Origin of the sequence: Shewanella woodyi ATCC 51908 (assembly GCF_000019525.1) — a bacterium.
Lineage (GTDB): Bacteria > Pseudomonadota > Gammaproteobacteria > Enterobacterales > Shewanellaceae > Shewanella > Shewanella woodyi.
Genome location: NC_010506.1, coordinates 3979337 through 4440709 on the forward strand (window position 1 = coordinate 3979337; position 461373 = coordinate 4440709).

Genomic DNA, 461373 nt, shown 5'->3' on the forward strand with positions numbered 1-461373 from the left:
TAATGCTTCTGCTAGGGCTTTACCAATTTGCTTTAGTGCGCCATCAATAGGCAGATAAAGGAAAACAGTTTTAATGATTGAAATTGTTTTTGGTAACTTATAAATCAAAACTCCAGCTATCCCAGCCAATAAAACCAATAATAATTGAGAACTAGATCTCGGCGTTAAATAGGCAATACTAGTCATTACGCCACTCAATAGCGCGACAACCTGTATAAATAGATAGATAAATGAGTGTTTTAACAATAATCCGCGTAACTTGGGGGTCTTATTTGTTTTGACAGAGGGGATAACTCTTGCCGTTTCATCTAATGTGAGTGCATCATTCCACCTCTCTGATATTTGACCTAGTTTCCTATATCGGCGCAACATTTGTCGATTATTACCCGCAATAGGAGCGGTTTCATTAAGCATGTAACTTGACTCTATAGAGGTGGCTTGCATTCTTTCAAACCCACTTTCTATTGTCAGTTCCTTTTCAGAAAGACCTACAAAAGTTTCAAAGCGTTTTTTCAAATTATGATAATCGCTCCAGCCAGCGTATGACTTTGCATTAATGGCGACTAGATGCCAAATAGTACTTATTTTGTCTCTATTTTTTGGGTCAATCCTTATAGCGCGGCCACGCATTTGATTCGTTAGCATGAATGAACCAACAGAACTGGCTAAAATGAGTGAGTTGATAGCGGGCGCATCCCAACCTTCACCCAATAATGAGCGAGTACCAACTAATACTTTAATGTCGCCATTCATTAATAGCTCAGTAAATGCTGAGGTCAACTGATTTAGTGGGGCTGTAACCTTCTGGTATTGTTCTTTACTCCCCATAGATTCAGTTTTCACATTATTACTGTCAATATGGTTAAGAAGTAACTGAAGCTTACAGGTTGGGATAACGCATATTCTACCTGTCAGTAACCCAATTTGATCAGCTATGGTAGAAGATGAAGTTAAACCTTTGAAGATCGGCCACGCACCTAAATTGATTTCACCAGTATCCAGTTCAGATAGAAGAGCTTCATCTCTGATGTAGTCAGTTAAGATCACTTGCCTAAGACTTTCACCTCTGTGTTTGTATTCCAATTGATGAATAGTCACACATGCTAAAATTTTAGAAGTGCTTAAAGAAAGAGATCTTTCCATTCGTCGAGATCTTTCTAAAGATAACTCTCTTTTATTCAGTAACTCGCTAGTTCTTAGTTGTTTTTTTAACTGCTCAATAAATTGTTGGTCTGAGTCAGAATGCTGAGTCGTCTTTGAAAATAAAATGGTTTGAATTAAAATTTGCCACCAATGACGACCTAGCTCAGGTATATCCTCGTCTTTCATATCCAAAAGAGCCATCAACTCTTCGTTGCTTGGAAGGCTCTTAGCCTTTATAAAGACAAGCAGTGCAATAGCAATTTGTGGCTCTTTTATAATGTCAGCTTCTATCTCATCTGGAGCTAACCAAGGATGAGATAAAACTACTCCCTTAAAATCATCACTGTTGAAGAGTGTATGACAGAGAGTAGAAACTCTATCATCGTATTCTTTTATTTGGTTCTTTTCATTGGCTGTAGCATTGCATGCCCATATAAAATCCTGATGAGCACATAAAGTTCCAGCCTTCACAAGTTCAGGGACTGAAATCTCTTCATCAATAGGTCCGCATAATTGCTCATACCTTGCCCATTCATGACCTTGTGCATCATAAGGAGGCGTGGCAGTTAATGAAACAAGAATAATATCAGGAAAATATTCACAAACCTTTTCCAATGCTCTCCACCATTCAGCTCTAAGATGATGCGCTTCATCGAGGATAAGTATTTGAATTTTATGTTCTTCAATGACTTTTATGAAACTATTTACTTCATTGTCTTTGAGTCCGTCATCTTCTTCGAGCAGCACTCCTTCATCTTCATCGGCATTGAGTTCTTCTGCGAATTTTGCATGTAAAGCTTGATAAGTTATTGAAGTTAACACTTTAGGATCGTGAATTGAGTTACTTACCCAATTTAGCTTAGTTTCATCTCCAGTGCCTGTGAAGTCCTTTAGCCTCTCTATCCATTGATCTCGAATAACTCTTGTTGGCGAAAGCACTAAGGTAGTTTTTTCTAAAACTCTAAAAACTTCCAGCCCTAATGTCGTTTTCCCAGCACCAGGGGCTGCAACCACATGGAGCCGTTCATCGTTTAAATGCTCTTTAATAGCATTCAGTACACGCTCTTGATACGGTCGCCATGAATGGCGAAACCTCATTGTTTCGAATGGTTGCACTAGTTATTTTCACTCATAATTCAGGGCTACTAAGCAAATGGTTAGAATATCGCTGGGATTAACGCCGCGATTAGCGGCTGTTTTGTGCGCAACGTAAAACAGTCCGACAACAGCGCTTTGTTATACAGTACTGCATTACCCTATGATTTCCTGCTTTGCCTGAACAATGAGTTTAGCCACCTTTAGATCAGACTCCTTATCTGAGCCAAGACCAATAATTTGTTCCACTGTACTTGTAAGTGAACTGGCAATGCGAATCGCATCATTACCTTCAAGTGCCAACCTAAAGATATGAGGTACATAATTATCGTATTCATCATCCCACTCATTATCCCCGTCGTTCACTCCGATTGGGTCCCACTTCTCCCAAAGTATCTTTGCGATAGCCGAGTACAAGGCTTTTTGTTCAGTAGATAGTTTGCTCATGGATGGTTACGTATAGCACCTTATTCAACAGCAGCACGATAACGTTCAAGCCTGCTTTCCTATTTTTAGTTAACCTATCACTGCTAACCAACTGATGTAAATAGGTTAATTTTTATGTTCTTCAATAAGAACGATATATATCATCAGAAAAAATATCTAGATGCCTGTTATACCTATATAAAAAAATGTGAGTGTAAGTTATCTCGTTTGCTCTGTTTTGGCTTCTCTTTACCTTCTCCTTGCTTAGGAGAGGCATATTCTAGAGGAGAGCTATAAATCCAGAATAACAAACCAGCCATAAGCCAAATCGAAAATGTCATCGGCCCTCATTCCAACGCCTGCCTATGTTGGTGTAATAAACTTGATGACAGAAACCCTGTAGATGATAAAATGTCGTCCTATTTTATTTTCAGAACTGGATATCGGTAATGCGCGTTAGCAAGTACCTGCTTTCAACACAAAAAGAGACCCCTGCTGATGCAGAGGTGATCAGTCATCAATTAATGTTACGTGCCGGCATGATCCGTCGTAACGCTTCAGGCCTTTACAGCTGGTTGCCGACAGGACTTCGTGTGCTGCGCAAGATAGAAGCCATTGTCCGTGAAGAGATGAATAAAGCCGGTTCTGTTGAGATACTGATGCCTATGGTTCAGCCCGCTGATCTTTGGGTCGAAACTGGCCGCTTTGAGAAGTTTGGTCCTGAGTTGTTGCGTTTTCAGGATCGCCACAACCGTGATTTCGTACTTGGCCCAACTCACGAAGAGGTGATCACAGATATCGTTCGTAAAGAGGTTAACTCTTACAAACAGTTACCTTTGAACCTGTTCCAGATCCAAACGAAGTTCCGTGATGAGGTTCGTCCTCGTTTCGGTGTGATGCGTTCACGTGAATTCTTGATGAAAGATGCCTACTCTTTCCATTTAGATCAAGAAACCATGGACGAGACCTATGAATCTATGTTCCAGGCTTATAGCAATATTCTGACTCGTCTAGGCTTAGCTTTCCGTCCTGTGATTGCAGACACTGGCTCTATCGGCGGCAGCATGTCACACGAGTTCCATGTACTGGCAAACAGTGGTGAAGACTTAATCGCTTACTCAACAGGTAGTGATTACGCTGCAAATATCGAGAAAGCTGAGTCTCCAATGCCAACCCAGACCCGTGGTGAAGCTACGCAAGAGATGAGCTTAGTTGATACACCCAATGCTAAGACTATCGCAGAGCTTGTTGAGCAGCACGGCGTTGCTATCGAAAAAACAGTTAAAACGCTTATTGTTAAAGGCTCATCAGAAGAAGCACCTCTTGTGGCTCTTGTTATTCGTGGCGACCACGACCTTAACGAAGTTAAAGCTGAGAAGATCCCAGCCGTTCATGCACCTTTCGAGTTTGCTGACGAAGCTGATATTCGTAAAGCAGTGGGTGCAGGCCCAGGCTCTATCGGTCCAGTAGGTCTTGAAATCCCTGTTTATATCGATCATGGCGTCAGCGTGATGAGTGATTTCGCAGCTGGTGCAAATCAAGATAATAAGCACCTATTTGGCATTAACTGGGAGCGCAATCTTCCACAAGCCGAAGCATTCGATCTACGTAACATCATCGAAGGTGAAGCCAGTCCTTGTGGTCAAGGTACTATCGCACTACTTCGCGGAATCGAAGTCGGTCACATCTTCCAGTTAGGTAAGAACTACTCAGAAGCGATGAATGCGAATGTACTTGACCAAAATGGTAAGGCGCAAACCTTACTCATGGGTTGCTATGGTGTTGGTGTGAGCCGTATGGTTGCCGCTGCAATCGAGCAGAACCACGACGACCGCGGTATCATCTGGCCAGATGCGATTGCACCTTTCCGCGTTGGGATCTTACCGATGAACATGCATAAGTCTCATCGCGTTCAAGATATGGCAGAACAGCTATATAAAGATCTAAGCGATGCAGGTATCGAAGTCTTGTTTGACGATCGTAAAGAGCGCGCTGGTGTGATGTTTGCCGACATGGAATTGATTGGTCTTCCTCACGTTGTCGTGATTGGTGACCGTAATATCGATGCAGGTGTATTCGAGTATAAAAACCGCCGCACAGGTGAGAAGCAAGAAGTGCCATTCGATCAAATCGTTGAGTTCTTAAAGTCGGCTCAATAAGCTTTATCTTTTAGACACTTTTCTAAATATGTTTCTAGATATATTAATAACGCCACTCAACTGAGTGGCGTTATTTTTTACATAACTATTTCTTACTGCTTTGTTTATACAACACTTTTACGACAAAAAGTTAAGATTCACTGCTTTAATACCTGCCCCGCTAACGCCCCTGTATATTGCTGTTTATCTATCGCTAACTGGCCATTAATAAGTACAGCTTCAACCCCTTTTGAATAACGCTCCCAGTGAGAGAAATCGGCTTGTGCACGGTAGTTCTCTGTATCTAAAATAACAATATCAGCAAACATGCCTACACCTAGCAGCCCTCTTTTACTCAAACCTAATATCTCCGCTGTTTTTGTGGAGCTTTGGTAGATAAACTCTTCAAGGGTTAACAGCGAATTTTGCTTTACATACTCTTGGTACTTTTGCGGAAACGAAGCATATTTCCTTGGATGACCATCGGTGCCATCTGATGAGGTCACCACCCAAGGTTTAACGATAAAGTTCGCTAGATCTTGCTCTAACATATTGAAAGAAGCCACTCTCACCTCGCCGCGCTGCACCAGTTCAATTGCGGCGTCCACTTCAGATTTATCCAATGCGATAGCGATCTGCTCTAAGGTTTTCCCGATGAGTTGTTGCTCGTCAAACGCAGTAATAAGCAGGGCCTTACCACCGCCTCGACGGCGCAGATTCTCAGTTATCTCACGATTGAGCTGTTGATAGAGCGCAGGATCATTTAAGCGTTTGAAAAAAGCGTTTTGAGAATCCGCCATCACCCATTTAGGCATGATGGCGTTATCTAGCTTAGTACCTGATGCAAGCCAGGGGTATTGATCCGCCGAAATTGAGATCCCTTGAGATTGAGCTTGTTCAACTTTATCTATCACAGCACCGCTTTGCCCCCATACATCGACGCCAAGTGCTTTTAAGTGTGCAAGGTGCAGATGAACATTAGCTTGCGTTGCAATCGCAATCGCTTCATCAACAGCGGGTAATAAACCGATACTAAAGCTGCTCTCATCACGAAGGTGAGTATCATAGATCCCATGATATCGAGCAGCCACTTTCGCCAGCGCAATCACCTCTTCTGTACTCGCGTAGTTTTGCGGCACATAATAAAGACCCGATGAAAACCCCAACGCCCCCTGGGCCATCGCTTGCTCAACCAGTGACTCCATTGCATTAAGCTCTTTGCTTGTGGGCATTCGTTTCGCTTTACCCATCACTTGCTGACGCACTGCGCCATGACCCACCAGCATGCCGACATGAGTGCCAATACCATTGGCTAATAACTCTTTACTCAGCTTATCGATATCAGCGCTACCATCACCATCATTGCCGATAATGACTGTAGTGACACCTTGGGTCAGATAGTTGAGGTTATGGTTGTTATCATGGCTTTTAAGCTCGACTAAAGCATGAGTGTGGGGATCGATAAAGCCAGGACTCACCACTTTCCCTTTGGCATCTATCCTTCTCTTCGCCCTTATTTGCTTACTTCCTCTTGGATAGATATCACAAATAATAGTGCCACAAACCGCCAAATCCATCGGTTCTAACCGCTTACTCTTACTGTTAAACACTTGACCTGAGTGGATCAAAATATCCACCTTCGCAACTTTAGAAGATGCTTGGGGCGGTAATTGATTGTCACTTGAACATCCCTGCAAAGCGGGCAGCAAGATTAAGAGAAATAAATATAAATTTCTAATCATATCAAGGTCTACTCTACTGGCTTCGATGCGAGCATGGTCTGCATCAGACTGTTTGCGGCATTTATCGCGAGATTGTCGATAAATCGTCTGTTGGTATTATCTCCCATCTCATAAGTGATGGCATGAACCCCATACTTATCGGCAATATACTGCTTAAATACGCCTATATCTGGATTATTACCTGGTTGTTGAATCACCTTAAAACCTGTGTATTGGTTGTCTAGCTCATCTAACCAGTGTTCCACCATCTGCGGGTTTTGTAACCCATAATCACTCGGCATAGTGTAGAAGATATCTTTTCGAGTCGAATGAAAATCTACGGCAAAGTGGATCTTATCTCCCGATGCAATCAAACGTTCAAGGTAGCTTGCCACGACACGAGTTTCAGCCTGTTTAAACTTCCCCCAATCTCTATTGAGATCAACGCCATTCGCATTATGGCGCCAGTTACCCACCTCTACGCCATCAGGATTCAAGTTTGGAATAATGACAATGTTAAACCTCTCCCTAAACTCCTTAGCAAGCTGAGTGTTCGACAGTAACACTTCGCTAAATGGAAACAGTGCCATAGCACCTGTTAACTCAGGGGGATGTTGACGCCCCAGCACCAACAACCACTCTTTACCCTCTTTGTCTGTACTCGCCTCTAGCTTCATAATAGGGCGCTGCTCAGTCGACAAGCCAAGTTGCTCATGGTTTGCCTTTCCTTGAGCCATTAACGCTTCGCCCCACTCTAGGTAATCTTGATTATCGATGATCTCCTGCCCTGCAACCCAGATAGGTTGGTCTGTAGCAGCAAAGTGCATCTTGAGCTGTTGGCTCCTCAATTTGTACTCTTTAAGCGACCAAATCTCGCCATCACGACTTACTTTGGGTAGATATCGATGTTTGCCCCCTTCGACCTCCATCACAATCTCCACCTCTTGGGGGGATTGGGTTACCAGTTTGAAGGCGTACCAAGCACTGTCATTAATCGGCCTATTTTCAGGACGCAAGGTCAGTAAAAATCGCGTGTCACTGAGTTGCTGACAACGGTCAAGCCGACCCGTTGAAAAGTCAGTTTCAAACTTAACATTGGCGAAATGACAGTTATTTTCGTTCGAAGTGGAAACACTCTGACAAGCAGTAAAGAAAAGCAGTGATAATCCAGTATAAAAAACAGCCGTAACTAATTTATAGGGAAACAACATAACAGAACCTAAATGCAAAGGAGCATGGCTCAAAAGGACCATGCTTTAAACCAAGTTAGAATGACTTACTAAAGTTCATATAAAAGTATCGACCACGGTTTGAATGTAAACTGCCAAAGTAACCGTGGGCTAACTCATCAGCCAAAGGTGGCTGTTCGTCAGTGATGTTTCTGACGCCTAAACGCAGCTTACTATTATCAAGGAAGTGAGCCCCTTTAAAACGGTAATCAGCATAAACATTGATGGTTTCAAAATTGTCTACGGGCAGCTTAATTACCTCCTCATTGTCATTGGTGTAAGTCGCACTCGTATCAATCACATCACTGATGTAGTTGTAACTAACTCCAGCACCGATCTGGTCTAAACGCCAGTTTACCTCAGCTCTACCACGCCATTCAGGACGGCCATTTTCTTTAATGAGATCGCCGGCCCCCGCAACCGTTCTATCAGCTGGAACGGCAGGGTTCCCCGCCTCTTGCGCCGCTATTAACTCGGCTGAGATAGGATCTGCATCTTGATAGAACTTAATCAGATGAGCCACGTTAGCAGAGAAATCCCATTCACCAATGTCAGTTTCAAGCGAATAAAGGAAACTGAAGTCGACGCCTTCAATATTACGAATATTCAGATTCAAATAATCGTTATTGATCTGAATCACCTCCATGGTGCTGTCATCACGGAGCACTGCAGGATTAGATGAACCTTGACTACGAAGAAGCGAGTCATAAAGCAGATGAGATGAGCCGGGTAAGATACCAACAATGTTCTCCTGCTCTATCTGCCAATAGTCAGCCGTAAAGGTAAAATTACTGGTTGGGTTGAACACAAAACCAACTGAGCTATTCACCGACTCTTCAGGCTTTAGATCAGTAGAGCCACTGCGAATATCGATAATGCCATAAGTCTCGTCCAATACAGGATCATAGAGTCCATTACTTCTTGGCACACCTTCTGCGCTCACTTGCGGCAAACCTGGCGCCCTGAAGCCACCAGCATAAGAAGCACGAATACTTAACCAATCGATAGGTTCCCAGTAGAGCGCAACTTTAGGTTTAGCCGCCGATCCCACATCGGAGAAGTTCTCATAGCGGCCAGCAATCTGCAGCTCAAGGTATTGCGAGTAGGAATCTAACAGCGGGATAAGTAGTTCAGCATAAACTGAAGCGACATTTCTTGCTGCATCTGAATTTGGCGTATGACTTGACCCCAACACATCACTACCAGAAAGCTCCTCACCTGTGACTGCATCAACAAAAGGGTTACTGCCATTTAGTAGAGGATCGCGGATATCCTCAAAGGTCTCTCTGCGATATTCAACCCCCATCGCAAGACCAATATCACCTGAAGGTAGGCTCCAAAGTTGTCCGTTACTCACTTTAAAGTCTATTGACGCTAAGCTCGTTTTACCATCTCTGTGTACATCGACCATAAACTGATCGATCACCGCTTGAGAATTTAGCGTTCCATCCCCTGCATTGGGATTATTAATATCTCCGCCATTAAAGATATTGTACGCCAGATCTGGGTTGGTACTGTTGACTGCGGCTTGAAATTTACTCGCCTGCACTCGGTTAGCAACATCGTTAGTTTCAGCAGCTGTATAGAAGATCGCGCTGTCCCAGTCCCAGTCGCCGAAGTTTCCTTTAAAGCCCCCCAAAATACGGTAACTGGTGTTTTCGACATTGATGATTCTTGGGCCCGCATCTATCGGACGGTAACGCCTAACATCCACACTCTCTCCAAACGGGTTGTAGTAGGCATTCTCATCGATAGTAAATCTCTGCGCCGTTAAGTTACCAGCCTGTTCACGCCTTCGCTCTGAGTTGGCCTTGTAATAGGTAATTTCTGAGAAAAACTCGAGTGAATCACTCAGATCATGGGTAGCGTAACCATAAAAATTGAGTCTATCGACATCTGATACTAAAGAGCGTGTTGTACCGCGGTCGAAACGAAGATCTCTCGACAAACTACCTTTATCAGCGCAGATCCCATTACCGAGATCTTGAACACATCCATCCATGCTGTCTGGCTGAATATGAAAAGTTTTTAACGACCCACTTCTAAACTCTCCCCAGGGGGTTGTCGTGGTACGGTTATCAAGCTGGGTATCACCAATAAAGCCTTCAGGCAGTGTAGGGTACTCACGTAGGTCATGGCTTTTAGCATAGTCTCGCTCTGATGCCATCATACCTTCTCTGTCAAAGTAGCTTAATGAACCAGTAAGGTGAGTCTTGCCTTCGTTGAGTGATATGCCACCTAAATAGCTCATCGTTCCCTCCCGCAAAGAGGTGCCTTCAGAACCACCATAGGAGAAAGAGACTTTATGTCCTTCATAATCATCTTTTAACTTGTAGTTCACCACACCAGCAACGGCATCAGAGCCATAAATCGCGGCAGCGCCATCGCGGAGCACCTCTAATGAACGTAGACCCGAAATAGGAAGCGCATTCGAGTTAACCGTTGTAACTGGTACAAAATTTTCGGTCTGAGTACCGGGATGGGTCACAACACGACGACCATTGAGTAAGGTTAAGGTATTCCCCGTACCCAATCCTCTGAGGTTAATTGACGCTACATCTCCACGGGCATCGTTCACGCCACCATTACCGGTTGACGCACCAAAATTAACTTCACCCATCTGCGGAATTTGACGTAAAAGGTCATCGCCTGACATCGCCATCGTGTTTTCAATGTCCTCCTCTGTCAGCATAGTGACAGGGAGTGAGCCGCTGTCGACAGCGCGCTTAATATTAGAGCCAACCACGCTTACACGTTCAATTGACTCATCCGCTGCTTGCTTGTCTTCCTCCTCTGCAGCTAACGCATGTGTTGCTAACGCACTGCATAAGCAAACACTTAAATAGCTTAATTTCAGCCCAACACCATAGGTCTTTTTATTATTGTTCATTTAGCTTTTCCCTTCCTATTTTGCCTAGCTCACTTCATACCGGCTTTATCTGTTTTTTCCTGACACTTACACTGAATAAACTCAGCTGACATTACCAATACCCGTTTCTAATCACGGCATAACCTTAGGTTATACGTTTGTAGCGAAATAAGTCGAGAAATGTTAATTTAACTCGGTAAACTGGATCTCAATAATTAGAAATATAAAAGAGATAATGATGAGGAAAAACCAGACAACAGCGCTTTTCATGCTGATATTCGGCCTGTTAGCAGGTATTTTTTGCCACCACTATATCGACAAGCAATGGCTAGAGAGAGCTGTCAGCTATGAGCTTTATTCGAACCTCGATGGCCAACTCGCTTATAAATTCAAAGGCAAAGAGATACTCGTAGGAGAGCTAATCCCCTATCAACTCTCCCCTTTATCCCAAGAAAATCTAGATAAACTTGAAACTGAGCCAAGTATTGAACAGCAGTGGGTACAGGACTCTCAAGGTTCAATACGCTTACTCAAACCTGCATTTCACTTTGGAGTCTGGTCACTGCTACCCGCTTTCATTACTGTCTGTTTATGCTTACTCACCCGTGAACCCTTAATATCACTATTGACTGGCATCATAGTCGGTGCATTTATGCTGGGACAGTTCGATGTTATCGATAAAGTGCTCATTCCAAATTTAGCCAGCGAAGGGACGGCGGGCTTGTTACTGCTCTATCTGTGGTTATTGGGAGGACTGTTAGGGATCTGGACCAAGACAGGCGCAGCACAAGCTTTTGCAGACTATATGGCCAAGCATTTTGTTAAAGGACCTAAAAGTGCCAAATTAGTCACTTGGCTTCTTGGGGTACTCTTTTTCCAAGGTGGTACCATGAGTACCGTGCTTGTAGGCACAACAGTGCGCCCTTTAGCAGATAAAGCCAAAGTGAGTCACGAAGAGATGAGCTACATTGTTGACTCTACCGCCTCCCCCATCGCAGCTGTGCTTGCTTTTAATGCTTGGCCAGCTTATGTTCAAGCCCTCATCTTTGTCCCTGGTGTGGCCTTTCTTGCCACTGAATCAGATAGATTGAGCTTCTTTTTTAGCAGTATTCCCTTTAGTTTTTACGGTATTTTTGCCGTATTAGGTACTCTTCTGCTCAGCTTAAACATCACCAAGTTTTCAGGAAAACGTATCCAACAAGCTCACCAAAGAGCGGCAACAACCGGCGCGCTTGATGCTCCCCACGCTAGGCCTTTGAGTGCCAAAGAGCTACAAACAGTTGCAGTACCCGCCAACTATCGATCCAATATGCTGGAGTTTGTTGTGCCCCTAGTCTGCCTAATTAGTATCGCAATAGGCACTTTTATAGCCCTGGGGTCACCTAAAGTGAACTGGGCATTCACCGCTGCACTGTTACTTTCTGGCGGTATTGCGCTTATCAAAGGGATGAGCTTAAACGACCTCATTGATGGCTTCGGTACTGGGCTTAAAGGCGTCGTACTCGCTTCAGTAATTTTAATGTTAGCGGTGATCATAGGTAGCATTAGTAAGCAGATTGGTGGCGGTCTATACCTAGTGTCACTGCTGGCCGAGCAATTACCCTATTGGCTGGTACCACTAACATTACAGCTGATCACTATGATCATCGCTTTCTCTACAGGTACCAGTTGGGGAACTTACGCTATCGCCTTCCCTCTTGCTATGCCTCTTGCATGGGAGATATCTCAAGTACAACAGCTGGCGAATCCAGAGCTTTACTTAATGATCTGTTTTGCCACTGTGCTAAATGGCAGTATTTACGGCGATCAATGCTCGCCAATCTCAGATACTACCGTGTTGAGCGCCATGACGACTGGCTGCGATCTTATGGATCATGTAAAGTCCCAAATCGTCCCCGCGTCACTTGCCGCCGCCATGGCGGCTATCCTTTGGGCCGCATTAGTGTATATCTATGTTTAATCCCCATTAATATAGCCAATGAGAGACGAATTATTTAAGGAAAATACATGAGACTTAGACACATAGAGATATTTCACGCCATCTACACCACAGGCTCTATCACCAATGCTGCTAAAATCTTGCATGTGTCTCAACCCTCAGTCAGTAAGGTGCTGTCACACGCCGAGCTGCAGTTGGGATTTCAGTTATTCAACCGAGTAAAAGGGCGATTGACGCCCACCGAAGAAGCAAAAATATTATTTGGTGATGTTGATAAAATCTATCAACAATTAAGATCCATTAAAAACACGGCTAACAATATTAAAAAATCAGAATTTGGAAGCATCAAAATAGGGCTTACCCCTGCACTTGGTTTTGACAGCATTCCAGAAGCCGTGGCCAACTTTCATCGTGATCACCCTGCAGTGAGTATTCAATTGCAGACCATTCACAATGAATCGGTGATGCACACCCTGCTTGAAAGAAAGTGCGACCTTGCCATTGTCTTCTCCCCGGATAAACAACCTGGTCTCAATGAGATAGAACTGGCTCGCTCAGAACTCACCATCGTTTACCCTAAGGCACTGTTCCCGCACTGCCCCACTAAACTCTCTTTTGCAGAGCTGAGCGAACATGAATTTATCGACATCGGAGATAGCGGTCCACTTGGGGATCTACTCTGGACTCGAATGCTTGAAGAGAATATCAATATAACCCCCAATATTAGGGTACAAACCTATTTCCTTGCAGCCAGAATAGTGGCGCAAAATATTGGACTGTGTGTGGTCGATAAACTTACCGCCCTTGGCAATCTATCCCCAAATACGGCAATGGCTTCATTTGACCCACCATTAGAGTTTAGTATCAGTGCATTACACTTAGAGAACAGCAATTTATCTTCCGCTAACAAAGAGTTTTTAAATTATTTAACCAGTGTAATATCATAGCCTTACAGCAACCTATAACCTTGAGTTATAGCCATGATAACTCTTTCAAATTTATCCAAATTATAGATCCGCTAAGCTGTAATTAATCGCAATTACACTTAATAATAAGGGTCATCATCCCATGATAAAAGCTCCCTATCTCCTCTTTATCGGCGATGCCACAGACAAGCTCTCAATCAAAATGGCACAAGGCCCTGTCGACTGGAGTCCAGATCAGTGCTTAGGCGAACTTAGCGTCACAGGCTGCACAGTCACAACCGGTCTACCACAGCTCTCTATCGAACAAGCAGCAAAAATGGGAGCTAAATCATTTGTATTAGGATTTGCCAATAGCGGCGGCGTACTTGATGCCAAATGGCACGATGTGATTAAGCAAGCACTAGAACAGGGATTGGATGTTGTCAGCGGATTACATCAGAAACTGGCAGACATTGACGACTTAGCTCAACTTGCTAGTAACTTGGGCAGACAGCTCATTGATATCCGCCATCCACAACAATCATTTAAAACAGGGACAGGTGAAAAACGCAGTGGTAAACGCTTGCTAACTGTGGGCACCGATTGCTCAGTAGGAAAGATGTACACTTCACTTGCCTTAGAAAAAGAGATGAAAGCCCAACAACTTGATGTTGATTTTAGGGCTACAGGTCAGTGCGGGATCCTGATTAAAGGTAAAGGTGTGGCTATCGACTGTGTCATATCTGATTTTATCTCAGGTGCGACGGAGTCGTTATCCCCAGATAATAAAGATGAGCATTGGGATATCATTGAGGGGCAAGGTTCACTGTCACACCCAGCCTTTGCAGGCGTCAGCTTAGGCTTACTTCATGGCTCACAGCCCGATGCGATCGTCATTTGTCACGCACTTAACCGAAGCCATATGCGTGGACTACCAAATAGTCAGTTCCCCTCAATTGCCGACACTATCAACTTAAATTTACAAGCAGCAAGGCTCACTAACCCCAATGTCTATATCGCAGGCATCGCAATAAACACCTCAAGTGTCTCTATCAAAAAAGGGCAGGAGATCTGTCGAGCTATAGGTCAAAAGTTCGGTTTGGCCTGCGTCGATCCTCTGCGTGATGGTGTTACAAGTATCGTTAGTCACCTACAGCTCCCCCCACCTAAAATCACAGCAACGAATGATAGCTCATTAAAAAACCATGGTGAAAAAATAACAGATATGGCGAAAAGAGCATGATCGACTCAACTAAACGGCTCCACTTCTACGGAGAAGATTTTGAGCTAATCGCAATTCAGCAGTCGATTCCTCTTAAGCAGGTTTTTAGAATCGCTCGCGGTGCAAAAAACGCCGCACAGGTGATCGTGGTAATAATTAAGTATCAAGGAGTTATCGGATGGGGTGAATCCGTCCCCTATGCTCGATATGGAGAAACCATTGAAGGCATCATATCAAGTATCAAAACCGTCTGTACTCACGCTAAGCGGTTTACCGACTTTGCCAACGCCATCTCAGCCCATAGTCAAGGTGCCGCTCAAAATGCACTGGATTGCGCCTACTTAGATCTTCAAGCAAAATTAACCGGCATAGCAACACAGGCTCGCTTTAATTTACCAAAAACACGCGCTGTGATCACAGCGCAGACCTTGAGTATCGACACTCCAGAGGCAATGGCAGAAGCGGCTAAACCCTTAGCAAAAGCGCCATTAATTAAGGTTAAACTCGACAATATCGACATCGTTGAAAAGATGACAGCTATCTATGCTATGGCTCCCCATAGTCAGTTTATTGTGGATGCGAATGAAGCATGGTCTATTGAAGATTTAAAATTATGTGCAGATAAACTTGCTGCGCTAAACGTGGTACTGATTGAGCAACCCTTACCCGCAGAAAAAGATGAAGCACTTGCAAGTTTAACTATCAATATTGCGTTATGCGCCGATGAGTCTTGCCACACCGTCAAGGATCTCTCTGCACTTTCAGGCAAGTATGATGTCGTCAATATCAAACTGGATAAAACTGGCGGATTAAACCAAGCCGTTGCTCTTGCGGCGCAAGCTAAAGAGATGGGCTTCGACATCATGCTAGGCTGTATGGTGGGCAGTTCACTGGCCATGGCTCCCGCTTTTTTACTCACTCCTTTTGCAAAATATATCGACCTTGATGGCCCTTTATTAGTCAAAGAGGATAGGCTGGTGAGTTTCGATATTGATAATGGCCTCATGCAACCCTTCAATGAACAACTTTGGGGTGGAGTGGACTTAGAGTCCAACATCGAAGCGGATCAACTAATCAAACTTTAGCCCTTATTTAAGGGTTAATTTAGTCACAAATAAACTAACCCTTCAATAAAAACCAACACTAATTAAAATTCAACACTACTGGCTGCAATGGTGCTTTATTGAAACCAATCACACTGGCTTGCGTCTCACCGAAATGGAAACCGTTAGGCTTTGAGTTACTGCTATAAGCACTTTGCCACTCGATTAAAGAGAAGTCGTCAAACTCTATGATTTGCTCCTGTGTTTGACTATCTTGATATGTTGGCACGACCTCGACTAACACTCGGTAGCTTTTATAACCAACTCTTGGAGAGTTAAAGTCTGCAATAATGGTTTGCCAGCCTCTCTTACCCGATATATTCACGGACTGGATCAACTCTTTTTCACTGTTTTCAAAAGCATCAAAAAGTTTTTGACGCGTTTTACGCCCTTGCCAGTAGAAATTCAGTGTCGCAGGTGTCGCCGTATTAATCTGAGTCTGTATCGTCATCGGTGAACTAGGGTTATAAACACGCCTAAAGTGCTTCATGCCCAACCAAGCTCGCTCATCAACAGTTAGCTCAAGGCTAGTATTACCATTGAGATTGCTCCTCTTTTTACTCTCATCTACATTAAAGCGATAGCTTTTAGCATCAATCAGCCAAGTTCGGTCGCTGCTATCGAAATCAGCATAGTGTTCAAAGTCGCTACCATTGATAAGATTCACCCCAAGTCGATACTGCAACAGCTCATCCTCCATCACAACGCCAGTGAGCCTGTCCCCCCAATGTGAAGTGCTCAGGCTCAATAGCCGACTACTACCACTATGCTGAACTGTTTTACTGTACTGCGCTTTTAACTCCCTTTTATTATCAGACTCGATAACCCCATGTCCTCCAGATCCCTTGATATAAGTATTTCGCTTTGCTGAAAGCTCAGATAAACGTTTCATCACGTAATATCGTTGTAAACCGATAGCTGGGGTGGGTTTATAGCCTTTAAGATAGATGGGAACAATCTCAGCACGGTGAAACTCTCCCTCATCAAGCCATACATACAAGATAAAACTGAGTTGTGTCGAATTGAAATTTTGATCGAATATAAAATTACCCATGGAGTAAGCAATCAAGTGGTTTTGGTATAACTCTAGCCCTTGAGCAACATGGGGATGATGGGCTATAGCAAGCGATGCCCCAGCATCAATCGCAGATTTCAGTCTCTGCTCTGTCACCCCAGTAGGCTCGTTTTTATACTCTAAACTCCCATGGTATTGCACCACAGTATGACGGCTCGCATTCATCTCACGCTTCACGGTTGAGACGATATTCTCTAAGCTACCATATGCGGCGCCGCCATGATCTGCTGTCGCCGCTTGACCGATCTTCGCACCGCCTTCCCATCCGACATAGCCCAGCATCGAAAATGGCTGACCATTGATTATTTCTCTATGGGCTTTTAATGCATCACTGGATGTTTTTCCCGCGCCAGAATAGCCTAACGAACTTTGTGAAAGGTATTTTAGTGTTGAATCCAGCCCAGATCCCAAATAATCATAAGTATGATTATTACCTAAAGTTACATAGTCAACTCCAGCCCAAGAAAGTGCTGATAACAACGCTGGTTGACTAAAGAAAACCACCGACTTTTTAGCTTTCTTCTCTGGCGTCTCAGTCGCAATTTGAGTCTCAAGATTCACCGCAGCAAGGTCTGCTAAACTCAGATATGGTTTCATCTGCTCCACAACTTTTCGACTGTCATCTAACAGACTCTTATCATGAAGCTGTACAGGATCATCAAAGTAAGGTTTAAAAAAACGTCTGCCCATCATGACATCGCCGCCAAACGCTAACATGACACGACCAGATCTTTTCTCTGTCAACTTGATGGTCGGGATAGTGCCATCATTTTGCACCAACTCCCTCAGACTAAAAGAGTGAATAGAGGGGTAAAAACCTTGGCTATCAAGCGTTAACTGAAACAAAGATTCAGGTTGATTGATAGTAAAACGCCCATTCACATCAGTGGTCACGCTGTGAGAAGGAGGCAATCTATTTGTACTTGTCCTACTTAAGCCCTGCACTTCAATAACAACGCCTTTAATGGGCCGAGAGGCATCATCGAGCACTCTGCCTTGCACTGAGATCACCTCACTCAGTGCTGGCAGGCTAAACAGCACAATGAAAAGAAAAAAACAAATCCGGCTATTCTTTTTATGGGTAGCGTTAATCGACATAGGAGTTAATAATTACGTTGTTATTATTAACTTTTACCATAAAAGAATTAACACGTTACCGCCAGCGTTCTCCATTCCATTCTAGTCTCAAGGCATACCCTAAGGTTATGAACCACTCTTGAGGAGGTACTGAAAAATAACTTCCTATCACTATTTTAATCATCACAATTAAGCGACTTCGAATAATCCCCTTGATTTGAAATTCGATATTAGCTTTACTAACTGTAAAGAAAGAATAATTTTAATGGAGTTATGGTGCCAGAGAAAACAGCATTAGTTCTTGGAGGTGGTGGTGCGCGTGCGGCTTATCAAATAGGTGTGCTCAAGGCCATTGTCCAGTTCTACCCCAGAAATCATGGCATCCCCTTTAAGATAATTTGCGGCACCTCTGCTGGTGCAATCAATGGCACTTCAATCGCGACTCATGCCTCCTGCTTTCATCTCGGTGTTAGAAAACTGGAATGGGTTTGGCGTAACTTTCGCACCGATAAAATCTACAGTGCATCCATGTCAGGAGTACTAAAGCATTTAGGCAAGATGCTCTTGATGAGTATGCAAGATGACAAGGTCAATACCAATGCTGGGAGTCTATTTAACAGTGAGCCATTAAGGGGGTTGTTAAATGAGCTGATTAATTTTGCTCGCATCGATAGAAATATTGGCAGTGGTGCGCTCAGCGCTCTAAGTATCGATACCTCCTGTTATAACAGCGCCCGCTCTGTCACCTTCTTTCAAGGCAACCACGATATAGCCCAGTGGCATAGAGACAGGCGCAGTGGTCAGCGAACTCAGCTCAATACTGATCACTTACTGGCAAGTTCAGCGATTCCGCTAGTATTTCCCTCGGTAAAGCTCAATCAAGGCTATTATGGCGATGGCTCAGTGCATCAATTGGCTCCCTTAAGCAGTCCTATTCACCTTGGGGCAAAGAAATTATTTGTGATCAACCTTGAGAGTCCTCATAAGCAGCAGTCTCAGGAGCTTGAACATCATCCAAAAACCGCCACCATCGCAGGTCACCTATTAGATACCATCTTCTCGGATACACTTAACAGCGATCTGGAAAGGCTAGAGCGGATAAATAATACCCTCTCTTTAATCCCAGAGGAGGATACCAAAAAGCTGCCGTTAACTCAGATCCAAACCTTGGTGATCAAACCCAGTGAAGATTTAAGTAAGCTGGCCTCACGGTATTATAATGAGATGCCCTTCGCAGTTAAGTCGATGCTCAGACCTATCGGTATCAACCAACAAACCGATTCAAGTATTGTCTCCTACCTATTATTCGAAAAATCTTACTGCTCAGCCTTAATCGATTTAGGGTATCAAGATGCCATGTGCCAAATCGATGAGATTAGAGATTTCTTTGAGATAGAGCAGTGATTCAGCCTGCTCTAGCTTTAAGCGACGCTATTTAGTTTTATCTGTTTATCAATCACTCTAGCTGCGCTGCTTCCCCATAACTGATATAGGGACTCATCGGGGTGAAATCCATCAGCGGCCATGGCGCTAACCTTTGCACATTTAATCGAGTCTGGCTCTTGTTTAGGCAAGTGAACACTAAGGTCCACCAGCCCACAACACTCAGCTTGCTCAACATATGATGCCAATACGCGATTAAACTCCTGAGCTCTTCTACCTAAAAACCAGCGTAAAGGTTGAGGTAACAAGGGAAATCTCTCCATTGGAGGCACCGAAGTGAACCAGACCTGCTTGGCACCAAAATCATGGTGGAGCACTTGAGTCAATCGCCCAAGTTGTCCTTGCCATTTTGATGCGCTCAATGGAGTCAGCACATCATTAACTCCTAACGAGAGTAATACCACATCAAACTTTTCCCCTTTAACTTTACTAAGATGCTTAATAAGATCTTGGGTATTGCTGCCAGATTTGGCAATAAGAGCCCAAGTGACACAGTGATCTTTTGCCAGTTCACGAGTTAAATAGCCTGTTAATGCTCTATCTTGTTTATCGACACCCACTCCAGCAGCTGCAGAATCACCAGCAATCAATACCTTTAGCTTCTCTCCCTTGCCTATACTCCCAGATCGCTCTCCAGCCGCCTCAGGCAGCACCAAGCTGGTTCGACGTACATAAATCCCCTGTAAAGCCAACAAAGGCGCCAGCAGCAGTAAGACTAGATAATGGGACATAACGCTCCTTTAACGAAAAAAGCAAAGCACTAGGGAGTAAACTAGGGCTTTGCTTTTTAATTCTAACTAGTTGAACAGATTTAAACTCGGCTTACTGCGCTTCCCTGAGCAATGTATTTATCAACCAAGCGCTCCAAGATATCCAGAGGAACAGGGCCATTTTTTAAGACCACATCATGGAAATCTTTAAGGTTAAACTTTTCACCCAATGCTAACTTGGCCTTTTCGCGCAGAGCTAAAATTTTCATCATCCCTACCTTGTAAGAGGTAGCTTGGCCCGGCATCACGATATAACGCTCAATTTCAGAAATCACGTCTGTCTCGGCCATTCCAGTATTGAGTTTCATATACTCAATAGCCTGCTCCCGCGTCCAACGTTTCTCATGGATCCCTGTATCGACAACTAAGCGCACACCTCGGAAAAGTTCTGCCTGCAGACGGCCGATATTATCGAAAGGATCATCCTGAAAACCTAACTCCCAAGCCACTTGTTCAGAGTAGAGTGCCCAACCTTCAGTATAAGCAGTAAAAGGCGCCATCTTACGAATAAAAGGCATCCCTTCCAGCTCCATCGCCACCGCTACCTGAAAGTGATGACCGGGAATCGCTTCATGATAAGCCAAGGTTCGCATACCGTATTTAGGCGTTGCTTTAATATCGTAAAGGTTGGCAAAAAATCGACCAGGACGGCTACCATCAATAGCTGGCTGTTGATAATAAGCACCTGGAGCGGTTTTTTCCTTAAACTCAGGAATACGTACCACCTCCATACCAGCTTTAGGTCGGATACGGAAAGCATCATCGAGTCCGGCATTGATCTCATCAAGGATCTTTTGGTAATCAACTAATATCTGCGCTCGGCCCTCATCACTATCTTCATAGTAGAATTTAGGATCTGCTGCTAATGTTTCGATTGCTTGAGAAAAACCAGCCGAAGTATCAAACCCTTCGCCCTTGAGAATGGCCATTATCTCACTTTGAATACGTGCTACCTCAGATAGACCCATTTGATGGACCTCATCAGCACTATAATCGGTTGTGGTAAAGAAGTTCAGCGAGAGTTGATAGGCTTTATCACCATTTGGCAAACGCCATAAACCATCATCGCTGCCAGCCTTACCAGCAATACCAGCAAAGTAATCGATAAATAGTCCATATGCAGGGTAGACGTACTCTCGAATATTCTCTTCGGCCTGAGCTAACAGCTCCGCTTGCTCCTTAATCGGGATCTCTTTAGCTTCTGCAAGCTTAGTTTCCAATGAGGTATAGAGAATATTTTCGCTAATTGGCGTTTCAACAAAGTCTGTCATCTCAGTAAGGACACGGTCGATAACGAAACGAGGAGGGATGATCCCATTCTGCTCTCTGAGCCTTAACCCTAATAGATTCTGTTCAAACTTGAGTTTCACTTTCTCTAATCTGGATAGATAATTTTCAGCATCTTCAACGGTTTCTACTCTATGCTGTGCTTCCATAAAGCTAGGGTAACCATTTTGCACACCAAACAGCTGATTCACTGGATAGTTATGATAGCGATATGCTTTAGCTTGCGAGGAAAAATCTAACAGATATAGGGCTATCTCTTTCGATAATAGTTGGTTTTCATCTAACCCTGAATCTTCATAGCTCAGTAAAGTTTCATGTATGGTATCGAGCTGAGCAAATAGCTCATCTCCCTTTTCAGGCCTATCATCATCTAACTCAGCGTTGTGACCCTTAATACCCACCGACTCCAGAAATCCCAGTGACGTTAAGGTTTCAGGACTATCAAATGCGATTTTAATTAAGGTGCGATCTAAAAACGCACGAAAGAAAAACGGCTTCTTGGCATACCACTCGTGTGCAGCCAGCGCCGTTCCGCTGAGCAGCAAAATCAGCAAGCCCAAACCAGTATACTTTAGTATTTTTTTAAACATGACATTCCCTGTTACTCATTTTATCGCAACTAGGCTAACACCATATCCAACTTGTTAACAGGGTGTAACACCAGCGAAAAGTAACAAGATATTGAAAATGAGCCACCTATCCTCGCTATCCCTGTAGGAGGTAATGCTCCGCTTTCTCTATTCGACGTGGCTTTCCAAGTAAAATAAGCGTATCGGCAGAACGGATCTTCCAATCCATTTCAGGCTTTTCTATCTCAGCGCCGCAACGTCTTACCGCTCGAAGCTCAACCCTGAGCTTACCCCAAGGGATCTCACCAAGTGTGAGACCAACAGCATGCGCGCCCTTAGGAAGCGCCACGGCGTGAAGATGCTCTAAGGTAATATCAGTTTCTGAACCGGAGAAGAAACCATGGAGGTACTGATAGTGATTACGACGTTCAAACTCAAGCCTTTTTAAAATACGGGTTAAAGGTACACCACACTGATAGAGTACTTGAGACACCAACATCAAACTTCCCTCTAAACTCTCAGGAATTACCTGACTGGCCCCTGCAGCTTCAAGCTCCTCAAGGTTGCTATCATCACGTGTTCTCACTAAAATTTTTGCATCGGGAGCAAGGTAGCGACACAGAGGTAGCACCTCCTCAAGGATCCGGCTATCACTGAAAGTTAAGACGATAAGCTTCGCCTCTTTGATTCTGGCTTGCTTTAAGATACTGCGCTTACACACATCACCAAAGTAAACAGGCTCCCCCGCTTTTCTCGCCTCAGAAACCCGGGTAGGATCCAGATCAAGCACCAAAAAGGGCACCGCTTCTGTCTTCATAAAGCGCGCAATAGTCTGACCGACACGGCCATAGCCTAATATCAACACCAAATCCTTTTCATGGTCTTCATCATGCTCAATACTAGGTACAATCAAGGGCGCCTCAATCTCTTTTGGCCTAACCCCCTGCATAACTCGAGCAATATCGACGCTGTGGCGTACCAGCCAAGGAGCAAGCGCCATTGAGAGAACGGCTACCATCACAAGCTTAGTGCTTAACACGATATCTAAAAGGTGATAATTAACCGCCAGTGCCAACACAACAAAACTAAACTCCCCCACCTGAGCTAAAGTCAACGCCGTGGATATTGATGTTCTAAAGGATTCACGGGCAAAACGTAGCAGAGCAAAAATCACCCAAGCTTTACCTAAAATAACCGCAAACAGCAGGATTAAGATCTCTCCCCAGTAATCGACCACCAAAGAGAAGTCCAAAAGCATACCTATGGAGATAAAAAAGAGGCCCATCAGCAGATCCCTAAAGGGGCGAATATCCGCTTCAAGCTGACCTTTATACTGACTCTCCCCCAACAACATACCAGCCAAAAAGGCCCCAAGCGCCATTGAGAGGCCTAACCATTGGGTCAAAGCGCCAGTTAACAATGCCACCACTAAGGTTGAGAGCATAAAGAGTTCGTTTGAACGGGAGCGGGCTACCTCATCAAACATTCTCGGTAATCCCCATTTACCAAATGCCATTAAGGCCGCAAAGATTAAGCCGCCTTCAGCCATCGCCCAAGCAACACTCTTAAAAGAGAGCACATCTTCACCGGAGGCCAACAAGGGGAGTAAGATAAGCAGCGGCACCACGGCTAAGTCTTGAAATAACAGAACACTGACAGAGAGCTCACCATGCCTGCGCCTTAGCCAGCCCTGCTCATTGAGTAACTTCAATACAATTGCCGTCGATGACAGGGCAATCGCTGAGCCCACAACAACGGATTCAACAATGGTCAATGAACTAAGCAGGGCAATACAGGTTGCCAGAGCTGCGGTTATCACCACTTGCGCACTACCTAAGCCAAATACGGTTCGTCTCATGGCCCATAGTCTGGGCAGAGAAAACTCAAGCCCCAAACTGAACATAAGTAGAACCACACCTAACTCAGCAACTGAGTGCATCTGCTGCTGGCTAAACCAGTTGAATCCCGAAGGTCCGCTGATGACGCCAGTGAGTAGATAAGCCAAAATCGCGGGCAAACCTGCACGTCTTAATATGGCGATGGAGATGATGGCAATCACAAGCATCATTAGAACTTGGATAAGAAAGCTATGTTCCATGCTAAAAATTCTCCCAGTCAAAAAAGTGACTAACCGATTTACCTACCGACACCTGAAAGATTAACTGAATGACAAATAAAGACAAATTTAATTAACAAATATTTAGGCATGTATATTGCTTGTATTTCTCTATTGTAGAGGATTTATTATTTAAACAAGTCCGCGTAATATGGAGTGCAAATTATGGACTTTGGCTTAGCAGCAGAGTTTTCACCGGAAGAGTATCGATATCAACCTGAAATATATCAGGTGAATGATCCCGAACCTGATTTGGTGAAAATAATTCAACACTTACATGAAAGTTTAGATCCTAGGACAGTTTTTGCCTGCTTCGGCAAGATAATGGGACAATACTTGCCCATTGATGGCGTACAGATGACCTTTAAACGCCACCAATTTAACTGGGGAAGGACTCAGGGGATCAAAGTTACTCAGCAGCTCGCTTTTTCAGGAGAGGCTGCAAACTTAACATACTCACTGAAAAGCCCATTAACTCCCTCTCAATCCCAGCGATTACAGACAATGCAAACCTTAGTCTTGTTGCCTCTGTTTAATGCTATCCAGTTTCAAGATATATCACAAAAAGCCATGTATGACTCTTTAACTAAGCTTGGTAATCGACATTATTATGCCGAAAGTTTAAAAAAGGCCATTGCGACCTCTAGTCGACATGATAATCCCCTCTCTATTGTTATATTGGACTTAGATAACTTTAAAAAACTCAATGACAGTTACGGCCACCTTTTAGGTGATGAGGTACTCTCAGAGTTTGGTCAACTGCTCACTTCGGCCATCAGAGATACTGATCAGGCATTTCGTGTCGGTGGTGATGAGTTTGTGGTGATTGTCAGGGGTGATGTCAAAGCGGCAAGTGTTCTTTGTGAGCGAGTTTTAACCTCCATCTCAAGCCATAGTCTGTTTGAGAAGTACCAAGCTATGACCAGTTTAGGGGTCTCCCAATGGAAACAAGATGAGACCGCAACCGATGTTTATGAACGCGCAGATAAGGCGCTATATCGAGCAAAAGCCGCTGGTCGACGATGCTTTAAAGTCGATGAAATCTAAATCGACTCACACTCATTAGAAACAATAGCTATCGAGAAACGTAAACCCGTTTCATGCTCTGCAGATTGAAAAGAGTGCTCAACCCAATAACCAACAGCGCAGACAAGCTTTTCATTATAAAAAATAAGTGGGACTCGCTCCCTCTCCCAGGGCGGCACCCCATACTCCTGCCAAAGTTTTTTAAGTTCCCTGCCCTTTTGTCTGTTATGTGGATGGCAACGCAAACTGCCAACAGCAGAGAAACGAACCGATACCTTTTCCTCAATCAATGGCAGACGAACTCTCTCTCCCCCATCATCCTCAAGCACTTCAACTCTGATATTAGATAAGAGCGGAATGTTTATCTCTTGAACGAAATGAACTTCACTCTCAAGAGTCAGCTCAATACTCTCCAGTGATTTTGGCTTATGGGGTCTGTATGAGCTTAGGTATGCTTTCTCTCTAAACCTGCGCACCAACATATCAGCGATTCTCACTTCAAGGTTAGCATCAGGCTTAGCGGTCAGTAACTGAGACAATAACTGTTCAAGCTGGATTTGAGATACAGGGGCAAAGCCAGAGCTCTCAATATACCCTCTAAGCAACAATGCCTGCCAATTGGGAGTTTGATGGCTTAATAAGTCCAGATTTAATGCAGTTCCTTCGCCGTATGGCACCAGCTCAATGAAGTTAGGTAAGCGAGCACTTACCTCATCATCAATGACCGCTTGTTGTTGAGCACAAAGGGCTGCACTACGGCTTGCAGTCGTCGCAATAGCGCTCCATCTAGATTTTAACTTAGGGATGATCTGCAGACGTAAAAAGTTCCTGTCATACTTATCATCAGTATTACTTTCATCTTCGATATGCGGCAGAGATAGGCTCGCAGCCTTGGCTTCTATCTGCTCACGGCTGACATTCAGTAAGGGGCGGAGCAGTTGCTTATCCCCATCGAACACCTGCAATGCACCCATAGCTGACAGACCTTTAGGCCCTAGCCCACGCTTTAGTGCTAACAGGACTGTCTCTAATTGGTCATCTAAGTGGTGCGCAGTTAACAACACATCTGCACTGTCCATCAAGGACGTTATCGCCTTATAACGTGCGCGACGAGCTTCTGCTTCAATGCTAAGTCTAGGACCTGTTTTTACCTGAACCTGAACAACCTCGATCGGAAGTTGATAATCTAGCGCTTGCTTCTGGCAATGTGTTACCCAAGCATCGGCATTACGACTCAGCCCATGGTGAACATGCACTAACAGATAACGGAACTCTGGGTGCGATTTAGCATATAAGGATAGACCTTGAGCTAGTACTTCTGAGTCAACCCCTCCGCTGTAAGCCAGTACTAACTTAGCACCAACATTGATCTTCGCAGACTTAATACTCTCTTCAATCAAGGCTGATGTATTAAAACTAGGCTCGGTCATGATTAAAATAAGATCCTGACTTTACCCGCACCAGTTAATGTTTCCAACGCTAACATCAGCTCATCCGTTGGATTAACTCGCCAGCTATCCCCTAGCTTAAACTGGGCTTTAGCCTGAGGTTGGCTATAGTTGACCATGATAGGTACCGCACCGTTTTTCCAAGGTTCAATCGCCCCCTGAAACTGATCGAGCCAATCGGTGGATATAGCATGACTCTCGATATCAACCTCAACGGCACTGGCAAAGTGGCTACGTGCTTCCCCCATATCGATAATGTTTCTAGCGGTCATGCGGTTGCCGCCAGCAAAATCATCGAAACTGACTTCGCCTTCGATAATGAGGATCCTATCTTTCTCCAAAAGATGATTGAATTTTTCAAACGCTTCGGTAAATAACATCACCTCAAGGCGCGCACTCTTATCGTCTAAGGTTACCAGTCCCATCTTTGAGCCGCGCTTGGTCATCATAACGCGGGTCGCGACAACAAGACCCGCCGCCTTCATGGTTTTACCACGCTCTGTCGGATGTATATCTTTAAGACGGCATGAGGTGTAGTGCTTTAACTCTTTGAGATACTGATTGATCGGGTGACCCGTCAGGTATAAACCTAACGTCTCTCTCTCCCCCTCCAGCCAAACTTTATCAGGCCAAGGCGTGCACTCTACGAACTGCTGTTTTATATCCTCTGGATCTGAATTTAACAGACCAAACATATCGTGTTGGCCTATCGCTTCCGCTTTGGCATTTTGATCCGCAGCACGTATCGCTTCTGGCAAAGTGGCCATCATCGCTGCACGATGAGGACCTAAGGTATCTAATGCGCCAGCACAGATGAGCTTCTCCATAATGCGCTTATTGAGTTTTTTCAGATCGACACGAGCACAAAAGTCGAACAAGTCTTTAAAGGGGCCATCTTTTCGAGCAGCAAGAATTGAATCAACCGGCCCCTCGCCCACTCCTTTAATCGCGCCGATACCGTAAACGATATTGCCTTCATCATCGACGTTAAACTTAAGTAAACCCTTATTCACATCCGGCGGAAGAAGCGGCATCTCCATTCGCTCACACTCATCGACTAAAATAACAATCTTGTCAGTGTTATCCATATCTGCCGACATTACCGCAGCCATAAACTCAGCAGGATAATGGGTCTTTAACCAAAGTGTTTGATAGGACACCAGAGCGTATGCAGCCGAGTGTGACTTGTTAAAACCGTAACCTGCAAACTTCTCTACCAGATCGAAAATTTTCATCGACAATGGGCCATCGACACCATTATTGATAGAGCCCTCTTCGAAAGTACCGCGCTGTTTCGCCATCTCTTCGGGTTTTTTCTTACCCATAGCACGACGGAGCATATCCGCGCCGCCCAAGGTGTAGCCAGCAAGAACCTGTGCAATCTGCATCACCTGCTCTTGATAGAGAATAATGCCGTAGGTTGGCTCGAGCACCCACTGAAGAGACTCGTGTTGGTACTCAGAATCTGGATATGAAACCGCCTCACGACCATGCTTACGCTCGATAAAGTTATCTACCATGCCCGATTGCAGTGGACCTGGCCTAAATAGCGCTACCAGTGCGATCATATCTTCAAAGCAATCTGGTTGTAGGCGTTTAATCAGATCTTTCATCCCTCGGGATTCCAGCTGAAATACTGCCGTAGTTTCATATCGTTGTAACAGTCTAAAGCTTGCTGGGTCGTCAAGGGGAATCGACTCGATTCGAACTCGCTCCTCCCCAAGTTTATCTTTCTTGGCATTGACCATCTGCAAGGCCCAGTCGACAATAGTCAGGGTTCGCAGACCTAAGAAGTCAAACTTAACCAAGCCTGCGGTTTCTACGTCGTTCTTATCAAACTGAGTAACCGGGTTTTGTCCCTCTGCATCACAATAGATTGGCGCAAAGTCAGTGATTGTCGTCGGCGAGATAACCACACCACCCGCGTGCTTACCTGCGTTACGTGTCACACCTTCAAGGATGCGACACATATCAATAAGGTCTTTCACCTCTTCATCAGCGTCATAAGACTCCTGCAGTGCAGGCTCAACCTCAAACGCTTTGGCTAAGGTCATGCCAGGTTCTGCTGGCACCATTTTAGAGATCCGATCAACGAAACCATAGGGGTGACCGAGCACGCGTCCTACATCTCGAATAACCGCTTTTGCAGCCATGGTACCGAAGGTGATAATTTGCGACACCGCGTCGCGACCATAAAGCTCAGCAACGTGATCGATCACCTCGTCTCGTCTATCCATACAGAAATCGATATCGAAATCCGGCATAGAGACACGCTCAGGGTTAAGGAATCGTTCGAAAAGAAGCTCATACTCCAGTGGATCAAGATCGGTAATTTTAAGGGCATAAGCCACTAACGAGCCCGCACCAGAGCCTCGACCGGGACCGATAGGGATATCATTATCCTTACCCCACTGAATAAACTCCATTACGATCAAGAAGTAACCAGGGAATCCCATCTGGTTAATTACTTTAAGTTCGACATCAAGACGCTCATCATATTTAGGGCGTTTTTCAGCTCTTACTTCAGGATCAGGAAAAAGAAACTCAAGACGCTCTTCAAGTCCCTTTTCAGAAACCGCAACTAAGAAGTCCTCAATGGTAAGCTCACCTGTGGGAAAGTTAGGCAGGAAATACTCGCCTAATCTTACTGTCACGTTACAGCGTTTAGCTATCTGAACGGTGTTTTCAATCGCTTCTGGAATGTCTTCAAACAGCTCACACATCTGCTCGCTGCTTTTAAAATACTGCTCCGCACTGTATTTTTTAGGGCGGCGGGGATCGGCTAAGGTAAAACCATCAGAGATAGCTACGCGGATCTCATGGGCTTCAAACAGTTCAGGGGTATTGAATACAACTTGGTTAGTGGCAACGACAGGCAGGCCTTTGACCTCTGCAAGCTCAACTGCCATATGCAGGTAACGCTCCTCATCTGGACGTCCTGTACGCAGTAACTCAAGATAATATCTATCGGGGAAGTGGGTCTGATAAAACTCGACCAATGATTCAACCTGAGGCAAATTGCCTTTTAATAGAGCCTGACCTATATCTCCTTGGCGGCCACCAGATAGAAGAATTATCCCCTCAGAATACTTTGCTAGCCACTCATGATCGATAACCGCTCTGTCATCAATATGTCCCCTAAGATAGGCATCACTGATCAACAAGGTTAAATTCTTATAACCCTCATTATTCATCGCTAACACAGTAACAGCGCAAAGATTCTTATCAAAACCTGGGACCTTGACCCAAAAGTCCGAACCAATAAGTGGTTTAATCCCAGCCCCGTGACACGCTTCATAGAACTTTACCAAACCACACAGGTTAGTTTGATCTGTCAGTGCAACGGCTGGCATGCCAAGTTCTGATACTTTACCGATAATTGGCTTAACTTTTGCCAATCCATCTGACATAGAGAAATCACTGTGGACACGTAAATGGACAAAACTGGGATCAGACATATTTTTTAAATACTTAATATAATAAAGATGGAAGTGACAGCTTATGAAAGATTAACAGAGTCAAACAGACCAAGCCAGAGTGATAGGCTCAAGAGATAGCATGTAAACTTAGCGCTTAGCTAATCGCTCTTTTACTGGTCGAAAACTCTTTCTATGCTCGGGCAATACCCCATGTAACTCAAGTGCCTCAAAATGTGCCTTGGTCGGATAGCCTTTATGCTTTGCAAAACCATATTGTGGATACTCCATATCCAGTAGATCCATCTCTCTGTCACGTATGACCTTAGCAATAATCGACGCAGCACTAATCGCTGAGATTAAACCATCACCTTTTACCACCGCATGAGCTTCGATTCTATCTTCAGTCTCCTCGCCGTGATAAAAAGCGGGCGTACGGTTACCATCAACCAACACAGACAGAGGTTTAATATCTAATCCAGCCACTGCGCGCTGCATCGCTAGCATGGTTGCATGCAAGATATTGAGCTCATCTATCTCATCAGGTGTAGCGTGACCCACATTGATGCAAAGTGCTTTTTCATGTATTTCTGCAAATAGCAATTCACGTTTTTTTTCAGTTAACTTCTTAGAATCATTCAATCCGGTAATCGGATTATTAGGATCTAAAATAACAGCCGCAGTGACCACATTTCCCACAAGAGGTCCACGGCCAACTTCATCAACACCAGCATGGAGACCACTAGATAGGCTCTCTATCTGCTCAGGGGTAATACCTTTAAATACAGCCATTATCAGCTTGCCTCACTATTAATCAGTTTTACCACAGCATCGGCTGCCCGCTCACTGGCGTTACATCTTAGCTGCTCATGTAACTTAATAAACTTCTCCTTTAGGGGAGCAAAGTCTCTATCAAGCTGTTCACAAACAGAGCTCGCTATCAACTCAGGGGTGCAGTTTTCTTGAATAAGTTCAGTCACTAAATCCTCACCGGCCAGTAAATTAGGCAGAGAGTACTTATCTATCTGCATCATGCGCTTGGCAATGCTATAGGTCATGGCATTAACACGATACGCCACCACCATAGGACGCTTCACCAGCATAGCTTCAAGCGTTGCTGTACCTGAAGCTAATAAAATACAGTCAGCTGCAGCCATCACTTCACGTGACTGACCTTCAACCAATGTGATCTCAAGGTTAGGGGCATAAAGCTTTAATGCTTCCTCAAACTGCTCACGCCGCTTAGCGTTAACAAGAGGGGTCACAAAATGAATATCTGGATATCGCTGCTTAATGATTGACGCTGCTTTAACAAAGGGCTCCGCGAGCTGCTTAAGCTCACCGCCCCTTGAACCAGGAAGGACTGCCAAATACTCAAGTTCAGGGTCAAGTCCAAGCTGTTGACGGGCAGCACTCTTATCACTACTCATTGGAATATCGTCGGCTAAGGTATGACCCACAAAAGTACAAGGGACATCATGTCTATCATAAAACGCTTTTTCAAATGGCAACAAGGACAAAACCATATTGGTCGCTTTGGCTATCTTGAAGATACGTTTAGGACGCCAAGCCCAGACTGATGGGCTGACATAGTGAACCGTTTTAATACCACGATCTTTTAATTTTAACTCTAATCCAATATTAAAGTCCGGCGCATCGATACCGATAAAGCAGTCTGGCTTTATGGCACAGATCTCATCGATTAATGTTTTACGCACCTTCAATAATCTAGGCAGGCGAGCGAGCACCTCAACAATCCCCATCACAGCAAGCTCTTCAAAGGAGAAGAGAGACTCAAAGCCCAAAGCGTCCATTTTGGGGCCACCAATACCGATAAAGCGGGCGTTAGGATATTGTTTCTTTAGCGCCTTTATCAGACCAGCACCTAATATATCTCCAGAGAGCTCTCCGGCAACCATGGCAAATGTAGGGTGTGTAGGTTCACTCATAAGATCAGTCTTAATTACGTTTAAAAAGAGGTTAATATTAATCTATATCGACATGCACTCAGATAAGAGCGTCTATTGCTTTTCAGCCACTGTCGCAGATAGGTATCACGAATAGGCATAAAGTAAAGAGCCCGTCTATCAACGGGCTCCTATAGTTACAACTTACTGTGTACAGTTAGCGAATAATGCCACGACTGGAGCTAGTCACAAAGTCGATTAACAGCTTTACTTGTTCATCATCAGACTCTTCAGCCAAAGCGGCTACCGCCTCTTCAACTGTGTGCCCTTTACGATAAAGGGTCTTATACGCTCTTCTCACCGCCATCTGGCTCTCTTTAGAGAAACCGCGACGCTTCATCCCTTCACTGTTCAAGCCACGAGGAATACCTGGCTGGCCAGATGCCATCACAAACGGAGGAACATCTTGCAAAATAAGCGAATAACCCGCAGTAAAAGCATGGGCGCCAATATGGACAAACTGATGTACACCGGTCAAGCCACCTAAAATAGCCCAATCGCCGACATGTACATGGCCTGCAATAGAGGCATTGTTAGACATGATCACATTGTTGCCAACAACACAGTCATGGGCGATATGAACATAAGCCATAAACAGGTTGTTTGAGCCTATTCGGGTTTCACCTTTATCTTGGGTCGTGCCACGATGTATCGTCACAGATTCACGAATGATATTGTTATCACCCATGATTAGACGTGTTGGCTCACCAGCGTACTTTTTGTCTTGGCAATCTTCACCCACTGAGGCAAATTGAAATATTTTATTGCCCTTACCAATAACCGTTGGCCCTTTCACGACAACGTGAGAACTTAACCAACAGTCATCACCAATTTCAACACCTGCACCGATATAGGTCCATGGGCCGATAGTGACATTGTTACCAATTTTGGCATCAGGGTGAATATACGCTAATTTATCTATCACTTGCTGATCTCTCTACGAGCACACATGATCTCCGCCGAACAAACTAGTTCGCCATCAACCTTAACCTCACCAGTGAACACCCCTATCCCTCGGCGCTCTTTAATCATCTTAACTTCAAAATGAAGCTGATCGCCAGGCTCAACAACACGCTTGAAACGAGCCTTGTCGATACCAGCAAAATAGTACAATGAATCTTCAGACGCTTCTTTCATGGTCTTATAAGCTAGAAGGCCAGTCGCTTGTGCCATCGCTTCCAAGATAAGTACACCAGGCATCACAGGTTGAACCGGAAAATGCCCCTGGAAAAAAGGTTCATTGATAGTGACATTTTTGATCGCATGCAGCGTCTCACCAGGTGTGTAATCCAACACTCGATCAATCAATAGAAACGGGTATCTATGGGGCAAAAAGCTCATGATCTCTTTGATATCCATAGTATTTAATTGTTCTGACACTCAATATTCCTCAAACTGCCTATAAGCAGTTAATCCTCTGTTTGAACACTTTTTTCGAGCCTCTTAACTCGTTGAAATAGTTCATCTAACTGTTTAAATCTAACGGTATTTCTACGCCATAATTTATTTGGCATCGCGACACTTGTTGATGTATAAACACCTGGCTCACGAATTTCGCTAGTGACATTCGTCCCACCGGAAACATGGGTACCATCAGCAAGCGTTAGATGGCCAGCAACCGCGCTATTTCCACCTATAATACAGTATTTTCCAATCTTAGTGCTGCCCGCAATAGTAGAGTTACCTGCTATCGCAACATTTTCACCAATAATATCGTTATGAGCTATCTGTACTTGGTTATCAAGGATAACACCATCGTGGATCTCTGTATGCTCAATCGCGCCGCGATCGACTGTAGTACTGGCACCTATCTCAACACGATTACCAATACGAACACCACCGGTTTGTGGGATCTTGATCCACTGACCACGTTCATTCGCATAACCAAAGCCATCAGAGCCGAGTACCGCACCTGAATGAATAATACAATCTTGTCCAAGATGAACATTGTGGTAGATAGTCACATTAGCCCAAAGGCGGGTGCCAGATCCTAAAATAGACTCTTGACCGATAACACAACCAGGACCCACTTGAACGTTTTCACCTAAGATAACATTCTCGCCAATCACCGCATTAGCGCCAATAGCCACACCTTCACCTAAGCTTGCACTTGGATCAATGACGGCAGATGCGTGAATACCAACAGCTGACTTAGGGGTGGTATCTAATAATTGAGCAACCCTGGCAAAGCCCACATAGGGGTCATTCAAAACCAGAGCATTACCACTAAAGCCATCAAGTGCTTTTGGTGAGATCAACACCGCGCTCGCTTGAGTCGTTTCAAGCTGAGCGCGATATTTAGGGTTCGCTAAAAAAGAGAGCTGCCCTTGGGCAGCATTTTCCAGTGTCGCGACACTGGAAATAACCAGTGTCTCATCACCTTGAATCTCAGCGTCGAGAGCTTCTGCAAGCTCTCTTAACGTGTAGCTATTCATCAATAATTAGCCTTTGTCGTTAACCTTTGCTTAGAGCATCAACAACTTTATTGCTAATGTCAGCAGTTGGCTTAACATAGATCACAGCACCACGTTGCAGCACCATGTCATAGCTCTCTTTCTCAGCAATTTTGTTGATAGCTTGCTGAACCTTAACTAATAGCTTGTTCTGCTCTTCACCTTGGCGACGACGCATATCTTCATCCAGCGCCTTACCTTTAAGTTGAAGCTCAGACTTCATTGACTCCATTTTACGAACCATCTCTGTTTTCTGAGTCTCGCTCATCAATGCACCATCACGTTGTTGCTTCTCTAGCATACCGCGCAGATCTTCCTGCATCTTTTGTACGCTAGCAACACGATCGCCAAACTCAGTTTTCAGTGTTTTACTTACCTGCTCGCGCTGGGGTAACTGTTCGAAAACGGCCTGCATGTCAACAACTGCAATCTTCTCTGCCTGTGCAGCTAAAGGGGCTGCTAGTAGAACCAAAACCGTCATCGCGCGATTAAACATTTTCATCAAAAATACTCCTTGTATTCAGCAAAACTTGCCGAGATATCTTTATTTAATTAGTTAGAATTTAGAAAGTTTTACCAATATTGAATGAGAAGATCTCAGTTTGATCATCCTCATACTCTTTAAGTGGCCATGCCAGGCTAAACACCATAGGTCCCATCGGTGACAACCATTGTACACTCATACCCCATGAGGCACGGATCCGAGCCGGATCTGAGTAATCCTCTAGCTTATCAAATTCGTGAGCCGGAAGGTATCTATATGAATCATAATCAAACTCGGTGTCCCATACGTTACCCGCATCAAGGAAGAAACTGGTTCGTACTGAGTTTGTATATGCCTCATCTAAGAAAGGCGTCGGTACTATAAGCTCCATGCTAGCAGTTGCAATCGCATTACCACCAATAGAGCGACCTGAACTCACCTGGATCTGGTTAGGATCACCTGGCAAGTAACAACCATCACCCGATGGATCTGGTGAGCAAGGCTCTAAACCGCGAGTCAAATAAAATGAACGTGGCCCCACTGAGTTAGACTTAAATCCACGCAGTGAGCTACTACCACCTGAGTAATAGTTCTCCCAAAATGGTAAGATCTGATCGTTATCTTCAAACTGACCATAACCATTACCGTAACCCAAGCGTGCCTTAGTTAATAGCACAAAGCTGTGATTTCGAGTGATTGGGAAATAGAAGCTAGTATCTAAATCGGCTTTAAAATACTGCAGATCTGAACCAGGAACGGTCATTTTTGTACTTAAACGCTGTGATGAACCATCCGATGGAAAAGTCCCTCGGTTTAGCGTACTACGGTACCAGCCCAAGTTTGCTTCAAAGTTATCGAAAGAGAGAGATGCATTAGGATCGTCACTATCACGATAGATATTATAGAAACGCAGTGCTTGCTCATAAGCTGAAATTTCAGAAATTTCGTTATGACGGTAGCCTAAACCACCATTGATACGGTTATATTCGTTAATCGGGAAACCTGAGTTAACCGCAATACCATATGAGCTGTTTTTATAAGCTTCTAAGTTCGCTTCATCTGCATCAAACTCATTCCAGTAGATGCTTCCACCTAAGCTCACCCCATCTTTAGTAAAGTAGGGATCGGTGAAAGAGAGATTAACGTTCTTAGAATACTTGTTGGTATTTAAGTTAATACCCGCCTGATTACCTGTACCTAAGAAGTTGCTCTGCTGCACACCAAACTGCAGGCTCATGCCCGATTCAGTACCGTAACCAATACCCGCATTAAAGGAGCCTGATGGCTGCTCTTTCACATTAAAGGCAACATCAACTAGATCGTCAGTACCCGGAACTTGAACCGTTTCAGTATCAACAGTTTCAAAATAACCAAGTCGATTCAGACGAGCTTTTGATTGCTCAACTTGAGCTGAGTTTAACCAAGCGCCTTCCATCTGACGAAGCTCACGGCGCATCACCTCATCTTTAGTTACCTGGTTACCAGAAAAATTAATGCTACGAACATAAACTCGTTTACCCGGCTTGATGTTAACGTTCAGACTGACCTCTTTGGTCTCATCATCAATTTCTGGGAAAGTTTTCACTTCTGGATAAGCGTAACCAAAACGGCCAAGGTACTTGCCATACATCTCTTCGGCAAAGGTCACATCGGCGCCATTATAGGTATCCCCAGCTTTAATCGGAAGGATCGCTTTCATCAGCTTCTCACGTCCCATCAGGTCACCAGTTAAGTTAACCTCTTTAACCTTATACGGCTCACCTTCATTGACGTTAATCGTGATGTAGAGCCCTTTACGATCCGGCGTCATGGTGACTTGCGTAGAGGTCACATCAAAGCGGATATAACCACGGTTGTGATAGAAAGATTTGACGGTTTCAAGATCTGCTTGCAGTTTTTGTTTCTGGTAGCGACGCTCACCAAATAGATCCCACCATGCCACAAAGTCTTTTAACTCAAGCATGCCTGTCAGTTCTGCATCACTGAAGACTTCATTACCAACAAAGTTAATCTGCTTAATTTCAGCAGCTAAACCTTCGGTAAAGTTGAATTTTAACTCAACACGATTACGAGGCAAATTAATGACTTGAGCTTCTACTTTGGCGCCATACTTACCAACACCATAGTAAAAATCTTGTAGGCTTTTCTCGATACCAGACAGCATAGTGCGGTCGAGTGCTTCACCGGTTTTCACTCCGGATCCATCTAAGCTCTCCTGCAGCTGCTCATCTTTAATATCTTTGTTGCCTTCGAAAGTAACGGCACTGATTGTTGGTCTCTCTTTGACCGTAACAACCAACACCCCACCATCCCGACTCACTTCAATATGTTCAAAGTTAGTGGAGGCGTACAAGCTTTTGATCGCTTGACGAAGTTTAAGTTCATCAACAGTATCACCAACCTTGACTGGAATTGTCAGTAAGGCTGCACCAAGAGCTACACGCTGTAGACCTTGAACTTGAATATCTGTGACTTCAAAAGGCTGGAATGTATCTGCCCAACCGTTCCCTGATAAAGACGCACCGACTAATACCATCGAGGCAAAAAGTTTATTCAATCTCATAGAGCACTTCTAATTATATGTGTGTCCTTGCTCAGAGTCGGGAGAAATCATTGAAAAGCGCAATGCTCATCAACATTAGCAGCATAGCTGCCCCAAATCTGAATCCAATTTCCTGAACCTTTTCTGGTACAGGCCTGCCTGTGATCACTTCAACGAAGTAATATAACAGATGTCCCCCATCAAGCACTGGTAAAGGTAATAAATTGATAATACCTAAGTTAACGCTGATTAACGCGAGGAAACCTAAAAAGTAAACCAATCCATAGTTAGCACTACTACCCGCACCTTGTGCAATGGATATTGGTCCACTTAAATTTTTCACCGAAACGTCGCCGGAGATCAACTTGCCAATCATCTTAAAGCTGACATCGACAAGTTGCCATGTTTTATCTGCCGCTACCGCAAAAGATTCGATAAAACCATATTCCAGCTGGAGTTTCATGCTCTCAGGCCAAGCAGCTTGAGTTGGAGCGATTCCTATCACTCCCTCAATCTCGCCCTGAGCGCCTTTTCTTTCATGGGGGGTAACGATAAATTTAAGCTGCTCGCCACCACGTCTCACCATTAGCTCTACAGGTTTATTTGCAGAAGACTTTATCACTTCAACAAAGCCATCCCAACTCTGATAAGGCTCGCCATTCATTGAGACTAAACTGTCGCCGACTTCAATACCGGCAGCTGCTGCAGCACCATCTGGACTAACAAGGCCTAATACTGGTGTAATAGCAGGCCTATAGATACCTAAACCTAATGAGGTAATTGGCGACTCTTTATCTGGATCAAACTGCCAGTTTTTAGTATCTAATGTATAGGTTTTACCTAAATTTAACGGGGTTGAGTCGTTAACTTCACTGTTTTGGCTCATGGGTCTAAGCGTTAACGCTATCTCTGGATCACCAATATGACCAACTAAGGCATAGGTCACCTCTTCCCAATTTCTCACTGTTTTTCCACCCACAGAGGTTATCTGCATCGGCTCTTGCACCTGAATCAGCTCTGCAGGCGTATTCTTTGTAGTGGTATCTATGACAGGTTTGATTGATGGGACACCAATCAAATACATAAAGTACAAAGCAATAATAGCGAAAATAAAGTTAGCTAGCGGTCCTGCGGCAACGATAGCAATGCGCTGCCACACAGATTTGCGATTAAATGCCTGCTCTTTAAGCTCCTCAGGAACATCATCGACTCTCTCATCGAGCATCTTAACATAGCCGCCAAGCGGGATAAGCGCGATGACATACTCTGTCCCGTCTTTACCCACTTTACGCCAAATCGCCTTACCGAAACCGATAGAGAAACGCTCGACCCTAACACCACAGCGTCTGGCAACCCAAAAATGGCCATATTCATGTGCAGTAATTAATATACCTAACGCAATGATAAAGGAACCTAAGTTCCATAAAAAATCGATCATTCCCTTCCTCAGAGATCAGTTAAATCTTATTTACCCATTCTGAAGCATAGGTACGAGTCTGTACATCCAATGCTAAAATGTCATCAATACTGTTTAGTGCTTGTTTTGCAACCTGACTTAAACAGGTTTCATTCACTTTAGCAATATCGGTAAACTTAATTTTATTATCTAAAAACGCGGCAACTGAAATTTCATTGGCTGCATTTAATATTGTGGTGGCTTCCTGTCCTTGGTTACAAGCATCGATTGCTAATGCCAAACAGGGAAAACGAGTAAAGTCAGGTTCTAAGAAGCTTAACTGTCCGACTTTGAAAAAGTCTAAAGGTTCAACTCCAGAGTTAATTCTTTGTGGATAGGACATGCAATGTGCAATCGGTGTACGCATATCCGGGTTGCCTAACTGAGCGATAACAGAGCCATCACGGTACTGAACCATCGAGTGGATAACGCTTTGAGGGTGAATAACTACTTTCAGTTGCTCAGCCGATGCATTAAATAGCCAGCGCGCCTCAATATACTCAAGGCCCTTATTCATCATACTGGCTGAATCAACAGAGATCTTGCGCCCCATGGACCAATTAGGATGTTTACAAGCCTGAGCAGGTGTCATCTGAGGCAATGAGCTTAACGGTGATGTCAAGAACGGTCCTCCAGATCCCGTAAGCAAGATATGGGAGATCCCAGCTTCATCTAAATCACAGAAACCGATCTCTTGCTGTACTGGCTCAGGGAGTGCTTGAAAAATAGCGTTATGTTCACTGTCAACAGGCAGTACTTGAGCACCAGACTTTTTCATCTCTTCAATAAAGAGACGACCGGACATCACCAATGACTCTTTATTCGCCAAGAGTACACGTTTACCCGCTTTAACCGCTGCTAACGTAGGCACCAATCCTGCCGCCCCAACAATCGCAGCCATCACAGTATCTACACAGCTTGAAGTCACAATACTTTCAAGCTGCGACTCCCCTGTTGTCACCTCAATCTTTAAACTTGGTGACAGGCGTTCCTGCAAAGATTTTGCAGCCTGCTCATCGACCATATGCGCGACTTTGGGTCTGTACTGTTCGCATAGAGCCATCATCTTATCAACATTAGTATTAGCGACTAAGGCGTAAACTGAATATGTTTCAGGGTTACTGGCAATAACGCTGAGCGTGCTAGCGCCTATGGAGCCAGTCGCTCCCAAAATCACCATGCTTTGCATAAAGTTACATCCAAAATGCGATATAGATTAGTGTAAATATAGGCAGTGCGGCCGTTAAGCTATCAATACGATCTAGCACCCCACCGTGACCTGGTAATATCTTGCCAGAATCTTTAATCTGAGCAACACGTTTAAACATGCTCTCAGACAAGTCGCCAACGGCAGAAACCAAGGCCACAAAAAGTGTTACACAAACCAGTAAGCCTAACTCCTGCTCAGGAGAAACCTGCATTATTCCAACCACTATCAACATACTCATGGCTAAACCGCCAACTAAGCCTTCGATAGTTTTAGCTGGGCTCACATTTGGCATTAACTTAGTACGACCCAATGCCTTTCCTGCAAAGTAAGCGCCACTATCGGTTGCCCATACGACTAGCATCACTAGAAAGACAAGAGAGCCGCCATAGTATGGATCGACTTGAGTGCTCAATCCCTTAAGTGCAACAAGAGCCGTATAGCATGGGATCAATGTGAGTTGTCCAAACATAGACTTAAACATGTGACTTTTTTGCCACAATGCAGCGCTTTTAGGGAAAGATATCACCAAAAGAAATGCAACAGCCCACCAGATAGCACCAATGAGAATAATCGAAAGAAATACAGGATGAAGTTGACCTTTAAACCAAAGTTCATCACTTGGAACAAACAGATTAAGTGCTACAAGCAAAACACCTATGGTGATGGTGAAGCTCCACTGCGTCATTTGACAGCGTTTATCGATTATCTGCCCCCACTCCTTGGCTGCGATCAGAAATACACCTATAAGAGCCCAGGAGAAGTATTCTGTGGGGAGCCCAAAAATAGCCCCCAAAACCAAGGGAATTAACCAAATTGCCGTTATTATTCGTTGTTTTAGCAAAACTGTCCCTCTAAATTATTTATTTTCTTGCAACGACTCTATTTGACAGCCTGTCAAACCAAATCGACGTTGCCTTGAAGCAAAGGTCGCTACTGCCTGCTTAAAAGCATGCTCATCGAAATCCGGCCATAGCGTATCAGTAAACACTAGCTCTGCGTAGGCAGCTTGCCAGAGAACAAAGTTACTGATGCGGTAATCGCCACCTGTACGGATCATTAAATCAACTTCAGGCTGATTTTGCATGCTTAAATGTTGGCTAAGGGCCTCTTCAGTGAACTGATTGCTGTTCATTTCACCAGATTGTACTTTTTCAGCTAATGTTTTAGCCGCTTGCATGATATCCCAACGACCACCATAGTTAGCAGCCACATTGAGAACCATGCCAGTATTCTCAGCAGTTTTCTCTTCTGCCGCAGCGATCTGCTTCTGTAGTCGTTCTGAAAAACGGCTAATATCACCGATGATATTCAATCTTACGCCGTTTTTATGTAGCAACTTAATCTCTCGTTGAAGCACGGTAAAAAACAGCTCCATCAAGAGGGTCACCTCTTTATCGGGTCTACGCCAATTTTCACTCGAAAAGGCAAACAGTGTTAACGAGTCAATCCCCATCTCTCTGGCAGTACTTACCGCACGCCTCACTGTTTTTACACCCGCTTTATGCCCCATGACCCTAGGCTTACCCTGCGCCTGCGCCCAGCGACCATTACCATCCATAATGATGGCAACATGCTTGGGAATAGACAGCTTAACAAGTTCTGCGAGCTCTTCAGCAGAGAACTCAGGACCAGATTGGGAGTCGATCGACATCTATTACAACCCTTTAAATAGACAAACGCCGTGTAGTATACCTCTACACGGCGTCTGAACTCTAGTTTCTTAGTCCTAGATTAGACTTCCATCAACTCTGCTTCTTTTGCAGCCAATATCTCATCAATCAGTTTAATGTGTGCATCGGTAAACTTTTGCACTTCATCTTCACTGCGGTGTACATCATCTTCTGTACACTCTTTCTCTTTCTCTAGGGCTTTAACATCTGAGTTAGCGTCACGACGAACGTTACGAACAGCGATACGGCCGTTTTCAGCTTCAGCACGAACCACTTTGATAAGGTCTTTACGACGCTCTTCAGTTAATGCAGGAAGCGGCACTCTGATTGTTGCACCAGCAGACATAGGGTTTAGACCTAGATCTGAGCTCATGATCGCCTTCTCTACAGCTGGGATCATCGTGCTATCAAATACTGAAATAGCCAGAGTACGTGAATCTTCAATAGAAACATTACCCACTTGCTTTAGTGGCGTTAAAGAGCCGTAGTAAGGCACTTTAATCGAATCTAGTAGGCTTGGATGTGCACGGCCAGTACGAACCTTAGCCATCTGTGTCTTAGTCGCTTCAACGCATTTATCCATGCGATCCTGAGCATCTTTCTTAATTTCGTTTAGCACGTTAATTATCCTTTATAAGTCTCTGAATGCTTAATCTATCTAATCTAAAGCTAACGTATCAATGACAAGCTTACTCGGGACGGCTTGCCCTGATCATAGTCCCTTCATGCTCACCCATAATAACGCGGCGTAGAGCACCAGGTTTGTTCATGTTAAATACCAATAGAGGCATATCGTGATCTCTCGCCATGGTAAACGCAGCAAGATCCATCACTTTTAATTCTTTTTCAAGTACTTCATCGTAACCCATTTCGTCGTACTTTACTGCATCTGGATTTTTAACAGGGTCATCTGAGTAAACGCCGTCTACTTTTGTGCCCTTTAAAACGACTTCAGCTTCGATCTCAATACCGCGTAAACAGGCAGCAGAGTCAGTTGTGCAGAATGGATTACCAGTACCCGCAGCAAAAATAACAACACGGCCGGATTTTAGTAAGCTAATCGCTTCTGCCCAGTTATAATCATCACATACGCCTTTAAGCGGAATTGCAGACATCAGTCTTGCATTTACATAGGCACGGTGCAATGCATCACGCATCGCCAAGCCGTTCATCACAGTTGCTAGCATACCCATGTGATCACCCACTACGCGGTTCATACCAGCCTGTGCTAGCCCTTCCCCACGAAATAAGTTACCACCACCGATAACAACACCTACCTGAATGCCAAGCTCAACCAGTTCTTTTATCTCCTGAGCCATACGATCCAACACTTTAGGATCTATGCCAAAGCCTTCTTCGCCCATTAGGGCTTCACCACTGAGTTTAAGAAGAATACGTCGAAATGCAGGTTTAGGATTCGTGCTCATTGTTATTGTCCTGATTTTTGCCGATAGGTAAAATACGATAAGACCGCAGCGGTTGCTACGGTCTTAGGGGTGCTTGATTAAGGAGATTAAGCCTTAGTAGCAGCGATTTGTGCAGCAACTTCTGCAGCAAAATCTTCTTCTTTTCTCTCGATACCTTCGCCAACTTCTAAACGAATGAAGTTTGAAACGCTAGCGCCTTTCTCTTTAAGAACTTCACCAACAGTTTTCTTAGGTTCCATGATGTAAGCTTGGCCAGTAAGAGAAACTTCACCGGTAAACTTCTTCATACGGCCGATAACCATCTTCTCAGCGATTTCAGCAGGCTTGCCTTCGTTCATAGCGATTTCGATTTGAAGTGCTTTTTCTTTCTCAACAACTTCAGCAGGAACGTCAGAAGGGTTAACATACTCAGGCTTAGAAGCAGCAACGTGCATTGCAACGTGCTTTAGAGTCTCTTCATCAGCTTCACCGGTTACAACAACACCGATACGCTCACCGTGACGGTATTGAGCAAGGTTTGCACCATCGATGTACTCTACGCGACGTACGTTGATGTTCTCACCGATTTTCGCAACAAGAGCAACACGAGTCTCTTCGAACTGAGCTTTCAGATCTTCGATTGTTACTTTAGATGCAGCAGCAACGTCTAGCACTTCGTTAGCGAAAGCTAGGAAGTTAGAATCTTTTGCTACGAAGTCAGTTTGACAGTTAACTTCTAACAGCGCGGCATAACCTTCGCCATTCTTAATTAGGATTGTACCTTCAGCAGCGATGTTACCTGCTTTCTTAGCAGCCTTTGCAGCACCGCTCTTACGCATGTTATCAATCGCTAGTTCGATGTCACCGGCTGTTTCAGTCAGTGCTTTTTTACAGTCCATCATGCCAGCGCCAGTGCGGTCACGAAGTTCTTTAACTTGGGCAGCAGTAATTGCCATTGTTAAATCCTCTACAGATAATTCTACAAATTCACTAGATATAAAACAGGGGCCAGTCATGTTAGATGAGAGGGCCCCTGTTCACCAATCAAGTATCTTGGTTAATATGGGAGATGAAAATCATCAGCCTTATTATTCAGCTTCGACGAAACCGTCTTGCTCAGCTTGTACAGCTAGGTCTTGACCACGGCCAGCTTTAGCAGCGGCAGCAACAGACTCAGTGTATAAACGGATAGAACGCATTGCGTCATCGTTACCAGGAACGATGTAGTTGATACCGTCTGGAGAAGAGTTAGTATCAACAACAGCTACAACTGGGATACCCAAGTTATTAGCTTCTTTAATAGCGATATGCTCATGGTCAGCACCGATAACGAAGATAACGTCAGGTAGGCCGCCCATGTTCTTGATACCACCAAGAGATTTTTCTAACTTCTCAAGCTCACGAGTACGCATAAGCGCTTCTTTCTTAGTAAGCTTGTCGAAAGTACCGTCAACAGACTGGCTCTCAAGATCTTTAAGACGCTTGATTGATTGACGAACTGTTTTCCAGTTAGTCAACATACCGCCTAACCAGCGGTGATCAACGTAGTACTGATCACAAGAGATAGCAGACTCTTTGATAGCTTCGCTTGCAGCACGCTTAGTACCAACAAAAAGAACTTTACCTTTCTTTGATGCAACATTGCTGATGAAAGCAAGTGCTTCATTGAACATAGGCACAGTGTGCTCTAGGTTGATGATGTGAACACCATTACGAGCACCGAAGATGAATGGCTTCATCTTTGGGTTCCAGTAACGAGTCTGGTGACCGAAGTGAACACCGGCTTGTAGCATGTCGCGCATTGAAACTGTAGTCATTTTAATACCTTAATAATTTAGGGGTTAGACCTCCACGTATCCCATATCTCCGACCTTCTAGAGGCACCCCGGAGAATGTGTCGACACGTGTGTGATTTAGTATTTACAAGTTAGCCATGTATAATGGCCGCCATCTTAACTCCTCACCCCCAAGCAAGTTGCTAGAATTCTAAATGCAGAGCATGAAGAGTCACTTCGCATTTGCGAAAAGAGGTGCTAGAGTCAAACATAACGGCGCGCTTTATACCATATTAGGATTACAAACACAAATTTTTGATGTAAATTGCACGCTGAATTCGTCATGAAATAACCCCCGAGAGATAGCTTAATGAGTATAGTGATAAAGACTGCTGAAGAGATTGAAAAGATGCGCGCCGCGGGCAAGCTGGCTTCTGAAGTTCTAGAGATGGTAGCCCCTTTTGTAAAGGTGGGTGTGACGACGAATGAGCTTAATGAAATTTGCGCAAAATTCACTGAAGAGAACGGTGCTATCTCTGCCCCTCTCGATTATCACGGTTTTCCAAAATCGATCTGCACATCGGTCAATGATGTTATCTGCCACGGCATCCCAAATGATCGCCCACTAAAAGACGGTGACATCGTCAATCTAGATATCACCGTAATTAAAGATGGTTATCATGGTGACACCTCTAAAATGTTCCTTATCGGCGATGTTAGTGCTAAAGATATGCGCCTTTGCCGCGTGGCTCAAGAGAGCCTATACGCCAGTATCAAGAAAGTTCGTCCTGGAATGAAATTAGGCGAAATTGGCACCATTGTAGAGAAGTTCGTCAAAGGTAAGAAAACAGGCCTTGAAAAGTACAGCATTGTCAAAGATTACTGTGGCCACGGCATCGGCGCGGGTTTCCACGAAGAGCCTCAGGTCATGCATTACAAAAACAATGACAAAACTGTTTTACGTCCAGGTATGTGCTTTACCATTGAACCTATGATCAATGCCGGACGCCACACCTGTATCCTAGATAAAGAGGATAACTGGACTGTAACGACCTCTGATGGTAAAAAATCAGCTCAGTGGGAACATACACTGCTAGTGACTAAAACAGGGGTCGAGGTATTAACACTTCGTGCAGAAGAGGACTTCCCACGGATAATTAATCACTAATCTCAAACAGACTGATGACCTAATCAGTGCAGCTTTTAGCAACTGATTAGGTCATGTTTAGCGTATTTCAAGGGACTCGATGACCACTTCACCAGCGCTACTCGCCAAAGCAGCACTACTCGAACAAAATAATGAACTACTCTCTCAATTTCGTCTTAAGGGAGATATCAAACAATTAGTGGCTCAACGCTGTCACTTTGTCGACCAGCTTTTGCAACAACAATGGACCGAACAAAAACTCGACACTTTTCCTATCGCACTGATCGCCGTTGGCGGTTATGGCAGAGCTGAACTACACCCTCAATCAGATATTGACCTGCTGTTTCTTATCGATTCACAGCTTAGCCCAAACGCTGAAACCGCACTCAGCGAATATATCGCTTTTCTATGGGACGCAGGCCTTGAAGTTGGACACAGTGTTCGCAGTATTAAGGAGACGATTGAACAGGGGAAGAGCGACGTCACCATAGCCACAAACCTAATTGAATCAAGGTTATTATCCGGCCCAAACGCCTTATATCAAGCTTTATACGCAAGTATCAGGGATGATGAATTCTGGCCGCCAAGCAAGTTCTATATCGCCAAACGAGATGAACAATTTGCCCGCCATGCCAAAGCCAGTGCTTTCGACCTTGAGCCGAACCTGAAAACCTGTCCTGGCGGATTAAGGGATATTCATACTGTTGCTTGGGTGGCAATGCGTTACTTTGATGCCTCAAAAACAGAAGATCTGGTTGGCCATGGTTTCTTAGAGCCCGATGAACTGGAAGAGCTGCTGGAGTGTCAATCATTCCTGTGGGAGCTCAGGTTTGCCCTGCATATCATCTCAGGCAGAGATGAAAACCGATTATTGTTCGATCTTCAACGCCAAGTCGCAGATCTTCTCGGTTATGAAGATTCGACTCAACTGGGTGTTGAGCAGATGATGAAGCGTTACTATCAAACGGTTCGCCGTGTGATGGAACTCAATCAGATGCTACTGCAACTGTTTAAACGAGCAACTCTTGGCCATACTAAAGCCCTTGAAATAAAACCAATAAATCAAAACTATCAGCTACGTGGAAGTTTTATTGAAAGCTTAAACGAGCCGCTATTTGATAATCCAGTTGAAATTTTAAACCTGTTCTTGCTCGCTGCTAAAAACTCCAATATTCAAGGGATTTATGCACCAACACTAAGAAGCCTAAGAAAAGCAAGACGCTCGTTAACTCGACCTTTAATGGAGGTTCCAGAGTGCCGCGCCGTGTTTTCAGAGATATTGCGTCACCCTCGCGGCATAGCATCACTCTCATTAATGCATAGACATGGGGTGCTATCGTCATACCTGCCTGCTTGGCGGGAGATTGAAGGTCAGATGCAATTTGATCTATTCCATGCTTACACTGTCGATGAGCACACCCACAGACTTTTGCAAAATATTGATAGGTTCTCCCAAACTGAGCAGAAAGAGGAGTTTCCCTTAGGCTCAGTACTTATCAATCAACTCCCTAAAAAAGGGCTCTTGGTGTTGGCCGCCATTTTTCATGATATTGGTAAAGGCCGAGGTGGCGACCACAGTAAGTTAGGTGCTGTAGACGCTCTGGAGTTCTGTAAACTACATGATCTTAACGATCATGATGGCCGACTGGTTAGCTGGCTGGTTGAGAATCATTTAGTCATGTCTGTCACCGCTCAAAGACGCGATATATCCGATCCTGATGTGGTTGGAGAGTTTGCCGATAAAGTGCGTGATGCGGTACACCTTAGCTATCTCTACTGCCTAACAGTGGCAGATATATGTGCCACCAATGAAAAAACCTGGAATAGCTGGAAGGGCTCGTTACTTAGAGATCTCTACTTCTCAACACAGAGGGTGCTTGCCCGAGGTAAAGAGAAACCTGTCGATATTCGTGCTCGAGTCCGAGAGCATCAGGCTAAAGCAAAAAAAGAGCTACTCAGACGTGGCGTGAAAGAAAAAGGCATAGACACACTTTGGCAGAGGTTTAAAGCTGACTATTTTTTAAAACATCAAGCTAACCAGATAGCTTGGCACTGTGATGCGATTTTAAAACATAAGCAGACTGAACCCTTAGTACTTATCTCCAAACACACCACTCGTGGCGGAACTGAGCTATTTATCTACGGTCAGGATAAACCTAAGCTGTTCGCCACTGTCATGGCGGTTTTGGATAATAAGAATATCGATGTTCATGATGCCACCGTTATGGCCTCAAAAGATGGTTATGTACTCGACTCCTTCGTCATTCTTGAACAGGATGGAACACCGGTATCTCAAATTTCACGGATCCAGAGTCTCAGAAAAGCCCTCATAAAAGCGCTCAACAGCGATACGGCTAAGTTACCTAAGTTCAAAAAACTATCACGCCAGATGAAACCTTTTAATGTGCCTACTCGGGTGAGTTTCCTGCCCTCACGGCGCAGCAGTACAAGTATGATGGAGCTTATCGCACTGGATAGCCCAGGGTTACTGGCAAAAGTAGGAGATATTTTATATCGCTGTCAGATCCGGTTACTGGCAGCAAAAATCACCACCATAGGTGAACGGGCCGAAGACTTTTTTATGCTGCAAAATATCGATGGTGAAGAGCTTAATTCAGAGCAGAAGATTTTGCTTCAGGAGAGCCTAATTAAGGCATTTTCAAAGCAAGCTAGGAGTTAATAGTAAGAGAAATAGGTTATCAGTTTGCTGATGAATCATCAGAAAAGTGTCAGTTTGCATGAATTATACTAATTGATTCTTTTATATTTCCTTAGAGCAAAACAATTTTAGACGACTTGAGTATATAATCATTTTTCGACAAATTTAATCAATGACACAATTGGGAGATTTTAATGGAGGCTTTACGCCAACGCATAGAAGCAGCTTTTGAAGTGCGCGCAGAGATTAGTCCAAGTACAGTGGAGCCAAGTGTACGTGCAGATGTTGAGAAAGCAATTAACATGCTGGACACTGGTGAAGCTAGAGTTGCTGAAAAGATTGATGGGCAATGGCATGTTCACCAATGGCTGAAGAAAGCCGTATTACTCTCATTTCGTATCTTCGATAATGCTGTTATCGATGGAGCAGAAACTAAGTACTTCGATAAAGTACCAATGAAGTTTGCCGATTACGATGAAGCACGCTTCAGAGAGGAGGCGATTCGCGTCGTCCCACCAGCAGCCGTCCGTAAAGGCTCTTTTATCGGCAAAAATACCGTATTGATGCCTTCATATGTCAACCTTGGAGCGTATGTTGATGAAGGCTCTATGGTCGATACATGGGCGACAGTTGGCTCATGTGCTCAGATAGGTAAAAATGTGCACCTTTCTGGTGGCGTTGGCATAGGCGGCGTATTAGAGCCACTACAGGCCGGACCTACCATTATTGAAGATAACTGCTTTATCGGAGCACGCTCAGAAGTCGTTGAAGGTGTAATTGTAGAAGAGGGTAGCGTTATCTCTATGGGCGTATACCTAGGACAAAGTACACGTATTTTTGATCGCGAAACGGGTGAAATTCACTACGGACGAGTTCCTGCAGGCTCTGTCGTCGTATCAGGTACCCTTCCCTCTAAATGCGGAACTTATAACCTGTACGCTGCAATAATAGTGAAGAAAGTCGACGCTAAAACTCGCGCCAAAGTGGGGATCAACGAACTACTCAGAATCGTTGACTAAATCTTTTAGCCGTTAAATAATGACTTCGAGTAAACAAAATCCCATCTTTTGATGGGATTTTTATTCTAGTTCCAATCAGTATAATACCAATCAATATAAAGATTTGATCGCTCAGCGAGAGTTTAGCGGTCCTGAGGCAAGGTCCTTAATTGCTCCTGCATTAATGACATTCACCACATCCATGTGGCTTCCAACGAGTGAAGAGCATAGTTATTCTACGGTTAAGCTCGTTAACGCAGGATCAGCATCGCTAAGACTCGCCTGTAAGGAGTGTTTTTGGCTGCCTATTTCTTCGTTGAATGAACTCACAAGGGAACAACCATTCTATCATCCATTCGCCTTGAATTAGTTTGCCAAAAGGCACTCTGAGTAGATCAACTGCTTATACTGATTGGTATATCACCTCAAAAACACACTTTGTAACCCCTAGACACAGCCTGATCCCAATTCCACATTCCGATACACTTAGCTACATTTTTCATACAACATTTCCCCTGAAAACCCGCTTTACTAAGTAGCATCTAAGACGAAAGAAACTAGGAGCTCCCCATGAAAAAGTACCTCGCAATTGCAACACTAATCCTAACACCACTTGCCTTTAATGCCTCTGCAGCAATGCACCCACAACTTGAAAAAACACTTGTCGACGTCTGTAAAGCAGGTGCCAGCAACAAGATGTACCAATTACGCCATACAGTAAAAACTAACCGAATTAATGAGAAACGAATCTACCCTCGCTTGGTCTGTAACGGTGAAACATTCCATCAATTTGCACTTAATCAGGGGGCTGATAAAACAGCAAAACGAATTGGTAAATTTATGAAAGGAACGGTCACTATTAAAGATATTGCCATGACCTATGGCTCTGACGAAATATTGGCAGTAAATTACTAAACATTGCAAGAAATTAGCGTAATGTAATAAAAAGAGCCTTTGCGGCTCTTTTTTTATGTCAGCAATTATAATTTAAAATCAACTCTACATATTAAAAGACAACGGTTTTATTCCCATAAACAATCACCTCTTCATGCACAACTAACTGTAGTGCCTTACTCAAAACACTTTTTTCAACATCTCGACCATTTTTCGCCAGATCTTCAGCACTATAGCTATGATCAACGGGTATAACATCTTGTTTAATAATAGGGCCTTCATCTAGGCAGTTATTAACGAAGTGTGCTGTTGCACCAATAATCTTGACGCCTCGCTCCCAGGCCTGACGATAGGGCGATGCACCAATAAATGCAGGCAGAAAAGAGTGGTGAATATTAATGATCCTATTAGGAAATTGCTCTACAAATTCCGGCGTTAATATCCGCATAAACTTAGCTAAAACCAAGTAATCAGGCTCGTACTCGTTAATCACTTCCACTATCTTTTTCTCATGTTCAACACGAGTACACCCTTCATGAGAGACAAAATGAAAAGGGATATCAAACTTATCAGCAAGAGGTTGCAGATTTTGGTAATTACCTACAATGGCTGCGATCTCTACATCTAAACCGCCATAGTATGCTTTCATTAAAATATCACCTAGGCAATGAGCCTCTTTAGTGACTAAAATAACAATTCGTTTTTTATCAGTATTCACCAACTTTATACTGCTAGAGTCAGGCAGCACCTCTTCAAGATCAGCTAAGATTAAACTGTCGTTAAACTCCCCCTCTAACTCTGCACGCATAAAAAACCGACCTTGAACATTATCAACAAATTCACTGTTTTTAATAATATTCAACTGATGGCTAAAACATACCCCAGTTATTTTTGTGATTAAACCCTGAGCGTCGGCGCACTCCGTGATCAATACCTTACGTTCCATACCTTACTACCCCAACACTAAAGAATTAAAACTTTTCACCTGCAAAAAATCATCAAAGACGCCTATCAATATATCGCTGAAGTAATCTACGAATACTTTCAGCTTTCGTCCCATACACTAGTTGTACTCCGTTACCTACCAAGATAACCCCTTTAGCGCCTAACTGATTCAATTTATCTTTATCAATTAATTCAGGTTTCTTAACACTCATTCGCAAACGGGTCAGACAAGCACTCAATTCAAGGATGTTTTTCCTCCCTCCTAACGCGCGCACTATACTAGGGATATCCGCTTTCATCCCATCAGTATGAACCACTCTTCCAGGTGTCTTAAGATCAAAAAATAATATCGACCCTCTAAAGATTAGGTAATAAAGCACACCGGTTATGGGGCCCAATATCAGGAACCATTCAGCTCTCTGAGCGTTTCCGAGTAAAAGAGTAAAATCCACAACTCCATGGGAAAAAACGATACTATGATGAATATCCAATAAGATACATACCCAGTAGGCTAATCCAGTTAGCAGCGCATGTATTAAAAACAGTAAAGGCGCCACAAAAAGAAAAGCAAACTCAATGGGCTCAGTCACCCCTGTCAGCCAACAAGCTGTGGCGGCTGAGATCATGATCCCCGCCACTCGATTTCTTTGATCTTTATCAGCGCAGCGCCATATGGCTAATGCAGCGGCAGGCAGGCCCCACATCTTAATAAGATACCCTCCCGCTAAATTACCTGCCAATGGGTCGCCAGCTAAATAACGAGCAACCTCGCCTCTTACGACCTCACCATCTCTAAAGTATTGACCAAATTCTAGGTAAAAAGGAGCATTCCAAATATGGTGTAAGCCCAAAGGAATAAGCAGACGCTCAACCGCACCATAGAGTGCAAATGCTTCTGCAGGCTTTTGATAAACTACCCAGTTTGATAACCTCTCAATCCAAGCCGACATAGATGGCCATATCAGGATAAACAGATAAGCAAGCAAGATACAAAGAGGGATCATTAATAGCGGGGCACTTCGTCGACCTTCAAAAAATGAGAACACTACAGGGAGGCGTAAGCGCTCACTCTGTGACACGGCAAGGCAAGTGATAGCTCCCACTAACATGCCGCCCGCTATTCCTGTATCTATGGTTTCAACTCCCCACAACGCTCTGGTTTGCAGGTGATATATATCCGCCAATGCCGCCATGCTAGACAGATATACACCAAAGCCAAAAACCGCACTGAATGCGGCAATACCTTGATCCCGACAAAATCCAATAGCAACAGCCACAGCAAATAGCATCGGCATCATACTAAAGATAAGGTTACCGACGGTCAGCATAATGACATTAACAATATCAGGAATAAAAGGCAGCGGACTCTTCGCTAAACCAAGCATCACTCCAGCTGCCGGCAAGATAGCAATAGGAATAAGCAGTGCTTGGCTCAGCCTTTGAGCAAACCTAAACCAGTGCTCTTGAAGATAGGTTAAGAGGTTTCGATATCGATTTGGGTGTTCCAGATCTGTAGCCATGCTTTGGCACTTACCTCAGGTTCCATCGTTTCACAGGCATCAATCTTCAATAGTCGTCCAATACGATGCGCCCCCAACTCAGTTAATAACTCATCAAACTGTATTCCAGCTTGGCAGAAGGTATCGTAACTTGAGTCACCTAATGCAACGACACCGTACCTTAAATTGGGAAGGTAGGGAGCTTGGGATTTCAACATTTCAAACCAAGGAAGAATCTCATCCGGAACATCCCCTTGGCCAGTTGTAGAGCTAACAATTAATAAGGTTTCATCTTGTGGAGGAATAAAAGAGCTAAGTTCATCACTTTGAAATAATTGAACTTCCCTTCCCAACTTCTGAAGATCATCCCTTAGTGTCTCAGCCACAAATTGTGCATTCCCATACACAGTTCCAAAAATCAGATTCACTTTTCTCATGTTATTCGTCGCCCTGAGATCAATTTCGTTTTATACTTAAACAATACTGTATTGACAGCTTCATGCCAACTTAACTTTGCTTGAAACTTCAAGGATATAATCTGATGCGTCATTCTAGTCGACAGAGGCACCTAAAGCACCTTCATCGCAGCGCGCACATCAGACGTATGTGCTATTTCAGAACCGTTCAGTGTGAAGATGCATGTAATGCAGACAAATCACTAACTCAAACGTTAGCCCCCCAAAAAAATAGTTCCGAATCTCCCTCTGGTGAAGAGAAAATAGCTAAATAAGACTTATACTGATTGGGATCATTGAATCTTGGCTCTAAACAATTAAGGTGGAGGTCTCGGAGGCTAACACCTCATCATCCCAACCAAAGGCCTCAAACAGAGTCAACCACTCCTTTTCAAGCTCAGTTTCTATCGTGATTCTTTCACCGCTTCTTGGATGATCGAATGCAAGGCTTTTTGCTATCAACCACAAACGGTTTATAGCAAAATGTTCTCTAAAAAATTTATTCTGTTTACCATCACCATGAGTCGTATCACCCACAATAGGATGTCTAAGGTGTGCCATATGGCGTCTTAATTGGTGTTTTCGGCCCGTGTGTGGAATCAGCTTGACCATAGCGTATCGGCTAGTTGCATATCGCCCAGATGGAAAAGGGATCTCGGTATTAAGCAGAGGCTGATAACTTGTTACCGCTTCTTGTGCCGCTTTATTGGGGTCCACATCTTTATCACCATGATCATCAAGCTCGACCTTAAGGGCATAATCTAAAGTGTCAGCCTCATGCATATTTCCTCTGACAATGGCCAAATATTGTTTTTCTACCGTTTTAGCCGAAAACTGCTCACACAGGTTATTTGCCATCTCACTGCTTTTTGCGAATAGCAAAATACCTGACGTAGGTCTATCTAAACGGTGAACAGGAAAAACATGACACCCCACTTTATCGCGAGTCATCTGCATTGCAAAAAAGCGCTCACGCCGCGCAAGATAAGATCTGTGCACCAATAACCCAGCAGGCTTATGGATCACAACAATATCGTCATCTTCAAATAGTATCTCTATCTCAGGTGCTGTTTCATCATGAAGCTCTGCTTCATTAACACCAGCTTCGATCTCTTTATTAGCAGAGGAGTCTACAGACTTCTCATCAAACTGATTATCATTGTTCACTTAGCATTCTATCCAATTCATCGAAAATATTAATTAAGCCATGCAAATCAGGCTGATGATTCCAAACATGGTGTGCCATCGGGGCAATGGCTATATTTGAAGGAAGTGCATTCTGAGAGTTTATTAATTGCTCCATTTTAGGAATAAATATAAATTGGACCCAGTTTTCAAATGGCATGACATCGCAACTAAAGGGCGATGTATTAGCCATAGCCTCAGTAGAAGGTGGGACGCTTGACCATAAGCCATGAACCTTTAGCTCTGTTTCTAGCTGATGGAGTTTTTCTGTTGTATTCGCATACAGCATGCCATTGTTCCTTTTTACCACTTATTTAGCACTCATATTTAATACACAATAATATCATCTCAACCCACTTCTCCCTATAATAGCCATTATATTAAAAAGCAGATCATCAGTGTTACGGCAGGAAAATGACAGAAATAACGACCCTAACTCAGTTCTTAACAACGGCAAATACTCAATTTCAAGTGTATGACATGGGAAGAAGAGTTCAGCATATCGATATGCTGGCATTCCAACAGATAGAAAATTTAGCATCTTCGTACCCAAGCCCAATACAGGGGCATGCTCAATTTGCCATTGTTTTTTGGGATGCTAGTCAGCAGCACTATATCTGGTTCCTCAAGCTGCCTTTAGATGAGCGTGGCCTTCTGTCACCAGCACCAAGAACTCAATTTATCAGAATGATCATTGAGGCCTTAGGTCGAGACCCTTCCCAAGCTCTTTCCAAAGAGCAGCAGCAAAAACTGGCTAACCACCCATTCTCTTTTAAACCGACCTCTGAAAAACTTGCTTTGTTTAATGCATTAGTAAAGAAGCAACTAGGTCAAGTCGCCTCACCTCAGTATGAATTTGCTTACCAGTATCTATCTAAACAACTAAAAGCTGAGCATTGGCAAGAAGTTGGATTGCAAGGGCTCGCTGACATTTGTGTTCGAGCCAATGAGTTAGATCACTTAAATGTGCTCATTGATAGCTTCGACTTTGCTGCGACAGAGGTGCAAGTTGCAGTGTGCCAGTGTCTTGAGCACTTAGAGATAGATGAACAGCTAGCGGACACTGTACTAGAAAAACTTAAACTTGCTGACAATGAACTCAAGCCTTATTACCTCAGAGCCCTTGCCTCTGATGAGCAGAGCTCTATCGATGGAATAGCTCATCTTGCAGAGCTAAACCTACTCGACGCCAATGTACTTATTACTATCGCAGCTCGAAATTGGCTAGCACTAAAAGAGACTCAAACTCGAAAAATATTTTTAGAAGCTTTAGCCAAACAGGAACAGCACTTCTTTAATCAAATTTTTGCTGATATTGTAGCAATCCCAGCACTGAGAACTCAGCTACTATCTGAACTTCGCAACCCAGATAGGAGTGAGGTGCTGTCAGCCGCCATAGGTGGATTATTTAAGGTAACGAAAGCATGATGACCGATTTTTTATTTTTTGCAGCAGTGATTGTTATCGCTGCATTCTTCTGGCAACTGCGCCAAATGGCAGAGTTAAGCCGTATCTTCGCTAATAGAGAGTGTCAAAAACAGAAGGTACAGCTATTAGCTGTTGCAATGGAATCTGCCAGACCGAGCATTGGAGGCAGCAGTGGACTAACCTGGAAAGCAAAATACCTTCTCGAATTTAGTACTGATGGCATCAATCAATACAAGGCACATATCTGGATGCACGGAAAAACGATTCAGAAAGTTCAATGGCCTATTTTTCCAGAGCCAGAGTGGCATGAAGCACCAGAGGCCAGAGGGTCTGTGGGAGGTAGTTGCGGTTCTCGCGGAAGTTGTAACACGGGAAAGTGTAAGTAATACCATACTGCCAGATAAAGAAAAAGCGCGGCTCCCATGGAGTCGCGCCCTTTATCTCTTTTGTTAAGCAATCCAGCTATTTATTGTGCTCCCTGCACCATCCATGCGTTCAATTTGCTCCTTGCCTCATCCTTGACTATTCCTTTTTCCCTGTTCAAACCCACTGTGTGAGTAAGTACTCATCCATGAACTCAGCAATCCATTTACCGAGCTAGCTCAATCCATAAGCGTGTCCAGATTCATCCTTGATATCTCCCTATCAAGTCCTTTTTTCTCCATGTATCTGTTTATAATAAACAGTTACTCTTCCATGAACTCGGTTAATCCTTTACCGAGCTAGCTTATCCGTAAGCGTGTCCAAATTCATCCCTGTAGCATCCCTTCTGTACTATCCATGTATCCTGTCTTCCAGACAGCAAACCTTCCATCCTGGATTGTTTAACTCTCCTTAGTCAGTCTAAGTACACCATCCTAGTGCACCTCATCCTTGATAGCTTCCCTCTAGTGCTTATCCTTAAGTCACTTTTGCTCATCCTAAGCAATGAATCCATTCATTCATGTATTTCCTTCTACGAGTTAAATTCTAGAGGAGTTGAGGATTAAAATGCCCCAGAGCTAAAAAATAAGATCTGCGCAAGAAGAAACCACCAACAAAAAATTAACGTAACCATCTGTTTTAAAATGAGTAAAACAACTAAGTAAGGCTTGTCCTTTGCTAACTATTTCCTATCTCTTACACTCATGTGAGAGATCTCTTACGCACGTTCTAGCAGTTTGGGATAAGTGAAAAATAGTTCTAACTCCACTAACCCCCAGATAAAAGAAAAGGCATACCTTTTAAGGTATGCCCAATACTTTTTAGCTTCCAGCTAACTCACTGCTTCCTGCAACATCCATGAATGACACTCTCCTATATTCATCCCTGAACATCCCTCTGTTCCCTGTGCCACAAAGTTAATCTTATATAGGCACTAAATCCCTTTACCAGCAACTCCATTTTACTGTCCACCCATCATTGGGCTATCCATCAGCATCCTGCAAATCATCCCTAACTTCCTTTGAAGGAAGCTTGTATAATCAAGATTATACAATCCATAATTCAGGTATCCTTTACCCAAACAGATTAAATCCTTTCAACCTATTTATACCAATTAGAACCTATCTAAGATCCTGTCTTCGACAAAGCTCATCTTCCATTTGGCTTCCTGTTACGCTCCCGCGTATAGCAACTTCCTAGTCACCCGATCTCATCCTAAGATCAACAATTCAAATTCACTTTCTATGCTGACAATGCAGCTGAACATCTGTTTTATTAACTCTAACTTAAAAAGTTATACATTGAGAGAAAGTCGACTCATAATCAAAACAACTAAAAATAGCGACAACCACCATATCAATATAACATACTGAATAATAAAGGTTATAATCATTTGAAATAGAAAACAGTCATTATTTGCAATGGATCTCTTACGCCTTTGTGCGATATATCTCACAAAGGTTTTAGCAAGAACTCGGATCACATTTTTAGAAAGCCAGCTAATAAGTTAACTAAAACTTAGGTAGGAGGAGAGATAAACGAAAGAGCTTGATTCAGGTATTAGATTTTCGTTGAAAAAACTTAGCTATTCCTTGTGTAAACATAACCCAATCACCGAGAAGGCTATAGAGAGGGTATTGAAAAGTCGCAGGTCTGTTCTTCTCAAAAACAAAATGGCCAACCCAAGCAAAGCCGTAACCCACTAAAGGCAATAGAGCCAATTGAATCCAGTTTTGGCTGAACAGAGTCTCTATTAAGATGACTAGAACTAAAAAGCTGCCTATATAGTGAAGCACTCTGCATGTGGTATTTTGGTGCTGAGAGAGGTAAAAAGGATAAAACGCTTTAAAAGTAGCGTACTCTCTATTTTTTGAAGGTTGAGATGACTTACTCATTTTCATGACCGCGATAAAACAGAAGCTCGCCTTCAACTTTACCTATCGAAAGCTGCTCTAATAGGGTAAATCCATGTTGACTAAAAAGCAGAGCATGATTTTGATCGCTAGCAAAGACACCAATTCCATCAAGCTCAGGTTGTTCATCACACCAGCTTAATGCGGCCTGAACCAACTGAGCTCCTAATCCCTTGCCTTGCTCGGTTGGAGAAACAGCAATAAATTGTAAGATGCCACAATGAGGACTAGGTAAGTGCTCCAATAAAGAGGACTCTTTCTTGATTAAAGCTTGAGTTGACTGCCATCCAGTACTGATTAGCATTTTTAAACGCCAATGCCAGTATCTAGACTCTCCGAGAGGAACTTGTTGGGTCACAATACATGCTACACCTACCATTCTATCAGCATCAAATAACCCAATTAATGCCTGTTCCTGTTGCCATAATTCATTAAGCTCTTCACGTATTGCCCCTCTGAGCTTCTGCTCATACATGGACATATCACCAGCATATAAAGAATCGATAAAAAAAGGATCATCATGGTAAGCGTTATAGAGTATTGAAGCTGCAACACGCAGATCTTCAGCTGTTAAATAAACAGCTCGATACGCTTGTGATACTGCACTATCTGCTTTAGTCATCAACTGGCAACCTTTGATCTAGATCAATTAGCACCAATGTATCAACTGAAATTAACAGTGTAAATATCAATCATAAAATGCTGTTAATATAATCACTTTTATTAAAGTATGATCCATACTAGTAGTAACTGTTAATCATAGATATACACGTATAAGGAGCAGTCAATGGATACGACGCCTCAAGACCTTAACCATCTATTTGAGCAACTCGGCATAGAGAGCAGTGAAGAGAATATCGATAGGTTTATTGCAGAGTCTACGATCCCCAATAATGTACTTCTTTATGAAGCCGATTTTTGGACTGAGTCTCAAAAAAGCTTTTTAAAAGAAGCGATAGATGAAGACGCCCAATGGTCTGAACTCATCGACCATTTAGACGCCCTAATTAGAAGACAATAACTTATACCAATTACACTAAATATGTTGTCAATTCAGAGACACTCAAACTTTTCAATTCAAGGCGCATTGATGAAAGAATGATTACTCCCTTTTAAGTCAATGCAAAGCAGAAGTGGAATGTTTGAGGGCCTCCCGCAGAGCGGGTTTCAAAGCCCTGGATGCTGTGTTAAATGATTTAGATATAGAATAACTATTAGCTTCAATCATCTGCCTTGCCTGCAGCGCTTTAAATTCCCGCTGAATGAACAGATACTTAATGTAACTGGTATTAAATACTTAAGTAGGCCTTCTCTCCCCAGCCAACAACAGCATTATTACTGATGACGACGGGAGTACATTCATCTTTTGTCGTCTTACCATCACCTTTAGTTCTCTGAGTGCGATAAAAAAGTACATGGACCTCTTTATCATTCTTCATATAAGCCTCATAAAAGTCAGCATCTCCCATCAACACCTTAACCTGATCTTGACTCATACCCAGATTGAGTTTGGTTAGATTATCTCGATTAGCTGATTGGGTTTTCTCCCAGTGATTCCAATCAGAATCACCTTCACCAAGGTTGATTACACAACCCGATAAACCTAAACTTGCTACCCCAACAAATACTAAACCAATTAAACGTGTTTTCATTATGACTTCCTGTTTCTTTATTATCGTTAAACGCTTTTAAAGCAAATTACAGGCCAAATCATATCTACATGTTTATATTAAGTTTTATTTTTAATATCTACTTTTAATTAGTCTTTTAGGCTAGCGAGTGAGAAAAATCACCAATGATGAGTCCTTTAGAACAAGTATTAGCTGCAGCCAAGTCGATCACAGACGCAGGAAAGCAACCAAGTCTTGCCCTAATAAAAACAAAATTAGGAAATAGTGTCCCCATGCCGATACTTATCCAAGGCTTACAACAGTTTAAATCTATGTCTCAGGATGCAATAGAGCAGCTTCAAGCACTCACAGCGGATGTATCGCTAAGCCCAAAAAGTGAAGAGTTATCTGAGCTTGATACGCTAAAGTTGGAACTAAAACGACTAAAAGAAGACTACCAACAGCTTAATAGTCGATTAACTGCACTTGAATCTGGCTATAGGTCTGAAAAATAATGCATGTTGTTGAACTTAGATTTGAGTGTTTTGACAACACCACAATTACAGCGGCAGAAAAAGCAATAAATGGCCTTTTAGAAGCCTACAGAGCCAATGGACAGGTATTAGGCAGGGAGTTTGCAGTTGCTTTCAATGAGGGGGATTTTAAAGTCAGACTCTTGATGCCAGAAAAGAGTAGCTTAGCTAAACGATACAACAGCCCTTGGGTTAACGCTGCATTAGCTGAACTAACAACAGCTAAACTGCTTGCTCCTCGAGAGAAATATATTGGTCAAGATATTAACTCAGAGGTAAGCAGCTCTGATAAACCAAGCTGGCAACTGCTCTATACCAGTTATGTGCATATGTGCTCACCGATACGAAATGGCGACACACTCCAGCCAATTCCACTTTATCAGCTACCCGCCACTTTTAACGGCGATCATAAACGCGTCATAAGATGGCAAACTGAGTGGCAGGCATGCGATGAACTTCAGATGGCTGCAGCCACTAAAGCTGAATTTGCCGCACTGGAGGAGCTAACCTCAACAAAAAGCGATCTCTTTCGTCGAGGTTGGGACATACGAGGTCGAGTCGAGTTTCAAACAAAGATCCCAACATACTACTACCTCTATCGAGTAGGTGGTGATAGCTTGGCCGCCGAAAAAGAGCGACCTTGCCCCCGCTGTGGCAACCAAGAGTGGTTACTGGATGAGCCGCTACTGGATATGTTTCACTTTCGCTGCGATGAGTGCCGTATTGTTTCAAACATCTCTTGGGATCATCTTTAATACCGATAATACCAATCAAATATTCATTAAGATCTGGTACCTTTTAAGTTATGCCACATCAGCTTAATACGGTGCCAGATCCCGGGGTGATCTAACTCAGCCATTGACTCCTCTATGTGTATCTCAGGAGGAGCAACTCTCGGTGTTAAGGAGTCGATGAAACTCTCAAGTGAATCGGCAAGCTTTTCACTTGGCGTTTCACCAGGGATCTCAATCCAAACGCTACCATCACTATTATCAATTGTTAGCATTTTATCTCCATTGCCTAACACACCGATAAACCAAGTTGGCGCCTGCTTAAGTTTCCTCTTCATCATCAGATGGCCAATGATATTTTGCTGCAAGCACTCAAAATCACTCATGCTCCATACCTGAAGTAACTCCCCCTCCCCCCACTTTGACTGAAAAAGAAGTGGGGCTGAAAAGTACCGGCAATAAAAATTATTAATATCAGAATGTAGCTTAATATCTAAAGCCGAATCGACATTATCAAAAGAGACACTGTCCTCTCTTTCTACCGGATGCCAGAGAACAATTTTTCCATCTCCGCCATAAGCTCATCATCACTAAACTCCCCCTCAATACAGGGAGATGACTCGCCTTGGGGATAATAACGAGGAGATTCACCTAGTTTATCTAAATAAGCTTGATGATATATTTTTAAAAATTTATCCAGTGCAGGTAAAGAAGACACTTAGCTGTTGTCCAAAATCAGGTATAATGATCACCTATTTTGCCATGGAAAAACCATTGATGACACAAGTTCATGATCCCTATAGTAATGCACAGGCCCTTTCTGAACTGACGCTTGGAAAAGCGACTGGCTATCAGTCTGAGTATGATGCATCACTGCTGCAAGGGGTTCCCCGTAAACTAAATCGTGATGCCATAGGCCTCAGCAATACTTTACCCTTCCACGGCAGTGATATCTGGACAGGATATGAACTTTCTTGGCTCAATGCCAAGGGAAAGCCTATGGTGGCTATCGCTGAATTTCTACTTAGCTTTGATAGTGAAAACCTTATTGAGTCCAAATCTTTTAAGCTATACCTCAATAGTTTTAACCAAACTAAATTTGAAAATCTAGAGCAGGTTCAAACAACCTTAGCCACTGACCTTAGTCAATGTGCAAAGGGCGAGGTTTTAGTAAAAGTTATAGAGCCTAAACAGTTTATCCATCAACGTGTTGTTGAACTGCCAGGCACCTGTATTGACGATCTCGATATTGAAGTTGAAGATTACAGTTTTAACCCTGAATACCTCATCGACAGCACAGATGAAAAGGCGATGGTGGCAGAAACCTTAAACTCAAACCTATTAAAGTCTAACTGCTTAATAACCTCCCAACCTGATTGGGGCAGTGTGATGATCCGCTACCAAGGACCTAAAATAGATAGAGAAAAGCTACTGCGTTACCTGATATCATTTCGCCAGCATAATGAATTTCATGAGCAGTGTATCGAGCGTATCTTTGTCGATCTAAAGCGTTTCTGTCACTGTGCAAAATTAACTGTCTACGCACGCTACACCCGGCGCGGTGGCTTAGATATCAACCCTTACCGCAGTGATTTTGAGCATCCTCCAGAGAGTCATAGACTCGCCCGGCAGTAAGACCACCACGTAAATGGATAAAAATAGAGGAGCGGATTTTCAGCTCCTCTAACGTCTTACATCACGACGACTTGATTAACAGTAATAAGGTCTCCCTTAGCCAAAGGTTAGCCGCATTGTGCTGTAACTTTTTACACCACACCATATACAGATCAATCGGCTCTGTCACAAAGGGGAGCGGTAATACCTGTAAGCCAAATAACTCAGCATAAGCATCCGTGTATGATTGTGTTGCTACCGCGATGGCATTGGATTTAGCCGCTGTCGCCAGCATATTTAACAAAGACGATTGCTCACCATACATCTCTCTTTTGGGAAGCACCTCCTTGGTCATTAGATCAGCCATGCTCAGATTAGAGCGGCGCATGTTATGAATAATATGCTTCTCAGCAAAATACTGCTCTGTGCTTAAACTTCCCTGAATTCTAGGGTGTTCCTTTCTAACCACACAGTTCAATCTATCCTGCATGACTTTTGTCGAAGCAAAAGAGGCCAGATGGGGTTGCGTAATATCCAAGGCCAGATCTACCTTCTCCAGCTGCAGATCCATCTGTATCTGCTCCTCCCCTATTGGGGTTTCGCGAAACACGATATCAATTGCGCTATCACATAAGTATTCATCTACCCGGGTTTGCAATAGCTGAATAATTGTTTCATTCGCATAAACATAGAAGCTTCGCTTGCTCTGCTTAGGATCAAACAGGTGTAAACCTGACACCACCTGCTCAATAGCCAGTAGGGGCTGTTCAAGTTGTTGATAAAGGTTTAATGCAACCGATGTTGGCTTAACTCCCCGGCCAACACGAATAAACAGCTCCTCACCAATAGATAACTTCAATCTTGCAATGGCGTTACTCACCGACGATTGAGTCAAGTTTAGCTCCTCTGCCGCTCGGCTAAACGAAGCCGTTTTACAGACAATGGAGAAGACACGCAGTAAGTTCAAATCCAATGGTTTTTCTTGAGACATACTAAACCTAATATTCACAATATAAATATTAGAACACAGGTTAAGCCTAATTATTTATCAATTCAAGCAAGATAAACTGATTTCAACGTTTAGAAATAGACCAGCCCTTAACATCAATCCTTAAGGCTGAACCGACATACGCTTAAAAGAGGCTCTACCGATGAAAAACTCATTACTTGCAGTATCAATTATCAGCGCACTATCACTCAATACATTCGCTTTTAGCGCTTACGCAGCTCAACATGAGCATGATCACATCACTGTTAGCTATCAAGGCAAAGATGCAACCCGTCACACAGCAGCAGTTAATAAGGCCACAGCGAAAACACTCAACTTTGCTGATACGCGTGCTTTTGAACAATCATCAAAGCAACTTGTCGCTAAATTAGATGAAAAAACAGCAAAAATACTCCGAGCTGAGTTTAAGTTTATTGGAGAGAAAGCCCCTGATACGGTCAATCCATCTCTGTATCGTCAAGCCAAGTTGAACATGGTGGCAGATGGGCTCTATAAGGTGCGCGACGGTATTTATCAAGTTAGGGGGACAGATCTGTCTAATTTGACCTTAATTCGTAGCGATAATGGTTGGATCGCCTACGATGTACTCCTTACCAAAGAGGCCGCAAAAGCATCCCTTGAGTTCGCGATGAAAAACCTGCCTCAAGGTGGCCAGTTACCAGTGGTTGCGATGATCTACTCACACAGCCACGCTGATCACTTCGGTGGTGCCAGAGGCGTTCAGGAGCTCTATCCCAATGTGAAGGTCTATGGCTCTGATAACATAACCAAAGAGATTGTCGACGAGAATGTACTTGCGGGAAATGCCATGAGCCGCCGTGCAGCCTATCAATATGGTGCAACTCTGGGCCAACACGACCATGGCATTGTCGATGCGGCGCTAGGCAAAGGCTTGTCTAAAGGGGAGATCTCCTATGTCAGGCCCGACTATACCTTAAATAGCGAGTCAAAATGGGAAACACTCACCATCGACGGCCTAGAGATGATATTTATGGATGCATCAGGTACCGAGGCGGCCTCAGAGATGATCACCTATATTCCGTCGATGAAGGCACTCTGGACAGCAGAGCTGACCTATCAAGGTATGCACAATATCTACACACTTCGCGGCGCTAAAGTACGTGACGCCCAAAAGTGGTCTAAAGATATTAATGAGATGATCAATGCATTTGGTGGCGAAGTAGAAACCTTGTTTGCTGCGCATTCTGCACCAGTTTGGGGTAACGAGGAGATCAATGACTTCCTTAAACTGCAAAGAGATAACTATGGTCTAGTCCATAACCAAACACTGCGTTTAGCAAACCAAGGAGTCACTATTCAAGATATTGGTGATGCTATCCAAGAGGTGATCCCAGAGTCCATTTTCAAGGCTTGGCACACTAACGGCTACCACGGTACCTATAGCCATAATGCTAAAGCGGTTTACAACATGTACTTAGGGTATTTCGATATGAACCCTGCAAACTTAAATCCCCTGCCAACACATCCAGAAGCAGTAAAATTTGTCCAGTACATGGGTGGAGCTGATACGGTATTAGCAAATGCCGAAGCTGACTTTGCTCAAGGAGATTACCGCTTCGTAGCAACCGCTCTTAATAAGGTCGTTATGGCAGATCCCAGTAACAGTAAGGCCCGTGAACTGCTCGCCGATACTTATGAGCAGTTAGGCTATCAATCAGAGGGCGCTGGATGGAGAAATATCTATCTAACAGGTGCTCAGGAGTTACGAGTTGGTATCCAACCTGGCACACCTAAAACTGCTTCAGCCGATGTAATAAGTGAGATGGATATGCCAACACTCTTTGACTTTTTAGCCGTCAAAATAGACAGCCTTAAAGCAGCTAAGCAGGGGTTAGTTACCATGAATGTGATCACCCCAGATGACAATCGCATTCTCTATGTTGAGATGAGCAATGGCAACTTAAGCAATATCGAAGTCACGACGCCAAAAGACTCAGATGCTAATCTCACTATTAATAAGGCAGATGTAAACCGTATCTTGATGGGAGAAGTCAAGCTTACGGAGCTGCTCGCCAACGGCAGTGCCAAGCTAACGGGAGATAAAGATGCCTTTAGCAAAATATCTTCAAGCTTAGTTGAGTTTAACACCGACTTTGAAATCGTCCCATTAAACCCTAACCAGAAGGGTGAGCATAAACACTAAAAAGTAGCACCGAAGATGTATTAAGCACAGTTAACTAATCGTTAGCTGTGCTTTTTTATATATGGGTATAATCACATGCATTACAACACAAGATATCGAACTGAATTATCAAACAACTTCAGTTATAAAACCTTTAGTCATAACAACTTTAGCAGAGCTGAATAAATACCACTTTATAGGTACCACTTAATTAGTATAAGCTGATGATCTATGTCACATTTATGACAACATAGGCATAATCATTAGTTAACATTGTTCCAGATCAAAAAGCGCACACCTTTTAACATCTATAACAGCCTCAGAGCAATGATGAAACAAAAGGACTACCTAATGAAAGTTCGTGCACTTACCCTAGCTATACTGACAAGTTTATCCGCATCTGCCATCGCAGCCGATACGGTTGATCCACTCAAAAAAGCCTTTATTGACGATTCAGAGATAAAGCTACAGTTCCGTTTACGTTATGAGCAAGCGGATGTTGATAATGTCGACGATCAGAATCAAACCACTCTGCGTACGCGCCTAAACTATAAGACAGGTGATATCTATAACTTCTTCGCGCTAGCAGAAGTTGACGATGTACGCTCAACCGATGATGAACCTCTTATTGCCGACTATGAATACACACAAATTAATCAGGCATTTATTGGTTATAAAGCACCAGCTGACACACTGCTAAAATATGGTCGTCAGCGTATCTTACTCGATAATCAAAGGTTTGTTGGCGGTGTTGGTTTCCGTCAAAATGAGCAAACCTATGATGCGTTTTCGATTCAAAATACAGCGGTCAAACATCTGACTGCTTATTATGCTTATGTCAATAATGTAAACCGCATTTTCCCTGAAGGTTCAGGCAAGGATGAGCATAAAAATGAAACCAGCCTATTAAACGTTAACTATAAGGGACTAGACTTCGTTAAGTTAAGCGGTTATGCCTACCTTATTGACAATATCAATGTCGCTAAATTCTCTACCGATACTTATGGTATTCGCGCAGCAGGTGGCATTAAGCTAGATAAGATTAAGCTCAATTACGAAGCCGAATTTGCTCAGCAGTCTGAAGGTGGCGATAACCCAACCAGCTATACTGCTAACTACTACAAATTAGGTGCAGGAGTTGGCTTTAACGGTTTTGGAGCTAAGTTAGGCTATGAGGTCTTAGGCTCTGATGATGGTAAAGCAGGCTTTGTCACGCCACTGGCAACCTTGCACGCCTTTAACGGCTGGACAGATAAATTCCTCTTTGGTGGTGCTGGTAACTGGGAGAACGGCATTGTCGATACTCATTTTATCTTAACGGCGAAAGTCGCTGGCCTTAAACTTCTAGCCAAGTACCATAAATTTGACTCAGATTTTGGTGATATCGACATGGGTAAAGAGTGGGGTTTTGCGGCAACTTATCCATTTGCTAAACACTATGATGTGGGCGTGAAATACGCAAGCTTTAGTGGTGCTGATGCAGGATATGGCTTTTCAAATGACACCGATAAGCTTTGGTTAACCCTGCAAGCCAAATACTAATCTCAGTAGCAAAAGTGTAAAACGAGAGCATATTTAACCTTTAAGTAATTTGCTCTCGCTCCCTCCCTTTTGAGCAGACTAACCTCTGCTCTTTTTTATTTTAAGCGAGACAACATCTCCGTTAACGTGAGCTGATAAGCCTTCAGGTTAAATGTACCAATATGAGATGCACTGACGGCAAAACGGTACTCTTCGCTTAGTCTCCCCAAGAAGAGGCACCAAGTATCAGCTGCACACTTATCTCCCTCCTCCCGGACTAGGTATAGCTCAATACCATCAAACAACACACACTCAACCGCAGGGTTATTTAGCTTACTCACCTCTATCTTTTGTTTAGTCGCCCTAGCGAAGTCAAAATAAAATGACTTAAGAGAGAGGGCTAAACCTAGACCTTTGGCTTTAATATAGGACTCTTTTAAGGCCCAAAGATCAAAAAATCGCTGTCGCTGAGAGGACTCAGGCAAAGAGAGAAGCTCATCGGTTTCACTCTGGGTAAAGTAGTGGTTTAAAATAGGATAAATATTGGTTGAGTCTCTATTACGCTCAATGTCGACCCCTAACTCAATAGAAGCTCTCTCCCCACCACTTAATCCCAATTGACCTTGGTATACAGCAACCACCAGCCAGTCACCACTGTGGCTAATGTTAAACTTCAACCCGCTTAATAGCGCCTGCTCTGTGATTAAATCAGGTTTACCTTTCTCGCCATATTCAAACTGCCACTCACTAGGTGAGAGTGTTACATCACCTGAACGCGTTAGTGATAAAATCCCTCTCAAGTACCCCCTTACCACCAAGGCTTTATCGCGAGCATCCGCTTGAACGTAGCGTGAAACTTTAGTGAGTTCATCTTCAGGTAACCAGCTGCGTATCAACTCAGCTTCATCTGGGCCTATCGCCTCAGTTGCTAACGGACAAAAATAGAGAGTGACTTCCGGTGAGGGAGACAGGGTGGGAATAGGTGACAAGTGAGCTCCGCGTACTTCTGAAGATAAACAAGAGCCGATAGTAGCAGAGCCAAGAGGTTTAGATAAGTAAACTTATACCAATCAGTATAAGGAAGCGAACTACTCAGTGTGGCTTTTGATAAACTAACTCAAAACGAAAAATACAATTGGTATTACTCCACATCATAAATATGCTTCATAAACTCAATCCCCGGCGCCATAGTGATCCGCCAGGCAACCGCACACTCATTGTTATACTTAGGATAGATCTTCTCCAGAGCGGCAAGCACTGAGTTAACAAAAACCGCATAGAGTTCAGAGTCCACATGAAATTTATCTTTATGATCTATTGCCAACTTAACCAGCTGCTCATCGGCAATTTTAGTCACAAAAAAACAGATGATAAAGCCAAAAGATTCTCTCACCATCTCATTCTGCTTGGCCATATTGGTATGTTTAAACGCCGCTTTAACTTGAGGACTACTGCTGACAAATATTTCATAAAATGTACTAAAAAACAGCTCTTCATTACGCAGAACGAAATCATAACTGTCGTTAAATATTTCACTAAAATCAATATTATTACTCATAGTAAACCTTATAGAGTCCATTCATCACTTCACTGATATATAAATCATAGTTGAAGCTTGGCTTCATAATTGATCCTAAGAAATTTTTTTACAAAAAAAAGCCACCGAATTATCGGTGGCTTTAAATTTTTATCTTTTACCTAGGTAGCAATAAGATAAAGCTAACGCATCATTGACTTAAACCAGTTTCATCTCTTGAATGATCTCATGAGCAATCTCTGGAGTCGTGCTTACAGGCTTCTCATGCTTATCGGCTTTTAATTGCCCTTTACGATGTTTAAGCGCTGCATCTAGCTTTTTGGCTGCTGAAGCAATGGCTGGGAACATGATTTCATTTGTTCCTGAAGCTGAAATTCGGCTACCTTCATAATTGGTACGCAACTCAACCTGATGCTCACCGTGTTCTTTTGAAATGATAACATCTAGCGAGATTAACGACGGGAAATGAGTTGCGATTTTAGAAAACTTGTCGTTCACATGCTCTTTGATTGAATCGGTTACATCAACGTGGTGACCTGAAAGATTTATTTTCATAGGTTTTCCTTTTAAGAATTACTTCAATAATAGAGCTTGGGGCTGAGACGGGAAAACACAAGGGGGCATGTAAAAGAATTTACTTAGTCACTTTTGCCGCACACTTAATATATTTCTACCCTTTACTATCAGTCCTTTATAACTCTGTATCCATTCTAACGATGACATATAAATGTTAGCAATATGGCCAACATATTAGCCTGTCTTACTGTTCACAGTCCCCAATCTGTACACAAATATAGATAAGCTGCGTCATAGACTATCAAACTAGCTGACTTAATATTTACTCCTCAAATACCACAAAAGCAAGCCTCTACTATATTCAATGTCCAAAATTAAGACGAAACTAAGGTAATCGTCATAAAAATGAGCTAAATGCAGAAAATTTTGTCAATAAAAAGTACTAAATTTAATCTACATGATAAGCATAAGCCAAAATGAACACTCTCGATATGAGATGCAGCTCTCATCTCCTCAAATTTACAGATTAAATCTAAATAAAAACCGTTCTCATTATCAAAAGTTCATGTAAAATCCCCCTATTCTTGCTTTCAATACCTGCTAAGCACGACTCTTTAGGACCTTAAAACTGTGGCATTCGTTAATTTAAAGTGGCCAGAACTGTTATCAAAACCTAGCGTTGATATCTTCTCCCGCTCTCTCGCAGCTATCTTTGGCGGCTACCTAGTTGCCGCAACGGCTTGTGGACTGCTCGCTTTAGCGCTACCACTTCCAGTAGCACAGAGTGTACTGACAGCCATGATGCTCTCTTTTGCTCTCTATACCATCGCTGCATTATGGGCTTTCAGCGTCAAAAGGAGCCGACAGGCTTGGCGTGATCTCTTATGTATTAGCACACTGTTTTACCTTCTTATTTTACTTTTAGGTTAACCCATGAAAGAGACTTTTTTCCGCACCATGACCTGGCTACATACTTGGGTCGGCCTACTGGTCTGCTGGGTATTGCTATTGGTGTTTTTCGCTGGAACCCTTAGTTACTACCGTTATGAGATCTCCCTATGGACTCAACCTGAGCTACATAAAGAGGTCTTTCAAGATTACGAGAAGAGTCAGATCAAGGCTCAACTTACACAGGCACAAGCCTATCTTGCCCAACATGCCAGTGATACAAAAGACTGGCGAATTAATTTCCCCACGGAGCGTAAGCCTTACCTCAGTTATGGCTGGCAAACACAACCAGAGCCAGGTCAGCGCCGCGGGAAGTTTATTGAGCATATCGTTAAAACCGACGGTAAAGGGATCATCACAGATACTCGCGACTCCCGCGGTGGACATTTCTTCTATCGATTACATTTCGATCTACACTACATGCCCGCCAACATCGCACGTTGGATAGTCGGCTTCTGCACCATGTTTATGCTACTGGCCTTAATCAGTGGCATAGTGATCCATAAACGTATCTTTAAAGACTTCTTTAGTTTCAGACGTAACAAAGGCAGCCGTTCATGGTTAGATGCTCACAACGTCAGCTCTGTATTGGCACTTCCCTATCACTTAATGATCACCTACACAGGTCTTATCACCTTAATGTTGATCTATATGCCCTGGGGCATACTGACAGCCTATGATGGAGATGCTCGCGCTTTTCGTGCAGAGCTCAAACCTAGCCGTGTACAGGTAAAACCCGCTGATATACCAGCAGATATGATACAGATAGACACTCTGCTACCTAAGGTGAAAGATTTTTGGGGAGATGTTCCACTCAAACAGGTTGTTATCAGTAACCTTAATGACAAGAACAGCAGAATCAGTTTCTATCAAAATACACAACAGTCAGTAACAGATAAACGAGTCCCACTTATTTTCAGTGGCACTGACGGTAAGCTGCTCAGTGATACACCTGTCACGCCATCAGCAACTCATGTCACCCATGATACCTTGATGTCTCTACATACAGCGCGGTTTGCCGAACCTGTGCTCAGAGCATTTTTCTTCATCTGCGGCATTATGGGCTGCGCCATGATAGCTACCGGCACCCTTTTATGGGCAATAAAAATACGTCAAAAACAGCAGAAAAGGATTAAAGATGGCGCCAAAGCGACACTAGGCTTACGTTTGGTTGAGGGGTTAAACCTAACCTTTATCGCAGGACTTCCTCTTGCCACCTGCAGCTTTTTCTACGCTAACCGCATTTTAGCTAAAACCATGGAGAACCGAGCTCAATGGGAGATAAATAGCTTCTTTATTGCCCTAGCACTTGTCGCGCTATTAGCCTGCTTTAACCGAGGGCAAACTAGCTGGCGCTTAGTATTACGTCTATCAGCAGCAGGCCTCATCGCCATTCCAGTACTTAACGCATTAACCTCAAATAGCCATTTGATAAGTAACATCACCGGGCAACAGTGGGCGTTAGTTGGGTTCGATCTTATCTGTATGTTATTTGGTGGCGCACTTTGGTTTGCTTCAAACAAGCTTAGGCATACAACTAACCTCGCTAAGGTAAACCGACCAGCTAAACAGGATTCTCACCTTTCACAAACAGTTAAAGAGGGAGCATAAGTGATGATATCAAACTCAATGACACTTAGCTTATTGACCTTTAGTTACCTAGCGCTAGGCTGTATGGCACTGGCGATGTTCTCTCACTTTCGTGATAGTTTTAAGCGCTCACCAACTCCAGCTCAAAGCCGAGGACTTTACTGGATAGGTTGGGGGATCCTCGCTCTGTGTTATTACCTAGGCATTCGTTATCTAGGTTTTGCCTATGGCAGTATTCTGTTTACGGGGATTTTATCCTTTGCGGGGCTCTTAGTTATTTTAACCGCGAGCTACCAGCCTAAACACCTCCCTCACCTAATGGCAGGCTCCAGCTCTCTGGGTGTCGCACTCATGTTTATGGGTTCGTGATAATCCAAATATAGAAAAGCCGCACTATTGCGGCTTTTCTATGCTTTCCAACAGATAAGTGAGAAATAAATTACCCGTTTTCTCGGTCAAGTTAACCTTGGATACCGTCAATATCGTACCAAGGCGTTGGGTTGATTGGGCAGCGAAAGCGAACGCCTTCAGATGTCACGTTAATCACATCACTTTTTAAGGTTTCGCCAGGCTCTAGAGGAAACATATCCAACGCTTCATGAGTGGTAAAATTTTGTAATTGAAAACCGACAAGCTTGCCAGCCTTATTGGTAATGATAAATTGATACTTACCTGGTTTCAGCGATGCTAATGTATCCCTTGCTGAAAAATGACCTCCATGTTGATCGAGATAGATCTCAACGACACCATCAGCGTTTTTCTCAGGGGTTGCAGCAAACACATTTAAGCTCAAGACTAACGCAGTAAGGGTAATAAATTGCAGAACTAATTTTTTCATTTTCTATTCCTAAAGTATGGCTGTTTAATTCCTGTTTAGAATAAGAAAAACATAGAGTTTGCGGTATGCCTATGAGTCTAGAGTTTATGTCTGAAGAGCTATTTATACTGATTGGTATTTAATTAACGGAGCAATGAAGGAAACAATGTCAGCATTAAACGGATTACTCTCCTCTTTTCACCTCAATGCAACTATCTTTCACCGCTCACTCGTCTGCGATCCCTGGAGTACTGATACCTCAGGCTCAGGGCTTGCGAGCTTCCACCTCATCAGCTCAGGCAAAGCTTTTCTTTTTTGTGATGACTATCAAGCAGAGCCTTTAACGGCTGGCGATCTGGTGATCTTTCCCCATGACTCACCCCATATCATCAGCCATAGTCCTGATAAACAAACAGCAAAAGAAACTGACGGCTTTGTCGCTTACCCATTTAGCGACAACACGCCTCACTCTGCTGGATTAATGTGTGGCTATTTCGACTTTAAAGAGGACAGTTCTCACCCTGTGATTGCCCAGCTTCCCTCCTGTATTTTGATAAAATCACAACAAAACCAAGGCGTGTTAGCCAGTATCATTGAGAGCTTGATTTTAGAAGTGACACTTGGTGCTCAAGCCAGCGATATCATTCTCTCTCGCCTTTGTGAAGTCTTCTTTCTCAGCCTATTAAGGCAACTTTCTGCTGAAGATAACTCGCAAATGGGTCTTTTTCGCGCCCTACAGGATACTAAGATGGCGAAGGTTCTTCAGGCCATAGATAGTAACTTAGCCGCGCCATGGGATCTGAACTCACTTGCTAATGTTGGTGGTTACTCCCGAGCCAGTTTCATCAACCACTTTAAAAACTATCTGGACACCACACCGCAAGAATACCTCTCACAACTGAGGTTAACTAAAGCTAAGAAACAGCTTATTAGAGGTGATGCAGTATTAAAAGTTGCGTTAGATGTGGGTTATAGCAATGATGTATCATTTGCTAAGGCTTTTAAACGCTACTTTGGTTACGGACCAGGAGTATGCAGGGCTAACAGCAGTTCCAGTTAATCAGACATTAAGGAGTCGTCATGAGCTTCTCAGTTATCACCCAATGGAACACTCAAGCGAGCATTGAGGGTGAGTTTAATCGAGACCACAGCGTAACATTTGGGAGCGGACAAACAGTTCAGGCTTCATCAGCCCCTGAATATAAAGGCAACCAGGAGAGGGTCAATCCGGAGGAGCAGTTACTTGCAGCACTCTCATCCTGCCATATGCTCACTTTCCTCACCATCGCACACCTAAAGCGTTTACCAGTACAAACTTATACCGATAACGCCAGTGCCATCTTAGGAAAAAATGCAGCAGGAAAAATAGCAATTGTAAAGTTAGTATTAAAACCGGAGATCGTCTTCCAATCAGGCGTCGATGTCTCAGCTGAAGTATTAGAAAAAATCCACGAAAAAGCGCACGCAAACTGTTTTATCGCCAATAGCCTCTCATCTGAGATAGAGGTTATCTATTCATAGCACAGAGCAAACTCCCCTACTCTAACCTTGAAACTTACTCTTAATCTCCAAAATATCATCGATACATGCGATAAAAAGCGTCACCAGGGAAGGGTCGAAATGTCGGCCCGACTCCTCTTTAAGCAGCCCCAACGCTTCATCAACACTCCATGCCTGCTTGTAGGGACGGATGCTAGTCAGTGCATCAAACACGTCTGCAATAGCAACGATGCGCCCCACCATAGGGATAGCTTCACCTTTTAATCCATAAGGATAACCTGAGCCATCCCATTTTTCATGGTGTGATAGAGCAACAGTGCGCGCAATACTGAGCATCTCGGAGCTATCGTCACCTAAGATCTCGGCGCCAATCTCTGCATGGGTGAGCATCACTTGCCACTCATCCTCATCCAGTTTCCCCTGTTTTTGTAAAATCGAATCTGGAATACCTATCTTACCGACATCATGCATTGGCGCTGCCACTCTTAATGTCTCGGCATCTTTCTCACTCATTCCGGTGGCTAAAGCCAGTACATAGGTGTAATGGCTCATGCGGATAACATGCATTCCAGTTTCGTTATCTTTATACTCGGCAGCTCGCCCTAGCCTTTGCACCACTTTTAACTGGTTATCAGATATCTCTTGAGTCTTCTCTAGCACCTTCCTATCAAGCTCACGGTTTTGATTATAGAGAGCTAAGTGTGTCTTCACTCTGGAAAGCACAATGGCTGGGCTGATAGGTTTACTGATGTAATCCACAGCCCCCAGCTCAAAACCTTTCACCTCATCCTCCTGAGCTATCTTAGCTGTAACAAAGATAATAGGGATATGACGAGTACTATGGTCCTCCTTTAACTGCCGACACACCTCATAACCATCAATACCGTCCATCATCACATCCAGTAAAATCAGATCAGGAGGCGAAGGCGAGCGGGTAATTTTCAGCGCGATCTCACCATTTCTTGCCACTTTGACTTTATAAAGGTCGCGTAAAACACCTGCTAACACATCGATATTTTCCGGCGTATCATCAACCACCAGCACTGTCGCCTTCTCAACCATACTCTTATCCACTCTTGATATCCCTTAATCTAGCTTCTCATTTAGTGACGATAACATTGAGGCAACCACAGCTCTTGCAGCTTCAAAATCATAGTTTTCTATCTGCTTACTCAGCTCATTAAACGCTTTATCTAAACTCCCACCTTTTAGAAAATATAGTTCATCGAAGATAAAGTCTCCCACTTCAGCCTCATAGTTCTCTAACATGGTATCTAATCTGTTCAACTTATCTCTCACTTCATCATCTGACAAGTTATCCTCTGATGGCTGACTCGCCACCGCTTCACTGAAGCCATCAAAATAATCAGCCAGCTCACTTCTAACCTCTTTTAATTGAGCTTTGACCTTTTCAAGCTGAGCGTTAAGCGCCACCATCTCAGTGTCAGCGACGCTACGCTGCTTAACACAAGACTCTAATTGGGCAGCCTCAATGGCCAAATCTGTCGCCCCTATGGTGCCTGCAACCCCTTTTAGGGTATGGACAACTCTCTCTGCAGCAATAAGATCGGTCTGGGTTAATGCCTGCATTAAATCACTTTCAAATGAGTCTGTTGAGCCGTTAAAGCGCTTAAGCACTTTACGGTACAGCGCACCATCCCCTTGTGTTCGCTCTAAGCCAGACTTGGTATCAATACTATTAAACTGGAGCATCTCGATATCACATCCCAGCTCCTTGTGAGCATTATCCGCTACCTCATCTTGAACTTTCACTGGGTGTTTCGGCTTAATAGAGTTCGCCATTGTGATAAAGGTATTTTGAACGTTTATCGGCTTTGAGATGTGATCTGTCATGCCACAACCAATAGCCTTTTCTCTGTCTCCAGCCATTGCGTTAGCTGTCATGGCTATGATTGGCAAAGCTGATAACCCCTCTACTTCTCTTATCTTCTTCGTTGCTGTGTATCCATCCATGACGGGCATCTGGCAATCCATTAACACACCATCAAATGACTCCTTGAGCAGACAATCGATAGCCTCCTGTCCATTCATAGCCACTACGGAGGTGATCTGGTTATTTGAGAGCAGGTCGACAATCAGCTCTCTATTTAAATCGTTATCTTCGGCAATTAAGATATGCGCTCCTGCAAGCTGCTTTAACGCAGCGCGGTACATCATCTCTTTCGCCGAGCTCTTACTGCGTTTATTGACCTCCCTACCTAAGGACTCAAGTATGGTATTAAGCAGGTGTGAGGAGGTAATAGGCTTGGTTAGCACTCCAGCAAAATTGACCCCTTGGGATAGATTGATTAACTCCTCTCTACCATAGGCGGTTACCATTAACACTTTAGGTTTTTCTGTAATTAACGACGACTCTTGGATAGCCCTAGCCGTATCGACACCACTCATGCCAGGCATCTTCCAATCTAGAAGCACCACTTGGTATGAGGCCCCCTCCTGCTCAAGTAATGCCATCGCTTGCTGGCCATTCGCCGCTAACGAGTATGAGATCCCATGCCCCTCTAACATATTGGCAAAGATCTCCCTAGCATTGGCATTATCATCCACGACAAGCACATGAATATTTTCAAGGGAAACCTTATCGAAGCTCTGAGTTTCAAGCGCTGAAGCTGGTGTTAAAGGCAGAATAAACTTGAAACAACTTCCCACGCCCTCCTCACTCTCAAAGCTGATAACTCCCCCCATAAGCTCGACCAAGTTTTGACTGATCACTAAGCCTAAACCCGTGCCGCCATGCTTACGGGTCGTGGATGAGTCAGCCTGTGAAAATGCCTTAAACAGCTTCAACTGCTGCTCTTTTGACATCCCAATACCTGTGTCTGAGATCTCAAAGGCCAGCTCTATATTGGTTTCATTGATGGAGTGAGCGTACACCTTTATCTGTACCTCTCCCTGCTCCGTAAACTTAATCGCATTATTACTCAAGTTAGTGAGCACTTGCGATAAACGCAGAGGATCACCGTTAAAATAGAAGGGTAAAGAGGATTCAGTATTAAAAAGCAGTTCAATCCCTTTATCTTTTGCTTTAAAACCGACAAGATCGCTGACATCTTCAAGGACATCCTCCAAAGAGAAGTCAATCTTTTCAATATCTAACTTACCCGCCTCTATCTTAGAAAAATCGAGAATGTCATTAATAATCCCCAGTAAAGACTCAGCTGAACGGTTCACTTTATCGATATAGTTTCGCTGCTTTCGATCAAGATCTGTCTCTAACGCAAGATGAGACATACCAATAATGGCGTTCATCGGAGTTCTTATCTCATGGCTCATGTTGGCAAGAAAGTCACTCTTAGCCCGATTGGCACTGTCAGCCTTCTGCTTGGACAGCTCCAGCTCCTTCTCCAACTGTTTGGCGGCATCAATATTCACATTGATACCGCTTATTCTTATCGCCCGCCCTTGATTATCACGTTCAAATACCTTGCCGACACTTAACATCCACTCATATTGGCCCGAATGATTAAGTAGCCTAAGCTCTTGACGATAGATCTCTTCATTCCCAGTAATATGAGCTTCAATTAACTCAGTATAAAGCTCACGGTCATCGGGGTGGATCAAACCAAGCCAAGTCCTGTTACCACTCTTTAATTCAGACCACTTATCATTACTGATGCAGAGATCATCCATCTTATAACCCAGCATCGTGACGCAGACATGGTTAATCAGCACCTTGCTCTCTAACGGAAAAGAGTCCCACATACCAAGCTGGGCACTACTGGAGGCGACATCGAGTCTCTCCTCTGATTCATGTAGCTTCAATTCACTGCTTTTCTGCTCGGTAATATCAAAAATACTGACATCAAGATATTCAGCACTCCCGGAAGCATTAACAGAGAAAAGCGCACGAAACTGCACATAGCGTTCAATATTTGAAGCGTTAATTATTCTAACGTCGGCTCTTAAAGAGGAACCATCTAATCGACTGGACTCCATCTGCAGATTAAACTCATCCACATCGGCTGGGTGTATCAGATCAAACAGATTAACTTGAGGGGCATCCCCTAAGAAAAACTCAATCTCATAACCAGTTATCTGAGCCATCTTGGGACTGGTATAGAGCATCTCGGAGGTGCGCCAATCTTCACTTAATCTATATCTAAATACAGCACCTTGGATATTACTGACCATAGAGCTAAACTGGGCTTGATTATATTTCAGCTCTTTTCGTACCATCTCTCTTTGAGTCACATCCAGCAGTGAAAGACGAATATCCTCTAGCTTGCCCTGCTCATCTAATTTAGAGATCACCGTCATAGAGGCGAATTTTTTCTGTTTATCATCCCTGAAAAGCTCAACTCTAATATCTGAGGTCACCTCACCAGAGAGCACATGATCAAGTAACTCTTGGGTAAACTCTTCGCTATGCTTAATGACATCATTAAACTTAAGATGAGAAAACTCCTCACGTTCTCGACCCGTTAACTGAGCAAAAGCCAGATTGTGCTTGATAAAATTGCCCTTAATGTCCAATGAGGCGTAAGCCACCGGTGAGTGCTCATAGAGATCCCACAAACGAGTCTCCCTCTCCTGCAGCTCCAAGGTGCGGGTATTCACTCTATCTTCAAGCTTCTCGTTGACCGCTTTGAGCTGTTCATGAATTCTGCGCCCTACCCAAACTGAGCCCATAAAGATGATACAGACGAGCAAAACAACCACAGCAAACATGCTGTAAACAATCCGCTGAAAGCTGGTGTAGTTTTTTCTTGCCTCTTTTAGAGTGAGTTCAGATACGATGCCAAAGCCATATTTATCGCTCCAGCGCCAAGCACCGATAACCTTATCCCCCTTAAAATCGATATAACCCGAAAAGTCCTCGCCATCTAAATGGTCGCGGATCTGCTTGGCGCTCTCAGTAAGGTGGACCTGATCACTTGAGCTAGGAGTGATCCCCGCAGCTTCATAACTGCTTTTGGGGATTTGAGAGGTAAGATTCAATACTGATGTTTGCCCCTTTTTTAATAGACCAAGGTCAACTAGCTTGCTGTTAAAACGACTTTCGGTTAATAAACGACCACGGTCATCGACAAAATATGAATCTCCAGTGTCCCCCACATGAGCACTACTGGTCAGTTTTGAGAACTCTTTATAGGGATTAATGCGCAGCGCTAGCACTGCGGGGATAGTGCCATTAACGAACTCAATAGGGCTCATCACAAACATGGTTGGAGTGTTTTTATTGAAGCTACCATCGGGAGTTTCAAGCTCAACATCTGAGTGCATCGGTGGGGTTATCACTATCTCCCCATTAAAAGCACTGGCCAAAAGCTCCGGGTATTTAGTCTGAACAATATTGATCAACCCTAAATTTGCATCTCGGTTTGACGCAAGGTTTATCCCATCTGGTGCGATAATAAAAAAGCCCATGGTGCCAAACGGTTTACTGTAACGAAAGTAAGCTGAGCGAGCCCACTCCACATCGGAGTCGAGCAGTAAGCTCTCCCTGTCTCTCGGCGCATGGAGCAGATCCTCCACATGGCTATGAAGTATGGGGTTAAACGCGACACTTAAAATTCTATCTTCCCATCCCGATACCCAAGCTTCAATCGCTGCATCGGCAACATCAACGACCCCTAATAGTGACTGGCCGCTCTTCTCTCTATCATTTTTGTCCGCAACAATGAGTCCAATCTTGGCGATAAGAAAAATGATGGTGACAAAAATAATCACCCCTGCACCCGCTAAACGACCATAGCGTGCATAACCAGAAAATTTCTCTTTGTCTTTAATCGTTAATAAACGCAAACGCCAAAACACAACACAAAGCGCAAGTAACATGACCACAAGTAAGGCAATTTGAAGCAACTTATCCATAGGGGTACCCAAAAAAGAAAAAGCTACAGAGTCGCAGAGCGACATCACTAATATCAATCAAATACAATCAAATATACAAGAAATTTCCCTTCAGAGGGTACTTGAATATAAAAATTAAGGAGATATGCAGAATAATTAACTATTGAAAGCTGACTTTTTACTCTGATTCAATGAAATATAGACGAAGGGAAATCAAAAATGGGGGTTACTGGCCTGGGAACCGCTTGGCCGTAACCCCCTAATATGTTCATAACAGACGAGGTGAAGGTCTGCGTACAACATAAACGCTTACTTCAAACTTTGACTTAACAATCTTTTTTACTCAATTGAGTGGATCTCGATCTACCTCTATTGACGAGTAATATCCTGAGCCATCCCTTTAGCTGGAATTGGTTGAGCCTTCAGGGGAAGAACAGGCGCTTGTACCAGCTCCTCTTTGAGATAGTTAATGGCACGCTCTAATTGAGCATCACCACCTTTAAAAGTCGCATAGGGTAAGTTATCAACCTCAATATCAGGACTGACTCCACGCCCCTCCAGCACCCAACGTCCATCCATCGCATATTGAGGGTATTCAGCGACCCGAGCCATCCCTTTATCCGTTAATGAATTTCGGCCAGATAGCCAGACACCGGCTCCAGCGGTTTGCTTACCAATAAGTGGGGCGATCCCGAGGGCCTTAACACCTGCAGAGAAGGTTTCACCATCGGAATAGGTCAATTGATCGGTCAACACCACTAAGTGTCCGCGGAAAGTTTGCTGCATATTAGTACTTGGAGTACCACGAGTTGGCTGCCAGAAAGCCCATGTTCTGCGCAGTAATTTCTCAATAATCCAACTATCGATATTACCACCACGATTACGGCGAACATCAATCACAAGACCCGCTTTATCGTAGTTGGCATAAAACTCACGGGCAAAGCTGGCAATATCACCGCTGCCCATGGCATACAGGTGCAGGTAACCAAACTCTCCGTCGCAGGCCTCACTCACTTTCTCAGCGTTTGAATTAACCCAATCTAAATATCTAAGCTTGGCATCACGACCAGGAGAGACAGGTTTGACGATGGTCTTGTGCTGTTTACTGCCCCGCTTGAGGGTCAACAGCACCTGCTTTTTAGCCTGATTTGTTAAAAAGCGAGTCACATCGGCGCGGTTTGTGACACTCTTGCCATTAATCTCCACCAAGATATCACCGACTTTAGCGTCCACACCTATCTGGGCTAATGGGGCTGCTTGAGATGGCAGCTCAGGATCGTTAGCATAGATATGAGTGATAGCTACTCCATTTTTTGTCTGCGCTAAACGAGCACCAAGACTTGCCGCTTTTGCCATATCCAGATCTTTAGGAAGATCGCCACCACGCACCTGAGAGTGCAGTGAGTCTAACTCGCCCATCATCTGTTTAAAGATATCATTGAGCTCATGTCGGTCCGTTAATCTGTCCACCAACGGCTGATACTTTTGCTTTGTTGCTTGCCAGTCAAGACCGCGCATCTGCTTATCAAAGAAGGAGTCTCTGTGCATTAGCCAAGCATCTTCAAACATCTGCTGCCACTCAAGTGCAGGCTCTATCGCTAACTGCCACGCTTGAGTCTGTACCTTGGCATTGGTTAATTTTTTAGGAAGCTTGTCAGCAGCATCGACTATCAACATATCTTGACCATCTTTGCTGTGCTTACGGATAAAGAGCTTCTTGCCGTCGCGTGAAAGACCAAAACTGCCAACATCCTCACTAAAGGTCTCAACCTTTGGTGATAATGGGTCAAACTTAACCACTTTAAGGCCCGGTACACTCTCTTTGCCCGGAGCCTGATCGATAAAATAGAGGCCGTTATCGTTCACCTTAAGCGCAGAATAGTTACCCGAAGCAACTGGCACCTGCCATAAACGCTGACCCAGACCACTCCAATCGACTTTAACGTCCGCAGTGCCCGCTGCTTTATCCTCTTTACCAACCGATGTTGTTTGAGTTAACTCATCTGGTTGACGAAATGGGAACTTGGCATCTTTATCTAAGGCTAAAGCAAATATTTCAGTGCGCTTATCAAACATGGGTCCCATATTACGATCGCCCCAAGGTGAGGTAGGTGTTGAGCTAAATTGACGGTCTGAGAGAAAATATAGCCACTGACCATCAGGGCTAAATGCGGGTGCATATGACTCATATTTATCACTGGTTAAAGCTTCACTTCGATCATCATCCAATGAATAGAGCACCACTTGCGGCCTTGGTGTGCCTAACTCAAATTTAGTCACGGCGATGTATTGGCTATCCCCCGACCAGACCACATCGGCATAGGGACCTAAGCCTTCACCTTGAGTAATGATTTTTTTGGTGCGGTTTCTTTTAAGATCCAATAGCCAAAGGTCACCATTGTAATCATCGGTCGCGATATAACGCCCATCAGGCGAGAGCTTAATCCCCATCCGTAGAGTCGTGCCATCTTTAGTTAGCTGCTTTGCCCCCTGACTGCCATCGGCAGGAAAGCGCCAGATCTCCTGCTCTCCCGATGCATCGCTTATCCCATACACCCAGCTCCCGTCTGGGCTCATCACTGCAGATCGCACTCGGCTGTTTCCGGGAAGTGCTAACTCAACAAGGCGGGAGCCATCGGTTCCCGCTATCGCAACATGACTTCTTGCGGTGATAACAACCTTATTTCCCTCAGGTGAAAGCTGAGTAGAGGTCGCATACTTCATCGGGCTATTGACCCAGTGAGCACGGCGATGGGGAAAGTCAGAAACCAGTTGAATATCCAAAGTGCGGCTTTCATGATTACTCAGGTCAAACAGCTTAATGTCAGCCCCTTGCTGAAACACTATCTTGCCGTTATCTAGGCGTGCTCCACGTACCGACCACTCTTTAAAATCACTGCTCTGTTTAATATCAGTGCCATCGAGTGCCATCGACCAGAAATTATCATTGCCATCTGCATCACTGATGAAATAGAGGCGGTTGTCCCACAACATAGGTTGACGAACAGAGCCTTGATGAGCACTGGTTAATAACTGCGCCTCTTGATCTGAATTGAGCTTATAACGCCATAACTCGCCCTTAGCACCGCCACGATAGACCTTGGCATTATCCCCTGTGGTTTGCAGGCCAAAACGGGTAAAGTAAAGGTACTCGCCTTTATCATCAATTGCCCCTTCAATGGCATCGGCTAGTGGTAGATCTTGAGCCTCTAATGTCTCGGGGTTAACCGTTCTTAATACCCAGTAGTTAGCCGGACCAAAAGCGTTATCAGTGGCGTAAAGCACTTTGCCATCAGCTGTCCAGCCTTGAACCCGAACACGGCTATTTTCAAAACTGACTCGCTTGGCCTGACCACCCGCTATCGGGATAACATAGACCTCACTGGTCCCCTCATAGTTGGCGACATAAGCCACCCACTTACCATCTTTAGAGATGGTTGCCCCTAACTCCTGTGCAGGCAAACTCGTTAACCTTTGCGCTTGCGGCTCACCCATCTGCTTAGTCCAGAGATCGCCCTCAGCGGTAAAAACTAACGTATTTTCACTCAGCGCTGGAGCTCGGTAGTAACCAGGAAGTGCTGTCGATTCTGATGCAATCGCGGTCGAAAAATTTAGACCACCGAATGCCAATAGGGTGCAAACAAGCGAGAGGCGAGGTTTCATTTTTAGCTCATTATTTTTATTTAATTTTTTATGGCCAACAAGGTAACAAACTTTTATTAATTCAACAGTAAAATAGTCAGTAAGAATTATTACGAAATGTGTACAGCTTACTGACTATACTTAACAAATATTATCCAATACCTCGGGTTATCTATGGAGCAAGGCGATCAGGAGAGTGCTGTAACAAAAACAGTTTTGGAAGATATTGAGATCATGAATGAAGCAGATGCCTTGCCTATCAGACAAGATCCAATTATCGAAAAACTACTCAAAAAGCTACCAAAAGAGATCGCCGATAGTTATACAGATACACAACTGCAAGGTTTCAGGATAGCCTTAGGCGATCGCACTTGGGCTAAGCATTTTATCGATAACCGTGGCACCTTTTCGTTTCCTTTTGTTCGCCTACGTTTTTTCTATGTCTTCCTACTAGGCAAAAACAAACGTGCTTATACAAGGCGTGAGAAACATGCTTCTATGTTGATGTTTGTCGGCTTGGTATTAAGTTTTATTGCCATCAGCATCCTTTTAGGATTATTCACCCTCTATATTCTAAAGTCGGCAATGGGGATAGATCTACTGGAGGGAACTTCACTAGGGGTATGGGATTGGTTTAGAGATCTGTTTTAAAACTCAGTAAGGCACTGACTTGGATTGATCTTGCCCCCTAATACACAAGATATCAGAGGGCAAACCTTAAAGTTAACTACTTATCAGAACTTGGCACTTTAGGCTTAGGCAGAGGAATAATGACCTGCTCACTTAAGGCTTTCCATCTTAGATGTTGAGGGTGATCCTCACTTCTTAGTTCAGGATAGTTTCTGCGAAGCTTCAACACTAGCTTCTCAGCGTCAGCCCACTTCTCCATCTCCACTAAACTTTCAAGATGATTCAGCGCCTGTTTTGCACTCACCATAGCTTCACGTTGAGACGCGGTCTTAGCCGATTTACTGCTAGAGAGAGATTCAATTTTCGCTCTCACATCTTGGTCAATATCATCAACCGATATCGCGATACTTTCCACTTTAGGATCGCTTTGCTGCTGAGCAGTGTTGGGTGACGACTTTGCAGGTAAGGCTTCAGCTTGAGGCGAACTTGCCATGGCTCTAGGTGCAGTTCGTTTCATCTCATCGGTTTCTTGCACACTTTGCGCTTCAACACCTTTATCTCCAGCATAGGAGCGAGTATCCATTGCCGCGGGCTGCGCACTATCACTATCTCCAAGCTCACCTTGTGGCTCACTCATCTGCATCATAACTGGAACATCATCAGACAATATATCTTGGGTGACATCCTGATTAATCAAGAGTAATGTCGCGACAAACATGACAGAGGCTGCCGATGACAGTGGCCAACGATGACGACGCCAAAAACTCGTCTCTACAATGACCACATTATCATCTTGGCTTTTTTTCACTGCAGCTCGAGCGAGCTTTAAAATCGCTTCATCCAACTCAGCACTAGGCACCTCCTGCTCTTGGGCCTTATATAACTGCTGAAGTTCATCATCAAATTCAGCAGGTTTATCAATATTTTCATCTTTCATTTTCAACCTCCTGCCATTTGTTCATGACACATGTCTTTAAACTTTGATTGGCGTAACGAATACGACTTTTCGTCGCCTCAAGTGATGTTCCGACCACCTCGGCAATGGTTCCTGCCGTAAACCCCGCTTCCATATTGAGCAGTAAAGCCTCTTTTTGTACCGTAGGCAGTAGTGAGATGCAGTGCTTAAGCAGCTGAGCTTTGGTCCAGGCTATAAATTGCGTTTGCGGTGCTTGCTCATCACTTGGTAAAAAGGAGTCTGCATCCTGCTCCTCGGTAAATACTTCACTAAAGTGATCCACTGGCTTTACGGCTCTAACATGGTCAATCAATAGGTTATGCGCAATTCGATATAACCAAGTGGTGAACTTCGCACTTGGCTCATAACTCGCCGCCGCTTTAATCACTCGTCCCCAAGTGTCTTGATAAAGATCTTCAGCCAACTGAAGATCTCCTATCTGACGAACGAAATAGCGATATAAACCGCCCTTATGTTTTTGATACAGTGACTCAAATGCTGACATATCTCCCTGCATATATTGCAACATTAAGGCTTGATCACTGTCAGCTTCGCCTCTCTTATCCAATGCTTCTGCCACGCGATTCTCCAAACTCATCGGCCTCCCTGAACCTACCTTCAGGGAACTTAATGCTGGAAAGTGTGCACGGCTCGCCCCTCTTTGTCTACTACTGCACTTCCAACTTGCTCGGGCTCAGTTTGTAAAGCCAATAAACCTGCGGTTTTAGTGAGTTGCACAAATTCATGACGATAACCAAAACTATCCTCTCCCATGGCAGCCTGAGCAATGTCACTTACCTTGGCATAGTCCATATCATGCAGATAGTGGCTGTGATTAATCAGTTGACCAAAGCCTGCCACTGCGGCCGCAAACCTAAAATCATCACTGGCTTGGGCAAACTCATTAATCGCTGTGCTTGTTAAAACCGGATAACTGATAAGCTTACTCTTCTCTTGGCCTATAGGTTTGTACCTGAGTTTCAAATAAGCTAACTCATCGCGGCTGTACTTCTCTTTGCCCGTCTTGATATCCAAACCATATCGAAGCACATCGTTAGCTTGATTTGGGCTGTCCACAAAACTAAGTTCATACAAGGCTGTCACCCTGTGCCCCGCACCTATCTCGCCGGCATCGACCTTGTCATTATTAAAGTCCTCACGATTTAGTGCTCGGTTCTCATAACCGATGAGGCGATACTCAGATACCAATGCTGGATTAAACTCAATCTGCACCTTCACATCTTTAGCTATGGTCAGTAGTGTTGCGCTAATCTCATCCACCAGCACTTTACGAGCCTCATTTAAGGTGTCGATATAGGCATAGTGACCATTACCTTTATCAGCCAGTTGCTCCATCAGATGATCATTATAGTTTCCCTGTCCAAACCCTAAAGTGGTCAAGGCAATACCTTGTTTACGCTTCTCCTCAATCATATCTTCCAGAGCCTGCTGATCCGATACACCCACATTAAAATCACCATCTGTGGCCAAAATAACTCGGTTAACCCCTCCAGCAATGAAATGTTTCTGCGCTAGTTGATAAGCAAGCTCAATCCCTGCGCCTCCATTGGTCGAGCCCCCCGCTTTTAATTTATCCAGAGCCTGGGAGATGGCAAGGGTATCGTTACCTTTGACCCCATCAAGCACGACTCCAGATGCACCGGCATAGACCACAATCGAGATACGATCACCCTCGTCGAGTTGTTGACTCAACATCTTCAAAGCATTTTTCAATAGCGGCAGCTTATCTTGTGATGACATTGAGCCCGACACATCAAGCAGAAATACTAACTGACTAGCCCCTAAATCCGCTTTCTCTTTTTCAAAGCCTTTAAGACCAATCCTAAGCAACATTTTATGGGGATTGTATGGTGATGGCGCAAGTTCAGTATTCACACTAAATGGCTGCTCTCCTGCATCTGGTGCGGGGTATTGATAAGCAAAATAGTTAATCAACTCCTCCACACGAACAGTGCCCCTCTCTGGCAGCACTCCGTGATTAATCGAGCGTCTCAAGGTCGAATAACTGCCAGTATCGACATCGATTGAGAAGGTAGAGACCGGGATCTCCCCTGCAACCATAATTCCATTGGCAACTTGACGCTCAAATTTGTCGCGATTTTGCAGCTCTGGAAGATAAATATCTTGGCTTGGACGTGAGGGCAGTCCCATCAGAGCAAAGGACTCCGGACGAGAATGTACCTTCATGGATTTCATGCGTTCACTGGCTTGCTTAGCAGCTCGGTAGGTCTCACGCACACTCACTTCACCTTGGCTCGCCTCAGACTGCACCTCTGTACCTCCAATCCCTGAAGCGGTATCGATACTTTGCTGGTTCGGTGAACTCCCCGCAATAGGATTGGACTCAGACTTCCCCGTGGAGAGCTCACTTTGCTTATTGTCATTCGCCCCTTTCTCTTCTTTGGACTCGATAGCTTGCTGCCCACTACAAGCCACTAACGCTAAACTTGAGCTCAATAACAGTGAAGCTGAAACTCTGGATAATCTACATCCTTTTTCTCTAGCACTAATTTGAGGTTGAATCTTCATCTCGCTCTCCTTTCAATTCTATTGGGTATATAAACGCAGAGAGAAACCAAAAGGGTTAAAAATAATTCAATCTATATCGTTAGGTCATCATCACCATTTGAAGCACTTCATAAAGTATTAAGCTCCAGCGACTTAGATCACATTTTAAAAAGTGAAAATATGGTACTTTTGCCTAATACCTAATCAAGTTCATACCCGCAATACTGACAAACAGACTCTTTTGCCACTCACTTGCTGATATCTACTGATATAGAATTCTTTCTACTCAGGAGCGATTCACGTGCCTCAAATAAACGCGCTTTTTTCACACTCTCAAAGCCCCCCTGTAAGCGGTTTTACCTACAAGTAAAAACAAGGTTCAGTGCCTGAACACCGACTGAAAACCGTTCCATCTTTTCGGGATTGATTAACGTGCCACATAAAGCTCATCTATTCTCTCTCTCTTTGGGTCATGCTTTTTCTGAAGCTTGTATCAAGGAGAAATACAACCTCAAACGCCTAGGGAAAGACCTACTTGCGGGGATCTCAGTGGGGATTATCGCCATTCCTTTAGCGATGGCCCTTGCCATCGCCAGTGGTGTACCTCCCCAATATGGACTTTACACCGCGATTATTGGCGGGTTTATCATCTCTTTGACTGGTGGATCGCGATACAGCATATCAGGTCCAACTGCTGCATTTGTTGTACTGCTCTACCCCATAGCCCAAGAGTTCGGTCTTGCAGGTTTACTGATGGCAACGGTGATGTCTGGCGTTATCTTAGTCATCATGTCGCTGTTAAAGCTTGGGCGACTTATTCAGTATATCCCCGAACCTGTCACTTTAGGCTTTACTGCTGGGATCGGAGTGGTAATCGCGACACTGCAACTTAAAGATTTCTTCGGGCTCACCATGGCTGAGATGCCTGAGCACTATATTGACAAATTAGGTGCGCTTGCAGATGCAATGCCCACCATAGGGAGTGCTAGCACCAGCGTCGCTTTAGCGACATTTGCAGTTATGCTCTTATGGCCTAAATTAAAAACGCCGATCCCTGCACATCTACCCGCCATCATTATCGGCAGTTTTCTCGCACTCTGGTTTAATCAAGATGGAACTGTAGTTGAAACCATAGGCACACGCTTTAGCTATACCTTAGCCGATGGCAGCATCGGCATGGGGATCCCACCTTTGATGCCAAGTTTTGAGTTACCTTGGCTACAAGATGGGGCCAATCATCAAGCCTTAGGTTTTAGTTGGAGCATGGTACAAGCTCTACTTCCCAGTGCCTTTGCAATCGCTATGTTAGGTGCGATTGAATCCCTTTTATGTGCCGTTGTACTCGATGGAATGACAGGGAAAAGACACAGCGCCAATAGTGAGCTTCTTGGTCAGGGGATCGGTAATATTATCGCCCCTTTCTTTGGTGGCATCCCAGCAACAGCAGCCATAGCAAGAAGTGCAGCCAATGTGAAAGCTGGCGCTCAGAGCCCGATAGCAGGCATGATCCACTCCATTGTTTTGCTACTGGGTCTGCTTCTGTTAACCAATATCCTCGCCTATCTTCCTATGCCAGCCATGGCGGCTCTGCTACTCGTTGTCGCTTGGAACATGAGTGAGGCACCTAAGGCTGTACACCTGATAAAATCCGCGCCTAAGAGCGATATTATCGTCTTCCTCACCTGCTTCTCACTGACCGTTATTTTCGACATGGTGATTGCGATCACTGTCGGAATAGTATTGGCCGCCCTGCTATTTATGAAAGAGATTGCCGAGATGACTAGGCTCTATGATATTAGCCAAAATAGGCGTTATATCGACCGGGACATTCCACAGCACTGGTCGGTATTGAAAGTCAACGGTCCGCTGTTTTTTGCCGCTGCCGATTCTATCTTCTCTGAGATAACCCTATTAGCAAAGGAGCGACAAACCATCGTTATCTATATGGACGGCGTCTCTATTTTAGATGCAGGAGGCTTAGCGTCATTAACTAAGTTACTGGAACATCTAAAGACAAAGCAGAGCGAACTGGTGATCACCGATCTGCAGTTCCAGCCCATCCGAACTTTAGCAAGGGCAAAAATACAACCCATAGATGGCTTACTGCACTTCTATCCAACTCTGAGTGACGCTCTGGAAAAGCATCCCCATTAGACAAATGATTTGCAGCAAAAAATCAGTGCAAAACGCCAGCAAACTTAAACTTGCTGGTGTTTTATTAATAAACAATTAAGCCCTCAACTCATTTCATTCATCTCAGCCTCTAACTAAATGCATCATCAAGCTATCATAGACTTAATCAAACTGAGCAATTTGCCAGCAAAGCTTCGATTAACAGGCTTGTATGTGTATAATCATGCGCAAATTTCACCTATGTCGTGTTTTTAAGCTCACCCTACGAAGGAGTATGTATGAAAGTTGGTATCATTATGGGTTCCAAATCTGACTGGCCGACCATGGAACATGCGGCGCAAATGTTAGATACATTTGGTATCGCCTATGAAACTCGTGTGGTTTCAGCACATCGAACCCCGCAGCTACTCGCTGAATACTCCTCAACTGCTGCAGAACGTGGCATAAAAGTCATTATTGCTGGTGCTGGCGGTGCTGCCCACCTTCCAGGCATGGTTGCTGCTCACACCAGCTTGCCAGTTTTGGGCGTGCCAGTTAAATCTAAAGCCCTCAACGGCATTGACTCACTACTCTCTATTTGCCAAATGCCGAAAGGGGTTGCGGTAGGTACCTTGGCGATTGGCGATCCAGGTGCTGCCAATGCAGGCTTATTAGCCGCGCAAATTCTAGGCTGTCAGCAACCTGAAATCTTTGCGAAAATAGAAGCTTTCCGTCAGGCACAAACCGACTCAGTACTTCTTAATCCGGACCCTGCTATTTAATATGAACATATTAGTTTTAGGTGCTGGACAACTAGCACGTATGATGAGTTTAGAGGGGGCGCCACTGGATTTGAATGTGCGCGCTTTTGATGTCGGCTCTCAAAAAATCATTCATCCACTTACCCATCAAGTGTTTGAGCAAAGCTTAGGGCAAGCTATCTCAATGGTTGATGTGATAACCTCTGAGTTTGAGCATATTCCTGACGATGTCTTAGCTCTGTGCTGCCAAAGTGGCAAGTTCTACCCAGGTAAAGCTGCCATCAAAACAGGTGGTGATCGCAGTATTGAGAAAGATCTACTCGATAAAACCGGGGTTCCATCAGCTCCCTATCAGTTGATCACTGAGAAACAGCACCTGTTAGATGCCGTGTCCCAGCTCGACTTACCTCTTGTGATAAAAACTTGCCAAGCGGGTTATGATGGTAAAGGACAGTGGCGTTTAAAGTCATTAGATCAAGTTGACGCTATTTGGGCTGAGATGGCCGGATTTATTGCCAGTGGAACTGAGAGTTTTCCCCACACCATTATTGCAGAAAAAATGATCCCATTTGATCGTGAAGTCTCTGTGATTGGAGCCCGTGATAAAGAGGGTAATGTAAAAATTTATCCCGTCACTGAAAACCAACATACCAATGGCGTACTCACTCTATCCCTAGCGATTGAGATGGATGAAAAAATCCAGCAGCAAGCCGTCGATGCCTTTAACAAGCTCTCGCTCTCTATGAATTATGTTGGTGTATTGGCTATCGAGTTTTTTGAGGTTTCAGGCACCTTGATGGTTAATGAGATCGCCCCTCGAGTGCATAATTCAGGTCACTGGACACAACAAGGGACTGCTTGCAGTCAATTTGAAAACCACCTGCGCGCAGTTGCCGGATTGCCACTAGGTTGCACACAAGCGCAAAAGCCAAGCGTGATGATCAATGTGTTGGGTCAAGGCGCAATTCCATCGCAAGTGCTAACTATTGATGATGTTAAAAGCCACTGGTATGGCAAAACTCAACGGGCTGGTCGAAAAATGGGACATATTAATGTTTCAGCTGAAGATAACAGCGCATTAGGCAATAAACTGTTGCAACTGGCTGATATGTTACCTGAGCAAGATTACCCTGGCGTGCGGTTAACAGCCGAGCGGTTATTAAATAGCTAATCTGTTAAACAAGTTAGTCGCAAACTAGATAAAAAGCTGAGTTGATACCATTGATGTATCGCTCAGCTTTTTTTTACTCCTACTTCCAATCATCACTGTACTTTTCATTTGCTTTAAATGCCTCAGCTTCCAAAGGAGCATCCTCATAGTCATACTGAGCACGTTCAGAGAAGTATCGAGTAACGGTTGCATCTAAACTAGACCTTTCAATTTGCAACACATGCACCAACTCATGAGCTAGTTTTGGCCTATTCAACTCATAGCCGTTTCGAGCATAAATTGAATAACCAAAAACTTGAGCATTGTTAACGATTCCTTCGCCAACAAACCCAACAGCTTCGCCAAAAAGTTTTAATGCAAAGTTTTCATAAGGGAAAGGAACTTCATCAACATACACAATTCTTACTTTTTCTGGAGACTTAATTCCTATATCAGAAGCCAGTGATAACTCCTTATCACCAAGCGGAATACCTGTATCCACTCCCTTCTTATCGATCTCATATGCCCAATCTATGTATTGAGGTAATAATACGCCAGAAATAATTTGTTTATGAAAAAATGCAACAGCAATCGTTAGGACAATTAAGAGTAACGATAGTATTTTGATTAACTTCATCTGTTTTTAGAATTCCTTTCAAAGTTTCAGGTACTTTATAGTTGAACATAAATCTATCGCTCAATTGATGAGCCTAAAGTTATGCCTATGTTTTTATAACAAAAAAACAAGAATGTATGCAATAACTGGCCACACAAAAGTCTGCTACAAGCAATTAACGATATTGACTAAATCAACCAAAGAACAGACGCCATAACCAAGAGGAGTCCAGATCTTCCTTACAAGTATGGTACTGGGCAGCATAACGCTTTGCCCTATCATCAACCCGTTTAGCCACCTTAATTAACCAAGGCTTTTGGTTATAGGTCTTACGTTTATATCCGCCCCAGCCCTCATGGTAGTTGAGGTATTGATTACGGGCATCCCATTTAGAAACACCATTGATCTTATTGGTTTTATAGATAAACCATCCCATAAAATCCATGGCATCATCAAAGTTACTGCGACTCGACCAAGAGTTCCCCGTCTCTTTGACATAGTCATCCCAAGTCATGGTTTTAGCTTGGGCATAGCCATAAGCATCGCTTGCTCTACCAATAGGGATAAAACCAAGAAAATACTCCATTGGTGGCGCGGCATTATGCTTAAAAGAACTCTCTTGATACATCATGGCCAGAGGGATATGAACAGGTACGCCCCACTTCTCCCGCGTGTTTTTAGCCGCTTCATACCAATCGCGATTCTCTTGATAGATAGAACATAAGTTCTCAGGTTCTTTAGGAGGAGAGGTCGCGCAGCCCGACAAGAAGATAGCCATAAATAACGCGATTATGTGGGTAAAGAGTTTCATCAATGAAAATACCGAAAGGCCAAATTATCAAAGCCATAGTGTCACATTGATAGAAAAAAGAAGCAATTACAGGCCAGATAAAAACGGGATTATTTTATCTCAGGTAGCTCACACTCGTGCTCCTGTGTAAGCCATACCTCTGGCTCCCAAAAAGCAGTATTGTTACCACGGTAGACTTTATCGGTATTAAACCTTGCCGCGATATGATACCTCTGATTAGCTTCAACCTTAACAGACAAGACTTTAGGCGTTCTCGCCGCCAGCTTCACCTTTAAAGTAGGAGAGTCTATCAACTCCGCCAGAGTAAACTCATAGACTCCGGGAGAGAGTTGATAGTTAGGCTTTGAGATAACTGGCTTGCCATTAAGGTGGGTCACCACTACGCGATAGATATTTTGCTCACGATCGGGCTCTGAATAGCCCGACACAGTGCCACAATATCGACTCGTATCAGGCTGAGACGCACACGCAGACAGGAGCATGCACACACCTAAAAGCAGTAAAACCTGGTTACGCCATAAGCTCATCAGGCGTTACTAACCTGAGTCTTGACCTCTGGTGAGGGCTCAGCAAAATACTCAGCAAGAAAAGCATCAAAGCTTTGGTTGGTTTCAACCTCCATCACTCTCTGCTTCTCTATCGATACAGCAGCAGCTTGTCGATATTGCTGTTCAACACTTTCTGGCAATGGATACTCATTTAACGTATTAAAGTAGGTTTCAGCCAACGCCTTCACCCAGTAACCATGATCTGTTTGAGCCGATTTAAGCTCTTTCATAATTAAGCCAGAAATTGAACGTTCAGGATCATCTACCGCCGCTCGCCATCGAATCAAGGCTTGGTGGTAAGCGCCATCACTGCCATCGTCAAGCAGTACAGATAAACGCTCAAGATCATCAAATAGCTGATTCATCCATGCCGATAACGTGATTGATTCGCCGTTTCTGCTCAGCTCTAATCCTGGCTTACGTCCCTCTAAAATCACTCGGCTTAAGTTACTTGAGATCTCGGCCTCTTGAGCCGCATCACTCGCAGGCGCTGTATTTAACAGGCAGTGAAGTAAAAATAGATCTAAAAACCTTACTTGGGATCCCTCAATACCGATAGGGCTATATGGATTAACATCCAAGGCTCTAACTTCAATATATTCGATCCCCGCTCTTGCTAACGCTTCTGAAGGCTTCTCACCATTTTCTGTGACTCGTTTAGCACGAATAGGTGAGTAAAATTCGTTCTCAATCTGTAGTACATTGGCATTTAACTGACGATACTCACCATCAACTTTCACCCCAATCTCTTCAAAGTTTTTCGAGGACTTACCTATGGCTACTTTCATACCCGCCAAGTATTTATCCAGCGAGTCATAGCTGATATTAAGCTGCTCCTGCTCCTTGTTGGTATAGCCAAGATCACTCATACGCAGTGAGGTCGCATAGGGAAGATACAGGGTACCTTTGCCCATCTTCTCAAACGGTATATCTGTCTCTTGCTGTTTGATAAAGGAGCTACACAGTGCTGGAGATGCGCCAAATAGATAGGGCAATACCCACACCATACGGCGATAGTTACGGATCAAGCCAAGATAGGACTCCGAGATAAAATCACTTTTCGTGAGCGAGCTGCCTGAGTAGGCATACAAGTTGTTCCAAAGCTCATTTGAGACAGAGAAGTTAAAATGTACCCCGGAAATTATCTGCATCTGAGCACCATATCGATAGGTTAGTCCTTTTCGATACAAACTCTTCATCATGCCTGGGTTTGAGATCCCATAATTGGCGATTGGAATATCTTTTACATCACCAACATAGCAGGGCATGCTTACTGGCCAAAGTCTTTGGTTATCAAGATTTTGAACTGTAAAAGCATGAGTGTAAGTCAGATCTTGTAGTAAGTTATCGATATCCTTATAAACAGGAGTGATAAACTCTAACAGTGACTCACTATAATCGGTTGTGATCCGCGAATGAGTTAACGCAGAGCCTAACGCTTGTGGATGACGGTCGGTCGCAAGCTCTCCAGAGCCATTGATCCTCAATGCTTCACGCTCAATACCACGTTGCATTCCCTGTAGTGCATTACGCCCCTCAGAGTTCGAGAGATGCTCAATTACTTCATTGAAAGAGTTCAATATATTTTTCTCTAGTTTCGTCATCATTTTGTCTATATGTGTCAGACCAGCTTAAGTCCCATTAACTTTCAAAATACCACCTCATATAAGATGGCAGGACTAGTAAGATGATGAACAAGGCTCCATCACGCTAGTTAACTCTCATTCGACCTATAAAGTAAAGCAGTATCTGATCGCCATTCACTCTTCAGTTTATGATAACCAGATACTACAACCCCTTAGATATATGGGGCTATCTTACAAATTACAACTCTAAAATCGAAACTGGATATCCAAGTGCTTTAATATCCGCCTCAATCTTGGCCCTATCCCCCACAATCACAAGGATCATCTTCTCAAGCTTTAACTGCTCTTTCGCTAGTTGATTTAGCTCAGACTTAGTCACACTCTTAGTGATCTCAGTCTGTTTATCGGTAAAGTTAGCATCAAGGCCGTAACGCTGGATACGACGCATAAAGCCAGCTTTTTGGTAAGGAGTCTCATAATCAAGCGCCTTACCTTGAGAGATAGAGGCTTTCATAAAGGCCAGCTCTTTATCTGTCATTCCGTTAGCTTGATATCGGTTAATCTCTTTAGCAAATTCAACCAAAGAGGGAGCGGTTACATCGGTTCTCACACTCGCTTTAGCTTCAAATACACCAAGCTCAATGCCACCAGAGAAGTAACTTCGAGCACCATAGGTGTAACCTTTATCTTCACGAAGGTTAAGGTTAATACGACTATTAAAAGCGCCGCCTAGGGGATAGTTCATCAGGTACGATTTAAAGAACTCTCCTGTCGCATCCCATGGCAACCCTTGCTTACCTATCTTGATAACCGACTGAGCGGCGCCAGGTTTATCCAAAATGTAAACCGTTCCACCTTTAAGTTCTGGCAAATCTGTTAATGCAGGTAAAGTCGAAGCCTCACCAGTCCAGTGAGATAATCCACTAAGTTTGGCCAGCACCTCACTTTCATTAAGGTTACTCACAGCGACAACTTGTGCATTACCGCCTGTATATTGCTGACGATAAAAAGCCTTTATATCCTCTAAGGTTAACCCTGATACCGTCTCTAAGGTGCCATTACTGCTAACCCCTAGCGGGCTCTCGGTGCCGTAGAGTAAACCATCAAATGCGGTTTCGGCTATATAGTTAGGATCTGACATCATATGCTGCAGACTTTGGAGCTGCTGCTGTTTAAGACGCTTGAAATCTTCACTTTTGAAGGCTGGCTGAAACAGGCGCTCTTCGACAATGGCCAAGGTTTCATCTAGATGAGAGGTTAAACTCGAGATCTGAATGTAGCTCTGATAACCACTGGCTCCAAAGCTCACACGGCTACCTAACATCTCCAATGCTTGCGCCAGCTCCTCTGCACTATGCTTCTGACTTGACTCATTAAGCATGGCCGCGGTTAACCCTGCAAGCCCAGCTTTGCTAACAGGCACTAACCTGTGACCACCATTGAGATATATCACTAGCTCAACCGTCGGCGTCTCTTCACTCTCGGTGCCAATTACCTCAATGCCATTAGCAAGTTTGCCGCGCCATAGCTCTGGAGATTTAAGCATCGGTGCTTCACCCGCAGCAGGCATAACCGTTCGATCAAATGATGAGGTGATCTGTTGATGTGTATCTAGCTCTTCTACTGCAGCATCTGATACCGTCAGTACAGGTGGAGTAAAATTATCTTCATGGGCAATCAACTGCTTCTGCCCTTCAGGCACCACACTTATCACCACCATAGGCTTATTTTTAATGTAAGTATTAAAGACGCGCATCACGTCGGCTTTTGTGACATTGGCGTAGCGAGCTAAGTCTGAAGCTATCATATTCGGGTTGCCCGAAAATGTCTGATTAAAGGCCAGTGTCGACACCTTACCAGAGACACTTTGCAGACCGAAGATGGTACCGGCTTCAAATTGCACCTTCACCTTCTGCAGATCTTCATCTGTCACGCCGCGAGCTTCAAACTCCTCAATGGACTCCTTCATCTTCTGCTCAAGATCTTTTAGCTGCCCGCCTTTGGCAGGGTTCGCCAAGGCGTACATAGAAAACTGACAGGCAAGTTCCTGACAAGGGTGGCTCACTCCCGCCTGAACGGCATAACCATCTTTAACTAAGTTTTTATAGAAGATAGAGGTTTTGCCACCTCCGAGAATGTTAGAGAGCAGATCCAGCGCCGCTTCATCTTCATGGCGAGCATAAACGGTTGGGAAACCAATTCGAATCAAAGGAAGGTGCACCTTGTCTTCCATTGAGATATAACGGGTCTTATCTAAGGTGACTAAAGACTTGGTATCTGATGTGACTTCGGGCCCTGATGGGATCTCACCAAAGTACTTATTTATCCAAGCTAACGTTTGCAACTCATCAAAATCACCACCCACGGTTAAAGTGGCGTTATTAGGTCCATACCAACGTTTAAAGAAGTTTTTAACATCAGCTAAACTCGCCCGTTCCAGATCTTCAGGCCAACCAATCACAGGCCAAGAGTATTGATGTCCCTGGGGGTAGAAAGCTTGATTAAACTGCTCACCCATACGGCCATATGGCTGATTGTCGATGCGCTGAGCACGTTCATTTTTGACGGTTTCACGCTGAACCTCAAACTTTTCCTCCGTTAACGCAGGAAGGAAAAAGCCCATACGATCTGATTCAAGCCAGAGCATCTTCTCCAACTGATTACTGGGTACAGTTTCAAAATAGTTGGTTCTATCAGTGTTGGTCGTACCGTTAAGGTTTCCGCCCGCTTCGGTCACTGTTTTAAAGTGCTGCTCATCACCAACATGCTGAGAACCTTGAAACATCATATGTTCAAAAAGGTGAGCAAAGCCTGAACGGCCCTCGAGCTCTCTCGCCGAGCCCACATGGTAGGTCACATCTACATGCACTAAAGGATCTGAGCTATCTTGATGCAGTAGAACCGTGAGGCCATTAGCAAGTTGATATTTTTTATAGGCAATACCTACCTCTGAATCAGCTAGGCTAACCGATTCAATCAGGCTGATACCTTTAGGTAGGTTTGACTCGGCCTCTTGACTTGCACATCCTGCCAACGCGGCGGAGATAGCCACGGCTAATATCCATCTTCTCACTGTAAAACTCCTTATAAACCGAGTCTCTACCCGGTATTTATAACCATTGAAGTGCAAAAGCTGCCACTAAGAGATAACGAATGCACTTACCTATTAATATCATCAGAGTCGATCTAAGCAATGGAAGTTTCATCCACCCTGCTAATAAACATAAAAGATCACCAATTAACGGTGCCCAAGACAGTAGCAGTGCCCAATAACCATATTTTTGAATCATGTTTACGCTGTGACGGTATTTCCCCTGCGTCATCGCCTCTGGACTGCGTGCAAACCGACCTAAACGCCCTAAATAGAAGCTAGTCATGGCACCGAGAGTATTGCCTATTGTTGCAACAACCACTAAAGATAGCCATTCAGAGCGACTTTCATTTAACAGAGCGACAAGTAAAACTTCTGATCCTCCCGGTAACAGGGTTGCAGCAAGAAAAGCGGCACTGAACATCAACCATAGCGTTGTCATAAATGCTTACCTAATGAAAAATCGTAATTTTTTATTTTTATTCGGTGAAATATATTTCATGTTAACCACCTGTTAACCGTTAAAGTTATTAAAACAAACTCTATTATCACAATAAGTTATAACGAAATTGGTTTGTTTTGCAAGTAGTGCTATCTATACAATGAAAACATCGGATAATGGCCTAAATTCTTTGCTCCTGTATTGAGCATATAAAATATTACTTACTGACTTATTACCTCAATGATCTCAACGGGCAGTTTGATATCATTTAGGTAAAATAATAAAAATTGGAAAATTCATAATGTGGCAAACCATTAAGCAGATCCCCTTTTGGCAGAAAGTCTTAGCAGGCTTTATTTTAGGTGCCAGCATAGGTGTTATTTTCGGCGAATCAGCAACGGTACTCAAACCCCTTGGCGATCTATTTATCAGTGCAATTAAGATGTTGGTTGCCCCACTCGTCTTCTGTGCCATCGTGGTCAGCATCACCTCGCTCGGTTCGCAAGTGAGCCTAAAGCGACTTAGCTTTAAAACCTTAGCCATGTTTATGTTCACAGGCACCTTAGCCTCATTAATAGGGTTAACCGTAGGCTCGCTTATCGATATGGGCGGTTCGATGGAGCTAGTAGCAACTGAGGTACGTGAACGTCATGTTCCAGAGTTTGCGCAGGTGCTGTTGGATATGATCCCAGTTAACCCGTTTGCTTCGCTCGCAGAAGGTAAGGTATTGCAGATCATTGTCTTTGCAGCTTTGGTTGGCATAGCCATCAACAAGGTAGGTGAGAAAGCCGTTCCATTAAAACAGGCATTCGAAGCAGGTGCAGAGGTGATGTTCCAACTCACTCGCATGGTACTTCAGCTCACCCCTATCGGTGTATTTGGTTTGATGGCTTGGGTCGTGGGTGAATATGGGCTTTCGACTCTACTCCCTTTAGGTAAGTTTATTGCCGCTATCTACATCGCTGCACTTATCCATATTATCTTTGTTTATGGTGGCCTAATAAAATTTGCCGCGAAACTCAGCCCCTTGCAGTTCTTCCGTAAAGCGATGCCTGCTCAACTGGTTGCCTTTACTACCGCATCAAGCTTCGGTACTTTGCCTGCAAGCACACGTTGTACTGAGTCTATGGGCGTCTCTAAGCAGTATGGCGCTTTTGTACTGCCTTTAGGCGCAACCATGAATATGGATGGCTGTGGTGGTATCTATCCCGCTATTGCTGCCATATTTATCGCTCAAATCTATGGTATTCCACTGGACATGACCGACTACATGCTAATTGCCGTTACCGCAACCGTGGCATCCGTTGGCACTGCTGGTGTACCAGGCAGCGCCATGGTGATGCTATCGGTAACCTTAGGTGTTGTCGGCTTACCACTTGAAGGTATCGCCTTTATCGCTGCTATCGATCGCATCATAGATATGATCCGTACCAGTACTAACGTAACTGGCGATATGATGACGGCAGTGGTGATAGGAAAGTCTGAAGGCCAACTGGATGAGCAGCAGTTTTATAACGATCAAGAGGCCGACACTATTGAGGAGTCGCAGCAAGCCACTACTCAATCTAAATCTGTGTCTTAGCAAGATCACAAATGTCTGACTTAAATAAGTCATCAACAATCAAGCCGCTTCTGCGGCTTGATTTGTTCCTAGAGACCCTAATATACTGTTCAAATTAAGTTATTTAGTATTATACTTAGACCTTGGCGCAGAAAATAAGGCAAATATATGGCAAAGTTTTTCCTACTCCCTATTATCTTATGCCTTTTTTGGACACTCTTTTTACACTTCAATGGCGTGCCAATTAAACAGGGTAAAAAAGGCTTTATCTACATAATAGCCATCAGTGCAACCATCATCCTCTCCCTCGGCTTGCTATTGTGGATCACTGCTGAGCAGAACATACGTAGCTAAACCTAACCCGCAAAACCGATACCGACCTCTCCATTTTAAATGGATCTGTCGCTGTATTTGTAGTATAAGCACTCCCAAATAAGCTTCATCAATTAAATTAGCGGTGTCCAGAAATCCATGTCAGATAAATTTTTCTTTAAAGGGCGTAAAACCCCTAAGCCTAAACATGAAAGTTTTGGCTACAACACTAAGCGCGCCTCAAAACTTGGTACGAGTGATAATCCTCTTAACTTAGTTGTTAATAGTGAAGCCCGAAAAGCCGAAATAGAGGCACTACTAAGCAGCCACGAGCTAACGGCTAATATTGAAATTAATCCAGAGGCAAAAGAGAATACACTTGAACTAGATGGTGTATTAAATAAACCTCAAACCACTCGATTCGATAAGAAGCCCAACAGAAATGAGCCTTGTCCTTGCGGTAGTGGCAATAAGTTTAAAAAGTGCTGTGGTTAACACCAACTGGTATAACGCCTGCCAAATAAAAATGTCACTAATTTAATAAATAAATTAGTGACATATCTAGTATCTAAAACAAAACATCATCTACATATTGCCTGAGATAACCGTTAAATGTTGCTCCAGCTCATCTTCAGTTTTTGGCAATGAAACTAGCTCAAAGGTCAATGGATCCCCTCCATTGAGCATAAACACTGATAACTCACCATGATCATAGTGGAACCATTTACCATTGATGCAAAGGTCCGTGTAGCAATTTGGCAATAATTCCATAGGCACACCTCTTATTTTTGTCGTTCTAGTCCGAAACTAAAGATAGCTAACGTGATATTAATCACCTTCATAAGACCTCATCTGACGTAGAGGCACCTTGATCTACATCAAATACCAAATAGATAGAATTGATAAACCTAGTGAAGAGCAAAGTATAAAACTAATTATCTAATGATAACCCAGGAGATTTAGCGTTATATTTCAAAATATTATTCAGAGGGAGTTAAAAACGTTGAAGTGGTGAGTAAAACATCGAAACTAGATTCAATTTTAAGCCGAAAGCTATCCCTTACTTTACCTCCTCGTTCCTCGATTTGTGTAGGGAAAACAGAAACTCTCTGATCACATCCTGATCATGATTCAAACACTCAAATCTAGCCGCAAACACATGCCTGTCGGATCTCACAGGTTCAAGTTGTAACTCAACATGCTTCTGATCTGGAAGGTTGAGATACAGGACTTTCCCATCAATTCCTTGCTTGAGAGCCTTAGGATCTTGTATACGCAGCGTTAAGCCTGTCGATGAGAGCGAGAGAATATCACCCAGTTGATTATTCGTTTCGTCAGTTAAGGTAACATCTTCAGGCTGTTTCACACGCCAGCTACGTTCATGACCATTGATATCAATCACTTCAGGCGTACCAAAGTTTGGTCTGAGTCCACCAAATTCATCTTTTTCAATCTTAAGCGGGATCCACAGCTTATACCCCTGCCCCTCAGCTAAGAGAGACAAGCTTGACTGATGGAGAATAGAAGCCAAAGAGCTGGGTATTTGAGTTTGAATATCCAGGACTTTATTACTTTCTCCAACTAGCTCAGTTGATGTCGATGAGAACAGCTCTTGAAAGAGTGCTACTTCATCTGTTGAGAAGTCCATATTGCTTTTACTACATAAGGTGGTCCAAGTTGATTATAAAGTGTTCACCCCTTAGCTTCAATCCCTATTTATCAGGCGTAAATTGTTAAATAATACCGTTTAGTATAAAGATGTAGTCACTCAGCGAGAACTTAGCGCTTTTGAGACAAGGAAGCGGGTAAAGGGCATAGTTGCTCTACGCTCAAGCTCGATAACGTAGTATTCAGAAGCGCTAAGACTCGCCTTTTAGGAGCGTTTTAGGCTGCCTACTTCTTCGTTGAATAACTTCCTAAGGGAGCCACCATTACTTCAGTTATCCGCCTTTGCCTAAAACAGCTCTGAGCTGACTACTTTCTTATACTAATTGGTATAACACTGTCCCATCCTGAAATAGGTTGACGGTTTTAATTAGACCAGTTGCTCTTGCTGCTGGTCTTTTTTATGCACTTGATTTGGTGTTCTCATACCTAAACTCAAGTGCGGCCTCATTTCATTGTATATAAAAACTGACTCTTCAACGAGTCGCTTTAACTCATCAAGATTGCTGCACGGATATAACAAAAACTCTTGCTTCAAAATACCATTTACTCGCTCCGCTAATGCGTTTTGATAGCAATCATACCCATCCGTCATTGATGCTCGGATACCATTTTTCTGTAATGCTGACTGATAGACTGCTGAACAATACTGTAACCCTCTGTCTGAATGATGAACTGCATGGCCTTGATATTGGCGATTATTCACTGTCATTTTTAAGGCTTTAACTACATCAGTTGCTTTCATCTCATCACTAAGTTCATAACCCATAATCTTACGACTAAACGCATCCGTCACCAGTGACAAGTAGTGAACACCTTGCTCTGATTGAACATAAGTTATGTCACTCACAAAGACCTCTTCAGGCGATAAAGGCGTAAACTCTTTGAGTAAATTCGGGTGTTTCTTCATCCAGTGTTTACTGTGGGTTGTCTTGGTATAGTTATGCTTAGGTTTTACCAATAACCCTTCACGTTTCAAGTAACTAAAGAAGTTATCTCGCCCAAGTTTAATTCCTTTCTCGATGAACTTGGGTTTCAGTAAAAAGTAGAGTTTCCTGCCACCCACACGTGGCATAAAGCGACGGATATCAAGCACCATTGCTTTTACTGGGGCCAGTTCTATAGCTCGGCAGAGTTCTCTCGTTTCTCTTTGGTAGATAGCTTGTCTTGTTATGCCAAGAAGCTCGCAAGCACGATTTAAGCTTGTTACTTTCTGTTTTTGAAGACTTCTCGCTCCCTGGCTAAGTACTTTTTTCTTAGGCCTGCGCCATACTCAGCATCAATGATATCAACGGCTTCATTGAGTAATAGATTACGTAAATGTTCATCCTCAAGCTCTTTTTCAAGGCGCTTTATTTTTTGAGCTGGCGTTTCTTTAGCTTTGGTGGTCTTAGGCATGGTTATTCTCACTGGTTGAGTCCAATCCATCTTACCGTGCTTTCTGAGCCAAGTAAGTACGGTTGAACGACCTTGGATACCATAAATGCTTTGAGCTTGCTTATAAGTCATGTCGCCTTTTTCAACGGCTGCTACAACTTGTAATTTAAAGCCTAACGAATAATCTCGTTGTGTTCGCTTAACGTGGGTGGGGATTTGAGTTGTCATAATAAAGTCCTAAATGTGTAAACACATTTCAGGACAAGACACACAGATACAAAAAAGCCCATCAAAGATGGGCTTTAAAATTACTTTTACGCTAACGACTAACCTAGTACAGCAATCAACACACCAGCGGCGACGGCCGACCCAAGTACGCCCGCCACATTGGGTCCCATAGCATGCATTAACAAGAAGTTATGTTGGTTAGACTCTAGCCCAACCTTATTCACGACTCTTGCGGCCATAGGCACAGCAGAGACACCAGCAGCTCCTATTAGTGGGTTGATCTTACCTCCTGACAGCTTAGACATCAGCTTCGCCATCAGTACACCGGTCGCGGTACCAATAGCGAAGGCAACCGCCCCAAGAAGCAAAATTCCTAAGGTCTCAATTTGCAAAAACTTATCCGCCGACAACTTTGAGCCCACCGCTAAACCTAGGAAGATGGTAACGATATTGATCAACTCATTTTGAGCCGTATTGGATAATCTATCCACAACACCGGATTCACGCATCAGATTACCAAGACAGAACATCCCCACTAAAGGCGTCGCTGCTGGCAGAAACAGAATTGTTAAGCCAAGTACCATAAGCGGGAAAATAATCTTCTCCTTCTTACTCACCTCCCTTAACTGCTCCATCTTTATCTGACGTTCAGCCTCAGTGGTAAAGAGTTTCATAATTGGAGGCTGAATAAGAGGAACTAGCGCCATATAAGAGTACGCAGCCACTGCAATAGCTCCCAGCAGATCTGGGGCAAGTTTGGAAGCAAGGAAGATAGCTGTAGGCCCATCCGCGCCACCGATGATGGCAATGGCACCTGCATCTTTCATACTAAAATCAAAACCCGGCACAAAATTTAGCGCCACAGCACCGATTAAAGTTGCAAAGATACCAAATTGAGCAGCCGCCCCTAAAAGTAACATTTTAGGGTTAGCTATCAGAGCTCCAAAGTCGGTAAGTGCACCAACCCCCATAAAGATCAACAGAGGAAATATGCCCGTTTCGATCCCCACATGATAGGCAAAGTAGAGTAAGCCCCCCTCATCGGTAAAACCACCGTTCGGGATATTTGCTAAAATAGCACCAAAACCGATAGGCAAAAGCAGCAGTGGCTCAAAACGTTTTACTATTGCTAGGTAAAGCAGTAGTGCACCGACACCCATCATAAATAACTGACCACCGGTAAAATTAGCAATACCGGACTCAGACCAAAATGCAATTAACCCGTCCATCTAAACTCCTATGCTAGACCTAACAGTTGATGGCCTACGGCGACAGAGTCACCCTCTTTAACCCAAATTTTACTGATCACACCGTCAATCTCTGCGCGCACTTCGGTCTCCATCTTCATTGCTTCTAAGATAATAACCACATCACCTTGGCGAACGGTATCACCTGGGGAGACATTCACTTTAAAGATATTGCCTGAAAGTGGTGCGTTCATCTCAAGCTTGATTTCGCCACTTTGTTCTGGTGCAGCCGTAGCAGGCGTAAAGGGAACCACATTCTCTGTTGAGCTGATTTGACTAATTTCGCCCCCCTGTGACACCTCAACAACAAAGCTCTGCCCTTGGACATTCACCGTATAAGTTTCAGGTCCTCGCTCCTGCTTGGCCACCTCCTGCTGAGTGTCTGCGGCTTGTGCGGACAACTTAGCAGCTAGCTCAGGTTTAGGCTCAAAAGCATCTGGGTTGTTTCTGTTTTTAATGAACTTCAAACCAATTTGTGGAAATAGAGCATAGGTCAGCACATCATCGATAAGCTCGCTTGCCAACTCCAAACTCTCTTCGGCTGCTTTTGACTTAAGCTCATCTGTTAACCTTTCCAGTTCAGGTGATAGCAGATCGGCAGGGCGACAAGTGATCGCTTCAGCACCATTAAGTACCTTAGCTTGCAGTGCTTCATCAACAGGTGCTGGTGTCGCGCCATACTCACCTTTTAGTACCCCTTCGGTCTCTTTAGTCATCGACTTGTAACGCTCACCAGTCAATACATTGATAACCGCTTGCGTTCCAACTATCTGAGATGTTGGCGTCACTAAGGGAAGGAAACCAAGATCTTCACGTACTCTAGGGATCTCCTCTAACACTTTATCTAGCTTGTCAGCAGCGCCCTGCTCCTTTAACTGACTCTCCATATTGGTCAGCATCCCGCCGGGCACCTGAGCACGAAGAATACGAGAATCAATGCCCTTGAGCTCTCCCTCAAATTGAGCGTACTTCTTGCGCACATCTCTAAAGTAGGCTGATATCTCTTCAAGCAGAGCCATATCATAACCTGTTGCTCTGTCAGTCCCTTCAACCATAGCAACGAGTGTCTCTGTTGCGCTGTGACCATAGGTCTGGCTCATCGAAGAGATGGCGGTATCTAGCACATCAATTCCTGCCTCTATCGCCTTCTGGTAGGTTGCTGTGCTCAAGCCTGTGGTGGCATGACAATGCATAGAGACCACAAGATCAGTTTGAGATTTAATCTGACTAATCATGTCGAAAGCATCAAAAGGCTTAAGAAGACCTGCCATATCCTTAATACATAAAGAGTTACAGCCCATATCTTCAAGGCGTTTGGCCATATCGACCCAGGTATCTAGGTTATGTACAGGGCTTGTTGTATAAGAGATGGTTCCCTGAGCATGACCGCCCACTTCAACCACAGACTTAACTGCAGTCTCTAGGTTGCGAACATCATTCATCGCATCGAAAACACGAAATACATCAACACCATTAGTATGAGCACGCTCAACAAACTTATGAACAAGATCATCAGCATAGTGACGGTAACCTAATAGGTTCTGTCCGCGTAAAAGCATCTGCTGAGGAGTATTAGGCATCACCTTTTTCAACTCACGGATCCGCTCCCACGGATCTTCGCCTAAATAACGAATACAGGAATCGAATGTGGCTCCTCCCCATGACTCCAAAGACCAGAAACCAACTTTGTCCAGCAGTGGTGCGATAGGCAGCATATCTTCGGTGCGAAGACGCGTGGCCAGTATTGATTGGTGTGCATCTCTTAGGACGACATCGGTTAACGCAAGTGGCTTACTCATAGAAAATCCCTACTGCTTTATTATGCTTTAGCGCGATATTGCTCAATGGCGGCGGTGATAACAGCAACCATTTTGGGATCAACTCCCTGATTTTGTGTCGCTGACCCGTTTTCAGCTGGTGTTTTAGGCGTAATAGGCAGAGGAGCAAATCTCCACGCCACCAACTTAACGCCCAAAATAAGTACCGTTAAAAAAACAAACACCAAACCCATACCCAATAGCATGATGCCAAACGATTCAACAATTTGTTCTGATATCGAGTTCATACCATCCTCTTTATTAGTCCAGAGCATAGGAGAGATAAAAACGTATCGCCTCTGACTCCAGTACTCTATCAACTAGGGCTCACAGCCTAGAAAATAACTTTTTATTCATTTTTGATAATATAACCAGTCATCCTGACAGTCTTGTTTGTTAGCATCAGAGCTGAACATAAGCTCTCCCTGACTAAAAACAATAACTAATCTATAACAAAATAGCGAATGCGTTGTAAATTGGTCATACCAAAATAGTCAAAAGTATCGCTAGATGAATGAGGAATTCATAAAATATAGTCCAATAAATTAAGGAAGCATCAACCCCCTAACGCAATATGATAATTTCTATGCAGAAAGTCGTAGCTAAAGATCAGTGAGAATTCAAAATGGAAGCGATGAGAATAGCGAAGTGAAATTTTATGCAGTTTATAGGGGAAAGTTCAGGCTTTTATACCAATCAGTATAAAGATTTGATCGCTCAGCGAGAGTTTAGCGGTCCTGAGGCAAGGCAACGAGTGAAGAGCATAGTTATTCTACGGTTAAGCTCGTTAACGCAGTATCAGAACCGCTAAAACTCGCCTGTAAGGAGTGTTTTTGGCTGCCTACTTCTGCGTTGAATGAACTCACAAGGGAACAACCATTCTGTCATTCATTCGCCTTGAACTAGGTTGCCAAAAGACACTCTGAGTAGATCAACTTCTTATACTGATTGGTATTATTCAACCTAAGCAAAAGAAACGCCTAGATAAAATAGAATAAAGTCCACTCAGAGGCCAGCTCTAACTCTACAACTTGTACCGAGCTTGAATATGTGTGTTCCAGACACAACACACAACCTTTACCATCCATGGTGATTGCGCATAAGTGTTCCAGACACAACGCACAACCTTTACCATCCATGGTGATTGCGCATAAGTGTTCCAGACACAAAAAAGCCCATTGATTTCTCAATGGGCTTGATTGATGGCGGAGAGGGAGGGATTCGAACCCTCGATGGGATTTAAAGCCCATACTCCCTTAGCAGGGGAGCGCCTTCGGCCACTCGGCCACCTCTCCTAATCTTACTCATAAAATGAATAATGGTGCGCGTGGGAGGATTCGAACCTCCGACCGCCTGGTTCGTAGCCAGGTACTCTATCCAGCTGAGCTACACGCGCAAATCTATCTTCTGCTTATCGATAAAGATAAGCCTATTTCGGGTTAACGATAAACACGAAACAAAATATGGTGCGGATGGGAGGATTCGAACCTCCGACCGCCTGGTTCGTAGCCAGGTACTCTATCCAGCTGAGCTACATCCGCACAAGTTTACAACCTTTATTTAGTAAGTATGGTGCGCGTGGGAGGATTCGAACCTCCGACCGCCTGGTTCGTAGCCAGGTACTCTATCCAGCTGAGCTACACGCGCAAATCTCTTACTTGACTGAAGTTAACACTAGAAACAATCCAGTGTATGACTCTCGTCATTTTCTATTTTTAGTATGGTGCGGATGGGAGGATTCGAACCTCCGACCGCCTGGTTCGTAGCCAGGTACTCTATCCAGCTGAGCTACATCCGCATCGAAAACTAAAAATATCTTGCCCAAATCGCATTATAAAACCATTTAGCTTTATAACCTAGGGCGACAAAAAAACCCGCTGATGATATCAACGGGCTTGATTGATGGCGGAGAGGGAGGGATTCGAACCCTCGATGGGATTTAAAGCCCATACTCCCTTAGCAGGGGAGCGCCTTCGGCCACTCGGCCACCTCTCCTAATCTCGTCTTATTCAATAAAGAATAATGGTGCGCGTGGGAGGATTCGAACCTCCGACCGCCTGGTTCGTAGCCAGGTACTCTATCCAGCTGAGCTACACGCGCAATTTACTTTTACTTATCAATAAAGATAAGAAGGCTCCAAGTTAACACTCAACTCGAAACAAAAATTATGGTGCGGATGGGAGGATTCGAACCTCCGACCGCCTGGTTCGTAGCCAGGTACTCTATCCAGCTGAGCTACATCCGCACATATAAAACATCACATGAACATTAATATTGAATGGTGCGGATGGGAGGATTCGAACCTCCGACCGCCTGGTTCGTAGCCAGGTACTCTATCCAGCTGAGCTACATCCGCAACGCGTTTCAATATATCTGTTCTCTTACAAAATGGTGCGGATGGGAGGATTCGAACCTCCGACCGCCTGGTTCGTAGCCAGGTACTCTATCCAGCTGAGCTACATCCGCATCGTATTTGTAAGTAAGAAATGGCGGAGAGGGAGGGATTCGAACCCTCGATGGGATTTAAAGCCCATACTCCCTTAGCAGGGGAGCGCCTTCGGCCACTCGGCCACCTCTCCGTTTCTTGGCGCACATATTACTGTTTGAAGAAAATAAGTCAAACCATTTCTTATAAAGGATTTCCGTTTGGAGTGTTTTTAGTCAGATTAAACAAATAATGCACGTCTTCAATATATAAGGGCTAATCTTTATACCAATCAGTATAAAGATTTGATCGCTCAGCGAGAGTTTAGCGGTCCTGAGGCAAGGCAACGAGTGAAGAGCATAGTTATTCTACGGTTAAGCTCGTTAACACAGCATCAGAACCGCTAAAACTCGCCTGTAAGGAGTGTTTTTGGCTGCCTATTTCTGCGTTGAATGAACTCATAAGGGAACAACCATTATATCATTCATTCGCCTTGAATTAGTTTGCCAAAAAACACTCTGAGTAGATCAACTTCTTATACTGATTGGTATTATCCATAAAAGATGGAGGATAAAGCTAAGTTATCTTATAACAAAAAACAAAAAAGCCAGTTAATAACTGGCTTCTCTATAAATTCATGTTTAAAAGTAGCAATAAACTAAAAATTGCCGCCTTCTGAAGAGTTCCCAGCTTTCTCAGACTGAATACGTTGATAAATCTCTTCACGATGTACCGAAACTTCTTTAGGCGCATTAACACCTATACGCACTTGATTACCCTTGACGCCTAATACGGTGACAGTTACTTCATCACCAATCATCAGTGTTTCACCAACACGACGAGTCAATATCAGCATTAGTTTACTCCTTTAGTTCTAAACTCTGCTTTATACGGCACTAATCCGTTATATGCTTATTATAAGGTTAGCTTAGTACAAATTAATAGTACTCAAACTCAAAACCACCATTTAAATACAGCTTATTTAACTATAAACCGCAATATGAGCTTACTACACTAGCCTTACACTCAAAATGAGTTGGAATCAGTAGATGATACTACAATCTACAACAGCCTTAACCTAGCACTAAAAATGAAAATCCCCAAGAACAAAGCATTAACCGCGGCAGATTAAGACAAAAAACAGACAAAACACAACAATAAAACCCCAAGATGAAACGATAAAAACACATGAGTAACTAGATGTCGTACGACTATTAGCGTATCTATCCAAACTCTATACAATTAAACCTTTGTGATTTGAAGCACAAAAAAAGCGCTTTAACTAAAAGCGCTTTTTTATCGGGAAATGTGTGCATTTAACCTAAGCTAAACGTTCCTCAAGCCAAGGTAAAACTTGTTCTAAGGCTCCATCTAGCTTTTCTGGCTCTGTTCCACCAGCTTGAGCCATATCTGGACGTCCGCCACCTTTACCACCCACTTGAGCAGCAATTGAAGCAACAAGCTCACCCGCTTTTACTTTAGCGGTAAGATCTTTGGTCACACCAACAATAAGGTTAACTTTCGCTTCACCAGCAATAGCAAGTACAACTACACCTGAGCCTAACTTCTGCTTAAGTTCATCTTGCAACCCTCGAAGAGCGCCAGCATCAACTCCTTCAAGCTTCTTAATCAGAACCTTAGCCCCATTAACCTGCTTAGCTTCACCGGCTAAATCAGCGCTAGTGGCTGCCGCAAGTTTATCTTTGAGTTGAGACAACTCCTTTTCAAGTAACTTAGTGCGATCTAATTGAGCCTTTAGCTTAGTCACAACTGAGTTACTATCTGCTTTGAGCAAGGCTGCCGCTTGATCTAACTCAGCTTTCTGAGCAGCCACATATGCCATAGCAGCCGCTCCAGTGACCGCCTCAATACGACGAACACCTGCAGCAATACCACCTTCAGAGGTGATCTTAAACAAACCAATGTCACCAGTGCGGCCAACATGAGTACCACCACAAAGCTCGATTGAGAAATCACCCATAGTGACCACGCGAACCTCATCTGTGTACTTCTCACCAAACAGTGCCATTGCACCGCGCTCTTTGGCCTGATCCATATCCATCACATCAGCGGATAGTTTATGGTTACGACGGATCTGAGTATTGACAAGATCTTCAACCGCTTTCAACTCTTCAGGTTTTACACCTTCAAAATGAGAAAAGTCAAAGCGTAACCTTTCTGCATCAACCAAAGAGCCTTTCTGAGTGACATGCGTACCTAAAAGTTGGCGCAATGCTGCATGCAGCAAGTGAGTAACAGAGTGATTTAACTCAGTACGATGACGAAGCTTCTTATCAACAATCGCCTCGAGTGTATCACCCACGCTGATGCTACCTGAATTAACCGTTCCCTGATGTCCAACGGCTTGACCATATTTTTGTGTATCTTTAACGTCAAACTCGACGCCTTTAGCTGTCAGTAGACCTTTATCACCACACTGTCCGCCTGACTCACCATAAAATGGCGTGCTATCGAGAACGATAACCGCATCTTCACCAGCATTTAAGCTATCTGTTGACTCGCCAGCTTTATAAATAGCGGTAACCTTGCCCTGTGCAGTGAGTTCGGTATAACCAGAAAAATGAGTCTCTTCATCAATTTTAAGAGAATCATTGTAATCTGTGTCGAACTGGCCAGCAGCTTGAGCACGGCTTCTTTGCTCGGCCATAGCAACTTCAAAACCAGCCTCATCAACAGTGATCTCACGCTCACGACAAACATCAGCGGTTAAATCAACAGGGAAACCATATGTATCATAAAGTTTAAATGCAGTCTCACCGTCAAGTACATCGCCCTTAAGCTCATTAAGCGCACCATCAAGAATGCCTAAACCACGCTCAAGCGTACGAGCAAACTGCTCCTCTTCCGCTTTCAATGATTTCTCAACAATAGCTTGTGTCTCAACCAGTCCCTTAGCAGCATCCCCCATCACCTCAATCAGTGTTGGTACCAACTTATAGAAGAAGGAGCTTGTTGCACCTAACTTATTACCATGACGAACTGCGCGGCGAATAATACGGCGAAGCACATAGCCTCGACCTTCATTTGATGGCATAACACCATCTGCAATTAAAAACGCACATGAGCGAATATGATCAGAGATAACCCGCAAGGATTTATTCTCTAAATCTGTAACCCCTAAGATCTCAGCCGTTTTCTTGATCAACGCCTGGAAAATATCTATTTCATAGTTAGAGTGAACACCCTGCATAATCGCAGCAATACGTTCAATCCCCATACCAGTATCAACAGAGGGCTTTGGCAGCGGTAACATCTCGCCACTAGCTTGGCGGTTGTACTGCATAAATACGATATTCCAGATCTCGATAAAACGATCACCATCCTCTTCAGGCGTACCTGGACGACCACCCCAGATATGATCGCCATGATCATAGAAGATCTCAGAACAAGGACCACAAGGACCTGTATCACCCATCTGCCAGAAGTTATCAGAGGCATATGGAGCCCCTTTATTATCGCCGATACGGATCAAACTCTCTGCTGGAACTCCAATCTCTTTAGTCCAGATATCAAAAGCTTCATCATCGGTTTCATAGATGGTGACACATAGACGTTCTTTAGGAAGCTTTAGCTCTTGAGTCAGAAAGTTCCATGCAAAGCTGATTGCTTCACGCTTAAAGTAATCACCGAAGCTAAAATTACCTAACATTTCGAAAAAGGTATGGTGACGAGCGGTATAACCCACATTATCCAGATCATTGTGCTTACCACCGGCACGCACGCAACGCTGAGAAGAGGTAGCTCGTGTATAACTACGCTTATCTTCTCCTAGAAATACATCTTTAAACTGGTTCATACCTGCGTTAGTAAACAGCAAGGTTGGATCATTTACAGGTACCAGTGAACTACTGTCCACAACCTGATGACCGTTAGTGCGGAAATACTCCAAGAAAGCACTTCTTAGCGCTGCAGTGGTTTGATACATGAAATCATCCTGAATTAATTAAGCTAACAGTGAATATAACATTCACCGACATACTATTTAGCCGGACATTATAATCAGTCTAAAGGATAACAACCAGAGATTTAGCGGTGGAAAAGTCGGAAAGAGTCGAAATTTAGAGGAAGCGCTAAGCTAGCAGGGGAAAACTGAGTCACAGTCAATAAAACAGTTTAGAGATTATATCAATCAGTATAATAATCGCGGTGGCAAGATACCACCGCGAGATAGTGAGCGTGAGCAATGATGCAAACAGTTAAGCTTAGTGCTCAGTGCTTAGAATATTTCACCAGTTTCAAGATCAACATTCTCATCACCCACTTCAGACTCGACTGCAGGCTCAACAGAGGCAAGCAGCATGCCACGTAGTGCTGTATCAATCTCCTCAGCAATCGCTGGGTTATCAAGCAGGAACTTACCCGCATTTGCACGACCTTGGCCTATCTTATCGCCTTTATAGCTATACCAAGCACCAGCTTTCTCAACCAGTTTATGAGCCACACCTAAGTCAACCAATTCACCAGTACGGTTAATACCTTGCCCGTATAGGATCTGGAACTCAGCCTGTTTAAATGGTGCAGCAATCTTATTCTTAACCACTTTCACGCGAGTCTCGTTACCAACAACCTCATCACGCTCTTTAATTGCACCAGTGCGGCGGATATCAAGACGGACAGAAGCATAAAACTTCAGTGCGTTACCACCTGTAGTGGTTTCAGGGTTACCAAACATAACACCAATCTTCATACGGATCTGGTTAATAAAGATAAGCATGGTATTGGTTTGTTTTAGGTTACCAGCAAGCTTACGCATCGCTTGACTCATCATACGAGCCGCTAGACCCATGTGAGAATCACCAATCTCACCTTCAATTTCCGCTTTTGGTGTTAAGGCAGCAACCGAATCGACAACGATAACATCAACAGCACCAGAGCGAGTTAACGCATCACAGATCTCTAACGCTTGCTCACCCGTATCAGGCTGTGAACAAAGTAAATTATCGATATCCACACCTAGCTTTTTAGCATAGATAGGGTCTAGAGCATGCTCTGCATCGATAAAGGCACATACTTTGCCTTCACGTTGAGCTGCGGCAATAAGCTCTAGAGTTAGGGTTGTTTTACCTGAAGATTCTGGACCGTAGATCTCAACGATACGTCCCATTGGAAGACCGCCAGCGCCTAAGGCAACATCTAAAGAGAGTGAACCGGTAGAGATAGTTTCAACATCCATTGAGCGGTTTTCGCCCAGCTTCATAATAGAGCCTTTACCGAACTGCTTTTCGATCTGGCCTAAAACGGCGTTAAGTGCTTTCTCTTTGTTCGCGTCTATCTTCATTCCTGTATCCTCAGAGTCACAGCGGTTGCGCTGATTAAAATCTTGTGATGACTCCAGCGTCTATCAAAAAGTGCGTAAAAGGAGTCTCAATATGCAAACTAGTATACTGTATAGTCATACAGTATCAAGTACTGTGGAAGAATATTTTTCTTCACTCCAGATCACTGGATAATAAGTACTTATTTCCACAGATATTATTCATTCTGATTTTTTATCGCGATTAAAAGCTTAATAATGGGAAAAATATTGTTAATATTGCCGCCAACCAGTAAAGGTCGATTTAGATAAATGCGGCCAGTTTAATACGTCATAAAAGAGACGAGCAGTAGATGAAAGCGATCGACAGCCAAGATTTAGAAAAACATACCCCTATGATGCGTCAGTATTTGACTTTAAAAGCCGAAAATCCAGATGTACTTCTTTTCTACCGTATGGGCGATTTCTATGAGCTTTTTTACGATGATGCCAAGAAGGCATCTGAGCTATTAGGGATCTCACTTACAGCAAGAGGCAAAAGTGGTGGTGATCCTATCCCTATGGCTGGCCTTCCCTACCACGCTGTAGAGGGCTATTTGGCAAAGCTGGTTCAACTGCGAGTTTCGGTTGCTATCTGTGAACAAGTTGGCGATCCAGCGACATCTAAAGGCCCGGTTGAGCGTAAGGTGGTTCGACTCGTCACACCAGGCACACTCACCGATGAAGCGTTACTGCAGGAGAGACAAGATAATCTACTTGCAGCGGTTTATCACGGTAAAAAAGGCTTTGGCTATGCCACATTAGATATTAGTTCGGGGCGATTTGTCATTGCGGAACTTGAGTCCTGTGAAGCACTAGAAGCAGAGCTTCAACGTACCAGTCCAGCTGAGCTTCTCTACAGTGAAGACTTCTCTGAGATGAGCCTGATTTCAGCATTTGAAGGCACCCGCCGTCGCCCTGAGTGGGAGTTTGATTTCGACACAAGTCAAAAGCTTCTGCTTGATCAATTTGGTACCAAAGATCTGCAAGGTTTTGGGTTAGATGGTGCTCGGCTATCTCTTCAGGCAGCCGGTTGTCTTATGCAGTACGTAAAAGACACTCAACGCACAGCACTCCCTCATATCAACTCAATAGTCAGGTTTAATCAAGGCGATAGCATCATTCTCGATGCTGCAACCAGACGTAACCTAGAGCTAACGATGAACCTCCAAGGGGGCCACTCAAATACGCTTGCCACTGTGCTCGATAATACAACGACTCCGATGGGAAGTCGTATGTTACAAAGATGGATCCACGAGCCACTGCGTGATCGTCAGCGTATCGAAGCGCGTCAAAGCGCCCTCGAAGAGATATTGGAGAATGGTCTCTATGATGAGTTGCACCCTCTATTAAAGTCACTGGGTGATGTTGAGCGGATAACCGCGAGGCTTGCATTGAGAAATGCACGTCCCAGAGACTTCTCTCGCCTTAAGCATGCCTTAGCGATACTGCCAGAGATCCAACAAATACTGGCCAGATGCCAATCGGCTCACCTTCAATCTTTAGCTAGAATTATCAGTGAGTTTCCAGAGGAACTAGCATTACTTGATAGTGCGATCGTCGATAATCCTCCTATGCTTATCCGTGATGGTGGGGTGTTAAAGCCTGGCTACAATGCTGAATTAGATCAATGGCGTGACCTAAGCCAAGGCGCAACAGACTACTTAGCTGAGCTTGAGGCAAGAGAAAAAGAGGCCACTGGCATCTCGACGCTAAAAGTCGGCTACAATCGTGTACACGGTTACTATATTGAGGTCAGTCGGAGAGAATCTGATCTTGTGCCTCTGAGTTACCAGCGCAGACAGACACTGAAAAATACTGAGCGTTATATTGTCGCAGAGCTAAAGGAGCACGAAGAGAAAGTGCTCTCCAGCCAAGGCAAAGCCCTAGCCCTTGAGAAGCAACTATGGGATCAACTGTTCGATCTTATCTTGCCTCAGCTCCATGAATTGCAACTTTTCGCCCAAGGTGCAGCAGAGCTAGATGTACTCGCAAACTTTGCAGAGCGAGCCGACACGCTCAACTATCAAAGACCAGTGTTAACCGATATCCCTGGTATTCAAATAGAGTCTGGTCGACACCCTGTAATTGAACAGGTGAGTCAAACTCCATTCATTGCCAATCCAGTGACCTTAAGTCCTGCGAGAAAGATGTTGATAGTGACAGGTCCAAATATGGGCGGTAAATCGACCTATATGAGGCAAGTGGCCTTAATCACCTTGATGGCACATATAGGCTGTTATGTTCCAGCTCAAAGCGCGACTATCGGCCCAGTTGATCGCATATTCACTCGCATAGGCGCCGCCGATGATCTCGCCTCTGGTCGCTCAACCTTTATGGTCGAGATGACTGAAACCGCCAATATACTTCACAATGCGACACCAAAGAGTTTAGTACTGATGGATGAGATAGGTCGAGGCACATCGACTTACGATGGTCTATCTCTAGCTTGGTCTGCGGCGGAATATTTAGCGCAGAAAATTGAGGCCATGACACTATTCGCAACTCACTATTTTGAGCTAACTCAACTACCAGAGCTAATATCAAATGTGGCGAATGTACACTTAGATGCAATTGAACACGGTGACACGATCGTCTTTATGCACGCAGTGCAAGATGGCGCGGCCAGCAAGAGTTACGGACTTCAAGTTGCCGCACTTGCAGGAGTACCTAACCCTGTCATTTTGGCTGCAAAACACAAGCTACACCATCTGGAAAGCCGTGATAATCACAATACACAGCAGACAGACTCAAGTGGTGTACAGCAAAGTATGGTATTTCCAGACCCTATAAAATCACCTCTTGAGGAGGCGATGGAATCAATCAGGCCAGATGAGCTTAGCCCTAAACAGGCTTTGGATATCCTGTATAGATTAAAGGATTTAAGTTAAATCTCATCATTCGTCTAAATATCAGACATTAAAAAGCGCACATAACGTGCGCTTTTTATCTCTTATTTGGCGTAGTAAGAATAGATGCCACCATACCTGTTTAGTTGATGAACATTGCCAATTAAAGCTTTGCTTTAATTAACGCCAAATAATCATACCTACCTCTAAGGAAAGAGACTCTCAAATGCGTGAGGTAGACGTAATAAGCTATTAAATTTTAAAAATAGCCTCTACAGATAAGCCTTGAGCACTAAGCAGATCTTTGAGTCTTTTCAAAGCTTCTACTTGAATTTGACGTACTCGCTCTCTGGTTAATCCAATCTCTTTTCCTACATTTTCCAATGTAGAAGGCTCATAGCCCAACAAACCAAAACGGCGCGCTAACACCTCTCTCTGTTTTGTGTTGAGTTCATCTAACCATTTAACCACTGACTTAGACATATCTTCGTCCTGAACCTTATAATCAGGACCGACATTATCATCATCAGCTAACACATCGAGAAGTGCCTTGTCGTTATCACCTCCAAGAGGTGTGTCAACAGAGGTGATCCTCTCATTAAGCTTCAGCATGCGACTAACATCTGCACTAGGAAGATCTAGCTTTTCAGCGATCTCTTCAGCTGTGGGCTCGTGATCTAGTTTATGTGCTAACTCTCTGGCCGTACGAAGATACACATTCAACTCTTTCACTACATGTATAGGAAGTCGAATGGTACGAGTTTGATTCATGATGGCACGTTCTATGGTCTGGCGTATCCACCAAGTCGCATAAGTAGAAAATCTGAATCCTCTTTCAGGATCAAATTTCTCAACGGCTCTAATAAGACCTAAGTTTCCCTCCTCAATCAAATCAAGCAGAGCAAGACCACGATTGTTATAACGACGGGCAATTTTAACGACAAGTCTTAGATTACTTTCGATCATGCGGTTTCGGGATTTATCACAGCCTTTTAGAGCTTTACGTGAAAAATACACCTCCTCCTCCGCACTGAGTAGGGGGGAAAAACCAATTTCACTCAGATAGAGCTGAGTTGCATCTAGGTTTTTTTGTAAATCATCCTGAACCTGATTTTCAAGTTCGGCGCCTTCTGTTTTCGCTGTTGTTGATTCGATATCGGACTCATTCTTAGCTAAGTCCACTAACGGCTCCGCTACTGCGGTATTTGCTTTACGACCCATAAAATGATCTCCCAAATTTTGCTCAATTTGATTACTGCACGTTAATATCCTCCAATTGCCAAAACGGCCCTAAACCATCATTGTTTAGGTAAGTATTTCAGTGGGTTAACAGATTTACCATGATGACGGATCTCAAAATGTAGCATGACCCGATCTGTACCTGTATTACCCATTTTCGCTAGCGTTTGCCCTATTGTGACAAACTGCTTCTCTTTGACTAAGATGCTGTCAGCATGGGCATAGGCACTAAGATAGTCGTCGCTATGTTTAACTATGACTAAATTACCATACCCTCGAAGTGCACTACCCGCATATACAACTCGCCCATCGGCTGCGGCTTTTATTATGTCACCTCGGTTTCCAGCTACCTTTATTCCCTTATTCCCCTGCTCTTTGGCAGAGAAGGTACCAATTAACTTCCCTTTTACCGGCCATAACCATCGAGTCACTTTTGTAGGCAACTCTGATTTAGGCCTGTGGACAACACTGTTAACATCTTGTTGACCAGTTGTTACAGGATACGCAGACTTTTGTTGCTGATCAAGTGATTTTTTTGGCGGTATAGGTTGAGTTTTTTTAGCTACTAAAACAGGTGTAACCTCCTGTTTAACCTTAGGTTTAGTTGGGTTAGGTACAACTTTATGACTATTTTTTGACGGAGTCTTAGTTAAATTTGTATTTGTAACATTTGATGTAACATTTAGATTTAACTTCTGTCCAGGAAAGATGGTATAGGGCTTCTTCAGCTTGTTTTTATTAGCTAAATCCAAAAAATCGTTATCTGAAGCCCAAGCAATTGAGTAAAGTGTGTCACCTTGCTTAACGTAATAAAAATCTAATTTTAATGCACCTTTAGTATAAGCAGTCTTCACAGGCGTGGTCACACTGGCGACAGGAGCTGGCCTTTCGGACTGAAAACTACAGCCAACATTAAAAAAGCAAACCATACAGATAATTCGAGCATGCCAGCTCATTGTCAATTCAGCAAACAAAGAAATCTCCTAACTCAATCACTCATTAAGACAAGTCTCAATGCTAAGAAAATACAACTTAAAAGCAATAGGTTACAACTAAGCAAGCTCACCATTAACTAAAGGTACAAAACGAACAATCTCAACAACTTCAGAGCTGAACTGTTCACCATGGCGTACCACTTTTAATAACTGTTGTGAGGTATCCCCAACTGGGATAATCAGCACACCATTATCAACAAGCTGACCTAACAGCGCTTCAGGCACCGTTGCCGCTGCGGCAGTAACCATGATGGCGTCAAAGGGCCCCTTGTTAGGCCAACCTTTCCAACCATCGCCATACTTAAATGAAATATTGTGAAGATCTAAACGTTTCAACCTCTGCCTCGCCTGGATCTGCAGAGACTTAATTCGCTCAACAGTGCATAGCTCTGGTGAGAGTTGCGCTAAAATTGCCGCTTGATACCCAGATCCAGTTCCAATCTCGAGTACTTTTTTAGGCTTATGCTCCAGCAACAACTCCGTCATTCTGGCGACAATATAGGGCTGTGAGATGGTTTGACCCATCCCAATAGGTAAAGCTGTATTCTCATAAGCCTTATGTCCTAAAGCGGCATCGAGAAAGAGCTCTCTAGGAGTATTAGCAACCGCCTGTAAAACGGCTTCATCCCTGATCCCTGCATCACGCAAGCTTTTTGCTAAATTCAGTGCTGCAGTTGTCGCGACCCTGCTCATAGTTTATCTATCCACTCTTTCATTGATGTTATTTGATTGAAAGCCGTGAGATCCACAGTCAGTGGAGTCACAGACACGTATCCATTGGTGACAGCATGAAAATCCGTGCCTTCGCTCGCATCCTGCTCTTCACCCGGAGGGCCTAACCAAAAAATATCTCGCCCTGCTGGATCTTGTGTTTTAAGCATACCAGCCGCTTTATGCCTAGCCCCAAGGCGCGTAACTTTAATACCTTTTATCTGCTCTACGGGTAAGTCAGGCACATTAATATTCAAAATTTGATCTTGAGCGACAGGACTCTCTAGCAAACCTTTAATGATCTTACTGGTAAAAAAAGCTGCACTGTCATAATGCTTAAGCTTAGAGCCAACAAGAGAGACGGCGATTGCTGGTAATCCCAAGAAGCGCCCCTCCATTGCCGCAGCAACGGTACCTGAATAAAGAGTATCATCCCCCATATTCGCACCAGCATTAATACCAGACACCACCATATCAGGTTCATCTGTATACAACTCACGGATCGCTAAATGAACACAATCAGTTGGGGTGCCACTTACAGACACATAGCCATTGCTCAAGGTATTAATTCGCAAGGGGTTAGTCAAGGTTAAAGAGTTGCTTGCCCCTGAACAGTTACGATCGGGTCCCACTGTCATAACATCATAGGAGCTTGCTAACGCGTTGGTTAGCGCCACGATTCCTGGTGCGGTGACCCCATCATCGTTACTTACGAGAATTTTTATCATCTACTTGCCAATCTCTATTTTACTTTACCTGATAAACCTAGTTTAAGACTCTGCAGACGCTTGTCTCGCCTGCTGACGCTCTCGAAACTCCCTCTCTTTGACATCTTCATAGTCAAAAAGCTCCCTAAGCACAGAGGTGGCATAGCAGCCTGCAGGGAGAGCAAACTTGATCAATAAAGTATCATCACCCTCTTGCTCATAGCTCAAATGTTGCGGCTCAGATAGTAAAGTACGTCGCTCTTGGATTAAGCCAGCATGTTCAAGACCATCTCTATCGGATTCAAACTCAGCTAGTGCTTTTGCCTCAAATTCGGCTGCGTCAGCTTGAGATAATGCAGCACCTCTCCCCCACAAAGGAGCCGATAGCTGAATATCTTTCTCATCGAGACGCTTTATCGTCGCATCATCCCACTGCTCGGCAGTAAAGTAGCTTTTAGTTCCAGCCAGCATGACACAATCACCATCGAGCTTATTCAGACCATGTTCGGCTAACCTTGCTGACACAGAAATATTGAACAGATAAGATCGAACAGCCGACAGGTAGATACTGCGTTTCTTTCTGTCTTTTACTTTTCTTCCGGTCAGCATCTGACGACCAAAAACAAGATTTTTACCATCATGACCGAAACGCTGTTCACCAAAGTAGTTAGGCACACCAGTCTGTTTAATCAGCTCAAGCCGCTCGATAACCTCATTCATCTTGGTTACATTACGAAGCGTTAGGCTAAATCGATTTCCAGCCAGTGCCCCTATCCGCAGTTTTTTACTATGGCGACTACTAGAGAGAACCGTTAATTGTTCACTATTAAGACTTGCCCAATCCGGCGTCTCTTTACCAGGTATCCGCACACCAAACCACTGCTCCGTGATAGCATTTTTATCCTTCTGACCAGCGTAGGTCACCTCTTTAGGATGAACATGTGCAAAGCCAGATAGAAGAGTCGCAACATCATTGGTATTGAGCCCCTCTTTACGAATATGAAGCAGATGATGCTCCCCTTCACCCGTCGGTGCAAAAGGCAATATCTCCTGAACCTGAAAATCGCTATTGTGAGTACGAAGATCCGCTTTAGATGTAGGCTTACCGTGTAAATAATGAAGTTCAATCATGATGACTCTGTTCTCTCAATCGGCCTTACCGATCTAAATATATGTATAACTCATCTCAAGGAGTATGAGTAAAACGTGTTATGCCTTTGCCAGTAAGATCACAGCTTCCACAGCGATCCCCTCTTTACGACCAGTAAAACCAAGCTTTTCGGTCGTTGTCGCTTTAACATTAATATTATCCAAATCGGTCGCAAAATCACGACTTAACACTTCGCGTATGGCTTGAATATGGGGCGCCATCTTAGGTACTTGCGCAATAATGGTTACGTCTAGATTTCCAATCACAAAACCTTTATCTTTTGCCAGTTGATAACAGTGACGCAGTAAATGACGACTGTCAGCGCCCTTGAAATCATCATCGGTATCCGGAAAGTGCTTGCCAATATCACCTAAGGCTACCGCACCTAATACGGCATCAGAGATTGCATGCAGTACAACATCACCATCTGAATGTGCGATTAATCCTGTTTCATATGGCACATTTACACCACCTAACAATAGCGGTGAATCGCCACCAAATTTATGCACATCAAACCCGTGACCAATACGTATATTCATGTTAAATCCTGTTACCGAGAGTAAAAGCCGTTAGCTGAAATCGATTAAAAATCGTTGAGATATTAGACCCCATTTTAAAGCTCATCAGCCAAAAATAGTTTGGCTAGTTTAAGATCGTCAGGATGAGTGATCTTAATGTTCTTTACATTACCTGATACTAAGCCTGGAGCATTTCCAGCCCACTCCATGGCCGAGGCTTCATCTGTAACTGTCACCCCCTGCCTAAGTGCCGATGCCAAGTTATCTCGCAGCGCAGAGCCTAAGAAAAGCTGAGGCGTCAAAGCGTGCCATAGCTGCTCCCTACACACGGTTTGCACTATAGTGCCACCTGTGTTGCTACGTTTCATGGTATCTCTAACTGGCGCAGCTAGAATTGCGCCTTGGGGGAACTCTAGGCGGGATGCAAGCAGTTTATCGATATCTTCATGGCTCAAGCAGGGACGTGCAGCATCGTGCACTAGAGCCCAGACATTATCTTCGACTTCACCTAGACAAGCTAACACTGAATCCGCTCGCTCACCGCCACCCACGACTGTGCGCAACTTAGGATTAGATGACTGGGATAAGGTATGAAACAGCGTATCTTCTGGGTGCAGTGCCACTATCACCACATCTATCTTAGGGTGAGTTAAAAGTACTGTTAATGTGATATTTAAGATAGGTACGCCGTTAATCTCCAGATACTGCTTTGGGATCTCAGAGCCCATACGACTGCCGATACCAGCCGCTGGCACAAGAGCGACGACCTTATCTTGGGGATCATTCATAATTGAAAACTCATACTTAATAAAAGGTAAAATTAATGATTTGAGAGCTGGCTAGTGCGTTTATCACCGACGACACGAAAAAAAGTCTCGCCTTTCTTAACCATGCCAAGCTCATTTCGAGCTCGTTCCTCTAACGCCTCTGTGCCACTACGAAGATCGATGATCTCCTCTCTTAAAACTTGATTTCTAGCGATCAACTTTGCATTGCTCGCCTCTTGAAGAGAGATCTGTTCTCGCAGCTGAAACGATTCCGGCAGGCTGTTTACTCCTAACCAAAGCTGGTATTGAAGCATGCCTAACAGTGACACTAAAAGGAGCAGGATACGTCGCATTGTAATTAAAAAGCCCGTCAGTGAAAATTCGACAATATTTTAGCGATAGTAACAAAAAAGGCCACCAAATGGTGACCTTTTCAAGCTTAGCAGTAATTTTATCCCTTTTAACCTGCTACCTAACTAAACAGATAAGCAGGTCAACAAAGATTATTATGCTTGGCCTTTAATTTCACTACGACCACGGTACGGCGCTTTCTCACCTAGCTGCTCTTCGATACGAAGCAGTTGGTTGTACTTAGCTACGCGATCAGAACGGCACAGTGAGCCCGTCTTAATTTGACCAGCTGAAGTAGCAACAGCAAGATCAGCAATGGTTGCATCTTCAGTTTCACCGCTACGGTGAGAGATAACCACGGTATAACCCGCTTCTTTAGCCATACGAATCGCTGCAAGCGTCTCAGTCAAAGAACCAATTTGGTTAAACTTGATCAAGATTGAGTTAGCGATGTTGTTGTCGATACCGCGCTTTAAGATCTTAGTGTTAGTCACGAATAGATCGTCACCGACAAGTTGGATCTTGTCACCCATGATTTGAGTCTGGTAAGCCCAACCTTCCCAATCTGATTCATCCAAACCATCTTCGATTGAAGCGATTGGATACTCTTCAGTCAATGACTTAAGAAAATCTGAGAAACCATTTGCAGAGAAGACTTTGCCTTCACCAGTTAGGTCATACTGACCATCTTTGTAGAACTCAGAAGCGGCACAATCAAGGGCAAGAGTCACATCTTCACCTAGCTTGTAACCCGCTTTCTCTACAGCAACCTTGATCATGGCAAGTGCATCAGCATTTGACGCTAGGTTAGGTGCAAAACCACCTTCGTCACCCACTGAAGTACTCAAACCTTTCTCTTGAAGAACTTTCTTCAGGCTGTGGAAGATCTCTGCGCCAACGCGAAGAGCTTCACGGAACGTCTTAGCACCAACAGGTTGTACCATAAACTCTTGGATATCAACGTTGTTATCAGCATGCTCGCCACCATTTAGGATATTCATCATAGGGACAGGCATAGAGAACTGACCAGGAGTTCCATTTAGCTCAGCGATATGTGCATATAAAGGCATACCCTTAAATGCAGCAGCAGCTTTAGCCGCAGCAAGAGAAACCGCAAGGATCGCGTTAGCGCCTAGCTTATCTTTGTTCTCTGTACCATCAAGGTCAATCATCAACTGATCAAGCTCAGCTTGAGCCGTTGCATCTTTACCCATTAAGGCATCACGGATTGGGCCATTGATGTTAGCAACAGCAGTCAATACACCTTTACCCAAGTAGCGAGCTTTGTCACCATCACGTAGCTCTAATGCTTCACGGCTACCAGTAGATGCACCTGACGGTGCAGCTGCCATACCGTTAAAGCCACCTTCTAAGTGAACTTCAGCTTCTACAGTTGGGTTACCACGTGAATCCATGATCTCACGACCAATGACATTAATAATTTTAGCCATAATTCCCTCGGTTTAAGTTTAAAAATGAAAAATAAAAATGAAATCTGTTCACCAAAATCGACATAACCAAAGCAACTCCTAAAGCTTCACTTTCTTGAAAGAGAGCGACTTTACTGCGTAACTACGCAGCTAACAATATGACTTTAGGATATCTACTCCATAGACAAAAAAGCCGCTCCCTAAAATAGGAAGCGGCTGAGTATTTGGTATTAGCCTAAATCGCGTTTCTGATGCGCGGCGGCTGCAGCAACAAACCCGACAAACAGTGGCTGTCCATCACGGGGAGTTGATGTAAATTCTGGGTGGAATTGACCTGCGACAAACCAAGGATGGTTCGGCAGCTCAATCATCTCGACAAGTTGACGGTCTGAAGACAGACCACTAAATACTAAGCCAGCTTTCTCAAGACGATCTTTATAATTGTTGTTAACTTCATAACGGTGGCGATGACGTTCAACACAAGTGTTAGCTTGGTAAGCTGCAGCAGCTTTAGTGCCCTCTTCAAGATGACATAGTTGTGCGCCTAAACGCATAGTACCACCTAGATCTGAGGTTTCATGGCGCTGCTCAACATTACCATCTTCATTTAGCCATTCGGTAATTAGACCGACGACTGGATGCGGTGTCTCTTTTTGGAACTCAGTTGAGTGAGCACCTTCAAGGCCTGCAACATGACGAGCAAACTCAATCAATGCCACCTGCATACCTAAACAGATGCCGAAATAGGGAAGATTGTTTTCACGGGCATACTTAGCCGCAAAAATTTTACCTTCAACACCACGCTCACCAAAACCACCTGGGACTAAGATACCATCTAAGCCTTCAAGCACTTCTTCGCCCTTAGCTTCGACAGTTTGAGAGTCGATATACTTGATATTAACCGAAACACGGTTAAATAAACCTGCATGCTTAAGTGCTTCATTGACAGACTTATATGCATCAGGCAGTTCAATGTATTTACCTACCATACCGATAGTCACATCACCAGTTGGGTTGGCTTCTTGGTAGATAACCTGCTCCCACTCGTGAAGATCAGCTTCTTTGCATTCAATACCAAAACGCTTAGTCACTAACTCATCTAAGCCTTGAGCTTTAAGCAGTGCAGGGATCTTGTAGATGCTATCAACATCTTTAAGAGAGATAACCGCGCGCTCTTCTACATTACAGAAGAGTGAAATTTTAGCTTTTTCATTTGCAGGAATAGCACGATCACCACGACAAACCAGTACATCAGGTGCAATACCGATGGAGCGAAGCTCTTTCACTGAGTGTTGTGTCGGTTTCGTTTTCACTTCACCTGCAGCGCCAAGGAATGGCACTAAAGTCAGATGCATAAACAGAGTGCGCTCGCGACCCAGTTCAACACCTAACTGACGAATTGATTCCAAAAATGGCAGAGACTCGATATCACCAACAGTGCCGCCAATCTCAACGATTGCCACATCATGCCCTTCACCGCCATCAAGCACTTTCTCTTTAATCGCATTGGTAATGTGTGGGATCACCTGAATAGTGGCACCTAAGTAGTCACCACGACGCTCTTTGCGAAGCACTTCAGAGTAGATACGACCAGTCGTAAAGTTATTACGACGGTTCATCTTGGTGCGAATGAAACGCTCATAGTGACCTAAATCAAGATCGGTTTCTGCGCCATCCTCTGTCACAAACACTTCACCGTGCTGTGTCGGGCTCATCGTTCCCGGATCCAAGTTAATATATGGATCCAGTTTCATAATGGTTACATTTAGGCCACGGGCCTCTAAAATTGCTGCTAACGATGCTGCTGCAATGCCTTTACCTAGTGATGAAACCACGCCACCAGTAACGAAGATATACCTTGTAGTCATTATGAACCTGAGAAAATGAGTTGGAAATATGTGCTTGCAATTTAGCACTAGGACGGGGCGATATTATACCAAAGCCCTAGCGATTCGACAAACAAGATTATTATAAAATTTTTTACTGAAGTGGCTATTCTCGTAATTTTACTTCATCCCAGTATTGATCTAGCTCATCTAAAGTGTGTTCTTCCATCGGCTTTTCAGCTTTATTTGCCAGCGATTCAACACCTCTAAAGCGGCGCTCAAATTTTCTGTTTGCCCCCCGTAATGCTTGCTCTGGCTCAACACCCAGATGCCGAGCAAGGTTCACCACCGCAAACAGTAGATCTCCCATCTCATCCTGAACCTTATCAGGGTTCACTTTTTCTTGCTCAACCTCATGTATTACTTCATCTATCTCTTCATGGATCTTATCCACTACAGGCCCAAGTTCAGCCCAATCGAAGCCAACACGAGCGACCCGTTTTTGAATTTTTACCGAACGAGATAACGCGGGTAACCCCACAGGAATATTATCTAAAATTGAATGCAGATCCCTCTCGCTACGCTCTTTAGCCTTAATCTGCTCCCAATTTTCTTTGACCTCATCGCTACTCGCGCCTTTAAGTGTTCCAAAGACATGGGGGTGACGCGAAGTAAGTTTATTACAGATTTTCTCTACCACATCGGCAAAATCAAACAGTCCCTGCTCTTTACCTAATTGGCAATAAAAGACCACCTGAAACAGCAGATCTCCCAGCTCATCGGGAAGCTCATCGATAGCCATTCTCTCAATGGTATCAGCCACTTCATAGGCCTCTTCGAGGGTAAATGGCACTATTGTTTCAAAGCGTTGCGCTTTATCCCATGGACATCCGGTTTGAGGGTCCCTCAACTTAGCCATAATATCGAGCAGAGGTTGAATATCATTATTTTGCATAGCTAAGCCCTAAAATTGTTGCTTATATTAGTTGGTCTTAAAATGAAAATGACGACCTAAGTCGCCATTTTCTAGAGGTCATTAAAGCCGTCTGGCTTCACTCACCCCTTCCACTTGGGTAATTTTAGATATGACACGTGAAAGTCCATCTAAATTATACAGCTCAAGTTCCAACTCAATCGCCGCTGTCTGAGTTTTAACATCCGATGAGGAACTCATCGCCATCACATGTGACTTTTCGGCCGCCAGCACTGAGGTGAGATCCCTAAGCAGCCCTGAACGGTCATTGGCGATAACGCGTAAACGTATCTTATAGCCACCAGAGTAATGCTCCCCCCACACCACATCGACCGTGCGCTCAGGGTGAACTCGCATCAACTCTTTAACCTGCTCACAATCGGCGCGGTGCACAGATATCCCTCGACCTTTAGTGATGAAACCGAAGATCTCATCACCCGGCACAGGCTGACAGCAACGCGCAATATGGCTCATCAAATTACCGACGCCATTGACCTCGACCTGACCTTTGCCCTCTTTCTTAGCTTTTATGCCACTCTTCTTAACCAGATCTTCAACAGCGGTTTCATCGTCAACCTGATTGATGCGCATCTGGCTCTGAACATGGTTAACCACTTGATTAAGTCGTACATCTCCACCGCCAATACTCGCAAGCAGATCATCCATACTAACAAGATTGAAGCGCTCAACCGCGCTTTGGGCATCTTTTAACTTAAGCCCAGCTCTAGCCAGTTCAGACTCCAACATCTCTTTACCAGCAACAATATTTTTATCTCTATCTTGCTGCTTAAACCAGTGCTGTATTTTAGAGCGGGCACGAGAAGTACGGATATAACCTAAGTTAGGGTTTAACCAATCACGCTTGGGATTAGGGTGCTTTGAGGTGATTATCTCGACACGCTCACCTGTTTCCACTTGGTAGGTAAAAGGCACAATACGGCCATCAACCTTAGCACCGATACACTTATGTCCCACATGGGAGTGAATATAGTAGGCAAAATCAAGCACGCTAGACCCAGATGGCAGATCCACCACTTCACCACTTGGCGTAAAGACATACACTCTGTCTTCAAATACCTGACTACGCACCTCTTCGACTAAGTTGCCACTTTCAGCCACATCTTCCTGCCACTGAAGGATCTTACGTAGCCAGTTTATCTTCTCTTCGTAGCCACTTTGCTTACCACCACCTGCGCCCTCTTTATATTTCCAGTGGGCGGCGACACCTAACTCTGCATCTTCATGCATCTGCTCAGTTCGGATCTGGATCTCGACGGTTTTCCCTTCGGGTCCTACAACAATGGTATGGATAGATTGGTAACCATTTGGTTTAGGGTTTGCGACATAATCATCAAACTCACGTGGGATATGATGCCAAAGGGTATGAACCACCCCAAGGGCGCCATAGCAGTCCTGCAACCTGTCGGTGACTATCCGCACTGCGCGAACATCAAATAACTCATCGAACTTAAGATCTTTGCCCTTCATCTTCTTCCAGATGCTGTAGATATGCTTAGGGCGGCCATAGACCTTGGCCCTTATCTGATCTTTATCTAATCTGGCCTGAAGCTGGGCAACAAAATCATCAATAAACGTTTCGCGATCCAGACGCTTACCATCTAGCTGCTTGGCTATCTCTTTATAGGTCTCTGGGTGCAGGTAGCGAAAAGAGATATCCTCAAGCTCCCATTTAAGTTGACCTATACCTAGTCGGTTAGCGAGAGGCGCATAGATATCGGCAATCTCACGGGCCAGCAGTACCCGCGTCTCCTCATCGGAGTTTTTCACTTCACGTAGCAGACAGATCCGCTCGGCAAGCTTAATGACCACGGCGCGCACATCTTCCACCATCGCCAGTAACATACGGCGGATATTATCTATTTTCACATCGCTGGTGCGAGAGTCATTATCCACCTTAAGGGCACCGATGGCATTCATGGTTTCAACACTCATGACCAAGCGGCTTAACTCGGCACCAAATCGCTCTTCAAGATCCTCTTGAGAGATGATGCCAGCTTCAAACACCACAAACAGAACCGATGCCTGCAGGGTTTCGATATCCATATTCAGTGGCGCCAAGATCTCTATCATCTCTCTGGCACGTTGGAGCTGCATACTATTATCCTGCTGGCTCCCACTCACCATGGTATCGATTCGACAGAGCAGTTCGAGCAGAGTTTGAGCCTCATCAGTATCACTAATGTAGCGGTTAACCCACTCCTCTAGTTGAAAATTAGGATCACTAAAGTGCGCTTCTCGAACTGATACCATCTCAATTTCGTCCTTAACTTTGAATCAAAATATGTGCTACAAAAATCCTGCAGCACAAATCAATAATATAGCTATCTTCAGCATTGAGCAGTCATTGTCAATTAACAAAGGCTGAATATCACTTGTTTAGCTAAATTTTCATCACATTAGCTTAATTGAAGCTGAAATTAACTCAACTCAAACAGTGCCATAGCCTCAATGTGATGTGTTTGAGGGAACATATCGACTAAGCCCAATTTTTTAAGCTTATAACCATGCTTTAGCAAAGGCTCACTGTCTCTGGCTAGGCTCGAGGGATCGCAAGAAACATAAACAATTGATTTAGGTTTCATCTTCTTTAACCATTGCAAACTCTCAAACGCCCCAGCTCTTGCAGGGTCGAGCAGTAACTTATCTACTTTACCTAGCCAAGGCTCTTTAGAGAGATCAGCGCTTAAGTCGGTATGAAAGAAGGTTACATCAGACAAATCACTCTGCTTAGCATTGATTCTGGCCTGTGCCACCATCTCAGGGACCCCTTCTACACCGATCACTTCAGCGCCAGATTTGGCTAGAGGTAGACTGAAATTTCCGACACCACAGAAAAGATCTAGCACTCGTTCATCAGCTTTTACATCCAGCCATTGAACCGCCTGATCAACCATCGCTCTGTTTATCTCACCATTGACTTGAACAAAGTTTCCCGGTGTAAAGCTCAATTTAATATCACTGTTTAATGTGTAAAAAGGCAGCTCTTTTGGCCCTTTAATTACCAAGAGTTCACCTTCATTGCCCTGAACAATCAGATTAACTTTATGCTCCTGTGCAAAAGAGAGCAGCTTCTCTTTGTCCTTATCCGAGAGCTCCTTAGTCGCTCTAACCACCACAAACTGACCATTATCTACATCAATAAGCTCTACATGACCCAGCGCTCTTCTACTGGCCAGTTGATTTAATAGCTTAGATAAAGGCGAGATTAACTCAGACAGAGATTTGGCTAACACAGGGCAAGAGGAGATATCAATCACCTCTTTACTCGACTGAGCTCTAAAGCCTAATGTGGTTCTCTTTGTTTCTTGATGATAAAAAGTAGCTAAACGAGCACGGCGACGATAATGCCATTGTTCGCCTATAATAGCTGGAACTAAGGCTTCTGCTTCAGTGTGGCTTAATTTCGCCATTAAACTTACTAATGCAGACTCTTTATGAAGTCGTTGCTTCTCAAGGCTAAGGTGCTGAAGATCGCAGCCACCACATTGATGATAATGTGCACATTTGGGCTCAACACGGTCGATAGAGTGAGTCTCAAGATTCAATAACTTCGCTCTTGAGTACCGTTTTTTCTGTTCAGTGAGCTGAACCATGGCTTTTTCCCCGGGTAATACACCGGGAATAAACACAACTTTGCCGTTATGTTGAGCAATGCCAGCCCCCAAATGATCCAATCGGGTGACCTGGAGTGATACTTTCGCCGAAAGTTGCTTTGAACTGTTTGGTTTTGCTTTAAAAAACTGTGCCATTTAGGCCTCTAAATCAATAATAATACTGGCCAAGACTGCCTGACTTCTGGCAGTCTAGTGTTAACTGTGTCAAGAACCGAGTAGATCAGCGAACCTAATGAATAAAGCCGACAACATGACCAAATATAGCCTGAGATCATGGGTGCTTGTATTGGCGTTAGCTCCAACTATCCTCGTTGGGATCTTATTAGGCAGCTATTTTACCATAAATCGTTTCTATGAACTCGAAGAAACACTCATTGAGCAGGGTGGAAATATCATTGAGCCACTCGCTATTGCCGCCGAGATAGGTCTCGAGAAGCAAGATTTTGAAACCACTAAAAAATTGATCACAGCAGCCCAACTCAACAAATCCTCTCTAGTTCAGTTTATTGCCATTTTCGATACTGAAAATCGCGTTATTGTCACCTCTCACCACTACAAAGATCATGAGCTTATGCGCTATGATCAACCATTAAGCAGCCTGATGAGGACAGAGCTTGAACAGGTAGGTGACAGCTTGATTCTGCGTAGCCCTATCTTCTCATCAGATCATGAACTTAAACTGACAAATTTCGGTGACAGAGACTCCCAGCAAATATCAGCCGCTAAGCTGGGTTATATTGCGATACTGGTGAATAAAGAAAATTCACTTCTTGAGCAACATAGAGCTGCCGTTGCAGCCTTTATAATTGTCCTGATCGGCGTGCAACTTAATTTACTCTTTACCTTCCGTCTGGTTAAAAATGTGACCCAACCTATTACGGAGATGGTGAGGGTCGTGGCAAAAATTCGTGAAGGTAAACTGGACACCCGGGTCGATGGAAATCTTATTGGTGAGCTGGATCTGCTTAAACGCGGTATTAATGCCATGGCAAGCTCGCTCTCTGAATACCATGACGAGATGCAACAAAATATCGATCAGGCCACCTCAGATCTGAGGGAAACACTGGAACAGATTGAGATCCAAAACGTCGAGCTGGATTTAGCGAAGAAAAGAGCCCTTGAGGCCAGCCGGATAAAATCTGAGTTTTTAGCCAACATGTCCCACGAACTTAGAACCCCACTTAATGGTGTCATCGGATTCGCCAAACAGCTACTGAAAACGCCCCTGCATACGAGTCAACAGGACTACATCAACACCATAGAGAAGAGTGCAACTAACCTTCTTGAGATAATTAACGACATCTTAGACTTCTCTAAATTGGAGGCAGGAAAGCTGGTATTAGAGAGCCTACCTTTCGCCCTACGCGAACTAGTTGGTGATACAGTAACTATCCTATCAAACAGTGCCCGAGAGAAAGATATTGAGCTCGTTATCGACATAGATCAATCAGTCCCCGAAGCCTTGTGCGGCGATCCTATGCGAATTGGTCAGATCCTAACAAACTTAATAGGCAATGCTATCAAGTTCACCGATAGCGGTAGTGTTCACTTAAGTCTTAAGCTCACTGATGGCAGCAAAGATAAAGTAAACATCAGGTGCGAGATAACAGATACAGGGATTGGTATAGACCCTCAGCAGCAGGAGATTCTTTTTCAAGCCTTTGGCCAAGCAGACTCCTCAATTTCACGTCGCTTTGGCGGTACTGGACTGGGTTTAATTATCACTAAGCGTCTGGTTAACCGTATGGGTGGCCAGATAGGGTGTAACTCTAAAGCCAACGAAGGCTCAACGTTCTGGTTTACCCTTCCATTAGAAACCAGCCAATACCCGGTAGGTCACTTCCTCACAACAGAGAAACTGCTCAACAAGTCGATGTTACTTATCGAGCCAAGAGAGTTGTCTAACAAGACACTACTCAAACAGTTTCAATACTGGGGGATGAAAACAACCAATATTGGCTCAACGAGCCAACTTGCAGAGTGCTCACTACCTGATTCCAAGAAATATGACTATGCCGTCGTGAGCTGCAAAGCGCTCAACCCCGATAAGGACACCACTGAACAGCTAAAATCCATTAAAGACTTATCTCAATTTGTCCTCTACCTTGTGTGTACGAATGAGCAAGACACTCACACCATATTTGATACCGTAGATAAAATATTACCGGCTCCAATCAATGAAAAGGTTTTAGCTGAAATACTTATCGATCCAAAATCCGATACAAGCAGTCCACACCAATTAGAGGAACACGCCCAAGTTGAGCCTATAGCCAGAGAGAACCTCAACGTATTAGCGGTCGATGATAACCCTGCAAACCTCAAATTAATCGATACCCTACTAAAAGAGTTAGTGAGCCAAGTCACAGTGGTAGACAATGGTCAGGGGGCTGTGAATATCGCCCAAGAGCGCAGTTTCGATCTCATCTTCATGGATATTCAGATGCCAGGTACAGATGGGATTAGTGCCACTAAGCAGATTAGACAACACTCGCTTAACCGTAACACACCGATCATTGCGGTGACCGCCCATGCGATTGCTGAAGAGCGGGAGATGATCCAACAAAGCGGTATGGATGGTTATCTGCCTAAACCTATCGATGAAGCGGCGTTAAAGAGCGTGATCAACCGCTGGAAAACGCGCCCTAAGTTTACCCATTTCGACCCCTTTACCCTTAACTGGGAGCTGTGCCTCACACAAGCCAATCAGAAGCCAGATTTGGCACTGGATATGCTCAAGATGTTAGTGGCATCACTGCCTGAAACCACAGCTCAGATAAAACAGGCATTAGAGGAGTTTAATCAAGACTCTATGCTCGCCTCAGTGCATAAACTCCATGGCGCATGCTGTTATTGTGGCGTACCTACCACACAAAAGCTTTGTCAGGAGATAGAATCAAGTTTGAAACGCGGCTCGGCCGTTGCCGATGTCGAACCTGAAATACTAGAGTTACTTGACGAGCTAACTAAGGTAGAATCAGCCGCAAATCAAGTGATATCACAGTTATCAACGGATGTAATAGATGACAACCAAACTAGGCTTCTTTAAACGTGTAAAAGCATTAGATTTCCAACAGAAAAAAGTATTTGCAATAGCCCTATGTCAGCGCATGTTGCCCAACTACCAACTTTTCTCTGAGGTCTGTGAATTTGGTGATCCTCAGGTATTAGACACAGTGCTAAATCTGTTGTGGCAATCCAGTTATGATTCAAAATTAAAGCTCAATATCGATATCTACTTAGAAAGGTTGGAGCTAAACACCCCAGATCCGGCTAATTTTGATGTCTACGGTGTCTACCCTGCGATGGATGCAACCACAGCATTAATTGCCCTTTTGAGTGCACTGCAAAGCAAAATTGAGGAAGATATTGTCAACATCAGTAAATTGTCATCGAGTACAGTGGCGAACTATATTGAAGCAATTTCAGATGTTGAACTTGATGAAGAAGCATTCGACGATTTTATCTTCAACCATGAAGTAATGCTCGATGAGAAAGCACTGCAGGAAAACTTGCTGACCCTTATTGAAGACAACCCTAAACTCAATGCTGAGTTTATAAAATCCCTGCGCAAAGAGATTGTCGATGCAGGCGTATCTAACATAGGTGTAGGAATGCAGGAAGGCTAACCTTTCTGTTTAATTATGCGTAAGTTAATTTATCAAGGTTTTATTTTAACGAACAACCGAGGATTAACTGATAGCTGGTCACTATCAATTGGTGGACAAACTCGAACAGGTTCACTGTTTGAACTAAGAAGGCAGATCAATTTCTATTGCGAACTTGGTGTGTTACCACCTAACAGAAATACGATTCAGACTAAGGTTAATGCTACGCCGCTAAAGCAGCGCACCTCATCTCGTCGCAATACAACGAAATAAGTTTAGGCTGAGCAAACTCCTGCTCAGCCTAATTTTCTTTTATCATAAATAATAAATAGATCATAGTTCCTGCTCCTTCAGGTATGGTATTTTAACTGAGTATCACGCCAATCTGGAATTGCTTTAATGTCACCAATCTTAACCCCGCTGTTTGCTGTACTCGCCATGATGTTATTAGGCTCCTTAGTACAGAAACTCAAGATTTTGCCAATTGATACGGATCTGGTGCTAAACCAGTACGTCTATTACGTGGCATTTCCAGCCATCATGTTAATCGCACTGGCAGAGACCCCAATCCACGAGATACTACAGTGGGGTTTTATCGCTGGATACAGCTTAGCGATGCTGCTGACTTACCTATTGGTAGTTTTGGTTTCACACATCACCAATAAGGGGCGTGCCGATCTGGCGGCGCTTAGGGCATTAAATACCACATTCGGCAATACCGCTTTTATCGGGATCCCTCTCCTATCTATGCTCTATCCTGAGCAGCAAAGCGCGCTTACCGCAGCAGCCATTGCCAGCTTGCTCTCCGTTATCGTTTTTGCTTTAGTGCTGGTATCAATTGAACTTTATCAGGAAAAAGGCGACAACAAGAGAGAGAGAAAACAGTCCCCCTTGCTGATTATCACACTCTCCTTAATACAGAATCCAGTAGTCATTGGCAGTGCTATTGGTGTATTCCTATCTGCCATTGAGTTTAAACTGTTCGAGCCTCTCTCCATCATGCTGAGAGATATCGGTATGACATCCAGTCCCTGTGCACTCTTTGCTATCGGTATGGTGCTTGTAAAAGCGAGCGGCAACCACGAGATCAGCCACCAGAAACCAAAATGGCTCGACTTAATTGCCGAGTTGAGCTGGATAAACCTAGCTAAATTGTTCATTCAGCCTGCGCTGGCCTATATTTTATTATCAGCGTTTGGAATTGAGGGTGACTACTTCATTATGGGAGTCCTGTTAGCAGCCCTTCCGACCGCAGCTAGCGTCTATCTACTTGCTGAACGATATCAAGTTAAGGTAATGGTGAGTGCCCAAGCCATTATGTTAGGGACACTGTTAAGCATTGTAACCTTGCCCTTAATACAAAGTTTTTTGCATTAGAACTAACTGAATAATCACTTGATAACCAAAGTGTTTAAAGCGTATGCTCCGTTAGTAAAAGGTTAATTTTCACACAAGGCTTTACTGTATTTATGAACAGTATATACTGTTCATAAATACAGTACCCAAAGTGAAGGGGTCTCATCATGCTTTGCCAACTCAGCATTAATAATTTTGCCATTGTTCGATTTCTCGAATTGGATTTTAAACCTGGAATGACCAGCATTACAGGTGAAACAGGTGCAGGTAAATCTATTGCAATTGACGCCTTGGGGCTCTGTCTTGGCAATCGTGCCGATGCCAGTACCGTTCGCCCCGGAGCATCGAAAGCTGAAGTCAGTGCAAGATTTTCATTAGGTGATGTCCCCTTAGCAAAGCGTTGGCTTGAAGATAATGACCTTGAACTAGATCAGGAGTGTATTTTAAGGCGAACCATCAACAGTGATGGACGCTCAAGAGCTTACATAAACGGCAACCCAGTCCCACTCATTCAGCTTAAAAGCCTAGGACAGCTACTAATTGGCATCCATGGTCAGCATGCTCATCACGCTATGTTGAAGAGTGAGCACCAGCTAACTCTATTAGACAGTTATGCTAACCACAGACTGCTACTCGAAGCCGTTTCTGCAGGTTATCAGCGTTGCAAATTAATAGAGAAAGAGCTTAAGGCACTACAGCAAACTCAACATGAACGTATCGCACGTAAGCAGTTACTCCAATATCAAGTTGAAGAGCTCAATGAGTTTGCCCTCAATGAGGGAGAGTTTGAGGAGATTGAAGCTGAGCACAAGAAACTTGCCAATGGTACGGCCCTTATTCAGGCCTGCAAAAGTGAACTCTATATTCTACAAGAGAATGAACAGGGCAGTGTTGAATCACAGATAAATGCTGGTATCACTCAAGCTCAAGAGCTCGAAAGTTACGATCCTGCTCTAAAAAGCATAGTTAATATGCTTAATGATGCGCTTATCCAAATTCAGGAAAGCAGCAGTGAAATAGAGCGTTATTTAGATAAATTAGAGCTAGATCCTGAGTATTTTGAGCAGCTTGAACAGAGACTATCTAAATTAATGCAGCTTTCACGCAAACATCAGGTACTTCCTTGCGCCCTCTATGAGCATCATCAGGAGCTACTAACTGAGCTTAGCTCACTAGATTCAGACGAAGACGCACTCACTCAGCTGGAGGAGCAAGTCAATGCCAGCAGAGAGAGCTACCTTGCTCACGCTAAAAAGCTAAGCCAAAGCCGTAGTCGATATGCCAAAGAGTTAGATAAAAAGGTCACTCAATCGATACATGAACTCAGCATGCCAAAGGGCAAATTCTGTATCTCAGTCACCTTCAATGAAGAGCAGATCTCACCTAACGGCTGTGACAGCATAGAGTTTCAGGTCTCGACCAATCCTGGCCAACCAATGCAAGCCATCTCTAAGGTTGCATCAGGTGGTGAGCTCTCACGTATCGGACTTGGCATTCAAGTGATCACCGCGAAAAAAGTATCGACACCGACACTGATTTTTGACGAAGTGGATGTGGGGATTTCGGGTCCAACTGCCGCAGTTGTAGGGCGTATGCTTCGCTCTCTTGGAGACTCGACTCAAGTATTTTGTGTGACCCACCTGCCTCAGGTTGCGGGTAACGGTCACCAACATATGTTCGTCAACAAGCACAGTAAAGCAGGTAAAACGGAAACCTCTATGGTCTCTTTAGATAAGCTGCAACGTATTGAGGAGTTAGCAAGATTACTTGGCGGCGATGTCATCACCAGCAATACACTAGCCAACGCCAAAGAGCTACTTCAGGGCTAACTCCAACATTATACCGATTGGTATTAATCACACTTTAGCGGGCATCACCGGTGCCCGCTTACTCTTCCTCAGCAAAACCACCTTTACCTTAAGTGCTATCGCCTCAAGTAAATATTAGAAATAGAGAGATCTATGCTCTATATTTTATACTGATTGGTATTAACCATATGCTAATACAACAGTAAAAAGGCAAAGGATATGAATTATTTACTGAAAAGCTTATTCGCGTTTCTATTGTTCGGTCTATTTCCTACCCAAGGCCAAGGAGAGGTCAACTATTTCGGCTATATCGCAGCGACCACAGATCATAGAGCCTACGGTGTATCACTGACACAGAAGGATCCCGCCATGCAGTTACATGCAGGATTAGCGACGGAAAATGGTTTCTATGTGGGCACCTTTATCTCGACATTTAATTTTATCGATGACGCTAGCCCCTATGAAGCGGGAGAGAACCTTGAAACGGATCTGTACGCTGGTTACCGTTTTGGGTTAAGCGAGGAGCTTGTCTTGTCCGTCACCCTCTATCAATACCTTATTCAAGGCACTGACAGAGGGATAAATCTAGACTTTACCGAGCTCATGATTGACCTATACAGCCCCTACGGTCAATTCTCCTTTAGCCATACTCTAAACGATATATTAGGGGACCTAAGCCAAGACAGCGCTTACCGAGTTGAATATAACAAAACCCTTGCTTTATGGGACACAGGCCTGTCGCTAGACATTCAACTTGGTCATTGGAATACAAAAGATGCCTTAGGTGAAGCCTATCTCTATTATAACCTCGGTATAAGCGCTCCTATCGGACCAGTCATGGCATGTATTGCCTACAATGGCACCGATAACTCGGGAGAGGCGCTGTTTGGCGATATAGCAGAAGGAACCTACTACGCCAAATTAACCTGGGCATTCTAATCACTGTATAGATTTCAATTACCAGCTTTAATCGTTATCTTATGCAAAATCTCACTGGGCAACAAAGCGGTACTCTTTTGCTTGGCATAATCATCAAAACCACTACGATAATAATCAGATAAAGGGTGGCCTGATTGTCCACCAGGAACCATCATCACAGCCTGTTCTTCCAAACCTGGCTGAATAATAAAACGTTGAGATGCGCCAAAAGATCCTCGTTGAACCGCAGGCATAAAGGAGTCACCATAACCTGCTACTTTTGGCATATCTAGAAAGCGGCTTAATAGAGGGATTTGCCTGCTAAAAGGATGCTTTATCTCTAATTGATTGACCTTGCCCCATTGCAGATCTTCAAGTTCCCCCGCTTCACTATGTTTAGCGAGCAGACCTGTAACCGATGCTTGGTAGCTAGAGATGATAAATTCGTCCCAACTACTGTATTGTTCTGGAAGCCAACTCTCTGGCTGCTCAGTAATAATTTGCCAAATTGCAGGCTCTAAATAACGCTTCACAACAGATAAACTTAACTCTATCTCATTCAACTCAGTTTCAAGTGGGGCAAAAACCGTATCTATCAGCTGAGTTCTAAACCCTCTCACCAATGTATACCCTACAGAATCAGCACAGGCACACTTCTGCCAGTCTCTTAGCAGCTGAATATCTTTAGCAAAACGCGTAGGTTGAGTAGCCAGTAGTCTGATCAGATATTGGTGCCATGAACTTAAAAAACGAGCTTCGTTATCCAGTTGAAGCTTTAAGAAAGACGCCTCTGTAAAACTTGTCGATTCAAACAATCTATCTCTTATCTGTTGAGCCCTAGCCCCCAACGCATAACCGCCATCACCAAAGCGCGTAGCCGCTTGTGACGACATAACTCTGGAGTTTGCAGACCATAACCGTTGGGACTCAGGATTATAAACTTGAGGCAAAACAGCTTCATCTTCCATCCAAGCGTTAATTTGAAACCTGTTGGCCTTTTGAGCTGTATTACTGGGGTTTGTGCGTGAAGGAACAGCGCCAGCGGGGGTCCAGCCAGCGTTACCATCACTGTCCACCAGCATGATATTTTGCACCGGAATACCAAAGCGAGTGGCCAAGGTGAGTCCCTGCTCAACACTATCAGCGGTTTCCAACGCCATAAGCTCCATATCCACCGCATAGTCGCGATGAGCAACCCAAGAGAGTCCATAAGCCTGCTCATTAACCCACTTAACGGGTCCAAACCTTGAAAGCTCGATAGTGTACTCAATATTGCTGTCAGGTAATACGATGGTCTCAACCTCTGTTAAGATTTTATCCGCTGGCGTTAACGCCACCCAATCAGCGGTATCGATATAGGCGTTAGTAAATCCCCATGCAAGCAGACCGTTTGTCCCCACCACAATAGCTGGCGCGCCAGGCAGAGAAACACCTGTCACTTGCACCTTTTCTCTCTTGTTACCTAAGGTGTTTATGTAATTGAGCTGCGCGCGATACCAGATAATGGGCGCAGCCAGTGATAGATGCATATCATCAGATAACATCCCCTTACCGCTTTGAGTTAGCTCCCCTGTCACAGCCCAGTTATTACTGCCTATGTCCAGAGGCTCCTCGATATCTGTCATCTTTGCCGCAAGCAGGCTTGAAGGTGATAATCTTGGTATTGCGCCAGACTTAGTAGGAAGTAAGCTGCCATCAAGCGCTGCCTGATAGGAACTATTTTGTATGATGAAAGCCAACATCTCTTGACCATGTAGCTGCTCTATCTGGGTTAACACCATATCTCTTGTTGGTGTCCTCCCTTGAAGATCCAGATACATGCTATAGATAACCAGTAAGCTATCAGCAGGGACCCATGGCTTAGGTTTTGTCCCTGTCGCAAGGTACTCAAACGAATCAAGGTGTTGCTCAGCAAGGGCATCGTTAACCCCATTGGCATAGGTCTGTAGCATCATCTTTTCAGTTATCGGCAGGCTAGCCACTATCCCCTCTGCGCGTTTCCTGAACTGATGGAAGCGGCGATTTTTATCCAAAGGAAGTGCCTTCTCTCCAAAAATCTCAGACAGCTCACCAGCAGCATTACGCCTTAACAGGTCCATCTGAAAAAACCTGTCCTGCCCATGAGCAAAGCCTAATCCATAAGTCACATCTTTTCGGCTCTGACCTGTGATAACAGCCGTACCTAAACGATCACGCTCCAGTGTTATATCTTTAGAGATGTGAGCACTAAGCAACTCGCCTGAAAGTCGAGGTAAACTCAAATTCAAGGCCAAGTAGATGCCACAAGAGAGGATAAAAACCAGTGATAATGTACTGATAAGGAATATTTTTATTATTTTATACATTAACTAACACCATGGTTTATGAGCTTTTACATCATGATATATCAAGTTAGTTAAATGTTATATTTCTAATAAAAATATTCCATAAGTGATAAAGATTAAGATAGAAAATAGTCTTACATGCATTGAGCCAATGCGCCTTTCTTGGTTGCTGCCATCACGCAACCACGTTCACTATCTGATGCGGCCTTGCAATCAGCCATCATGGTTTTACCATCGGGAGCCATGCTACCAAGCACTTTTTGTGCATGCTTGACCACCTCAGAACATTTTTCAACAGGCACAGGATCATAGTTGCTACATCCACTAAGTGACAATAATGATCCAGCCATTAATACCAATATCACTCTACCCACACCATTTCGGTTATCAGAACTAGACATATTTCACCCTCAAGGTTCTTCTCATTGATACTCAAAGACTAGATGAGATCTGTAACTTCTGCCTTTCTAGTAAAGCTAAATACCAATTTATATGTCTCAAACTTCGGCCTGCCTAATCTTGACTTGAAGATGATTAAACGTAAGCTAAATACAACTTATTCAACTCTATTAGAACAATGGCTAAACCCAATAAGAAAGGCCCTACACGAACCGTCGATATCTTCTGCGCTAAGTGTAAAACCCAACTCTTTAAATATCGAAAAGGGGGAAAAGGGGCATTAGTTAAATGCTTTAAAGAGCGGATAGTAGAAGATCACACACAAACACCCTGCATCTGCCCCGGTTGTGGGCAAGAGTTTGCACGAGACACATTAGTAAGGGGCACGCCTTCATTAAAGATGATTGGCGGTAAAGTCAGCTTTAAATAAAAGGGCCAAAACGGCCCTTAATTTTATTCGGTGGTTAAGCTAATTTCACCACCATTTTACCACAATTCTTACCTTCAAATAGCCCGATAAAAGCAGTTGAGGCATTCTCCAGCCCCTCATAAACCGTCTGCTCAGCCTTAACGGCACCAGTAGTAAGCCATTGGCCCATCTCTTTAGCAAACTCAGGATAATGTGCCCAATGTTCAAACACGATAAACCCTTCAACTCTTAATTTTTTAATGATGATCATAGCAAGGTTACTTGGACCAGGAGTGGGTACGGTATCATTGTACTGTGCAATCATGCCGCACACCGCAATTCTTCCATGATCATTCATATTATCCAGTGCTGCTGAAAGGTGCTCCCCACCTACATTCTCAAAATAAACATCCACACCTTCTTGAGCCGCCTCTTTCAATGCTTCACTCAAATTACTCACTGTTTTATAGTTAATCACAGCATCGACCCCTAAACTTTTTAAGTAAGCCGCTTTTTCATCAGAGCCAACGGACGCGATCACTTTCGCCCCAATTAGCTTGCCAAGCTGGCATGCAATACTTCCTACAGCACCAGAAGCTGCCGACACAAACAGTGTCTCTCCAGCTTTAAGCTCAGAAATTCGGGTTAATCCAGTCCAGGCTGTCATTCCCGGCATGCCTAAAACACCAAGAAAATGTGATTCACTTAGCGAGATATCTGGTAGCTTAGTGTGCTCATTGCCATCAGTCACATAATGACTCCGCCAACCTAACATGCTGGTAACTTTACTCCCCACAGGAAACTCTGCATGACGAGACTCAATCACCTCCCCTATCGCACCACCATCAAGAACTTCACCTAAATTAAATGGTGCAATATAACTCTCCCTGTCAATCATTCGCCCGCGCATATAAGGGTCAACAGACATCCATAAGTTTTTGACTAAAAACTCTCCCTCTTTGACTTCTGGCAATGACAAAGATGCAATTTTAAAATTATCAGGAGTAGGAACTCCCTCTGGTCGTGAGTTAAGTAAGATCTGTTGAGCCTGCATAAACACCTCTTTTACTTTGCGCGCTAATTAATTGTGATAAACTCTACTATCAAACTCAGACAAAGACAACTACTTTGCGCGCAAAGCATATTTCATTAGCGAAGTTAGATTCGTGCTGAGATAAACTCAATAGTTAACAGATAACTGACACATTAAGGTCTATATGGTGAAAAATAGCTCAACTCTGAAGATAAATGATGCGGAACTCACAAATGATAATCAGCAGAGCCAATCTCTATCAGATAATGTTTGTTTTGCGCTATATACCGCTGGAAATGCTTTAGTGCGTGCGTATCGACCATTATTAGAGCAGTGCGATCTTACCTACCCACAATACTTAGTCATGCAAGCATTATGGCTAAACGATGGTGCCAGCTTGACTGATCTATCTCGAGAGACGCGGCTTGATCTCGGTACGCTAACCCCGATAGTAAAGCGTCTAGAAGCTAAATCGTTATTAGTTAGGCGCATCGACAGCCAAGATGAGCGTAAAAAGGTCATTCAAGTCACTCCTTCTGGTATTGCACTAAAACAAGAAGCTCTGTCACTCAAACAGGTGCTTTTAAGTAAGGTCAGCATTTCAGAACAAGAGATAGACTCCTTACGTGATCTATGTCTGACATTAATTGATGATTTAAACCAAAAATAGCTTAATTAATTAAGTAGATAATCTAGCTGTTAATGCATCTTCGTATATCCAATGAATATTTCTCATTAAAACAGTTAAAAGTGAAAATTCCACTTGCGATAAATGGCTTCATGGAGAATACTTTTACTGGGGACCAGACCAATGAAAACTGATTTAAAATAGTGTATTAGATTAGGAGTTTGTACTTCTATCTCGCCATGCACAGCAGAAGGATCACTATGCGTTATATTATTCTGTTAGCTAGCACTTTAGCTATGGTCTCTCCAATCTCACATGCAACAGAGATCCTACGAATATTTACCTGGGACGGTTACGTCACCCCCCAAGATCTCACCGCAATTAATCAGCAACTCAAAGTTCACGACTACAATATTGAAGCTCAAGTCATTAGCCCGCTTGCGTCTGGCCCTGAGCAGATGTTTGATGTTATCCGCTCCGGCAAATGTGATATCTCATTTCTGACCCTTAATTACATCAAGATGCAGGAGGAGAAAACCGCCAAGCTTCTTCAGGTTATCAACACTCAGTCTCCCAGAATGCCTAACTACAAGAAGCTAAAAGCTGAGCTAACAGCACTTCCTATGGGAGTTGTTAAGCAGGGAAGTGTCTATATCCCCTTTGGAGGTGGAGCCTATGGCATATGGGCTAACATGAATAAGTTAACGATTGATGAGTTGCCAGTATCCGTAAAAGATCTCTGGGATGATAAGTGGACAGGTAAACTCTCTCTGGCCAAAGGGCAGATCCAGCCAAATATTGCTCTAGTCATGCTCTCTATGGACAAGCCCCCTTTCTATATTAACGACCTCATCAACTCAGGTCATAGACGACAAGCGATGCAGTTTGTTGCAGATGAAGCACAGCTCCAGACTAACCTTTTATATCAACAGGTCCACTCCTTTTGGGATGGGACTCCTAGCTATGATCAGGAGCTACTATTAACCTCAAGCTATGGTGTTGAGATTGAGAATAAAAATGCTGAGGGTGGTCAATGGCAATATGTTCAGTTTGAAGAGGGTAGTACTGTTTGGCTCGATACCATCAACTTTGCTAAACACTTAAGTGGAGCAAAACTCGAAGCAGCCGAAATCGTCGCTAACTACTTTATCGGAAAATCCGTTCAGAATCGGCTCGTCAATGAGTTAGGCATGGTATCGGTTAGCAATCTTGTCGAAAACAATCCATTACTCGATAACAATCCAGACTTTTTTTCCAAACAGATGTTCTGGCAACCTTATGACAAAACCGCCGACAACATCATGGACCTCATGTCAGATGCTGCGATGACACAAGCTATTCCATAGCGCTTAAAAACCTACAGGTTACGTTCAAGACAGAGCCAAAAATTTTGACAGCAGGATAAAAACAGAACAAAATTCTCGGTTTGAAGTTAGCAGGTTTAATTATGTGCCAGATATTCTCACAGCAGCCCATTGAGCACTACCAATACATAACCCGAGCAATCCGTATTGATGGCCATGCCACCAGTGTCAAACTCGAGCTCAGCTTCTGGGAGATACTGGAACAGATAGCAAACAATCAAGAGATGTCTGTGCCGAAATTTATCAGCAATATCTACAAAGAATCGATGGCACACAATGGTGGCGTCACCAATCTAGCCTCGATACTTCGCTGCTCATGTCTTATCTACCTTAAGCAATCGACGTCCGTATAGAGGCAAAAATCCACCATTTATCTCCTGTCGTACTCCAGTACTACCTAGCAATAGAGTGACAGGAATATGCTAGCTTCTTTTTAAAGAGAGGCTCAAGTGAATACCCATACAAGCAAACTGATTCATACCATGATCCGCGTCAGAGATCTGGATAGCTCCATCGCCTTTTACCAAACAGCACTTGGACTTGAGATAAAAGAGCAGTTCATTTTCGACGGATTCACCTTAACTTACCTGGGTAATCAGGCAACTGATTTCGAACTCGAACTCACCTATAACCATGATGTTGACAATGACTATAGCCATGGCAGCGGGTATGGGCATATAGCCGTGTGTGTCGAAGATATTGAAGAGAGCTTCCGCAGGCTCATCTTGTTAGATATGCAACCCACAGATATTAAACATCTCAAGCATAAAGATACTCATCTCGCGAGTTTCTTTTTTATCCAAGATCCCGATGGATACAAAATCGAATTTCTTCAACGTAGCAAAAGATACCGTTAATACAAACAGGAGCCGTAATGATAAACCTAATTGCCACATTCCAAGCAAAAACTGGAAAAGAGACCGAGTTAAAACGCTTACTGTTAGCCATGCTAGCCCCAACCCGTAATGAACCAGGCTCAGTGAGCTACAAGCTATTTAATGTTCGCAATGACTCAACTACATTTATCTTTCAGGAGTCATTTTCCAATCAAGCAGCGTTCGAGGAACACTGTCAACAGCCACACTTCACACAGCTATTAACGCAACTTGATGGACTGCTTGAGCATGAACCTGAGATAAAGTTTTTAGAACTGTTAGATATTTAGTGGCTATAAATTAACTTTCATTGGCCTTCAAACAAATAAGGAATAATTCCCTTGTTAAATTAATGGAACATAAGTATTAAAATAAATACATCATAAATAAAGCCAATATAACCAAGGTGTTGATTTAAGTGACATTGATACAATATAAAAATGGTAAAACCTTAATATGAAATAAACTAGAGATTAAACTTAATCAACAAAGCTTGAATGGGTTAATAAAAAGGATAAAATGCATTGTCCAAACGATGTTATACGTTTCAACAATGTGGCATTTAAATTCCCACTAATATTAACCAATTTGAAAGGAGTTAGTATGAAATATGTATTTTCATTACTTACATTGATATTCATGGCGATATTAACAGGGTGTACATCAACGGCCGAAAACGCACCCGTTGATAATTACATCACCCATGATGGCAACCTTGCCATCATCTGGAAAAATCCCAATCAGTATACAGATATAGAATCAACCATCTGGCTGCAATCTAAATTTACCCCCTACCTGTTTACAGAGCTTACAGAGGAGCTAGGCAAACAGGTTAATCCTGTACTAGGAAAAGATCAGAAACTAGACATTATGGTCACCAATCTTGATTTGGCTGGCGATGTTCAACCCACCTTTGGTGCCTCAGCAGATGATATCAGGGTTGTATCTGAGCTCTACCCGCCAAGAATCAATTTCGATTATAGCTTAAGTCAAAATGGCAAAGTGATTAAATCTGGCTCAGAGAAACTGCAAAACATGAGTTTCTTATTTGGTATTCAACCAATTACGAGTCAACCTTTTGCATATGAATCAGATCTATTAAAGAAATGGTTTAAAAAAGAGATAAAGCCCGATTTGATTAAAAAATAAAGAAATATCGAGGTGGCTAAAATAGCACCTCGAAAAATTAAGTTAAAATAAAAATGGTATGTATAAAATTTTATCAACTATTCGTTTCCCCTAACCCAACACCCACCTTTTTCATATAATTAAGTAACGAAATAGCATCCGTGTTACTTTGAATTTTTAAGCCATTTACCACACCGAGTTGATCTGCAGGTTTTCTATTTTGACCTAATTTTTGTTTTCCTAGCATCTGAGTGATATTGATTTTAAATCCTATCACCCCCTTCACTAACCTATCTCGATACTCATCAGTAAGAGTCTCACCAGTGTTCAGCAGTTCAGGCTCATAAGCCCTCACCGTTTCATCTAATATCTTAATGGTGTCAGCAACAGGTAACAGCTTCATCTCTCCATGGATGTGCACTGCAGCATAGTTCCAAGTTGGTACCGCTGGCGATGAGACATACCAGGTCGGTGATATGTAGCTATGCGGCCCTTGAAGAATAACCATCACAGTACAGCCATCTTGTGTTGCCAAATGTTGGTTAGCTCTAGAGAAGTGTCCATAGAGCGTACCTAGCTCCCCTTCGGATCTTTGCAGCAAAAAAGGAAGGTGATTAGCTTCAAGTTGTTCAGAGATAATGGCCCCAAAACTAAAGGCCTCAATAAACTGATGAATGAGCTCACGGCTCTCAATCTTCATGGTTTTAGGTATGTGCATTAACTGGCCTCCATTTTCCCCTGTAAAACTGATTTCACTTGCGGCCAATCTTGCTCAATAATGCTATAGATTGCTGTGTTTCTATAGCTGCCACCGGGCAAAATTCTACTATTACGTAATATCCCCTCAAACTCAGCCCCAATACGCAAAATGGCACTGCGAGACTGTTCATTTTTTGCATGGGTTTTAATCTCTACTCTGATGGCATCTAATACTTCAAACCCATGCTGCAAGAGTAAATATTTTGCTTGAGTATTCACATGACTACGCTGAAATTCTGGTGTGATAAAGGTATGGCCTATCTCTATATTCCTATCATCGCGCCTAATTGAGCAGTACCGAGTACTGCCTATCACCTTTTGACTTTGCTTATCGATAATCACAAAGGGAACTTGGTTACCTAACTCCTGCTCTACAAGCGCTTTTTCTATCCAAGCAGCTGTCATTTCGAGACTTTTACAAGGATTAGGCACTACCCATTGCCACAGTTTTTCATGATTACCAGCAAGCTGAAACCCCGCTACATCTTCTCTGGTTAATGGTCTTAGTTGGATATCCTTAGATTCCAATGTGATGGGATGGGGAGTAAAACGAGTTGATGTGTGCAAGTAAGCTCTCCGGTTCAAATTGATATGGTGATTTTTGCATCATCTGGTATAAATAAAAGACCCAGATATTAAAATATAGCTATACCAGAGATGAAAGCACTGACCCTGACATTAACCCAACCAGCTAAACCAAAGTTTTTACAGATAGCCAGAGCGATAATCTCCGCTATAAAGCAGGGAAAAGTTAACGCTAAAGAGCCACTTCCTTCTGCTCGTCAACTTGCCGCCGAACTGAAAACCAACCGCCATACCATCATGGCAGCTTACCAAGAGTTAATCGCCCAAGGCTGGGTTCAATCAATAGAACGTCAAGGCTATAGGGTTGTTGAATCAATTCCTGTGGAATCCAGCCGTCATGCTAGAAAGAGCTTAAAGTGTGAAAAAAATACATTCATATGGCAGATAAACCCTACAGCTTTTGAACTCGATAACAGCAAGCCAGCTCATGAGTATAGTTACAACTTTGCAGGGGGAAACCCTGATATCTCCGCCTTTCCTTTCCATGAACTTAAGCCTTATATGAGCGAGAGCCTCACTCGGCCGCGCCTTAATCACTTGTCATATGGTAATAACCGAGGAGATGATCAGTTTATCTCTCAGCTTGCCACCTATTTACGCCGAGCCCGCTCAATCACAAATAAGGAGATCATTACCGTTAATGGCTCGCAGGAGGCGTTATATTTGCTTTCTCAGGTGCTGCTAAAACCTGGTTCTAAAGTTGCTGTAGAATCCCTAGGCTACCGGCCTGCATGGAATGCTTTTACTACTGCTGGCGCAGAGCTAGTCGCCATCAAACAGCACTCAAAAGGGATAGATATTGAGCACTTAACCCAGTTAGTGAAGCAGCAAAGCATCTCTCTTATCTATCTAACCCCTCTGCATCAATACCCCACCACAGTGACTCTGCCAATCCATGAAAGGGGAAAAATTTATCAACTCGCCGCGAAATACCAGATCGCCATCGTTGAAGATGATTATGATCATGAGTTTCACTACTCAAGTCAGCCCTTAGCCCCTTTAGCCGCAAACGATCCACAAGGGCTAGTTATCTACCTATCAACATTCTCAAAAATTATGTTCCCTGGCTGCCGTATTGGCTATATGGCCGTCGATAAATCATTAGCGCCAGCACTTATCAACTATCGAAGTGTGATGAATCATAAGCCAAATGTGTTAATGCAAGATGCCATCGGACGTTGGATGAAGGAGGGCTCCTTTGAAAGACATTTGCGGCGCACTACTAAGCAATATCAACAAAGACGCAATAACTTAATCTCCCAATTAGAACAGTACCAAGAACAAGGGCTAGATATTAGCTTCACCATCCCCGCAGGCGGTATGGCTATCTGGTTAGATGTGAAAAAAAATGCCAAAGAGTTAGAGAGATTTGCTCTAGCTCATGATATCTATCTGGTCTCTGAGTCAGGTTTTCACTTAGATAAAGAGAATGATGAAAATCGCTATATTCGTCTTGGTTTTGCGGGAATGAAACCGGAAAAGATGAATCAGGGCTTGGCCATACTGTTCAGTTATTTTAACCAGTGATATCTACTGCTTATCAAAGCCTGCAGTACCCCTTTCAAATAAGAGGTACTGACTTAGCTATTTTGCGTTAACTCACTTCCCATTAAATAGGTCTATGGCACTGCGTGTCATTGCTCGTACGCCAGTGCTAATGGCAAGAGGGTAATCTGGCGCAAATTGGCTCGAATGTAATGAAGGCAGGCTGACTCCGCTATCAAGGCTAGCTTCATATTTTGCAGGCTCTACCGCGCCTAACCAAAACAGAGTAATAGGTACCGCCTCAGCAGTACGGCCATAAAGACCAAAATCTTCACCCGCCATCACAGGATCTGCATCAACGACATTTGCTTTGCCAACCTCTAACTCAATACTCGCCTTCACCTTGGCCGCCAACTCAGGATTGTTATAGGTAGATGGAACTGTCTCATCATTATGAACATACACAAGGGGCATAAGCTCATCTGGCAAACCAGCACTCACAGCGATCCCCTTGGTTAATCGCTCAATTGCCGCTATCTGTTGCAAGCGAACCTCTGGATTGTAAGAGCGCAGAGTCAACTGCAACTTCACCTCATTAGAGATAATATTATGCTTCGAGCCGCCATGGATAGAACCAACGGTCACGACATTAGGCTCAAGTGGGGAAATCTCTCGACTTGGAATTGTTTGCAGTGCTAGTACGGTGCGAGCAGCAAGCACCACAGGATCAATTGTTAAGTGGGGATAAGCACCGTGTCCCCCTTTGCCTTTAATGGTGATATCTACCGAGTCGACATTGGCCAGCGCATAACCTGAAACAACCGCAACCTTACCGGCAGGAATAGAGGCACTGACATGCAGCCCTAGCACCTTGTCAGGTGTGGGGAACTGCTTAAACAACCCCTGTTTGAGCATCGCCTTGGCTCCACCACCGACCTCTTCAGCAGGCTGCGCCACCACCATCAAGGTGCCCTTCCAGTTATTTTTTTGTTTAACTAACTGCTCTGCTGCACCAATCATGCTGGTCATATGGATATCATGACCACAACCATGCATCACGCCAACAGTTTTACCCGCTACATCTGTAGTGGTCACCGTCGATGCATAAGACTTACCCGTCTCTTCAATAATGGGCAATCCATCAGTATCAGCGCGGATCATCACCACAGGGCCTTCACCGTTTTCAAAAATCCCCACTACGCCATAGCCACCATAATTATCAGTTACCTCAAAACCCAGCTTAGATAACTCCTTGGCCATACGCTGACCAGTGGCCTTCTCTTGATAAGAGAGCTCAGGGTTTTGATGCAGATGTAAGTAGAGTTTCTCAAGCTTAGGCATGGCTTGTGCTACTGAGTCGCTCAACTCCAGAGCTTGCACAGAAAAGATGCTCGACAAGCTAGTCGTAACGCCAAGAGTCAATGCCAGTGCAATGGTATTTTTAGTCAGTCTCATCGGGTATCTTCTTATTTTAAATGATGGTTTTATCGATTAAGACTAACCTAGCACAGCAACAATAATTTGTTTATTTTTAAATCACGAAAAATATCTCCGCATTTAAAGAGGGCATAAAAAACGCAGCACTATGGCTGCGTTTCCCCCAGTGATCTCGAGTATGATCACTAACAAGCTCATCACTTACAACTGATAGCTAAAGGTCAGCTTGGCATTACGCTCTTCACCTGGCATACCACCGAGAAACATCGCTTTATTGTAGTAACTTTCATTGAGCAAGTTATTGACGTTAAGCTGCAGCTTCCAGCTATCGGCCTGATAACTTACCGCTGTATCCATCACCGTATAACTAGGCACATAACCATCAGGAATACCGAATGAACTTGATTTCGTACTGCGCTCATCGACATACTTGGCACCTAAGCTGATATTTAAAGGGCTTGCCAACGAAAACCACTCTGCACCATAGGTCACCCAAGCACTGGCAGTCACATAGGGAACCCCCTTTTGACGAGTATCAAAGCTGCTTCTAGTTGGATCTTTTTTGTCTCTGGCATCTTGATACACACCATTTAGATTCACCGACCATTGATCATTAAGGTGGGCATTCATATCCAACTCGACGCCTGAAGTATCCTCACTGCCATCATTGAAATACTGGGACACACTTGGTCCTGAGACCCCATCCTCATAGTCTGGATTTGTATACCTCAAATTGGTTCGTGAACTTTTAAAGAACACCAAAGAGGTCAACATCTGATCATCAAAAGCCTTATAACGCACACCCAGATCATCACTTACAGATTCAGAGTCAGGCCTGTCACTTTCACCTCCTGTAACACTGCCAAGAATACTGTAAGCCGTGCGCCCTTTAGAGTGGTTAACAAAAAAGGAGAGATTATCAGTGGGCATATAGGTCACACCTAAGTTATAGGTGATGCCATTATCGGTGGTATCTTGCTCAGGAGTAGGCTCAGCTGCGCTAGCGCGATAACGAGCATCAACACCTAAATGCTCATAGCTTTGTTTAATTTCATTAAATGCCACACCAACACGAGTGGTGAAGCCATACCCAAAGTAGCCCACATGTTGCAAGCCGACACCCCAAGCGTTGACCGTCTTGTTATAGTTACTGGTAAGCAGAGGGTCGTAATCTTCAAAGTTACCAGTTCCCCAATTAGGGTTACGAATATCGTAGATGTAGGGATGAATTCCTTGGTAGATAACATCACCCGCTTTGTTCTTAATTACCTTATCGGCATCATAGATAGAGTGTTGCTTAAAACGAATACTGCGGTCTTCAAAGTTAGCATTAACCAGCAACTCATTTTCAATTCCGCCAAGCTCAAAATCATACCTTAGATCGGCGAAATACTGCCAAGAGGTCTCATCGGCTTCAACTTTACGGTACTCCTGACGACGCGCAGCAAAGGGATGCAGAACCCCATTTTCAACCAGTGGTGCACGAGGATCAGCATTAATGCTGCCTCTTCGATCCCAATACACATAGTTGTAAGCACCCGTCTGACGGGCAAACCCTGAGGTGTAGTCCCGATACTGTAACTGCTGATTTAAAAACAGATTATCGTTAAAGTAGATATTATGAGTCAGCTTAAACCTAAGCTCCTCCCCCTCATTATCTTTGGCGATAGGAGAAATAATACCCGCCTTACCAAACGCATAAGGGGTTAAACCATCACCAGCAGCAAGGGAGCTTGCTAACTCTTGACGTTGTGTGTCAGTCAGCACAATCCCCTTACCATTAGGATCGTTTATTAAATCCTCCCAGCCAACTTGGTCAGCCGACTTACCATCTACCGAAGCGGCATTATAGATACGTATCGGATGACCGATGGAATCCACCGCGATAGCATCTTTAATATAGGAGGCCGACAACATCAGATCCTGAGAGTCATCAATCACATACTTAAGTGAGGTATAGACCTCATCCCTGTCTGTGCCTATATCTCTATATCCATCGCTGCGGGCAGTTTTAGCGACAACTCGGTAAGCCAAGTTATCGGTTAAGCCGCCAGTACTGTCAATTGACAGAGCGTAAGTATCCCACTGACCTAGCTCAACACCAATCTCATTTTGAGATTCAAATTCTGGTTTTTTCTCGATAAGGTTAATCACGCCACCAGCGCTTCCCATACCGTATAACCCTGTTGCAGGGCCCTTTAGCACCTCAATAGACTCAACATTGGTTAACGAACGAGTGGGATTAAAGGTGTTACCTAAACCTGCACCACCATACATGCCATCAAACGTGTAGTTAGCCCCCAAACCACGGATAACTAAGTTATCGCCAATGCCATAGTTATTACCAGCTTGAGTAACCCCGCTGATATTACGCACCAGATCCTGCAAACTATCAGCGCCTTGCGCCTTAATGAGCTCCTCATCGACGATAACCACCGCAGCAGGAGTCTCCATTAAAGACATATCTGATTTAGTCGCTAGGCCTGAATTCATAACCACTTGATTCTGTCTTCCATAGACAGTTATATGTTCTACATCCTTGTTTTTCAGCTCTTTAGCTTGAGATCCAGAAGGTTCAGAGTGCTTGTTTTCAGCCATATCAGCAGCAAAAAGACTCCCTGATAAAAAGCTGGATGCGCATGCGACAGCAAGTAGTGAAAAACGAAATTGTTGCATTAGTTAATATCCCCCATAAGTATTACGGCGAGATGATAACGATTATCATTAACATTGCAATAGCTGTTTCACTGACTTATACAAAGTTGAGCAATTTGTATTAATTTTTATGATGTTATAGAAACAACTTACAAAGTAAATATTGGGCAAAAAGTATCAGATACAAAAAAGGCGTATAAACGCCTTTTATACCAATCAGTATTAGAAGAAGGAAATATAATTAGAATTGGTAATTAATACCCAGATAGAGATTGGCAAGTTCAGAGTCAATAATGTCATCGGACGTATCATGCTCAAGATCGGTTAATATCACCTCATAACCAAGACGTACATTCACATTGTCGGTTATGGCCATATTAAAGCCTGCCCCCCAAATCCAGCCAGTCGCAGAGTAATCATCGATGCCTGCCGACACATCAGTACTTGCAACCCCTATTTTAATAAACATGGAATAAGTTGGACTAAAAAAGTGGTTCAATTTTGCCGCCAGCGTGACAGCTCTCGCCTTAACATCTCCCTCATCGGCTAAGTTGGCCGTGGTAAAGAATGTACTCTCAATGGCTAAATCTTTGCCAAAACTATAACCAGCATACCCACCGTAACTGGCAGCAGACTCATTAAACTCATTGGCTTCGAGTTCACCATAACCACCCATTGCGCCAATATAGTAACCTTGAATATCCGGAGCCGCTGTTGCTGATGTCGCTAGAAATAGCGTCAATAGCGCACTTCCCGTCATAAGTATTTTTTTCATCTCCTCCCCCTGTAACTCTTCCTATATCTTATTATTACTATTCAATTATCTACTAAAACTTAGCCTACCAGAAAAGAGGACGATAACAACTGCGTAACAAGTATATATTTTTATTGGGGCTGTTTTGGCATGGTTAGCGTGGCAGGAGTGATGGGTATTGTCGGCAGAAACTAACCAAGTTTTCGGTTAAACGAGCATAAAGATCTTCCTCAATATAAGGCAGCTCTTCATTATAAACTCTACTGTCTAACTCTGTGGGCAGGATAAAATGTCCGAGACGGTGCAGGTCACTCTCTATCTGGCTCTTGGTGTTCTCATCAAAAAAAGCCGACATGGGTGAGGTGTCACCTAGATAGGTCTCTTTTAGGTAGGCTAAAATATCATCAAAACTCTTATTCCAGTTTAAATTCGAATTGTTTTGCGCTTCCCAGGCTAACAACTCGATACAGCGCATCACCTCTCCCTGCGCACTGGCAGCCCTACCACTTTTAGGTACTAAATTTTCCCAGATCCACAGCGCTGTATCCTGAGTGTTACCAATAATTGTAACTTGTTCTACTTCGCGCATATTGTCGACAGTCATAATCAAAAAGGTCATTAACTAAAATCGTTAAGTATATTACCTTCAAATAAGCATAAACCAAAGCCGACAGAGGTCGGCTTTGGAAGATAGGCTTAGACAGAGATTATTAGGGTTAACGCTTAGTCGATAAGCCTCTTAATCTAGCTAACAAAGCTAAGCCAAGTAGTACGATAAAAGAGAGCGAGCCACCACCATGGCCTTCACTACTGCTATTGCCATTATCAATATAATCTCTATCGCTACTCTCAAGCGGCAATGCATAAAGGCTGTCGAAATCATCAGAGCTTACCGTCGCGACTATGTCTGTATAGCCCACTTCATAGAGATCAATTAACACATCATAATAATCAGCCGAGTAACCTGAATTAAGGGTTGTTAATACTTCAAAATCATCCTCAGTCGAATCCCCGACAATAGTGAAAATATCTGTGGTGTAATAGTGCTCCCAAGGCCCGCCGTTGCGGCTCAAATACATCTCGGCGTAAACCTCGGCATGCTCATTTTGATAGGCACCATATACATCGGCATCGAAGGTGACACTGAAGGTTTGGTAGAAACCGTCATAGTCATTATCTTCAAACAAACGGCTGCTGGCATCATAGATGGCAAACTCGTTATAGATAGGGTTAGCAAATGCCGCAGGCACATTAGCTTGTGAGTCTCCTTTTACCTTTTTTAGCTGGTATTTTACTGGAATTAGCCCTTTTTTATGGGCGCTGATCATCTCTTGTCGAGTTTTAGGTTTAATCCCAGTTGACTGATTATTTTCAGCATTGAAACGCAACTGGTTTAACTGAGTTTGATCAAGCTCCGCCAGTGAACCGATACGCCCCGAATTCACAGTGGTTAACTCAGCACTGCTTAACTCTCGACCAATAGAGCTATTTACCTTATCGACACTAAATCCATCAGCATCACGCTCTGTGGCACTCACCTGTCCTGCAGCCATGGTTAACCCCACCACTAGGCTTAAGGATTGCAATGTCTTACCCATCTGTGTTGTCAAAATTGCTTGTGTTTCCGGTTTCATATCTTAAGCCTCATCTAATCTTGGTTGTTGAGGTCATTAGAGACGATTTAATGTGAACAGAAGCTGAACGTTGAAAATTAAGCAATTTATCCAGCTTGCCTCACTAAGCGCATTCAGCCTATGTTCATCTCAACCAGATAAGCTTAAGGAGGTCATGCTTGTACTACATTTAATAAACAAGTACTTAGAAACAAATTAGAGAGTTTCTTAATCGTGTGGGATCTTTTACACTAAGACATCGGCTAGTTGTATTGGCTAGCACAAGTTAACTCTCCTATAGGCGGGCACACTGAATGAAGTTAGGCTCTATTTTGATACTCACAGCAACATTAACCACAGCTTCTCTGGCACCGCAAACTGGGCAGGCGAAGAGTGCGTATCAAGTAATGACGACAAGCGCCATGACCATGGCGGGTCAATCGTCTAGGCAGGCTAAGGGCCAACTTAGAGTAAAAAGCACAGATCAAGCTATCCAATTGGTGAAACGTCAATATCGAGGCAAGGTACTTAAGGCTCAATCCAGTCGAGTCAATGGTAATCCGGGCTATCGGATAAAGATGTTATCAAACCAAGGGGTGGTTTTTTATGTTTCTGTGGATGCCAAAACTGGCAGTGTTCGTCGAAATTAATGTTCATAGTCATTAACTTAGGGAGGAGACACAGATGAGAATACTGCTAGTCGAAGATGATATTGAGCTACAAACTAACCTGAAGCAACACCTACTTGACGCTAACTATACCGTCGATGTGGCCAGTGACGGTGAAATAGGCCTCTTCCAAGGGTGTGAATATCGCTATGACGCTGGGATCATTGATGTGGGCCTGCCAAAGATGGATGGTATCGCACTTATCACCACACTCAGAGAGAAGGAGATCGATTTTCCCATTCTTATCTTAACCGCTCGTGACAGTTGGCAAGATAAAGTAGAGGGACTCGATGCGGGCGCCGATGATTACCTAACTAAACCATTTCAACCCGAAGAGTTAGTCGCCAGACTCAAGGCGCTGATCCGCCGCTCGGCGGGCAAAGCAAGCCCCTTGATACACAACGGCCCTTTTAGTATCAACACTAGCAGTTTAGAGGTAAAAAAGGGCGAGCGCCTTATCACCTTAAGTGGTTCTGAATATAAATTATTTGAGTACTTTATGCTCCATCCTGGTGAAGTAAAATCCAAGACGGTACTCACCGAACATATCTATGATCAGGACTTTGACCTCGACTCCAATGTCATCGAGGTCTTTATCAGGCGGTTACGTAAAAAGCTCGATCCTGATAATCAATATGGGCTTATTGAAACGCTACGTGGCCAAGGCTACCGCCTCGCTACACTGACCACTGACAAAGCCTCAAAATAACGAGTTAACATGAAAAGCCTGCCGGCAATGACTCCGGGCAAACCTTCCCCCCTTAACTCTCTGAAGGCTAGGCTTATCGTCAGTGCCCTCTTGCTGATCCTCATCCTGATGCCCTTAATAGGCTTCACTCTTAACGATGCCTTTAAACAACAGGTCAAAACAGCAGCCAAGAGTGAATTAAGCGCCTATATCTACTCAGTGTTAGCGGTTACTGAGGTTGAAAACAACCAACTGCAGATGCCAGAGCTTTTATTAGAAAATCAATTTAATGTGATTCAGTCTGGCCTCTACGCCTTAATCTCTACTCCCGAGGGAGATAAAACTAGCAGCAATAAAGTCACTAAAGAATGGAAACAAGTTTGGCACTCGGACTCCTTCTTAGGAATAGATGAGCCAGCAAACCTTCCTCAACCGGCGATAGGTCAACGTGAATTTGCCCAGATAACCCTAGCGGGGAAAGCTCATATTATCTACAGCCTCAGTGTCAGCTTCGAGCAGGAGGGGGGAAGCTTTCCTATCACACTGCATATCATTAAAGATCAAGCCGATTTTCAACTGCAAATCGATAAATTTAACCAGACACTATGGAGCTGGCTACTTCTTCTCATGGTGCTGCTTGCACTAGCACAGCTCGCTTGGCTCCTATGGACACTAAAGCCTTTGGCCAAGTTTAAGCAGGAGCTGCAAGATGTCGAAAATGGTAAAACCATGCAGCTCAGCACAGATTACCCTAATGAGTTACAAGCAGTGGCCTATCAGCTTAATACCTTGCTTATTACCGAACAAAATCAGCGCAAGCGTTATCGCAACGCCCTATCGGATCTTGCCCACAGTTTGAAAACTCCTCTAGCGGTGATCCAGAGTCAAAAAGGGCTGGACAGTACATCTGTCGAGCAGGTCTCAAATATTAATCGCATCATAGGGCACCAGCTCAAACGCGCTCAATCTGCCGCTGGCTCATCTTGGCATCTAGGCGTCAAACTTGCGCCCATCTGCGATAAACTCATCCGCACATTGGGTAAGATCTATCGCGAGCCAGAGCTAAAACTCAACAGCAATGTCGACAAGGATGCGATCTTCAGAGGCGATGAAGCCGACCTCACAGAGGTGTTAGGCAACCTGCTAGATAACGCCTGCAAAGCCGCAAAAGAGCAGGTCATGTTAGATATCTCCCTCTCACATCAGGAGTTAAGCATCAGCATAGAGGATGACGGCCCTGGCGTGAGTGAAGAGCTGCAGAGTAAAATCTTTGAAAGAGGAACTCGCGCAGACTCCTACGAACAGGGACACGGGATCGGCTTAGCTATCGTTCGAGATCTACTCGACAGCTATAACGGCAAGCTTGTTATTTCCCGTTCAAAAACATTAGGGGGAGCTAGGTTCTGTATAACCTTTAACCAAAAAAGCTAACTTTCTCCCCTATTTTACCCTTCAGCTTATGTTCATCTTCAGCTCTTTATAATGACTTTAACGTCACAAATGGAACTGGAGAGCCTATGAATACGCTCAAATCAAGACTACAGAGTTCAAGATTTACCACGTTTATCAGCTACCTGATTTTACTCATTGCCAGTTCAATCCCAGTAGCCAATGCACAAGCAGTTGAGGAGCAAGTTCAGTTCAGTGAAGCTGAACTGGAGCAGATGTTAGCACCTATCGCCCTCTACCCAGACAGCTTGTTGACCCATATTTTAATTGCAGCAACCTACCCATTAGAGCTAGTTCAGGCTAATCGGCTAGTGAATAAAAATAAACTTCTGCCCACAGCACAGTTGATGGAGAAAGCCCAAAAGAAAGATTGGGATCCAAGCGTCACCGCCCTGCTTGCCTTTCCTAATGTGTTAGAGAAGCTAAGTAGTGACTTGAGCTGGACACAAGATCTTGGCGACGCCTTCTTACAAGATGAAGCCCAGATGCTTGCTAGCATCCAATCATTGAGAGCTCAAGCTGACGAAGCTAATAGCTTGGCAAACATGGAGAATATGTCGGTCACTCGAGTCAATAAACAGATAGTGATTGAGCCTGTACAAAAGGAGATTGTTTATGTGCCCTATTATGATCCGCGTACCGTTTATGGACATTGGCGCTGGTATAACTATCCACCAGTATATTGGGCTCCTTATCCCTATTATGTAGGTCGCCCCCATGATCACTTTTACTGGAACAGTGGCGTGCATATCAGCTTTAATTTCTTTTTCAGTGCATTCCATTGGAGTAACCACAGAGTCGTAGTGATCGATCACCGTCATTCACGCCATTACAGACATAGAGGTCGTATCGTCACCAGTCATGGTTCGCAAAAATGGCACCATAAGCCTCACCACAGACGAGGGGTCGCTTATCGCAGTACTCATGTGAAACAGCGCTATAACAGCCATAGACCTAGTATCGCTCACAGCAAGCAGCTACGTCATGCTGAGCGCAACTCACTGGCACACAATAGAAAACACAAGAGTCGTCATGACAAGACACTTAAACATTACAACAAACAAGTTAAGCAACACAGAGAACAGAGATTTACTAGTAAGTTACATAATAGCCATAAGCCGGTTAAGAGCCATAGGCCAATTAAGAGCCATCAGCCAGTTAAGAGTCCTCAACGAATTAAGAGCCATCAACCAGTTAGAAACCATAAACCTAGTCATTACGACAGAAAAGAGAGGCACGACACCGCCAGTACCCATAACAGAGTAAAGTCTCAGTTAAAATCAAGGGAGCGCACACAAAGAGAGGTGAAGAAAAGCCAAACTCAAAGGAGTATTCATCAACCTAGAAATCAGCAAGCTCAACGCAGTATGGATAAGCAACAAAGACAGAGCACGCAGCGGATGAGGACTCAACAACCTAAGCAGGCTAGGCAATCTACCCAGCGAGCTCAGAAAAGCACTCAACAAAGAGCCCACCGAAGTGCTCAGCAAAGGTCACAACATAAAGGACAGAAACAAAACAGAAGCAGGGATTAACACCGTCCCTATTAGTTAACTGGGAGGCTTAATTGCTAAGCTACTAAAACTAAGCCTTTCTCGACGCCCTTTTAAAGCCCACTGATCCATATAAAAAGTGGGCTTTTTTAAGTGCTCACCCGACAGTAACATCACTTTACAGCAGTTTTCTTCCCAAGCCATGGATATTGCAAACTCCAATACTTGCCTACTTAATCCCTGTCTGCGGAATTTTTCAGAGGTGATAAAACGCTCAATAATTGCAAATGGCCTTGCTCCATTAGCAATGCTTAGATTGAGATTTAATGAACAGGTTGACGCAAGCTCACCATCAATATCGGCAACAATGATAAAGGTAAGTGGATCGTCAATAATCTCCGACCACCTCTCTTAGCAAAATGGATCTCTAAATCTGAGTCTAAGGGCCTAAGCTACCTGCAGAGTTTAAGCACACCAGCTAAATCATTGAACCTTGCAGATCTAATCATACTCACTCTCTAACAAAATGATTTTAGATTCATCCTCTATACGACGATCAAAAATAACAAAGGGCTTATCTTTACCACCAATTTGAGTGACCACACTGCCTTTAGGCAATTGAGCATATAAAGATACTTCAGAAGAGCTCAACTCATATCGCATAACTCTTGGTCCTTCATCAACCAAAACAACATAATAAAGCCACTGTTCTGTAAGCATTAGGCCTCGAGGAATTGATGCTACATTCAAAGACAAGAGATCGACAATACGCTTAGTTTCAGACAACGAATTTGTCCGCATCAACTGTCCATTAGACATATCAACGTAAATAAGTCCATTTCCATCTGTGGGCTCTTTGACAAATCCACCAGCATTGACAGCAAGTTTTGTTAATTTCCCATTGGATAAATCGATCATTGCAAGCGTGTACTGTTTTTGTTCTAACACACTGACATAGAGGGTCTCAGAACGATTAGACCATTCGAGCAGATGAGTGTTCACTGGTACTTGATAGCTCATAAGAAGTTGCTGAGACTCGATATCCAAGATAGTTAATTCACTAAAAGCACTTTTCTTATTTAAAAACGCTAACTGTTTGCTATCTTGCGACAATAATGGCTGACCTAAGCTATTGGCCTTTAACCTTGTCATCTGCTGAGATTCATTGGCTTTATGCTGAGATTCATTGGCTTTATGCAGCCAAATTTCAAATGAACCGGAGCGATTTGATACTGAAAAAAATGTCTTTGTCTCTGGGGAGTAAATAGCATTAATATCAATAGCATCACTATTTAACATTTGCGGATAATCAGTCAATCCATACTGCTCTACATTAATATTACGATGCCAGTTCTTATAGACTAAATTAAATGTACCGTTATTTGCAGATGAAAGTTGAGATTGATACTCACTGGAGTGGTTATCGATAACCTTTTCTAACTCCTTACTACCGAGAGACATTGACCATATCGCAAACCTCCCATCTAGTTTACCTGAGATCCAAAGCTGATTATCACTCATAGGTTCAACACTCAGTATCGAGTGGAAATCACTATTGAGTTGCTCTGCCACTCCATCTGCCAAATGGTACTGGTTCAAAACCGTGTAACTATTTGATGTCGAAGTAACAAAAAAAACACTGCGGCCATCTAAACTGTATTTTGGCATTCTGTGCATGCCATCAGATAACTCCATATATAAAGGCTCTGGTTTATCGAAATAAAGTAAAGCTAACCTCTGATTTTCTCCCTCAATGACATCTAAAACAGCCTCTTGCTCCAAGGGGGAGATATCAAATGAAGTGATCTCCTCACCTCTAGAAAACAAAACCTGTTTTTCCCTACTCTCTATATTGTCCTGAATAAGCTGACAATCTCGCTTGATACACTTTATATAGTAAATATACTTACCACTTGCCCCCCATAGCGGAAAACGGTAAATAGCATCTTGCTCAGTTAACGCAACTTTTTTATTAGTCTGCAGATCCATCAAAAAAATCTGATTAAACCTATTTTCAGGAAAGGACTGAATAAACAAAACACTCTTTTGGGAAGGACTTAAAGCAGGCATTTCAACTTGGCTATCTGAGTGAGTTAACAACGTTGACCGAAACTGATGAACCTGTCTATCAGAGTCATACCTTGTTAGGAAAAAGCCCACTACAACTACAATCAAGATTACCGCAACTGAGAGTGTCACAAACAGAGGCCATTTAAAAAACGATTTAGATTCATAGCTCTCAGCCAAGCAATCAACACTTCCTTCAGCAACTGACTTTTGCTCAAGAGGATAGATGAAGCAATACCCTTTGCGGGCAATGGTTTCAATGAATTGAGGAGACTGAGCCGAATCATTAAGAATTTTTCGTAACTCAAAGATAGCTCGAGTAATCACATCGAGCCCAACCACAGTATCAGGCCACAGAGATTGGGCAATAAATTCGCGACTCACAACTTGACCTTGATGTCGCAGCAAAAAACATAAAACTTGCATAATCTTGGGCTCTATTTTTATCGATTGCCCATCTATTTCAAGCTTATTGTGCGCAGGAAATACTAAACAGTTTGCAAATTGAAATGTCATAACGCAAGCCAAGCCTTATTTAATACCATGTTTTTATTAGACAAATTAAACCATTATCTCCCCATAATTGTTAAATCATTGTACGTTAACTGGATTTAACTTACAAAACTCTCTACACACAACACCTTACAAATGGAATTTTTATGGGAATCGATAAAATACTACTTACCTCCTCAATTGTCACTTTAGCTACCCTGTTTGGGCCTCAAGCTAAAGCTGACATTATTACCCTAAATATTGAGGGAGAAGGAAGTGTAAGTGCCGCAGAAGCCAGTATTACCTGTAACGAGAGCTGTGTTATTGAAAACGATCTGGCAAAGAATACATTAATCGCCAGCCCTACTGAAAACTGGCAGTTCACTGGATGGACTGGTCAGCAGTGTGATTCAGGTAATGAGGTATTTATTAACGAGCAATCATCTAGGCTAAGTGCCGTATCAGGAGGCGCTAAAACATTAAGGAGCGCTGATATCAATGGTGATGGCGCAGAGGATCTCGCCGCCATTAGTCTATTTGACGGAACAGTCATTACATTAATAAACGATGGTTCAGGAGCATTTACAAAAAAAACTGTCGAAGAAGGCTTAAGTTACCCATCCTCACTGGATTTTTATGATTGGGACAGTGATGGTGACGATGATCTGATTGTTTCAGTATACGGTCAATCTAAGCTTAAACTGTATAGCAATGATGGCAATGGTGATTTCAGCTTTAACCGTGACCTCTTACTAGAAGGTACGAAGCCCTACGCAATTGCTATCACTGACCTCAATAATGACCAACAAGCAGATTTAATTGTTTCATCATTTTCAGCCGATATCTCAGGCGATCTATTTCAATTAGTGACAAGTATTAAATCCCCTAAAACCTCGTTATTTACACTCCAAGATGGGGAGTTTGTACTTGAAAAAACACTCTCAGAGAATGCTGCTATCACCTTAGATGTCAGCAAAAGTGTCGATTCAAATGAGTTCTTAGTTATCGCAGCTGAGATTGTCACAGGAGAAACCGTTCTGTATAAAACAGATGAATCCTCCACGACTAGAACCGTAGTCGATACCCGCCCCGCAAGTTATGGCGCAGCTTTTGGTGATATTGATAACAACGGTACAGTTGACATATTGGCAGCCTACTACCGCCCTTCAGTGCTTGGGCTCTACTATAACAAGGGGGATAATACCTTTACAGATATGCAAGCTATAACAAAACCAAGTGAAGGGGTTACCGCGACAGTGATTGCAGACTTAAACAGTGATGGCTATCAAGATGTCGCAACAGGTGAGTTTAATAATCAAAGGTTTTATTACTTTGCAACTAACAGCTACAAAGACTGCATAGTAAAACAAGGAAGCGATATCTCTCTTACTGCTCAATTTGCTCAAACCTCAAACCCAACACCACCGAGTACGCCAGCCCCCGAGGAAGATAGCTCTTCAGGTGGTGGAGCTTTATCTTGGTATTCACTGCTGTGTGCACTCATTGTCGCATTAGGGTTAACTCACTCTAGACAGTCAAGAGTACAAAGAAAGAGCTAATGCATTAAAGGACTAACAGAGCCTATTAATCACCCAGCCTCTGTCTATGTACAATATAGACAGAGGTTGAGTTTCTACTTAGTTTTTAGCTGGCCACTAGTACTAGATTACTTGCTTAAAATTTTCATCAGAAAATAGCGCCCAGGGCTGCCAGGGAACTCAGGGATCTCTCCAACGATCTTAAAACCTAGTTTCTGATAAAAGAGTGGCGCTTGAGTTGACAGAGTATCCACTTGGGACACCTTACACCCTCGCCCAATGGCTTGGACTTCAGCAGACTCCATCAGCTTTCGGCCCAGCCCTGTACCTCGATACCTCTTATCAACCCACACCACCTCAATTAAAAAATTACCGTAAATGCTACGCCCTGATACGCCGCCGATTAACTCGCCATTATCATCATGAGCGACAACAGTCAGTGGTTGAGTGGCTTCATCCCCTATCTGATCATGGAGATGTTGCCGTACTCCCTCGACCATTGTATTCACCAAATCAGGAACCTCTTCATTAATCACTTGAAACTTCATTTTATGTTCCTTGGCTAACGCAACTCAATTGATCTGGCTTTTTAATTGAGTAGAGATGAATTGGCTAGACCACACATCAGCCAGAGGCTCAAAACCTTCTGGTGGCGTTGCAGAAGCGCGCCAATAAGTGCGCCCATCATCGGTACGTTTAAGTAGTTTATGGTTACAAAGTTCACGGCGAATTAAGGCAAAATCCTTAAATTCGAGATAATCGATTAAAATATCATTGACTTGCTGCTCGCTATAGCTCTTTTGGTACTGAAATCTGCACCAGAAAAACCACAAGCTCAGCTGCTGAATTGCATATTTTGCAGGCCAACCCTGCATCACATAATCAGCACTCATAAAGGGCTTTAACTTCTTAGGGATAGGAACTGATAACTTAGGTTGCAAAGAGAGTAACAGCTCTTCATGCTGCTGACGTAACTGCTGGAAGTTTTGCAGACCTTTGGCCTTAGCTAAGATGTTTAACATCTCCACATGGCTAGGAAACGACTCATGTTGTTGTAACTGTTTGCGCAATGATTTAGCCAACGCCGAGATATCATCGCTGCTAAAGGGGGTCAGATTTTTTGACATAGGATTTACCCGTTTTATGGGTGCCAAGCAGATAAACACAAGCGTGTTAAAGGGTCAGTGATCGCCATTCCAAACAAGGCACACAAAAAATTAGGTAGCCTGATATCTTAAATTTGATATCTATATAGGGATTTTCAGCAGGTTTAGCGCTGCACTAAAAAGAGCAGAGGCGATGCCTAGGTGGTCTGCCGACCTTGAATAGTATCTTAACGGGGTTAAGATAAATTGCAACATTCAGTTAGGGAACTTGCCTGATAGCAAGTTTCAAATATCTTTTTGAGGTTGGTTTCATTGGGCTGAATTCGTATTTGTTTATTACCAGATAACCATAACTTCATTGATATCTATTGCTTGCTGCATGCCTAATGTGTAAACACTCCTATGACACGCTGTGAATATGTCCCTATACGCTCTGCAACATCATCCTTGATGTCGAAGGTCACAGCCGTGTTCACACGAGATTGTTTACCTCTTCGATTGAACTTATTGGTTATAGCGCATTTTTGAACAGAAATGCGTTAGTGCATTGAGTCGAATTAAGCTGATATTGATTAGAAAAAGTACCTTAGTTCCCTAATTTGCTCCGACCCTTTACCATACCACGCCGTTTAATATCCATTTATTATCAATTAGTCGGCTCTCCAACAGTCAACACATTATCCATTGCAGATACTTCCCCTAAAACACCATAAAGGGTGGAGCCTAACTTCTCTTTCATCGCATCTAAACAATCGCGTTTACTGACATTATTAGGGGTGGATGTAGACACAGGGAGTACTAGTTCAACTTGGTTATTCATTTCACCAAGGTACTCGAACATAATAAATGCGACTTTTCTGTCATTATCTATCTCCAAGTTTTCCCACCCTTCATTGACCGGCAAACCATCAATAGTCGTTTCGTTTTTCGCCTCCAGAACCATGTTTTTCATCAACTGGGCAAAAATAGGATTAGGGTTATCTGAAGCATATGAGAAGGAAACGGATGGCAATGCATCTTCCATAGGTACTTCTATCGCACAGAAAAAGTTACGGTCTACAAATCTGTTATCCCTGCCACCGAATAGACGGCTGCTCTCTTCTGTATAGAAAACATTCGCTTTCGCTCTCCCCCAATAAAGATTTGTCGTGAACTTTTGGCCAGTTTCAACGCCCATTTTCTCTAAAAACTCTTCCCTATCCTCTGTAATTGTACGAGTAATGGAGACATCTTTTTCAGAATAAGAGAATTGCCCAACAAGCAGTTCAGACACTTGCGCGACGCTGTAGTTATCATTTCCATCGACAGCTTTAAATTTAATGGTAAGAGCAGGCTGTTGAAGAAAACCTTTTGTCTGTGCATGCCATTCATAATGGTTAATTCTCGCTACGCCATCGAGAGACTCTCTAATCTCTTGCAGTGCCTTCTCTTGCAGATCGACATCTTTCTTGAACACCAAGGTTAACTCATCACTACAGCCAGACAGCAATAAAACCGCTGCCATTAACATTTTAAATTTCAACTCACCAACCACAATAAAATCCCTTTGATTTAGTTACTTAAATATATACATATACAAAATATCACTACACTATTCACAACTTAATAGCCCAAAAAACTGCAGAAGCCAGCACAAAAGAGATAAGGTTACCCCATAGCTTGCAGCACAACCCCCTAACTTTTTACCTATCTCAACACCTGCAGTGTACCACACCGCTATTTCACAGTATAAAGCTCTACAATTAATTAAGTCACTTACTATAAAAATGGGCTATTTCACTACATGTCTATTATGACGTATGAAAAGTTGAACTTACTAAAAAACACCTCCCTACTGGCATTATCAACCGCAACTGTTTACAGTTTAACCACCATCAGCTAGCCCAACGAACAATAATTAAGTAAAAGATGATGAAAACCCTACAAATAAGCCTATTAATCGGACTACTTTCCCCTTTATTCTCAGTATTAAGCGAACCTATGAAGACACCTAACCATCAAACAAACTTTTACCAAGTCTCCTTTAATACTTATCAGGCTTACTGCTTTATCAAGATCAATGGCATAGATTATTTAGACAATTTAGGCTCTCTCACTGGCAGTATCGCAACTGGAGGGCCCATATCCAGCATTCTGAGTAATGGTGAAAACAGAATATCAATCGAAGTGGCCTCACTTACCGCACCACAAAACTTAAGTTTTACGCCAGATGCTAGTTGCAAAGTAAGCATACAAGTCTATAACGCCAAAGGAGAGTCATTTGTAACGAGTTTGGTCGCCACCGCTGATGAAAAGCTAGGACCAACAGGTGTTCACAGCCCCCTTTATCAAGGAGATAAAGCTATGGGCCCTGTCACAGAACGAACGGTGAAGATGTCAGTTTTACATCAATTATCTCGAACTTTTATCGCAACAGGTTTACCAAAATGGACATGGACCCAAGCCACCCCTTTTGAAGAAAGCGAACAGAACATTCAAAAACTTAAAAGTAAATACCAAGAGTTACAGCACCTTTTTGCTAACAAGAATCTTGATGAATTAGCAAAAGCTGCCTACATTGCAATGGATGAACAGGGTAGTGTACAAGGTTATAGCGCTAAGGAGTTTTGGGATTCGTTCGATTTTAAAAAAGAGTTTGCTAATGGCGCTTCTGCCCTACCTATTAATTGGGAAAATCAGTCATTGCAAAGCTATCTCGGTGGGCGCCTGTTCCGCTTCACCGATAATAATGGCTACTCACCACTAAAACTTGGTTTCAATGATAACGAGAGCATAGTCAGCTATAACCCTTACTTCTCCCTGGTTAACGGTCAAATTGTGATCTCTCGCTAGCAAGGTTTTACTGCAACAAACTTAATAAGTTTCACCATTGCCCTTGTTAGGTAATTCACACTGAAAACTAACAGTTTGCTAGCTTACTCCTTTTAGCCGCCATCAGTTTTGATACCGTAAATATCAAAACAAACAAGCTCGAAAAAATATGCAGCACAGGAATGAATCTTTCCAAAGCATAGGAACCATTTATATAAGAATCAAAATCTCCACCACAAAGGTGGTGCCCTTTAATTGTTGTATCGATCATAAGTGGCATCCAAAAATAACTCACAGAAGTCATTAACAAGAGCGCAGCGACAACATTAATCCTCTTAAATAGAATCCTATTTTTATCAAAGGCTACTCTTAAAATCAGCAATAAAAATAATGGAGTACCATATAGGAGGGATGCATAAAACCGCGCATCATCACCTTGTGTACAGGTGCCTGCTACAGCTCCTAAACATACCAAAAGGCCGTACACTATAACTAATACCAGACTTAACATTTTTTCATTTTTTATAACTAACACTCACTTCTGCTATGCCGAATAGGTAGCATTTTTTGTTAAAGTTTAAACAAGGCAGCAAACATAAAAATGCTCAGTATCAGATGTTAACTGCAAGCCCATATTATCTGTTTATATTTGTAAGAAAATACCTAAAGAACCAATCTTGGAAGTTATCAGCTATTTGATTTTGCTCACCACTTTGAATTTCAAAACACACTACAGACATTTCACCAACTGAATTTTTGTCAGTTGTATCTAGACAATACGGTGCATCCTCATCAGGCTGAATTACAATTAGGTTTTCAGGAAGATCATAGTCCCTTTGAAAATACAAAGTATCTGAAAGCACTGAGCCACCTCCATCATCCAAGTTTTCGCAAGTAATACCTGAAATAGATATATCTCCAATAGAAAGCGAACCTAACTCAAGGAGGAACTCTTTGTAAGTTTCAGGAAGTATAACCCCTAAAGCTTCCTCTAAATTTGAAACTAAACCTAAAGAAGCCCCTCCAGCTAGCCATAACCCTTCTCGGTTATTTAACTTTGAAATATACATAAACACTCAACAGTTGATAATGGCAGTAAACTGTTTATTCGATAGTCGCACAATAACATTCCAGCCTACCTTGTCATTTTGCTAACTTATCACTGCTAAATCAAAATTGTAAATAATTACTGCTTACTCTGTAACAGTTATCTTAACCAAACGAAGCCCATAATAGCGATAATACCCAAGTATATTACTAGCGATAAATATAAGCTCCATCAGCACAGCGGTAGGCGAACCGGCGAGGTAGTTGTGAAGCAACCAAAGTGATGTCCCTACTATCATCAGTTGTCGCAATCGTTGATCACTTTGGCAAAATGCCGCAGTGGTCTGAAAAACGGTGCCACTGAAACTGAGCAGGCTCAACAAACCAGAGAAGGTAGCTGCAGTTACCATCAGAGCATAAAACAGAAACATCGACATAAGACGTTTAGAGGTACTAAAGATACTGGAGAAGTAGCGAATACTGGCCAGCATCATCAAGCCCGCTGCCGTCCACTGCTCGAGCAAGATAAAGTGCGCGCTGATTAAAAGTCCCGATACTGATAAACAGGCAACAATCTTCTGCCTTTGTTTAAACTGAAATGATGCAATATCAAAAACGATAGCGATGACGATTAATACCTGAGACCAGATAAATAGTGACACTCAAATCTCCTTTTTAACAGCAATAAAACAGAACCAGAATTATGCCCACAAGTGAGATTGAAGGAATTAACTTAAGTTAAGAGGGGAAAACTAAAGTGAGAGTCTCGCTTTCAATCTTGAAAGACTCACAGGGCTAATACCAATATAGCTGGCAAGTTGAATGTTATTGAGTTTTTCAACCCATAAAGGCCAAGCTTCCAGCAGATGAAGGTACCTCTGCTCAGGTGTTTTCAGTAGTAAAAACGCCTCTTTTTGCTCTTTAAACAGTAACTGTTGTTTCAACAAATTGAGCTGAGCTGGGATCCATTGTGGCAGTGACAGTAAACTTAGGGGAATTTGCACCACTCGCGCCTTACCTAACGCTTCAATCTGATATTGAGAGGGTGCTCGTGTTAACCAACTTGTGTAGAGAAAACAGAGCTCACCGGGAAAATAAAACTCCTTACAACGTTCACTGCCCTGCTCGCCATAATGACACGCCCGTAATATTCCAGACAGAATAAAGTAGCCGTACTCCTGCTGACTATTTTGCTCCAGTAAAACATCAGCGCCACTCAAAGAGAGAGGTTTAATGTGTGAGTAGCTTGCCTCTATGGTCTTACAGTCTAACCCTAATTGAGCTAGAAAATGAGATAGAAAAGTCATCTCCTCTTGGGTTATAGACACCATCAATTACCGCCATTTATAAACGTTTTGCTCGATTTAATAGGTTAGCGACCACACTTTACGCCATTAACAAAGTAGATTTCAAGATCTAGAGCTTGGTCGAAAGCCCAGTCAAAAAAACTGCCGCCGCTTAAAAAAGCCACACAAAATATAGGCTTAATAGATTTTTATGATTCATTCAATCGATAAAGATCGTTTCTTTTAATCTCCATTTCCGTTCTACACTGTTTGCAGGCAGAAAGAGCGTGTGTAGTAAATTAAGAGAATCCAATGGATATAACAAAAAAGAGCTGTTTAGTATTATCGATGAGCCTGGCATTCAGTGTCCAAGCTGAAACATTAACCCGTGACAATGGCGCCCCAGTGGGTGACAACCAAAATTCAATCACCGCAGGCAGTAATGGCAGCGTACTGCTACAAGATGTCCAGTTAATCCAAAAACTACAACGTTTTGCTCGTGAACGTATTCCTGAGCGTGTGGTTCACGCCAGAGGAACCGGTGTCCATGGTGAGTTTGTGGCCAGCACTGATCTAAGTGGTCTGACTCAAGCAGCGCCATTTGCCGAAAAGGGCAAGGTCACCCCTGTTTTTGTTCGTTTCTCAACGGTTATTCACTCTAAAGGTTCACCAGAAACCCTGCGCGACCCTCGTGGATTCGCAACTCGTTTCTATTCAGATCAAGGTAATTGGGATCTAGTGGGTAACAACCTACCAGTATTCTTTATCCGCGATGCGATCAAGTTCCCAGATATGGTGCACTCACTTAAACCATCGCCTGTGACCAATCTTCAGGATCCAAACCGTTTCTTCGATTTCTTCAGCCACGAAGGTACAGCAACCAATATGCTGACCTGGGTTTACACTAACTTAGGCACTCCGTCGAGCTACCGTAAGATGGATGGCTTTGGTGTACATGCATACAAGTTTATTAACGATGAAAACCAAGTGAAATACGTTAAGTTTCACTGGAAAAGCCAGCAAGGTGTTGAGGGGTTAAGACCTAACGAAGTCACTAAAATTCAGGGTCAAAACTTTAATCACCTGACCGATGATCTTTACAGTGAGATTAACAAGGGTAACTACCCGAAATGGGATCTTAAGGTCAAAGTCTTGAGCCCAAGCGATCTGAACAAGTTCGACTACAACCCGCTTGATGCAACCAAGATGTGGCAAGATGTACCAGAGACGACCGTGGGTACTATGACCCTAAACCGTGTTCCAGGTAACTTCTTCCAAGAGACTGAGCAAGCAGCGTTTGCACCATCTAACTTAATTCCGGGTATCGAGCCTTCAGAAGATAAGTTGCTCCAAGGACGTATCTTCTCCTATGCCGACACTCAGCTTTATCGTTTAGGGGCAAATCTGTCTCACCTGCCGATCAACCAAGCTAAAGTCACGGTGGCAAATCACAACCAAGAGGGTGCGGGTAATTACGGCCACACCAGCTCAGATGTGAACTATCAGCCTAGCACTAAACTGGCACTGACTGATGACTCTCGCTACCGCGCCGTAAACACAAAGCTTTCAGGTACTGTGCAGCAGGCTGTTATCAAAAAGCAGGACAACTTCACTCAAGCTGGCGTTTTGTACCGTAGCCTAAGCAAGCAAGATAAGAGCGACCTTATCACGAACCTATCTGGCGACTTAGGTAAGGTAGAGGACAGTAATGTTAAACATCAGATGCTGAGCTACTTCTACCAAGCAGATAAAGAGTTCGGTCAACGTTTAACTAAAGCCGTCAATGGCGACCTCAAAGAAGTGAAAAGAAGAGCCAAGAGTTAAGCGCATTGGCGTTAACCAACTAACGCTAAAGGGCAAGCGTTAACGAGTACTAATATCGAGTACCGAGTAAGCCCCGCAAGACGTAATTTTGCTCTTTTCTGCCCTGTTTAGAGTGCGTCTTGCGGGCAACCCAAACAGATACCAATCAGTATAAAAGCCAATACAACCCAGTCGTGGTGACTCCCCTTATTGAGGTTAAATTTATGTCCAGCTCTCTCTCATTAAAATCTATCTTTATACTGCTCAGTGTAAACTTAGGTGTGAGTGTTCTTGTCTCCCTTTTGTATGTCTCCTACTCCTTGGCGAGTCCTTTAGAACTTGATAAAAAACACAACTTAGCCCAGAATCATTTAAGCTCACAAAAAGATGAAAACAGGGACGCACAACTCTTAATGGATTACTTCTTTGCCGCCGCTAGAACTGGCGATGTGGAGGTTTTAACTCATTTTATCGAAGCGGGTTTTCCCATCGACCAGCGTAACAATCAGAGCTACACCGCCCTGATGGTGTCAGCTTATAACGGGCAGGAACTCGCCACCCAAGCTCTGCTTGACCATGGCGCCAATGCCTGCCTGCAGGATAAACGGGGAAATACCGCAATCATGGGCGCAGTGATAAAAGCAGAGTTTTCAATTATCAAGCAGCTCTACAGCCAAGAGTGTAACGCTGAGCTCACCAATAAATCAGGCATGACATTGGACGATTTTGCTCAGTATTGGGGTCAAAGTGACAAACTAAGGGATGCTAGCTTGGCTGCTAAACAATAAATACAGCCACTAATACCTAACAGTATAATGCTGCGTGTATTAGCATTAAAACTGGCATCCCCTCGTGTCACCTTTACTGTTTAAGGACAGGAGGTCGCGTAAATATCCCCGACCCAACTGCTGTTATCGATAAAGGGATTACGGTTATTTTGCCACTCAAAAATACGGTTATTACGGCGACGCTCCCAATCACTGACAGGGTCTTGTTGGTGCCAGCTAAGCAAGGTACACAGATCCCCAAGCAGCGCCTGCCCAGTTGTGGTTGTTCCGCTTACAATGCTTAAGTCTGGTGTACCACTGCTATCACTGCCCTCATAACGCACATCCATATAGAAGATCATACGTGCGACATCGCCCTTCACTTCATCTTTGGGCTCGAAGCTATCAGAATCAGTTCGATTACCTGGCGCTTCTGATATCTCGCTGCCTCCCATGGCAAAATCTTTATTGCCTCGGCTACTGTTAACAGTGACATCAGACGGACGTAGGTGATGCATATCGGTATAGCCGTGCTGGCCACTGCTAGGAAAGCCATGGCTTTTTGCCCAAACATGCTCACGATTCCATGCATCGAGTGAGTTACTCATGCCTGCACGATTAGTTTTTGGCTCAGAACGACCAGTGTAGAGCAAAATTACATTATCGCTGTTGGCAGGATCTTCATCGGCATAACCCAATCCATCCCATACTTGGCTGTAACTAAAACGTGTGTGCCCCTTAATTTTGCCATTAAGGCTGGCTTTTAATGCGCTACCTGTTTTGCCAATGGCATCGGCATAATAGGTTGTATAAACATAGTCACCATTGTCACCACCAGAACCGTCTCCTCCACCCGTTCCTGCGGTGTAGTTCAAAACGAGAGTGACACCACTAAAGGCGCTATAAGCTTGAAGATTAATATAGTAGCGTCCAGTAACTGGGTTAGTCACACTGCACTGCTCATTATTACCTGACAGATATGGCGCGCAATCATACACACTTAATGTTGGCTCACTGCCTTGACGAAGGTAGAGATCGGCATCCCCCGTGCCACCACTCATGGTCACACTGACTCCTGAGGCACCAGCGGGAAGATCGGCAACAAATTTAAGCGTCCCACCTTGAGCCGCACTTAAGCCAGTCTTGGCTTGACCATTACCCAGTTGATTATCACTACCACCGCCATCGCCTCCACCATCACAGTCAGCAATTAAGCTCCCCGTGCCAGGGTTGCCAGCATTATCACTGGCCGCCCAATCCGCGGCAGATTTAGTGTTAATCACAGTCGTTCTGTGCAAAGACACATTGCGAACATTGAGAGACCATCCCGTGACTCCGCCTTCCCAAGCAACAAGGTCAACCTCCTCAGCCCCTTTTTTCAATCGTACAAAGTCACCCGAATTTCCCAGGGCTAAAGACATTGGCGATAGATCTGGAGTCTGGTTAAACAGGCTATTAAACCCTGCAGAATTGGCTGCAACGGTGAAATACTCACCCGAAGCTATAGTGCCCTGCAGCTGATAGCTGCTGCCATTATCACTCAATTGATACTGGCTCAGATCAAGGCTACTACAGCCTGCATTAAACAACTCAACGTACTCTTCAACGCTGTCATTATTCGGTGCATCATATAAGGCTTCACTGATTAATAGATTTGCATTGGCATTAAATGCCAATGTAGAAAGTAGCGCGACCACAGATAATTTTGATATTTCCATCATAAACATCACTTTTTGTTTTTTATTATCTTATTCAGCACATAAATGAACTGACCCCGCACTTCTCATCCATATAAATGAATGTATAGAAGTGCTGGCGGCATAATAACCAAGCTTTGTTACAATAAGAAACATTTAAATTATTAACTTGATAACTATTATTTAAAATCAATAAATAGTACGAGCTAACACTGTTCGGTATAAATATATTTCTAAAAAATATGGCCCCATTTAGTCTTTAAGCAGAGAGTTATACTATCTCGGCACTCAACTCTTGATGCATTAAGGGAAGGTCTCTTGCCTGCTCTCTCAAGTAATCCATCCCAGAGAGGAAGCCCGTAAACATCTTAAGGCCGATAAACTGCCCCTGCTCTGTGGTCACATACTGACTACCATCTTTTTTGATCGCTCCAGCACCAATCAAGTAACTCATCTCTAAGGGAAAAGCTTGCCATAAGGTTTTGCCTGTATGCTGGTAAAAAACCGAGTTATCGAGGCGGCCATGACCCATCATAATCATCAAATGGTGCTGCAGTAGCGCACTACTCTCTATCTGCTTAGTGTAGCAAGTACCACTTTGCTGCTGTTTTATCAGCTGAATATAATCTTGAATATCGAAGCTTGAGATCCTAAATTGCTCACCAAATCGGCCAAAAGCTCCCGAACCAACACCAAAACAATCTTCACCATCGAGTACGTATTTATTTTCAACAGCTTGGCCGAAGTTACGACTAAAGGTCCAGGGAAACTCCATCAAATAGCGCCCACTTAACGCCTTTTTCACAGCCAAAAATTGTGGCCATAAAGCGTGTGGGTCTCCAGCAAGGGAGCCTGCTTTCTTACGGTTTTTACCTATCCCTATGGTCAGTGGATAGGTGGTAATTTGATCTGGTTTCAATCTTAACGTTTGCTTTAAATCCCAGTGCACAGACTCAGGGGTCTGTGTTTTAAACCCATACATCATATCCAGATTTACCGTGGGGATAAGCGCAATCGCCCGAGCAACATAGTCAGCCTGTTCCAGACCCGAACCAAACTTCTCAAAACGTCCACTTGCTTTTAAAATCTTATCATCGAAGCTCTGCACTCCAATGGACATACGATCGACCAAGCCATTAAGAAGTTGAGGGTTTCCCTCCTTAAAGTAGATAGGATCGCTTTCACAGGAGACTTCACGGATGGGAGTCAGCCCCTTGATCATCTCTATGGTCTTAATCAGCTCATCTTCCAGTATTGTGGTGGTGCCACCACCAATATAGACGCGATTAAAACGGTAACCCTTGGCGATCACCTCACGGATCTCCTGCCTAAGCGCGACAAAATACTCTCTGGCTAATGGCTCACTGAATTTAACCTTATGGAAAGAGCAAAAACGACATAGGGTATGGCAAAAAGGGATATGTATATACAAGGTCTCTATCGGCTTAGATGGGATAGCGTTTTCATCGCTCTCCACACTCAACGGCGTCGCATTTTTCAAAGAAAGCGACTGCTTTATTGTGCGGTTCATCACCCAATCTAAACTGTCTGTAGCAAGCAATAAGCGTGTATTTAAGCGTGAGTCTTTCATAACGTATTCCATTACTGTTACTGCATTACCTCTATTTAAAGATAATACCAAGTAAGAAAAGTAGTGAGTTCAGACTAGCCAAAGTGTAAATTTTAAAATGATGCACAGACGATATATTGAATATTATTTATTGATTTTTATTAAATTTGCCTATCAGAGCACATTGTTTCAATTAAGTTAACCAATACTAATCAGTATAATTAATATACTGAACAATCATCCCCTTAATTAACCTAATTTAATATGCTAGATTAGCTGCTCGCCTTAAAATAGATAAACTCAATAGTAGGGAGGACAAGGTTTGATTATTGCTGAAACTGAACGACTCATACTGCGCCGCTTCACTGCGGAGGATAAGCAGGCAGTTTTTCTTTTAAATAGCATACCTGAGATATTAACCTATATCCCAGGAGAGCCAATGTCGTCGGTTACTCAAGCCGAGCAGATATTAAATGAGCTGGTGTTCCCAGGTTACGAGAAGTTTGGCTTTGGACGATGGGCGGTTGAGCATAAAGCTGATAACAAGGTTATTGGCTTTTGCGGGCCTACCTTTGTTCAAGAGTATAACGAGGTCGAGCTAGGTTATCGTTATCTGCCTGATTACTGGGGCACAGGAATAGGGTTTGAAGCCGCTCAAGCCGCCTTAACCAAGATCCCTAGTTTTGATATAGACCATGTGATTGCACTCATTCTTCTGGGCAACAGAGGCTCTGAAGCACTTGCCAGAAAAGTCGGTATGACGGAGCGTGAACGCAACACGTTTATGGGGCACAAGGTTAACGTTTTTCATAAGTCACTTTAAGTCGCCTTAAAGCCGACTCTAAATCCGCCCCAGTGTTTACCTTTTACAAAGATAGGCACAGAGAGATCGTGCATCACCTCACCAGTGTCACGCTTATAGGTTTGTAACAACACAGCTTGAGTATGTTGGCCGCAGCGAATGCCAGTAGGATCGTCAAAAAGCCGCTTCGTGCGGTTACTGAGTATATCTATCTCGGCTTTGCCTGTGAGTTTTTTACTGAAACAGAGGTTATGGGTTGGAAAGTAGCCCTTCATATCCACACAACCTGCATACACTATCTCCCTGTGACTCCCCAGTATCGGCTCCTGAACCGCGGGAAAACAGCTATCTGTGTAACTATCAAATTCGGTGCTATATTTAACGGGATCAGTATTGGAAATAGGCCGATATTGTGGAGAGAAGAGGTCATGCTCTCTAAACTTGCCACTCACTAAACCCGCCTCCAATAAAGCTCCACACTGTTTCGCCCCCTCTCGGGCTTGTTTAAGCACCCTTTGATCTAAAGTTTGTGTGTCGAAATCTGCCAGTTCAGTAAATATTCCTTCGGTGGTTTTAGATAGTCCGAAGGCTTGTTCAGACACACGACTACTTTGCTCTGCGGTACTCTCTAATGAGTCATGGATCTGAGCAACAGAGCCGGAGATCTCATGGGTGGTGCTGGTTGACTCTTTCAATGCTTCCTCCATCTGACTCAAAGACTCCGCAGATTGAGCTATCGACAAAGAGATCTGATTGAAACTCACATCAAGCTTAGCCATCACCTCAACCGTACCTGAGGTTTTGCACACCACCTGCTCCATTAAACCTGATGTCCTATCAGCCTCTGAGCTAACCTCCAAAAGCATCTTAGCGATGTCGCCGGTGGCTTGGGCAGTCTTGCCTGCTAAGTTTCGTACCTCGTCGGCTACCACTGCAAAACCGCGTCCCTGATCACCGGCTCGCGCCGCTTCAATAGCGGCATTTAGAGCCAGCAAGTTTGTCTGCTCAGCAACAGAGTTAATTAACTCTGTAATATTTTGAATGCTCTGAGCTTTCTCCTTTAACGCATGAACCTGCTGAGCGGCTGTATTAATGTCTACACTCAGTGACTCTATGGTATCAACACCCACTTCAGCTTGAGCACGCCCCTCAACACTAAAGCGTTCAGCATCTTGAGCCTGAAGGAGAATATGGGCTGCGTTATCACTCAACTGGCCAGTGGTGACACTAAGCTCCTCTGCCGCAACAGAGATCTGGCTGGCACTCTCACCGTTTTTTTCAATGGAGAGATTAAGAGTATCGATAAAGTGGGAGACCTCGGCTGCGCCAATGGCAATCTTACTCGTGTGAAGACTGATCTGCTTAGTCGCCTGATTAATATGGCTAGACTCGGCTGTTTGAGTCTCTCTGCTCACTCTCTGTTCAACTCTTATATCGAGCCAGCGTCCCACTAGGAACATCAGCAAAGTACTGAGCAGCGCTAACAGAAAACTGGTCACAAGCATATTAAGCTGCCAAGGCAAACTCGCCAAAAGCATGCTGCAGATAAAGACCACGAAAAAAACAGATAGTGTTCGAGCTAAGGTTTGTTCAGCCATGCATCACCAAAGTATTGATAACCCATTAGCGCTGAGTAATACCAGTCAGTATCGAGTTCAGGGCTAAATTATTTTTATTCCTTATAGTGAGTAAATTTTCAATGCTTGGGGATTAGACTTTAGTCGCCTTTTACTTGCTCATAAAAATAGCAGAAAAAAACGCAACCCTATGGCTGCGCTTTCTCTATTTAGTCACTAATTTTTAGCCTAGTCACCAAAGTCATCTAGTAGGATATTTTCCTCTTCGACACCAAGACTTTCTAGCATGCTAATCACTGAAGAGTTCATAATTGGAGGTCCACACATGTAAAACTCACAATCTTCCGGCGCTTTATGGTTTTTGAGGTAGTTCTCATACAGGACATTATGGATAAAGCCAGTATAGCCATCCCAGTTATCCTCAGGCAGTGGATCTGAGAGAGCAACATGCCAAACAAAGTTATCATTCTCAGCCGCTAACTTATCGAAATCTTCTTGATAGAAAACTTCACGCGTTGAGCGTGCACCGTACCAAAAACTCATCTTACGCTGGGTTTTCTCTCCTTTAAGCTGGTTAAAGATATGAGAACGCATCGGCGCCATACCAGCACCACCACCGATAAAGACCATCTCAGCATCGGTATCTTTAACGAAGAACTCACCAAACGGTCCAGAAATAGTGACCTTGTCACCCGCTTTTAGGTTAAAGATGTAAGATGACATCTTGCCAGGTGGTAGCCCTTCAGAGGGAGGCGTTGCGATACGCACATTAAGCATAATGCGACCCTTCTCATCTGGGTAGTTCGCCATTGAGTATGCACGCAGTACATCTTCATCAACTTTTGATACCAGATTAAACAGCTCATACTTCTCCCAGTCACCACGATACTCCTCAGGAATATCAAAATCACTGTAGTTCACCTGATGGGCTGGTGCCTCAATCTGAATGTAACCACCAGCCTTAAACTTAACATCTTCCCCTTCTGGTAGCTTAAGCAGTAGCTCTTTAATAAAGGTCGCCTTGTTATCGTTAGAGATAACTTCACATTGCCACTTCTTCACGCCGAAGATCTCATCTTCAACTTCAAGTTCCATGTCGGTTTTAACCGCAACCTGACACGCCAGACGACAACCCTCTTTGGCCTCTTTCTTAGTGATATGATCACGCTCTGTTGGCAAAATATCACCGCCACCAGATTTCACTACCACACGACATTGACCACATGTACCACCGCCACCACAGGCCGACGGGATAAAGATATCCTTGTTTGCCAAAGCCCCTAATAGCTTGTCACCTGCCGAGGTGGTAATGCTTTTCTCATCGTCATCATTGATGCGAATAGAGACATCTCCCGTGGAGACCAGTTTACTTTTGGCGATTAAAATCACCATAACCAACACACTCACAACGAAGGTGAACATGCCGATACCAATTGCCATTTCCATCGAATCTACCTTTTCATTATCCGTTTTCTTTAAGCTTCTTGTTTACAAAAATAGAGACTTAAATAGAAATACCAGAGAAAGCCATAAAGCCGAGTGCCATCAAGCCAGTAGTGATAAAGACAATGCCTATCCCCTGTAAGCCTTCAGGAATCGCATGAAACTTCATTCGTTCACGCAAACCTGCCAGCATCACAATCGCCATCGCCCATCCCACGCCAGATCCCATCGCAAATACAGCCGACTCACCTAAGCTGTAATCACGGTTCGCCATAAAGATAACGCCTGCAAAGATCGCGCAGTTAACGGTTAACAGTGGCAGGAATATTCCTAAAGAGTCATACAGACTCGGGATATACTTATCTAAGAACATCTCTAAAATCTGCACCAAAGCTGCAATCACACCGATAAAGGTGATCAGCTGCAGATAGCTCAGATTTAACTCAGGGTAACCGGCCCAAGCCAGTGCTCCCGGAGCCAAAACATTGGCGTAGATCACTTGGTTGATGGGGACCGCAATAGTCATCACCACGATAACCGCAATACCGAGTCCAAATGAGGTCGACACCTTCTTAGACACCGCAAGGAAGGTACACATGCCCATAAAGAATGACAGCGCCATGTTGTCAATAAAGGCCGCTTGTATAAAAAGATTAATGTAATGTTCCATATCTCTTCCTTAACCTCGTTTACGCTGAATAACGTTAATGGACCAGATCATTAATCCAATGAGGAAAAACGCACTAGGGGGGAGTTTGAACATCTCGTTTGCGAGGTACCAGCCGCCATTTTCAACGGTTTGCAGTACCTCATGACCAAACAGGGTGCCGCTGCCAAGTAGCTCACGCACAAAGGCAACACCGAGCAAGATCACGCCATAACCTATGGCATTACCAAAGGCATCAACCACAGCTAAGTGTGGTGGGTTCTTCATGGCAAAGGCTTCAGCGCGGCCCATAATGATGCAGTTAGTAATAATAAGGCCTACAAACACTGACAGCTGACGAGATAACTCATAAGCCACATCCTGCAAAACCATATCGACAATGATCACCAAGGAGGCAATCACAGTCATCTGAGCAATAATACGCACACTGTTTGGGATCAAACGACGTATAGAGGAGATGATCAGGTTAGAGAACACCAATACGAAGGTCACAGCTAACGTCATCACCAAAGCTGTTTGCAACGAGTTACTGACCGCCAAGGCAGAACAGACACCTAGCACTTGCATCGCTACTGGGTTATTGGTGAAAACTGGGTTAGTCAATATATCGCGAGTCGATAATGTATGAGTACTCACCTTAGACCTCCGAAGCTTTTAACTTATTAAAGAAGGTTTCAAAGCCCTCATTACCGAACCAGAACTGAATCGAGCGTTGTACACCACGACCTGTCATGGTCGCGCCACTTATCGCATCGATACCATGAACATCACCCTCTTTCGCGCCACCTTTCACGACTTTAATCGCAACTTTACCTTTATCATCATAGAGCTGCTTGTTGCGAAACTTATCGGTCCACTCAGGATCGTTGAGGAAATCACCGATGCCCGGTGTCTCACCGTGCTCATAAAACACCACGTTTTCTATGGTGTTCAAATCAGACTTCACAGCGACAAAACCGTAGATCATCGACCACAGCCCCTTGCCATAAACAGGCATCACCATGCTTAACAGCTCACCTTGGTCATCAACGACCTTAAAGGCTCGTACTTGGTTTGCACGGCTTTTGATTCTGGCGGTATCTTTTTTAGGCTTGATTGAGGTTTCTGGATTAATGGCCGCCATACGATCATCAAAGTCCATCAGGTTACCGTCAGTGGTCACCTTGCCGGTATCAAGCTCCACCAACATAGGGGTCACCGATTTGGCAAAAATCTCACGGAAATCTCTGTCGCCGCTCATGTCGATATCGGCAGCCATCAGCACATAGCGTTGAAGCTCATCTCGCTTCTTGGCCAATTTACGCTCTTTGAGCAGCTCAGCTGTTCCTGTGATCATAAATGAGCACAACAAGCAAAGTATGAAGGTAAAGACCATGGTCCCTACTACGGTATCTTTCTTAAAGGCCATCTCTACTTAACCCCTGCTTTATCTTTACTCGACTCATCTGAAGGGCCGAATAAAAGGTAATCAAATATCCCTGTCCAGATGCTGGCGAATTGAATCGCCAGCATGCCTGCGCCGGGCGCACTCTTAACGTTAAAGGGCATTGCGTTTCACCCTCCGTTTGATATTCGCTTTCGCAACGAGGTAGTCGAAGATAGGTGCCCACAAGTTAGCGAATAGGATGGCTAACATTATTCCCTCTGACATCTTTGGGTTGACCACGCGGATAAGCACCGTCATAAAGCCGATAAGGAAGCCGTAGGCAATTTTGCCTTTACGTGTGTACGAGGTCGTCACAGGATCTGTGGCCATAAACATCATACCCAGCGCAAAACCGCCAGTGACGAGATGCCAGGTCCACGGCATCGCAAATAGCTCATTTTTCGCAGAGCCAATCAAGTTAAACATGATGGCAGTCAAGATCATGCCCAGCATCACGCCAGCCACGATACGCCAGTCGGCTAAGCGGCTTAATAGCAGTAATCCACCACCAATCAAGAGTGCTAAGGTACTGGTTTCACCAATTGCACCAGGTATAAAGCCTAAGAAAGCATTCCACCAGTTAGGATCGCTAAAAGCATCAAACCAAGCGTACTCGGCAAAACTCAACTTACCGGCTGCGGTTTGAGCCAGTGCTGTTGCACCAGAGAAACCGTCGACAGCTACCAACTGGCCAACACTCGCCACTTCACTCGGATAGGCAAAGAAGATAAATGAGAGACCAGCAAGCGCAGGGTTGAGGAAGTTATACCCCATGCCACCAAACAGCTCTTTGGCTATCACCACACCAAAGGTGATACCCATGGCTACAATCCAAAGCGGTGTCGAGACAGGCAAGATTAAGGTGAACAGCAGTGCGGTCACAAAGAAGCCTTCATGGAGCTCTTGACCACGCACCTTAGCAAATACCACCTCCCAGAAAAGACTCACCAGCAGCGCAGTCAGATAGATAGGAAAGTAGAAACTCAAGCCGTAAAGGAATAGACCAATTAACCCTGTCTGCTCCGTTAATCCGCCAGAGATAAGGTTAAATAGGCCCAGTTGCCACACATCTGGTGTTGATAAACCAGAGGCGATCGCAAGCTGCGCCTGTAACCCTAAGTTATACAAGCCAAACAGAATCGCTGGCAGTAAACATAAACCAACCATGGTCATGGTACGTTTTACATCGATAGCATCACGAACGTGCACCTTACCTTTAGTGCTGCGACCATGAGCAATAACAAGGGATCTAAGATAACCCTTCATCGCCTGACCTGGAGCGTAATAGTCTTCCTGTAGATCTGGCTTATTATCTTTTGAATTCATCACCCTTCCCTCTCAATAATATCTAGGCAAGCACGTAGCTCTTTACCAAAGTCATATTTACCTGGGCAAACGAAAGTACAGAGTGCTAAATCTTCCTCATCGAGCTCTAACGCACCTAACTCCTGAGCTTCATCTGTATCACGAACCACTAGGTCGCGTACTAATAGTGTCGGTAGGATATCCAGAGGCATGACGCGATCTAGCTGACCAAAAGCCATCATGGCACGTGCAGAACCACCAGTATGGGTTGTCATTTGGAACAGTTTCTTCGCGCCTTTAAAGCGAGAGGTCACAGCGCGGGTGATAGAGAACTTTTCAGAGCCACCACGAACCCAAGAGAGAAGTTCATGTTGTGAATCTTCAGTCAATGCAGATATCTGATTATGGAATCGTCCTAGGTAATCATGTACCCCAGCGGCCGTGTGACCAGATAGGACTGAGCCAGATACGACACGTGAGAATCCAGGTTTAAGTTGATCTTTCACGATTTCACTTAACTCGGCACCAAGCTGAGTACGCACGAGTCTTGGGTTGAGTACGTCAGGTCCCGCAAGAGACACCACGCGATCGGTATACAGCTCACCGGTCTGGAAAAGCTTACCGAAGGCGATCACATCCTGATAGCCGATGTGCCATACCTGACGCTCAAGGCTAACAGGTAGAGTAAAGTGGATATGAGTGCCTACAAGCCCCGCTGGATGAACCCCGGTAAAGCGCTTAGTTTCAACCTGTGCTAAATCATGACCAGGCAAAGATTCACCTGCATCCTGACACAAGTAGACTTTACCTTGCGTCAAGCGTGTTAGTACTGCCATTCCCGTTGCAAAAGCTTCTGACTGCTCACCAATAATGATACGCGGCTCTGGCGCTAACGGGTTAGTATCCGTGGCAGTCACAAAAATGGCTGCCGGTATCGTATCTAGCTGAGGTAGACGTGAAAATGGGCGAGTTCGTAAGGCTGTCCACAAACCACTTTTGACTAAGTTGGCCTGCACCGCTTCACGGCTTAAACGAGAAGGGTCTTCACTTGCTTCAAACACTAAAGCGTCGTCGCCTTGACATCGGATCACCACCGACTGCAATACTCGGCGCTCACCACGATTGATAGCGATGATCTCACCACTGGCAGGCGCGGTAAATAACACCCCCGGCGTCTTCTTATCTTCAAATAGTGGTTGGCCTTTTTTGACCGTATCACCAACCTCGACCATCATTGTTGGTTTTAGTCCAACATACTCTTCACCGAGAAGTGCAACATGGGAAGAGGTAAATCTATCCTCTATCAGCTGCTTAGGCTCACCGGCAATGGGCACGTCCAGCCCTTTTGTTACTGTTTTTATCTGGTCTTTGAACTCAGCCATCACAAACATCAACCGTTAAAAAATTGGATGCTTAATTCTAAATCTTTGTTAATCTCAAATCCGATAAAGAGGTCACATTACATCCCCTAGTCGTAACTTAAAAACAGAATTTCAGTCAGATTTGTGACAAGGATCGGCTGATATCGTCGTAAAATGATCAATATGTTGTTTTATGACAAAAAATAGTAGCTGTAGCGGCTACTAAATTAGCCTTAACCTAATCTTAAAGATTAAGTGAAACGGGAGTTTTTTAGACAATTTTTGTAGGAAAAACAAAAAGGGGTTGAGCATGACTCCCCCTCTTCAGATGAGTTGTTTATCCAAACCATGAAGCGGTATTAGTAGATACGTTTGCCATCAATCCAGGTCTGATTTACTTGAGTTTGCCATAACTCAGATGCTGGAATAGCAAAGATATCTTGGTCGACCAGAATAAAGTCCGCCTTCATACCTGGCTTTAATTGGCCTATAAGGGATTCTTGATGGGCTGCATATGCCGCCCCTTGGGTGAAGGAGTTAAGGGCTTGAGTTAATGTCATACTCTGGGAGCTGTACCAGCCATTTTCAGGCCTATTTTGCTGATCTTGGCGGGTGACAGAGGCGTGTAAACCAAAGAAGGGATTTGCCGATTCAATAGGAAAGTCAGAGCCCGCGGCGATCACTGCCCCACTTTCAAGCAGCCTTCGCCAAGCATAAGCACCTTTAATACGCTCACTGCCGAGACGGTCGAGTGCCATGTTCTTATCGCTAGTAGCATGGGTCGCTTGCATAGAGGCGATGACATTGAGCTTGGCAAATCGGGGAATATCCTCCAGCCTAAGCACTTGAGCATGTTCAACCCTATGCCTTAACTCGCCAGTATTGGTCTCTTTAATCAAGTCTTGGTAGTTATCCAGTACGAGTTTATTAGCCTGATCGCCTATGGCGTGGGTATTGACTTGAAAACCAGATTCCATGGCCAGCTTCATCACCTTGGCCATCTCCCCTTCAGGGTACAGGAGTAAGCCATTATTTCCTTCTTGATCACTGTAATCTTCAATAAGCGCCGCACCTCGGCTGCCTAAAGCTCCATCGGCTGAGATCTTTACACTCGCAATATCTAGCTTATGTTCAGGTAAGCGTATCGGCCCCTGTTTCATCAACTCACTAAAGTGACGATCATCGGCATCGAGCATCCCGTAGATCCTAATAGGCATCTCATCCGCTTTAGCCAAACTGAGGTAAGCCTCTAAAGTATCATTGCCAACTCCCGCATCATGAACGCTGGTCAGCCCAAGCTTTGATAACTCCTTCATGGAGAGTTTCAACACGGCTCTTTGTTCTGTTTGGGTTAAACTTGGAATATTTTGGGAGATAAGAGACATGGCTTTATCGATAAAAACCCCTGTCGGCTGACCACTAGCATCACGAATAATCTCCCCGCCCTCAGGTGACTGAGTTTGGGCGTTGATATTTGACAGGGTCATAGCTGCACTGTTCGCCCAGCCTGCATGACCATCAATGCGGATTAACCATACTGGTGTATCGGGAAAAATTTTATCCAAACTCTTGGCACTAGGAAATGACTTACTTGGCCATAACACTTGATTCCAGCCCCTTCCCTGCACCCAATTAAGCTCAGGTTGTGCATCCCTAAAAAGCTTAACCCGCTTAACCGCCTCACTCTCGGACTCAGCTCCCCTGAGCTGTGCTCGCATCAAGCTCAAACCGTAACTCAACACATGACCATGGGCATCAATTAGGCCTGGGAGCATGGTTTGTCCCTCACCGTCGATATAGACGATGCTCTCCTTTTTAGGTAAAGGCTCATCTTTACCATAAAGTTTCAACACCTTGTCACCTTCAAATGCAATAGCACTAAACGGCGTAAGCACACCGTCATTGACGCTGTAACCTGAGACATTTGAGATTAAACTGGTTTGAGCATAGGAGGTAAAACTGAGAAATAACCCGCTAGTGATAAGAGCTTTCACTACTTTATTGACGATCATCCAATCATTGCCTGCTTCCATTCATTGTTTTTTATCTTATCACGGGTTAACTTTTACGCAAATGAGCACAAACAGCTAGTAAATTAGTCTTAATTTTCCAGCTTATGCAGCAATAAAACAGATAGGATAGGTCGATGGCCAAATACCGTTTAACGGCAACCCCTTGGGGCTATATGGGGGAATTTTCCGCTATGGCCAGTCCCTGCGAGCTTCTAATTGAGACTGATAATAAACAGATAGCAGATGCCATGATGGCACTGGCCTGCACGGAAACCCTAAGAATTGAGCAAAAATACAGTCGATTTATTAAGGGCAATACACTTTGGCAACTCAACCACAGTCACCCAGAGGCTATAGAGTTAGATCAAGAAACCACAAACTTGCTGCAGTTTGCCAAACACTGCTTTGAGTTAAGCCAAGGTAAGTTTGATATCACATCTGGGCCCTTAAACGCCCTGTGGCGATTCGATAAACAGGGAAAACTTCCCAAAGAGAGTGAGCTTTGTCAGGCTCGCCAGTCTGTTGGATTTTCTCGATTAACCCTCAACCGCTCTCAGCTCACTATGCCTGAAGGTATGATGTTAGATCTTGGCGGAATAGGTAAAGAGTACGCCGCAGACCGTGTCGCCCATCTACTTGCTCATCACTGGCGGGATATTGCGGTTTTAGTCAATTTCGGTGGTGATATCGCTTGCCCAATTGCAAAGCGTTTCGGTGAGCCAGAGTGGCAGGTCGGTATTGAAAACCCCGAAGCACTGGACAGTGCTGCAGAAATCGTCTCAATCCGTCAAGGCGGCCTTGCCACCAGCGGGGATACACGGCGATTTATTGAGATTAACAACAAACGATTTGGCCATATTATCAACCCTAAAAGCGGTTATCCTATCGAGGGTGCACCGCGCTCGGTCACTGTTATGGCTGATAACTGCACCACGGCTGGTATGCTAGCCACTATGGCGATGCTAGAGGGAGATGATGCTGAAAACTTTTTAGCCGAGCAAGAGGTAGGCTTTAGAGTATTTCGCTAACAGCGGCAAAACGAGAGGAACACGACTTCCAATTAACTGCCACCTATTAACATCGCCTATGCAATATTGTAGGGTTAACAAAACAACTACAATAAATTAACCCTATTATGTCAAGATCTGCCCCTAAAATTGGACCGGGCGCCTTTATCGCCGCCGCCTTTATTGGTCCAGGTACCGTCACCTTATGCACCATAGCCGGCGTCAAATTTGGCTATGGCTTACTCTGGGTAATGCTGCTCTCAATTGTCGCTACATACACCCTACAGGAGATGTCAGCAAGACTTGGCCTTATCACACAAAAAGGGCTGGCAGCCGTAATTAAGGAGCAGATAAACTCCACGGTATTGCGTAATATCACGCTACTGTTGATCTTCTCCGCCATCGTTGTGGGTAACATCGCCTATGAAGCGGGGAACATTACCGGGGCCTCATTGGGTCTCTCAGCTATTTTTGGTGAAAGCAGCCTGCCTTTTCTTCCTCTGCTTATTGGCTCCGTGTCGGCAATACTACTGTTTATCGGCAGTTATAAACTACTTGAACGAGTACTTATCGGTCTTGTAATAGCAATGAGTCTCTCCTTTTTTATTACCGCCATACTCACTAAACCAGATTTAGGCGCTGTTTTATCTGGTTTATTCACTCCACAGGTCTCATCACAGAACATTTTAATGGTGATAGGCTTAATCGGCACGACTGTGGTGCCCTACAACCTTTTTCTTCATGCCTCCCTAGTTAAGGAGGTGTGGCAGCATCCAAATGAGCTTAAGTTTGTCAAACAAGACACCCTTATCTCAATCGGTTTTGGTGGCATCATCTCTATGGCAATCATCATCTGTGCAGCCTCGATACAGGGTGACAGTGTCGAGAACCTACTCGATTTGGCCAAGGGACTAAACCCGCTGTTCGGTACTTTCTCATCACTCTTCCTAGGGATAGGTTTGTTTGCTGCGGGGATAACTTCAGCCATTACAGCGCCACTGGCTGCAGCCTTTGTGGGGCAACACTGCTTCGGCTGGAAAGCGAACTTAAAAGACTGGCGTTTCAGAACAATCTGGCTAACTGTCATCATAGTCGGAGTGATCAGCTCATCGCTTCAACTCAAACCGATAGAGATCATCAAGTTTGCTCAAATAGCCAACGGCTTACTGCTTCCCCTACTTGCATCCCTTCTGCTTTGGATAGTAAATAAGACCCAAGTGTTGGGCCAGTACAAGAATAGTCTCCGTCAGAATTTGATAGGCGCGGTCGTGATTGCTATCACGCTTGTGTTGAGTATCAAGACACTCTATAGCCTCTTTTAACTGGGTGGGGAGGCTTGATTAAGCAGCACTTCGATCTGTGCTAAAATGGATAGACTTCTCTCCCCTTCGACCTGCTGATAATCACTAAAAGCCTGCATCACTTCAGTTGAGTGGTAAGGTGAGAAGTAGGTGCTTAGAGGGTTAGATAAACCAGCATAGATAGGCTCATTTATATCATCGAATTGATCAGCGGTAATATCATAGCTAAAACCATTCACCTCCAGCCAATAGTGATTTTCCTCTTTTAATCTGTGACGACCATGGATCAATTCAATATAAACGGTTGGAAACTGCCTGTTAATTAATACCCCTAAATAGAGGGAAGCAAGCTGACAGCTATTTTTAGGGAAATGACATAAATGAGGCAACTCAGTTCTTATTGCCTGCTTTTCAAAAACTCTTCTAAGACGTTTGCTAAGCCGAGTTATCTCTGTGTGCATCCCCCCTCCTTTACCAGATCACAGCACCAGTAAAAAGTGCTTTCAGTCAAATAATATAGTATACCAATCAGTATAAGAAGTTGATCTACTCAGAGTGTCTTTTGGCAAACTAATTCAAGGCGAATGGATGATATAATGGTTGTTCCCTTGTAAGTTCATTCAACACAGAAGTAGGCAGCCAAAAACACTCCTTACAGGCGAGTTTTAGCGGTGCTGATGCTGTGTTAACGAGCTTAACCGTAGAATAACTATGCTCTTCACTCGTTGCCTTGCCTCAGGACCGCTAAACTCTCGCTGAGCGATCAAATCTTTATACTGATTGGTATTAGAAATACACATCTCAACTATTGTCTCCAGCCAAGTATTAACGCTAGTATTCGAATGTGGAAATTACCACTGTTTTTTATTCTCATTCTCGTTGTTTCACAAAGGATTAAAGCACAATATGGATTATAAACAACCGCTAGCCATGACCCTCTTATCTCTGGCTGTTAGTAGCAGTTGCTTTGCAGCAGATTATCAAAACGTCAAGGATATCCCATTTAAGGACAGCAATTTTAAAGCCTGTGTACTAGCACAAACAACTGAAGATCCTGCCGCCATCACTAAGCTTATATGCCGTCAGATGAAGATTAATCAAGTGGATGAACTGAGCCACTTTCCAGCACTCGAGAGACTGTGGATATCGGGGCCACAACTGAAAGAAGTAGATCTCAGTGGCAATCTAAAACTCACTGAACTTTCCATCACCAAAGGGAAGTTGACTCAATTGGATCTGAGTAAAAACTCCCAACTGCAGGAGCTCAATATCAGCTTTAATCAAATCTCCGACTTAGATCTAACCCACAACCCTAAACTGACAGATATCTCTGTTGTAGCGAATAGATTAACAGAGTTAGATTTGAGCCAGAACTCAGCACTTAAGTATCTATGGGCAAAAGAGAATCAGTTTACCTCTCTCGATTTTAGTCATAATTCAGCACTGGTGCAGGTTGGCCTAACTAGCAACCAAATATCTACAATAGATGTGAGTAAAAACAGCGAGCTAAACCGTTTAGGCTTGATGTATAACCAGTTAACTAAGCTAGATGTTAGTTATAATTCTAAGCTGACAAAGCTCTACCTGACTGACAACAAGTTGACCCATATTGATATCAGTCAAAATCCTAAACTCAGAGATCTCTGGGCCACGGGAAATCCCCTAGAGCAACTGGATATCAGCAAGAACCCAAAGCTAGATGATTATGAAGTTGACGAAGGGATTAAAATTAGCGAATAGCTAATTGATAAACAGAGGTTATCGAGGCGATTGAGTTCGCCTCTTACACCATAACTCACTAATCTCGGAGTTAATCTTGGAACTTGTCTTGGAACTTGATCTTGGAAATTATCTTGGGACTTGTCTCTGAATTAGTATTGAGGAATCGAGTCTATCTCTTCACGAGTTAAGTAGCGCCACTGACCAACAGGCATATCAAGTTTTATCTTTCCCACCTGCTCTCGATGCAAAGCGTTAACTCGGTTACCGACACGCGCAAACATACGCTTCATCTGGTGGTATCGCCCCTCAGTGATAGTCAGCAGCACCTCTTTAGGGGAAACAAACTCAAGCTTTGCTGGCAGAGTTAGCGCTTGCTCTCCCTGTAGGTCTAACCCCTGCTTAAAACGAGCTTTAAGCTCAGCATCTATCTCTCCGGCTATCTCTCCCTCAATAGAGTCTCGCAAATAAACGCGATACACCTTTTCGCAATGGTATTTGGGATTAAACACGTTAAATGACCAACGACCATCATCGGTTATCAGTAGTAATCCTGTGGTATCAGCGTCTAACCGGCCTGCAATATGCAACTCACTGGTATGCTCTAAATTGATAAAATTAAACACACTGGGATGATCGCCATCAACATTCGAACTTAAGGTGTCGGCAGGTTTATGCAACATGATATAGCGAGATGCTCGGGCAGTAAGCCGCTGGCCACCCTCTAAGCGAATATGATTATTTTCATGGACCTGAGCAGAAGGGCTAACAACAGACTCACCATTGACCAAGACCTTGCCTGCCAATATCAGTTCACAGGCCTCATGGCGCGTCAGTTGTGTGCTCTTACATAGAAATTTATCGAGACGCATATCGGAACTCTAATAATCCTGAAAACGAAAAAGGCCCCTAGGGGCCTCTCTTAACGAAATACTCTCCTAAAGGAGACTACTTTGCCTGCTCATTGATGCTAAGCGCCATCGCTTCAGCCACTTTAATACCATCAATTGCCGATGACATAATGCCACCAGCATAACCTGCTCCCTCACCCGATGGGTAGAAGCCTTTAGTATTGATGCTCTGATAATCGTCGCCACGCTTGATGCTGATAGGCGATGATGTGCGAGTCTCGACACCTGTTAGGGTCGCATCTTCCATGGCAAAGCCACGGATCTTCTTATTAAACGCTGGGATCGCTTCACGTATCGCTTCGACGCAGTATTGAGGTAGCAAGCTGGTCATATCCGTCAGTCTGATCCCTGGCTTATAAGATGGGTCTACACCACCAAGCTGAGCCGAAGAAGTTCCCTTCATAAAGTCACCCACCAGCTGAGCCGGTGCATCATAGTTCTCACCGCCAAGCAGATAGGCTGCTTTCTCAAGTTGACGCTGCAGATCGATACCCGCTAATGGGTGCCCAGGATAATCACTTGGATCGATCCCCACCACAATTGCACTGTTAGCATTACGCTCATTTCGTGAGTACTGACTCATGCCATTAGTCACCACAGCGTGCTCTTCAGAAGTAGCTGCCACCACAGTACCACCTGGACACATACAGAAACTGTAAACAGAGCGACCTGATTTACAGTGGTGAACTAGTTTGTAATCCGCAGCACCAAGAATTGGATGACCAGCAAATTGGCCAAACAGGGCTTTGTCTATCACAGACTGGTTATGCTCGATTCGAAATCCAACAGAGAAAGGTTTTGCTTCAACATAGACCCCTTTATCGTGGATCATCTGGAAAGTATCACGGGCACTATGACCTATCGCCATGGCGATATGCTTAGATTTTATCTCAGAGCCATCCGCCAAAGTTAAGCCTAACAGCTGGCCATTCTCGATATGCAGATCATCGACTCGCGCACTGAAACGAATTTCACCACCCAGTTCGATAATCTTAGCGCGCATCTTCTCCACCATGCTCACTAGTTTAAAAGTACCGATATGGGGCTTGCTGACGTATAAGATCTCTTCCGGCGCACCCGCTTCAACAAACTCGTTAAGCACCTTACGGCCATAATGCTTCTTATCTTTAATCTGGGTCCAGAGCTTGCCATCAGAGAAGGTACCTGCACCGCCCTCACCAAACTGCACATTTGACTCTGTATTAAGCTTTTTACTGCGCCAAAAACCAAAGGTATCTTTAGTACGCTCACGCACCTCTTTGCCGCGCTCAAGAATAATTGGCTTGTAACCCATCTGAGCTAATACTAGACCTGCAAAAATACCACAAGGGCCGAAACCAACAACCACAGGACGCTCACCAAGATCTTCAGGAGCCTTAGCCACAAACTTATAGCTCATATCCGGCGTGGGTTTCACCGATTGGTTATCGCTAAATTGCTCAAGTAAAAAGGCATCTTTCGATGTTGTAACATCGAGTGTATAGAGCAAAAAGATACGATTTTTAGTGCGGGCATCGATACCACGACGAAATACCACAGTTTCAACCAACTCATCAGCAGAGATGTTCAACATGGTTAAAATGGCTTGAGTCAACTCTTCTGGAGAGTGATCGAGGTCGAGTTTAATATTAGAGAGGCGTATCATGGTTTTTCCAGATTTATGTTACTTGGTTGTATACCCAAACCACTTCAACATGCAGAGTTCAGCAAGTCGAGAAGTGGTAGATTTCAAGGCATTAAATAGCAGTACTAGTTATTCTAATTCAATATTTCATAACGCTGAAATAGGTTGCTTATCGTCTTGCCCTACGGGAGCTTCCGTAGAAAACCTGCGCAGTGTTAGTGATATCAACAAGGGAGCACCATTCTCTTCATCACTGCCTTGCTCAAGTATCCTACGGAAGCTCTGAAACTAGCATTCCGAAGAGGCTTGGGTATATAAAAAATAAACGTCAAAGTGGTGCGGTATACTGAGCAGACGAGTCATCCATGTTTATCACATCAATTTGTCATACTTGATAAATCAAAAAACATTGAAATTCGTGATTGGATCCGTATGATCCCGGCACTGCGAGTTAGACTTTCGGGCGAGAGTTTAACAGAAATCAAATCAAAGTTGCGAAGAATAATATGGCTTTCGTTGTCACAGATAACTGCATTAGATGTAAATACACTGACTGCGTCGCGGTATGTCCCGTCGATGCATTCCATGAAGGGCCAAATTTTTTAGCCATCAACCCCGATGTGTGTATCGATTGCGAACTGTGTGTACCTGAGTGTGCTGCTGCGGCCATCTTTCAAGAAGATGCCCTACCTGAAGGGATGGAGCAGTACCTTGAACTCAATGCTGAGCTTGCTCAGATCTGGCCAGTGATCACAGAGGTTATTGATGCACCTCTTGATGCTGAGCAGTGGGATGGTGTGGAAGATAAAAGAGAACATCTCATCATTTAACGGCAGTAAAAAAATAAGCCAAAGGGGGCAAACCTTTGGCTTAAAGCCAGCACACAGCTTAATGATACCAATCAGTATAAAGATTTGATCGCTCAGCGAGAGTTTAGCGGTCCTGAGGCAAGGCAACGAGTGAAGAGCATAGTTACTCTACGGTCAAGCTCGTTAACACAGCATCAGCACCGCTAAAACTCGCCTGTAAGGAGTGTTTTTGGCTGCCTACTCCTGCGTTGAATGAACTCACAAGGGAACAACCATTCTATCATCCATTCGCCTTGAATTAGTTTGCCAAAAGACACTCTGAGTAGATCAACTTCTTATACTGATTGGTATAAAACCTCTATTGAACTGTTAATTAAACCGCTCTGTATTTCACACTCATCACAAACTCTCTCATCAGATTAAGTTCATCCAACGGCGTCTTTAGATTCACCCTAGGATCAAACTTCTCCCCTTGATGTTCGATATAACGCTTTGAAAACAATTTAATCTCCGCCTGTGTTACCTGTTTACTGTTGGCAAACTTGCGTGACAACAGGTGCGCTAGGTACTCCTCACCGTTCAATGAAGCGGTATCGGCGCCACCCGACAACAGCGCAGAGCTTGCACTCACACTCGTTGATGACAAGACAATCCCCGCAGCCGTGACATTGCCCATCAGTTTTATCGCCTTTCTGCGACTCATGGTATTTTCTGACATTTTCTCTCTCCCTTATTAGTTCCAAGGACTTACTGTCATTGTTGAAGGATATCTAAGATCATAGGCCCAACGTCTATTACTGTTCTTCTCTCTCAAGCCGTCATCAATCTCTTTGATTTTATTTTCAAACTCATGCAGATGGGTATAAACACGTGGATCATGCATGAAGTTACCTTGTGGGTACTTACCCAATGAGCGATGCCAAGGGGTCGGCAGGTCAACAAACAAACGGGTAAACTCAAACAGCGCCATGCCAACATTTAAGCGTGGACACGCACCAAGCCAGTCATGTTTACTGCGGCTTTGGTTCGGATCCAGTGGCAGTGATGAGTAGTAACCCAATGCACCTAAAGGCTGGAATGCAGAGAAATTACCCAGGGCATGGTTAACGCTCATCCAGTAGATAAGGTGAGTCACGGTATTGATAAGCTCACGTCTTGTTGATACTGAATGAGGGAAACCATTCACTCCAGCACCAGCAACATCAGTTAAAAACGCCTGCAGTTCATAATCATCTCTGACATCGGCGTTATCTTTATAGTAGAGGCGAATATACCCCTTCACCCATCGGCGGATAGCCCCCCAAATCTCGGTATTATCATCATGCTGAGGAAAATCTCCAATGGCATTAAACTCAGGATGCTCAGCGCGGTCCAGTGGCTGGCCATGCTCAACAAAATGGTAATGTTGTGAGCGTCTAACCGTGCTGTCTAAGAAAGATTTACTGCTAAAGCCTGAGATCAAATTAACTGCTCCAGTCAATAACCCATTAAGGGGATCACCATAGATAAGATCGCCATTTTCATCCTCAAGGCGTGTACCCACTTCAAAGAAGATCCCAGTAAAGTTATTAAAAGCCAGTGAGGTCAAATGGGGTAAGATTAATGCCGACAACGGGTGCATCTCTGGAATATTACGATAAAAGCCTGTGGCTACCGGATAGAGAAACACGTGAGTTGAAAGGTGATCCACCACATTGGACATGGAGTACATGGTGGTAAATGTATTTTTAGCCATCTTCCATGTCCACTCATTATCGGCTGGTGTAATTATTTTCGAAGCGGGATTGGCGTTATTACCGATACCAAAGGTGTACCACCAGAACCACTCAAAATCATGCTCTGGTGGTCGTTGAGTCGGTTGAATTGCAATAATCTTTAGCTTATCACTCCCCAAAGGCACAGCGAACAGCGCAATTGAAGCATAGAGACGTCCGCCAGAAGCGGGCACATCTAAATGGGAGCGACCGGGCTGAAACTGAGCCAAAACCTCATCATTAAACTCATGAAAATCAGTGATAAACAATCGACCTTCACTCATCGCATCATCAAGGTCGTCATTCTCAAACCCCGCAATACGTCTGAACATACCATTGGTGATAGGGAAGTTATCCTGATACTGAGTAAAAGGCTTAAAGTAATTAAACACAGGTGTTTGGGCCGCAAGTTGCAGGTCTGCAATCACATCATCACTCTCCCACTCCTCATGCCATGTGGGTTTAGGATACTGTGGGTCATCGATGCGTTGGCCATTTGAGTCAGTATCATATGGATAAAAAAGCAGATCTTGTGCATCATGGACACGCACAGGGGGCACAGCCGAGGTGATAGGTTCGATGATCTCAAACTTGGCATCACCTCCTGTTAAGATAAGCTCAATTAACTTAGAGAGCAGGAATATTAACCCCGACACCAATGCAGGCCCACCAATTAACACTAAGCGGGCTAAGTTGGCGCTTACATATCGAAAACTGGCATCGAATAACTGCCAATCATCTTCACGCTGTAAGCAAGCATCATCGACACCAAAACTTCCCTCTTGCGCCCTATCGGCACGGGATGCTGCCGTTCCTCGAATTGTCCAAGGCGTGTTGTTACTCACCTCATCAGAGTTGATGTTGCCATGCACTGGCGTGCCGTCTAAGCGGTCAAAATCATGCCAGTTATTTTCAGATGCAAGTTGTACCAACTGCTTACGCAAAATCTCAGTGGTAGTATCTGAATCCTGCGGCAGAACAGGAAAGGGAAACTCAGGAAGTTCATGCATGCCAGCACCAGTAACGGCGCCAGGTTGATAGTTAGGATTATCAGGATCTACGGGGCAAAGCCTTTGGTAATCATTGGCCGCTGCTCGCTCCATACTCCCATCGGAGAAAGCACTTCTTGTGAGCGCACTACTTTCTGGAACGCCATTTTTACGTAAGTCTTCATACAGGGCTAACTGCTCTTGGAGCTTAAGATACTCAGGCGAATCCAAAAACGCTTGATTGTCATTCTTATTAGTCATAACTAAGCCTATCTCAATCTAAAACGTGATCAGTAACAACTCAGCACTCTTTTCAGTACTCTCTATGAGTTTTTTAAACTGACCACAATCCAAAATTTAACAAGGAGCTCAAATCGAGTCTCACTTGTTCCTCTGCCCCTTTAGGGAGCGAATGTGGTCACAGGCGTTTATAGGTAAAATGACCTCAAGTCTATTAAGCGCATCTATCAATAGACAAACAGTGAAAGCACCACATCATTATTTAACCTACACAATTTCAGGCAGGTTTCGTTGTCAATGCGTGCCAGTCTCTTATCCTGAGAAGTAAGAAAGAAAAAATTATCAACTAAACAGTATGTTATGAATACTTAAAAGTATGGAGGAAAGATAAAAAAAGAGAGTCAATGAGCTATTTTCTCAATTAAACGTCCTCGAAATACACTTAAGTTCCCTCACTTTCCAATGACTAGATAATGAATACGTATGCAAAAACTTGCTTATATTTTCCGCTATGAAAGAGTGTCAAATTACAAATTCATATCAAAAAACATCAAATTTACAACAGAATCATCCATACCCTGAAAAGCCGTTCTTCGCTCCCTAGATGTTAAACATGAGCCAGAACAGAATAACAACAGAGGATAGACTCAATGACACGCTTAAACTCTGCCTTACGAAAGCCTCATCTACTGCCGCTGCTTGCCACCCTGATTGCCACTCCAAGCTTAGCTAGCGACACGGATGTGAGTAATACGGTGAACTATTCAACCGATGTGATATATCAGATAGTCACCGACCGTTTTCTAGACGGGGATAGCGGTAATAACCCGCCACCAGCCATGTTAGATAGCAGTTGTAGCAACCTAAAAAAATATTGTGGTGGTGATTGGCAGGGGATCATAGATAAACTCAACGATGGGTATTTTAGCGATATGGGGATCACCGCATTGTGGATCTCTCAGCCCGTCGAAAATATTCACGGTGTGCTCAATGACGCCCAAGGAAGCACCTCCTATCATGCTTACTGGGCCAGAGACTTTAAGCGAACCAACCCCTACTTTGGTACTTTCAACAGGTTCGATACCTTAATCCAAACCGCACATAACTTAGGGATTAAGATCATTATCGATTTTGCCCCCAACCACAGCTCACCCGCTTCCAGTGATGACAGCAGTTATGCTGAAAATGGCCGACTCTATAATGATGGCGTCTTGATGGGCGGCTATAGTAATGATTCTGCCAACTTGTTTCACCACAACGGCGGTACCGATTTTTCAACCATTGAAGATGGCATCTATCGCAATCTCTTCGACTTAGCCGACTTTAATCATGAAAACCAACAGATGGGTCAGTATCTACAGGAGGCTATTGCCCTGTGGTTAGATAAGGGCGTCGATGGGATCCGCGTGGATGCAGTCAAGCATATGCCCTTAGGCTGGCAGAAGAAGTGGATGAGCGCCATCTACAAACATAAACCCGTATTTAGTTTCGGGGAGTGGTTTTTGGGCAGCAATGAGGTTGATCCCGCTAACCATGATTTTGCCAACAATAGCGGCATGAGTCTGCTGGACTTTCAGTTTGCACAAACCACCCGTAAAGTGTTCCGCGATCAAACTGCCGATATGCGTGCACTGGATCAGATGATACAGGCAACATCCTCAAGCTATCAGGAGGTAATCGATCAAGTCACCTTTATCGACAATCACGATATGGACAGGTTCCAGCAAACAGGCGTCAATCAACGCCGCATCGAGCAGGCCCTTGCCTTCACGCTAACTTCACGTGGCGTTCCAGGGATCTACTACGGCACCGAGCAATACCTAACTGGCAACGGCGATCCTGATAATCGCGCAATGATGCCAAACTTTAATCAAACCACCACAGCCTACAATGTGATAAAAGCCCTAGCGCCTCTGCGCAAGTCTAATCCAGCACTGGCTTATGGCGATACTCAGGAGCGCTGGTCAAACTCAGATGTCTATGTTTATGAACGTCAATTTGGCAGTAGTGTGGTTCTGGTTGCCATCAATCGCAGCAGTAGCCAATCCTATAATTTAACAGGCCTCTTCGCCGCATTGCCTCAAGGAAACTACCCAGATATCCTCTCAGGTAAACTCAATGGTAACAGTATCGACGTCTCAGCCAATGGCGCCGTCACTCCATTCAACTTAAGCAGTGGAGAGGTCGGAGTTTGGCAGTATACCGCCAGTGAAACTCAACCAAAACTTGGCCATGTAGGCCCAATGATGGCAGCGCCTGGAGATACCCTCACCTTAGATGGACGAGGATTTGGCAACACAGGAGCGGTTCAAGTTGGAGCCACAAATGCACAGGTTCTTAGCTGGTCCGACACACAAGTAAAAATCCAGATCCCGACTATCTCTGCAGGCACTTACTCAGTCAAGCTCACCACATCAAACGGACAGAGCAGCTATCCAGATCTAGATGTACTTACTGGACCGCAAAAGTCGGTACGTTTTATTCTGGAAAATGGTTACACCCAATGGGGGGAAGCAATCTACCTTGTAGGTAATACCCCAGAGCTTGGTAGCTGGGATCCCAACAAAGCTATCGGCCCCTTCTATAACCAAGTTGTTGAGCAGTACCCGAACTGGTATCAAGATGTCAGCGTTCCGACAAACACCCAACTGCAATTTAAGTTTATTAAGAAAAATGGCAATCAGGTGATTTGGGAGAGCGGCAGTAACCATCAGCTCAGCGCAGGGTCTACCGACTCTAGTATCAGGGTTAATTGGCAGTAGTACTCAATAGGTTAACCTGAACTAAGGGAGCTATTTATAAACAACTTAAGGTGCACTTTATCCTCTACCGATAAAGTGCACATAACGACCTAAAGAGATATAGGGCTCTCGCTGAGAATAGGTAAGCTCCATCTCCAATAGCTTAGCGTAATCGAAACCTTGTGGCTGACAATGTTTAAGGTAATCATGGATAACTCTCACCCCAGACTGAGATACTAACTCCATGTTCCAGTCATCAAACCAACCTCTTACATCATCAATAAACAGTGGGTGGGTTGGCGTCAGCCCCACTTTTTTCTTAATTTTAAACTCCGCGGCCACATAATCAAAATTACCCGATACTAAACTATGAAAACGCATCGCCTCTTTGTTATAAAACATCAAAGAGAATAAACCGCCAGGCTTAAGTAACTCAGTTAATTGACTTAATGTCGTTCTAGCATCGGTCAACCACTCAGCCACCGCATGACATAAAATCAGATCAAATTGACCATACTCAGCTAGCGTTAACGCCTGAATAGGGCTATGAACTAAGCGAATATTCAAGTCACTCTCAGCAGAATCTATCTGGGCTTGTGCCAGAGACAACATCTCTGCAGAGATATCACACAAGATAACTTCATGACCAAGCGCCGCTAGCTTTTGACTGAAAAAGCCAAAGCCGCCACCAGCATCTAATACTCTTAAAGGCCTGTCCCCCAGCTCAGCGAGAGCCAGTTGCAGATCTCGCCAAACAACTGCGGCTCGAATATCACCTTTGGGTGTTCCATAGATATTTTTGGCAAATTTATGCGCGAGTGTATCGAAGTTCTTGTCTTGCACTGGATTAAAGGTCTGATTTTAAAGGGGCGGTATTTTGTCACAAAGAGCAGGAGTTACCACCATTTGCCAATATTAAACATCGAAGTGTGATTCAGCTTTAATTTCTCTGAACCAAGCAGTACAAAAAACAGACTACTTATCCACCTAAACTTGTGCAAAGATACACAACAGGCACTCACCTATGGGCTCGTCATGAAGATAAATAAGGACAGGTTATCGGCTTTTTATCAGGTCGCCATATCAAAAAACTTCCACACAGCCGCTGATGCCCTGTGCATCACTCAACCTGCACTCTCCCAGAGGGTACTCAAACTGGAGCAGGAGATAGAGACCACACTGTTTATCAGAGGCAATGACGGTGTCACTCTCACCCAATCTGGCCTACTTCTCTTAGAGTATGTGCGTAACCTATCGAGTATGGAGCTGGAGGTATTAGCCAAAATATCGGGCCGCAGTAACGGTGGTAGATGTGGAACCCTAAGAGTGGCGGCATATAGCTCAATACTGCGTTCTGTCATTATGCCCGCCCTAAAACCTATTTTAGACAGCTCAGAGGATATTCATGTGGAGTTCTTCAGCCGTGAGATGAGAGATCTCCCCTCCATGCTAAAAACCGGTGAGGCTGATTTTATTGTATTGGATCACTTCAACGATCTCATCAACTTCAACAAGGTAAAAATAGGTGAAGAGGAGATAGTTCACGCTCGTCACAAAGAGCACACAGATGAAAATCAGGTCTTTTTAGATCATGACATTCAGGATATGACCACCTTCAGCTTTTTTAAAAGTCAGGGGTTAGGCGATGTCAGCCTTAAGCGCTGCTATTACGACGATATCTATGGGGTGATCGATGGAGTCAAACTGGGATTTGGTCAAGCTATCGTCTCCCGCCATTTAATCTCTGACTTAAACGACATTGAGATCATCCCCTACCCACACATCGTCAGTAATCCTCTCGTTCTCTATTACCATAGTAATCAGTATTTAACCTCTCTCTATCAAGAGGTAATTGATACCCTTAAAAATCGCGCAGCCCTATTTTTACAGCCTTAACTGAGCCCTTTATTCGCGCCATCTTTCCCCCTCCCAACCATACTCACCTTCAGTTGTGATCTGTCATCGAGGCCAAGAAAAGAGCCGATTAATTTAACTAATCACTCAATAGAAAATGACGATTTCACAGGCGGATTACAGGCTTATATGGTGTTAATTACCGAATAAACACCGAGAGTAAGAAGATGAACGGATTCATGATATCGACGGTTTATAACTCCAACACTCAACGACATAGTCTCTTATGCTTGCTTAGTGCCATGATGTTATCCATCTCAAACGCCAGTGCCCAAACCTTGCCTCAAGAGAGTCTATTAGGACAAATATGCTATGGCGATGGTGATGAGCAAAAAATCTCTGCCGACACGGCTATTTGGCTCGCCAGAATGATAGATGGAGAGACCTATGGTCACCCCACTGAAGTTGAGGCTAATACCATGCTATGGGCTATCGCCCAACTTTCAGCTGTTCGCAAAACCAAGCGTAACTTAACCTGGAAGCTCGACAAGCTCGCCCAACTCTATTCACAACCTATCAACCATAAATGGACCCGTTCAGGACGTAAATGCAAACGCTATTACGCCAAAGACTTTGATGGAAAAATCCCAGGGAACTGCAGCAAGAAGAAAGTCAAAAGACGCGAGAACAATAGAAGCAAACCTTGGAATGAGTTGGCACCTATCGCACGACAAAGCGTACTTAAATTTGCCAAGGGAGACTCAATAAACCCAGCCATCGGCGTTCAAGGCTGGTATGCCTCCGGCCTTTGGTATCGACGAGACAAGAAAAATATTAATGCTCGAGAGCATAAATTGTTTCACTCAAAGATTGATAACAACGTGTTTTATACCCGAACTAAGAGTCCAGCAACCAATAACTGGGATGGTTTCGAAGTCACAATCGTTGCCGCCGATTCATTTTGCCCCATGATTATTGATCTGCCGTCTAAGCAAGGCTCTGACTGACTCATTACTATCAAAAGGTCTGATAAAAAGGCCAAAAACAGAGTTAAAAATGGAAATTAACTTTTAAATTAAAGGAGCTTCACCATGAAAACCACCACATTAATTTGGCTTATTGCCCTGCCCCTATTAGGGCTAACTAACGCTCATGCAGAAAATCGTTCTCCAACTAAAAAAGCAACCATGATAAAGATGCAGCATCAGGCCATAAGCAGTAATCAGGCAGTAGATAATGCCTTGGCATTTAGCATTCCTAAAAACATGAATAAAAAGCTCAATGTTATTCAATGGACCATGAATGCTGGCACCGTGGGCCGCCCCATTCTCAGTGGTAACCGATACCAACTCGTTAATTTAGCCAGTAACTGTGGCTTAAAACATCAAAAGAGAACCTTCGCAGCCAATCTGGGGTGCCGCAAACCTTCATCAAAGAAGATGAACTTGTTGGTCAAGAGAAAAAAGGGAGATGGGCAACTTAGGTACGGCGATGTCGTCGCTCTAAATTTAAATCCCTATGGCTGGCTAAAATATAAAAGACAGAAAAAAGGTATCAATATCAGTGATGATAACCACAACCCTCACTTTATTTGGAAAATAGGCGGGGGGAAAAATGGCACTAAACTCTTGTCTGGCATGCCTTTCTCCCTTTACAACATTAAACCTAATAAAAACTATGTCATCTATTGCAAACGCACTTGGGGCATCGATTTCGGTTATTTCAAAACCACAAAATGTGGTGGCTGGTCAGCCAACCTATCAGGAAAGGTATTTGGCGCTAATGGCGCTTTATCAGGAGATGGAATGGCTGGAAACCTAGCCAAAAATTGGCGAGATAAATTATGCAAAGCCGCGGTCGGCTCTGCTTCTGCTTACATCACAGCCCAATCAGGTGGTACCACAGGTGTTGCAGTCGCCGCTGCAGCACCAAAAGCGATAAAAAAATGCAATAAGTGGTAACAGAAACACGTTGGTTAATACCAATCAGTATAAGAAGTTGATCTACTCAGAGTGTTCTTTGGCAAACTAATTCAAGGCGAATGGATGATAGAATGGTTGTTCCCTTGTGAGTTCATTCAACGCAGAAGTAGGCAGCCAAAAACACTCCTTACAGGCGAGTTTTAGCGGTTCTGATACTGTGACTTTTTATAAACAAAGAGGGAGCTTAACCGTAGAATAACTATGCTCTTCACTCGTTGTGTTGCCTCAGAACCGCTAAACTCTCGCTGAGCGATCAAATCTTTATATTGATTGGTATAATACCAATCAATATAAAGTGGAACATCAGGGTGGTCATCACGCTAGCGTATTATGCTAATTAATCCGATGCTTTAACGCTCAATAGTGAATACTCGTAATTAGCACCATTGGCCACCTTTCCAGAACTGCTGGTACCTAGGTGAAGTTTCTGCTTAGGGGGGATTGTATATGACTCGGTTTTTTCCCAGCCTGGTTGTTGATTATATCGAGTCATAACATTGCTGAGTGTAACCTCAATCGCTACATCTAACATGTTGATAAGGTATATAAATTGTCCAAAGAAACCTGAAGTTCCCTCCAGCTTTATTCTGGCAAACTTTGATAAGCTCTGTTCATCATCAAGGGGCGTTTTACTCTGCAGATAAGTATCATTTTCAGCGAGCTCAAATTGAGACAACTCACTGTAAAACAACTCCTCTTCTGCATCTGCTTCACCTGAGGCTTGCTTATTCATCGCAATATCCCTATTTTCTAATTTCATATATACATCCTTGTATTTCAAGCTGTTAATGATTAGAGCCAGTTTACCTTTTTTGATAATACCAAAGTATTACACGAGATTACAAATGAGTACATTAGCAGAAGGTCTATCTTGAAAATTTCTCTATTACAGCACAGTTAGCTAGCATACTTGCTCAAGATACCAGTTGCATTGAGTTAAAAGGGAATAACATTTCCTCATCAATGCGCCTTGAGTTGAAAACCCTGAGGCACTCTGAATTGATTACATACTGAATGCAATTGGTATACCCCGCAAGTATTAGACAAACAAACTTTCTATATTTTTCCCACTTTGGGCTGCATTGAGTCAATGGTTAAGTTTGAGTAAAAAATTCCTCTATATTCGACAATGCGGACTTTTGTCCTTAAAGCTTTCATCTCCTCGCCTTACCATCGGATAAATTTAACCGCTCTTGTGCATCAATATAAAAGGTGACAAGGCGAATTTTGAGAAAGCGAGTTATCTATGACTGCACATATTAATGCCCAAGCTGGCGACTTTGCCGAAACCATCATCATGCCAGGCGATCCACTGCGTGCTAAGTATATTGCCGAAACTTATCTTACCGATGCTGTTGAGGTGACCAATGTAAGAAACATGCTTGGTTACACTGGCTTCTATAAAGGGACACGTATTTCGGTCATGGGACACGGTATGGGGATCCCCTCTATGGTGCTTTATGCCCATGAGCTTATTAATGATTTTGGTGTGAAACGTATCATACGTGTGGGCAGCCTAGGAGCAACACAAAAAGATGTCAAACTACACGATGTCATTTTAGCTCAAGCAGCTGGCACAGACTCTCCAACCAATGCTAAACGCAGCAGCGGCTATCAGATGGCAACTTCAGCCACATTCTCCCTACTCCATAAGGCGTATACAGCCGCACAAGATAAACAGATCAGCGTCAAGGTTGGCAATATCTTCAGTGGTGACATGTATTACGATCCCGATGAAGATATGATCCCAGCCCTTGAGCGCTTTGGCGTATTGGGAGTGGATATGGAAGTGGCGGGACTGTATGGCTTAGCCCATCAGCAACACATTGAGTCTTTGGCTATTTTAACGGTTTCAGATCACTGCATCACAGGCGAGGAAACCTCGGCCGAAGAGCGTCAGCTTTCATTTAATCAGATGATTGAGCTAGCGCTAGAAACTGCTTGTTGCTAGTACCAACCTTTCGCCTGAAACCAGACTAAATACACTCGCAGCACAAAGATGATTCATTGAGCCCTGCAACACTCTGTGCAGGTAAAAATGAAGCTCTCAAAACATATAAAAATAATCAATATCCGTGCTGCGAGATTTAAAAGACTAAGGAATCTATGATGAGAAATAAAATCTCTTTAACCCTGTTAAGCTTCCTCGCTAACTTTATTATGGCGGGATTTGCAACGCAGTTTGGCATGTTGATTGAACCCATTGCAGAGAAGTTTTCCGCCAATATTAATGAGGTGGCTTCTATCTTCTCTCTGCTCAATGGTGGCGCACTAGCTGGCACCATCGCCGCCTTCTTCTTGATAGAGAAGGTAGGTGTTAAGCGTATTACTCTCATCAGCTATATGCTGATTGCCATCAGTGCAGCAAGCCTACATTTCACCTCCTCCTTAAGTGTCGTAATGATCGCCATGATGCTGATTGGTCTATGTGGTGGCGTGGGCCTTTGTATTGCGGGAACCATTGTGGTCTCAGTATGGAAAGATAAAATACAGAGCACCATCTTGGTGGTCCAAGATGCGACTTTTAATGTTGCTGGTGTGGTTTTCCCGCTTATCACGACATACGCCCTGAGTAATGCACTTAACTGGAGTTACAGTTACCTAGCCGTGGGACTGGTTGCACTTATTACCGCAAACGTTACGCTGCTGACTAATTTCGATCTGTGTGAGCCTAAAAGTGATGCAAGCGGCTGTAAAATCGGTGAAAAATCTGAGTGGAACTTCTCAATAATCAGCGCAGGTATCGGTTTATTCCTCGGCATGTTAGCCCTATATACTTTCCTTACATGGGCACCTATGTTCGTTAAAGAGAAGTTTGATATCCCATTTGAGGAAGCGGGTAATATCATCACTCAATACTGGTCCGCGGCGCTTGTCGGTGCCTTAGTCTCAACACTTATCGTTTCCAGAGTCAAAATTCAGCACTTTCTGATGGGGATGATGACCTTAGCGCTAGTGATCACTAGCATCATTGTCACCACAGACAAGCTTGAATGGATGGGATATCTAACCTATGGCTACGGCTTCACCTGTGCAGCACTTTACAATGCTTTTATCGCCTATGGCGTCTCATTTGTGAAGCAAGCCAGTAGTAAAAATGTCTCCTACATCTTAATCAGCGGCAGTGCTGGCGCCATGTTCAGTCCAGCCATCAGTGCGATGTTCGAAACCATTATCGGTCTACAAAGTGTGATGTATGCCATACCAGTGATATACGCCATTATTTTAACCATGTTAGTTGTTTCACGTCGCCAAGCGGCTGAAAACAGTTTAGCTATGGCTTAATTTTGAAAGTAAAAGATCGTATAATCGAGCCCGATACCAATCGGTATAACTTTAACTTCTAGAATGACAGAGATAAGCGAACTGCCATGCGAAAACCGAGAACGATTAGAGTTAAAACGAGAATGCGAAAAATCAAGATGAGACGAGCTAAACGACTCAGTTTGTTGATGATGAAAGCCAGTCAACAACAGGAGAAGCAAAGAAGTTTGTCACTCTCTAAGGTAGCATAAACTACCCTAAAACTAGCCTCGCAAACTTGTCGTTCGCGGGGCTTTTTTAATTATCTCTCCTCGATATAAGCGATCAAACCATCGAGATCGTTAATCACTATCCCCTCCTCCTTATCCCTTAAGATCAGCCCCAGCTCCTCTAACCTCTTCACTGCACGACGATAGACTCTATCAGTGGTGGCAAAACGTTCCGCCTCCAGATAGCACTTAGTAAAACCATCTACAGGTTGATCATTAAGGTATTGGTGATAGAGATCATAAGCGATGTTATAGGCAATAGGGTAGAGCATACGACGGGTCAAAATATCCACCGTATCTTGATAATCAATCGCTATTGCACTGGCAAAAAAAAGGGCGAACATCGGCTTTTGAGTGAGTGCTCTTTGTAGCTTATCGCCACAAATAATCTGAACCTCCAACTCCTCTTCGGCGATGATATCAAGCTGACACAGATAATCGCTAAAAAACTCCATCTCACCAAAAATCTGGGAATCGCACTCCATAGTACCTAACTGAAAGCTACGCGCATTTCTCGCGGTATATCCCATGGAGATCCGCCCTCGCTTAACAAGAATAAGCGTACTCACTTTTTGCCCCTGCTCCATCAATTTATGATGAGCGGGCATTAGACGAGTATCACTGACACAGTCTGCCATGATCTCTTCGATATCATGATGTTCCTGCTGCCAGAGCGAATGAAATCGCCCTTTAGAGAGAGGTTTTAGCTGCATATTGAGTTAAGCGAGTTAAGAGAGAGATGGATATTATAACCCCCTCACGTACGAATGATAAATGCTCCCTTTGCTAACCTAAGTGAGCTTCAAAATCACTCTAATGGTAAATTTGGCCATTATGCTTAAGCCAGCCGCTAACATGCTTTCCTTGGGGGTCATCATGGGTCCAATGAATAACGCCTCCCTTACTGTTGAACTCATATTGACCGTTAAATTCGACAATATCACCTAGAGCAAGAGTTTCAATACGAGGAGAGAGATCAATATTATGGGCAACCAGCAAGGTTTGCTCATTGGATAGACACAGAATAAACCTCTGATGGCGACTGCCCTCATTGTCATCATCAAGTAGCTTAACAACCGTACCAGACGAACTAACCTGCACGCCATTTAGCCTATTTTGATAAGCCTTAGATATAGCATTAACCCCAGTATTTGATATGGAAGAGGGTGTATTGTCTGCGGCAATGATACTGCTTTGTGACAGCTCAAATGAGTCATTAGCTACTCCCGAAGAGCCCACCACCCTGTTATAAGCGAAGCTCGCACCAGCCAATACCAACATCATGATCCCGATGCGATAGAGGATACCTCTCGTCTGCCCCTGAGACTGATTCGCACTTTTTCGGCTGTTAATGGTATCTCTTTGTTGACTTCTCAGACCTTTTTTCGCCTTAGAGTTGGTATCCTCTTCACTCTTACATTCAACACCATCAATATATGCTTCAACAGCATTGAATTTACCGTCTGATTTTCGCTCAAGTTGAAAATAGATAATATCTCCCTCTTTGGGGCGCCTGCTCATATGGCTTAGGGTTGAGGCATGAATAAAGACATCTCTATCTAATTCAGGCTCAGCTTGGATAAAACCGAAGCCTTTATCATCTTTCCAGCGAACTAAGGTGCCTTTGATATTACTCTTCTGCATAAACTCCATTTAACCTACTAATACCAATCGGCATAAAGATGTGATCGCTCAGCGAGAGTTTAGCGCTTCTGAGGCAAGGCAACGAGTGAGGAACATAGTTATTCTACGTTTAAGCTCGTTAACACAGCATCGGATGCGCTAAAACTCGCCTGTAAGGAGTGTTTTTGGCTGCCTACTTCTGCGTTGAATGAACTCACAAGGGAATAACCATTCTGTCATTCATTCGCCTTGAATTAGCTTGCTAAAAAAACTCTGAGTAGATCACTTTCTTATACCGATTGGTATATGACAACCTATCTAATAATAAGAAATGTAACTCTAAAAGACGGTTTTACATAGAAAAATTTATACATTTCTCACACAAGGATAAAGGAGAAGGTCAACCTAACTCATATTACAAATAAGCCCCCTTATGAATAATGATCACTCTAGAAAAAAGTCGATGAAGTACAGCCCTCTTCTTCGTAAACGGCTAGCCAACTCCTCTTTGCTTTCCAGCTCCCTTTGATGAGTGATATAACGGGAGCTAGTTTCCATCTGAGAGACAAACCTCTCTCCAACTCTCTGCCTGTCTCTTTGATTTGGAAATTGCTCTCGAAGCTTTTCAAGTTCAGCATAATCAAACCATATACCGCCACACCCAGGACACTCATCGATTTCAACCAGATGTTCTGGACTATAAAAGTGCCTAGCCATCACCACATCAGTACATTTAGGACAGGAGATACGCTCACTTAAATTCAGTTGTGGCGGCACAAACTGACTAAGGTGCTCAACAAGTACCTGCCCTCTCCTTTCATGTTTCTCATCAAAATGCTCAAGCTCGTGATTATCAAAAAATACACCACCACAAGCTTCAGAGATATCCACAGTGATCCCACCCACTTTCACGGAAGTTAAATCTGTATTGGTTCTAGGGCACTTCATCTTAAATCCTTTAAAAAATATCCATTTTTCCATTTTACGAACCCTCGAATAACAAATCAAACATCCAAATGGTTTCCCCAACACACCAAACTAGACATCTAGATGGCCATTTGTTATGTTCAACTTTCATTCAAATGGATTGGGAAAGATAAGATGAAACTCGAGTCACTGGCACTGCACCACGGATACGAATCGGAAGCCACCACTAAAGCTGCTGCGGTTCCTATCTACCAAACCACGTCTTACACTTTCGATGATACCCAGCATGGCGCCGATCTATTTGATCTTAAAGTTCCGGGAAATATCTACACACGCATCATGAATCCCACCACTGATGTGTTGGAACAAAGATTAGCAGCCATCGAAGGAGGCATAGGTGCATTAGCTGTGGCTTCTGGCATGGCGGCTATCACCTATGCAATTCAAGCATTGACCCAAGTGGGCGATAATATTGTCAGCACCAGCCAACTCTATGGTGGCACCTATAACCTATTTGCCCATACACTCCCTCGCCAAGGCGTCGATGTGCGTATGGCGGCCTTCGATGATTTCGATGGCTTAGAGGCCTTGATTGACGAAAATACCAAAGCACTATTTTGTGAGTCCATAGGAAACCCAGCAGGCAATATTGTCGATATTGAACGCTTAGCCAATATTGCCCATAAGCATGGTATCCCTTTAATGGTTGATAATACGGTTGCAACACCAGTACTGTGCAAACCTTTTGAGTATGGCGCCGATATCGTGATCCATTCATTAACAAAATACATTGGCGGCCACGGCACGACCATAGGTGGCGTGATTATCGACTCAGGTAAATTTGATTGGGCTGCGCAACCTAAGCGCTTTGCCTTACTCAACGAGCCCGACGCCTCCTATCACGGCGTTGTTTATACCCAAGCTTTTGGCCCAGCCGCCTTTATAGGCCGTTGCCGTGTTGTGCCCCTGCGTAATACGGGGGCGGCACTTGCACCTCAAAGTGCGTTTCTACTACTTCAAGGCTTAGAAACATTGTCGCTTCGTATGGAGCGTCACTGTAGCAACGCGCTGACACTCGCTGAATATTTAGAGAAACATCCAAAAGTCAGCTGGGTGAACTATGCAGCCCTACCAAATAGTCCCTTTCAAGATAATTGCCATAAGATCACCAATGGCAAAGCATCGGGGATCATCAGTTTTGGCATTAAATCGACCCTTGCTGGCGGTGGGAAAGAGGCGGGGGGTCACTTTATCGATGGCTTAAAAATGATCTTACGTTTGGTGAATATTGGTGATGCAAAATCACTAGCATGTCATCCAGCTTCAACCACTCACAGGCAACTCGATGCAGAGGAGCTAGCTAAAGCAGGCGTAAGTGAAGACTTAGTTCGAATATCAGTGGGTATTGAGCATATCGATGATATTATTTTTGATGTTGAGCAAGCACTGGAACAGGTAAGATAAACCACGATTAATTGCCTGAGTAGAGTGGATAAAAACTCTATTCGGGTAAAAGATCCCCGTAAAACAGAACCGCTATTTAAAGCTAATAATTGTAGCTAGTCATTCAGCCTAAAAACCACACTTTATGCATGGATAAACTATACTTAAGTAAAGAGATCAACCCTTAGCAAGCGAGTATCTAATGTTACGTCACTCTTTAATTTTAGATAATGAGCCCTCGGCTTTACGTAAGCTAAAACATATCCACCTCTCGACTAAGGTCATCTATCCGGCAATAACCCGAATTGCAGTGGCACTTTATGACTCTGATACTGGTATGGTGCGAACCTTTATCTATAGTGGTGATGACACCCCACTAAACCATTACTACGCACTTTTAAAAGATTGTTACTCGCTAAACCAGATTGCCGAAACACAGCAATCTAGGCTAGAACAAGACTTATCAGTATTTGAAAACAGTAAACATCTACATGCACAGAAAATATTCGAAGCGGGTTTTCGAAGTAGCTACAGTCTACCAATCATCATAGATGATGGCTTAGTCGGATTTATATTCTTCAATGCAGAACAAACTCAAGCATTTGAACCAGCCTGTTTAGATCACCTTGAGTTGGTCGGTAACTTAATTTCACTGGTGATATCCAGTGAGCTGGCTAGCATAAGAACATTGGCATCGACCATGCGAACCGCCATTGACGTTACTCATTTCCGCGATCCAGAAACTGGCGAGCACCTGCAGCGTATGGCCCATTACTCTCGCTTGATCGTAAGTAAAATTGCCGACGAATTCGATCTTGATGATAACTTCGCAGAGCACCTTTTTCTGTTTGCTCCACTGCACGATATCGGCAAGATCACCATTCCTGATGAGATCTTACTCAAAAATGGCAAACTACTGCCAAAGGAGAGAGCCTTGATGCAGACACACAGCATTGAGGGCTATAAACTAGTCGATCGCCTTTTAGAAAATTATCACCTCAATAGTCTAAGTCACACTCATATGCTGAGAAATATTGTTCTCTACCACCATGAAAGCTTAGATGGAAAGGGTTATCCCGAAGGGCTAGTCGGCGATGAGATCCCTATCGAAGCCAGAGTCGTTGCTGTTGCAGATATCTTTGATGCATTAACCAGTGAGCGCCCCTATAAACAGGCATGGAGTAACCAACAAGCAGCAGAGGAGTTAACTAAGCTCGCTGGCGTGAAACTCGATGCCAGCTGTGTGAATGCGCTACTTGCTTCAATGGATGAAGTTGAACTCATTCAACATACCTATCGTGAGAGCACTCTGGCTTAACAAGAACAGTTTAACAAGAGCGACTTAACAAGAATTTCTAAATAAAAGCATTAATAACAACTGATAAAAGTCACTTAACATAAAGCCAGTTTGATTTAGTCATCAAACTGGCTTTATTGGGTTATCGATTAAAACAGTTAACCTTACTGATACCCTTCGACTTTAATATCATCGATGGCGATATCTCCCTTCCAGCCACCAACCGCTTCTGCGCTAAACCTGATGATAATGTCCCCGTCAAAAGAGGTGAGATCCACCTCTTGATATTGATAAGCATCATCACTGCTCCCCTGCTGCTGGCCACTTACTTGAAACAGCCCTAGTTGCCACTGGCCTTGATTGAATACATCCACTGCCAGTGTGCCAATTTCAGCACCATACATATGGTAGTAAAAACTCAATGTTCGTGCCGTTCCACTCACAATACCGCTATCAAGATAAGCCGTGTCTCCCGCGTTATAAGCGTAGTTCTTGGACGTTTCAATATAGGCGTAGGTGCTGCTAGTTACAGCCCCAGAAGTTGGGCCGGTAGAGTTAGATGGCGTTGTCCCCGCTTCAGTTTCCCACACATGACTTGCATCAGCGCTATTACTCCAACCGCTGTTAATGCCTGATTCAAAATCCAGTGAAGTCAGCTCAGAGTGTGTTGCCTCTACAACGGTCAACTCAACTTGGGCCTCAGCCGAGGCACCTTGAGGATCAGACACTCTAACCGCTAAGGTGTTTAGTCCTAAATCAGTATATTGCGGTGTACCAGATATCAAACCCGCGGCAGTTAGGTTAACCCAAGCTGGAGAGGAGATTAAGCTAAAGCTCAGTTCGTCCCCATCTGGATCCATTGCTGAGCTTGAGATATCGCTGCTGTAAGCAGAGCCAACTGAAGCATCGGCGATAACCGTTGGGTTTAACTCAAATTGTGGTGCTTGATTTTCTGCTACAACCTCAGTGCCAAACAGCTGAAGATTATCGATAGCAATATCGCCTTTCCAGCCTCCTGCAGCTACAGCTCGCACTCGAACTCGTACACTTCCTGAATAAGCCGATAGGTCCACATTAGCCTGCCTAAAACTCTCAGTGCTTGCCCCCTGCTGTTGACCTGACAATTGCCAAATATCATTAATCCAGCTGCCATCTTTGAACAGATCCACCGCTAAGCTACCAATATCAGCGCCATACATATGGTAATCAAAACTCAAACGACCAGCACTTATGGTGAACTCAGGGCTTTCGAGCTGTGCTTGTTCACCAGCTGTGTACGCCCCCTTATTGTTGGAGGTTTCAAGATAGAGATAGAAACCTTGACCACCCGCTCCTGAGTCAGGTCCCGTTGAGCTTGATGCCGTACTACCAGAGAGTCGACTCCAATCCCAATCATGGCTACTGCTGTTACTCCACTCCCCTAACCCAGATTCAAAATCAGCTGATGAAAGTAACGTCTCGTTAGTTACCTCGATTAGTACCCTATGACTGGCAGTTACCCCCTCATTATCCGTGACCACCAACTCAACCCAATAGCTACCCGCTGTTTGATAGATATGCTTAGGAGCTTGCTCACTGGATTGAGTGTTGTCACCAAAATCCCATGCCCACGATACCAGTTGTCCATCACTATCTTGGCTTTGGTCAATAAAGTTAATGGTTAAACCTTGAGCGTTATAGATAAAGTTAGCATCGGGTGCTTGATTTACCGAACCAGATGAAACCATTACAGTTTGACTACTGCTATTGCTTGCACCAAGTTCGTCGGTCACACTCAAGGAGACCAGATAGCTGCCACTGCCTTGATAGATATGGGTTGGTGACAGTGCACTTGATGTAGCTCCATCACCAAAGTCCCAAATTGTGGAGATAATTTGGTTGTCAGGATCGTGACTGGTATCGAAAAAGTCGACGCTAAGATCATTACTGCTAAAAGTGAAACTTGATACTGGTGGTAAGTTAGCGTCCCCACCGGTTCTGAACCCCGCCACGGTTGCAGCCGTTAAATTAAGCACTCTGGCATTATCGTGAGTATCAGTGGTTCCCCTGACAATATTTTGAAAGCTTCGGGTAGGATCTGACCAAAAATTCTGTCTGGTGCAACAGCTATTGCTGTTATAGGACATTATTGAGCGCCAACCACCTTGGGTATAGAGGAATCCATGACCAAAAGCGTATGGCGTAGTATTGCTGTCTTTTTCAGGGTTATGGCGAGCTGACATCAGATGGCCTAGCTCATGACCAAACGAGTAATAACCCGTTGCACAACTGTCTTTAACAACCATAAAGGCGGTATCTTCCGAGGCGCCTATCTCTCTTGCTCGGCCGCAGGCGCTGGCATCACCAATTAAAATAGCGGCAACATCGGCGCTGTATTGATCTCTTATCTGATAAACATCATCCATATAGCCATCATTGGGCAAATGAAACCTGTCGAGATCTAAACCATGATCTCCTGACTCAGCGTAGTTAAGCTCGTAACTATGGGCCAACTCCACCTGAGCGTTAACTCCCGAATCGGTAAATCCTTGGTTAGTCTCAGCCACAGCCAGATCAATAAGCGCCTGCATACCCGGATTTTGATTTAACGCCTCACTGGTATAGCCCACCAAAACCCGGATCACAGAGCTGGACGAAGTGGATGGAGCCACAGAAAGTGAAGATGGCGACAGGGCATCAATACGACTTAACGGGCTACTCTTTCCCACTGGCGCATTCTTTCCCACAGGCATAGTAGCGCTATGCTCATCGGGCAACAAAGCCTGATCAATCTCATTTACTTCAACTTGGTTGTTTAGTGAAGGTTTGATCTTAAACAGACGACCATTAAACTTTACGGTTGCCGATAAGAAATCACCGGACTTCACTAAGATTATCTGGTTATCACCAGGCGATTTGGGATTATGTTGATTAACTATCTTCCCCTGCCATACCAAAGAGCCTGACTCTGTCACATAGGAGAGTGACTTTTTAGCGATCAAGACACTTGAATCTGGCAGCTCAAACTTAAGGGATTCTGTTCCTTGGGTAAAAGCTTCAAGCTGCATGGTATAGCGGGTGACACTTTTCACCTCTCTATCTCTAACAATATCCGGCATTGCAGCAGACTTTGCCTGAGAGACTCTCTTTATTATCTCAATATCAGTCTCCACAGCCGAAACGGGCGATATAAACAGACCAGCTAATATCAGAGCTGATAAGTTAAACCTAGTGTGATTAATATTATTGGGGTTACTTGGGGTTCTCATATCTGTATTCCTGTATGTGTAACACACAGCGAACAGCCATCAATACTACGATACCTATTGGTATTATTTGCCAGCACGATCACTAAAGTTTCTAAAAACAGAGCCACGACCAGCTCCTAGATCAGACAGCTAAGCTATAACCGAATAAGGAGTAGAAACACATAAAGTTAACATCGTTTTTTTATCTATTTTTAAAGATATTAAATAGAGGATTTATACGATATAGGCTTAACGAATAACAAAGGGAAAGGATAAGAGAAATTAAACAGTGGAATACACAAACGATGTAAAAAGCGGCAAATATAATAACTCACCGCTCTTATGCGCATCACTTGTAACTTAAACAGATACTAGCAAGCAAATGAATAAGTGTTTAAACATTCGACTAAAAGCGACCTACAACACCAACGCTCATACCAACACCGTCAGCATCAGAGTCTAAAAATTTAGACAGGTTAAAGTTAGCAGAAAAGTTATCAGAGATACGCAGCCAATATGCAGTACGGAGACTAAAGTCATCATTGGCGTCATTGTTATGATAACCAGCCCCTACCGACCATGAGTTATTTACATACCAATCAGCACCTAAGTTAAATGCATCATCTGAATCCGTATGAGTCCAGTTAGCCGTCAAATCCACACCAGCTGTGGACTCTAGGGCAACAAAGCTACGTAGATTTAAGCCATAAACCTCTACCGCATTGTTATCGCCATCTGCATAAAATGCAGATATTGAGGAAGATTCATTAAAGTAATAACCCACTTCACCACGATAAGCATCATAATCTGTATTAAGAAACTCTACACGACCGTAACTGGCTGATACGAACCATTTTGATGCGAATACATAAGTACCATCCACTCTGTAAGCATCGGAGTCATAAATTCCAACATCAAGTTTGCTGTAACTCGCACCTAGATTTGTGGTTTGTGCAAGGAAGCCATTTAACGCATAGGGGCTATTGCTTTGATCTACTGGGGCAATGTAATAACGGTAATTAGCATTCCAAGCACCATCACTCACCTCTTCAGAGTTTGTACTGTAACTTAGGCTTGCTTGATGTTGAAAAGCATTATCTTGTGCAGCAACGGCACTCATGCTTGTTAAACCCAGTAAAATTGCCAGCGATATTGTAGAATTTTTCATCAATTTATTCCCTTATATTTATGAAGCTAGGAGAATAAAAATAGGCAGAGGATCATTAGATTTGAAAATGGTGCAGTTCAATCCGTTGTACTCTTAGATATTTAATTCATTTAAACACCTTCGCTCTCCTAGCGGCGCACACGATAATCTAACTTCACCCAAAAGTGAAACAAAAAAGATAAAAAATGAAACAAACAACCGAAATAATAGAAAAGCCATAAAATAAAACCAAATCACAACAAAAACAAAACATTTAGATGGCTATCGAACTCAATGCTAGTTAAAAATAAAAACCGCAGACTAATATCTGCGGTTTTCTATTTTTACTTGTTCTTCTACATTAACAAAGCTTAAATCTAAGACGCTTAATTAAAAGCGCCTTATATCTGTTAATTAAAAGACAACAGTTTGCTCAGCGGTACAAGTTGTGGTGCCTTCATCACATGCCTTGTAAGTGAAGGTTCCGCCACCTTTGCCTGAAATAGTATCGGTATAAGTTGAGCTTGCTGATGTCGTCGCAATCTTGCTGCCATCGCGATAAAGGTCAACATTACTGCCAGCAGCACCATTAACCGTCAGGTCAACTTTCTTAACACCTTTGCTCTTATAACCGTCGGCCGTTAGCGCGAAATCACCACCAGGTTCTCCACCGCCGTCACCAGCACAACCATTAGCAGTTAAATAAGCATCCGCTGCTGCCGCTTTTACGATACCGTAACCGAAGTAAACATCATTACCCGCCGCGCCACTGTCCATTGCAGTTGCTTTAAGTGCTTCACGAATTTCACTACCTGTACATTGGTTATGGTTAGACCAAACCAGTGCAGCTACACCCGATACCGCAGGGGTTGCCATAGAGGTACCACTCATGAAACCATAATCTGACGTGCCAATATCGATGCTGATATTAGATGCTGCAACAATTGCCGCTCTGTCTTCAAATGCCGCACCAACTGCTGGGATAGTCGTTGTATTTGTATCACCTAAAGTACCGAACAACATACCCGCTTCGTTATTGATAATAACAGCGCCAACACCACCTGAGCTTTCACAGTTTGCCACTTTATCGTGGAAAGAGATCACGCCACGGTCAATAACACAGATATTACCGTTTGCACCGCTATCGGTAGCTTCAGCTGTGCCCATATAGTAAGTACCACCAGCAATCGCACCTGAGTTTTCCATTGCAGAGCTTGCGTATGCAGCGCCATCAGCAGACATATTTGATGCTGTTGCCATACCCGCTGGGTACGTTGATAAAGTGTCTACACCACCCGCGGTCACTTCAACACAGATAGTCTCATCTGTGGTCGCTCGCTTACCGCGACCTGAAGTACATGAAGGGAATTGAGAAAAGTCAGCAATATTATTATCGGCATCGTTAGCGCCAATCATCATTACTGATGGATAGCCTGCCGGGTATGAACGTACGTTATTACCGTCATTACCCGCGGCGGCAACCACTAAACCGCCAGCATCAACAAAAGATTGAAACGCATTGGATTCAGTAGAGTTAGAACCACCACCACCTAGACTCATGCTGATAATATTTGCGCCAGCTGCACTACATAGGTCTGCAGCATGAGCAAGATCTGAAGAGTAACCCCAGCCGTCAGCATTAAATACCTTGATAATATGCATATCCACGCCAGGTGCCATACCAACCACACCAACACTGTTATCAGCTGCACCAATGGTACCAGCAACGTGTGTACCGTGTGGTCCACCGTTCTCATTCCAGTTGCCTGTGCCAGAATCATTATCACCAGAGATATTATTCCACTCAAAATCTGTATTGCTCGCATCTAGACCAGAGTCGATAACACAAACCTTCATGCCTGCACTTGCGTTAAACGCAACTTGGTCTGCTTGAGATTGGTAAACAGCATAAGGGGTCACTTGCTGTGTCATTGGGTTGCCCGCATCATCACTGTATGCAGACATCAAATGACGACGCTGATCCGCTTCTACAAGCTTAATATGTGGGTTATTCAATAAACCTTTTACTTGAGATAGGTCTTTACCAGCAAATGTTGCCGAAATAAAACCATTACCATCAAGGTGGATCTCAGCGCCAAGTCTGTTTGCTAAGGCCTTAACAACGCCTTTATTGCCGTTGTCTACTTGAATAATGTAACGATTGTCATCTGCTGTTGCGGTCGTTGATACACTCACTGTCAGGGCAATAATCGCTCCCGCAATTTTTGATAATTTCATTTAGTCTCTCCGTTATTTTTTTAGTATAGAGTTACTGTTAAATCTAAAAATAGCGCGATATTTTCGGCTACGACGATAGCCATCTACGCTATTTTTGATTATTCACACAGCCGAATCTATCAGAAGAGAATTAACTTAACAATAAGTTAACAACAATAAAACAAATGTAAATTTAACTGTGGACAAGGAGCAAAATGACGTTTTACCTGCTCACTTGAAGTGATTACTGTAAGGCTAAAGTCATCAAAAATACTTAATAACGTTAAATAATTTCTACCCAACTTGAAGCTAATAGCGATTAAATTAATGCCATCAACATCACACCATGTTATTTTTTACTCTATCGACTCCCATCAGGCATCAGATGCATGTTTAGTCCCAACACTTTCTCTTTTTTATCCCTACTCACCAAAAACAATCAACGAGACTGGTTCAAATCCAACCAAACTCAATATGAATCAGAAGTTCGAACACCTGCACTACAATTTATCGAGGCGATGCAGCCACACGTTCTTACCCTCTCCCCTAGATTAGTCGCCCTGCCTAAAAAAATAGGCGGCAGCTTAATGCGCCCCCAAAGAGATGCTAGGTTCAGTAAGGATAAGACCCCCTATAAAACCAATGTCGGCATTCAATTCAGGCATTTTCAGGGTAAAGATGTCCATGCACCGGGACTCTATATCCATATTGCAAACGAGGGGTGTTTTCTGGGTGCAGGAATTTGGCATCCAGATTCAAAGGCGCTCAATAAGCTTAGAACCTGTATCGATGAGAACCCCAACGCCTACAAGAAAGCACTCGCCCAATTACGAGCAGCCGGTTTTGAAATGGAGGGAGACAGCTTAATAAGGCCCCCCAAAGGCTATGACAAGACTCACCCTATGTTGGATGAATTGAAACGCAAAGACTTTATCGCTATCAAACCCATTAATGCCAAGCAGATCTATGATAAAAACTTCGTGAGCTTATGCGTTAAAGAGTTTGAGCAAACTCAGAAACTAATGGGTTATTTATGCTTTGCACTGGATCTGGATTACTAAGAACAGTAAATAATATAGCTAAACAAATAGTGGAGTATCCAGCTAAGGCTACTCCACCTACTTTAGGCTTTTAGCGAGATGAGATAGCTTTTCAGTACCCTAAAGGCATCATCAATCACCTCATACTGACCCGCTTTACCTAGCACCCGTATTCCCTGCATCTGCATCAGCAGAAAGCGACTAACTTGCATAGAATCTACCTCGCTAGTTATCTCACCGACTGATTTTGCATAAGCAAGGTTGTAATTGAATCCAGTCAAAATTCCATCAAAAAGACGCTCGCACTGCTCTTTGACCACATCATCAGAGATTATCTTTTCCAAGATCGCATTCTGTAAAAAGCAGCCATATTTCTGATCTTTTTGAATCGCAACAAAGCTCTCAATATAGGCCAACACTCCATCAAGTCCACTATTCTCAACCATAGGTGTTAGCTTAGGCTGTGAATACTGCTCTAAGTAATATTTAAGCGACTCTCGATATAGAGTGAGTTTATCACCATAGGTGTTGTAAAGACTAAAGCGGTTGATCCCAAGGTGAGAAACCAGATCGGCGATCGATGTAGCTTCATAACCTTGCTGCCAAAACAGCTCCATGGCCAGTACTAACTTCTCCTCTCTATCAAAACCACAACTTCTTGCCATAGATCTTTTATCTCTTATCTAGTTTAAATTTATTCTTGACCGAACGTTTAGCTATGGTTTAGATTCTAACCTAACCGATCGTTCAGTTAAAGCAATTAATGCTATTAAAGCTACCAATGAGAAGAACAAATCATGAAATTATATGAATTAGCCCCAACCCCAAGCGCTAGACGAGTAAATATTTTCCTTGCAGAGATGGGGATCGAAATCGATAGAGTGAATATCGATATACGTAGTGGCGAGAACTTAACTGATGAATTTAAGGCGATGAGCGTCAATGGTCGCATCCCACTCTTAGCACTAGATGATGGGCAAACCTTATGTGAGTCTGTTGCCATCTGCCGTTATTTTGATGAGCTGCATCAGCCAAAAAATTCATTATTTGGCACCACACCAATCGAGAAAGCAAAAATCGAGATGTGGCAACGTATCTGTGAACTTCAAGGCTTGTTCGTTGGCTTTCAAGCATTTAGAAATATCACTAAGATTTTTGAAGACAGAGAAAACTGCGTGGAAGCTTGGGGAGAGGAATCTAAACGCAGACTAATAGATTTCCTACCTACTCTAGAAACACAACTGAGCCAGCATCAATTTATTGCAGGCAACAGCTTCTCTATTGCTGACATTACCGCCTATGCCATGATGACTTTCATTCAAAATCTGGATATTACCCCAAGCAAAGAGCAAGTTAATTTAACCCGTTGGCTACATGAAATCGAGCAAAGGTCATCGGTTCAAAGTGTTAATGCGGGTAACAACGCCTAACTCATTCCCTAAATTTAAAGTTTAATTGAAGACTTATTCGTACTTTGGAGCCACTATGATAGACCTCTATACAGCAGCAACCCCTAATGGTCATAAGATCTCTATCGCTTTAGAGGAGATGGGACTCGAATACAGAGTTCATCACCTAGATCTGATGCAAGCCGATCAGAAAAAGCCTGAGTATTTAGCGATAAACCCTAATGGGCGGATCCCAGCAATTATCGACCGAGACAATGATGATTTTGCCGTCTTTGAGTCAGGTGCTATTTTGCTCTACCTGGCAGAGAAAACAGGTAAATTGCTCCCTACTAATCCTAAAAAGCGCTCCCAAGTGATCCAATGGCTGATGTTCCAGATGGGTGGTGTGGGGCCTATGATGGGGCAAGCAAATGTGTTTCACCGCTACTTCCCAGAGAAGATCCCCGCAGCAATCGAGCGATATCAAAATGAGAGTCGTCGCCTATTTGAGGTGATGAACCTGCAATTATCAGATAACCGCTATTTGGCTGGAGATGAATACTCCATCGCCGATATCTCCACTTGGCCATGGGTACGAATTTATGAGTGGAGTGGTGTCGACATTTCAGGGCTAGAACATCTTCAGCGCTGGATGGATGAATTAGCCGAACGAAAGGCCTGTCAAATAGGCGTTATCACTCCACCACCTTCGGATCTCAGTGATAAGGAGCGAGCCGAGCAGATAAGTAAAATGGTTTCGAGGTAAATTAACCTATTTAATCGCTTATTAGACTAACGCGACACGATAAAAGAGCAGCGCTATAAGGCTGCTCTTCACTAAATTCGGTACTGCTCTGATAACTGAGTCAGGCCAACTTATATGAGATAAGATAGAGCTGCTCAGTATCTGGATAAACTGAACTAATGATCTCTTTAAGCTTCGGCAAAGGCAGGTACTCTTGCTCGGCATGAAACTCATTGATCTCGCTAAATTGAAGCGGCTCCACCGACAGTATTTCGATATCACAAACTTTAATATCGGTTTCCAAAGTAAACACTTCAACCTGAGTGCCTGGAACATAGTGACACTCTGATTCATCCCGTATGGTGATGGTCTTTTTCCCCGATACGACAAAGGGGGTCAAAAATTCAAAAAAAGTAATTTTTGTTGGCGCAGCTTTCATCTTCAAATCCACAGTTGAACTCATATACTCACTTTATCACTTACAGTATTCAGAGAGCATCAGGCTAAATCGTCAAGTTAAGAGCCTATTCTACTCAGGTTTTAAGCCCTACTAAAGCAGTATTGGTTTCAGATAAAAGTCTCTTAATCTTTGTAAGTTTTTAAAGCTGCTTGTTTGTTAATTGTTGTTAACTGAAACTTATTTAAGCTGTTGATAAGGTATGTTTTTATTAATTGTTCGCTCTCGGCAAACCTTAGGCTAGGATGCATCACAAATACGTAAATACGTATCCTTACATTTAGGAACTAAGAGCATGACTCCACAAGAACAAGAACTGATTCAAAACGTAGCAAATAAATTAAAAGCCAGTCCAAGCAAAGCCAAAGATCTTGATGCAGAAAACCTCATCAGCCAAGAGATCGCCTCTCAAGAGGATATCGTCTACAAGTTAACTCAAGCGGTTCTTGTACAAGAGATGGCGCTTAAGGAGCTTAAGTCAAAAAGTGACTTTTTAGAGTCTCAAGTTGAGCATTTCAGAAAAGAGTCTGAGCGTGGCACCTTAAGTCGCATGATGGGTGGAACGAATCCAGCTCCAGTGCAGCCACAACCCGTGCGCCAACCAAGTGCTTTTGGTAGCTTTATGCAAACAGCAGCGGGTGTTGCAGCTGGTATGGTTGCAGGTAACTTAATCAGTAACGCCCTTTTTGGCGAAGATGAGCCTACGGCAGAAGCGACACCAGAAGTTGCACCTGAGACTGAATCATCGCCAACAGAGACAGCTGCTGCAGAAACAGCGGCACCTGAAGATACAAGTTCTAGCTTCTTAGACAGTAACTCAGATTTTGCCTCTGAATATAGCGAGCCAAGCACCGACTTTGGTAGCGATACTTTTGCTAATTCAGGTTTTGGTGGCGATGAGAGTTTTGGTGGTTTTGATGATGGCGGCTTCGGCGACGACGAAGATTTTTAATCCATTAAAATAGTGCTAACTTATATCAGGCTGCAGGGTCTCTGCAGCCTGAACATCTTGATGATAAAAACTCCCCCTTCTGCCCATCACTGCAAAAAAGATGCTCAATCATCTTTTATTAATAGCCATGCCGACTCAATGGCAGAGATCTTGCCCCTAATACCACCAGGAGCATCCCGAGAGTCCAGTTGATTAACACAATAGTTCTCACTATAGTGCAGCTCAACTTCATCACAGCTGATTGAAAAGGGAGGACCATCCATCAAAGTTTGATCATAAGTGTAAATCACAAGTAGCTGAGGAGCCCCGCACGTAATATCGATAAGGTGCGAGGAGTACCGCTTTCTCATCTCAAAAGGCAACGCAACCAAAGCAGCCCTGTCATAAATGCCATCTACCGCTCCAACTAACTCAGAGGACAAGGCAAAAATATCACCTACAAATAGATCAATATTAGCAGCCCGATATAAAGTGAAGTCCCCCACTTTGGTCACGTTCGGCGTGAGCCCTAATGCTATAAAAAGCGCCTCTACAGCTTGTTGATTCAGCTCAACACCGACAACCTGATAACCACAACTAAGAAGATGCTCAATATCCCGGGTTTTACCGCACAAGGGAACCAGTATCCGGCCACCTCTTCTCACCCCCAAGCGGGAGAGGTGCTCCGCTAGGAAGCAGTTTATCTCTTGCTCGTGAAATGCTATTTCCCCCCTCTCCCACCTTTCATGCCAAAAACTTGCTTTCATACTGCCTCCTTAATCGTTGAGTTTCCTGTTCCAGTTCCTATTCCAACTCAGTTCTGAACTCAGATTAAAAACAGCATACAAGTTAAAGTCGACTTTAAGTCAAGAGCCCGCTACTCTAAAAGTTAACCAAGGCTCATAAAAGAGGCTTGCAGAAAACACAGAGAAAAAGTTGACAAGAAAATTGGAGAGAAAATGGATATCGCTGAGGTTGCCAAAGCTACCGGACTCCCCGCTTCAACATTAAGGTATTATGAGGAGAAGGGGTTGATACGCTCAAGTGGCAGAAATGGACTACGAAGAACCTATCACCCAAAAGTCATAGAGCAACTCGCCTTAATCTCTTTAGGCCGCAACGCAGGTTTTTCGCTAGATGAGATAGGAAAAATGTTTACCGCAGAAGGTCCCGACATTAACCGCAAGCTGCTACTGGCCAAGGCTGATGAATTGGACAGAAAGATAGAGGAGTTAGCCACCATGAGTAAAGGGCTGCGTCACGCCGCCGCTTGCAAGGTACCTAACCAATTAGACTGCCCTAAATTTCTTCGCATCCTGCGTATAGCAGGCAAAAACCGCTCTAGGCATTCAAATATATTGAAAAGATAATCTCTATTTTCTTTTTTCCACGGATTTATTTAGGCGCTAAGCCTTTCTACCTGCTACGGGTTCGCTGATATTTTCAATATCAACCAAGTTCCACCTTAAGCCCTTGTTTCGATAGATCCGCTTTTTAAGTTGCGTATAATCAGCAACATCATGTTCAAGGCGCTGGCCCACCACAATACACTTCAATATTGAATCAGAGTGATTAATTAGCTTATGGGGCAGACCACCAGCACGGTAACCAATAAAGTCACCGGAAGTGACCACAAACTTCTCATCACCAATCCAAGCTTCAGCTTCCCCTTCAAGGATATAAACACACTCCTCCTCATGGTAATGAAAATGCAGCTCTGTCGATTCACATCTAGGGGCTATCTCCACAATATGGAAACCGATATTCAGTAAACCAGTTAGATCCCCCAAAGACTTATTCAAGCGCTGAGCATTATCATTTAAAAAATGGATTTTATGCACACCATCAAGTTGCTCAATCTCAGCTTTTCTCACTAAATATCTATCCATAACTCCCCCAAAATCCTTCATAACATTCACACCTAGTGCCAATCAGTATCAAAGTATCGATAGGGACGAGCTTTAGCAAGGTTAGGCTTTAAACGTTAATAACGGCCAGCATGTCTTCATCCATCCCTACTTCAGTGAAACCAAAGCTTGAATAAAAATCTTTTGCAACTGGGTTTTTAGGGTTGTAACAGATCTCAATCTCCCTAAGTTTTGTAGACTGTTTAATCTCATTTAAAGCTAAATCTAAAGCTTTTCGACCTATACCCTTGTTTTGGAATTTTTGATCAATCATAAAGCGCCAAATAGATGTTTTCTCTGATGTTTCATGAACCCACATGAAAAAGCCCACGAGCTCTTTATTTGCGTAAATAGCACGGGATTCGTAACCCTCAAAAAGAGACTCGACAAGTGACCATGTATTTTCTGCAACAAGAGCTTCCTGCTCTTTAGACACTTCCAGCTCACAAACCTGTTCATAATTTTTTCTTGTAACAGGTTGAAGTAATACTTCCACTAACTACTCCTTAACTAAAATAAAGCTAACTAAAATCAAGTCCGCTTATACTAATCAACAACATAACGACTGTAATGTACATTATCAATATTCTACCTACGGCTAAAGCTTACCTAATTAATCTAACCAGCCATTAAATGATCACGTTCACATCCATTATTCTTTTCTTCGACTTGAACTCAGAGTTATCAAAAATAACGTATTGCCGAGAAACTTAGAAACAACGGGCTCCAACCCTCAATAACCTACTTAATAACTTACTCAATACCAAAACTCAGTCAGATGCTAAAAACCAGAAAATGTAATCAGCCTTAATTCCAAGACTCCACCCTCTCCTATGAGCAGAACTCTTCTGTTATAATCCCACCTAACCAGCCTATCTAAACAACTACCCATGGTCGACGCCTTGAATACAAGCCAAACTCGCTCAACAGAGCCATCAGCTGACGCACTCTCTTTTGATAACCTGCAAGCCGATACGCCGGCTCAAAAACGTGCATTAAGCTATGCCAATACCATCTATCAGCTGTTTCATCAGGTGATGGATAAGCAGCAGCCTGCCGATCGGGTTGTAGGTGAATATTTCAGGGTAAATAAGAAACACGGCTCTAAAGACAGACGAGTTATCCGAGAAAGCCTGTTTGCACTGTTTCGTTGGTGGGGGTGGTTACGAAAGTTCGACTCTCAATCAGAAATTGAGCAGACTTGGCTTATACAATTAACCATTAATGCCCGTTTAGAATCTCACCCGTGGAGTGAATTTATCTCAGCGTGGGAGACGTTTGCAGGTTTAGTTAGCATAAATTCAGCCCCTGAGTTTAGCCATATATCACAAAGAGCCACTTGGTTAAATGAGCAGTTCTCTGAACATTGTTTCACGACCGACGAGCTCGTTCCCGATTGGTTTTGGGAGGTCTGCCCAAGTGAGAATAGTGAGCAGCGTTTAGCATTAGTTGAGTCGCTCTCATCTCGTCCACCTATCTGGGGACGGGTACAGAATATCGACCTTGATGACGCCATTCAATCTCTGCAAAAATTAGATATTCCAGCTAAAGGTTGTGAGTTTTTCAGCGACAGCATCAACCTTGGTAATAAGAATATTAACCTTAATGGGCTCTCTCTTTATAAAGAGGGTGAACTTGAGATCCAAGATCTTGGCTCTCAAGTTGTTGGCCAACTCTGTCAACCTAGAGCTGATGACAACTGGTGGGATACGTGTAGTGGCGCAGGTGGTAAAAGCTTACAAATACGCTCGCTAATGTTACAACAATCTCAAGAGGCTCAAGGCAGTATTATCGCTTCTGATATACGTAGAAAGCCCCTAGAGGAGCTGGCGAAAAGAGCAAAACGTGCTGGCTTTAAGAAGATCACCACATCCCCTTGGAAATCAGATGAACTCCCAGTACCTCATGCTCACTTTGATGGGGTGTTAGTCGATGCTCCCTGCAGTTGCACTGGCACTTGGCGACGTAACCCAGATATGCGCTGGATAGACACCATAGACACAGTGCTAGATAAGCCGAGTTTACAGCTGGATATTTTAACTCGATCCAGCAAAGCCGTGAAAGCAGGTGCAACTTTGGTCTACGCTACATGCTCACTCTCTCCTTTGGAGAATGAAGAGGTGGTCAAGGCCTTTCTGGCTCAACACAGTGATTTTAGCCTAGAGATAACCACTCACCCCTTTACTGGCGCTAAAGACACCATGCATACCGTAGTCCCTTATCAGGCAGATACTGATGGTATGTTTGTCGCACGGATGCTCAAACGTAGCTAATGAGCAATCTTTACCCTGCTGCAGATAAGCAGACAATAGATAAAGGCGGCTTTGGCTGCCTTTATCATCAAACTGCGCAGTGTCATACTCCTGTCATCTCGCCTAATTAATATCCAGACAATACATATCTATCAACACTCAATAATTGGATATAAACAATGTCAAACTTCTACGACAATGATGATCTTCTCTGGGACAGTGAAATAGGTGAGGAGACTCGCGATAAACATAAGAGTAAACGAAATAAGCATAATCGCAGACAATTATCAGATCAAAAACGTCAAGCTTTCGAGTCTGAGCAAGCTAGCAGATCGACCTACCACTCTTAGTCAAATATAGATCTTCTCCTATAGATTTATACCAATCAGTATAAGAAGTTGATCTACTCAGAGTGTTTTTTGGCAAACTAATTCAAGGCGAATGAATGATAGAATGGCTGTTCCCTTGTGAGTTCATTCAACGCAGAAGTAGGCAGCCAAAACACTCCTTACAGGCGAGTCTTAGCGATTCTGATACTGCGTTAACGAGCTTAACCGTAGAATGACTATGCTCTTCACTCGTTGCCTTGCCTCAGTACCGCTAAACTCTCGCTGAGCGATCAAATCTTTATACTGATTGGTATTAACCACAGCCTCAACAATATTCTGGCTTGATGTTCTGCCCTCAAAACTCATGCAGTCTCAAGCCTTAAAAAGGGATAGAGCCATCTCTTTTTTATCACTACTTCTCTCCTGCTAAATTTGATTATTCCCAAATCTCTTATATCCTAAATCATTCATACGTAAAGAAATAACCATGTTAAGCCAGCATCCGTTAGAGATGTAATGCTTGCCATACTAAGGAATAAAAAAATGGAACAATCACGTCCAAATTTTATCTACCCTTCGGGCTCCATGTTAATGCACTCTCCCCTTATTCTTAATAAAGCTGATATGTATGGCTTTTTTATGAAAGGCAAAGAGAAAAACCTGCAAAAATCTATCGATACCAGTCTCAACCAAGTCGCAGGAAGCAGCATGTACTTTAAGGTGCTCTCCCCCTATGTGCTGACCAGTTTTACTCGAGTCGATAAAGCTTACTCTGCTTATCCTCAAGACCGAGATAAAGGCTGGCTCCAGGAGACTGATATTATCACTTGGGTCATGGTAGGCCGAAAAAACAGCGCCACAAGCGACGACATAAGCCATGTATATTTTCATCCACTGCATATCTTCGTCAATGACGCCATGGCCCTAATCAATGGGCGAGAGCTCTTTGGTTACCCTAAATATATGTGTGAATATGAGATGCCAATGCCTGGGCAACCTCTCACTAAGCTCAGCCTGGCGGCAAAGAGTTTTAAAACCTTCTCAGCAGAAACGGAGCTGGCAATGCATCCTCTGTTAGAGGTGAACTGTGAAGCTAAAGAGGAGGAGCAACTATCAACAGCTGAGGCCATTAGCCAGACTTGGCAGTTATTTAAAGATCAGACCGATTTTATTCCTGAACTGGATAAGCTAGGTGAAGAGCAGCTCTTTAGTTTGCTGTTTAAACCTGCCATCGATCAGGTTTTTCTTAAGCAGTTACCTGACTCATCCGGTGATAAAGCGGTTTACCAAGCAATCACCGCCTCCCCCGCTAAAGTGAACAAGGTGCATTCGCTCTCTCTACTTGAAAATGATCTACTCGCTACCGTATTCGATAATGACAGCTTTCCACTGAAAGAGTCACTTGGGGTTGAGCTAGGCGAGCAACATGTCCTGCTACCCTACCATGTTAATTTTGATTTCGAAGTACCAGCAGGCGAAGTACTTGTCGATAACTCAGTACTAAAAAAAGAGAAGATCGCTATTTTAGGTGGTGGGGTCGCCGCCATCACTGCAGCCGCCTGCCTCACGGAGCAACCAGGGTGGCAAAACCGCTATGAGATAGATATCTATCAGATGGGATGGCGCATTGGTGGCAAAGGTGCCAGTGGCCGCAATGCCGAATATGGCCAACGAATTGAAGAACATGGGCTGCATATCTGGTTTGGTTTCTACCAAAATGCTTTTAACTTGATGCGGAAAGCTTATGAGGAGTTAGACAGACCTGCAGGAACCCCACTAGCAACCTTTTTAGATGCTTTCAAACCACATAATTTTATTGTACTTCAGGAAGATGTGGGCGGTGACTCAGACAGTTGGCCGATAGTATTTCCCGAGCGAAGTGGCCTTCCTGGAGATAGCACAGAAACCTTAACTTTATGGAAGGTGGTAAAAGCGGCCTTTAGCTGGATCCGACAGTGGCTCTCGGATATGGATGAGATACTCGATGAGTCAAACAGCGAGTCAGCGAAACCTATTCACTGGTTTAGCGAGGAGTGGTTTGAACGTCTCAATGACAAGATAGAGGACTCCCTTGAAGATGCAAGAGAGAGCTTATCCACACTGGGAGATAAGCTTGAATGTCACTTTAATCAGCTTATTGGACGTGAGTGCGATGATCACGCTCACCATGATGACGAGGGGTTGATCGAAAGCGCGGTAGACAGTCTCAGGGCTAGGCTAGAGGAGCGCTTCATCGATAAGCTAGAAACGAATGATGAGCTGCGCCGTCTCTATATCGCCGCCGATCTGGGACTCACCATACTCAAAGGTATGTTTGCCGATGATCTGTTTGCAAAAGGCTTCGATGCCATTAACGATTATGATTACCGAGAGTGGCTAACTAAGCATGGAGCGAACCAAACTTTCACAGTTGACTCGGCACCGGTTAGAGGTTTTTACGATCTGGTCTTCGCCTATGAAAAGGGAAACTTTGATAAACCTAACCTCGAAGCAGGTACCATTATTCGCTCCATGTTACGTATCGCATTTTGCTATCAGGGCGGCGTGATGTGGAAAATGCAAGCAGGCATGGGAGATACAGTATTTACCCCCTACTATGAAGTGCTTAAACGTCGAGGAGTCAAATTCCACTTCTTCAATCGCGTCGATAATTTGGTCTGCGAAAACAGCAGCATTCAAGCCATTGAGATAACCGAGCAGGCTCAATTAAAAGAGGGCGTGAATGAGTACAACCCTTTTGTCGATGTAAAAGGCTTAGACTGCTGGCCAAGTGCACCAAATTATGAGCAACTCAATCCAGAGGAAGCTGAGCTACTTCAAGACAAGAATATCAATTTAGAGCACTTTTGGAGTGACTGGGAGCAGGAGTACCAAGCTAAGTTCAATCAACCACTCCCCACTAAACGACTCGAAAAAGGGGTCGACTTTGATCAGGTGATCTTTGGTCTCTCTATTGGCTCAGTTCCCCATGTGGCCAGTGAAGTTATCACCCAAAGCCCGCCTCTGGCTCAGGCGGTAGATAAGGTGCAAACCGTGGCGACTCAAGCTTATCAACTCTGGCTAAATCAGGACCTTGAAGGGATGGGTTGGCCGCTCAAAACCGAAGATAACCAAGAGCCTGTGCTATCAGGCTTTACCGAACCCTTCGATACTTGGGCCTCCATGGGTCAGCTGCTCGATAAGGAGGATTGGCCAAGCGATACTGAGCCTAAAAATGCCAGTTACTTCTGCTCTGCCCTACCAGTCGATAGCTACCCTCCCCAAAGCGATACTCAGTTTGCACAGCAAAAAACTGAGGAGGCTAAAGCGGGCGCTATCGGTCAACTTAAGGCTCAGATCCATAAACTCTGGGGCAATGTGGGAGAAAGCTTCCCTTGGCAATGGCTGCACGACCCACAAAACAGACAAGGTGAAGCTAGATTCGACAGCCAATATTGGCGAGCAAATGTTGATCCATCTGAGCGCTATGTACTCTCGGTCAAGGGCAGTAGTCAGTACAGAATCGATACCGATGGTACAGGGATAGATAACCTCTTTGTTACCGGAGACTGGATTAAAACGGGCATCAATGCAGGGTGTGTTGAGGCCGCGACGATGGCGGGAATGCACACATCCAAAGCCATTAGTGGCTATCCTAAAGTGATTAAGGGGGAGAAAGACTTCTAATTTTACCCATAGTTAAAAGTGCTGGGCTTAGCGATAACAGCTCAGCACTTTCTACTACTCAATGACAAAACGCTTTTAAACCAAGGTCTCATCTTGTATCGACATCTGTTGCAGCTGATCTTCACGTCGCTTAGCTGTTTTACGCTTGTACATATCTCTGTCGGCAGCTCTTAACCACTCACTGGCATCTTTTGCCTCACTGCTAAAGGCATAACCGTAACTAATCCCAGTCTCTTTATACACCTGATTCGATATGGAGCTAGATAACTCCTCAATCTTCTTCAATATGTCAGCAAGTTGCACCTCTGAAACCAAGATAACAAAATTATCGCCACCTATTCGAAACAGCTTCGCTCTCTCCATTAAATCACAGCTATTTTTCAACTCTTTAGCTGCATGTACCAACAAACTGTCTCCTTCATGATGCCCCAAGGTATGGTTAACCTGCTTTAACCCATCTAAATCGAGTAATATCAGTGCTAGGCTCTTCTTAGCGTCCTCTCCAAAAAACGTTTCAGACAGTAGGTATTCATCAAATGCATGCCGGTTAGGTAACTGAGTCAACTTATCTTGTCTTGCCTTCTCCCAAGCAACCCCTAAGGTTTCGATATAACTTTGTCGCTCTTCAGACAGAAGCTTAATCTTATAAGCTAAGGCTAAAGACAACATTAAGGCATCAACTGTGCCACCAATTAAGGTTGCAAGCTCTGCGTTCTCAATAAAGTCTGATGTGATCCCCATATTGCCCGGCAAAATAATCACAGCAGGTAGCAGTAGGCAGGTAAAAGCAAAAATAAAGTAACGGGCAGGATAAAAACCTTTAATCAAACAGACATTACCACAGGTAATTGCCAGAGCAATCCAAAGCATGATCAACACTGATGCGATAAGCGCCGTATAAGAGAGTAAAAATATACTGGTAGGCAAGGCAAGAATACAGGTCCACATCAAGAGCTTACTTAATCGCCATAACTTAGGCGAGTACTCAGGAAGTTGAAGGAAATGTTTATAAAATAGAATATTGAAGATCGGTAACCCAATAAAGAACAGGTGGTGGATCTCTAAATTATGGAATCCCCAAAGGTGAGCACCAAGGTGAAAAGTGAGCGCCCAACCAGTGAAGTAGGTGATCACATAGAGCCCATAATAGAGAAAGGCGCGGTCGCGAATAGAGAAGTAGATAAGCAAGTTGTAGCAGGCAATAAACAGCAAGCCCCCTAGACACAACATCACCAACATGGCTTCCATATCTGAACTGTTCTTATAAGCACCGTAAGGCTCAAGCTCTACCTTAGGCACAGATGAGAAGTAGCGACTCTCCATTCGAATGACAAACCAATAATCAACGTCATAATGAAGCTCGACCTCACGGCCATAGCTAAACAGAAACTCATAAGGCGCAGAGTAGCCACTATGGTGATATTGAGAACTGCCATCATTCCCTAATAGGGTGTAGTCCAATGATTCAACAATGGAGTTACGAACATTAATCGCCCACTTAGTCTCACGGCTATAGCGATGGACAGGGATCACCATCCAATAACTACCGCCAGTCAAACTAATTGAGTCTGCTTTATCTAATGTCGACATCCAGTCAGTGACTTCTGCGTACTCTTTAGGTGCACTTTGGTTGTCTTTTGCATAAAAAAGAAAGGATTGATCTAACGAAGGAGCCCCGATAGATGAAAAGCTGCAGCCTATAAGACTAAAAAACAGGAGCAAGCATACAGTCACTCTGTAACTCATTAATTATAAATCCTTGATAAATAAAATACTCAACAGCCAAAAAATACAGGATTCAGAATGCCAGGGAGTGACTAAGTTTAAGGTTGCAATTTGCTCCTGCTTCACAACGAACTCACCATCCCTGATGACGACATTATAAGGTAATAGTAAGCAGTTCTCCGCTGCCCTACCCTATAAACAAAACATTACCATAACAAACATAGATCAATTCTATTAACATGAAAGGGATAATACAATACTCTTGCCAAGATAAGAGTCACTCCATTTTCACCTGAAGCCCTCTTAAACCTTAACGTCTATTCCTATCAATCACTTATTAAATATAAGGTTTAAAACTATTTATGTTGCTAATTGTACACAAAAATGTCGAAGAGACGCTACAAAGTAGCGTTCAATAAGTCAGTTCACTGTTGTCTTATGTTGAGATCGAGTGATCACTTAAGCTAAAAAGAGGAGGAGTTTAGCCCATCACAAGTCGGCAATGGGCTGACACAATTGGAGAAAAGAAAAGATTAAAGCGAGCTAGTTCTGAATTTAAAACCTTGCCCTTGCGCCAATATAAAACCCGCTATCGAAGGTTGAGTTATCGGCATAATCGTATTGAAAACGAATATTTCGATAGCCAGCAAATAATGCCAAACTTGGGTTTAACTGAAACTGCATTTTACTGTCGAGCTCATATTGCCCATCAACACTACCAAATGACAGTACCGAAGGTGCGTAGTATCCAGATGCATGAAATGACAAACTGGAGCCGAGATCCATTTTGTAGCGCCCACCAACACCCACAGCACTACCATTAGCACTCTGCTTAGCCCACACATATGAAAATTTAGCCCCAACTTCAAAATGGTGGATCCCCGCATCATGAGAAATATGCATCGCAGCTGAGGTTAAATGGCCGCCATCATTGGAGTAGATATAACCAAACACGGCATTGGTATTCTTATTTAAATCGATAGCAAGATCAGTTGAAATAACATCATCGTTTAAACCGACACTAAAATCATTGGCAAAAGCTGTCACTGAAACAGATGACAAAATTAGCAGGCTACTCAATAAACTTAATCGCATAAAAGTCTCATATTTACTGTTTTGCGGATAGTACCAAACTTAGTAGCAACCTCCACTACCTTGCTCTTTTTAAAAATAAAAACATTAGTTAACCACTACATATCTACAAAGCATCAGTAACACAGCCCTCAGCGTAAGCATCATAAGCAACATATAGATTAACCTAGCAACAAGATGTATCTCTTATCAGCTGAACACTTTAAATATAATTGCGCACAACTTATTGGCTTGCAACTCTTTTCGTTTTATACTCAACAGGCATTGAGAATATGGAGAGATAAGATGACAACTAAAATTTGGGATTTTACGGTTAATGATATTCAGGGGGCTGAAAGCTCGCTTACTGACTTTAAAGGTAAAGTACTTCTGATCGTCAATACGGCTAGTGGGTGCGGCTTTACACCTCAATACCAAGGCCTACAATCCCTTTATGAAAAATTCGGTCCCGATAAGTTTGCAGTCTTAGGCTTTCCATGTAATCAGTTTGGGGCTCAGGAGAGTGGTAGTAATAGTGAGATCCAATCATTTTGTGAGCTCAACTTTAATGTCAGCTTCCCTATGTTTCAAAAAATAGAGGTGAACGGTGAAGATGCTCACCCCCTGTATCAATACCTAAAATCATCAGCAAAAGGGATACTTGGCAGTCAAAGGATCAAATGGAACTTCACCAAATTCTTAGTCGATAGTGATGGCAAAGTACTTGAGAGGTTTGCTCCAACCACTAAGCCTGAAGCTCTCACAAAAAAAATTGAAGAATTATTAAAGTAAATCAGACAACTAGAAATAAAAATGTAAATTCCACAAAAAATATCGATTATTTTTTGAACTTTTTATCTGGGGGGGAACTCAAACAATATGAGCAGCGAAGAGTTTTTTCATGTTCATCATTCTCCCCGGGACTTCTAGCGCAGTCCCCTTGACCTAACAGGTCATAAGGCAACCCTATGGTTGCCCTTTTTTTTGGCTTTTTCTCTCCCTAATTTGAAAATAATTTAAATTATTTTCAAATAGTGATGAACTATTTCAAACAACAGCACTCTGACTATATGTAACGTTTTTGGTGTTACAAGTTTAATGTTTTCATCAAGGTTCATCACCTCCCTTTAGGTACTCACTTGGGTACCAATGAGAAGAATTAAGTTTACTGCTAGCGCTAATAGCTTAACGACTCTACATACTCATTCTAAAAGAATGATACGGCATCCCATCTCAATAGAGATAGTGGATGCCTTTTTTTATCAGCTTTTTATGGCATTAACTGAAGCTCAGAAGTTTATCTAGCTGAGTCACAATCGAAGGGTGGTAACCTTTTCTCGCTTCACGATAGATCTCTTTCATCTCGCTTTCATAACCAGCAACTTGTAACTCGGTAAACAAAGGCTTTACAAACTTCCCCCTACCGATACGGATCAGATAATCACTTAAGGCAGGTAAAACCGGATCATAATGATTACGTATCGCAACCCTAAACCAGTCACAAGCAATCTCTGCATTGGTTGAATCTGTCAGCTTAAAATGATTATCGAGATCCATCAGTTGGGACTGTTTTTGAACCTCAGGTAAGCTATTGAGAAAGTATTGCCAGTGATGAACACGCCAAGCCTCTGTCTCTAGCGACTCTGCACAAGCCCCTTTAGCCCAGAGTGAAAGAGCAAGATCCACTTTATCTAAACTATCTGATTGCGGCGCCGTAAAACAGCTCGGCATACCACAGCCATACACCCACTCATTTAATTCAGCCTCAGATATCTTATCTGCATGCTCAATTAGTAAGGTTTGCTTAGCATAATCAATAAAGCGCTCTGTGGTGATCGCTTCAAACGCAAAATGCTCTACATAGGTAAAAAGAAACTTATCAAACGCCTCACGACCAATACGTTTTTCAAGATCATGAACAAACATAGAGGCCTTGTCATACGTAAAGCGGTTAAATGCTTCATTAGGATCTTGTTTCTGCACGTTTGCCGGTAAGTTTTGCTCCGCAAATGCAGTGGTCGCTAACTCCTCCTTTAAGCGCCCATACTCCAGGACGACCTCAAGCTCAGCTTGCTCTTTACCAAACACGGCTTCGACAATTCGATTGGTAAAATAGGTTGTGAACCCTTCATTCAGCCAGAGATCTCGCCAAGTTGCATTACTGACTAAGTTACCCGTCCAGGAGTGAGCCAACTCATGAGCAACGGTCGAAACCAGGCTCTTATCACCAGCAATGAGTGTTGGCGTCATAAAGGCGAGCCTAGGATTCTCCATGCCGCCAAAGGGGAAACTAGGTGGCAACACCAGCATGTCATATCGCCCCCAAGGGTATGGACCAAGAAGAGATTCAGCTGTAACAACCATCTCCTCTGTATCCTCAAACTCTTTAACGGCGGCCTCTAACAACTCTGGCTCAGCATACACTCCTGTTCGTGGGCCAATAGGGCCAAAAGCGAGATCCCCCACGGCGATAGCAAGTAGATGCGTAGGAATGGGTTTTTCCATCGAAAAATCAAACTCACCATCTAGCTTAGCCTCAGCGTCATTCATGGCACTCATTACAACACGCATGCCTGATGGCGCTTTCACTTTGGCATTAAAAGTAATTCTGGCTTTTGGCGTGTCTTGTAACGGTATCCAACTTCTGGCATTAACAGGTTGTGACTGGCTAAAAAGAAACGGAAGAGTTTTACCACTGGTCTGCAGCGGACTCAACCACTGCAAACCCTCAGCATCAGGAGAGGTGACATAATGAACGATGACCTTATTTAGCTTTGAAGTAAAAGAGATATTCAAACGCTGACCAAGTATGGGGTCCTCTTTATCAATAACAAAGGTAAGCTCTGCGCCCTCTTCATCCTCAACACCTATAATGGTCAACTCTCTTAGGTCTAACCAAAGTTCCCGGCAACTCTTATCAAGATAATCTAACGCCAAAGAAGCGACACCAGATAACTGTTTAGCTTGAAAATTAACATTCAATGCCAGTTCAAGGTGCGTGACTCTTACTCTCTCTACGTTGGAGAATGAGTGGTGATCATGATTGTTATCCCATCCATTTAACACTTATATATCCTTTTTACGAGTATGATTTTTATCAATTATATGTAAATGAATAGTAACCAGAGCAGAGGCTATTGTCATCGTAATTGACTTCAATTCTTTAAGGTGAAACACTTAAGGGATACTTTATACAATAAAAACAACTAAGGTAACACTGAATGAAGGTATCTAACCTCCTCCCTATTGCCACTTTACTCTCTCTTTATACTTTTACTGCCAATGCAGAATCATCATCCCTTTCTGAAATCTTAACTCAGGAACATGCGTGCAGCGATACTATTCTTATCCGCTCTCAAGCTTTATCGCAAGCTCAAATAGCTCAAGCCTGTCAGTTATTGAGTACTCAAGAAGCAAAATTTCATGCCCTATTTGGCACTCGAGGAAAACCTGTAGCCAATGACAACAATGTCAGTATGAGAGCCAATGTCTATCACTCCCGCGAAGATTATGTTCAATATGTGACCGCACATTTCGATGTTCCCAGCGATAATGGTGGTATGTTCCTCGAGGGCTTACCTCACAAATTGAATAACCAAGCTGAGTTTGTCGCCTACGAGAAAAAGGGCCAGATCTGGAATTTAGCTCACGAGTACGTGCATTACCTCGATGGACACTTCAACCTCTACGGTGATTTTTGCGCCTCACTCCATGACTCCCATAGCGCCCCTGAGTATTGCCCAAAACCTGCGCCACTTTTGCCTCACCTCGTTTGGTGGAGTGAAGGACTAGGTGAATATATCTCTCAAGGCGATAATAATGAGGCCGCCATAAAATTAGCAAAAGACTCCTTAGCCAGCGAGACGAGTTACCCACTGAGTGAACTATTTAATACCAGCTATGAGATAAATGGTGGTTCTGACAGGGTCTACCGCTGGGGATATTTAGCGGTTCGCTTTATGATCGAGCAGCACAGAGACAAAATCGAGCAGATGCTAACCTTTACTCGCAAAGGAGATTACCCTAGGTACCAAGCCTTGGTGAAACAGTGGGGAGCACAGATGGATGGTGAGTTTAAAGATTGGCTCATATCACTCTAAGAGTATTTTTACCTTTTTAAACAATAGTTAAATAGTGAAGAGGTTCCAGTGTTAAAATAAATTCTAAAAAACTGGGAAAAAAATTGAACCAATTAAAATAGCCGCAGTCCTATATAGTGAATCAGTTACAAGGCATCAATTTTTGCTCTGTTTTTGTTCATCATCATCTCCCTTTAAGAGACTCATTGGTTTCTTATAAGATGAGAAAGGACTTTGTTAGCGCACATAGGTTAAACCCTGTGAATAGTCCCTCTCCTCTTAATGTGAAAGATCTTTATGGCAGCCCTCGATTGTAGGTGCTGCCATTTTTTTACTCCACATTTTTTCCATCCCACCTTAGCATTAACTCTCTAACTTCTATCTCTAGGAGCCCCGATCGAAAAAAAAGATCATTAATTTCTAAATTATTCTGAACTTTTCCGTGAAAGTAGACTCTGACTATATGAAGCGAATTTTTGCTTAGAGTTAATAAGTTACAACTAACTTTAAGTCTATTTTCACTGTTCATCATTCTCCCTTATTAGATGGTCTCTAGCGCGGCTATCACCAGTTCCAAATTTGGAAATGTAGCGACCTGATTAGGTCGCTTTTTTTTGCCTTACTTAAAAGTAACGCACAAAAAAGGCCTCACTAGGAGGCCTTTTAAACAACTCTTATTAGCTTAAAGACGAATACCAGCTTTAGCTAAATCTTTCGCTGTCACACTACGAGGAAGTGGTACATAACCATCTTTCTCTACAATCTGCTGACCTTGCTTAGAGAGCGCAAACTTAAGAAACTCACGATCCATCGGCGCTAAATCTTTATTTGGATGCTTGTTCACGTAAACATATAGGTAACGTGATAGCGGGTAAGTACCGCTTGCAGCGTTGGCTGCAGTAGCTTCGATGTACTTAGTGCCTTTCTTAGAGATAGCAACGGCTTTCACCCCTGCAGTCTTATAACCGATACCTGAGTAACCGATAGCATTCAGTGATTGAGACACAGACTGCACAACTGACGCTGAACCTGGTTGCTCATTTACATTCGCTTTAAAGTCACCTTTACATAGGGCTTTCTTCTTAAAGTAGCCGTAAGTGCCAGATACTGAGTTACGACCATAAAGCTGAACATCTTTCGCAGACCAACTACCTGTTAGGCCCACATCGCCCCAACGCTTAACATCACTTCCACCGCACTTGTGTGTTGCAGAGAAGATGTCATCGATCTGCTCGATGCTCAAACCTTCAATAGGGTTATCTTTATGAACAAATACCGCGAGTGCATCGATAGCAACACGAATCGCTGTAGGCTGGTAACCGTAATGCTTTTCAAATGCTTCCATTTCGTTTGGCTTCATCTTACGGCTCATAGGTCCAAACTGTGAAGTTCCTTCAGTCAAAGCTGGTGGCGCAGTAGAAGAACCAGCAGCCTGAATTTGGATGTTCACATTAGGGTACATCTCTTTAAACTCTTCTGCCCAAAGTGTCATCATATTAGCCAGAGTATCTGAACCTACAGATGAGAGGTTACCCGATACGCCACTTGATTTTTCATAAACAGGCAGTGACTGATCGATAGCAGCCATAGAGGTTGCAGAAAATACACTAGCGGCAGTTAAACTCACTGCACCGACAAGTTGTTTCAGTTTCATTCTTTGCTCCAGTTTTTAGACGTACTTGCTTAGTTAAATTGCTTAACAATTAAGTTGCAGCAAGTATCAATTGCCAGCATGACAAGTCTATTACTTTGATGTGACACTTAGATGACAGATGCTTTTTTACAAAAAATCTTTTGATTAAATACTTAAAATAAAAAAGCAGGCAAGATGCCTGCTTATATCTCAAGGGGTAAAAATTACTCTTTATAGTCCATTAAGCTAGTGGGGATAAGAAAACTAAAAGTACTTCCCTTACCTAATTCACTGCTTATCATCAATTCACTTTGATGATGGCTAAGGGCATGTTTAGTAATCGCTAAGCCTAAGCCTGTTCCCCCCTTTTGTCGGGTACGAGCACTGTCTACTCGATAGAAACGTTCAGTCAATCGACCTATATGCTGTGGAGCAATGCCATCTCCGGTATCGGTGACGCTAAATACAGCTCCTGAAGCAACACTCTTCCAGCGAACACTTACTTTACCACCGGGCTGGGTATAACGAATCGCATTAGAGATTAGATTAGAGCAGGCACTACGCAGCTCAAGCTCATTGCCATAAAGATCGCTTGCTTCACAATGAAACTCCAACTCATGCTCATCTTGAGACAGGGCCATCGCTTCCTCTCTCAACACATCCATCATATGAGACATATTGATTGTCATCTCAAGATTAATTTCAGTTGAGTCTTCAATACGTGACAGTACCAGCAACTGCTCAACCATAGAGCGCATCCTATTGGTCTGCTGCTGCATCTGATCCATCGCTTTAATATTAGGCGAACCAGGCTCTGCCATCTCCTGCATCATCTCAAGATACCCCTGCAATACAGTGAGCGGCGTTTTAAGCTCATGTGACACATTGGCGACAAAATCTTTACGCATACTCTCTAACTGCCTTACCCGCGTAATATCTCGTGCGATCAATAAGAACTGACCTGTACCATATCCCATAATACGTATCTCAAGAATACGGCTATCGGAGTGAGGAGAGGCAAGCTCCAACGGCTCCTGATAACTCCCCTTTTTCAAATAATTGGAGAAATCGGGGTGACGCAGAAGATTATCAATTCTCTGTCCACTATCCAGCGGCCATACTAAGCCAAGCAGTACCTGCGCTAACTTATTACACCAAACGATATTGTGCTCAGCATCGAGCACAACGGCAGCATCGGGCAGCGCCTCAGCTCCTTGACGAAAACGGCCAAGTAGAAACGCTAACTGCGAGACTCGTTTACGGTTTTTGCCCTGAAGTCGATAGATGCCGTTAAACACTCCCTCCCAGCTCCCCCTTCCGTTTGGAGGAGTAAGACGTCTATCACGCCATAACCAAAAATTTAATCTTGAAAGTTGGCGATAATGCCAAAAAAGTAGGACAACAGTTCCTAAAAGAAGTACCCAAACGATCTCACCGATAAGCAGACCTAAGATAAAGCAGAGTACTAAGTAGGTTATTAACCGAGAGAGCAGCCGATAACCCGAATACGAATCAAACATATAATACTATCCAGACCATTGGATAAGATGAGGCACAAGATAGCGCAAATAAAGCATTGTGCCTAACCAATCTTAATCAGTCGAAGTCACTGACATTATTTATAAACGAGTGGAGAAACGATAACCTGCGCCACGCACCGTTTGAATAAGACGGTCATGGTTAGAGGGTTCAATCGCCTTTCGTAAGCGCCTAATATGTACATCAACCGTTCTATCTTCAACATACACATTGGTGCCCCATACATTATCGAGTAGCTGCTCACGACTATAAACCCGCTCTGGGTGAGTCATAAAAAAATGCAGTAATCTAAACTCGGTTGGCCCCATCTCTAACACCTGCTCACCCACTGTCACTCGGTGGCTAATGGGATCTAACATCAAGCCCTGAACATCAATAGGCTCCTCAAGACTTGTCGGTGAACTGCGACGTATTACCGCTTTAATTCTTGCCACCAGCTCTTTAGGAGAGAAGGGCTTAGTCATATAATCATCAGCACCCACTTCAAGACCGCGTACCTTGTCCTCCTCTTCACCGCGAGCAGTTAACATGATAATTGGGATCTGGCGGGTAAACTCATCCTGACGCATCCGCTTAGCCAATTGAATACCGCTTCCACCAGGAAACATCCAATCTAATAAAACAAGATCTGGGTATGGCTCAGTTAGCAAGTCTAAGGCGGAATCAAAATCTTCAGCAGCTGAAGTCACAAAACCATGCTGTTCCAATACAAAAGTTAGCATCTCTCTAATCGCCAACTCATCTTCAACAATTAATATCCTAGCAGTCATATGCGTTCTTCTGTCCGATGAATGTTCACGCTTCTATTATTGGTCAGTTTTATTACAAAATTATGATCAACAGGGCTATTTTGTCATAAATAATGTGTCTTTGTCATAAACCTGACTCTTAGCTAATTAGGCTTTAAGTAAAGAATCCACCTTCTGAAGAAGGTGGCTTTGTATTAGCCCCCTAAAAGGGGGCGTTGTCTACTTCAAATCTAATTGCGGCTGCTCCTGTTTTTCAACCTTTTCTTGATGCCTTACATATCTTCGAATCACTTCCTCATTAATCCCCACTGTGTCAACAAAGTAACCTCTTTGCCAAAAGTGATTTCCCCATAGCTTATTTTTCCGAAGATACGGATACTTGCTAAACATTTTCAAAGCAATTTTACCTTTTAAAGCACCCATCAACTTTGAAATCGATAGCTTCGGAGGAACTTTGATAACCAGATGTACATGGTCTATTTGTACATTCAACTCTACAACCACACACCCTAACTGCTCACTATAGACATGAATACATCAGTAAACATCTTTTCCTAACTTATTCTTTAAAATCCTAAACCTATACTTAGGTGTCCAAACTATGTGATATTGACATCGCCAATACACATGCGATGCTTTCTCATATCTACTCATGTTTTTTATCCTCTATTACTTCGCTAAAAGTTAGAGTTCAATTAACATGAGTAGATATTCAGGCAAAGCCTAATTGATGATAACCACCTACTGAAGTAGGTGGTTTAGGGCTGAAAACAAAAAAGGGAGCCTAAGCTCCCTTTAATTACTTTAGCCAAATTTAGAATTTATGTTCTAAACCAACACCAAAGAACTTATCGTCATTCTCTTCACCTTCATATGAACGGCTAGAGTAGAATGCAAACAGCTTAGTTGGCTTGCCTAACTTGTAATCGCCACCGATTGACCAAGAGTCACCTTTATCTTCCATGTCTTGGAATTGCGCCTTTAAGACAACAGCATCGATAGTGTAAGCAGCGCTGAACAAGTAACCAGTTTTACTGTCGCCATTTACAGCTTCACCTGTCTTGCTGTAGGTCTCTTCCTGCTGCTGATACATACCGCCTAGCTTAAAGCCAGCAACTTTACCTTGAACCGTAGCACGAACAACTTCGTACCCTTTTACATCTGAATCATATGCGATAGATGCATAGATAGGAGATTTCTTCAGCTTAGCATCACCATACATAGCAGCAACACTGAAGCCATCTTGTGCATACTGAGATTTAGCAGCTTCAGCAGCATAAGTCACACCCACTTTAAAGCCATTAAATGTTGGTGTTAAGTAAGTTGCAGTCTGCTCAATGCGGTTTTCACCCTTAAACAGGTTCTTCAAATCAGCAGATAGGTCATTGAATTGATCAATTTTACCTTGAGACTGCTTCAACATAGTGTCGTTACGACCTACAGAGAACGCACCAAAATTACCTTTTAAGCCAACAAACTGGTTACGAGCCTTAAAGTTTTCCTTAGCCTCATCACCCGTGTCCACTTCATATTCAATCGTGTAGAAAGCTTCTAAAGAGCTACTAAGTTCAAAACTTCCCTTTGCACCTAAACGTGAAGCATTACTTTGAATCGTTGTTTCAGACTCATCAGCTACATCATTAGATTGAGCCGTGACGTTCAACTTACCGTAAACCGTTAATGGCTCAGCTGCATTTGCAGAAGCCAAAGTAGCGGTAGCAAGAGCGGAAGCGAGTAGAGTTTTACAAAAAGCGTTCATCATTTAATCCTTTCGACGTATCAGTTCGTCTTAGTTATTGGTTTGGACGCCGAGGAGTGTGCAAGTTTTATGTTGCAGTTTTATTTCAATAAAGTTCAATTTTGATAAATAGCCAAAAAGTAAATAACGTAACTTGCCGCAATCCCTTTAAGAGCAAGGGATACAAGTTTAAAACTTGTTATATGACAATTTTATGAAATATGCATCGAACCTAAGGCAGGATCATTATCTTTGCGGTTTACCCGAGCTCAGCAATGGCTTACACTGCGCCTTTAATTTTGATTGGGCGCTCATTATGTGGTTTAAAAATCTGACTGTTTACCGTTTTAATAAACCTTTCTCTGTCGATCCAGAAGCGCTTGAAAAGTCATTGGAAGACTTCACCTTCTCTCCATGCTCAAGCCAGGACATCAGCAAATTTGGTTTCTCTAATGCCTTAGGCAAAAAAGGGATCTCCTTGGTGCACAGTGCGAGCGGTCGCCATCTGATCTGCGCAACAAAAGAGGAGAAAATCCTTCCTGGCCAAGTGATAAAGGAAGCCCTCGAAGATAAAGTGGCGCAAATCGAAGCTGAAGAGGACCGTAAACTGGCGAAAAAAGAGAAAGATGCCATGAAGGAGGAGATCATCATGACTCTGCTTCCTCGTGCTTTCACAAGACGTAGCCAGATACACGCATTGATCATCCCTGAAATTGAGATGATCCTCGTCGATAGCTCAAGTGCTGCTAAGTCTGAAGAGCTACTGGCACTACTTAGAAAAGCCCTAGGTTCTCTGCCAATTATTCCATTGAGCTTTAAGGCACCTATCGAGTCTCAGCTCACAGATTGGGTGAAAAGCAATAGCACACCACAGCCTTTCATTATGCAAGATGAAGCTGAACTAAAGACCGATTCAGACGAAGGCGGGATTGTTCGCTTTAAACAGCAAAACTTAACCGAAGATGAAGTACTGGCACATATTGAAGTGGGTAAGCAAGTTCATAAACTCGCGCTTCACTTCGGTCAGTCTATCGCTTTCTTAATGCAGTCTGATGCAGGAATTAAGCGTCTTAAGTTTTCTGAAGAGTTCAGAGCTGGCAATGACGAGGTGGGAACTGAAGATCCTATGGCACGTTTAGATGCTGACTTTGCATTGATGGGTAGTGAGCTTATCGCACTAATGAACTCATTAGTCGAAGTACTCGGTGGCGTAGAAGACACCATTTAAGCTTTGCGACCTCTCCAACAAAAAAGGCGCTACTCGCGCCTTTTTTGTGTCTGGAACACTTATGTAAATTCCCCAGGGATGGGTAGGAACATACTTTGTGTCTGGCCATAAATGTTCCCGACATTTAAAGGCATTTCCTCCACTGACCCATAGGGATATGGGGAATGTCTTAAAGCGTATGGAACGCATAAGACCCTAGACGTCAGAACACTTATGTTAATTCCCCAGGGATGGGTAGGAACTTACTTGATGCCAATTTAATCATTGCTCTTAAGCTTGCCCTTTTTATCAAAAGGCCAGTCAATACCTGACCAAGCCTTAAAGAATGCCTTTTGGCTTCGGCTCGGCTTCTTCACACTCTCAAGTGTTAACTTCCCAGATTGCTTCTCACCTAAGGTCATCACCACAGATTTAAGCTTATCATCACTAAACAGGGTAACCTTCACCTCAGCACCAGGCTTAAAGTCTTTAATTCGTGACTCAAAACCACTCGCAGTCACCTTAAGGCCGTTAATAGCCACAATCTCATCCCCTAGCACAATACCGGCATTCCAAGCAGGGCCATCCCTTAGCACCTGCTTTAGCTTAAGAGAACTCCCCTCAACCGTCATGCCAGAATAAGCAACGGCTTTCGAGTCTTCACCGTGCCCTATCTTTAATCCAGCTTGAGAGAGCAAATCGGGAAAGTCTAACGTCAGCGGAGCATTCACATGCCGTTGCCACCAAGTGCTATAGTCTTCATCCGTTAACTCCTTAAGAATATTCTGCACATCTTCCACATCGTAACCTAACGGAATTTTATGATCTCGATATAACGCTTTGTGCACATCGCGATAGGAGTGTTCCAAGTCAGTCTCATCTAGCAGCGAAAAGTCCAGAGCGAGAGAAACAAGAAAGCCTTCGGAGTAGATATTGGTGCTGTGGTTAATCGCATAATCCCCGCGAGAACTTGCCCATTGGTTAGCACTTGCTTCGGCAACAGACTGTACTTCACGCCCCGGTGTTACTTCGCTTCTTGCAATACGCTTAGCCAGATCATCTAGAAACTCTTTTGCTGTGATCACACCAGCGCGCAGCAGTAACTGACTCTGAAAATAGCTGGTTGAGCCTTCAGCAATCCATAACAGCTCACTGATATTCTCATCTTGATAGTCATAAGGAACTAAGCCCTGAGGTCGATAGGCTTTTACATTCCAGGTATGAATAAACTCATGAGACGCTGTTTTAATGAAACCTAAGTAATCCTCACGCTCACGGTAACTAAATCTCGGTCTTTGAATAATGGTCGAGTTTAGATGCTCTGTCGCACCACTTGCACCGCTGGTCGCATGGACCATATACACATAACGCTCAAAAGGATAACCATCCCATATCGCATCTGCCTCACCACTGAGCTTGGTCAGATCTGTGACCATCTTTTCGATGTCATAGTTTCCCTCACCCCAGATCACTAACTCATAGTCACGACCATCAGCAGAGAAACGTCTCAACTGATTCACGCCAGTCTCTATAGGAGAGTCAACAAGCACATCATAGTTGTCAGCAACAAATGTGTGCGCTTCCTCACCGGAGTCCATGCCTGAATGACTCTGCCAATTTGAGGGCACACTCATCTCGACCTCTATCGGTTCATACCTAAATTCAGGACTGTAGACAAAGGTGCCACTGGCATCGAGAAATGCATGACTGGCATCGATATGCCCCACTCTTTGCCCTAATTTATTCAAGTAAAGCTGATAACTGATTGAAACAGAAGTAGGTTGACTCAATGCAACTTGCCACTCTCCGCTAGCTGTTCGCGTTACTGGCAGCACGTTACCTTTATCATCTTTAGCGGTAAAAAATCTAACTCCATCAGCCAGAGGCAGTACCTGATACTTTCCGGTGCGCCAAACTGGTAGCTGCACTTCAAGTTGCTCGGCACTCGATTGAGGAAAAGAGACCTCAACCTGAGCAAGGTGATGCTGTGACTGATTCAGATCTATACGATACTGAACTTCCGCTTGAGCAGAGAGAGAAAAGAGTAGGCTTAAGGTTAAAATCGATGGGATGACAGGTTTCACTCTTGCGTCCTTCTGTTATTATTGTTATCTAATTTTTATGGTAGTAATTTTGCGAGTATAACACCTAAGTTTGCCAAAATTAGCCGTTATAGTTTCAAATATTTATCAAAGACAATAAACCTAAAGTCCCTATAAAAAGAGGGCGAGGTAATTATATTCTATGCGCGCATCTCTATTTTTCGTCTCATTTTTTCTTATGTTTTCATGGAGCTCGGCCAATGCTCAAGATGACATAGCATTAGAGATAAAATTAAACGAAGACCCAACTCAACTCTATGAAGAGCTTATCTCCTCGATAACACTTCCTATCGACGCCGCTAATATCGAAGAATTTAAGCGGGCAGCTAAGGCGCAGGGATATGAGCCCCAAGCGCTAAAAAATAAACTTCAACTGTTAACCCGTGTTTATCTTGATACCAGCACCAAGGTGCAAAATAAATACCTTCACAGTGAAAAACTGATAGCTCTACTTGAAAGAGTGAGCGAAAACGATTTTGATAAAAGCTACGTTAACGCGCTAAAAGGTCGCCATATTGGCCGAAGTAAAAGTGACTACACCACTGCGATAAAGTTTTATAACAAATCAATAAAACTCTTTAATGAAGAGAACACGACCCAATCTAGAATCCTAAAAATAGTTATCCATAAGAACTTAGGTACCTTACATCGACTCATTAGACAAGATAAACCCGCTCAACAACACCTTAATCGATACAGAGAAAGCGCTTATGAGTTAAAAAACAACTACCTTATCGCTCAAGCCGAATCGGCATTAGGCCACTTTTATAATAGGCAAGGTCAGCTAGCTCTCGCACTACAGCACTACTCTGAAGCCTTACGACTGTCCAATAAAGAAAACAAACCCTTTTTAAAAGCGAACTTAAAACTGAAACTGGCTCGGGTATATCGAGATCTGAAATCTTGGGATGAAGCACTTATATATGCCGATGAAGCCTCTAAAGATTTTAAAAAGTTAAATAAAGAGGGTTATCAGTCAAGCTGTATGACTGTAATGGCGATGGTACATGCCAATCAAGGTCAATGGAATCAGGCCATCGACTACTACCTTACCGCTCAACAGCTGGATCTTGAAAGTGAGAACCTAACCTCTCAAGCACTTAACTATCATAATTTAGGTGAGGCCTACTTCCACAACGGCAACCCTCAATACGCATTAGAGTTTCTCTTTAAATCTAACGCGCTTTTTCTGGAAAGAAAGAGTAAACACTATCTTGTCTATAATGAGCTTCTCATTGCTGAAGTTGCTTTGGCCCAAAAAGAGTTCTCTCTTGCCGACAAACATAGTGTTTTAGCCCTTAGCAACGCTGTTGCCCTCTCCCTACATGATGAACAGATTAAAGCACTACAATACCGCTCACAAGCACTAAGGGGCTTAGAAGATTTCAGTCAAGCATTTGAAGTCCTAGATAAACTGATACTTCTCAATCAAAACCCTCCTGAAAAAGCATCAACAGTTGAGCCGTTTGCCGCTTCTGTACTCACTGAGCAGAAATTAAAGATACAGCTCACCCAACTAAAGGGGCAGCAAAATGAGCTAAACACCCAAGTAGCCCGCTCAAGAATTTTATTGATAACGGCATTTACCCTAACGTTTTTACTCACACTGTTAGGCCTCAACCTTTGGCGACGAGCTAAATCATTAACCTCTGAATTAACAGAAGCTAGATTACAAAGTGTCAATGAGCCAATAACTGGGCTTCCTGGTTATAGGGGATTTACCAATGAACTTAATGCAAAAGTTAAGCCCTCATATATTGCGCTCCTCTCCTTAACAGACCTATTAGATGATGATCTGTCTCAAGGTGTTCAAAATAACACCGAGTCGATTAAACTGATTTTCAATCAGTTATCCAGTAGTTTTAACTCAGGAGTTTACCTTATCAGGCCGGGGCTGTTCTTGTTGAACATTCACGAGTCAACAACCCCGTCAGCGCTCTTTGAGAGATGCAAAAAAATCACCTCTTCATGTGATATCAAAACCACTATCCACATGGGTATCTTGCCTCTTCCCCTGCTTGCGGATCTGGATATAAAAATCAGCCCTAAAACGCATTTTGGCACAGCACAATTTGCACTGACAGGCGCATTAAGTTTAGGTAAGGATAAAGATTATTTTGTGATGCTTAAATCACTCAATTTTGCGCCACCTGCAATATTTTCTACCCCACTGTTTTTACACTTAGAGAAAGGAGTAAAACGGGGCTTACTCAAGATTGAGACAAATGGTGATAAAACCCAACTAAGCTGGCCCAAATGGAAAAGTCATGAAAATATCGATATTTAGCAAAAAATTATCGAAATTAGTCATTTATGTCGCTATATTTAAAATGAAATTTGCACTCCAAAGAGATTGCTATAACATTATATAGGCAAGCTATTCCCTTTCCATTTTGCTTTGAACAAGTAGGACACCGTTTATAATGAAGGATTCAATGGCCAGTATTTCTCAGGTCAATTTATTAAAGCAGAAACTTCATCTCGCTAAAGCAGCCCTAAACGAGCTTGATGAGGAGCGAAATGAGAAGTTGCAGACGCTTTTACAATTCATTGGCCATTTAAGTCTTGCTTGCAAAGGACAAAATTTAGAGCTAGATAATAAGCTGGCTAAACTCAGGCAGCTGCTAACTAAGTTTGAAAATGTTGAGGAAGCCCTTCCTGAACTCGTTGAAGTCGAGCAGCTTCTTAAGCAGCAATATAACCATGTAATGGTGCAGCTTGAAGATAGCCGCGTCAGCTTATCTCGAGTCATACGTCAGATCCAACGTATTGATTCAGCGCCAGATAAAGTCAAAAGAGAGCTCAACTACTTCAAAAAAGAGTTGGTAAAACCTTTCCATACCTTTTGGGACTATATCCCTAAGGTAGAGCAGCTAGTTAGTTTCTATGAAGAGATACTCGATGATCAACTTAAACAGGGTACTCCCATCCTTGTTTCCCCTAAACATCGCCAGTTAGCTCACGAGCTTTCTCAGATGATCTCTGAGGTAGAGTTTAGAAAACACCAACGAGACCAAGTGCTCACAGTGAAAGATATTCTCAGTAGCGATATTGAGGTAGATAGCTTAATCGATGCTTACCAAACTATCTTAACCCTGCTGCTAGACAATATTGCTCGTGAGAAAACGGCATCTCAAGAATTTCTCTATGCGCTTAATGACTCTCTAACTGCAGTGCGAGAAGTGGTGACGGACTCTTACAATAATAATCAGCGAAGTTTTCAACTCAAGAAACAGTTAAATCGGGAGATCAACTCTCGAGTCGACAATGTTGGCGAAGCGATTATCGACATTGACGATATCCATAGTCTTAAGTCACAAGTGACCGAACAACTTTCCGCAATTAGAGCCTCTTTAGGCCGTAAAGAAGCGGTCGAAGAGCGTGAACAGATCTTGTTAAGAAAATCGATGGAGTCGATGAGAAAAGAGCTCAATGAGCTAGGTAAAGAAGCCACAACATATAAAGAGCGTTTATTTGAGCAGCAGAAACTGAATCTACTGGACTCTTTGACTCAGTTGCCTAATAGAGCTGCACTCGAAGAGAGAATGGATCAAGAGTTTCGAAATTTTCAACGCCAGAAGCTTCCCCTTTGGGTTGCCGTTGCCGATATCGATCATTTCAAAACCATCAATGATAGTTTTGGGCACAGTACTGGAGATAAAACACTCCAAGTTATTGCTATGGCACTAAAAAATTCCCTTAGAGATACTGAGTTCGTAGCTAGATATGGCGGTGAAGAGTTTGTTCTTTTAATCCCAGAAGTGAACGCCATCGATATTGAACAACTTTTAAACAGAGTGCGAGAGAAAGTAAAAAGTATTCCCTTTAAGTTTAAAAATCAGAGAATTACAGTTACAGTATCTATAGGTGCTGCACAAATTTTAGAGAACGAGCTTATCAATGAAACCTTTGAAAGAGCAGACGCAGCACTCTACCGAGCTAAACATGAAAGCAGAGACAGAGTCATCATTGACGTGTAAGCCTATGACATTCAGACATTCCATTTTAGATTAGGCTCGGCATCTTAAGGTGCCTTTACTGCACATCCTTGTACTCAAGTCAGAGCTAAGGAGCCTTTATGATAGTAAATGTCAGTCCCAGAGGAAGTATGGATCAACTTTCACAACTGGAAGTCGATCGCCTCAAACAAAACGCAACAAGCGAACTCTATCAACTTTACCGCAGCTGCTCACTGGCAGTTCTCGCCTCTGGTCTGCATAGCGATAATGCAGAAAACCTCTTTGAACAGTTTTCAGACTTCAATATCAATGTCCTTCGCCGTGAGCGAGGCATCAAGATTGAACTTATCAACCCACCAGAAGCCGCTTTTGTCGACGGCAAAATTATCGTGGGTATTCAAGAGCATCTATTCGCAGTATTAAGGGATATCGTCTATCTCAGCGACAAATATGACAACCTCAAAAATATTAATTTAACCAACCCAAGTCATATCACAAATGTGGTATTTGATATTCTGAGGAATGCGCAAGTTATCCCTCTAGAAGACCCAAGCATTGTTGTCTGTTGGGGCGGACACAGCATCAATGACACCGAATTTCATTACACTCAAGATGTTGGCTATGAGCTTGGGCTGCGTGAGATGAACATATGTACTGGTTGTGGCCCTGGCGCCATGGAGGGGCCAATGAAAGGGGGCACCATAGGCCATGCAAAACAGCGCATAAGTAATGCCCGTTACATCGGGCTCACAGAGCCTAGTATCATAGCTGCAGAGCCGCCAAATCAGATCGTCAACGAGTTGGTTATTCTGCCCGATATTGAGAAGCGACTGGAAGCCTTTGTCAGACTTGGACATGGGATTGTGATCTTCCCTGGTGGTGCTGGCACCGCTGAAGAGCTGCTCTATTTACTTGGCATACTGCTTAATAAAGAGAATCAAGACATCCCCTTCCCGCTCATACTCACAGGGCCAAAGGAGAGTGCCGATTACTTTATGCGTATCGATGAGTTTATCGCCGCAACCTTAGGTGAAGAGGCGCAAAGCAAGTATGAGATTATCATTGATGACCCAGTTCGTGTCGCCCGAGTGATGAGCCATGGAATGGATGTAGTTAAAGATCACCGTAAGTCTTCCGGTGACTCCTATCAATATAACTGGTCGCTTAAGATTGAGCCCGAGTTCCAACTCCCCTTTAACCCGACTCATGAGATGATGGGAGATCTCAACCTTCACTTTCAATCAGATAAGGCCGAACTTGCCGCCAATCTACGCAGAGCCTTTTCAGGCATTGTGGCAGGAAATGTGAAGATGGAAACCATTAAGAGTGTCATGAAAAACGGCCCCTTCCAGATTAAGGGCGATCCCACCTTGATGGCACTGATGGATAAACTACTTAAAGCCTTTGTTAAGCAACAAAGAATGAAGCTACCAGGGAGTAAATATGTCCCCTGTTATAAAATAAATACCTAGTTTATTGACTCGGGCGAGTTTTAATACCAATCAGTATAAGGAGTTGATCTACTCAGAGTGTCTTTTGGCAAACTAATTCAAGGCGAATGGATGAGATAATGGTTGTTCCCTTGTGAATTCATTCAACGCAGAAGTAGGCAGCCAAAAACACTCCTTACAGGCGAGTTTTAGCGGTCCTGATGCTATGTTAACGAGCTTGACCGTAGAACAACTATGCTCTTCACTCGTTGCAAACCACATGGATGTGGTGAATGTCATTAATGCACGACTATATGGATATAGGAGGTAGGGCGAAGCAGGATGCTAGAGCCGAGGAGCAATTAAAGACCTTGCCTCAGGACCGCTAAACTCTCGCTGAGCGATCAAACCTTTATACTGATTGGTATAACCTGCATAATGGGTTAATACTCGATAAGCTGTTATTCAGCTAAATACCAATAAAAGCAACTTTCGCGACGACTCATGAATACTTTTTTAATCATAGATGGCTTGAATTTAGTTCGACGCATCCACGCAGCACAACCCAACGAAAATGATGTTAATGGTTTAGATGCCCGTGTCGCTTCTGCCTGTAAAAAACTGCTCAAATACCACCAGCCAAGTCATGTCGCTATCGTATGGGACGGTGATGCCACCTCATGGCGAAAGACTCTCTATGAAGATTATAAAAAGGGGAGAAAACCTATGCCTGAGGCATTGGCAAAATCCCTCCCTGCATTAAAAACCCATCTAAGTGAGCTTAATGTAAACTCAATTGATGCAGAAGCTGAAGCCGATGATGTGATAGCAACGCTAGCCACTAAGCTAGTAAATAATCAAGGAAAAGCGATTATCGTCTCCACAGATAAGGGCTTTACCCAGTTAACTCATACCAATATCGAGCGATGGGATCATTTTAATCAAGCTTACATCACCATAGAGCAGAGAGAGGAGAAACTTGGCGTCGAGCGAACTCAATTTATCGACTACTTAGCACTCGCCGGTGACAGTGGTAATAAAATTCCTGGAGTACCAGGTATAGGGCCAAAGTCAGCATCTGAGCTATTAAAAATATTTCGCTCTCTATCTAACCTCTATGGCTCTTTAGAACAGGTTGGCGCCAAGCAAGCCAAAAAACTGGAAGAGGGCAAGCAGATGGCTAGATTGAGCTATAAATTGGTACAACTACAAACAGAGATCCCATTAAATGCAAATTTAAGTCAATTCAGGCTTCCCCAGTAAAGCAGTGGCTCAATACAGCAAACAGAGTTGTAAACATTGTGTTACCCATTTAACATTTACCAACTTAAGCTAGGAGGGTATATTATTTTACTCTGCTAATTTATATTAAATGTTCAGCTTTTGCTTTTACTTGAAGGACCTAGTACCTAGATGAAATCTAAACTCCCTGTTATTGTCGGTTCAATTTTTGCGGCCTATTTAGCTTTCGTTGCCGTTGTTGTCCTTGTTTACGATCCAACGCCAGATGAGATGGACTGGGAAGATAGGCAGGAATATATCAATGCAAAGCTCACCGAAATTAGCTTAGGTCAATCTATCACTCAAATTAAGTCCCTTTTGGGCAAGGCTGATTTCAGCGAAGCAAAAGTCACCAATGAAAACGCAATACAGGTACTTTTCTATCGCACCCACCATAAGAAATCCGACGGAGAAACCACCAAAGATGAGTGCACTCCACTGCTGTTTAAAGATCAAAAGTTGATCGCTTGGGGAGAGGGCACATATCAGCAGTACCTAACAGGTGGTCTCACCAACTAAGCGAATAAAAAGCTAAGCATCATTAGGGTTAAGCTTGGAGGTTAGCAGGTGATCTTGCCACCGACCGTTAATCTTCAAGTATGCTTTCGCGACTCCCTCCTTCTCAAAACCAAGTGAAGAGAGTAAGTGTCCACTACGTGTATTGTCTGGTATATAATTCGCCATGATCCGATGCAGCTTTAACTCCTTAAAAATATAGTTAATCCCAGCTTCAAGTATCTCACGCATCACACCTTGCCCTTCAAGGGCTTTATCAACAGAGTAACCAAGATAACAAGCTTGAAAAGGGCCCCGAACGTATACCAATCAATATAAGAAGTTGATCTACTCAGAGTGTGTTTTGGCAAACTAATTCAAGGCGAATGGATGACAGAATGGTTGTTCCCTTATGAGTTCATTCAACGCAGAAGTAGGCAGCCAAAAACACTCCTTACAGGCGAGTTTTAGCGGTGCTGATGCTGTGTTAACGAGCTTGACCGTAGAATAACTATGCTCTTCACTCGTTGCCTTGCCTCAGGACCGCTAAACTCTCGCTGAGCGATCAAATCTTTATACTGATTGGTATTTGCAAAGTTACAGACTCCCAATATCTGCCCATTATGATCAGCAGATACCTTACCATCTTTTATATTCCCTCTAGCGACGAAATTAACGGCACCACCAGCGAAAAAAAGATCATTGCTCACCTGGAGTCTCTTACTCACATGGGACGCTTCAAGGTAATCGTTATCCCTTTCAGGCTCCCATGGTAACAAGTGAGAACTGTTTCTTTCGTAATAATCAATAAGTAGCTGATAATCATAGTGCTGTAACAGAGTTAATACAGTTCGCTTTGTTGTGATTTTAGGTGCGACTAACATATAGCGGTAGAGCCTTTACCTTGTTTCACTAACGTCCACCCGCAATATCGACAAAGGTGCCTGTCACATAGGAGGCTTCATCAGAGAGCAACCAAGCGATAGCCGCTGCGACCTCATCGGGCTCCCCTCCTCGTTTCATAGGGATATTAGGCGCAAGACGCTTCACCCTATCAGGCTCACCACCATCGGCATGCATCTGTGTGTGAATAAATCCAGGACGAACGCTATTAACACGTATGCTATCGGCTGCAACCTCTAACGATAAACCTATGGTTAAAGTATCGACGGCACCTTTAGAAGCGGCATAATCGACATACTCCCCTGCACCACCAACTCTTGATGCAACTGAGGAGACATTGACTATTGCGCCTCCATAGCCCCCTTTAGACAGAGCCATACGTTTTACAGCCTCACGGCAGCAGAGAAAATAGCTAGTGACATTATTGGTCAACATCCTATTAATACGCTCGGCTGACATATCAACAACTTTCATCTGAGGCTGCAAAATGCCCGCATTGTTAACCAGAGCCGTGATCTTGCCTAAGTGCAGATCCAGCTCATGGAACATAGCAACTACCTCTGACTCGACGGACACATCAGCCTGAAATGCTTGGGCTCGACAACCTTGAGCTTGCAGTTGAGCCACCAAAGCATCAGCAGTTTCACTGTTCTGTTTGTAGTTAACGCCAACCGAATACCCGTGATCAGCAAGGTACCTTGCTGTCGCAGCGCCAATGCCACGGCCGCCGCCTGTTATCAATGCCACTTTTTCCATCATAACTCCTATTTTTAACTAGGTTAATTAGGTATTGAGCTTCATATCCAACGTCTTACCTGCTGCTGATAGCGCAGGTATTCATCACCAAACTTGCGTGTGAGGTAAGCCTCTTCCGCTCTGATAGCAACATAGTAAACGCCAATACAGGATGGCAATACACTAGAAATTAACCATAGATCGCTCAGATATAATCCAAGACCAACAGGGAAAGTACAAAAAGCCAAGTAGATAGGGTTTCTAGAGTAAGCATAGATACCAGTTTTAATTAACGATGATGTTGGCTGCCAAGGCTCTACCGCTGTCTTCGCTTTTCGAAATTGATATACAAGGTATAACAGCAGGAATAAACCTGCCAACAAAATACCTAAACCAAGGTAGGTGATTGGCGCTGCAAAAGTTATCGCTATAGGGACAAACAAGCCATTAAGATAGGCTAGCAGCATAAATAAAATAAAGATCGCTGGTGGCGGTATTTTTACGCCGGCACCATTAACATCCTTCTCCATTAAACTCTCCTTGATACAGGTTAAATAGAACGAGTAAAAGTCGTCAGTCGAAAATCAGACTACGCACAAAAGTGTTAAATAACAACTTACTTAGTTGAAATTTAGTAGCAATAAAAAAGCCGAGAGAAACTTTCTCTCGGCTCTAATTAAGCTGAAACAGCCTGTTTAATCCGCTTTCTTATATTCAGTATATGCCTCACCTTGAGTCAACCACTTTGGTGCGGGTTTTCCCTTAAGGTAGTGGTCAAAATACTCCATCATACGGATGCTGTAATCAAGCTTATTGGGGTATTTCTTCAGATGATGTGGCTCATTCTCGTATTGCAAAAATACCACATCTTTCCCCGCACGGCGCATGGCAAGATAAAGCTCTACGCCCTGCTCCCACGGCACCGCGTCATCTTTATCACCAAACATGATCATCATAGGTGTCTTGATACGCTCAACATAAAAGATGGGAGAGTTCTCGATATACTTCTGCGGTGACTTAAACAAGCTCTCACCAATACGACTCTGCCCCGTTTCATACTGGAACTGGCGAGCTAAGCCGCTACCATGCCTTATGCCACTATAAGCACTGGTCATATTTGATACTGGCGCACCAGTCACTGCAGCCTTAAAGATATGAGTCTGGGTTACAGCAAAGGCCGTTTGATAACCTCCCCATGAGTGACCTTGAATACCAATGGCATCAGGATCGCCAACTCCCATCTCAATGATTTTCTGTACTCCAGAGGTGAGCGCCTGAACTGAACTTTCGCCTGGGTATCCCACTTCAAAACGGATATCCGGTAGGAAAATGGCATAGCCATTATCTGCATACCAAGCAAAGTTTGGTCTGTGGTTGAGCTTCATCTGAGGAAAGGCGTTGAGTCTGTCACTCATAAAGCGATAGAAGTACACAAGCACTGGGTACTTTTGCCCTTCGACATAGTTAGTCGGTTTAATAAGCACGCCATCAAGAGGCTTTCCATCGCCATTTGTCCAGTGTACCAGCTCAGATTGACTCCAGTTAAACTGCTGTTTTTGAGCATCCAGATCCGTTTGGCGCTTCGCCTTTTGCGGTGCTAAATACTCAGCACTGTAGAGATCAGGGAAGAGATCGTAACGCTCTTTCGAGAAGATAATTGTCTCTGCATCTTGGCTGCGCGCTAATGTTGTTAGCTTATAATCCCCTTCCATCAAGGTGGTCACACCCGAAGTGCCTAACTTAGCCTTGTAGTAGCCGTCACCTTTACTTTTTTCGTTATAACCATGCAACAGGAGGCTTTGGTTAGCCTTTAGTACATCGGGGGTATTCTCATCATCAACCAAGCCAGTCACGCGATACTGGATCCCCTGCTTGCGGCCTTTACCACCTGTCAACTTAAAGCCTTCGAAGGATGCGGTATTCATCTGCCAAATATCGTACTTATCGTAAATAAGTAGACCTGCATCATTTTCCAACCAAGGACCAAAGCCATAACCTGGCGCATTGGATGGGTAATCATGATCTTCGTCGGCAAAGGGCACCTTTAAGCCTTTAGTCAGATTATGACGACGTGCCTGAGAAATTTGATACAGGTAAACGTCACCCTGCTGATAATAAACAGCAAAGCGCTCATTTGGAGATAGCTTGGGCTTCTGTTTACTTGGCTGCTGAATGAGAATAGAAGTTTTATGACCAGTATTAAGGTCAATAAGGTAGAAGTCACGATAAAAGCCAGCCCAAGTGATCATCTTACGATAGGGAATATCCGAACTCCCCAGCACATACCGTGACTGCTCCTGTAGTGATACATCAGGTACCTGAGTATCGGCAAGCTGCACTAAGTTATTCCCTTTCAGGTGCAGAACAGCAAGGTAGGTACGCTTTATCTCTTTCTTGTACTGCTCAATTTCATTAGGCTTAATGCGGGCATCATCACCGTGCCAAACTCTAAGCTTCCGCTGGTCGGTAATGATCTTTTCATTAAATAGATCTTCCTGCTTAAGAATTCTACTCAATGCTAACTGTTGACTCACCTGAGGGACGCGGCCAAAAAAGAGACGTTCACTGTCCTGTGAGAATCTAAGCTCGCTGTAACGATTAAGCTTCCACTCTTTCGAAACGGGGGCCGCTTTCACTTCGCCACTGGCGATATCCAATAGCGAAAGTCGATACTCACGACCAAAAGGTGCTTGCTCACTATCCCCATGGGTAAAGGCGATATACTTGCCATCTTCACTTAAGGAGACTTCACCAATCTGCTGATTGTTGAACTGGCGAACAACCTCTCTTTTATTATTTGATAATGAGACTAATACTAATTGATGTTTCTTAGCTTCTATATTGTTACTCGCTAAAACAAGGTGCTTACCAAGTTTATCAAAATAGAAACGAGTGACATTGGCGATATTCTGACTTGCGCCACTATCTAGTGCTATTAGCCTGAATTCACTCCCTTTATCAAATTTATCAACCTTAGCTTTATTCTCTTTCTTACCAGACTCTGGTTCAGATTTATCTTTAGTGCTCTTATCTTTCTCTTTCGCCTCAAACCAAACAGCAAGATGTGTCCCTGACTCATTAAACTTAAACTCCTTAACACGTTCAAAGCGAGTCTCCTTGCCGGTTTCAGTATCAAGTAACACCATGCCTGACTTGAGCTTTTTTCTCTCCTTCTCTGACGCTGTCGCCTTTTCAAGTAACGAAGTTTTAACAACAAAGGCAGCAAAACGGCCATCACGGCTAACTTGAGGCTTAGAGGCGCCATCAAGGGTAAACTTCTTAGGTGAGGCCAACATCTGAACTAAACCATGACTGTCTCCCCTATCTGGTGCGACCTCGACAGCGAGTACCGCACCATTTGCAGAAATAACAGGTTTCTTTAACGATTCAAATTTCATGATATCGTTAGTTGTCATTGGGTTATGGTTTGATGGAGATGACGCAGCAGCATAACAGCCAGCTGAGACTAAACTTGCCGAAGCAAGCAATAAAGATGCGATGGGTAATGACTTCAAGGTCTTCCTCATTTTTCTTATTTTAATGGAATTTAGCTGAGTGATTATTTTATCTATTCGAATTTTATTAGACTAAAGTAGACTTTTTTAACCTTTAGCGATCAATCATCGTCATAAGCCCTCTTTAATGCAAGTTACACTATATAAAAAAACGTGAGACTGCTCACTATTTTCTGTGAAAAATGTTTAAAAGTGTTTAAAATAAAGAGGTGAACAATAAAAACTCATTCTAAGTCATATCCGTGTCGTTCGACATGGCCAGACAATAGCAGTACAACGAAACGTTGAAGGACTCTCATGTCAAAAAGAACTATAACCGTGATCCCTGGTGATGGGATCGGACCTAGCATTATCGATGCAGCACTAAAAATCCTTGATAAAGCTGGTTGTGATTTTGAATACGAGTTTGCCGATGCTGGTTTAGCCGCCCTTGAAAAGCAAGGTGAGTTATTACCCCAGCGTACTCTCGATATGATTGAGAAAAACCGTATCACTCTTAAAGGCCCACTAACAACTCCGGTTGGCGAAGGCTTTACCTCTATTAACGTATCTCTACGTAAACAGTTCAGCCTTTACGCTAACGTTCGCCCTGTCTTATCTTTTAAGGGCACCCAAGCTCGCTACGACAAAATAGATATCATCACAGTTCGTGAGAACACTGAAGGCATGTACTCAGGTCTAGGTCAAACTGTCTCTGACGACGGTGCTACCGCAGAAGCGACCAGCATCATTACTCGTCAAGGCGCTGAGCAGATCACCACATTTGCCTATGAACTGGCCCGTAAAGAGAACCGTAAAAAGGTCACTATCGTACACAAAGCAAATATCATGAAGTCGACCTCTGGACTATTCCTTAAAGTCGCTCGTGAAGTCAGCTTACGCTACCCAGACATCATCACCGAAGAGATGATTGTCGATGCGACCTGCATGAAGCTTGTCATGAATCCTGAAAACTTTGATGTGATGGTAACCACTAACCTGTTTGGTGATATCCTTTCCGATCTTTGTGCAGGCCTCGTAGGCGGCCTTGGTATGGCACCTGGTGCAAACATAGGTAAAGATGCGGCTATTTTCGAAGCGGTACACGGCAGCGCACCTGATATCGCAGGTAAAAACTTAGCTAACCCGACATCGGTTATCTTAGCGTCAATTCAGATGCTAGAGTACTTAGGTATGGCTGATAAGGCTGAGAATATACGCTCAGCAGTCACAGCTGTTATCTCCGAGGGTGATCGCACCACTCGCGACCTTGGTGGTACTCACGGCACGACTGATTTCACACAAGCAGTGATCGATCGCTTGTAATACCAGACACAAAGTCGATTTCTCTCCTTGACCGACATGGATGTTGGGAATGCCAAATGATGAATGGAACATCATAGGCACATGGGAAATCAACATAAATGTTCTGACCTCTAGGGATAGAGGAAATGCCTTTAAATATATGGAACATTTATGGCCTGTCCCATCCTGAAATAGGTTGACGGTTTTAATTAGACCAGTTGCTCTTGCTGCTGGTCTTTTTTATGCACTTGATTTGGTGTTCTCATACCTAAACTCAAGTGCGGCCTCATTTCATTGTATATAAAAACTGACTCTTCAACGAGTCGCTTTAACTCATCAAGATTGCTGCACGGATATAACAAAAACTCTTGCTTCAAAATACCATTTACTCGCTCCGCTAATGCGTTTTGATAGCAATCATACCCATCCGTCATTGATGCTCGGATACCATTTTTCTGTAATGCTGACTGATAGACTGCTGAACAATACTGTAACCCTCTGTCTGAATGATGAACTGCATGGCCTTGATATTGGCGATTATTCACTGTCATTTTTAAGGCTTTAACTACATCAGTTGCTTTCATCTCATCACTAAGTTCATAACCCATAATCTTACGACTAAACGCATCCGTCACCAGTGACAAGTAGTGAACACCTTGCTCTGATTGAACATAAGTTATGTCACTCACAAAGACCTCTTCAGGCGATAAAGGCGTAAACTCTTTGAGTAAATTCGGGTGTTTCTTCATCCAGTGTTTACTGTGGGTTGTCTTGGTATAGTTATGCTTAGGTTTTACCAATAACCCTTCACGTTTCAAGTAACTAAAGAAGTTATCTCGCCCAAGTTTAATTCCTTTCTCGATGAACTTGGGTTTCAGTAAAAAGTAGAGTTTCCTGCCACCCACACGTGGCATAAAGCGACGGATATCAAGCACCATTGCTTTTACTGGGGCCAGTTCTATAGCTCGGCAGAGTTCTCTCGTTTCTCTTTGGTAGATAGCTTGTCTTGTTATGCCAAGAAGCTCGCAAGCACGATTTAAGCTTGTTACTTTCTGTTTTTGAAGACTTCTCGCTCCCTGGCTAAGTACTTTTTTCTTAGGCCTGCGCCATACTCAGCATCAATGATATCAACGGCTTCATTGAGTAATAGATTACGTAAATGTTCATCCTCAAGCTCTTTTTCAAGGCGCTTTATTTTTTGAGCTGGCGTTTCTTTAGCTTTGGTGGTCTTAGGCATGGTTATTCTCACTGGTTGAGTCCAATCCATCTTACCGTGCTTTCTGAGCCAAGTAAGTACGGTTGAACGACCTTGGATACCATAAATGCTTTGAGCTTGCTTATAAGTCATGTCGCCTTTTTCAACGGCTGCTACAACTTGTAATTTAAAGCCTAACGAATAATCTCGTTGTGTTCGCTTAACGTGGGTGGGGATTTGAGTTGTCATAATAAAGTCCTAAATGTGTAAACACATTTCAGGACAAGACACCAGACACAAAAAGGCCCTATGTAGATACATAGGGCCTTTTTATTATCTATCTCTTGTCTTGAAATGATCTGTTTGACGATACCTGCTATTGAGTCGGGTTAAGACTCAAATACACAGTCACTTCATCACGATCATGGTAGAGGTGCTTACACTTGATAGAGAAGTTCTTAATCTCGTTCTCCTCAAGTACAGTCGCCATGGTCTCTAATATCGTCGAGACATCTTGATAGCGACTCTTCATCGGCAGCTTGAGGTTAAACATCGCCTCTTTAAACCAGCCATTGATCGCCCAAGCTTCAATCAGCTCTGCCACACGAGATGGCTTCTCAATCATGTCACACACTAACCAGTAGATATTTTTACGTGGCGGCTCAAAACGAAAACCATCGGCTTGATAGTGTTTTACCTGCCCAGTCTCCATCAAACCTTCATCCATAGGTCCATTGTCCACAGCGGCCACAAACATACCGCGACGCACTAACTGATACGTCCAGCCACCTGGACAAGCACCTAAGTCGACGGCATTCATGCCACTGCTTAATCTCTGCTCCTGCTCCTCTTCGGGAATAAAGTGGATAAAGGCTTCATCGAGTTTAAGCGTCGAACGACTCGGTGCATCGCTGGCCATTTTTAGCCTAGGGATCCCCATCGGATAGGGAGAGCTATTGTTACTAAAAGAGAAGCCCACGTAAGCCGTGCCCGATGCCACAAAACAGACATGTATAATAGGTCGACTGCTATTCTCTTTTTTAAGTAAGTTGCCAGCGTTTTTTAGCTTCTGTCTTAAAGGAACCGTAAATTTACGACAAAAAGCCGTGCGCTCTTTAGCTTCATTGGTATCGGGTGTTTCAACCCTTAACTCACCCGCATTCCTGACATCGGATAACGCTTCCATAATCGGTGTGATCCGATCATGTTCAGGTAGATTTTTCAGCAGCTCTTTAGCGGCAAACATCTGTCTGGCAAAAATCAGTGAATCCAATTTAATTTTTTGTGCCAAGATATTTGCATCACCGGCTTGAAAACACTGGAAAATCACATAGCCGTCTTTTTTGTTGGTTTTAACAAAACCACCAATTTCGAGTTCAGCTGCACGATGTTGTATCTCAGCTGCACACTCTTTTTCATAACCAGAGCGGCAATATAAAAATAGGTTGATCATTGGAATTCCTGAAGCGAGCCGGTCGGCAATGAGTGCCAAAAATAACGGCCATTTAATCGATATCTGTCAATGGCCGCTATTCTACACTTTATAGATAATGAATACGATTAATCGTTAAGCTCAACGACTCGATTACGCCACACAGCAAGTGCGATCAACAACCAACCGACTAAGAAGCACACGCCGCCCATAGGGGTAATAGGTCCAGTCCACTTAGTACCAAGTAGCGCATAAAGATACAAGGAGCCTGAAAAAAGTAGCATGCCCGCGATAAAGAGATATCCAGCCCAATCCAGCAAACGAGAACTTAGCCAATGACCTGCAAACGCCACAGCGATAAGTGCAAACGTATGATAGAACTGATACTCAACCCCAAGATTAAAAATGGCGATCATCTCAGGCGATGCCACATTTTTTAATCCATGGGCACCAAATGCCCCCAATGCAACAGAGATAAAGCCACTTAACGCTGCCAATAACAGAAAACCTTTACGCATCCAGCCCCCGAATAAAATCAATACAGTAAGAGATAGCAGATGTTAGGTTATCCTCTTCGGTAACCCCTGACGACTTTCTGGGAACAAAACTATGATCTCCGTCAGTTAACCAGTGTAACTGGGTCTTTTTCATCACTGGCCAGCTTGATACTAACTCCTTGCCACCAAACTTATCCCGCTCCCCCTGGATCACACACAAGGGTGCCTTGCACAACTCGATTGGCTCAAGCCTTGGATCTCCGCCTTTTAACGGAACAAAAGGGTAACCTAAACAGATCACCCCATCGACAGGAGTCAGCTCCGCCACAATCGCCGCCATACGGCCTCCCATGGACTTACCCATTAGAACAATACGTTTAGGGGAGTATTGAGCTTTAATCGCTTCAATATGTAAATTGAAGTCTTTTAACAGTTTAGGGGCTCTGTCAGGTGGACGCCGTTTGCCATCGAGTGCATTGGCGCGCATATAGGGAAAGTTAAAACGAATGACCCCGATCCCCGACTGGCTTAATCCTGTTGCCATTCTCTGCATAAAGTCAGAGGAGAGATTAGCTCCAGCCCCATGTGTGAAGATAACAAGCGTATCATTGAGCTCACCATCGATAACGCAGTGACTCTCTAGCAGAGACTCAGCCTCTAAGGGCTCCTTAACCAGGAAGTAGTTCACTGCGCGACTCCTCCTCAAACATATCTAACATCCACTCTCTGAACGCTGCAATTTTACCTATATCTGAATGATTTTGCTGACACACTAGGTAGTAAGCATTTTTACTCACCAACACCTCGGGGAAAGGACATACTAAACGCCCAGCTTTAATATCTGGGGTAGCAAGAACACTAAAACCTAATGCAACCCCTTGGCCATGAGCTGCTGCTTGCAACACTAAAGAGGAGTGACTGAATATTGGGCCTTGGTTCACATTAATATCATTAATCCCACATTGTCTAAACCAAGCTTGCCAATTATGTCGACTAGTATCATGCAATAGGGTGTGATTTTTTAGATCGCTTGGCTTCTCAAGTGGCTTAGGTCCACTGAGTAACATAGGTGAACAAACGGGAATCAACACCTCGTTTTTTAACTTATCAGCCCTTAATCCCGCCCAATTTCCTTGGCCGTAATAGATGGCAACATCGACATCATCGGATAGGGAGCCATCTTCATCATCGACCGCTTTAATACGCACATCAATGTCTGGATTCTTTTCACTAAATTTAGCTAATCTTGGCACCAACCATTGAATAGCAAAACTAGGTGAAGTACTTACTGTTAGTGAGCCTATGGCACTTCGAGCCAATAATCTGTCCGTCGCTTCAGCCAGTTGAACAAAGATATCTTTAATGTCTAAAAAGTACCCCTGTCCCTCCTCGGTCAGAAGCAAAGAGCGGTTCTTTCGGCGAAAAAGTTTTAACCCAAGATACTCCTCTAGCGCCTTAATCTGATGACTGACAGCCGCTTGGGTAACGAACAACTCTTCGGCTGCACGAGTAAAGCTAAGGTGCCTTGCTGCCGCTTCGAAAGCTTTTACTGAATTCAGGGGAGGTAAGCGTCTAGACATAGTGATCCCGATCTCATATTTTAATTAGTTTTTCTAATCCGTATTGTTACATTTTATCGTTTGAAAAGGGAAGCGATTTTGGTTAAATTTTGCGCCAACGAAATGACTATAGTTAGACAGCCTCTACGACGTAAATGGGGAGTGTCTGACAACCCAAAATATCCGCCCGGAGGCGACCATATATGCTAAACCTTAAAACTGTATTTGTTCTTGCTTTCCTATCAACAGCAACAAGCGTACAAGCTGATGAAGCAAGAATTGACACCACAGACCTTCATGCAACGATTAGTGCAGAACTAGCTGAGGGAATGGAAGTGATGCAACAAGATCTTACTGAAGACCTTAACGCCATGCTAAACACTAAAGATAAAGCAGAACAAGCTGAAGTAACAGTACTACGCGCCGAATAAACACGCTTAGCCATACTGAAACTAACAAAAAAGCCGCGAAGCAACAGATGCTCGCGGCTTTTTTGTATCTAACGATATTACTCTATTTAATAAAAAGCCGCAGTGATATCAGTATCACTGCGGCTCACACAAGTTAGCTCACACCCAGCACAAACAGTTAAGGGCGGTAAACTTTAACGTTATCATAGCCTTGTTCTTGAAGGTATAGCGCCTGAAGCTTACTCATCACGCCTCTGTCGCAGTAAAGCAGATAAGTTTTACTCTTATCCAAATCGGCAAACTTAGTCGCTAATCTAAAGAAAGGGATCGCCTTCACTTCAACGCCCTCAACCTCAAGCGGTGACTGCTCCTCCTCTTCTGGAGCACGAACGTCGATGATCACTTCACCTGAGTTAATATCGCCAACGGTTTCCGTTGAGGTGATCTTAGTGTCCATACTAGTAGCTATCTCTCTGATATCGATAACCTCAGCAGCTTCAATAACACGGTCAATAAGGTCTTCAGAAAACTTCAGCTCCTCAGCTTCAATCTTAGAGAGTACAGCCTTAACCGTTGGGCGCTGAGAGATCACACCGCAATACTCGGGGATAGACTTAGAGAGATCTTCTGTACCAATTTTACGACTTAAGTTAATAATGTCCTGCTTATCCATGGCGATGAGTGGACGTAGAATAAGCTGATCTGTGCATCGGTCGATGATGCTTAGGTTAGTCAAGGTTTGGCTTGATACTTGCCCCATCGCCTCACCAGTTACTAACGCTTGTATTCCCATCTTTCTGGCAACTTTAGCCGCAGCTCGCATCATCATACGCTTGAGAATAACCCCCATCTGGCCATTATCTATCTTCTCAAGGATCTCTGTTACCACAGGATCAAAGGGGATTGAGATAAACTTGACCTTATGGGACTCACCATATTTCTGCCATAGATGATAAGCCACCTGCTTCACACCTATCTCATGCTGATCGCCACCTAAGTTGAAGAAGCAGTAGTGGGTACGAGAGCCACGTTTAATAAACTGATAACTGGAAACACCTGAATCAAATCCGCCAGAGATAAGCGACAATACATCTTCCTGAGTCGCCATAGGGTAACCACCTAAGCCCTCAATGCGTTTACTTACTAGGTATAGACTCTCTTTATCTATCTCAAGATTAATCGTCATATCAGGATTTTTTAATCTAACACCTGCCGCCTCAGTAAACTGATTTAGCCCACCACCGACATAACGCTCAACTTCGATGGATCTAAAATCATGATTACCGACACGCTTAACCCGCACACAAAAGGTTTTACCCGCAAGTTCATCTTTATAAACCGCTAAAGTTTGTTGATAGATATCATCAACCGATTCGAATGTGCTCTCGCTTACCTGAAGCACATGAGCGATACCAGGAATACAAGCAAGACGCTCAGCGAAAGCCTCCACTAAGTCTTGTCTATCGTCTGGCACCAACACCATGATTTTGTCCCACTCACGCTTCACTTTAGCGGTCTCATCGACCTTCTTAAGTACATTACGAATATTGGTTTCAAGCATCTTGGTAAATCGCATTCTTACCGGTTTGCTTTTCATCATGATTTCAGGGAACAGTTTTACGATAAATTTCATCAGGGGTCTTCCGGGGGGATCAAGCCATTAAATAATATTGGCCGCATTATACCAAGATCATTTGAAGATTGCTTATTTAGTCGAAGGGAAAGCCTAAGAAATAAAAAGGCGCTAAGAGTCTCCTCTTAACGCCCCATTAAATTAGATGGTAGCTTGGGTATCTACCTCTATGGCTCTACCGTGATCTCATCAGACTCCATGGCTTTACCTTGCTCAATGGCAATCTCAACCCTGCGATTACGGGCACGATGACTACTGGTATCATTTGCCACAAGCGGATCAGAGTTTGCCATGCCAACCACCTTCATTCTTTGTGGATCAAAGCCTTTCACTTTAATCAGCTCATGAGCAACCGCTACGGCGCGTTTACTGGATAGGTCCCAATTAGAGCTATAAAGCTCATTACTGATATTCATATCATCGGTGTGTCCCGACACTGTCACTATCCCTGGGACATCTTTTAATAACTCACCCACTCGACGAACCACAGGTTTAAACCTTGGTTGTAGGAAACCTGAACCTGACGAGAAGGCGCCCTTCTCACGGATACGAATAATGATCTGCTGACCTAAAGACTCAATCTCTATCGCACCATCAACAATCTCAGTATTTAGCTCCTGAGCCATCTTCTTTACCTGCTCATTAATATTTTCCTGAGCAGCAGCTTGAGCATCAGACTCCTCTTTTGCCTTAGCTTCAGACTCTGAATCCGATGATGATTGAGCAACAGACTGCTCCTGCGCAGTAGCAGAGGACTCACCACCTCTTTGCTGGCCTTGCTGCTTTTGACTACCACCCGAACTGTCATCTTCACCGGCCTGATATTCGATAACAGGTTCAGTAATTTCACTGGTTTGTTGAGTAATGGTCTCAATGGGAGTTGGCTCAGGACGACCGGGCCTGAACTCAAGGGCGATGACCGATGTCCCTTTGGGGATATCTTTAACTTCTACTTTATTCTGGACACCAAAAGCATACTTCATCGAACCGGCGATCTGCTTAAACTTCAGCACATCCATCTCAGAAAATGACAGTAACAGTACGAAGAAACACATAAGTAGTGACATAAGATCAGCAAAGGTTGCTAACCAGAGAGGCGCTCCGGGAGGTGGACAGTCACACTTTTGTTTAGCCATGGGATCACTCCCCGTCCGTCGTGTCTATCTGCCTTTGTTTTTCAGATATATAGTTCTTCAAAAAGCCTTCAATCACGCGGGGGTTCTGTCCATCTTGAATCGCTAAAACCGCATCCATAATCAGATTTCGATTTAGCATCTCTTCATTCATTCTCAGCTCTAATTTACCGGCAATTGGGATCGCTACCATGTTTGCGACCATAGCCCCATAGAGTGTTGTTAATAGTGCAATAGCCATCGCAGGACCAATGGATTTAGGATCATCCATGTTCGACAACATCCCCACCAAGCCCACTAAAGTACCGATCATTCCCATTGCAGGGGCAACATCACCTACAGTCGAGAAGATACTAATACCTAACTTATGTCTCTGCTCAGTTAATGCGATATCTTTCTCAAGCGCATCACGAACCACATCACCATCGTGTCCATCAACCAACATATCCACTGCTTTTTGCATAAAGCTGTTGGTGATCTCCGCCTCCTCCAAGGCCAAAAAACCGCCTTTACGAGCAGCATCAGCCATAGTGACTGACTGTTCAATCAACTCATCGGGTTTATCAATCTTAAAGATAAACGCTTTTGCTGCAATTTTTATCGAGCCAAAAAACTGCTTCAGATTATATTTCATCATCACAACAAAAAAGGAGCCACACAGTACAATCAAAATAGAGGCGACATCGATAAAAATCCCGATACCACCACTACTGGCCATCGCCCCGAGAATAAATCCGAATGCACCTATGAGTCCTATTAGGGTTGCTAAATCCACAACTGCTCCTCAAATGAAACTAGTCTTCGGCTGAATATCCGAAACTGTAAAAAAATACGCACAATGCCAACGAGATATGTTCTCTGTTATAACCTTAACTTTATAACAAAGATAGAAATAAACCCAATAAGCGCCCCCTTGAGGAGACAAAAAATGCAAATAACGTCGTTGAGCGGATAAAACCTAATCAAACTTGTCTCAATACCGCTCAAGGGCTAACGGTTCACTTCATTTTTATCAAGGTAAAGCAGACAATAAGATTTTAATCGCTACTCTCAATTATCGGACAGCTTACACGCAAGTTTAGCTACAAATTCAATTTTTTATAAAAAAACCACAATAAAGCGTGCTATCGGGCAAATTTACCGCAGCACAATTTGACCGTTGTCGCTGGCTGCGATACCGTGTGTCACGCTAATTTCAAGGAGTCGTTACCGTGGCAAAAAAACCTGAAAACCTCACTTTTGAAGAATCCCTTTGTGAACTCGAGCGCATTGTTTCAGAACTTGAACAAGGCGACGTTTCCTTAGACGATGCATTAAAACAGTTTGAACGTGGCATAAAGCTTGTCCGCAACAGCCAAGGAAAGTTAGAACAAGCACAACAAAAAGTCGCTATCTTAATGGCTGATGATGAAAGCGCCCCGCTAACCCCTTTTTCTCCTGAGGCTGAATAAGTGCTAGCTCAAGCCACAACCCAATACCAACAACGCGTTGATAACCAGCTTACACAGGTTATCGATGCTCAATCTGTGACAGACTCTCAACTACTGGCAGCAATGAAACATGGTGCCCTGATTGGCGGGAAGCGTATTCGCCCTTTTCTGGTTTATGCCATAGGTGAGATGCTCAATGTTCCACAGGAAAAATTAGATGCAGCTGCAGCGGCCATAGAGTGTATACATGCCTACTCTTTAATCCATGACGATCTACCCGCCATGGATGATGACGCCCTGCGCCGTGGGCAACCAACGGTTCATGTTGCCTTTGATGAAGCAACGGCTATTTTGGCAGGTGACGCCCTACAAGCCTTAGCATTCGATATTTTAAGTCAACCCATTGATGGCCTAACACCCACACAGAATCTGGCGATGGTTCGCGCATTAGCCAAAGCCTCCGGTTATTCTGGAATGTGTGGTGGACAAGCGATGGATCTCAACGCAACCGATAAGCAGATAGATTTAGCCACCCTGACCCAACTACACAAACTAAAAACAGGTGCCTTAATCCGCTGTGCTGTCGAACTGCCAATGATCGCCGCTGACCTGCCAAAAGATGAGCAGGCACTACTAATGACTTTCGCCGATGCAGTTGGCTTAGCTTTTCAGGTACAAGATGATGTGATTGATATCATCTCCAGCACCGAAGAGCTGGGAAAACCTCAAGGCTCAGATTGTGATTCCAACAAGAGTACTTACCCAAAACTACTTGGATTAGACGGTGCAAAAGCCACCGCCGAGAGTTTGATACAAGATGCTCTATCAGCGCTGACAAAATTACCATACAATAGTCAGCTAATTGCCGAATTCGCCCGTTTTATCATTGAGCGAAGAGTATAATCAAGAGACCAATTATCTCGATGAGTTTGGATATTTCTCAATACCCTGTGCTTGCACAGGCTAATACCCCTGATGAGCTGAGACAGCTCCCTCAAGCCGTGCTACCACAACTAGCAGACGAGCTTAGAGGTTTCCTATTGAAGTCAGTGGGCAAGTCAAGCGGCCATTTTGCCTCTGGACTCGGCACAGTGGAACTCACTGTGGCACTTCATTACGTCTATAACACGCCGTTCGATCGCCTTATCTGGGACGTGGGCCACCAAGCCTATCCACATAAGATCTTAACCGGACGCCGTGATGCCATGCACACCATACGTCAAAAAGGCGGAATACACCCCTTCCCATGGCGTGAAGAGAGCGAGTACGACACTTTTAGCGTGGGTCACTCAGGCACCTCTATCAGTGCAGCGTTGGCCATGGCCGTTGCTGCAGAAAAAGAGCAAGCTGGACGTAAAGTCGTATCTGTTATCGGTGATGGTGCTATGACTGGCGGCATGGTCTTCGAAGCCATGAACCATGCAGGCGATCTACATAACGATATGTTGGTCGTGCTCAACGATAACGAGATGTCTATCTCTGAAAATGTCGGCGCACTCAATAACCACTTAGCTCAGCTGATGTCGGGACGTTTCTATACCACGATCCGTGAAAGCAGCAAAAAGGTACTCAAAGGGATGCCTGTCATCAAGGAGATGGCTAAGCGTACCGAAGAGCACTTAAAGGGCATGGTTGTTCCCGGTACCATGTTTGAAGAGCTAGGCTTTAACTACATAGGTCCAATCGACGGCCATGATGTCGATGCCCTCGTTGAGACCATGCGCAATATGCGTAACCTGTCAGGTCCACAAATTTTACATATCATGACCAAGAAAGGTCGTGGCTATGAGCCTGCGGAAAAAGATCCTATTGGCTGGCATGCTGTGCCTAAGTTTGACCCATCCACTTTTGAGAAACCGGCGTCAAAGCCAAGTAACCCAACCTTCTCGCAAGTATTTGGTAAATGGCTTTGTGATGTAGCCGAAAAAGATAAAAAAGTATTGGGGATCACCCCAGCTATGCGTGAAGGTTCAGGCATGGTTGAGTTCTCTCAGCGTTTTCCTAAGCAATACTTTGATGCGGCCATTGCCGAGCAGCACGCGGTGACTTTAGGTGCAGGTTTTGCCTGTGAAGGGTTAAAACCGGTTGTCGCCATCTACTCAACCTTCCTGCAGCGTGGCTATGATCAGTTGATCCACGATGTCGCGTTACAAAAGCTACCAGTACTCTTTGCTATCGATCGCGGTGGTATTGTTGGTGCCGATGGGCCAACTCACCAAGGCGCCTTTGATCTCAGCTTTATGCGTACAGTACCCAATATGGTCATCATGGCACCTTCTGATGAGAATGAGTGCCGTCAGATGCTCTATACCGGTTACTGCTATAATGATGGCCCAACCGCAGTGCGCTACCCAAGAGGCAGTGCTACTGGCGCTCCTCAAATAGAAGAGATGACTGCCCTACCTATCGGTAAAGGTTTGATTAAACGTCAAGGCCAAAAGGTCGCTATTCTCAATTTTGGCACGCTATTGGCCAGTGTATTAACAGCAGGAGAGTCCCTTGATGCAACAGTTGCAGATATGCGATTTGTTAAGCCACTGGATGTCGAGCTAATTAAAGAGTTAGCAAACTCCCATGACGTGCTAGTCACTGTTGAAGAAAATGCCATCATGGGCGGTGCTGGCTCAGGTGTACTTGAACTGCTACAACAACTTAAACAGCCAATGCCTGTACTCCAGCTTGGTCTTCCAGATGAGTTTATTAAGCATGGTGACTCAGGTGAGATTATTGCTGAGCTAAAACTCGACGCCGCAGGCATTTTGGAGCAGATAGAGAGCTATTTAGCTTAACATCTAGTCTATATCGGCAAATAAAAAGGACTGCAGTTGCAGTCCTTTTTCTATTGAGTGATACCAATCGGTATCACTGCTCACCCAATCTTAAGCTTGGGTATCGACCCCTGAGCCACCTTGAGAAACCATCACCATTGCAGGACGCAATAGGCGATCATTTAGGATATAGCCTTTCTGCATCACCATCATAACGGTATTTGCAGGAAATTCTGGGCTTGGTTGCATGCCGATAGCTTGGTGGTGCTCAGGATTAAAAGACTCACCATGAGGATTGACCTCTTTAAGACCAAACTTATCAACCGTGCTCACAAAGCTCTTCAGTGTTAGCTCTACACCTTCATAGATAGCTTTAGTTTCTTCTGCCTCTGCATTGGTACCTTGAAGCGCACGCTCCATGTTATCAATCACAGGTAGCAGCTCATTAGCAAACTTCTCTAATGCAAACTTATGTGCTTTTTCAACATCTTGAGCCGCACGACGACGGATATTAGCCTCTGACGCTGCAGCACGAGTCACAGAGTCTTTCTGCTCCTCTATTTTTGCATTTGCTTCAGCAAGTGCCTGTTCTAACTCTTCAACGCGGAAATTCGCCTGAGTGAGTTCATCCATTAAACTGGCTTCATCGTTACCGGTTTCAACCTCACTTTCAGTTAGGATTTCACCTTCAACGGCTTCATCTACTTGGTTCTGTTTCGCTTTACTTGAATCGTTGCTCATTCTAACTCCAGCTAAAAATACTTTGTTTCTTCCTGCTCTGAGGATAATATGGGGATCACATTCAAGGTTTCAAGCCCTAGTAATAAGATAATTTATGCCTAAAGCGTTTCAAACTATCGGTCTTATCGGTAAGCCAAATCACCATGGCACCAATCTCACTCTAAAACGGTTACACCACTGGTTAACCATGCAGGGGTTCGAGATACTGGTAGAGGAGCGAGTCGCCGCAGAGATGGGACCTAAGTGTAACTCTGTGGATCTACTCGAGCTCGGCGACAGATGTGATCTGGCCATCGTCGTTGGGGGCGATGGTAACATGTTAGGCGCTGCCAGAGTGCTTGCCCGCTTCGATATAGGCGTTATTGGTGTAAACCGAGGCAACCTTGGCTTTTTAACCGATCTTCCTCCTGACTCATTTGAAGCTGCTTTAGGCGATGTCCTCGAAGGTAAATTTGAGACCGAGTTTCGCTTTCTACTTGAAACTGAAGTACACCGTCACGGCAACATGAAATCCAGTAATACTGCAGTCAACGAAGCGGTATTACACCCTGGTAAAGTCGCTCATATGATAGAGTTTGAAGTCTATATTGATAATAACTTCATGTACTCTCAACGAGCCGACGGCATGATAGTGTCGACACCGACAGGCTCAACAGCTTATTCATTATCCGCAGGTGGGGCCATTTTAACCCCTAACCTTGAAGCACTCATTTTAGTACCTATGTTCCCCCACACTCTTTCCAGTCGCCCGATCGTAGTCGATGCCTGCAGCATCATCAAATTAGTGGTGTCGCCAGAAAATGGTGATAATTTAGAGGTGAGCTGCGACGGACATGTCATGTTGCCAGTGCTACCAGGTGATGAGATCATCATCAAACGTAGCCATGAGCGTTTACGCCTAATCCACCCTAAAGGCCATAACTACTTTCATGTGTTAAGGAACAAATTAGGTTGGGGCAGCAAGCTATTTTAACCCACAAATTAATATAAATAAGGGCCAGATATTAGTATCAGGCCCTTATATTTTATAACTTGCTGTTTATCTTTAAAGCTATGATTTTGCCATAGTGTAATCTAGCTGCACCGTGCTTGGCGCTGCAACGGGTTTTCCATCGACAAATTTAGGTGCATATCGCCAATGTTTGATCGCCTTTAATGACTCTTTCTCAAAGCCGCTTCCACCCTCCGACATGATTACTTTAGGCTCAGTAACAAAGCCTGACTCATCGACAATAAAAGAGAGCTGTACCATTCCCTCTCTACCCGCTCTTGCCGAGTTAACTGGATATTTAGGCGGTAAACGGTAAAGAGGTACTTGTTCCTGAGTATCTAGCCAAGGACGCATACTGCCAATAGCGATACAATGTTGAGTAGACTTCTCACTCAGACCTTTTTTCTCATAGAGCTCGACCAGTTGCGCGTGGGAGGCTAACTCATAAGGATGACTGTAATCCAGCACAGAGAACTGCTTCACTACCTTATTGAGTAACTCAATAGCTTTAGCATCTTGTTTTTTAGATTTACGTATCATGCCTACAATATAAGTAGCTCTGACGCGAGCCATAGCGTCTTCAGGTAACTCATCCTCATAGATCTCAAACGCCTTAATGGCATAATTTTGAATCTTTCGACTGTAGAGTGGAGTTTTGGAAAGCTTGTTAAATGCTGACATTAAGGTATTGGCTAGCAATATGGGATCGTCAGCATCTTCAGCAATATCGATAGCCTGAATAAAGTATTTTCTCGCTACTTTAGGTTTTTCAGCAGTACCAGCTGCGCCAATTAAGGGTTCAATCAGCTCGATCGCGTCATCATCAAAATGTGTTTGATAAATAGCTAAAGCTTGGCTGTATGCATCAAAGGCCTGAGTTTGCTTCTCATTGATCTCTAAAGCACTCCCTAAATTTAGGGCAAGGTTAGCCAAATCTAAGCTCCCTTTTGGATATATCTCTTTTCCTAATTGATAAGCTTTATCTGCATATACCTGAGCATCTGAGTAGTTTTTATCACTCACAGCAGACTGGTATGCAGCATAACTATCAGAGAACTCTGAAGCCGAGACAGTAAAACTCGTGGCACTACATAGAGCTAAACTCAAGGTTGCCGCGAAAAGTGATTTCCGTAAACCAGATTCAAACTGCATAAATATCCTTATTTATACCCAAACAACCTCAAGATGCAGGATTCAGCATGTCGAGAAGTGACAGAGTTCAAGGCATGAAATAGTAGGACTAGTTACTCTAATTCAATCATTTCATAACACAGAAAAATGTTGCTTCTCGCCTTGCCCTACGGGAGTGACCGTAGAATACCTGCACTGCGTTAGCGATATCGACAAGGGAATAACCATTATCCTCAATCACTGCCTTGTTCAGCTATCCTACGGGAGCTCTGAAACGAGCATTTTGAGGTAGCTTGGGTATGTATTGATGTTCATCTCTTATAAGCGCTTAGGTTAGCACTCATTGTGTGGCTCTAGATTAACAACTCACCTTTATAGTTCAAGTTGTTTCGCCACCCGCCGTAACGCAAACCCCATCCAGATAACTAAGAGTGAGCTGCAACAAGCCAGCGATATCCACACACCGTTAGTACCAAATGCCCAAGCAAACAGATAGACAACGAAGGCTATCAACAGCAGCTTAGCCCCGGTTAACATTGACGCTTCTTTTGAGTAGTTAATTGCCTGAAAGAAGCTTGCCCCTACCAATAACAGCCCCTCCATCGGTAAGCCCCAAAAATAGAGCCCCATCCCCTCAATCGCATAGGGAGTTAGCTCAAGGTTATCACCGGCAAAAATATAGACCACCCATTGCGGCTTAGTGTAGATAAATAACAGACCGAGAAATGCGGTCACTAAGGTGATCCCAAAAGCGATTTTCAGTGTCTTAAACACGCGGTCATAGCGTCCAGCTCCCGCGTTGAAGCTAAATATAGGCTGCGTGCCAAAAGCTATCCCTTCAAATACAAGGTAGAAAAATGCCTCTGTGTAGCTCACAACGCCATAGGCCGCAACATGCAGTGGTGAGCCCACCCACAAGAAAGCGATGTTATGCAGTGTTAGCACGATAGAGAGATAGAGATTCATCAAAAAACTAGGTACGCCAGTTTTAAGAATATTAAAACAGTGGTCTAGCTCTAACTTCATCTGCGATAGGGTGATTTTCAAGCGTGTCTTATCTGAGAGAAAATGCCATAAACAGAGGCCACCCGTCACCGCCTGAGACATCATGGTTGCAATAGCAGCTCCCACCAGCTCAAAGGGAAACACAACGATAAATAGCCAGTCGAGAACAATGTTAAGACAGCCACCCAAAATAAGTACACCAGTGACGAAGCCAGGACGGCCATCATTTCTAAGCAGTGCGGTAAAGGCGACAGAGATAATAGGAAAGATGCCCAGAGCATAATACCAAAACAGATAATCATCTGCGCTATCAAGCACTGCACCTTCAGCGCCCAACAGCTGCAATATATCTCTGGAAAAATAACTACCAAAAATGGCAAAAAAGGCGCCAAAGATTAAGCAAAGACTAAAGGTATTGCCGAGGATTTTTCTCGCCTTTGGCACCGAGCCTTGACCTAAATAGATAGAGACAAGTGCCGCTCCCCCCATTCCCAACAAGGCACCAACGGCATACAGCAGAGCACCAACAGGGTAAGCCAGCATCATACCTGCAAGGCCAGTCTCCCCTAGATAGTGACCGACGAACATACCATCGATAGCGACATAGATCCCCGTCACCAACATGGAGAGTATGGTCGGTACCGTATAACGCCATAGCAGTTTAGGGATAGGGTCATTGACCAAAGCTAAGTCTTGACTCGAGATCTCAGGATTCATTCACGCTATGCCCTATAAAAACGTCACCTATAGGAGATGACGTGAAAGCAGTTATATAAAAAGTTGTCATAAAATATCAGAAACTTATACGCTTAGATACTGCAAAAAGTTGAGCCTCTAGCTTATCGACTTCAAGTGTGCTTAGACTGATTATCTCCAACCTAGAATCCATGGTGTCATCTAACTCAACAACACTCATCTCACCATCAATCACATTAAAACCAGCAATCCCTTCATCGGTAATAAGAACAGCTTTAATACGGGTGACATCTAAGGATTTAATAAAATTTATCACCTCATCAAAATTAAACTCATAACTGAGATCAAACACCCAACCACAGGAGTAGAAGCCTTCTCCACTGTTATGTTTTACTAATACCCCTCTCTCATCCAATTCAGGCTCAACTAAAGCTGGTTCAATCTCAAATACACTTATTGGTTCAGGTGTTAACAGGCTTTTTTGCGGTGAAAAGACCTTCTTTGGAAGCTTTGCCGCGCTATCGAGTGATGCCAGCAACTGAGCAGAAAGAGAGGTCTGAGCATTAGCAAGCATGCTTAATAAGAAAAAAGTGCTCTGCTTCGGACCTTTTGAGGGAAAAGCGTGCTCAACATAATCAGTTAACTCTTGAAACTCTCTATCACGATAGAGATCTGATTTCGTCGCCAAGACAATATCCGCTACCCTCAACTGCTGATTAAAAATATCATGGCCAGAATAGCGCTCATCAGATACCTTTCTCGCATCCACCAAACACACAGTGGACTTTAGGGCAATAACATTTTGATAGTGAGATTGGCTCAATAGCTTAACCACCTCTTGGGGGTGGCCTAATCCTGTAGGTTCAATCAATAACCTATCCGGTTTTGCCTTAGCGATAAGCTGATTAATCGCGACCTGCATGGGTACACTTGCCGCGCAACATAAGCAGCCCCCTGCCACTTCACGGATCTCAATACTTTCTCCACTGCCAGACAGTAGCGCACCATCTATTCCCACTTCACCAAACTCATTAACTAAAATCGCCCAGGTCTCACCTTCAGGCTTAGTGGCTAATAACTGCTTAATGAAGCTTGTTTTGCCGACCCCTAGAAAACCGGTGATCACATTAGTTGGAATAGGTTTTAGTATCATGACAGCTCTTATGCAGATAATGGACAGCACAGTGTAGGGGGAAACAGCTCAACTCTCAATATCCAAGGCTTTGCTTATCACTTGAAAACAAACACCCGAAACACACAAGCAAAACATATAAGCAACAAATCATTAAAGAGTGTAAATTTATGTGTAAAAAGGCCGCAGCTAGTCTCAAAAACTACAGGGTTTCATAGTAAGCAAATGGACACATGTATAGAATCCCATCGAAGCTCAAATATATGAGCTCAACGAATAATTACTATTAATAATAAATATGATGGGTCATAAAATGAAACTACTTAAAACCGCAGCAGCGGCAGCTATTTCGATGGCGTTATTGGCGGGATGCAATGACGAAACCATAATCAACAATCCAGTTGAACCAACACCCGATGCAACTAATGTTCGCTTCGCGACTTATAACCTCTCATTTGATCGTGCAACATTTGAGGATCTTGTCAGTGAGATGCAGATCACCGCTCCTGAGCAGGAAGTGTTAATGCAGGGATGGTTTGATAAAACCTTAACTGATGACGAACTTAAAGTTGCAGAGAAAGTTATCCAGATCCGTAACGTTGCCGCCGTCATTCAAACAGAGCGCCCAGCTGTGTTGATGATGGGCGAGTTTAACAACGACGGTATCGCTGAGAACCAAGATGCAATCAAAGGGTTCCGCCTAAACTATCTTGCCGTACCTCAAAATGCTTTAGGCACAACAGCAGATGACAAGAAGATGCTTGAGCCGATTCAATTCGCCTACTTCGAAAACTTCTCTACCAATACGGGTCTATTAAGCGAATTTGATCTCGACAGAAACGGCAAAGTCGCCCTACCTGGCGATGCATGGGGATTCGGCTTCTACCATGGGCAATACGCCTTTGGCTTACTGTCTCAATACCCAATCGATACCGACAACATCCGTACTTTCCAAAACTTTAAGTGGAAAGATATGCCAGGCGAGACCAACCCAACAATCACTAACTGTGACGATGATAAAAATCCGATCCCAACAGGCATGAAATGTGGCGACGAGTGGTATACGGCTGAAGCTTGGGCCGAAAAACCTCTCTCATCTAAAAACCATGTTGACGCGCCAATCCTGATCCCAACAGCCGATGGCGAAAAAGTAGTGCACCTACTACTGTCACACCCAACACCACCAGTATTTGATACCGTCACTGAAAACAACAAGCTACTAAACCGTGCAGAGATTGCTTTCTGGAATGACTACGTTGCTGGCGCCGACTACATCTATGACGATGCTGGCAATAAAGGTGGTCTAGGTTTAGATGCTTCATTTGTTGTGATGGGAGATCTCAACGCAGATCCTGAAAATGGTGACGGTTTCCTTGATGCTATTCAAGACCTAATGAACCATGATCGCGTCAACACTTTAGCCACTGATGGCGTCTATGCCCCTAACAGCCTAGGCTCTACTGAGTGCGTCGCCCTTGGCGACTGTGGCGACAGCACCTATCCAGACCGTATCACCAGCACCTTCGGTCTACGCGTTGACCATGCTATTCCATCAAACGATCTGAACATCATCGACTCTGGCGTATTCTGGCCAGCAACCTTTGAAGAGGGACGTCTGCTAATGAATGATGAGCGTGTTGGCAAATATGGTAACGGTAAAGATATCTCTTCTGATCACCGTTTAGTTTGGATTGAAGCTAAGCTTTAATCTTAAGCATTAACGATTGCTAGATATACTTAACGAAGGGAGCCAATAGGCTCCCTTTTTTTTAAAATTTTGGCTAGTTTATTAAATAGTTACTAAAACATAATTAGCGCTTGCATTTCCGCTTTAAGCGTATGAGGTAACAGTAAAACCTCAGTGACGATCAGCACCAACAAGAACACCTAGAAAAGCTCAAAGTCCAAAGTTGGACTTTTTTACAATTAAAGTCTATTATTGAACTTAGCCATTGATGAGAGGACCAATCATGTCTAACGCTAATGTTCAACATCAACACATTGATATTCACTCAGCTCACGCCTCTAAAGTAGGCTTCGATGCAGCAGTCACTATCCTTCAACATTGGGGATGTAAAACAGAGGCGATAACGAATATCTTGAGGGTAAATCGCTCCTCATACTTTGCCTACAAATCAGGGAAAAAAGCCTTCATTCTGGATAAAGACCAACTCACTCGAATTAGTTATATTCTCAATATTCACGCAGCTTTGAGACAGTTCTTTACCAACCCAGAAAATATCTATGGCTATATGAGCATGATTAATCATAACCCCTACTTCGAAGGTCGCAAACCACTTGAAATCATCGAAGCAGGTGATTTCGGCGCACTACATGAGGTCTATAACCGAGTGGATCAATTACGCAGTGGTGGATGGGCATAGTGAGTTCAACATTAACGAGTGAAAAGGCCTATCGCCTAGTTAATACCCGATTTCCTGCAATCGACATCTTTGACGACTGTGCCAGTGTTGAAGAGTTTGAAGTGCTGTTTGCCCTTCAGAGCTTAACCAACCCTAGATTGCAAAATGAGGTTGGCGATCTCACCTTGTTGAGTAATGACCAAATTCCATTTGGGATCACAGGATGCTCCTATGCCACCGCCTCTTTTACCCATATAAATAGAGATGGCAGCAGGTTTTCTAATGGCGAGTTTGGTGTCTTATACATGGCTGACACCATGAAAACCGCGATTGCAGAAACCCGTTACCATGTTCAAAAGATGCTCTCTCTTATTGAAGGACTGCATTTTGAAATGATCGTGATGAAAGGGCTATCCTGCACCATAAGTGGCGAGTTAATTGATATTAGAGCTAATACAATTGCACAAATGCAAACAACTGATATTTATCACCATACTGATTACACAGCCTCCCAACATTTAGGGTTTAAATACCGAAAACAAGCAGTGGAAGGACTACACTACACAAGTGTTCGAAACCCTATGTCCAGCTGCTATGCACTGTTTACGCCTAAAAGAGTAGAAGAGATCATCCAGTCAACACATTACGAATATGTATGGGATGGCAAATCTATAGAGGTAAGAGGCATAACAGCAATTTAATTGCCTATCAGTATAATAAACGGCTCTGATAACAAGTTTTAAATCTCTTTTTAGGTTGGTTTATTGGCCATAATTTGTGCTTGGCTAAGCTTATTAGCCAATATGCTAGGCTCCATTTCTTTTGCAAGCTTCACTGACTAACAAACGCACTAACTGATCAATATTCTCACTCATTTCCACCATTTCAATAGCCCAACTGCACCCTGATAGTTCAAAGTGGAGTTTCCACTCCTCCCAAGTGAGTAACTCATTTAATGTAAACGAAGAAAAACCGCCTCTATCGCCATGCCCTCCACCTATGGACTCACCTACAGCAAATACTTTTTCACTAAAAGGGTATAAATATACACAATACACGTGATGTCTTTTATCTTTAGTCGTTGGAGCCTGATTTTTGTAGCAAACCCTAACAGAGTGTCGCGCCAAATCAGGCATGTTTACTGATACAGAGTTTCTATATAAATACTCAGCATCCAGTGTTCCACCAAACTCCCAATCTATAGCAGTCCTATTAAATGTATAGCGCTTCATCAGCAAAGGGTTAGCTAACTCTTCCCATCCATATTCCTTTTTCGGAATTGAAAGATTGAGCAGTCGGTACTCGCCATTACTAAAACCAATAGCTAACTCCCAATCTTCATTTGGTATTACATCGAAAATAGTATTCATAAATCAAGTTTATCCCTAGTCATAATAGCCCTCTACTAAAAATATCAATCTTAAGTTAATAGAAAACCTGAGATACAAAGTACCATAAGTGGAGCCCATTAATTTGTTATGTTCGCTCTCTATTATGACTTCATTACCACACAAATATTTTGAAAATACATAAAATAATGCTGACTGAAATTAATCCAAGCCAACCAAGGATTTGAGTTATCCCTTCAGGCGACTTTGAATTAAGGTGAGGAAATAGAATTGCCCCTAGAGAGATTAATGGTATGTATTCATATAACTGACCAGTTCGAACTGACGTGCCATTAAGCTGTGAAGGAACAAAAAGGTAAACAACAATATATAAAGCCATAAATGCTATCGCAAAGTAAGCTTGCTTCTCAATAAACTCCCCCCGGTTTAAGTGGAAAAAGAAAGCAACTAAAACTAGCGTAGCTCCGATTAATATCATTTAAATATGTCCCTAAAAATTACCATTATCTCAATCGCTCCCTCTAATACATGAATCATTTACTGACGGCCATTTGTTCAGCCAATGGCATGACAATGTTTATGACACTTTACTTCTATTACAAAGCCTTCACGAACCATATTCTCAGAATATTTCCGTATTATCTCAACTGTACGACGATTCGTGATGCTACAAATTTCCATAGTATGTCGTTGCTTATTTAGTGAGGTTTTTCAACTGAGTTAATAGCTCCATTAGCACTTCTTCGCCCATCGTTTTCTCGACAAGTTCATTCATTTCGCCTGCGAGAAACTCTTGCCATGAAACCAATTTACTACCAGAGCTATGTGCATATCGGCCATACGCAGACAATATAGTCTCATCATCCAAAATTGAAGCTAAGTACAATTCTTTATCTGACTCATCAATTTTCCACTCGAATAGCGGTTTTGGTTGTTTATATGCCATTTTGATTCTTCACTTAATACACTTGTATGGATAATAACTAGTAAATTTAGCCAGCCATTATTAATCAATAATATACCAAACTTATATCAAGCCTCTCAACGAACGATTGTGAGCTCGGCACTAAAAGTGAGGTACTTGGCGATACGCTAAGGGAAACCAGCCTAAAACGAACTAAACAGGTACCAAAAGTGCATATGCGGCAACATCTATTACAAATACCTCAGTGAATTTCAATATTTGTGCTTCTATCCAACCAAGGCGTGGTCGTAGTTTTTACCAGTATATTTGTCATCGCAACATAAGAAGGCGCGCCGTACTACACGACTGCAACAGTGATAATAATGGGGTCTTCCAAACTAATGAGGGGTCGTCTTGGCCTTGGTATACAACCTCCTTGTTAAATGCTCAAATCAAGCATAGTTGGAGGTAATAATTTATGCCATTAACTATGGCTGTCTATGTTGTTTGCTTTTTGTACCAACGACTGGTTGATAAAATACATCTGGGAACCCCTGCTTCTTAAACTTATATAACTGTACCTGACTAAAATATTCAGCATGGGACAAACTACCAACCTCGTAATAACCAGCCAGTAATCTTTGACTTATTAATTTAGAAAAATTGAAGTGCTCCTTGTTGTATATATTTACCTCTTCTTCAGACTCATACCAATAATCAGCAGCCGCCAACCAATAAAGCTTTTGTGCTATTGCCACTTCGCAACAAGGATGGTTAGCTACCGCAATAGGGACACCAAATCCGTCATCCCAGTTGTAATGGTCCAATAGCTCATACAGCAAAGCCGATGAATCTAGTGTTTTTACTAAAGAAATCGCTTCATCATGATCTTCTAGCTCATAACAAATCATCTCTATAAATTTGTATTGATTCATGCTGATTTCGGTGCCTAAAGCAGCTGCGCGCTAGCGCGTCCAGCTCGCAGGGGGATGCTGCCTTTACTTGTTATGTGAATGTGCGAGCTAAACAAAATTAAAACATACCTCTTTTATAAGTAATCCAGTTTCTTCTGATATTTTCAGGTCACTATGTGCCTGTATATCTGCCAAAATTCCTTTTGCAGGAAAATGGCCTCGTATGCTTTTCAGCTCGGAAAGCTCATCGAGGATTCTCTTTCGAACTACCGAATTGGAGATGGAACCCTCAGTGATTATTGCTAGTGCTTCAATACCTTCTTCTCTCGTCATTGGCTACTCATGTAACGCCCATCTCAACTGCGTAGCAAGCTGGCGAGTTTTGTATGTTTTTTCACACAAAAGGTGACAGGTTGCAGGCGCTTGTTAACTGTAAATCTGATATTACTTGGACCTGTCTTTACAATGCTGATAAATACACTCTAACAGTTCATGTAATTCAGCATTTGCAGCCGCTTCTTGCTCTGGCTTTATATTGTGACCGTTTGCTGTACAAATATAGATATCATTTATACTCCCCATTCCCCCAAACTTGCTAAGGACAGTACGAGCAGAAGAAGCCGTTCGTACATCGCTCAACTTCATGCCCTTAACACCGTGTTTAGACAGTAGTTTATTGAATGATTGGATTGCTTCGTTTAATTCCATAACTCTCAATTACAGTTAACGCCCCTAAACAGCAAAATTACGCCCTGCTGGCTTGTTAGCTGTGCCATTAATTGGGGACTTCGCCTTGTTCGTAACATTGTTTTAAATAACCTAGGAATTCAGACTCGATTCCCAGCGTTTCAGCTTTATTTATTAGCTCAAGATCATCAGCGATATAAGAACATACCTCATGGTGGTTTGTAGCACTAGACAGCTTAATAAATAGGTCTTTGTTGTCTATGGATACGTTAATCTTACTTACTTTCTGATTCAAGTTTATCCATGCGCTATCAAATGGATCTTCGTCTCTTTGATCTAGCAATTTATCAAGCTCATCAGAGTTGATTGACTCTAAGGTTTCTAGTAGCTTATCCATGATCACCATTTACAGCAAAGCGCCTTGTTAAATGGTAAAAGCAAGATCTTGATGACCAATCTCTTCCACGGTCCAATTGTTGAGTAATATCCCAAGGCCGTGTTCAGGTTCCCACGAACACTCGAACAGTAGTCCGACAGCTTCTTCAGATGGATCAAGTTCGCCAATGCAAATGCCTGTGGGAGTAATCAAACTCTTCAACTGATCGATATGCTCTATTATCGGAGCCATTTTATCAGCACTATCCCCAAATTGAACTCGTAAATCAGGCAATCCTTCTTGATAATACTCGAATAGTTTTTGAAACACCTCCTCTTTCAATTGCTCTTCTTTATGGAGGAGATTTTGTACAATTTGAAGTTGCCACTTTTCTACCTGGCCATTCTCAGATGGTATTTTTAACTCGACTTCTGTTTCTAGTAACGCACTGTAAAGTAGAAGCGTGTAAGTTCCATACTCATCTGGTTTATATTTGCTGAGGTCGATATTCATAATGACATTTAACGCCCGCATAAGGAGCTGATAATACTTGGCTATACTGTGAAGCGAAGCGGAACCGAGCCAAGCGTTAGCAGTCCCTTCACTTAATGCGCTTGTATGGATAATAAACTCACCTAATTTACAAATACTTCCCTGTTTCGGGTAATGTGAGACCCAGGCTTTAGCTGCAACTAAAGCTTTCCTTGTCGTAGTTCGATTGAGCGATGGCTCCTCTATTGAGAGACCGATAACAAGAAAGAACGCGACAAAGGACTCCAAGCAAAACACTCGAATAGTCTACTGGGTCTCGAACCCGCATTTGCAAGCAAGAGTTAGCTTATTATGAATTCAAAAACTAATCAAAACATTAGCGTAGGTGTCGATACTGGCAAGTTTCAGCTCGACATTTATATTCGGCCACTCGATATCTTTTTCACCGTTAAAAACGATGAGAAAGGGATTAAGGATGCGGTAAACAGCATTAAACAATACACACCAAAACGTATTGTTATTGAAGCGACAGGTCGCCTAGAAATGCCATTTATCATGGCCTGTGCTGAAGCCAATCTACCCTTCGTTATCGCCAACCCTATACACATAAAACGTTTTGCTGGCGCGATTGGTCAACGCGCAAAAACAGACAAATTAGACGCTAAACTTATCGCTCATTATGGTGAAGCAATTAAACCTAAGCTATCTACTTTAAAGCCCAGCATCATGCAGGCTATGAGCGATTTGGTTTCAAGGCGTAACCAAATTTTGGCAATGCAAACTATGGAGAAAAACCGCCTTCAAATTCTGCCTAAAGACCTAGCAATGACAATAAAACCTATCTTAACAGCCTTTAAAAATCAGATAGAAAAGATTGAAGCTAAAATCATTAAACTCATCGAGTCATGCCCTGACTATCAAGCCAAAAACATCATTCTACAAAGCATGAAAGGGATAGGTAAAATAGCCGCAGCTTCTATTATTAGTAATCTCCCTGAACTCGGATATATCAATAACAAAGAAGCAAGTTCACTGGTTGGTGTTGCACCAATGAATAAGGAAAGTGGCCGTTTCAAAGGCCAAAGAAAAATTCAAGGAGGAAGGCATCAAGTCAGAACAGTTTTATACATGGCTATGATGTCTGCAATTCAGTCTAACCCAGTTTTCAAACAAACTTATCAGCGATTAGTCGCTGCTGGAAAACCGAAAAAAGTGGCGATAATTGCCTGTATCAGGAAGATGGTTGTAACGTTAAACTCGATGCTAAGAGATGGTGTTATGTGGGAAGCGCCAAAAGCTCAAATTTAGCTATTGACGCCATAGTCTCTTGTTATATGCCGATTTACTCAAATGCTAGTTTGTAAATAGCAAACAACGGTAGTACTACAGCCCAAAGGAATAATATAAAAGGGATAACTACTCCCCAAATTCCTTTAACCTCTGTTGGCTCGGTTTGCTCCCAATCTTGGTCAGTGAATGCAACTACACCAAAGTCACTTTTAAAGCGGTCAGCAACTTCAACGCATTCATTTTCTAATGCGTCATCGATTGCTTGTTTTAAAGCTAGCAAACCTTCTCTGTTTCCTACAATTGAGTCATCCCAAGCTTCATCGTCATATATTTTCACCCATGGCTGACTATTCACTCGATATTCCTTTAGGCATATAACACCCTTTAATGGACAAAATATAGTTGGCTAAAATTAAGCGACGAAGGAGCAAAAGCTAACTACATTTTATCCTTTTTAAACTGCCTGTTAGACATGCTTCAATCTTTTCTCTAACTGTTTGATTAAGCTTTGCCTACCATCATTAAACGGTAAAATTTTTAGTTTTTCTAATTCTTGCTCAAGATCATGACGGGTTCTAACTCTCGAACTGAACTTTTCACGTTCAAATACTCTAGCTTGCGATGCAAGCTTCTCCTGAAGCTTTTCCATTCTTTCGTCTTACTCTTTGGTGGAACTGGAATTTTATAGCCAATATTTTTGAGCTCTCCACCACACTCTGAGCAAATTGCTTCTCCCGCAAATCTCGAAGACTTCCTGTTTGTGATTCTGCAACTAAAGCAGACCCAATTGCGGTTGCTCATCCTGTATGCCTAACACCCGCAGCTGCGGGCGACTTGTAGCGACGAAGGGGCGGAAAGGGGTTCCTACAGCAGAGCATCGAAGACAATCTCCGTGTAATATTCGTGGGACACACCCAATGTGTAGCCACCAAATTCAACCTGGCTACCCTCAGACTTTTCTACCCACAGCCTATCGGCGCTCAGTATTTCACATAGGTTATCGGAAACTCGAACTCCACTAACCTTCAAGCGAACGGTTTCATCAGAAGTAACAAAGGAGAAAGAAACTAGAAACGAATCTCCTTCACGTTTTACGTGAAATTCATCGACGGAAACTCCTTTATATACTTTTCCTAGCTCCATAATCTAATTCTCATTTGGCTCATAACACCCGCATAAATGCGGGGAATACTTGGTTAAAATTAGAGAAGAATGAGCGCCAGCCAAGCTTTAGACGTCATTTTTGATTCGTTTGTTAGAGATACCTAGAACGGAAAGCAGCTCAAACTAGTTGGCCTAATTTGACCGGAAAGTCTTGTTGCAACTTCTGCCCAAGATTTACAGCCATTTGCATGTAAAAGTAATTTAGAAATATGACACTTAATAAGCGTCCAATCAAATTCTTCAAGCACCAATGTTGGTGGCATAAATGAATTTATAGTTCGATTTTCAATTGCCTTTGGAGAGGCGACATAAAATTCAAAAAACACGCTATCGGCTTGATGATTTTCAAAGCACAAGTCTAATTCCATGAGAATATCAAATTCTTCCAAGTCATTTGGGTAACCGGAGGTTGATGGTTCTAATTGATCACTTGATATTCCGAGTAACTCGATATTCATGGTATCTCTAATGCCTCAAACTTCACCAAGTCCTCATACTTTGACTTATTTAATGTTGACTTCACTGCCGCCGACTCGAAATTTGAGCTTGGCATAGTGAGCGTAATTGACTTACCTTGTCCGGCCACTCATAACCCGTCAATGTCTCCAAAAATAGGTCTCCGTACGCTTTAACATGACAAGCACTTTCCATTGATCGCAAAGCTTCCACATGTTGATCTGGATGATCTAACAAAGAGATTTCTGCGAGCAATGAATCTGCATAGCGGCTCATTTTGTTATTTGTCAGATTGCAGGTGCTTGTTATGTGCTACGCCCATTTATCAGCCTTTGTATGTTGCTTGGAGTCGTTTTGGGCTCCAATCTAAACTGACTGGCTTGTTAATTTCTCCCGCTATCCCTTTATCTCGAATAACTGCCTCAATAATGCATCTTACTTTTTTAGGTGTAATACCTTCAAATAAGTTATCACTAGAGACGTCATAATTTCCATTGTGCTCGGCAACAAGTTCAGCGAAATTCAGCCAAGGATCTCTAAATGGAAACTTAGCCTCAATCCAAGGAAATTTTTTGAAGCCATCAACCCAAATTCTAAGAAGGACATTTTGGTCATTTAGAGAAGTAACTCTCCAATTGTATTTCTTATCATCGACAGTGATATGGCGAATTTTCTTTTTCAGAAGAATACCTCCGATGGCACATAACGCTACTACCCTAGCAAAACCATTGTGATATGAACACTTAAGCTAAAGTAACCCCAAAACGCCATGCGTTGAGAGTCCGCCTTAAACGCCTTATTATAATTATTGCTTTCTCTCTTCCACCGAAACGTCCAGCAAATCACAAGAAGACCCAACGGTAATATGATTAATATCATGAACCATTAAATGATATTGACCATCTTTCTCTTCAACTTTACCTTTAACATGAAGTTGCACTATCCCATTGGCGGCCAAATCAGGTAGTTGCCCTTTTAATTGAGGAGTCTCAAACTCTAATATGAAATCGACAGACACAATGCCGCACTTAGACAATAAAAGTTGGTCACCCTTTTGATTCAACATACCCGAATACAAATCATAAAACACTGCATGTGCTTGCCCACTTAGGCCTACCATAGCAACTAGCAAAGCCCCCATTAAATTGAATTTGTATTTCTTTTCCACAAAGCACCTCAAATACATAAAGTTACAGTGACTCGTCCACAACTATAACATTTGTATATACGACTTGCGCGTTTTGCCAAGTTCTCTCGGGAAAGCGTGCACGGGCGTTAACACTATATACCTCATTAATACAACGTATTGAGACGTGAACAGCTAACTTGTATCCAATACACATTCGGACAAAACTTAGTCGCACACTTTCATCTAACTTAATTTATTCCTCTTTATCTTTTCACTCAATAGTAAACCGTGAACTGATTGTGCAAAATTTAGAGATTAACCGTAACAAAGGGGTCGTAGCGAATTAACTAATGGCTCAATCGAAGAGATAATCTTCTTGTAAATCGGCCTGTGTAGATTCGACAGCGAGCTTCCAAAACATGGCCGGAAATGCTCCCTCCATTTCTAGGCATTTTCCACACAGCTCCATAGGGATATGGGAAATGTCTTATGTATGTAAGTAACATTCAAGACCGTGCACGTCACCTGCAGCAAGCAATAAACAGCAATGAAGGTGAGAGCTTCAAATACATCCCACAATACCTTTTAGGCCAGAAGCTAAAATAGAAAATGTATTCGACCTTCATTGGAAGGCTGCTAAATGATGGGTTTTATCTAGCTCATTTGTTAGAATCCCCTTTTATTTTTTGGCAGTAGCCCTAACACAAAGGTTTGCTGTCACGCTCTGTTCCTATTGGCTACTTTTAACGGTTCGTTTTCGCACCGTTCAGTTTTAACAGAGTATTCAGGTTTTACTATTTAAGGCAGGCTATGACCGTTCTTCTAATGACCCCCCCTATGACTCAGCTGAATACGCCCTACCCGGCAACAGCGTATTTAACGGGCTTTTTACGCTCCCAAGGCATAGATGCGGTTCAACGAGACCCTGCAATTGAGCTTTTCCTAGAGATGATGACAGCGCCGGCACTGGAGATTATTCGTCAACATGTTGAAGAAAATTTCGAGCACTTTGAAGATGATGAGTTGCCTGATGCCGTCTTTAACTTTTTAGCTGAATTTGACCGTTATCATCAAACCGTCGAAAGTGCGATTCGCTTTTTACAGGGCAAAGATCCCAGCCTAGCAATGCGTATTAACTCACGTCGATTTTTGCCTGAAGGCCCCGCATTTGACACCATTGCCCAGATGGAAGCGGTATCGGGTGATGTACTGCAAGCCGCCTTTGGTAACCTAGGCGTACAAGACAAAGCCAAATATCTAGCCACCCTGTTTATTAATGATCTCTCCAGCGTTATTACTCAGGGAGTTGATCCCTATTTTGAAGTGAGCCGTTATGGCGAGCAACTAGCGGCAGCAAACCCAAGCTTTGATAATCTTTACGAGACCTTGATAGGTGAGCCAAGTTTCAGCTCGGAGATTTTAGAGCAGCTGGTTGAGCAGTATCTGGAAGAGACACAGCCTAGTGTCGTTGCCTTAACCGTGCCTTTTCCCGGCAATATGCTAGGCGCCCTGCGAATTGCGCAGACCTGTAAGGCTATCAACCCTGAGCTGCCTATTGTTATGGGCGGTGGGTTTATTAATACCGAGCTGCGGGCGCTGAAAGATCCCCGTGTGTTTGAGTTTGTCGATTTTATCTGCCTAGACGACGGCGAACGTCCCTTTTTGACGCTACTTGAGTACTTTCAAGGACAGCGTGAAGTCGATGATTTGGTGCGCACCTATTTCCTTGCTGAAGATGAAAATGGTGAGGCTTACGTACACTTCAATGAAAATTCAGCGCTGCATGATATTCCACAAAGTGATGTAGGCGCGCCGGTTTACGATGGCCTGCCATTAGATGAATACCTATCTTTGTGTGAAATGCTCAACCCGATGCACCGTATATGGAGCGATGGACGCTGGAATAAACTCACCATAGCCCATGGCTGTTACTGGCGTAAATGCAGCTTTTGCGATGTCAGCCTAGATTATATCGATCGTTTCGACGCCGCTGGCGCCGATGTATTGGTGGATAGAATCGAGCAACTCATCGAAGAAACTGGCGAGACAGGTTTCCATTTTGTTGATGAGGCTCTACCGCCAAAGCTTCTATTTACCCTCGCAAAACGTCTCATTGAGCGCAATGTTGTGATCAGCTGGTGGGGCAATATCCGTTTTGAACGAACCTTCAGTCAAGCTCGCTGCCAATTACTGGCAGATTCCGGTTGCATCGCTGTAAGTGGTGGCCTTGAGGTCGCTTCAGATCGCCTATTAAAACTGATGAAAAAAGGTGTCAGTGTTGAGCGAGTCGCCCAAGTCACTAAATCCTTCAGTGACGCAGGTATATTAGTTCACGCCTACTTGATGTATGGCTTTCCAACACAAACCGAGCAGGAGACTGTCGATTCACTGGAGATGGTGCGTCAGATGATGAAGCAAGGTTGTTTCCAATCGGCCTACTGGCACCGTTTTGTGGCCACGGTTCACAGTCCTATAGGCATGAATCCAGAGCAATTTGGCATTACGCTTATCGATCGCCCAGAGATCCTATTTGCAGAAAACGATGTGGACTTTATCGATCCAACAGATACAGATCATGAGATGCTTGGCGAGGGGCTACGTAAAGCCATCTACAACTATATGCACGGCATAGGCTTTGAGCAGCCGATGAGTTTCTGGTTTAACCAGAGTGTTGCTCCCACTGGGATGAAAAAAGATCTCATCTCAAAGGCGATTAACAACCTCATAGCCAGTAATAAAGAGTACCAATAGTATTAACTGAACAATAAGCCACTTATACCCAAACAACTTCAAGGTGCAGGATTCAGCATGTCGAGAAGTGACAGAGTTCAAGGTATGAAATAGTAGGACTAGTTATTCTAATTCAATATTTCATAACACAGAAAAATGTTGCTTCTCGCCGTGCCCTTTGGGAGTTCCCGTAGAATCGCTGCACTGCGTTAGTGATATCAACAAGGGAATAACCATTATCCTCAATCACTGCCTTGTTCAGCTATCCTACGGGAGCTCTGAAACGAGCATCTTGAGGTAGCTTGGGTATATATTCCGAAAGAGAGTGGCTTATTTTAGCCCCTGCGATACTCAAAGGAGAATGAGTCACATCCCCACCAAATAAGATTTAATACTTGTTATCCGGTGTCTGCCCACCTATGGTGTGTCACGGAGATGTTGTCATGTTTTTTAAGAATTAAATCATATTCAAAGCGTAATATATGCCTAGCAGGTAAAAATGTGTTCTATCGCAACATTTCCGACATAATTTATCGCTATCATTCGCACCAAGCTACACATGGTTAACTTATTACAAGGAGTATTTATGTCCCTTAACCATCAGCAAAAAGTGTACATACCTAAAGCTGCTAGAACGAATCAATACATCGCAGCAGAGATTAAAGTAACGGACGCTTTGCTGGCTCATTACCCTGATCTTAAAACATGCTACCAAACCGTTAGCCGCTCTATTTTCAATCTTGCGGATCAAGAAGAGCTTAGCAACATTCATGTGATCACTAACGATAAATTACCCGTTGTGCGCTTCCACACTGAGGCATACTGTTTCCAAACTGCTGAGCAGATAATACTTTTTTATAATCCTGCCTACCATGAAGCGCAAAACCTTATCACTGACGATAATTATCGCGCACGTAAAATCAGGATTGTTTTCTTAGCTACAGGTGACGAAATTCGTAGTAACTCCGCCAGTTTCCATGCAAAGGTGCAATCTTTTCTCACCAAGCTCATGCCACAACTACCAGAAAATGAGCTGACGGTTAAAATCCGCGATCACCAGCACCTCTCTTATGATTTCTTCGCTAAGGCAAAAGGTAACAAGGAAAGCTACGGCTTTAAACTGCGTGCTATAGGTCCTAGATATAAGGCCAGAAATTGCCCGTTACCGGAGGAACACAGTTCACTGAGCTATGTCACCGTAAAGCTGCCTTTAGGGCGTCGACTCAAGCAATCAATATTGCCGGAGCATACTAATGACTTCACGCCACTGTATCAGAAACTAGAAGATGCATTTCTTCATGCCACATCAGCAAAACAGCTAAAGCAAGTAGCGATGGTCGCCAATGGATTAACGCCACTTGTGCGCAATAGTAAGTATGATCAAGTTGATGGGACTGATGAAGTACAGATGATAGGTTTCGATCCTAACCAAGAGGAGCAACAATTTGTTCGTCATTGGGACGGTAGCCAATTAGTCGAAACAGTTAGCTTTACCATAGTGGCTGGCAAAAAAGATTATAAAGATGCTGGATTTGGCCGCTTTATGAATCAGGTCGAAGATGCCCTCAAGAAGTTCACCTCTGAGCTTGAGTTAGATAGATCCCACGAAGATCTTATTGTTCGCTTCCACCAGCATATTAGCTACCAAAATAGCTAATTGCAGCAGATCGAAATATTAAAAATCCTTAGCGGTTTAACACCGCTAAGGTTTTTATCTCTTACTTCTACGACTTGAGTAACTGCTCTTATCGCTTGTGGACTTAGTGCGACGAGTTTGCTCTTTTCTCCCCGCAGGCTTGCCTTTGCGTCTCTCGACACGTTTCTTATTAGGCGCGACCTCAACACTGTCACGATAGCGGGCCGGAAGCGCTGTGCCCTGTTCATAACCAGGCACGACAATACGGGGTAATTTGCGCTCAATTAACGCTTCAATCTCCTCGAGCATCTTCTCATCTGATGGGCAGACAAAAGAGATAGCATGTCCAGTCAAACCTGCACGGCCTGTACGCCCAATACGATGAATATAATCTTGAGCATCAAAAGGCAACTCAATATTGACCACGAGAGGCAGTGCGTGAATGTCAAGTCCTCTGGCAGCAACATCAGTGGCCACCAGCACACGCAGGGCACCGCTTTTAAACTCCTCTAGCGCGCGATTACGTGCCCCTTGAGTTTTATCACCGTGAAAAACAGCACTCTTCAATCCATCGAGCTTTAACTCTTTCTGGATATGCTCTGCACTCTCTTTTGAGCTAGCAAATACCAACACCTGTTGCCAGTTATTGCGGCCAACCAGCTCAGAAAGTAACTCCGCTTTACGGCGCTTATCGACAAGATAAACCTCTTGCTCGACGCTCGATGCCGACTTACTGGTGGCAACATTGATCCATGTCGGATCACAGAGCATCTTCTGTGCTAAGCATTTGACATCATCGCTATAGGTTGCCGAGAAGAAATGGGTCACATGTTGGCGAGCAACCAACCCTTTTACACGCTCGATATCGCGCACAAAGCCCATATCCAACATTCTGTCGGCTTCATCGATCACAAGACTGGTAACACTTGAAAGGTCTAAACCATGTTGGCCGATAAAATCGAACAAACGTCCAGGTGTGGCTACTAAGATATCCACACCAGCATTTAACGCTTTACGCTGTGGGTTCATATTTGCACCACCGTAAACCGCCAAGGTTTTCAGCGAAGTGAACTGGCTATAACGTGAGATATTATCAGCAACCTGAATCGCAAGTTCACGTGTTGGTGTCAGTATCAATCCCCTCAGTGCGCTTCTATCTAAGAATTCATCCAATAGTTTTTGCAACAGTGGCAATGCAAATGCAGCAGTTTTCCCGGTGCCGGTTTCCGCACAAGCCATTAGATCACAGCCAGTTACAGCTACAGGGATCACTTTTGATTGCACTTGTGTTAGCTGCTGATATCCACACACTTCAACGGCGTCAAGAATGAGAGGGGATAGGTCAAATGCTGAAAACTTCATGGGAAGCGTGTCCGGGAAAATAAATGAGGGCGGAGTCTATCAAAAATTGTACTTACTGGCTATGACGATACCTTGGCTAACTCTGATAGACCAACAATATATTTCTCCTCAAACGCCTTGGCAGGGATTGGCTTAGAAAAAAGATAGCCTTGGCCATAATCACAACCCGCTTCCACTAACGTGGCCAATTGGAACTGGGTCTCAACACCTTCGGCTATCACCTTCATTCCCAACTTATGTGCCATAACGATGATCGCTTCACACAAGGTTTGATCGTCTGAATCAGATGCTAAGTTTTGGGTAAAAGATTGATCAATCTTCAGGTAATCAATATCAAACTTTTTCAAATAGGAGAGTGAGGAGTAACCAGTGCCAAAATCATCTAATGAAACCTGAATACCCGCATCTCGATATGCTAGCAGTTTCTCTGATACCCCACTGTCAACATCCAGTAGTAAACCCTCAGTAATCTCGATACAGATCCCATGACTGTCTAGCTTGAGCTCCTTAAGCCGCTTAATCCAGCTCTCGAAACAGCCTCTTTCATCGCGAAACTGAACCGGTGATTTATTAATACTTATCTGTATCTCAACCCCATACTGCTCACGCCAATAAGCACTTTGTTTAGCTGCCTCCTCAAATACCCAATTTCCAATATCGACAATCAACCCCGTCTCCTCTGCTACCGGGATAAACTCACTGGGAGGTATTATTCCCCTTTCAGGGTGATGCCAACGAATAAGCGCCTCAGCTTTTAGCACCTTCATGGTATTCATATCGACAATGGGCTGAAAATAAACCTCAAACTCCTGCTTAGTTATCGCTTTACGGAGATCTCCAATCAGCAACATTCGGTATTTCGCATACTCCTGCATTGAGGGAGTAAAATAGTGGTAACGATTTCTCCCCAAGCCTTTTGCTGCATACATGGCTTGATCCGCATGCTTAAGTAAACTGTCTATTGTTTGGGCATCATCTGGATAAAGGGTTATCCCGATGCTGGCACTAATATACGCAGTTTCGCTGCCGAGGCTAAAAGGCTCCGAGAGTCTGGCTAGAATTTTTTCAGCCACTCTCTCAACTCCTTTATGATCCGCAATCGAAGAGAGCACAACAGTAAACTCATCTCCCCCTAATCGAGCCACCACATCAGACTCACGAATACAGCCCTTCAACCGTTTTGCCGTTTCAACCAGCAGCAGATCACCGATATCATGACCCAAGGCGTCGTTAACTTCTTTGAAAAAATCCAAGTCTAAAAACATCAGAGCAAAATGCTGCTTGCTACGGTCAGACTTAAGTAGCTCAGTGCCTAAATATTCCAGCAACATCCGCCGATTAGGTAAACTTGTTAAGGGGTCATAGTTGGCCTGTTTCCAGATAATGTGCTCAGCTTGTTTCTTCTCCGTTATATCGGAAAAGAGCGCCACCCGCCGATAGACCTCACCTCGATTATCCAATATGGTATTGATGGTTAACCTAACAATGTGCTCAGAGCCCCTTTTGTGCTTAAGCCAAATTTCTCCATTCCACCGTCCGGTTTCTTCAATGGTACTTCTCATCTGCACAAAGGTTTTCTTACTCGAACTATCACACTGCAAGATACTGATGTGCTGATTAATTATCTCATCTTCCCTATAACCTGTTATCTCAGTAAAGGCAGAGTTTATGGTAATGATATTCCCCTCTTTATCCTGAACACTCATCGCCTCACTGGAGTTGTTATACACAGAAGCTGCCAGATTAAGAGACTCCTCCCCCCTTTTTCGTGCGGTAATATCCATATGAGTACCACACATGCGAACAGGTGAGCCTTGCTCATCTTTACTGACCACTTTGCCGCTATCTTGGATCCAGATGGTCTCCCCAGAGAAAGTATTTAACCGATATTCAATACTATGGTGAGAGGTCTCTCCCTTAAGGTGAGCATCAATAGAGTGCAATACATCGACTCTATCAGAGCGGTGAATGGCATTGATCCATACCCTCTCATCTCGATTTAACTCTTCGACACTGCAGCCAAGTAGACTTGCACAGCGGGTATTACGCTCTACTTTGTTAGATTTGATATCCCAATCCCATAAACCAAGTTCGCTACTATCTAAGACTAAAGCTAACTGCTCTTGGCTTGCACACATGGCTGACTCAGCGAGTTTCTGTGAAGTAATATCCAACAAACCTGAGATAACGAGTAGAACCTTGTTATTCTTTCTTTGGCAAGCGACAGTTAAGTGGGTATAAACAATTGAGTTATCTTTAGCCACAAATCGCATATCCATCTCATATTCATCAATCTCCCCTTTGAGCATTCTATCGAACTGATTTAAGCCCGTTTGAAGATCCTCAAAATAGGTCATATCACTCCACTTCATTGCCAATAGCTCTTTTTCACTGTATTTGAGCATCTGACACACCCGTGGATTAACTTTGATCCAGTGTTGATCCACCGATGAAATTGCAATACCAATATTGCCAATGTTGAATTGAGAGCGAAAAATGAGGTCATCTTGAAGCTGAATATTGGCATCTCGCTCCATTTCCAGCCGCCTAGCGAGTAGTGAACTAAGCAGTAAAAAAGCAACGGGGTAGATAATTAAAGTCGGAAAAGCAACGCTATTTAACGTATTCACAGCCATCTCAAAGGGTAGAATAAACAACCATAGCAGAGTAATACATTGCAGGATCATGCCGAATGAGTAGAACTGAATATTAGAGATATCAACAACCGCTCTATGACAATAGTAACGCCACAAGCAGCCCAATAATCCAGCTGAAACCATCATACCAATCTCAAACCAAACCCCAACTCCCCCCTCATAAAAACTAAAAATGGAAGCTAAGAACACGGCAATAAGCGTAGGTAATCCACCAAAAAAAACGCCGGAGATCCCCAGTATAACTGAGCGAGCATCGAAATACTGACCTTGAGAATACTCCCATGATGCCATCACGCTGGTCATGGTTATGCCACCTATGATGGCTCCTACACTGAGTTGCCAGAGAAAAAGATACTCATCTCGCTGCTTTCTAGGCACCGCATCATAGATAAATACCATGGCTAACAAAAGCGCAGTATTTTGCACTAAAGTAAAGATCACATCTGGCTCCATAAGCCTAACGGTTCTCAATAGTAAATATGAAGTATCAAGTCTTTAGTTTAGCAGAGATGTTACTGTACAATTTTCAGATGCAAGGTCATCAGCTCTCCCTTATTCAAAAGTAAAAGGGAAAAAACTGTAAATATGAGTGAAATATGCAAATAATAGTCAGCTTTTGTTTAAAACTCATTTATGATTGCCACTTGAGTCATAGGGACGCTCACTTCACTTAAAGGGATTTAAATGCTTCACACTAGATTGACACTCTTATTCATTACATCCTTACTTTGTAGTTTTGCCACGGCTGACGAAAGTTTAAAAACAGTAAAACTCGCCGCTGAAGATAATTGGGCCCCCTTTGCTAAGGCGTCAGGCACAGGTGTGTCTCACTCACTTATTAACCAGGCATTCTCTACCGTCGGGGTTGAAGTTGATAGTATCGTGGTTCCCTATTCAAGGGCTGTTGTGATGGCGAAAGAGGGGTTAGTCGATGGGGTATTTAACTTAGTCAAAGAACAGAGCACTGAATCAGAGTTTATCTTTGGGAAACAGCCGCTCTTCTCAGCCACAGCCTCCTTCTACCACAAGGTATCGACACCAGTTAAAGCAAAAGATAAATGGCAGCTGCCACCCAATACAAAAGTAGGGATCATTCGTGGCTATGAGTACGGGGACGAGCTAAAACAACTTCCTAATATCAGACTAATCACCCTTTCTAACCATAACCAGCTCATCAACCTACTGCTGCTCGATAGAATCGATGTCGCCATTATGTATGATCTGGTTGCCAAGCAATATATTAGCCAGATGGGCGTCTCACAAGAGATAGAGCAGATATTTACGAATCATACAGGTCAGGTCTATCTGGCATTTTCAAAACTCAATCCCCACGCATCTAAATTAGCCGAACTGTTAGATAGAGGACTGACAACTCTAAAGGATGACGGCAGTTATCAAGAGATAATGGCATCGGCTGGCTCACCTGCCAGAAATTAAACCTAGACGATATATAATTAAACTTGGACTCTATATATACCCAAACAACTTCAAGATGCAGAATTCAGCATGTCGAGAAGTGACAGAGTTCAAGGTCGTTAACTGCTCCTGCATTAACGGCATTCCCGCCATCCATGGCGGTCTTCATGAAATAGTAGGACTAGTTATTCTCGGCTCTGGCATCCTCGGTAACTGCTCCTGCGTTACTCTACCTCCTGAATCCATTCAGTCGTGCTTCGCCCTACCTTCTGCATCTGACTTCCATGGAAAGGAAGAAATGTCTTATTTTGTATGGAACAAAATAGACCATGCAGTCGTAATTCAATATTTCATAACACAGAAAAATGTTGCTTCTCGCCGTGCCCTACGGGAGTTCCCGTAGAATCGCTGCACTGCTTTAGTGATTTCAACAAGGGAATAACCATTATCCTCAATCACTGCCTTGTTCAGCTATCCTATGGGGGCTCTGAAACGAGCACCTTGAGGTAGCTTGGGTATAGAGGTATAACCTCTGATTAGAAAGCTTATGTTAGACTAACGCCAATTTTTCCTGATCCCGTGGCACCATGCAGAATAAGAAAGCGCTGAATTACAGCCAAACCTTCCACTTTCCGATCCAGATCTATTATGAAGACACCGACTTCTCCGGTGTTGTATACCACCCCAACTTTCTCAAATATTTTGAGCGAGCAAGAGAGCATGTTATTGGTGCAGACATTCTCGCCTCTCTTTGGCAGGAGCAAGGGTTAGGCTTTGCGGTTTACCGCAGTGATATGTTGTGTCATGACGGCGTTGAATTTGCAGATATCATAGAGGTAAAAACTCAGTTCTGCTTTGAGAGCAAGTACAGAACTATTTGGAAACAGGAGATATGGCGTCCTAATGCCAGCAAACCAGCTGTGACAGCCAATATTGAGATGGTGTGCATGAACAAGGCGCGCCAATTAGCACCGATGACACCTGAGCTACTTGCCTTGCTAAAGCAGTCTTTCGACTCGGCTCTGTAATAGCAAAGGGGAGCTTGCCTCCCCTATTTTTTAGTAATAAGAGGTTACTTCCTTAGTTGCAATTGCTGCCAGTTCACTTCGAGCTCTAACGCGCTCATCGGTTTTGCAAATAGATCGCCTTGGATTTTATCCACTCCCATCTCCACCAGCAGTGATTTAACCTCTTCGGTCTCAACCCCTTCAACTGTGACCTTAAAATCTAGCCCCTTGGCTAGCTCTATGCTCGACTTCATAATGTGTTTAGCATGTTTATCACTCATCAGTTCATCGATAAATGCCTTATCTATCTTCACTTCATCAACAGGAAAATACTTAAGGTAAGCAAGCGAGGAGTGACCCGTACCAAAATCATCAATGGCGACATCGACACCAATTGCTTTCAACTTTTCAATGGTTTCAACTGCCATCTCCATATCGTCCATCAACTTACTTTCGGTTATCTCAATGGAGAGCAATTTGGTCTCTAAACCATACTTGTCGAATTTCATCTGAATATCGTCACATAAGGTACTGCTGATAATATCTTTTGAGGAGAGATTTACCGCAACTTGCAATAACAACCCCGATTGGTGCCACTTATATTGCTGGGAGATCACTTGATCCAGCGCCCACTCACTGACTAATCCAATCATCCCTGCGTACTCGGCAAGGGGGATAAACTCAGCAGGAGAGACCATACCTAAATCCTCATGCTCCCAACGTATTAAGGCCTCAACCTGACTAAATCCGCCATTTAATACATCTAACTTTGGCTGATACACCATATACAACTCACCTCTGGCTAATGCCTTAGGGAGTCGATTGATGATCCCAAGTTGACGCTGCTGGCTAAGATCGTCTCCCTCTGAATAGCTGGCAAAAAGTTGCTTATCCTCCTTAGCCTTAATCAATGCGAGATCGAGCCGCCTCAAAAGTTGACTCACATAGGTATGGTGCTGAGCTAGATCCAGATAGCCCATCTGGATCTGAACTGTGATCGGAATATCCTGAATGTTAAACGGCATCTGAAGCTTCTCACGAATAGCTAGCAGTTTTGCTTCATCTTGCGCTTGCTCGAAATAGAGAAGAAACTCATCTTCATTCATACGTGCAAGAAATGAGACATTATTTCCCTCTCCCTGCAATCGTTCAGATAAGATCTGCAGCAACTTATCGCCAACGGAGAAACCGAAGAGATCGTTAACAAATCTAAACTGATAAATATCGATAAGTACTAAGGTGCCCTGAGTGATAGGCATCAAGGTAAGAAAACGGGACTTTAATCCTAAGCGGTTGGCAAGCCCTGTCAGCTTGTCCTTATCATTAGGGACCGGCAAGCCATTGATAAATTGACGCCATGCACAATAAAGGGAAAGGTATTTCTTGGGAACATCGAGTTGTGTCAGCTGTTCAGGGGGAATATCACCTAAATTTAACGCCCCCTCTTTGCTCTTAAGTAGTTCTATCTGCTGTAGCAGAGCATGAATAAATTTTGCTTCACCCCGTCTATGCCGGTACCAGAAAATGATACCAGCGATACAGACAATCAGTAAAAGAACTAAATACCAGCCAATGTCCACGTAAGTAATGCACACCCTATAAAAGGAACGATGCTAAAGTTCAGCTTACCCCAATATTGACCAAGACAACAACTATTCATAACTCGATTTTATAGAGTGATATTTTTCCAGAAACTCGTCACTGGCTAACTCCTCAGCCGAAACGGGCAGACCACGTTTAGCATACAGATCTAATCGTTCCTCAAGCTCAATACCAGCCCTTAACTCTCCAGTGTAAAAAGCGGCGGCCCTAACAAAATCAAGATAACCCACGTTATCAGGTAGATAAGATAGGTCTGACCATCTCTCAACCACCTCTGTCACTTCCGGTGCAAACTCCCAACTCTTCAATACGGCGCGACCTATTGGCCCCTGCATCTTTCTCACTAACGCTCTTAGCTGCTCTATACTAGTAAACATATCGGGATGGGCTTCTGCTTCTTTAAGCACAGGCAGAGCACCTATGTTATGCACTAAACAGGCTAAAGTCAGCGTATCAAAACTGAGTCCACATCCCTTATGGGTTTTATTATAGATTTGCAGCATAGAGCAAGCCGCAGAGGTCACATCGATTGAGCTTCCCCACACTTCATCCATCACCTCCCAGACCATCTCATTGGTTGAAATAAAGAGCTGCTCCATCGCCGCAGAAGTCGCGATGGATTTTATCTGAGTTAAGCCAATTCGAGTGACCGCACAGTTTACATTTTCAGCTTTAATTCCCCTGCTATAAAGTGCACTGTTAGCCACCTTAATCATACGCGCCGATATCGCGGCGTCTTGTCCGATAATTTCAGCAACCTGCTTTGGACTTGAATCCGGTCTGGATACGACCTCTTGAACCCTCATCGCAACCTCTGGAAGCGTTGGCAACACTAATGCATCTGCTTTCAACTTTTTTAAAAGGCCGACCAACAATTGATGTTCAGTTGACATTTTTCATCCCCATTTTGAATCTCAAATAATTTCTCTCTAAAAAAGAAGGCGACCAAACCCGCAGACTTGTTAAGCCATAATATAATAAGCACCATTTAAGTTAACGGCTTGTTTAGATTCTAGCTAACTTTAGGATTTTTAGGGAGTAAAAATCATTCTTTCATTAAAATTTTCATCCCCCTCCTCTTGGTAAAAACTTGATATAATAAGGGGTGTGGAAGTTTCTTGGGCAAAATTTGATAACCATACAAACATTAAGTAAAATGCCCGCCCGCTTATCACCCAAATATTCGCTAACTGAGAGTAATTATGTTTAAACCTGAGCTGTTGTCTCCTGCAGGGACACTGAAAAATATGCGTTATGCCTTTGCCTATGGTGCTGATGCTGTCTATGCAGGCCAACCTAGATACAGCCTTAGGGTAAGAAATAATGACTTTAAGATGGAAAACCTAGCCACAGGTATCCAAGAAGCTCATGATCTTGGTAAGAAACTGTATGTGGTCAGTAATATCGCACCACATAACACCAAGCTTAAGACATACATTAAAGATATGGCCCCTGTTGTCGACATGAATCCAGATGCGATTATCATGTCAGATCCTGGTCTTATTATGATGGCTAGAGAAGCGTTTCCCGATCAAGTGATCCACCTCTCAGTCCAAGCCAATGCGATCAACTGGGCATCGGTGAAGTTTTGGCAACAACAGGGGATCAAGCGCGTTATCTTATCCCGTGAGCTCTCTCTCGATGAGATTGAGGAGATCCGTCAACGCTGCCCAGATATTGAACTTGAAGTGTTCGTACATGGCGCACTCTGCATGGCGTATTCTGGTCGCTGTCTGCTGTCAGGCTATATCAACAAGCGAGATCCTAACCAAGGCACCTGTACTAATGCTTGTCGCTGGAAATATGATGCCCATGAGGCAACTGAAACCGATTCAGGCGACATCATTGCTGTACAGCCAGATGTTCAGATCCAAACACCAACCTTAGGTGCGGGTCAACCAAGCAGCGATATCGTGTTACTTCAAGAAGCTGGTCGCCCTGGCGAATATATGCCAGCCTTTGAAGATGAGCATGGTACTTACATCATGAACTCCAAAGATCTTCGTGCCATTCAGCATGTCGAACGCTTAAGTAAAATGGGCATAGACTCGCTGAAAATCGAAGGACGTACTAAGTCATTCTATTATGTCGCTCGTACCGCACAACTTTATCGTCAAGCAATTGAAGATGCCGTTTCAGGTAAAGATTTCGACCGTACCTTGATGCATAACCTTGAAGGCTTAGCTCACAGAGGCTATACCGAGGGCTTCCTACGTCGTCATGTGCATGATGAGTATCAGAACTATGATTACGGCTACTCTATCAGTGATACCCAGCAGTTTGTGGGTGAGTTTACAGGTAAACGTAACACCATCGGCATGGCTGAGATCGATGTAAAAAATAAATTCAGTGTCGGGGACAGTGTTGAGGTGATGACCCCGCAAGGCAACCTGACCATCAAGGTTGAGGAGCTGTTTAACCGTAAAGGTGAATCTGTTGAGGCTGGGTTAGGTTCAGGTCATTTCGTGTTCTTGAGTCTACCAGAGGGCGTTGAAACAGATAAAGCCGTTTTGCTGCGTAACTTGCCCCAAGGTCAAGATACCCGTAATCCTCACGCTCAAGCATAAGCGAAAAAGGTAAAAGCCTCCTCTGACCCTAATGATGATATTAGGGTCATTAAAGTACATAAACGAGTAGATAGACAATGGCTTTATTAATCGACGATAGCTGTATTAACTGTGATATGTGTGAACCTGAATGTCCAAATCAGGCGATCACTATGGGCGAGGAGATCTATGAGATTGACCCTGAGCTCTGCACTGAATGTGTCGGTCACTATGATAAACCTACCTGTATCTCTGTATGCCCTATCGATTGTATCGACCCGGATCCAGATCATAACGAGTCAGACGATGAACTCTTAGTGAAGTATCACCTGATCACAGGTAAACCTGTAAGCTAAAATACTGAATGGCATAATAAGTGGGTTTCCTTCTTTAGCCCGCTTAACTACCTCTACTTTTTTCTTTCTCCCCCTCTTGCACTTCATGAATAACAGTGCTGTTTCCTCCCTGTGATAACGCTTTTTGAAATGCCGTGTCGGCTTGTGACAGTAACGTTTTAACCGTTGATTTGTCGCACATCTGTGCTCCACCGACGCTGATTTTAAAACACATTTCACGCTCTTTAAGAGTGAATGAAAGTGCGCTAGCAGCCTGTGTTAGTTTCTCTACCTGCTCTCTATTTTTCACCAAACTTGAACCTGAGATTAAACAGCAAAACTCCGCACCACCAAACCTTGCACGGTAGGGAGGCTCAATGCTTTTTTTCAACAACTCAGCAAGCTCTACTAATATCTTGTCACCGCCACTGTGACCAAAAGACTCATTTATCCCTTTAAAGTCATCCACATGAATAAAAATTAACAGGTGCTCAAGATTATTGACGAGTAGTTCATCGAAGTGCTCAGTCAACTGCTCGATAAAATGACGACGATTGGATAACGAAGTCAGATAGTCCATATCGGCAGCCATCTTTATCTCTTCGATATATTGCAATTTTTCGACGTTTTTAAATACGCGGCAATAGAACTCTTCAGGACAAAAAGGCTTCTGTAGATAATCATCTGCACCACTTTTTATAAAACGTGCTGATTGATAGGGTTTATCGATACCTGAATAGCCCACTATCACCAGCTCTCTATCGGCAAACTGTTTTCTCACCGCCTGCACCAGCTCTATGCCATTCATGCCTGGCATCTCTTGATCAGTAATGATCAGCTTTATCTCAGGATGCATCGCCAAAGCATTCAGCGCCTTAGTACCATCAGGCACATCATAAAGCGTGAAGTTTCTTCGACTTAATAGGTTACAGACATAACTTCTCACCGACAGTGAGTCATCGACAACTAACACACCTATCTCATGGTTTGTTAGCTGCCCATGAAGTACTCTCAGTAGATAGTGGTAGGCCTGTGAATTCTCTTTTGTTAGATAATCAACAATAGGTAGACTAAGTAGCTTCTGATGAATGGTGTTATTCATCTTTCCAGTCATCACGATGCAGGGAATATTGTGCTCAAGTACATGGAAAATCGCCTGGCCATCGACCGCATCAGGTAAGCTGTAATCCACCGTTGCGGCAAAAAAATCATGGTGACTCACCAGCAAGCTTTTTAGCTCGGCAAAGGAGTATGCGATGGTAACCCGGTAACCTAGCGAGCCACCGATATGCTCAATAACGGAAGCTATCGCCTTATTGTCTTCGACAACCAGCAAGTTGTTCATCATTAATGTCCCTTCAGATCGAGCTGCTCTTAAGTTTACCTAAGTGAATACCCACCTTAAGCGTAGCAGTTAAATCGAAGGGAATTTAAGGATAAGCAGTGGAGCTCATCAGCTCCACTTAATACCAATCAGTATAAAGATTTGATCGCTCATTATGCTAGCTCAGGGCTTGCTTTAAGCTGCAGTTGCAAAATCACCATCGCTAGTTTTTCAATACTGTGTCTAAGGGGAGAAGGCATAGTGTCAAACTCGATACTCAAGAGTAAGTTTTTCACTTCAAGGCCTAACTCTGTATCCCCTTCGATTGACAGCTTACGTTGAAAGAATAAGGTATCAGGATCTTCTTTACCTGCAGCCACCAAAAGCAGCTCTTTTGATTGACCAGAAAAGGTCACCGCTGCCGCTTCGGGCTCACGCACTAACCAGCGTGAGTCAAAACTAACCTCAAACCTTAATCCCAGATCAAGAATATCGATAGCAACCCAGTTACCCTTGAGGAAATCTAACTCCTCATCACTGGCCTGTTGGGCAAGTAGCAAGCCTAATAGTCGCTCTAAAATTTCCGCTTTAAGCCGAAAAGGTACCAAACCTAAGGGACGGCGAGCCAATTTAGGCCCAAACTCCAGCAGCTGCTTAGCCATGCTGTTCAAAAAAGGTGTTTGCATCTTGATCTCACTCCTTAATACAGGCAACCAATCTCCTCCTATAACAGGAGAGTTAAAAAGAAAAAGAGTTTAACCAGATTTTATGATCACAAACCTGTTTTATATCAAGTAATCGACAGCCAATCCCTTTTAAACTCCAAATTCAATTTTTGGGAGTATCTCGGAGCAAGAATATGGAACTGCTGTGCCCAGCAGGTAATTTGGCATCACTAAAAACCGCCCTGAACGCAGGTGCAGATGCCGTCTACTTAGGACTAAAGAATGACACAAATGCACGCTCATTCGCAGGACTTAACTTTACCCCAAAAAAGCTACAAGAAGCCGCCCAGTATACTAAGCAGCAGGGTAAAAAGATCTTCCTGACCATCAATACCTTCCCTAAACCTGGAGAGGAAAAGCGTTGGTATGAGGCGGTCGATATTGCCGCAAATACAGGCGTAGATGCACTCATCATCGCTGATCTGTCGTTATTAGATTATGCCCACAGCCATTATCCTCATCTCCCTCTTCATCTCTCGGTGCAAGCCAGTGCTACCAACCTTGGTGCTCTTAAGCTGTATAAAGAGGAGTTTAATATTCAGCGCGCGGTACTTCCCAGAGTTCTGTCGATGAAACAGGTGAGAGATCTAAGTAAGGTCACTCCAGTGGATCTTGAAGTGTTTGCTTTTGGCAGCCTGTGTATTATGGCCGAAGGCCGTTGTCACCTGTCATCTTATGTAACGGGACAATCACCAAACACTGGTGGTTCATGCTCACCCGCAAAGCATGTACGTTGGCAAGAGGAGGGAGAGAACAGGTTAACTCGGCTCAATGAGGTGTTAATCGATAAATCAGGTATCGATGAGCAGATGGGCTACCCTGTCGTCTGCAAAGGTCGTTACACCACAGAACATAACAGCACTCCAACCCATCTATTAGAGTCGCCAACCAGTCTAAACACCCTAAGCTTACTGCCCGAGTTGGCTAAGGCAAATGTGGTCTCTTTAAAAATAGAGGGCCGTCAGCGTAGTCCCGCCTATGTCGAGCAGGTGACTCAGGTGTGGCGACGCGCTATCGATACCTACCTAAATAATCCTGATAATTTTCAAACTCAAGTTGAATGGGATAGAGCATTAGCCAAAGTATCCGAAGGACAGACGACCACCCTTGGCGCCTATGAGCGCACATGGCAGTAATAAAGGATAAGACAATGAAAGCATCACTCGGCCCTATTCTATATTGCTGGCCCAAAGAGAAAGTTATTGAGTTCTACACTCAGGTAGCCGCAAGTCAGATCCCCTTAGTTTACTTAGGGGAAACCATCTGTAGCCGCCGTCGTGAGTTAAAATTCAGCGACTATATGGACTTGGCCCATATGTTAAGGGACTCAGGCAAGGAGGTCGTACTATCAACACTTGCTCTGCTTGAAGCTCCCTCTGAATATACCGAATTAAAAAAGCAGGTAGAAAATGGCGAATTTATAATAGAAGCCAATGACATGGGGGCTATTCAGGCCGCCAAGGAGAATAAACTTCCCTTTATCTGCGGCCCAACCATTAATAATTACAACTTAGCCAGCCTAAAGACACTTCATAAGTGGGGAATGCAGCGCTTTGTCATGCCAGTTGAGCTCTCTAAGCATTGGCTTAATACTGTAGTCTCTGTCGAAAAACCTGAGTTTGAGATAGAGATCTTTGGCCATGGTTTTTTGCCTCTTGCGCTATCCGCCCGCTGCTTTACAGCAAGGCAGAAAGGCCTAGTCAAAGATAAGTGCCAAACAATCTGTATCGAGAACCCTAAGGGGTTACTGGCTCAAACTCAGGAGTCTCAACCTCTGTTAAGGCTCAACGGCATACAGACTCAATCTGCGGCCTGTATCGACCTAACTTCAGAGCTCTCTTCGATGAGTGACATGGGGATCAGCTACTTTAGGGTGTCCCCATCAAGTGTTAGTTGCATAGAGAAAGCGGATAAACTCTTTGAGTTGGGCTCACAAAGCGTTCAAGTTGACGACACTCACTGTAATGGCTATTGGCATCAACAAGCTGGCTTTAACCACCTGCAGATATAAATAAAATTAGTTTAATTAAGGTTTTAAAGGACTAAAGCCTTACAATATCATTGAGTTTCTAATTAGTACTACACTCGATTTTTCACACTTCGGATCATGCCGCAACACCAAGCTATAAACAGTAATAAACAGAGCCACTCAAGCGCTGCTGGCCACCATATCACTGGCCTTGGCAGCTCCATCACCATCTCTTGGTAGAAAGGACGCCCACTGCCGAAAATGCCAAAATCGATGTATGAAGATAGCAAAAAAACAGTAAAACTAATCAAGGTTAGTAATCCGGTAATCATATTCCACCGAGAGTAAAACATCCCTCCCTGACGTAATAGGTATACGAAATAGAGAGTGATACTACAGGTCGCTAGATAGAAAAAATACTGAAGTGCCGCCGTGTGCAGGTGATAGACATTAACGGGAAATAATCCAACGGCCGCCAAACAGAAGAAAGTCGCAGCAAGAGAGAAACAGAGAGGATAAAGTAATTTATTATCAATTAATTGAATTGAAAAGAGTGAGAATAGGATTAAACTCAAACTACCAAAAAATAGCCCGCCATTGACGACAACAGCCATTGTAGAGTGGCCATAATGCCCCAGTTCACTGAGGGTATGGTTCAAGAAATTGAACCCGCTCCCGTCATAACCTTGATAGCCTGCAACAGATAGAGCCGTACCGATAAAAAGTCCGATTATCCCGAGCACGCCAAATTTAAAAGCCAGGCTCGACAGTTTTTTACTCTTATCTACCATATTCCCTAAGTTCACTATTCACCTAGTCCATACAATATATGGAAGCAGTTTTTTTTAACGAGGTCTAGCGCCAATTATCAACAATTCAATTTTCAAAAAAGTAAAACATGATAAATAAGCCATTTCACCGACAAACAAGTCGTAAAGCAAAGCAGTTTTAGCCACCAACCTAAAAGCCATAACTAGTATTAACAATCGCAATAGGCACACATAAAAGCAGGTTCCACTAAAAGATGCTCACGCAAACAAGAAACCATCTAAATATATTAAAGCGACAACAAAACAAACACATAAGTGATACAATTCACAAAACCGACAATTGATCTGACTTAGATTTAGCTGTTTGAACGGGAAAATTGATGAAGCCAACAAATACCCCCCAATCCGGGAGAGAGATCAAACTTAATCCAGATGATGAACTCATATCGATCACCGATAAACGCGGGGTGATCACCTACGCTAATCAAAAATTTATCGATATATCCGGCTACAGTGAATCCGAACTTATCGGTCAAAACCACAATATAGTCAGAGATCGGGAGATGCCCAGTGCTGCATTTAAAGAGCTCTGGGAGAAACTCAAAGCGGGACAATCTTGGCGTGGTGTTGTTAAAAATCGCTGTAAAGACGGTAGTTACTACTGGGTTGATGCTTTTGTTTCACCTCTTTATGAAGCTGGTCAGATAGTAGGTTATCAATCTGTACGGGTTGCCGCATCATCTCAACTTACATCTCGGGCAGCTAAGATCTACAAACGGCTAAACAGTGGTAAAGCGGTAAAAGATCCTATGTCGCTCACTCAAAAGCGAATTCTTTCAGCTGTTTGTGCCACTACAGGCTTAGCTATCGCAGGCATGTTTTGGGGTTGGGGCGTGATTCTCGCAGGTGCCCTACTGATGGGACTCAATTTAGCTATTTTTTACGATGAAGCTTTTATTGTCCCTAAAAAGCTGATGCAGATGAAACAGGATTATGACTCCGTTAGCCGCTTTGTCTATTGTGGCCGCGACACCTCATCTGTACTTGATTTTCAAATCATGTTCCAAGGCGCCAAAATCCAAGGCATATTAGGCCGCTCACAAGATAACGCCGAACAGATAGATGAGATAGCGGATCAACTTGTGGTTGCCGCCAATCAAACTCACGCAGGACTCAACCAAGAGAGCCAGCAAGTGGAACAGATGGCCAGTGCCATGGAGGAGATGAGTTCGACCATAGGCGAAGTGGCTAACAATACCCAATCGACCTCCAACAGCATAGATGAAACCTATCGCCTCTGTTTAGATAGCCGTGACTCAATGCATAGTAATACCAAAAGTATTGTGGACTTAACTCAAGCGGTCAGCGATGCTGCGGCCAACGCCAATCAACTGAATAAAGAAGCTGAACAGGTGGCAGCGGCGATGAGTGAAATTGATGCCATTGCTGAACAAACCAATCTTTTGGCGCTCAATGCTGCGATAGAAGCTGCCAGAGCTGGAGAGCAGGGACGCGGATTTTCTGTCGTTGCCGATGAAGTCAGAGTGCTCTCGAGCCGAACTCAAGAGTCGACCAATCGGATCTCTAAAAGTGTCGACAAGATGTTCTCTATGCTTTCAAGCTGGGCGGGCCAGATGGATCAAAGCCGAGTACAAGCCGAGCAGTGCGCAACACAGACTCAGGATGCAGCAGTAAAAGTCGATAATATCTACCAAGCCATCGGCACTATTCACTCTCTTGCACAGCAAAATGCCGTCGCAGCCGATCAACAGAAACAAGTTATCCATGAAATCAACAGTGTGATAAGTTCAATCAGCCTAGCCAGTGCCGAGAATCTACAAGCTGTTCACAGTGTTGAAGCCTCGGTGCTAGAGCTTAAAGAGAATGCAAACAAGGCAAAAGGGATGCGAGACACCTTTGGCTAGTTAATAGCCATCGGTATCAGCCTGGATGATACAGATGGCATAGAGATAACTATGCCATCTCTCGCTAAAACAACCACACACAACAAACAGAACCAACACACTGTTTTAACAAGTATTTTACCAAAAACCTCATAGCTAAATATCCCCCTCCTGCGCTACAATATAATTAATCAAAAAGATGCAATAACTATTCTACGGTATGCAGAATCACCGGAGTAATAGATAAGGTTTTACATACTGGAATGAAGGGGGTAATCTTGCCCTCCTTAGCATGAATGGATATTCAGTGATAATTTCACTTCGAATAAGATGATAACTTATTGGAATTGTACTGAACCGATAATTTAGAGTAAAAAAAAGTGGCAGAAAAACAAAACCATAACATTAAAACCATACTGACATTTATTATTCCGTCATTAATAGGCCTGTTACTATTTATGACCCCTATCAGTTATCAAGATGCAATTACTATCCCAATTGCGATTGTATCTAAAGGGTTACAGGCACTTCTGGGAACTTGGTTAACCGCTATCGTGACGGGCGTAGTCTGCTTTACGGCGATCGCTACAGTGGTCACTAAGCTGCTCAAACCAATATTTGTCACCCAAAATGGCTTTCTCAATTCGCTGCTAAACGTCACACCTATGTGGCTTATCATTAGGGTTTTAGGTGCGATATTTATTCTACTGACTTTTGCGCAGGTAGGTCCCGAGGCTATCCGCTCTGGCGATACGGGTGCGTTGGTACTCAATGATCTGCTTCCAGTGCTATTTTGTGTATTTATTTTCGCAGGCATGCTGCTTCCTCTTCTGCTCAACTTTGGCCTACTCGAGCTATTTGGTACCTTACTCACTAAAATTATGCGCCCTGTTTTCAATCTACCAGGACGTAGTGCCATCGACTGTATGGCATCTTGGTTAGGTGATGGTAGTGTTGGTATCTTGATGACCAGTAAACAGTATGAAGCTCGCTTCTATACCCAAAGAGAAGCCGCTGTTATTGGCACAACTTTCTCTGCTGTCTCTATTACCTTCTCTCTGGTCGTGATCTCTCAGGTAAAATTAGAGCATATGTTTGTCCCCTTCTACCTTACCGTCTGTTTTGCCGGTTTGATGGCTGCGATTATTGTGCCTAAACTGCCGCCGCTGTCTTGGAAGAAAGACACCTATATTGACGACACACCAAGACATCCTGATGATGAGGTGATCCCAGCAGGTAAAGGGGTTTTATCATGGGGCGTGGAGCAGGCGTTAAATAAGGCTTCAAAAGCTGGCGGCATAAAGCACACACTCACAGATGGTATGAAAAACGTCATTGATATGGTGTTTGGCGTGATCCCAGTCGTCATGGCAATCGGTACTGTGGCGCTCATCGTTGCCGAACATACCCCTATTTTTGACTACCTTGGTATGCCATTTATTCCGCTTCTAGAGCTACTTCAGGTACCAGAAGCAACAGCCGCTTCTAAGACTATCGTGGTTGGTTTTGCCGATATGTTCCTGCCCTCTATCTTGGCAAGTTCAATAGAGTCAGATATGACTCGATTTATCATCGCAGCCATGTCTGTTACTCAGCTTATCTACATGAGCGAAGTCGGTGCACTTTTGATAGGCAGTAAAATTCCCGTCAATATACTGGAGCTGTTTGTTGTCTTTATTCTGAGGACCTTAGTAACCTTACCTATCATTGCGGGTGTGGCTCATCTGATCTTCTAAAGATCACCACGACCTCAAACTAAAAAAGAGTGGCTGTGCCACTCTTTTTTTATTCCTATAATTACTCCTCGCACTTTTGCTATTTGCTTCTAAACTTAAAGACTTAACAACTACTAATAAGACGCAAACTAACGCTACCGGATGAGAATTTTCATTTTAAGTGTAATTTGGTTAATTGGCTGCCCTCTTTTTGCCATGGAAAACCAGCCTATTTTCGACGCCTATAAAGCGGAACAAGGGCTGTCGATGAACACTGTCAACGACATAGTGACAGATGATCAGGGGTTTCTTTGGATAGCCACTCAAGCAGGGCTTAATCGTTATGACGGAAAGCACTTTAAACTCTATCAGGCGGGCGATCATAAAGGCCCTACAGAGAAGCACATCCAAAAGCTTTTCTTCGGTAGAAAGAAACAGTTATGGTTGCTCACTAAAAGTGATGGACTAAATCTATATCAAGCAAACACTGATACCTTTATCCCCTTTAATGAGTCAAACAGCCCCCTCTCTAATACAGGTATCATAGATTTGTACCAAGATAGCCGCGGCATCTTGTGGCTAGCAACCCATGATAATGGCTTAATTCAGTACTCTCCCACCGAAAATAGGATCCTTCATCATTTTCTCTCCTCCCCAAACAATAAAGGACTTATCAGCAATCGATTAAACTTAATCTTCGGCGATCAGTTTGATCGAATCTGGTTAGTCTCTGATAAGGGGCTATCTCTAATCGAGCCTGATAATGAAATCATCAATTTCCCACAAATAAACAGTGAGCTGGGTGACAGTATAAGCAGCTTGGAAATTGGGAAAAGTAATACGCTTTGGATCGGAACCAAAGAGAGAGGTTTGTACCTATTTGATATTCAAACAGGAGCACTTAAACCGATAACCGCTGCATCACAACTCGAAAATGACACCGTCACTCACCTTAAAAAAGACAAATTTGGTAAGCTCTGGATTGCAGTTCACGGTAAAGGATTAGCCAGATATTCCCCCCAATCAAATAAGCTTCTCTATTTTGACAGTGCAGCAGAGGATAAACACAGTCTCAATAGTGTACATGTGACCTCCTTTGCTATAGACAGCGAACATCAACTTTGGGTCGGCACCCGTGGCGGAGGACTGAATAAAACTTATCTGGAGGCCGAAAGTTTTGGTCATATCAGTACCGGTAACTTTAAAGATCACCCGCTTGAAAATAGCAATATCAGAAGTATTTTCAGAGATCATCAACAGCAACTCTGGATTGGTACTGCAGCTGGCCTCTTTCAGGCCCATGAAGACATAAACAGAGAGATCACAGGCTTCTCTCTATTTGAGGTAGCAGGGATCCAAATAACCGATCTTTTCATCAGCTTTATCAGGGAAGATGAACAAAAACGGTTCTGGGTAGGAACTAGAGGTAAAGGCTTGTTTATCTTCTCCCCCGACAAGCAAAGTTACACTCGCTATCAATATCAGGTAGGCAATCACAATGGACTGCCCAGTAACTACCTTTACAGCTTATATTTCGATGATGAAAGTCGAGCTTGGATCTCAACTAAAGACTCAGGGGTCGCACGATATATAGATGAAGAGCAAGGATTTATTCAATATAAACACGACAGAAATGATCCTAACTCACTATCAAGCAACGAGATAACCAATCTCGTTCAAGATAGTGAAGGAAACTTTTGGTTTACCTCCTATGACAAAGGACTAAGTAGACTAGACAAACAAGGGAAATTTACCCACTTCAATACCCAAACCGAGTCATCAATTCCAAATAAGCACCTGATGTCTATCCACCAAGGAGGTGGTGACAATTTATGGATAAGTACCAATAATGGGATCTTCTCATTTAATACAAAAAGTTATGAAACTAAGCTATTCAGTACTGATAATGGATTAATTGGCAATGTTGCCTACCTAACATTAATGGATAACAAGAAAAACCTCTGGATAGGGACAGCATCAGGCCTTAGTATGCTTAATACTCATAACTTGAGCATCAGAAACTTTACCTATATAGATGGTTTACAAGATAATGAGTTTAACTTCGGTGCTGGCTTTATCGATACCGATAACCGTATCTATCTTGGTGGCATAAACGGATTTAATCATTTTTTCACCTCTCAACTACCAAAATTATCCCCACCAAGACAGCCTTTACTCGAAACCTTAACTATCTTAAACGGATCTCAATCCAGTATCTCTGAGACTCAAAAAGTAAAAATTACTCAAGAAGATAAGATAAAGCTCTCCTACCAACATGATATTTTTACACTGTCGTTCCTCACACCTGCGCTTCATAGAGCAAAACGGTTAGTGTATGAATATAAAATGCTAGGATTACATGACAGTTGGTTGGTCGCCAATACTGATCAAACCGCTCAATTCACAGGTTTGTCATCGGGTAATTACGCCTTCCTCCTCAGAGCAAAGGATATAGATGGCAAATACAGCCCTATTCGTCGTCTGGATATTCAAGTATTAGCAGCCCCTTGGTTATCTTGGTGGGCAATCACTCTCTACGTCGTGGCTTTTATCACCCTATTTTCACTATTGTATTATTCGAAACTCAAAAAATATAATGAACAAAACCTGCTGTTAAAAGAGATAGAGCAAAGTGAGCAGAGGCTACAGCTCTCCTTGTGGGGAAGTGGAGATGAGTTTTGGGATTGGAATATTGTAGATAAACAGATAGTGCGCACAAATGTATTTCTCCAATACCCAGAAAAAGAGTTCCGTCTGCACGATACAATGCAGCAGTGTGTCCACCCTGATGATCTACCCAATATAATGACAGAGACCGATGCCTGCATGAAAAAAGGCAAAGACAAATTTGAGTTAACCTATCGCTCAAAACTCACTGATGGTGGTTGGCTATGGGTCTTAAATAGAGGACAAGTCATTCTTAGGGATCAGCTTGCTCGCCCCTCAAGACTAGCTGGAACAATTAAGAATATTCAATCTCAGAAAGAGACTGAAACCGCTCTAAGGACCCTGAACCAAGATTTAGAGAAGAGAGTATTTAGCCGTACCAGTGAACTGCAAAAAAGTAATGATGAACTCACCGAGACCTTAGAGGAGTTAAAGTTCACTCAAGGTGAGCTTATCGATAAAGAGAAGATGGCCACACTAGGTGGTTTGGTTGCCAGTATAACCCATGAGATAAATACACCGATTGGGATCAGTGTTACCGCCGCATCTCACCTACACAATAGTGTAGAGATATTTAATCAACACTATAATGAAGGTGAGATATCTCAAGAAGAGTTTGAAGACTATCAAATAGAAGTATCAGACTGTTCAAAGCTAATCTTAACAAACTTAGAGCGGGCTTCTAAACTCATCCAAAGCTTCAAAAAAGTCTCGGTTGACCAATCCCATGAAGATGTCAGAGAGTTTGACCTTAAGAGCTATCTAGATGAGATTTTCCTCTCCCTTAATCCCATGCTCTCAAGAACAGCTCATCAATACAGTTATCAATGTAAAGACAGCATAGTAATAAAAAGTAATCCAGGTGCTTTCTACCAAATTATCAGCAACTTAATTAATAACTCTATCGTACATGCCTTTCCTGATGGCCGCTCAGGTGAACTCAATTTAACCGTTACATGTTCAAATTCTGGCATCGAGATCATCTACCAAGACAATGGTTGTGGTATGCCTGAGCATGTACAAGAGAAGATATTCTCCCCTTTCTTCACGACGAAGCGAGGCAAAGGAGGCAGTGGCTTAGGCATGAATATCGTCTACAACTTAGTCACTCAGGTACTTGAAGGTGAGGTAGAACTAACTTCGACAATCGATAATGGCAGTCTGTTCAAAATATCTTTACCTTCATCACTCCTGATAAATTCCGCATAAATAACTTATCAATCTCACTCCAGAACTGTTATAAATATGTAAGAGTGAGTTTTAACTCATTGATTTATAGATAACAGGAGTGCCATTATGGATATACAAGTATCTGAAATAATGACAAGCAGGGTTGTCACCATAGATATGGATGATAGATTATCTGTTGCTAAAGAGATCTTTGATAATGCCCCCTTCCATCACCTGCTCGTTGTCGAACATAATCAGCTGCAAGGGGTACTCTCTGAGCGAGACTTTTTACGTGCATTAAGCCCGAATATCGGCAATATAAATGAGACAGAGCGTGATAGTGATACTCTGCTCAAACGTGCGCACCAAGTAATGGCTCGTAACCCCATCACAATTGAAGCCAAAGAGAACATCAATTGTGCAAGTAAGTTACTACTTGAGCATGGAATAGGCTCACTGCCTGTTTTAGAGCAAGGGGAACTTGTTGGGATCATCACATGGAAAGATCTGTTGCGAGCCTACTCAGACTAATACCAATTAGTATAAGAAAGTAGCCAGCTCAGAGCTGTTTTAGGCAAACTAGTTCGAGGCGGATAACTGAAGTAATGGTGCTCCCTTGGGAAGTTATTCAACGAAGAAGTAGGCAGCCTAAAACGCTCCTAAAAGGCGAGTCTTAGCGCTTCTGAATACTACGTCATCGAGCTTGAGCGTAGAGCAACTATGCCCTTCACTCGCTTCCTTGTCTTAAAAGCGCTAAGTTCTCGCTGAGTGACTACATCTTTATACTAAATGGTATAATGCAAAGCTCCATTGATGAGGCAAACATCGAGTTTACCTCATCACACAATTTATCCTTTTACCAAGTCAGTGTAAGCAAGGCTAAATTGCCCAGCCTCCCATGTAGAAGACCACTAGACCTAAGGTTATCGCAACCACACCAGGCTTTAACTGACGCCACTCACCACTGCAAATACGACCAATCACTAGCGTCACGAAGCCAAGCATAATCCCCGTGACAATGTTACAGCTTAAAATGATAAACACGGCGCAGGTAAGTCCCGCCATGGCATCAACCTTGTCATTAAAATCAAGCTTAGTTACGTTACTTAACATCAAAAGGCCGACATACATCAAAGCAGGCGCGGTAGCATAAGCTGGTACCAAGTAGCTAAGTGGCGCCAAAAACATCATCAGCAGAAACAACACACCAACAATCGTTGCCGTTAATCCAGTCTTGCCACCAGCTGCGGTTCCAGCTGCCGATTCAATATAAACAGCCGCAGGGGCACCACCAACGGCGCCAGCAACGATGCTGCTCACAGAGTCAGAAGTCAACGCTTTACCGCCACCAACAATATTATCTTTCTCATCAAGCAGTTCAGCCTGACCAGCAACTGCACGAATTGTCCCCGTTGCATCGAAGATTGCCGTCATCACCAGCGCTAACACAATTGGCAGTACCACAGGATTTAACGCCCCCATGATATCAAGCTGACCAATTAAAGACTGTTCAGACATTAAGTTCGGCCAAGCAAAGAAGCCTTGATATTGCACTGAAGGATCGAAAAAGAGGCCAAACAGAGAAAGAGCAATAATCACCAGTAAGATCCCTCCTGGTACCCCACGCTTCTCAAGACCGATGGTTGCAGCTAACCCAATAATTGCAGCCAAAACAGGAAGGCTATTAATATCGCCTAGTTTAACTGGCAGACCTGCATCATTAGCCACGATAAGCTGTACGCTATTTGTTGCAATTAAAAGTAAAAACAGACCAATACCTATACCTGTACCATGGGCAATACCTTTAGGTAAATTAGTTAACACCCACTGACGTATTCCGGTGACACTCACAAAGGTGAATACAACACCCATCAAGAAGATGGCACCTAAAGTGACAGGAATAGAGATCCCCTGCCCCAATACCATGCTAAAGGCTGTAAACGCGGTGAGGGAGATAGCGCAACCAATCGCCATAGGCAAGTTTGCCCATAACCCCATCAATAGGGAGCCAAAAGCGGCAATTAAACAGGTAGCGATGAAAACCGCCCCGGTATCAAACCCCGCAGCACCTAGCATATTAGGGACAACAATGACCGAGTAAACCATAGCAAGAAAGGTTGTTAAGCCAGCAATGGCTTCACGCTTAAGTGTGCTTCCCCTTTGTGAGATCGTAAAAAAGCGATCTAAAAAAGAGAGTAAACCTGATGATTGAATTGCAGATACTTCTGGTGTAGGGCTAGTCTGTTGGGACTGCATAATGATTATACCTTTTTTGATCTCTTAGAGTTTGGAAGGCTATGGCAGGTGAGAGCCCCGATAAATCGGGTGAGAGATCCACTTAATACTAGCGAGTATTTAACGTGACCTGCATGCTTTATACCCGAGCATCTTGAGGTAGCTTGGGTATACATAGTGACATTAAGCCACCATTTATGCCTTATCAACGCCCTAATCCAAAAGAAAAAAGTGCAATGACAACACAGCCTTTGTTGGCGGCGGATTCTACAGTAATATTTTCCTGACACAAAGCACAAGCCATGCAAATTGTGATTTACTTGAAAAGCAGATTGACCTGCTCATTAGGATAAAATCGTTCGTACTCGCTAAGATAACTGATGAAAAAAACCTCTATGGCTATCAAAGATAAGCTAAAAATAAGTTAACCAGCTGATTAATAGAGTAGAGCTCATTCGTTCATATTTTTTCATATTTTCATAAATATCATTCATTCAACGTATTATACCTATTCACAAACATGCTTTATATTAGTGTAATCGAAGATAAGATCACATTAAGAGAGTCGGTTATGGCAGATCACCTACCAACAGAGACACCCGCTGAAGTGAAATCTAAAGAATTGAAAGCCTTAGGTTTCATTATTGTTCTACTTTTCCCAATCCTTACCATCTCAGGTATTGGTGCTTATGGCTTAATCATCTGGATAATCCAGGCCTTCGCTGGTGTTGCCAGCCACTAAGTAAGCACAAAGCGGCTGAACAAAAACAAATTTAAGATTTAAGATTTAAAGGATACTGTTATGAAGTGGATCATCAACATTTGGCGCACACTTACCAAGCCTGCCAAATTTCTTACCTTAGGTTCGGTCAGTATATCTGCCTTCCTGATGGGTATTATCTTCTGGGGTGGATTTAACACAGCCTTAGAGGCGACAAACACCGAAGAGTTCTGTATTAGCTGCCACAGTATGGAAAGCATGCCATACAAGGAGCTGCAGGAAACAGTACATTGGTCTAATCACTCAGGTGTTCGTGCAACCTGTCCTGATTGCCATGTTCCTCACAACTGGAGCCGTAAAATTGCTCGTAAGATGGAAGCATCTCACGACGTATGGGGCTGGATGTTACAAACAGTCAATACACCAGAAAAGTTTGAAGAGAAACGCTTAGAGATGGCGAGCCGCGAGTGGAAACGCTTCGATCGTGACAACTCTCTGGCTTGTAAAAACTGCCATAACTACGACTCAATGAAGTGGGAAAGCATGTCTAAGCTGGCTCAAAAGCAGATGAAACGCGCTGCAGAGCTAGATCAAAGCTGTATCGATTGCCACAAAGGGATCGCACATAAGCTACCAGATATGGGAACATCACGTGCGCCAGAGCTTATCGCTCAAGTTGGCTCAGGTGAGAGTGCTCCTCAGGTCGAGCAAACTTATTTCTCAGCATTAACTAAACCACTTTACTTCAACGAGAAAACAGACGTTGAGGCAGGAACCCTAAATATCGCCACTAAAGTCAAGGTGTTAGAGACTAAAGGCAACCGCGTTAAAATTGGTATCGATGGCTGGCGCAAAAAGATTGGTGCAGGTCGTGTGATCTACTTCGATTTCGGTCTTAACATCCTATCGGCTCAACTAAGTAAAGATGCCGCCCTTGAAGAGGGTGTAATGGAAGTGTTCGAAGAGAAAGAAGATCCATTAACAGGTCTTAAGTGGCAACGTGTTGAAGCTAAGATCTGGACCGACAAAGATTACTTGGTCACCGATCTACAGCCACTTTGGGACTATGCTCGTGAAACATACAGCACAAGCTGTAGTGTATGTCACACCCAACCTGCCGAAGCACACTTCGATGCCAACACTTGGCCAGGTATGTTCCAAGGCATGATCGCTTTCGTTAACATGGATCAGGATACTCAAGCGCTGGTACAGAAATACCTACAAGAGCATTCGTCTACTTTCGATAAGTCTGCGCACTAGCATTAATAGGATAAGAAAATGAAAAGAAGAGACTTTCTAAAAGGTTTAGTATCAACATCTTATGTTGTCCTAAGCGGCGCGTCTGTACTAGCTCCACTCAATGCTCTCGCCGCTGCTGGTGCTAAGAAAGATGATGGCTGGTTAACCACTGGTTCACATTTCGGCGCATTCAAAATGAAGCGCAAAAATGGGGTTATCGATCAGGTTATCCCGTTTGATAGTGATAAGTACCCTACCGACATGATCAATGGCGTTAAAGGCTTAGTCTATAACCCATCTCGTGTTCGTTACCCTATGGTACGATTAGACTTTTTGTTAAATGGTCATAAAAGTAATACCAGTCAACGTGGTGATTTCCGTTTCGTTCGTGTGACTTGGGATAAGGCACTTCACCTACTAAAAGATTCACTGGATGAGGTACAAACCAAGTACGGTCCATCGGGTCTTCATGCAGGTCAAACAGGCTGGCGTGCAACGGGTCAATTACACTCTTGTACTAGCCATATGCAGCGCGCTATCGGCATGCACGGTAACTTCGTTAAGAAGATTGGTGATTACTCTACTGGTGCTGGTCAAACGATTCTGCCTTACATTTTAGGTTCGACAGAGGTTTACGCACAGGGCACCTCTTGGTCATTGATCCTTGAAGAATCTGACACCATCATTTTATGGTCGAACGATCCTTATAAGAACCTTCAAGTGGGCTGGAATGCAGAGACTCATGAGTCTTACGCTTATCTTGCTCAACTAAAAGAGAAGGTTAAGCAGGGCAAGATCCGCGTGATCAGTATCGACCCTGTGGTCACTAAGACTCAGAAATACCTTGGTTGTGAGCAGCTTTACGTTAACCCACAAACAGATGTGGCGTTAATGTTGGGTATTGCCCACGAGATGGTGACTAAGAATCTGCATGACACTAAATTTATCGAAGGTTACAGCTTAGGTTTCGACCAATTCCTGCCTTACCTAATGGGTGAGAGTGACGGTGTTGCTAAAACTCCTGAGTGGGCATCAGAGATCACAAGTGTTAGCCCAGAGATCATTCGCGACTTAGCAAAAGTGATGACCAAAGGTCGTACTCAGATGCTAATGGGCTGGTGTATTCAGCGCCAACAGCACGGTGAGCAACCATACTGGATGGCAGCGGTTCTGGCCACAATGATAGGCCAAATTGGTCTTCCAGGCGGCGGGATCAGCTATGGTCACCACTACTCAAGTATTGGTGTACCTTCATCAGGCGCGGCAGCACCAGGGGCTTTCCCACGTAACTTAGATGAAGATCAAAAGCCTATCTTTGATAGCAATGACTTCAAAGGCGCAAGCAGCACAATCCCTGTTGCTCGTTGGATTGATTCAATTTTAGAGCCAGGCAAGACTATCGACGCTAATGGCTCGAAAGTGACTTTCCCTGATATCAAGATGATGGTTTTCTCGGGCAATAACCCATGGAACCACCATCAAGATAGAAACAGAATGAAGCAAGCGTTCCATAAGCTTGAGTGTGTTGTCAGTATCGATGTCAACTGGACGGCAACCTGTCGATTCTCAGATATCGTATTGCCAGCGTGTACTACGTTTGAGCGTAACGATATCGACATCTATGGCAGTTACGCTAACCGCGGCCTGCTAGCGATGCAGAAGATGGTCGAGCCACTCTATGAAAGTCTCTCCGATTTTGAGATCTTCACTCGATTTGCAGCCGTTCTGGGTAAAGAGAAAGAGTACACCCGTGGCATGTCAGAGAAAGACTGGCTTGTTAAGCTCTATAACGACTGTAAAGCGGCTAACGCTGGTAAGTTCGAAATGCCTGACTTTGAAGGTTTCTGGAAAGAGGGTTACGTCTACTTCGGTGAAGGTAAGCCTTGGACTCGCCACGCAGACTTTAGAGAAGATCCTGAGATTAACCCGCTGGGCACACCTTCAGGCCTTATTGAGATCTTCAGCCGTAAGATAGCTCAGTATGGTTATGATGACTGCCCAGGCCACCCAACTTGGATGGAGAAAGCGGAGCGTAGTCACGGCGGACCAGGTTCAAACAAGTTCCCGGTATGGATGCAGTCTTGCCATCCGGACAAACGTCTTCACTCACAGATGTGTGAATCTGCTGAGTTCCGTGAAACCTATGCGGTAAAAGGACGTGAGCCTGTGTATATGAGCCCTGCTGATGCAAAACAGCGTGGTATTAAGAGCGGTGATATCGTTCGCGTCTTCAATGACCGTGGTCAACTACTTGCCGGTGCAGTTGTTTCAAACAACTATCCTCAAGGTGTTATCCGCATTCAAGAGGGTGCTTGGTATGGTCCAGTTGGTGCAGATGGCAGCAAAGAGGGTGGCGCTAAAGTCGGTGCACTTTGTAGTTATGGCGATCCGAATACCTTAACTATGGATATCGGAACATCTAAGCTGGCTCAAGCCTGCTCAGCCTACACATGTTTGGTTGATTTTGAGAAGTATAAAGGCAAAGTACCTGAAGTTAGCTCATTCAGCGGCCCAATTGAAACTCAGATTTAATCACCAAAACATCAGGAATAAGTAACACGTATGAATGGAAGTAATATGAGTGCAAGTGAAATGAATGCTAGTGAGATGAATAGTGTTGCAGTAGTTAATCAGGCGAGAGCTATGGTCTATCGACTACTCTCATCTTTGTTCGCTAAGGAGGTTGATCATCAACTTCTGCATGAATTAACCGGTGAGCAGGCACAGGCCTTTTTGGCACAACTTGCCAGTGAGCCAGCATTCAAACAAGATATCGATACATTAATATCTGTCCTGAATACGTTAAAAACTGATAAGGCACTACTGGAACTTGCAGCGGATTACTGCGGCTTGTTCCTAGTTGGAACAAAACACAGTGCCTCACCTTATGCCAGCTTGTATCTTAATGAAGCTGGTAGTGAAACACCTCTGTTTGGCGAGCAACATCAGCAGATGGTGCAGTTTCTAAAGCAGAGTCAGCTGCAGGTTCAAACCAGCTTTCCAGAGCCTGCCGATCACATCGCGGTGATCTTAGCCTATGCCGAACATATCTGCCTAAACAGCGGCGATGCAGAGCAACTCAAGTTTATTGAGTCCTACCTCAATACTTGGTTAGGTAACTTTGCCGCTAAAGTGACCCAATGCGACACAGGGACATTTTACAGTGCCTTGGCACGCCTGACTCAAAGCTGGGTCACTTCAGATCTCGAAGGTCTGACCCAAACGACTCACTAAACTCAGCGACAAGCTGACACAAAAAAGCGCTGAAAATTCAGCGCTTTTTTTATATCTAAAACTACAATACCAATCAGTACAAGAGTATAAATACAAGACTATAAATACAGTATGCTAGCCACGCCTAAGAAAGTGAAGAAACCAACCACGTCGGTCACCGTGGTCAAGATGACGGAGCCTGATAGAGCCGCATCTTGATTGCATTTTTGCAAAATAATCGGTACTAAAACTCCCGCTATTGCCGCCACCAGCATATTAACTAAAATGGCGCACGCCATCACCATGCCGATGGTGTTATCACCAAACCACCAAGCGGCAACAGCACCAATAATGCCCGCCCATAAAATCCCATTAACGCTGCCTATCCCTAACTCATTTTTCAGCAGCGAGAGTCGGTTACCAGGTGAAACTTGTCCCATCGCCATGCCGCGGATCATCAAGGTTAACGATTGACTACCCGCAATCCCGCCCATCGAGGCCACAATAGGCATTAAGATGGCAAGAGCAACCACTTGGGTTAGCACATCTTCAAATAATCCTATGGTCGCAGAAGCCAGAAAAGCGGTCAGTAAGTTTATCCCTAACCAGATAGCTCGGCGCTGAGCCCCTTTAACAATTGGTGCAAACAGGTCATCAGACTCATCCATACCCGCCGTGGCCATCAACTGGGCTTCATAATGCTCTCTGACTAAGATGGTTGCCGTTCTCAAGGTCACTCGCCCAATCAAGACACCTTCATCATCAACAATGGGCATCTCAACTTCACGGCTGTGTTCCATCGACTCCGCAGCTTCTAGCAGAGAGGTATCTGCTGCAAGCGCTCGGTTATCTTCAGACAGTAGTGACGCCAGCGGCTCACTTGGATCATGTTTAAAGATATCAAAGCGTCTAACATCACCTTGATACTTATCATTTTCATCAACAAGAAAAATCTTATCGTTACAGTCTAAGTTGATCCGTCGAAAAAAGTTCTGTGCTTGCCCGATAGAGGATTTAAGATCCAATACCAACATCTGATGATCGGCATAGCGGCCAATCTCATTGTCAGAATATTGATCATAGAGTTCGAAGTGTTTTCGCTGACGTAATCCCATCTTCGCCAACGCTCTCTCTGTCAAGCTGTCGGGAAGGTGATCACTCCAATCAATCAAATCTTCAGGACTTAACTGAGCAAATAGGAGATCGCTCTCCTCTAAGGACATCTGCTCTAATATCCCTAGTCTAGGTTCGGCGCGCATTAAACTCAGAACGGTCACCCGCTCATTATCATCAACCTGCTGCCACCTATCGTAACGCTCATCTAAGGGTAGCGACTCTAATAAAAGTGCAACCGTTCCTGACTCAGCTCCCTCAAGGATCTCATCAAACACCTCTGACTGCGCCTGACCCTCCGCCTCAGTCAATAGCTGAACCACATCAGCGATATCTAACTGAGTAGCGTCATTTTCATTATTCAATTCAACCACGAAACTTCCACCTCAATAGCTCACTCATTCTAGGGCTTTGATACAATTATCAAGGTTACTTAACGTCTTGATCTCTTACTTCCAGTCGCTCTGCGTCTAGCACGCTGCTTCTGAGCCGACTTACTATTCTTTCTTGTCACGCTAACACTTTTCGTTAGATCTGGTTCAAACCCTTCCAGCCATTGCTGAGGCAAACGCGTATCTAACACAGCTTCAACCTCTTCAAGCAACAAGGCATCATCTTCACAATATAGTGTGATAGCCAAACCTGAGTTCCCTGCTCGACCTGTACGCCCAATACGGTGGACATAATCTTCGGCAACAAAAGGAAGCTCATAGTTCACCACCACCTCTAACGACTCAACATCTAAGCCTCTGGCTGCAACATCGGTAGCCACCAACACTTGCAGCTCTCCACTTTTAAACTCTTGCAGCACTTTCTCACGCACGCTTTGGGAAAGATCGCCATGAAACGCCAGCGCCTTCACGCCTTCATTCACAAGCTTTGCCGCCAGCTTATCGGCGCCCTGTTTTTTCCGGCTAAAGATCAACACTTGCCGCCATTTTTTTGAGAGGATTAGATGACATAGCAGCTCACTTTTTCTATCAGCATCAACGGCATAAACACGTTGTTCAACTTTTCCCGCTGCGGCATTTCGCTTACCCACTTCAATCAATTTAGGATCTTTAAGTAACCGCTTACTTAAGTTAAATACCCCATCATCGAAGGTCGCCGAAAACAGCAAGGTTTGTCTCTCTTTAGGTAGCTGCTTAAGTATGGCATCTATCTCATCTTTAAAGCCCATATCCAACATACGATCCGCTTCATCAAATACTAGAAATGCTAACTGCGTTAAAGTGAGTGATCCCCGTCTTAAATGATCGAGCAGACGCCCCGGTGTTGCGATCAAGATATCAACACCAGCCTTTAAGATATCAGCCTGGGCATCGATACTCACACCGCCATACACGATTGCACTCTTAAGTGTTAAACCATCACCGTAGCGAACAAAACTTTGATGAACTTGGAGCGCTAACTCTCGAGTCGGCGTTAAAATAAGCGCACGAACAGGGGTAAGTTCATATGAAGTTTGACTGGACTTTAGCTGACTCAATCGTTCAAGGATAGGCAGCGCAAATGCGGCTGTTTTCCCAGTACCAGTCTGTGCCCCCGCCATGAGATCACTCCCTGCTAAAATAGCAGGAATAGCCTCAGCCTGTACCTGTGTTGGTTCACTATAGTTAAGCTCAGATAAGACATTAAGTAACTCGGCACTTAACGCCATTGAAGAGAAAGACATAACCATACCTAAATGCCGATGAAATTGGCGCGCAGTGTAACAGAATTTCCCATTATTCCCTCTGGAAAATTAACCTCAAAAATGAAACCGAGCATTATTTCTTTTACTATTCAATAATGGAGAACTCTCGTAAAGTCTACTATACAGAGCAAGAAAAGTTCAGCTCAACCAAAATGGCACCTAGGCAAGGAGCGACTAAACTTAGAGAAATATGTCTTTTAGCCAGCTACACAGGCACAAGCTCTGTTTTGCAGGCTAAACACCTGGAGAGAAGCCTATGTACCCGTCTCCGATAGCCTCGGCCATCACCTTAGCCTTAGCAGGAACAGCACACTTAACAGTGATGGCTGAAACAGCGCCCACAAACAGCAGTTCATCGCTTAATAATATCCACAACCAATGCATAGTGCAGATGCAGAGTAACCTTCACGCTGATGAAGTCACTGGCCTTGCCAAAAATATGCTCAAACGGGCTAATATGACCCTTAGCAACCCGGCCAAACTAACACATATCTATAAACACAGTATCAAAGGTTTTACCATCACAATGCCCTGCTCTGCAGCGCAAAAAGCCTTTGGGGATGACAATACTGTCAGCTCCTTTACCCCTGACAGTATTGTCAGTATCAGCAAAGGAAAACCCACAAATCCAGGTAACGGTGGAGGCGGTGGTGACACTGACAACGGTGTGCCACAAAGCACTCCATGGGGAATTAACAGAGTCGGTGGGCCAGTTGACGGCACAGGAAGAACAGCTTGGGTACTCGACACTGGTATTGACCTTAACAATGCCGATCTCAACGTTGATACCAGCAAAGGCTTTTCAGCCTTCACTAAAGGAAAAAATGCTGGCATGAACGATGGTCACGGGCACGGCACCCATGTTGCTGGCACCATTGCCGCTATCGATAACAGTATCGATGTTGTCGGCGTCGCAGCAGGCGCCACTGTTGTTCCAGTAAAAGTACTGGACTCGAGAGGCTCTGGCTCAACCTCTGGCGTGATAGCGGGAATAGATCATGTTGCAGCTAATGCCACTGCAGGCGACTGCGCCAATATGAGCCTAGGTGGTGGAGTAAGTAGCTCTTTAGATGAAGCGGTCAGGGCTGCAGCATCAAATGGAATATTTTTTGTGCTCGCGGCGGGAAATAGTGGGGCTCATGCAAGTAATCACTCCCCTGCGCGCGCCAATGGAGCAAATATATTCACGATCTCAGCAACCGACAGCAGTGACAACATGCCTAGCTGGTCCAACTGGGGAAACCCTCCTGTGGATTATGCGGCTCCAGGTGTTGGAATATCGTCACTCAAACGTGGCGGTGGTGTCACCACCATGTCAGGTACATCGATGGCATCCCCAGCAGCTTGCGGCGTGATAATGATGACAGGAGGTCAGCCTAATAGTGATGGCAGTGCAGGCAATGATCCTGACAACAACCCAGATCCCATCATTCATCTATAAGCATAAGTGCTCACAACTGCTCCCTATTCATCACCTTGGTGGGGAGCACTATACCAATACCCACTAGTTACTCTTCATCCCCTTTCTGATCCTGATTGGTATTACTCACAAAAATCATCAAAATTAGCGAGAGCTTAAGTAAAAAGCACGGTTCTGTCACAGTTATTCTGCCCAAAATAACGACAATACTCCGTTGTTAATTTGACCAGGTAGCTCACTTCGTGTTTGACATTCATTATCTCTATTTTGCCCAAGGATTAGGCTTCATCTCAATGTTCTTGGCTTGGTGGGCTAACGCTCAAAGGGATGATAAAGCACTACTTAGCGGCAACTTAATCGCTTCGGGATTAACTGCAATTCACTTAGGCTTACTGGGAAGTCCCCTCGGCATGGTGAATCAGCTGCTGAACATGGGTCGTTTTTTCTCTAGTCGTTACTACAGAATCTCAATTCTTGCCCCCATATTTGCCTCACTAGCCATAATACAGGGCTTTTTGTGGGCAGAGCACTGGAGTGAATGGTGCGCAGTGCTGGCAGGGGTGATCATGAGCTTTGCACTCATTTACTGTCAAGGTACTCAACTTCGCTTAAGTATATTAGTGAGTAACATCTGCAACTTAACACTCTCGTTGCATTTGCACTCATGGTCAGGAGTCATATATCAGATAATCACCATTGGCATGATTACTTACCAGCTAACAACAGATACTCACTATGATAAATCCGGTAATGAGCCCTCTTACAACCAGGCACTAGCCAAGTAGCTGACTAAATGCAGCCAGAGAGTCTTTATGTAGTTGCTGCAAGCCTTGATACTCACCATCTTTATATTCAGATGTTTCCAGTAACTTACACAGCTTAGATAATGCGATAAATCCCATGCTGGCACTGCTTCCCTTTAATGCATGCAGCAAGGTATTTCGATTCTCGCTCTTTTGTAACAGAGCCGAGAGTTGAACTTGGCTCGACTCTTTATATAGCATCAGCATCTCATCTACAGCATCCCTACCCAAATACTCGATATCTTGCTCTATCTGTCCGATATCCAACAACTCCCCTTGCTTATCATCAGGAGAGGTATTTGCCACTCTTTCCTCTTCGAGCGGATTAACCACGCCAATCCATGCCGCTAGCATCTGCATATTAAGCGGTTTCCCAAGAACAAGATCAAAGCCTATCTCACGATAATGATCCATGTCATCGGCTTGGATCTGGGCAGTAAATGCGGCGATATCCAGTTGGTGAGAAGCGTGTAAAGTCACCTCTCTTAGCTCTTTTAAAAGCGCCAAACCAGAACCATCTCCTAATTGGATATCTAACATGATGGCATCGAAGCTATTCGCACTCTGTGTGCAATAAATATTTCTTGCCTCTGCGCAGCTATCAGCAAGCACTGACTCATGGCCTAAATGAGCCAGAAATCCCTGAGCGACCATCGCATTAACTTTATTATCCTCTATCACCAGAACCCGTTTCTTATTTGTAATTCTCTGAGGTTCTTGTCCCCCTTCATGAGCCTGCTCACAAATAACCAGCGGCAAACTAAACCCAAAACGACTGCCAACTCCCGCCTCGCTTTCAACCCAAAGCGGTTTACAACCTTCCTCAAACAGCTCTCCCGCAATTGATTCTGCTTCATATTCAGGCAACTGACACATCAACTCCACCAGCTCCTTACTGATAGCAAGTCCTAAACCTGTGCCACGAGAGCGTCCCTGATTCAATTGCGCACTGTAAGCCTTAAACAGATGTTTCTTAGCGTCATCGGTGATCCCAACACCACTGTCAATAACCATGAAGCAGAGTGCTCTATCCTCCACCCATACCTTAAGTCTCACCTCCCCTTCAGGAGTAAATTTAATGCCGTTGCCAATCAGGTTAAACAGCACCTGTCTTAATTTAGGGCCATCAATATTGATCCACTCTGGCAGTTTGCCACTATCGAGTACCAGATTTAATCCCGCCAGCCCAGCCCCTGCTAGCATGATAGCCACCACCTCATCAAGCAGATCGTTAATGGCCACAGGACGAGGTTCATTAGCAAGTTTACCCTGCTCCAACCTTGAGAAATCAAGAATATCGTTCAACACAGTCTGCAGCAGGGTTCCGCTGTATTGAGATAGAGCCAGCATCTGCTTTTGCGCAACAGGAAGATTTGAGTGTCCCAGCAGCGTTAGCGTACCTAACAATCCATTGAGAGGAGTTCTAATCTCATGGCTCATGGTCGCTAAAAAGAGCGATTTAGCTTGATTTGCCTGTTCAGCCATAGTTCGAGCCTGAGCATGGCCTTTGGCTTCAGAGTCTAAGCGTTTATTGGCTATTGCCAGCTCCTCAGTTCTGGCTTCAACTTTGATCTCAAGGGCCGCCTTATGCTCGCTCAACTCATCGGCGCTCTCTCTAAGTTCTAATTGAAGTTTTTGGTTATGGGCCGTTTTCTGTTTAAAGGCCTCGATAGCACTCGCCATTGCCGTTAACTCATCATCACCATGGGAGTTGATACCAACCTGAGTATCTCCCAAACTCAACCTAGAGAGTGCATAGGTCGCCTCGTTGAGCCTCACTGCGATCCCCTTGTAGATCACACGATAAACCACAAACAAGATCACAATAAACATGAGAACGCCGGTACCCATCAACCCCGCTTTGGCCCAAGCTATCTGCTGCAGATAATCCAAACGAGCGCCTTCTGCCTCTTGCTGCTGCATAGCCATAGCATGATCAACTGTTTGATTAAGCTCATATAGTTTGTTGGATAGCATAATAAGTTGCTTGCTCTGTGTTTTTATCAGATGCACATAGTTTTTCTGTGTCGTCAGCCCCTCTGATACCTGCCTTAACACTGAAAACTCGCTCTCTAGCTCTTTAGCACGCACAGGATCTCTCACCAAGCCTTTAAGTAACTCAAGGGCCATCAGGTCAACCTGTATGGAGGATTGGAAGCCTGCGGCATTGGGATCCATTGAGGCTTGTAAGGGCTGAAGTTGATAGGAGCTAGGGGGGACAACAGAGGGCTGCTGAGACATGTTACTCAATACAGTTAATAGCCCCTTTTCCTGCTCAGGAGATTGAAGTAACTGGCCAATAAGTGCGATATCATGAATAAGCTTGAGCGCCCTATTCAAGCGCTCCTGAATATCAATATCATGCTCAATTACAGTATCGAGTAACTCCGCACTCTTCATCTGACCAACTATCTCTGGATAGGCCAAACTCAATTTAGCCAACACAGAAGAGTCAACGACTGCCAACTCAGCCTCAAGCAGCTCAATACTATGACTTGCAGCCAGAGCTAATGCCTCTCCCTGAGCCGTGAGTTTACTGGCGACTAATAATCGGTTGCCAACCTGTTTACCCAGTTGTGACAGGTCATGAATAATCTCACCCGCTGTTAACTCAAGACGCCAATCACTCTGCACCTGCAAAGTTTTAAGTTTAGCGATAGCACTGAGCATATTGGTGCTGTTTATCGACAGTTTACGGCCAATAAATTGCCGTTGGTGCTCCTCTTCAACTCGACCTAGGGCTTGGGCATTTTCCGCCAGCGCGTTTGATGCCTGCGCCAGCTCTCTGGCTGCTTCAGATGCAGGGAGCGCTTTATCATAAAGGTAAGCATCGGCCTGATTAACCCAATATAAGCTTAAATTTCCCAACGAAACCAAAAGAAGTAACAGTAAGCCAAGGACACCAAAAGCCAACATAAGGCGGCCGACTAAACTTTTTCTTGAAAGTGATAAAGCGCTCACTCTTATTCCTTCTGTTTTAAAAGCTGATATTATATAAATCGAATAAACACTCAGTTGATACCAAGTAGCGGTGGTGAAAAGTGCCTTTAAACAAAATAATCTCAACATTCGCTTGTATCATGCCACTTCTCTTTGCCCTGCAGGTCAACAGTGAAACTTGGCCCTTAGAGCAGCGTACTCCTTATAATACCAAGGTTCAAACCGCAAGCAGTCTGCTTTACACACCGCTAAAACAGACTCAAAAACCTTGGAAAATCTGTGCACTTGTTCCTCACCTAAAGGATGCTTACTGGATCGGCATTGATTATGGCTTAGTCCAGCAAGCCACCAAGCTCAATATCAAACTCGAGCTGTTTGAAGCAGGTAGTTACTACCACAAAAAGAAACAGCTAGAACAACTCAGCAACTGCATGAAAGAGGATTTTGATGCCATTTTACTTGGCACAGTCGACCCCAAACTCATTGCATATTACCACGGTCCAATTACTAAGCCAGTTATCGCATTAGTCAACAGAGTGGATAGCCCTACCATTACGACACGGATCGGAGTCAATTGGTATCAGATGGGCTGGCATGCTGGTCAGTTTATCAAAAATGATTTAGCCCAAACTCCTACAAGCAGCCGTAAGAAACAGAAGGATTTAGCGCTACTAACCGGCCCAGAAAAATTAGGTGGAAGTGATTGGGTAGACCAAGGGGTATTCGATGCGTTAAAAGAGAGCGATATCAAAATTTCCTCTATACGTCATGCAGACAATAATCGGGATCTTTACCGAGATCAGCTACATCACCTACTCGATGATCAGAGCCCAGATTACATCTTAGGCAGCGCCGTCGCGATTGAGGCGGCCATCGGCGAAATAGGCCATAAACATTTAGAAGGTAAAGTTAAACTTGTCAGTAGTTACCTATCTCCAGGTGTACTAAGAGGCTTATTCAGAAATAAGGTCTCCTTTAGCAGCGATGACTTAGTGGTTCTACAGGGGAAACTGGCTATTGATATTGTTGTCAGAGAGCTAGAAGGAAAAGCTGTTCATGGTGATATTGGTCCCAAGATTCAGAGCATAAACGCTCAGGAGCTCAATAAAGACAAGATAAAAAACAAACTGAGCAAGAGCCTAGCCCCAGCCCACTTCTACCCTGTCTACAGTGTTACGCCAAATAATCGAAAAAAGTGAAAGGCGATGCCTTTGATAGCCACTTAGTCTTCAACTTTAGCTGAAAATAGGTATCCCTCCCCGTGAACCGTCACAAATAGATCTGGATTGAGCTTATTGCGTAACCGTCTTAGGATAACATCGATGGTTCTATCATTAACATCTTGGTTTCTATGACTTGTTTGCTGCATAAGACGCTCGCGGGAAAGCACTTGTTGCGGGTGCAGTGCAAAAGCAGCCAATAACTCAAACTCAGCTTTTGTCAGCTTAATGAGGTCTTCACCGTGGAGTAGCTTACGGCTATTAAGCTCCAGAGCATAACCATCAAACACGATCACATCATCTTTTTGTTCAAGCTGCTCAATAACTTTCTGCTCAGCCTGACGAACAAGCGAGATCCGCCAAAGCAGGTTTTTCACCCTAACTAAAAGCTCACGTAACTCAAAAGGCTTAGTCACATAATCATCGGCTCCCATCTCCAAACCAATGATCTTATCTATCGCCTCATCACGGCCTGTGACCAGTATAATGCCTACATCGGAACGGCTTCTTAGCTCTCTTGTCAGACTTAAACCATCGGCACCTGAATTTAACCCATTACTGCCTTGTAGATTAATATCGAGTATAACAAGATCGATATGTTGACGATTAAACTCATGCCACATCTGCTCGCCATTTTGAGCCTGTTGGACTCGATAGCCCTCCTTCTCAAAATATCCTTTTAACCTTGCACGAATGACTGACTCATCGTCGACAACCAACACGTTATACGCCATGGCTTAAATTATCCTATCCCGAAACATCTTCTTAATTATTCACATTTTTTCATATTTGCATATAAGCAATGTGTAAAATATCCGATTTGATCGATAAATGGCCAGCATAAAGTGAGTTTGATCAGTAAAAAAACATTAATATCGCAAGAATTTTTACACCCATAACAAAGTGGCATATGCTTATAGCGAAGCATATTAATTTTTAAGCTATTTTCTAACTGGTACATTAAGGATGACTTATGGATGAAAGGCGTCAGTTTTCCCGTATTTTGTTTAATACAACCGCCAATCTCAATCAAGGCGAAAATATGTGGGCGACTAAAATTCATGACTTGAGTCTAAATGGAGCACTGATTGATAAACCAATGGATTTTGAACCGAAAGAGGGCACTATCACTCTCGGTTTCTCTCTACCCGATTCAGATATCGAATTGCGAATGGAAGCCACACTGGTTTACTCAACCGAGCGACTCTTAGGGCTAAAATGTTTCCACATTGATGTTGACAGTATCAGCCACCTTAGACGTATGCTAGAGCTCAATTTAGGTGATGCCTCTCTGCTCAACCGCGAGTTAGCGAACTTTATTGATGCACACGATAAGCCGACCTTGGACTGAAGATTGCGACATTTTCTGATTTAACCTCTGATTATCTTGTTATTGATTGAGGTTGCTTAAACTAACTGCTCTGCGTTTATCCAAAAATTAATAAGCCTTCGAATGAAGGCTTATTAATTTTCTATATGTTAACTTTTATCTAAATTGGCATTGGGTTGGATTGTTGAAGATTGCACCTTCATTACCATCTATTGCCTGCCTCAAGAGCTATACAAGGTCTTGGGCGCCCCCTACATACATTAGACATTTCCCATATCCCTACGGGTCAAATGCACCAATGTCGTGATCACATGGGTGTGAAGTAACGACCTTATGTGGCCATGTCACGGACGACCACAGCCCCATCAACACTTATTCATTTGGCTCTTTCGATTTTGCTGTATTACTGGAATTGTGACTCTAAACTATAGCTAAGTTGAGCAGTTTATACCTTGCATTTTTTGCAATACTCGAGGTTATTTGTTTCACTCAAGTGAGAAAACAGTAAGTAGCAATGATAAAGTTGAACTCATTGATGGCTAATGGCTTTACTGTTAGCTTAAAACAATGAATGCATAGGCTTCCCCTTATTAAGAGTGCTCTTATTGAGAATGTTTAGCCTAATATACTGTTAGGCGTAATAAGGATATCTATGGCCAAAGTAACATTGAAAGGTTTTATTTTAGTTCCTGAGTCGGAACTGGAAATCATTAAAAGTGAGCTGATTATTCACAAACTCCTTACTTTGGAAGAGCCTGGGTGCATAACCTTTGACGTAACTGAAAACTCGGAAAATCCATTTCGTTTTGACGTGTATGAAGAGTTCATAGATAAATCCACGTTTGAATATCATCAAGCCAGAGTAAAAGCGTCGCATTGGGGCAAAATAACTGTGCATATTGAACGCTACTACGAGATCGTTGACTAAAGGCGTAACAAAGCGTTTAAAGGCGACTCTGTAACGTGTGTCGTTTTCGCCCCACTCAAGTTTGGTACACGCTACTCAACACTTTAACGCGGCGCTAAGCCTGCTCATGGATGATTATGAATCTCAGAACTCTTAAAATTCAAAATGAGTCAAAACTCTTGTCTGAAGGGATTGTAGTAAATCCAAACCTTCCAATCATTGAAGAACTTTCTGAGGTTAGTCCTCGGATTGCTTCAGATGTGGCTAGTCGAATTTGTGCAATGTCTTATGTTGTTGGTCTAGCTTTTGATGCTGTTCCAGAACACCTTATTCAAAATTTGAAGCAATATTCGCTTTGGGGTTTTGTTACAGAACAAGAGCAAGAGCTGCTATTACTAGAGCAAATACCTAAAGAAGAATTTAATGAACTGACTTGGATGCCTGAATCAATACAAGCACTGGTATGGAGTCTTGGTTTGATTGGAATGGATCACCACATGTACTGTGATGACAAACTAGCATCAATTGTCCCACCTTATTGCGATCCTGCAGGGTTTATTAAAAATGCCGAGCTCAAACCTATAACCCAAATTCAAGAGCAATGCGATTTACTTTATCGGCTCCATTGGTACTCTAAACATTGTCGGATAAACGGCATTGAATGTTTATATGATGAAAGTATTATATCAGAACGAAGAAAAGCTCTTGATTGGGTCTATGGTGTTACAGTGAATTGGGATGATATCCCTATGGATACTTAGACCAAACAAGGCATGCTTTCTTTTGTGCTTCTAGTTAGGCTTCTTGAGATGTTGAGATGAGTTGATTATGAGTTGGACTGAATTATTAACTGAGCCACGTCGGGTGACTGGTGTGTATTGCGGAACACCTTCGCTTAAAGATTTTCTGATTGAGAAAGTAATAATTGAAACATCAAGAGTAATTATTCATGGAGACTTTAAAGCCCCTCCAAGCCCGCTACCTAAACGCTGGGCCGAGAATGGGTATACACACGCTTCCGCTAGAATAAGTGCGTCAGGGGTAGTCATATTAAACATGTCTGGAGGGCCTCGTACTGGAGTAGATCGAAATAATTGTTTAGTCGGTAACTCTGTAAATCTATGTATAGAGGAATCTGGTGATACTTGGTCACCAAAGGAAGGACTTGTTTTTCCCTACAAAATACTATCTTGTGAATCAAGTTTTATGACTTTTAACTTCATATGTGAGCATATTGATGTAACGGTAGAAGGTTACGGCCCATCAGCAGTGTAATTGCTTAACTATTTCAGACACTCTGGTTTAATACATTCCACTTGGTTTTGTGCAGGTGCTTAAATATCTACTAATTGTTTAACTTGTGTAGACTTTCATTTGAATGCACAAAAGTTAGCAAGATTACATAAAGAAAATGGAGCGACTTTACCTTCATTGTTCGACGATTCTGAATTTCAAAGTTATAAATCTAAAGCTTTTAGAATTACCGAAATAGACCTATGAAAACTTATAATATTTAAACATTTAGTTTGATTTCGCTTACAATTTTAGCCAATTTTTATAAGCCCCCTTACAGGAAACCATGTGTAAATGAGTAAATCTATGTCCGAATTAAAGGTAAAGCTAAAATTTCACGGAGAGCATCATATGGGGGCTGAAACCGTGGAAATGGTTTTACCGTTTGAGATAGATGGATACTCTGCTCTTTATTCGACAAATGGTCATGTCGTTTCTTCAAAAAATCCACGTTATCTTTATCTTTGGGATGCAACAGTAGTCCTAAGGATTGATCTCGACATTAAAGCTGTGGGGTACTTACTGCCTCCAAAGAGAAAGTATATTTCTGAATTTTCTGAATCAGAAGACGGTTACAGTTTTGAGGTTTACGGAGGCAACTCCAAAACTACCTCAACTTTCATGAATTACTCAGGTACAAACTTTAAGTCTGGGTTTGGCCCTGTTGAAAACGGTTTATTCCCAAGTGCTCATAAACCACATGTGAAGTATATTAATGAAAACACATAGCAAACGGCATCAGCGCGAAAGCCAACACCCCAGTGAACTCGGCTAAACAGAAAATTAACTCACATCTGATTGTCATACTTTCCCTAGTAACAGTCTCAGCCTATATCGCTTAAGCAGTGAGCTTTGTGTCATTCATCTCTTCGTGATGAGATCGCTTTATTTAAGTTAAGCAACTAAACAAAGACTACTCACCACTTAGAACACGCAAGGCCACAGAGAAAAGCAATAACTCCACCCACTAAGCACTATTTTACCATGCCAAAGTGAACATCAATTTTAGCCGTTAATTGATCAACTCAAGCAACTCATGAATGGTTTTCACTGGGATAATTTTAGCGCCTAACCCTTCCATGGATTTATGGTAATTACGAAAAGGGATAAATACCTCGGTAAAGCCATGTTGAACCGCTTCTTTCACCCTTGGAACGCCACTGTCTATCGGTCTTACATCGCCATTTAAGCTAAGCTCGCCCATGATGCAGGTGGTTCTCGGTACCACAAAATCATTTAAGCTACTCAAAAGTGCGGTTACCAGTGCTAAGTCGATACAGGTTTCGGATTCATCAATCTTTAGGCCACCTACTAAGTTAAAGTAGGTATCGTGAAATATCTTAGTACGGGTGTGTTTTCGCAATATTCCCGTTAGCATCTTAATTCGGTTCATATTGAGACCAACACAGACACGTTGAGGAAACTCCCCTTCAGTTTCTGTGGTTAGACACTGGATCTCCAGTAAAAGATTACGGTTTCCCTTACGGATACAGGTGATGGCAGCGCCGGGGGACTGGGTTGATGACCCCGATAGAAAAATCTCACTTGGATTATCAACACTAAGCATGCCTCGCTCTGTCATTCTAAAAATACCGACAGTATCGACATCGCCAAAACGGTTCTTGTTAGCTCTAAGAGTTCTTACCTGCCCATCGTTACATTCAAGATGTGTCAAACAATCTACAATATGGATCAGGGTCTGTGGCCCCGCCGTTTCATTGTTTTTATTCACGTGCGCCACTAAAAACATGGTGACATTGTTCTGTTTGCAGTACTGAGTCAATGACTGGGCACTGCTTTTAACCTGAGAGGGGGAACCTGGACTACCGTTCGCTAATTCGGTAACAACAGCTTGAATAGAGTCGATAACGGCAAATTTGACCTTTTTAGCCTCGAGTTCTGCAATAATCGCTTCAACACTGGTTTCCGCCATTAAATACAAGTTTTCCTCATTACAGTTTAATTTAAGACGATTAACACGGTTCTTAAACTGTGAGAGTGACTCTTCAGCTGTACAGTATAAAGACGGCATAATTTGCGACATACGCGAAACAAGATCTGACAGTAATGTCGTCTTACCCGCACCAGGATCCCCAGAGATGATATTGACAGAGCCTGTAGTAAGACCTCCACACAATACGCGGTCAAGCTCTCCTATCCCGGTAAGCATCTTTTGTGCTTCAAACTCTTCAACCTCACTCAGTCTCTTTGAGCCACCTCCAACAGCGCCAGCATAACCTGCCACTGATGAGCCTGATGACTTAGCACTGCTTAAGCGCACCTCTGTGATGGTGTTCCACTCATGACAGGCGCTGCACTGGCCTTGCCAGCGAGGAAAATCCTGACCACACTCATTACACACATATGCTGTTTTATTTTTTGCCATATCTCTTCATAATTATTGAAAAACGATTAAATTGAACGCTAACGAACAGCCTCACTATCAAGCAGAGGTTTTCACAAGCTCAAGGTACCACCAGCTTATTCTTGCCTGTGGTATCATAAAAATGAACTCTAGCTTGAGTTAAAGCGATGAACATGTTGCGATAATCAAATAATAATAACCACTTATCATCAAATTGATTGAAAATTCACTATCAAGAATTTCCTCTCACAGCCGACATAAGATCAGTTGCTAATAAGATTATCAGTCATGGGTGGATTTATCACCTCAAAAAGAGCTGCTTTATACCCTATATTAAAATAGTGAATCCAGATATTTAAGCAGCAATTTTCATCTCCTTTACTTAAAATAGTACAGCAACAAATGATAACGCCTCCCTACTAATAATATGAGTGAGTAATGAGTTTAGACGAACACAGTGCATTAATAGAACAGCTAAAGCCCCTCTTAATGGAACCCGATTTCCAGGCTATTTTCGATATGCTGACAAAAGATGAGTCCAACTCCACCCGCTTTCTTTTGAAGATGGAGCTTAATCGCATCTCAGCGCTCTGCACACGTATCATAGATCTTAGGGATAAGTCTGAACTAGCCTGTGAAGAGTTCGAAGATGGAGGTCGCCAACATTACTTAGATGAGCCAGCAAAAGAGAGCTTTAAAGAGTCCATGGCGCTCTACCATGGCAAGTATACGCTAGGTGTATATGAGCATGTCATTGATGCCCATAGGCGCCGCAAAACAAAACTACAGGAGACTGGCAATGTAGTTGAAGTCTCGGCTCCTGAACCCTATATTGCAACGGGCGTAGTTTTAGGCAGCTACTTCAACCGCAGTGAAGAGAGAATGAATTACAGCATTCGGATCTCCGCAGCTCAACCTGGCCGAAATGAGAGCTTAGGGATCACTGTCGATCTGTCTGTAGGCGGAGCTCGTATACGTCTACCATTAAAACATAGTTTTAATGTCGATAACCCAATAAGAGTTAAACTGCTTGAGCTTAGCGATGAGTACTATCACGAAGATCTACAGCAAGGCGTTGAATATCAAATTGTCGATACAGAAACCAATTCAGAGTATTGCTGGATGCGCCTTAAACGGGTCGGTGGCAGTGACACACTCACACAGATGCTCTCCAATCTGATTAAGGGATATAAGTTCAGATATAAAGTCGATATTAACGATATCTTAGTCGCAGCAACTGGACTTGGCTTTGAGCGTCACTATCTGCCTCACCTTCCTCATTTACCGATCTTTATTGAGCCCGATGCTGATAACTATAAAATAACCCATAAGCTCTTAAGCCGAGATAACCAGCAACTGCAATATTATTTTCAGGATGAGCAAGATATCAGTCAGCTGCCGAACATGATCACTGGCAGCAGAATCAAGGCCATGATAGATGAACCCGATAACAAAGATCATACTCTGTTTTTCTGTTTCACTTTCCACAGTAATGGCCGAGTTTACTTCTATTCAGCCACGCTAGCAGAATTGAAAGAAACCAAGCTTCTCTCACTGTTTTTAAGTTTTGGCTCCAGTAAACCATCATGGAAAACATTGAAGTTAACCTATCATGCAATCGACCATAGAAAATCATACAAAGCCAGCATATTGCCTGGTGATGATAGCTGCTACTCAGCGCTTACTGAGGCGCAACTCAAACGTTTCTCCCATGTGCTACAGCTCATCGATCTCACCGATCCACAAGCGAAAGAACACTACCTTAACTGGAATGGCAGATCTGATAAGGCCACCAACGAGCTCAAGGTGTTCGGCCAACAGAAGCTATTGAAAAACAACGTTAAGTTACTTTCGCTCCAATTCAGTGAACGACGTAATGAAGCTAGGTTTTCATTTAAAACTCAAGTAAAAGCCAGCCAAGGTAAAAAGGTCGTCACGGGTACCACTCGAGACATCTCCAGTAAAGGCTTACAGCTTGCATTAGAGCAACCTATTCATTTCGACAGAACAGCTCCAATACAACTGACCTTTCCAAAGCTGCAATCTATCGCTGGTAAAACAAATCTAAGCCAGCTTCCCTATCGATTAATCAGGGAGCGACAATCAGGTTCGAATATCCATTTGGCTGCAGTCATGGGTCATTCACCTCATATTGGTGTCGAGTTTATGAATAAACTCATCACCAATAACCGTGACAAACTTGAAAAGTTAACTGAAGCCAACAGTGAGATGAAAGAGTTGGCTGACGCCTTAAAGAATTTACTGGTACGTAACTTAGACTCAGTTCCCTTCTTTATCGAAAAAACCGTTAAAACGGCTAAATTAAGCACCTTAGGGGTCAGTGCCCATAAAAATGAGATCACAGATCTATTTGCGGCATCGGCCTCTCGCCCTCTAGAGTATAATCTCGCCTCTTTACTTAAAGACGGGCGATTAAAGCAAGATTTCATCGACCCGATAAGAGCGATGAAGCACCAAACAGGTCTCGATTACTTCGAACTCTACCTACAGATATCCAGGCAGTCCCTTGGGGAGGTAAAAGTAAAATGCGTTGCCCCCAACGAGATTGGTGATACTAAGGCCAGAGAACACTTTATCACTCAAAGTCAAAATCTAGGTCGATTTATGGCCTTAAGGGTGTATCGAGGTGTCACTGATAAACCGGATCTTAGCTATGTCCGCAAGGAGATGGAGTACATAACCATACATGCCCATCACAAGGCAAAACAGCTACAAGAACGTTTATGGCGAATTGTCGGCGTAGGCGAGCTTCTCGACATCACCGAAGAGGTGCTGCTTAGGTATCCTGATCTCTATCAGCAAACAAAACTTGAACCAGAGAATAGCTTAGCTTAATCCAAGTAGGATCAAAGTTTGCCCCAGCCTTAATGGGGCTTCACCCAATCTTCACCTTAACTCCCTCCAGTTTCACCTAACTTCACCTTTACTAAACTGTCTTTCAAATAAAAACATGTAGGCTAATAAATAATCCAATAAAAGAGATAGTAGACCTGATGAAAAGTATCCTCATAACAATCGCAGTTACTCTTGTACTGCTCACCAGTTTAAACCTCAATGCCACCTCTTTAGATAAGACCCCAATAGTGAGTGCCTATCAATACCAGCACCACTCACAGATACTTGCACAGAAGAGGCGCTATATGGTCTCACTTCCCGAGCGGTATCAAATCAATCAAAGAGATTTCCCGACACTCTATATCATAGATGCGGACTTCCAGTTTCAACATGTCTCATCGATAGTGAAACATCTAACTCGTATGGGAAAGTTACCGCCTATGATAGTCGTCGGTATCGCCAATCAGGGAGACGATGACTACCTTAAAACAACGACTTGGCCCGACGGTAAAGACGATGCTTTTGGGGGAGCTGCTCAGTTCCACACTTACTTGAAACAGGAGTTATTGCCAACTATTGACGCTCAATTTCGAACCGATGACCGCAAAGCACTCGCTGGTTACTCACTTGGCGGCCTATTCACTCTCTACAGCATGATGCAAATGCAGACTCCATTTAATGCATTTTTAGCCATGAGTCCCAGTGCTTGGCATGACGGCAACAGCCTACCAGGAAAAATTGAATCTCTACTCAAACAGGGGAAAATAACCTCTCCGGTGTTTATCTCATTGGCCAATGAAGAGGGGATGGGAGTTGAAAAGTTAATTCAGGTATTTGAGCAAGCTGCGCCTGCAAAGCTAAATTGGCAATATAAACATTATCCTAACGAAAATCACTTCACCACCGCGCTGCCCGCCCTCTACGATGGATTGCAATTTTTAGCACCAGACTACGCCATTGATGGCACAGACATGTTAGCCATAGGTGACTATAAGCAAGTGTTAACTCACTTTAGTCAGCAACAGGAAAATTGGGCAGGATTTCAGTTTGAGTGGCTGACCGCCTATCAATTTGCCAAGTACCTATTTTGGTCAAAGCAGCTAGATGAGGTCGATAACGTGCTAAAAGCGGTAAAGACACAGTTTCCTGAATCTTTCGCCAATGTGAGTATTCAACTAGCTAAAGGCTTTAATAAAAAACAAGATTTTAAGCGTGTTGCTCAACTGCTCAACGGTGTGAAGGCTGAAGGAGAAACACTACCTGGATGGCATAAGCAGATGAGTATCTATTATAAAAGTACTGATAAACCTGAATTGGCGAAACAACATCAAGAGCAAGCATTGATGTTAGCAAAAAAGTATGACCTTGAAAGCTGGGAGGTGTGGGAGCTTAAATAAAAGTCACATAAGTTCTGGTCCTAGTGTGAGTACTCACACTAGAACTTTAGCTTCCGATAGCTCAATATTTTTGTACCAATCTCTGACCTGAATAAAATGATCATCAACCGCATCTTTATGGATAAGCATCTCGGCATGGCCATAATCATGCTTATGGCCCTGAGACTTAGCAAGTAAGGTATATTCTACATCGGAAAACTGGCACTCTTGGATCATCCTCTGCACGTCGGCAGGATTACCTAATACCTCATCCCCTAGGCCCGCAATAAACCACGACTTAGGCCACCTCTCCTTACTTGCGACAACTTGCGCCGCTTGGGCGTAATCAAAACCATCATCATGATCGATCCAATCTCCCCTTACCCAATCTACACATTGTGACAGAGAGCGGCGACTCTCATTATCCATCCCCATTCCCCAACGATCAGCAGCAAGATAACCATGGCCCCACGCTATCACCTTAGCCAACTTATTCCAGCCAATATTAACCATCATATACTTCTTAACAGAGCTCACTTTAATGGTGCGCTTAGTTCCGAAAGTCAATAAAGATGCCACACTCTCCTGAAACAGGGGAAAACGAGAGATAGCACTGGCCATTAGAACGCCCCCCCAGGAGTGAGCACACCAATGAATACTCGATACTTGAGAGTGAAGCCCCATGATATAGTGATGCACTAAGGGAAGCTGTTCACGGATCACTTCGCCCTGCCCCTCTTTAAATCCTCGCTGGATCTTAGGCGTACTTAGACCACGGCCCTGAGTATCAAGCACATACACAACAAAGCCTGCCTCAGCTAAAAAACAGGCAAGACCTCGCCCTGACTCACTGTAAAACACCTTACCATTAGACATAGCACCATGGAGCATAAATATGGGCGGCTTATGCATATCGGCATTGGCAAGCTTTACCTGTCTAAGGTGCAGTTGACCTTCCAGATAGGGGATATAAAAAGAGGTTTGTTCCAAATCCACAATCACTATTTACTGACTAATGAAAATAATAAACTACTGACTTGAAATGAAAAAACAAGAGTAAATACTCAATAAAGTGGAATATGAACTAGAGAGAGCAGATAAGACGAATGAGTTCAAATTGATATGACCTCATTTAAAACATAAAAAATTAAGCCCGTTGATAGGAAAAAAGCCGTTATCCTATCAATGGGCTCAACTAAGAAGCTAATACCAACTTATATCACTAAAGTAACTGCAACAGATATGGCAACACTTTTAGATCTAACTGTTTAATAGCAACATCGGCTGCGGCTTCAAGTTTTGGTTTTGCATGGTAGGCGATACCAAAGTCTGCGATCTCAATCATAGGGATATCATTCGCCCCATCACCGATTGCGAGTCGTTGGCCCTTTGGGATCTCCCAAGCTTGGGCGCAGCGCTCAACCGTATCTGCTTTAAACTGAGCATCAACCACCTGACCTGTCACCTGCCCCGTCAACTTTCCCCCTTCGATAACCAACTCATTGGCATAGGCGGCATCAAGATCCAATAACTGCTTAAGATGGCCAACAAACGGGGTAAATCCGCCAGATGCAACGACAAGTCGCCATCCATAAGATTGCAGCTCTGTGACCATATCGGTTAGGCCCGGCATCAGAGGAAGCTTGTCGCATAGGGTCTTTATAATCGCCTCGTCCGCATCTTTAAGTTGAGCGACTCTTGCCCTCAAGCTCTCTTCAAAGTCCAGCTCTCCCTGCATGGCACGCTCTGTAACCTCTGCAACGGCCTCGCCTACACCTGCCATAACTGCCAGCTCATCAATACACTCAATCTCAATGGCGGTAGAGTCCATATCCATCACTAATAAACCACAACGATTGAGCACCGCCTGATTTGGGCTGATAGAGAAAAACTCAACGCCATCAATTAATGCGTACTGCTTAATCTCAGTCTCATTGAGAGGCTTATCTAAACGCAGCTCTATACAGTGCAGTGCGTTTTTTCGAACAATATAAGCAAGCGAAACGGGCTGAGAAAGCGCAGCAAGTAATCTAGCTAACTCAGACTCAACGGATTGCTCAGCATACACGCATCGATACCTAGCCGCCCCATTAGGGAGTTCAGACTCAAGATGACGAGATATAGAAAGTGTTTGAGCATTAAAAGTAAGGGTTTGCTCCTCTTTTAACCATGAAAATAGTGACACGTGGTTCAGACTTTCCATCAGCAATGCTTCTCCGGCTATCGGGCAGGGTCATAATCAATTATGATTAGGTAAACCCATAATAAATTCAGGTACACAGTGTTTTTTCTTAAAGGACTGAAAAAGAGTCATAGGATCAGCAGGTTTATACAGATCACTATCGCACTGACGTTGGCAGTGGGACTTATTCAGTTATGGGAAACTAGCCTACTACAAGGCCAGCAGCTTCTAAAGTCCCAAACTGAAAAGATGGCCAGATTAATGGTTCAACAAACAGCTTATGGCGCCGCTCCAGCACTGCAGCTTGAAAATGATGAGCAGCTGCAATGGCTAGCCACGGCTTTGGTGCTCGATCCTAAGGTCATGTCGGCTAGCATTTTCAGTGAAGATGGTCAAAGACTCTCCTTTGCTCAAAGTGTCAGCACCGAGGAGTTAGAACCAGAGTCAGAGGAGTTACAGGCATTACTCGCTCCCTACCCTCCCTATGTTGAGGCTGTTTCCCAAGATGGCAATAATTTAGGCTTTATTGAGGTCAGATTGGAGCCTCGTCTCTTCTTTAATGAGATTAAAGAGGCACATCAGATAAACATGAAGCAACAACAGATGATGCTGATTATCGCAGGATTAATAGGCATGTTGCTGTCGCGAGCTCTCTCCTTTAAACGGGCTGATTTTGACCGCAGGAAAACACGCTTTAAATTCAGAAAGAAGCCGAGCAAACTCAAGAAAGAAACATTGCCGGAAGAAGTAGCGAGTAGCGAGTAGCGAGTAGCGAGTAGCGAGTAGCGAGTAGCGAGTAGCGAGTAGCGAAAAAGAATATCCAGAAAGCAGACAAGATAAACATAAAAAAGGGCTCATATTATGAGCCCTTTTTATTCGCTTTCCTCTAATACTAATCAGTATTAAAAAGGAGCACCTTATATCAATTAGATTAAAGTGTGATAGCTGCGTCTAGTGTCATTTCGATCATCTCATTGAACGTAGTTTGACGCTCATCTGAAGATGTCTTCTCACCAGTACGGATGTGATCAGATACAGTCACAACACACAAAGCTTTAGCGCCAAACTCAGCAGCAACACCGTAAAGGCCAGCCGCTTCCATCTCAACACCTAGAATGTTCATCTTTTCCATCACATCAAACATCTCTGGATCTGGAGTGTAAAAAAGATCAGCTGAGAAAACGTTACCAACGCGGTACTTAGTACCTTTAGCATCAGCAGCTTTAACTACAGCGCTAAGTAGGCTGTAATCAGCGATAGCAGCGAAGTCTTGGCCTTTGAAACGTAGACGGTTAACTTGAGAATCAGTACAAGCACCCATACCGATAAGTACGTCACGAACTTTAACGTCAGTGCTTACTGCGCCACAAGTACCAACACGGATTAGGTTCTTCACACCGTAGTCTTTGATGAGCTCTGTCGCGTAGATAGATGCAGAAGGGATACCCATGCCTGAACCCATAACAGAGATACGAGTCCCTTTATAAGTACCAGTGTAACCAAACATGTTACGAACATCAGTCACTTGCTCAACGTTCTCTAGGAAAGTCTCAGCAATGTACTTAGCACGTAACGGATCGCCTGGGAAAAGTACTGTTTCAGCAAAAGCACCGTCTGCTGCATTAATATGTGGTGTAGCCATCTATATAACCCCTTATATTTATAACTTAAACTAGTACTTCAAAAGAGTACTTAAGTCTTGTAACTGGCGGCCATCACCGCCAAATTTTAAATTCGTAGCTTTGCAATTACTTAATGAAAGACTCACCGTATTCCATCGGCTCAAGCTTAAAGTAGCTCGCAATCGATTGACCAATATCGGCAAAGCTGTTGCGGCGTCCTAAAGAGCCCGCTTTTAATCCAGCACCATAGGCCAATACAGGCACGCGTTCACGGGTATGATCTGTTCCTTTCCAACTTGGATCACAACCGTGATCCGCTGTCAGTAACAGCAAGTCATCTTCGCCTAAAATTTCAAATATTTCAGGTAAACGAGAGTCAAAATACTCAAGGGCTTTCGCGTAACCTGCAATATCACGACGGTGACCGTAATGGGAGTCGAAATCAACAAAGTTAGTGAAGACGATACTCTTATCACCTGCCGCTTTAACCTGCTCAAGTGTTGCATCAAACAGTGCTTCTAGTCCCGTCGCTTTCACTTTTTGAGTGATACCGCAATTGGCATAGATATCCGCAATTTTACCGACACTAATCACTTCACCACCGGCGGCTTTCATCTTATCAAGTACCGTTTTTGAAGGTGGCTCAACCGCGTAGTCACGACGATTACCTGTACGGGCAAAATCACTTGGACCTGTGCCTACGAAAGCTCGAGCGATAACACGACCTATATTATAGGGTTCAAGCTCTTCACGAGCGATGATACATAAGTTGTAAAGGTTTTCTAACCCAAAACTCTCTTCATGACATGCTATTTGAAAAACAGAGTCGGCAGAGGTATAGAAGATAGGCTTACCAGTGCGCATATGCTCTTCACCTAACTCTTCTAGAATGGCGGTTCCAGAAGCATGGCAATTACCTAAGTAGCCATCAAGACCTGCTCTAGCTAAGATTTTGTCAGTAAGTTCTTTTGGAAAAGAGTTAGTCAGATCGCTAAAGTAGCCCCACTCATAGAGAACTGGCACACCCGCCATCTCCCAGTGACCACTTGGCGTATCTTTACCAGTACTTAACTCATCTGCGTGACCATAGGCACCAATCACCTCAACATCATCGCTAAAGCCTGGAGCAAAAGTACCAGTACTCTCTTTCGCCGCCAATGCTAAACCGAGTTTAGAAAGGTTTGGCAGTTTAAGCGGGCCTTCGCGGCCTATGTCGGCTCTTCCTTCGGCGCACGCTTTGGCTATACTACCAAACGTATCTGAACCCACATCACCGAAAGATTCAGCATCAGTTGCTGCTCCTACGCCAAATGAGTCCAACATCATTATGATTGTTCTTTTCATATTAACCTCTACTTCTGCGAGTTACAGATCGCTAGCGCGGATATAACGATAAATTTCAGGCGTTTTCTCAGGACGAGAATCACCAATATGGATCGCTTTTCTCACGGCTCTTTCAGCTTCTGCAAATGCTGTTTCAGTCTGAGCATGGATCATGGCAATGGGCTTATCTTTCGATATTTCATCGCCTAAAGCGCACACTTGCGTCAAACCAACACTGTAATCGAGCGCATCACCTGGCTTACGACGTCCACCACCTAAGGTAACAACGGCAAGACCAAGTTCACGGGTGTCCATCGATGTAGCAAAACCTGTTTGCTCAGCATAGACAGGACGAATAATCTTAGACTCTGGTAGGTATAGACCTGGGTTTTCAACAAAATCTGTCGGACCACCTAAACCAGAGATCATGCGGCCAAAGATCTCTGCCGCTTTACCATTATCAAGTACTGCATTGAGCTTCTCACGGGCCTGGGTTTCAGTAGAGGCAATGCCACCTAACATCAACATCTCGGCGCAAAGCCCCATGGTTACTTCATAGAGGCGTGGATTACGGTATCTACCCGTTAGGAAGTCAATCGCCTCTTTCACTTCTACCGCGTTACCTGCACAAGATGCAAGCACTTGGTTCATATCAGTGAGTAGCGCAGTGGTTTTAGTCCCAGCGCCGTTAGCCACAGCAGTAATACTACGAGCAAGCTCCTCTGAGGCTTCATAGGTAGGCATAAATGCGCCACTGCCCACTTTGACATCCATAGCTAACGCATCAAGACCTGCGGCCAACTTCTTAGAAAGAATTGAAGCGGTAATAAGGGAGATTGACTCTACAGTCGCTGTGTTATCGCGAATGGAGTAGAAACGTTTATCGGCAGGAACGAGATCGCCAGTCTGGCCAATAATGGCAACACCAGCCTCTTTAACGACTTTTCTGAAAAGGGCACTATCTGGCTCAGTTTGGTAGCCAGGAATGGCATCAAACTTATCTAATGTGCCGCCAGTGTGGCCAAGTCCACGACCTGAGATCATAGGAACATAACCGCCACAGGCCGCAGCCATAGGACCAAGCATCAGGCTTATCACATCACCAACACCACCGGTGCTGTGCTTATCTATAATAGGACCATTAAGATCTAGGCTCTGCCAGTCTAGTACTGTGCCAGAGTCACGCATGGAGGTTGTCAACGCAATGCGCTCATCCATGTTCATATCGTTGAAGTAAACCGCCATGCCAAGGGCTGCGATTTGACCTTCTGAAACTGTATTATCTGTGATGCCTTTAACGAAGAACTGGATCTCCTCCTTCGATAAGGCTTCAGCGTTGCGCTTTTTACGAATTATCTCTTGTGCTAGAAACATGGTACTGCCTCCAAGTTTGTAACTGAAATTCAGTCTTTAGCAACAAACCTCAGTGTAAAATCGGTAAAGCTTCGGTGTGCAACATAGAAACATGTAAATTTACTACATTCGATAGTAACTAAGTTTCGATGATGCCAACTAGATTTAGATCACACTTAACTAAAAAAATAGCCCTATTTTTTTAATCAAAAAGGGCTATTGAGCAGTGCTTAGTAGCCCTGTGGGCCTTTAGCTTCTTCACCTAACTCTAAGGTGTGAAGCAGGTTAACCAATAAGCTTGACGCACCGAAACGGAAGGTCGCAGGAGTAGCCCAGTCATCACCTAAAAGGCGAGCTGCAAGACCAAGGAACTCACCAGCGGCAGCAGCATCACGTACTCCACCTGCTGGCTTAAAGCCCACTTTAGTGTTCTTTTCACTGATCACTGTCATCATGATCTCAGCCGCTTCAATGGTCGCGTTAACTGGCACTTTACCAGTAGAGGTCTTGATGAAGTCTGCACCGGCATCGATACAAAGCTCAGACGCTTTACGAATAAGTGCTGGGTCTTCTAGTACACCAGACTCGATGATCACCTTAAGGATCGCGTCGTCACCACAAGCTTCTTTACAGGCCTTCACAAGCTCAAAGCCAAGAGTTTCATTGCCTTCCATCAATGAGCGGTATGGGAAAACCACATCGACTTCATCAGCGCCGTAAGCAACCGCTGCACGTGTCTCTAGTACCGCAATGGCAATATCATCGTTACCGTGTGGGAAGTTAGTGACAGTGGCAATTTTGATATCTTCACAACCAAGCTCATTAAGCGTCTTGCGCGCAATAGGAATAAACCTTGGATAGATACAGATAGCTGCGGTATTTCCGGCAGGAGTCTTAGCTTTATGACAAAGCTCAATCACTTTCTGATCAGTATCATCATCATTGAGAGTGGTAAGATCCATCAGCTCAATCGCTTTCTGCGCTGCTTTTTTTAAATCGCTCATAATAATTCTCCAAAACAAATTCAAATGTGTAAAAGTTCAATAAATTAAAAATATATCTAGTTGAGACAGCATTTGGGCTGGGCATTATTATGATTTTTTTGGCCGGGCCTTCGGGCATCGTCTCAGAGCTCACTCATCAAGAGCTCTAATAATTCAGGTATTCAATGCTCTCCCAAAGGGAGTCGCTATCTGACACTCAGGTCACGACTTGAATCCTTGAAGACCGGGAAGGAGAAAACAAAAATTGGGTTTCTACCTTTCCGCGAAAATTCCATTTTAGCGCGTGTATCTTGTTCTTTAGGTATGACTAGCGATAGGTTCACTATCTAGTTAAACCTTTACTTAAATAGGCTGAGATAATATAGCCTGTTTAAGTAAAGATTAAGATGCTTTTTGTGTAACGAATTAAGAGAAAATAGAGCCACGCAGCGCGTGGCTCATACACCCTTACAGCTCTTAGAACTTGTAAGTTGCTGTGAAGTAATGTGCGAAACCAGTAGTTTCTAGACCTACGATACCGCCGTCATCTTTAAGCAGGTATACATCGTTGTAACCCTTTAGACCGTAACCTAGAGCATAGTTGTCTGAGTGCCAGTGTAGACCGAAGTATGCAGCACCACCGCTAGAAGTTGTAGGAACAAACTCATCATCAACTGCATCAGCACCGAACTGGTAATCAACATAACCTTGGAAAGCGATGAAAGTACCGTTATCAAAGTTAACAACTGGCTTGAACCAGTTCATAGAGAATTGGTAACCGTTCCACTCTTTGTTGTTTAGGTCGTAGTAACCGTATAGGTTCATGCCAGTTTTACCTAACCATGGAACCATAACATCAGCACCTAGACCCCAGAATGTAGAGTTTACGCCTTCGCCAACACGGTCATCCCAGTTAAATAGAGTTGAGAAGTAAACTTCTTGGATAGGACCAACAGAAAGATCCCAACCAGTCATTGCATCGATAGAGAAACGTGGTGCAAACTTCATGAAGATTTTGCTGCTACCTTTACCAGCACCTTTATCACCGTAGTCACGGTTAGTTAGGTTGAACACATCAACATAACCGTATAGATCAACGATGCCAGCGCGGCCGCCAAATTCCATCTCTAGGTAGTCATGGCCATTATCGGTAGAGCCATCACGTGGAAGTTCATTTACTGCATACATTGCATTGAACTGCATCCAGCCATAATCGCCGCCACGTAGGTCGCTACGATCAGCTGCGAAAGCTGGTGCAGCCATAGTTGCTGTTAGTGCAGTAGCTAGTGCTATAGTTTTAACGTTTTTCATCATCAACCCCATTTATTTTATGGTTTGCCGCTCTTTTTTATAAAGAGTCAGCGTTTCTTTTTTATGGCGCCGCATTTTACTTATTCTGTGCTAAAGCACAACATTATTAATGTAAAAATGCGAACACTAAGTTTTAACATTCAAACAAACATCTGATCTATTAACTGATTTCGATAAAGAGATTAGAGCAAAATCGATTAATAAATCGTGTTCATCCGCACACCCCTAACCATTCTTTACGAATTTGTTTAGTGATGCTATCCAACTTAAATCTGAAAAATGGTTGAGTTAACTTGGGCACTACTCACATGAGTAGTGCACCAGTTAGAGGGGAGAGTCCCCCTCAGAAGTTTTTACGCTTAAATCGCTAGGAATAGACCTGCTAGCGTCGCACTCATCAAGTTTGCAAGAGAACCTGCAATCACAGCGCGAATACCAAGCTTAGCTAGGTCATGGCGACGTGTAGGAGCCATAGCACCTAGACCACCAAGTAGAATCGCGATTGAAGATAGGTTAGCGAAACCACACAGAGCGAATGAGATGATAGCTTTGGTTCTATCAGTCATAACAGCTTGAGTTGCTTCAACTAAAACACCACCGTCAGCCACATCTTTTAGGTATGGAGCGAAGTTCAGGTAAGCAACGAATTCGTTAACAACAATCTTCTGACCGATGAAAGAACCTGCAACAAGTGCTTCGTTCCAAGGTACACCGATAAGGAATGCTAGAGGCATGAAAATATAACCAAGGATCAACTCAAGCGTTAGCCCTTCCATACCAATAAAGCCACCGATACCACCGATAATGCCGTTAAGCATTGCGATAAGACCAACGAAAGCTAGTAACATTGCACCAACGTTAAGTGCTAAGTGCATACCAGATGAAGCACCAGCAGCGGCAGCGTCAAGTACGTTAGCTGGCTTGTCAGGATCTTCAGGAAGATCGCTCATGTCGTTTTTAGCTTCTTCAGTCTCTGGGTGCATCAGTTTAGCCATTAATAGACCACCTGGTGCTGCCATGAATGAAGCGGCAACGAGATACTCGATAGGTACACCCATCTGCGCGTAACCAGCCATTACTGAACCAGCAATAGACGCTAAACCACCTACCATGATGGCAAATAGCTCAGAGTTAGTCATAGTCGCGATAAACGGACGAACCACAAGTGGTGCTTCAGTTTGACCAACGAAGATGTTCGCAGTAGCAGACATAGACTCAGTACGGCTCGTACCTAGTGCTTTTTGAAGTGCGCCACCGATAATACGGATGATCCACTGCATAACGCCAAGGTAGTAAAGGACTGCAATAAGAGAAGAGAAGAAAACAATGACTGGAAGTACATTGACGGCGAAGATGAAACCAACTTTAAAGTTAGCCAAGTCGCCAAACAGGAAGCCGATACCGTTTTGAGCGTAACCAATAACGCTTGATACGCCATCAGATACTGTCTTAAGGATATCTTTACCAACTGGTACATACAAAACAAAACCACCAAATGCAGCTTGAATTGCTAGAGCACCAAATACAGTACGCTTATTAATTGCTTTTTTATTATTAGATAGCGCGAACGCTATCGCTAGTAAGGTGACCACCCCTACTAAACTCATTAAAATATCCATTAACCATCACCCTATTGTTAATACTTTTTAATTATGTTGTTAACCAACCTTTTTCGAGCACGATTATACCCGACCAGACGGCTAAAATCGTCGTTTCGATCAAATTTTTGAAGTTTAATTTCAGCACCTTAGTAGAAATTTATGATGCGACTAACACCTGTTTAAATAAAATAAATTAAAGGTCAAAGAGTTGCGTTACATTCTCAAACATTCGTTCTGAAACAAGAACACTCGATTTTTTTTGTAATTTCGCAATTTCTTCGATGATTGAGGGCAAAATAAGAGGTGTATTACGTTTTTCAGCTAGGTGTTTAGGGCCCATAGCAGGGGAATCTGTTTCAATTATGAGCGAATTCAGAGAAATATTTGTCACGCAAGCTTTAAGTTTTTTCGCATCTTTGTTTAAAATTAAACCACCGATTCCGAGTTTATAACCTAATTTAACATACTCCTGTGCAACCTCTAACGAGCCATAAAAGCCATGTATCACCCCACCTCTGGCCAATTTAACTGCTTTCAAAAGAGCAATGAGTTCACTGTGAGCCTTAACAACATGTAAAATTACCGGCAGGTTGAGCGACTTCGCCAGTGTTAATTGATGCTCGAGCACCTTTAACTGTATCTCCCAGTCTCCACCACGCAGCTTATCTAAACCACACTCGCCTATTGCAACAAACTTGGGCTCTTGGCTTCGTTGATTGACGGCTTTATCAAGCTCTGAGAGCTCAGCGCTGTAGTTATCACTGAAAAACCAAGGGTGTATCCCTAGGGCATAAGGACAGGAGTATTGAGCAGCAATATGGAGCTGATTTTCCCAATGGGAGGGAGAGACGCCCGGTATCAAGGCGGTATTGATCCCCATGGCTCTCATCGCCTTAAAAAGCTCAGCGCGATCATCATCAAACTCAGGAAAGTCTATGTGCGCATGACTGTCGATAATTTTTGGACAATGTACTGATTTAGACACGCTCTCTCCTAACTATCCTTGGAAGGTTCACATGTCTTTGAAACTGGTTTAGTTGAGACAAGTTCAGGCTCTTCCAATCTAGGGGCACAGCAGCGCCTATTCTCAGGCGTTAACCCCATCTCATCACACCAAGCGATATAGCCTCGCCAGACTTTTACAATCCAATTCATATCGCTCCTGAACAGTTAAATTTATCTGTCTATCATAACCCCACTAAGGCTATAAACCACAAATAATACCAATCAGTATAAATGTCTGGAACATTATTTATAAAGCAAATGGGGCCATGTGCTAATCCCCTCTATCGCTTTGACCTACATGGATGTAGGGAATACCGATAAATGATGGAAGCATTTTAGGCACCCTGCGAGCACGGATAAGCACATCTGACCTCCATGGACGGAGGAAATGTCGAATAAATGTCTGGAACATTTTCGGCCATGTGCAAAAAAGCCCCAAACTTTCGTTCAGGGCTTATTTAAACAAGTCACGCTCAAACGTTTTTAGTTCTCACGGGTCTTAGCAAACTGAATATCTGGGTAGCGCTCCATCGAAAGATTGAGGTTTACCATAGTTGGTGCGATATAAGTCAGATTATCACCACCATCCAGCGCAAGGTTGTTACTGCACTTACGACGGAACTCTTCAAGCTTACGCTCATCATCACAGTAGACCCAGCGAGCTGTGGCAACGCTGATCCCTTCATAGATGGCTTCAACCTTGTATTCACTCTTCAAGCGGCCAACGACCACTTCAAACTGAAGAACACCAACAGCACCCACAATCAGATCATTAGAGTCAATAGGTCTAAATACCTGCACAGCTCCCTCTTCTGAGAGTTGTACTAACCCTTTGAGCAACTGCTTCTGCTTTAGTGGATCTTTTAAACGGATACGTCTAAACATCTCAGGTGCGAAATTGGGAATACCGGTAAAGCGGAACTTCTCCCCTTGGGTAAACGTGTCACCAATTCGCATCGTACCGTGGTTATGTAATCCGATAATATCACCAGGGTAAGCCACTTCAGCACGATTACGATCGCCCGCCATAAAGGTTAGAGCATCACTGACGTTAACATCTTTACCAAGACGTACGTGGTGCATCTTCATGCCCTGCTCATAACGACCAGAACAGATCCGCATAAATGCAACTCTGTCTCTGTGTTTCGGATCCATATTCGCCTGGATCTTAAACACGAAGCCACTGAACTTCTCATCTTCAGGTTGAATGTCTCTGACTTCCGTTTCACGGGCTTGTGGTTTAGGCGCCCACTCAACGATACCGTCTAGAATATGATCAACACCAAAGTTGCCTAATGCAGTACCAAAGAAAACAGGGGTCAACTCACCGGCAAGGAACATCTCAAGATCAAACTCATTCGATGCACCAAGCACAAGCTCAAGCTCTTCACGCACTTCGGCTGCATAAGCACCAATAGCTTCATCAAGCTCTGGGTTATTGAGACCTTTAATGATTCTAGAGTCTTGTATCGTATGTCCTTGACCACTTTGATAGAGGATCACCTCATCACGCAGCAGATGATACACACCCTTAAACTCTTTACCTGAACTGATTGGCCAAGTAATAGGCGCACAGGCAATGTTAAGTACCTCTTCAACTTCATCCATCAACTCTAAAGGATCGCGAATATCACGATCTAACTTATTCATGAATGTCACGATAGGCGTATCACGTAGACGAGTCACTTCCATTAATTTAATGGTACGTTGCTCTACACCTTTCGCTGAATCGATAACCATCAAGCAGGAGTCCACTGCTGTTAATGTACGGTAGGTATCTTCAGAGAAGTCTTCGTGACCTGGAGTATCAAGTAGATTAACTAAGGCATCATTATATGGAAACTGCATTACAGAGGTCGTAATAGAGATACCACGATCTTTCTCCATCTCCATCCAATCTGACTTCGCATGTTGTCCAGATTTCTTACCTTTTACCGTCCCCGCTTTTTGTAACGCGTTGCCAAATAAAAGTACCTTCTCGGTAATGGTGGTCTTACCCGCATCGGGGTGAGAGATAATGGCGAAAGTACGACGCTTGTCGACCTCAACTTTATTGCCTGACATGTTAACCTGCAGATTTATGGTGTTCGCAAAGGCGGCAATTATAGCGTCAAGGAAGCTAAATGGCTACCCGATGGGCCAGAGATTAAAAATAGAATTAAAGATAGAAGAAAAGCCAAACAGAAGAGGTATCTACCATCGTGTCTATAGGCTTAGACACGATGATATATATTGACTATAAGCAGAATAATTAACGAGAAGAGTCACTCATTTTCTCGGCAGAGATGACGGCGTTAATTTTTGCCAGTTCAATCCTTGCATACCTGTGTTCTACAAAATCATAGATATTGGTTGCCAGAGCCAGTCTGAAGTAGTTTGCTGCATCAATATTTTGCCCCTTCTGTTGAGCTATTTTGGCAATATAAAAGTATGCTTCACAAAGGCGTTCAGCGTATTCATTGGGATGAGAAAGTCCCTCCTTTGCAGCAGCAAACACCTCATCACGACTCTTCTTACCTAGGTAAAAATCAACAAGTACGCTAGACCAAGTATTTGGATTAAGACGCAGGCTATTCTCGGCTAGGTTACTCTTAGCTTGCTCGAGATTGTTGGCACTTTCAGTCACATACAACCAAAGTGCTCGATAGCCATCTTGTGGGTCAAGTGAATAAAATGACTCCATATCCGAGGCAGCAAGTTCATTACGCTCACCGTAATAGAGTGCAATGCCACGATTTAAAAAGGCGTAATCGTAATCAGGTGAGAGCTCAAGCACAGCATCGAATGCCTCATAGGCACTTTCGAACTCACCTTCTTGAGTGTAATAGATACCGATAAAGTTATAGGCATCAGCAAGATTTGGCTGCATCTTTAATGCTTGGTGAAAATCGATACGACTTAGAATGCGTAATCCAACACTGTCATAAATCACGCCACGATCATAATGAAATCTGGCCCTTTGCGCATCGGTGAGCTCAGCTGAAGATAAGATCTCATTTAATTTTGCTAAGGTGATCTCAAGTTTGTAATCAGGCATGACAGGTTCAACCATGACCTTACCTTGTTCACTCCCTCCGGACTGAGTCGATATACATCCTGTAAGTAAGATACTCATACCAGCCAATACGACTACAGCGGCAGTCCGCACTTTTTGAATCATCCATTTAACCCTTTGAATTCACCTGTAGCTGTAATCATAGCAATCCGCTATCACTACGGCTATCAAGGATTTAATTATTTCACCGATACTAACACTTCTTATACCAATTGAAATAACTCAAAACCAATCAGGCAATAAAAAAGGAGACCCTAAGGTCTCCTTTCATCGTTAAGCTAAATGCTTATTCAGCAGCTGGAGCCGCTTCAGCTTTAGGTTGTGCTTCTTTCATTGAAAGACGTACACGACCTTGGCGATCAACTTCCATCACCTTAACTTTAACTTCTTGGCCTACTTGTAGGTAATCAGAAACGTTAGCAACACGCTCTTCTGCGATTTGAGAGATGTGTACTAGACCATCTTTACCTGGAAGAATAGTCACAAACGCACCGAAATCAACGATACGAACAACTTTACCGTTGTATACCGTACCAACTTCAACTTCAGCAGTGATCTCTTCGATACGACGGATAGCTTCTTTCGTTGCTTCACCGTTAGCAGATGCGATCTTAACAGTACCGTCATCTTCTAGCTCAATCGTAGTACCAGTCTCTTCGGTAAGCGCACGAATAGTCGCACCACCTTTACCAATAACATCACGGATCTTCTCAGGATTAATCTTAAGAGTCGTGATACGTGGAGCGTGATCAGAGATATCTTCACGGTGACCAGAGATAGCTTGATCCATCACGTTTAGGATATGAACACGTGCGCCGTAAGCTTGCTGTAGAGCAATCTGCATGATCTCTTTAGTGATACCTTCAATCTTGATATCCATCTGCAGTGCAGTAATACCATCACGCGTACCAGCTACTTTAAAGTCCATATCACCAAGATGATCTTCATCACCTAGGATGTCAGAAAGAACAACAAAGTCGTCGCCCTCTTTAACTAGACCCATAGCGATACCTGCTACAGAAGTCTTGATTGGAACACCCGCATCCATAAGTGCTAATGAAGTACCACAAACTGAAGCCATAGAGCTTGAACCGTTAGATTCAGTGATCTCAGATACAACACGAACGCTGTATGGGAACTCTTCAGCTGTAGGCATAACAGCGTTAATACCACGCCATGCTAGCTTACCGTGACCAATTTCACGACGCTTAGGTGAACCAACCATACCTGTTTCACCAACAGAGTAAGGAGGGAAGTTATAGTGAAGCATAAAGCGGTTTGTGTACTCGCCCATGATGCTATCAACTTTCTGAGCGTCACGCTCAGTACCTAAAGTACAAGTAACGAGTGCTTGAGTTTCACCACGAGTGAACAAAGAGCTACCGTGAGTACGTGGAAGTACACCCGCCATAACGTTAAGTGCACGAACCATATCAGGCTCACGACCATCGATACGTGGGCTACCAGAGATGATGCGGCTACGAACCACTTTCTTCTCTAGGCTACCAAGTAACTTGTCAACTTCACGTAGATCAACATCTGCGTTCTCTTCAACAAGCTTGGCAACGGCTGCATTTTTAAGTGCGATAACCGCATCACGACGCTCATGCTTATCAGCAATCTGGTATGCATTTGTCAGTTCAGCTTCAGCCAGACCTTTAATCTTCTCAACTAAGTCAGTATCTTCAGCTGGTGCTGTCCAATCCCACTTAGTTTTACCCGCTTCAGCAGTTAGCTCATTAATCGCATTGATAACTACTTGCTGCTGGTCATGACCATAAACCACACCACCTAACATCACCTCTTCAGGAAGTGAAGCCGCTTCAGATTCAACCATCAATACTGCGCCTTGAGTACCGGCAACAACTAGGTCTAAATCGCTTTCAGCTAACTGGCTAACATTTGGGTTAAGTACATATTCGCCATTGGTATAACCAACACGAGCAACACCTAGAGGACCATTGAACGGCAGGTCTGAGATACTAAGTGCAGCAGAAGTACCAATCATAGAGATAACATCTGGGTTGATCTCTGGATCAACTGAAACCACTGTGATGATAACCTGAACTTCGTTTTTGAAACCGTTAGGGAAAAGAGGACGGATTGGACGGTCAATTAGACGTGCAATCAGGGTTTCATTTTCTGAAGGACGACCTTCACGCTTGAAGAAACCGCCAGGGATCTTACCCGCTGCGTATGTTTTTTCCTGATAGTTAACGGTTAAAGGAAAAAAGTCACGGCCCACGTCTTCTGCTTTCTTTCCAACGACAGTGACTAATACTGTTGTATCACCCATACTTGCTAAAACCGCAGCATTTGCTTGGCGGGCTATAACCCCAGTTTCCAAGGTGACTGTATGTTGACCATATTCAAAACTTTTTACGATTGGATTCACGTGAACCATTCCTTAAATTTAATAACCTTAATTTCGCGCATAAGTATACTTCATCTCTATTCAATAGATAAAGAGCATAGAGTGATGACAAAGCCGAAAGTTTTCTCTAAAGTGAATACTTTCAAGAATATTTTGTTATGGAACTGGCTTAAAAGAGGTTTTTTGAGTATCAAGACCCAAATAAAAGGATCGGCACATGTCTGCCAGCTTTAAATCTCTTACTTGGAAACAGACCAGCTTAGTGGTTTTTTCCGCGCTTTTCTTTGCTATCGCGATATTTATAGTAGAGATTGCGCTTGTAGGCGTATCAGCAAGGGATCAACTTAAAGCTTCTCAGAAAGAACTTCTTGATTCAGTGGAGCAACCCGCTGCAAATGCTGTTTGGGCCTTAGATGATAACTTAGCTAAGCAGACTCTTGAGGGGGTGCTAAAGGTTCAACATGTAGGCTCAGCCGTTATAGAGCTTGATGATGGCTCCATGTTCGTTTCAGTATCTTCACCTAATTTACACCCCAGCATCTTTGAAAAACTCAGTCATCGCCTCTTTGGTGATCTTAAAGAGATATCTCGCTCACTACTCAGGCCTTTCTATTTTGAGGGCACAGAGAAGCAGCAGCTAATCGGCACTCTGACCATATTTTATGATACTCAAGGACTGACAGACTCTCTCTTTTCTCAGCTAAAGTTCAGTCTTATTGCAACGCTGGCGCGCGCACTCTTAATCACCTTAGTTCTCTCTGTGGTATTTCATCGATTCCTGACACGCCCCATCGCCCATATCAGTGAGGCTATCGATAAGATAGAGCCAGACTCCCCAGATGAAAACCTGCTTCCCGTCGATAAATCGCACATTGATGACGAATTAGGCTTGGTGACATCAAAATTTAATCAAATCTTAATACAGTTCAGCCAAACCCAGAGCAAATTACGCAAGATGGCAACTCGGGATCCATTAACCGGACTGCCTAATCGCACTCTATTGCTCGAAACGATCGCCGTCACAATTCAACGGGCCCGGGTTCATAAAAATCAATTTAGTATGGTGTTTATCGATCTCGATAGATTCAAGAACGTCAATGACTCACTGGGGCACGCATTAGGTGATAAATTTCTGGCGAGAATTGCCCGCGTATTAGAGCGAGTTGTCGGTGATAAAGGAACCGTTGCCAGACTCGGTGGTGATGAATTTGTTATCTTAGCCGATGAGATCCAAACGCCGGATCAAGCTGCAGATTTTGTCGATAATCTGTTAATTCAATTAAACACCCCTATGCAGCTCAATGAGCACACCATTCACCCCGCAGCATCGGTGGGGATCTCTATCTACCCCGATGATGGCATGACGGCTGAAGATCTCATTCGTCATGCTGACATCGCCATGTACAGTGCAAAAGCCGCAGGCTCAAACCAGTGGGCTTTCTTTAAGCAGCAGATGACAGAGCGAGCTGCGGTTCGATTAAGAACCGAAGCATCACTCCATGACGCCCTTAAAAATGAGGAGTTCTTACTCCATTACCAGCCTAAGTTTGATATTAAAACCGGCAAGATTCTCGCTTGCGAAGCGCTAATAAGATGGAAAAAAGATGGGCGCCTCATCAGTCCACTCTCATTCATCCCAGTGGCTGAAGAGACTGGCATTATCATCCCTATCGGTCGATGGGTCATAGAGGAAGCCTGTAAGACCCTCAGAGAGTGGAAAATTAAATATAACTTTGCGCTACCTATTGCTGTCAATGTAGCCTCACAGCAGTTTGCAGACGCCAGCTTGGTACCAGATATCAAGCAGTTAGCCCTTAGATATCAGATAAGCCCAGAGTTATTAGAGATAGAGATAACTGAAACCTCATTGATGAACGACATTGAGTTGGCCATCTCAAAACTTCAGCAACTAAAGTCAGCAGGCTTCGGCATCGCTGTTGATGATTTTGGCACAGGTTACTCATCACTCTCCTACCTTAGGCATCTGCCGATCACCACCATGAAGATAGATCGTTGCTTTGTCACCGATCTCCCACAAGAGAGCGCAATTGCATCCACTATCTTGATGTTGGGCAAACAGTTAAATCTGAAGGTTGTCGCCGAAGGAATAGAAACAGAGGAGCAGCTTAACTGGCTTAGCAGTAATGAGTGTCAGATAGGACAGGGATTCTATTTCAGTAAACCCGTAGAGCATGATGAATTTGTCGACAAATATATCAGGCCAAATACCGCGAGTATCAGTAATATTTGATCGCGCTAAACTTCTTCAATCTCCCAAAACTCCTTTTTCAGACACAAAAAAGGAGGCCTAAGCCTCCTTTATCTAAATCTAATCGTTATTAACGACGTAGACCTAGCTTCTTGATTAGTTCCTGGTAACGTACGTTTTCAGTACGCTTTAGGTATGCAAGAAGTTTACGACGGGTATTAACCATACGTAGTAGACCACGACGTGAGTGGTGATCGTGCTTGTGCTCTTTAAAGTGACCTTGCAGATGGTTAATCTGTGCAGTTAAAAGAGCTACCTGAACTTCAGTAGAACCAGTGTCATTTTCACAACGACCGAATTCAGCCAGGATAGATGCAGTTTGTTCAGCATTTAGTGACATGTTGTCTCTCCAAATAATGCATTAATAAATCTTTAGCCAATCACTAACTCAGCTAAAGCGAGCGCGGATTTTACCTATTTTTGGCAATATATGCAATAGATAACTAATACCAATCGGTATAGATCGCTGCCAGTAAAAACTTTACGCCTTTACTTCATCTTCACGAATAACGATTAGGCGTTTTGGCGCCAACATACCGTCATCGTTCATCGCACCAATTCCAACAAACTTATGCTCTTCACCTATGGTGATCCGCACAATTTCATCAGCAACTAGGCCTGAAGCATGAACGGGATTACCATTCATTAGATATGGAGCCTGTGACTCAGCGAGGTTTATCTCTCTAAACTTACTGACTGCGGTATCCATAGGCAACAGTAGGGGGTCGAGCACAGATTTAGCTTCAACGCCGTCAGCCTCTGCTTGACTGACCATCTCATTAAGCTGCTCAAGACTGACCATACGCTCATAAGGGTAACCAGCAACTTGGGTTCGCCTTAACATGATCACATGGGCACCACAGCCTAGCATCTCACCCAGATCATCTGTGATGGTGCGTATGTAGGTCCCTTTCGAACAGTGGATATCTAAGGTTAACTCATCACCTTCAAGGCTGATAAAGTTAAGTTCAAAGACATTGATTGGTCTCGCCTTCCTTGGTACCTCAATGCCTTCACGCGCGTACTTATACAGAGGTTGCCCCTCATGTTTAAGTGCAGAATACATAGAGGGCACTTGCATGGTCTCGCCACGAAAATGCTCCAAGGACTCCATTAGCAGCTCTTGGGTAAAGTTAATCGGGCGAGTCTGCACCACTTCACCATCTGAGTCACTGGTATCGGTTCGCTCTCCAAGTTTTGCAGTGACGGTATAACGCTTGTCTGCATCGAGCAGATGCTGGGAAAACTTGGTCGCCTCACCTAAGCAGATTGGTAACATACCCGTTGCAAGTGGATCAAGCGCTCCGGTATGCCCAGCCTTATTGGCGTTGAAAAGTCGCTTAACTCGCTGCAATGCAAAGTTAGAACTCATGCCAGTATCTTTATCTAAGAGTACAATCCCGTCGATAAAACGGCCACGAGAGCGACGAGCCATTACTCTTCACCTTCCGAATCAGCGGTATCCGTTTTGTCTTTACCGTTATGCTTCTGCTGCTTAGCTTCGTCATCATGAATGATGCGAGTCACTAAGTTAGACATGCGCATACCTTCGACAAGCGATGCATCATACACAAATCTAAGTTCAGGCATCACGCGCAGTTTCATGCGACCAGCGACCAGTGAACGAACATAACCAGACGCTGTTGTTAGCGCCTCTAATTTTTCCTCAACAAGCTTGCTATCCTCTTCGAAGAAGGTAACAAAGACTTTGGCGTAACTTAAATCACGTGATACTTCAACGTCATTTACCGTTACCATGCCAATACGAGGATCTTTAATGTCACGCTGTAGCACTTGAGCCAGCTCTTGCTGTAACTGCTGTGCAATACGACGTGTTCGACTAAATTCTCTTGCCATAATAATTTGCCACTCGGTTAAATATACCAATTAATATAAGAAGTTGATCTACTCAGAGTGTTTTTTGACAAACTAATTCAAGGCGAATGGACTTCATAATGGTTATTCCCTTATGAGTTCATTCAACGCAGAAGTAGGCAGCCAAAAACACTCCTTTCAGGCGAGTTTTAGCGGTGCTGATGCTGTGTTAACGAGCTTGACCGTAGAGTAACTATGCTCTTCACTCGTTGCCTTGCCTCAGGACCGTTAAACTCTCGCTGAGCGATCAAATCTTTATAATAATTGGTATTAGATAACATATTTTTTAATGTTATCTAAACGAAAAAAGGGCGGCATCCGCCGCCCCCTTAGCTACAGTCTCTTAGAGAGAACGTGCTATTTCAACGGTTTCAAAGACTTCTATCTGATCGCCAACTCTGACGTCATTGTAGTTCTTAACACCGATACCACATTCCATGCCGTTACGAACATCGTTAACATCATCTTTAAAGCGACGAAGTGATTCTAGCTCACCTTCGTAGATAACAACGTTGTCACGTAGAACACGGATTGGTGCGCTGCGCTTGATCGTACCTTCAGTGACCATACAACCAGCAATTGCGCCGATCTTTGGAGACTTAAATACGTCACGAACTTCAGCAAGACCAATAATCTCTTGCTTAAACTCAGGAGCAAGTAGACCACTCATCGCGTCTCTAACTTCATCAATCAATTGATAGATGATGCTGTAGTAACGTAGGTCAACACTCTCACTTTCGATAACTTTACGCGCTTGTGCATCAGCACGAACGTTAAAGCCGACCATGATAGCGTTTGATGCAGCTGCGAGGCTTGCATCAGTTTCAGTCAATCCACCTACACCACGTGCGATGATGTTAACTTTAACTTCATCGGTAGATAAGCCATTGAGTGAGTCACAGATAGCTTCAAGTGAACCTTGAACGTCCGCTTTAAGAACGATGTTCAGCTCCTGAACTTCGCCTTCTGTCATGTTAGCAAACATGTTTTCAAGCTTAGACTTCTGCTGGCGAGCCAGTTTGATATCGCGGAACTTACCTTGACGGTAAAGAGCAACTTCACGGGCTTTACGCTCATCACGTACAACAGTCGCTTCATCACCAGCCGAAGGTACACCTGAAAGACCTAAAATCTCAACAGGAATAGATGGACCGGCTTCAGTCACTGAACGGCCATTTTCGTCGCGCATAGCACGGACTTTACCGTATTCAAGACCACAAAGAACGATATCGCCTTGCTTAAGCGTACCTTCTTGAACCAGTACAGTTGCTACAGGACCACGGCCCTTATCCAACTTAGATTCAACAACAACACCTGCAGCCATACCCTCTCTGATCGCCTTAAGCTCAAGAACTTCAGCTTCAAGAAGGATACCTTCAAGTAGCTCGTCGATACCTTCACCGCTCTTAGCTGAAACGTGAACAAACATGTTGTTTCCGCCCCAATCTTCAGACATTACGCCGTGCTGTGAAAGCTCACTCTTAACACGCTCAGGATCAGCCTCTGGCTTATCCATCTTGTTCACTGCAACGATTAGCGGTACACCGCCCGCTTTCGCGTGCTGAATCGCTTCAATCGTCTGTGGCATAACACCATCATCGGCAGCAACAACCAAGATAACAATATCGGTCGCCTTGGCACCACGAGCACGCATAGCGGTAAACGCTGCGTGACCAGGAGTGTCAAGGAAAGTGATCATGCCGTTATCTGTTTCAACGTGGTATGCACCAATGTGCTGAGTAATACCACCCGCTTCGCCTGAAGCAACTTTAGCCATACGAATATGGTCAAGTAGTGAAGTCTTACCGTGGTCAACGTGACCCATGATAGTCACAACAGGAGCACGAGACTCAGCTTGGATGTTGCCATCACGGTCAGCAAGAACCTGATGCTCAAGTTCGTTTTCACGAATTAGCACAACCTTATGGCCCATCTCTTCAGCAACTAATTGAGCAGTTTCCTGATCAAGTACCTGGTTGATGGTAACCATAGAGCCCATCTTCATCATCTGTTTGATGATTTCAGTGGCCTTGATAGACATTTTTGATGCTAACTCAGCAACAGAAACTGTTTCACCAATGCTCACATCCGTTTTAACAACGGCAACTGGCTTAGTAAATGCGTGATCCATAGACTCAGGTGCAACACTACGGTTGTTACGAGCATTACGGCCACCGCGTGCATTACGGCTATCACGACGATTGTCTTTTCCGCCACGACGCTTGCCTTTACCTGTATTAGCAGGCGCATTTGCAGGAGCAGCTGCAGGAGCTTTACGTGGACGACGGTCGCGCTTTTCAGCGTTAGCATCGGCAGTATCTTCCGCGGCACGAGCTTCTGATGAAGTCGTTACGTGGTGATCAACATTCTTTTCAAGCTCTTTACGTTGCTTCTCTTCCTCAGCCCAACGAGCTGAGTTCTCTTCTGCAAGTATACGAGCAGCTTCAGCAGCAGCTTTCGCTTCTTCATCTGCTTTAGCTTTAGCAACGTCATCTTTCGCAGCTTGAAGTCTATCAGCTTCATCTTGAGCCGCTTTCTCTTCTGCTGTAGGTGCTGTCTTAGCTTTTGCTGCAGCGTTGGCTTTAGCCTTCTCTTTCGCTTCTGCGTCAGCTTTGGCCTTAGCCTCTGCTTTGGCTTTAGCTTCTGCATCTGCCTGAGCTTTAGCAGCAGCTTCTGCCGCCGCTTTAGCTTCTGCTTCAAGTTTTGCCGCAGCCTCAGCTTCTGCTTCTGCAGCAGGATCACGTTTCACGAAAGTACGCTTTTTACGCACTTCAACTTTAACATCTTTAGAATCACTACCTGTACCAACACTTAATGTCGATACTGATTTGCGCTGCAGTGTCATCTTAGTTGGTGCTGAATCGCCACCATGTTGCTTCTTTAAAAATTCAAGCAACTGCTGCTTCTCAGCCTCAGAGACTGAGTCAGTTTTACTTTTCTTAATACCGGCATCAGAAAACTGCTCAACCAAACGATCTGCACTTTTTCCAACTTCTGTGGCCAGTTTTTCTACTGTAGTTTCTGCCATCTGTAAAATCCCCTCTGTTGATCGACTTATGCTTCTTCGCCAAACCAACAGATATTTCGGGCTGCCATGATGAGCTCACCAGCCTTTTCTTCTGTCAATTCTTCAATGTCGATCAAGTCATCAATGCCTTGTTCGGCTAAATCTTCTAGTGTAATAACGCCTTTACTCGCTAATACAAACGCTAGGTGTCTCTCTAGACCTTCGAGTGCAAGTAGGTCTTCACTTGGCTCTGCACCATCTAATGCTTCTTCAGAAGCAAGTGCACGAGTAGAGATTGCAGCTTTAGCTCGCTCTCTCAGCGCTTCAACGATCTCTTCGTCGAAACCATCAATTTCCATCAGCTCAGATTCAGGAACATAAGCCACCTCTTCTAATGAGGTGAAACCTTCATCTGCAAGTACTTGAGCAAAATCTTCATCAACTTCTAATGCCGAAACAAATAAGTTAACGATCTTCGCGCTCTCTGCCTGATGCTTAGCTTGCATATCAGCCACAGTCATCACGTTAAGCTCCCAACCAGAAAGTTGAGTTGCTAGACGTACGTTTTGACCATTGCGACCAATCGCTTGAGCCAAACTATCCGCTTCAACGGCGATATCCATCGAGTGGTTATCTTCATCGACGATGATAGAAGCGACATCCGCAGGTGACATGGCATTGATAACAAATTGTGCTGGGTTATCGTCCCAAAGCACGATATCAACACGTTCGCCATTTAACTCATTTGATACAGCCTGAACACGTGCACCACGCATACCGACACAAGCACCGATAGGATCGATACGCTTGTCATTTGATTTAACAGCAATCTTTGCACGAGAACCTGGGTCACGAGCTGCACCCATGATCTCAATCATCTCATCTTGAATTTCCGGTACTTCAACACGGAAAAGCTCGATAAGCATATCTGGCTTAGTACGAGTTAAGAAAAGCTGAGCACCACGTGCCTCTGGACGAACTGCATATAGCAAAGCGCGTACACGATCACCTGGACGGAAGCTTTCACGTGAAATCAAATCTTCTTTGAATAACACGGCATCAGCATTGTTACCAAGATCAACCACAACACTTTCGCGATTGCTCTTTTTAACAACACCAGTGATTAGCTCACCTTCTTTATCTCTAAACTGATCAACAACTTGAGCACGTTCAGCTTCACGAACCTTCTGTACGATCACCTGTTTAGCCGTTTGTGTCGTAATACGGTCAAATACTACTGACTCAATATCATCTTCGATATAGTCGCCAAGTTGAATCTCAGGATCTTCAAACTGAGCCGCTTCCAGTGTTATTTCACTAAAAGGGTTCTCTAAAGGCTCACCCGTGTCTTCAACAACCATCCAACGACGGAAAGTTTCATATCCACCGGTTTTACGGTCGATCTGAACACGAACTTCAATATCGCCTTCATATTTTTTCTTGGTGGCTGTAGCTAATGCTATTTCCAACGCTTCGAAAATTTTCTCGCGAGGAACACCTTTCTCATTTGAAACCGCCTCAGCGACTAGCAAAATCTCTTTATTCATCCTCTTGCCTCGTTGATTCTTGAATCCATCAAAACTTAGCGATTAGGTTGCCTTTACGGATATTATCCAAAGCAATAATCAGTTCGTTACCATCAACAGTAAGTGTGAGCATCTGCCCTTCAACTCCTGTAACGGTCCCCTTTAAATTACGACTACCAGCAACAGGCATAGTCAGTTGAATCTTTACAGTCTCATCGATGTAAGCAGTATATTGCTCGGCATTAAAAAGTGGCCTATCTACACCGGGAGAGGAAACTTCTAATGTGTATTCGGTTGAGATGGGATCTTCAACATCTAGCACAGCACTGACCTGGCGGCTTACTTCGGCACAATCTTCGATGAAGACGCCTTTCTCATTATCGATATAAACTCTTACGACAGAGTGTTTACCCGCCTGGATATACTCTAATCCCCAAAGTGTGTGGCCTAGTGCCTCAACTGGAGATTTAAGCATCTCTTCCAGTCTATTTTCTATAGTTGCCAAGGTGACCCCCCGAAAAACAAAAAAGGGCTAAATAGCCCCAGTACAACACCGATTAATCGGCATTTTATAAGTTCCAGATAACAAAAAACCCCGTAATAACGAGGTCGTTGAGTTTAGAACCTGTAAACAATTATAGATAAACTACAATTGAGAAGCTGGTTGCGGGGGCCGGATTTGAACCGACGACCTTCGGGTTATGAGCCCGACGAGCTACCAAACTGCTCCACCCCGCGTCAACTGCTGCAAGTATATTGAGTAATCAAGCTACTTGCAATAATAAAGCTCACTACATCGACTTTATTATTTTGGTTTAGAGAAACAACTCATAAACGAGGAGTCTCAACAAACCGAAATTGGTGCGGATGGGGGGACTTGAACCCCCACGAGCTTTCGCTCACCAGCCCCTCAAGCTGGCGTGTCTACCAATTCCACCACATCCGCATAAATCTGTACATTTGACTGCTAATAATTCTTGTTACCTTAAGAGGATGGTAACGAGTTCACAGTCGGTATCAATCTTGTTGAGATTGATACCATCATAAGCTTACTTATGATTTAGTCAGGGATCTTATCTTCTGACTTTTGAGTCTCTACTGCATCGGTAACTTGCTCAGTTACTTGCGCTGCACCAGAACTTAAATCTTGCCATGCATCTTCGCCCTTGGCGTGATTTGCACTTAAGTTACCAATAATCAAACTTAATGCAAAAAAACCGATTGCTAAGATAGCAGTTGAACGAGTCAAAAAGTTACCAGCACCAGATGAACCGAACAGAGTTGCTGAAGCACCGGCACCAAATGAGGCCCCCATGTCAGCTCCTTTACCTTGCTGGATTAAAATTAGGCCTACTAAACCAATTGCAACCAACAAGTAAACAACCATTAATACTTCGTACATATTATGCGCTCATCGCTATGGAACATAAACTTAGAAACTCGGTAGAGTTTAAGCTCACTCCGCCAATCAATCCACCATCGACATCAGGTTGAGCAAATAAATCTGCTGCATTACTCGGTGTTACGCTGCCACCGTACAAAATCCTGATATTCTCTCCAATAAATGGAGACACTTCAGAGAGGCGCTTGCGAATAAACGCATGAACTTCTTGAGCCTGCTCTGGCGTAGCACTCTTACCTGTTCCTACTGCCCATAAAGGTTCGTAGGCGATAATTGCGTTATCAAAAGCCATGGTGCCATTTTTCTCAATGACGACATCTAACTCTTCTGCGATCACCTCAAAGGTACGTCTCGCTTCTCTAGCTGGACCGGACTCACCAACACATAATATTGGGGTCAAACCATGTTTTTGTGCTGCAGCAAACTTCTCTGCAACGATATCACTCGTCTCTCCGTACATACGGCGACGTTCGGAGTGTCCGATAATAACATATCGACATCCTGAATCTTTTAACATCTGCCCTGACACTTCACCAGTATAAGCACCAAAATCATGTTGACTAAGGTTTTGTGCGCCCATTCTGACAAGACAACCATTTAAGGCTTCCTTGTTAGCGTCTAACTGCTGACGTACGCTCTCTAGATAAATCGTTGGCGGACACAAGACCACTTCCGCAGAATCATTTTGAAGTTTGGTAGCGAACTTTTTGAATAGCTCTTGTGCAAGCTGTGCACTGCCATTCATTTTCCAGTTACCAGCGACCATTGGACGTCTGAGTGCCATCTGTGTCTCCTCTGAAAGCGGTGAGGATAATAGCGAACCGATTAGAAACTTACAATACCTAAAGTGGTAATATTTGGGATTAAATGACGGAACGCTGCTTTTTCATCCGCATATAACTATTTATTAATCAAATCCTATTTAAAAAGAATTAGCCAACTCAAGTTAACTAATTCTTCATCATTAAATAGTACAATAATTAAACTAAGTTTCTCACCGCATCGGCAATATAGTTAGCATGCTTAATGACATCGGCTTCGACATCACCTTCAACCATCACACGGATCAATGGTTCTGTACCCGATTTTCTTAATAAGACTCGGCCACGCTCACCCAATTGTGACTCAACCTCTTTTTGTGCATTTAGCACCTCTTTTGAGGCTAAAGGATCATGGTCACCCTCGAAACGAACGTTAACGAGTACTTGTGGTAGCATCTTGATATTAGCCGTCAACTCATCAAGGGTTGCATTTTGACGACACATAGCAGCAAGCACCAAAATGCCAGCTACAATACCATCGCCTGTAGTACCATGATCTAAGTTGAGGATATGACCTGAGTTTTCACCACCAATACGCCAGCCTTTCTCTTTCAGCATCGTCATCACGTAACGATCGCCTACGTTGGAGCGAGCAAAAGGAATATCGAGCTCCTGCAGCGCAAGGTCAAGACCTAGGTTAGACATCAAGGTCCCAACCACACCGCCGCAAAGTACACCGCGAAGCTGGGCATCACAAGCCAGTATATAGAGGATCTCATCACCATCGATGACTCGACCTTCACGGTTAACCATCATGATACGGTCACCATCGCCATCAAGCGCAATACCCAAATCAGCCTTTTCCGCAACAACGGTTTCGCAAATCTTAGCCATAGAGGTCGCGCCGACTTCATGGTTGATGTTTAGTCCATCAGGTTTATCACCGATAGCGATTACATCCGCTCCTAGCTCACGAAAGACATTAGGTGCGATATGATAAGTGGCGCCATGGGCACAATCGACGACGATTTTCAGTCCGCGTAGCGTATGCTCCGCAGGGAAGTTACCTTTACAATACTCAATGTAACGACCAGGAGCATCGTCAATACGAGACACCTTGCCTAAAAGGTGTGATTCAACACAGGTCAGCGGTTTTTCAAGCTCACGTTCAATCTCAAGCTCGACTTCATCATCAAGTTTACTGCCATCGGTGGAGAAGAATTTAATCCCGTTATCATAATAAGGGTTGTGAGATGCACTGATCACAACGCCCGCTTCAGCCCTAAAGGTTCTAGTCAAATACGCCACAGCAGGTGTTGGCATAGGTCCCATCAACATAACGTTGAGGCCAGCTGCCGATAACCCAGCTTCCATTGCCGACTCAAAAAGGTAACCAGAAATACGGGTATCTTTACCGATGATCACTTTTTGAGTGCCAGAACGCGAAAGTACCCTTCCCGCCGCCCAGCCAAGCTTTAACGCCAACTCAGGTGTCATTTTACCCGCGCCAACTTTACCGCGGATACCATCTGTTCCAAAAAACTTTCTCATACTCATAACCCCAAATCTACCTCTCTCTTAGTGAAGAGATAGAAAAATAAAAAACGCTTCCAGTCTACTGCTCAAACCCTAACCTAAGCTGAACAGGGCAAATGTTATCACTGTGTTTATAAAAAGATCTGTGCGATAACACTGAATAATTAACTAAATATTTTTATAATGACTCGTTGCTAAAAGCACCTTGAGTACATCGACGGTCTCAGGCACGTCATGTACTCTAAAGATATCTCCTCCTCTTTGCGCTGCCAGTAACACGCCAGCTAAACTTCCCGCCAAACGCTCAGATGTATCTCGATTTAACAGATTTCCCATCATGCTTTTACGCGACACACCAATAAGTAGCGGTAGTCCTAACTCTTGAAACTCCGCTAATCGATTGAGTAATTCATAGTTATGGGACAAAGTTTTACCAAAACCGAAACCTGGATCTAAAATAATATTTTCACGCTTAATTCCAGCATCAATGCATGCCTGAATACGGCTTTCAAAAAAGCGTTTAATATCTTCAACCACATCCCGGTACTCAGGAGAGGTCTGCATCGTCCTAGGTTGTCCCTGCATATGCATAAGACAAACTGGTACCTGCAGCTTAGCAGCAACTTCTAATGCGCCCTCCTCCTGAAGAGCTCGTACATCATTGATAAGATTGGCGCCGGCATTAACCGCAGCCTCCATCACTTCAGCTTTACTGGTATCGACCGATACCCAAACATCATGATGCTTAGCAACATATTCAATTAGAGGAATGACCCTAAGAAGCTCCTCATCTAAGCTCACTTCTGCCGCACCAGGCCTTGTTGATTCTCCGCCAATATCGATAAAGCTTGCTCCCTGAGCAACCATTTGATCAGCATGTTCGCATGCGCGTTGGAAGCTTGCGAACTGACCACCATCTGAAAATGAATCGGGCGTAACATTGAGGATCCCCATCACTACTGGGCTAGCAAGATCTAGGGATTTTTCACCACTTCGAATTTTATACACTAAGACTCCGGAGTTTACCTTTTGAAAACAAGAAAACCCCATAGCGGGGTTTTCTTTTAGTCAGCAAAAGCTAATTACTTAGCTGTTGATTCATCAGCTTCATTAACGTCAGGTGCATTAGCTTGTTCAGGTTCAGCTTTCGCTTCTTCTTGAACAGGAGTGTCATCTGATTTAGCAGACTTGCCACCTTTATCATTGCTTGAACCATTATCATCCATGTTCCAATCAACAGGGTCACGAACCTCTCTACGCTCCATCAGATCATCAATCTGATTAGCATCGATAGTTTCATACTTCATCAACGCATCTTTCATTGCATGAAGAATGTCCATGTTGTCATTCAAGAATGTCTGAGCACGTTGATAGTTATTATCGATAAGCGTTTTAACCTCAAGATCAATAATACTCGCAGTCTCATCTGACATATGTTGTGACTTGCCCATACTACGCCCTAGGAAGACTTCGTTTTCATCTTCGGCGTAAAGTACTGGACCTAACTTTTCAGAGAAGCCCCATTGGGTCACCATGTTACGTGCTATCGACGTTGCATATTTAATGTCTTGAGAAGCACCAGTTGATACTCGCTCACTGCCATAAATAATCTCTTCCGCGAGTCTTCCACCATAAGCTACTGAGATTTGGCTCTCTAGCTTACGACGACTTTGACTAATAGCATCCGCTTCAGGCAGGAAGAAAGTCACACCTAATGCACGGCCACGTGGAATAATTGTTACCTTATGCACCGGGTCGTGCTCAGGTACTAAGCAACCTACAATAGCATGTCCCGCTTCATGGTAAGCGGTCATCTCTTTCTCCTCCTCAGACATCACCATAGTGCGGCGTTCAGCCCCCATCATGATCTTGTCTTTGGCACTTTCGAACTCTTCCATACCAACAATACGTCGGTTTCCACGAGCTGCAAACAGTGCCGCTTCATTGACTAAGTTAGCCAAGTCAGCCCCAGAGAATCCAGGAGTACCACGTGCAATAACGCTCGCTTTAACATCATCAGCTAAAGGCACTTTGCGCATATGTACCTTTAAGATCTGCTCACGACCACGAACATCTGGCAGACCAACCACCACTTGACGGTCAAAACGACCAGGACGAAGCAGTGCAGCATCCAGTACATCTGGACGGTTGGTTGCGGCAATAACAATCACGCCTTCATTACCTTCGAAACCATCCATCTCAACCAGCATCTGGTTCAGTGTCTGTTCACGTTCATCGTGTCCACCACCAACACCTGCGCCACGTTGGCGACCTACGGCATCGATCTCATCGATAAAGATGATACAAGGTGCAGATTTCTTAGCTTGCTCGAACATGTCACGCACACGAGATGCACCGACACCAACAAACATCTCAACAAAGTCAGAACCTGAAATTGTAAAGAAAGGTACTTTAGCTTCACCAGCAATCGCTTTTGCTAGCAAAGTCTTACCTGTACCTGGAGGACCAACAAGCAGAACACCAGTAGGAATACGACCGCCTAGCTTTTGGAATTTAGTTGGCTCTTTAAGGTAATCAACCAGCTCCTTAACGTCCTCTTTAGCTTCATCGCAACCAGCAACATCACCAAAAGTCGTCTTGATCTGATCTTCGCTCATCAATTTGGCTTTACTTTTACCAAATGACATCGCGCCTTTACCGCCGCCACCTTGCATCTGACGCATGAAGAATATCCACACACCGATGAGCAATAGCATAGGGAACCAAGAGATAAAGATCTGGGTTAAAAACCCTGACTCTTCAGCTTCCTGCCCCTTCATCACGATCCCTTTTCGATCAAGATCATTAATCAGATCTTTATCAAACAGAGGCATAATCGTCGTGAATTTCTCCCCGGTGCGCTTAGTACCCTCAATCGTACGCTGATCGCTTTTTATTTCGACGGTATTAATCTGTCCACTACGAACATCATCTAAAAAAGCGGAATAATCCATCTTCGACGCGCTGGAAGAAGAGGGGGAATAACCCTGAAATACAGACATCAACACCACGGCGATGACAACCCAGAGAATTAAATTTTTTGCCATATCACTCAAAATTACTAGACCTCATGCAGTCTTGCGATTATTGACCATAGAATACACAACGCGTACTCAATCAGCCTTGCGGTTACTGAAAATAACAGTAGAACTTGTTATACCCTATCAGTCTTAAGGTTACTGAACTTAGAATACCACAATTTATACTTTTTCAGCCTTGCGGTGACTGACTTTATAGTACAACTTGTTATACCTAATCAGTCTTGCGATTAATGACGTTAGAGTACTATAACTTGTACCCTGTCGCCACAAGATAGACTTCACGCGAACGTGGTCGCGAAGAGTCTGGCTTACGTGTTTTGACGGTTTTAAACGCCTCTCTTACTGATTTCATGTACTCTTCAAAGCCCTCCCCCTGAAAGACTTTAACAGCAAAGCAACCATTTGGTGCCAACACTTGATGACACATATCTAATGCTAACTCAACTAGATACATAGCGCGAGGTTGATCTACACCACCTGTACCACTCATATTAGGCGCCATATCAGATAAAACAACATCGACTTTGGCATCACCTACACGAGTTAACAATGCATCGAGAACTTTCTCCTCCCTAAAATCTCCTTGAAGAAAATCAACACCAACAATGGGATCCATCGGCAAAATATCACAAGCGATAACTTTACCATTGTCACCCGCTAATTTAACTGCAACCTGAGACCAACCACCAGGTGCGGCACCTAAATCAACAACAGTCATTCCAGGACGGATCAGTTTATCTTTCTCCTGGATCTCCTCTATTTTAAACGCTGCGCGTGAACGAAATCCCCGTTTTTGAGCCAATTTGACATAGTGATCATCAAAATGTTCCTGCATCCAACGGGAGGAACTTGCTGTTCGTTTTTTTCCTGACATTTAAAATCCGCAACAAATGAGAGTTACATAATGGGTATATAAGGGTAGAATAGCGGCTTTTCAACAGTAACTCAGCATAAAGTTGGTAGAAATGAACTTAACAACCAAACAAAAACAGCACTTAAAGGGCTTAGCACATAATCTGAAGCCTGTAGTGATGCTTGGTTCCAATGGCCTGACTGAAGGTGTACTGGCGGAAATTGATAATGCACTCGCTTATCATGAACTGATCAAAGTGAAAGTAGCCTCTGGCGACAGAGAGTTAAAAAATGCAGTCGTTGATGCCATTGTACGTGAAACTCAAGCTGTAAAAGTACAGCTTATCGGTCACGTCCTAGTACTATTCCGTCAATCTGAAGAGATGAAGATTGCCATTCCAAAAGCAAAATAAGCTTTTGTGATTAAAAGTGGCTACCTCCACATTGAGCTAGCCCCTTACCGTAAGTAAAAACGGAGCCACTGACTATTCAGTGGCTCCGTTTTTTTATGGGGTATCGCTGACAGGCACTAATTTATAATGCTCTGAATTCACCCCAAATAACTCAGGTAAACAGGTCCCCACAGATATCGATGACCAGGTTCCCGTTAAGATACCGATAAACATCGCAATGGAAAAACTCTCCAGCGCACCTCCTCCCATTACCCAAAGTGCGCTTACTGTCATCAATGTCGTACCGCTGGTCACCATAGTACGTGAGAATGTGGCTTTAACTGCACTGGTACAGACATCAGCAATAGGCATCTTCGGCTTTAACGTTAATAGCTCCCGTATCCTATCTGCAATGATAATCGAGTCATTAAGGGAGTAACCCAATATCGCCAACACAGCCGCAAGTACTGTTAAATTAAACTCCATCTGCGTCAGAGAGAAGAAAGCCAACACAAAGATAACATCGTGAAAGAGTGCAAACAGTGCACCACTTGCAAGTCGCCACTCAAAGCGGAAACTCAGATACCCTAAAATACACAGCATGGCGACCAAGAGCGCTAACCCGCCTTGCTCTGCCAACTCTTGCCCGATCTGAGGACCAACTATGCTGGTATTTAGTACTTGGACCTCACTCTTTAAAGGTGAGAGTACCTCAGTAATATCCAAAGCATTAGCACTGACATCACCTGAAGTTGGAGTTTGACTATATCTCAATACCCATCGCCCAAGCTCTCCTGCAGAGATAACACTCACCTCTTGCTGCGACGACTTAGCCAGTAATACCTCTATCTGTTTAGCGGATATCTCCTTATCGACACGGATCTCTGTCACTACACCGCCAGTAAAATCTAAGCCCCAATTAAACCCTTTCACGGAGATAATTGTCACAGATAGGATCATCAAGGTTAAAGAGATAAAGCTAGTGAAGTAGCGCCATTTAGTTAATCGGCTCATATTACTAAAATTCCACGACTTTCCATTCATCATATTAATGTTCATATTACACCCTCACATCACGGCTAAAGTCGCGCCCATACTTCCAGTTAATTAGTGCCCTTGAGGCAAAAATTCCCGTAAACATACTGGTCAATAGCCCTAAACCTAAAGTAAGAGCAAATCCTTGAATTGGCCCATTACCAATGGAATAGAGCACCACAGCTGTGATCATAGTGGTGAAGTTGGCATCGAAAATAGTTGCAACTGCACTGTCAAAACCTCTATCAATTGCATGGGCAAAGCCCCTCCCCTCCTGCAATTTATCTTTTATCCGTTCAAAAATAAGCACATTAGTATCAACGGCCATGCCTACTGTTAATACCAGCCCCGCGATACCCGGCAGTGTCAGCACTGCACCAGGAATAAGGGCAAGCAGACCAAACAGAATAACCATATTGGCAAGCAGCGCGACATTCGCAACCCAACCTAAACGGCGATACCAAAGCCCCATGAAAAGTAACGTCATCGCCATCCCTAAAGCTAAAGCGGAGAAGCCATTTTCAATATTCTCAGCCCCTAAACTCGGGCCTATGGTTCTCTCTTCGACAATGGTGACAGGAGCTGTCATAGAACCAGCTCTAAGCAACAAAGCTAACTGCTGCGCCTGAGCATAATCTCCCGCACCTGTGATACTGAAACGATCACCTAACTGAGATTGAATCGTTGCCACACTGATGATATCTGTGGTTTGCCTCACCTTTCCCTGCTCATCACGGCTGTATTCGCTGTATGAGGTGGCCATAGGTTTACCGATATTGTCACGGGAGAAATCAGACATGAACTTCCCACCAGAGCGGTCAAGATTAATGACCACCTCAGACATTCCCATTTCACCTAAGCTGGCTCTGGCATCGACAATATGCTCCCCACCTAAAACAGGTTTACGAGCGACATAAACAGGATTTCCTGAGCGCTCTCTTAAAATTTGAGCGTTAACAGAGCCCTCCTGCTTAACCTGATAAAATGCCAAACTTGCTGTTGCTCCGATGACATTTTTCGCCGCCGCTGGGTCTTGAACACCCGGTAACTCAATTCTGATCCTGTGCTCACCTTGTCGCTGCACTAAAGCTTCAGTGATCCCAAGCTGCTCAATACGGCTACGCATAATCTGCAGATTTTGTTTTACCGTCAGATCTCGAATCTTAATCTTTTCATCGGCTTTGATATCCGCTTTTAGACCCGAGTTGTCTGAGTTTGAAACTTGCCATGTTGGATAGTTGGTTGCGATAAACTGTCGAACTTTTCCTTTATAATCTGAATTAACTAAATTGATAACCACATTGGAATCGGCACTTTGATGAACTGTTACCCTAGGGATCCCCTGTTGACGGGCAAACTGCCTTACACTGTCAATAAAGGCGTCATAATGGAGTTGGTAAACAGGTTCAAGTTCAACATCCAATAGGAATTGCACTCCCCCCCGAAGATCTAACCCAAGCTTAATTGGCCTAACCCCTAAAGAGAGTAACCAATCAGGCGCCGCTGGTGCCAAGGCGAGCGTTAATGCTGATGTATCCTCAATATAACTGCTTAATAAAGCTTTCGCTTTGCTTTGCTGGCTATCATCAGCTAGGACAATAAGGGTTTTATCACTATTGTGATCAATGCGCTTAACCTCAATATCATCACTTTTAAGCACATTGTTAAGCTGTAGAGGTGTTAAATTTAACTTCGCTTTAGCGCCAACCTCAATGGCCGCATCTTCGCCATACAATGTAGGTAATGCACTCAGTAACATGACAATAAAAGTCACGACTAACACCACATACTTCCATGCAGCGTAATGGTTTAATACTTTACTATTAGTCTGTTTTCTCATAGTTAACTCTTAATACCAGTCAATATAAGAAGCTGATCTGCTCTCGCTGAGCGATCAAACCTTTATACTGATTGGTATATTTATAATTAATACAGATATCGAGCCCAAACACAGGTATGCGAAATCATACCTTTAACGTAAATTAGGCCTGAAAATGTCAGTAGATAGACGCCATGAAATATGGCTAGAGAAACTTAACTAAGTGAGCTTGTTTGTGAAAAACGGTAGAGGAGATTTGTCTCTTTCCAACCAGAAAGCCGAGATGGCTTTTTACCCATATGCAGAGACCAATCTAAAGATTGAGCAAAATCGATTCGATAACCTATGGTAAGAGAGAGCGCTAAAGGTGGAGCAAACTCAAATGCAAGACGGTAATCAGGCTCATTTTGAAGAGGATCATGCTGAGCAAAACTGATAAGACGCTGTGAAATCAAGGGGACGAATTTTGAGTCTTTTTGATCATCTTTTACCGCTTTATTTGAAACTGATGGCTTTTGAGGTAAAAGAGGAGTTTCAAGTAGAGAAGTGAAACCGAGATCTTGCGTTGATGCTGGTGAAATACTTAGTTCATGAACAAATTGAGTACCTTCTACTTTCTGGAAGTCATGGGCAAACGCTGGAGAGGTAAAAAAAACTCCAAGAAAAAGCCAAATAAAAACCAAACGTAAAAAAGTGTGCACTCATAAACCTAAGTAACTTCGATAACAGAGATACTAGAGCTTAGTCTTGATAGATACAAATTAATTTTTATATATCTATCTCCTCTCTTTCCTTACCTAAATCTGCAGATATAAAAAAGCCGCTATTATCGAAGCGGCTTTAGTCAAAAAGAGTAACAAATATATCGTTAGATATACTCTACTGCGGTGATCTCATACTCTGTCATACCGCCAGGGGTGCTAATAGTCACCTCATCGTCGACATTTTTACCAATCAGACCACGTGCAATAGGTGAGCTAACTGAAAGGAGATTTTCCTTAATATTAGCTTCATCATCACCGACGATTCTATAAGTTGTTTCAACATCGGTATCGATATTTAAGATAGTCACAGTGGTACCGAAAATAATACGTCCCGTATTCTGCATCTTAGTCACATCGATGATCTGAGCATTTGATAGCTTACCTTCAAGATCACGAACGCGAGCTTCACATAGCCCCTGCTCTTCACGCGCGGCATGGTACTCTGCATTTTCTTTCAGATCGCCAAGCTCTCTCGCCTCACCAATTGCTTCTGCAATTTTAGGGCGCTTCTCAAACTTTAAATAATCTAACTCTTTACGTAGTTGATCTGCACCAACAATAGTCATTGGGACCTTATTCATAATACTCTTTCGTCTCCTTTTAAAACAAAAGCAGCCTATGCTGACCAATTTAAGGCCAACACAGTAATAATCATTTATCTTGGAATAGCCCCATTCTATACATAGAGCGTCCATGACGCCAGTGGTGAAAAAGCCAAGCAAGCTAACCTTTCGCACAATTTCGAATTAATTTTTCCCAAGCAGCCAGAAAAAACTCATCAAAGTATTAATTTCAAAACTAAAACAGAACCCAGTCGCCTGCAAACTCTGGGATTTACACTAGACTTCTAATGAACAGTAAATGTTCTAGTTAGCTGAAATCTGGTCTTTAATTCAAATTTCGCTAACCAGAATACAAAAAATATAGGAAATGAGAATGAAGATGAAAAAATATCTCTGCATCGCCTTAGGGCTTTCTGCAGCATTTAACTACTCCTCCCTTGCTCATGCAACTGAAGGATTATCGGCTAATATCGGTGTTACCAATAACTACGTTTGGAGAGGCGTCACTCAAACAGATGATAAACCTGCTGTTTCTGGAGGGATTGATTACGCATCAGAGATGGGCGTCTATGTTGGAACCTGGGCATCTAATGTAGATTTTGGTGATGATGCCTCAACCGAGTTAGATCTCTACCTAGGTTTTGCTAATGATGTAGGTGAATTCAGTTATGATTTTGGCTATGTCTATTACGGTTATCCCGATGGCGATGAACTCGACTTCGGTGAAGTATATGGCTCCCTTTCCTGGAACTTCCTCTCAGTTGGCGTATCAACAACCGCCCATTCAGATTGGTCATCAGATTTTGGCGATGATATCTATGTTGAAGCTAATCTGACCTTCGAAATATTAGGTGACGTTGAATTAGGGCTACATGCAGGTAGTTATAATTTCGATGATGGTCTCGACTATCAAGATTATAATATCAGTCTTAGTAAGAGTGGGTTTAGCTTTATGCTGAGCCAAGTGAGCGAAGATGAGATTGATGATGATTACAAGGTCATCATTAGTTTTACTCACGAAATCGACCTTTAAAGCAAAACTCAAAGAATAAAGAGGCCATTAGGCCTCTTTATCTTCTGACTTTCAAATACCTATAATTTAAACTCTCTCATCCTCTCCTCTAGGCTAACAACGAGAGAGCTTAAATTGTGCACATCATCTTTACTTAGCTCTGCTTTACTTGAGATATTTTGTGATGTTCCAGCTATTTCAGTGATGTTCTGATTTATCTCGCCCACCACTGAACTTTGCTCCTCTGACGCCGTAGCGATCTGCATGTTCATATCACTTAACTCAGATATCAAGGCCAATACCTCTGAAAGAATTTTACGGTTATCTTCACAAGCACCGATACTCGAGTTTGCCATCTGGCTCGATGATGTCACCATCTTGACAGTCGTTTCCGTCTCTTGTTGCAAAGAGTTAATCTTCTCTCTAATATCCTCTGTCGATTGCTGGGTTCGTGACGCTAATGTTCTTACCTCATCCGCGACCACTGCAAACCCTCTTCCCTGCTCGCCTGCTCTTGCAGCCTCAATTGCAGCATTAAGTGCTAGCAGGTTCGTTTGCTCGGCAATGGCTTGGATAACATCGAGGACTGAACCTATCGACTCACTCTCTTTAGCCAATTTGTCAATTGAAGCTGAGGCTAAGTTCATCTGTACATTGAGCTCAGACATATCGCTCTCTAGCCGCTCAGCAACATGGCTTGTCTCTTGACATTTATTTTCGGTATCCCTTACTGAATCTGAAGCATTGGCTGCATTTTTTGCCACCTCTTGAATCGTCGCAAGTAGCTGATTTGTGGCTACTGCAACACTATCGGCATTATTTGACTGCATCTGAGTTTGCTCGGTCGTTTCACCAATATTCACCAGCATCTTTCCCGTTGAATCTAACAGTGTTGCAGCCAACTCTTCAACGCTATTTAAGACCTCTTGCAGTCCCTGCATTAACTGATTGAACGATGTCGCTAACGAGAACAACTCATCATTGCCTTGGTAATTAATTCGCGTTGTCAGATCTTTCTCATCGGCAACTTTATTCACCTGAGAGATAAAATTGTTGATTGGGTTTGATATGCCACGGCCAACTAAAAAACCAGCCACTAAGGTCAAAGGCAATAAGATAAGAATGATAACCGAGATAACCTGCCATATGGTCACCAGCATCTCATCTTTATCTTTCATCGCCTCTGCAACATCTATCTCACTTAATATTGCCCACTCAACCCCTTCAATCTCTAATGGAGCAAAGGCCGATAACACATCCACATTACGGTAATCTTTAATAGCCTTAATGTCTGTTTGCCCCGATAACGCCGCATTAGCCCCCTCACTCATCACTTCTTGGTAACCGATAGCGGAGCCACTGGCGCTGATTTTATCCACCACTTTAGGAGCCGTTCCCGCTGCAAGTAGGGCTTTAAAGTACCCCTCTTGATCATCAAGTAAAAAGCGGCTCTGACTTCTAAGCAGATTATCACTTCCGACCAGATAGGTCTCTCCAGAGGAGCCTAGCCCCATCTTGGCCCACTCACCTTTAAAGGTCATCAGGCTATTAATCTCATCAATAGGCATTTGAAACACTAAGATCCCCAGCTTTTTTCCCTCGCTTGAATAGACTGGAGATGAAATAAATGCTGCTGCGGCTTCATAGGAGGGAAAGTAAGGTTTAAAATCAACCAGAAATGTCTCATTTTTATCTGCACTTGCATTTGCTAACCTAAATGCCTCAGCTAAGCCAGTCTCTTTATAGGGGCCACTTAAAAGGGAGGTTGCAAAGTCCAGCTCTTTAAAAACAGAGTAAACAACATAGCCAGTTTCTGGCTCGATAAGAAAGATGTCATAAAAACCAAATGCTTCTAGGTATTGATTCAGATGGGGATGGTACTTCTTATGTAACTCACTGTATTTGCTTCCATCATCTGCTTTAACCAGCTGATTTTTACTGCCCAAAGGATGTGAATTACCACTAATATAGGCGTGCTGTATTGATTTACTGTTATCGCTTAACTGGTCGAGTTTACTGGTCGCACTGGCGGTGCTGGATGGATTTTGTGACAGGTATTCCTCATCAAACATCTGGGTGTAATACCCAGTTAACTCGCCAGCCTCTTTAAATGATGTTTCATCCTTATATCTAAAGAATGATTGCGGGATCTCCTCCATCATATCCATCACCATACGATCATTTGAAAGCGTTGTGATCTCCTTAACTATGGTAGAGAAATAACGTTCAATCCGGTTCTTTTGCATCTCTCTGATAGCAACAAGTTGTTCAAAAGCTCTTTTTTCCAAAGCATCTGAAGCCACAGAGGAGGATTTCCACCCTACCAATGACCCTGCGGTAAATATGCCAATCCCTGACAATAAAACAGTAGCTAGAATAATTTTACTCGAGATTTTCATACTAAATCACCAACTGGTCACATTGATTATCTTTAGTCTAGTCGATATAGAAAAACTCGCTCTTTAGTTGAAAGTTTTACGAACAAAAACAAAAAAGGCCGCATATGCGGCCTTTTTACAGAGAAAGTAAAACTACTTAATCAATCTGTGTAGTTCTTGAACTGAATTCACATTGGTTCTGTCATCTGCCGCGTGAGCCATACAGGTAGCAAAAGCAGCATTTAGAGTCGTTGTATAATTCACTTTATAACGCAATGCACCACGACGAAGCTGGCGAGAATCTTCAATCGCCTGACGTCCTTCGGTTGTATTAACGATATAGGTGTACTCATCATTCTTAATACGGTCAAGAATATGAGGACGACCTTCATGAACCTTGTTAACCAAACGAGGATTAATGCCCGCTTCACCAAGTACAACCGCTGTTCCGTGAGTCGCATCAATCTCATAACCTAAAGCGATTAACTTAGCCGCTAGGTCGACAACACGTGCCTTGTCACTGTTACGTACAGAAAGCAGTGCACGACCAGACTTAGGCACTTCACAAGTTGCGCCAAGCTGAGCTTTTGCATAGGCTTCAGCAAATGTCTCGCCAACACCCATCACTTCACCCGTTGAGCGCATCTCAGGGCCAAGCAGAGGATCAACACCAGGGAACTTGTTAAATGGCAATACCACCTCTTTTACAGAGTAGTAAGGTGGGATCACTTCTTCAGTAAAGTTCTGCGACTTAAGGCTTTGACCCGCCATCACACGTGCTGCAATTTTAGCTAAAGGAACACCAGTCGCTTTGGATACAAACGGCACAGTACGGGCAGCACGAGGGTTGACTTCAATCATATAGATCTCATCATCCTTCACTGCAAACTGGACGTTCATCAAGCCAATAACCCCTAGCTCCATCGCCAGCTTACCTACCTGCTCACGCATGCGGTTCTGGATATCGTCACTTAAGCTATATGGCGGCAGTGAACAACCTGAATCACCAGAGTGGACACCAGCTTGCTCAATATGCTCCATGATAGAACCAACAACAACAGTTTCTCCATCACATACTGCATCGATATCGATCTCAATCGCGTTATCAAGGAAACGGTCAAGAAGTACAGGTGATGAGTTAGAAACACTGACCGCTTCATTGAAGTAACGACGCAGGTCTTGCTCGTCATACACGATCTCCATTGCGCGGCCACCCAATACATAAGATGGGCGAACAACCAATGGATAACCGATACGCTCAGCAGAAAGCACAGCACCTTCAACGGTTGTGACCGTATCATTTTCTGGCTGCTTCATACCAAGACGCTCAATCGCTTGTTGGAAACGTTCACGGTCTTCGGCGCGGTCAATAGCATCAGGGCTAGTACCAATAATCGGTACACCTGCGGCTTCAAGCTCACGAGCTAGTTTAAGAGGTGTCTGACCACCATACTGAACAATCACGCCTTTTGGCTTTTCGATGCGTACTATCTCAAGCACATCTTCAAGGGTAACTGGCTCAAAATAGAGTCTGTCAGAGGTATCGTAATCTGTTGATACAGTTTCAGGGTTACAGTTAACCATGATGGTCTCGTAACCATCTTCACGCAGCGCTAAAGCAGCGTGAACACAACAGTAATCAAACTCGATACCTTGACCAATACGGTTAGGACCGCCACCTAAAATCATGATCTTGTCACGATTTGACGGAGCAGCTTCACACTCCTCCTCATAGGTAGAGTACATGTAAGCTGTGTCAGTCGAGAACTCTGCAGCACAGGTATCAACTCGCTTATAAACTGGGAAGATCTCATGTCTTTGACGCATTTTACGCATCTCAGACTCACTGATCCCAAGCAGGTTAGATAAGCGAATGTCAGAGAAACCTTTGCGCTTTAGCTGTCGTAGGAATGTGTTATTCATTCCTGACATACCAGACTCTTTCACTTGATCTTCAAGCTGCAACAGATCTTGGATTTGAATCAGGAACCAAGGGTCAATCTTAGTTAAACCGAAGATATCATCGATAGATAAACCAGCGCGGAATGCATCGGCAATGTACCAGATACGATCTGCGCCTGGCTCCTGCAGTTCATGGCGAATACGCGCCATCGAATCCGCTTCATCGATGTCGATAATCGGGTCTAAACCATTCATGCCAACTTCAAGACCGCGTAACGCTTTTTGCAGAGACTCTTGGAAAGTACGGCCAATGGCCATCACTTCACCTACCGACTTCATCTGAGTCGTTAGACGGTCATTTGAACCAGCAAACTTCTCAAAGTTAAAGCGTGGAAGCTTAGTCACTACGTAATCGATAGCAGGCTCAAATGATGCAGGTGTATTACCACCAGTAATATCATTCTTAAGCTCATCTAAGGTAAAACCGACCGCTAGTTTTGCAGCGATTTTTGCAATCGGGAAACCCGTTGCTTTAGAAGCGAGTGCTGATGAACGTGATACACGTGGGTTCATCTCGATGATAACCATACGGCCATCTTTTGGATTAATACCAAACTGGACGTTCGAGCCACCCGTTTCAACACCAATCTCACGAAGCACTGCAAGCGATGCATTACGCATCAACTGGTACTCTTTATCAGTCAGAGTTTGTGCTGGGGCAACAGTGATTGAGTCACCGGTATGCACACCCATAGGGTCAAAGTTTTCAATTGAGCAGACGATGATGCAGTTGTCATTGCGATCACGAACCACTTCCATCTCATACTCTTTCCAACCGATTAACGACTCGTCGATGAGTAGTTCACTGGTTGGCGAAAGTTCAAGACCTTGAGAACAGATCTCCTCAAACTCCTCCTTGTTATACGCGATACCACCACCGCTACCACCCATGGTAAATGATGGGCGGATAATACATGGGAATCCAAGCTCAGCCACAACAGCATTCGCTTCATCCATACTGTGAGCGATACCAGCGCGTGGACATTCAAGACCAATCGCCTTCATAGCTTTATCGAAACGACTACGATCTTCAGCCTTATCAATGGCATCAGCTGTCGCGCCAATCATCTCGACGTTAAACTCTTCCAGTACACCTTTGCTCTCAAGCTCAAGGGCACAGTTCAGTGCAGTTTGACCACCCATGGTCGGCAAAATCGCATCTGGACGCTCTTTTGCAATAATGTTACGAACAACTTCCCAATGGATCGGCTCGATATAGGTCGCATCAGCCATCTCTGGGTCGGTCATAATGGTTGCAGGGTTAGAGTTCACCAGGATAACTCGATAACCCTCTTCGCGCAGCGCTTTACACGCTTGTGCACCAGAGTAATCGAATTCACATGCCTGACCGATAACAATCGGACCAGCACCTAGGATAAGAATACTTTTTATATCTGTACGTTTTGGCATTGCTTAAACCTTCTCCCTGACTACTTGGCGTTCTGACGATACAATTCGATAAGTTCAATAAAGTGATTGAACAAAGGTGCGGCATCATTTGGACCTGGACTTGCTTCAGGGTGACCCTGGAAGCTAAATGCAGGCTTATCTGTTAAATGAATACCTTGCAGAGAGCCATCAAACAGTGACTTATGTGTCACCTTGATGTTAGCGGGCAAACTAGTCTCATCAGCAGCAAAACCATGGTTTTGACTGGTGATCATCACATTACCTTGCTCTATATTGCTCACAGGGTGGTTTGCACCGTGATGACCAAACTTCATCTTCAAAGTCTTAGCACCTGAAGCCAAAGCCAGTAACTGGTGGCCTAGACAGATCCCAAATACTGGGATATCTGTTTTCAGAATCTCTTGAATTGCTGCAATAGCGTAATCACATGGCTCTGGGTCACCAGGACCATTTGACAGGAAGATCCCATCAGGATTCATCGCGAGTACTTCAGATGCTGGTGTTTGAGCTGGAACGACAGTCACATCACAACCACGGTCAACTAGCATACGCAGGATGTTACGTTTTACACCATAGTCATAAGCAACAACTTTATATTTAAGATCAGACTCTGGTGAGTCATCAGGTAAACCACCGACTAAACGCCAGCTTCCGTTGCGCCACTGGTACTGAGTGTCAGTCGTGACCTCTTTAGCTAAATCCATGCCTTTTAGACCAGGGAAAGCTTTTGCTTCTGCAAGCGCTTTCTCTACGTCTTGCTCACCAACTAGGATACACCCAGCTTGTGCGCCTTTTTCTCGTAGAATACGGGTTAACTTACGCGTATCAATATCAGCTATACCAACAATGTTATTGGCTTTAAGGTAGTCACTGAGGGATTGTTGATTACGGAAGTTACTGGCAATTAAAGGAAGATCTCGAATGATTAGACCACAGGCATGAACTGAATCAGATTCTGTGTCTTCGTCATTGGTTCCAGTATTACCAATATGAGGGTAGGTTAAAGTTACAATTTGGCGAGAATATGAGGGATCAGTAAGGATCTCTTGGTAACCTGTCATTGAAGTGTTAAAAACAACTTCACCAACAGCATGTCCATCGGCACCAATAGCTATGCCAGAGAATACAGTTCCATCTTCGAGTACGAGTAAGGCAGACTTTGTCAACGCGACCTCCAAAAAGAGCCAAGCCACTAAAATATAATGTTTTTTCTTGCTTTTAAAATACCAATATCCGTTCAAATACGAAATTTTGACAAATTCGGACAAGCATATATGAATTAGCAGGCTTGGTCTATATATTTAATTTTTTTAATATGAAAAAAAATCGCCAAATAGACGATTTTTTAAAATAACTACTTCAGTCCTAAGACTTGCTGCATATCGTAAAGACCAGCATCTTGCTCAACCAGCCAGGAAGCAGCTCTCATTGCTCCATTGGCAAAGGTCATCCTGCTTGAAGCTTTATGGGTGATCTCAATTCGCTCACCAATATCGGCGAACAGGGCTGTGTGCTCACCCACGATGTCACCAGCACGTATGGTTGAGAAACCTATGGTTTGACGATCACGCTCACCGGTTATCCCCTCACGACCATAAACTGCGCACTTATCAAGGTCGCGGCCTAAGGTTTCGGCAATCACCTCTCCCATCTTAAGCGCTGTGCCCGATGGGGCGTCTTTCTTATATCTATGATGACCTTCGATAATCTCAATGTCGGTGTAATCTCCCATCACCTCTGCTGCAACCTCAAGCAGTTTCCACAGTAGATTAACGCCGACCGCCATATTAGGAGCCATCACCACAGGTGTCTTTTCAGCATACGCTGAGATCTGTTCTTTTTGAGAGTGATTAAAACCAGTTGTTCCGATAACAATCGCTTTACCATGTTTGGCACACCAATCTGTATGCACCAAGCTCGCCTCTGGAGAGGTAAAGTCAATTAGGACATCGAAATCATCAACCGCAAGATCTAATGAATCAGTAATAGGTACATTCATCGAACCGACACCGGCAAGTTCACCAGCATCGACACCAATTAAGGTGGAGCCAGCTCGCTCAATAACGGCACCCAAATAGATCATAGGTTGCTGCCTTGCGGCTTCAATAAGAGTTCTACCCATGCGACCACTGCCACCAGTAATTGCGACTCTTACTTTTTCACTCATCATAAACTTCCTCAGATAACCCTTCTCAATACACAAAGTCTTAGCACTAATATCTCTGCAAAAAAAAGCCTAAGCATTAGCTTAGGCTCTTAATATTACAGAATATCGAGTAACTCGACTTCAAATACGAGTGCCGAGTATGGCGGGATTGAAGCACCTGCTCCACGCTCGCCGTACGCTAGGTGATGTGGAACATATAACTTCCACTTAGAACCAACTGGCATTAGCTGAAGTGCTTCAGTCCAACCAGCAATAACACCCGATACTGGGAATTCAGCAGGCTGATCACGAACAACAGAGCTATCGAACACATCGCCACTGATGAAAGTACCGTGGTAGTGAGTACGAACAGTCGCATCTAGGCTTGGCTTATCACCAGTACCTTCGGTGATGATCTCATACTGTAAGCCAGACTCTAATGTCTGAACGCCATCACGCTTAGCATTGTCAGCAAGGAATGTTTCACCTTCAGCTGAGGCAGCTTCAGCGGCAGCTTCCTGTACCTTTTGAATGCGCTGGCTGATCTCAGTAAATGCAACCTGAAGATCTTGCATAGCAACTTGACTCTCTTTACCGTCAAATGCATCAGATAGACCTAGCTGTACAGCTGAGATATCGATACCTTCGAAAGAGTTAGCAGCTAGCTGCTCACCAAGCTGGCGACCAACGCCATAACTTGCTTGCGCTTCAATAGTAGTAAACTTGTCAGACATAATGATTCTACTCTCAATGATTCAAATTAATTTTTCGCGCGACAGTTTAACATAGTTAAAAAGAGTGATCTTGATATCCTTAATATTTATTTCGTCTTTTGACAGCGATTTTGTACTTGACCTTTACTTGCCTGATAAAGAGGCATGACTTGAGACTGCATTTGAGTCAACTCATCGATTCTATGACCGTGGGATGGGTGAGTAGAAAGTAACTCTGGGCCCTGTTCACCACCTTGTTTTGCCATATTTTGCCACAGCACCATGCTCTGGCTCGGATCAAACCCCGCTCTTGCCATCAACTCAACGCCCATCACATCAGCTTCACTCTCCTGCTCGCGGCCATAGGGAAGAATAAAGCCCACTTGAGTCCCTAAACCTAGAGCTGCCATATAAAGATCTTTATTACTCACACCACCAGCACCCAATGCAACATCAGCCAGTTGCATCCCCGTACCTGTCAACTTGGCGCGAGAAACCTGCTCATTACTATGATTAGCCAATACATGGGCTACTTCATGTCCAATCACCGTCGCCAACTGGTCTTCATTTGCTGCGACCTTTAATAGGCCGGTATAGACACCGATATGACCACCAGGTAGTGCAAAAGCATTCACCTGATCTGACTCAAACACTACCACATCCCATGGAAGGTTAGATTTAGGCAGTACGCTTGTTATTCTGTTTGCCACACAATCCACATAAGCATTAAGTTTAGGATCTTGACTCACCTTCTCCTGCTTTTTTATCTGATCAAATGAGCTTGCACCCATCTGATCTATCTCTTGGGAGGAGAAAAGTAAAATCTGATTTCGTCCCGTAGGAGATTCCGTAGTGACACAGCCTGTTAAGGCTAAAGTTGAAAGAAATAACACTGGTAGTAATTTCATCGGGTGATAATCCTTTATATCAATAGGTCTAGATGCTAGGTACTAGGTTAGATCACTAGCTGATTCTAAGTTCTAGGCTAGATTATTAGCTGGTTCTAGGTTCTAGGTTCTAGGTTCTAGGTTCTAGGCTAGATTCTATCAAACTTTTATTAACTTTTACCTATACATTAATACAGCAAGTTACTTCATAAGCCGGAAAACGATGACGTTAAACACGCTGACCTTCTTTTACAGCTTAATCCCACAAAAAAGCCCCGTTTGCGTTAGCAAACGGGGCTTTATCAACTTTAATTTCGCTTTATGAATTAAAGTTAGCTATTTAAGTCTTGAAAAAACTTCTTCACACCATCAAAGAAACCTTCAGCTTTAGGGCTATGTTTCTTAGACGATGAACCCGCTAAGGTTTCATCAAATTCGCGAAGTAGCTCTTTTTGACGTTCGTTAAGTTTAACAGGCGTCTCCATCACAACTTTACAAAGTAGATCGCCAACCGCATGACTGCGAACAGACTTAACACCTTTACCGCGCATACGGAACATACGACCCGTTTGCGTCTCAGCAGGGATCTTAAGATTAACCTTACCGTCTAAAGTAGGAACCTCTATCTCACCACCTAGGGCTGCTTTACCAAATGAGATTGGCACTTCGCAGTAAAGGTTATTGCCATCACGAACAAAGATAGCATGCTCACGCACACTAACCTGAACGTACAGATCACCTGGAGGTGCACCAAACTCGCCCGCTTCACCTTCGCCAGATAGACGAATACGATCGCCATTATCAACCCCAGCAGGGATCTTAACTGAAAGTGTCTTGCTCTTCTCAACACGACCTTCGCCATGACATGAATTACATGGGTCTTTAATGATCTTACCGCGACCATGACAGGTCGGACAGGCTTGCTGAACCGCAAAGAATCCCTGACGCATCTGCACTTGGCCTTGACCATGACAGGTACCACAAGTGGTAGGCGATGTGCCTTTCTTAGCGCCGCTGCCATCACAAGTATCACAATGAGCCAAAGTTGGAATGCGTAGCTCTTTAGTCAAACCTTTAACAGCCTCTTCAAGAGAGAGTTCAAGGTTGTAACGCAGGTCGCTACCACGTGCTGCTTGACGTTGACCGCCACCACGACGTCCACCGCCGAAGATATCGCCGAACACATCGCCGAATACATCGCCGAAATCGGCATTACCACCGAATCCACCGCCACCGCGATTTGGATCAACACCTGCATGACCAAACTGGTCATAGGCGGCTTTTTTATCGCTATCAGTCAGGATTTCGTAGGCTTCTTTAACCTCTTTAAAGCTGGTTTCAGCAGCTTTATCTCCTGGATTGCGATCCGGGTGAAACTTCATGGCTAAACGCTTGTAAGCCTTTTTAATTTCACGTTCGCTGGCATCACGTCCAACACTTAGTACTTCGTAATAATCTCGCTTTGACATAATCTCACGCTTTCTTTGATGAAGTTGTAGCTGATCTCGTAGCTAATCTTGTGACAACGGGCGTTAGAGTTTCCCCTAACGCCCGTATTCAATAATCTAGGGGTTAGCCTCTATTATTTCTTGTCATCTTTTACTTCTTCAAACTCAGCATCAACAACGTCTTCATCTGGCTTAGCAGCTTGTGCTTCACCTTCTGGAGCTTGTTGACCTTGCTCTGCTTGTGCTTTCGCTTGAGCAATTTCCATCAGCTTAGAAGAGGCTTCCATCAACTCTTGAGTTGACTTCTCGATTGCTTCTTTGTCACTACCTTTAACAGCAGTTTCAACCGCTGACATTGCAGTTTCAATCTTCTCTTTATCTTCAGCAGGCAGTGCTTCACCAGCTTCTTCAATCTGCTTCTTAGTCGCGTGAACCATGCCATCTGCTTGGTTACGTGCAGTGACTAGTTCTTCGAACTTAGCATCTTCATCAGCATGAGCTTCTGCATCACGAACCATAGCTTCAACTTCTTCATCACTTAGACCTGAAGAGGCTTTAATGGTGATGTTCTGCGCTTTACCAGTTTTCTTGTCGGTAGCAGAAACATGCAAGATACCATCGGCATCGATATCGAATGCAACTTCAATCTGTGGCATGCCACGTGGAGCTGGCTCAATACCTTCTAGGTTGAATTGACCTAGAGACTTGTTACCGCTTGACTGCTTACGCTCACCTTGAAGTACGTGAATCGTTACCGCAGCTTGATTGTCATCAGCTGTAGAGAAAGTCTGTGAAGCTTTAGTCGGGATAGTGGTATTCTTCTCGATAAGCTTAGTCATTACGCTACCCATAGTCTCAATACCTAGAGACAGAGGCGTAACGTCAAGTAGAAGAACATCTTTCACGTCACCAGAAAGTACACCAGCTTGAACTGCAGCACCGATTGCAACCGCTTCATCAGGGTTAACGTCTTGACGTAACTCTTTACCGAAGAAAGCAGAAACTTCAGCACGTACTTTAGGCATACGAGTCTGACCACCAACTAGAATCACTTCGTTAACGTCAGAAACGCTAAGGTCAGCATCAGCTAGTGCAACTTTTAGTGGCTCAAGTGTACGAGTCACTAGATCTTCAACCAAAGACTCAAGCTTAGCACGAGTAACTTTAACCACTAAGTGCTTAGGACCTGATGCATCAGCTGTGATGTATGGCAGGTTCACTTCAGTTTGTGTTGTGCTTGAAAGCTCGATCTTCGCTTTTTCTGCAGCTTCTTTTAGACGCTGCATCGCTAATGGATCGTTACGCAAGTTCATGCCTTGCTCTTTTTCAAACTCATCAGCTAGGTACTTGATCAAACGGTTATCAAAATCTTCACCACCTAAGTGAGTGTCACCGTTAGTAGCAAGAACTTCGAAAGTCTGCTCGCCATCAACACTGTCGATTTCGATGATAGAGATATCGAATGTACCACCACCTAAATCGTATACAGCAACGATGTTATCGCCTTGCTTCTTATCGATACCGTAAGCAAGTGCAGCCGCTGTTGGCTCGTTGATGATACGCTTAACTTCAAGACCTGCGATACGACCAGCATCTTTAGTTGCTTGACGCTGTGAATCGTTAAAGTATGCAGGAACAGTAATAACGGCTTCAGTAACTTCTTCACCTAGGAAGTCTTCAGCAGTCTTCTTCATCTTTTTAAGGATTTCAGCAGAAACCTGTGGTGGAGCCATCTTCTTATCATGTGCTTCAACCCAAGCATCACCGTTATCAGCACCGATGATCTTGAATGGCATGATGTCAACATCACGCTGAACTTCGTCATCTTTAAAACGACGACCGATAAGACGCTTGATTGCGAAGAAAGTGTTAGTTGGGTTCGTAACTGCCTGACGCTTTGCAGGTTGACCTACTAGTGTCTCTTCACCTGTGTAAGCGATGATTGAAGGGGTAGTACGATCGCCTTCGGCATTCTCCAATACGCGCGCTTTGTCGCCGTCTAATACAGCTACGCAAGAGTTAGTTGTGCCTAAATCGATACCAATAATTTTACCCATTGTGGTGCTCCTGAAATCTTTTCTATATAAAAGCTAATTTTGTCATCTGATGGAGATATGGGGACGGACTAAACTAATTTCAAGCTAAAATATGAATGCTTAACTTAAAGCGCTAGCTAAGGTCCAAAATGTCTCAATATCTTTCCTTAACACCCTATATTGGGCCTCGGATATCGATTACAAGGGGCAAAGATACAAAAAAGATCTAAACCCGCATTTTTTTGATCTATCACTCACTCTTCACAACTCTACAATGTATAATGCATGCAATTAAGAGTAGTTGTAGTTCATGCAGATAAAAACGCGAGCTGCAACCCAGTCGTATCTTTAATAGAGTAAAAACATTGAAGCAATCTAATCAGGCTTACGTTTATGGCGTAGGTGCAATCTGTTTGTGGTCAACCGTTGCCACCGCCTTTAAACTGGCACTGGCACATTTCAGCCCTCTGCAATTAGTGCTAGTGGCTGTCACCACATCAATTATCGCCCTTGGACTCATTTTAGTCGTTCAAGGAAAGCTCAGCCTGATTAAGGCCCAATTTAAAGCTAGACCCTTTTTCTATCTTCAGACAGGATTAATTAATCCATTTCTCTACTATCTGGTGCTTTTTAAGGCTTATGATCTTCTCCCCGCCCAGCAAGCACTGTCTCTCAATTACACTTGGGCCATCCTTTTACCTCTTCTTTCTGTGCCTATGCTGGCACAAAGGCTTCGTAAAAGTGATATGGTCGCCGCCATCATCGCCTACTTTGGTGTATTCGTTATTGCCACCAACGGTAACCTTACAAGCTTTACGTTTGAGAGTGGCACTGGAGTAATGTTAGCGCTAACTAGTACCCTGCTCTGGTCTCTTTACTGGATAATCAACACCAAAGACAAGGGCGATCCTGTTGTCAGCCTGCTATTAAGTTTCCTTGTAGGTTTCCCCTTCATTCTTGGCACGCTGCTGCTGACGCAAGAGTTACCAAGCTGGGATCTAAAAGCAGTTGCAGCTGGCATTTATGTGGGACTGTTCGAAATGGGGGTCACTTTCGTACTCTGGTTAGTGGCGCTGAAAAAAGCCGATCGCACTGCCAGTATTAGCACCATGGCCTTTATGTCTCCTGTCATGAGTATCGGCTTTATCGCCTGGATTTTGCAGGAGGAGATAGCCCACTCCACCTACATAGGATTAGGCCTTATCCTATCGGCCTTAGCGCTACAACAACTATTGCCACTGCTCAACAAACTTAAGATAAAAAGTGGTACCAGCCACTCTCATTAATACCAATCAGTATAAGAAGTTGATCTACTCAGAGTGTCTTTTGGCAAACTAATTCAAGGCGAATGAATGATAGAATGGTTGTTCCCTTGTGAGTTCATTCAACGCAGAAGTAGGCAGCCAAAAACACTCCTTACAGGCGAATTTTAGCGGTGCTGATGCTGTGTTAACGAGCTTGACCGTAGAACAACTATGCTCTTCACTCGTTGTCTTGCCTCAGGACCGCTAAACTCTCGCTGAGCGATCAAATCTTTATACTGATTGGTATATATACCAGGTACAAAAAGTAGCAGACACAAAAAAGCCCATCGAGATGGGCTTTATTCGCTTAAAAAAAGTTTAAACCTTAATAGTGTTCAACTTCAATCTGGCCAACACCGACATTGACACTTAATTCGCCAAAGCCCGTGTTATCTTCATTATAGTAAGCTTGTCTAACAAAGTTACGGTCTATCGCAAGCGCGCGACCATCATCTTCAACACTGACTTCACCGACACCAGACTCAAGGGAGACAGAGTGATAGATAATACTGTGTTTAATCTGCGCATGACCAACACCTAGGTCGATATCCACATCACTCTCCATATTATTCACCTCTACCTGACCGACACCAACATTGAGATTAACCGCGGCCTCACGAGGTAGATAGATTTTCCACTCCTGCTTCAGATCGTCCTGATCGTTTAATTTCAGCGTAATGCGTTTCGATGCCTGATCAACGTCTAACTCAACATCTGCAAGATCTACACTATCCCAAAATGAAAACCAGCTGCTATCTGATTGAGACACAAGCACCTCAACTCTTATCTCTTTGTCATCGGTGGCAAACACTTCTGCCGAGCCAACATCCATATCCAACAGCACCTGCTGACCATCATAGCCATAGGTCTGAGATAAGCTTCTATCAGCTTCTGCTTGAACAGGCGTTATCGCCAAGGTTGAGAATGCAGCAGAGATCACCATCAAACTGCTAAGGGTGGCTGTGGTTATTTTCTTTATTAGCATGGTCATAATAGGGTCATCCTGTGATTTAAAATCCTGATATGAACTAGATAAAGCAAGAGATAGGCCAAAGTTGTAAACCACTGCTATTACAATGATATAAAGTAATTCCCTATTTAGTTAAATGTTGAGTTCACTAATTATTGGTTGTTTTTACCAACAGTTTGGTTACTTGTCTGATAACAAGTTTCAAATATCTTTTTGATTGGGTTCATTTGGCTAGTTTCGTACTTGGCTTATTTACTGAGTACCAAAGCTTCATTGGTGTTTATTGCTTGCAGCAGGCTTAAGTGCAAACACTTCTGCGACACGCTGTAAATATGTCCCTATACGCTCTGCGGTTTCATCCTTGATGTCGAAGGTCACAGCCGCGTTCACACCTGATTGTTTATCTCTTCGATTTAAGACCTAATGGTTAAACTCATTTTTGGACAAAAGTTTGCTGACTTGCCTGATAGCAAGTTTCAAATATCTTTTTGGTTGAGTTCATTGGACTGGGTTTGTGTTTGACTAGCTTGTTGGGAGTCACAACTTCATTGTTATCTATAGCCTGCGGCGGTGCTGTATATGGATATACGAATGTCGTGATCACACGGATGTGAGTGAACGACCTTAATGTGTAAACACTTCTGCGACACGCTGTAAATATGTCCCTATAAGCTCGACGGTGGCATCTGATGTGAATGGATTCACAAATGCCGTGGTGACAGGATGTCATAGAACGGCCTTGCCACCAACGCCCACAGCCGCATTCACACCTGATTGTTTATCTCTTCGATTTGATATTTTTGGACAAAAACACGTTAGAGTATCAACTATAGAGCGAATGGCTCTGATGAGAAAAATATCTCAACTTCCCTAATTCACTCCGACCCCTTTATCTTCTGACTTCACCAACACCAGACTCAAGGGAGACAGAGTGATAGATAATACTGTGTTTAACCTGCGCATGACCAACACCTAGGTCGATATCCACATCACTCTCCATATTATTCACCTCTACCTGACCTACACCAACATTGAGATTAACCGCAGCCTCACGAGGTAGATAGATTTTCCACTCCTGCTTCAGATCGTCCTGATCGTTTAATTTCAGCGTAATGCGTTTCGATGCCTGATCAACGTCTAACTCAACATCTGCAAGATCTACACTATCCCAAAATGAAAACCAGCTGCTATCTGATTGAGACACAAGCACCTCAACTCTTATCTCTTTGTCATCGGTGGCAAACACTTCTGCCGAGCCAACATCCATATCCAACAGCACTTGCTGACCATCATAGCCATAGGTCTGAGATAAGCTTCTATCAACTTCTGCTTGAACAGGCGTTATCGCCAAGGTTGAGAATGCAGCAGAGATCACCATCAAACTGCTAAGGGTGGCTGTGGTTATTTTCTTTATTAGCATGGTCATAATAGGGTCATCCTGTGATTTAAAATCCTGATATGAACTAGATAAAGCAAGAGATAGGCCAAAGTTGTAAATCATTGCTATTACAATGATATAAAGTAATTCCCTATTTAGTTAAATGTTGAGTTCACTAATTATTGGTTGTTTTTACCAACAGTTTGGTTACTTGTCTGATAACAAGTTTCAAATATCTTTTTGATTGGGTTCATTTGGCTAGTTTCGTACTTGGCTTATTTACTGAGTACCAAAGCTTCATTGGTGTTTATTGCTTGCAGCAGGCTTAAGTGCAAACACTTCTGCGACACGCTGTAAATATGTCCCTATACGCTCTGCGACATCATCCTTGATGTCGAAGGTCACAGCCGCGTTCACACCAGTTGTTAATCTCTTCGAATTAAAATTTACTTGTAACTCGATTTTGGACATAAGCCTGTTAGAACTGGGGCTCTAAAGGTGAGTAGTGTGATTAGTCAATCTATAGTGTTCGACAATGCAGTAACGCCTTGCAACATTTGCCAAAATAAGTATTGGCCTGCTTTTTAGGCCGATGCTTATTTTGGCAAATGGCTGAGCTGGTTATGTGTTTTAGTATATTGCAAGGGAACTCCCCTGCTCTAAAGCTTCATGGTAGTGACCCTGAAATTTCTTACCATTTTCAGTATTTAAGGACTCTACCTTTAGCTCATTGCCACTTAAATTCACAACATCCTCAAATCCGTACTTCTTGCACTCCGATTGCGCAATTGCAAAGTCTAACTCATTTGATTCTTGACGAATAAGCAAGATACATTTTACCTCTTTACCTATCTCAGGCGTTCGGTAGTCGTACTCTGAACTACCAATATATTTACCTTGAAAGCCATAAACAAAAACCTTAGACATATCTCTGCTCTAGTTGCACATAACGCCCTGCTAATAAGTGAACCCAGTGCTGGCGGGCGATTTGCGCAGCAAATGGCATGACAGTCTTGGTGAATCTGAATTTAGCAGCTTGTTATATGGACACAAAAACTACTGCTTATTTGCATTGCGATACTTCCAAAATGAGTAAGCCATGAGTACAGAAACAGTCATTTGAAATACTAAAAACGCAGAAATCACACCAGAAGCTTGTAGACTTCCCGTTGATATCCACTGAATTAGAGAAAGAGCACCTAAAGTTGCAACCAGAATAATTTCATAGATTGTAAAAAGGCGGATTAGAATCAGATTTCGCTTACTCACTAACTTTCCATGTCTATATAACATTTGTATACACGCCTTGCGCGTTTATCAAGTTAGACCAGTAAAAGTGTATGTGCTTAATCGTCTGATTTATAATCATTTACAACGATTAGTCTAAACACACCTTCTGGAAAAACGAGAATGCACACTTTGTTTGCCTCGTATCTCCTGCAAACCGAGCAAGCGCGTTTTTAGTTACTTGAATTTACATCTATTTCCACTCAATAACAAACCGTGAACTGATTGCGCAAAATTTAGAGATTTACCGCACCAAACCGATACTACTGTACATAAGTGCAAACACTGATGAACTTAGAGGTTATCGTTAGACGGAGTCCTTACCTTTCCTACTGATGAAAGAAGTGCTGAAAAAGAGGTCTGTGCTGCATAGGATGAATTGCTGTGAATAGCACATAAAGGGGCAAAAACCATTTGTAAAATTCTGCCAGTAAAGCCAAATCGAAGAGATAAATGATCAGGTGTAAGTGAGATCGAGGACTTCGATTTCAAGGCGAAGTTTCACTTTGTGAAACTCTTTGAGCGAGAGGTAGGGACACCGAACTGGCTGTTTAACATGGACTTTATTGGAAATCGCAGAGCGCCCAGGGATGACTCTTATGAAATCAAGAGCCAGCGTACCGAGAGATTACTTACACATAAGCACGCTGCAAGCGATAGATAACAATGAAGGTACGACCTTCAAACACAACACCAAGTATCAAACCAGCCAGAAGCTAAACAAGAAAATGTAATCAATCTCCATTCAAAGATAGTCCACCACGGAGAAGTGCAAAAACAAACTACAACATCACAAGCCAAACCGAAGCGATAGATAACAATGAAGAAACGACTCTCAAACACACTACTCAATGCCAACTAATCCAAAATCTTCAAGCAAGCTCCTACTTTTAGCAATAAGAGCAGTTCAGGATGACGAGTTAACACATTAGAAATGTAATCAGTCTTCATTCGAAGGCTAGCTAACTTTGGGGCAAAAATCATTTACGACCCCCAACAAGTAAAGCCAAATCGAAGAGACAAATGAACAGGTGTAGGTGCGGCTGCGAGTTTCGGTTTCAAGGATGAAACCGTAAAGCGGCCATGGATGGCTTCACAGCGTCTCGCAGAAGTAACTACACATTCCCCCGCTGGAGGCGATAGGTAACCATTAAGGTACGACCTTCAAACAGACCATCAAATAACAAAACACCAGAATATTAATCAAGAAATGTAATCAGCCTTCATTCGAAGGCTAACAAAAAATGTGTACTAGCGCTAAGTTCCGAATGAGGTGACGAGCAGGTGACATCACAAGTGATACAATCTTGCTCCAACATACCTATACAACAAAGTTGACAGATAACATGTCCGAATTCGAAAAGATGCTCGCAGGTAAAGACTTTGACGGCGGTGCAGACAGTATTAATCATATCCGTCAAAATGCCTCGAATTTATTGCAGGCCATTAACCAAAATACAGATGACTCTCAACGTAGTGAACTGTTTCAACAGCTAATGGGCAATATTTCAGCTTCTAGCATAGTCCGCTCTCCATTTTATTGTGAGTTCGGCAAGACGATTTCGATTGGAGAAAAAACCTTCATCAACATGAATGTAACTATGCTTGATGGCGCAAAAATTACTATTGGTAATAACGTGTTAATAGGCCCAAACACGCAGCTTTACAGTGCAAGCCACGACTTGAACTATCTTAAACGTCGTAACTGGGAAACCATCTGCGCTCCTATTACCATTGAGGATGATGTGTGGATTGGTGGCAATGTTGTGATCAACAAAGGTGTGACCATTGGTACGCGATCTGTGATTGCAGCTAACTCAGTCGTTAATACAGATGTACCGCCTGATTCACTGTATGGTGGGACGCCTGCGAAGTTAATCAGGATGATTGATGAAAATGGGCAAGTTCATAAGAACAAATAAACTATAAGAGGACGGAGTTTTCTAAAAGTTTGATGCACCACCTCACAGAATTCTCTCGAAATAAGAGTGCACATATGTCGTTCTTTCACATCTGACCCATAAGGATATGGGAAATGTCGTTATGGTGTAGGGAACATCGTCGACCATGCCATCACGACATTGTTGCATCCATACACGGCACCTACTAGCGATAAACGACAAATAAAGCAAACCTTCAACAACCTAGCCAATACCAATTTTGATTCAAGTTAACACATAGAAATATGTAATCAGCGTTCATTCGAACGCTCACTAACTTTATGACAGAAACGAGTAACGATTATAACTATCCCAATAACATAGAGAAATACCATCCATCTATCCCAAGTTTACCGAACTCATCCCTAAATAATAAAAACCATTAAATATCAATGCTATAACACCAACCCAAGAAAACATTTGACTTCCCTAATTTAATGTTTAACATTAAATTTTTAGCGATAATCATTAACAAATATCTCAAAGTGACAACAAGGTGTATAACTATGGAAGTGAATGCTGATATAAAAAAAATCCGCAAACTCGGCATCACGATACGGGGGTTGCTTTGGATCATATGTGGCGGGATAGTACTCTCAAACATAGGTTTCTTCTTGTTTTATGATTTTTTTAACTTAGATTTTGAGTTTTTCTCCAGAGCAAGTATTTTTGGTTTTCAAGTGATGCTCGATGAATTAACCATCTCCAGCGACTCTCCATATCCTATCCAAGTCAGTATTCATGACTCCCCCAATCTACTCGTTAAATGGTTATGGTACATAAGCACCCCCGCATGCTTGATTATTACTCTTTTCATCATATTACGATTGGATAAGCTATTTAAATCATATTCTGAGGGAATGGTTTTTCACAGCAGTAACACTAAAGGCCTTGCGGTTATTGGCTGGCTTTTAGTTGGCCTCTACTTTACTGATGCTATCGCTTCAATGACATTAGAGACACTATTTCTTGATGCATCCAATAGCTTTATTGTTGTTGAAGAGCTGCCACACATGGTCCCCATAGACCCGACTAGCGAAGCTAAAATGATTGATTTAGATTGCATGCCACCAGAGATGGCTGACTTAGAGTTTCCCCCGTTACCAGAGATGGGAACACGAATTTATAGCAATTTAACGCTACTGCTATTTGGTTCTTTTCTAATAGTGGTGGCAAGAATTATGAGCTATGCAGAAAATCTAAAAAAAGAAGTTGATACCTTGATCTAATCCACATGGACTGGTTATGAAAATAGTTGTAAATCTTGACGTAATGCTGGCAAAACGGAACATGCGCCTAAATGATCTTTCAGAAAAGGTCGGCATTTCAATTCAAAACTTATCCATATTAAAGACTGGAAAAGCGAAAGCGATGAGGTTTTCGACATTAGCACTAATTTGCGAGGCACTAGACTGTCAACCTGGTGATTTGCTTGAGTACCTACCTGAATAGACGGCAATCTATTTCAGGTAGGATTTTTTATTTAACTACACAGTTAAACATCTTGGAGTTTACAATGTACAACCCTAGAATTACAACCCTGTTTATCGCGCTAGCGGTAACAGTTAGCGGCGCATGTCTCGCCAATCCATACGACAAAATAACAAAATATCATGCCAACAATCCTACACCTAGGATCATAGGAGGCGAAGACGCACAAAAAAGCGAATTCCCATTTATGGCATCTCTTATCAGCTCATCCACACCAACAACAGGTTCAGTCCAGCCTTTTTGCGGCGGGTCGTTAATAACCAAAAGGTTTGTCCTCACTGCCGCCCACTGTGTTCAAGGTGGAAAAGCAAGTCCAGCCTCAATTGATGTACTTATCGGACTCCATGATGTAAATGCACCTAGTGAGGCTAAGCGCCATAAACTCAAGAAAATATATGGAGACGCCCAAACAGATACCGCCCTTCTGGAGCTGCAAGAACCAGTAGAAGGGATCACTCCCATCAAACTTATCACGCCTGAGCTGGCAGCACAGCTAAAAGATGGCGATATGATGACAGTCATAGGTTTCGGAGTCACGATTGAGAATGAAGAGAGACCAGTTGCAAAAATACTTCAAAAAGCAGATGTGCCCCAGTTTAATCAAGCATTATGCAATAAAAACTATCAAGAATTAGTGGGTTCAAGAGTCAATGAATTTATGATCTGTGCTGGCTACGCAAAAATAAAAAAAGACTCATGTAATGGCGACAGCGGTGGACCACTATTTATGAAGAAAGGTGGTGAGTTATACCAAACAGGGGTTGTCAGTTGGGGCGCCCAGGTTTGTGCCAGCGATAATCTTCCCGGCGTCTATGTCAGGGTGTCAAAAATGCTCGATTGGCTGTACGAGCGTTCTGCAGGCCTAGACTTCGATAGAGATATGAACCTTGGCTATTTAGAGTTAGAACAACAAGCAGTCCACACTCTTAACATCGATAATAACAGCGAGCATAGCTTTGTGATTAACAAGGTTGAATTTAACGATTTAGACAATCTTGCAACCCCTGAAATTGTTAAAAACAACTGCAATTCAACTGAAGTTGCAACGGGAAAAAGCTGCGCAATTGAATTCAAGTTTGCTGCCAATAAGGTTGGCCCAGCTAAACTCACAATGGCACTGCATACAACTCATCCGATGGTCAAACTGACCAACTCAAAGGTATCGGTCAGTATCGCAGAAAAGTCAGATCTTGATATGAAAAAGCTCGTCGACATAAAACACAGTGACTTTGTCAATTGGCATACTGGTGGAGATGGGATATGGCAAGCCCAATCAGATAAAACTGATGTTGGTGACAGCGCGATAGAGAGTGCATCAGTCGATGATGGACAAGCCGCTGGGTTACTAGGAGTCATAAAAAGCGACAGAGTCACTGAGCTTAGTTTCAGCTACCTAGTAAGCTCTGAGTCTAACAAAGACGGGTTAAAAGTACTGGTCAATCAAAAGGAGCAATTGTTTGCATCTGGAGATACTCAAGATGCGTTCCTCAATGTGAAACTCCCAATGACCAAAGGCATCGATAGAGTTGCATTCGCCTATAGCAAAGATACTGGTGGAGAAGCAGGACAAGACAGAACATACCTTGACAACATTCAACTGACGATTACCAATAAAGCCCCTGTTATCAGCATTAAAAAAGTTAAGCCGATTGAGATAAGTCAAAGCACCACGATAGACGCAAGTGGCACCAAAGATCCCGATGGAGACACCTTAACCTTTAGCTGGAAGCTAATAGGAAAAGGCAATGGCGCGAGTTTGACTGACACATCCAGTAAAGTCGCTAAGTTCAAAGCCGGAAATAAAGCTGGCAAAGTCGAGGTTGAGCTTACGGTAACGGATAAGTATGGAGAAAAATCCGTTAGCAAAGCCATGATAGATGTTAAAGAGGAAGATAAGGGAGGCAGCACCGACTTTATGCTACTCCTATTAACAGCTCTTGCTATTCTGCTCTCAAGAAGGAAAGTGCAAACTCCATAATCAAATATTAATACCAATCAATATAAGAAGTACAACGCGGAGCTGATGGCCTCGCGTTGTTTTTAATATCGAGTAAAACTATGAAAAAATTTAATATATTTTCCCCATTAGTTTTTACCTTATTGCTACTCTTCAGCGCAGGGAGTCAATGCGGGTATGAAAATGTAGACATAAGTGAAGAGAAGAAGATGATTGAAGTATTGTATGGCGTAGAGGTATATAGCGACAGCTTTGAGTTTCAGGTTTTATCTAGTGGCTGTACTCACAATGAGCATTTCAAACTGCAAGCCAGTCAACTCAATGACAATCAGATTTCTGTACAGCTAATCCGCACTAAAAAAGATCTATGCCGTGCACTTCCTTGGCTAATCAATATCAAAGTAGCAATACCATTTTCAGATATTCTGTATCCTGAATTTATTTTTACCAACCCCTTCAAAAACAAACATTCCCTAAAAAATACCTATGGGAATTAAACTATCAACTAAAACAAGGAGGCCTTCATCAAAACCTCCTTTTCAATACTCAATTCTCGCTTTTACAGCTCTGATAGCCTTCATTCAAAACGAGCAACTTCCTTAGTAACAGACAAAGAATGATCCAATATCGATTGACCTTTAGCGCCCTCTCCATGTCCAGGGAAGATAAATTCAACTTTGGGGAACTCTGCTTTGACCTTACTGATACTGTGATACCAATTTGCAAGATCCGCATCGCCTGTCCAGCCTAGGTTGTTCACTTTATTGTCTTTTAATAAGCAGCCACCAACAATGACTTTCTCCTCTGGTAACCAGATAACAAGATTGTCCATGCTGTGGCCAGAGCCCGGATAAAAGGCTTCAATTTTACCCTTAAGTAGCGCGAATTTGTCTCCTGAAAAACTGTGATTCGATGTTGGCTGCTTATCGTTAACCAGTAACTTATTGGTCATCTTTGATGCATAGGTTGCAGAACCTAATCTATCAAGATAACCCAAGCCGCCCGCTCTATCTTGATGATAGTGAGTGACAATCGTGCCCTTAAGCTGCAGTTTCTTCACCTCAAGCCAGCGCATCAGATCTGGCATATCAGACTCACTCCAAGGGGTATCGATAAGATACGCGTCACTGTTATCGACATAGATAAATGAATTTGAATCGAAGGTCTGTGCTGGTTTGTCTTGATAAAGCTTAATCGTTTTATAGGACTTAACTAAATACAGGGTCGGATATACTTGAGTTATCTTTATCAGTTCTGAAGACCAGTTAACTTGTGAAGAGCTGGGAGCTGCAGCCGTTATTGAACTGACTCCAAGCAAGAATAAACAGGGAAGTAGATGTGTAAAAAGTCTGATTACTTTGAACTTTGTGATAAAAAGATCGATCTGTTTAGACATAATAGGGGAATGATAATTAGTAAAGTTGCTCTGAATATACAGAGCAATTGTGGCAAAAATCTAGCAAGTTTATGGCAATCTTATTTTTCAGGCTAACCATATACAAGGGAAAACATGTAATCCTCAAGCTCTGGTAAGCTGGTAATATTAACCGCACCATTGCCCGCCCACAGGGATTGATACTGAGGCAGATCATGGCTCTTTGCGTGCTCACGTATCGTTTTAGTCGCATAATGTTGCTGGGGAAAGAGAGGTGATCGCTCCAACTCTAACATCGCCAGCTCATTGACGATGCCACGAGCCTGTCTGCCGGTAATACTTGTAGTTTGCATCAACTGGTTATCGTCACAAACACCTAATAGAGCCTGCTTATAGGTCTGGGATGCACTACTCTCCTGTGTCATTAAAAATCCTGTCCCTATCTGTACTCCATCAAAGCCTTTTTCAAGAGCAAATACGATATCCTTCTGATTAACAATCCCCCCCGACTTTATCAGTTGAGTGTACGGGTAATCCCGCTTCAGCGTTAACATCACGGCCTCAACATCATACTCGGCATCATTAAATCCCCCTTTATGACCACCTGCGAGTGCGTTTTGATACACAATCATGTCAGCATTAGCCTCACTTAACACCTTGTGGGCTTCATCGAGTGAATTCACTGTGACCATCACCTGGCCACCAGCATCCTTATAACGCTGGTAATCTTTAGCTCGTAACACACCAAAGGTCGTACTGATGATCGGTACTTGATGGGCTATCACTAAGTCGATAATATCACTGGCCGAAGGATGTTTGGGAAGCTGACAATCCAAAGAGGTGAAAATCCCCAAGTGTTTTTCAATCTCAATCACCTCAGCGGGTTTAGCAACCTTGTCAGGGTACTCACAGTGATCAACAAAAAGGTTTACCTGAAAAGGCTTATCCGTTTTCGATTTAACAGACTGAATTAAGGTATCAAGCTGGGCTAATGTCAAATAACCAGATGGGATACTGCCCAGCAAGCCAAACTCACACACTTTAGCGATAAAGTCTGCAGACAAGATCCCACCAGCCATGGGTGCTTGAATAATTGGGTACTGTGTTCCAAGTTGTTGACATAAAAAACGCGTTTTCATCCGTTTAAATTCCTTTTAAAACCGGAAACAATATTCCTGCTTATTTAACTTAAATTCAAGTAACTTAACTCAATATTAGACCAATCTATAACAGAGTGGCTTGCTCCTTTATCAATAGGTGCTAAATAATCATAAACTGTAATTAATTCGCCATTGAGACTCGATTAAAATAAAATCACCTACCAGTTCCCATCAAGTTAGTCATCACTAAGTGACCGCATATGAGTAAAAAACCAGATAGGCAGAGTGCGATGCTACAGATCATTGAGCAGGTAAAGGATCAGTTGCCTCTATATGAGTCTGATACTTTTATCTGCGGCCCAGATAATAATTGTCAAGGGTGCCCTAAAAAACTGCTCGAATTAGTCGATACCGAACTGACCTACTGGGAGTCGGCAATTGAGAGAGGAGTCACGCCTAATTTTGATGAGATAACTCGCTTTGGCAAGCTATGTAAAAATGTGCGTCGCGGATTGGTTCGTAATAATTTAATCCAAGCCTAATACCAATCAGTATCACTCCTCCCTAAAAACAGAAAAGGAGGTCTGTTGACCTCCTCTTTTATATGCGACTCATTGAGCACTAACCTCGAACAGTATACTCACCTAGGCCAATCCACTTATAAGTGGTCAGTGCTTCAAGCCCCATGGGCCCACGAGCATGGAGTTTTTGTGTACTCACAGCCACTTCTGCGCCAAGTCCAAATTGACCACCATCAGTAAAACGAGTGCTCGCATTAACATATACTGCTGCTGAGTCCACCTGATTGATAAAATGGGCTGATGCATGAATATTATCGGTCAATATCCCCTCAGAATGTCCACTTGAGTAACGACGAATATGCCCAATCGCGGTATCAATATCGGCAACAACTTTAATGCCTAAGGTCAGTGACAGCCACTCCTGCCCATAGGTCTCATCGGTAGCCGTAGAGATTGCAAGTCCTAACTTATCCGCAATGGCCTTAGTTTGCTCACAACCATAAAAACTCACACCTTGCGCACTCAAGTTTGAGAAAAGTTGTGGTAATGCCGTCTCGGCAAGAGAGTCATGAATAAGCACAGTATCCAGCGCATTACATACTGTGGGTCGCTGCACTTTGGCATTGGCGATCACTTCGATAGATTTCGCAATATTGGCATCTTTATCCATATAAAGATGACAGATCCCTATCCCGCCTAAAATCACCGGGATCGTTGCTTGCTCAGCGCACAAACGCTGCAGATTTTGTCCGCCGCGAGGCACTATCATATCCACAAACTGATCAAGCTTTAACAAGCCAGACACTAATGTACGATCTGGACTTTTAATCAGCTGTACGCTGTCTGCTGCTAACCCTTGCTCAGTTATGGCTTCGCGTATCGCTTCGCTCAGTGCCATGTTTGAGTTTAAAGTCTCCTTGCCCCCTCGCAGAATCACTGCGTTTCCGGTTTTAAGTGCAAGCACTGCAATATCGACGGTCACATTTGGACGCGCCTCATAGATTACGCCAATCACACCTAAGGGCACACGGCGACGAGACAAACGCAGGCCATTATCCAGCAGCTGACTCTCAAGCTCAGTGCCTACTGGATCATTGAGACTAATGACATTATCAATATCACTAATCACACCTTTTAGGCGCGCGTCATCGAGCAATAATCTGTCTATCATGGCTTCACTGAGGCCATTTTCACGTGCAGCCGCAACATCTTTTTGGTTCGCCGCTAAGATAGCTTGGCTCTTTGCTGTAAGACTCGCGGCAATCGCTGATAGTAGCGCCTTTTTTTGGGTTCCAGTTAAACTGGCTAACCCATAACTTGCCTGTTTGGCATTTTGACCCAGAGTTTGCAGATAAAGCTCATTATTCTCAATCACGTCATATCACCCTAAATTTTTAAAGGAGCTAGCTCTTTTCGTTTTACAACACAACCATATCGTTACGATGAACCACAGCATCACCGTAGTCATAGCCCAGTAGAGATTCAATCTCATCTGAGTGTTTACCTACAATCTTGTTCAGATCCCCAGCACTGTAACGACTGATCCCACGCGCACATTCGCGACCATCACTGTCGATAAGCTGTAGCGTCGTACCACGATCAAACTCACCAATCACGCTGACAACACCTTTAGAGAGCAAACTGCGACCCTTTTCAGTCACCGCCTTGATGGCACCAACATCCAGAACCAGCTTCCCTTTAGCCGCCTGTCCCGCCAAAATCCACTGCTTTCGACTCTCTAGCGGGTTTTCAAGTGCGGTAAAGTGAGTGCCCACATCCTCTTTACATACCGCATTGAGTATCACCTGACGGCGATGTCCGGAGGCTATAACCACCTCGATACCCGCCCTTCTGGCAATATCAGCGGCTTCCAATTTAGTGGCCATACCGCCTGTTCCTAAACCTGAAACGGCTCCACCAGCAAGCTGGCGTAAACTATCGTCAATATTAACCACTTGTTTTATCAGCTTGGCATCTGGGTTTGATCTAGGATCTGAGTCAAACAGTCCCTGTTGATCTGTCAGTAGTATCAGCAGATCTGCATGGCAAAGCAGTGCAGCGCGAGCCGACAGGTTGTCATTATCACCAACTTTAATCTCATTGGTCGCAACAGCATCATTTTCATTGATAATGGGAATAATGCCATTATTGAGCAGTGCATTGAGTGAATCACGGGCGTTGAGGTAACGCTCACGGTCATGGAGATCGGCCTGAGTCAAAAGAAGTTGGCCTACATGAAGCCCGTAGATACTAAAAAGCTGTGACCAGGCAAGAATAAGCTGGCTTTGTCCTACCGCAGCCAGAAGCTGTTTATTGGCAACGGTATCGGCAAGCTTAGGATAACCAAGATGCTCCCGCCCGGCAGCAATAGCGCCCGAAGTACACAGTACCACCTCAACACCGGCTTTCATTAACGCCGACATCTGTCTCGCTAACTCAACCATATGTGCTTTATCCAGCTGTTTACTGCCGGAGGTTAATACACTCGTTCCCAATTTGACCACCACGCGGCGGTAACCAATCTCACTTAAGTTCATTGTCAAAATAGTAAATAAAGCCGAACTTAGCGTTATACCCAATCCTGCGCTTAAATGGTAGCGATGAGTGTAAAAGAGAGGAGTTTTTGCAAAAACAGTGAAGATATAACAATAAAAAGGCCACATAAAAGTGTGACCTTTAACCTATCCGTATACATATTTGCTGAACAGTCAAAACAGCCAGTTTTGTTGTGGCTAACTATGACTTCAAAAATGAATAGCTATCCGTACATAAATTTACCGATGAAAAGTACCGCAAGTATCACGACTCCCACACTCAGATCTTTATAGCGCCCGCTCATCAATTTAATCACAGCATAGGAGATAAAGCCCAGTGCAATACCTGTCGCGATCGAGAAAGTTAATGGCATCAAGATACACACCACCACAACGGGTGCAGCCTCAGTCAGATCTTCCCAAGCCACATGCATCAGTCCCGACATCATCAAGATGGCCACATAAAACAGTGTTCCAGCCGTCGCATACGCGGGCACCATGCCAGCTAAAGGAGAGATAAATAGCGCTAACAGAAACAAAATCCCCACAACAACAGCCGTCAGCCCAGTACGGCCACCAGCGCTAACCCCTGCAGTACTCTCTATATAACTGGTTGTCGTAGAGGTACCTAACATGGCGCCCGTAATCGTCGCGGTACTGTCAGCCGTTAACGCACGGTTAAGTCTTGGTAGACGTCCTTTATCATCTAAAAAGCCCCCCCTTTGCGCAACCGCAACTAAAGTGCCTGAAGTATCAAATAGATCAACAAACAGGAAAGCAAACACCACGGAGAGCATGCTGATCTCAAGCACATTAGAGAGATCCATCTTCATAAATGTCGGCATAACCGAAGGAGGCAAGGAAACCACACCTTGATACTGCACGTCGCCAAAAACAACTCCTAATAAGGTCACGGCAAGAATACTAACGATCACCGCTGACTTCATCCCCCTGTGTACCATGGCGATGATCAAGAAAAAACCCAACATCGCCATCACAGCAGGAAAGGCGGTAATATCCCCCATAGTGACCAAAGTCGCTGGACTTGCCACCACAATCCCCGCACTTTTTAGTCCTATCAGTGCCAAAAACAACCCAATACCAGCAGCAATGCCCAATCGTAATGACATAGGTATGCTGTTTACCACCCACTCCCTAATTTTGACTAGGGAGAGAATTAAGAAACAGATCCCAGAGAGAAACACTGCCCCTAAAGCTGTCTCCCAGCTGTAACCCATCTCACCCACAACGGTATAGGTAAAGAAGGCATTTAAGCCCATACCTGGGGCAAGTGCTATCGGATAATTAGCGACAAACCCCATAATCAGACAGCCAATCGCCGCAGCTAAACAGGTCGCGACAAATACAGCGCCATGATCCATTCCCGCATCAGCTAGCATCTTAGGGTTGATAAAGATGATGTAGGCCATAGTCAGAAAGGTCGTTAACCCCGCCACCATCTCCTGCTTTATATTTGTTTGATTTTCTTTAAGTTTGAATAGTCTCTCTAACATGAAACAGACCCTTTTTTGTTTTTACAATAGCGATAAACAGGTAGGTAATGATGGCGCTAATTAGCGCCACAAAAAATTAACATTCAAGGAGTATAGGGAATTTGATCGCAGGAAACTAGCAGTAGAAGATCCTGTGACTTAAAACTAACAGGCAAAAAAAAGCCTGCTCAATGAGCAGGCAAAGACTAATTTCAAGTAAAGAGTTTCCGCGCTAACAGTTACACTGCAGTTTGATATTTGGTCAAATCAAACTGCAACTTGAGTCTACACTCCCCAAAAGGGGATAAAGGGTCTATGGATGGTAACTAACTTTCTATCACTCAATTAAGAGTACCTAGTAGGGGCAGTAAACCCTAAAGTTTAAACAAGGCTAAATAATTAACCTTTAAAGCTCATGGCGTATAAACCGCCACGTAATGAATCTGTACAAAACCAAGTGTTCTGCCAATAAACGTGCTGAATTCCGGTATAAGACATAATCAATACTCCTAACAAAGTTGTAAAAAAATACTCTAGTCTAACTTGGCAGTGCACGTCTTATAGTGACTGACCTTAGAGTCAACTTGTCGCTCGATTCCTTGGAGAATTATCCTTCCTGGATAGACTTAGAGGTGGAAGACGTCATTGCCTAACCAACGAGATAACTATAGCCAAACTGAAAGTTTATTACAAGCTTTTTATTAAAAAAGAGCCTAAACAGTCAAAATAGCCACTAAAACCGTAATTTTACCACACAAATAATATGCAAATTGGCACAAACCGTAATTTTTAAGTCAAAATGAGTTTAAATAATCAAACAAAAAAAAGCCTGCTCAATGAGCAGGCAAAGACTAATTTCAAGTGTTCCAAAAGGAAGAGTTTCCGCGCTAACAGTTACACGTGCATATCATTTAGAAAACCAAACAAGATGCAACTTGAGTCTAAACATCCCAAAAAAGGGATAAAGGTTGATGGATGATAGAAACTACTTAAAGGGGTAGTCAGCCCTGAAATTTGTGAAAGATAAATCTTTCGAGGCAAGCATGGCGTTAACGCTGTGCTTAACCGAGGGAGGGGAGTATAGACCTGTGTAATTTTATTACAAGCTTTTTTTGATTTTTATTTAATAAAAGTCAAAACATGTAATTTCACTACCTAATCTGACCTATTTAGTCGTTATTAATAGCGAATTAGCAGATAAAATCTCCACCTTATCGAGCGGGGATGACTAAAACTTACAAAAAGTAAGGGGTTAAATTATACATCAAGGCACTCATGCTCATCTTTTAAAAGTCTGGGCAAGAGTACCTGCTGCTAACTAAGGCTTATGACTTCACGGTCATATGTTTATACAAGCCAACTAATGGTGTAGCTGTAGGCTTACCATATAGTGGGTGTCCCTCTGTTGCACTGCCAGCAATATCTACATGGACATACGCCATAGGCTTCTCAGATTGAACCCCATGTTCACTTAACCCTGATGCTTTTAACAAAAATGCTGCTGGATACTGGTGCCCTCGCGCAGTAACTGATGAGGGACCATTGTTAGAGGAGAGAATATCCGCAGCACCAGATGGGTCGACAATTTTGGCATAATCATCACGGCGCAATACAGATTGCTCAACAGGCTCTCCCCAGCTCTCTCCTTGACTGGCAATACTTGATGCCACACCAGAGAGCTTAGCGACGCTGTTTTCAACAGTTGCTGTGTAGCCACCATAACAGCGCACCACGTGACCTGTTAAAGTCGCCACAGAGAACAGCTCAGGTTTAACCGCTTTTTCAGCCTTGATACGCAAGTGTGATAGAAGATCCGCTAACACTAAACGCCCCTCAGCATCGGTATTACCGATCCGAACTCTTACACCTGCGTGACTTGTGATGATCTCATCCGTGACAAACGCCTCACTGCCAATACTATTTCGCACTAAGCCTAGCTCTGAGACCACTCGAATACCTTTAGGCTTTAGCATAGAGAGGGTTTTCATCAAACCGGCAACGGCGGCAGCGCCACCTTTATCTCGGCTCATACCCGCCATTCCACCAGCCACCTTAATATCAGCGCCGCCAGTATCGTAAATCACCCCTTTACCAGCAAAGAAGTAGGTACGCTCAATCTCCCCCTCTCCCACATACTCAAGCTTGACCACACGGGGTTGATGACGAGAAACCGCAAAGGATGAACGTCCTACCGCACTTAACAGCGGGTAATCACGCTCAAGTACATCTCTGTCTTCGATGACACAAACCTTAAGCCCAGAGTCTTGGTATGCTGCCACACAATAGTCAGCAAAGGCGGCAGCAGACATGCGCTCAGGCTCTGTGCCACAAAGATCTCTTGCAAGAATACGTCCCGCTTCAAGGGCGTTTAGGCTTTGGCTCATATCTGAGGAACACAATAAGCCTATCGATTCAAACGCAGGTTTATCTCCCTTGGCCTCTCGAGACTCTAAAGCTTGCCATAGCTCTTGGCCACAGGCGAGCGCGGCAACTTCAGCGGAAAACTGATAGCGAGTATCACTCTCCTTAGCCACCAATAATAACGGACGCTTAGCACCAGCTTGCAGAGCCAACGCTATACCAGCCCTTGCCGCATCGGCAAATACCCTGACATCTTCAACGTCATCTTGGCTATTTAATACTGGCGATAGAATTAAACGCCCACCTGCCAAACCAGGCGCAAATAGCATGGTGGCAGAACGTCCAACTCGGTTATCAATTTTTACGCCGTGATCTGCTAGAAGTGAGATCTCATCAACACCAGTTTGCATAACATCACTGGCAACGACCACGAGCGCATCCCAGCCACTGCCTTCAAATATTGCATCGTCATCGCGTACATCAATAAAGTTAACCTGACCCATAAACCATCCTTTTGCTTGTGAGCACTTACCTGACTAAAAATGCAAAGGTAAGTGTCTTAATTTTATTATTTGGCAAACAATATGCCTTTTACTCATGCTAATGCCAACCTCTTTTGATGAGAAACTCATGCTTGGCAACTTTCAATGACAGCTTAGGGGCTAAGCGTTAATACTGAGTGAAAGCAGAGACAAAAAGTACAGCAAAGTCTGTGATAGACTATGCCCATTTCTAGCCTCGCACGCCCAATCAATCTCGCAATGCGGGTGTTATACCGAGCTCAAAGGTATCAATAGCGCAGAGATTAAGCTGTTTGGGTTTACACATTATAAAAGGGGAACTATCAGTGACTGCAATAAATCAATTACAACCTCAAGCCCTGTGGCAGTGGTTTGACCAAATCTGTGCCATTCCGCACCCGTCAAAGCATGAGCAAGCATTAAGTGCTCACATTCAAGCTTGGGCTAAAGATAAGCAGCTCGATATAGTTGAAGATAAGGTGGGGAATCTTATCATCAAGAAACCTGCCACACCTGGCATGGAAAACCGTAAAGTCGTTGCACTGCAAGCCCATATCGATATGGTGCCACAGAAGAATGCAGACAAAGAGCATGACTTTGAAAAAGACCCAATCATTCCTTTTGTGGACGGTGAGTGGGTTAAAGCAACGGGCACGACCTTAGGTGCCGATAACGGTATCGGCATGGCATCAGCTTTAGCCGTGTTAGGTTCTGATGATATTCCACACGGACCACTTGAAGTCTTACTTACCATAGATGAAGAAGCTGGCATGACTGGCGCCTTTGGTCTTGAAGCTGGCTACCTCGATGCTGAGATCTTAATCAACACAGATTCAGAGCAAGAGGGTGAGATCTACATGGGCTGCGCCGGTGGCGTTGATGCACAGATAAGTGTCCCTATGGTGTGGCAATCTCCTGAGCAATCTAACGCCACTTACACATTGACCCTATCAGGTTTAAAGGGCGGCCACTCAGGGGTGAATATTCACCTTGGACGTGGTAACGCCAATAAACTACTTGCTCGCTTCCTGTTTAACCATGCAGATGAGCTAGCACTTGAGCTGACCAATTTCAGCGGTGGCTCACTGCGCAACGCTATTCCACGAGAAGCCAGCGTCAGCTTTATGCTACCAGCAGAGAATGTCTCAAAACTTGAAGAGCTTACTCAGACATTTCAAGCATTAGTAAGAGAGGAGCTAGCCATTGCCGACCCTGGCATGCTGTTCGAACTAGCAGAAGTTCCAGCTGCTACACAAGTGATGAGCGAAGACGCTCAAAACACCCTCATCGACCTACTTAATGCTTGCCCTAATGGGGTGATCCGCATGAGTGATGAAGTTGAAGGCGTAACAGAAACATCCCTCAATGTTGGTGTGATCAGCACTGAAACTGAAAGTGTTGAAGTACTTTGCTTAATACGCTCTCTTATCGACTCAGGTCGTCAGGATGTAGAAACCGTTTTAACCTCACTAACGAACTTAGCAGGCGCCGAAATTGAGTTTAGTGGTGCTTACCCAGGTTGGAAGCCAGACAATAGCTCGCCAGTTATGGCCCTTGTGCGTGAAACCTACGACAGTATCTATAACAAAGAGCCTGTTATCATGGTCATCCATGCAGGGCTTGAGTGTGGTCTGTTCAAGAAGCCATATCCTGAGATGGACATGGTCTCTATCGGTCCAACTATTCGCTACCCTCACAGCCCAGATGAGAAGGTATTGATTGAAACCGTTGAGCAATATTACAAACTGCTGTTAGCGGTACTGGAACGTATTCCAGAGAAAGCATAAACAAGATGTCGAGTTCCTAGGTTCTAGGTTCTAGGTTCTAGGAATTCGACCTAGTACCTAGGGCCTTCTTTTAAAAACCTAAGTCCAGCTGCGACTCTCTCACTTGATTATCTTTGGCAGTGTTACTATCAGCCTGACAGGCCAAGCCTACTGACACACCTAACAAGCGTATCCCTCTCCCCTGCTGGCGTTCGAGTGATTGAGCGAGTAGTTCATAAAATAACTTCACCGACATCTCATCGGATCTATGTTCTATTGTGGTCTGTTTAAAGTCATTAAACTTAAGCTTAACCACCTGTTTATTAATACTTCTGCCTTTGGCACTGCGACTCATCCGAGCACCTAGCTCCTGAATCAACTGAGGCATAACGCCATGACACTGTTCAAGAGTGTAAATATCTTTAGCTAACGTTGTCTCAACGCCAACTGACTTTCGTTCTCTGTGGGGCGAGATAGCTCGCTCATCTATACCTTGCGCTCTTTCTATCAATATTTTGCCAAATTTTCCAAATCGTTCGATAAGCTCAGATTTTGGGTAAGCTTGTAACTCACCACAGGTTGTCAGTCCAATATCTTCAAGCTTCTTGCCGGTGACTTTGCCCACTCCAGGGATCTTAGTCAGGGGAAGTGTGGTTATAAATGAGGAGATCATATCCGGTGTGATCACGTATTGCCCGTTAGGCTTGTTTAAATCGGAAGCGACCTTAGCGAGAAACTTAACAGGCGCTATCCCCGCTGATGCCGTTAGCCCTGTCACCTCAAATATCTCTTGCCTTATCGCTTGGGCAATCAAGGTTGCCGAACCCTGACATTGCTTACATTCGGTGACATCTAGGTAAGCTTCATCGAGAGAAAGCGGCTCTATCAGATCGGTATAACGGGCAAAAATATCTCGAATTTGAGCGGATACCTCTTTATAAACAGACATACGACCCGGAACGAGAATAAGGTCGGGACACAGTTTTAATGCATAACCCGATGCCATTGCCGAGCGAACCCCAAAAGCACGAGCTTCATAGTTACAAGTACTTATCACACCGCGGCGATCACTCCTCCCTCCCACAGCTATAGGTTTGCCCCTCAGCTCAGGAAAGTCTCGCATCTCAACTGCTGCAAAATAGCAGTCCATATCAATATGGATGATTTTTCGCAAAATGTTTTTCAACACTCTTCTAAATAAATGACTCCCACACACTATACTGTATATAAAAACAGTGTCCAATAAAAATGAAACCTTAAGGGCTATTTTGCAAATAAAAATGCCAGTCATCACCTGACTGGCATTGAAACAACTAAGTGGATCTAATTTTAGATTTTAAACTGTTGAATACTCTTTGAGAGCGCTTTAGTCATCTCTTGAAACTCAATCAAACTTGCAGATAGGTCTTGGCTAGAGGTGAGAGAGTCATCAGATAAGCCTCTAACATTCTCAACATTACAGGCCACCTCTTCAGCCACTACAGCCTGTTGGCCAATCGCTGATGTTATCTCAACAGTTTGATGTTGGATCTCCACAATCGCATCGGTTATTCCACTTAGCGCCGTTTCAACTTGGGTCGTCAGCTCCTTGCCAAGGTTTGCTTGCTCAACTCCCTCCTCCATCACCTGCTCAGCCTGAAGCGCGCCCTGTTGAAGAGTCTGAATGATATCCTGAATGTTGGCTGTCGAGTCTTGTGTACGAGAGGCCAACGTTCTGACTTCATCTGCCACAACAGCAAATCCTCTTCCCTGCTCACCCGCTCGGGCAGCCTCAATAGCAGCATTAAGCGCTAATAGGTTAGTTTGCTCAGCAATGCCTCGGATCACACTCAACACCTCACCAATCTGCTCCGAGCTGGTACGCAGATGACGAACCACTTTAGCCGCTTCAATCACTTTCGCTGAAAGACACTGCATCCCATCATTTGCCTTAGTGACAATGGCCATACCATCTTGGGATTGACTCTGCGCCTTTTCAGAAAACTCACTGGCACGTTGAGCACTGTTTGCCATCTCCTGAGAGGTGTGGGCCAGCTCTGTGGCCGCCGTCGCAACTGAAGCTATCTCCTGCTTTTGTTGTGCGACCGATTGCAGCGTCTGCTCACAAACATTAACGGCGCCAGTGATCCCACTATCCACTCTCTGAGTCAGCTCACGGCTCTGCTCTAACATTAACTGTACTTTGGAGGCAAAACGATTAAACGCATCTCCTAATTTACCCAGCTCATCCTCCCGCTCCATATGGATCCGCTTTGAAAGGTCCCCCTCTCCCTCAGCGATATCCTCCATCGCCTCAAGTAAACGAGTAATTTGACGCCTGAAAGGAAGCAACATCATCCACACAGTAAAGCCGACCAGCAGCATACTGATAACGGCAAACCAGATAGCATTGATAACCGCATCGTTGACCGGCGCTTCAATCACCTCCACAGGTAACATAAAGGCTAGGTGCCACTTTTGCTGAGGATAATCACCACCGACACTGATATAACTCACCCTCTGCTCTACGCCCTTAAAGGTCACTTCAGCAACACCTTGATGATTAGCTTTCATCATACGACTTAACTCAGAAAACCCTTGAGTGTCATTAAAATAACTATCAACTTTTCCCGCTTCCGAGCCAGGCTGAAACTCTTGATTAAATCCAGGGAAATAGACCAGTTGGCCAGAGTTTGTGACTAAAAAGGCCTCACCTTTGTGTTGATATTTCATTGCAGCTAACAGCTCAGAACCTATGGTATCGATTAAGATATCCATGCCGCCTATGCCGATAAACTCTCCACTACGATTTCGAATCACAGATTTTACTGTGGCTGAGATTGAGCCATCATTTGCATCAACGGCAGGATCTGTCACATACATGCCATCTTTATCTATCCCCTCCTGCCACCAAGGACGCTTATTGGTAAAATAGTTCGCATCGTTATAACGACCGTTCAAGTCGAAATATTCATAGGTGTTGGCAGAGCCGAAGAAAACAGACTTGATATCACTATCGCTGTCTGAAAAATGCTTAAAATATTGGATAACTCGCTCATACTCTATGTCGCTGTTTATGTTGCTTAAGCGTTTATCATACTCAGTGAACCAATTCTGTACTTGAGGAGAGGCAAACACCGAGTCGATCACTTTCGCTTTCTCGATAAAATAGCTCTCCACCTCATTAGATTTAAACTGCACTAAGGAAGCGAGATCCCTATCAATTTGCGCTCGAGTTCGCTCACTCTCGCCTTTAACAAGAAAAACGGAGATCAGAGTAAGTAAGATGGCTAACGCACCGACAATTGAGAAGACGAGCTGAAGGCTCAGGGAAGTTTTTAGCTGCCGCATAAGAGAAAACCTTAATGTTATTATTTTTTTAAGGTATTAATCTATCAGAACTAAAATTAGAGTGAAGAGCTAACTAACTGTTTATAGTGAAAAGTGTTTTTAATTTTTTGCGTAAGATGGCTGCACTCAGTCACTGACCATTTAGCGCTAGCAAGTTAGACACGAGCTCACTTAAAACTGAGCGTATATCATCTTAAGTTCATCTTCGGTTAACAACAGCTGCTCACTTCTAGCTAAGACTAAAGACTGTTTTTTTGCTTTCATTAGTTCAGCTTCTAATGACTTTACCTGTTGTTGCAGTATTAGATTCTGCTCTCTAAGACCAACAGGGATGAAGGCTATCGATTTACGTTTATTCATATCTCGTCCTCAACAGATATTATTAAGGATATTAGGTGGTGACTGAACTCAAGCTGTATGGCTCCCCCAATGTTCTCTATTTATGTGAGCTACACATATAAAAAAGGCTTAGCATAGTGCTAAGCCTTCCTATTTCGCCCAAAAGAGCTAAACCATTACATTTTAGATTGCAGGTAGTTTTGCAAGCCAATTTTGTCGATTAAACCTAGCTGCTTCTCCAGCCAATACATGTGATCAGACTCTGTCTCATCAAGCAATACCTCTAAAATCTCACGAGTCTGGAAATCTTTCTTCTCCTCACACAGAGCTATCGCATCGCGAAGGTTATCAGCAACTTGGTACTCATAGTTGAGATCATTTTGCAGCATCTCTTGGGTATTCTTACCAATGTGAAGCGCTTCACGGCTCGCCACATCAGGCGTACCTTCGAGGAAAAGAATACGCTGAACCAGTTTACCAGCATGCTCTCTCTCATCATCTGATTCATGGGAGATCCGCTCATGCAGCTCATTTAATCCCCAATCTTCATACATCAAACCATGGACAAAGTACTGATCCATTGCCGACAATTCACCGGCCAATAGCTTATTGAGTGTATCGATAACTTCTTGATTACCTTTCATACTCGCCTCTTATTTGTCCATTTTTGATTGTAAGTAGTTTTGAATTCCAGTCAGTCCTATCAACTCCTGCTGAGCCTCAAGCCAATCTAAGTGCTCCTCTTCATCCTCAAGAATATCTTCAAGAATATCGCGGCTCACATAGTCACGCTCTGATTCGCAGATCTCAATGGCTTCACGCATTAAAACTAACTGCTCCTCAAGCATCTCTTTATCGCAGGCTAACATCTCTTCGCTCTGCTCACCGATCCGCAGCTTCTGCAGCATCTGTAAATTTGGAAGTCCCTCAAGAAATAGTACTCGTTCAATCAACTTATCTGCATGCTTCATGTCCTGAATGGACTTCTTATATGCCGCTTTATCGAGTGCATCGAGTCCCCAGTTTTTAAACATTCTGGCATGGAGGAAGTACTGGTTTATTGCAGTCAATTCAAAGGTAAGTACCTTATTGAGTTGGCTAAGTACTTTAGGTTGCCCTTTCATCTGATAGTCTCCCAAAATAAACACTGGCTAAGTAGTAGATAAGCAGTCATGGAAGCCGTTAGTGACAAAACTTGATCTACATCAATAAACAGAGACTAATACATATCAACACAAAAGACAAATACCCTTATATTTCATATACTTGATAACATTAAGCATTATCATTTAGATTTAGGTTACCAAACCTGTTTTAAATAGAAGCGACTAAAATATATCCACTTTTACGATATCGAGTAGGCAGGCTATTTTATGAAAAGTGATTTAAGAACTTAAAAAGAGATAATTAGCGAAGGGAGAATAGATGTTAAATGACGAGCATAAAAGCAAAACTGGATCAGCAACGGGTTGTCCATCAATCTTATGCTTATGCTCATTAAAAGAGTTCGATATCATCCTCTATTTTAAGTGGGATGATAGAGCCATCTGCAACAAGATCTTCATAGAGCCCAACTCGGTCCCTACCCGTTTCTTTTATGTAATAAAGGGCTTTGTCAGCCTTAACTAAAAGCTCGCTTGGCTCCTCAATGCTATTAATTTCGATAATTCCCATAGAGATAGTAACTTTAACTTCACGCCCATGATGAATGGAGAGCTTATGAGAGAAGGACTCGCACAGGTGGAGCATCTCTGCTTTCTCACGTTTAGATAAAATGACCACAAACTCATCTCCTCCAAACCTGAAAAGACTATCGAGTTCATTAAAAGTGGCTTTCATCACCTTCACAAGATCAATCAAGATCTCGTCCCCATATAGATGTCCAAAGGTATCATTGATCACTTTAAACTTGTCGATATCAAAGATACACAGCCAATATCGCTTAGCACTCAGATCACAGCTCGCAGGATCGAGTGCACAATCTATCGCTTCCTGTTTAATTAACTTTGCCACTTTCGTCAAACGAGGCAGAAATGCCTTTCTGTTTAACAAGCCAGTCAAGGGGTCTGTTTCACTCTCAATAACGATAGAGAGGAAGTTCTCATAAACTTTAGAGAAACCTTTAAGCATCTGTGAGTCTTGCTCCGAGAGCTGATCACTCGTCACCCATAAGATCATCACCACTATATCTTTTAGCAAGATTGGGATAGCGATTTGCTCGAACACTTGGGTAGAGAGCCTAACGGTAGAGCGACTTCTTAAACACTCCAGTAATGCCCCGTAAGAGACTTGAAAGCCCTGTTTAGTAAGATTTTCAACCGCATCTTCAAGCTCAAGATCATTATCGATTTTAAAGATTTCAACTTGTTCAGCATTGACCATCTGCCTAACAGTTGACACTAAACTTTCTGCCAACGAATCAAGTTGACGTTGCCCTGTCATTTGTACGACTGATTCTAATACAGCTTCCGGCTCATTAGGCATAATAGGTACTTTATTGAGTTAATTTAATTTATTGATAATTAATAGCGAAAATAGCGCTTAAGATCTTTAGTATAGTTGACAGTTAAAGAGGGAAAAGAAACTGACATGAAAAAATACAAATCAGCAGACACAAACACCTCCTCTAACCCATCCATGGGATACGGCATAAGTGTTCCGGACACAAAAAAGGGCATGACATCTGTCATACCCTATTTATCTTTACTTCACATATCTCTTAAATTTAGATGATGCGATTCTTTTCCAGCTTTTCACGCCTAGCTTCTTCCGCAGCCATCTTAGCTTTACGGTTATCACAGGGATCATCACAATCACAAGCTTTCTCGATGCCAAGTGCACCTAAACCACCACAGCTACCAGCAACCGCAGTCCGCTTTACAAGATAGCCGATCGACATTAAAAGAAAAAACAGCAGTAACACTACAAATGCCGCTATAAATGTACTCATTATGCACTCCAACAATAGCGTGAATAGAGATTATACCATCAAATCACTCAGCAGTACGCTAACAGACGCACACAGTCCCCTGTTAGCCCTAAGAGTACTCTCAGCTATTCACCCACAAAAGGTTTAAACCCATCGCTATAGAAAATTTTAAAGCCGTTATCTTGCTTCTCAATCAACATAATGGCTAAGTTTTGCTGCTTAGCTAATTCAAGAGATTTTTCTGTACCAAGAACCATCATAGCAGTCGCGTAGCCATCTGCGACCATCGACTGCTTATGAAGCACAGTTACCGAGGCCAATCTATGATCGATAGGATAACCGGTACGAGGATCAATTAAATGTGAAAACTGATGCCCATCTTCCTCGTAATAGTTACGGTAATCACCCGAAGTTGCAATTGCCATGTCTCCAGGGGCTATGACTTGCTGAATCTCACGATCATCCATATCGGGGCGTTCTATCGCAACACGCCAAGGTGAACCATCTATTTTATGACCAAAAACGCTAAGTTCGCCGCCAACCTCAACCAAATAACCTGATACATGGTACTTGTCCAAAATTGCAGCAACAATATCGACACCAAAGCCTTTTGCAATGGACGACAAGTCGACATAAAGATCGCTCTTAGTCTTACTTAACTTATTACCATCGACACTTAGGTATTGAATACCTGTTCTTGCTTTAGCCTCGTCTATCATCTCGCTTGTTGGGATCTGAGTTGGACGTTTATCAGGACCAAAGCCCCATAGGTTCACCAATGGGCCTAAGGTGATATCCAATGCACCATCAGTCACTTCAAAGAGGTGAATCGCCTCTTTAATCACAGTTGCGGTATCGGCAGATACAGTAACTGTCTCTTCAAAGTCCGATGAATTAAAACGAGAAAGCTCTGAGTTCGGGCGATATGTAGACATCTGATCGTTGACTTTTTCAAGTGCTAGATCAATCTCTGCTTGAAGTAAATTGGGCTCTGGCAGCTGCGCATTAGGCACGACTTTAATGTGGTAAGTCGTTCCCATGGTATTACCCGAGAGGGAGATAATTTCAACCGGTTTAGAACAAGCTGAAATAAAAAAGGCTAGCCCAATAAAAGCTAACCATTTTACAGCGGTCTTTTGCATTGACCTGAATCCTTATCACTATAACACTGATGATATATTCTAATTTAATGAAAGAGAGCGAGGCAACTGCCTCACTCTCTGTTTCAAACTCGAATAACAACTATCTCAAGATTAAAGCGTTTTAGATGTGATTAGCCACCGAAGTCATCAAGTAAGATGTTTTCATCTTCGACACCAAGATCTTTCAACATACCGATAACGGCAGCGTTCATCATTGGAGGGCCACACATGTAGTATTCACAATCTTCTGGTGCTTCGTGGTCACGCAGGTAGCTCTCATAAAGTACATTATGAATGAAACCTGTTTTACCTTCCCAGTTATCCTCAGGCTGAGGATCTGAAAGTGCAACATGCCAATCAAAGTTTTCATTATCAGCCGCTAGGCCGTCGAAATCTTCAACATAGAACATCTCACGCTTAGAACGTGCACCGTACCAGAAGCTCATCTTACGATCTGTCTTAAGGCGCTTAAGCTGATCGAAGATGTGAGAACGCATAGGTGCCATACCAGCACCACCACCGACAAATACCATCTCGTTTTCAGTGTCTTTCGCGAAGAACTCACCAAATGGACCAGAGATAGTGACCTTATCACCCGCATTAAGGCTGAAGATGTATGAAGACATCTTACCGCAAGGCAAAGTGAGATCACGTGGCGGTGGCGAAGCGATACGCACGTTCAACATGATGATACCTTCCTCTTCAGGATAGTTCGCCATTGAATATGCACGGATGGTTTCGTCATCAACCTTAGACTCAAGCTTGAAGAAACCAAAATGGTCCCAATCACCACGGTACTCTGCAGGAATATCATAATCTGCATATTTTACGTGATGCGCAGGCGCTTCAATCTGAATATAACCGCCAGCACGGAAAGGAACAGAATCACCGTCAGGGATCTGTAGCTTAAGCTCTTTAATGAAGGTGGCCTTGTTATCATTAGAGATAACAGTACATTCCCACTTCTTCACACCGAAGATCTCCTCTTCGAGCTCAATCTCCATATCAGTCTTCACGTTTACCTGACAAGATAAACGACAACCCTCACGAGCCTCACCTTTACTGATATGACCTAGCTCTGTTGGCAGAATATCACCGCCACCAGACTTTACATTGACCTTACACTGGCCACAGGTACCGCCACCACCACAAGCACTGGAGACGAAAATACCGCTTTCAGCGAGAGCACCAAGTAGCTTACCACCGGCAGGCAATTTAATACCTTTATCAGGATCGTCGTTGATCCCAATTGTAATGTCACCGCTATTTACGAGCTTAGATTTGGCGAACAAAATCACCAATACCAAGCCCAAGACTATTGCAGTAAACATACTCACACCAAGGTAAACCTCAAGTGGAGTAGATTTAAGAATATCCATCAACTTATCCTTATAAGTCCGAAACAGGAACCCAGAGGGCCCCGCTTATAGGGACACACCAGAAAACGACATGAATCCAAGCGCCATCAAACCAGCAGTCACAAAGGTAATACCTAAGCCACGTAGTCCATCAGGCACATCAGCATATTTCAGCTTTTCACGGATACCAGCTAACAAGACAATAGCTAACGCAAAGCCAAGTCCTGAACCGACACCAAATACCATACTCTCAGCTAGGTTATAATCACGCTCAACCATGAAAGATACCGCACCAAAGATGGCACAGTTAACGGTAATTAGTGGAAGGAAGATCCCCAGAGCGTTGTACAGTGGTGGAAAGAACTTATCCAATACCATCTCAAGGATCTGTACCAGAGCGGCAATCACACCAATAAAGGTAATGAACTTCAAAAAGCTCAAGTCAGCTTCTGGCGCACCAGCCCAAGCCAACGCACCAGGAGCAAGAAGTCCCTGATAGATGATCTGGTTAACTGGCACAGAGATAGTCAATACAACAACAACTGCAATACCCAGTCCCATCGCCGTGGTCACTTTCTTTGAAACCGCTAGGAATGTACACATACCTAGGAAGAAAGAAAGTGCCATGTTCTCGATGAAAATAGAGCGAATTAGCAAACTAATATAATGTTCCATCACGCTTACCCTTTTGCTTCTACTTGCTCTGGCTTAACAGTACGAATGATCCAGATCAGAGTACCAATTAAGAAGAACGCACTTGGAGGAAGCAACAACAGACCATTTGGCTGATACCAACCACCGTCTGAAATCTTGCTTAAGATCTCAACACCAAATAACGAACCATTACCAAAAAGTTCACGGACAAAACCAACTGACAGAAGAATAGCACCGTAGCCTAGGCCGTTACCGATACCATCCATAAAACTCATCATTGGCGGCGTTTTCATCGCATACGCTTCAGCTCGACCCATTACAATACAGTTAGTAATAATCAAACCAACGAATACTGAAAGCTGCTTAGCAACATCATAAGCATAAGCTTGCAGTACCTGATCAACCACGATAACAAGCGATGCGATAATCGTCATCTGCACGATAATACGTACACTGCTTGGAATATGGTTACGTAGCATAGAGATGAACAGGTTTGAGCAAGCACAAACGGCAGTCAGTGCGATAGTCATCACCAATGCGGTTTCCATCTTACTGGTCACAGCCAGTGCACTACATACACCTAATACCTGCAAGGCGATCGGGTTATTGCTTACAATAGGACCCGATAAAACCTGCTTAAGTTCTTTAGCGTTAGCCATTAGCTCAGTCCTCCGTTACGAACTTTCTCGATAAAGTGAGCAAAGCCCTCATCACCTAACCAAAATTCAAGTGAGTTTTGAACACCATTACCAGTCAAAGTTGCACCTGACAGCGCATCAACACCGTATTCAGATGCTGCAACCACTGGGTTCTTAGTGACGCTAATCGCTAAGTTACCTTGAGGGTCATAGAGTTTCTTACCGTGCCACTTAGCCATCCACTGAGGATTTTGAACTTCACCACCAAGACCAGGAGTTTCACCGGCACCAGTAAATGAGTAATACACTAAGCTCTGAATCGTGTTCAGATCAGGCTCAATGGCTAAGAAAGCATACATGGTTGACCAAAGACCGTAGCCCTTGATAGGTAAGATAAGTGTCTTAGGCTTACCTTGATCATCATTAACCACATAAACCACAGCTGTGTTTGCCACTCGCTTCACCGATGCAATATCGTTTTGAGGCTTAAATGAGTTAGCAACATCACGGGCAGCTTTATCGGCATCAAATGAATCAGCATCACCTTCAACCCAGTTACCGGTTTTTAGGTCTACAAGTCTAGCTACAACATACTTGTTGTAAGTCTCAAGTACCTCGGCTTTCCCCATAGACGCTTCTTTAGGGTTAGTCAGACCTGCCGCTTCCAGAATGTATTTCTGCTTATCTAGCAGCTTGTTCTCTATCTGAGTTGGACGAAGTAATACCGCTGCAGTAGATACGAATACTGAACAGATAAAACATAAGCCAACAACGACAAAGAGGGTTCTTCCGAACGAATCTTTATTACTAGCCACGTGCAATCCTCCGCTTAATATTTGCCTGAACTACAAAATGGTCAAATAGTGGAGCAAACAGGTTGGCAAACAAGATGGCCAACATCATACCTTCAGGGAACGCTGGGTTAATGACACGAATAAATACTGCCATAGCACCAATCAAGATCCCGTAACCCCATTTAGCCGAGTTCGTGAACGAAGCCGAAACTGGGTCAGTTGCCATAAACATCATACCGAAAGCAAAACCACCTAATACAAGGTGCCAGTACCAAGGCATAGCAAACATAGGATTAGTGTCGCTACCGATAAAGTTAAGTAGATAAGAAACCGCAATCATACCCACCATCACACCGGCAACAATGCGCCAAGATGCAATACGTGCATAAACGATAACCGCACCACCAATCAAGATAGCTAACGTAGAAACTTCACCAACAGAGCCTGGAATGAAACCTAGGAATGCATCCCACCAGTCTTGGCTAAAGCCATATTCCAGTGTGCCTTGAGCCGCTTGACTCAGTGCTGTTGCACCTGAGTAACCATCGGCTGCGACCCAAGTGGTGTCGCCAGACATGCTTAACGGGTAAGCGAAGAATAGGAAAGCACGACCAGCCAGTGCAGGGTTTAGGAAGTTACGTCCTGTACCACCGAAGATCTCTTTCGCCACAACCACACCAAAGGTAATACCTAGTGCGACCATCCACAAAGGAATCGTTGCAGGCAGCGTTAATGCAAAAAGCACTGAGGTAACGAAGAAACCTTCGTTAACTTCATGGCCACGCACTGCAGCAAATAAGACTTCCCAAATACCACCGACGGCGAATGTCACCGCATAGATAGGCAGGAAGAAACAGGCGCCATACCAGAGCAAGGCTGCGATACCTGAGTTTGCTGTAAGCTCAGTACCAAACATGCCAAACAGGCTAACCTGCCATACATCTGGAGTTGCAAAACCTGCAGCAAGCGCATCTTGAGCCTGCAAACCTACGTTGTACATACCAACAAACATAGCTGGGAAAGTACATGCCCACACCATGATCATCATACGTTTCAGGTCTAAATTATCACGAACATGGGTACTACCCTTGTTCACATGACCTGGGGTATAGAAAACCGTATAAGCAGCTTCGAAAATAGCGTAAAACTTTTCGTATTTACCGCCCTTTTCAAACTGAGGTTCAATACCTTTAAAAAAATCGTTCAAGCTCATTAGCCTTCCCTCACGATCGTATCTAAACAGTCACGCAGATAAGTAGCATAGTCATACTTACCAGGACATACGAAAGTACACAGCGCCAAATCTTCTTCATCCAACTCAAGTGCACCTAATGAAGCGGCACCATCAAAATCACCAGAGACGAGATCTCTAAGCAACATAGTTGGAAGAATATCCAATGGCATAACGCGCTCATAGTTACCAATAGGCACCATAGCTCTGTCTGAACCACCAGTGCTTGTCGTCATCTTAAACAGACGAGAAGGTGACAAGTGACCTAAGAAAGCGCGAGTAATAGAGTATTTTTCGGCGCCAGGCATAGCCCAACCGATAAACTCCTGCTCTCTGCCCTCTTCTAGAAGCGACACTTGCTGATGGAAACGACCAAGATAAGCATGAGGCCCAACGGCAGTACGACCACTCAGCACTGAACCAGATACCACACGCACTTCACCATCAGCAATTTCACCAGCTGTTAATTCAGCCGTTGAAGCACCAACTTGAGTACGAATTAATCTTGGCTTTAACGCTTTAGGGCCAACCACTGCAACAACACGCTCAGAGTTAAGCTCACCGGTAGTAAAGAGTTGACCTATGGCAATCACATCTTGATAACCCACATGCCAAACAGTTCTGTTTGCAGATGCAGATAATAGGAAGTGAATGTGAGTGCCAGGCAGACCTGCTGGATGTCCACCAGCAAACTCTTCTACTTGTGCATTGGCTGCTGGAATATCAGCACCAGGCGCTTTACATAGATAAACCTTACCTTCAGTCAATCTTGCAAGAACCTTAAGTCCGTTAGCAAAATCATCTTTATGCTCACCGATAACCACTTCAGGGTTAGCAGCAAGAGGCTGAGTATCTATGGCAGTAACGAAGATACCGGCTGCGGTAGAATCTACGGCAGGGGCTTTACTGAAAGGACGAGTACGCATGGCAGTCCATAACCCTGATTCAATCAGGTTGTCACGAACAAGTTGCGCGTCCAATGTATCTAACTGGGCAGTATCATATTTAGCAAAAGAGACACACTCATTCCCTTCAGCTTCAATGACGACTGACTGGAGAACACGCTGTGCTCCCCGGTTAATTTCAACTACTGTACCACTGGCTGAAGCCGTATACTTAACACCAAGGTTCTTCTTATCTTCGAAGATAATCTGACCTTTTTTAACTTTATCACCCACTTTAATCTTCATTGTGGGACGTAAGCCAATATACTCTTCACCCAAAGTAGCTACACGTTTAATGGCTGGGCCATTATGTATGACTTGCTCTGGCCCGCCAGCTAAGGGCAGGTCCAATCCTTTCTTTATTGTAATCATATCCACAAGCACTACGTTATGAAGGAAAGATAATGCGCCGCGTTCCTGTAATAAATGACAGGGAAAATACCAAGCCCATCTCATTGAGCTAGCGCAGATTTATCACAGATTTGCGACCGCAATCACGCTGTTCGCGCGCATTTTACCGTAAATATCAATGTATCGCCATGAAAAATGTGGGCCATTTCACTGGATTGGCCTCTTTTATGCGTGGCTATTTAGCTCACATTTTCATTTTTTATTTGATTTAGCGTCAACTTATGCAATTGCGTCCCGTGATCTAGCAAGCTCGCCACCATTTTGGAAGCATTTTAGATACATAAGCACCGCTTAAATCAACAAAATTCAACACAGTGCTAACCGAGCGTTTTTTAACCAGCAAAAGTCTAACTCTACTCATCAAAATAAAAGGTAAAATACTAATAATCTGTAAGATTCGCAGATAAAAAAGTAAATCGACAGACCGTTTTCTATACCATAGGTATAAAAAAAGCGATCTTAAATCGCTTATTTTTTATCAGTGACTTAAGCATTATAGACCCTTAAGGATCTTCTCACTTAATTTCAGCTCATCATTCTTGTTAACACTGATCCCTGAAGCAATAATCGAACGCGCGATCCCCTGTGCTTGCTCGAGCGAATGCATATTAAATGTACCGCACTGGTACTCATTGAGCTCAGGGATCTCCGATTGCGATGCAACAGTGAGCACATCATTCATAGAAGCAAGCCAAGCTTCTGCCACATCAGCCTCTTTTGGCGAGCCGATTAAGCTCATGTAAAAGCCGGTGCGACACCCCATCGGAGAGATATCGATAATCTCAACGTTATCGCCATTAAGGTGGTTACGCATAAAGCCTGCGTAGAGATGCTCTAGGGTATGGATCCCACGCTCACTTAGGATATCTTTATTCGGGGCACAAAAACGCAGATCAAAGACAGTAATGGTATCACCAGAGGGGCTCTTCATGGTTTTAGCTACACGAACTGCAGGTGCATTCATTCGGGTATGATCAACGGTAAAACTATCCAGTAACGGCATCTCAACTCTCCAAGTTAATTCGCCTCTATCCAGTTAATCCTGATTAAACAGATAGAGGAACTATTACAATACCTTTATACAACACTAAAAAGGTATCCGCATCATTGCTATACAAACTGTTACTCTCTTAGACGGCTATAGGCATCTTCAGAGATTTTATGATACTTGCGAACACCAGCTTCATACTCCATATAGGCTTTATAGACCTTAGTCATGGTGTCATCTTTAGCTGACTGCTCCTTGATAACCACTTTAGACACCTCAGCCAGCTTCTTCATCACCTCATCAGGGTACTGTTTAAGAATAACGCCGTGCTCATCTATCAGTGAGTCTAACGCGATAATATGTTTAGAGGTGTACTCATCTAACATATCCTGATTAATTGCTCTCGCTGCAATAGTAACAATGGATTGAAGATCCGCTGGTAAAGCTGCGAATGCTTCCTTGTTCATCAGAAACTCAAGGGTTGTGCCTGGTTCATGCCACCCAGGGTAGTAGTAAAACTTTGCCGCTTTATGTAAGCCAAAAGCCAGATCATTAAATGGGCCCACCCACTCAGTGGCATCAATAGCGCCAGTTTGCAGCGCCGTATAGAGTTCACGTCCCGGCAGTGTCACAGGTACGCCACCAACACGCTTTAGCACCTCACCTCCAAGACCGGGCAAACGCATCTTTAACCCTTTAAGATCTTCCATGGAGTTGATCTCTTTATTAAACCAACCTCCCATCTGTACACCTGTGTTACCGCCGGCAAGAGGAAGAATGCCAAAGGGCTCGTAAACCTCCTCCCACAATTCAAGTCCGCCACCATAATGCAGCCAACCATTCATCTCCTGTGCGTTAAGACCAAATGGGATTGAGGTAAAAAACTGAGCCGCTGGCGTTTTTCCTTTCCAGTAATAGGCAGCGCTGTGTCCCATCTGCACTGTACCTTGACTCACTGCGTCAAAAACCTCAAACGCAGGCATCAACTCTCCAGCCCCAAATACCTTAATCTTGAGCCTACCCGCAGACATCTCATCGACCAACTTAGCGAATCGCTCTGGCGCCATTCCAAGGCCAGGGAAGTTTTTTGGCCATGAGGTCACCAACTTCCACTCAATCGTTTCAACCTCAACAGCACCTGTTTGTGCCACTTGCACCTCTTTCTCCTGACACCCTGATATAAACAAGACTGCCAATGAGATAAAGCACACTGTTACTCTTTTTATCATATCCTTTTCCTCTTTCTTACTATCCGTAGAACGGGCCATCAAATAGAAGCTAATAACCCTTGATTCAATCACAATTACTAACCATATATTTGAGAAGGGAGCCAAGTGATTAACTCGGGCCAGATGCTCAATATCAACATCAGAAGCAGTTGGATCCCAACAAAGGGGATCACGCCTTTATAGATCTGACTGCTGGACACCAACTCTTTACTTACCCCTCTTAAATAGAAGAGCGCAAAACCAAATGGTGGGGTTAAAAATGAAGTTTGTAGATTGACCGCTATCATGATCCCAAGCCAGATAGGATCGAGCCCCATCGCCAATAATATAGGAGCAACTAAAGGCACAACCACGAAAGTGATCTCAATAAAATCCAGGATAAATCCGAGTAAAAAGATCACTAACATGACCAGCAACGTAGCGCCAATCAAGCCGCCAGGCATATTGTGGAACAAGTCATGGATAAGCACTTCACCACCAAATCCCCTAAAAACAAGAGAGAAGATAGAGGCACCAATCAAGATAAGAAACACCATAGAGGTGATCTTAGTTGTGCTAAGCATCACCTCTTTTAACAGGGGTAGAGTCATCTGCCGCTTAACTAGCGCTATCATTAGCGCACCGAATGCGCCAACAGATGCAGCTTCTGTCGGCGTAGCAATACCGAGTAATATTGAGCCCAATACCAGAAAAATAAGCAGTAATGGTGGCACTAAGGCGCTGATAGTTTGCATCACAAAGCTCAAATCTATGCTGCGTTTATCGAGCACTGCAGGAAACTGCTCAGGCTTACGTTTAATTAATATCAAGGTATAAAGACAGTACATCACCAGCAAAAGTAGGCCCGGAATGAGCGCACCAGCAAACAGATCACCAACAGAAACAGATTTCGGGCTAAATATCCCCATTTTAAGTTGCGCCTGTTGATAGGCGTTTGAGAGCACATCTCCCAAGAGTACAAGCGCAATCGAAGGGGGAATAATCTGCCCTAAGGTGCCTGTTGCGCAGATAGCTCCCGCGCTAAATGCGGGGTCATAACCTCTCTTCAACAGGGAGGGCAAAGACATCAAGCCCATGGTAACCACCGTTGCCCCTACGATCCCAGTGCTAGCAGCAAGCAACATCCCCACAAAGAAAACACTGAAAATTAGCCCGCCTCTAAAGCGGCCAAAGAGCTCTGCCATACTGGTCAGAAGTTGCTCTGCCACTTTTGACTTTTCTAATACCACGCCCATAAACACAAAGAGCGGCACAGCCATTAAGATAGGATTATTGATCACGCCATATAAACGGTTAGGCAGCGCGCCTAATAAACTGCTATCAAAAGTCCCCGTTAACTCACCAATACCTGCAAACATCAACGCAACACCCGCTAGCGTTAATGCAACTGGATAGCCCAGCATCAATACCAAACAAACAACCAAAAAGAGTAAGATAGCCATTAACCCTGCTCTCCCGTCTCTTCACTCTCTTCTCTCTTGTTGGCAAACAAAGCCGATGCGTGACGCACGAGTTCGACACAACCTTGAAGCAACAGGCTCACTACTAGTAATAAAAGCAGGCTTTTCTGAAGATAGACATATTCCAAACCACCCGCTTCAACCGAGGTTTCAGCGTAACGCCAAGAAGCTAAAACATAATCAAAGCAGGAGTATGTGATAAAGATACAAACAGGGAAAAGTAGAAAAAGAGTGCCGAGCAGATCAACCCAATGCTGACCACGGGAGGAGAAGTGCCGATAAAAGATATCGACCCGAACATGTCCATCATGTTTAAGAGTATACCCTGCCGCCAAGGTTAATACCGCGCCATGAAGATATAACGCGCCCTCTTGGATTGCCGTTGCACCTGTACTAAAGGCATAACGAAGCACAACAACTGCTAAGGTCATCAATACAATAAAGAGTGTAAACCAGCTTACCCCCTTACCGATAAATTCAGTTAACTTCTCTACTCGGTTCATCCACTTTAATCACAAGCCACCATTTAACTTATTGATAACAGAAATAACGCAATAGATAAACAAAAAGCAGGCTAAATCAGAAAATAGAGGGAGGAGGAGATAGTAGACAATAACATGAAAAATAATAGGGACTTATTAAACAAAAGAGCCTGAAAATAGGGGCTATTCTCAGGCTCTTTCAGCAAAGGGTTCGCTTTACCCTTTACACTTAGGCGAGTCCGGCACTGCTACCTCGGCCGCCCACTCATCGGGGGAGTAGGTGTGCATAGAAAGCGCATGTAAGCCATTAGCGAACTCAGTTGCCAACGCTTCATTTACAGCGCGATGGCGAGCAAGAAGACGCTTACCCTCAAAAAACTCAGAGGTAATTATCACCTTAAAGTGAGTTTCTGAATTAGGTGGCACATGGTGATTATGGCTTTCGTTGATCACCTCAAGGTGAGTGGGTGACAGGCTAGCGGTTAAATGTTCAATGATGCTCTGTGCTACTGACATACGATCTCTCAATTCAGCCTAAAATTCATGGCGGCAGGTTACAGTGATAGAGGGGCTAAGGTCAACTCATCTCGCCCAGTACCGATGACATTAGTTCTCGCCCTGTACCAATGTTAAATTACCTTAACTCTTGCGTCATAAGTCACACCTTCAAGCAGCTCAACAATACTCTCAGTGCTCACCCCTTCAGGAACCGCTAGATTTAGCCTTGAGGAGAACACAGTTTGACCAATAGTCGACACATGTACCCGATTAAACTCCATATGCTCAATCACCAGATCTAGATTAGTGAGGATATTAACGATATCTCGGGTTAATCCTGAGCGATCACCGCAATCTACACTCAAATGAAGGGAGCTAGACACGCTGTCACTATTAACAAGTACTTGCTCGAAGATAAAATGCAGTCCGTCAAACTCCGAGACTAAACAAGATTTAAGTTCATCTTCAGCTTCAGGCTTTATCGCAACCTTCATCATTGCACAGAAGTGACCATCGAGCTTAATCACCTTACTTGTTACCCACTCACCATCAAAGCGACGTGTCACTTCAGCAAGAGACTTAATCACTCCCGGAGCAATGTGGCCAACAACGCTAGCAATAAATAACTTTTTCATCTGATACTCCTCAATGCGGTTTCATATTCAGCTTAGAGTATTTGCCCACCGAATAGTGAGAGTTGAGTAACATATCCCAAACTACTTAGGGTGATAATGTTTTGTCAGCAACCTAAAGGTAAAGTTAACTCTTGGCTCCATCACTTTCAGCCGCTTAGGCACACTATGCTCCCACTCATTCTGCATCGGCCAATGCATAATCAATAGATCGCCGCTGTTTAATGGGATTTGGTACTTTTGCAAACTTACCTTGTGGCGAATAAAGAAGTCACGCCGTGCTCCAATACTCACAGAGGCGATGTCGCTTCCACTTCTTATCTCAACCTCATCATCACAGTGCCATCCCATAGAGTCTCGCCCATCGGCATAGCGGTTCACCAATACCCCATTAGTCTCAAGCTTAAAATCACGATAAAGTTTCTCCCTCAGCTTATTGGCGTATTTAGGCCAAGGTAAGGCGCTGACAAAGAGACCTGAGTAGCGATAATCACAGCCTGAATCTCCAAACCAAACCTGAGTACGAGGAATTGGATGAGTTTGGCCATAAACCTGAACTTCAGGGCGAGATAGCGGGTAACTTTTAACTTCATTTAATAGAGCCGCTTGCTGCTCCTGATTGAGGTATCCAGGGATCAAGGTGATAGGAGGCTGTAACTGCTGAGTGTCACCACTATTCACTAACACCTCAAATGGTTCAAAACTCAGGCCTTGCTGCTTCATTATCCTCTCCAATAACTGAGGCCTTAGGCGTATATACCTACCAATCTTAATCTGCGATAATGCGTGCCCCTATTTTATTGGTACATTTTGGCATATGACAACACAATTTTCAGTCGCTGGTATCGAGCTTGAGTTAGCCCGCTACCCAAAAGATCAGGAATCAAATTTACAGGCATGGGATGCTGCAGATGAACACCTGATAAAACATCTTATAGAGACTGAGCAAACCCCTGTTGTTACTGCCATTATCAATGATAACTTCGGCGCCTTAACCGCTTGTCTTCGCTCCATCGCGCCAACTTGGCCACTCATGGTTGAAACCGATGCAAAGACCAGCCTTTTAGGAAATCTGCAAAATCTGGCCACAAATAACCTTTCGTCAGAGGGGATTGAATGGCTCAATAGCCGTGAAGCACTACCAGAACAGATTGAACTGGTATTGATGAAGTTGCCAAAAAACTTAACTTACTTTGCCCACCAGCTTAATCGCTTATCTCAAGTGTTACCTAAGGGCACTCAAGTGCTTATCAGTGCCAAAGCCAAATCCATCAACAAGTCTGTATTAGAGTTGATTGGTAAAAACTTAGGATCTGCTTCTGCCAGCTTAACTTGGAAAAAGACCCGAGTGATCACCTGTATCAGCGATGGTGAGATCCGCTCCCTCCCCAAAGAGATGCAGTGGTCAGTACCACGGCTAAATCTTGAGATACGCAACCTAAGCAATGTGTTTGCAGCCAATAAGCTAGATATTGGCGCCGAGATCATGTTGGAGAATATGCCTAAGGGTGACTTTAAATCGATCATCGATCTTGGCTGTGGCAACGGCATACTGGGCCTACACGCCAAACAGCTGTTCCCACAAGCTTATATTCACTTTGTCGACGACTCAGAGATGGCGATTGAATCAGCTAAGCAAAACTGGGCACTCAACAAACTAGACACACAAGGCCTAGTCGGCGAGCAAGCCACATTTGGCTGGGATGACTGCTTAACCCATATGAGTGAAGGTGTACGCCCAGATCTTGTGCTATGTAACCCACCTTTCCATCAAGGTGAAGCAATTACCGATCACATCGCATGGCAGATGTTCCTACAATCTTGGCGAGCCCTTAAGAATGGCGGGATCTTACACGTCGTTGGCAATCGCCACTTGGCATACCATATCAAGTTACAGCGCATCTTTAAAAACTGCACCACAGTGGCTTCAAACGGTAAGTTTGTGATCTTGCAAGCACAGAAGATTAGCAAGAAAGCAGAACCTTTTGAGACTCACCCGACAGAAGCAGAGGCTAAGGTTGAAGTGACGGAAAGCAAACCACACCCACAAAGTTCACTTTATGGCACTAAGAAGTAGCTTGTCGGATAGCAAATTCTAGCCACTTGTCAGATAACAAGTGGTAAGTCTCTTTTTGAGGTTTCATTGGGTAGGAATGGTATTTGGTTGGTTTGTGGGTAACTAATACTTCATATTTAATCTATAGCCTACGGCTCACTTAATGTGTAAACACTTCTGCGACACGCTGTGAATATTTCCCTATACGCTCTGCGACATCATCCTCGATGTCGAAGGTCACAGCCGCGTTCACACCAGTTGTTTATCTCTTCGATTTGAGACCTAGTGGTTAAACTCATTCTTGGACAAAAGTTTGCTGACTTGCCTAATCGCAAGTTTCAAATATCTTTTTTTGGTGGGATTCATTGAGCTTACTAGGGGTTTGGCTGGTTACCTGAATACCATAATTTCATTATTATCTATAGCCTGCGGCTCACTTAATGTGTAAACACTTCTGCGACACGCTGTGAATATTTCCCTATACGCTCTGCGACATCAAACAACATTCATGTTTAACGGCCAGTTCAATATCCCTATCTCGCGCTCAAAGAGTTCCACTTCGTGTAACTTCGCCATGCTATCGAAGGTCACAGCCGCGTTCACACCTGATTGTTTATCTCTTCGAATTAAAATTTACTTGTAACTCGATTTTGGACAAAAGCTTGTTAAAGCTCTTAAAGTGATGAGTCTCATTAGGGAAAGTATGGAGACCAGATATGTGATAACGCCCTAAAATGGGCAAAATTGTTGGCTAGAATATTGAGGAATGAAAACAGCCAACCGCTCTTTATCCTTATTAATTAGCTTACTAGATTTACTTTGCACAACTGCTGAACCAATTATATTTTATTAATTTGATAAATTGAGGATAACCCTCATCTGTTTTATATGAAACAACAACTTGTTTACCCACAATATTAACTTTAAAAGCTGGTGAAAAGTAAACTTGAGTTGGTACAAAACTAGTAAATGATGCGTTCCAACCACCTTTATGGGCAGTTAACACTTTAAGTAATTCATCATATTCCTGATCGCCTTTCGAGATTTTTTTACCACAAAATTCAAGTTCTGGAGGGATAAATTCAAGTCGAATTTCTTGATCGCGAAATACATAGAGATAAGTAACAGTGACTAAAATAACTATAGTTATAACTAACAACTTTAGAGTTTTGATGCCATTTCCTCATGTACTACTAACTCCTCACTAAGGGGCTGATAGTAGCTTGCTAAAATGTGTAGCGAAGCGAAACTGAGCAAGCTGTTGCGTGTCCGTGCTTCATGGCCTTGTTATATTTTAACTTTTATAGAAGGATAAAATTTTAAAGCCACCCACAATAAATCAATAACATAGCGCTAACTGAACAAGCTTTCAACTTAGCCTGCCATTAAAGTTGTCAACTCGTCGATCTCACTGCCACTTATATCTGCTTTCGGCCAGTTAATATGGTTATTTATCGGAAGAGTAATGAATTTCAGGCAGGGCTAGTTAGCTCAACCTATTGAAGAAAATTGAATTAAATGAAGAGTGATGTATGTGGGGGAAGTTAAGTTACACCTGACGATTAACCATCTTCAAGATACTTGCAACACTTTGCAAAGTGTCGTCGACGCTTTTGAAGGTGCTCACAAAAAGATGTTAATTCTTGCGTGTTGCCAACAGGGCCGCGAAACAGTTCGCCAAACTCTGAGGTGAGCTTTATCCAGTTGTCCGATGAAATATTCAACCGCGTCAGTATCTTTGTGCTGTTAGCAGAGATAGAACCTCTCTTGTCATTACGGATAATTCTGCCTGTTTCATCTACTAATTCTAGGTAGTCTTTTAGGGCAAAATTGATGCCTTTAGGTTGATTAAGCCGCTCATCTCCAATAAAGGGCAGTAATTGAGTGGGTTGCTCTCCTTTCAACGCAGCATTTACTCTAAGTTGTATACTCGTGTTGTCTGAACTCTCAAGTGTATCAGCCATTTGAGCTCGAATAGGGTTGAGCTCAACATAAGCCATACAGGCCAACACCGCCGCTTCATCAAGCAAGGCTTGACTCTTAAACCTTCCCTCCCAGAATCGGCCTGTACACTTGTCCTTCTTATTTGCCATACGAGCAATTGGCTCATTAAGACACCTCATAAACCAAGATATATCACATAAGCGTGAGCGGTAAATGGCAACAAGGTGTTTTAACTTAGCAACTTGGTACTCTTCTATCACTTCACCCTTAGCAAACCTTTGAGTCAACTCGGTACCGTTAAACAGTTGATGCCACTGCTCTACGACTTCTCTATCCGTCCAACGATTCGCTAACTCTATATCTATCTGTAATACCAAATGAAGATGATTAGACATCACCGCATAAGCCGCTACATCAATAGCAAAAATATCACCTAACTTGAGTAGCAGAGACTCAACCCAATCACGTCTATAATCATAATTCTTTCCCGTAAGCTCATCATTTCCAAATAGACGGGCACGGCGTGTCACTCTTGAACAACAATGGTACCAAGACGTGTCTTCAATGCTCATTTGTGTTCTTCTGGGGCGGGGCATATTAACCTCCTGCTTCTACCAATAACCAAAGTTTAGTAGGCGGATGAAAAACGCACCATTTATTGTGGGTGGCCCTATTTATTTATTTTGCAATTCAGCCAAAAGTTAACACGAAGAAATGTAATAAGCCTTCATTCGAAGGCTAGCTAATTTTGAGGCATTCAATGTTAGCAACCTAATGAACCTCTACAATGACTCTGTCGACTATAGAAAGTGCTGAGTCCATTCCAGAAAGATCACTATGGATATCTCCATCTTGGCCCGAGTGATGACCTCTGCCAGCTAACCCCATCAGATAAAGCCTTTCAGGGTTATCAAAATTAAGAGTTGTTTCATAAACCACGGAGGGCTGCGCAGAGAAACCGCTGCCAGAATAGATAGGATCTGAAGGGAAACGGTCGCTAGAGTAGTACTGGTTAAAATCAAAGGACTGATTCATCTCCAGCTTCAATCTATACCTCCCACTGAGTTCGCTTTCAAGTTTGGTTCGATAGACAAAGTTATCACTCATGGTCGCGCCCGTGTAGGCGTCAGGTATCAGGTTTTCACCATGAGTAACAAACTGCCCCTCCTCATCCCGTATCCCTAATTGATGTAGAAAAACAGGTAAAGATTCCGGCCTTACTCGCTCAGATTTAGATTCAGGCTCTACCACTAAATTAAAGGCATCTTCCATCTTGAAATCTGCTGTACTAAAAGGGTTATCTTTAAAAACAGTGGACTCATCAAGCTTAGTGACCCTATTTTCAAAATTGTTCTTTGCCAGTTTACTAGTCACATACAGAGGTTGAACCAACTCCCCCTCCATGGTTTCTAGCCAGATTGCATACTGAGGCCATAAAAAACTATCCCCAGTTCTTAGCTCTATAGTCAGCTCTTGCCCAGATAAAGATTTATCAGTTTTGTCTACCACAATGTATTGGTAACTCGGCGCTTCACCAAAAGTATCGGCAACTCTCAACTCCATGCCCCATTGATAAAAACGTTTTATGGGTCCATAGCCGTACCAGCTAAGACCGATCAAACTCGCTCCTAAAAACAGCACTAAGGGGAAACTGGCCTTATATCTCGACTTTTTGCCCCAAAACTTCAACGACAGATAGCTCTTTAAGGGAGAGAAGTTATTTTTAAGGTGTAAGATTGCAAATAGCAGCAAGCTAAAACCAAGCACTGTGTGTAGCATCGCCACAGGCATATAGTGGTTTTTAGCAAACATCAGCACAGAGGTGACTAACATAACAATCAAGCAAAGCAGTATCGACAAGCTCACAAGGGCTCGTGGGTTTAACCATCTATTCAACATAACGACTCTATATAAGTGGAAAGTTGAATGACTTTGCTTTGCTAGATTAAACCTCACCACAAAAACTTTCTAAAATTTTATCAAAACATTGATTTTAATTATTAAAATTTACTAGCGGGTGATCTATTTTTAATTGATGTAGCTCAATCTGCTCTCTCGCCGCCATTAAAAACTCATCAGATAACGCCATATTTCCATTTTCACGGTAGAACTCAGCGAGTACTAATTTGGCAGTGCTGATCCCCATAGGGCAAAAAATAGCTCGGTGAAAATTAAGGGTATTTAAAAAAGCGGTTTCCGCCTTTTCCATCTTGCCAGACAGCTGGTAAAGCTTCCCTTTTGCCAATGAAGCATAAGCTAAATACAAACTATCACTCTCTTTAAGGCTATAGGTTAACGACTTGTCTAACTCAAGCATGGCTTTGTCAGCGGCTGTATCAAACAGAGTGATGGCTCGCCAATAATAGAGACGGCCAAGCCTAGCTTGCGACTTGTCTCTTACTTGGGTTATCGCAACATCAAGAAGCTCTCTAGCTCTGCTTAACATCTCTTGCTCAACAAACCATTGAGCGAGTAATAGTCGCACTCGATTGTTGTCTGGCTCTAGCTCCAGCACACTGATTAATAGCTGATTAGCTGCTACCAGTTGCTTCTCTTTTTGTAACGCTATGGCGCGATGAATCATCTCGTTTTTAAGCTCACTTTCAAACTTAACCCTGAGTTGCTCGACCTTGCCACCTTGGTACACCAATACCGTTTTAGCTAAGGATATTAAGGCTTCATCCACATTGTCACTAAACAGAACCCCGACTTTGACATCATGTTGAAAGTGCAGTTTATAACTCAGCTTGTACTCATGCACAGAGCCAGAGAGTTCACTCTCAACAATCAAGTTGGCACCGGTAGTGTTAAAAACATTAGCTAGTTCATCTGCACTGTATGCCTTTGTCCGCTTTATCTGTGATACCAGTGGCAATACATATTCAGTGCTCATCACCTTTGCTCCTCTGCTCAGTTTCCCTATCAACTGATCCATGGCACCTAGGGGCACCCAAAGATGATCTTGACCAGCCACATTATTAACAACAGGTAATACAATCACAGTCCCATCATTGGGAGTCGTAGGTTTGGAGGGAAAAAATAGAAAAATGAGCAAAAGTGATACGGTAAAAAAGTAGAGAGGCAAAGCTTGCTTACTCTTCCCCCAACCAAGTAGTAGACCCAGAGGGTTTTCAGAACCTAAATCAACACTTGGGGTTATTTGTGAAGGTGTGAGGCTTACAGTCTCACTGCAAGGGACACTGTTAACAGTAGCAACCCAGGCATAGCCTTTGCGGGGATAGGTTTGAATAACCTGAATCGGCCCAAATATTTTACGGATCTCACTGATGGTTTGAAACAGAACTTGTTCATCACAAACAACATCGTCCCAGACCTTAGCCAGTAAGCTCTCTTTATTCACGACATTGTCTTGCTGCTTAATAAGCTCAATGATTAATGCCAAGGTTTTTGGGCGTACAGTAACTTGTCGATCATTAAATTGGATCTGATGTGTACTACAACATATAGAGAATCCATCTCCATAGTAGACCTTTGCCACTTAACAACCTCAAAAGTGATGAATGCTTAGGCAAGACAATAAAACAATACGGTAACAATTTGAAGTTAAAGAACTAAAAAGGCACTTAATACCGAGCAATATACAGTGCCTTTCCATATGACAATCATTTAAAAGCGATAACTCATGCCGAAATTGAAGCTGTGTACTTGTAACTCCTGCACTGGGACATATTGATACTCCAGATTTAAACCAAGACCCGATTGAAAACGAACCTCCCAGCCGACAGCACCATAAAAATCGTTGCCACTACTTTCAATACTCTTAACCTCATCACTACTGAAAACGCCTCTAAAGTCATAATCTAGCTGATTGGCACTCATGCCAGCTTTAGCATAGAGATGGTTACTCTCAGAGAGTGGAACTTGCCCATAAACGGCGCCTCTAAAACCTTTATAGCTAATATTATCAACACTAGTAAATACACCAGAAATTGCACTGACTATGCCACCAGTACCAGACATGACACCAGCTTCAAGACCAAAGTGCTCATTAAGCATGTATCGATAATAGATATCAGAACTAAAACTGTCCCCAGCGCTAAATTCCTTGCCATCATTGGACTCAAAATCTTGAGATCCATAGCCGACGCTCCCGCCAATAATATGATCTGATTCACCAGCATAGGCCACAGAACTCATTAGGCAGAAGGCCACCAACAGTACGTTTCTCATATTCATTCCCTTATTGTGAGGTTTAGTCACTCTATTTATGCACTACAACTCAAGTTACATCTGTTAGTAATATTGAGCATAAGTAGCTTACAACTCAAAACAGCAACATTATCAGCAATGCTGCCAAGAAAGCTGTACTGAAACTGAACACATCAAAAAATATCAGGTCACGGGACTATTTTTATTCTTGAGTCTCTGGTGGAGAGAAGAGTTTCCCCCACCTCTGCTTTAGCGTCAGCCCAGATGCAAACGCGTCACTGAACATATCTCGCCATTCGCTAAAAGTCACAACAAGGGGGTTATGGCTATTAATAGGTTTAGTGATCCCATACTCAACGCTCTCCTCCTCTTTAACATAAGTGCCAAATATCTTGTCCCAAACAATCAAGACTCCAGCATAATTTTTATCGATATATTGAGGGTTACGGCCGTGATGCACTCTGTGATGAGATGGCGTATTAATCCTTAGCCAGTAAGCTCTCTTTACTCACCACATTATCTTGCTGCTCAATGATCAATGATCAATTCCAAGATTTTGGGCGCACAATAACTTGGCGTTCATTAAATTGGATCTGATGTGTACTACAACATATAAAGAATCCATCTCAATAGTAAACCTTTGCCACTTAGCAACCTCAAGCTCAAAAGTGATAAAAACTGTAAAGCATTACCTCAAAACTAAAGTTATACGACTAAAAATAAAAGAGTTTATTTAATTAATAACTTTCCTCCTCCAATGTTTTATCTTCAGTTATTCCTCTCAACTGACAACATATCCAGTATCTCTTTGCTTTAGATTCAATATGAATAAAAGAGTTGAATCAGTTATTAAGATCTTTTTATAAGTAATAAATTCAAAGTAAAGCATCTATTTACAATTATATTTCCCCTACCTGTTACATCGTACAGTTTAACGCCCCCCCCCACCTTGTTACTGTTTAGAAAAAGGAGTTTGAATAGAAATAAGCTGAGTAAATATAAGGATATAGAGAAGGTCCAATAAGTCTTATCAATGTTCATACAACAGCACGTCAACTCTATTTTTAAAGCTAGATAATGACAACTTAGTATTAATTAAAGGCAAATTGGAAATGAAGAAATATATTCCTATGATAATTGGCGGTGTGATCCAAGAAGAGAAACTAGAAAATAATAGAGAGCTGACGTTAAGCAGTGACAATAAGGTTTCGCTGCCTATTCTTGACAAGGTTCTTGCCGAAAAAGTCGTTGCACACACTATAGATAATAAATTAACCCTGAATAAAATTGTTAACTTCCTATATACCGTTGGGCAGCGCTGGAAAAGTGAGGAGTACGCACGACGTCGCACTTATATCCGAGACTTACAAAACTTTCTTGGATACTCGAGTGAGATGGCTAAATTAGAAGCCAATTGGATTGCGATGTTGTTATGTTCCAAAAGTGCTCTATATGACATTGTAAGCAATGATTTAAGCTCACAACATATTATTGACGAGTGGCTTCCACAAGGAGACTGCTATGTAAAAGCACTCCCCAAAGGGAGAAGCGTTCACTTACTTGCTGGTAATGTTCCTTTATCGGGTATCACCTCAATTCTTAGGGCGATTCTAACTAAGAATGAATGCGTGATTAAAACCTCTTCAACCGACCCCTTTACAGCAACAGCCTTAGTTTCAAGTTTTATTGATGTAGATTCAGAGCACACTATCACTCGATCAATGTCAGTGATGTATTGGTCTCACAATGAAGAGATCTCATTGCCATTGAAAATTATGAACAGTGCCGATGTTGTTATCGCTTGGGGAGGAGATGATGCCATTAAGTGGGCGATAAAACACACTCCGCCCCATGCAAATATCTTAAAGTTCGGCCCTAAAAAAAGCCTTACTGTTATCGATAACCCTAAAGATTTGACTGCAGCTGCTATAGGGGTCGCTCATGATATCTGTTTTTATGATCAACAAGCCTGCTTCTCCACACAAAGCGTTTATTACATAGGTGAACAGCTAGCTTCATTTATTCATGAACTCGAAAAACAGTTAACTATCTATTCAAAAATATTGCCCAAGGGAACTCAGACTTTTGATGAAAAAGCAGCATTCAGTCTAACTGACAAGGAGTGCTTATTTTCTGGATTCCAAGTTAATAAAGGAGAAAACCAAAGCTGGTTGATCATAAATTCTTCTCTAAATAACGTTGGCAATCAACCTCTCTCTCGCTCTGTATATATCCATCAAGCCAGTGATATCAAAGAGGTACTTCCTTTTGTCAATAAAGGAGCAACACAGACAGTTTCAATATTCCCTTGGAAATCTTCATTTAAATACAGAGACCAACTCGCTGAGCATGGTGCTGAACGTATTGTTGAATCAGGCATGAACAACATTTTTCGTGTTGGAGGTTCACATGACGGTATGCGACCTCTTCAGCATTTAGTGAACTACATATCCCAAGAGAGGCCCTCAAGTTATACAACCAAAGATGTCGCTGTCGAAATAGAACAAACCCGCTATTTAGAAGAAGACAAGTTTCTCGTCTTCGTCCCTTAACTAAGAAAGGAAATGATATGACTAATGAAGATACTTTCTCAACGATTGATCATGCTATCAATCTAGAGACAGGTAAAACGATTCGAGTTTGGGAAACTTTCCCAAAAGATAACTCCTTAGTGAAAAATAACACCATTCTGATTGCTTCAGGCTTTGCTAGAAGAATGGATCACTTTGCAGGGTTAGCAGAGTATCTATCATCGAATGGATTCCACGTTATTCGTTATGACTCTCTGCACCACGTGGGACTAAGTAGCGGTAATATAAATGAATTTTCAATGACAATAGGAAAAAAAAGCCTACTCACAGTCATCGAGTGGCTCAAGAGGCGTAATATTAATAAATTTGGCCTTATCGCCGCAAGTTTATCGGCCAGAATAGCCTATGATGTCGCCAACGAAATTGACCTCTCCTTCTTAGTTACTGCCGTTGGTGTCGTGAACCTACGTGACACCTTAGAGAGAGCCCTTAAATATGATTACCTACAACTCCCAATTGAAGAACTCCCCGAAGATCTTGACTTCGAAGGGCATAATTTAGGCTCAGAGATATTTGTGACTGACTGCTTTAAACATCAGTGGGACACCTTCAACTCAACCAAGAATAAAATGAAAGACTTAAACATTCCCTTCATTGCCTTCACTGCCAATGATGATTCCTGGGTTAAACAAAATGAAGTATTAGAGTTAATAGAAAGTTTGAACCCTGAGAAATGCCAACTGTATTCATTAATTGGAAGTTCACATGACTTAGGTGAAAACCTGGTTGTTTTAAGAAACTTTTATCAGTCAGTAACAAAGGCCGCAATCGCTTTAGACAAAGGCAGCCTAAATCTTGACATTAATATTATCGAACCAAAATTTGAAGATATAACCAGCGTTACGGTTAAAGAACGAAGGTTAAAACATAATATTGAATCTCTTGAGTTGGCTTAAATGATTAAACATACCGTTATTTACAATTAAGGAAAATATTATGAAGTTCGGAAATATTTGTTTTTCATATCAACCCCCTGGGGAAACTCATAAACAGGTCATGGATCGTTTTGTAAGATTAGGTGTTGCATCTGAAGAGCTTGGTTTTGATACCTACTGGACTCTTGAGCACCACTTTACTGAGTTTGGTCTAACAGGAAACCTTTTTGTCGCTGCAGCAAACTTACTAGGTAGGACAAAAACCTTAAATATTGGAACCATGGGAGTTGTGCTCCCAACGGCCCACCCAACACGTCAACTAGAAGATCTCTTATTACTGGATCAGCTTTCTAAAGGTCGTTTTAACTTTGGGGTTGTTCGTGGCTTGTACCATAAAGACTTTAGAGTGTTTGGTGTCAATATGGAGGAATCAAGGAGCATCACACAAAATTTCCATGAGATGATTATGGAAGGAACACAAACAGGGAGAATCGGCTCGGATAGTGAACACATTGAGTTTCCAGAGGTCGAGGTTTATCCCACTGCTTATTCTAGTGAAATTGCAACCTGCATGACCGCTGAATCAGCAAGCACAACCGAATGGTTAGCCAAAAAGGGTCTGCCAATGGTACTCAGTTGGATCATTCCAACCAATGAGAAAAAAGCCCAGATGGAGCTCTACAATGAGATAGCACTCGAACATGGTCATGATATAAGCAAAATTGATCACTGCATGACCTTTATATGCTCAGTCGATCACGATAAACAAAAAGCACGGGAGGTATGTCGTGCCTTCCTAACTAATTGGTATGACTCATATGTTAATGCCACCAATATATTTAATGACAGTAATCAAACTCGTGGCTACGACTACCACAAAGGCCAATGGCGAGACTTTGTTTTAAAAGGTCATACAAACACAAACAGACGTGTTGATTATAGCCATGAAATTAACCCTGTAGGCACACCTGAGGAGTGCATCGAAATTATTCAACGCGATATCGATGCCACAGGTATTACCAATATAACGTGTGGCTTTGAGGCAAATGGCAGTGAGGATGAAATTGTCGCCTCTATGGAACGTTTTATGACACTCGTCGCTCCTTTTTTAAAAGAGCCTAATAACGGTTAATTCGTAGATTTTATTTAGTAAGGAATACACTATGAAATTTGGATTGTTTTTTCTCAATATTCAAGTTGATGAGTCTAGCGCAGAAGAAACCTTAGATAATATGGTAAAAACTGTAACACTTATTGATTCTGATGAATATTATTTTGATAAAGTCCTCATTAATGAACATCACTTCTCTAAAAACGGCATTATTGGTGCACCAATCACTGCAGCCGGCTTCCTACTAGGATTGACCAATAAATTACATATAGGATCACTAAATCAGATAATTACGACTCATCACCCAGTACGTATAGCAGAGGAAGCTAGCTTACTCGATCAGATGTCTGAAGGGCGCTTCATTCTTGGTTTTAGCGACAGTGAAAACAAGTTTGAGATGGCTTTCTTTAAACGCCAACTCTCCTCTCAACAGCAGCAATTTGAAGCCTGCTACGACATTATCAATGATGCGCTAACAACAGGCTTTTGCCATCCACAAAATGACTTTTACGACTTTCCTAAAGTTTCAATCAACCCACACTGCGTTAGTGAGAATGGGCCTGAACAATATGTGCTAGCAAGCAGTAAAGAGGTTGTAACATGGGCAGCAAAAAGAGCGTTACCTTTAACCTTTAAATGGGAGGACTCTCTTACAGACAAAGAGCGCTACGCCAACCTATATAATGAAACAGCCAAGCTTTTCAATGTTGATGTATCAAACGTTAACCACCAGCTCACACTTATCGCTAACTTAAACGACGATGGAGATATCGCTCGTCAAGAGGTGAAACAGTATCTAAAAAGTTATATTACGGAAAGATACCCTGATATTGATCATGCTGAAAAAATTAATACGATCATAGAGGAAAATGCCATCGGCACTAATGATGATTACTATGAGTCGAGTTTATTAGCTATTGACAAGACAGGTGCAAAAACCATTTTGCTCTCATTTGAATCAATGAGAGACCAAAATAAGGTTAAAAATATCATTGATATGGTTAACCAGAAAATCTTCAAGAACCTTAATTAACCCAACAAAAATGAAATGGCAGATAAATACTGCCATTTCACCTTAACTCGACTTTAATCCAATGAGTAGATTTATATGGCTATTCTAAAACCCATTGAAAAATGCGATATCATTGCAAGTTCAGAAATTGACGATCTTATTTTTATGAGTTCCCCACAAGAGTGGACATTTGAAGAACAAAAAGAGATCCAAGATAGGCTTGTTCGAGAATCATTTGATTACCATTACAATAGAAATGAAGATTATAGACAGTACTGTATCACTCAACATATTAACGAAAACATTCTTTCCATTGATGATATCCCAGTATATCCAACATCGGTGTTTAAACACTTAAGACTACACACAGCTAATGAATCCGAAATTGAAAATTGGTACACAAGTAGCGGTACTAGCGGTGTAAAAAGTCATATCGCCCGTGATAGGCTGAGTATCGAAAGGTTACTTGGCTCAGTCAACTTTGGAATGAAGTATGTTGGTGATTGGTTCGATCATCAAATGGAGTTAGTCAATCTTGGACCAGATCGCTTCAACACAAATAATGTTTGGTTTAAATATGTTATGAGTTTGGTTGAGTTGCTTTATCCAACTGAATTTACAGTAGATGACGACCAAATTGACTTTAAAAAAACCGTAGATAGTCTATTTCGCATTCACAGCACAACCAAAGATATTTGCTTAATTGGCCCCCCTTATTTCATCTTTCTTTTATGCCAATATATGAAAGAAAATCGTATTGAGCTAAATGCAGGAACTCGGCTACATATCATCACTGGCGGGGGATGGAAATCCAATCAAAGTGAATCGTTAAACCGTCATGATTTCAATCAAATGCTAATGGGGACTTTTCATCTAGCAAATGAAAATCAAATACGTGACACTTTTAACCAAGTTGAATTAAACACCTGTTTTTTTGAAGATAAATTTCAAAGAAAACATGTTCCCCCTTGGGTTTATGCCCGTGCTCTCGACCCTGTAACATTAAAGCCTGTTCCAGAGGGAGAGCAAGGGTTACTCAGCTATATGGATGCATCCTCTACTGGCTATCCAGCTTTCATTATCACTGACGATATCGGAACTGTTCAACACATAAAGGCACCTGATCCATATCCAGGAACAACAATTGAAATAATACGAAGATTAAGCACTCGAGCACAAAAAGGGTGTGCACTCTCTATGTCCAATTCAATAAAAGGCAAAGCGACATTAAGGATGGATGTATGATCATTGATTGTAAGATATCAAAAATTGAATCGGCCAAAAACAATATATACAAGGTATATATTTCACCTGAACAGAATATTGATTTCAAAGCAGGTCAATACATTTTTATTAAATTAAATGATAAAAAGACACCATTTTCTATTGCAAACTGTCCTACAGAAAACAAAATTATTGAGCTACATATTGGAAGTTCAAATCAAGATAGCTCATCGACATCGATAGAATACTTTGTAGATGCATTAGTTAACAACAGTAAGTTTGAGATCGATGCACCACATGGTGAGGCATGGCTTCGAACTAACAATTATAAACCTATATTATTAATTGCCGGTGGCACTGGTTTATCCTATATCAACAGTATTCTTAAAAACTGCCTTAATCGAGGCTTTATCCAGCCTATCTATCTCTACTGGGGGGTCAAAAATATTGATTTCCTCTATGCTGATGAAGAGCTCACACAGTTATCAAACAAACACTGCAACTTACACTATATACCTGTCATTATCGAAGATGAGCAAGCGGTATGGCTTGGCAAGAAAGGAACCGTGATTGATGCTGTTATGGAGGATTTCACAGATTTAACTCCGTTTGATATTTATGTTTGTGGACCATATCAGATGGCTAAGGCTGCAAAAGAGCGGTTAGTTTCAGAAAAAAAAGCAAACTTTGAGCAGATGTATGCCGATGCCTTTGCTTATATAAAGTAAAAGCTCAAGATATACAGCAGGAAGCTAAGTATTGAGCTAAGAGTGCGAACCAACCACAAGTATCTATATTCTCTTTAAAGTGAACAAACACTATTGGTAACTCCAATAGTGTTTTACCTAGAATTGCACTGACTATGCCGCCAGTATTAGACATGGCCCCAGTTTCAAGACCATATCTTTAAGGCCATAGTTTTAAAGCCATAGTACTCATTAAGCATATATCTATAGTTAATATCAAAACTAAAACTATCACCAACGAGCAAAGTGATCTTCGGTGAGTCCCAACACATTATTTAGAATATGTTTAACGCCTGAGTTATCGATAATATAACCTGAGTAGTACCCGATGTACTGCCTAAAATTACTCTTCAACAGGAGTAAATTGAGCTTCTCTTGCCTGCAATTTAGCGAGCTAAAGGTAAGCTCCACCTGACCATTACCCGAATAAATTCGCCACGACTCACCCTGTGTCCCCCCTTGGGCTTCGCCTCTTAAGCGGCCAAAGTCAAAATGCACAGGACCTAGTAGGTGCCTCTCCCCATTGACCCAAAATACATTTTCATTACAGCCAGTTTCATTGACCCCCGCCGCCAGATTCAAGCCGATAATCCCCTCATCACTATGGGCATTGATACATGCCCAGCGCCAACTGGTTTCTCGGCGCATATAACCAGCGGAGAAGTCATAACTTGCTAACGCTCGGTTCAAAGGTTGGGGCTCGTCATTGACGGTAAGCTGACCCTTGAGTGTTAATCCATTATGTTTCTGGGTGTAGGTCCAACCGCTATATCCGGTTGGATTGCACATGACCATGGGTAAACTCAATACTGGCGGTGACAGAGTTAACTCAGCATGAATGGTGGAAGTATTGATAGATAGAGACCAGATCCCCTCATGCAAGTTAAATACGACTGCGCCCTTACCTCCTGATATTTTGGCCGTTCCCTCCATAGGCGAGGGCGTTAAACTGTAACCTAAGCCCAAAGGTTTTAACCAACTGGTCTCCACCAATCTGTTCTTCTTGATATCAAAGAGGTAACAAAATGCACTGCCCACATAGCGAATATCGGCAATGGCAACGCCAATGATAAAGTGAGGTGTGACTATGCTGACAAATTGGAACTGTTTGTAATGAAAATAACGAGCTAAGTTAGAGGCTTGTCTATCCATCTCATTAAAGTACTTAAATTTATCTAGTGCTAAGGATGATACTGGACCATCAAAATGACCGAAAATGGGTTTACCTCGACTATTAATAATTTCCTCCGGCGCAATTACTGTTTTAATCATTGCTGCCTGAGCCTGAGAAATCCCCATTGAATACTTCCAGTTAGAACTTGAACTTTACTCTAACTTGATTGGCTTTGAGGTTAAAGTCAATAACTCCTATAAGCTTATTGTTCAGTCCAAAAAACGATAATCTAGAACGGATAATTAATCCCGAAGTTATAACTTCTCAACGTCAAGTTACTCATCGGCACATGTTGATACTCAGCATTTAAAGCGAGTCCGTTTCGAAACCTAAACTCCCAACCTATTGCACCATAAAATCCATTATCCGTTTCACTAACACTCACAGTTTCCTTATCTTGACGAACATTATAATCAACCCATTGGTAAGCTGTACCAGCTTTAGCATAAAGGCTATTACTGATACCCAGTGGCAATCTGGCATATGCCGTGGTTCGTAAACCACGATAACTTAGCCCTTTCACGTCATTCCAGATATCCGACAAGATGCTAAAAGCACCACCAGAACCTGACATTCCACCAACTTCAATTCCAAAATTATCATTGACCATATGGCGGTAATACAGATCGAAAGTGACACTGTCACTGAAACTTGCTTGACCATACTTTTCGGTTTCAAACTCATGAAAACCATAGCCTAAAGTTCCGCCAATATAGTGACTAGAGTCCCCTGCATTTGCTGCTTGACTAAAAGTAAGAAATGAAGCTAAAAGTGGCAATGAAATAGAAAGTGATTTAATCATTTATACATTAATGTTGAGAACTGATGTCAATGACATTAACAGAAGCGAACTGTACCCAATCTTAACCAAACTCCAAATCCTTTAGCTCTGGAAAGCAGTACTAATTCTGGTATGCTGATGCCACTCAGTTTTGTTCATTTAATTTAAGATAAACACCACTATGAAATCTCTTTTTCTATCATTAATTGCGCTAGTTGTTCTATCGGGCTGTGCTTCTCAAATGCCAAGCCACATTGCACTCAACCCTCAAATACCCGATATCCAAACTCAATCTCACTCCTTGCAGCCTCTGGCACTGGAAACCATAGATACCCGTCCAGCCAACTTTATCGTTCGATTCAATAATGGCGATGAGGCAGCTAAGCTAGTGAGCCCGTCTGAAGCGCCAAGAAGGCAGATGGATGAGGTGTTTCGTGAGGGATTAATCAAAGCTGGATATCAGGTTACTCCCAGCTCAATGAAACAGGTACAGTTTCAATTAGAGCAGCTATTAACCGACGTTAACGACACCACTTTTGGCTATGAAGCTAACAGCAATATTGTGATCAATGTGATTGCAAAAAATGATCGCGATACACTCACCAAACGCTATACCGCCCGTAACACAGTAACAGGGCCATTTAGTGCAGACTTTGCCACCCTTGAGCTTGCCATTAATAAACTGCTTGATGAGCTAAGCAGTAAAATTTTAACCGATCCTGAACTCAATACTTTTATTCAGCAGTGATTGCCAACAAATTAATAATAACAAGGAAGCCCTATGATCCGCTTATTCAACGCCTTCATTTTACTCTGTTTAAGCCAAAGTGCCTTAGCTGTCGATATTCAGCCCAACACCCTCTATCCCAAAGTGCAACTTGACACGAGTATGGGTAAAATAGTGGTAGAGCTCGATAGAACCCGAGCGCCAATCACAGTCGATAACTTTCTCACCTATGTGGTAAAAGGTCACTACGATAAGACACTGTTTCACAGGGTCATTGCCGAATTTGTTGTGCAAGGCGGCGGATTAGATCTTAAGCAGGAGGAGCGTCCAGTTGACGCTCCTATTATCAATGAGTCTGGCAACGGCTTATCTAATAGCTTTGGCACAATTGCGATGGCGCGAGATCAAAATCCCCATTCCGCAACCAGTCAGTTTTACTTCAACGTTGCTGAAAACCAGAGGCTAGACCCATCATCGAGACGCTGGGGATACGCGGTATTTGGTGAGGTGATCGAAGGTGAGGAGGTACTCACTGCCATGTCGAATGTTGAGACAGGACACAATGCAAAACTTAAATGGCCTGACTTTCCGATAAAAGAGATCATATTAGAAAAGGCAACGCTACTACCCAGAGACTAATGTTTATCTGTTTCGTTCAATAATAATCATTATTTTTCACAAATAATGGGCAAGCCGTTCCCATTTAGTTCTATACTGAATTGGCACGAATAATAAGGAGGCGAACGATGACACCTAACGAGTTCATCGACAATAAAGCGCCCCAGCTGGCCCAATATGGAAAAGCGTTTCTGAGTAATCAACTCGATTTTAATGAGGTACAGCTATATCTATGGGACACCCTAGAGGAGTGGCAACAGTTCAATCATCAGGGTGATGCGCAAACGGACATGGAGCGAGTTTTTTGGCACCTATTGCATGCTTTTGACAAATGGCCCGACTGGATGATCCGCGGCAATCAATATCTACGTAAACAGATAGATGAATGTTGTGATTTTCTCAGTATCGGCGGTCAAATACCCAAAGGATGCATAGGTATCAGACCTAGCTTAATACCATAGTAAGCAAAATCCGGATACCTATCCGGATTTTTTATGCCTAAATCATAGCCCTATCCCACTTTTACCTTGAACCAAACAACCCTCCCCCTTAAGCTAACCCCAATGACAACTCAGAATTTTTTTTATGCCTCCAGTCGCTAGCTCACCGCTTTCCCAAATAAAAGAAGCGCTCTCCATCTATAGCCATAAAAGGGTACTGGTTTTACTCCTACTAGGTTTCTCAGCCGGCTTACCTTTAATGCTAGTATTCTCAACCCTCTCTTTTTGGTTACGAGAAGCTGGTATTGATAGAACCGCAATTGGTTACTTTAGCTGGATTGCACTCGCCTACGGTTTCAAGTGGGCCTGGTCCCCCTTAGTCGACAGACTCTCGCTGCCTATCTTCACCCGGCTATTAGGTCGCCGACGAGGTTGGATGCTGTTTGCACAGATACTGTTAGTCACTGCAATCTTAGGCATGTCATTTAGCGACCCCGTTAAGGACTTGGAGCGCCTCGCTCTCTTCGCCTTAATGGTGGCTTTCGCCTCAGCAACTCAAGATATTGTGATTGATGCCTTTCGTATCGAATCTGCACCAGAGAAGATGCAAGCCGCACTTGCTGCGGCCTATCAAGTTGGCTATCGCAGCGCCATGATTGTCGCGACAGCAGGTGCGCTCACCATTGCCGCTTGGGTAGAGCCAAGCAGTGATGCCTATAGTCTGTTGTCATGGCAAACCGCTTACTTAATCATGGCAGGACTCATGTCTGTGGGGATTCTCACCACGCTAATGAGTAAAGAGCCACAAGTTGAAACTAAGCTTGCCGATGAGAAAGAGTTGGCGATTAAGAGTGAGTTTAATCAGCGCTATCCTAAAGCCATTGCAGGAACCCTATCTTGGTTTTACACCGCAAGCGTGCTGCCCTTTATAGATTTTTTTAAACGTTATGGACATAACGCCATTCTCATTTTGCTGCTTATCTCCTGTTACCGGATCTCAGACATAGTGATGGGGATTATGGCCAATGTTTTCTATGTAGATATGGGATTTGCTAAAGATGAGATAGCTGCGATAAGTAAAGTCTACGGTCTCATTATGACCTTAGTCGGAGCGGGATTTGGTGGGGTACTACTCGCCCGTTATGGCACCATGAAGGTTCTATTTCTAGGTGCGCTGCTTGTGGCCGTGACGAATTTACTCTTCGCTTATCAGGCCATGATTGGCTATAACGTGCCGTTTTTAACCTTAGCCATCTCAGTCGATAACTTCAGTGCAGGTATCGCAACCGCCGCCTTTATTGCATATCTATCAAGCCTAACCAGTACCGGATACAGTGCGACTCAATATGCTCTGCTCTCCTCAATTATGTTGCTTTTCCCTAAGTTTATCGCAGGCTTCTCCGGTGCCTATGTCGATACTTTTGGCTATATCAACTTCTTTATCGCCGCCAGCATCATAGGTCTTCCAGTACTTTGGTTAGTGCATATCGTCGATAAGCGAACGAAACATGACAGTGGCATGGTTGAGCAAACAGATAAACAAGTTTACGAGCAGGAGCGATAACCGTAACAAGTGACTACTTTAAATATAAAACCAAAATGAAACAGCTAGAAGCCAAGCTACAGGACTCTGAAAAAGTAAAAGTCATTGATGAGTTAGACAGTGTGAAACACCGCTTGGTCGTGCTCGAAAAGCTAATAACAGATAAGGGCTACGAAGTGAATGAAGAGATCCGAAAGCTTTAATACCAATCAGTATAATTTACTGTTTTAACTTAAATAACAAAAAACGCTTAAGATGCTCTCCCTTAAGCGTTTTTATCTTAATTTTTTCTGCGAAAAAAATTAATCTCGGAAGTTATTAAACTGGAATGGCTGATCTAAGCCTGACTCTCGAGCCAGTGTCATAACAGCTTGTAGATCATCACGCTTCTTACCTGTGACACGAACAGAGTCGCCCTGAATTGAAGATTGTACTTTCAACTTGCTGTCTTTAATTATCTTCACCAGCTTCTTAGCTGTCAGAACCTCAATCCCCTCTTTAAAGCGAACCTTTAATGAGAACGTCTTGCCACTGTGTACCGATTTATCATCCACATCCATCGAAGCGGGATCGACATTACGCTTACTCAGCTGCATACGTAAAATATCAACCAGCTGCTGACACTGAAAATCATCTTCAGCAGAGAGTGTTACCACATGGTCTTTGTATTCAATGCTTGCATCTTTACCACGAAAATCGAAACGACTCTTAAGTTCACGAACCGAGTTGTCTACCGCATTTCTTAATTCAACTTCATCGACTTCTGAAACTATATCCATTGAAGGCATTTCATGGGCCCTATTACTAGATTGATCGTGGCGCTAGTTTACCTCAGTTACCTAGCAAGTGGAATCGGACTAACCGCTATGGAAAAGTGGGTGACAAGGGGGCTGCATTTTCCTATTATGACCCAAATAACAAAAAGCTTCTGACCCAGTGATATCTAAACGAAATATATTCAAATTAGCCCTGATAGCCGCCTTAATCGCGATCAGTTATCTGGTCTTCTCCCGACCTAGCTATCCTCAGCTTATCCCTCATATGGACAAGGTTGGACACTTGGTTAGTTTCTTCTGCCTATCCTATCTAACCTACTTGGCTTTCAAACCCAGATGGGGGTTTCTTGCCATAACACTTGCTTGTTATGCTATCTTCATCGAGTTAGTTCAGTATTGGCTCCCCTACCGAAGTGCATCACTGGCTGACTTTGCTGCCGATATGCTTGGCGTTCTGCTCTTCTATTTTTGCCATTGGAGCTACCTAAGGTATTTTCAAGCATCCCACCTATCAGAGCCAGAGTAGTTAAGGCAATAAGCATGAATGAAGTAGAGTTCAAAGCAGATCCTAAGGTGGCTATTCTAGGAGCTGGTGCCATTGGCCAGCTGCTGTATCATCAGCTATCCGCTGCAGGTACCTGTCCTTACTTTA

Annotated in this window: 395 protein-coding genes, 13 tRNA genes and 4 pseudogenes (2 of these 412 only partly in view); 147 read left to right on the forward strand and 265 right to left on the reverse strand. The window is 43.5% G+C overall.

Going from position 1 to position 461373, the window contains the following annotated elements; translation table 11 throughout:
• Together SWOO_RS16725 and SWOO_RS16730 are read right to left on the reverse strand one after the other, a co-directional pair.
• Positions 1-2259: the 5' portion of a DEAD/DEAH box helicase family protein gene (locus SWOO_RS16725; RefSeq protein WP_229377245.1), read on the reverse strand. Its footprint begins 414 nt before the window's first position; the window shows 2259 of its 2673 coding nt (coding positions 1-2259); the start codon lies at positions 2257-2259; the stop codon falls past the left edge of the window.
• 135 nt (positions 2260-2394) lie between these two features.
• Positions 2395-2685 carry a hypothetical protein gene (locus SWOO_RS16730; protein ID WP_012325856.1) on the reverse strand — a complete coding sequence of 97 codons (291 nt, stop codon included), beginning with the start codon at positions 2683-2685 and terminating at the stop codon, positions 2395-2397.
• 428 nt (positions 2686-3113) lie between these two features.
• Here SWOO_RS16730 and SWOO_RS16735 point away from each other — a divergent pair, with 428 nt between their 5' ends.
• Positions 3114-4823: a proline--tRNA ligase gene (locus SWOO_RS16735; RefSeq protein WP_012325857.1), complete on the forward strand. Its 1710-nt coding sequence runs from the start codon at positions 3114-3116 to the stop codon at positions 4821-4823.
• 137 nt (positions 4824-4960) lie between these two features.
• On the opposite strand, the gene SWOO_RS16740 is transcribed toward SWOO_RS16735, so the two are convergent.
• Genes SWOO_RS16740 through SWOO_RS16750 form a run of 3 tightly spaced genes read right to left on the reverse strand, consistent with a single transcriptional unit; the run spans position 4961 to position 10642 of the window.
• Positions 4961-6544: an N-acyl-D-amino-acid deacylase family protein gene (locus tag SWOO_RS16740; RefSeq protein WP_012325858.1), complete on the reverse strand. Its 1584-nt coding sequence runs from the start codon at positions 6542-6544 to the stop codon at positions 4961-4963.
• Between the two features lie 8 nt (positions 6545-6552).
• Positions 6553-7734 carry a M14 family metallopeptidase gene (locus SWOO_RS16745; protein ID WP_012325859.1) on the reverse strand — a complete coding sequence of 394 codons (1182 nt, stop codon included), beginning with the start codon at positions 7732-7734 and terminating at the stop codon, positions 6553-6555.
• 55 nt (positions 7735-7789) lie between these two features.
• Positions 7790-10642, reverse strand: a complete 2853-nt coding sequence (locus SWOO_RS16750) for a TonB-dependent receptor domain-containing protein (RefSeq protein ID WP_012325860.1) — start codon at positions 10640-10642, stop codon at positions 7790-7792.
• A gap of 214 nt (positions 10643-10856) precedes the next feature.
• On the opposite strand from SWOO_RS16750, the gene SWOO_RS16755 reads away from it, so the two are divergent.
• The 4 genes from SWOO_RS16755 (at position 10857) to SWOO_RS16770 (ending at position 15772) form a co-directional block, all read left to right on the forward strand.
• Positions 10857-12581: a Na+/H+ antiporter NhaC family protein gene (locus SWOO_RS16755; protein WP_012325861.1), complete on the forward strand. Its 1725-nt coding sequence runs from the start codon at positions 10857-10859 to the stop codon at positions 12579-12581.
• 47 nt (positions 12582-12628) lie between these two features.
• On the forward strand, positions 12629-13507 hold the full coding sequence (locus SWOO_RS16760; RefSeq protein WP_012325862.1) for a LysR family transcriptional regulator: 879 nt from the start codon (positions 12629-12631) through the stop codon (positions 13505-13507).
• A gap of 121 nt (positions 13508-13628) precedes the next feature.
• Positions 13629-14708, forward strand: coding sequence for an N-acetyltransferase DgcN (gene dgcN, locus SWOO_RS16765; protein WP_012325863.1), 1080 nt, complete (start codon positions 13629-13631; stop codon positions 14706-14708).
• Complete coding sequence (locus tag SWOO_RS16770; protein ID WP_012325864.1) at positions 14705-15772, forward strand: dipeptide epimerase; 1068 nt, start codon at positions 14705-14707, stop codon at positions 15770-15772. The genes dgcN and SWOO_RS16770 overlap by 4 nt, the downstream gene beginning before the upstream one ends.
• A gap of 58 nt (positions 15773-15830) precedes the next feature.
• On the opposite strand, the gene SWOO_RS16775 is transcribed toward SWOO_RS16770, so the two are convergent.
• Positions 15831-17963, reverse strand: coding sequence for a CapA family protein (locus SWOO_RS16775; RefSeq protein WP_012325865.1), 2133 nt, complete (start codon positions 17961-17963; stop codon positions 15831-15833).
• 255 nt (positions 17964-18218) lie between these two features.
• Between SWOO_RS16775 and SWOO_RS16780 the strand changes: the two genes are divergently transcribed.
• Positions 18219-19346, forward strand: coding sequence for a patatin-like phospholipase family protein (locus tag SWOO_RS16780; protein ID WP_012325866.1), 1128 nt, complete (start codon positions 18219-18221; stop codon positions 19344-19346).
• A 17-nt stretch (positions 19347-19363) separates the two neighbouring features.
• On the opposite strand, the gene SWOO_RS16785 is transcribed toward SWOO_RS16780, so the two are convergent.
• The 3 genes from SWOO_RS16785 to SWOO_RS16795 form a co-directional block, all read right to left on the reverse strand.
• Positions 19364-20116, reverse strand: a complete 753-nt coding sequence (locus SWOO_RS16785) for an SGNH/GDSL hydrolase family protein (protein ID WP_012325867.1) — start codon at positions 20114-20116, stop codon at positions 19364-19366.
• An 80-nt stretch (positions 20117-20196) separates the two neighbouring features.
• On the reverse strand, positions 20197-22032 hold the full coding sequence (locus SWOO_RS16790; protein ID WP_012325868.1) for a DUF885 domain-containing protein: 1836 nt from the start codon (positions 22030-22032) through the stop codon (positions 20197-20199).
• Positions 22033-22147: 115 nt separating this feature from the next.
• Positions 22148-24109, reverse strand: a complete 1962-nt coding sequence (locus SWOO_RS16795) for a cation:proton antiporter domain-containing protein (RefSeq protein ID WP_012325869.1) — start codon at positions 24107-24109, stop codon at positions 22148-22150.
• Between the two features lie 183 nt (positions 24110-24292).
• Here SWOO_RS16795 and dgcS point away from each other — a divergent pair, with 183 nt between their 5' ends.
• Positions 24293-25174 carry a diguanylate cyclase DgcS gene (gene dgcS / locus SWOO_RS16800; protein WP_012325870.1) on the forward strand — a complete coding sequence of 294 codons (882 nt, stop codon included), beginning with the start codon at positions 24293-24295 and terminating at the stop codon, positions 25172-25174.
• On the opposite strand, the gene tilS is transcribed toward dgcS, so the two are convergent.
• From tilS to rpsB, 17 genes are all read right to left on the reverse strand, one after another.
• Positions 25171-26583 carry a tRNA lysidine(34) synthetase TilS gene (gene tilS / locus SWOO_RS16805; protein WP_012325871.1) on the reverse strand — a complete coding sequence of 471 codons (1413 nt, stop codon included), beginning with the start codon at positions 26581-26583 and terminating at the stop codon, positions 25171-25173. The genes dgcS and tilS overlap by 4 nt on opposite strands.
• A 2-nt stretch (positions 26584-26585) precedes the next feature.
• Positions 26586-30059 (reverse strand): DNA polymerase III subunit alpha, encoded by a 3474-nt coding sequence (dnaE, locus tag SWOO_RS16810; RefSeq protein ID WP_012325872.1) that lies wholly within the window; start codon positions 30057-30059, stop codon positions 26586-26588.
• A 108-nt stretch (positions 30060-30167) separates the two neighbouring features.
• Complete coding sequence (gene rnhB / locus SWOO_RS16815; protein WP_012325873.1) at positions 30168-30809, reverse strand: ribonuclease HII; 642 nt, start codon at positions 30807-30809, stop codon at positions 30168-30170.
• 2 nt (positions 30810-30811) lie between these two features.
• On the reverse strand, positions 30812-31966 hold the full coding sequence (lpxB, locus tag SWOO_RS16820; RefSeq protein WP_012325874.1) for a lipid-A-disaccharide synthase: 1155 nt from the start codon (positions 31964-31966) through the stop codon (positions 30812-30814).
• A gap of 175 nt (positions 31967-32141) precedes the next feature.
• Entirely contained in the window at positions 32142-32909 is a 768-nt protein-coding gene (gene lpxA / locus SWOO_RS16825) for an acyl-ACP--UDP-N-acetylglucosamine O-acyltransferase (protein WP_012325875.1), read from the reverse strand.
• Complete coding sequence (fabZ, locus tag SWOO_RS16830) at positions 32906-33364, reverse strand: 3-hydroxyacyl-ACP dehydratase FabZ (RefSeq protein WP_012325876.1); 459 nt, start codon at positions 33362-33364, stop codon at positions 32906-32908. The genes lpxA and fabZ overlap by 4 nt, the downstream gene beginning before the upstream one ends.
• A gap of 29 nt (positions 33365-33393) precedes the next feature.
• Complete coding sequence (gene lpxD / locus SWOO_RS16835) at positions 33394-34419, reverse strand: UDP-3-O-(3-hydroxymyristoyl)glucosamine N-acyltransferase (RefSeq protein ID WP_012325877.1); 1026 nt, start codon at positions 34417-34419, stop codon at positions 33394-33396.
• A 19-nt stretch (positions 34420-34438) separates the two neighbouring features.
• Complete coding sequence (locus SWOO_RS16840; protein ID WP_041418226.1) at positions 34439-34933, reverse strand: OmpH family outer membrane protein; 495 nt, start codon at positions 34931-34933, stop codon at positions 34439-34441.
• Positions 34934-35000: 67 nt separating this feature from the next.
• Positions 35001-37484 carry an outer membrane protein assembly factor BamA gene (bamA, locus tag SWOO_RS16845; RefSeq protein ID WP_012325879.1) on the reverse strand — a complete coding sequence of 828 codons (2484 nt, stop codon included), beginning with the start codon at positions 37482-37484 and terminating at the stop codon, positions 35001-35003.
• 31 nt (positions 37485-37515) lie between these two features.
• Complete coding sequence (gene rseP, locus SWOO_RS16850; protein ID WP_012325880.1) at positions 37516-38901, reverse strand: sigma E protease regulator RseP; 1386 nt, start codon at positions 38899-38901, stop codon at positions 37516-37518.
• Between the two features lie 19 nt (positions 38902-38920).
• Positions 38921-40108 (reverse strand): 1-deoxy-D-xylulose-5-phosphate reductoisomerase, encoded by a 1188-nt coding sequence (ispC, locus tag SWOO_RS16855; protein ID WP_012325881.1) that lies wholly within the window; start codon positions 40106-40108, stop codon positions 38921-38923.
• Positions 40109-40112: 4 nt separating this feature from the next.
• Positions 40113-40970: a phosphatidate cytidylyltransferase gene (locus SWOO_RS16860; protein ID WP_012325882.1), complete on the reverse strand. Its 858-nt coding sequence runs from the start codon at positions 40968-40970 to the stop codon at positions 40113-40115.
• A gap of 15 nt (positions 40971-40985) precedes the next feature.
• Positions 40986-41780, reverse strand: coding sequence for a polyprenyl diphosphate synthase (gene uppS / locus SWOO_RS16865; RefSeq protein ID WP_012325883.1), 795 nt, complete (start codon positions 41778-41780; stop codon positions 40986-40988).
• An 80-nt stretch (positions 41781-41860) separates the two neighbouring features.
• The gene (gene frr, locus SWOO_RS16870; RefSeq protein WP_012325884.1) at positions 41861-42418 is read right to left on the reverse strand and encodes a ribosome recycling factor; all 558 of its coding nucleotides are present in this window, start codon (positions 42416-42418) and stop codon (positions 41861-41863) included.
• A gap of 70 nt (positions 42419-42488) precedes the next feature.
• Positions 42489-43226 carry a UMP kinase gene (gene pyrH, locus SWOO_RS16875; RefSeq protein ID WP_012325885.1) on the reverse strand — a complete coding sequence of 246 codons (738 nt, stop codon included), beginning with the start codon at positions 43224-43226 and terminating at the stop codon, positions 42489-42491.
• A gap of 86 nt (positions 43227-43312) precedes the next feature.
• Positions 43313-44161, reverse strand: coding sequence for a translation elongation factor Ts (gene tsf / locus SWOO_RS16880; RefSeq protein WP_012325886.1), 849 nt, complete (start codon positions 44159-44161; stop codon positions 43313-43315).
• Positions 44162-44293: 132 nt separating this feature from the next.
• A complete protein-coding gene (gene rpsB, locus SWOO_RS16885) occupies positions 44294-45022 on the reverse strand; it encodes a 30S ribosomal protein S2 (RefSeq protein WP_012325887.1) in 729 nt (242 codons plus the stop codon).
• A gap of 328 nt (positions 45023-45350) precedes the next feature.
• Here rpsB and map point away from each other — a divergent pair, with 328 nt between their 5' ends.
• The 4 genes from map to SWOO_RS16905 all read left to right on the forward strand — a co-directional run bounded on the left by map (position 45351) and on the right by SWOO_RS16905 (position 50699).
• Positions 45351-46148 carry a type I methionyl aminopeptidase gene (gene map / locus SWOO_RS16890; RefSeq protein WP_012325888.1) on the forward strand — a complete coding sequence of 266 codons (798 nt, stop codon included), beginning with the start codon at positions 45351-45353 and terminating at the stop codon, positions 46146-46148.
• A 79-nt stretch (positions 46149-46227) separates the two neighbouring features.
• Entirely contained in the window at positions 46228-48807 is a 2580-nt protein-coding gene (gene glnD, locus SWOO_RS16895; protein ID WP_012325889.1) for a bifunctional uridylyltransferase/uridylyl-removing protein GlnD, read from the forward strand.
• A gap of 173 nt (positions 48808-48980) precedes the next feature.
• A complete protein-coding gene (gene dapD / locus SWOO_RS16900; protein WP_012325890.1) occupies positions 48981-49805 on the forward strand; it encodes a 2,3,4,5-tetrahydropyridine-2,6-dicarboxylate N-succinyltransferase in 825 nt (274 codons plus the stop codon).
• A 549-nt stretch (positions 49806-50354) separates the two neighbouring features.
• Positions 50355-50699: a DUF3718 domain-containing protein gene (locus tag SWOO_RS16905; protein ID WP_012325891.1), complete on the forward strand. Its 345-nt coding sequence runs from the start codon at positions 50355-50357 to the stop codon at positions 50697-50699.
• A gap of 91 nt (positions 50700-50790) precedes the next feature.
• Here the strand turns inward: SWOO_RS16905 and purU are convergent, their stop codons facing one another.
• Genes purU through SWOO_RS16920 form a run of 3 tightly spaced genes read right to left on the reverse strand, consistent with a single transcriptional unit; the run spans position 50791 to position 53559 of the window.
• Entirely contained in the window at positions 50791-51624 is an 834-nt protein-coding gene (purU, locus tag SWOO_RS16910; protein ID WP_012325892.1) for a formyltetrahydrofolate deformylase, read from the reverse strand.
• Between the two features lie 52 nt (positions 51625-51676).
• Positions 51677-53143: a PTS transporter subunit EIIC gene (locus SWOO_RS16915; RefSeq protein WP_012325893.1), complete on the reverse strand. Its 1467-nt coding sequence runs from the start codon at positions 53141-53143 to the stop codon at positions 51677-51679.
• Positions 53098-53559, reverse strand: coding sequence for a flavodoxin (locus SWOO_RS16920; RefSeq protein ID WP_012325894.1), 462 nt, complete (start codon positions 53557-53559; stop codon positions 53098-53100). The genes SWOO_RS16915 and SWOO_RS16920 overlap by 46 nt, the downstream gene beginning before the upstream one ends.
• Before the next feature lie 104 nt (positions 53560-53663).
• Here SWOO_RS16920 and SWOO_RS26035 point away from each other — a divergent pair, with 104 nt between their 5' ends.
• Positions 53664-53852, forward strand: coding sequence for a hypothetical protein (locus SWOO_RS26035; RefSeq protein WP_157582300.1), 189 nt, complete (start codon positions 53664-53666; stop codon positions 53850-53852).
• A 34-nt stretch (positions 53853-53886) separates the two neighbouring features.
• On the opposite strand, the gene truC is transcribed toward SWOO_RS26035, so the two are convergent.
• Both truC and SWOO_RS16930 read right to left on the reverse strand, forming a co-directional pair.
• On the reverse strand, positions 53887-54687 hold the full coding sequence (gene truC / locus SWOO_RS16925; RefSeq protein ID WP_049774479.1) for a tRNA pseudouridine(65) synthase TruC: 801 nt from the start codon (positions 54685-54687) through the stop codon (positions 53887-53889).
• Between the two features lie 46 nt (positions 54688-54733).
• The gene (locus SWOO_RS16930) at positions 54734-55051 is read right to left on the reverse strand and encodes a YqcC family protein (protein ID WP_012325896.1); all 318 of its coding nucleotides are present in this window, start codon (positions 55049-55051) and stop codon (positions 54734-54736) included.
• Between the two features lie 125 nt (positions 55052-55176).
• On the opposite strand from SWOO_RS16930, the gene SWOO_RS16935 reads away from it, so the two are divergent.
• On the forward strand, positions 55177-56190 hold the full coding sequence (locus tag SWOO_RS16935) for a DUF3549 family protein (RefSeq protein WP_012325897.1): 1014 nt from the start codon (positions 55177-55179) through the stop codon (positions 56188-56190).
• On the forward strand, positions 56187-56576 hold the full coding sequence (locus tag SWOO_RS16940) for a DUF3301 domain-containing protein (RefSeq protein WP_012325898.1): 390 nt from the start codon (positions 56187-56189) through the stop codon (positions 56574-56576). Before SWOO_RS16935 ends, SWOO_RS16940 begins: the two co-directional genes overlap by 4 nt.
• 1590 nt (positions 56577-58166) lie before the next feature.
• Here SWOO_RS16940 and SWOO_RS16945 read toward each other — a convergent pair.
• Both SWOO_RS16945 and SWOO_RS16950 read right to left on the reverse strand, forming a co-directional pair.
• Complete coding sequence (locus SWOO_RS16945; protein WP_012325899.1) at positions 58167-58514, reverse strand: DUF962 domain-containing protein; 348 nt, start codon at positions 58512-58514, stop codon at positions 58167-58169.
• Positions 58501-59148 carry a GNAT family N-acetyltransferase gene (locus SWOO_RS16950; RefSeq protein WP_012325900.1) on the reverse strand — a complete coding sequence of 216 codons (648 nt, stop codon included), beginning with the start codon at positions 59146-59148 and terminating at the stop codon, positions 58501-58503. The genes SWOO_RS16945 and SWOO_RS16950 overlap by 14 nt, the downstream gene beginning before the upstream one ends.
• A 165-nt stretch (positions 59149-59313) precedes the next feature.
• On the opposite strand from SWOO_RS16950, the gene SWOO_RS16955 reads away from it, so the two are divergent.
• Positions 59314-59547 carry a DUF2789 domain-containing protein gene (locus SWOO_RS16955; RefSeq protein ID WP_012325901.1) on the forward strand — a complete coding sequence of 78 codons (234 nt, stop codon included), beginning with the start codon at positions 59314-59316 and terminating at the stop codon, positions 59545-59547.
• Positions 59548-59815: 268 nt separating this feature from the next.
• Here the strand turns inward: SWOO_RS16955 and SWOO_RS16960 are convergent, their stop codons facing one another.
• Complete coding sequence (locus tag SWOO_RS16960; protein WP_012325902.1) at positions 59816-60178, reverse strand: DUF3192 domain-containing protein; 363 nt, start codon at positions 60176-60178, stop codon at positions 59816-59818.
• A gap of 146 nt (positions 60179-60324) precedes the next feature.
• Here SWOO_RS16960 and SWOO_RS16965 point away from each other — a divergent pair, with 146 nt between their 5' ends.
• Together SWOO_RS16965 and SWOO_RS16970 are read left to right on the forward strand one after the other, a co-directional pair.
• Positions 60325-60651 (forward strand): hypothetical protein, encoded by a 327-nt coding sequence (locus SWOO_RS16965; RefSeq protein WP_041418228.1) that lies wholly within the window; start codon positions 60325-60327, stop codon positions 60649-60651.
• A complete protein-coding gene (locus tag SWOO_RS16970) occupies positions 60651-61424 on the forward strand; it encodes a Zn-ribbon-containing protein (protein WP_012325904.1) in 774 nt (257 codons plus the stop codon). Before SWOO_RS16965 ends, SWOO_RS16970 begins: the two co-directional genes overlap by 1 nt.
• Positions 61425-61450: 26 nt before the next feature.
• On the opposite strand, the pseudogene syd reads toward SWOO_RS16970, so the two are convergent.
• A pseudogene (syd, locus tag SWOO_RS16975) lies at positions 61451-62118 on the reverse strand (SecY-interacting protein).
• A gap of 59 nt (positions 62119-62177) precedes the next feature.
• Between syd and queF the strand changes: the two are divergent.
• Positions 62178-63035 carry an NADPH-dependent 7-cyano-7-deazaguanine reductase QueF gene (gene queF / locus SWOO_RS16980; RefSeq protein ID WP_157582303.1) on the forward strand — a complete coding sequence of 286 codons (858 nt, stop codon included), beginning with the start codon at positions 62178-62180 and terminating at the stop codon, positions 63033-63035.
• A gap of 61 nt (positions 63036-63096) precedes the next feature.
• Here the strand turns inward: queF and SWOO_RS16985 are convergent, their stop codons facing one another.
• On the reverse strand, positions 63097-64005 hold the full coding sequence (locus SWOO_RS16985; protein ID WP_012325906.1) for a LysR family transcriptional regulator: 909 nt from the start codon (positions 64003-64005) through the stop codon (positions 63097-63099).
• Positions 64006-64165: 160 nt separating this feature from the next.
• Here SWOO_RS16985 and SWOO_RS16990 point away from each other — a divergent pair, with 160 nt between their 5' ends.
• Together SWOO_RS16990 and SWOO_RS16995 are read left to right on the forward strand one after the other, a co-directional pair.
• The gene (locus SWOO_RS16990) at positions 64166-66187 is read left to right on the forward strand and encodes an alkyl/aryl-sulfatase (RefSeq protein WP_012325907.1); all 2022 of its coding nucleotides are present in this window, start codon (positions 64166-64168) and stop codon (positions 66185-66187) included.
• A 330-nt stretch (positions 66188-66517) separates the two neighbouring features.
• Positions 66518-67708, forward strand: a complete 1191-nt coding sequence (locus SWOO_RS16995; protein WP_012325908.1) for an alginate export family protein — start codon at positions 66518-66520, stop codon at positions 67706-67708.
• 95 nt (positions 67709-67803) lie between these two features.
• Here SWOO_RS16995 and SWOO_RS26455 read toward each other — a convergent pair whose 3' ends face one another.
• The 3 genes from SWOO_RS26455 to hpf form a co-directional block, all read right to left on the reverse strand.
• Complete coding sequence (locus SWOO_RS26455) at positions 67804-68676, reverse strand: 4'-phosphopantetheinyl transferase family protein (protein WP_012325909.1); 873 nt, start codon at positions 68674-68676, stop codon at positions 67804-67806.
• A gap of 152 nt (positions 68677-68828) precedes the next feature.
• Complete coding sequence (locus tag SWOO_RS17005) at positions 68829-69245, reverse strand: globin (protein WP_195742807.1); 417 nt, start codon at positions 69243-69245, stop codon at positions 68829-68831.
• A 177-nt stretch (positions 69246-69422) separates the two neighbouring features.
• Positions 69423-69779, reverse strand: a complete 357-nt coding sequence (gene hpf / locus SWOO_RS17010) for a ribosome hibernation-promoting factor, HPF/YfiA family (protein WP_012325911.1) — start codon at positions 69777-69779, stop codon at positions 69423-69425.
• Between the two features lie 591 nt (positions 69780-70370).
• On the opposite strand from hpf, the gene SWOO_RS17015 reads away from it, so the two are divergent.
• The 3 genes from SWOO_RS17015 to SWOO_RS17025 are packed head-to-tail and all read left to right on the forward strand — an operon-like array spanning position 70371 to position 72647.
• Positions 70371-70670, forward strand: a complete 300-nt coding sequence (locus tag SWOO_RS17015; RefSeq protein ID WP_012325912.1) for a hypothetical protein — start codon at positions 70371-70373, stop codon at positions 70668-70670.
• A 3-nt stretch (positions 70671-70673) separates the two neighbouring features.
• A complete protein-coding gene (locus tag SWOO_RS17020; RefSeq protein ID WP_012325913.1) occupies positions 70674-72299 on the forward strand; it encodes a PepSY-associated TM helix domain-containing protein in 1626 nt (541 codons plus the stop codon).
• 3 nt (positions 72300-72302) lie between these two features.
• On the forward strand, positions 72303-72647 hold the full coding sequence (locus tag SWOO_RS17025) for a DUF3325 domain-containing protein (protein WP_012325914.1): 345 nt from the start codon (positions 72303-72305) through the stop codon (positions 72645-72647).
• 91 nt (positions 72648-72738) lie between these two features.
• Here the strand turns inward: SWOO_RS17025 and SWOO_RS17030 are convergent, their stop codons facing one another.
• Positions 72739-73116: a hypothetical protein gene (locus tag SWOO_RS17030; RefSeq protein WP_012325915.1), complete on the reverse strand. Its 378-nt coding sequence runs from the start codon at positions 73114-73116 to the stop codon at positions 72739-72741.
• A gap of 145 nt (positions 73117-73261) precedes the next feature.
• Here SWOO_RS17030 and SWOO_RS17035 point away from each other — a divergent pair, with 145 nt between their 5' ends.
• Complete coding sequence (locus SWOO_RS17035) at positions 73262-74155, forward strand: AraC family transcriptional regulator (RefSeq protein ID WP_012325916.1); 894 nt, start codon at positions 73262-73264, stop codon at positions 74153-74155.
• Positions 74156-74175: 20 nt separating this feature from the next.
• Positions 74176-74616 (forward strand): OsmC family protein, encoded by a 441-nt coding sequence (locus SWOO_RS17040; protein ID WP_012325917.1) that lies wholly within the window; start codon positions 74176-74178, stop codon positions 74614-74616.
• Positions 74617-74637: 21 nt separating this feature from the next.
• Here SWOO_RS17040 and SWOO_RS17045 read toward each other — a convergent pair whose 3' ends face one another.
• The 3 genes from SWOO_RS17045 to SWOO_RS17055 all read right to left on the reverse strand — a co-directional run bounded on the left by SWOO_RS17045 (position 74638) and on the right by SWOO_RS17055 (position 84072).
• Complete coding sequence (locus SWOO_RS17045) at positions 74638-75657, reverse strand: HD-GYP domain-containing protein (protein WP_041418230.1); 1020 nt, start codon at positions 75655-75657, stop codon at positions 74638-74640.
• Between the two features lie 24 nt (positions 75658-75681).
• Positions 75682-80430 (reverse strand): response regulator, encoded by a 4749-nt coding sequence (locus SWOO_RS25580; protein ID WP_012325919.1) that lies wholly within the window; start codon positions 80428-80430, stop codon positions 75682-75684.
• Positions 80431-80778: 348 nt separating this feature from the next.
• The gene (locus SWOO_RS17055) at positions 80779-84072 is read right to left on the reverse strand and encodes a S41 family peptidase (RefSeq protein WP_012325920.1); all 3294 of its coding nucleotides are present in this window, start codon (positions 84070-84072) and stop codon (positions 80779-80781) included.
• A gap of 153 nt (positions 84073-84225) precedes the next feature.
• On the opposite strand from SWOO_RS17055, the gene SWOO_RS17060 reads away from it, so the two are divergent.
• On the forward strand, positions 84226-84702 hold the full coding sequence (locus tag SWOO_RS17060) for a hypothetical protein (protein WP_012325921.1): 477 nt from the start codon (positions 84226-84228) through the stop codon (positions 84700-84702).
• A 76-nt stretch (positions 84703-84778) separates the two neighbouring features.
• On the opposite strand, the gene SWOO_RS17065 is transcribed toward SWOO_RS17060, so the two are convergent.
• Genes SWOO_RS17065 through SWOO_RS17075 form a run of 3 tightly spaced genes read right to left on the reverse strand, consistent with a single transcriptional unit; the run spans position 84779 to position 88186 of the window.
• Positions 84779-85618 carry a hypothetical protein gene (locus tag SWOO_RS17065; protein ID WP_012325922.1) on the reverse strand — a complete coding sequence of 280 codons (840 nt, stop codon included), beginning with the start codon at positions 85616-85618 and terminating at the stop codon, positions 84779-84781.
• Positions 85608-86234: a sigma-70 family RNA polymerase sigma factor gene (locus SWOO_RS17070; RefSeq protein WP_012325923.1), complete on the reverse strand. Its 627-nt coding sequence runs from the start codon at positions 86232-86234 to the stop codon at positions 85608-85610. The genes SWOO_RS17065 and SWOO_RS17070 overlap by 11 nt, the downstream gene beginning before the upstream one ends.
• Before the next feature lie 29 nt (positions 86235-86263).
• A complete protein-coding gene (locus SWOO_RS17075; RefSeq protein ID WP_012325924.1) occupies positions 86264-88186 on the reverse strand; it encodes a vWA domain-containing protein in 1923 nt (640 codons plus the stop codon).
• A gap of 411 nt (positions 88187-88597) precedes the next feature.
• Between SWOO_RS17075 and dauA the strand changes: the two genes are divergently transcribed.
• The 3 genes from dauA to SWOO_RS17090 all read left to right on the forward strand — a co-directional run bounded on the left by dauA (position 88598) and on the right by SWOO_RS17090 (position 92209).
• On the forward strand, positions 88598-90319 hold the full coding sequence (gene dauA, locus SWOO_RS17080) for a C4-dicarboxylic acid transporter DauA (protein WP_012325925.1): 1722 nt from the start codon (positions 88598-88600) through the stop codon (positions 90317-90319).
• 257 nt (positions 90320-90576) lie between these two features.
• A complete protein-coding gene (gene purE / locus SWOO_RS17085) occupies positions 90577-91059 on the forward strand; it encodes a 5-(carboxyamino)imidazole ribonucleotide mutase (RefSeq protein WP_012325926.1) in 483 nt (160 codons plus the stop codon).
• Between the two features lies 1 nt (position 91060).
• Positions 91061-92209, forward strand: a complete 1149-nt coding sequence (locus SWOO_RS17090; RefSeq protein WP_012325927.1) for a 5-(carboxyamino)imidazole ribonucleotide synthase — start codon at positions 91061-91063, stop codon at positions 92207-92209.
• Positions 92210-92288: 79 nt separating this feature from the next.
• On the opposite strand, the gene SWOO_RS17095 is transcribed toward SWOO_RS17090, so the two are convergent.
• The 6 genes from SWOO_RS17095 to SWOO_RS17120 form a co-directional block, all read right to left on the reverse strand.
• A complete protein-coding gene (locus tag SWOO_RS17095) occupies positions 92289-92825 on the reverse strand; it encodes a hypothetical protein (RefSeq protein WP_012325928.1) in 537 nt (178 codons plus the stop codon).
• Positions 92826-92997: 172 nt separating this feature from the next.
• Positions 92998-93615, reverse strand: a complete 618-nt coding sequence (locus tag SWOO_RS17100) for a transglycosylase SLT domain-containing protein (RefSeq protein WP_012325929.1) — start codon at positions 93613-93615, stop codon at positions 92998-93000.
• An 89-nt stretch (positions 93616-93704) separates the two neighbouring features.
• A complete protein-coding gene (locus SWOO_RS17105; protein WP_012325930.1) occupies positions 93705-94142 on the reverse strand; it encodes a hypothetical protein in 438 nt (145 codons plus the stop codon).
• Positions 94142-95770: a glutamate--cysteine ligase gene (gshA, locus tag SWOO_RS17110; RefSeq protein ID WP_012325931.1), complete on the reverse strand. Its 1629-nt coding sequence runs from the start codon at positions 95768-95770 to the stop codon at positions 94142-94144. The genes SWOO_RS17105 and gshA overlap by 1 nt, the downstream gene beginning before the upstream one ends.
• A 217-nt stretch (positions 95771-95987) precedes the next feature.
• Entirely contained in the window at positions 95988-98822 is a 2835-nt protein-coding gene (locus tag SWOO_RS17115; protein ID WP_012325932.1) for a M16 family metallopeptidase, read from the reverse strand.
• A 37-nt stretch (positions 98823-98859) separates the two neighbouring features.
• Complete coding sequence (locus SWOO_RS17120; RefSeq protein ID WP_012325933.1) at positions 98860-99282, reverse strand: YqaA family protein; 423 nt, start codon at positions 99280-99282, stop codon at positions 98860-98862.
• A 298-nt stretch (positions 99283-99580) separates the two neighbouring features.
• Between SWOO_RS17120 and SWOO_RS17125 the strand changes: the two genes are divergently transcribed.
• The 3 genes from SWOO_RS17125 (at position 99581) to SWOO_RS17135 (ending at position 101650) form a co-directional block, all read left to right on the forward strand.
• Positions 99581-100864, forward strand: coding sequence for a dicarboxylate/amino acid:cation symporter (locus SWOO_RS17125; protein ID WP_041417741.1), 1284 nt, complete (start codon positions 99581-99583; stop codon positions 100862-100864).
• A 147-nt stretch (positions 100865-101011) separates the two neighbouring features.
• Positions 101012-101197 (forward strand): hypothetical protein, encoded by a 186-nt coding sequence (locus SWOO_RS17130; protein ID WP_012325935.1) that lies wholly within the window; start codon positions 101012-101014, stop codon positions 101195-101197.
• A 117-nt stretch (positions 101198-101314) separates the two neighbouring features.
• Positions 101315-101650 (forward strand): PBPRA1643 family SWIM/SEC-C metal-binding motif protein, encoded by a 336-nt coding sequence (locus SWOO_RS17135; protein WP_012325936.1) that lies wholly within the window; start codon positions 101315-101317, stop codon positions 101648-101650.
• Between the two features lie 90 nt (positions 101651-101740).
• Here SWOO_RS17135 and SWOO_RS17140 read toward each other — a convergent pair whose 3' ends face one another.
• The 20 genes from SWOO_RS17140 to recA form a co-directional block, all read right to left on the reverse strand.
• Positions 101741-101926, reverse strand: a complete 186-nt coding sequence (locus SWOO_RS17140; RefSeq protein WP_012325937.1) for a hypothetical protein — start codon at positions 101924-101926, stop codon at positions 101741-101743.
• A 289-nt stretch (positions 101927-102215) separates the two neighbouring features.
• The gene (locus tag SWOO_RS17145; RefSeq protein ID WP_012325938.1) at positions 102216-102803 is read right to left on the reverse strand and encodes a PilZ domain-containing protein; all 588 of its coding nucleotides are present in this window, start codon (positions 102801-102803) and stop codon (positions 102216-102218) included.
• A gap of 387 nt (positions 102804-103190) precedes the next feature.
• Positions 103191-104425, reverse strand: a protein-coding gene (locus tag SWOO_RS17150) for an IS3-like element ISShwo1 family transposase (protein ID WP_195742808.1) whose coding sequence is annotated in 2 segments (ribosomal slippage) — positions 103191-104068 and positions 104068-104425 — 1236 coding nt in all. Because the reading frame shifts where the segments join, the coding sequence is not laid out codon by codon here.
• Positions 104426-104523: 98 nt separating this feature from the next.
• Positions 104524-105654, reverse strand: coding sequence for a sodium ion-translocating decarboxylase subunit beta (locus SWOO_RS17160; protein ID WP_012325939.1), 1131 nt, complete (start codon positions 105652-105654; stop codon positions 104524-104526).
• 8 nt (positions 105655-105662) lie between these two features.
• Entirely contained in the window at positions 105663-107471 is a 1809-nt protein-coding gene (gene oadA, locus SWOO_RS17165; protein ID WP_012325940.1) for a sodium-extruding oxaloacetate decarboxylase subunit alpha, read from the reverse strand.
• Between the two features lie 20 nt (positions 107472-107491).
• A complete protein-coding gene (locus SWOO_RS17170) occupies positions 107492-107737 on the reverse strand; it encodes an OadG family protein (protein WP_012325941.1) in 246 nt (81 codons plus the stop codon).
• A gap of 955 nt (positions 107738-108692) precedes the next feature.
• Positions 108693-108784, reverse strand: a tRNA-Ser gene (locus SWOO_RS17175).
• Positions 108785-108808: 24 nt separating this feature from the next.
• Positions 108809-108885, reverse strand: a tRNA-Arg gene (locus SWOO_RS17180).
• Positions 108886-108953: 68 nt separating this feature from the next.
• A tRNA-Arg gene (locus SWOO_RS17185) sits at positions 108954-109030 on the reverse strand.
• Positions 109031-109059: 29 nt separating this feature from the next.
• Positions 109060-109136 (reverse strand) — tRNA-Arg (locus SWOO_RS17190).
• A 74-nt stretch (positions 109137-109210) separates the two neighbouring features.
• Positions 109211-109287, reverse strand: a tRNA-Arg gene (locus SWOO_RS17195).
• 105 nt (positions 109288-109392) lie between these two features.
• A tRNA-Ser gene (locus tag SWOO_RS17200) sits at positions 109393-109484 on the reverse strand.
• A 28-nt stretch (positions 109485-109512) separates the two neighbouring features.
• Positions 109513-109589 (reverse strand) — tRNA-Arg (locus SWOO_RS17205).
• A 68-nt stretch (positions 109590-109657) separates the two neighbouring features.
• Positions 109658-109734 (reverse strand) — tRNA-Arg (locus SWOO_RS17210).
• Between the two features lie 34 nt (positions 109735-109768).
• Positions 109769-109845, reverse strand: a tRNA-Arg gene (locus tag SWOO_RS17215).
• 33 nt (positions 109846-109878) lie between these two features.
• Positions 109879-109955 (reverse strand) — tRNA-Arg (locus SWOO_RS17220).
• Positions 109956-109976: 21 nt separating this feature from the next.
• A tRNA-Ser gene (locus SWOO_RS17225) sits at positions 109977-110068 on the reverse strand.
• Between the two features lie 504 nt (positions 110069-110572).
• On the reverse strand, positions 110573-110770 hold the full coding sequence (gene csrA, locus SWOO_RS17230; protein WP_012325942.1) for a carbon storage regulator CsrA: 198 nt from the start codon (positions 110768-110770) through the stop codon (positions 110573-110575).
• 465 nt (positions 110771-111235) lie between these two features.
• Positions 111236-113860, reverse strand: coding sequence for an alanine--tRNA ligase (gene alaS, locus SWOO_RS17235; RefSeq protein WP_012325943.1), 2625 nt, complete (start codon positions 113858-113860; stop codon positions 111236-111238).
• Positions 113861-114151: 291 nt separating this feature from the next.
• The gene (gene recA / locus SWOO_RS17240; protein ID WP_012325944.1) at positions 114152-115213 is read right to left on the reverse strand and encodes a recombinase RecA; all 1062 of its coding nucleotides are present in this window, start codon (positions 115211-115213) and stop codon (positions 114152-114154) included.
• Positions 115214-115542: 329 nt separating this feature from the next.
• Between recA and mutS the strand changes: the two genes are divergently transcribed.
• Positions 115543-118119 carry a DNA mismatch repair protein MutS gene (gene mutS / locus SWOO_RS17245; RefSeq protein WP_012325945.1) on the forward strand — a complete coding sequence of 859 codons (2577 nt, stop codon included), beginning with the start codon at positions 115543-115545 and terminating at the stop codon, positions 118117-118119.
• Between the two features lie 210 nt (positions 118120-118329).
• Here mutS and rpoS read toward each other — a convergent pair whose 3' ends face one another.
• The 13 genes from rpoS to rlmD all read right to left on the reverse strand — a co-directional run bounded on the left by rpoS (position 118330) and on the right by rlmD (position 132514).
• Positions 118330-119298, reverse strand: a complete 969-nt coding sequence (rpoS, locus tag SWOO_RS17250) for an RNA polymerase sigma factor RpoS (protein WP_012325946.1) — start codon at positions 119296-119298, stop codon at positions 118330-118332.
• A gap of 77 nt (positions 119299-119375) precedes the next feature.
• Complete coding sequence (locus tag SWOO_RS17255) at positions 119376-120272, reverse strand: peptidoglycan DD-metalloendopeptidase family protein (RefSeq protein WP_012325947.1); 897 nt, start codon at positions 120270-120272, stop codon at positions 119376-119378.
• Positions 120273-120368: 96 nt separating this feature from the next.
• Complete coding sequence (locus tag SWOO_RS17260) at positions 120369-121004, reverse strand: protein-L-isoaspartate(D-aspartate) O-methyltransferase (protein ID WP_012325948.1); 636 nt, start codon at positions 121002-121004, stop codon at positions 120369-120371.
• Entirely contained in the window at positions 121001-121750 is a 750-nt protein-coding gene (surE, locus tag SWOO_RS17265) for a 5'/3'-nucleotidase SurE (protein WP_012325949.1), read from the reverse strand. Before surE ends, SWOO_RS17260 begins: the two co-directional genes overlap by 4 nt.
• Before the next feature lie 42 nt (positions 121751-121792).
• Positions 121793-122860, reverse strand: a complete 1068-nt coding sequence (truD, locus tag SWOO_RS17270; RefSeq protein ID WP_012325950.1) for a tRNA pseudouridine(13) synthase TruD — start codon at positions 122858-122860, stop codon at positions 121793-121795.
• Positions 122861-122938: 78 nt separating this feature from the next.
• Entirely contained in the window at positions 122939-123418 is a 480-nt protein-coding gene (gene ispF / locus SWOO_RS17275; protein ID WP_012325951.1) for a 2-C-methyl-D-erythritol 2,4-cyclodiphosphate synthase, read from the reverse strand.
• A gap of 74 nt (positions 123419-123492) precedes the next feature.
• On the reverse strand, positions 123493-124185 hold the full coding sequence (gene ispD / locus SWOO_RS17280; RefSeq protein WP_012325952.1) for a 2-C-methyl-D-erythritol 4-phosphate cytidylyltransferase: 693 nt from the start codon (positions 124183-124185) through the stop codon (positions 123493-123495).
• Between the two features lie 32 nt (positions 124186-124217).
• Positions 124218-124517: a cell division protein FtsB gene (gene ftsB / locus SWOO_RS17285; protein WP_012325953.1), complete on the reverse strand. Its 300-nt coding sequence runs from the start codon at positions 124515-124517 to the stop codon at positions 124218-124220.
• Between the two features lie 153 nt (positions 124518-124670).
• Positions 124671-125966, reverse strand: a complete 1296-nt coding sequence (gene eno / locus SWOO_RS17290; protein ID WP_012325954.1) for a phosphopyruvate hydratase — start codon at positions 125964-125966, stop codon at positions 124671-124673.
• Positions 125967-126175: 209 nt separating this feature from the next.
• Positions 126176-127813, reverse strand: coding sequence for a CTP synthase (locus tag SWOO_RS17295; RefSeq protein WP_012325955.1), 1638 nt, complete (start codon positions 127811-127813; stop codon positions 126176-126178).
• Positions 127814-127937: 124 nt separating this feature from the next.
• Positions 127938-128726, reverse strand: coding sequence for a nucleoside triphosphate pyrophosphohydrolase (gene mazG, locus SWOO_RS17300; RefSeq protein ID WP_012325956.1), 789 nt, complete (start codon positions 128724-128726; stop codon positions 127938-127940).
• A gap of 81 nt (positions 128727-128807) precedes the next feature.
• Entirely contained in the window at positions 128808-131015 is a 2208-nt protein-coding gene (relA, locus tag SWOO_RS17305; protein WP_012325957.1) for a GTP diphosphokinase, read from the reverse strand.
• Between the two features lie 167 nt (positions 131016-131182).
• On the reverse strand, positions 131183-132514 hold the full coding sequence (gene rlmD, locus SWOO_RS17310; RefSeq protein WP_012325958.1) for a 23S rRNA (uracil(1939)-C(5))-methyltransferase RlmD: 1332 nt from the start codon (positions 132512-132514) through the stop codon (positions 131183-131185).
• 97 nt (positions 132515-132611) lie between these two features.
• Here rlmD and barA point away from each other — a divergent pair, with 97 nt between their 5' ends.
• From barA to SWOO_RS17340, 6 genes are all read left to right on the forward strand, one after another.
• A complete protein-coding gene (gene barA / locus SWOO_RS17315; protein WP_012325959.1) occupies positions 132612-135425 on the forward strand; it encodes a two-component sensor histidine kinase BarA in 2814 nt (937 codons plus the stop codon).
• A complete protein-coding gene (locus SWOO_RS17320) occupies positions 135400-136005 on the forward strand; it encodes a YjaG family protein (protein ID WP_012325960.1) in 606 nt (201 codons plus the stop codon). The genes barA and SWOO_RS17320 overlap by 26 nt, the downstream gene beginning before the upstream one ends.
• A gap of 15 nt (positions 136006-136020) precedes the next feature.
• The gene (locus SWOO_RS17325) at positions 136021-136257 is read left to right on the forward strand and encodes a DUF3319 domain-containing protein (RefSeq protein WP_012325961.1); all 237 of its coding nucleotides are present in this window, start codon (positions 136021-136023) and stop codon (positions 136255-136257) included.
• A 126-nt stretch (positions 136258-136383) separates the two neighbouring features.
• Positions 136384-137361 (forward strand): AEC family transporter, encoded by a 978-nt coding sequence (locus tag SWOO_RS17330; protein WP_012325962.1) that lies wholly within the window; start codon positions 136384-136386, stop codon positions 137359-137361.
• Positions 137362-137507: 146 nt separating this feature from the next.
• Positions 137508-139169, forward strand: coding sequence for a DNA repair protein RecN (recN, locus tag SWOO_RS17335; protein ID WP_012325963.1), 1662 nt, complete (start codon positions 137508-137510; stop codon positions 139167-139169).
• Positions 139170-139367: 198 nt separating this feature from the next.
• On the forward strand, positions 139368-140087 hold the full coding sequence (locus tag SWOO_RS17340) for a TorF family putative porin (RefSeq protein ID WP_012325964.1): 720 nt from the start codon (positions 139368-139370) through the stop codon (positions 140085-140087).
• Between the two features lie 14 nt (positions 140088-140101).
• Here the strand turns inward: SWOO_RS17340 and SWOO_RS17345 are convergent, their stop codons facing one another.
• Together SWOO_RS17345 and SWOO_RS17350 are read right to left on the reverse strand one after the other, a co-directional pair.
• Positions 140102-142411 carry a penicillin acylase family protein gene (locus tag SWOO_RS17345; protein WP_012325965.1) on the reverse strand — a complete coding sequence of 770 codons (2310 nt, stop codon included), beginning with the start codon at positions 142409-142411 and terminating at the stop codon, positions 140102-140104.
• Positions 142412-142524: 113 nt separating this feature from the next.
• On the reverse strand, positions 142525-142791 hold the full coding sequence (locus SWOO_RS17350) for a hypothetical protein (RefSeq protein ID WP_012325966.1): 267 nt from the start codon (positions 142789-142791) through the stop codon (positions 142525-142527).
• Positions 142792-142967: 176 nt separating this feature from the next.
• Here SWOO_RS17350 and SWOO_RS17355 point away from each other — a divergent pair, with 176 nt between their 5' ends.
• Positions 142968-143219: a hypothetical protein gene (locus SWOO_RS17355; protein ID WP_012325967.1), complete on the forward strand. Its 252-nt coding sequence runs from the start codon at positions 142968-142970 to the stop codon at positions 143217-143219.
• Positions 143220-143253: 34 nt separating this feature from the next.
• On the opposite strand, the gene SWOO_RS17360 is transcribed toward SWOO_RS17355, so the two are convergent.
• A complete protein-coding gene (locus tag SWOO_RS17360) occupies positions 143254-144252 on the reverse strand; it encodes an NADP-dependent oxidoreductase (RefSeq protein ID WP_012325968.1) in 999 nt (332 codons plus the stop codon).
• Positions 144253-144415: 163 nt separating this feature from the next.
• Between SWOO_RS17360 and SWOO_RS17365 the strand changes: the two genes are divergently transcribed.
• The 6 genes from SWOO_RS17365 to SWOO_RS17390 all read left to right on the forward strand — a co-directional run bounded on the left by SWOO_RS17365 (position 144416) and on the right by SWOO_RS17390 (position 148247).
• Positions 144416-144901 carry a MarR family winged helix-turn-helix transcriptional regulator gene (locus SWOO_RS17365; protein WP_012325969.1) on the forward strand — a complete coding sequence of 162 codons (486 nt, stop codon included), beginning with the start codon at positions 144416-144418 and terminating at the stop codon, positions 144899-144901.
• A 218-nt stretch (positions 144902-145119) separates the two neighbouring features.
• The gene (locus SWOO_RS17370) at positions 145120-146205 is read left to right on the forward strand and encodes an ABC transporter substrate-binding protein (RefSeq protein WP_012325970.1); all 1086 of its coding nucleotides are present in this window, start codon (positions 145120-145122) and stop codon (positions 146203-146205) included.
• 101 nt (positions 146206-146306) lie between these two features.
• A complete protein-coding gene (locus SWOO_RS17375; protein WP_012325971.1) occupies positions 146307-146576 on the forward strand; it encodes a ribbon-helix-helix domain-containing protein in 270 nt (89 codons plus the stop codon).
• A 96-nt stretch (positions 146577-146672) separates the two neighbouring features.
• Entirely contained in the window at positions 146673-147080 is a 408-nt protein-coding gene (locus SWOO_RS17380; RefSeq protein ID WP_012325972.1) for a VOC family protein, read from the forward strand.
• Between the two features lie 17 nt (positions 147081-147097).
• Complete coding sequence (locus tag SWOO_RS17385) at positions 147098-147388, forward strand: putative quinol monooxygenase (protein ID WP_012325973.1); 291 nt, start codon at positions 147098-147100, stop codon at positions 147386-147388.
• Positions 147389-147701: 313 nt separating this feature from the next.
• Positions 147702-148247, forward strand: coding sequence for a DUF3016 domain-containing protein (locus SWOO_RS17390; RefSeq protein WP_012325974.1), 546 nt, complete (start codon positions 147702-147704; stop codon positions 148245-148247).
• Between the two features lie 73 nt (positions 148248-148320).
• On the opposite strand, the gene SWOO_RS17395 is transcribed toward SWOO_RS17390, so the two are convergent.
• A complete protein-coding gene (locus SWOO_RS17395; RefSeq protein WP_012325975.1) occupies positions 148321-148944 on the reverse strand; it encodes an FMN-binding negative transcriptional regulator in 624 nt (207 codons plus the stop codon).
• Positions 148944-149552: a GNAT family N-acetyltransferase gene (locus tag SWOO_RS17400; RefSeq protein ID WP_012325976.1), complete on the reverse strand. Its 609-nt coding sequence runs from the start codon at positions 149550-149552 to the stop codon at positions 148944-148946. Before SWOO_RS17400 ends, SWOO_RS17395 begins: the two co-directional genes overlap by 1 nt.
• 90 nt (positions 149553-149642) lie before the next feature.
• Between SWOO_RS17400 and pdxR the strand changes: the two genes are divergently transcribed.
• Entirely contained in the window at positions 149643-151097 is a 1455-nt protein-coding gene (pdxR, locus tag SWOO_RS17405) for a MocR-like pyridoxine biosynthesis transcription factor PdxR (protein WP_012325977.1), read from the forward strand.
• 72 nt (positions 151098-151169) lie between these two features.
• Here pdxR and SWOO_RS17410 read toward each other — a convergent pair whose 3' ends face one another.
• The 5 genes from SWOO_RS17410 to SWOO_RS17430 all read right to left on the reverse strand — a co-directional run bounded on the left by SWOO_RS17410 (position 151170) and on the right by SWOO_RS17430 (position 157535).
• Positions 151170-152510, reverse strand: a complete 1341-nt coding sequence (locus SWOO_RS17410) for a M20 metallopeptidase family protein (RefSeq protein ID WP_012325978.1) — start codon at positions 152508-152510, stop codon at positions 151170-151172.
• A gap of 183 nt (positions 152511-152693) precedes the next feature.
• Positions 152694-155168 carry a TonB-dependent receptor gene (locus SWOO_RS17415; RefSeq protein WP_012325979.1) on the reverse strand — a complete coding sequence of 825 codons (2475 nt, stop codon included), beginning with the start codon at positions 155166-155168 and terminating at the stop codon, positions 152694-152696.
• A gap of 220 nt (positions 155169-155388) precedes the next feature.
• Complete coding sequence (locus tag SWOO_RS17420; protein WP_012325980.1) at positions 155389-155922, reverse strand: outer membrane beta-barrel protein; 534 nt, start codon at positions 155920-155922, stop codon at positions 155389-155391.
• Positions 155923-156055: 133 nt separating this feature from the next.
• Complete coding sequence (locus tag SWOO_RS17425; RefSeq protein WP_012325981.1) at positions 156056-156520, reverse strand: hypothetical protein; 465 nt, start codon at positions 156518-156520, stop codon at positions 156056-156058.
• A 97-nt stretch (positions 156521-156617) separates the two neighbouring features.
• On the reverse strand, positions 156618-157535 hold the full coding sequence (locus tag SWOO_RS17430) for a choice-of-anchor H family protein (protein ID WP_012325982.1): 918 nt from the start codon (positions 157533-157535) through the stop codon (positions 156618-156620).
• 293 nt (positions 157536-157828) lie between these two features.
• Here SWOO_RS17430 and SWOO_RS17435 point away from each other — a divergent pair, with 293 nt between their 5' ends.
• The 4 genes from SWOO_RS17435 to SWOO_RS17450 all read left to right on the forward strand — a co-directional run bounded on the left by SWOO_RS17435 (position 157829) and on the right by SWOO_RS17450 (position 161854).
• Positions 157829-158164 (forward strand): PepSY domain-containing protein, encoded by a 336-nt coding sequence (locus SWOO_RS17435; protein ID WP_012325983.1) that lies wholly within the window; start codon positions 157829-157831, stop codon positions 158162-158164.
• A gap of 34 nt (positions 158165-158198) precedes the next feature.
• Positions 158199-158891 carry a response regulator transcription factor gene (locus SWOO_RS17440; protein WP_012325984.1) on the forward strand — a complete coding sequence of 231 codons (693 nt, stop codon included), beginning with the start codon at positions 158199-158201 and terminating at the stop codon, positions 158889-158891.
• A gap of 9 nt (positions 158892-158900) precedes the next feature.
• A complete protein-coding gene (locus SWOO_RS17445; RefSeq protein ID WP_012325985.1) occupies positions 158901-160301 on the forward strand; it encodes an ATP-binding protein in 1401 nt (466 codons plus the stop codon).
• Between the two features lie 86 nt (positions 160302-160387).
• Positions 160388-161854, forward strand: a complete 1467-nt coding sequence (locus tag SWOO_RS17450; RefSeq protein ID WP_012325986.1) for a DUF3300 domain-containing protein — start codon at positions 160388-160390, stop codon at positions 161852-161854.
• A gap of 15 nt (positions 161855-161869) precedes the next feature.
• Here SWOO_RS17450 and SWOO_RS26040 read toward each other — a convergent pair whose 3' ends face one another.
• Together SWOO_RS26040 and SWOO_RS17455 are read right to left on the reverse strand one after the other, a co-directional pair.
• Positions 161870-162208: a GNAT family N-acetyltransferase gene (locus SWOO_RS26040; RefSeq protein WP_324287027.1), complete on the reverse strand. Its 339-nt coding sequence runs from the start codon at positions 162206-162208 to the stop codon at positions 161870-161872.
• A gap of 105 nt (positions 162209-162313) precedes the next feature.
• Positions 162314-164395, reverse strand: a complete 2082-nt coding sequence (locus SWOO_RS17455; protein ID WP_012325987.1) for a winged helix-turn-helix domain-containing protein — start codon at positions 164393-164395, stop codon at positions 162314-162316.
• Positions 164396-164538: 143 nt separating this feature from the next.
• On the opposite strand from SWOO_RS17455, the gene SWOO_RS17460 reads away from it, so the two are divergent.
• A complete protein-coding gene (locus SWOO_RS17460) occupies positions 164539-165930 on the forward strand; it encodes an FG-GAP repeat domain-containing protein (protein ID WP_012325988.1) in 1392 nt (463 codons plus the stop codon).
• A gap of 107 nt (positions 165931-166037) precedes the next feature.
• Here the strand turns inward: SWOO_RS17460 and SWOO_RS17465 are convergent, their stop codons facing one another.
• From SWOO_RS17465 to SWOO_RS17475, 3 genes are all read right to left on the reverse strand, one after another.
• Positions 166038-166457, reverse strand: coding sequence for a GNAT family N-acetyltransferase (locus tag SWOO_RS17465; protein WP_012325989.1), 420 nt, complete (start codon positions 166455-166457; stop codon positions 166038-166040).
• 24 nt (positions 166458-166481) lie between these two features.
• A complete protein-coding gene (locus SWOO_RS17470; RefSeq protein ID WP_012325990.1) occupies positions 166482-167036 on the reverse strand; it encodes a DUF2087 domain-containing protein in 555 nt (184 codons plus the stop codon).
• Between the two features lie 625 nt (positions 167037-167661).
• Positions 167662-168537 carry a hypothetical protein gene (locus SWOO_RS17475; protein ID WP_157582185.1) on the reverse strand — a complete coding sequence of 292 codons (876 nt, stop codon included), beginning with the start codon at positions 168535-168537 and terminating at the stop codon, positions 167662-167664.
• A 458-nt stretch (positions 168538-168995) separates the two neighbouring features.
• Here SWOO_RS17475 and SWOO_RS17480 point away from each other — a divergent pair, with 458 nt between their 5' ends.
• Complete coding sequence (locus SWOO_RS17480; protein ID WP_041417750.1) at positions 168996-169847, forward strand: hypothetical protein; 852 nt, start codon at positions 168996-168998, stop codon at positions 169845-169847.
• Positions 169848-169914: 67 nt separating this feature from the next.
• Here SWOO_RS17480 and SWOO_RS17485 read toward each other — a convergent pair whose 3' ends face one another.
• The 4 genes from SWOO_RS17485 to SWOO_RS17500 form a co-directional block, all read right to left on the reverse strand.
• Entirely contained in the window at positions 169915-170361 is a 447-nt protein-coding gene (locus SWOO_RS17485) for a hypothetical protein (RefSeq protein ID WP_012325993.1), read from the reverse strand.
• A 100-nt stretch (positions 170362-170461) separates the two neighbouring features.
• Entirely contained in the window at positions 170462-170896 is a 435-nt protein-coding gene (locus SWOO_RS17490; RefSeq protein WP_012325994.1) for an SMI1/KNR4 family protein, read from the reverse strand.
• Positions 170897-171019: 123 nt separating this feature from the next.
• On the reverse strand, positions 171020-171535 hold the full coding sequence (locus tag SWOO_RS17495) for a YgjV family protein (protein WP_012325995.1): 516 nt from the start codon (positions 171533-171535) through the stop codon (positions 171020-171022).
• Positions 171536-171625: 90 nt separating this feature from the next.
• Entirely contained in the window at positions 171626-172204 is a 579-nt protein-coding gene (locus SWOO_RS17500; protein ID WP_012325996.1) for a Crp/Fnr family transcriptional regulator, read from the reverse strand.
• A 267-nt stretch (positions 172205-172471) separates the two neighbouring features.
• Between SWOO_RS17500 and SWOO_RS17505 the strand changes: the two genes are divergently transcribed.
• A complete protein-coding gene (locus SWOO_RS17505) occupies positions 172472-173983 on the forward strand; it encodes a catalase (RefSeq protein ID WP_012325997.1) in 1512 nt (503 codons plus the stop codon).
• Between the two features lie 203 nt (positions 173984-174186).
• Entirely contained in the window at positions 174187-174750 is a 564-nt protein-coding gene (locus tag SWOO_RS17510) for an ankyrin repeat domain-containing protein (RefSeq protein WP_012325998.1), read from the forward strand.
• Between the two features lie 80 nt (positions 174751-174830).
• On the opposite strand, the gene SWOO_RS17515 is transcribed toward SWOO_RS17510, so the two are convergent.
• Complete coding sequence (locus SWOO_RS17515; protein ID WP_012325999.1) at positions 174831-176450, reverse strand: endonuclease; 1620 nt, start codon at positions 176448-176450, stop codon at positions 174831-174833.
• Positions 176451-176697: 247 nt separating this feature from the next.
• Positions 176698-178017 carry a coproporphyrinogen III oxidase family protein gene (locus tag SWOO_RS17520; protein ID WP_012326000.1) on the reverse strand — a complete coding sequence of 440 codons (1320 nt, stop codon included), beginning with the start codon at positions 178015-178017 and terminating at the stop codon, positions 176698-176700.
• 301 nt (positions 178018-178318) lie between these two features.
• Between SWOO_RS17520 and SWOO_RS17525 the strand changes: the two genes are divergently transcribed.
• The gene (locus SWOO_RS17525) at positions 178319-178819 is read left to right on the forward strand and encodes a GNAT family N-acetyltransferase (RefSeq protein ID WP_012326001.1); all 501 of its coding nucleotides are present in this window, start codon (positions 178319-178321) and stop codon (positions 178817-178819) included.
• Here the strand turns inward: SWOO_RS17525 and SWOO_RS17530 are convergent.
• The 9 genes from SWOO_RS17530 to SWOO_RS17565 all read right to left on the reverse strand — a co-directional run bounded on the left by SWOO_RS17530 (position 178816) and on the right by SWOO_RS17565 (position 188589).
• Positions 178816-180396, reverse strand: a complete 1581-nt coding sequence (locus tag SWOO_RS17530; RefSeq protein ID WP_012326002.1) for a methyl-accepting chemotaxis protein — start codon at positions 180394-180396, stop codon at positions 178816-178818. The genes SWOO_RS17525 and SWOO_RS17530 overlap by 4 nt on opposite strands.
• Positions 180397-180603: 207 nt before the next feature.
• Entirely contained in the window at positions 180604-181821 is a 1218-nt protein-coding gene (gene nqrF / locus SWOO_RS17535) for an NADH:ubiquinone reductase (Na(+)-transporting) subunit F (protein ID WP_012326003.1), read from the reverse strand.
• Between the two features lie 58 nt (positions 181822-181879).
• Positions 181880-182488: an NADH:ubiquinone reductase (Na(+)-transporting) subunit E gene (gene nqrE, locus SWOO_RS17540; protein WP_012326004.1), complete on the reverse strand. Its 609-nt coding sequence runs from the start codon at positions 182486-182488 to the stop codon at positions 181880-181882.
• A 9-nt stretch (positions 182489-182497) separates the two neighbouring features.
• Positions 182498-183121: an NADH:ubiquinone reductase (Na(+)-transporting) subunit D gene (locus SWOO_RS17545; RefSeq protein ID WP_012326005.1), complete on the reverse strand. Its 624-nt coding sequence runs from the start codon at positions 183119-183121 to the stop codon at positions 182498-182500.
• A 1-nt stretch (position 183122) separates the two neighbouring features.
• Positions 183123-183893: a Na(+)-translocating NADH-quinone reductase subunit C gene (locus tag SWOO_RS17550; RefSeq protein ID WP_012326006.1), complete on the reverse strand. Its 771-nt coding sequence runs from the start codon at positions 183891-183893 to the stop codon at positions 183123-183125.
• 2 nt (positions 183894-183895) lie between these two features.
• Complete coding sequence (locus tag SWOO_RS26045; RefSeq protein WP_157582191.1) at positions 183896-184033, reverse strand: hypothetical protein; 138 nt, start codon at positions 184031-184033, stop codon at positions 183896-183898.
• The gene (locus tag SWOO_RS17555) at positions 184023-185237 is read right to left on the reverse strand and encodes an NADH:ubiquinone reductase (Na(+)-transporting) subunit B (RefSeq protein WP_012326007.1); all 1215 of its coding nucleotides are present in this window, start codon (positions 185235-185237) and stop codon (positions 184023-184025) included. The genes SWOO_RS26045 and SWOO_RS17555 overlap by 11 nt, the downstream gene beginning before the upstream one ends.
• The gene (locus SWOO_RS17560) at positions 185237-186598 is read right to left on the reverse strand and encodes a Na(+)-translocating NADH-quinone reductase subunit A (protein WP_041418242.1); all 1362 of its coding nucleotides are present in this window, start codon (positions 186596-186598) and stop codon (positions 185237-185239) included. The genes SWOO_RS17555 and SWOO_RS17560 overlap by 1 nt, the downstream gene beginning before the upstream one ends.
• 338 nt (positions 186599-186936) lie before the next feature.
• Positions 186937-188589 carry an amidohydrolase gene (locus SWOO_RS17565; protein WP_012326009.1) on the reverse strand — a complete coding sequence of 551 codons (1653 nt, stop codon included), beginning with the start codon at positions 188587-188589 and terminating at the stop codon, positions 186937-186939.
• Positions 188590-188723: 134 nt separating this feature from the next.
• Here SWOO_RS17565 and SWOO_RS17570 point away from each other — a divergent pair, with 134 nt between their 5' ends.
• Both SWOO_RS17570 and SWOO_RS17575 read left to right on the forward strand, forming a co-directional pair.
• Entirely contained in the window at positions 188724-189617 is an 894-nt protein-coding gene (locus SWOO_RS17570; RefSeq protein WP_012326010.1) for an FAD:protein FMN transferase, read from the forward strand.
• Between the two features lie 107 nt (positions 189618-189724).
• Positions 189725-190918, forward strand: a complete 1194-nt coding sequence (locus SWOO_RS17575) for an Nramp family divalent metal transporter (protein WP_012326011.1) — start codon at positions 189725-189727, stop codon at positions 190916-190918.
• On the opposite strand, the gene SWOO_RS17580 is transcribed toward SWOO_RS17575, so the two are convergent.
• Complete coding sequence (locus SWOO_RS17580; protein ID WP_012326012.1) at positions 190915-191358, reverse strand: hypothetical protein; 444 nt, start codon at positions 191356-191358, stop codon at positions 190915-190917. The two genes, SWOO_RS17575 and SWOO_RS17580, sit on opposite strands and share 4 nt — an antisense overlap.
• 445 nt (positions 191359-191803) lie before the next feature.
• Between SWOO_RS17580 and SWOO_RS17585 the strand changes: the two genes are divergently transcribed.
• A complete protein-coding gene (locus tag SWOO_RS17585; RefSeq protein WP_012326013.1) occupies positions 191804-192637 on the forward strand; it encodes a leucine-rich repeat domain-containing protein in 834 nt (277 codons plus the stop codon).
• A 131-nt stretch (positions 192638-192768) separates the two neighbouring features.
• Here SWOO_RS17585 and SWOO_RS17590 read toward each other — a convergent pair whose 3' ends face one another.
• Positions 192769-193488: a pseudouridine synthase gene (locus SWOO_RS17590; RefSeq protein WP_012326014.1), complete on the reverse strand. Its 720-nt coding sequence runs from the start codon at positions 193486-193488 to the stop codon at positions 192769-192771.
• 76 nt (positions 193489-193564) lie between these two features.
• Positions 193565-195172, reverse strand: coding sequence for an NAD(P)/FAD-dependent oxidoreductase (locus SWOO_RS17595; RefSeq protein WP_012326015.1), 1608 nt, complete (start codon positions 195170-195172; stop codon positions 193565-193567).
• Positions 195173-195657: 485 nt separating this feature from the next.
• On the opposite strand from SWOO_RS17595, the gene fdxA reads away from it, so the two are divergent.
• Positions 195658-195981 carry a ferredoxin FdxA gene (gene fdxA / locus SWOO_RS17600; protein WP_012326016.1) on the forward strand — a complete coding sequence of 108 codons (324 nt, stop codon included), beginning with the start codon at positions 195658-195660 and terminating at the stop codon, positions 195979-195981.
• Between the two features lie 352 nt (positions 195982-196333).
• Here the strand turns inward: fdxA and SWOO_RS17605 are convergent, their stop codons facing one another.
• Together SWOO_RS17605 and SWOO_RS17610 are read right to left on the reverse strand one after the other, a co-directional pair.
• Positions 196334-196678: a hypothetical protein gene (locus SWOO_RS17605; RefSeq protein ID WP_012326017.1), complete on the reverse strand. Its 345-nt coding sequence runs from the start codon at positions 196676-196678 to the stop codon at positions 196334-196336.
• 15 nt (positions 196679-196693) lie between these two features.
• The gene (locus SWOO_RS17610; protein WP_012326018.1) at positions 196694-198964 is read right to left on the reverse strand and encodes a lipoxygenase family protein; all 2271 of its coding nucleotides are present in this window, start codon (positions 198962-198964) and stop codon (positions 196694-196696) included.
• 629 nt (positions 198965-199593) lie between these two features.
• On the opposite strand from SWOO_RS17610, the gene SWOO_RS17615 reads away from it, so the two are divergent.
• Positions 199594-201705 carry an alpha-amylase family glycosyl hydrolase gene (locus tag SWOO_RS17615; RefSeq protein ID WP_012326019.1) on the forward strand — a complete coding sequence of 704 codons (2112 nt, stop codon included), beginning with the start codon at positions 199594-199596 and terminating at the stop codon, positions 201703-201705.
• 57 nt (positions 201706-201762) lie between these two features.
• Here SWOO_RS17615 and SWOO_RS17620 read toward each other — a convergent pair whose 3' ends face one another.
• The gene (locus tag SWOO_RS17620) at positions 201763-202527 is read right to left on the reverse strand and encodes a methyltransferase domain-containing protein (protein WP_012326020.1); all 765 of its coding nucleotides are present in this window, start codon (positions 202525-202527) and stop codon (positions 201763-201765) included.
• 192 nt (positions 202528-202719) lie between these two features.
• Between SWOO_RS17620 and SWOO_RS25585 the strand changes: the two genes are divergently transcribed.
• The 3 genes from SWOO_RS25585 (at position 202720) to SWOO_RS17635 (ending at position 205499) form a co-directional block, all read left to right on the forward strand.
• Positions 202720-203580, forward strand: coding sequence for a LysR family transcriptional regulator (locus SWOO_RS25585; RefSeq protein ID WP_012326021.1), 861 nt, complete (start codon positions 202720-202722; stop codon positions 203578-203580).
• Positions 203581-203765: 185 nt separating this feature from the next.
• The gene (locus tag SWOO_RS17630; RefSeq protein ID WP_012326022.1) at positions 203766-204545 is read left to right on the forward strand and encodes a hypothetical protein; all 780 of its coding nucleotides are present in this window, start codon (positions 203766-203768) and stop codon (positions 204543-204545) included.
• Positions 204546-204629: 84 nt separating this feature from the next.
• Positions 204630-205499, forward strand: coding sequence for a hypothetical protein (locus SWOO_RS17635; RefSeq protein ID WP_012326023.1), 870 nt, complete (start codon positions 204630-204632; stop codon positions 205497-205499).
• Between the two features lie 358 nt (positions 205500-205857).
• On the opposite strand, the gene SWOO_RS17640 is transcribed toward SWOO_RS17635, so the two are convergent.
• A complete protein-coding gene (locus SWOO_RS17640) occupies positions 205858-206280 on the reverse strand; it encodes a hypothetical protein (protein ID WP_012326024.1) in 423 nt (140 codons plus the stop codon).
• Between the two features lie 486 nt (positions 206281-206766).
• On the opposite strand from SWOO_RS17640, the gene deoD (SWOO_RS17645) reads away from it, so the two are divergent.
• The gene (gene deoD, locus SWOO_RS17645) at positions 206767-207471 is read left to right on the forward strand and encodes a purine-nucleoside phosphorylase (protein ID WP_012326025.1); all 705 of its coding nucleotides are present in this window, start codon (positions 206767-206769) and stop codon (positions 207469-207471) included.
• A 158-nt stretch (positions 207472-207629) separates the two neighbouring features.
• Positions 207630-208805, forward strand: coding sequence for an MFS transporter TsgA (gene tsgA, locus SWOO_RS17650; protein WP_195742983.1), 1176 nt, complete (start codon positions 207630-207632; stop codon positions 208803-208805).
• A 280-nt stretch (positions 208806-209085) separates the two neighbouring features.
• Here tsgA and SWOO_RS17655 read toward each other — a convergent pair whose 3' ends face one another.
• The 3 genes from SWOO_RS17655 to SWOO_RS17665 all read right to left on the reverse strand — a co-directional run bounded on the left by SWOO_RS17655 (position 209086) and on the right by SWOO_RS17665 (position 211624).
• On the reverse strand, positions 209086-209766 hold the full coding sequence (locus SWOO_RS17655; RefSeq protein WP_012326027.1) for a Crp/Fnr family transcriptional regulator: 681 nt from the start codon (positions 209764-209766) through the stop codon (positions 209086-209088).
• Positions 209767-209866: 100 nt separating this feature from the next.
• A complete protein-coding gene (locus SWOO_RS26515) occupies positions 209867-210697 on the reverse strand; it encodes a DUF3465 domain-containing protein (protein WP_012326028.1) in 831 nt (276 codons plus the stop codon).
• 423 nt (positions 210698-211120) lie between these two features.
• The gene (locus tag SWOO_RS17665) at positions 211121-211624 is read right to left on the reverse strand and encodes a TFIIB-type zinc ribbon-containing protein (protein WP_195742809.1); all 504 of its coding nucleotides are present in this window, start codon (positions 211622-211624) and stop codon (positions 211121-211123) included.
• 153 nt (positions 211625-211777) lie between these two features.
• Here SWOO_RS17665 and SWOO_RS17670 point away from each other — a divergent pair, with 153 nt between their 5' ends.
• Together SWOO_RS17670 and SWOO_RS17675 are read left to right on the forward strand one after the other, a co-directional pair.
• Positions 211778-213067: an O-acetylhomoserine aminocarboxypropyltransferase/cysteine synthase family protein gene (locus SWOO_RS17670; RefSeq protein ID WP_012326030.1), complete on the forward strand. Its 1290-nt coding sequence runs from the start codon at positions 211778-211780 to the stop codon at positions 213065-213067.
• Between the two features lie 181 nt (positions 213068-213248).
• Positions 213249-214364, forward strand: a complete 1116-nt coding sequence (locus SWOO_RS17675; protein ID WP_012326031.1) for an HD domain-containing phosphohydrolase — start codon at positions 213249-213251, stop codon at positions 214362-214364.
• 143 nt (positions 214365-214507) lie between these two features.
• Here the strand turns inward: SWOO_RS17675 and SWOO_RS25590 are convergent, their stop codons facing one another.
• The 3 genes from SWOO_RS25590 to SWOO_RS17690 all read right to left on the reverse strand — a co-directional run bounded on the left by SWOO_RS25590 (position 214508) and on the right by SWOO_RS17690 (position 220955).
• Positions 214508-217591 carry a PKD domain-containing protein gene (locus SWOO_RS25590; protein ID WP_012326032.1) on the reverse strand — a complete coding sequence of 1028 codons (3084 nt, stop codon included), beginning with the start codon at positions 217589-217591 and terminating at the stop codon, positions 214508-214510.
• A gap of 385 nt (positions 217592-217976) precedes the next feature.
• On the reverse strand, positions 217977-218738 hold the full coding sequence (locus SWOO_RS17685; RefSeq protein WP_012326033.1) for a putative porin: 762 nt from the start codon (positions 218736-218738) through the stop codon (positions 217977-217979).
• A gap of 393 nt (positions 218739-219131) precedes the next feature.
• The gene (locus tag SWOO_RS17690) at positions 219132-220955 is read right to left on the reverse strand and encodes a S8 family serine peptidase (protein ID WP_012326034.1); all 1824 of its coding nucleotides are present in this window, start codon (positions 220953-220955) and stop codon (positions 219132-219134) included.
• Positions 220956-221323: 368 nt separating this feature from the next.
• On the opposite strand from SWOO_RS17690, the gene SWOO_RS17695 reads away from it, so the two are divergent.
• Complete coding sequence (locus tag SWOO_RS17695) at positions 221324-221995, forward strand: DUF2461 domain-containing protein (RefSeq protein WP_012326035.1); 672 nt, start codon at positions 221324-221326, stop codon at positions 221993-221995.
• 62 nt (positions 221996-222057) lie between these two features.
• On the opposite strand, the gene SWOO_RS17700 is transcribed toward SWOO_RS17695, so the two are convergent.
• Positions 222058-222639: a TetR/AcrR family transcriptional regulator gene (locus tag SWOO_RS17700; RefSeq protein WP_012326036.1), complete on the reverse strand. Its 582-nt coding sequence runs from the start codon at positions 222637-222639 to the stop codon at positions 222058-222060.
• 132 nt (positions 222640-222771) lie between these two features.
• Here SWOO_RS17700 and SWOO_RS17705 point away from each other — a divergent pair, with 132 nt between their 5' ends.
• Both SWOO_RS17705 and SWOO_RS17710 read left to right on the forward strand, forming a co-directional pair.
• Positions 222772-223404, forward strand: coding sequence for a glutathione S-transferase (locus SWOO_RS17705; protein ID WP_012326037.1), 633 nt, complete (start codon positions 222772-222774; stop codon positions 223402-223404).
• 55 nt (positions 223405-223459) lie between these two features.
• Positions 223460-224128, forward strand: a complete 669-nt coding sequence (locus SWOO_RS17710; protein ID WP_012326038.1) for a glutathione S-transferase family protein — start codon at positions 223460-223462, stop codon at positions 224126-224128.
• 100 nt (positions 224129-224228) lie between these two features.
• Here the strand turns inward: SWOO_RS17710 and yqfB are convergent, their stop codons facing one another.
• Complete coding sequence (yqfB, locus tag SWOO_RS17715; RefSeq protein WP_012326039.1) at positions 224229-224570, reverse strand: N(4)-acetylcytidine aminohydrolase; 342 nt, start codon at positions 224568-224570, stop codon at positions 224229-224231.
• 289 nt (positions 224571-224859) lie between these two features.
• Between yqfB and SWOO_RS17720 the strand changes: the two genes are divergently transcribed.
• The gene (locus SWOO_RS17720) at positions 224860-225516 is read left to right on the forward strand and encodes a DUF2076 domain-containing protein (RefSeq protein ID WP_012326040.1); all 657 of its coding nucleotides are present in this window, start codon (positions 224860-224862) and stop codon (positions 225514-225516) included.
• 104 nt (positions 225517-225620) lie between these two features.
• On the opposite strand, the gene tmpT is transcribed toward SWOO_RS17720, so the two are convergent.
• Positions 225621-226262 (reverse strand): thiopurine S-methyltransferase, encoded by a 642-nt coding sequence (gene tmpT, locus SWOO_RS17725; RefSeq protein WP_012326041.1) that lies wholly within the window; start codon positions 226260-226262, stop codon positions 225621-225623.
• A gap of 192 nt (positions 226263-226454) precedes the next feature.
• On the opposite strand from tmpT, the gene SWOO_RS17730 reads away from it, so the two are divergent.
• A complete protein-coding gene (locus tag SWOO_RS17730; RefSeq protein ID WP_012326042.1) occupies positions 226455-226865 on the forward strand; it encodes a helix-turn-helix domain-containing protein in 411 nt (136 codons plus the stop codon).
• A gap of 36 nt (positions 226866-226901) precedes the next feature.
• Here the strand turns inward: SWOO_RS17730 and SWOO_RS17735 are convergent, their stop codons facing one another.
• Complete coding sequence (locus SWOO_RS17735; RefSeq protein ID WP_041418250.1) at positions 226902-227384, reverse strand: cupin domain-containing protein; 483 nt, start codon at positions 227382-227384, stop codon at positions 226902-226904.
• Between the two features lie 88 nt (positions 227385-227472).
• Positions 227473-227898 carry a GNAT family N-acetyltransferase gene (locus SWOO_RS17740; protein WP_012326044.1) on the reverse strand — a complete coding sequence of 142 codons (426 nt, stop codon included), beginning with the start codon at positions 227896-227898 and terminating at the stop codon, positions 227473-227475.
• Positions 227899-228292: 394 nt separating this feature from the next.
• Here SWOO_RS17740 and SWOO_RS17745 point away from each other — a divergent pair, with 394 nt between their 5' ends.
• Both SWOO_RS17745 and SWOO_RS26055 read left to right on the forward strand, forming a co-directional pair.
• Positions 228293-229675, forward strand: coding sequence for an RsmB/NOP family class I SAM-dependent RNA methyltransferase (locus tag SWOO_RS17745; RefSeq protein WP_012326045.1), 1383 nt, complete (start codon positions 228293-228295; stop codon positions 229673-229675).
• Between the two features lie 158 nt (positions 229676-229833).
• The gene (locus SWOO_RS26055) at positions 229834-230004 is read left to right on the forward strand and encodes a hypothetical protein (protein ID WP_012326046.1); all 171 of its coding nucleotides are present in this window, start codon (positions 229834-229836) and stop codon (positions 230002-230004) included.
• 171 nt (positions 230005-230175) lie between these two features.
• On the opposite strand, the gene SWOO_RS26290 is transcribed toward SWOO_RS26055, so the two are convergent.
• The gene (locus tag SWOO_RS26290) at positions 230176-230349 is read right to left on the reverse strand and encodes a hypothetical protein (protein WP_229377250.1); all 174 of its coding nucleotides are present in this window, start codon (positions 230347-230349) and stop codon (positions 230176-230178) included.
• A 177-nt stretch (positions 230350-230526) separates the two neighbouring features.
• Between SWOO_RS26290 and SWOO_RS17750 the strand changes: the two genes are divergently transcribed.
• A complete protein-coding gene (locus SWOO_RS17750) occupies positions 230527-233649 on the forward strand; it encodes an NAD(P)-binding protein (protein ID WP_012326047.1) in 3123 nt (1040 codons plus the stop codon).
• 75 nt (positions 233650-233724) lie between these two features.
• Here the strand turns inward: SWOO_RS17750 and SWOO_RS17755 are convergent, their stop codons facing one another.
• Positions 233725-235395 carry a sensor domain-containing diguanylate cyclase gene (locus SWOO_RS17755; RefSeq protein WP_012326048.1) on the reverse strand — a complete coding sequence of 557 codons (1671 nt, stop codon included), beginning with the start codon at positions 235393-235395 and terminating at the stop codon, positions 233725-233727.
• A gap of 534 nt (positions 235396-235929) precedes the next feature.
• Complete coding sequence (locus SWOO_RS17760) at positions 235930-236469, reverse strand: YfaZ family outer membrane protein (RefSeq protein WP_012326049.1); 540 nt, start codon at positions 236467-236469, stop codon at positions 235930-235932.
• 282 nt (positions 236470-236751) lie between these two features.
• Between SWOO_RS17760 and SWOO_RS17765 the strand changes: the two genes are divergently transcribed.
• Complete coding sequence (locus SWOO_RS17765; protein ID WP_012326050.1) at positions 236752-237237, forward strand: glutathione peroxidase; 486 nt, start codon at positions 236752-236754, stop codon at positions 237235-237237.
• Between the two features lie 486 nt (positions 237238-237723).
• Here the strand turns inward: SWOO_RS17765 and SWOO_RS17770 are convergent, their stop codons facing one another.
• Positions 237724-239511: a M1 family metallopeptidase gene (locus tag SWOO_RS17770; protein ID WP_012326051.1), complete on the reverse strand. Its 1788-nt coding sequence runs from the start codon at positions 239509-239511 to the stop codon at positions 237724-237726.
• A 155-nt stretch (positions 239512-239666) separates the two neighbouring features.
• Between SWOO_RS17770 and SWOO_RS17775 the strand changes: the two genes are divergently transcribed.
• Entirely contained in the window at positions 239667-240545 is an 879-nt protein-coding gene (locus SWOO_RS17775; RefSeq protein WP_012326052.1) for a collagenase, read from the forward strand.
• A gap of 661 nt (positions 240546-241206) precedes the next feature.
• Here SWOO_RS17775 and SWOO_RS17785 read toward each other — a convergent pair.
• The 5 genes and pseudogenes from SWOO_RS17785 to SWOO_RS17805 all read right to left on the reverse strand — a co-directional run bounded on the left by SWOO_RS17785 (position 241207) and on the right by SWOO_RS17805 (position 246207).
• Positions 241207-242178 carry a PstS family phosphate ABC transporter substrate-binding protein gene (locus tag SWOO_RS17785; RefSeq protein ID WP_012326053.1) on the reverse strand — a complete coding sequence of 324 codons (972 nt, stop codon included), beginning with the start codon at positions 242176-242178 and terminating at the stop codon, positions 241207-241209.
• Between the two features lie 203 nt (positions 242179-242381).
• Positions 242382-243677 carry a phosphate regulon sensor histidine kinase PhoR gene (phoR, locus tag SWOO_RS17790; RefSeq protein WP_012326054.1) on the reverse strand — a complete coding sequence of 432 codons (1296 nt, stop codon included), beginning with the start codon at positions 243675-243677 and terminating at the stop codon, positions 242382-242384.
• A 99-nt stretch (positions 243678-243776) separates the two neighbouring features.
• Complete coding sequence (gene phoB, locus SWOO_RS17795) at positions 243777-244466, reverse strand: phosphate regulon transcriptional regulator PhoB (RefSeq protein WP_012326055.1); 690 nt, start codon at positions 244464-244466, stop codon at positions 243777-243779.
• A gap of 198 nt (positions 244467-244664) precedes the next feature.
• Positions 244665-245099 (reverse strand): annotated as a pseudogene (gene tnpA / locus SWOO_RS17800) (IS200/IS605-like element ISShwo2 family transposase).
• 160 nt (positions 245100-245259) lie between these two features.
• The gene (locus SWOO_RS17805) at positions 245260-246207 is read right to left on the reverse strand and encodes a porin (RefSeq protein WP_012326056.1); all 948 of its coding nucleotides are present in this window, start codon (positions 246205-246207) and stop codon (positions 245260-245262) included.
• 292 nt (positions 246208-246499) lie between these two features.
• On the opposite strand from SWOO_RS17805, the gene rdgC reads away from it, so the two are divergent.
• Positions 246500-247411, forward strand: coding sequence for a recombination-associated protein RdgC (gene rdgC / locus SWOO_RS17810; protein WP_041418251.1), 912 nt, complete (start codon positions 246500-246502; stop codon positions 247409-247411).
• Positions 247412-247668: 257 nt separating this feature from the next.
• Here rdgC and SWOO_RS17815 read toward each other — a convergent pair whose 3' ends face one another.
• Complete coding sequence (locus SWOO_RS17815) at positions 247669-249474, reverse strand: M61 family metallopeptidase (protein ID WP_012326058.1); 1806 nt, start codon at positions 249472-249474, stop codon at positions 247669-247671.
• Positions 249475-249634: 160 nt separating this feature from the next.
• Between SWOO_RS17815 and SWOO_RS17820 the strand changes: the two genes are divergently transcribed.
• The 5 genes from SWOO_RS17820 to SWOO_RS17840 all read left to right on the forward strand — a co-directional run bounded on the left by SWOO_RS17820 (position 249635) and on the right by SWOO_RS17840 (position 256681).
• Entirely contained in the window at positions 249635-251779 is a 2145-nt protein-coding gene (locus tag SWOO_RS17820) for a tetratricopeptide repeat protein (RefSeq protein ID WP_012326059.1), read from the forward strand.
• Positions 251780-251915: 136 nt separating this feature from the next.
• Positions 251916-253472 carry a GGDEF domain-containing protein gene (locus SWOO_RS17825; RefSeq protein WP_012326060.1) on the forward strand — a complete coding sequence of 519 codons (1557 nt, stop codon included), beginning with the start codon at positions 251916-251918 and terminating at the stop codon, positions 253470-253472.
• 98 nt (positions 253473-253570) lie between these two features.
• Entirely contained in the window at positions 253571-254923 is a 1353-nt protein-coding gene (gene ppnN / locus SWOO_RS17830) for a nucleotide 5'-monophosphate nucleosidase PpnN (RefSeq protein WP_012326061.1), read from the forward strand.
• A gap of 462 nt (positions 254924-255385) precedes the next feature.
• Positions 255386-256144, forward strand: coding sequence for a flap endonuclease Xni (gene xni / locus SWOO_RS17835; RefSeq protein WP_012326062.1), 759 nt, complete (start codon positions 255386-255388; stop codon positions 256142-256144).
• Positions 256145-256294: 150 nt separating this feature from the next.
• A complete protein-coding gene (locus tag SWOO_RS17840) occupies positions 256295-256681 on the forward strand; it encodes a DUF3192 domain-containing protein (RefSeq protein ID WP_012326063.1) in 387 nt (128 codons plus the stop codon).
• Positions 256682-256693: 12 nt separating this feature from the next.
• Here SWOO_RS17840 and SWOO_RS17845 read toward each other — a convergent pair whose 3' ends face one another.
• From SWOO_RS17845 to SWOO_RS17865, 5 genes are all read right to left on the reverse strand, one after another.
• Positions 256694-256987 carry a GNAT family N-acetyltransferase gene (locus SWOO_RS17845; RefSeq protein ID WP_049774371.1) on the reverse strand — a complete coding sequence of 98 codons (294 nt, stop codon included), beginning with the start codon at positions 256985-256987 and terminating at the stop codon, positions 256694-256696.
• A gap of 137 nt (positions 256988-257124) precedes the next feature.
• Positions 257125-257541, reverse strand: coding sequence for a GNAT family protein (locus tag SWOO_RS26295; RefSeq protein ID WP_049774373.1), 417 nt, complete (start codon positions 257539-257541; stop codon positions 257125-257127).
• Between the two features lie 28 nt (positions 257542-257569).
• Positions 257570-258316: an SDR family oxidoreductase gene (locus SWOO_RS17855; RefSeq protein ID WP_012326064.1), complete on the reverse strand. Its 747-nt coding sequence runs from the start codon at positions 258314-258316 to the stop codon at positions 257570-257572.
• Between the two features lie 41 nt (positions 258317-258357).
• A complete protein-coding gene (locus SWOO_RS17860) occupies positions 258358-258825 on the reverse strand; it encodes a methyltransferase family protein (protein WP_012326065.1) in 468 nt (155 codons plus the stop codon).
• 165 nt (positions 258826-258990) lie between these two features.
• Positions 258991-261810 carry an alpha/beta hydrolase family protein gene (locus SWOO_RS17865; protein WP_041417762.1) on the reverse strand — a complete coding sequence of 940 codons (2820 nt, stop codon included), beginning with the start codon at positions 261808-261810 and terminating at the stop codon, positions 258991-258993.
• A gap of 297 nt (positions 261811-262107) precedes the next feature.
• On the opposite strand from SWOO_RS17865, the gene SWOO_RS17870 reads away from it, so the two are divergent.
• Complete coding sequence (locus SWOO_RS17870; RefSeq protein WP_012326067.1) at positions 262108-263115, forward strand: isocitrate dehydrogenase; 1008 nt, start codon at positions 262108-262110, stop codon at positions 263113-263115.
• 188 nt (positions 263116-263303) lie between these two features.
• Here SWOO_RS17870 and SWOO_RS17875 read toward each other — a convergent pair.
• From SWOO_RS17875 to SWOO_RS17900, 5 genes are all read right to left on the reverse strand, one after another.
• A protein-coding gene (locus tag SWOO_RS17875) for an IS3-like element ISShwo1 family transposase (protein ID WP_195742808.1) occupies positions 263304-264538 on the reverse strand; the annotation gives its coding sequence in 2 pieces (ribosomal slippage) (positions 263304-264181 and positions 264181-264538; 1236 coding nt in all).
• A 127-nt stretch (positions 264539-264665) separates the two neighbouring features.
• Positions 264666-265742 carry a 23S rRNA (cytidine(2498)-2'-O)-methyltransferase RlmM gene (rlmM, locus tag SWOO_RS17885; RefSeq protein ID WP_012326068.1) on the reverse strand — a complete coding sequence of 359 codons (1077 nt, stop codon included), beginning with the start codon at positions 265740-265742 and terminating at the stop codon, positions 264666-264668.
• A 107-nt stretch (positions 265743-265849) separates the two neighbouring features.
• Complete coding sequence (locus SWOO_RS17890; protein ID WP_012326069.1) at positions 265850-266239, reverse strand: DUF423 domain-containing protein; 390 nt, start codon at positions 266237-266239, stop codon at positions 265850-265852.
• Positions 266232-266906, reverse strand: a complete 675-nt coding sequence (locus SWOO_RS17895) for an alpha/beta fold hydrolase (RefSeq protein ID WP_012326070.1) — start codon at positions 266904-266906, stop codon at positions 266232-266234. Before SWOO_RS17895 ends, SWOO_RS17890 begins: the two co-directional genes overlap by 8 nt.
• Entirely contained in the window at positions 266887-267798 is a 912-nt protein-coding gene (locus SWOO_RS17900) for a transcriptional regulator GcvA (protein WP_012326071.1), read from the reverse strand. The genes SWOO_RS17895 and SWOO_RS17900 overlap by 20 nt, the downstream gene beginning before the upstream one ends.
• A 182-nt stretch (positions 267799-267980) precedes the next feature.
• On the opposite strand from SWOO_RS17900, the gene SWOO_RS17905 reads away from it, so the two are divergent.
• Positions 267981-268208 carry a hypothetical protein gene (locus tag SWOO_RS17905; RefSeq protein WP_012326072.1) on the forward strand — a complete coding sequence of 76 codons (228 nt, stop codon included), beginning with the start codon at positions 267981-267983 and terminating at the stop codon, positions 268206-268208.
• 157 nt (positions 268209-268365) lie between these two features.
• Here SWOO_RS17905 and thiI read toward each other — a convergent pair whose 3' ends face one another.
• The 3 genes from thiI to pomA form a co-directional block, all read right to left on the reverse strand.
• Complete coding sequence (thiI, locus tag SWOO_RS17910; RefSeq protein WP_012326073.1) at positions 268366-269820, reverse strand: tRNA uracil 4-sulfurtransferase ThiI; 1455 nt, start codon at positions 269818-269820, stop codon at positions 268366-268368.
• Positions 269821-269987: 167 nt separating this feature from the next.
• Entirely contained in the window at positions 269988-270956 is a 969-nt protein-coding gene (locus SWOO_RS17915; RefSeq protein ID WP_012326074.1) for a flagellar motor protein MotB, read from the reverse strand.
• 4 nt (positions 270957-270960) lie between these two features.
• Positions 270961-271728, reverse strand: a complete 768-nt coding sequence (pomA, locus tag SWOO_RS17920) for a flagellar motor protein PomA (RefSeq protein WP_012326075.1) — start codon at positions 271726-271728, stop codon at positions 270961-270963.
• Positions 271729-272164: 436 nt separating this feature from the next.
• Here pomA and xseB point away from each other — a divergent pair, with 436 nt between their 5' ends.
• The 3 genes from xseB to dxs are packed head-to-tail and all read left to right on the forward strand — an operon-like array spanning position 272165 to position 275172.
• A complete protein-coding gene (xseB, locus tag SWOO_RS17925; protein WP_012326076.1) occupies positions 272165-272404 on the forward strand; it encodes an exodeoxyribonuclease VII small subunit in 240 nt (79 codons plus the stop codon).
• A complete protein-coding gene (gene ispA, locus SWOO_RS17930; protein ID WP_012326077.1) occupies positions 272405-273286 on the forward strand; it encodes a (2E,6E)-farnesyl diphosphate synthase in 882 nt (293 codons plus the stop codon). It abuts the gene before it with no gap.
• Between the two features lie 20 nt (positions 273287-273306).
• Complete coding sequence (dxs, locus tag SWOO_RS17935; protein ID WP_012326078.1) at positions 273307-275172, forward strand: 1-deoxy-D-xylulose-5-phosphate synthase; 1866 nt, start codon at positions 273307-273309, stop codon at positions 275170-275172.
• 90 nt (positions 275173-275262) lie between these two features.
• On the opposite strand, the gene grpE is transcribed toward dxs, so the two are convergent.
• Positions 275263-275892, reverse strand: coding sequence for a nucleotide exchange factor GrpE (gene grpE / locus SWOO_RS17940; RefSeq protein WP_012326079.1), 630 nt, complete (start codon positions 275890-275892; stop codon positions 275263-275265).
• 94 nt (positions 275893-275986) lie between these two features.
• Between grpE and nadK the strand changes: the two genes are divergently transcribed.
• Positions 275987-276865 carry an NAD(+) kinase gene (nadK, locus tag SWOO_RS17945; RefSeq protein ID WP_012326080.1) on the forward strand — a complete coding sequence of 293 codons (879 nt, stop codon included), beginning with the start codon at positions 275987-275989 and terminating at the stop codon, positions 276863-276865.
• A gap of 78 nt (positions 276866-276943) precedes the next feature.
• Here nadK and SWOO_RS17950 read toward each other — a convergent pair whose 3' ends face one another.
• The 3 genes from SWOO_RS17950 to SWOO_RS17960 all read right to left on the reverse strand — a co-directional run bounded on the left by SWOO_RS17950 (position 276944) and on the right by SWOO_RS17960 (position 280868).
• Positions 276944-278035, reverse strand: a complete 1092-nt coding sequence (locus SWOO_RS17950) for an energy transducer TonB (RefSeq protein WP_012326081.1) — start codon at positions 278033-278035, stop codon at positions 276944-276946.
• Positions 278036-278386: 351 nt separating this feature from the next.
• A complete protein-coding gene (locus tag SWOO_RS17955; RefSeq protein WP_012326082.1) occupies positions 278387-279736 on the reverse strand; it encodes an MATE family efflux transporter in 1350 nt (449 codons plus the stop codon).
• Positions 279737-279812: 76 nt separating this feature from the next.
• Positions 279813-280868 carry a CobW family GTP-binding protein gene (locus SWOO_RS17960; RefSeq protein ID WP_012326083.1) on the reverse strand — a complete coding sequence of 352 codons (1056 nt, stop codon included), beginning with the start codon at positions 280866-280868 and terminating at the stop codon, positions 279813-279815.
• A 292-nt stretch (positions 280869-281160) separates the two neighbouring features.
• Between SWOO_RS17960 and SWOO_RS17965 the strand changes: the two genes are divergently transcribed.
• The 3 genes from SWOO_RS17965 to SWOO_RS17975 all read left to right on the forward strand — a co-directional run bounded on the left by SWOO_RS17965 (position 281161) and on the right by SWOO_RS17975 (position 283911).
• Entirely contained in the window at positions 281161-282555 is a 1395-nt protein-coding gene (locus tag SWOO_RS17965; RefSeq protein WP_012326084.1) for an endonuclease/exonuclease/phosphatase family protein, read from the forward strand.
• Between the two features lie 262 nt (positions 282556-282817).
• Entirely contained in the window at positions 282818-283231 is a 414-nt protein-coding gene (locus SWOO_RS17970) for an antitoxin Xre-like helix-turn-helix domain-containing protein (protein WP_012326085.1), read from the forward strand.
• Positions 283222-283911: an RES family NAD+ phosphorylase gene (locus SWOO_RS17975; RefSeq protein WP_041417766.1), complete on the forward strand. Its 690-nt coding sequence runs from the start codon at positions 283222-283224 to the stop codon at positions 283909-283911. Before SWOO_RS17970 ends, SWOO_RS17975 begins: the two co-directional genes overlap by 10 nt.
• A gap of 105 nt (positions 283912-284016) precedes the next feature.
• Here the strand turns inward: SWOO_RS17975 and SWOO_RS17980 are convergent, their stop codons facing one another.
• From SWOO_RS17980 to SWOO_RS18015, 8 genes and pseudogenes are all read right to left on the reverse strand, one after another.
• Positions 284017-284580, reverse strand: coding sequence for a hypothetical protein (locus SWOO_RS17980; RefSeq protein WP_012326087.1), 564 nt, complete (start codon positions 284578-284580; stop codon positions 284017-284019).
• Positions 284581-285253: 673 nt separating this feature from the next.
• The gene (locus SWOO_RS17990; protein WP_012326089.1) at positions 285254-285505 is read right to left on the reverse strand and encodes a hypothetical protein; all 252 of its coding nucleotides are present in this window, start codon (positions 285503-285505) and stop codon (positions 285254-285256) included.
• A gap of 183 nt (positions 285506-285688) precedes the next feature.
• Positions 285689-285890 (reverse strand): annotated as a pseudogene (locus tag SWOO_RS26300) (transposase); the annotation flags it as partial.
• Between the two features lie 61 nt (positions 285891-285951).
• Complete coding sequence (locus tag SWOO_RS17995) at positions 285952-286398, reverse strand: DUF4274 domain-containing protein (protein ID WP_012326090.1); 447 nt, start codon at positions 286396-286398, stop codon at positions 285952-285954.
• Between the two features lie 87 nt (positions 286399-286485).
• Positions 286486-286710: a hypothetical protein gene (locus tag SWOO_RS18000; RefSeq protein WP_012326091.1), complete on the reverse strand. Its 225-nt coding sequence runs from the start codon at positions 286708-286710 to the stop codon at positions 286486-286488.
• Between the two features lie 111 nt (positions 286711-286821).
• A complete protein-coding gene (locus SWOO_RS18005; RefSeq protein ID WP_012326092.1) occupies positions 286822-287085 on the reverse strand; it encodes a DUF6966 domain-containing protein in 264 nt (87 codons plus the stop codon).
• 67 nt (positions 287086-287152) lie between these two features.
• The gene (locus SWOO_RS18010) at positions 287153-287461 is read right to left on the reverse strand and encodes a hypothetical protein (RefSeq protein ID WP_041418255.1); all 309 of its coding nucleotides are present in this window, start codon (positions 287459-287461) and stop codon (positions 287153-287155) included.
• Positions 287462-287488: 27 nt separating this feature from the next.
• Complete coding sequence (locus tag SWOO_RS18015; RefSeq protein WP_041417769.1) at positions 287489-288220, reverse strand: DUF6985 domain-containing protein; 732 nt, start codon at positions 288218-288220, stop codon at positions 287489-287491.
• Between the two features lie 63 nt (positions 288221-288283).
• Between SWOO_RS18015 and SWOO_RS18020 the strand changes: the two genes are divergently transcribed.
• Entirely contained in the window at positions 288284-289240 is a 957-nt protein-coding gene (locus tag SWOO_RS18020) for an IS110-like element ISShwo3 family transposase (RefSeq protein WP_012323036.1), read from the forward strand.
• Positions 289241-289274: 34 nt separating this feature from the next.
• Here the strand turns inward: SWOO_RS18020 and SWOO_RS18025 are convergent, their stop codons facing one another.
• The 5 genes from SWOO_RS18025 to SWOO_RS18045 all read right to left on the reverse strand — a co-directional run bounded on the left by SWOO_RS18025 (position 289275) and on the right by SWOO_RS18045 (position 292010).
• Positions 289275-289577, reverse strand: a complete 303-nt coding sequence (locus tag SWOO_RS18025) for a hypothetical protein (RefSeq protein ID WP_012326094.1) — start codon at positions 289575-289577, stop codon at positions 289275-289277.
• Positions 289578-289688: 111 nt separating this feature from the next.
• Positions 289689-289871, reverse strand: a complete 183-nt coding sequence (locus tag SWOO_RS18030; protein WP_012326095.1) for a hypothetical protein — start codon at positions 289869-289871, stop codon at positions 289689-289691.
• A 215-nt stretch (positions 289872-290086) separates the two neighbouring features.
• Positions 290087-290365 carry a hypothetical protein gene (locus SWOO_RS18035; RefSeq protein WP_012326096.1) on the reverse strand — a complete coding sequence of 93 codons (279 nt, stop codon included), beginning with the start codon at positions 290363-290365 and terminating at the stop codon, positions 290087-290089.
• Positions 290366-290487: 122 nt separating this feature from the next.
• On the reverse strand, positions 290488-290844 hold the full coding sequence (locus SWOO_RS18040; protein ID WP_012326097.1) for an Imm8 family immunity protein: 357 nt from the start codon (positions 290842-290844) through the stop codon (positions 290488-290490).
• A gap of 803 nt (positions 290845-291647) precedes the next feature.
• Positions 291648-292010: a hypothetical protein gene (locus SWOO_RS18045; RefSeq protein ID WP_157582203.1), complete on the reverse strand. Its 363-nt coding sequence runs from the start codon at positions 292008-292010 to the stop codon at positions 291648-291650.
• Positions 292011-292781: 771 nt separating this feature from the next.
• Here SWOO_RS18045 and SWOO_RS18050 point away from each other — a divergent pair.
• Complete coding sequence (locus tag SWOO_RS18050) at positions 292782-294722, forward strand: B12-binding domain-containing radical SAM protein (protein WP_012326101.1); 1941 nt, start codon at positions 292782-292784, stop codon at positions 294720-294722.
• Positions 294723-295287: 565 nt separating this feature from the next.
• On the forward strand, positions 295288-296358 hold the full coding sequence (locus SWOO_RS18055) for a DUF3083 family protein (protein ID WP_012326102.1): 1071 nt from the start codon (positions 295288-295290) through the stop codon (positions 296356-296358).
• A gap of 54 nt (positions 296359-296412) precedes the next feature.
• Here SWOO_RS18055 and SWOO_RS18060 read toward each other — a convergent pair whose 3' ends face one another.
• Together SWOO_RS18060 and SWOO_RS18065 are read right to left on the reverse strand one after the other, a co-directional pair.
• A complete protein-coding gene (locus tag SWOO_RS18060) occupies positions 296413-297699 on the reverse strand; it encodes a DEAD/DEAH box helicase (RefSeq protein WP_012326103.1) in 1287 nt (428 codons plus the stop codon).
• A 59-nt stretch (positions 297700-297758) separates the two neighbouring features.
• The gene (locus SWOO_RS18065) at positions 297759-300809 is read right to left on the reverse strand and encodes an EAL domain-containing protein (RefSeq protein WP_041417772.1); all 3051 of its coding nucleotides are present in this window, start codon (positions 300807-300809) and stop codon (positions 297759-297761) included.
• A gap of 231 nt (positions 300810-301040) precedes the next feature.
• Between SWOO_RS18065 and SWOO_RS18070 the strand changes: the two genes are divergently transcribed.
• Both SWOO_RS18070 and SWOO_RS18075 read left to right on the forward strand, forming a co-directional pair.
• A complete protein-coding gene (locus tag SWOO_RS18070; RefSeq protein WP_012326105.1) occupies positions 301041-301793 on the forward strand; it encodes a substrate-binding periplasmic protein in 753 nt (250 codons plus the stop codon).
• A 566-nt stretch (positions 301794-302359) separates the two neighbouring features.
• A complete protein-coding gene (locus SWOO_RS18075; protein ID WP_012326106.1) occupies positions 302360-302800 on the forward strand; it encodes a thioesterase family protein in 441 nt (146 codons plus the stop codon).
• A gap of 44 nt (positions 302801-302844) precedes the next feature.
• On the opposite strand, the gene SWOO_RS18080 is transcribed toward SWOO_RS18075, so the two are convergent.
• Together SWOO_RS18080 and SWOO_RS18085 are read right to left on the reverse strand one after the other, a co-directional pair.
• On the reverse strand, positions 302845-304359 hold the full coding sequence (locus SWOO_RS18080; RefSeq protein ID WP_012326107.1) for a putative bifunctional diguanylate cyclase/phosphodiesterase: 1515 nt from the start codon (positions 304357-304359) through the stop codon (positions 302845-302847).
• A gap of 72 nt (positions 304360-304431) precedes the next feature.
• Positions 304432-305274 carry an HDOD domain-containing protein gene (locus SWOO_RS18085; RefSeq protein WP_012326108.1) on the reverse strand — a complete coding sequence of 281 codons (843 nt, stop codon included), beginning with the start codon at positions 305272-305274 and terminating at the stop codon, positions 304432-304434.
• 309 nt (positions 305275-305583) lie between these two features.
• Here SWOO_RS18085 and trhP point away from each other — a divergent pair, with 309 nt between their 5' ends.
• Positions 305584-306948, forward strand: a complete 1365-nt coding sequence (trhP, locus tag SWOO_RS18090; RefSeq protein ID WP_012326109.1) for a prephenate-dependent tRNA uridine(34) hydroxylase TrhP — start codon at positions 305584-305586, stop codon at positions 306946-306948.
• 77 nt (positions 306949-307025) lie between these two features.
• Positions 307026-307283: a YfhL family 4Fe-4S dicluster ferredoxin gene (locus tag SWOO_RS18095; RefSeq protein WP_012326110.1), complete on the forward strand. Its 258-nt coding sequence runs from the start codon at positions 307026-307028 to the stop codon at positions 307281-307283.
• Positions 307284-307326: 43 nt separating this feature from the next.
• Here the strand turns inward: SWOO_RS18095 and SWOO_RS18100 are convergent, their stop codons facing one another.
• Together SWOO_RS18100 and ubiT are read right to left on the reverse strand one after the other, a co-directional pair.
• Positions 307327-308610 (reverse strand): GGDEF domain-containing response regulator, encoded by a 1284-nt coding sequence (locus SWOO_RS18100; RefSeq protein WP_012326111.1) that lies wholly within the window; start codon positions 308608-308610, stop codon positions 307327-307329.
• Between the two features lie 149 nt (positions 308611-308759).
• The gene (ubiT, locus tag SWOO_RS18105) at positions 308760-309272 is read right to left on the reverse strand and encodes a ubiquinone anaerobic biosynthesis accessory factor UbiT (RefSeq protein ID WP_012326112.1); all 513 of its coding nucleotides are present in this window, start codon (positions 309270-309272) and stop codon (positions 308760-308762) included.
• Positions 309273-309445: 173 nt separating this feature from the next.
• Between ubiT and ubiU the strand changes: the two genes are divergently transcribed.
• Positions 309446-310447 carry a ubiquinone anaerobic biosynthesis protein UbiU gene (ubiU, locus tag SWOO_RS18110; RefSeq protein ID WP_012326113.1) on the forward strand — a complete coding sequence of 334 codons (1002 nt, stop codon included), beginning with the start codon at positions 309446-309448 and terminating at the stop codon, positions 310445-310447.
• 14 nt (positions 310448-310461) lie between these two features.
• Positions 310462-311322, forward strand: a complete 861-nt coding sequence (locus SWOO_RS18115) for a U32 family peptidase (protein WP_012326114.1) — start codon at positions 310462-310464, stop codon at positions 311320-311322.
• 68 nt (positions 311323-311390) lie between these two features.
• Here the strand turns inward: SWOO_RS18115 and SWOO_RS18120 are convergent, their stop codons facing one another.
• Positions 311391-312086 (reverse strand): DUF998 domain-containing protein, encoded by a 696-nt coding sequence (locus SWOO_RS18120; RefSeq protein WP_229377251.1) that lies wholly within the window; start codon positions 312084-312086, stop codon positions 311391-311393.
• Positions 312087-312430: 344 nt separating this feature from the next.
• Between SWOO_RS18120 and SWOO_RS18125 the strand changes: the two genes are divergently transcribed.
• The 4 genes from SWOO_RS18125 to SWOO_RS18140 all read left to right on the forward strand — a co-directional run bounded on the left by SWOO_RS18125 (position 312431) and on the right by SWOO_RS18140 (position 320037).
• A complete protein-coding gene (locus tag SWOO_RS18125; RefSeq protein WP_012326116.1) occupies positions 312431-313975 on the forward strand; it encodes a methyl-accepting chemotaxis protein in 1545 nt (514 codons plus the stop codon).
• Positions 313976-314334: 359 nt separating this feature from the next.
• A complete protein-coding gene (locus SWOO_RS18130; protein ID WP_012326117.1) occupies positions 314335-315690 on the forward strand; it encodes a YjiH family protein in 1356 nt (451 codons plus the stop codon).
• A gap of 141 nt (positions 315691-315831) precedes the next feature.
• Positions 315832-319545: a two-component regulator propeller domain-containing protein gene (locus SWOO_RS18135; protein ID WP_012326118.1), complete on the forward strand. Its 3714-nt coding sequence runs from the start codon at positions 315832-315834 to the stop codon at positions 319543-319545.
• A gap of 87 nt (positions 319546-319632) precedes the next feature.
• A complete protein-coding gene (locus SWOO_RS18140; RefSeq protein ID WP_012326119.1) occupies positions 319633-320037 on the forward strand; it encodes a CBS domain-containing protein in 405 nt (134 codons plus the stop codon).
• Between the two features lie 348 nt (positions 320038-320385).
• Here the strand turns inward: SWOO_RS18140 and SWOO_RS18145 are convergent, their stop codons facing one another.
• Positions 320386-321762 carry an NCS2 family permease gene (locus SWOO_RS18145; protein ID WP_012326120.1) on the reverse strand — a complete coding sequence of 459 codons (1377 nt, stop codon included), beginning with the start codon at positions 321760-321762 and terminating at the stop codon, positions 320386-320388.
• A 550-nt stretch (positions 321763-322312) separates the two neighbouring features.
• On the opposite strand from SWOO_RS18145, the gene torE reads away from it, so the two are divergent.
• From torE to torD, 4 genes are read left to right on the forward strand one after another with little or no spacing between them, the layout of a single operon-like run.
• The gene (torE, locus tag SWOO_RS18150) at positions 322313-322483 is read left to right on the forward strand and encodes a trimethylamine N-oxide reductase system protein TorE (RefSeq protein ID WP_041417776.1); all 171 of its coding nucleotides are present in this window, start codon (positions 322313-322315) and stop codon (positions 322481-322483) included.
• 60 nt (positions 322484-322543) lie between these two features.
• On the forward strand, positions 322544-323722 hold the full coding sequence (gene torC / locus SWOO_RS18155) for a pentaheme c-type cytochrome TorC (RefSeq protein WP_012326122.1): 1179 nt from the start codon (positions 322544-322546) through the stop codon (positions 323720-323722).
• 18 nt (positions 323723-323740) lie between these two features.
• Positions 323741-326233: a trimethylamine-N-oxide reductase TorA gene (gene torA / locus SWOO_RS18160; RefSeq protein ID WP_012326123.1), complete on the forward strand. Its 2493-nt coding sequence runs from the start codon at positions 323741-323743 to the stop codon at positions 326231-326233.
• A gap of 45 nt (positions 326234-326278) precedes the next feature.
• Positions 326279-326935, forward strand: coding sequence for a molecular chaperone TorD (torD, locus tag SWOO_RS18165; protein ID WP_229377252.1), 657 nt, complete (start codon positions 326279-326281; stop codon positions 326933-326935).
• Positions 326936-327033: 98 nt separating this feature from the next.
• On the opposite strand, the gene SWOO_RS18170 is transcribed toward torD, so the two are convergent.
• Together SWOO_RS18170 and SWOO_RS18175 are read right to left on the reverse strand one after the other, a co-directional pair.
• A complete protein-coding gene (locus SWOO_RS18170) occupies positions 327034-328401 on the reverse strand; it encodes a magnesium transporter (RefSeq protein WP_012326125.1) in 1368 nt (455 codons plus the stop codon).
• 59 nt (positions 328402-328460) lie between these two features.
• Positions 328461-329702, reverse strand: a complete 1242-nt coding sequence (locus SWOO_RS18175; RefSeq protein ID WP_012326126.1) for a DEAD/DEAH box helicase — start codon at positions 329700-329702, stop codon at positions 328461-328463.
• 277 nt (positions 329703-329979) lie between these two features.
• Between SWOO_RS18175 and SWOO_RS18180 the strand changes: the two genes are divergently transcribed.
• Positions 329980-331164, forward strand: coding sequence for a S8 family serine peptidase (locus SWOO_RS18180; protein ID WP_012326127.1), 1185 nt, complete (start codon positions 329980-329982; stop codon positions 331162-331164).
• Between the two features lie 221 nt (positions 331165-331385).
• Positions 331386-331928: a YgjV family protein gene (locus SWOO_RS18185; protein WP_195742810.1), complete on the forward strand. Its 543-nt coding sequence runs from the start codon at positions 331386-331388 to the stop codon at positions 331926-331928.
• Here SWOO_RS18185 and torS read toward each other — a convergent pair.
• The gene (gene torS, locus SWOO_RS18190; protein WP_012326129.1) at positions 331917-334907 is read right to left on the reverse strand and encodes a TMAO reductase system sensor histidine kinase/response regulator TorS; all 2991 of its coding nucleotides are present in this window, start codon (positions 334905-334907) and stop codon (positions 331917-331919) included. The genes SWOO_RS18185 and torS overlap by 12 nt on opposite strands.
• Before the next feature lie 119 nt (positions 334908-335026).
• Between torS and torT the strand changes: the two genes are divergently transcribed.
• Positions 335027-336085, forward strand: a complete 1059-nt coding sequence (torT, locus tag SWOO_RS18195) for a TMAO reductase system periplasmic protein TorT (RefSeq protein WP_012326130.1) — start codon at positions 335027-335029, stop codon at positions 336083-336085.
• 23 nt (positions 336086-336108) lie between these two features.
• Here torT and torR read toward each other — a convergent pair whose 3' ends face one another.
• Positions 336109-336840, reverse strand: a complete 732-nt coding sequence (gene torR, locus SWOO_RS18200) for a two-component system response regulator TorR (RefSeq protein WP_012326131.1) — start codon at positions 336838-336840, stop codon at positions 336109-336111.
• Between the two features lie 239 nt (positions 336841-337079).
• On the opposite strand from torR, the gene SWOO_RS18205 reads away from it, so the two are divergent.
• From SWOO_RS18205 to SWOO_RS18220, 5 genes are all read left to right on the forward strand, one after another.
• Positions 337080-337457: a PilZ domain-containing protein gene (locus SWOO_RS18205; protein WP_012326132.1), complete on the forward strand. Its 378-nt coding sequence runs from the start codon at positions 337080-337082 to the stop codon at positions 337455-337457.
• A 631-nt stretch (positions 337458-338088) separates the two neighbouring features.
• Positions 338089-338364: a putative quinol monooxygenase gene (locus tag SWOO_RS18210; protein ID WP_012326133.1), complete on the forward strand. Its 276-nt coding sequence runs from the start codon at positions 338089-338091 to the stop codon at positions 338362-338364.
• Positions 338365-338480: 116 nt separating this feature from the next.
• Positions 338481-339104, forward strand: a complete 624-nt coding sequence (locus SWOO_RS18215; RefSeq protein WP_041417781.1) for a DUF4272 domain-containing protein — start codon at positions 338481-338483, stop codon at positions 339102-339104.
• A 67-nt stretch (positions 339105-339171) separates the two neighbouring features.
• The gene (locus SWOO_RS26070; protein WP_012326135.1) at positions 339172-339618 is read left to right on the forward strand and encodes a hypothetical protein; all 447 of its coding nucleotides are present in this window, start codon (positions 339172-339174) and stop codon (positions 339616-339618) included.
• Between the two features lie 324 nt (positions 339619-339942).
• Positions 339943-340365 (forward strand): hypothetical protein, encoded by a 423-nt coding sequence (locus SWOO_RS18220; RefSeq protein ID WP_012326136.1) that lies wholly within the window; start codon positions 339943-339945, stop codon positions 340363-340365.
• A gap of 283 nt (positions 340366-340648) precedes the next feature.
• Here the strand turns inward: SWOO_RS18220 and radA are convergent, their stop codons facing one another.
• Positions 340649-342022, reverse strand: a complete 1374-nt coding sequence (radA, locus tag SWOO_RS18225) for a DNA repair protein RadA (RefSeq protein WP_012326137.1) — start codon at positions 342020-342022, stop codon at positions 340649-340651.
• A 417-nt stretch (positions 342023-342439) separates the two neighbouring features.
• On the opposite strand from radA, the gene SWOO_RS18230 reads away from it, so the two are divergent.
• A complete protein-coding gene (locus SWOO_RS18230) occupies positions 342440-344857 on the forward strand; it encodes a PilZ domain-containing protein (protein WP_012326138.1) in 2418 nt (805 codons plus the stop codon).
• Between the two features lie 158 nt (positions 344858-345015).
• The gene (locus tag SWOO_RS18235) at positions 345016-346254 is read left to right on the forward strand and encodes an alpha/beta hydrolase (protein WP_012326139.1); all 1239 of its coding nucleotides are present in this window, start codon (positions 345016-345018) and stop codon (positions 346252-346254) included.
• 33 nt (positions 346255-346287) lie between these two features.
• On the opposite strand, the gene SWOO_RS18240 is transcribed toward SWOO_RS18235, so the two are convergent.
• Positions 346288-347229 (reverse strand): alpha/beta fold hydrolase, encoded by a 942-nt coding sequence (locus SWOO_RS18240; protein ID WP_012326140.1) that lies wholly within the window; start codon positions 347227-347229, stop codon positions 346288-346290.
• 226 nt (positions 347230-347455) lie between these two features.
• A complete protein-coding gene (gene serB / locus SWOO_RS18245) occupies positions 347456-348436 on the reverse strand; it encodes a phosphoserine phosphatase SerB (RefSeq protein WP_012326141.1) in 981 nt (326 codons plus the stop codon).
• A 78-nt stretch (positions 348437-348514) separates the two neighbouring features.
• On the opposite strand from serB, the gene SWOO_RS18250 reads away from it, so the two are divergent.
• Positions 348515-349180 (forward strand): AhpA/YtjB family protein, encoded by a 666-nt coding sequence (locus SWOO_RS18250; protein WP_012326142.1) that lies wholly within the window; start codon positions 348515-348517, stop codon positions 349178-349180.
• 166 nt (positions 349181-349346) lie between these two features.
• On the opposite strand, the gene deoD (SWOO_RS18255) is transcribed toward SWOO_RS18250, so the two are convergent.
• From deoD (SWOO_RS18255) to pnp, 11 genes are all read right to left on the reverse strand, one after another.
• Complete coding sequence (gene deoD, locus SWOO_RS18255; RefSeq protein ID WP_012326143.1) at positions 349347-350057, reverse strand: purine-nucleoside phosphorylase; 711 nt, start codon at positions 350055-350057, stop codon at positions 349347-349349.
• A 106-nt stretch (positions 350058-350163) separates the two neighbouring features.
• Positions 350164-351381: a phosphopentomutase gene (locus SWOO_RS18260; protein ID WP_012326144.1), complete on the reverse strand. Its 1218-nt coding sequence runs from the start codon at positions 351379-351381 to the stop codon at positions 350164-350166.
• Between the two features lie 21 nt (positions 351382-351402).
• Positions 351403-352734, reverse strand: a complete 1332-nt coding sequence (gene deoA / locus SWOO_RS18265; RefSeq protein ID WP_012326145.1) for a thymidine phosphorylase — start codon at positions 352732-352734, stop codon at positions 351403-351405.
• 209 nt (positions 352735-352943) lie between these two features.
• Positions 352944-353717, reverse strand: coding sequence for a deoxyribose-phosphate aldolase (deoC, locus tag SWOO_RS18270; RefSeq protein WP_012326146.1), 774 nt, complete (start codon positions 353715-353717; stop codon positions 352944-352946).
• A 456-nt stretch (positions 353718-354173) separates the two neighbouring features.
• Positions 354174-355007 carry a nucleoside-specific channel-forming Tsx family protein gene (locus SWOO_RS18275; protein WP_012326147.1) on the reverse strand — a complete coding sequence of 278 codons (834 nt, stop codon included), beginning with the start codon at positions 355005-355007 and terminating at the stop codon, positions 354174-354176.
• Positions 355008-355366: 359 nt separating this feature from the next.
• Complete coding sequence (locus SWOO_RS18280) at positions 355367-356626, reverse strand: NupC/NupG family nucleoside CNT transporter (protein WP_012326148.1); 1260 nt, start codon at positions 356624-356626, stop codon at positions 355367-355369.
• Positions 356627-356801: 175 nt separating this feature from the next.
• Positions 356802-357566 (reverse strand): TatD family hydrolase, encoded by a 765-nt coding sequence (locus SWOO_RS18285; RefSeq protein WP_041418258.1) that lies wholly within the window; start codon positions 357564-357566, stop codon positions 356802-356804.
• Positions 357567-357601: 35 nt separating this feature from the next.
• Complete coding sequence (locus tag SWOO_RS26075; RefSeq protein ID WP_012326150.1) at positions 357602-357763, reverse strand: hypothetical protein; 162 nt, start codon at positions 357761-357763, stop codon at positions 357602-357604.
• Between the two features lie 333 nt (positions 357764-358096).
• Positions 358097-359677, reverse strand: coding sequence for a peptide chain release factor 3 (prfC, locus tag SWOO_RS18290; protein ID WP_012326151.1), 1581 nt, complete (start codon positions 359675-359677; stop codon positions 358097-358099).
• Positions 359678-359864: 187 nt separating this feature from the next.
• Positions 359865-360773: a lipoprotein NlpI gene (gene nlpI / locus SWOO_RS18295; protein ID WP_012326152.1), complete on the reverse strand. Its 909-nt coding sequence runs from the start codon at positions 360771-360773 to the stop codon at positions 359865-359867.
• 181 nt (positions 360774-360954) lie between these two features.
• A complete protein-coding gene (pnp, locus tag SWOO_RS18300) occupies positions 360955-363063 on the reverse strand; it encodes a polyribonucleotide nucleotidyltransferase (RefSeq protein ID WP_012326153.1) in 2109 nt (702 codons plus the stop codon).
• Between the two features lie 196 nt (positions 363064-363259).
• On the opposite strand from pnp, the gene SWOO_RS18305 reads away from it, so the two are divergent.
• Complete coding sequence (locus SWOO_RS18305) at positions 363260-365293, forward strand: putative bifunctional diguanylate cyclase/phosphodiesterase (RefSeq protein ID WP_012326154.1); 2034 nt, start codon at positions 363260-363262, stop codon at positions 365291-365293.
• Between the two features lie 88 nt (positions 365294-365381).
• On the opposite strand, the gene rpsO is transcribed toward SWOO_RS18305, so the two are convergent.
• The 14 genes from rpsO to rlmE form a co-directional block, all read right to left on the reverse strand.
• A complete protein-coding gene (gene rpsO / locus SWOO_RS18310) occupies positions 365382-365651 on the reverse strand; it encodes a 30S ribosomal protein S15 (RefSeq protein WP_012326155.1) in 270 nt (89 codons plus the stop codon).
• Between the two features lie 141 nt (positions 365652-365792).
• Positions 365793-366746, reverse strand: a complete 954-nt coding sequence (gene truB / locus SWOO_RS18315) for a tRNA pseudouridine(55) synthase TruB (protein WP_012326156.1) — start codon at positions 366744-366746, stop codon at positions 365793-365795.
• The gene (gene rbfA, locus SWOO_RS18320) at positions 366746-367168 is read right to left on the reverse strand and encodes a 30S ribosome-binding factor RbfA (protein ID WP_012326157.1); all 423 of its coding nucleotides are present in this window, start codon (positions 367166-367168) and stop codon (positions 366746-366748) included. The genes truB and rbfA overlap by 1 nt, the downstream gene beginning before the upstream one ends.
• A gap of 361 nt (positions 367169-367529) precedes the next feature.
• Positions 367530-370214, reverse strand: coding sequence for a translation initiation factor IF-2 (gene infB, locus SWOO_RS18325; protein WP_012326158.1), 2685 nt, complete (start codon positions 370212-370214; stop codon positions 367530-367532).
• 26 nt (positions 370215-370240) lie between these two features.
• Positions 370241-371740 carry a transcription termination factor NusA gene (gene nusA, locus SWOO_RS18330; protein WP_012326159.1) on the reverse strand — a complete coding sequence of 500 codons (1500 nt, stop codon included), beginning with the start codon at positions 371738-371740 and terminating at the stop codon, positions 370241-370243.
• A gap of 28 nt (positions 371741-371768) precedes the next feature.
• Entirely contained in the window at positions 371769-372224 is a 456-nt protein-coding gene (gene rimP / locus SWOO_RS18335; protein WP_012326160.1) for a ribosome maturation factor RimP, read from the reverse strand.
• A 156-nt stretch (positions 372225-372380) separates the two neighbouring features.
• A tRNA-Met gene (locus tag SWOO_RS18340) sits at positions 372381-372457 on the reverse strand.
• Between the two features lie 121 nt (positions 372458-372578).
• Positions 372579-372665, reverse strand: a tRNA-Leu gene (locus SWOO_RS18345).
• A gap of 114 nt (positions 372666-372779) precedes the next feature.
• Positions 372780-373121, reverse strand: coding sequence for a preprotein translocase subunit SecG (secG, locus tag SWOO_RS18350; protein WP_012326161.1), 342 nt, complete (start codon positions 373119-373121; stop codon positions 372780-372782).
• 1 nt (position 373122) lies between these two features.
• Positions 373123-373905, reverse strand: a complete 783-nt coding sequence (gene tpiA, locus SWOO_RS18355) for a triose-phosphate isomerase (protein ID WP_012326162.1) — start codon at positions 373903-373905, stop codon at positions 373123-373125.
• 196 nt (positions 373906-374101) lie between these two features.
• Positions 374102-375439 (reverse strand): phosphoglucosamine mutase, encoded by a 1338-nt coding sequence (glmM, locus tag SWOO_RS18360; protein WP_012326163.1) that lies wholly within the window; start codon positions 375437-375439, stop codon positions 374102-374104.
• 147 nt (positions 375440-375586) lie between these two features.
• Positions 375587-376468, reverse strand: coding sequence for a dihydropteroate synthase (gene folP, locus SWOO_RS18365; RefSeq protein ID WP_407636062.1), 882 nt, complete (start codon positions 376466-376468; stop codon positions 375587-375589).
• A gap of 32 nt (positions 376469-376500) precedes the next feature.
• On the reverse strand, positions 376501-378474 hold the full coding sequence (ftsH, locus tag SWOO_RS18370; RefSeq protein ID WP_012326165.1) for an ATP-dependent zinc metalloprotease FtsH: 1974 nt from the start codon (positions 378472-378474) through the stop codon (positions 376501-376503).
• Between the two features lie 229 nt (positions 378475-378703).
• Entirely contained in the window at positions 378704-379333 is a 630-nt protein-coding gene (rlmE, locus tag SWOO_RS18375; RefSeq protein WP_012326166.1) for a 23S rRNA (uridine(2552)-2'-O)-methyltransferase RlmE, read from the reverse strand.
• Positions 379334-379424: 91 nt separating this feature from the next.
• Here rlmE and yhbY point away from each other — a divergent pair, with 91 nt between their 5' ends.
• Positions 379425-379724 carry a ribosome assembly RNA-binding protein YhbY gene (yhbY, locus tag SWOO_RS18380; protein WP_012326167.1) on the forward strand — a complete coding sequence of 100 codons (300 nt, stop codon included), beginning with the start codon at positions 379425-379427 and terminating at the stop codon, positions 379722-379724.
• Positions 379725-379817: 93 nt separating this feature from the next.
• Here the strand turns inward: yhbY and secF are convergent, their stop codons facing one another.
• From secF to greA, 4 genes are all read right to left on the reverse strand, one after another.
• Complete coding sequence (secF, locus tag SWOO_RS18385; protein ID WP_012326168.1) at positions 379818-380762, reverse strand: protein translocase subunit SecF; 945 nt, start codon at positions 380760-380762, stop codon at positions 379818-379820.
• Between the two features lies 1 nt (position 380763).
• Positions 380764-382578, reverse strand: coding sequence for a protein translocase subunit SecD (secD, locus tag SWOO_RS18390; RefSeq protein ID WP_012326169.1), 1815 nt, complete (start codon positions 382576-382578; stop codon positions 380764-380766).
• Positions 382579-382772: 194 nt separating this feature from the next.
• Positions 382773-383258: a hypothetical protein gene (locus SWOO_RS18395; RefSeq protein WP_012326170.1), complete on the reverse strand. Its 486-nt coding sequence runs from the start codon at positions 383256-383258 to the stop codon at positions 382773-382775.
• A 167-nt stretch (positions 383259-383425) separates the two neighbouring features.
• Positions 383426-383902, reverse strand: coding sequence for a transcription elongation factor GreA (gene greA, locus SWOO_RS18400; protein WP_041417788.1), 477 nt, complete (start codon positions 383900-383902; stop codon positions 383426-383428).
• A 355-nt stretch (positions 383903-384257) separates the two neighbouring features.
• Between greA and SWOO_RS18405 the strand changes: the two genes are divergently transcribed.
• Positions 384258-384917: a TorF family putative porin gene (locus tag SWOO_RS18405; protein WP_012326172.1), complete on the forward strand. Its 660-nt coding sequence runs from the start codon at positions 384258-384260 to the stop codon at positions 384915-384917.
• Positions 384918-384976: 59 nt separating this feature from the next.
• Here the strand turns inward: SWOO_RS18405 and SWOO_RS18410 are convergent, their stop codons facing one another.
• The 8 genes from SWOO_RS18410 to dnaK all read right to left on the reverse strand — a co-directional run bounded on the left by SWOO_RS18410 (position 384977) and on the right by dnaK (position 397897).
• Positions 384977-387295 (reverse strand): methyl-accepting chemotaxis protein, encoded by a 2319-nt coding sequence (locus SWOO_RS18410; protein WP_012326173.1) that lies wholly within the window; start codon positions 387293-387295, stop codon positions 384977-384979.
• Positions 387296-387427: 132 nt separating this feature from the next.
• On the reverse strand, positions 387428-390646 hold the full coding sequence (gene carB / locus SWOO_RS18415) for a carbamoyl-phosphate synthase large subunit (RefSeq protein WP_012326174.1): 3219 nt from the start codon (positions 390644-390646) through the stop codon (positions 387428-387430).
• Positions 390647-390666: 20 nt separating this feature from the next.
• Positions 390667-391824 (reverse strand): glutamine-hydrolyzing carbamoyl-phosphate synthase small subunit, encoded by a 1158-nt coding sequence (carA, locus tag SWOO_RS18420; RefSeq protein ID WP_195742812.1) that lies wholly within the window; start codon positions 391822-391824, stop codon positions 390667-390669.
• Between the two features lie 176 nt (positions 391825-392000).
• A complete protein-coding gene (gene dapB, locus SWOO_RS18425; protein ID WP_041417791.1) occupies positions 392001-392813 on the reverse strand; it encodes a 4-hydroxy-tetrahydrodipicolinate reductase in 813 nt (270 codons plus the stop codon).
• 95 nt (positions 392814-392908) lie between these two features.
• Positions 392909-393526, reverse strand: a complete 618-nt coding sequence (locus SWOO_RS18430; RefSeq protein ID WP_012326177.1) for an FKBP-type peptidyl-prolyl cis-trans isomerase — start codon at positions 393524-393526, stop codon at positions 392909-392911.
• A gap of 86 nt (positions 393527-393612) precedes the next feature.
• On the reverse strand, positions 393613-394413 hold the full coding sequence (locus SWOO_RS18435) for a M48 family metallopeptidase (RefSeq protein ID WP_012326178.1): 801 nt from the start codon (positions 394411-394413) through the stop codon (positions 393613-393615).
• Positions 394414-394724: 311 nt separating this feature from the next.
• Positions 394725-395861, reverse strand: a complete 1137-nt coding sequence (dnaJ, locus tag SWOO_RS18440; RefSeq protein ID WP_012326179.1) for a molecular chaperone DnaJ — start codon at positions 395859-395861, stop codon at positions 394725-394727.
• Between the two features lie 113 nt (positions 395862-395974).
• On the reverse strand, positions 395975-397897 hold the full coding sequence (gene dnaK / locus SWOO_RS18445) for a molecular chaperone DnaK (RefSeq protein WP_012326180.1): 1923 nt from the start codon (positions 397895-397897) through the stop codon (positions 395975-395977).
• Positions 397898-398241: 344 nt separating this feature from the next.
• Here dnaK and SWOO_RS18450 point away from each other — a divergent pair, with 344 nt between their 5' ends.
• Entirely contained in the window at positions 398242-399162 is a 921-nt protein-coding gene (locus SWOO_RS18450) for a DMT family transporter (protein ID WP_012326181.1), read from the forward strand.
• A 343-nt stretch (positions 399163-399505) separates the two neighbouring features.
• Here the strand turns inward: SWOO_RS18450 and SWOO_RS18455 are convergent, their stop codons facing one another.
• From SWOO_RS18455 to SWOO_RS18470, 4 genes are all read right to left on the reverse strand, one after another.
• Entirely contained in the window at positions 399506-400171 is a 666-nt protein-coding gene (locus SWOO_RS18455) for a hypothetical protein (protein ID WP_012326182.1), read from the reverse strand.
• Between the two features lie 868 nt (positions 400172-401039).
• Positions 401040-401576, reverse strand: a complete 537-nt coding sequence (locus tag SWOO_RS18460) for a hypothetical protein (RefSeq protein WP_012326183.1) — start codon at positions 401574-401576, stop codon at positions 401040-401042.
• 582 nt (positions 401577-402158) lie between these two features.
• Positions 402159-402455, reverse strand: coding sequence for a hypothetical protein (locus tag SWOO_RS18465; RefSeq protein WP_012326185.1), 297 nt, complete (start codon positions 402453-402455; stop codon positions 402159-402161).
• 129 nt (positions 402456-402584) lie between these two features.
• Entirely contained in the window at positions 402585-402797 is a 213-nt protein-coding gene (locus SWOO_RS18470) for a hypothetical protein (protein WP_195742813.1), read from the reverse strand.
• Positions 402798-403414: 617 nt separating this feature from the next.
• Here SWOO_RS18470 and SWOO_RS26385 point away from each other — a divergent pair.
• From SWOO_RS26385 to SWOO_RS18495, 6 genes are all read left to right on the forward strand, one after another.
• A complete protein-coding gene (locus SWOO_RS26385; RefSeq protein WP_267864800.1) occupies positions 403415-403549 on the forward strand; it encodes a hypothetical protein in 135 nt (44 codons plus the stop codon).
• A gap of 612 nt (positions 403550-404161) precedes the next feature.
• The gene (locus SWOO_RS18475) at positions 404162-404737 is read left to right on the forward strand and encodes a sugar O-acetyltransferase (RefSeq protein WP_012326187.1); all 576 of its coding nucleotides are present in this window, start codon (positions 404162-404164) and stop codon (positions 404735-404737) included.
• Positions 404738-405261: 524 nt separating this feature from the next.
• A complete protein-coding gene (locus SWOO_RS18480; RefSeq protein ID WP_012326188.1) occupies positions 405262-405984 on the forward strand; it encodes a hypothetical protein in 723 nt (240 codons plus the stop codon).
• Between the two features lie 16 nt (positions 405985-406000).
• Positions 406001-406207: a helix-turn-helix domain-containing protein gene (locus SWOO_RS18485; protein ID WP_012326189.1), complete on the forward strand. Its 207-nt coding sequence runs from the start codon at positions 406001-406003 to the stop codon at positions 406205-406207.
• A gap of 64 nt (positions 406208-406271) precedes the next feature.
• Positions 406272-408224: a S1 family peptidase gene (locus SWOO_RS18490; RefSeq protein WP_012326190.1), complete on the forward strand. Its 1953-nt coding sequence runs from the start codon at positions 406272-406274 to the stop codon at positions 408222-408224.
• 80 nt (positions 408225-408304) lie between these two features.
• Positions 408305-408700 (forward strand): hypothetical protein, encoded by a 396-nt coding sequence (locus SWOO_RS18495; RefSeq protein WP_012326191.1) that lies wholly within the window; start codon positions 408305-408307, stop codon positions 408698-408700.
• 80 nt (positions 408701-408780) lie between these two features.
• Here the strand turns inward: SWOO_RS18495 and bla are convergent, their stop codons facing one another.
• Both bla and SWOO_RS18505 read right to left on the reverse strand, forming a co-directional pair.
• Positions 408781-409599 carry a subclass B1 metallo-beta-lactamase gene (bla, locus tag SWOO_RS18500; RefSeq protein WP_012326192.1) on the reverse strand — a complete coding sequence of 273 codons (819 nt, stop codon included), beginning with the start codon at positions 409597-409599 and terminating at the stop codon, positions 408781-408783.
• A 92-nt stretch (positions 409600-409691) separates the two neighbouring features.
• Positions 409692-410717 carry an NAD(P)H-dependent flavin oxidoreductase gene (locus SWOO_RS18505; RefSeq protein ID WP_012326193.1) on the reverse strand — a complete coding sequence of 342 codons (1026 nt, stop codon included), beginning with the start codon at positions 410715-410717 and terminating at the stop codon, positions 409692-409694.
• 221 nt (positions 410718-410938) lie between these two features.
• Here SWOO_RS18505 and SWOO_RS18510 point away from each other — a divergent pair, with 221 nt between their 5' ends.
• The gene (locus tag SWOO_RS18510) at positions 410939-411220 is read left to right on the forward strand and encodes a hypothetical protein (RefSeq protein ID WP_041417793.1); all 282 of its coding nucleotides are present in this window, start codon (positions 410939-410941) and stop codon (positions 411218-411220) included.
• A gap of 79 nt (positions 411221-411299) precedes the next feature.
• Here SWOO_RS18510 and SWOO_RS18515 read toward each other — a convergent pair whose 3' ends face one another.
• From SWOO_RS18515 to SWOO_RS18530, 4 genes are all read right to left on the reverse strand, one after another.
• A complete protein-coding gene (locus tag SWOO_RS18515; RefSeq protein WP_012326195.1) occupies positions 411300-412574 on the reverse strand; it encodes a glutamate-5-semialdehyde dehydrogenase in 1275 nt (424 codons plus the stop codon).
• A 43-nt stretch (positions 412575-412617) separates the two neighbouring features.
• Complete coding sequence (proB, locus tag SWOO_RS18520) at positions 412618-413736, reverse strand: glutamate 5-kinase (RefSeq protein WP_012326196.1); 1119 nt, start codon at positions 413734-413736, stop codon at positions 412618-412620.
• Between the two features lie 221 nt (positions 413737-413957).
• The gene (locus tag SWOO_RS18525) at positions 413958-415247 is read right to left on the reverse strand and encodes an NCS2 family permease (protein WP_012326197.1); all 1290 of its coding nucleotides are present in this window, start codon (positions 415245-415247) and stop codon (positions 413958-413960) included.
• A 1304-nt stretch (positions 415248-416551) separates the two neighbouring features.
• Positions 416552-418090 (reverse strand): M17 family metallopeptidase, encoded by a 1539-nt coding sequence (locus tag SWOO_RS18530; RefSeq protein ID WP_012326199.1) that lies wholly within the window; start codon positions 418088-418090, stop codon positions 416552-416554.
• Positions 418091-418434: 344 nt separating this feature from the next.
• On the opposite strand from SWOO_RS18530, the gene SWOO_RS18535 reads away from it, so the two are divergent.
• Positions 418435-419895, forward strand: a complete 1461-nt coding sequence (locus tag SWOO_RS18535) for an aminoacyl-histidine dipeptidase (protein ID WP_041417794.1) — start codon at positions 418435-418437, stop codon at positions 419893-419895.
• A gap of 70 nt (positions 419896-419965) precedes the next feature.
• Here SWOO_RS18535 and dinB read toward each other — a convergent pair whose 3' ends face one another.
• From dinB to SWOO_RS18640, 21 genes are all read right to left on the reverse strand, one after another.
• Positions 419966-421048, reverse strand: a complete 1083-nt coding sequence (gene dinB / locus SWOO_RS18540; protein WP_041418262.1) for a DNA polymerase IV — start codon at positions 421046-421048, stop codon at positions 419966-419968.
• 155 nt (positions 421049-421203) lie between these two features.
• Positions 421204-423204 carry a methyl-accepting chemotaxis protein gene (locus SWOO_RS18545; protein ID WP_012326202.1) on the reverse strand — a complete coding sequence of 667 codons (2001 nt, stop codon included), beginning with the start codon at positions 423202-423204 and terminating at the stop codon, positions 421204-421206.
• Between the two features lie 171 nt (positions 423205-423375).
• The gene (locus tag SWOO_RS18550; protein ID WP_012326203.1) at positions 423376-423564 is read right to left on the reverse strand and encodes a hypothetical protein; all 189 of its coding nucleotides are present in this window, start codon (positions 423562-423564) and stop codon (positions 423376-423378) included.
• A gap of 155 nt (positions 423565-423719) precedes the next feature.
• Complete coding sequence (bfr, locus tag SWOO_RS18555; protein ID WP_012326204.1) at positions 423720-424187, reverse strand: bacterioferritin; 468 nt, start codon at positions 424185-424187, stop codon at positions 423720-423722.
• 9 nt (positions 424188-424196) lie between these two features.
• Entirely contained in the window at positions 424197-424667 is a 471-nt protein-coding gene (gene bfr / locus SWOO_RS18560) for a bacterioferritin (protein WP_012326205.1), read from the reverse strand.
• Between the two features lie 373 nt (positions 424668-425040).
• Positions 425041-426027, reverse strand: a complete 987-nt coding sequence (locus SWOO_RS25600) for a GGDEF domain-containing protein (protein WP_012326206.1) — start codon at positions 426025-426027, stop codon at positions 425041-425043.
• 241 nt (positions 426028-426268) lie between these two features.
• Positions 426269-426493 carry a (Na+)-NQR maturation NqrM gene (nqrM, locus tag SWOO_RS18570; protein WP_012326207.1) on the reverse strand — a complete coding sequence of 75 codons (225 nt, stop codon included), beginning with the start codon at positions 426491-426493 and terminating at the stop codon, positions 426269-426271.
• Between the two features lie 104 nt (positions 426494-426597).
• Positions 426598-427614 (reverse strand): FAD:protein FMN transferase, encoded by a 1017-nt coding sequence (locus SWOO_RS18575; protein WP_012326208.1) that lies wholly within the window; start codon positions 427612-427614, stop codon positions 426598-426600.
• A 131-nt stretch (positions 427615-427745) separates the two neighbouring features.
• Complete coding sequence (gene nqrF, locus SWOO_RS18580) at positions 427746-428993, reverse strand: NADH:ubiquinone reductase (Na(+)-transporting) subunit F (protein ID WP_012326209.1); 1248 nt, start codon at positions 428991-428993, stop codon at positions 427746-427748.
• 45 nt (positions 428994-429038) lie between these two features.
• Complete coding sequence (gene nqrE / locus SWOO_RS18585) at positions 429039-429647, reverse strand: NADH:ubiquinone reductase (Na(+)-transporting) subunit E (protein WP_012326210.1); 609 nt, start codon at positions 429645-429647, stop codon at positions 429039-429041.
• A 5-nt stretch (positions 429648-429652) separates the two neighbouring features.
• A complete protein-coding gene (locus SWOO_RS18590; RefSeq protein ID WP_012326211.1) occupies positions 429653-430285 on the reverse strand; it encodes an NADH:ubiquinone reductase (Na(+)-transporting) subunit D in 633 nt (210 codons plus the stop codon).
• A complete protein-coding gene (locus SWOO_RS18595; protein WP_012326212.1) occupies positions 430285-431079 on the reverse strand; it encodes a Na(+)-translocating NADH-quinone reductase subunit C in 795 nt (264 codons plus the stop codon). Before SWOO_RS18595 ends, SWOO_RS18590 begins: the two co-directional genes overlap by 1 nt.
• Complete coding sequence (locus SWOO_RS18600; protein WP_012326213.1) at positions 431072-432271, reverse strand: NADH:ubiquinone reductase (Na(+)-transporting) subunit B; 1200 nt, start codon at positions 432269-432271, stop codon at positions 431072-431074. Before SWOO_RS18600 ends, SWOO_RS18595 begins: the two co-directional genes overlap by 8 nt.
• Entirely contained in the window at positions 432271-433605 is a 1335-nt protein-coding gene (locus tag SWOO_RS18605) for a Na(+)-translocating NADH-quinone reductase subunit A (RefSeq protein WP_041418264.1), read from the reverse strand. Before SWOO_RS18605 ends, SWOO_RS18600 begins: the two co-directional genes overlap by 1 nt.
• Positions 433606-434137: 532 nt before the next feature.
• Positions 434138-434647: an S-ribosylhomocysteine lyase gene (gene luxS / locus SWOO_RS18610; RefSeq protein ID WP_012326215.1), complete on the reverse strand. Its 510-nt coding sequence runs from the start codon at positions 434645-434647 to the stop codon at positions 434138-434140.
• Positions 434648-434766: 119 nt separating this feature from the next.
• On the reverse strand, positions 434767-435858 hold the full coding sequence (locus tag SWOO_RS18615; RefSeq protein ID WP_229377429.1) for a TRAP transporter substrate-binding protein: 1092 nt from the start codon (positions 435856-435858) through the stop codon (positions 434767-434769).
• Positions 435859-435938: 80 nt separating this feature from the next.
• A complete protein-coding gene (locus SWOO_RS18620; RefSeq protein ID WP_012326217.1) occupies positions 435939-437303 on the reverse strand; it encodes a TRAP transporter large permease in 1365 nt (454 codons plus the stop codon).
• Positions 437303-437824 carry a TRAP transporter small permease subunit gene (locus SWOO_RS18625; protein ID WP_012326218.1) on the reverse strand — a complete coding sequence of 174 codons (522 nt, stop codon included), beginning with the start codon at positions 437822-437824 and terminating at the stop codon, positions 437303-437305. Before SWOO_RS18625 ends, SWOO_RS18620 begins: the two co-directional genes overlap by 1 nt.
• 195 nt (positions 437825-438019) lie before the next feature.
• Positions 438020-438319, reverse strand: coding sequence for a BolA family protein (locus SWOO_RS18630; protein WP_012326219.1), 300 nt, complete (start codon positions 438317-438319; stop codon positions 438020-438022).
• 113 nt (positions 438320-438432) lie between these two features.
• Complete coding sequence (locus tag SWOO_RS18635; protein WP_012326220.1) at positions 438433-438936, reverse strand: ACT domain-containing protein; 504 nt, start codon at positions 438934-438936, stop codon at positions 438433-438435.
• Between the two features lie 81 nt (positions 438937-439017).
• Positions 439018-439656 (reverse strand): alpha-ketoglutarate-dependent dioxygenase AlkB family protein, encoded by a 639-nt coding sequence (locus SWOO_RS18640; protein ID WP_012326221.1) that lies wholly within the window; start codon positions 439654-439656, stop codon positions 439018-439020.
• A gap of 94 nt (positions 439657-439750) precedes the next feature.
• Between SWOO_RS18640 and SWOO_RS18645 the strand changes: the two genes are divergently transcribed.
• Positions 439751-441010: a methyltransferase gene (locus tag SWOO_RS18645; RefSeq protein ID WP_012326222.1), complete on the forward strand. Its 1260-nt coding sequence runs from the start codon at positions 439751-439753 to the stop codon at positions 441008-441010.
• Between the two features lie 793 nt (positions 441011-441803).
• Here SWOO_RS18645 and SWOO_RS18650 read toward each other — a convergent pair.
• The 6 genes and pseudogenes from SWOO_RS18650 to SWOO_RS18675 all read right to left on the reverse strand — a co-directional run.
• A complete protein-coding gene (locus SWOO_RS18650; protein WP_012326223.1) occupies positions 441804-442148 on the reverse strand; it encodes a hypothetical protein in 345 nt (114 codons plus the stop codon).
• Positions 442149-442551: 403 nt separating this feature from the next.
• Complete coding sequence (locus SWOO_RS18655) at positions 442552-443529, reverse strand: transposase (protein ID WP_012326224.1); 978 nt, start codon at positions 443527-443529, stop codon at positions 442552-442554.
• Between the two features lie 175 nt (positions 443530-443704).
• Positions 443705-444832 (reverse strand): DUF4405 domain-containing protein, encoded by a 1128-nt coding sequence (locus SWOO_RS18660; RefSeq protein ID WP_012326225.1) that lies wholly within the window; start codon positions 444830-444832, stop codon positions 443705-443707.
• Between the two features lie 94 nt (positions 444833-444926).
• The gene (locus SWOO_RS18665; protein WP_012326226.1) at positions 444927-446432 is read right to left on the reverse strand and encodes a winged helix-turn-helix domain-containing protein; all 1506 of its coding nucleotides are present in this window, start codon (positions 446430-446432) and stop codon (positions 444927-444929) included.
• A gap of 128 nt (positions 446433-446560) precedes the next feature.
• On the reverse strand, positions 446561-447124 hold the full coding sequence (locus SWOO_RS18670) for a porin family protein (protein ID WP_012326227.1): 564 nt from the start codon (positions 447122-447124) through the stop codon (positions 446561-446563).
• A 181-nt stretch (positions 447125-447305) separates the two neighbouring features.
• Positions 447306-447584, reverse strand: a pseudogene (locus SWOO_RS18675) (sterol desaturase family protein); the annotation flags it as partial.
• A 631-nt stretch (positions 447585-448215) separates the two neighbouring features.
• Between SWOO_RS18675 and luxC the strand changes: the two are divergent.
• The 6 genes from luxC (at position 448216) to luxG (ending at position 454644) form a co-directional block, all read left to right on the forward strand.
• Positions 448216-449655 carry a long-chain-fatty-acyl-CoA reductase LuxC gene (luxC, locus tag SWOO_RS18680; RefSeq protein WP_012326228.1) on the forward strand — a complete coding sequence of 480 codons (1440 nt, stop codon included), beginning with the start codon at positions 448216-448218 and terminating at the stop codon, positions 449653-449655.
• Positions 449656-449672: 17 nt separating this feature from the next.
• A complete protein-coding gene (locus SWOO_RS18685; protein ID WP_012326229.1) occupies positions 449673-450590 on the forward strand; it encodes an acyl transferase in 918 nt (305 codons plus the stop codon).
• A 40-nt stretch (positions 450591-450630) separates the two neighbouring features.
• Positions 450631-451701, forward strand: a complete 1071-nt coding sequence (gene luxA, locus SWOO_RS18690) for a luciferase subunit alpha (protein WP_012326230.1) — start codon at positions 450631-450633, stop codon at positions 451699-451701.
• Between the two features lie 31 nt (positions 451702-451732).
• On the forward strand, positions 451733-452713 hold the full coding sequence (gene luxB / locus SWOO_RS18695; protein ID WP_012326231.1) for a luciferase subunit beta: 981 nt from the start codon (positions 451733-451735) through the stop codon (positions 452711-452713).
• Between the two features lie 75 nt (positions 452714-452788).
• A complete protein-coding gene (luxE, locus tag SWOO_RS18700; protein WP_012326232.1) occupies positions 452789-453937 on the forward strand; it encodes a long-chain-fatty-acid--protein ligase LuxE in 1149 nt (382 codons plus the stop codon).
• Positions 453934-454644, forward strand: a complete 711-nt coding sequence (gene luxG / locus SWOO_RS18705) for a flavin mononucleotide reductase LuxG (RefSeq protein ID WP_012326233.1) — start codon at positions 453934-453936, stop codon at positions 454642-454644. Before luxE ends, luxG begins: the two co-directional genes overlap by 4 nt.
• Before the next feature lie 249 nt (positions 454645-454893).
• Here the strand turns inward: luxG and SWOO_RS18710 are convergent, their stop codons facing one another.
• Together SWOO_RS18710 and SWOO_RS18715 are read right to left on the reverse strand one after the other, a co-directional pair.
• The gene (locus tag SWOO_RS18710) at positions 454894-455961 is read right to left on the reverse strand and encodes a DUF2804 domain-containing protein (protein WP_012326234.1); all 1068 of its coding nucleotides are present in this window, start codon (positions 455959-455961) and stop codon (positions 454894-454896) included.
• A gap of 104 nt (positions 455962-456065) precedes the next feature.
• Positions 456066-456638 carry a porin family protein gene (locus SWOO_RS18715; RefSeq protein WP_012326235.1) on the reverse strand — a complete coding sequence of 191 codons (573 nt, stop codon included), beginning with the start codon at positions 456636-456638 and terminating at the stop codon, positions 456066-456068.
• Positions 456639-456798: 160 nt separating this feature from the next.
• Here SWOO_RS18715 and SWOO_RS18720 point away from each other — a divergent pair, with 160 nt between their 5' ends.
• The 5 genes from SWOO_RS18720 to SWOO_RS26080 all read left to right on the forward strand — a co-directional run bounded on the left by SWOO_RS18720 (position 456799) and on the right by SWOO_RS26080 (position 460148).
• Entirely contained in the window at positions 456799-457365 is a 567-nt protein-coding gene (locus tag SWOO_RS18720; protein ID WP_012326236.1) for a YajG family lipoprotein, read from the forward strand.
• 33 nt (positions 457366-457398) lie between these two features.
• Positions 457399-457983: a peptidylprolyl isomerase gene (locus SWOO_RS18725; RefSeq protein WP_012326237.1), complete on the forward strand. Its 585-nt coding sequence runs from the start codon at positions 457399-457401 to the stop codon at positions 457981-457983.
• Positions 457984-458090: 107 nt separating this feature from the next.
• Positions 458091-458423 (forward strand): hypothetical protein, encoded by a 333-nt coding sequence (locus SWOO_RS18730; protein WP_012326238.1) that lies wholly within the window; start codon positions 458091-458093, stop codon positions 458421-458423.
• A gap of 124 nt (positions 458424-458547) precedes the next feature.
• Positions 458548-459966: an AmpG family muropeptide MFS transporter gene (locus SWOO_RS18735; RefSeq protein WP_012326239.1), complete on the forward strand. Its 1419-nt coding sequence runs from the start codon at positions 458548-458550 to the stop codon at positions 459964-459966.
• A gap of 35 nt (positions 459967-460001) precedes the next feature.
• Positions 460002-460148 carry a hypothetical protein gene (locus SWOO_RS26080; RefSeq protein WP_012326240.1) on the forward strand — a complete coding sequence of 49 codons (147 nt, stop codon included), beginning with the start codon at positions 460002-460004 and terminating at the stop codon, positions 460146-460148.
• A 99-nt stretch (positions 460149-460247) separates the two neighbouring features.
• Here SWOO_RS26080 and SWOO_RS18740 read toward each other — a convergent pair whose 3' ends face one another.
• Positions 460248-460733: a YajQ family cyclic di-GMP-binding protein gene (locus SWOO_RS18740; protein WP_012326241.1), complete on the reverse strand. Its 486-nt coding sequence runs from the start codon at positions 460731-460733 to the stop codon at positions 460248-460250.
• Between the two features lie 148 nt (positions 460734-460881).
• Here SWOO_RS18740 and SWOO_RS26085 point away from each other — a divergent pair, with 148 nt between their 5' ends.
• Complete coding sequence (locus tag SWOO_RS26085; RefSeq protein WP_012326242.1) at positions 460882-461247, forward strand: VanZ family protein; 366 nt, start codon at positions 460882-460884, stop codon at positions 461245-461247.
• 14 nt (positions 461248-461261) lie between these two features.
• Positions 461262-461373, forward strand: partial view of a ketopantoate reductase family protein gene (locus SWOO_RS18745; RefSeq protein ID WP_012326243.1) — the beginning only. It continues 848 nt past the right edge of the window; the window shows 112 of its 960 coding nt (coding positions 1-112); its start codon is at positions 461262-461264; its stop codon lies off the right edge, out of view.

What these genes read in the sequence shown, in the direction of transcription:
- secG (WP_012326161.1), bottom strand. Translation starts at nt 373,121, where the DNA reads ATGTACGAAGTATTAATGGTTGTTTACTTGTTGGTTGCAATTGGTTTA.
- SWOO_RS18525 (WP_012326197.1), bottom strand. Translation starts at nt 415,247, where the DNA reads ATGTTAGAGAGACTATTCAAACTTAAAGAAAATCAAACAAATATAAAG.
- SWOO_RS17705 (WP_012326037.1), top strand. Translation starts at nt 222,772, where the DNA reads ATGAAATTATATGAATTAGCCCCAACCCCAAGCGCTAGACGAGTAAAT.
- SWOO_RS16965 (WP_041418228.1), top strand. Translation starts at nt 60,325, where the DNA reads ATGAGTCCTTTAGAACAAGTATTAGCTGCAGCCAAGTCGATCACAGAC.
- SWOO_RS17665 (WP_195742809.1), bottom strand. Translation starts at nt 211,624, where the DNA reads ATGAAGTGCCCTAGAACCAATACAGATTTAACTTCCGTGAAAGTGGGT.
- glnD (WP_012325889.1), top strand. Translation starts at nt 46,228, where the DNA reads ATGACCACTTCACCAGCGCTACTCGCCAAAGCAGCACTACTCGAACAA.
- SWOO_RS18685 (WP_012326229.1), top strand. Translation starts at nt 449,673, where the DNA reads ATGACTAATGAAGATACTTTCTCAACGATTGATCATGCTATCAATCTA.
- SWOO_RS18010 (WP_041418255.1), bottom strand. Translation starts at nt 287,461, where the DNA reads ATGGATAAGCTACTAGAAACCTTAGAGTCAATCAACTCTGATGAGCTT.
- SWOO_RS18220 (WP_012326136.1), top strand. Translation starts at nt 339,943, where the DNA reads ATGTCCGAATTAAAGGTAAAGCTAAAATTTCACGGAGAGCATCATATG.
- pdxR (WP_012325977.1), top strand. Translation starts at nt 149,643, where the DNA reads ATGAAAGCACTGACCCTGACATTAACCCAACCAGCTAAACCAAAGTTT.
- SWOO_RS17375 (WP_012325971.1), top strand. Translation starts at nt 146,307, where the DNA reads ATGTGCCAGATATTCTCACAGCAGCCCATTGAGCACTACCAATACATA.
- SWOO_RS16995 (WP_012325908.1), top strand. Translation starts at nt 66,518, where the DNA reads ATGAAAGTTCGTGCACTTACCCTAGCTATACTGACAAGTTTATCCGCA.
- SWOO_RS18000 (WP_012326091.1), bottom strand. Translation starts at nt 286,710, where the DNA reads ATGACGAGAGAAGAAGGTATTGAAGCACTAGCAATAATCACTGAGGGT.
- SWOO_RS17450 (WP_012325986.1), top strand. Translation starts at nt 160,388, where the DNA reads ATGAATACGCTCAAATCAAGACTACAGAGTTCAAGATTTACCACGTTT.
- SWOO_RS26035 (WP_157582300.1), top strand. Translation starts at nt 53,664, where the DNA reads ATGCGTCATTCTAGTCGACAGAGGCACCTAAAGCACCTTCATCGCAGC.
- SWOO_RS17785 (WP_012326053.1), bottom strand. Translation starts at nt 242,178, where the DNA reads ATGAAACTGAAACAACTTGTCGGTGCAGTGAGTTTAACTGCCGCTAGT.
- SWOO_RS18145 (WP_012326120.1), bottom strand. Translation starts at nt 321,762, where the DNA reads ATGCAGTCCCAACAGACTAGCCCTACACCAGAAGTATCTGCAATTCAA.
- SWOO_RS16960 (WP_012325902.1), bottom strand. Translation starts at nt 60,178, where the DNA reads ATGAAAACACGTTTAATTGGTTTAGTATTTGTTGGGGTAGCAAGTTTA.
- SWOO_RS18230 (WP_012326138.1), top strand. Translation starts at nt 342,440, where the DNA reads ATGAGTTTAGACGAACACAGTGCATTAATAGAACAGCTAAAGCCCCTC.
- SWOO_RS16730 (WP_012325856.1), bottom strand. Translation starts at nt 2,685, where the DNA reads ATGAGCAAACTATCTACTGAACAAAAAGCCTTGTACTCGGCTATCGCA.
- SWOO_RS17860 (WP_012326065.1), bottom strand. Translation starts at nt 258,825, where the DNA reads ATGGAGAAGGATGTTAATGGTGCCGGCGTAAAAATACCGCCACCAGCG.
- SWOO_RS18305 (WP_012326154.1), top strand. Translation starts at nt 363,260, where the DNA reads ATGTCTGCCAGCTTTAAATCTCTTACTTGGAAACAGACCAGCTTAGTG.
- nusA (WP_012326159.1), bottom strand. Translation starts at nt 371,740, where the DNA reads ATGAATAAAGAGATTTTGCTAGTCGCTGAGGCGGTTTCAAATGAGAAA.
- SWOO_RS26045 (WP_157582191.1), bottom strand. Translation starts at nt 184,033, where the DNA reads ATGCCCTTTAACGTTAAGAGTGCGCCCGGCGCAGGCATGCTGGCGATT.
- SWOO_RS17105 (WP_012325930.1), bottom strand. Translation starts at nt 94,142, where the DNA reads ATGAGCTTATGGCGTAACCAGGTTTTACTGCTTTTAGGTGTGTGCATG.
- glmM (WP_012326163.1), bottom strand. Translation starts at nt 375,439, where the DNA reads ATGAGTATGAGAAAGTTTTTTGGAACAGATGGTATCCGCGGTAAAGTT.
- SWOO_RS17490 (WP_012325994.1), bottom strand. Translation starts at nt 170,896, where the DNA reads ATGTATATTTCAAAGTTAAATAACCGAGAAGGGTTATGGCTAGCTGGA.
- SWOO_RS18730 (WP_012326238.1), top strand. Translation starts at nt 458,091, where the DNA reads ATGACACCTAACGAGTTCATCGACAATAAAGCGCCCCAGCTGGCCCAA.
- SWOO_RS18465 (WP_012326185.1), bottom strand. Translation starts at nt 402,455, where the DNA reads ATGTCTAAGGTTTTTGTTTATGGCTTTCAAGGTAAATATATTGGTAGT.
- SWOO_RS17960 (WP_012326083.1), bottom strand. Translation starts at nt 280,868, where the DNA reads ATGATACTAAAACCTATTCCAACTAATGTGATCACCGGTTTTCTAGGG.
- SWOO_RS16790 (WP_012325868.1), bottom strand. Translation starts at nt 22,032, where the DNA reads ATGTTTAAAAAAATACTAAAGTATACTGGTTTGGGCTTGCTGATTTTG.
- SWOO_RS16740 (WP_012325858.1), bottom strand. Translation starts at nt 6,544, where the DNA reads ATGATTAGAAATTTATATTTATTTCTCTTAATCTTGCTGCCCGCTTTG.
- SWOO_RS18720 (WP_012326236.1), top strand. Translation starts at nt 456,799, where the DNA reads ATGAAATCTCTTTTTCTATCATTAATTGCGCTAGTTGTTCTATCGGGC.
- SWOO_RS25585 (WP_012326021.1), top strand. Translation starts at nt 202,720, where the DNA reads ATGAAGATAAATAAGGACAGGTTATCGGCTTTTTATCAGGTCGCCATA.
- SWOO_RS18490 (WP_012326190.1), top strand. Translation starts at nt 406,272, where the DNA reads ATGTACAACCCTAGAATTACAACCCTGTTTATCGCGCTAGCGGTAACA.
- SWOO_RS17090 (WP_012325927.1), top strand. Translation starts at nt 91,061, where the DNA reads ATGAACATATTAGTTTTAGGTGCTGGACAACTAGCACGTATGATGAGT.
- SWOO_RS16745 (WP_012325859.1), bottom strand. Translation starts at nt 7,734, where the DNA reads ATGTTGTTTCCCTATAAATTAGTTACGGCTGTTTTTTATACTGGATTA.
- rlmD (WP_012325958.1), bottom strand. Translation starts at nt 132,514, where the DNA reads ATGGCACAGTTTTTTAAAGCAAAACCAAACAGTTCAAAGCAACTTTCG.
- SWOO_RS17635 (WP_012326023.1), top strand. Translation starts at nt 204,630, where the DNA reads ATGAAAACCACCACATTAATTTGGCTTATTGCCCTGCCCCTATTAGGG.
- bfr (WP_012326204.1), bottom strand. Translation starts at nt 424,187, where the DNA reads ATGAAAGGTAATCAAGAAGTTATCGATACACTCAATAAGCTATTGGCC.
- SWOO_RS18635 (WP_012326220.1), bottom strand. Translation starts at nt 438,936, where the DNA reads ATGAAAAAGTTATTTATTGCTAGCGTTGTTGGCCACATTGCTCCGGGA.
- yqfB (WP_012326039.1), bottom strand. Translation starts at nt 224,570, where the DNA reads ATGAGTTCAACTGTGGATTTGAAGATGAAAGCTGCGCCAACAAAAATT.
- map (WP_012325888.1), top strand. Translation starts at nt 45,351, where the DNA reads ATGAGTATAGTGATAAAGACTGCTGAAGAGATTGAAAAGATGCGCGCC.
- SWOO_RS18655 (WP_012326224.1), bottom strand. Translation starts at nt 443,529, where the DNA reads ATGCCCCGCCCCAGAAGAACACAAATGAGCATTGAAGACACGTCTTGG.
- SWOO_RS18605 (WP_041418264.1), bottom strand. Translation starts at nt 433,605, where the DNA reads ATGATTACAATAAAGAAAGGATTGGACCTGCCCTTAGCTGGCGGGCCA.
- truD (WP_012325950.1), bottom strand. Translation starts at nt 122,860, where the DNA reads ATGATTGAACTTCATTATTTACACGGTAAGCCTACATCTAAAGCGGAT.
- SWOO_RS18235 (WP_012326139.1), top strand. Translation starts at nt 345,016, where the DNA reads ATGAAAAGTATCCTCATAACAATCGCAGTTACTCTTGTACTGCTCACC.
- SWOO_RS17900 (WP_012326071.1), bottom strand. Translation starts at nt 267,798, where the DNA reads ATGTCTAGACGCTTACCTCCCCTGAATTCAGTAAAAGCTTTCGAAGCG.
- SWOO_RS17370 (WP_012325970.1), top strand. Translation starts at nt 145,120, where the DNA reads ATGCGTTATATTATTCTGTTAGCTAGCACTTTAGCTATGGTCTCTCCA.
- mutS (WP_012325945.1), top strand. Translation starts at nt 115,543, where the DNA reads ATGAAAGCGATCGACAGCCAAGATTTAGAAAAACATACCCCTATGATG.
- SWOO_RS17425 (WP_012325981.1), bottom strand. Translation starts at nt 156,520, where the DNA reads ATGACCTTTTTGATTATGACTGTCGACAATATGCGCGAAGTAGAACAA.
- SWOO_RS26290 (WP_229377250.1), bottom strand. Translation starts at nt 230,349, where the DNA reads ATGAGTTTTGAGGGCAGAACATCAAGCCAGAATATTGTTGAGGCTGTG.
- SWOO_RS17330 (WP_012325962.1), top strand. Translation starts at nt 136,384, where the DNA reads ATGTCACCAATCTTAACCCCGCTGTTTGCTGTACTCGCCATGATGTTA.
- SWOO_RS17805 (WP_012326056.1), bottom strand. Translation starts at nt 246,207, where the DNA reads ATGATGAACGCTTTTTGTAAAACTCTACTCGCTTCCGCTCTTGCTACC.
- SWOO_RS16785 (WP_012325867.1), bottom strand. Translation starts at nt 20,116, where the DNA reads ATGTCCCATTATCTAGTCTTACTGCTGCTGGCGCCTTTGTTGGCTTTA.
- dnaE (WP_012325872.1), bottom strand. Translation starts at nt 30,059, where the DNA reads ATGTCTGATCCCAGTTTTGTCCATTTACGTGTCCACAGTGATTTCTCT.
- rbfA (WP_012326157.1), bottom strand. Translation starts at nt 367,168, where the DNA reads ATGGCAAGAGAATTTAGTCGAACACGTCGTATTGCACAGCAGTTACAG.
- SWOO_RS18100 (WP_012326111.1), bottom strand. Translation starts at nt 308,610, where the DNA reads ATGATGAACAACTTGCTGGTTGTCGAAGACAATAAGGCGATAGCTTCC.
- SWOO_RS16940 (WP_012325898.1), top strand. Translation starts at nt 56,187, where the DNA reads ATGATGACCGATTTTTTATTTTTTGCAGCAGTGATTGTTATCGCTGCA.
- SWOO_RS17005 (WP_195742807.1), bottom strand. Translation starts at nt 69,245, where the DNA reads ATGAGTAATAATATTGATTTTAGTGAAATATTTAACGACAGTTATGAT.
- SWOO_RS17610 (WP_012326018.1), bottom strand. Translation starts at nt 198,964, where the DNA reads ATGACTAATAAGAATGACAATCAAGCGTTTTTGGATTCGCCTGAGTAT.
- SWOO_RS18715 (WP_012326235.1), bottom strand. Translation starts at nt 456,638, where the DNA reads ATGATTAAATCACTTTCTATTTCATTGCCACTTTTAGCTTCATTTCTT.
- SWOO_RS17855 (WP_012326064.1), bottom strand. Translation starts at nt 258,316, where the DNA reads ATGGAAAAAGTGGCATTGATAACAGGCGGCGGCCGTGGCATTGGCGCT.
- SWOO_RS17720 (WP_012326040.1), top strand. Translation starts at nt 224,860, where the DNA reads ATGACTCCACAAGAACAAGAACTGATTCAAAACGTAGCAAATAAATTA.
- fdxA (WP_012326016.1), top strand. Translation starts at nt 195,658, where the DNA reads ATGGCTTTCGTTGTCACAGATAACTGCATTAGATGTAAATACACTGAC.
- SWOO_RS17950 (WP_012326081.1), bottom strand. Translation starts at nt 278,035, where the DNA reads ATGCAGTTTGAATCTGGTTTACGGAAATCACTTTTCGCGGCAACCTTG.
- phoB (WP_012326055.1), bottom strand. Translation starts at nt 244,466, where the DNA reads ATGACTGCTAGGATATTAATTGTTGAAGATGAGTTGGCGATTAGAGAG.
- luxE (WP_012326232.1), top strand. Translation starts at nt 452,789, where the DNA reads ATGGCTATTCTAAAACCCATTGAAAAATGCGATATCATTGCAAGTTCA.
- deoA (WP_012326145.1), bottom strand. Translation starts at nt 352,734, where the DNA reads ATGTTTCTAGCACAAGAGATAATTCGTAAAAAGCGCAACGCTGAAGCC.
- SWOO_RS18040 (WP_012326097.1), bottom strand. Translation starts at nt 290,844, where the DNA reads ATGAATATCGAGTTACTCGGAATATCAAGTGATCAATTAGAACCATCA.
- dxs (WP_012326078.1), top strand. Translation starts at nt 273,307, where the DNA reads ATGAGTTTGGATATTTCTCAATACCCTGTGCTTGCACAGGCTAATACC.
- thiI (WP_012326073.1), bottom strand. Translation starts at nt 269,820, where the DNA reads ATGAAATTTATCGTAAAACTGTTCCCTGAAATCATGATGAAAAGCAAA.
- SWOO_RS25580 (WP_012325919.1), bottom strand. Translation starts at nt 80,430, where the DNA reads ATGGATAAGTTGCTTCAAATTGCCTTACTTGTGGTCATGTTACTTGCG.
- SWOO_RS17145 (WP_012325938.1), bottom strand. Translation starts at nt 102,803, where the DNA reads ATGGACTTCTCAACAGATGAAGTAGCACTCTTTCAAGAGCTGTTCTCA.
- phoR (WP_012326054.1), bottom strand. Translation starts at nt 243,677, where the DNA reads ATGTTTGATTCGTATTCGGGTTATCGGCTGCTCTCTCGGTTAATAACC.
- SWOO_RS18625 (WP_012326218.1), bottom strand. Translation starts at nt 437,824, where the DNA reads ATGAACCGAGTAGAGAAGTTAACTGAATTTATCGGTAAGGGGGTAAGC.
- dgcN (WP_012325863.1), top strand. Translation starts at nt 13,629, where the DNA reads ATGATAAAAGCTCCCTATCTCCTCTTTATCGGCGATGCCACAGACAAG.
- SWOO_RS16760 (WP_012325862.1), top strand. Translation starts at nt 12,629, where the DNA reads ATGAGACTTAGACACATAGAGATATTTCACGCCATCTACACCACAGGC.
- truB (WP_012326156.1), bottom strand. Translation starts at nt 366,746, where the DNA reads ATGGCTCGTCGCTCTCGTGGCCGTTTTATCGACGGGATTGTACTCTTA.
- lpxD (WP_012325877.1), bottom strand. Translation starts at nt 34,419, where the DNA reads ATGAATAGCTACACGTTAAGAGAGCTTGCAGAAGCTCTCGACGCTGAG.
- SWOO_RS17980 (WP_012326087.1), bottom strand. Translation starts at nt 284,580, where the DNA reads ATGAATACTATTTTCGATGTAATACCAAATGAAGATTGGGAGTTAGCT.
- SWOO_RS18215 (WP_041417781.1), top strand. Translation starts at nt 338,481, where the DNA reads ATGAATCTCAGAACTCTTAAAATTCAAAATGAGTCAAAACTCTTGTCT.
- SWOO_RS17615 (WP_012326019.1), top strand. Translation starts at nt 199,594, where the DNA reads ATGACACGCTTAAACTCTGCCTTACGAAAGCCTCATCTACTGCCGCTG.
- SWOO_RS18620 (WP_012326217.1), bottom strand. Translation starts at nt 437,303, where the DNA reads ATGGCTATCTTACTCTTTTTGGTTGTTTGTTTGGTATTGATGCTGGGC.
- nqrE (WP_012326210.1), bottom strand. Translation starts at nt 429,647, where the DNA reads ATGGAACATTATATTAGTTTGCTAATTCGCTCTATTTTCATCGAGAAC.
- csrA (WP_012325942.1), bottom strand. Translation starts at nt 110,770, where the DNA reads ATGCTGATATTGACTCGTCGTGTTGGTGAAACACTGATGATTGGTGAT.
- dnaK (WP_012326180.1), bottom strand. Translation starts at nt 397,897, where the DNA reads ATGGGTAAAATTATTGGTATCGATTTAGGCACAACTAACTCTTGCGTA.
- luxC (WP_012326228.1), top strand. Translation starts at nt 448,216, where the DNA reads ATGAAGAAATATATTCCTATGATAATTGGCGGTGTGATCCAAGAAGAG.
- SWOO_RS18495 (WP_012326191.1), top strand. Translation starts at nt 408,305, where the DNA reads ATGAAAAAATTTAATATATTTTCCCCATTAGTTTTTACCTTATTGCTA.
- SWOO_RS17160 (WP_012325939.1), bottom strand. Translation starts at nt 105,654, where the DNA reads ATGGACGGGTTAATTGCATTTTGGTCTGAGTCCGGTATTGCTAATTTT.
- SWOO_RS16750 (WP_012325860.1), bottom strand. Translation starts at nt 10,642, where the DNA reads ATGAACAATAATAAAAAGACCTATGGTGTTGGGCTGAAATTAAGCTAT.
- SWOO_RS17020 (WP_012325913.1), top strand. Translation starts at nt 70,674, where the DNA reads ATGAAAGAGACTTTTTTCCGCACCATGACCTGGCTACATACTTGGGTC.
- SWOO_RS17025 (WP_012325914.1), top strand. Translation starts at nt 72,303, where the DNA reads ATGATATCAAACTCAATGACACTTAGCTTATTGACCTTTAGTTACCTA.
- SWOO_RS18275 (WP_012326147.1), bottom strand. Translation starts at nt 355,007, where the DNA reads ATGAAAAACGTTAAAACTATAGCACTAGCTACTGCACTAACAGCAACT.
- mazG (WP_012325956.1), bottom strand. Translation starts at nt 128,726, where the DNA reads ATGCAAAATAATGATATTCAACCTCTGCTCGATATTATGGCTAAGTTG.
- SWOO_RS16775 (WP_012325865.1), bottom strand. Translation starts at nt 17,963, where the DNA reads ATGTCGATTAACGCTACCCATAAAAAGAATAGCCGGATTTGTTTTTTT.
- SWOO_RS18480 (WP_012326188.1), top strand. Translation starts at nt 405,262, where the DNA reads ATGGAAGTGAATGCTGATATAAAAAAAATCCGCAAACTCGGCATCACG.
- SWOO_RS16990 (WP_012325907.1), top strand. Translation starts at nt 64,166, where the DNA reads ATGAAAAACTCATTACTTGCAGTATCAATTATCAGCGCACTATCACTC.
- yhbY (WP_012326167.1), top strand. Translation starts at nt 379,425, where the DNA reads ATGAACTTAACAACCAAACAAAAACAGCACTTAAAGGGCTTAGCACAT.
- SWOO_RS17055 (WP_012325920.1), bottom strand. Translation starts at nt 84,072, where the DNA reads ATGAAACCTCGCCTCTCGCTTGTTTGCACCCTATTGGCATTCGGTGGT.
- SWOO_RS17435 (WP_012325983.1), top strand. Translation starts at nt 157,829, where the DNA reads ATGAAGTTAGGCTCTATTTTGATACTCACAGCAACATTAACCACAGCT.
- purU (WP_012325892.1), bottom strand. Translation starts at nt 51,624, where the DNA reads ATGGAACGTAAGGTATTGATCACGGAGTGCGCCGACGCTCAGGGTTTA.
- SWOO_RS17070 (WP_012325923.1), bottom strand. Translation starts at nt 86,234, where the DNA reads ATGAGTTTGGAGAATCGCGTGGCAGAAGCATTGGATAAGAGAGGCGAA.
- SWOO_RS17905 (WP_012326072.1), top strand. Translation starts at nt 267,981, where the DNA reads ATGCTAAACCTTAAAACTGTATTTGTTCTTGCTTTCCTATCAACAGCA.
- SWOO_RS17295 (WP_012325955.1), bottom strand. Translation starts at nt 127,813, where the DNA reads ATGACTACAAGGTATATCTTCGTTACTGGTGGCGTGGTTTCATCACTA.
- SWOO_RS16955 (WP_012325901.1), top strand. Translation starts at nt 59,314, where the DNA reads ATGGATACGACGCCTCAAGACCTTAACCATCTATTTGAGCAACTCGGC.
- recN (WP_012325963.1), top strand. Translation starts at nt 137,508, where the DNA reads ATGCTTTGCCAACTCAGCATTAATAATTTTGCCATTGTTCGATTTCTC.
- SWOO_RS17710 (WP_012326038.1), top strand. Translation starts at nt 223,460, where the DNA reads ATGATAGACCTCTATACAGCAGCAACCCCTAATGGTCATAAGATCTCT.
- SWOO_RS18070 (WP_012326105.1), top strand. Translation starts at nt 301,041, where the DNA reads ATGCTTCACACTAGATTGACACTCTTATTCATTACATCCTTACTTTGT.
- SWOO_RS17760 (WP_012326049.1), bottom strand. Translation starts at nt 236,469, where the DNA reads ATGCGATTAAGTTTATTGAGTAGCCTGCTAATTTTGTCATCTGTTTCA.
- SWOO_RS18645 (WP_012326222.1), top strand. Translation starts at nt 439,751, where the DNA reads ATGACAACACAATTTTCAGTCGCTGGTATCGAGCTTGAGTTAGCCCGC.
- SWOO_RS16840 (WP_041418226.1), bottom strand. Translation starts at nt 34,933, where the DNA reads ATGTTTAATCGCGCGATGACGGTTTTGGTTCTACTAGCAGCCCCTTTA.
- SWOO_RS17040 (WP_012325917.1), top strand. Translation starts at nt 74,176, where the DNA reads ATGAGCTTCTCAGTTATCACCCAATGGAACACTCAAGCGAGCATTGAG.
- SWOO_RS17470 (WP_012325990.1), bottom strand. Translation starts at nt 167,036, where the DNA reads ATGTCAAAAAATCTGACCCCCTTTAGCAGCGATGATATCTCGGCGTTG.
- SWOO_RS17340 (WP_012325964.1), top strand. Translation starts at nt 139,368, where the DNA reads ATGAATTATTTACTGAAAAGCTTATTCGCGTTTCTATTGTTCGGTCTA.
- dapD (WP_012325890.1), top strand. Translation starts at nt 48,981, where the DNA reads ATGGAGGCTTTACGCCAACGCATAGAAGCAGCTTTTGAAGTGCGCGCA.
- SWOO_RS17765 (WP_012326050.1), top strand. Translation starts at nt 236,752, where the DNA reads ATGACAACTAAAATTTGGGATTTTACGGTTAATGATATTCAGGGGGCT.
- uppS (WP_012325883.1), bottom strand. Translation starts at nt 41,780, where the DNA reads ATGTCGATCGACTCCCAATCTGGTCCTGAGTTCTCTGCTGAAGAGCTC.
- torR (WP_012326131.1), bottom strand. Translation starts at nt 336,840, where the DNA reads ATGGCGTATAACGTGTTGGTTGTCGACGATGAGTCAGTCATTCGTGCA.
- SWOO_RS16915 (WP_012325893.1), bottom strand. Translation starts at nt 53,143, where the DNA reads ATGGCTACAGATCTGGAACACCCAAATCGATATCGAAACCTCTTAACC.
- SWOO_RS16985 (WP_012325906.1), bottom strand. Translation starts at nt 64,005, where the DNA reads ATGTCTCAAGAAAAACCATTGGATTTGAACTTACTGCGTGTCTTCTCC.
- hpf (WP_012325911.1), bottom strand. Translation starts at nt 69,779, where the DNA reads ATGAAAATAAATCTTTCAGGTCACCACGTTGATGTAACCGATTCAATC.
- SWOO_RS17685 (WP_012326033.1), bottom strand. Translation starts at nt 218,738, where the DNA reads ATGAAAAATTCTACAATATCGCTGGCAATTTTACTGGGTTTAACAAGC.
- SWOO_RS18260 (WP_012326144.1), bottom strand. Translation starts at nt 351,381, where the DNA reads ATGAAAAGAACAATCATAATGATGTTGGACTCATTTGGCGTAGGAGCA.
- ispC (WP_012325881.1), bottom strand. Translation starts at nt 40,108, where the DNA reads ATGCAAAGCATGGTGATTTTGGGAGCGACTGGCTCCATAGGCGCTAGC.
- SWOO_RS17825 (WP_012326060.1), top strand. Translation starts at nt 251,916, where the DNA reads ATGAAGGATTCAATGGCCAGTATTTCTCAGGTCAATTTATTAAAGCAG.
- SWOO_RS17075 (WP_012325924.1), bottom strand. Translation starts at nt 88,186, where the DNA reads ATGAAGATTCAACCTCAAATTAGTGCTAGAGAAAAAGGATGTAGATTA.
- SWOO_RS18530 (WP_012326199.1), bottom strand. Translation starts at nt 418,090, where the DNA reads ATGGGTCAGGTTAACTTTATTGATGTACGCGATGACGATGCAATATTT.
- bfr (WP_012326205.1), bottom strand. Translation starts at nt 424,667, where the DNA reads ATGAAAGGGCAACCTAAAGTACTTAGCCAACTCAATAAGGTACTTACC.
- SWOO_RS17065 (WP_012325922.1), bottom strand. Translation starts at nt 85,618, where the DNA reads ATGAAAGATGAAAATATTGATAAACCTGCTGAATTTGATGATGAACTT.
- SWOO_RS26055 (WP_012326046.1), top strand. Translation starts at nt 229,834, where the DNA reads ATGTCAAACTTCTACGACAATGATGATCTTCTCTGGGACAGTGAAATA.
- SWOO_RS17465 (WP_012325989.1), bottom strand. Translation starts at nt 166,457, where the DNA reads ATGAAGTTTCAAGTGATTAATGAAGAGGTTCCTGATTTGGTGAATACA.
- SWOO_RS17030 (WP_012325915.1), bottom strand. Translation starts at nt 73,116, where the DNA reads ATGAAAAAATTAGTTCTGCAATTTATTACCCTTACTGCGTTAGTCTTG.
- SWOO_RS17670 (WP_012326030.1), top strand. Translation starts at nt 211,778, where the DNA reads ATGAAACTCGAGTCACTGGCACTGCACCACGGATACGAATCGGAAGCC.
- SWOO_RS18475 (WP_012326187.1), top strand. Translation starts at nt 404,162, where the DNA reads ATGTCCGAATTCGAAAAGATGCTCGCAGGTAAAGACTTTGACGGCGGT.
- tsf (WP_012325886.1), bottom strand. Translation starts at nt 44,161, where the DNA reads ATGGCAATTACTGCTGCCCAAGTTAAAGAACTTCGTGACCGCACTGGC.
- pyrH (WP_012325885.1), bottom strand. Translation starts at nt 43,226, where the DNA reads ATGAGCACGAATCCTAAACCTGCATTTCGACGTATTCTTCTTAAACTC.
- SWOO_RS17350 (WP_012325966.1), bottom strand. Translation starts at nt 142,791, where the DNA reads ATGTCTAGTTCTGATAACCGAAATGGTGTGGGTAGAGTGATATTGGTA.
- SWOO_RS18065 (WP_041417772.1), bottom strand. Translation starts at nt 300,809, where the DNA reads ATGGAGCCAGATGTGATCTTTACTTTAGTGCAAAATACTGCGCTTTTG.
- SWOO_RS18175 (WP_012326126.1), bottom strand. Translation starts at nt 329,702, where the DNA reads ATGTCTTTCTCTTCAATGGCGTTAAGTGCCGAGTTACTTAATGTCTTA.
- SWOO_RS17990 (WP_012326089.1), bottom strand. Translation starts at nt 285,505, where the DNA reads ATGGCATATAAACAACCAAAACCGCTATTCGAGTGGAAAATTGATGAG.
- SWOO_RS17745 (WP_012326045.1), top strand. Translation starts at nt 228,293, where the DNA reads ATGGTCGACGCCTTGAATACAAGCCAAACTCGCTCAACAGAGCCATCA.
- bla (WP_012326192.1), bottom strand. Translation starts at nt 409,599, where the DNA reads ATGTCTAAACAGATCGATCTTTTTATCACAAAGTTCAAAGTAATCAGA.
- SWOO_RS17255 (WP_012325947.1), bottom strand. Translation starts at nt 120,272, where the DNA reads ATGAGCTGGCATGCTCGAATTATCTGTATGGTTTGCTTTTTTAATGTT.
- nqrF (WP_012326003.1), bottom strand. Translation starts at nt 181,821, where the DNA reads ATGGAAATGGCAATTGGTATCGGCATGTTCACCTTCGTTGTGAGTGTG.
- eno (WP_012325954.1), bottom strand. Translation starts at nt 125,966, where the DNA reads ATGGCTAAAATTATTAATGTCATTGGTCGTGAGATCATGGATTCACGT.
- SWOO_RS17570 (WP_012326010.1), top strand. Translation starts at nt 188,724, where the DNA reads ATGGCCAAATACCGTTTAACGGCAACCCCTTGGGGCTATATGGGGGAA.
- SWOO_RS17840 (WP_012326063.1), top strand. Translation starts at nt 256,295, where the DNA reads ATGAAATCTAAACTCCCTGTTATTGTCGGTTCAATTTTTGCGGCCTAT.
- SWOO_RS17135 (WP_012325936.1), top strand. Translation starts at nt 101,315, where the DNA reads ATGTCAGATAAATTTTTCTTTAAAGGGCGTAAAACCCCTAAGCCTAAA.
- SWOO_RS16950 (WP_012325900.1), bottom strand. Translation starts at nt 59,148, where the DNA reads ATGACTAAAGCAGATAGTGCAGTATCACAAGCGTATCGAGCTGTTTAT.
- folP (WP_407636062.1), bottom strand. Translation starts at nt 376,468, where the DNA reads ATGGGGTTTTCTTGTTTTCAAAAGGTAAACTCCGGAGTCTTAGTGTAT.
- SWOO_RS18115 (WP_012326114.1), top strand. Translation starts at nt 310,462, where the DNA reads ATGAAAGCATCACTCGGCCCTATTCTATATTGCTGGCCCAAAGAGAAA.
- SWOO_RS18455 (WP_012326182.1), bottom strand. Translation starts at nt 400,171, where the DNA reads ATGACCATGCTAATAAAGAAAATAACCACAGCCACCCTTAGCAGTTTG.
- SWOO_RS17355 (WP_012325967.1), top strand. Translation starts at nt 142,968, where the DNA reads ATGGCTAAACCCAATAAGAAAGGCCCTACACGAACCGTCGATATCTTC.
- SWOO_RS18735 (WP_012326239.1), top strand. Translation starts at nt 458,548, where the DNA reads ATGCCTCCAGTCGCTAGCTCACCGCTTTCCCAAATAAAAGAAGCGCTC.
- SWOO_RS17955 (WP_012326082.1), bottom strand. Translation starts at nt 279,736, where the DNA reads ATGAATCCTGAGATCTCGAGTCAAGACTTAGCTTTGGTCAATGACCCT.
- SWOO_RS17325 (WP_012325961.1), top strand. Translation starts at nt 136,021, where the DNA reads ATGCGTAAGTTAATTTATCAAGGTTTTATTTTAACGAACAACCGAGGA.
- SWOO_RS18125 (WP_012326116.1), top strand. Translation starts at nt 312,431, where the DNA reads ATGAAGCCAACAAATACCCCCCAATCCGGGAGAGAGATCAAACTTAAT.
- SWOO_RS17515 (WP_012325999.1), bottom strand. Translation starts at nt 176,450, where the DNA reads ATGATGGAAATATCAAAATTATCTGTGGTCGCGCTACTTTCTACATTG.
- SWOO_RS17410 (WP_012325978.1), bottom strand. Translation starts at nt 152,510, where the DNA reads ATGAGACTGACTAAAAATACCATTGCACTGGCATTGACTCTTGGCGTT.
- SWOO_RS18670 (WP_012326227.1), bottom strand. Translation starts at nt 447,124, where the DNA reads ATGAGAAACGTACTGTTGGTGGCCTTCTGCCTAATGAGTTCTGTGGCC.
- luxB (WP_012326231.1), top strand. Translation starts at nt 451,733, where the DNA reads ATGAAATTTGGATTGTTTTTTCTCAATATTCAAGTTGATGAGTCTAGC.
- SWOO_RS16930 (WP_012325896.1), bottom strand. Translation starts at nt 55,051, where the DNA reads ATGCTGTATGCGAATACAACAGAAAAACTCCATCAGCTAGAAACAGAG.
- SWOO_RS17580 (WP_012326012.1), bottom strand. Translation starts at nt 191,358, where the DNA reads ATGCACACAGAGATAACTCGGCTTAGCAAACGTCTTAGAAGAGTTTTT.
- SWOO_RS18405 (WP_012326172.1), top strand. Translation starts at nt 384,258, where the DNA reads ATGAAGATGAAAAAATATCTCTGCATCGCCTTAGGGCTTTCTGCAGCA.
- SWOO_RS17415 (WP_012325979.1), bottom strand. Translation starts at nt 155,168, where the DNA reads ATGCAACAATTTCGTTTTTCACTACTTGCTGTCGCATGCGCATCCAGC.
- ispF (WP_012325951.1), bottom strand. Translation starts at nt 123,418, where the DNA reads ATGAATATACGTATTGGTCACGGGTTTGATGTGCATAAATTTGGTGGC.
- SWOO_RS17445 (WP_012325985.1), top strand. Translation starts at nt 158,901, where the DNA reads ATGAAAAGCCTGCCGGCAATGACTCCGGGCAAACCTTCCCCCCTTAAC.
- SWOO_RS16770 (WP_012325864.1), top strand. Translation starts at nt 14,705, where the DNA reads ATGATCGACTCAACTAAACGGCTCCACTTCTACGGAGAAGATTTTGAG.
- SWOO_RS18020 (WP_012323036.1), top strand. Translation starts at nt 288,284, where the DNA reads ATGAATTCAAAAACTAATCAAAACATTAGCGTAGGTGTCGATACTGGC.
- infB (WP_012326158.1), bottom strand. Translation starts at nt 370,214, where the DNA reads ATGGCAGAAACTACAGTAGAAAAACTGGCCACAGAAGTTGGAAAAAGT.
- torC (WP_012326122.1), top strand. Translation starts at nt 322,544, where the DNA reads ATGAAGTGGATCATCAACATTTGGCGCACACTTACCAAGCCTGCCAAA.
- SWOO_RS26070 (WP_012326135.1), top strand. Translation starts at nt 339,172, where the DNA reads ATGAGTTGGACTGAATTATTAACTGAGCCACGTCGGGTGACTGGTGTG.
- SWOO_RS17130 (WP_012325935.1), top strand. Translation starts at nt 101,012, where the DNA reads ATGGCAAAGTTTTTCCTACTCCCTATTATCTTATGCCTTTTTTGGACA.
- oadA (WP_012325940.1), bottom strand. Translation starts at nt 107,471, where the DNA reads ATGAGTAAGCCACTTGCGTTAACCGATGTCGTCCTAAGAGATGCACAC.
- SWOO_RS18590 (WP_012326211.1), bottom strand. Translation starts at nt 430,285, where the DNA reads ATGGCTAACGCTAAAGAACTTAAGCAGGTTTTATCGGGTCCTATTGTA.
- SWOO_RS25600 (WP_012326206.1), bottom strand. Translation starts at nt 426,027, where the DNA reads ATGCCTAATGAGCCGGAAGCTGTATTAGAATCAGTCGTACAAATGACA.
- SWOO_RS17730 (WP_012326042.1), top strand. Translation starts at nt 226,455, where the DNA reads ATGGATATCGCTGAGGTTGCCAAAGCTACCGGACTCCCCGCTTCAACA.
- tilS (WP_012325871.1), bottom strand. Translation starts at nt 26,583, where the DNA reads ATGACCGAGCCTAGTTTTAATACATCAGCCTTGATTGAAGAGAGTATT.
- SWOO_RS17510 (WP_012325998.1), top strand. Translation starts at nt 174,187, where the DNA reads ATGTCCAGCTCTCTCTCATTAAAATCTATCTTTATACTGCTCAGTGTA.
- SWOO_RS17675 (WP_012326031.1), top strand. Translation starts at nt 213,249, where the DNA reads ATGTTACGTCACTCTTTAATTTTAGATAATGAGCCCTCGGCTTTACGT.
- radA (WP_012326137.1), bottom strand. Translation starts at nt 342,022, where the DNA reads ATGGCAAAAAATAAAACAGCATATGTGTGTAATGAGTGTGGTCAGGAT.
- xni (WP_012326062.1), top strand. Translation starts at nt 255,386, where the DNA reads ATGAATACTTTTTTAATCATAGATGGCTTGAATTTAGTTCGACGCATC.
- SWOO_RS16935 (WP_012325897.1), top strand. Translation starts at nt 55,177, where the DNA reads ATGACAGAAATAACGACCCTAACTCAGTTCTTAACAACGGCAAATACT.
- greA (WP_041417788.1), bottom strand. Translation starts at nt 383,902, where the DNA reads ATGAATAAGGTCCCAATGACTATTGTTGGTGCAGATCAACTACGTAAA.
- SWOO_RS17915 (WP_012326074.1), bottom strand. Translation starts at nt 270,956, where the DNA reads ATGGCTAAACAAAAGTGTGACTGTCCACCTCCCGGAGCGCCTCTCTGG.
- tsgA (WP_195742983.1), top strand. Translation starts at nt 207,630, where the DNA reads ATGAGAAATAAAATCTCTTTAACCCTGTTAAGCTTCCTCGCTAACTTT.
- SWOO_RS17140 (WP_012325937.1), bottom strand. Translation starts at nt 101,926, where the DNA reads ATGGAATTATTGCCAAATTGCTACACGGACCTTTGCATCAATGGTAAA.
- SWOO_RS18210 (WP_012326133.1), top strand. Translation starts at nt 338,089, where the DNA reads ATGGCCAAAGTAACATTGAAAGGTTTTATTTTAGTTCCTGAGTCGGAA.
- serB (WP_012326141.1), bottom strand. Translation starts at nt 348,436, where the DNA reads ATGGAAAGTCTGAACCACGTGTCACTATTTTCATGGTTAAAAGAGGAG.
- SWOO_RS17500 (WP_012325996.1), bottom strand. Translation starts at nt 172,204, where the DNA reads ATGGTGTCTATAACCCAAGAGGAGATGACTTTTCTATCTCATTTTCTA.
- tmpT (WP_012326041.1), bottom strand. Translation starts at nt 226,262, where the DNA reads ATGAAAGCAAGTTTTTGGCATGAAAGGTGGGAGAGGGGGGAAATAGCA.
- SWOO_RS18180 (WP_012326127.1), top strand. Translation starts at nt 329,980, where the DNA reads ATGTACCCGTCTCCGATAGCCTCGGCCATCACCTTAGCCTTAGCAGGA.
- deoD (WP_012326025.1), top strand. Translation starts at nt 206,767, where the DNA reads ATGACTGCACATATTAATGCCCAAGCTGGCGACTTTGCCGAAACCATC.
- SWOO_RS18205 (WP_012326132.1), top strand. Translation starts at nt 337,080, where the DNA reads ATGGATGAAAGGCGTCAGTTTTCCCGTATTTTGTTTAATACAACCGCC.
- rpoS (WP_012325946.1), bottom strand. Translation starts at nt 119,298, where the DNA reads ATGGGTCGTAAAGCAAATACCGCAGTAGCGGAGCCGTTAGTGGACTTA.
- luxA (WP_012326230.1), top strand. Translation starts at nt 450,631, where the DNA reads ATGAAGTTCGGAAATATTTGTTTTTCATATCAACCCCCTGGGGAAACT.
- SWOO_RS17575 (WP_012326011.1), top strand. Translation starts at nt 189,725, where the DNA reads ATGTCAAGATCTGCCCCTAAAATTGGACCGGGCGCCTTTATCGCCGCC.
- SWOO_RS18725 (WP_012326237.1), top strand. Translation starts at nt 457,399, where the DNA reads ATGATCCGCTTATTCAACGCCTTCATTTTACTCTGTTTAAGCCAAAGT.
- SWOO_RS17260 (WP_012325948.1), bottom strand. Translation starts at nt 121,004, where the DNA reads ATGAGCAGGGTCGCGACAACTGCAGCACTGAATTTAGCAAAAAGCTTG.
- nlpI (WP_012326152.1), bottom strand. Translation starts at nt 360,773, where the DNA reads ATGATTCAAAAAGTGCGGACTGCCGCTGTAGTCGTATTGGCTGGTATG.
- gshA (WP_012325931.1), bottom strand. Translation starts at nt 95,770, where the DNA reads ATGATGACGAAACTAGAGAAAAATATATTGAACTCTTTCAATGAAGTA.
- SWOO_RS18505 (WP_012326193.1), bottom strand. Translation starts at nt 410,717, where the DNA reads ATGAAAACGCGTTTTTTATGTCAACAACTTGGAACACAGTACCCAATT.
- SWOO_RS18085 (WP_012326108.1), bottom strand. Translation starts at nt 305,274, where the DNA reads ATGTCAACTGAACATCAATTGTTGGTCGGCCTTTTAAAAAAGTTGAAA.
- SWOO_RS26295 (WP_049774373.1), bottom strand. Translation starts at nt 257,541, where the DNA reads ATGTTAGTCGCACCTAAAATCACAACAAAGCGAACTGTATTAACTCTG.
- SWOO_RS18660 (WP_012326225.1), bottom strand. Translation starts at nt 444,832, where the DNA reads ATGTTGAATAGATGGTTAAACCCACGAGCCCTTGTGAGCTTGTCGATA.
- SWOO_RS18435 (WP_012326178.1), bottom strand. Translation starts at nt 394,413, where the DNA reads ATGAAATTACTACCAGTGTTATTTCTTTCAACTTTAGCCTTAACAGGC.
- rseP (WP_012325880.1), bottom strand. Translation starts at nt 38,901, where the DNA reads ATGATCGATTTTTTATGGAACTTAGGTTCCTTTATCATTGCGTTAGGT.
- dapB (WP_041417791.1), bottom strand. Translation starts at nt 392,813, where the DNA reads ATGAGTGAAAAAGTAAGAGTCGCAATTACTGGTGGCAGTGGTCGCATG.
- SWOO_RS18055 (WP_012326102.1), top strand. Translation starts at nt 295,288, where the DNA reads ATGTCCCTTAACCATCAGCAAAAAGTGTACATACCTAAAGCTGCTAGA.
- proB (WP_012326196.1), bottom strand. Translation starts at nt 413,736, where the DNA reads ATGAACTTAAGTGAGATTGGTTACCGCCGCGTGGTGGTCAAATTGGGA.
- queF (WP_157582303.1), top strand. Translation starts at nt 62,178, where the DNA reads ATGACACAAGTTCATGATCCCTATAGTAATGCACAGGCCCTTTCTGAA.
- SWOO_RS17695 (WP_012326035.1), top strand. Translation starts at nt 221,324, where the DNA reads ATGTTTAGTCCCAACACTTTCTCTTTTTTATCCCTACTCACCAAAAAC.
- SWOO_RS17170 (WP_012325941.1), bottom strand. Translation starts at nt 107,737, where the DNA reads ATGAACTCGATATCAGAACAAATTGTTGAATCGTTTGGCATCATGCTA.
- SWOO_RS26080 (WP_012326240.1), top strand. Translation starts at nt 460,002, where the DNA reads ATGAAACAGCTAGAAGCCAAGCTACAGGACTCTGAAAAAGTAAAAGTC.
- SWOO_RS17060 (WP_012325921.1), top strand. Translation starts at nt 84,226, where the DNA reads ATGGAGCAAGGCGATCAGGAGAGTGCTGTAACAAAAACAGTTTTGGAA.
- ubiT (WP_012326112.1), bottom strand. Translation starts at nt 309,272, where the DNA reads ATGCAAACACCTTTTTTGAACAGCATGGCTAAGCAGCTGCTGGAGTTT.
- SWOO_RS16945 (WP_012325899.1), bottom strand. Translation starts at nt 58,514, where the DNA reads ATGAAAATGAGTAAGTCATCTCAACCTTCAAAAAATAGAGAGTACGCT.
- SWOO_RS18095 (WP_012326110.1), top strand. Translation starts at nt 307,026, where the DNA reads ATGGCTTTATTAATCGACGATAGCTGTATTAACTGTGATATGTGTGAA.
- SWOO_RS18075 (WP_012326106.1), top strand. Translation starts at nt 302,360, where the DNA reads ATGCAGAATAAGAAAGCGCTGAATTACAGCCAAACCTTCCACTTTCCG.
- ispD (WP_012325952.1), bottom strand. Translation starts at nt 124,185, where the DNA reads ATGAATGATCCCCAAGATAAGGTCGTCGCTCTTGTGCCAGCGGCTGGT.
- SWOO_RS17870 (WP_012326067.1), top strand. Translation starts at nt 262,108, where the DNA reads ATGTCAAAAAGAACTATAACCGTGATCCCTGGTGATGGGATCGGACCT.
- SWOO_RS17585 (WP_012326013.1), top strand. Translation starts at nt 191,804, where the DNA reads ATGGATTATAAACAACCGCTAGCCATGACCCTCTTATCTCTGGCTGTT.
- lpxB (WP_012325874.1), bottom strand. Translation starts at nt 31,966, where the DNA reads ATGAGTGAACCTACACACCCTACATTTGCCATGGTTGCCGGAGAGCTC.
- nqrE (WP_012326004.1), bottom strand. Translation starts at nt 182,488, where the DNA reads ATGGAACATTACATTAATCTTTTTATACAAGCGGCCTTTATTGACAAC.
- prfC (WP_012326151.1), bottom strand. Translation starts at nt 359,677, where the DNA reads ATGTCAGGCAATAAAGTTGAGGTCGACAAGCGTCGTACTTTCGCCATT.
- SWOO_RS17045 (WP_041418230.1), bottom strand. Translation starts at nt 75,657, where the DNA reads ATGGTTGAGAAGGCGACAGTGCTGGTGGTTGATGATACGCCGGAAAAT.
- secD (WP_012326169.1), bottom strand. Translation starts at nt 382,578, where the DNA reads ATGAGAAAACAGACTAATAGTAAAGTATTAAACCATTACGCTGCATGG.
- SWOO_RS16795 (WP_012325869.1), bottom strand. Translation starts at nt 24,109, where the DNA reads ATGGAACATAGCTTTCTTATCCAAGTTCTAATGATGCTTGTGATTGCC.
- luxS (WP_012326215.1), bottom strand. Translation starts at nt 434,647, where the DNA reads ATGCCGTTACTGGATAGTTTTACCGTTGATCATACCCGAATGAATGCA.
- SWOO_RS17690 (WP_012326034.1), bottom strand. Translation starts at nt 220,955, where the DNA reads ATGAAATTATCAAAAATTGCGGGAGCGATTATTGCCCTGACAGTGAGT.
- SWOO_RS18545 (WP_012326202.1), bottom strand. Translation starts at nt 423,204, where the DNA reads ATGCGGCAGCTAAAAACTTCCCTGAGCCTTCAGCTCGTCTTCTCAATT.
- SWOO_RS16735 (WP_012325857.1), top strand. Translation starts at nt 3,114, where the DNA reads ATGCGCGTTAGCAAGTACCTGCTTTCAACACAAAAAGAGACCCCTGCT.
- SWOO_RS17755 (WP_012326048.1), bottom strand. Translation starts at nt 235,395, where the DNA reads ATGAGTTACAGAGTGACTGTATGCTTGCTCCTGTTTTTTAGTCTTATA.
- SWOO_RS18600 (WP_012326213.1), bottom strand. Translation starts at nt 432,271, where the DNA reads ATGAGCTTGAACGATTTTTTTAAAGGTATTGAACCTCAGTTTGAAAAG.
- SWOO_RS17390 (WP_012325974.1), top strand. Translation starts at nt 147,702, where the DNA reads ATGAAATATGTATTTTCATTACTTACATTGATATTCATGGCGATATTA.
- SWOO_RS18060 (WP_012326103.1), bottom strand. Translation starts at nt 297,699, where the DNA reads ATGAAGTTTTCAGCATTTGACCTATCCCCTCTCATTCTTGACGCCGTT.
- SWOO_RS18410 (WP_012326173.1), bottom strand. Translation starts at nt 387,295, where the DNA reads ATGAAAATCTCGAGTAAAATTATTCTAGCTACTGTTTTATTGTCAGGG.
- SWOO_RS17605 (WP_012326017.1), bottom strand. Translation starts at nt 196,678, where the DNA reads ATGTCAGAAAATACCATGAGTCGCAGAAAGGCGATAAAACTGATGGGC.
- SWOO_RS18005 (WP_012326092.1), bottom strand. Translation starts at nt 287,085, where the DNA reads ATGGAATTAAACGAAGCAATCCAATCATTCAATAAACTACTGTCTAAA.
- surE (WP_012325949.1), bottom strand. Translation starts at nt 121,750, where the DNA reads ATGATAAAAATTCTCGTAAGTAACGATGATGGGGTCACCGCACCAGGA.
- SWOO_RS18030 (WP_012326095.1), bottom strand. Translation starts at nt 289,871, where the DNA reads ATGGAAAAGCTTCAGGAGAAGCTTGCATCGCAAGCTAGAGTATTTGAA.
- SWOO_RS17365 (WP_012325969.1), top strand. Translation starts at nt 144,416, where the DNA reads ATGGTGAAAAATAGCTCAACTCTGAAGATAAATGATGCGGAACTCACA.
- torD (WP_229377252.1), top strand. Translation starts at nt 326,279, where the DNA reads ATGAGTGCAAGTGAAATGAATGCTAGTGAGATGAATAGTGTTGCAGTA.
- SWOO_RS18740 (WP_012326241.1), bottom strand. Translation starts at nt 460,733, where the DNA reads ATGCCTTCAATGGATATAGTTTCAGAAGTCGATGAAGTTGAATTAAGA.
- SWOO_RS18035 (WP_012326096.1), bottom strand. Translation starts at nt 290,365, where the DNA reads ATGGAGCTAGGAAAAGTATATAAAGGAGTTTCCGTCGATGAATTTCAC.
- SWOO_RS17440 (WP_012325984.1), top strand. Translation starts at nt 158,199, where the DNA reads ATGAGAATACTGCTAGTCGAAGATGATATTGAGCTACAAACTAACCTG.
- SWOO_RS17970 (WP_012326085.1), top strand. Translation starts at nt 282,818, where the DNA reads ATGTCTAACGCTAATGTTCAACATCAACACATTGATATTCACTCAGCT.
- SWOO_RS16920 (WP_012325894.1), bottom strand. Translation starts at nt 53,559, where the DNA reads ATGAGAAAAGTGAATCTGATTTTTGGAACTGTGTATGGGAATGCACAA.
- bamA (WP_012325879.1), bottom strand. Translation starts at nt 37,484, where the DNA reads ATGAGATTGAATAAACTTTTTGCCTCGATGGTATTAGTCGGTGCGTCT.
- grpE (WP_012326079.1), bottom strand. Translation starts at nt 275,892, where the DNA reads ATGAGCAACGATTCAAGTAAAGCGAAACAGAACCAAGTAGATGAAGCC.
- SWOO_RS17560 (WP_041418242.1), bottom strand. Translation starts at nt 186,598, where the DNA reads ATGGCTGAGTTCAAAGACCAGATAAAAACAGTAACAAAAGGGCTGGAC.
- SWOO_RS18510 (WP_041417793.1), top strand. Translation starts at nt 410,939, where the DNA reads ATGAGTAAAAAACCAGATAGGCAGAGTGCGATGCTACAGATCATTGAG.
- SWOO_RS17555 (WP_012326007.1), bottom strand. Translation starts at nt 185,237, where the DNA reads ATGAATTCAAAAGATAATAAGCCAGATCTACAGGAAGACTATTACGCT.
- SWOO_RS17595 (WP_012326015.1), bottom strand. Translation starts at nt 195,172, where the DNA reads ATGATACGCCTCTCTAATATTAAACTCGACCTCGATCACTCTCCAGAA.
- SWOO_RS17520 (WP_012326000.1), bottom strand. Translation starts at nt 178,017, where the DNA reads ATGAAAGACTCACGCTTAAATACACGCTTATTGCTTGCTACAGACAGT.
- purE (WP_012325926.1), top strand. Translation starts at nt 90,577, where the DNA reads ATGAAAGTTGGTATCATTATGGGTTCCAAATCTGACTGGCCGACCATG.
- rpsB (WP_012325887.1), bottom strand. Translation starts at nt 45,022, where the DNA reads ATGACTACAGTTTCAATGCGCGACATGCTACAAGCCGGTGTTCACTTC.
- SWOO_RS17035 (WP_012325916.1), top strand. Translation starts at nt 73,262, where the DNA reads ATGTCAGCATTAAACGGATTACTCTCCTCTTTTCACCTCAATGCAACT.
- SWOO_RS17820 (WP_012326059.1), top strand. Translation starts at nt 249,635, where the DNA reads ATGCGCGCATCTCTATTTTTCGTCTCATTTTTTCTTATGTTTTCATGG.
- ftsB (WP_012325953.1), bottom strand. Translation starts at nt 124,517, where the DNA reads ATGCGACGTATCCTGCTCCTTTTAGTGTCACTGTTAGGCATGCTTCAA.
- SWOO_RS17320 (WP_012325960.1), top strand. Translation starts at nt 135,400, where the DNA reads ATGACAACCAAACTAGGCTTCTTTAAACGTGTAAAAGCATTAGATTTC.
- barA (WP_012325959.1), top strand. Translation starts at nt 132,612, where the DNA reads ATGAATAAAGCCGACAACATGACCAAATATAGCCTGAGATCATGGGTG.
- SWOO_RS26075 (WP_012326150.1), bottom strand. Translation starts at nt 357,763, where the DNA reads ATGAATTGGATTGTAAAAGTCTGGCGAGGCTATATCGCTTGGTGTGAT.
- SWOO_RS18430 (WP_012326177.1), bottom strand. Translation starts at nt 393,526, where the DNA reads ATGTCTGACAAGTTTACTACTATTGAAGCGCAAGCAAGTTATGGCGTT.
- torT (WP_012326130.1), top strand. Translation starts at nt 335,027, where the DNA reads ATGCCACTTCTCTTTGCCCTGCAGGTCAACAGTGAAACTTGGCCCTTA.
- SWOO_RS17750 (WP_012326047.1), top strand. Translation starts at nt 230,527, where the DNA reads ATGGAACAATCACGTCCAAATTTTATCTACCCTTCGGGCTCCATGTTA.
- SWOO_RS17460 (WP_012325988.1), top strand. Translation starts at nt 164,539, where the DNA reads ATGGGAATCGATAAAATACTACTTACCTCCTCAATTGTCACTTTAGCT.
- SWOO_RS17360 (WP_012325968.1), bottom strand. Translation starts at nt 144,252, where the DNA reads ATGCAGGCTCAACAGATCTTACTTAACTCACGACCAGAGGGAGTTCCT.
- nadK (WP_012326080.1), top strand. Translation starts at nt 275,987, where the DNA reads ATGCCTAAAGCGTTTCAAACTATCGGTCTTATCGGTAAGCCAAATCAC.
- SWOO_RS17455 (WP_012325987.1), bottom strand. Translation starts at nt 164,395, where the DNA reads ATGACATTTCAATTTGCAAACTGTTTAGTATTTCCTGCGCACAATAAG.
- SWOO_RS17420 (WP_012325980.1), bottom strand. Translation starts at nt 155,922, where the DNA reads ATGAAAAAAATACTTATGACGGGAAGTGCGCTATTGACGCTATTTCTA.
- SWOO_RS17640 (WP_012326024.1), bottom strand. Translation starts at nt 206,280, where the DNA reads ATGAAATTAGAAAATAGGGATATTGCGATGAATAAGCAAGCCTCAGGT.
- torA (WP_012326123.1), top strand. Translation starts at nt 323,741, where the DNA reads ATGAAAAGAAGAGACTTTCTAAAAGGTTTAGTATCAACATCTTATGTT.
- SWOO_RS17550 (WP_012326006.1), bottom strand. Translation starts at nt 183,893, where the DNA reads ATGGCCTTTAAGAAAGATACCGTAGTAGGGACCATGGTCTTTACCTTC.
- SWOO_RS18485 (WP_012326189.1), top strand. Translation starts at nt 406,001, where the DNA reads ATGAAAATAGTTGTAAATCTTGACGTAATGCTGGCAAAACGGAACATG.
- SWOO_RS16970 (WP_012325904.1), top strand. Translation starts at nt 60,651, where the DNA reads ATGCATGTTGTTGAACTTAGATTTGAGTGTTTTGACAACACCACAATT.
- SWOO_RS17700 (WP_012326036.1), bottom strand. Translation starts at nt 222,639, where the DNA reads ATGGCAAGAAGTTGTGGTTTTGATAGAGAGGAGAAGTTAGTACTGGCC.
- SWOO_RS17565 (WP_012326009.1), bottom strand. Translation starts at nt 188,589, where the DNA reads ATGATCGTCAATAAAGTAGTGAAAGCTCTTATCACTAGCGGGTTATTT.
- SWOO_RS17530 (WP_012326002.1), bottom strand. Translation starts at nt 180,396, where the DNA reads ATGGCTGAACAAACCTTAGCTCGAACACTATCTGTTTTTTTCGTGGTC.
- relA (WP_012325957.1), bottom strand. Translation starts at nt 131,015, where the DNA reads ATGGTATCAGTTCGAGAAGCGCACTTTAGTGATCCTAATTTTCAACTA.
- SWOO_RS18550 (WP_012326203.1), bottom strand. Translation starts at nt 423,564, where the DNA reads ATGAATAAACGTAAATCGATAGCCTTCATCCCTGTTGGTCTTAGAGAG.
- deoD (WP_012326143.1), bottom strand. Translation starts at nt 350,057, where the DNA reads ATGGCTACACCACATATTAATGCAGCAGACGGTGCTTTTGCTGAAACA.
- secF (WP_012326168.1), bottom strand. Translation starts at nt 380,762, where the DNA reads ATGAACATTAATATGATGAATGGAAAGTCGTGGAATTTTAGTAATATG.
- SWOO_RS17590 (WP_012326014.1), bottom strand. Translation starts at nt 193,488, where the DNA reads ATGCGTCTCGATAAATTTCTATGTAAGAGCACACAACTGACGCGCCAT.
- ppnN (WP_012326061.1), top strand. Translation starts at nt 253,571, where the DNA reads ATGATAGTAAATGTCAGTCCCAGAGGAAGTATGGATCAACTTTCACAA.
- ubiU (WP_012326113.1), top strand. Translation starts at nt 309,446, where the DNA reads ATGGAACTGCTGTGCCCAGCAGGTAATTTGGCATCACTAAAAACCGCC.
- luxG (WP_012326233.1), top strand. Translation starts at nt 453,934, where the DNA reads ATGATCATTGATTGTAAGATATCAAAAATTGAATCGGCCAAAAACAAT.
- SWOO_RS16755 (WP_012325861.1), top strand. Translation starts at nt 10,857, where the DNA reads ATGATGAGGAAAAACCAGACAACAGCGCTTTTCATGCTGATATTCGGC.
- SWOO_RS17630 (WP_012326022.1), top strand. Translation starts at nt 203,766, where the DNA reads ATGAACGGATTCATGATATCGACGGTTTATAACTCCAACACTCAACGA.
- SWOO_RS17385 (WP_012325973.1), top strand. Translation starts at nt 147,098, where the DNA reads ATGATAAACCTAATTGCCACATTCCAAGCAAAAACTGGAAAAGAGACC.
- SWOO_RS17395 (WP_012325975.1), bottom strand. Translation starts at nt 148,944, where the DNA reads ATGCACATACCTAAAACCATGAAGATTGAGAGCCGTGAGCTCATTCAT.
- SWOO_RS25590 (WP_012326032.1), bottom strand. Translation starts at nt 217,591, where the DNA reads ATGAGAACCCCAAGTAACCCCAATAATATTAATCACACTAGGTTTAAC.
- SWOO_RS17975 (WP_041417766.1), top strand. Translation starts at nt 283,222, where the DNA reads ATGGGCATAGTGAGTTCAACATTAACGAGTGAAAAGGCCTATCGCCTA.
- SWOO_RS18710 (WP_012326234.1), bottom strand. Translation starts at nt 455,961, where the DNA reads ATGGGGATTTCTCAGGCTCAGGCAGCAATGATTAAAACAGTAATTGCG.
- carB (WP_012326174.1), bottom strand. Translation starts at nt 390,646, where the DNA reads ATGCCAAAACGTACAGATATAAAAAGTATTCTTATCCTAGGTGCTGGT.
- tpiA (WP_012326162.1), bottom strand. Translation starts at nt 373,905, where the DNA reads ATGGCACTCAGACGTCCAATGGTCGCTGGTAACTGGAAAATGAATGGC.
- SWOO_RS18050 (WP_012326101.1), top strand. Translation starts at nt 292,782, where the DNA reads ATGACCGTTCTTCTAATGACCCCCCCTATGACTCAGCTGAATACGCCC.
- SWOO_RS17345 (WP_012325965.1), bottom strand. Translation starts at nt 142,411, where the DNA reads ATGTATAAAATAATAAAAATATTCCTTATCAGTACATTATCACTGGTT.
- SWOO_RS18140 (WP_012326119.1), top strand. Translation starts at nt 319,633, where the DNA reads ATGGATATACAAGTATCTGAAATAATGACAAGCAGGGTTGTCACCATA.
- nqrM (WP_012326207.1), bottom strand. Translation starts at nt 426,493, where the DNA reads ATGAGTACATTTATAGCGGCATTTGTAGTGTTACTGCTGTTTTTTCTT.
- rnhB (WP_012325873.1), bottom strand. Translation starts at nt 30,809, where the DNA reads ATGGCTGTATTTAAAGGTATTACCCCTGAGCAGATAGAGAGCCTATCT.
- dgcS (WP_012325870.1), top strand. Translation starts at nt 24,293, where the DNA reads ATGGACTTTGGCTTAGCAGCAGAGTTTTCACCGGAAGAGTATCGATAT.
- SWOO_RS16905 (WP_012325891.1), top strand. Translation starts at nt 50,355, where the DNA reads ATGAAAAAGTACCTCGCAATTGCAACACTAATCCTAACACCACTTGCC.
- alaS (WP_012325943.1), bottom strand. Translation starts at nt 113,860, where the DNA reads ATGTATCAAACCACTGCAGCGCTAAGAAGTGCTTTCTTGGAGTATTTC.
- rlmE (WP_012326166.1), bottom strand. Translation starts at nt 379,333, where the DNA reads ATGTCAGGAAAAAAACGAACAGCAAGTTCCTCCCGTTGGATGCAGGAA.
- SWOO_RS26515 (WP_012326028.1), bottom strand. Translation starts at nt 210,697, where the DNA reads ATGCAGAAGAGTAATATCAAAGGCACCTTAGTTCGCTGGAAAGATGAT.
- nqrF (WP_012326209.1), bottom strand. Translation starts at nt 428,993, where the DNA reads ATGGATATTCTTAAATCTACTCCACTTGAGGTTTACCTTGGTGTGAGT.
- SWOO_RS17775 (WP_012326052.1), top strand. Translation starts at nt 239,667, where the DNA reads ATGAAGGTATCTAACCTCCTCCCTATTGCCACTTTACTCTCTCTTTAT.
- rdgC (WP_041418251.1), top strand. Translation starts at nt 246,500, where the DNA reads ATGTGGTTTAAAAATCTGACTGTTTACCGTTTTAATAAACCTTTCTCT.
- SWOO_RS17095 (WP_012325928.1), bottom strand. Translation starts at nt 92,825, where the DNA reads ATGAAGTTAATCAAAATACTATCGTTACTCTTAATTGTCCTAACGATT.
- rpsO (WP_012326155.1), bottom strand. Translation starts at nt 365,651, where the DNA reads ATGTCACTAAATGCTGAACAAACTGCATCTATCCTGGCTGAATTCGGT.
- SWOO_RS17430 (WP_012325982.1), bottom strand. Translation starts at nt 157,535, where the DNA reads ATGAAACCGGAAACACAAGCAATTTTGACAACACAGATGGGTAAGACA.
- torE (WP_041417776.1), top strand. Translation starts at nt 322,313, where the DNA reads ATGGCAGATCACCTACCAACAGAGACACCCGCTGAAGTGAAATCTAAA.
- SWOO_RS18630 (WP_012326219.1), bottom strand. Translation starts at nt 438,319, where the DNA reads ATGTCAGTAGCACAGAGCATCATTGAACATTTAACCGCTAGCCTGTCA.
- SWOO_RS17120 (WP_012325933.1), bottom strand. Translation starts at nt 99,282, where the DNA reads ATGACAACGCTATGGTTGATGTTCAGTGCCGCTTTTCTTGCTGCAACC.
- SWOO_RS17100 (WP_012325929.1), bottom strand. Translation starts at nt 93,615, where the DNA reads ATGAAACTCTTTACCCACATAATCGCGTTATTTATGGCTATCTTCTTG.
- SWOO_RS18460 (WP_012326183.1), bottom strand. Translation starts at nt 401,576, where the DNA reads ATGACCATGCTAATAAAGAAAATAACCACAGCCACCCTTAGCAGTTTG.
- SWOO_RS18575 (WP_012326208.1), bottom strand. Translation starts at nt 427,614, where the DNA reads ATGCAAAAGACCGCTGTAAAATGGTTAGCTTTTATTGGGCTAGCCTTT.
- SWOO_RS18640 (WP_012326221.1), bottom strand. Translation starts at nt 439,656, where the DNA reads ATGAAGCAGCAAGGCCTGAGTTTTGAACCATTTGAGGTGTTAGTGAAT.
- SWOO_RS17890 (WP_012326069.1), bottom strand. Translation starts at nt 266,239, where the DNA reads ATGCGTAAAGGTTTTCTGTTATTGGCAGCGTTAAGTGGCTTTATCTCT.
- recA (WP_012325944.1), bottom strand. Translation starts at nt 115,213, where the DNA reads ATGAAGATAGACGCGAACAAAGAGAAAGCACTTAACGCCGTTTTAGGC.
- trhP (WP_012326109.1), top strand. Translation starts at nt 305,584, where the DNA reads ATGTTTAAACCTGAGCTGTTGTCTCCTGCAGGGACACTGAAAAATATG.
- dnaJ (WP_012326179.1), bottom strand. Translation starts at nt 395,861, where the DNA reads ATGTCAAAGCGAGATTATTACGAAGTACTAAGTGTTGGACGTGATGCC.
- deoC (WP_012326146.1), bottom strand. Translation starts at nt 353,717, where the DNA reads ATGAGCGATTTAAAAAAAGCAGCGCAGAAAGCGATTGAGCTGATGGAT.
- rlmM (WP_012326068.1), bottom strand. Translation starts at nt 265,742, where the DNA reads ATGATCAACCTATTTTTATATTGCCGCTCTGGTTATGAAAAAGAGTGT.
- SWOO_RS17965 (WP_012326084.1), top strand. Translation starts at nt 281,161, where the DNA reads ATGAAACTACTTAAAACCGCAGCAGCGGCAGCTATTTCGATGGCGTTA.
- SWOO_RS26385 (WP_267864800.1), top strand. Translation starts at nt 403,415, where the DNA reads ATGAAATCAAGAGCCAGCGTACCGAGAGATTACTTACACATAAGCACG.
- SWOO_RS17735 (WP_041418250.1), bottom strand. Translation starts at nt 227,384, where the DNA reads ATGGATAGATATTTAGTGAGAAAAGCTGAGATTGAGCAACTTGATGGT.
- SWOO_RS17655 (WP_012326027.1), bottom strand. Translation starts at nt 209,766, where the DNA reads ATGCAGCTAAAACCTCTCTCTAAAGGGCGATTTCATTCGCTCTGGCAG.
- SWOO_RS18135 (WP_012326118.1), top strand. Translation starts at nt 315,832, where the DNA reads ATGAGAATTTTCATTTTAAGTGTAATTTGGTTAATTGGCTGCCCTCTT.
- SWOO_RS17505 (WP_012325997.1), top strand. Translation starts at nt 172,472, where the DNA reads ATGGATATAACAAAAAAGAGCTGTTTAGTATTATCGATGAGCCTGGCA.
- SWOO_RS17480 (WP_041417750.1), top strand. Translation starts at nt 168,996, where the DNA reads ATGAAGACACCTAACCATCAAACAAACTTTTACCAAGTCTCCTTTAAT.
- SWOO_RS18280 (WP_012326148.1), bottom strand. Translation starts at nt 356,626, where the DNA reads ATGGATATTTTAATGAGTTTAGTAGGGGTGGTCACCTTACTAGCGATA.
- SWOO_RS17995 (WP_012326090.1), bottom strand. Translation starts at nt 286,398, where the DNA reads ATGAATCAATACAAATTTATAGAGATGATTTGTTATGAGCTAGAAGAT.